The 454,446-nt window shown below is 58.2% G+C and carries 436 protein-coding genes, 1 tRNA gene and 11 pseudogenes (1 of these 448 only partly in view); 173 read left to right on the top strand and 275 right to left on the bottom strand.

The window, feature by feature from the left end; translation table 11 throughout:
• Window positions 1-575 carry the 5' portion of a tRNA-uridine aminocarboxypropyltransferase gene (locus ACX3YD_RS22990; protein WP_047526364.1) on the bottom strand. The gene continues 169 nt to the left of window position 1, outside the view, so the window shows 575 of its 744 coding nt (coding positions 1-575); its start codon is at window positions 573-575; the stop codon falls past the left edge of the window.
• Window positions 576-765: 190 nt separating this feature from the next.
• Here ACX3YD_RS22990 and ACX3YD_RS22985 point away from each other — a divergent pair, with 190 nt between their 5' ends.
• Entirely contained in the window at window positions 766-1,188 is a 423-nt protein-coding gene (locus ACX3YD_RS22985; RefSeq protein ID WP_103403584.1) for a PA3611 family quorum-sensing-regulated virulence factor, read from the top strand.
• Here ACX3YD_RS22985 and ACX3YD_RS22980 read toward each other — a convergent pair whose 3' ends face one another.
• The gene (locus ACX3YD_RS22980) at window positions 1,189-1,389 is read right to left on the bottom strand and encodes a hypothetical protein (protein WP_458961123.1); all 201 of its coding nucleotides are present in this window, start codon (window positions 1,387-1,389) and stop codon (window positions 1,189-1,191) included. It abuts the gene before it with no gap.
• 484 nt (window positions 1,390-1,873) lie between these two features.
• Between ACX3YD_RS22980 and ACX3YD_RS22975 the strand changes: the two genes are divergently transcribed.
• The gene (locus ACX3YD_RS22975) at window positions 1,874-2,992 is read left to right on the top strand and encodes an LOG family protein (RefSeq protein ID WP_458961122.1); all 1,119 of its coding nucleotides are present in this window, start codon (window positions 1,874-1,876) and stop codon (window positions 2,990-2,992) included.
• A gap of 43 nt (window positions 2,993-3,035) precedes the next feature.
• On the opposite strand, the gene recX is transcribed toward ACX3YD_RS22975, so the two are convergent.
• Together recX and ACX3YD_RS22965 are read right to left on the bottom strand one after the other, a co-directional pair.
• The gene (recX, locus tag ACX3YD_RS22970; RefSeq protein WP_090467460.1) at window positions 3,036-3,503 is read right to left on the bottom strand and encodes a recombination regulator RecX; all 468 of its coding nucleotides are present in this window, start codon (window positions 3,501-3,503) and stop codon (window positions 3,036-3,038) included.
• A 9-nt stretch (window positions 3,504-3,512) separates the two neighbouring features.
• Window positions 3,513-4,073: pseudogene (locus ACX3YD_RS22965) on the bottom strand (recombinase RecA family protein); the annotation flags it as partial.
• A gap of 145 nt (window positions 4,074-4,218) precedes the next feature.
• Between ACX3YD_RS22965 and ACX3YD_RS22960 the strand changes: the two are divergent.
• The 6 genes and pseudogenes from ACX3YD_RS22960 to ACX3YD_RS22935 all read left to right on the top strand — a co-directional run bounded on the left by ACX3YD_RS22960 (window position 4,219) and on the right by ACX3YD_RS22935 (window position 11,403).
• A complete protein-coding gene (locus tag ACX3YD_RS22960) occupies window positions 4,219-5,973 on the top strand; it encodes a hypothetical protein (protein WP_458961121.1) in 1,755 nt (584 codons plus the stop codon).
• Window positions 5,960-7,816, top strand: coding sequence for a hypothetical protein (locus ACX3YD_RS22955; protein ID WP_458961120.1), 1,857 nt, complete (start codon window positions 5,960-5,962; stop codon window positions 7,814-7,816). Before ACX3YD_RS22960 ends, ACX3YD_RS22955 begins: the two co-directional genes overlap by 14 nt.
• A 1-nt stretch (window position 7,817) precedes the next feature.
• Complete coding sequence (locus tag ACX3YD_RS22950) at window positions 7,818-8,357, top strand: hypothetical protein (RefSeq protein WP_458961119.1); 540 nt, start codon at window positions 7,818-7,820, stop codon at window positions 8,355-8,357.
• Window positions 8,354-9,646 carry a hypothetical protein gene (locus ACX3YD_RS22945; protein ID WP_458961118.1) on the top strand — a complete coding sequence of 431 codons (1,293 nt, stop codon included), beginning with the start codon at window positions 8,354-8,356 and terminating at the stop codon, window positions 9,644-9,646. Before ACX3YD_RS22950 ends, ACX3YD_RS22945 begins: the two co-directional genes overlap by 4 nt.
• Before the next feature lie 138 nt (window positions 9,647-9,784).
• Window positions 9,785-10,362, top strand: a pseudogene (locus ACX3YD_RS22940) (IS630 family transposase); the annotation flags it as partial.
• 678 nt (window positions 10,363-11,040) lie between these two features.
• On the top strand, window positions 11,041-11,403 hold the full coding sequence (locus ACX3YD_RS22935; RefSeq protein ID WP_458961117.1) for an antitoxin Xre/MbcA/ParS toxin-binding domain-containing protein: 363 nt from the start codon (window positions 11,041-11,043) through the stop codon (window positions 11,401-11,403).
• A gap of 404 nt (window positions 11,404-11,807) precedes the next feature.
• On the opposite strand, the gene ACX3YD_RS22930 is transcribed toward ACX3YD_RS22935, so the two are convergent.
• The 6 genes from ACX3YD_RS22930 to ACX3YD_RS22905 all read right to left on the bottom strand — a co-directional run bounded on the left by ACX3YD_RS22930 (window position 11,808) and on the right by ACX3YD_RS22905 (window position 14,229).
• Window positions 11,808-12,257, bottom strand: a complete 450-nt coding sequence (locus ACX3YD_RS22930; protein ID WP_458961116.1) for an antitoxin Xre/MbcA/ParS toxin-binding domain-containing protein — start codon at window positions 12,255-12,257, stop codon at window positions 11,808-11,810.
• Between the two features lie 110 nt (window positions 12,258-12,367).
• Window positions 12,368-12,628: a hypothetical protein gene (locus ACX3YD_RS22925; RefSeq protein WP_458961115.1), complete on the bottom strand. Its 261-nt coding sequence runs from the start codon at window positions 12,626-12,628 to the stop codon at window positions 12,368-12,370.
• Window positions 12,629-12,681: 53 nt separating this feature from the next.
• The gene (locus ACX3YD_RS22920) at window positions 12,682-12,900 is read right to left on the bottom strand and encodes a hypothetical protein (protein ID WP_223414687.1); all 219 of its coding nucleotides are present in this window, start codon (window positions 12,898-12,900) and stop codon (window positions 12,682-12,684) included.
• A 120-nt stretch (window positions 12,901-13,020) separates the two neighbouring features.
• On the bottom strand, window positions 13,021-13,332 hold the full coding sequence (locus ACX3YD_RS22915) for a copper-binding protein (RefSeq protein ID WP_458962078.1): 312 nt from the start codon (window positions 13,330-13,332) through the stop codon (window positions 13,021-13,023).
• A 14-nt stretch (window positions 13,333-13,346) separates the two neighbouring features.
• Window positions 13,347-13,793: a hypothetical protein gene (locus ACX3YD_RS22910; RefSeq protein WP_458961114.1), complete on the bottom strand. Its 447-nt coding sequence runs from the start codon at window positions 13,791-13,793 to the stop codon at window positions 13,347-13,349.
• A gap of 43 nt (window positions 13,794-13,836) precedes the next feature.
• Window positions 13,837-14,229: a DUF6957 family protein gene (locus ACX3YD_RS22905; protein ID WP_458961113.1), complete on the bottom strand. Its 393-nt coding sequence runs from the start codon at window positions 14,227-14,229 to the stop codon at window positions 13,837-13,839.
• A gap of 219 nt (window positions 14,230-14,448) precedes the next feature.
• Here ACX3YD_RS22905 and ACX3YD_RS22900 point away from each other — a divergent pair, with 219 nt between their 5' ends.
• Window positions 14,449-14,931: a helix-turn-helix domain-containing protein gene (locus tag ACX3YD_RS22900; protein ID WP_458961112.1), complete on the top strand. Its 483-nt coding sequence runs from the start codon at window positions 14,449-14,451 to the stop codon at window positions 14,929-14,931.
• Window positions 14,932-15,474: 543 nt separating this feature from the next.
• On the opposite strand, the gene ACX3YD_RS22895 is transcribed toward ACX3YD_RS22900, so the two are convergent.
• Together ACX3YD_RS22895 and ACX3YD_RS22890 are read right to left on the bottom strand one after the other, a co-directional pair.
• Window positions 15,475-18,072, bottom strand: a complete 2,598-nt coding sequence (locus ACX3YD_RS22895; protein ID WP_458961111.1) for an AAA family ATPase — start codon at window positions 18,070-18,072, stop codon at window positions 15,475-15,477.
• A gap of 157 nt (window positions 18,073-18,229) precedes the next feature.
• Window positions 18,230-18,688 carry a 3'-5' exonuclease family protein gene (locus ACX3YD_RS22890; RefSeq protein ID WP_458961110.1) on the bottom strand — a complete coding sequence of 153 codons (459 nt, stop codon included), beginning with the start codon at window positions 18,686-18,688 and terminating at the stop codon, window positions 18,230-18,232.
• 467 nt (window positions 18,689-19,155) lie between these two features.
• On the opposite strand from ACX3YD_RS22890, the gene ACX3YD_RS22885 reads away from it, so the two are divergent.
• Window positions 19,156-19,491 carry a hypothetical protein gene (locus tag ACX3YD_RS22885; protein WP_458961109.1) on the top strand — a complete coding sequence of 112 codons (336 nt, stop codon included), beginning with the start codon at window positions 19,156-19,158 and terminating at the stop codon, window positions 19,489-19,491.
• 207 nt (window positions 19,492-19,698) lie between these two features.
• Here the strand turns inward: ACX3YD_RS22885 and ACX3YD_RS22880 are convergent, their stop codons facing one another.
• The 3 genes and pseudogenes from ACX3YD_RS22880 to ACX3YD_RS22870 all read right to left on the bottom strand — a co-directional run bounded on the left by ACX3YD_RS22880 (window position 19,699) and on the right by ACX3YD_RS22870 (window position 21,346).
• Window positions 19,699-20,061, bottom strand: coding sequence for a response regulator (locus ACX3YD_RS22880; RefSeq protein ID WP_458961108.1), 363 nt, complete (start codon window positions 20,059-20,061; stop codon window positions 19,699-19,701).
• Window positions 20,062-20,084: 23 nt separating this feature from the next.
• Window positions 20,085-20,762 (bottom strand): annotated as a pseudogene (locus ACX3YD_RS22875) (ATPase domain-containing protein); the annotation flags it as partial.
• A gap of 368 nt (window positions 20,763-21,130) precedes the next feature.
• On the bottom strand, window positions 21,131-21,346 hold the full coding sequence (locus ACX3YD_RS22870; RefSeq protein WP_458961107.1) for a hypothetical protein: 216 nt from the start codon (window positions 21,344-21,346) through the stop codon (window positions 21,131-21,133).
• 293 nt (window positions 21,347-21,639) lie between these two features.
• On the opposite strand from ACX3YD_RS22870, the gene ACX3YD_RS22865 reads away from it, so the two are divergent.
• The 3 genes and pseudogenes from ACX3YD_RS22865 (at window position 21,640) to ppa (ending at window position 23,393) form a co-directional block, all read left to right on the top strand.
• On the top strand, window positions 21,640-22,506 hold the full coding sequence (locus ACX3YD_RS22865; protein WP_458961106.1) for a patatin-like phospholipase family protein: 867 nt from the start codon (window positions 21,640-21,642) through the stop codon (window positions 22,504-22,506).
• A 67-nt stretch (window positions 22,507-22,573) separates the two neighbouring features.
• A pseudogene (locus ACX3YD_RS22860) lies at window positions 22,574-22,829 on the top strand (DUF190 domain-containing protein); the annotation flags it as partial.
• Window positions 22,830-22,838: 9 nt separating this feature from the next.
• The gene (ppa, locus tag ACX3YD_RS22855; RefSeq protein WP_458961105.1) at window positions 22,839-23,393 is read left to right on the top strand and encodes an inorganic diphosphatase; all 555 of its coding nucleotides are present in this window, start codon (window positions 22,839-22,841) and stop codon (window positions 23,391-23,393) included.
• Here the strand turns inward: ppa and ACX3YD_RS22850 are convergent.
• A protein-coding gene (locus tag ACX3YD_RS22850; RefSeq protein WP_371106590.1) for an IS3 family transposase occupies window positions 23,365-24,584 on the bottom strand; the annotation gives its coding sequence in 2 pieces (ribosomal slippage) (window positions 23,365-24,239 and window positions 24,239-24,584; 1,221 coding nt in all). The genes ppa and ACX3YD_RS22850 overlap by 29 nt on opposite strands.
• A 430-nt stretch (window positions 24,585-25,014) precedes the next feature.
• Between ACX3YD_RS22850 and ACX3YD_RS22845 the strand changes: the two genes are divergently transcribed.
• Window positions 25,015-26,337 (top strand): chloride channel protein, encoded by a 1,323-nt coding sequence (locus ACX3YD_RS22845; protein ID WP_458962077.1) that lies wholly within the window; start codon window positions 25,015-25,017, stop codon window positions 26,335-26,337.
• Between the two features lie 3 nt (window positions 26,338-26,340).
• On the opposite strand, the gene ACX3YD_RS22840 is transcribed toward ACX3YD_RS22845, so the two are convergent.
• The 11 genes from ACX3YD_RS22840 to ACX3YD_RS22790 all read right to left on the bottom strand — a co-directional run bounded on the left by ACX3YD_RS22840 (window position 26,341) and on the right by ACX3YD_RS22790 (window position 37,590).
• Window positions 26,341-27,618, bottom strand: coding sequence for a DUF2254 domain-containing protein (locus ACX3YD_RS22840; RefSeq protein ID WP_458961104.1), 1,278 nt, complete (start codon window positions 27,616-27,618; stop codon window positions 26,341-26,343).
• Between the two features lie 145 nt (window positions 27,619-27,763).
• Window positions 27,764-28,162: a DoxX family protein gene (locus tag ACX3YD_RS22835; RefSeq protein WP_458961103.1), complete on the bottom strand. Its 399-nt coding sequence runs from the start codon at window positions 28,160-28,162 to the stop codon at window positions 27,764-27,766.
• 59 nt (window positions 28,163-28,221) lie between these two features.
• A complete protein-coding gene (locus tag ACX3YD_RS22830; RefSeq protein WP_458961102.1) occupies window positions 28,222-29,298 on the bottom strand; it encodes an FAD-dependent oxidoreductase in 1,077 nt (358 codons plus the stop codon).
• Entirely contained in the window at window positions 29,295-31,484 is a 2,190-nt protein-coding gene (locus ACX3YD_RS22825; protein ID WP_458961101.1) for an FAD-dependent oxidoreductase, read from the bottom strand. The genes ACX3YD_RS22830 and ACX3YD_RS22825 overlap by 4 nt, the downstream gene beginning before the upstream one ends.
• Window positions 31,481-32,407: a hypothetical protein gene (locus tag ACX3YD_RS22820; protein WP_458961100.1), complete on the bottom strand. Its 927-nt coding sequence runs from the start codon at window positions 32,405-32,407 to the stop codon at window positions 31,481-31,483. The genes ACX3YD_RS22825 and ACX3YD_RS22820 overlap by 4 nt, the downstream gene beginning before the upstream one ends.
• A gap of 53 nt (window positions 32,408-32,460) precedes the next feature.
• The gene (locus ACX3YD_RS22815) at window positions 32,461-33,846 is read right to left on the bottom strand and encodes a sodium:solute symporter (protein WP_458961099.1); all 1,386 of its coding nucleotides are present in this window, start codon (window positions 33,844-33,846) and stop codon (window positions 32,461-32,463) included.
• A gap of 11 nt (window positions 33,847-33,857) precedes the next feature.
• Complete coding sequence (arsS, locus tag ACX3YD_RS22810) at window positions 33,858-34,835, bottom strand: arsenosugar biosynthesis radical SAM (seleno)protein ArsS (protein ID WP_458961098.1); 978 nt, start codon at window positions 34,833-34,835, stop codon at window positions 33,858-33,860.
• 331 nt (window positions 34,836-35,166) lie between these two features.
• Window positions 35,167-35,640, bottom strand: a complete 474-nt coding sequence (locus ACX3YD_RS22805; RefSeq protein ID WP_458961097.1) for a DoxX family protein — start codon at window positions 35,638-35,640, stop codon at window positions 35,167-35,169.
• A gap of 34 nt (window positions 35,641-35,674) precedes the next feature.
• Entirely contained in the window at window positions 35,675-36,439 is a 765-nt protein-coding gene (locus ACX3YD_RS22800; protein WP_458961096.1) for an HvfC/BufC family peptide modification chaperone, read from the bottom strand.
• Window positions 36,436-37,290: an MNIO family bufferin maturase gene (bufB, locus tag ACX3YD_RS22795; RefSeq protein WP_458961095.1), complete on the bottom strand. Its 855-nt coding sequence runs from the start codon at window positions 37,288-37,290 to the stop codon at window positions 36,436-36,438. Before bufB ends, ACX3YD_RS22800 begins: the two co-directional genes overlap by 4 nt.
• Window positions 37,291-37,317: 27 nt before the next feature.
• Window positions 37,318-37,590 (bottom strand): BufA1 family periplasmic bufferin-type metallophore, encoded by a 273-nt coding sequence (locus ACX3YD_RS22790; protein ID WP_401136922.1) that lies wholly within the window; start codon window positions 37,588-37,590, stop codon window positions 37,318-37,320.
• A gap of 247 nt (window positions 37,591-37,837) precedes the next feature.
• Here ACX3YD_RS22790 and ACX3YD_RS22785 point away from each other — a divergent pair, with 247 nt between their 5' ends.
• The 4 genes from ACX3YD_RS22785 to ACX3YD_RS22770 all read left to right on the top strand — a co-directional run bounded on the left by ACX3YD_RS22785 (window position 37,838) and on the right by ACX3YD_RS22770 (window position 40,524).
• Entirely contained in the window at window positions 37,838-38,410 is a 573-nt protein-coding gene (locus ACX3YD_RS22785) for a sigma-70 family RNA polymerase sigma factor (RefSeq protein WP_401136924.1), read from the top strand.
• Complete coding sequence (locus ACX3YD_RS22780) at window positions 38,407-39,048, top strand: DUF1109 domain-containing protein (protein ID WP_458961094.1); 642 nt, start codon at window positions 38,407-38,409, stop codon at window positions 39,046-39,048. The genes ACX3YD_RS22785 and ACX3YD_RS22780 overlap by 4 nt, the downstream gene beginning before the upstream one ends.
• Window positions 39,049-39,146: 98 nt before the next feature.
• Window positions 39,147-39,833 (top strand): TIGR04282 family arsenosugar biosynthesis glycosyltransferase, encoded by a 687-nt coding sequence (locus ACX3YD_RS22775; RefSeq protein ID WP_458961093.1) that lies wholly within the window; start codon window positions 39,147-39,149, stop codon window positions 39,831-39,833.
• Window positions 39,823-40,524 carry a TIGR04283 family arsenosugar biosynthesis glycosyltransferase gene (locus ACX3YD_RS22770; RefSeq protein ID WP_458961092.1) on the top strand — a complete coding sequence of 234 codons (702 nt, stop codon included), beginning with the start codon at window positions 39,823-39,825 and terminating at the stop codon, window positions 40,522-40,524. The genes ACX3YD_RS22775 and ACX3YD_RS22770 overlap by 11 nt, the downstream gene beginning before the upstream one ends.
• A gap of 159 nt (window positions 40,525-40,683) precedes the next feature.
• Here the strand turns inward: ACX3YD_RS22770 and ACX3YD_RS22765 are convergent, their stop codons facing one another.
• Together ACX3YD_RS22765 and ACX3YD_RS22760 are read right to left on the bottom strand one after the other, a co-directional pair.
• The gene (locus ACX3YD_RS22765; protein WP_458961091.1) at window positions 40,684-41,364 is read right to left on the bottom strand and encodes a haloacid dehalogenase type II; all 681 of its coding nucleotides are present in this window, start codon (window positions 41,362-41,364) and stop codon (window positions 40,684-40,686) included.
• 55 nt (window positions 41,365-41,419) lie between these two features.
• Complete coding sequence (locus tag ACX3YD_RS22760; RefSeq protein ID WP_458961090.1) at window positions 41,420-41,950, bottom strand: TetR/AcrR family transcriptional regulator; 531 nt, start codon at window positions 41,948-41,950, stop codon at window positions 41,420-41,422.
• Window positions 41,951-42,271: 321 nt separating this feature from the next.
• On the opposite strand from ACX3YD_RS22760, the gene ACX3YD_RS22755 reads away from it, so the two are divergent.
• Together ACX3YD_RS22755 and ACX3YD_RS22750 are read left to right on the top strand one after the other, a co-directional pair.
• Window positions 42,272-42,844 (top strand): carboxymuconolactone decarboxylase family protein, encoded by a 573-nt coding sequence (locus ACX3YD_RS22755; protein WP_458961089.1) that lies wholly within the window; start codon window positions 42,272-42,274, stop codon window positions 42,842-42,844.
• A 151-nt stretch (window positions 42,845-42,995) separates the two neighbouring features.
• Window positions 42,996-43,763, top strand: coding sequence for a haloacid dehalogenase type II (locus ACX3YD_RS22750; RefSeq protein ID WP_458961088.1), 768 nt, complete (start codon window positions 42,996-42,998; stop codon window positions 43,761-43,763).
• A 458-nt stretch (window positions 43,764-44,221) separates the two neighbouring features.
• On the opposite strand, the gene ACX3YD_RS22745 is transcribed toward ACX3YD_RS22750, so the two are convergent.
• The 3 genes from ACX3YD_RS22745 to ACX3YD_RS22735 all read right to left on the bottom strand — a co-directional run bounded on the left by ACX3YD_RS22745 (window position 44,222) and on the right by ACX3YD_RS22735 (window position 50,103).
• Complete coding sequence (locus ACX3YD_RS22745) at window positions 44,222-44,656, bottom strand: universal stress protein (protein WP_458961087.1); 435 nt, start codon at window positions 44,654-44,656, stop codon at window positions 44,222-44,224.
• A 67-nt stretch (window positions 44,657-44,723) separates the two neighbouring features.
• The gene (locus ACX3YD_RS22740) at window positions 44,724-47,456 is read right to left on the bottom strand and encodes a cation-transporting P-type ATPase (protein ID WP_458962076.1); all 2,733 of its coding nucleotides are present in this window, start codon (window positions 47,454-47,456) and stop codon (window positions 44,724-44,726) included.
• A 436-nt stretch (window positions 47,457-47,892) separates the two neighbouring features.
• Window positions 47,893-50,103, bottom strand: coding sequence for an LTA synthase family protein (locus tag ACX3YD_RS22735; RefSeq protein ID WP_458961086.1), 2,211 nt, complete (start codon window positions 50,101-50,103; stop codon window positions 47,893-47,895).
• Between the two features lie 295 nt (window positions 50,104-50,398).
• Here ACX3YD_RS22735 and nhaA point away from each other — a divergent pair, with 295 nt between their 5' ends.
• Entirely contained in the window at window positions 50,399-51,595 is a 1,197-nt protein-coding gene (gene nhaA, locus ACX3YD_RS22730) for a Na+/H+ antiporter NhaA (RefSeq protein ID WP_458961085.1), read from the top strand.
• Window positions 51,596-52,060: 465 nt separating this feature from the next.
• On the opposite strand, the gene ACX3YD_RS22725 is transcribed toward nhaA, so the two are convergent.
• Together ACX3YD_RS22725 and ACX3YD_RS22720 are read right to left on the bottom strand one after the other, a co-directional pair.
• Window positions 52,061-52,480 carry a DUF6691 family protein gene (locus tag ACX3YD_RS22725; RefSeq protein WP_458961084.1) on the bottom strand — a complete coding sequence of 140 codons (420 nt, stop codon included), beginning with the start codon at window positions 52,478-52,480 and terminating at the stop codon, window positions 52,061-52,063.
• 2 nt (window positions 52,481-52,482) lie between these two features.
• The gene (locus tag ACX3YD_RS22720; protein WP_458961069.1) at window positions 52,483-52,917 is read right to left on the bottom strand and encodes a YeeE/YedE family protein; all 435 of its coding nucleotides are present in this window, start codon (window positions 52,915-52,917) and stop codon (window positions 52,483-52,485) included.
• A 141-nt stretch (window positions 52,918-53,058) separates the two neighbouring features.
• On the opposite strand from ACX3YD_RS22720, the gene ACX3YD_RS22715 reads away from it, so the two are divergent.
• Window positions 53,059-53,394 (top strand): hypothetical protein, encoded by a 336-nt coding sequence (locus tag ACX3YD_RS22715; RefSeq protein ID WP_458961083.1) that lies wholly within the window; start codon window positions 53,059-53,061, stop codon window positions 53,392-53,394.
• Between the two features lie 207 nt (window positions 53,395-53,601).
• On the opposite strand, the gene ACX3YD_RS22710 is transcribed toward ACX3YD_RS22715, so the two are convergent.
• From ACX3YD_RS22710 to ACX3YD_RS22685, 6 genes are all read right to left on the bottom strand, one after another.
• Window positions 53,602-53,787 (bottom strand): DUF3606 domain-containing protein, encoded by a 186-nt coding sequence (locus ACX3YD_RS22710; RefSeq protein ID WP_458961082.1) that lies wholly within the window; start codon window positions 53,785-53,787, stop codon window positions 53,602-53,604.
• A gap of 319 nt (window positions 53,788-54,106) precedes the next feature.
• The gene (locus ACX3YD_RS22705; RefSeq protein WP_448123735.1) at window positions 54,107-54,544 is read right to left on the bottom strand and encodes a hypothetical protein; all 438 of its coding nucleotides are present in this window, start codon (window positions 54,542-54,544) and stop codon (window positions 54,107-54,109) included.
• 27 nt (window positions 54,545-54,571) lie between these two features.
• Window positions 54,572-55,336, bottom strand: a complete 765-nt coding sequence (locus ACX3YD_RS22700; protein ID WP_458961081.1) for a COG4705 family protein — start codon at window positions 55,334-55,336, stop codon at window positions 54,572-54,574.
• A gap of 101 nt (window positions 55,337-55,437) precedes the next feature.
• A complete protein-coding gene (locus ACX3YD_RS22695; protein WP_458961080.1) occupies window positions 55,438-56,223 on the bottom strand; it encodes a glycosyltransferase in 786 nt (261 codons plus the stop codon).
• Window positions 56,224-56,726: 503 nt separating this feature from the next.
• Complete coding sequence (locus ACX3YD_RS22690) at window positions 56,727-58,094, bottom strand: sensor histidine kinase (RefSeq protein WP_458961079.1); 1,368 nt, start codon at window positions 58,092-58,094, stop codon at window positions 56,727-56,729.
• Complete coding sequence (locus ACX3YD_RS22685; RefSeq protein ID WP_017850090.1) at window positions 58,072-58,764, bottom strand: response regulator transcription factor; 693 nt, start codon at window positions 58,762-58,764, stop codon at window positions 58,072-58,074. Before ACX3YD_RS22685 ends, ACX3YD_RS22690 begins: the two co-directional genes overlap by 23 nt.
• 146 nt (window positions 58,765-58,910) lie before the next feature.
• Here ACX3YD_RS22685 and ACX3YD_RS22680 point away from each other — a divergent pair, with 146 nt between their 5' ends.
• Window positions 58,911-59,615: a response regulator transcription factor gene (locus tag ACX3YD_RS22680; RefSeq protein ID WP_443700941.1), complete on the top strand. Its 705-nt coding sequence runs from the start codon at window positions 58,911-58,913 to the stop codon at window positions 59,613-59,615.
• 269 nt (window positions 59,616-59,884) lie between these two features.
• Here ACX3YD_RS22680 and ACX3YD_RS22675 read toward each other — a convergent pair whose 3' ends face one another.
• The 3 genes from ACX3YD_RS22675 to ACX3YD_RS22665 form a co-directional block, all read right to left on the bottom strand.
• Complete coding sequence (locus ACX3YD_RS22675; RefSeq protein ID WP_443699150.1) at window positions 59,885-60,088, bottom strand: co-regulatory protein PtrA N-terminal domain-containing protein; 204 nt, start codon at window positions 60,086-60,088, stop codon at window positions 59,885-59,887.
• A gap of 961 nt (window positions 60,089-61,049) precedes the next feature.
• Window positions 61,050-61,790, bottom strand: coding sequence for a COG4705 family protein (locus ACX3YD_RS22670; protein WP_301280051.1), 741 nt, complete (start codon window positions 61,788-61,790; stop codon window positions 61,050-61,052).
• A gap of 689 nt (window positions 61,791-62,479) precedes the next feature.
• Window positions 62,480-62,683, bottom strand: a complete 204-nt coding sequence (locus tag ACX3YD_RS22665) for a co-regulatory protein PtrA N-terminal domain-containing protein (protein WP_443699150.1) — start codon at window positions 62,681-62,683, stop codon at window positions 62,480-62,482.
• Between the two features lie 259 nt (window positions 62,684-62,942).
• Between ACX3YD_RS22665 and ACX3YD_RS22660 the strand changes: the two genes are divergently transcribed.
• Entirely contained in the window at window positions 62,943-64,133 is a 1,191-nt protein-coding gene (locus ACX3YD_RS22660) for an MFS transporter (RefSeq protein ID WP_458961078.1), read from the top strand.
• A 65-nt stretch (window positions 64,134-64,198) separates the two neighbouring features.
• Here the strand turns inward: ACX3YD_RS22660 and ACX3YD_RS22655 are convergent, their stop codons facing one another.
• From ACX3YD_RS22655 to ACX3YD_RS22635, 5 genes are all read right to left on the bottom strand, one after another.
• A complete protein-coding gene (locus tag ACX3YD_RS22655) occupies window positions 64,199-66,229 on the bottom strand; it encodes a bifunctional DedA family/phosphatase PAP2 family protein (RefSeq protein WP_458961077.1) in 2,031 nt (676 codons plus the stop codon).
• Between the two features lie 87 nt (window positions 66,230-66,316).
• The gene (locus ACX3YD_RS22650; RefSeq protein ID WP_458961076.1) at window positions 66,317-69,433 is read right to left on the bottom strand and encodes an efflux RND transporter permease subunit; all 3,117 of its coding nucleotides are present in this window, start codon (window positions 69,431-69,433) and stop codon (window positions 66,317-66,319) included.
• A gap of 21 nt (window positions 69,434-69,454) precedes the next feature.
• On the bottom strand, window positions 69,455-70,519 hold the full coding sequence (locus ACX3YD_RS22645) for a hypothetical protein (RefSeq protein WP_458961075.1): 1,065 nt from the start codon (window positions 70,517-70,519) through the stop codon (window positions 69,455-69,457).
• Entirely contained in the window at window positions 70,516-71,943 is a 1,428-nt protein-coding gene (locus ACX3YD_RS22640; RefSeq protein ID WP_458961074.1) for a TolC family protein, read from the bottom strand. Before ACX3YD_RS22640 ends, ACX3YD_RS22645 begins: the two co-directional genes overlap by 4 nt.
• A gap of 11 nt (window positions 71,944-71,954) precedes the next feature.
• Complete coding sequence (locus tag ACX3YD_RS22635; RefSeq protein ID WP_458961073.1) at window positions 71,955-72,551, bottom strand: undecaprenyl-diphosphatase; 597 nt, start codon at window positions 72,549-72,551, stop codon at window positions 71,955-71,957.
• 316 nt (window positions 72,552-72,867) lie between these two features.
• Between ACX3YD_RS22635 and ACX3YD_RS22630 the strand changes: the two genes are divergently transcribed.
• Together ACX3YD_RS22630 and ACX3YD_RS22625 are read left to right on the top strand one after the other, a co-directional pair.
• Entirely contained in the window at window positions 72,868-73,530 is a 663-nt protein-coding gene (locus ACX3YD_RS22630; RefSeq protein ID WP_448123725.1) for a response regulator, read from the top strand.
• Window positions 73,527-74,867 (top strand): ATP-binding protein, encoded by a 1,341-nt coding sequence (locus tag ACX3YD_RS22625; protein ID WP_458961072.1) that lies wholly within the window; start codon window positions 73,527-73,529, stop codon window positions 74,865-74,867. Before ACX3YD_RS22630 ends, ACX3YD_RS22625 begins: the two co-directional genes overlap by 4 nt.
• 826 nt (window positions 74,868-75,693) lie before the next feature.
• Here ACX3YD_RS22625 and ACX3YD_RS22620 read toward each other — a convergent pair.
• From ACX3YD_RS22620 to ACX3YD_RS22600, 5 genes are all read right to left on the bottom strand, one after another.
• Window positions 75,694-76,059, bottom strand: a complete 366-nt coding sequence (locus tag ACX3YD_RS22620; RefSeq protein ID WP_458961071.1) for a YidH family protein — start codon at window positions 76,057-76,059, stop codon at window positions 75,694-75,696.
• Between the two features lie 98 nt (window positions 76,060-76,157).
• On the bottom strand, window positions 76,158-76,577 hold the full coding sequence (locus ACX3YD_RS22615) for a DUF6691 family protein (protein ID WP_458961070.1): 420 nt from the start codon (window positions 76,575-76,577) through the stop codon (window positions 76,158-76,160).
• A gap of 2 nt (window positions 76,578-76,579) precedes the next feature.
• Entirely contained in the window at window positions 76,580-77,014 is a 435-nt protein-coding gene (locus ACX3YD_RS22610) for a YeeE/YedE family protein (RefSeq protein ID WP_458961069.1), read from the bottom strand.
• 97 nt (window positions 77,015-77,111) lie between these two features.
• Window positions 77,112-77,963 (bottom strand): universal stress protein, encoded by an 852-nt coding sequence (locus ACX3YD_RS22605; RefSeq protein ID WP_458961068.1) that lies wholly within the window; start codon window positions 77,961-77,963, stop codon window positions 77,112-77,114.
• An 11-nt stretch (window positions 77,964-77,974) separates the two neighbouring features.
• Window positions 77,975-79,462, bottom strand: a complete 1,488-nt coding sequence (locus tag ACX3YD_RS22600) for a SulP family inorganic anion transporter (protein ID WP_458962075.1) — start codon at window positions 79,460-79,462, stop codon at window positions 77,975-77,977.
• A 632-nt stretch (window positions 79,463-80,094) separates the two neighbouring features.
• Here ACX3YD_RS22600 and ACX3YD_RS22595 point away from each other — a divergent pair.
• Complete coding sequence (locus tag ACX3YD_RS22595) at window positions 80,095-81,549, top strand: TrkH family potassium uptake protein (RefSeq protein ID WP_458961067.1); 1,455 nt, start codon at window positions 80,095-80,097, stop codon at window positions 81,547-81,549.
• 586 nt (window positions 81,550-82,135) lie between these two features.
• Here the strand turns inward: ACX3YD_RS22595 and ACX3YD_RS22590 are convergent.
• The 57 genes and pseudogenes from ACX3YD_RS22590 to ACX3YD_RS22310 all read right to left on the bottom strand — a co-directional run bounded on the left by ACX3YD_RS22590 (window position 82,136) and on the right by ACX3YD_RS22310 (window position 121,708).
• Window positions 82,136-82,378, bottom strand: a complete 243-nt coding sequence (locus tag ACX3YD_RS22590) for a hypothetical protein (protein WP_458961066.1) — start codon at window positions 82,376-82,378, stop codon at window positions 82,136-82,138.
• A 706-nt stretch (window positions 82,379-83,084) separates the two neighbouring features.
• Window positions 83,085-83,450, bottom strand: a complete 366-nt coding sequence (locus tag ACX3YD_RS22585; protein ID WP_458961065.1) for a YidH family protein — start codon at window positions 83,448-83,450, stop codon at window positions 83,085-83,087.
• 415 nt (window positions 83,451-83,865) lie between these two features.
• Window positions 83,866-84,909, bottom strand: a complete 1,044-nt coding sequence (gene recA / locus ACX3YD_RS22580) for a recombinase RecA (protein ID WP_458961064.1) — start codon at window positions 84,907-84,909, stop codon at window positions 83,866-83,868.
• Between the two features lie 105 nt (window positions 84,910-85,014).
• A pseudogene (locus ACX3YD_RS22575) lies at window positions 85,015-85,533 on the bottom strand (ATPase domain-containing protein); the annotation flags it as partial.
• A gap of 83 nt (window positions 85,534-85,616) precedes the next feature.
• Window positions 85,617-86,117, bottom strand: coding sequence for a CinA family protein (locus ACX3YD_RS22570; protein WP_103403587.1), 501 nt, complete (start codon window positions 86,115-86,117; stop codon window positions 85,617-85,619).
• 209 nt (window positions 86,118-86,326) lie between these two features.
• Entirely contained in the window at window positions 86,327-86,674 is a 348-nt protein-coding gene (locus ACX3YD_RS22565; RefSeq protein ID WP_458961063.1) for a phage holin family protein, read from the bottom strand.
• Between the two features lie 269 nt (window positions 86,675-86,943).
• Window positions 86,944-87,678 carry a LexA family transcriptional regulator gene (locus ACX3YD_RS22560; RefSeq protein ID WP_103403665.1) on the bottom strand — a complete coding sequence of 245 codons (735 nt, stop codon included), beginning with the start codon at window positions 87,676-87,678 and terminating at the stop codon, window positions 86,944-86,946.
• Between the two features lie 419 nt (window positions 87,679-88,097).
• Window positions 88,098-88,613, bottom strand: coding sequence for a DUF2514 family protein (locus ACX3YD_RS22555; protein ID WP_458961062.1), 516 nt, complete (start codon window positions 88,611-88,613; stop codon window positions 88,098-88,100).
• Window positions 88,610-89,035 carry a cell wall hydrolase gene (locus tag ACX3YD_RS22550; protein ID WP_458961061.1) on the bottom strand — a complete coding sequence of 142 codons (426 nt, stop codon included), beginning with the start codon at window positions 89,033-89,035 and terminating at the stop codon, window positions 88,610-88,612. Before ACX3YD_RS22550 ends, ACX3YD_RS22555 begins: the two co-directional genes overlap by 4 nt.
• A gap of 59 nt (window positions 89,036-89,094) precedes the next feature.
• Window positions 89,095-89,460: a phage tail protein gene (locus ACX3YD_RS22545; RefSeq protein ID WP_458960218.1), complete on the bottom strand. Its 366-nt coding sequence runs from the start codon at window positions 89,458-89,460 to the stop codon at window positions 89,095-89,097.
• Window positions 89,457-89,792, bottom strand: coding sequence for a hypothetical protein (locus ACX3YD_RS22540; RefSeq protein ID WP_458961060.1), 336 nt, complete (start codon window positions 89,790-89,792; stop codon window positions 89,457-89,459). Before ACX3YD_RS22540 ends, ACX3YD_RS22545 begins: the two co-directional genes overlap by 4 nt.
• Complete coding sequence (locus tag ACX3YD_RS22535) at window positions 89,792-90,673, bottom strand: hypothetical protein (protein ID WP_458961059.1); 882 nt, start codon at window positions 90,671-90,673, stop codon at window positions 89,792-89,794. Before ACX3YD_RS22535 ends, ACX3YD_RS22540 begins: the two co-directional genes overlap by 1 nt.
• A gap of 3 nt (window positions 90,674-90,676) precedes the next feature.
• Window positions 90,677-93,880, bottom strand: coding sequence for a TipJ family phage tail tip protein (locus ACX3YD_RS22530; RefSeq protein WP_458961058.1), 3,204 nt, complete (start codon window positions 93,878-93,880; stop codon window positions 90,677-90,679).
• Window positions 93,877-94,503 carry a tail assembly protein gene (locus ACX3YD_RS22525; protein ID WP_458961057.1) on the bottom strand — a complete coding sequence of 209 codons (627 nt, stop codon included), beginning with the start codon at window positions 94,501-94,503 and terminating at the stop codon, window positions 93,877-93,879. Before ACX3YD_RS22525 ends, ACX3YD_RS22530 begins: the two co-directional genes overlap by 4 nt.
• A 54-nt stretch (window positions 94,504-94,557) precedes the next feature.
• On the bottom strand, window positions 94,558-94,986 hold the full coding sequence (locus tag ACX3YD_RS22520; protein ID WP_458961056.1) for a hypothetical protein: 429 nt from the start codon (window positions 94,984-94,986) through the stop codon (window positions 94,558-94,560).
• A 65-nt stretch (window positions 94,987-95,051) separates the two neighbouring features.
• Complete coding sequence (locus ACX3YD_RS22515; RefSeq protein WP_458961055.1) at window positions 95,052-95,786, bottom strand: C40 family peptidase; 735 nt, start codon at window positions 95,784-95,786, stop codon at window positions 95,052-95,054.
• A 2-nt stretch (window positions 95,787-95,788) separates the two neighbouring features.
• Window positions 95,789-96,481, bottom strand: coding sequence for a phage minor tail protein L (locus ACX3YD_RS22510; RefSeq protein WP_458961054.1), 693 nt, complete (start codon window positions 96,479-96,481; stop codon window positions 95,789-95,791).
• Window positions 96,478-96,807, bottom strand: a complete 330-nt coding sequence (locus ACX3YD_RS22505) for a phage tail protein (protein WP_458961053.1) — start codon at window positions 96,805-96,807, stop codon at window positions 96,478-96,480. Before ACX3YD_RS22505 ends, ACX3YD_RS22510 begins: the two co-directional genes overlap by 4 nt.
• Before the next feature lie 9 nt (window positions 96,808-96,816).
• A complete protein-coding gene (locus ACX3YD_RS22500; protein WP_458961052.1) occupies window positions 96,817-99,546 on the bottom strand; it encodes a phage tail tape measure protein in 2,730 nt (909 codons plus the stop codon).
• A 24-nt stretch (window positions 99,547-99,570) separates the two neighbouring features.
• On the bottom strand, window positions 99,571-99,861 hold the full coding sequence (locus tag ACX3YD_RS22495; RefSeq protein WP_458961051.1) for a DUF1799 domain-containing protein: 291 nt from the start codon (window positions 99,859-99,861) through the stop codon (window positions 99,571-99,573).
• 17 nt (window positions 99,862-99,878) lie between these two features.
• Window positions 99,879-100,262 (bottom strand): phage tail assembly chaperone, encoded by a 384-nt coding sequence (locus ACX3YD_RS22490; RefSeq protein WP_458961050.1) that lies wholly within the window; start codon window positions 100,260-100,262, stop codon window positions 99,879-99,881.
• A 9-nt stretch (window positions 100,263-100,271) separates the two neighbouring features.
• On the bottom strand, window positions 100,272-100,919 hold the full coding sequence (locus ACX3YD_RS22485) for a phage tail protein (RefSeq protein WP_458961049.1): 648 nt from the start codon (window positions 100,917-100,919) through the stop codon (window positions 100,272-100,274).
• Window positions 100,920-100,991: 72 nt separating this feature from the next.
• Entirely contained in the window at window positions 100,992-101,411 is a 420-nt protein-coding gene (locus ACX3YD_RS22480) for a phage tail terminator-like protein (protein WP_458961048.1), read from the bottom strand.
• Window positions 101,411-101,980, bottom strand: coding sequence for a hypothetical protein (locus ACX3YD_RS22475; protein WP_458961047.1), 570 nt, complete (start codon window positions 101,978-101,980; stop codon window positions 101,411-101,413). The genes ACX3YD_RS22480 and ACX3YD_RS22475 overlap by 1 nt, the downstream gene beginning before the upstream one ends.
• Entirely contained in the window at window positions 101,977-102,366 is a 390-nt protein-coding gene (locus ACX3YD_RS22470) for a hypothetical protein (protein WP_458961046.1), read from the bottom strand. The genes ACX3YD_RS22475 and ACX3YD_RS22470 overlap by 4 nt, the downstream gene beginning before the upstream one ends.
• Entirely contained in the window at window positions 102,366-102,857 is a 492-nt protein-coding gene (locus ACX3YD_RS22465; protein ID WP_458961045.1) for a DnaT-like ssDNA-binding protein, read from the bottom strand. The genes ACX3YD_RS22470 and ACX3YD_RS22465 overlap by 1 nt, the downstream gene beginning before the upstream one ends.
• 15 nt (window positions 102,858-102,872) lie before the next feature.
• Window positions 102,873-104,252 carry an SGNH/GDSL hydrolase family protein gene (locus ACX3YD_RS22460; protein WP_458961044.1) on the bottom strand — a complete coding sequence of 460 codons (1,380 nt, stop codon included), beginning with the start codon at window positions 104,250-104,252 and terminating at the stop codon, window positions 102,873-102,875.
• The gene (locus ACX3YD_RS22455) at window positions 104,252-104,497 is read right to left on the bottom strand and encodes a spike base protein, RCAP_Rcc01079 family (RefSeq protein WP_458961043.1); all 246 of its coding nucleotides are present in this window, start codon (window positions 104,495-104,497) and stop codon (window positions 104,252-104,254) included. The genes ACX3YD_RS22460 and ACX3YD_RS22455 overlap by 1 nt, the downstream gene beginning before the upstream one ends.
• 18 nt (window positions 104,498-104,515) lie before the next feature.
• A complete protein-coding gene (locus ACX3YD_RS22450) occupies window positions 104,516-104,797 on the bottom strand; it encodes a hypothetical protein (protein ID WP_458961042.1) in 282 nt (93 codons plus the stop codon).
• Window positions 104,798-104,850: 53 nt separating this feature from the next.
• Window positions 104,851-105,981: a P22 coat - protein 5 family protein gene (locus ACX3YD_RS22445; protein ID WP_458961041.1), complete on the bottom strand. Its 1,131-nt coding sequence runs from the start codon at window positions 105,979-105,981 to the stop codon at window positions 104,851-104,853.
• 65 nt (window positions 105,982-106,046) lie between these two features.
• Window positions 106,047-106,823 (bottom strand): hypothetical protein, encoded by a 777-nt coding sequence (locus ACX3YD_RS22440; protein ID WP_458961040.1) that lies wholly within the window; start codon window positions 106,821-106,823, stop codon window positions 106,047-106,049.
• A gap of 381 nt (window positions 106,824-107,204) precedes the next feature.
• Window positions 107,205-107,453 carry a hypothetical protein gene (locus ACX3YD_RS22435; RefSeq protein WP_458961039.1) on the bottom strand — a complete coding sequence of 83 codons (249 nt, stop codon included), beginning with the start codon at window positions 107,451-107,453 and terminating at the stop codon, window positions 107,205-107,207.
• Window positions 107,450-108,565: a hypothetical protein gene (locus ACX3YD_RS22430; protein ID WP_458961038.1), complete on the bottom strand. Its 1,116-nt coding sequence runs from the start codon at window positions 108,563-108,565 to the stop codon at window positions 107,450-107,452. The genes ACX3YD_RS22435 and ACX3YD_RS22430 overlap by 4 nt, the downstream gene beginning before the upstream one ends.
• Entirely contained in the window at window positions 108,566-109,960 is a 1,395-nt protein-coding gene (locus ACX3YD_RS22425; RefSeq protein ID WP_458961037.1) for a DUF4055 domain-containing protein, read from the bottom strand.
• A gap of 3 nt (window positions 109,961-109,963) precedes the next feature.
• Window positions 109,964-111,244, bottom strand: coding sequence for a terminase large subunit domain-containing protein (locus ACX3YD_RS22420; RefSeq protein WP_458961036.1), 1,281 nt, complete (start codon window positions 111,242-111,244; stop codon window positions 109,964-109,966).
• Entirely contained in the window at window positions 111,219-111,776 is a 558-nt protein-coding gene (locus ACX3YD_RS22415; protein WP_458961035.1) for a terminase small subunit, read from the bottom strand. Before ACX3YD_RS22415 ends, ACX3YD_RS22420 begins: the two co-directional genes overlap by 26 nt.
• Window positions 111,777-111,977: 201 nt before the next feature.
• Window positions 111,978-112,220 carry a DUF7940 domain-containing protein gene (locus ACX3YD_RS22410; protein WP_458961034.1) on the bottom strand — a complete coding sequence of 81 codons (243 nt, stop codon included), beginning with the start codon at window positions 112,218-112,220 and terminating at the stop codon, window positions 111,978-111,980.
• On the bottom strand, window positions 112,217-112,495 hold the full coding sequence (locus tag ACX3YD_RS22405; RefSeq protein WP_458961033.1) for a hypothetical protein: 279 nt from the start codon (window positions 112,493-112,495) through the stop codon (window positions 112,217-112,219). The genes ACX3YD_RS22410 and ACX3YD_RS22405 overlap by 4 nt, the downstream gene beginning before the upstream one ends.
• Complete coding sequence (locus ACX3YD_RS22400) at window positions 112,495-112,809, bottom strand: peptidase M48, Ste24p (RefSeq protein ID WP_458961032.1); 315 nt, start codon at window positions 112,807-112,809, stop codon at window positions 112,495-112,497. Before ACX3YD_RS22400 ends, ACX3YD_RS22405 begins: the two co-directional genes overlap by 1 nt.
• A gap of 170 nt (window positions 112,810-112,979) precedes the next feature.
• On the bottom strand, window positions 112,980-113,525 hold the full coding sequence (locus ACX3YD_RS22395; RefSeq protein WP_458961031.1) for a hypothetical protein: 546 nt from the start codon (window positions 113,523-113,525) through the stop codon (window positions 112,980-112,982).
• Window positions 113,522-114,661 carry an oxidoreductase gene (locus ACX3YD_RS22390; protein WP_458961030.1) on the bottom strand — a complete coding sequence of 380 codons (1,140 nt, stop codon included), beginning with the start codon at window positions 114,659-114,661 and terminating at the stop codon, window positions 113,522-113,524. Before ACX3YD_RS22390 ends, ACX3YD_RS22395 begins: the two co-directional genes overlap by 4 nt.
• A complete protein-coding gene (locus tag ACX3YD_RS22385; protein ID WP_458961029.1) occupies window positions 114,661-114,882 on the bottom strand; it encodes a DUF3310 domain-containing protein in 222 nt (73 codons plus the stop codon). The genes ACX3YD_RS22390 and ACX3YD_RS22385 overlap by 1 nt, the downstream gene beginning before the upstream one ends.
• Window positions 114,879-115,076: a hypothetical protein gene (locus tag ACX3YD_RS22380; RefSeq protein ID WP_458961028.1), complete on the bottom strand. Its 198-nt coding sequence runs from the start codon at window positions 115,074-115,076 to the stop codon at window positions 114,879-114,881. The genes ACX3YD_RS22385 and ACX3YD_RS22380 overlap by 4 nt, the downstream gene beginning before the upstream one ends.
• A complete protein-coding gene (locus tag ACX3YD_RS22375) occupies window positions 115,073-115,312 on the bottom strand; it encodes a hypothetical protein (protein ID WP_458961027.1) in 240 nt (79 codons plus the stop codon). Before ACX3YD_RS22375 ends, ACX3YD_RS22380 begins: the two co-directional genes overlap by 4 nt.
• A gap of 112 nt (window positions 115,313-115,424) precedes the next feature.
• Window positions 115,425-115,646 (bottom strand): hypothetical protein, encoded by a 222-nt coding sequence (locus ACX3YD_RS22370; protein ID WP_458961026.1) that lies wholly within the window; start codon window positions 115,644-115,646, stop codon window positions 115,425-115,427.
• Complete coding sequence (locus ACX3YD_RS22365) at window positions 115,643-116,227, bottom strand: recombination protein NinG (protein WP_458961025.1); 585 nt, start codon at window positions 116,225-116,227, stop codon at window positions 115,643-115,645. The genes ACX3YD_RS22370 and ACX3YD_RS22365 overlap by 4 nt, the downstream gene beginning before the upstream one ends.
• The gene (locus ACX3YD_RS22360; RefSeq protein WP_458961024.1) at window positions 116,227-116,559 is read right to left on the bottom strand and encodes a hypothetical protein; all 333 of its coding nucleotides are present in this window, start codon (window positions 116,557-116,559) and stop codon (window positions 116,227-116,229) included. The genes ACX3YD_RS22365 and ACX3YD_RS22360 overlap by 1 nt, the downstream gene beginning before the upstream one ends.
• Window positions 116,559-116,975, bottom strand: a complete 417-nt coding sequence (locus ACX3YD_RS22355) for a recombination protein NinB (protein WP_458961023.1) — start codon at window positions 116,973-116,975, stop codon at window positions 116,559-116,561. Before ACX3YD_RS22355 ends, ACX3YD_RS22360 begins: the two co-directional genes overlap by 1 nt.
• Entirely contained in the window at window positions 116,972-117,187 is a 216-nt protein-coding gene (locus ACX3YD_RS22350) for a TraR/DksA C4-type zinc finger protein (RefSeq protein ID WP_458961022.1), read from the bottom strand. The genes ACX3YD_RS22355 and ACX3YD_RS22350 overlap by 4 nt, the downstream gene beginning before the upstream one ends.
• On the bottom strand, window positions 117,180-117,698 hold the full coding sequence (locus ACX3YD_RS22345; protein WP_458961021.1) for a hypothetical protein: 519 nt from the start codon (window positions 117,696-117,698) through the stop codon (window positions 117,180-117,182). Before ACX3YD_RS22345 ends, ACX3YD_RS22350 begins: the two co-directional genes overlap by 8 nt.
• Window positions 117,695-118,411, bottom strand: coding sequence for a replication protein P (locus ACX3YD_RS22340; RefSeq protein ID WP_458961020.1), 717 nt, complete (start codon window positions 118,409-118,411; stop codon window positions 117,695-117,697). The genes ACX3YD_RS22345 and ACX3YD_RS22340 overlap by 4 nt, the downstream gene beginning before the upstream one ends.
• On the bottom strand, window positions 118,408-119,235 hold the full coding sequence (locus ACX3YD_RS22335) for a DUF1376 domain-containing protein (protein ID WP_458961019.1): 828 nt from the start codon (window positions 119,233-119,235) through the stop codon (window positions 118,408-118,410). The genes ACX3YD_RS22340 and ACX3YD_RS22335 overlap by 4 nt, the downstream gene beginning before the upstream one ends.
• On the bottom strand, window positions 119,235-120,089 hold the full coding sequence (locus tag ACX3YD_RS22330; RefSeq protein ID WP_458961018.1) for a ParB/RepB/Spo0J family partition protein: 855 nt from the start codon (window positions 120,087-120,089) through the stop codon (window positions 119,235-119,237). Before ACX3YD_RS22330 ends, ACX3YD_RS22335 begins: the two co-directional genes overlap by 1 nt.
• 38 nt (window positions 120,090-120,127) lie before the next feature.
• Entirely contained in the window at window positions 120,128-120,961 is an 834-nt protein-coding gene (locus ACX3YD_RS22325) for a hypothetical protein (RefSeq protein ID WP_458961017.1), read from the bottom strand.
• A gap of 85 nt (window positions 120,962-121,046) precedes the next feature.
• Window positions 121,047-121,253 (bottom strand): hypothetical protein, encoded by a 207-nt coding sequence (locus ACX3YD_RS22320; RefSeq protein ID WP_458961016.1) that lies wholly within the window; start codon window positions 121,251-121,253, stop codon window positions 121,047-121,049.
• 19 nt (window positions 121,254-121,272) lie between these two features.
• On the bottom strand, window positions 121,273-121,473 hold the full coding sequence (locus ACX3YD_RS22315) for a hypothetical protein (protein ID WP_039012569.1): 201 nt from the start codon (window positions 121,471-121,473) through the stop codon (window positions 121,273-121,275).
• 31 nt (window positions 121,474-121,504) lie between these two features.
• Window positions 121,505-121,708, bottom strand: coding sequence for a YdaS family helix-turn-helix protein (locus tag ACX3YD_RS22310; RefSeq protein WP_458961015.1), 204 nt, complete (start codon window positions 121,706-121,708; stop codon window positions 121,505-121,507).
• A gap of 72 nt (window positions 121,709-121,780) precedes the next feature.
• Here ACX3YD_RS22310 and ACX3YD_RS22305 point away from each other — a divergent pair, with 72 nt between their 5' ends.
• From ACX3YD_RS22305 to fdxA, 34 genes are all read left to right on the top strand, one after another.
• The gene (locus tag ACX3YD_RS22305) at window positions 121,781-122,524 is read left to right on the top strand and encodes an XRE family transcriptional regulator (protein WP_458961014.1); all 744 of its coding nucleotides are present in this window, start codon (window positions 121,781-121,783) and stop codon (window positions 122,522-122,524) included.
• A complete protein-coding gene (locus ACX3YD_RS22300) occupies window positions 122,521-123,309 on the top strand; it encodes a hypothetical protein (RefSeq protein WP_458961013.1) in 789 nt (262 codons plus the stop codon). Before ACX3YD_RS22305 ends, ACX3YD_RS22300 begins: the two co-directional genes overlap by 4 nt.
• A gap of 696 nt (window positions 123,310-124,005) precedes the next feature.
• Window positions 124,006-124,200, top strand: a complete 195-nt coding sequence (locus ACX3YD_RS22295; RefSeq protein WP_458961012.1) for a hypothetical protein — start codon at window positions 124,006-124,008, stop codon at window positions 124,198-124,200.
• Window positions 124,201-124,339: 139 nt separating this feature from the next.
• The gene (locus ACX3YD_RS22290; protein ID WP_458961011.1) at window positions 124,340-124,546 is read left to right on the top strand and encodes a hypothetical protein; all 207 of its coding nucleotides are present in this window, start codon (window positions 124,340-124,342) and stop codon (window positions 124,544-124,546) included.
• 377 nt (window positions 124,547-124,923) lie between these two features.
• On the top strand, window positions 124,924-125,067 hold the full coding sequence (locus tag ACX3YD_RS22285; RefSeq protein WP_458961010.1) for a hypothetical protein: 144 nt from the start codon (window positions 124,924-124,926) through the stop codon (window positions 125,065-125,067).
• 250 nt (window positions 125,068-125,317) lie between these two features.
• A complete protein-coding gene (locus tag ACX3YD_RS22280; RefSeq protein WP_458961009.1) occupies window positions 125,318-126,091 on the top strand; it encodes a hypothetical protein in 774 nt (257 codons plus the stop codon).
• A gap of 521 nt (window positions 126,092-126,612) precedes the next feature.
• Window positions 126,613-127,035: a hypothetical protein gene (locus ACX3YD_RS22275; protein ID WP_448647120.1), complete on the top strand. Its 423-nt coding sequence runs from the start codon at window positions 126,613-126,615 to the stop codon at window positions 127,033-127,035.
• A complete protein-coding gene (locus ACX3YD_RS22270) occupies window positions 127,032-127,418 on the top strand; it encodes a hypothetical protein (RefSeq protein ID WP_448647121.1) in 387 nt (128 codons plus the stop codon). The genes ACX3YD_RS22275 and ACX3YD_RS22270 overlap by 4 nt, the downstream gene beginning before the upstream one ends.
• Window positions 127,419-127,549: 131 nt before the next feature.
• Complete coding sequence (locus ACX3YD_RS22265; RefSeq protein ID WP_458961008.1) at window positions 127,550-127,783, top strand: DUF551 domain-containing protein; 234 nt, start codon at window positions 127,550-127,552, stop codon at window positions 127,781-127,783.
• A 24-nt stretch (window positions 127,784-127,807) separates the two neighbouring features.
• Entirely contained in the window at window positions 127,808-128,065 is a 258-nt protein-coding gene (locus ACX3YD_RS22260) for a hypothetical protein (protein ID WP_458961007.1), read from the top strand.
• A complete protein-coding gene (locus tag ACX3YD_RS22255) occupies window positions 128,052-128,279 on the top strand; it encodes a hypothetical protein (RefSeq protein WP_458961006.1) in 228 nt (75 codons plus the stop codon). Before ACX3YD_RS22260 ends, ACX3YD_RS22255 begins: the two co-directional genes overlap by 14 nt.
• Window positions 128,276-128,410 carry a hypothetical protein gene (locus ACX3YD_RS22250; protein WP_458961005.1) on the top strand — a complete coding sequence of 45 codons (135 nt, stop codon included), beginning with the start codon at window positions 128,276-128,278 and terminating at the stop codon, window positions 128,408-128,410. The genes ACX3YD_RS22255 and ACX3YD_RS22250 overlap by 4 nt, the downstream gene beginning before the upstream one ends.
• On the top strand, window positions 128,407-128,595 hold the full coding sequence (locus tag ACX3YD_RS22245) for a hypothetical protein (protein ID WP_458961004.1): 189 nt from the start codon (window positions 128,407-128,409) through the stop codon (window positions 128,593-128,595). The genes ACX3YD_RS22250 and ACX3YD_RS22245 overlap by 4 nt, the downstream gene beginning before the upstream one ends.
• Entirely contained in the window at window positions 128,592-128,726 is a 135-nt protein-coding gene (locus ACX3YD_RS22240; protein ID WP_458961003.1) for a hypothetical protein, read from the top strand. The genes ACX3YD_RS22245 and ACX3YD_RS22240 overlap by 4 nt, the downstream gene beginning before the upstream one ends.
• Before the next feature lie 117 nt (window positions 128,727-128,843).
• Window positions 128,844-129,260 carry a phage protein NinX family protein gene (locus ACX3YD_RS22235; protein WP_458961002.1) on the top strand — a complete coding sequence of 139 codons (417 nt, stop codon included), beginning with the start codon at window positions 128,844-128,846 and terminating at the stop codon, window positions 129,258-129,260.
• Window positions 129,261-129,417: 157 nt separating this feature from the next.
• A complete protein-coding gene (locus tag ACX3YD_RS22230; RefSeq protein WP_458961001.1) occupies window positions 129,418-130,617 on the top strand; it encodes a hypothetical protein in 1,200 nt (399 codons plus the stop codon).
• 10 nt (window positions 130,618-130,627) lie between these two features.
• Window positions 130,628-131,386, top strand: coding sequence for an ERF family protein (locus ACX3YD_RS22225; protein ID WP_458961000.1), 759 nt, complete (start codon window positions 130,628-130,630; stop codon window positions 131,384-131,386).
• Window positions 131,383-132,150, top strand: a complete 768-nt coding sequence (locus ACX3YD_RS22220) for a lambda exonuclease family protein (RefSeq protein ID WP_458960999.1) — start codon at window positions 131,383-131,385, stop codon at window positions 132,148-132,150. Before ACX3YD_RS22225 ends, ACX3YD_RS22220 begins: the two co-directional genes overlap by 4 nt.
• Window positions 132,147-132,677: a hypothetical protein gene (locus tag ACX3YD_RS22215; RefSeq protein WP_458960998.1), complete on the top strand. Its 531-nt coding sequence runs from the start codon at window positions 132,147-132,149 to the stop codon at window positions 132,675-132,677. The genes ACX3YD_RS22220 and ACX3YD_RS22215 overlap by 4 nt, the downstream gene beginning before the upstream one ends.
• A gap of 81 nt (window positions 132,678-132,758) precedes the next feature.
• The gene (locus ACX3YD_RS22210; RefSeq protein WP_458960997.1) at window positions 132,759-133,070 is read left to right on the top strand and encodes a hypothetical protein; all 312 of its coding nucleotides are present in this window, start codon (window positions 132,759-132,761) and stop codon (window positions 133,068-133,070) included.
• 22 nt (window positions 133,071-133,092) lie between these two features.
• Complete coding sequence (locus ACX3YD_RS22205; RefSeq protein ID WP_458960996.1) at window positions 133,093-133,692, top strand: Lcl C-terminal domain-containing protein; 600 nt, start codon at window positions 133,093-133,095, stop codon at window positions 133,690-133,692.
• A 76-nt stretch (window positions 133,693-133,768) separates the two neighbouring features.
• Window positions 133,769-134,389 (top strand): Lcl C-terminal domain-containing protein, encoded by a 621-nt coding sequence (locus ACX3YD_RS22200; protein ID WP_458960995.1) that lies wholly within the window; start codon window positions 133,769-133,771, stop codon window positions 134,387-134,389.
• Between the two features lie 54 nt (window positions 134,390-134,443).
• Entirely contained in the window at window positions 134,444-134,800 is a 357-nt protein-coding gene (locus ACX3YD_RS22195; RefSeq protein WP_458960994.1) for a four helix bundle protein, read from the top strand.
• Between the two features lie 211 nt (window positions 134,801-135,011).
• Window positions 135,012-136,172 (top strand): RNA-directed DNA polymerase, encoded by a 1,161-nt coding sequence (locus ACX3YD_RS22190; RefSeq protein ID WP_458960993.1) that lies wholly within the window; start codon window positions 135,012-135,014, stop codon window positions 136,170-136,172.
• 96 nt (window positions 136,173-136,268) lie between these two features.
• A complete protein-coding gene (locus tag ACX3YD_RS22185) occupies window positions 136,269-136,820 on the top strand; it encodes an HNH endonuclease (protein WP_458960992.1) in 552 nt (183 codons plus the stop codon).
• On the top strand, window positions 136,798-137,106 hold the full coding sequence (locus ACX3YD_RS22180; RefSeq protein ID WP_458960991.1) for a helix-turn-helix domain-containing protein: 309 nt from the start codon (window positions 136,798-136,800) through the stop codon (window positions 137,104-137,106). Before ACX3YD_RS22185 ends, ACX3YD_RS22180 begins: the two co-directional genes overlap by 23 nt.
• 88 nt (window positions 137,107-137,194) lie before the next feature.
• A complete protein-coding gene (locus ACX3YD_RS22175) occupies window positions 137,195-137,869 on the top strand; it encodes a hypothetical protein (protein ID WP_458960990.1) in 675 nt (224 codons plus the stop codon).
• A 199-nt stretch (window positions 137,870-138,068) separates the two neighbouring features.
• Complete coding sequence (locus ACX3YD_RS22170) at window positions 138,069-138,599, top strand: hypothetical protein (RefSeq protein WP_458960989.1); 531 nt, start codon at window positions 138,069-138,071, stop codon at window positions 138,597-138,599.
• Between the two features lie 49 nt (window positions 138,600-138,648).
• Complete coding sequence (locus ACX3YD_RS22165; protein ID WP_458960988.1) at window positions 138,649-139,857, top strand: DNA-methyltransferase; 1,209 nt, start codon at window positions 138,649-138,651, stop codon at window positions 139,855-139,857.
• Between the two features lie 49 nt (window positions 139,858-139,906).
• Window positions 139,907-140,338: a hypothetical protein gene (locus ACX3YD_RS22160; protein ID WP_458960987.1), complete on the top strand. Its 432-nt coding sequence runs from the start codon at window positions 139,907-139,909 to the stop codon at window positions 140,336-140,338.
• A 44-nt stretch (window positions 140,339-140,382) separates the two neighbouring features.
• Window positions 140,383-140,577, top strand: coding sequence for a DUF4224 domain-containing protein (locus tag ACX3YD_RS22155; RefSeq protein WP_150743277.1), 195 nt, complete (start codon window positions 140,383-140,385; stop codon window positions 140,575-140,577).
• Window positions 140,578-140,589: 12 nt separating this feature from the next.
• A complete protein-coding gene (locus tag ACX3YD_RS22150) occupies window positions 140,590-141,567 on the top strand; it encodes a tyrosine-type recombinase/integrase (protein WP_458960986.1) in 978 nt (325 codons plus the stop codon).
• 77 nt (window positions 141,568-141,644) lie between these two features.
• The gene (gene mutS / locus ACX3YD_RS22145; RefSeq protein ID WP_458962074.1) at window positions 141,645-144,185 is read left to right on the top strand and encodes a DNA mismatch repair protein MutS; all 2,541 of its coding nucleotides are present in this window, start codon (window positions 141,645-141,647) and stop codon (window positions 144,183-144,185) included.
• 141 nt (window positions 144,186-144,326) lie between these two features.
• Window positions 144,327-144,650, top strand: a complete 324-nt coding sequence (gene fdxA / locus ACX3YD_RS22140; RefSeq protein ID WP_007908827.1) for a ferredoxin FdxA — start codon at window positions 144,327-144,329, stop codon at window positions 144,648-144,650.
• A gap of 459 nt (window positions 144,651-145,109) precedes the next feature.
• Here the strand turns inward: fdxA and ACX3YD_RS22135 are convergent, their stop codons facing one another.
• The 9 genes from ACX3YD_RS22135 to ACX3YD_RS22095 form a co-directional block, all read right to left on the bottom strand.
• Entirely contained in the window at window positions 145,110-146,441 is a 1,332-nt protein-coding gene (locus tag ACX3YD_RS22135) for an IS4 family transposase (protein WP_458960985.1), read from the bottom strand.
• A gap of 122 nt (window positions 146,442-146,563) precedes the next feature.
• Window positions 146,564-147,571, bottom strand: coding sequence for an RNA polymerase sigma factor RpoS (rpoS, locus tag ACX3YD_RS22130; RefSeq protein WP_130209716.1), 1,008 nt, complete (start codon window positions 147,569-147,571; stop codon window positions 146,564-146,566).
• A gap of 103 nt (window positions 147,572-147,674) precedes the next feature.
• Window positions 147,675-148,529: a peptidoglycan DD-metalloendopeptidase family protein gene (locus ACX3YD_RS22125; RefSeq protein WP_103403598.1), complete on the bottom strand. Its 855-nt coding sequence runs from the start codon at window positions 148,527-148,529 to the stop codon at window positions 147,675-147,677.
• 211 nt (window positions 148,530-148,740) lie between these two features.
• A complete protein-coding gene (locus ACX3YD_RS22120) occupies window positions 148,741-149,376 on the bottom strand; it encodes a protein-L-isoaspartate(D-aspartate) O-methyltransferase (protein ID WP_177329343.1) in 636 nt (211 codons plus the stop codon).
• 41 nt (window positions 149,377-149,417) lie between these two features.
• Window positions 149,418-150,167: a 5'/3'-nucleotidase SurE gene (gene surE / locus ACX3YD_RS22115; protein WP_047526347.1), complete on the bottom strand. Its 750-nt coding sequence runs from the start codon at window positions 150,165-150,167 to the stop codon at window positions 149,418-149,420.
• Window positions 150,155-151,213: a tRNA pseudouridine(13) synthase TruD gene (truD, locus tag ACX3YD_RS22110; RefSeq protein ID WP_458960984.1), complete on the bottom strand. Its 1,059-nt coding sequence runs from the start codon at window positions 151,211-151,213 to the stop codon at window positions 150,155-150,157. The genes surE and truD overlap by 13 nt, the downstream gene beginning before the upstream one ends.
• Window positions 151,210-151,683, bottom strand: coding sequence for a 2-C-methyl-D-erythritol 2,4-cyclodiphosphate synthase (ispF, locus tag ACX3YD_RS22105; RefSeq protein WP_090316982.1), 474 nt, complete (start codon window positions 151,681-151,683; stop codon window positions 151,210-151,212). The genes truD and ispF overlap by 4 nt, the downstream gene beginning before the upstream one ends.
• Before the next feature lie 43 nt (window positions 151,684-151,726).
• Window positions 151,727-152,578: an S-formylglutathione hydrolase gene (fghA, locus tag ACX3YD_RS22100; RefSeq protein ID WP_458962073.1), complete on the bottom strand. Its 852-nt coding sequence runs from the start codon at window positions 152,576-152,578 to the stop codon at window positions 151,727-151,729.
• A 71-nt stretch (window positions 152,579-152,649) separates the two neighbouring features.
• Window positions 152,650-153,762: an S-(hydroxymethyl)glutathione dehydrogenase/class III alcohol dehydrogenase gene (locus ACX3YD_RS22095; RefSeq protein WP_015093777.1), complete on the bottom strand. Its 1,113-nt coding sequence runs from the start codon at window positions 153,760-153,762 to the stop codon at window positions 152,650-152,652.
• Window positions 153,763-153,869: 107 nt separating this feature from the next.
• Between ACX3YD_RS22095 and ACX3YD_RS22090 the strand changes: the two genes are divergently transcribed.
• Window positions 153,870-154,766: a LysR family transcriptional regulator gene (locus ACX3YD_RS22090; protein ID WP_103403601.1), complete on the top strand. Its 897-nt coding sequence runs from the start codon at window positions 153,870-153,872 to the stop codon at window positions 154,764-154,766.
• A gap of 7 nt (window positions 154,767-154,773) precedes the next feature.
• Here ACX3YD_RS22090 and ispD read toward each other — a convergent pair whose 3' ends face one another.
• The 23 genes from ispD to rpsB form a co-directional block, all read right to left on the bottom strand.
• The gene (gene ispD, locus ACX3YD_RS22085) at window positions 154,774-155,481 is read right to left on the bottom strand and encodes a 2-C-methyl-D-erythritol 4-phosphate cytidylyltransferase (RefSeq protein ID WP_458960983.1); all 708 of its coding nucleotides are present in this window, start codon (window positions 155,479-155,481) and stop codon (window positions 154,774-154,776) included.
• Window positions 155,478-155,756, bottom strand: coding sequence for a cell division protein FtsB (ftsB, locus tag ACX3YD_RS22080; RefSeq protein WP_047526337.1), 279 nt, complete (start codon window positions 155,754-155,756; stop codon window positions 155,478-155,480). The genes ispD and ftsB overlap by 4 nt, the downstream gene beginning before the upstream one ends.
• 171 nt (window positions 155,757-155,927) lie before the next feature.
• The gene (gene eno / locus ACX3YD_RS22075) at window positions 155,928-157,217 is read right to left on the bottom strand and encodes a phosphopyruvate hydratase (RefSeq protein ID WP_090316970.1); all 1,290 of its coding nucleotides are present in this window, start codon (window positions 157,215-157,217) and stop codon (window positions 155,928-155,930) included.
• Between the two features lie 156 nt (window positions 157,218-157,373).
• Complete coding sequence (kdsA, locus tag ACX3YD_RS22070; protein WP_103403603.1) at window positions 157,374-158,219, bottom strand: 3-deoxy-8-phosphooctulonate synthase; 846 nt, start codon at window positions 158,217-158,219, stop codon at window positions 157,374-157,376.
• Between the two features lie 5 nt (window positions 158,220-158,224).
• A complete protein-coding gene (locus ACX3YD_RS22065; RefSeq protein WP_047526333.1) occupies window positions 158,225-159,856 on the bottom strand; it encodes a CTP synthase in 1,632 nt (543 codons plus the stop codon).
• A gap of 274 nt (window positions 159,857-160,130) precedes the next feature.
• On the bottom strand, window positions 160,131-161,459 hold the full coding sequence (gene tilS, locus ACX3YD_RS22060) for a tRNA lysidine(34) synthetase TilS (RefSeq protein ID WP_458960982.1): 1,329 nt from the start codon (window positions 161,457-161,459) through the stop codon (window positions 160,131-160,133).
• A 137-nt stretch (window positions 161,460-161,596) separates the two neighbouring features.
• Window positions 161,597-162,544: an acetyl-CoA carboxylase carboxyltransferase subunit alpha gene (locus ACX3YD_RS22055; RefSeq protein WP_103403605.1), complete on the bottom strand. Its 948-nt coding sequence runs from the start codon at window positions 162,542-162,544 to the stop codon at window positions 161,597-161,599.
• Between the two features lie 139 nt (window positions 162,545-162,683).
• A complete protein-coding gene (dnaE, locus tag ACX3YD_RS22050; RefSeq protein ID WP_458960981.1) occupies window positions 162,684-166,205 on the bottom strand; it encodes a DNA polymerase III subunit alpha in 3,522 nt (1,173 codons plus the stop codon).
• Window positions 166,206-166,289: 84 nt separating this feature from the next.
• Window positions 166,290-166,916 (bottom strand): ribonuclease HII, encoded by a 627-nt coding sequence (gene rnhB, locus ACX3YD_RS22045; protein WP_103403607.1) that lies wholly within the window; start codon window positions 166,914-166,916, stop codon window positions 166,290-166,292.
• A gap of 11 nt (window positions 166,917-166,927) precedes the next feature.
• Window positions 166,928-168,058, bottom strand: coding sequence for a lipid-A-disaccharide synthase (gene lpxB / locus ACX3YD_RS22040; RefSeq protein ID WP_090467448.1), 1,131 nt, complete (start codon window positions 168,056-168,058; stop codon window positions 166,928-166,930).
• A gap of 2 nt (window positions 168,059-168,060) precedes the next feature.
• The gene (lpxA, locus tag ACX3YD_RS22035) at window positions 168,061-168,837 is read right to left on the bottom strand and encodes an acyl-ACP--UDP-N-acetylglucosamine O-acyltransferase (RefSeq protein WP_047526326.1); all 777 of its coding nucleotides are present in this window, start codon (window positions 168,835-168,837) and stop codon (window positions 168,061-168,063) included.
• Window positions 168,834-169,274 (bottom strand): 3-hydroxyacyl-ACP dehydratase FabZ, encoded by a 441-nt coding sequence (gene fabZ / locus ACX3YD_RS22030; RefSeq protein WP_007940511.1) that lies wholly within the window; start codon window positions 169,272-169,274, stop codon window positions 168,834-168,836. The genes lpxA and fabZ overlap by 4 nt, the downstream gene beginning before the upstream one ends.
• 108 nt (window positions 169,275-169,382) lie before the next feature.
• Entirely contained in the window at window positions 169,383-170,438 is a 1,056-nt protein-coding gene (lpxD, locus tag ACX3YD_RS22025) for a UDP-3-O-(3-hydroxymyristoyl)glucosamine N-acyltransferase (RefSeq protein ID WP_458960980.1), read from the bottom strand.
• A gap of 3 nt (window positions 170,439-170,441) precedes the next feature.
• Window positions 170,442-170,945, bottom strand: a complete 504-nt coding sequence (locus ACX3YD_RS22020) for an OmpH/Skp family outer membrane protein (RefSeq protein ID WP_007990260.1) — start codon at window positions 170,943-170,945, stop codon at window positions 170,442-170,444.
• Between the two features lie 45 nt (window positions 170,946-170,990).
• The gene (gene bamA, locus ACX3YD_RS22015) at window positions 170,991-173,369 is read right to left on the bottom strand and encodes an outer membrane protein assembly factor BamA (RefSeq protein WP_047526317.1); all 2,379 of its coding nucleotides are present in this window, start codon (window positions 173,367-173,369) and stop codon (window positions 170,991-170,993) included.
• A 72-nt stretch (window positions 173,370-173,441) separates the two neighbouring features.
• Window positions 173,442-174,794, bottom strand: a complete 1,353-nt coding sequence (gene rseP, locus ACX3YD_RS22010) for a sigma E protease regulator RseP (RefSeq protein ID WP_047526316.1) — start codon at window positions 174,792-174,794, stop codon at window positions 173,442-173,444.
• Window positions 174,795-174,846: 52 nt separating this feature from the next.
• Window positions 174,847-176,037, bottom strand: coding sequence for a 1-deoxy-D-xylulose-5-phosphate reductoisomerase (ispC, locus tag ACX3YD_RS22005; RefSeq protein WP_458960979.1), 1,191 nt, complete (start codon window positions 176,035-176,037; stop codon window positions 174,847-174,849).
• Entirely contained in the window at window positions 176,034-176,840 is an 807-nt protein-coding gene (locus ACX3YD_RS22000; RefSeq protein ID WP_047526313.1) for a phosphatidate cytidylyltransferase, read from the bottom strand. The genes ispC and ACX3YD_RS22000 overlap by 4 nt, the downstream gene beginning before the upstream one ends.
• Complete coding sequence (gene uppS / locus ACX3YD_RS21995) at window positions 176,840-177,595, bottom strand: polyprenyl diphosphate synthase (RefSeq protein ID WP_047526310.1); 756 nt, start codon at window positions 177,593-177,595, stop codon at window positions 176,840-176,842. Before uppS ends, ACX3YD_RS22000 begins: the two co-directional genes overlap by 1 nt.
• Before the next feature lie 13 nt (window positions 177,596-177,608).
• Window positions 177,609-178,166, bottom strand: a complete 558-nt coding sequence (gene frr, locus ACX3YD_RS21990; protein WP_008000041.1) for a ribosome recycling factor — start codon at window positions 178,164-178,166, stop codon at window positions 177,609-177,611.
• The gene (gene pyrH / locus ACX3YD_RS21985; protein ID WP_003222124.1) at window positions 178,163-178,906 is read right to left on the bottom strand and encodes a UMP kinase; all 744 of its coding nucleotides are present in this window, start codon (window positions 178,904-178,906) and stop codon (window positions 178,163-178,165) included. The genes frr and pyrH overlap by 4 nt, the downstream gene beginning before the upstream one ends.
• A 210-nt stretch (window positions 178,907-179,116) precedes the next feature.
• Window positions 179,117-179,983 (bottom strand): translation elongation factor Ts, encoded by an 867-nt coding sequence (gene tsf / locus ACX3YD_RS21980; protein WP_047526300.1) that lies wholly within the window; start codon window positions 179,981-179,983, stop codon window positions 179,117-179,119.
• 191 nt (window positions 179,984-180,174) lie between these two features.
• Entirely contained in the window at window positions 180,175-180,912 is a 738-nt protein-coding gene (gene rpsB, locus ACX3YD_RS21975; protein WP_047526298.1) for a 30S ribosomal protein S2, read from the bottom strand.
• A 371-nt stretch (window positions 180,913-181,283) separates the two neighbouring features.
• Here rpsB and map point away from each other — a divergent pair, with 371 nt between their 5' ends.
• The 3 genes from map (at window position 181,284) to dapC (ending at window position 186,181) form a co-directional block, all read left to right on the top strand.
• Complete coding sequence (gene map / locus ACX3YD_RS21970) at window positions 181,284-182,066, top strand: type I methionyl aminopeptidase (RefSeq protein ID WP_047526297.1); 783 nt, start codon at window positions 181,284-181,286, stop codon at window positions 182,064-182,066.
• Window positions 182,067-182,111: 45 nt separating this feature from the next.
• Window positions 182,112-184,814 (top strand): [protein-PII] uridylyltransferase, encoded by a 2,703-nt coding sequence (locus ACX3YD_RS21965; protein WP_103403611.1) that lies wholly within the window; start codon window positions 182,112-182,114, stop codon window positions 184,812-184,814.
• A gap of 167 nt (window positions 184,815-184,981) precedes the next feature.
• Window positions 184,982-186,181 carry a succinyldiaminopimelate transaminase gene (gene dapC / locus ACX3YD_RS21960; RefSeq protein WP_458960978.1) on the top strand — a complete coding sequence of 400 codons (1,200 nt, stop codon included), beginning with the start codon at window positions 184,982-184,984 and terminating at the stop codon, window positions 186,179-186,181.
• Between the two features lie 39 nt (window positions 186,182-186,220).
• Here the strand turns inward: dapC and ACX3YD_RS21955 are convergent, their stop codons facing one another.
• Entirely contained in the window at window positions 186,221-187,852 is a 1,632-nt protein-coding gene (locus ACX3YD_RS21955; RefSeq protein ID WP_103403613.1) for a Na+/H+ antiporter, read from the bottom strand.
• A gap of 304 nt (window positions 187,853-188,156) precedes the next feature.
• Here ACX3YD_RS21955 and ACX3YD_RS21950 point away from each other — a divergent pair, with 304 nt between their 5' ends.
• From ACX3YD_RS21950 to ACX3YD_RS21935, 4 genes are all read left to right on the top strand, one after another.
• A complete protein-coding gene (locus ACX3YD_RS21950; protein WP_008057297.1) occupies window positions 188,157-188,519 on the top strand; it encodes an ArsC family reductase in 363 nt (120 codons plus the stop codon).
• 32 nt (window positions 188,520-188,551) lie between these two features.
• A complete protein-coding gene (dapD, locus tag ACX3YD_RS21945) occupies window positions 188,552-189,586 on the top strand; it encodes a 2,3,4,5-tetrahydropyridine-2,6-dicarboxylate N-succinyltransferase (RefSeq protein WP_103403614.1) in 1,035 nt (344 codons plus the stop codon).
• 162 nt (window positions 189,587-189,748) lie between these two features.
• Window positions 189,749-190,954: an aminotransferase class V-fold PLP-dependent enzyme gene (locus tag ACX3YD_RS21940; RefSeq protein ID WP_458960977.1), complete on the top strand. Its 1,206-nt coding sequence runs from the start codon at window positions 189,749-189,751 to the stop codon at window positions 190,952-190,954.
• Complete coding sequence (locus ACX3YD_RS21935; RefSeq protein WP_103403616.1) at window positions 190,951-191,355, top strand: SufE family protein; 405 nt, start codon at window positions 190,951-190,953, stop codon at window positions 191,353-191,355. Before ACX3YD_RS21940 ends, ACX3YD_RS21935 begins: the two co-directional genes overlap by 4 nt.
• 19 nt (window positions 191,356-191,374) lie before the next feature.
• On the opposite strand, the gene tcdA is transcribed toward ACX3YD_RS21935, so the two are convergent.
• Window positions 191,375-192,187, bottom strand: coding sequence for a tRNA cyclic N6-threonylcarbamoyladenosine(37) synthase TcdA (gene tcdA, locus ACX3YD_RS21930; RefSeq protein WP_161793914.1), 813 nt, complete (start codon window positions 192,185-192,187; stop codon window positions 191,375-191,377).
• 224 nt (window positions 192,188-192,411) lie between these two features.
• On the opposite strand from tcdA, the gene ACX3YD_RS21925 reads away from it, so the two are divergent.
• From ACX3YD_RS21925 to ACX3YD_RS21910, 4 genes are all read left to right on the top strand, one after another.
• On the top strand, window positions 192,412-195,003 hold the full coding sequence (locus tag ACX3YD_RS21925; RefSeq protein ID WP_103403617.1) for a glycosyltransferase: 2,592 nt from the start codon (window positions 192,412-192,414) through the stop codon (window positions 195,001-195,003).
• A 223-nt stretch (window positions 195,004-195,226) separates the two neighbouring features.
• Window positions 195,227-196,378, top strand: a complete 1,152-nt coding sequence (dapE, locus tag ACX3YD_RS21920; protein ID WP_103403618.1) for a succinyl-diaminopimelate desuccinylase — start codon at window positions 195,227-195,229, stop codon at window positions 196,376-196,378.
• Complete coding sequence (locus tag ACX3YD_RS21915; protein WP_103403619.1) at window positions 196,378-197,187, top strand: putative RNA methyltransferase; 810 nt, start codon at window positions 196,378-196,380, stop codon at window positions 197,185-197,187. Before dapE ends, ACX3YD_RS21915 begins: the two co-directional genes overlap by 1 nt.
• An 84-nt stretch (window positions 197,188-197,271) precedes the next feature.
• The gene (locus tag ACX3YD_RS21910; protein ID WP_020799880.1) at window positions 197,272-197,649 is read left to right on the top strand and encodes a hypothetical protein; all 378 of its coding nucleotides are present in this window, start codon (window positions 197,272-197,274) and stop codon (window positions 197,647-197,649) included.
• A 144-nt stretch (window positions 197,650-197,793) separates the two neighbouring features.
• Here ACX3YD_RS21910 and ACX3YD_RS21905 read toward each other — a convergent pair.
• Window positions 197,794-198,003: pseudogene (locus tag ACX3YD_RS21905) on the bottom strand (cold shock domain-containing protein).
• 234 nt (window positions 198,004-198,237) lie between these two features.
• Here ACX3YD_RS21905 and plsB point away from each other — a divergent pair.
• From plsB to ACX3YD_RS21890, 3 genes are all read left to right on the top strand, one after another.
• Window positions 198,238-200,730: a glycerol-3-phosphate 1-O-acyltransferase PlsB gene (gene plsB / locus ACX3YD_RS21900; RefSeq protein WP_458960976.1), complete on the top strand. Its 2,493-nt coding sequence runs from the start codon at window positions 198,238-198,240 to the stop codon at window positions 200,728-200,730.
• 226 nt (window positions 200,731-200,956) lie between these two features.
• Window positions 200,957-201,355 carry a YbaY family lipoprotein gene (locus ACX3YD_RS21895; protein ID WP_458960975.1) on the top strand — a complete coding sequence of 133 codons (399 nt, stop codon included), beginning with the start codon at window positions 200,957-200,959 and terminating at the stop codon, window positions 201,353-201,355.
• A 25-nt stretch (window positions 201,356-201,380) separates the two neighbouring features.
• Entirely contained in the window at window positions 201,381-202,070 is a 690-nt protein-coding gene (locus ACX3YD_RS21890; protein ID WP_047526271.1) for a DUF4197 domain-containing protein, read from the top strand.
• A gap of 572 nt (window positions 202,071-202,642) precedes the next feature.
• Here the strand turns inward: ACX3YD_RS21890 and ACX3YD_RS21885 are convergent.
• Window positions 202,643-205,708 carry an efflux RND transporter permease subunit gene (locus tag ACX3YD_RS21885; RefSeq protein ID WP_458960974.1) on the bottom strand — a complete coding sequence of 1,022 codons (3,066 nt, stop codon included), beginning with the start codon at window positions 205,706-205,708 and terminating at the stop codon, window positions 202,643-202,645.
• Between the two features lie 6 nt (window positions 205,709-205,714).
• Window positions 205,715-206,815: an efflux RND transporter periplasmic adaptor subunit gene (locus tag ACX3YD_RS21880; RefSeq protein ID WP_103403623.1), complete on the bottom strand. Its 1,101-nt coding sequence runs from the start codon at window positions 206,813-206,815 to the stop codon at window positions 205,715-205,717.
• Between the two features lie 93 nt (window positions 206,816-206,908).
• Between ACX3YD_RS21880 and ACX3YD_RS21875 the strand changes: the two genes are divergently transcribed.
• Window positions 206,909-207,553, top strand: coding sequence for a TetR/AcrR family transcriptional regulator (locus ACX3YD_RS21875; RefSeq protein ID WP_047526266.1), 645 nt, complete (start codon window positions 206,909-206,911; stop codon window positions 207,551-207,553).
• Between the two features lie 62 nt (window positions 207,554-207,615).
• On the opposite strand, the gene ACX3YD_RS21870 is transcribed toward ACX3YD_RS21875, so the two are convergent.
• Entirely contained in the window at window positions 207,616-208,398 is a 783-nt protein-coding gene (locus ACX3YD_RS21870) for a class I SAM-dependent methyltransferase (protein WP_458960973.1), read from the bottom strand.
• 93 nt (window positions 208,399-208,491) lie between these two features.
• Here ACX3YD_RS21870 and ACX3YD_RS21865 point away from each other — a divergent pair, with 93 nt between their 5' ends.
• Window positions 208,492-209,112: a hypothetical protein gene (locus ACX3YD_RS21865; protein WP_047526261.1), complete on the top strand. Its 621-nt coding sequence runs from the start codon at window positions 208,492-208,494 to the stop codon at window positions 209,110-209,112.
• 20 nt (window positions 209,113-209,132) lie between these two features.
• Here ACX3YD_RS21865 and ACX3YD_RS21860 read toward each other — a convergent pair whose 3' ends face one another.
• The 6 genes from ACX3YD_RS21860 to ppc form a co-directional block, all read right to left on the bottom strand.
• Window positions 209,133-209,954 (bottom strand): isocitrate lyase/PEP mutase family protein, encoded by an 822-nt coding sequence (locus tag ACX3YD_RS21860; RefSeq protein WP_458960972.1) that lies wholly within the window; start codon window positions 209,952-209,954, stop codon window positions 209,133-209,135.
• A 33-nt stretch (window positions 209,955-209,987) separates the two neighbouring features.
• The gene (locus tag ACX3YD_RS21855; RefSeq protein WP_458960971.1) at window positions 209,988-210,848 is read right to left on the bottom strand and encodes a DUF72 domain-containing protein; all 861 of its coding nucleotides are present in this window, start codon (window positions 210,846-210,848) and stop codon (window positions 209,988-209,990) included.
• Complete coding sequence (locus ACX3YD_RS21850) at window positions 210,848-211,153, bottom strand: hypothetical protein (protein WP_047526256.1); 306 nt, start codon at window positions 211,151-211,153, stop codon at window positions 210,848-210,850. The genes ACX3YD_RS21855 and ACX3YD_RS21850 overlap by 1 nt, the downstream gene beginning before the upstream one ends.
• 255 nt (window positions 211,154-211,408) lie before the next feature.
• Window positions 211,409-212,083, bottom strand: coding sequence for a tRNA (adenosine(37)-N6)-threonylcarbamoyltransferase complex dimerization subunit type 1 TsaB (gene tsaB / locus ACX3YD_RS21845; protein ID WP_458960970.1), 675 nt, complete (start codon window positions 212,081-212,083; stop codon window positions 211,409-211,411).
• A gap of 94 nt (window positions 212,084-212,177) precedes the next feature.
• Window positions 212,178-212,828 (bottom strand): adenylate kinase, encoded by a 651-nt coding sequence (gene adk, locus ACX3YD_RS21840; protein ID WP_103403630.1) that lies wholly within the window; start codon window positions 212,826-212,828, stop codon window positions 212,178-212,180.
• Between the two features lie 256 nt (window positions 212,829-213,084).
• Window positions 213,085-215,715: a phosphoenolpyruvate carboxylase gene (gene ppc, locus ACX3YD_RS21835; RefSeq protein ID WP_090467417.1), complete on the bottom strand. Its 2,631-nt coding sequence runs from the start codon at window positions 215,713-215,715 to the stop codon at window positions 213,085-213,087.
• Window positions 215,716-215,917: 202 nt separating this feature from the next.
• On the opposite strand from ppc, the gene ACX3YD_RS21830 reads away from it, so the two are divergent.
• The 3 genes from ACX3YD_RS21830 (at window position 215,918) to ACX3YD_RS21820 (ending at window position 217,813) form a co-directional block, all read left to right on the top strand.
• Window positions 215,918-216,262 carry a pilin assembly protein gene (locus ACX3YD_RS21830; RefSeq protein ID WP_103403632.1) on the top strand — a complete coding sequence of 115 codons (345 nt, stop codon included), beginning with the start codon at window positions 215,918-215,920 and terminating at the stop codon, window positions 216,260-216,262.
• Window positions 216,263-216,547: 285 nt separating this feature from the next.
• The gene (locus tag ACX3YD_RS21825; protein WP_103403633.1) at window positions 216,548-216,961 is read left to right on the top strand and encodes a DUF4398 domain-containing protein; all 414 of its coding nucleotides are present in this window, start codon (window positions 216,548-216,550) and stop codon (window positions 216,959-216,961) included.
• 60 nt (window positions 216,962-217,021) lie between these two features.
• Window positions 217,022-217,813: an OmpA family protein gene (locus tag ACX3YD_RS21820; RefSeq protein WP_103403666.1), complete on the top strand. Its 792-nt coding sequence runs from the start codon at window positions 217,022-217,024 to the stop codon at window positions 217,811-217,813.
• Window positions 217,814-217,922: 109 nt separating this feature from the next.
• On the opposite strand, the gene ACX3YD_RS21815 is transcribed toward ACX3YD_RS21820, so the two are convergent.
• From ACX3YD_RS21815 to ACX3YD_RS21745, 15 genes are all read right to left on the bottom strand, one after another.
• Entirely contained in the window at window positions 217,923-218,252 is a 330-nt protein-coding gene (locus ACX3YD_RS21815) for a hypothetical protein (protein ID WP_047526246.1), read from the bottom strand.
• Entirely contained in the window at window positions 218,249-219,163 is a 915-nt protein-coding gene (locus tag ACX3YD_RS21810; RefSeq protein WP_458960969.1) for an alpha/beta hydrolase, read from the bottom strand. The genes ACX3YD_RS21815 and ACX3YD_RS21810 overlap by 4 nt, the downstream gene beginning before the upstream one ends.
• A 145-nt stretch (window positions 219,164-219,308) precedes the next feature.
• Window positions 219,309-220,586 carry a flavohemoglobin expression-modulating QEGLA motif protein gene (locus ACX3YD_RS21805; RefSeq protein WP_103403635.1) on the bottom strand — a complete coding sequence of 426 codons (1,278 nt, stop codon included), beginning with the start codon at window positions 220,584-220,586 and terminating at the stop codon, window positions 219,309-219,311.
• Window positions 220,587-220,620: 34 nt separating this feature from the next.
• Window positions 220,621-221,175 (bottom strand): hypothetical protein, encoded by a 555-nt coding sequence (locus ACX3YD_RS21800; RefSeq protein ID WP_103403636.1) that lies wholly within the window; start codon window positions 221,173-221,175, stop codon window positions 220,621-220,623.
• Between the two features lie 162 nt (window positions 221,176-221,337).
• Window positions 221,338-222,054: a TetR/AcrR family transcriptional regulator gene (locus tag ACX3YD_RS21795; protein WP_458960968.1), complete on the bottom strand. Its 717-nt coding sequence runs from the start codon at window positions 222,052-222,054 to the stop codon at window positions 221,338-221,340.
• A 99-nt stretch (window positions 222,055-222,153) separates the two neighbouring features.
• The gene (lysS, locus tag ACX3YD_RS21790; protein ID WP_047526236.1) at window positions 222,154-223,656 is read right to left on the bottom strand and encodes a lysine--tRNA ligase; all 1,503 of its coding nucleotides are present in this window, start codon (window positions 223,654-223,656) and stop codon (window positions 222,154-222,156) included.
• Between the two features lie 113 nt (window positions 223,657-223,769).
• A protein-coding gene (gene prfB, locus ACX3YD_RS21785; protein WP_103403637.1) for a peptide chain release factor 2 occupies window positions 223,770-224,865 on the bottom strand; the annotation gives its coding sequence in 2 pieces (ribosomal slippage) (window positions 223,770-224,792 and window positions 224,794-224,865; 1,095 coding nt in all).
• A gap of 263 nt (window positions 224,866-225,128) precedes the next feature.
• The gene (locus ACX3YD_RS21780; protein WP_103403639.1) at window positions 225,129-226,130 is read right to left on the bottom strand and encodes a response regulator; all 1,002 of its coding nucleotides are present in this window, start codon (window positions 226,128-226,130) and stop codon (window positions 225,129-225,131) included.
• A 48-nt stretch (window positions 226,131-226,178) separates the two neighbouring features.
• The gene (gene cheB, locus ACX3YD_RS21775) at window positions 226,179-227,189 is read right to left on the bottom strand and encodes a chemotaxis response regulator protein-glutamate methylesterase (protein ID WP_103403640.1); all 1,011 of its coding nucleotides are present in this window, start codon (window positions 227,187-227,189) and stop codon (window positions 226,179-226,181) included.
• Complete coding sequence (locus ACX3YD_RS21770; RefSeq protein ID WP_458960967.1) at window positions 227,186-229,486, bottom strand: response regulator; 2,301 nt, start codon at window positions 229,484-229,486, stop codon at window positions 227,186-227,188. Before ACX3YD_RS21770 ends, cheB begins: the two co-directional genes overlap by 4 nt.
• Window positions 229,483-230,166 (bottom strand): chemotaxis protein CheW, encoded by a 684-nt coding sequence (locus ACX3YD_RS21765; RefSeq protein WP_103403642.1) that lies wholly within the window; start codon window positions 230,164-230,166, stop codon window positions 229,483-229,485. Before ACX3YD_RS21765 ends, ACX3YD_RS21770 begins: the two co-directional genes overlap by 4 nt.
• The gene (locus ACX3YD_RS21760; protein ID WP_458960966.1) at window positions 230,163-231,446 is read right to left on the bottom strand and encodes a CheR family methyltransferase; all 1,284 of its coding nucleotides are present in this window, start codon (window positions 231,444-231,446) and stop codon (window positions 230,163-230,165) included. The genes ACX3YD_RS21765 and ACX3YD_RS21760 overlap by 4 nt, the downstream gene beginning before the upstream one ends.
• The gene (locus ACX3YD_RS21755; protein WP_458960965.1) at window positions 231,443-231,979 is read right to left on the bottom strand and encodes a chemotaxis protein CheW; all 537 of its coding nucleotides are present in this window, start codon (window positions 231,977-231,979) and stop codon (window positions 231,443-231,445) included. Before ACX3YD_RS21755 ends, ACX3YD_RS21760 begins: the two co-directional genes overlap by 4 nt.
• Entirely contained in the window at window positions 231,979-233,541 is a 1,563-nt protein-coding gene (locus ACX3YD_RS21750) for a methyl-accepting chemotaxis protein (protein WP_458962072.1), read from the bottom strand. Before ACX3YD_RS21750 ends, ACX3YD_RS21755 begins: the two co-directional genes overlap by 1 nt.
• A gap of 380 nt (window positions 233,542-233,921) precedes the next feature.
• Window positions 233,922-234,602 carry a tellurite resistance TerB family protein gene (locus ACX3YD_RS21745; RefSeq protein WP_103403646.1) on the bottom strand — a complete coding sequence of 227 codons (681 nt, stop codon included), beginning with the start codon at window positions 234,600-234,602 and terminating at the stop codon, window positions 233,922-233,924.
• A gap of 195 nt (window positions 234,603-234,797) precedes the next feature.
• Here ACX3YD_RS21745 and ACX3YD_RS21740 point away from each other — a divergent pair, with 195 nt between their 5' ends.
• From ACX3YD_RS21740 to ACX3YD_RS21690, 11 genes and pseudogenes are all read left to right on the top strand, one after another.
• A complete protein-coding gene (locus tag ACX3YD_RS21740) occupies window positions 234,798-235,712 on the top strand; it encodes a LysR family transcriptional regulator (RefSeq protein ID WP_047526220.1) in 915 nt (304 codons plus the stop codon).
• Window positions 235,713-235,811: 99 nt separating this feature from the next.
• The gene (locus ACX3YD_RS21735) at window positions 235,812-237,299 is read left to right on the top strand and encodes a gamma-aminobutyraldehyde dehydrogenase (RefSeq protein WP_458960964.1); all 1,488 of its coding nucleotides are present in this window, start codon (window positions 235,812-235,814) and stop codon (window positions 237,297-237,299) included.
• Window positions 237,300-237,443: 144 nt separating this feature from the next.
• Window positions 237,444-238,595 carry a putative ABC transporter substrate-binding protein YdcS gene (gene ydcS / locus ACX3YD_RS21730; RefSeq protein ID WP_047526217.1) on the top strand — a complete coding sequence of 384 codons (1,152 nt, stop codon included), beginning with the start codon at window positions 237,444-237,446 and terminating at the stop codon, window positions 238,593-238,595.
• Window positions 238,596-238,827: 232 nt separating this feature from the next.
• On the top strand, window positions 238,828-239,865 hold the full coding sequence (locus tag ACX3YD_RS21725; protein WP_458960963.1) for an ABC transporter ATP-binding protein: 1,038 nt from the start codon (window positions 238,828-238,830) through the stop codon (window positions 239,863-239,865).
• Window position 239,866: 1 nt separating this feature from the next.
• Window positions 239,867-240,814 (top strand): ABC transporter permease, encoded by a 948-nt coding sequence (locus ACX3YD_RS21720; protein ID WP_090467393.1) that lies wholly within the window; start codon window positions 239,867-239,869, stop codon window positions 240,812-240,814.
• The gene (locus tag ACX3YD_RS21715) at window positions 240,804-241,613 is read left to right on the top strand and encodes an ABC transporter permease (RefSeq protein ID WP_090467391.1); all 810 of its coding nucleotides are present in this window, start codon (window positions 240,804-240,806) and stop codon (window positions 241,611-241,613) included. Before ACX3YD_RS21720 ends, ACX3YD_RS21715 begins: the two co-directional genes overlap by 11 nt.
• A 174-nt stretch (window positions 241,614-241,787) precedes the next feature.
• On the top strand, window positions 241,788-243,212 hold the full coding sequence (locus ACX3YD_RS21710) for a gamma-aminobutyraldehyde dehydrogenase (RefSeq protein WP_458960962.1): 1,425 nt from the start codon (window positions 241,788-241,790) through the stop codon (window positions 243,210-243,212).
• Window positions 243,213-243,438: 226 nt separating this feature from the next.
• Window positions 243,439-244,923: an APC family permease gene (locus ACX3YD_RS21705; RefSeq protein ID WP_458960961.1), complete on the top strand. Its 1,485-nt coding sequence runs from the start codon at window positions 243,439-243,441 to the stop codon at window positions 244,921-244,923.
• Window positions 244,924-245,427: 504 nt separating this feature from the next.
• Window positions 245,428-245,762, top strand: a pseudogene (locus ACX3YD_RS21700) (hypothetical protein).
• 305 nt (window positions 245,763-246,067) lie between these two features.
• Entirely contained in the window at window positions 246,068-246,316 is a 249-nt protein-coding gene (locus ACX3YD_RS21695) for a CopG family ribbon-helix-helix protein (protein ID WP_103403654.1), read from the top strand.
• Window positions 246,294-246,584 (top strand): type II toxin-antitoxin system RelE/ParE family toxin, encoded by a 291-nt coding sequence (locus tag ACX3YD_RS21690; RefSeq protein ID WP_458960960.1) that lies wholly within the window; start codon window positions 246,294-246,296, stop codon window positions 246,582-246,584. The genes ACX3YD_RS21695 and ACX3YD_RS21690 overlap by 23 nt, the downstream gene beginning before the upstream one ends.
• 49 nt (window positions 246,585-246,633) lie before the next feature.
• On the opposite strand, the gene ACX3YD_RS21685 is transcribed toward ACX3YD_RS21690, so the two are convergent.
• Entirely contained in the window at window positions 246,634-246,819 is a 186-nt protein-coding gene (locus ACX3YD_RS21685; protein ID WP_047538299.1) for a hypothetical protein, read from the bottom strand.
• 413 nt (window positions 246,820-247,232) lie between these two features.
• Between ACX3YD_RS21685 and ACX3YD_RS21680 the strand changes: the two genes are divergently transcribed.
• From ACX3YD_RS21680 to ACX3YD_RS21635, 10 genes are all read left to right on the top strand, one after another.
• On the top strand, window positions 247,233-248,858 hold the full coding sequence (locus tag ACX3YD_RS21680; protein ID WP_103403656.1) for a glucan biosynthesis protein D: 1,626 nt from the start codon (window positions 247,233-247,235) through the stop codon (window positions 248,856-248,858).
• A gap of 274 nt (window positions 248,859-249,132) precedes the next feature.
• A complete protein-coding gene (locus ACX3YD_RS21675) occupies window positions 249,133-250,047 on the top strand; it encodes a glutamate/aspartate ABC transporter substrate-binding protein (protein WP_047538293.1) in 915 nt (304 codons plus the stop codon).
• 210 nt (window positions 250,048-250,257) lie between these two features.
• A complete protein-coding gene (locus ACX3YD_RS21670) occupies window positions 250,258-251,004 on the top strand; it encodes an amino acid ABC transporter permease (protein WP_047538290.1) in 747 nt (248 codons plus the stop codon).
• Entirely contained in the window at window positions 251,004-251,675 is a 672-nt protein-coding gene (locus ACX3YD_RS21665) for an amino acid ABC transporter permease (RefSeq protein ID WP_103403657.1), read from the top strand. Before ACX3YD_RS21670 ends, ACX3YD_RS21665 begins: the two co-directional genes overlap by 1 nt.
• Complete coding sequence (locus tag ACX3YD_RS21660) at window positions 251,672-252,406, top strand: amino acid ABC transporter ATP-binding protein (protein ID WP_090316758.1); 735 nt, start codon at window positions 251,672-251,674, stop codon at window positions 252,404-252,406. The genes ACX3YD_RS21665 and ACX3YD_RS21660 overlap by 4 nt, the downstream gene beginning before the upstream one ends.
• 160 nt (window positions 252,407-252,566) lie before the next feature.
• Window positions 252,567-254,468 (top strand): two-component sensor histidine kinase AauS, encoded by a 1,902-nt coding sequence (gene aauS / locus ACX3YD_RS21655; protein WP_103403658.1) that lies wholly within the window; start codon window positions 252,567-252,569, stop codon window positions 254,466-254,468.
• Window positions 254,465-255,793 carry a two-component response regulator AauR gene (aauR, locus tag ACX3YD_RS21650; RefSeq protein ID WP_458960959.1) on the top strand — a complete coding sequence of 443 codons (1,329 nt, stop codon included), beginning with the start codon at window positions 254,465-254,467 and terminating at the stop codon, window positions 255,791-255,793. The genes aauS and aauR overlap by 4 nt, the downstream gene beginning before the upstream one ends.
• Window positions 255,794-255,801: 8 nt before the next feature.
• On the top strand, window positions 255,802-256,131 hold the full coding sequence (locus ACX3YD_RS21645; protein WP_458962071.1) for a GlpM family protein: 330 nt from the start codon (window positions 255,802-255,804) through the stop codon (window positions 256,129-256,131).
• Window positions 256,132-256,285: 154 nt separating this feature from the next.
• On the top strand, window positions 256,286-256,660 hold the full coding sequence (locus tag ACX3YD_RS21640) for a DMT family transporter (protein ID WP_103403661.1): 375 nt from the start codon (window positions 256,286-256,288) through the stop codon (window positions 256,658-256,660).
• Window positions 256,661-256,670: 10 nt separating this feature from the next.
• Window positions 256,671-257,069: a DMT family transporter gene (locus ACX3YD_RS21635; protein WP_103403662.1), complete on the top strand. Its 399-nt coding sequence runs from the start codon at window positions 256,671-256,673 to the stop codon at window positions 257,067-257,069.
• A gap of 50 nt (window positions 257,070-257,119) precedes the next feature.
• On the opposite strand, the gene ACX3YD_RS21630 is transcribed toward ACX3YD_RS21635, so the two are convergent.
• Window positions 257,120-257,881, bottom strand: a complete 762-nt coding sequence (locus tag ACX3YD_RS21630; RefSeq protein WP_458960958.1) for a MipA/OmpV family protein — start codon at window positions 257,879-257,881, stop codon at window positions 257,120-257,122.
• 219 nt (window positions 257,882-258,100) lie between these two features.
• Here ACX3YD_RS21630 and ACX3YD_RS21625 point away from each other — a divergent pair, with 219 nt between their 5' ends.
• The 5 genes from ACX3YD_RS21625 (at window position 258,101) to ACX3YD_RS21605 (ending at window position 264,341) form a co-directional block, all read left to right on the top strand.
• Complete coding sequence (locus ACX3YD_RS21625; protein ID WP_047538266.1) at window positions 258,101-258,799, top strand: HAD-IB family phosphatase; 699 nt, start codon at window positions 258,101-258,103, stop codon at window positions 258,797-258,799.
• Window positions 258,792-260,186 carry an aspartate aminotransferase family protein gene (locus ACX3YD_RS21620; protein ID WP_047538263.1) on the top strand — a complete coding sequence of 465 codons (1,395 nt, stop codon included), beginning with the start codon at window positions 258,792-258,794 and terminating at the stop codon, window positions 260,184-260,186. Before ACX3YD_RS21625 ends, ACX3YD_RS21620 begins: the two co-directional genes overlap by 8 nt.
• Complete coding sequence (locus tag ACX3YD_RS21615) at window positions 260,183-261,073, top strand: alpha/beta hydrolase (RefSeq protein WP_047538260.1); 891 nt, start codon at window positions 260,183-260,185, stop codon at window positions 261,071-261,073. The genes ACX3YD_RS21620 and ACX3YD_RS21615 overlap by 4 nt, the downstream gene beginning before the upstream one ends.
• 114 nt (window positions 261,074-261,187) lie before the next feature.
• Complete coding sequence (locus tag ACX3YD_RS21610; protein WP_090467371.1) at window positions 261,188-262,960, top strand: sensor histidine kinase; 1,773 nt, start codon at window positions 261,188-261,190, stop codon at window positions 262,958-262,960.
• Window positions 262,950-264,341: a sigma-54-dependent transcriptional regulator gene (locus tag ACX3YD_RS21605; RefSeq protein WP_458960957.1), complete on the top strand. Its 1,392-nt coding sequence runs from the start codon at window positions 262,950-262,952 to the stop codon at window positions 264,339-264,341. Before ACX3YD_RS21610 ends, ACX3YD_RS21605 begins: the two co-directional genes overlap by 11 nt.
• A 57-nt stretch (window positions 264,342-264,398) precedes the next feature.
• Here ACX3YD_RS21605 and ACX3YD_RS21600 read toward each other — a convergent pair whose 3' ends face one another.
• The 3 genes from ACX3YD_RS21600 to ACX3YD_RS21590 form a co-directional block, all read right to left on the bottom strand.
• Window positions 264,399-265,307 (bottom strand): hypothetical protein, encoded by a 909-nt coding sequence (locus ACX3YD_RS21600; protein ID WP_458960956.1) that lies wholly within the window; start codon window positions 265,305-265,307, stop codon window positions 264,399-264,401.
• Window positions 265,304-265,999, bottom strand: coding sequence for a hypothetical protein (locus ACX3YD_RS21595; protein WP_458960955.1), 696 nt, complete (start codon window positions 265,997-265,999; stop codon window positions 265,304-265,306). The genes ACX3YD_RS21600 and ACX3YD_RS21595 overlap by 4 nt, the downstream gene beginning before the upstream one ends.
• A gap of 136 nt (window positions 266,000-266,135) precedes the next feature.
• Complete coding sequence (locus tag ACX3YD_RS21590) at window positions 266,136-267,167, bottom strand: alpha/beta fold hydrolase (RefSeq protein ID WP_458960954.1); 1,032 nt, start codon at window positions 267,165-267,167, stop codon at window positions 266,136-266,138.
• A 208-nt stretch (window positions 267,168-267,375) separates the two neighbouring features.
• Between ACX3YD_RS21590 and ACX3YD_RS21585 the strand changes: the two genes are divergently transcribed.
• Complete coding sequence (locus ACX3YD_RS21585; RefSeq protein ID WP_458960953.1) at window positions 267,376-272,592, top strand: dermonecrotic toxin domain-containing protein; 5,217 nt, start codon at window positions 267,376-267,378, stop codon at window positions 272,590-272,592.
• 140 nt (window positions 272,593-272,732) lie between these two features.
• Here ACX3YD_RS21585 and metE read toward each other — a convergent pair whose 3' ends face one another.
• Window positions 272,733-275,045: a 5-methyltetrahydropteroyltriglutamate--homocysteine S-methyltransferase gene (metE, locus tag ACX3YD_RS21580; RefSeq protein WP_458960952.1), complete on the bottom strand. Its 2,313-nt coding sequence runs from the start codon at window positions 275,043-275,045 to the stop codon at window positions 272,733-272,735.
• A gap of 109 nt (window positions 275,046-275,154) precedes the next feature.
• Here metE and metR point away from each other — a divergent pair, with 109 nt between their 5' ends.
• Entirely contained in the window at window positions 275,155-276,072 is a 918-nt protein-coding gene (gene metR / locus ACX3YD_RS21575) for a transcriptional regulator MetR (protein WP_047538239.1), read from the top strand.
• A 77-nt stretch (window positions 276,073-276,149) separates the two neighbouring features.
• On the opposite strand, the gene ACX3YD_RS21570 is transcribed toward metR, so the two are convergent.
• From ACX3YD_RS21570 to ACX3YD_RS21560, 3 genes are read right to left on the bottom strand one after another with little or no spacing between them, the layout of a single operon-like run.
• Window positions 276,150-276,689: a GNAT family N-acetyltransferase gene (locus ACX3YD_RS21570; RefSeq protein ID WP_458960951.1), complete on the bottom strand. Its 540-nt coding sequence runs from the start codon at window positions 276,687-276,689 to the stop codon at window positions 276,150-276,152.
• Between the two features lie 2 nt (window positions 276,690-276,691).
• On the bottom strand, window positions 276,692-277,330 hold the full coding sequence (locus tag ACX3YD_RS21565; RefSeq protein ID WP_047538236.1) for a LysE family translocator: 639 nt from the start codon (window positions 277,328-277,330) through the stop codon (window positions 276,692-276,694).
• Window positions 277,331-277,352: 22 nt separating this feature from the next.
• The gene (locus tag ACX3YD_RS21560) at window positions 277,353-277,796 is read right to left on the bottom strand and encodes an NUDIX hydrolase (protein WP_458960950.1); all 444 of its coding nucleotides are present in this window, start codon (window positions 277,794-277,796) and stop codon (window positions 277,353-277,355) included.
• 193 nt (window positions 277,797-277,989) lie between these two features.
• On the opposite strand from ACX3YD_RS21560, the gene ACX3YD_RS21555 reads away from it, so the two are divergent.
• Entirely contained in the window at window positions 277,990-278,460 is a 471-nt protein-coding gene (locus tag ACX3YD_RS21555) for a hypothetical protein (protein ID WP_458960949.1), read from the top strand.
• A 202-nt stretch (window positions 278,461-278,662) separates the two neighbouring features.
• Here the strand turns inward: ACX3YD_RS21555 and ACX3YD_RS21550 are convergent, their stop codons facing one another.
• Window positions 278,663-279,484 (bottom strand): carbon-nitrogen hydrolase family protein, encoded by an 822-nt coding sequence (locus ACX3YD_RS21550; RefSeq protein ID WP_458960948.1) that lies wholly within the window; start codon window positions 279,482-279,484, stop codon window positions 278,663-278,665.
• A 126-nt stretch (window positions 279,485-279,610) separates the two neighbouring features.
• Between ACX3YD_RS21550 and ACX3YD_RS21545 the strand changes: the two genes are divergently transcribed.
• A complete protein-coding gene (locus tag ACX3YD_RS21545; RefSeq protein ID WP_103406323.1) occupies window positions 279,611-280,411 on the top strand; it encodes a helix-turn-helix transcriptional regulator in 801 nt (266 codons plus the stop codon).
• A 169-nt stretch (window positions 280,412-280,580) separates the two neighbouring features.
• Window positions 280,581-282,200, top strand: a complete 1,620-nt coding sequence (locus ACX3YD_RS21540) for an FMN-binding glutamate synthase family protein (protein WP_103406324.1) — start codon at window positions 280,581-280,583, stop codon at window positions 282,198-282,200.
• Window positions 282,201-282,224: 24 nt separating this feature from the next.
• Here ACX3YD_RS21540 and ACX3YD_RS21535 read toward each other — a convergent pair whose 3' ends face one another.
• Genes ACX3YD_RS21535 through ACX3YD_RS21525 form a run of 3 tightly spaced genes read right to left on the bottom strand, consistent with a single transcriptional unit; the run spans window position 282,225 to window position 285,047 of the window.
• Window positions 282,225-283,733, bottom strand: a complete 1,509-nt coding sequence (locus ACX3YD_RS21535) for a glucosyltransferase domain-containing protein (RefSeq protein ID WP_458960947.1) — start codon at window positions 283,731-283,733, stop codon at window positions 282,225-282,227.
• A gap of 1 nt (window position 283,734) precedes the next feature.
• The gene (locus tag ACX3YD_RS21530; RefSeq protein ID WP_458960946.1) at window positions 283,735-284,676 is read right to left on the bottom strand and encodes a glycosyltransferase family 2 protein; all 942 of its coding nucleotides are present in this window, start codon (window positions 284,674-284,676) and stop codon (window positions 283,735-283,737) included.
• A complete protein-coding gene (locus ACX3YD_RS21525) occupies window positions 284,673-285,047 on the bottom strand; it encodes a GtrA family protein (protein WP_458960945.1) in 375 nt (124 codons plus the stop codon). Before ACX3YD_RS21525 ends, ACX3YD_RS21530 begins: the two co-directional genes overlap by 4 nt.
• A 251-nt stretch (window positions 285,048-285,298) precedes the next feature.
• Between ACX3YD_RS21525 and ACX3YD_RS21520 the strand changes: the two genes are divergently transcribed.
• Entirely contained in the window at window positions 285,299-286,438 is a 1,140-nt protein-coding gene (locus ACX3YD_RS21520) for an OpgC family protein (RefSeq protein ID WP_458960944.1), read from the top strand.
• A gap of 95 nt (window positions 286,439-286,533) precedes the next feature.
• Here the strand turns inward: ACX3YD_RS21520 and ACX3YD_RS21515 are convergent, their stop codons facing one another.
• The gene (locus ACX3YD_RS21515; protein WP_090467350.1) at window positions 286,534-287,955 is read right to left on the bottom strand and encodes an amino acid permease; all 1,422 of its coding nucleotides are present in this window, start codon (window positions 287,953-287,955) and stop codon (window positions 286,534-286,536) included.
• Window positions 287,956-288,584: 629 nt separating this feature from the next.
• Here ACX3YD_RS21515 and ACX3YD_RS21510 point away from each other — a divergent pair.
• Both ACX3YD_RS21510 and ACX3YD_RS21505 read left to right on the top strand, forming a co-directional pair.
• Window positions 288,585-291,704, top strand: a complete 3,120-nt coding sequence (locus tag ACX3YD_RS21510) for a transglycosylase domain-containing protein (protein ID WP_458960943.1) — start codon at window positions 288,585-288,587, stop codon at window positions 291,702-291,704.
• Between the two features lie 164 nt (window positions 291,705-291,868).
• Window positions 291,869-296,542, top strand: a complete 4,674-nt coding sequence (locus ACX3YD_RS21505; RefSeq protein ID WP_458960942.1) for an NEL-type E3 ubiquitin ligase domain-containing protein — start codon at window positions 291,869-291,871, stop codon at window positions 296,540-296,542.
• Window positions 296,543-296,602: 60 nt separating this feature from the next.
• Here the strand turns inward: ACX3YD_RS21505 and ACX3YD_RS21500 are convergent, their stop codons facing one another.
• From ACX3YD_RS21500 to ACX3YD_RS21475, 6 genes are all read right to left on the bottom strand, one after another.
• Window positions 296,603-297,796, bottom strand: a complete 1,194-nt coding sequence (locus ACX3YD_RS21500; protein ID WP_458962070.1) for a hypothetical protein — start codon at window positions 297,794-297,796, stop codon at window positions 296,603-296,605.
• 138 nt (window positions 297,797-297,934) lie between these two features.
• The gene (locus tag ACX3YD_RS21495) at window positions 297,935-298,423 is read right to left on the bottom strand and encodes a CS1 type fimbrial major subunit (protein WP_103406331.1); all 489 of its coding nucleotides are present in this window, start codon (window positions 298,421-298,423) and stop codon (window positions 297,935-297,937) included.
• A gap of 63 nt (window positions 298,424-298,486) precedes the next feature.
• Window positions 298,487-299,230, bottom strand: a complete 744-nt coding sequence (locus ACX3YD_RS21490) for a molecular chaperone (protein ID WP_458960941.1) — start codon at window positions 299,228-299,230, stop codon at window positions 298,487-298,489.
• A 59-nt stretch (window positions 299,231-299,289) separates the two neighbouring features.
• A complete protein-coding gene (locus tag ACX3YD_RS21485; protein WP_458960940.1) occupies window positions 299,290-300,552 on the bottom strand; it encodes a hypothetical protein in 1,263 nt (420 codons plus the stop codon).
• A gap of 41 nt (window positions 300,553-300,593) precedes the next feature.
• Window positions 300,594-303,116 (bottom strand): CS1-pili formation C-terminal domain-containing protein, encoded by a 2,523-nt coding sequence (locus tag ACX3YD_RS21480; RefSeq protein WP_458960939.1) that lies wholly within the window; start codon window positions 303,114-303,116, stop codon window positions 300,594-300,596.
• Between the two features lie 110 nt (window positions 303,117-303,226).
• Window positions 303,227-303,703 (bottom strand): CS1 type fimbrial major subunit, encoded by a 477-nt coding sequence (locus ACX3YD_RS21475; protein WP_103406335.1) that lies wholly within the window; start codon window positions 303,701-303,703, stop codon window positions 303,227-303,229.
• Between the two features lie 501 nt (window positions 303,704-304,204).
• Here ACX3YD_RS21475 and ACX3YD_RS21470 point away from each other — a divergent pair.
• Both ACX3YD_RS21470 and ACX3YD_RS21465 read left to right on the top strand, forming a co-directional pair.
• Entirely contained in the window at window positions 304,205-304,780 is a 576-nt protein-coding gene (locus ACX3YD_RS21470) for a PadR family transcriptional regulator (protein WP_458960938.1), read from the top strand.
• Window positions 304,777-305,562: a siderophore-interacting protein gene (locus ACX3YD_RS21465; RefSeq protein WP_458960937.1), complete on the top strand. Its 786-nt coding sequence runs from the start codon at window positions 304,777-304,779 to the stop codon at window positions 305,560-305,562. Before ACX3YD_RS21470 ends, ACX3YD_RS21465 begins: the two co-directional genes overlap by 4 nt.
• Window positions 305,563-305,662: 100 nt before the next feature.
• Here ACX3YD_RS21465 and ACX3YD_RS21460 read toward each other — a convergent pair whose 3' ends face one another.
• Window positions 305,663-306,295: a Pr6Pr family membrane protein gene (locus ACX3YD_RS21460; RefSeq protein ID WP_103406338.1), complete on the bottom strand. Its 633-nt coding sequence runs from the start codon at window positions 306,293-306,295 to the stop codon at window positions 305,663-305,665.
• 14 nt (window positions 306,296-306,309) lie between these two features.
• Entirely contained in the window at window positions 306,310-306,540 is a 231-nt protein-coding gene (locus ACX3YD_RS21455; protein ID WP_007985772.1) for a VF530 family protein, read from the bottom strand.
• Between the two features lie 351 nt (window positions 306,541-306,891).
• Between ACX3YD_RS21455 and ACX3YD_RS21450 the strand changes: the two genes are divergently transcribed.
• From ACX3YD_RS21450 to cmoB, 8 genes are all read left to right on the top strand, one after another.
• Window positions 306,892-308,274, top strand: coding sequence for a carbohydrate porin (locus ACX3YD_RS21450; RefSeq protein ID WP_458960936.1), 1,383 nt, complete (start codon window positions 306,892-306,894; stop codon window positions 308,272-308,274).
• Window positions 308,275-308,497: 223 nt separating this feature from the next.
• Entirely contained in the window at window positions 308,498-310,909 is a 2,412-nt protein-coding gene (locus tag ACX3YD_RS21445) for a glucose/quinate/shikimate family membrane-bound PQQ-dependent dehydrogenase (RefSeq protein WP_458960935.1), read from the top strand.
• Window positions 310,910-311,223: 314 nt separating this feature from the next.
• Window positions 311,224-313,641, top strand: a complete 2,418-nt coding sequence (lon, locus tag ACX3YD_RS21440; RefSeq protein WP_458960934.1) for an endopeptidase La — start codon at window positions 311,224-311,226, stop codon at window positions 313,639-313,641.
• A gap of 216 nt (window positions 313,642-313,857) precedes the next feature.
• Window positions 313,858-314,250, top strand: a complete 393-nt coding sequence (locus ACX3YD_RS21435; RefSeq protein ID WP_458960933.1) for a protease inhibitor I42 family protein — start codon at window positions 313,858-313,860, stop codon at window positions 314,248-314,250.
• A 2-nt stretch (window positions 314,251-314,252) separates the two neighbouring features.
• Window positions 314,253-314,900, top strand: a complete 648-nt coding sequence (locus ACX3YD_RS21430) for a lysoplasmalogenase (protein WP_458960932.1) — start codon at window positions 314,253-314,255, stop codon at window positions 314,898-314,900.
• 90 nt (window positions 314,901-314,990) lie between these two features.
• Complete coding sequence (locus ACX3YD_RS21425; RefSeq protein WP_458960931.1) at window positions 314,991-315,653, top strand: hypothetical protein; 663 nt, start codon at window positions 314,991-314,993, stop codon at window positions 315,651-315,653.
• Window positions 315,654-315,898: 245 nt separating this feature from the next.
• The gene (gene cmoA, locus ACX3YD_RS21420) at window positions 315,899-316,678 is read left to right on the top strand and encodes a carboxy-S-adenosyl-L-methionine synthase CmoA (RefSeq protein ID WP_177318187.1); all 780 of its coding nucleotides are present in this window, start codon (window positions 315,899-315,901) and stop codon (window positions 316,676-316,678) included.
• Window positions 316,675-317,631, top strand: coding sequence for a tRNA 5-methoxyuridine(34)/uridine 5-oxyacetic acid(34) synthase CmoB (gene cmoB / locus ACX3YD_RS21415; RefSeq protein ID WP_458960930.1), 957 nt, complete (start codon window positions 316,675-316,677; stop codon window positions 317,629-317,631). The genes cmoA and cmoB overlap by 4 nt, the downstream gene beginning before the upstream one ends.
• Before the next feature lie 134 nt (window positions 317,632-317,765).
• Here cmoB and tadA read toward each other — a convergent pair whose 3' ends face one another.
• Together tadA and ACX3YD_RS21405 are read right to left on the bottom strand one after the other, a co-directional pair.
• Window positions 317,766-318,263 carry a tRNA adenosine(34) deaminase TadA gene (tadA, locus tag ACX3YD_RS21410; RefSeq protein ID WP_103405798.1) on the bottom strand — a complete coding sequence of 166 codons (498 nt, stop codon included), beginning with the start codon at window positions 318,261-318,263 and terminating at the stop codon, window positions 317,766-317,768.
• Entirely contained in the window at window positions 318,263-319,639 is a 1,377-nt protein-coding gene (locus ACX3YD_RS21405; RefSeq protein ID WP_458960929.1) for a multicopper oxidase family protein, read from the bottom strand. Before ACX3YD_RS21405 ends, tadA begins: the two co-directional genes overlap by 1 nt.
• A gap of 189 nt (window positions 319,640-319,828) precedes the next feature.
• Between ACX3YD_RS21405 and ACX3YD_RS21400 the strand changes: the two genes are divergently transcribed.
• On the top strand, window positions 319,829-324,514 hold the full coding sequence (locus ACX3YD_RS21400) for a membrane-targeted effector domain-containing toxin (RefSeq protein ID WP_458960928.1): 4,686 nt from the start codon (window positions 319,829-319,831) through the stop codon (window positions 324,512-324,514).
• Window positions 324,515-324,632: 118 nt separating this feature from the next.
• Here the strand turns inward: ACX3YD_RS21400 and guaA are convergent, their stop codons facing one another.
• The 8 genes from guaA to ACX3YD_RS21360 all read right to left on the bottom strand — a co-directional run bounded on the left by guaA (window position 324,633) and on the right by ACX3YD_RS21360 (window position 331,890).
• Window positions 324,633-326,210, bottom strand: coding sequence for a glutamine-hydrolyzing GMP synthase (guaA, locus tag ACX3YD_RS21395; protein WP_103405801.1), 1,578 nt, complete (start codon window positions 326,208-326,210; stop codon window positions 324,633-324,635).
• A 98-nt stretch (window positions 326,211-326,308) separates the two neighbouring features.
• Window positions 326,309-327,778 (bottom strand): IMP dehydrogenase, encoded by a 1,470-nt coding sequence (gene guaB / locus ACX3YD_RS21390; protein WP_103405802.1) that lies wholly within the window; start codon window positions 327,776-327,778, stop codon window positions 326,309-326,311.
• A gap of 162 nt (window positions 327,779-327,940) precedes the next feature.
• Window positions 327,941-328,489 carry a hypothetical protein gene (locus tag ACX3YD_RS21385; protein ID WP_047538160.1) on the bottom strand — a complete coding sequence of 183 codons (549 nt, stop codon included), beginning with the start codon at window positions 328,487-328,489 and terminating at the stop codon, window positions 327,941-327,943.
• 184 nt (window positions 328,490-328,673) lie between these two features.
• On the bottom strand, window positions 328,674-329,855 hold the full coding sequence (purT, locus tag ACX3YD_RS21380) for a formate-dependent phosphoribosylglycinamide formyltransferase (RefSeq protein WP_458960927.1): 1,182 nt from the start codon (window positions 329,853-329,855) through the stop codon (window positions 328,674-328,676).
• A gap of 100 nt (window positions 329,856-329,955) precedes the next feature.
• On the bottom strand, window positions 329,956-330,423 hold the full coding sequence (locus ACX3YD_RS21375; protein WP_458960926.1) for a preQ0 transporter: 468 nt from the start codon (window positions 330,421-330,423) through the stop codon (window positions 329,956-329,958).
• 75 nt (window positions 330,424-330,498) lie between these two features.
• The gene (locus ACX3YD_RS21370; RefSeq protein ID WP_458960925.1) at window positions 330,499-330,714 is read right to left on the bottom strand and encodes a DUF1289 domain-containing protein; all 216 of its coding nucleotides are present in this window, start codon (window positions 330,712-330,714) and stop codon (window positions 330,499-330,501) included.
• Window positions 330,711-331,235 (bottom strand): gamma carbonic anhydrase family protein, encoded by a 525-nt coding sequence (locus tag ACX3YD_RS21365; RefSeq protein WP_458960924.1) that lies wholly within the window; start codon window positions 331,233-331,235, stop codon window positions 330,711-330,713. The genes ACX3YD_RS21370 and ACX3YD_RS21365 overlap by 4 nt, the downstream gene beginning before the upstream one ends.
• Before the next feature lie 55 nt (window positions 331,236-331,290).
• Window positions 331,291-331,890: a CoA pyrophosphatase gene (locus ACX3YD_RS21360; protein ID WP_047538148.1), complete on the bottom strand. Its 600-nt coding sequence runs from the start codon at window positions 331,888-331,890 to the stop codon at window positions 331,291-331,293.
• Window positions 331,891-332,037: 147 nt separating this feature from the next.
• Here ACX3YD_RS21360 and ACX3YD_RS21355 point away from each other — a divergent pair, with 147 nt between their 5' ends.
• Both ACX3YD_RS21355 and ACX3YD_RS21350 read left to right on the top strand, forming a co-directional pair.
• Entirely contained in the window at window positions 332,038-332,586 is a 549-nt protein-coding gene (locus tag ACX3YD_RS21355) for an NUDIX hydrolase (RefSeq protein ID WP_103405805.1), read from the top strand.
• Window positions 332,587-332,636: 50 nt separating this feature from the next.
• Complete coding sequence (locus tag ACX3YD_RS21350) at window positions 332,637-333,140, top strand: L,D-transpeptidase family protein (protein ID WP_047538142.1); 504 nt, start codon at window positions 332,637-332,639, stop codon at window positions 333,138-333,140.
• A 132-nt stretch (window positions 333,141-333,272) separates the two neighbouring features.
• On the opposite strand, the gene ACX3YD_RS21345 is transcribed toward ACX3YD_RS21350, so the two are convergent.
• The gene (locus ACX3YD_RS21345) at window positions 333,273-333,584 is read right to left on the bottom strand and encodes an NGG1p interacting factor NIF3 (RefSeq protein WP_458960923.1); all 312 of its coding nucleotides are present in this window, start codon (window positions 333,582-333,584) and stop codon (window positions 333,273-333,275) included.
• 20 nt (window positions 333,585-333,604) lie between these two features.
• Window positions 333,605-337,501, bottom strand: a complete 3,897-nt coding sequence (purL, locus tag ACX3YD_RS21340) for a phosphoribosylformylglycinamidine synthase (RefSeq protein WP_458960922.1) — start codon at window positions 337,499-337,501, stop codon at window positions 333,605-333,607.
• Between the two features lie 286 nt (window positions 337,502-337,787).
• On the opposite strand from purL, the gene mltF reads away from it, so the two are divergent.
• A complete protein-coding gene (mltF, locus tag ACX3YD_RS21335; protein WP_047538134.1) occupies window positions 337,788-339,248 on the top strand; it encodes a membrane-bound lytic murein transglycosylase MltF in 1,461 nt (486 codons plus the stop codon).
• A gap of 61 nt (window positions 339,249-339,309) precedes the next feature.
• On the opposite strand, the gene pdxJ is transcribed toward mltF, so the two are convergent.
• The 8 genes from pdxJ to lptF form a co-directional block, all read right to left on the bottom strand.
• Window positions 339,310-340,056 carry a pyridoxine 5'-phosphate synthase gene (pdxJ, locus tag ACX3YD_RS21330; protein WP_103405808.1) on the bottom strand — a complete coding sequence of 249 codons (747 nt, stop codon included), beginning with the start codon at window positions 340,054-340,056 and terminating at the stop codon, window positions 339,310-339,312.
• Between the two features lie 51 nt (window positions 340,057-340,107).
• A complete protein-coding gene (recO, locus tag ACX3YD_RS21325; protein WP_047538132.1) occupies window positions 340,108-340,797 on the bottom strand; it encodes a DNA repair protein RecO in 690 nt (229 codons plus the stop codon).
• Between the two features lie 164 nt (window positions 340,798-340,961).
• A complete protein-coding gene (gene era / locus ACX3YD_RS21320; RefSeq protein WP_047538131.1) occupies window positions 340,962-341,864 on the bottom strand; it encodes a GTPase Era in 903 nt (300 codons plus the stop codon).
• A complete protein-coding gene (gene rnc, locus ACX3YD_RS21315; RefSeq protein WP_103405809.1) occupies window positions 341,857-342,546 on the bottom strand; it encodes a ribonuclease III in 690 nt (229 codons plus the stop codon). The genes era and rnc overlap by 8 nt, the downstream gene beginning before the upstream one ends.
• A gap of 184 nt (window positions 342,547-342,730) precedes the next feature.
• Complete coding sequence (gene lepB, locus ACX3YD_RS21310; protein ID WP_103405810.1) at window positions 342,731-343,585, bottom strand: signal peptidase I; 855 nt, start codon at window positions 343,583-343,585, stop codon at window positions 342,731-342,733.
• 5 nt (window positions 343,586-343,590) lie between these two features.
• Window positions 343,591-345,390, bottom strand: a complete 1,800-nt coding sequence (lepA, locus tag ACX3YD_RS21305; RefSeq protein ID WP_047538127.1) for a translation elongation factor 4 — start codon at window positions 345,388-345,390, stop codon at window positions 343,591-343,593.
• A 171-nt stretch (window positions 345,391-345,561) separates the two neighbouring features.
• A complete protein-coding gene (gene lptG, locus ACX3YD_RS21300; RefSeq protein WP_103405811.1) occupies window positions 345,562-346,623 on the bottom strand; it encodes an LPS export ABC transporter permease LptG in 1,062 nt (353 codons plus the stop codon).
• Window positions 346,616-347,734 carry an LPS export ABC transporter permease LptF gene (gene lptF / locus ACX3YD_RS21295; RefSeq protein WP_458960921.1) on the bottom strand — a complete coding sequence of 373 codons (1,119 nt, stop codon included), beginning with the start codon at window positions 347,732-347,734 and terminating at the stop codon, window positions 346,616-346,618. The genes lptG and lptF overlap by 8 nt, the downstream gene beginning before the upstream one ends.
• A gap of 416 nt (window positions 347,735-348,150) precedes the next feature.
• Between lptF and ACX3YD_RS21290 the strand changes: the two genes are divergently transcribed.
• From ACX3YD_RS21290 to ACX3YD_RS21270, 5 genes are all read left to right on the top strand, one after another.
• The gene (locus ACX3YD_RS21290; RefSeq protein WP_103405813.1) at window positions 348,151-349,641 is read left to right on the top strand and encodes a leucyl aminopeptidase; all 1,491 of its coding nucleotides are present in this window, start codon (window positions 348,151-348,153) and stop codon (window positions 349,639-349,641) included.
• A 60-nt stretch (window positions 349,642-349,701) separates the two neighbouring features.
• Window positions 349,702-350,130 (top strand): DNA polymerase III subunit chi, encoded by a 429-nt coding sequence (locus tag ACX3YD_RS21285; RefSeq protein WP_458960920.1) that lies wholly within the window; start codon window positions 349,702-349,704, stop codon window positions 350,128-350,130.
• Window positions 350,131-350,138: 8 nt separating this feature from the next.
• Window positions 350,139-350,528: a DNA polymerase III subunit chi gene (locus tag ACX3YD_RS21280; RefSeq protein ID WP_103405814.1), complete on the top strand. Its 390-nt coding sequence runs from the start codon at window positions 350,139-350,141 to the stop codon at window positions 350,526-350,528.
• A 182-nt stretch (window positions 350,529-350,710) separates the two neighbouring features.
• Window positions 350,711-352,090 (top strand): exodeoxyribonuclease VII large subunit, encoded by a 1,380-nt coding sequence (xseA, locus tag ACX3YD_RS21275; RefSeq protein ID WP_458960919.1) that lies wholly within the window; start codon window positions 350,711-350,713, stop codon window positions 352,088-352,090.
• A gap of 3 nt (window positions 352,091-352,093) precedes the next feature.
• Window positions 352,094-352,915, top strand: a complete 822-nt coding sequence (locus ACX3YD_RS21270; RefSeq protein ID WP_458960918.1) for a peptidoglycan DD-metalloendopeptidase family protein — start codon at window positions 352,094-352,096, stop codon at window positions 352,913-352,915.
• A 44-nt stretch (window positions 352,916-352,959) separates the two neighbouring features.
• On the opposite strand, the gene ACX3YD_RS21265 is transcribed toward ACX3YD_RS21270, so the two are convergent.
• Window positions 352,960-353,316, bottom strand: a complete 357-nt coding sequence (locus ACX3YD_RS21265; protein ID WP_047539337.1) for a hypothetical protein — start codon at window positions 353,314-353,316, stop codon at window positions 352,960-352,962.
• Window positions 353,317-353,704: 388 nt separating this feature from the next.
• Between ACX3YD_RS21265 and leuA the strand changes: the two genes are divergently transcribed.
• Window positions 353,705-355,384, top strand: coding sequence for a 2-isopropylmalate synthase (leuA, locus tag ACX3YD_RS21260; protein ID WP_047538113.1), 1,680 nt, complete (start codon window positions 353,705-353,707; stop codon window positions 355,382-355,384).
• Between the two features lie 132 nt (window positions 355,385-355,516).
• Here the strand turns inward: leuA and ACX3YD_RS21255 are convergent, their stop codons facing one another.
• The 21 genes from ACX3YD_RS21255 to trmJ form a co-directional block, all read right to left on the bottom strand.
• Window positions 355,517-356,308, bottom strand: coding sequence for an amidohydrolase (locus tag ACX3YD_RS21255; RefSeq protein ID WP_103405817.1), 792 nt, complete (start codon window positions 356,306-356,308; stop codon window positions 355,517-355,519).
• Window positions 356,296-357,444, bottom strand: coding sequence for a pyridoxal phosphate-dependent aminotransferase (locus ACX3YD_RS21250; RefSeq protein ID WP_458960917.1), 1,149 nt, complete (start codon window positions 357,442-357,444; stop codon window positions 356,296-356,298). Before ACX3YD_RS21250 ends, ACX3YD_RS21255 begins: the two co-directional genes overlap by 13 nt.
• Before the next feature lie 145 nt (window positions 357,445-357,589).
• Window positions 357,590-359,059 carry a ribosome biogenesis GTPase Der gene (gene der, locus ACX3YD_RS21245; RefSeq protein ID WP_103405819.1) on the bottom strand — a complete coding sequence of 490 codons (1,470 nt, stop codon included), beginning with the start codon at window positions 359,057-359,059 and terminating at the stop codon, window positions 357,590-357,592.
• 216 nt (window positions 359,060-359,275) lie between these two features.
• On the bottom strand, window positions 359,276-360,427 hold the full coding sequence (gene bamB, locus ACX3YD_RS21240; protein ID WP_103405820.1) for an outer membrane protein assembly factor BamB: 1,152 nt from the start codon (window positions 360,425-360,427) through the stop codon (window positions 359,276-359,278).
• Window positions 360,420-361,061 (bottom strand): tetratricopeptide repeat protein, encoded by a 642-nt coding sequence (locus ACX3YD_RS21235; protein WP_090467297.1) that lies wholly within the window; start codon window positions 361,059-361,061, stop codon window positions 360,420-360,422. Before ACX3YD_RS21235 ends, bamB begins: the two co-directional genes overlap by 8 nt.
• A gap of 41 nt (window positions 361,062-361,102) precedes the next feature.
• Window positions 361,103-362,392, bottom strand: coding sequence for a histidine--tRNA ligase (hisS, locus tag ACX3YD_RS21230; protein ID WP_103405821.1), 1,290 nt, complete (start codon window positions 362,390-362,392; stop codon window positions 361,103-361,105).
• Window positions 362,393-362,430: 38 nt separating this feature from the next.
• A complete protein-coding gene (gene ispG / locus ACX3YD_RS21225) occupies window positions 362,431-363,540 on the bottom strand; it encodes a flavodoxin-dependent (E)-4-hydroxy-3-methylbut-2-enyl-diphosphate synthase (RefSeq protein WP_020795607.1) in 1,110 nt (369 codons plus the stop codon).
• Between the two features lie 3 nt (window positions 363,541-363,543).
• Window positions 363,544-364,575, bottom strand: a complete 1,032-nt coding sequence (locus tag ACX3YD_RS21220) for a RodZ domain-containing protein (protein ID WP_458960916.1) — start codon at window positions 364,573-364,575, stop codon at window positions 363,544-363,546.
• On the bottom strand, window positions 364,575-365,333 hold the full coding sequence (gene pilW / locus ACX3YD_RS21215) for a type IV pilus biogenesis/stability protein PilW (protein ID WP_458960915.1): 759 nt from the start codon (window positions 365,331-365,333) through the stop codon (window positions 364,575-364,577). The genes ACX3YD_RS21220 and pilW overlap by 1 nt, the downstream gene beginning before the upstream one ends.
• Window positions 365,334-365,345: 12 nt before the next feature.
• Complete coding sequence (gene rlmN, locus ACX3YD_RS21210) at window positions 365,346-366,494, bottom strand: dual-specificity RNA methyltransferase RlmN (protein ID WP_047538092.1); 1,149 nt, start codon at window positions 366,492-366,494, stop codon at window positions 365,346-365,348.
• A gap of 28 nt (window positions 366,495-366,522) precedes the next feature.
• The gene (ndk, locus tag ACX3YD_RS21205) at window positions 366,523-366,948 is read right to left on the bottom strand and encodes a nucleoside-diphosphate kinase (protein ID WP_047538089.1); all 426 of its coding nucleotides are present in this window, start codon (window positions 366,946-366,948) and stop codon (window positions 366,523-366,525) included.
• A 92-nt stretch (window positions 366,949-367,040) separates the two neighbouring features.
• Complete coding sequence (iscX, locus tag ACX3YD_RS21200) at window positions 367,041-367,241, bottom strand: Fe-S cluster assembly protein IscX (protein WP_047538086.1); 201 nt, start codon at window positions 367,239-367,241, stop codon at window positions 367,041-367,043.
• Between the two features lie 14 nt (window positions 367,242-367,255).
• Window positions 367,256-367,597 (bottom strand): ISC system 2Fe-2S type ferredoxin, encoded by a 342-nt coding sequence (gene fdx / locus ACX3YD_RS21195; RefSeq protein ID WP_047538082.1) that lies wholly within the window; start codon window positions 367,595-367,597, stop codon window positions 367,256-367,258.
• 2 nt (window positions 367,598-367,599) lie between these two features.
• On the bottom strand, window positions 367,600-369,462 hold the full coding sequence (gene hscA / locus ACX3YD_RS21190; protein WP_047538080.1) for a Fe-S protein assembly chaperone HscA: 1,863 nt from the start codon (window positions 369,460-369,462) through the stop codon (window positions 367,600-367,602).
• A 51-nt stretch (window positions 369,463-369,513) separates the two neighbouring features.
• On the bottom strand, window positions 369,514-370,035 hold the full coding sequence (gene hscB, locus ACX3YD_RS21185; RefSeq protein WP_458962069.1) for a co-chaperone HscB: 522 nt from the start codon (window positions 370,033-370,035) through the stop codon (window positions 369,514-369,516).
• Between the two features lie 8 nt (window positions 370,036-370,043).
• Window positions 370,044-370,367, bottom strand: coding sequence for an iron-sulfur cluster assembly protein IscA (gene iscA / locus ACX3YD_RS21180; protein ID WP_003227904.1), 324 nt, complete (start codon window positions 370,365-370,367; stop codon window positions 370,044-370,046).
• Between the two features lie 34 nt (window positions 370,368-370,401).
• On the bottom strand, window positions 370,402-370,788 hold the full coding sequence (gene iscU, locus ACX3YD_RS21175; protein ID WP_028620148.1) for a Fe-S cluster assembly scaffold IscU: 387 nt from the start codon (window positions 370,786-370,788) through the stop codon (window positions 370,402-370,404).
• Window positions 370,789-370,976: 188 nt separating this feature from the next.
• The gene (locus ACX3YD_RS21170) at window positions 370,977-372,191 is read right to left on the bottom strand and encodes an IscS subfamily cysteine desulfurase (RefSeq protein ID WP_047538066.1); all 1,215 of its coding nucleotides are present in this window, start codon (window positions 372,189-372,191) and stop codon (window positions 370,977-370,979) included.
• A 50-nt stretch (window positions 372,192-372,241) separates the two neighbouring features.
• Window positions 372,242-372,733: a Fe-S cluster assembly transcriptional regulator IscR gene (gene iscR, locus ACX3YD_RS21165; protein ID WP_003227911.1), complete on the bottom strand. Its 492-nt coding sequence runs from the start codon at window positions 372,731-372,733 to the stop codon at window positions 372,242-372,244.
• A 184-nt stretch (window positions 372,734-372,917) separates the two neighbouring features.
• On the bottom strand, window positions 372,918-373,694 hold the full coding sequence (gene cysE / locus ACX3YD_RS21160; RefSeq protein ID WP_103405828.1) for a serine O-acetyltransferase: 777 nt from the start codon (window positions 373,692-373,694) through the stop codon (window positions 372,918-372,920).
• Window positions 373,695-373,696: 2 nt separating this feature from the next.
• Entirely contained in the window at window positions 373,697-374,467 is a 771-nt protein-coding gene (trmJ, locus tag ACX3YD_RS21155) for a tRNA (cytosine(32)/uridine(32)-2'-O)-methyltransferase TrmJ (protein WP_047538063.1), read from the bottom strand.
• Between the two features lie 146 nt (window positions 374,468-374,613).
• Between trmJ and suhB the strand changes: the two genes are divergently transcribed.
• Window positions 374,614-375,432, top strand: coding sequence for a type III secretion system regulator SuhB (gene suhB / locus ACX3YD_RS21150; RefSeq protein WP_047538060.1), 819 nt, complete (start codon window positions 374,614-374,616; stop codon window positions 375,430-375,432).
• 213 nt (window positions 375,433-375,645) lie between these two features.
• On the opposite strand, the gene ACX3YD_RS21145 is transcribed toward suhB, so the two are convergent.
• From ACX3YD_RS21145 to queA, 6 genes are all read right to left on the bottom strand, one after another.
• Window positions 375,646-376,197 (bottom strand): glycine zipper 2TM domain-containing protein, encoded by a 552-nt coding sequence (locus ACX3YD_RS21145; protein WP_047538056.1) that lies wholly within the window; start codon window positions 376,195-376,197, stop codon window positions 375,646-375,648.
• A gap of 120 nt (window positions 376,198-376,317) precedes the next feature.
• Window positions 376,318-377,232: a protein translocase subunit SecF gene (gene secF / locus ACX3YD_RS21140; protein ID WP_458960914.1), complete on the bottom strand. Its 915-nt coding sequence runs from the start codon at window positions 377,230-377,232 to the stop codon at window positions 376,318-376,320.
• A 9-nt stretch (window positions 377,233-377,241) separates the two neighbouring features.
• A complete protein-coding gene (secD, locus tag ACX3YD_RS21135) occupies window positions 377,242-379,110 on the bottom strand; it encodes a protein translocase subunit SecD (protein ID WP_090467291.1) in 1,869 nt (622 codons plus the stop codon).
• A 63-nt stretch (window positions 379,111-379,173) separates the two neighbouring features.
• Entirely contained in the window at window positions 379,174-379,512 is a 339-nt protein-coding gene (yajC, locus tag ACX3YD_RS21130) for a preprotein translocase subunit YajC (protein ID WP_007916913.1), read from the bottom strand.
• A gap of 43 nt (window positions 379,513-379,555) precedes the next feature.
• Window positions 379,556-380,671: a tRNA guanosine(34) transglycosylase Tgt gene (gene tgt / locus ACX3YD_RS21125; protein WP_161793961.1), complete on the bottom strand. Its 1,116-nt coding sequence runs from the start codon at window positions 380,669-380,671 to the stop codon at window positions 379,556-379,558.
• Between the two features lie 14 nt (window positions 380,672-380,685).
• Window positions 380,686-381,750 carry a tRNA preQ1(34) S-adenosylmethionine ribosyltransferase-isomerase QueA gene (queA, locus tag ACX3YD_RS21120; protein WP_047538040.1) on the bottom strand — a complete coding sequence of 355 codons (1,065 nt, stop codon included), beginning with the start codon at window positions 381,748-381,750 and terminating at the stop codon, window positions 380,686-380,688.
• Between the two features lie 108 nt (window positions 381,751-381,858).
• On the opposite strand from queA, the gene ACX3YD_RS21115 reads away from it, so the two are divergent.
• From ACX3YD_RS21115 to ACX3YD_RS21090, 6 genes are all read left to right on the top strand, one after another.
• Window positions 381,859-381,943 (top strand) — tRNA-Leu (locus tag ACX3YD_RS21115).
• 150 nt (window positions 381,944-382,093) lie between these two features.
• A complete protein-coding gene (locus ACX3YD_RS21110) occupies window positions 382,094-382,423 on the top strand; it encodes a hypothetical protein (RefSeq protein WP_458960913.1) in 330 nt (109 codons plus the stop codon).
• A gap of 167 nt (window positions 382,424-382,590) precedes the next feature.
• Window positions 382,591-383,604 (top strand): IS110 family RNA-guided transposase, encoded by a 1,014-nt coding sequence (locus tag ACX3YD_RS21105; RefSeq protein WP_458960030.1) that lies wholly within the window; start codon window positions 382,591-382,593, stop codon window positions 383,602-383,604.
• Window positions 383,605-384,432: 828 nt separating this feature from the next.
• Entirely contained in the window at window positions 384,433-385,380 is a 948-nt protein-coding gene (locus ACX3YD_RS21100) for a reverse transcriptase domain-containing protein (RefSeq protein WP_458960912.1), read from the top strand.
• The gene (locus ACX3YD_RS21095; RefSeq protein WP_458960911.1) at window positions 385,381-386,718 is read left to right on the top strand and encodes an AAA family ATPase; all 1,338 of its coding nucleotides are present in this window, start codon (window positions 385,381-385,383) and stop codon (window positions 386,716-386,718) included. It abuts the gene before it with no gap.
• 122 nt (window positions 386,719-386,840) lie between these two features.
• Window positions 386,841-387,389 carry an AAA family ATPase gene (locus ACX3YD_RS21090; protein WP_458960910.1) on the top strand — a complete coding sequence of 183 codons (549 nt, stop codon included), beginning with the start codon at window positions 386,841-386,843 and terminating at the stop codon, window positions 387,387-387,389.
• A 247-nt stretch (window positions 387,390-387,636) separates the two neighbouring features.
• Here the strand turns inward: ACX3YD_RS21090 and ACX3YD_RS21085 are convergent.
• Window positions 387,637-388,078: pseudogene (locus ACX3YD_RS21085) on the bottom strand (DUF4411 family protein).
• Window positions 388,079-388,131: 53 nt separating this feature from the next.
• A complete protein-coding gene (locus ACX3YD_RS21080; RefSeq protein ID WP_458960909.1) occupies window positions 388,132-389,268 on the bottom strand; it encodes an ImmA/IrrE family metallo-endopeptidase in 1,137 nt (378 codons plus the stop codon).
• Window positions 389,269-389,961: 693 nt separating this feature from the next.
• On the opposite strand from ACX3YD_RS21080, the gene ACX3YD_RS21075 reads away from it, so the two are divergent.
• The 6 genes from ACX3YD_RS21075 to ACX3YD_RS21050 all read left to right on the top strand — a co-directional run bounded on the left by ACX3YD_RS21075 (window position 389,962) and on the right by ACX3YD_RS21050 (window position 395,127).
• Window positions 389,962-390,273 (top strand): DUF3077 domain-containing protein, encoded by a 312-nt coding sequence (locus ACX3YD_RS21075; RefSeq protein WP_047538032.1) that lies wholly within the window; start codon window positions 389,962-389,964, stop codon window positions 390,271-390,273.
• A gap of 345 nt (window positions 390,274-390,618) precedes the next feature.
• Window positions 390,619-391,881, top strand: a complete 1,263-nt coding sequence (locus ACX3YD_RS21070) for an S-type pyocin domain-containing protein (RefSeq protein WP_458960908.1) — start codon at window positions 390,619-390,621, stop codon at window positions 391,879-391,881.
• Complete coding sequence (locus ACX3YD_RS21065) at window positions 391,878-392,132, top strand: bacteriocin immunity protein (RefSeq protein ID WP_047538029.1); 255 nt, start codon at window positions 391,878-391,880, stop codon at window positions 392,130-392,132. Before ACX3YD_RS21070 ends, ACX3YD_RS21065 begins: the two co-directional genes overlap by 4 nt.
• A 223-nt stretch (window positions 392,133-392,355) precedes the next feature.
• The gene (locus ACX3YD_RS21060) at window positions 392,356-392,856 is read left to right on the top strand and encodes a DUF3916 domain-containing protein (RefSeq protein ID WP_090467285.1); all 501 of its coding nucleotides are present in this window, start codon (window positions 392,356-392,358) and stop codon (window positions 392,854-392,856) included.
• A 159-nt stretch (window positions 392,857-393,015) separates the two neighbouring features.
• On the top strand, window positions 393,016-394,029 hold the full coding sequence (locus ACX3YD_RS21055; protein WP_458960030.1) for an IS110 family RNA-guided transposase: 1,014 nt from the start codon (window positions 393,016-393,018) through the stop codon (window positions 394,027-394,029).
• A gap of 489 nt (window positions 394,030-394,518) precedes the next feature.
• A complete protein-coding gene (locus ACX3YD_RS21050) occupies window positions 394,519-395,127 on the top strand; it encodes a LysE family translocator (protein ID WP_458960907.1) in 609 nt (202 codons plus the stop codon).
• 142 nt (window positions 395,128-395,269) lie between these two features.
• Here ACX3YD_RS21050 and ACX3YD_RS21045 read toward each other — a convergent pair whose 3' ends face one another.
• Window positions 395,270-395,638: a PH domain-containing protein gene (locus tag ACX3YD_RS21045; RefSeq protein ID WP_047538021.1), complete on the bottom strand. Its 369-nt coding sequence runs from the start codon at window positions 395,636-395,638 to the stop codon at window positions 395,270-395,272.
• A 497-nt stretch (window positions 395,639-396,135) separates the two neighbouring features.
• On the opposite strand from ACX3YD_RS21045, the gene ACX3YD_RS21040 reads away from it, so the two are divergent.
• Genes ACX3YD_RS21040 through ACX3YD_RS21025 form a run of 4 tightly spaced genes read left to right on the top strand, consistent with a single transcriptional unit; the run spans window position 396,136 to window position 401,265 of the window.
• The gene (locus ACX3YD_RS21040) at window positions 396,136-396,612 is read left to right on the top strand and encodes a formate dehydrogenase subunit gamma (RefSeq protein ID WP_458960906.1); all 477 of its coding nucleotides are present in this window, start codon (window positions 396,136-396,138) and stop codon (window positions 396,610-396,612) included.
• The gene (locus tag ACX3YD_RS21035; protein ID WP_458960905.1) at window positions 396,612-398,168 is read left to right on the top strand and encodes a formate dehydrogenase beta subunit; all 1,557 of its coding nucleotides are present in this window, start codon (window positions 396,612-396,614) and stop codon (window positions 398,166-398,168) included. The genes ACX3YD_RS21040 and ACX3YD_RS21035 overlap by 1 nt, the downstream gene beginning before the upstream one ends.
• Entirely contained in the window at window positions 398,165-401,047 is a 2,883-nt protein-coding gene (fdhF, locus tag ACX3YD_RS21030) for a formate dehydrogenase subunit alpha (RefSeq protein WP_458960904.1), read from the top strand. Before ACX3YD_RS21035 ends, fdhF begins: the two co-directional genes overlap by 4 nt.
• Window positions 401,044-401,265 (top strand): formate dehydrogenase subunit delta, encoded by a 222-nt coding sequence (locus ACX3YD_RS21025; RefSeq protein WP_103405281.1) that lies wholly within the window; start codon window positions 401,044-401,046, stop codon window positions 401,263-401,265. Before fdhF ends, ACX3YD_RS21025 begins: the two co-directional genes overlap by 4 nt.
• Before the next feature lie 133 nt (window positions 401,266-401,398).
• Here the strand turns inward: ACX3YD_RS21025 and ACX3YD_RS21020 are convergent, their stop codons facing one another.
• Window positions 401,399-401,863 carry a hypothetical protein gene (locus tag ACX3YD_RS21020; protein WP_458960903.1) on the bottom strand — a complete coding sequence of 155 codons (465 nt, stop codon included), beginning with the start codon at window positions 401,861-401,863 and terminating at the stop codon, window positions 401,399-401,401.
• A gap of 163 nt (window positions 401,864-402,026) precedes the next feature.
• Between ACX3YD_RS21020 and ACX3YD_RS21015 the strand changes: the two genes are divergently transcribed.
• Entirely contained in the window at window positions 402,027-403,949 is a 1,923-nt protein-coding gene (locus ACX3YD_RS21015) for an alkaline phosphatase D family protein (RefSeq protein ID WP_458960902.1), read from the top strand.
• Window positions 403,950-404,132: 183 nt separating this feature from the next.
• A complete protein-coding gene (locus ACX3YD_RS21010) occupies window positions 404,133-404,633 on the top strand; it encodes a P-loop NTPase family protein (protein ID WP_458960901.1) in 501 nt (166 codons plus the stop codon).
• 36 nt (window positions 404,634-404,669) lie between these two features.
• On the opposite strand, the gene ACX3YD_RS21005 is transcribed toward ACX3YD_RS21010, so the two are convergent.
• Window positions 404,670-405,845, bottom strand: a complete 1,176-nt coding sequence (locus ACX3YD_RS21005; protein WP_458960900.1) for an acetylornithine/succinylornithine family transaminase — start codon at window positions 405,843-405,845, stop codon at window positions 404,670-404,672.
• Between the two features lie 101 nt (window positions 405,846-405,946).
• On the opposite strand from ACX3YD_RS21005, the pseudogene ACX3YD_RS21000 reads away from it, so the two are divergent.
• Window positions 405,947-406,849 (top strand): annotated as a pseudogene (locus tag ACX3YD_RS21000) (LysR family transcriptional regulator); the annotation flags it as partial.
• Window positions 406,850-406,859: 10 nt separating this feature from the next.
• Here the strand turns inward: ACX3YD_RS21000 and msrA are convergent.
• The 3 genes from msrA to msrB are packed head-to-tail and all read right to left on the bottom strand — an operon-like array spanning window position 406,860 to window position 409,938.
• Window positions 406,860-407,567 carry a peptide-methionine (S)-S-oxide reductase MsrA gene (gene msrA / locus ACX3YD_RS20995; RefSeq protein ID WP_458960899.1) on the bottom strand — a complete coding sequence of 236 codons (708 nt, stop codon included), beginning with the start codon at window positions 407,565-407,567 and terminating at the stop codon, window positions 406,860-406,862.
• 29 nt (window positions 407,568-407,596) lie between these two features.
• Window positions 407,597-409,375, bottom strand: a complete 1,779-nt coding sequence (locus ACX3YD_RS20990) for a cytochrome c biogenesis protein DipZ (RefSeq protein WP_458960898.1) — start codon at window positions 409,373-409,375, stop codon at window positions 407,597-407,599.
• Window positions 409,376-409,407: 32 nt separating this feature from the next.
• Window positions 409,408-409,938 carry a peptide-methionine (R)-S-oxide reductase MsrB gene (msrB, locus tag ACX3YD_RS20985; protein ID WP_458960897.1) on the bottom strand — a complete coding sequence of 177 codons (531 nt, stop codon included), beginning with the start codon at window positions 409,936-409,938 and terminating at the stop codon, window positions 409,408-409,410.
• Between the two features lie 216 nt (window positions 409,939-410,154).
• Here msrB and ACX3YD_RS20980 point away from each other — a divergent pair, with 216 nt between their 5' ends.
• The 3 genes from ACX3YD_RS20980 to ACX3YD_RS20970 all read left to right on the top strand — a co-directional run bounded on the left by ACX3YD_RS20980 (window position 410,155) and on the right by ACX3YD_RS20970 (window position 413,271).
• The gene (locus ACX3YD_RS20980) at window positions 410,155-410,871 is read left to right on the top strand and encodes a response regulator transcription factor (RefSeq protein WP_090467259.1); all 717 of its coding nucleotides are present in this window, start codon (window positions 410,155-410,157) and stop codon (window positions 410,869-410,871) included.
• Window positions 410,868-412,388 carry a sensor histidine kinase gene (locus ACX3YD_RS20975; protein WP_458960896.1) on the top strand — a complete coding sequence of 507 codons (1,521 nt, stop codon included), beginning with the start codon at window positions 410,868-410,870 and terminating at the stop codon, window positions 412,386-412,388. The genes ACX3YD_RS20980 and ACX3YD_RS20975 overlap by 4 nt, the downstream gene beginning before the upstream one ends.
• A gap of 178 nt (window positions 412,389-412,566) precedes the next feature.
• Window positions 412,567-413,271, top strand: coding sequence for a hypothetical protein (locus ACX3YD_RS20970; protein WP_047537981.1), 705 nt, complete (start codon window positions 412,567-412,569; stop codon window positions 413,269-413,271).
• A gap of 116 nt (window positions 413,272-413,387) precedes the next feature.
• Here the strand turns inward: ACX3YD_RS20970 and ACX3YD_RS20965 are convergent, their stop codons facing one another.
• Window positions 413,388-414,719, bottom strand: a complete 1,332-nt coding sequence (locus ACX3YD_RS20965) for an IS4 family transposase (RefSeq protein WP_458959044.1) — start codon at window positions 414,717-414,719, stop codon at window positions 413,388-413,390.
• Between the two features lie 256 nt (window positions 414,720-414,975).
• Here ACX3YD_RS20965 and ACX3YD_RS20960 point away from each other — a divergent pair, with 256 nt between their 5' ends.
• Complete coding sequence (locus tag ACX3YD_RS20960; RefSeq protein ID WP_458960895.1) at window positions 414,976-416,406, top strand: aminotransferase-like domain-containing protein; 1,431 nt, start codon at window positions 414,976-414,978, stop codon at window positions 416,404-416,406.
• 413 nt (window positions 416,407-416,819) lie between these two features.
• Here the strand turns inward: ACX3YD_RS20960 and ACX3YD_RS20955 are convergent, their stop codons facing one another.
• From ACX3YD_RS20955 to ACX3YD_RS20910, 10 genes are all read right to left on the bottom strand, one after another.
• A complete protein-coding gene (locus ACX3YD_RS20955) occupies window positions 416,820-417,620 on the bottom strand; it encodes an N-acyl homoserine lactonase family protein (protein WP_090467253.1) in 801 nt (266 codons plus the stop codon).
• A 14-nt stretch (window positions 417,621-417,634) separates the two neighbouring features.
• Window positions 417,635-418,594 carry a diiron oxygenase gene (locus ACX3YD_RS20950; protein WP_458960894.1) on the bottom strand — a complete coding sequence of 320 codons (960 nt, stop codon included), beginning with the start codon at window positions 418,592-418,594 and terminating at the stop codon, window positions 417,635-417,637.
• A gap of 66 nt (window positions 418,595-418,660) precedes the next feature.
• Window positions 418,661-419,419: a TauD/TfdA family dioxygenase gene (locus tag ACX3YD_RS20945; protein ID WP_458960893.1), complete on the bottom strand. Its 759-nt coding sequence runs from the start codon at window positions 419,417-419,419 to the stop codon at window positions 418,661-418,663.
• Between the two features lie 21 nt (window positions 419,420-419,440).
• Window positions 419,441-420,313 (bottom strand): branched-chain amino acid aminotransferase, encoded by an 873-nt coding sequence (locus ACX3YD_RS20940; protein WP_458960892.1) that lies wholly within the window; start codon window positions 420,311-420,313, stop codon window positions 419,441-419,443.
• A gap of 31 nt (window positions 420,314-420,344) precedes the next feature.
• Window positions 420,345-421,697 (bottom strand): KamA family radical SAM protein, encoded by a 1,353-nt coding sequence (locus tag ACX3YD_RS20935; protein ID WP_103405264.1) that lies wholly within the window; start codon window positions 421,695-421,697, stop codon window positions 420,345-420,347.
• Window positions 421,698-421,722: 25 nt separating this feature from the next.
• Window positions 421,723-422,367, bottom strand: coding sequence for a glutathione transferase (gene yfcF / locus ACX3YD_RS20930; RefSeq protein ID WP_458962068.1), 645 nt, complete (start codon window positions 422,365-422,367; stop codon window positions 421,723-421,725).
• Between the two features lie 210 nt (window positions 422,368-422,577).
• Complete coding sequence (locus ACX3YD_RS20925) at window positions 422,578-423,063, bottom strand: cupin domain-containing protein (protein ID WP_103405262.1); 486 nt, start codon at window positions 423,061-423,063, stop codon at window positions 422,578-422,580.
• Between the two features lie 83 nt (window positions 423,064-423,146).
• Complete coding sequence (locus tag ACX3YD_RS20920; RefSeq protein WP_103405261.1) at window positions 423,147-423,641, bottom strand: RidA family protein; 495 nt, start codon at window positions 423,639-423,641, stop codon at window positions 423,147-423,149.
• Between the two features lie 61 nt (window positions 423,642-423,702).
• The gene (locus tag ACX3YD_RS20915) at window positions 423,703-424,983 is read right to left on the bottom strand and encodes an ATP-grasp domain-containing protein (protein ID WP_458960891.1); all 1,281 of its coding nucleotides are present in this window, start codon (window positions 424,981-424,983) and stop codon (window positions 423,703-423,705) included.
• 42 nt (window positions 424,984-425,025) lie between these two features.
• Entirely contained in the window at window positions 425,026-426,126 is a 1,101-nt protein-coding gene (locus tag ACX3YD_RS20910) for a hypothetical protein (protein ID WP_458960890.1), read from the bottom strand.
• 150 nt (window positions 426,127-426,276) lie between these two features.
• Between ACX3YD_RS20910 and ACX3YD_RS20905 the strand changes: the two genes are divergently transcribed.
• Together ACX3YD_RS20905 and ACX3YD_RS20900 are read left to right on the top strand one after the other, a co-directional pair.
• The gene (locus ACX3YD_RS20905) at window positions 426,277-427,695 is read left to right on the top strand and encodes an aminotransferase-like domain-containing protein (protein ID WP_103405258.1); all 1,419 of its coding nucleotides are present in this window, start codon (window positions 426,277-426,279) and stop codon (window positions 427,693-427,695) included.
• A 133-nt stretch (window positions 427,696-427,828) separates the two neighbouring features.
• A pseudogene (locus tag ACX3YD_RS20900) lies at window positions 427,829-427,939 on the top strand (DUF3077 domain-containing protein); the annotation flags it as partial.
• A gap of 99 nt (window positions 427,940-428,038) precedes the next feature.
• Here ACX3YD_RS20900 and ACX3YD_RS20895 read toward each other — a convergent pair.
• The 9 genes from ACX3YD_RS20895 to hmpA all read right to left on the bottom strand — a co-directional run bounded on the left by ACX3YD_RS20895 (window position 428,039) and on the right by hmpA (window position 436,609).
• Complete coding sequence (locus ACX3YD_RS20895; protein WP_103405257.1) at window positions 428,039-428,491, bottom strand: hypothetical protein; 453 nt, start codon at window positions 428,489-428,491, stop codon at window positions 428,039-428,041.
• On the bottom strand, window positions 428,475-428,759 hold the full coding sequence (locus ACX3YD_RS20890) for a hypothetical protein (RefSeq protein ID WP_458960889.1): 285 nt from the start codon (window positions 428,757-428,759) through the stop codon (window positions 428,475-428,477). The genes ACX3YD_RS20895 and ACX3YD_RS20890 overlap by 17 nt, the downstream gene beginning before the upstream one ends.
• A gap of 231 nt (window positions 428,760-428,990) precedes the next feature.
• Complete coding sequence (gene cyoE, locus ACX3YD_RS20885; RefSeq protein WP_047537940.1) at window positions 428,991-429,878, bottom strand: heme o synthase; 888 nt, start codon at window positions 429,876-429,878, stop codon at window positions 428,991-428,993.
• Between the two features lie 11 nt (window positions 429,879-429,889).
• The gene (cyoD, locus tag ACX3YD_RS20880; protein ID WP_103405256.1) at window positions 429,890-430,231 is read right to left on the bottom strand and encodes a cytochrome o ubiquinol oxidase subunit IV; all 342 of its coding nucleotides are present in this window, start codon (window positions 430,229-430,231) and stop codon (window positions 429,890-429,892) included.
• Entirely contained in the window at window positions 430,232-430,855 is a 624-nt protein-coding gene (locus ACX3YD_RS20875; RefSeq protein WP_047537935.1) for a cytochrome o ubiquinol oxidase subunit III, read from the bottom strand.
• Between the two features lie 3 nt (window positions 430,856-430,858).
• On the bottom strand, window positions 430,859-432,889 hold the full coding sequence (cyoB, locus tag ACX3YD_RS20870) for a cytochrome o ubiquinol oxidase subunit I (protein WP_103405255.1): 2,031 nt from the start codon (window positions 432,887-432,889) through the stop codon (window positions 430,859-430,861).
• 3 nt (window positions 432,890-432,892) lie between these two features.
• Window positions 432,893-433,828, bottom strand: coding sequence for a ubiquinol oxidase subunit II (cyoA, locus tag ACX3YD_RS20865; RefSeq protein WP_047537929.1), 936 nt, complete (start codon window positions 433,826-433,828; stop codon window positions 432,893-432,895).
• An 819-nt stretch (window positions 433,829-434,647) separates the two neighbouring features.
• On the bottom strand, window positions 434,648-435,157 hold the full coding sequence (locus ACX3YD_RS20860) for a disulfide bond formation protein B (protein ID WP_103405254.1): 510 nt from the start codon (window positions 435,155-435,157) through the stop codon (window positions 434,648-434,650).
• Between the two features lie 270 nt (window positions 435,158-435,427).
• Window positions 435,428-436,609 (bottom strand): NO-inducible flavohemoprotein, encoded by a 1,182-nt coding sequence (hmpA, locus tag ACX3YD_RS20855; protein ID WP_458960888.1) that lies wholly within the window; start codon window positions 436,607-436,609, stop codon window positions 435,428-435,430.
• Window positions 436,610-436,765: 156 nt separating this feature from the next.
• On the opposite strand from hmpA, the gene norR reads away from it, so the two are divergent.
• From norR to ACX3YD_RS20830, 5 genes are all read left to right on the top strand, one after another.
• A complete protein-coding gene (gene norR / locus ACX3YD_RS20850; RefSeq protein WP_458960887.1) occupies window positions 436,766-438,316 on the top strand; it encodes a nitric oxide reductase transcriptional regulator NorR in 1,551 nt (516 codons plus the stop codon).
• A gap of 185 nt (window positions 438,317-438,501) precedes the next feature.
• Complete coding sequence (locus ACX3YD_RS20845) at window positions 438,502-439,404, top strand: chemotaxis protein CheV (RefSeq protein WP_047537916.1); 903 nt, start codon at window positions 438,502-438,504, stop codon at window positions 439,402-439,404.
• Window positions 439,405-439,431: 27 nt separating this feature from the next.
• Window positions 439,432-439,890, top strand: a complete 459-nt coding sequence (locus ACX3YD_RS20840; RefSeq protein ID WP_103405252.1) for a GNAT family N-acetyltransferase — start codon at window positions 439,432-439,434, stop codon at window positions 439,888-439,890.
• 58 nt (window positions 439,891-439,948) lie between these two features.
• Complete coding sequence (locus tag ACX3YD_RS20835) at window positions 439,949-440,275, top strand: hypothetical protein (protein ID WP_103405251.1); 327 nt, start codon at window positions 439,949-439,951, stop codon at window positions 440,273-440,275.
• Between the two features lie 78 nt (window positions 440,276-440,353).
• A complete protein-coding gene (locus tag ACX3YD_RS20830; protein ID WP_458960886.1) occupies window positions 440,354-441,103 on the top strand; it encodes a YkgJ family cysteine cluster protein in 750 nt (249 codons plus the stop codon).
• 113 nt (window positions 441,104-441,216) lie between these two features.
• On the opposite strand, the gene ACX3YD_RS20825 is transcribed toward ACX3YD_RS20830, so the two are convergent.
• Window positions 441,217-441,474: a hypothetical protein gene (locus ACX3YD_RS20825; RefSeq protein WP_458960885.1), complete on the bottom strand. Its 258-nt coding sequence runs from the start codon at window positions 441,472-441,474 to the stop codon at window positions 441,217-441,219.
• Window positions 441,475-441,674: 200 nt separating this feature from the next.
• Here ACX3YD_RS20825 and ACX3YD_RS20820 point away from each other — a divergent pair, with 200 nt between their 5' ends.
• Complete coding sequence (locus ACX3YD_RS20820) at window positions 441,675-442,649, top strand: 2-hydroxyacid dehydrogenase (protein WP_103405248.1); 975 nt, start codon at window positions 441,675-441,677, stop codon at window positions 442,647-442,649.
• Window positions 442,650-442,814: 165 nt separating this feature from the next.
• Window positions 442,815-443,324: a DUF2165 family protein gene (locus ACX3YD_RS20815; RefSeq protein ID WP_458960884.1), complete on the top strand. Its 510-nt coding sequence runs from the start codon at window positions 442,815-442,817 to the stop codon at window positions 443,322-443,324.
• A 25-nt stretch (window positions 443,325-443,349) separates the two neighbouring features.
• On the opposite strand, the gene ACX3YD_RS20810 is transcribed toward ACX3YD_RS20815, so the two are convergent.
• Entirely contained in the window at window positions 443,350-444,252 is a 903-nt protein-coding gene (locus ACX3YD_RS20810) for a DMT family transporter (RefSeq protein WP_458960883.1), read from the bottom strand.
• Window positions 444,253-444,390: 138 nt separating this feature from the next.
• Here ACX3YD_RS20810 and ACX3YD_RS20805 point away from each other — a divergent pair, with 138 nt between their 5' ends.
• Entirely contained in the window at window positions 444,391-445,266 is an 876-nt protein-coding gene (locus ACX3YD_RS20805; protein WP_090467220.1) for an AraC family transcriptional regulator, read from the top strand.
• Window positions 445,267-445,383: 117 nt separating this feature from the next.
• On the opposite strand, the gene ACX3YD_RS20800 is transcribed toward ACX3YD_RS20805, so the two are convergent.
• A complete protein-coding gene (locus tag ACX3YD_RS20800) occupies window positions 445,384-447,810 on the bottom strand; it encodes a TonB-dependent siderophore receptor (RefSeq protein ID WP_458960882.1) in 2,427 nt (808 codons plus the stop codon).
• Between ACX3YD_RS20800 and ACX3YD_RS20795 the strand changes: the two genes are divergently transcribed.
• Complete coding sequence (locus tag ACX3YD_RS20795) at window positions 447,701-447,970, top strand: hypothetical protein (protein WP_458962114.1); 270 nt, start codon at window positions 447,701-447,703, stop codon at window positions 447,968-447,970. The genes ACX3YD_RS20800 and ACX3YD_RS20795 overlap by 110 nt on opposite strands.
• On the opposite strand, the gene ACX3YD_RS20790 is transcribed toward ACX3YD_RS20795, so the two are convergent.
• The 3 genes from ACX3YD_RS20790 to ACX3YD_RS20780 all read right to left on the bottom strand — a co-directional run bounded on the left by ACX3YD_RS20790 (window position 447,957) and on the right by ACX3YD_RS20780 (window position 450,214).
• Window positions 447,957-448,946: a FecR family protein gene (locus ACX3YD_RS20790; protein WP_458960881.1), complete on the bottom strand. Its 990-nt coding sequence runs from the start codon at window positions 448,944-448,946 to the stop codon at window positions 447,957-447,959. The genes ACX3YD_RS20795 and ACX3YD_RS20790 overlap by 14 nt on opposite strands.
• Window positions 448,943-449,515, bottom strand: a complete 573-nt coding sequence (locus tag ACX3YD_RS20785) for an RNA polymerase sigma factor (protein ID WP_458960880.1) — start codon at window positions 449,513-449,515, stop codon at window positions 448,943-448,945. The genes ACX3YD_RS20790 and ACX3YD_RS20785 overlap by 4 nt, the downstream gene beginning before the upstream one ends.
• Before the next feature lie 288 nt (window positions 449,516-449,803).
• The gene (locus ACX3YD_RS20780) at window positions 449,804-450,214 is read right to left on the bottom strand and encodes an HPF/RaiA family ribosome-associated protein (RefSeq protein ID WP_103405242.1); all 411 of its coding nucleotides are present in this window, start codon (window positions 450,212-450,214) and stop codon (window positions 449,804-449,806) included.
• Between the two features lie 695 nt (window positions 450,215-450,909).
• Here ACX3YD_RS20780 and ACX3YD_RS20775 point away from each other — a divergent pair.
• A complete protein-coding gene (locus ACX3YD_RS20775; protein WP_047537876.1) occupies window positions 450,910-451,227 on the top strand; it encodes a DUF3509 domain-containing protein in 318 nt (105 codons plus the stop codon).
• On the opposite strand, the gene ACX3YD_RS20770 is transcribed toward ACX3YD_RS20775, so the two are convergent.
• Window positions 451,224-451,724: a phosphate-starvation-inducible protein PsiE gene (locus tag ACX3YD_RS20770; RefSeq protein ID WP_047537873.1), complete on the bottom strand. Its 501-nt coding sequence runs from the start codon at window positions 451,722-451,724 to the stop codon at window positions 451,224-451,226. The two genes, ACX3YD_RS20775 and ACX3YD_RS20770, sit on opposite strands and share 4 nt — an antisense overlap.
• A gap of 281 nt (window positions 451,725-452,005) precedes the next feature.
• Here ACX3YD_RS20770 and ACX3YD_RS20765 point away from each other — a divergent pair.
• Window positions 452,006-452,245, top strand: a pseudogene (locus tag ACX3YD_RS20765) (YebG family protein); the annotation flags it as partial.
• Between the two features lie 185 nt (window positions 452,246-452,430).
• Here the strand turns inward: ACX3YD_RS20765 and ACX3YD_RS20760 are convergent.
• A complete protein-coding gene (locus ACX3YD_RS20760; protein WP_047537867.1) occupies window positions 452,431-453,450 on the bottom strand; it encodes a Glu/Leu/Phe/Val dehydrogenase family protein in 1,020 nt (339 codons plus the stop codon).
• 183 nt (window positions 453,451-453,633) lie between these two features.
• Here ACX3YD_RS20760 and ACX3YD_RS20755 point away from each other — a divergent pair, with 183 nt between their 5' ends.
• Window positions 453,634-454,437, top strand: coding sequence for a SirB1 family protein (locus tag ACX3YD_RS20755; RefSeq protein ID WP_047537864.1), 804 nt, complete (start codon window positions 453,634-453,636; stop codon window positions 454,435-454,437).
• Window positions 454,438-454,446: the final 9 nt, after the last annotated feature.

Below are 454,446 nucleotides of genomic sequence, written 5' to 3'. Positions count from 1 at the left end.
CACAAGGCTGCCACTTCCGCAGTGCACAGATGCTCACTGCGTGTAGAGCGACGCAACTGATAGCGGGAGAGTTTTTCCGGCAGCAGGCTGAGGATCGGCAATGCGTCGAAGTAGGGGCTTTTACGAAAAATCTTGCGGGCTTCGGTCCAGGTCGCGTCGAGCAATATGAACAGCGGCCGCTTGGTGCTATCAGGCGTCACACCATGGGTCACCCGCTCAGGCGCGACGTATTCGCCCGGGAACACCAGGTAAGGTTGCCATTGCGGGTCGGATAGCAATGCCAGCAGCTTTGGGTCGACCTCGGTGCGCGACCAGATAAACGCGTGATTGTCCCGCACCACATCGGCGATAAGCCAGCCGGTATTACTCGGCTTGAACACTTCCTTGTTGGTCATGATCAGGCACACACCGGAGCGGGTTTCGACCTGCGGGCGCCAGGCACACAGGCAATGGCTCTCGATTACACGACAATCGCGGCAACGGGTTGCCCGCCACCCACGGGCCTGAATCGGCTTGATGCCTTCCTCTTCACGTTGATCGCGCAGCCGGGCTACGGCGTTGGGAGCATGGCTCATCGAAGGCAACGCCGACAAAATGGGGAAATTGACACGAACAACTCTCGGCAGGGCAATAAAGGCCGACAGTTTAACAGAGCGCCGAGCGCAAACCTGTACCGTCCCGACCACCTCCCCTATAATTCGCCACCACTGAACGCACAGTCATGTGACTGGTCGAAGCACTCAGTCACTGAATCAGGAGAGTTTCATGCTGCGCCTTATCGTTCCCACCGCTGCCATTCTGCTGGCGTCGTCATTCAGCGCCCAGGCTGCATCCTTGAGTGAACAGAATCTGAACAAAGAGCTGCAAAACGTCGCCGCGCAAAGCAGTGTTGGTACTCCGCGAGCAATCAATGAAGACATTCTTGATCAGGGCTATACCGTCGAAGGAACGACATTGATCAACCACCTGAGCGTGCAAAGCAGCCACGCCACCAAGATGCGCGCCGATCCAAAAGCCGTGTATTTCCAACTCGGTGCCTCGGTATGCAACAACCCGTCATACCGCAAGCTGATGGCCAAAGGCGCAACCATGCGTTACGACTTCACCGAAGTGAAGTCCAACCGTTCGGTCGGCTCGGCCAGCTACCGGGAATCGGATTGCCCGAAAGCACCTCAGAAGAAAAAGTAATCAGTGGGACTTGGCGCGCCGCTGTTCATCTTCGGCGCGCAGCTCCGCCAGTAACGCCTGCAGGTAACGAGAGTGCGGCTCTGCTTCCTCAAGCCGTCGACAGCACTCCTCCTCGAGACTCAAATGATGGGTCTCGGCTGACGACTTCAGCAATCGATACAAATTCGTATCGATCTCTATTTCCAGAATGACTCTTGCCATGGCTCCCGCCTCCTTGCTCCTCGCTCTTGTTGAGCGACAAATCCTTAAACCGCTCGTACGGTGCGCCCTGCCCTTGACGCCAAGTTGTTGTGATACACCTGTCATTCAGTTAATCAGAATGCAGCCCCCCGGGCGCGCCTTCAGACGAGTGGTGAAACCACCTTGTAAATCGTCAATAAGCGGTTGCCAGGAAAGACTTTGCGGCGCAATGATCAAAACAGCGCAAATCATCGCGAGGGTCTAGATTTCAGGTTAGCCACGTTCAATTTTTCAGGGCTGGAAAGGGGCCGTCCGTTACGTACCAAGCTTTGCGAATGTTTCTTTCACCCAAGGAAAAAACAGAGCCTGTATGGATGATCCGCCAACCATTCGGGTCAAGTGGGTCGCCCAGGCATGGGTCTGGGCAGACAGCGACACACGAGGTGTCGTGGCATTGACGAATTCGTTGTCGATGTCGAGGGCTCTGTGCAGAAGGAGAAGTTGAATGCCTTACCAACCGAATGACCTCTTGAGCCGTCATTTTGAAGAAAACGGCCACGACCTCATCAGCAAGGTCGAAGAACAACTCAACCTGGTTTCACCCAACAGCCCGAACATCCCGATCTATCGCGACATGATCCTGACCGTGCTGCGCATGGCCCAGGAAGACCACAACCGCTGGAATGCCAAGATCACCCTTCAAACCCTGCGCGAACTGGAGCAGGCCTTCCGAGTACTGGAGCAGTTCAAGGGACGGCGTAAAGTCACGGTTTTCGGTTCGGCTCGCACCCCTGTTGAACATCCGCTGTACGGAATGGCCCGTGAACTCGGCGCCGCTCTGGCCCGCTCAGACCTGATGGTTATCACTGGCGCCGGTGGCGGTATCATGGCCGCGGCCCATGAAGGGGCTGGCCTCACGCACAGCCTGGGCTTCAACATCACCCTGCCCTTCGAACAACACGCCAACCCGACCGTTAGCGGCACTACCAATCTGCTACCCTTCCACTTTTTCTTCACGCGCAAACTGTTCTTTGTCAAGGAAGCCGACGCTCTGGTGCTATGCCCCGGTGGCTTCGGCACGCTGGATGAAGCACTGGAAGTACTGACACTGATCCAGACCGGAAAAACGCCATTGGTACCGGTCGTATTGCTGGATGCCCCGGGCGGCAAATTCTGGCAGGTCGCGTTGGACTTCATTCATCAGCAATTGGTGGAGAACCGCTACATCCTGCCCACCGACATGAAACTGGTGAAATTGGTCTACTGCGTCGATGAAGCGGTGGAGCACATCAACCAGTTCTACAGCAACTTCCACTCCAGCCGCTGGCTCAAGCGTCAATTCCTGATTCGCATGAACCACACACTCAGTGACCCGGCGCTCGAACACATGCAGGTGGCATTTGCCGACCTGTGCCTCAGCGACCACTTCCATCAACATGTCTACGGCGGCGAAGAACACGACGAAGCACAGTTCAGCCACTTGGCGCGATTGGCCTTCAATTTCAACGCCCGTGATCATGGCCGGCTGCGAGAACTGGTGGACTACATCAATCTGCCGGAAAACTGGGCGCAGCCCCAACCTCAGGTGCAACAGCAGACTCGTGAGCCATCAAAGGTTACGTGAGGCATAAAAAACGGCCCGCTATCGAAATAGCGAGCCGTTTTAGTTAATCGTCCATCCCTCGGCCACTGAACAAGCGGCCGATCATTTCCATGGAGAAGCCCCGATACGCCAGGAACCTGCCTTGTTTGGCACGTTCCCGGTTGTCGATCGGTAGATGCCCGGAGAACTTGCGCTGCCAGGTGTCAGCCAACCGCTCTTGCCAGTCTATCCCGCTTTCGCGCAAGGCGAGTTCAATGTCACTGCGCTGCAGGCCCCGCTGGTTTAGCTCTTCACGAATACGCAGAGGGCCATAACCGGAACGGGCACGATAGGCAACGAAGCTTTCAAGGTATCGGGATTCGGACAACAAGCCCTCTTCCGTCAATCGGTCGAGTGCTGTCTCGATCATTTCGGGGAGAGCGCCGCGCTGACGCAGCTTACGCGTCAGCTCGACCCGACCGTGCTCACGACGTGCGAGCAGGTCCATGGCAGTTCGCCGCACCGCGACGAGGGTATCGAGTACGGCAGTCATCGGTTCTTATCAGATGTCAGCGTCAGCCAGGTCATCTTCAGTCTCTTTGACTGGCGAAGCTTTGACGTCCGGCGCTGGCGTCAGCAGTTTGTCGCGCAGTTGTTTTTCAAGGGTCGCTGCAATTTCCGGGTTATCCGCCAGGAACTTGGCCGAGTTGGCTTTGCCCTGACCGATCTTGGTGCCGTTGTAGGCATACCAGGCACCGGATTTTTCAACGAAACCGTGCAGAACACCCAAGTCGATCATCTCGCCATTGAGGTAGATACCTTTGCCATAAAGAATCTGGAACTCGGCCTGACGGAACGGCGAAGCCACCTTGTTCTTCACAACCTTGACGCGGGTCTCGCTACCGACGACTTCATCACCTTCTTTCACCGCGCCAGTACGACGGATATCCAGACGAACCGAAGCGTAGAACTTCAGCGCGTTACCACCGGTGGTGGTTTCCGGGCTGCCGAACATCACGCCGATTTTCATACGGATCTGGTTGATGAAGATCACCAGGCAGTTGGCGTTCTTGATGTTACCGGTGATCTTACGCAGCGCCTGGGACATCAGACGGGCTTGCAGGGGAAGCAGTACAGGCATAGGTTCAGATAGATTGGAGCCTACCATCCCGAAACCCTGCATACCCTTGCTGATCATCATCTTCACCCTTGCGGAGGCACCTACACGATCTACACTACCTATCTGAACCGATTTTAGGTAGGGGATGATGAGCAAGCTGCCGAAAAATTTCCTGGATGATATCAGAAGCTGCTGTCCTGACGACATCCTTAACTACATGACCAAGCATCCTCCCAGGCGGAGAGCCAGTCATATCAGTGGTTTCATGCTGCTGGCACACCAACTCGATCCGGAGTGGCATAGGAAGCCAGGCATTATTACAGCTGCATGCCGAAAATTTCTCTCTAAGCGGCGAGAAAAGATCGCAGAGGGCAAACAACAGCCAGTCAAGGAAGTCACTGTCATCTCCGACTATGGTGCAGTTCGACACTACTTAAGCAAGTTACAAAAGGCAAAAAAATTACCTATTAACACGTTTCTCCCACCCGTCCCGAGCTCGTCGGACGTATTCACCGAAAAGGAGTGCAACATCCTGGGCTATTCAAACTTAGCCGACGCACTCCAAGCCCCCTCTCTAGAGGCTGCACTTAACGATATCGCACGACAAATAGAACAGCACAGGCAAGTCATTCTGGCCAAATGCAAAAACATCGTAATTGATGGATATCGCGAATTCTCCAAAACGCAAAAAATGATCCAACAAAGCGATATTACAGCAATTCGAAAAACAAGTGACAATCTAGATCCAAACACAACTATCCGAAGAAGCGGACAAAAAGTAAGTTTCTTCTCGCAGTCGCATCCCAATGGACTCATAAATCTCATCGCTTATATTGCGGAGGAGCAAGGCGGCCTTTACACCAGAAAAGCGTTCCCTGGCGCTCATCATGCTGTCGCCTGGTCAACCAGCAAGATAAAACAACATCTTGGAATTACAGATCATTTTGCAGTCGCCGCAATGTGCATTATCGTCGACGAATTAGGAATAAACGTTACAGACTTATGCAATGCTAAAGTCCAAAAAACTAAATTCGGTGAGTTCATTGCAATTCGTGAAGATGGCGGCGTGACGATCACAACACTCAAACCCCGAGCCAACGCATTAAAAGAGCGTCAAGCTCCCAGAACCATCGCACCCGACGATGCCACAGTAGAAAACCTTGATGCGAACATTGCTCTATGCATGTTGCTTGAAATGAGATCGCTTCATGCCAAAAAATTGAACTCCAATTATCTATTTGTAATGGATAGCTCAAGTAAAACTCGCGCTAGCGAAACCGAAGTGTATCGAATGCTTGACACAAAAAGAAAAGCAGCCTTTAAAGACATTATCAACTCGCTACCCTCTTGGGTGATCGACGCTGAACCTACGATGCCTAAAATTAGGGTATCCAGGGGCTTATTAAAATGGCTTGAAAGTGGAGGTGATGCTATTTCGACTAGCATTTATTTAGGCAACTCGCTTCTCACTGCGTTGAGAAACTACATCCCACCAGAGATCCAAGAGTTCGTGCACAGAAAAAAACTTCGCGACCATCAAAACATTATGCTCTTCGTATCTGATGGCGCGTCCGTCGCTGAAGGCGATAAAACCGGCAATGCTTACGACACCACTAAAGAACAGGTCATTGCCTTGGTAAAAAACATCCAGCGTAATAGCCGCTTAACGGGCTCCCGCGACGCAAACCGGTTAATTTACTTTCTGTGCTCAGCCAAAACAATAGAACTCATTGTTTCGTATGCAAAATATGGGCACGACAAAGACCTGATAGAAACATGCAAATCAATCATAACCAAGATCGAGGATGAGGGCAGCCGGAATATGATTAGGATGCTGGCTGATGCAACTCCACAAAACATGAATTTCGATTTCATTGAGGAAGTCATGAATGAAGAAGCCTAAGATCCATAACTGGGAAGCCACGTCAACATTATCGATTGACCTTCCGGACTGGGTACATCCTCAATCCACCGCATCTGAATGGCTCGTACCTAGGACAGGATTTAAACTCGATCCTACCCAGACACCGACAAGCTCGAAGTACGCAAAAGTAAACTTCAATTACAAGTTTTGCGACAACAGCCAGGCAACAGATGCTATCTGGAATTTGTTGTCATTGGATCTTAAGTCATCTGCTATCGCCTTAATTGAAAGCTCAACTTCCAAAAGACCAAACTCCCTGACTGACTTTATACGCACAGCTTTCGAAATCGTAGATCATGTACTTGAATCCAAATTACGCTCTAGCCCGACTCCGCGCATTATCACCCTCACCGATATTTCCACACACCATATTAAAAGCTTCTTAGAAGCACACGACTTAGCATTTATGGGCATTAACATAACAGCTGTAAATTCCGAACTTGGCTCGACAACTAGGAATCGCCAAAACATCACCTCAAAAATCGCAACCATGGACATCCCATCCATAACTAAAAAAATTTTAATCCAAAAGCTAAAAAACACTAACGCAACCACATACGGACGGGAGTTCAAATCAGCATGCAATCTCGATGAAACCGAACACTCACTTAGCATCTCGACAATTCAAAACAAATGCACAAATTTGTCGTACCTTCACACTATCAAGGAGCATCAGGCTTATAAATTTGAAATCGGCAAGCATGAAATTACTGAAGTTCTAAATAGTGTATCAGAGGGTTTCCTTGAAAAGAATCAGACCCCACTAATGCCGACCAATATTGCATTTCACTACATCAGCCACGCCATAAAATTCCACAGGGACTACGCACCGCTTCTCCGAAAGTACATACAAGACCTAGATAATCACTACACTTCAAACATCCTTTCGACATACGCCGAATCCACAATAAAATCCAATGTACACACTTTCAGGCGACAGACATTTGATGCTGTCCCGATGCCCGTAGAGCTCAAGTCACTCAATATTAAAACCTTTGGAAAGAGCTCATCTGGGAGAGGGCCACTGGAATGCTATGCGGAGTTACGAGACCACATCTCCACAAACGAACTGATCGGCTTCTATGCCATAACAACGCGAATACTGATACACACATTCACCGCTTGCCGATTACTGAGCGCCGCGTTGCTAGACAAGGACTGTCTCACCCTCTCCAAGATGGATGGCCTATGGGATATAAAGTTAAAAACCCCAAAAACCAGCAATAGTAATGAACTGGAGATCATTAAACGCCCGATACCGAAAGTCATTTGGGACTTTATCTACGAATACATTAGTTTCATGGAAAATCGCCATCGCGGCATGACTTCGATTTGGCCCTCGGATGCGCGCAAAGATACGGATCGAAATGAGCAGACCAACCGTAAACTTCTGGATCAGTATTCGGACTGGATTGAAGTTCCGCTGATTGACCAAAATCGCTGGTATGCACGTCCGCATCAGTTCAGGCGCTTTTTTGCGGCCTTCTTCTTCTACCTTGGTGAAGGGACAAACATCGAGCCCCTGCGCTGGATGATGGGCCATATCGAACCCAGCGTTACTCTTTACTACGCCGACATTTCGACACAGCCTGACTGGGAGCGTGAAACGCTTGAGTTCCTCACGGAATTCCTGGAGGGCCATGTGGGGAAAGATGTACTGGTAGATTATGACCTGGTGGAAGATTTGTCAGATTGTTCTCTTCAGGTGAAGCTAGGTGATCACGCGCTGCTAGCTGAACATCTCCGAGAGCTGTCCAGCCACCGCCATATCAAACTGAAAATCTTGAACGACCAGAAAATCTATATCTACGCGAGCAAATAAAATGAGCAGGTATTCCAAAGGTGAGACTTCTCAGGCAAAGCTTCAAGAAAAGCAGGCCAAGACCAAAAGTTTGCTGACCAAAACCTTCCTGCTAAAGGATGCAGTCAAAGATAACCGGAGCATTCCTTCGCTGGATGCACACCGGAGTAAGCGCGGAATTTCTTTTAAGTCGGTGCTTGCCTGGGTCGACCCCGAACTTGACGTTACATCTTGCTCATACAACACTTCACGGGAACCCTATAACGCTGAATACTCTGATCAACTAGCAAACACCTTAGACGCCTATAATAAACAATTCGAATCAAAGGCTGACTCACCTCCAAAACCGCGTCCGACAAAGCGCTCCCAGAGCGAAGAAATTGCGAACCTCAAAGGCCAGATCGAGGGCCTTCAAAACGCGCTAGGTGAGGTTTACCGGGCATACATGCAGCTAACGGCCCGAGTAGATGAGCAAACGCGCCAGGATCTCAGATATCAGCAGGTACTTAAAAGCCATGCCAGGGCACTCAACAAGACTTATCTGACACTGGTGAAGCCATGATCCATGTTGCTAAATCCCCAAATCTCGACTTCCTCTTTAACCATGGCCACATCGCCCCCCCGCCACTACCACTTCTGGTTGATTCGGCGGGAAATTTTTGCTGGGAGCTGAACAGTTATCTGACGAAATTTGGAGGCGGCGCCAACAGTTATGGTGCGCGCCCCTCTTATAAAACAGTTTTCAGTCACGCTGAAACCATTAATGTCTTTCAGATATTTCTTGAGCACAAAGGGAAAACTCTCTTAGAGACTGATGACGAAATCTTGTACGACTTTGTCACGTATCTACAAGACGCCAATCGTGCCAACTCTACCACGATCAAAAGAACTGTAAGACGTGTATTATCCCTCCTAGAACACACTCAATCTGAAAACTCGTTTCACCATCTGATGACATGTGACCCATCGGCTAATGACTACCAGATAAACGCCATCGAACATCATTACAGGCGAAGCAGGCAAAAATCTCTGAGGTATTTATCTCACCCATGTATAGAGGAGTTACAGGAAACTCCAACTCAACCCATAAGCTTCATTCGAAACGTGGAACTGAATGCTTGGCACAAAGCCATCTTCGAATATACATCAAACCAATTCATTATCGACCGCTGGTATGTATTCAGCAGCCTTCTGGAGTTTACTGGCGCTCGACTTGAAGAGGCTATTAACATCCCAGCAAGCTCCATCATCAGAGCCTATGAAGATAACGACTTAGTTAAAGGCATACCTGTACTTAAAGGAAAATACAAAGGCTTCTTCCGCGAGGTTTTAATACCTCGCTCGGAGCTGCAAGAAATTTACAAATTTATAATCACCACCAGGGAAAAACACCCCATAAGCAAAGTCCACGACCGAATACTTGTAAACGAAACGACTGGTCAACCACTAGCACGAAAAACATTTAACTCCTACTATCGAACAGTTACTAAATCATCTAAACATGCAGTTCTACTCAAAGGGGTGTCACATCACAACTTCCGCCACCGCTACTTTACAATTTTAGTAGCAAGAAACATCAACAAACTTAGCAAAATATCTAGAGCAAACATCCTTGATGTAGCGTTATCTATTGCCCGGAAAGACTCTTTCCATGCCTCTAGAGAGACACTATCGACTTATGTCCACCTTACACAAGACCCTGAGATTCTGAGCATTCTAAAATCGTATGAAAACGAAGTTGGGAATGCAGAGTCGAAGCTGGCCGCAATAGCAGAGATAGCAGGATCTCTCGGGAAGGAAATGACCCCAGAAGCGGCACTGGCTGCGATAATCAAAATAATGGAAGTTTGATGAGAGGACTAGCAACGGTAGCATGTCGAGTCGCTTATAGCCTTTAGTACGTATCGGTGCTGGTGTGCTGTTCGCGAAATTAATTTCTCCTTACTTGCTCTACACTTCAAGTGCGATCCCTACCTTGAAGAGTTCCTGGTGAAAGTTCTGGACATTACGCTTGGCCTTGAAGAACTTGCCGAACAGAGCCGTCGCATACGCTCCGCCACCATCAGCCAGCGATGGCTGTCGAGCCCGCGTCATCTTGCTCACGGCGCAAGGATCAACGCGAGAAGAAATCGCACGATTGACTGGTTTCTCTCGTCCTACTGTCACCGATTGGTGCCAGCGTTTTCAAGCGTTTAGATTGGAAGTCCTGCTCGACAAGCCTGGCCAAGGACGCCCCCCCTCTGCCTGCCGACTCGATCCGTCGCGTGCTTGAACAGGTCACCCAACCTCGTATCGGCGAGCCCCGCTGGAGCTGCCAAAGCATGGCCCGTGCCGCTGGCATATCAGCGACTACCGTGCATAAACTGTGGGCGACCAATGACTTGAAACCTCATCTGACACGCACCTTAAAACTGTCGAACGACCTGCAGTTTGACAAGAAATTCGGGGATATCATCGGCTAGTACCTGGCCTAGCCAGATAAGGTGTTGGTGCTCTGCTGCGACGAGAAAAGTCAGGTGCAAACCTTGGAACGCACTCAGCTTGGGCTGCCTCTGGGGATCGAGCACTACGAAGATTACGGTGACATACCGCCAGAGGGGATGGATCTAGAGGAAGTGGAGCTCATCTGGCGGATAGTCGCTTCTCGGATGAGCAAAAAAGAACTCCGAAAAAGGCTGAGAGAGGTCGCAGATGGCTATCGTAATGGGGGTTGCTTCCGGTCGCGGTCGTTACCCTCGGGGCGTCATCAACGTTCTTAAACAGGTACTAAAGTCGCTTGGATTCATGCCCCAGGACAAGGCTGATGGCGTGCTTTATGTTCAGGTTGATATCTGGCATCTGTGCATTTCCAAAGCACTTGGGTGGTGCCCCCCCCGAAGGCACTTCCTAGGAAGCTTCGCGGCATGAAGGTTGAGGCTGAACTGGGGTTGTAGCGGGAATGTGGGGGCGATTTACTCACACCATGGCTCTCGGGTTGGCGGGTTCTCCAGAGCCTGATCGTTTAGCGTCACAGCTCACAAATCCTGTTGTTTGTGCGTGCCCCTTCGGGGAGCGGCTGTCGTGAACCGAGCCATGGCAAAGCCACGTCTCGGCCCTGCGGGCTTCCATCCCGCACGCCTGCGCGCTCCGCTTGCCTTATGAGATTAATCACAGACTGTAACGTACCTTTTGACTTGTAACGTAAGCAGCGTTACACAGCATAGAATTACGTTACAGATCAGTCATCACCGACCATATGGTGCAGCATGGAATCCGCATCGAGCGCAGAAAGCGCTGTACTTGGCACAGCATTTATTCGGGCTGGCGAAGGCCTAGGACTTAATGACGCTGAACTATCAGCTGTTTTGGACATGCAGGTTTCCACGGTGCAGCTTTTACGCCACGGACATGAACTGCTTCAACCTAGCACTGAAGCTTGGCGGCGGGCCTTGCTTTTAGTTGAGATGTATCAGTCATTGCTCGCGGTCGCGGGAAACGAGCTAAATGCAAAAATCTGGCTAAGCAGCGAGAATCGTGGCCTGAGTAGTCGACCTAGAGACCTCATCACATGCCGGACGGGACTCGAGCAAGTTGTCCAATATCTCGCGGCGAATCGCGCACTCATTTAATACGCCCGGTTAAGCCTAGGTGGTCGATGCGGAACGAAAAGCCACTACAGTCCCCCATCAATGGAAATGCGTTCAATCTTTCGACGGCAATGGAGAGCGGTATGAATTTGTTATGGCGATGCATCGAATTCGTTTGGCGTGACAAAAGATCTGGCTCAGAGCAAGCGAGAGATCGCGCTTTCATTGCTGGCCTTAATAAACTGCAGTCGCTTCGCGTGACGCCCAATGGCGGCATGTCGATTGACCCAGACGAGATACGAGAGCAAGTGATAGCGAGTCGACGATCACTCAGCCGATTCGTGCGATGACTATCTGCGATCTTGTTGGCGTACTGAGCCGAGCCGTCGGCTCGAAGGAGCGATAGGATGCCAGGACTGAATTGTGCTCGACTACCGCCTTGTGAACTACACCAGCACTCCCATCTCTAATCGACCTATAAGATCTAAGACCGCATTCGATTCCACTCTCGTTCCTAGCATGTCGAGTGGACGACTCGAACCCAGCGCACGAAGCGGTGTGATCATCCATTTTGATGTAGCGACTGAATCGCTTTCGAACAGCGCAATGGCGTGCTCGTACACAGTTATAAATGAGATAAGGCGGTCACTCTCGGACAGTGTGAGACGCCCCGTCTTCATCCTGCGGCCAAGCATAGACCTCGATATGCCAACTCCCTCACTGAGCAACCTCATCTCGATCTGAACCAGCTTTGCTAGCAGTTCCAGGAACGAAAAAGGTAGTCCTTCACGAATGCGCTCATGAAGCGCAGAGCCCCGGTTAGGTATTCCTAGTTGTGCCCAGATGCCAGCAGGGGAAGGCGCGCCGGATTTGTACTCTTCAATGAACGGCAGCATCAGACAAACGTGGAGCCGTAGGCACCAGCAGGAGCTGTGAACAGCTTTTGCTGATTCAGGCACTCGCGCGCTGAGTAATCTTTGAATGTGTACGCCATGATTTCTACATCCTAAATGCTACGTTCGCTGGGTCGGCTTGCTACCTCGATCAAGCGTGCGGTAGGTACGGCTCGGCGCACGTCTTCGATGGCGCTCTCAATTGCGTGATGTGATGAGGTGCCTTCACGGACAAACTCCAACGCCAGGTAACCGGGCAGTCCGACGCCTACCAACGCATCATCGCAGCCTTCTTCCGCCAAGCGATCCAATACCGCATCCACATCCCTGTCGCCCGCTGGTAATAGATATTTCAGGGTGAAAGTACACTCCATCGCTGGCCTCCGGCTTTGAGCTCTTGTGCCTCCATCATAGTGGGTGAGGATGCCTACAACTGGCGTAGTCGCATGATGGCGTCCGTGATGCCACGGGCATTTGTGTCCAGCGTTTCCATGGCAGCAACCGCGTTGTCGGCGACACTCCCCACTCCATTCTCTGAAAGCCACTTGGTAACTTCTTCTATGGCCGCAGCTAAGGCATGCTGATTGTGCAGGAGCAGTGTGAGGGCGTCCGCTGTAGCTATGTTGGCGTCAGAGTTATTTAGCATGAGTATCGTCCGTGAGTAACCGATGCGAGAAGCCTAGCTGAATTCGCCCTTGGCTGGATCCACCGCTAGATTTCAAACCGGCACGGCAGAGCGCGCCGGTACTTCTTGCTCGTTACGGCCTTATTTTTTAATGGAAACGATTGTGGCTTTTCCACCCTCTTGCCTAAAGGAAAATGATACATGGTCTCCGACCATCAGCCCTGCCAGCTGATTCTCCGTTACGGAAAAAGCCATGGTCATCGGAGGCCATTGCACGGCTGGAACAGCTCCGTGGGAGATGGTCACCGTATGCTTCGTAGTATCTATAGATTTGATCGTTCCCTCGGCATTAGCGACTGGAGCCTGTTTGGTTTTCTGCTCCATTTGCATGCCCTCCATGGTATGGCGCGACCAGGAGTCCGACACGGAATCATCCACGCTGATGCCGTGCAGACGTCTCGTAAATTTCAGGCGTTGCGAATCATGTCCGCGTGGAAAATCGGGTTTAGATTGGTCAGCAAGTCGCTTCTGAACCCAGCTTGGTGAGAGCTGTGGTACTTGGCGCCTGTCTCTACTTCCAGTAGGCAGACGAAGGACTCGTTCTCGTCTTCACCAAGCGTCACTTTGGTCAGTGTCTCCATGCGCCAGCTTTCGGTGCCATTCATGTGGGCGGGAGTGACTACTTGCACCTCTGTGATGATGGTCTCGGCATCCTGCGCTATTAGCATCTGTTGGAGCCGAGGTTCGCTGTCCACCATCAGAGCCGCCTCGGTGATTCGGCCTTGGTGCTTGGTCTGGACTGTGACGTGATACCAGTGAGTACGAAGTAATCTGGATACCTGAACCCATTGGCATTGACCTTCCCCAAACATGCCCGGTAGGCCGAGCATGTCGTCGTCGTGTGTTCTAAACATCGTATGTTCTTGGGTCTCAAGGGGCTCCGTTACGGAGCGCAGGTTAGAAAAAGGAAAAAATGGTTTTCAGGCTCGCAGGTTGTTCATGACCTGGGCCAATCAAGACGTAAGCCGTATTTCTGGTTTCGAACACGACGCCGTCATTGAAACTGGTGCACATGCTTGAACGAACCCAGTCACCTTGCTTAAAACGTCCCTGACTGTCCTCGATCACATTGTGAGCAAATACGATCATTGGGAGCTGGCCGGCTGCATGAACTCTGGCGAGCTCATCAGGCGTGATGTCGATGCGAAAAACTGTCCACTCTTCGACCAGGCAGTACGGCTTGCCAGGAAAGTTTTGGGATACGAAAGCTCGAGCTTCTGAACTGCTAGACAGACCATCACGGGGGGTACGTGGCCCACCTAAAACGTCGGATTCTTCGACGCTAGCCATAGGGTTTCCTTTCAGTAATTTTCATCAAATTGACAATATGACCCTTCTGGCCGCCGCTCACGGGAGCCTGGCTGAATCACGCCAGCCATGCCTTGGCCTCTTGGGTAAGACCATTAAACCGCTATGCAAGCCAAGAGGCAATCATAATGAACCTAAAAAGGCGTGTTATGACTGATCTGGATGTGGCCTTATCCTCAAATTTGCTTGGGGAAAATACCGATGGATGCGGCAGAAGCGCTGGCCGTCGTGGTTCGTGGGATTCGCAGAGGGCAAGGCCTGTCTCAAGAGGACATCAACAGCATCGGGCGCTCTCATCTCAGCCGGATAGAGCGGGGGGAAGTAAGCATCACGCTTGACGTCCTGGTACGGCTCGCAGGGATTTTAGATCTCGACCCGGCTGCGCTGATTCTGATGGCGACCTCGCTGCAAGCTCACGAGTCATTCAGTGACGGTCTAAAACGTCTCTCGAAGCAACTGACCAGAATCAAAAAGGCCGGTATCGATCTCGAAATTGAGTCGCTGGTTCGGGCTGGAAAACTACCTCCTGGTCGACCAGCCAGATCTGGAGCGGCGGCTAACGCGCTTGAGGCCAGTCGATTGAAGAATGACGGAGTGCCCGTTGTGGAGATCGCGAAAAAATTAGGGCTGTCCGAAGCTACTGTTCGTAGATATCTGAAAACAACCACGTTCGAACAACCGTGATTTCTGAATGACGTGTAAATGACCAGCACCCGACTGAAAATGTCACAGGAAGGACAGCTGTGGAAGACTGCTCTGGAACACCTTGGCTCCATAGGTCTCCATCAATTTGTGGTCGAGATTTGGGCTGGCACTCGGCCTGCAGCTCGTCCAACTGTCGAGTACCTGGACAGCAACCACGTTGGCGGTGACGTGCTGAATATACTGAGAATTGCTCAAGTCGCTGTAGGCGCAGTTGTGCCTTACAGGCCGGTTGAGTCAGGCAGGATCGCGATCTATTCCGCTCACGCCGAGCATCTTGCACATGGGTTACTGAAGGCCATGCCGGTCGGAAAGCTTTCGCCCAGTTTGAAGGGGGCCCGGCTTGAGGCTGAGCTGGGAATGTAGATCGAAATCCGAGACCCAGCCCAATCAAACTTTTCAACAAACTCCTTGTTTGTCCCATCCCATATCTGCCCCGGAAGGGGGTAGTCGGGTCAGGCTGTCTAGGAGCAGGCCAGAATCAGAGGGTTTGGCTTGATTCTGACCCATGCTCAATGACTCAAATTAACTGGTTCGAGATCCAAACTCGGTGATCCAGTTTTGCAGGGCTGTTACGTCGGCCTCGAACACATCCAGTTCAAGAGCGCTGCTTGGCATCTCCTCAGACTGAGCATGCTCAAACACTGAGTAGCGGGTCATTAGGTCATCAATGAAATTGCAGTCGTCATTTGTTACCTTGGCCACCTTGTACAGCTTGCCCTGGGTATTGATTGCACGCCTGAAGCGACCGACGACATCCGCCAAGAGAACGTACTCAATCGTCTTTTCGACGATGATCCTGAAGTCACTGCAGGCGCTCTTGGCGAGCACCTCATAAGTCTCGACCTCAGCCTTCTCCTGAAGCTTTCTCAGACGGGTAATCGTATTGTCGATTAAACCCCTGACAGCGCTTTCCGGTCTCAAGTCTCTAGCACTCGCAGTGGCGACAATGCCTGCAGTTTTTTCCATCCTCCGAAGTGATGTCAGCGACGACTTGACGGAGGGCATCCCTGGCGTTTGCTCCCATTTCTTGATAACAGCTTCTACCTGGGCCACAAGAGAAAGTCGGTGGGTAAATATGATGACCTGCCTTGTCTGTGACAAGGACGCGAGGCGCTCGACGACCTTCTCTTCAAAATCTTGGTCAAGTGAAGATATCGGGTCATCGAAAATAAACGGGGCCAGCTGGTTTGAGCCTGTGGTGTCCGCAAGGAACGCGGCCAGTGCGGCGATTCTGGTTTCACCTTCGCTCAAGATGTATTCCAGGCCGTGAGAGCCATGTGCACCTACCAGGTTCAAACCGAAGGTAATCTTCCCCTTGCCGCCAGATTTACTCTGTGGAGCTATTGGGATGCGGTGGCCGCCTAGAAGCTTCAACTCTTCGATGAATCGAGCTTGGTAACCAGCATCCAGTTCGGTCTTGGCCAGCTCATTTTTCTTGGTGGTCAGGGAGTTGGTGGCGGCTGAGCGTGAAGCTTTGTCTATAGCTGCAACTGCGATCAGCCTAGCCCTTTCAGCGCTGATGGAGGCCTTGTTTTGTGAGAGCCACTGCTTGGCTTGCAGGCGCTGAACGCGGTCTTGCATTGCCTGGCGATGCTCATCCTTCAGCAGGGCCGACAGGCTTACTTCTTCGGCAATCAGGTCTGCAGACTTAGCTTTTGCCGCTTCGTTTATGCTCGACCAGTCGAAAAGCTGCAAGGTGCCGACAGGGCTCCCCAGTACAATTTGATCAAGCCGCGCTTTCAGCATGCCAAGCCAGGCGATCCCATCAGTCTCTTCGAAGCCCAGAGTGGACATTTGAACAATCCAGTCCGCTTGTCCTGGAAGCGCTGGCAGCCGCTTTTTGCGATCAGTAAAACTATTTTCAGCTCTCTTGGCGGTTGTCTCGAGGCCGTCAGTTACAAACTTTTCAAACCCTGCCAGGCGGACTTTTGCCTCCTCGCCGAGGCGTTGGTGGCAAAGCACGCAACGTGAATCAGCAGAAACGTTGGGGAACGGAGATTCAGCGTAGGCCATGCCAGTAGAGTAAGCGCGCGCGTGTTCCCACATCTGCTGCCAGGTCGCAGAGCCGACGCCCTCAAGCTCTGCTTTCCCGAAAATGGCTACCGCCGCCTCTTCGCAGGTGCTTCTTGCCTGGACGGCTGTATTTTTCAGATTTTCCAGCTCAACCGCTGCTGCGTCGTTCAATCCCAGCTGGAGTGTCGACATCGTTGTTTCAATATTTTTCAGTGCGGTTTTTTCTTTGTTGATGGCCAAAAGCCGACCAGCAATATCCTTCTCTGCGAGCAAGGCTTCGTTCTCTATACGCTCCCGATCAAGTTGGTCGGTGTACAGACATTCCTTATCTATGCTCGCGGTAGTAGTCGTACCCTTCAGGCCCTGAAGCCATTTCGCTTCGGCAGTCTGATTTAGGATCTCTGGGATGGCGGGTAGTGCTTTGTTGAGTAATGCCTTTTCTCCCGCAAGCTCTGCGTTAACGGCGTCCGCTGTGGCGATCAGCGCCGATACAAACTTCATCCGGCTGGGTTCATAGCATGCCTCAGTCCTGCCCATGTACTGTTGGGCAGCCTTGCTGTCGAACACCTGTGCATGCCGCAGAGCTTTGTGGGGGCCGCTGGGGATATCCCAGTGAACATCAGCGGGCTTGCCGTCGATGGACACCTTGAAATGAGCACGGCATGCCGTAGGGGTTGGATCGAAGACATTGCTGTATATCTCGTCCTTGGAACGTGATCCGCAGATCTGCTTTAGCAACCGTGCGAATCCACTCTTGCCAGTTCCATTCTGTCCGTAGATCACCGCGAGATTACTTTTGCCGAATGAGAGATTGGCGCCCGCTTTGATTGCGTTCAACCCATGCACATCAAGGATCTCGTCAATCCGAAGCAAGGGTCTGTTGGCTGCCTGCGATAACGTACCAGGTGTTACGGTCAGAAATCCTGGATCAGCCTCATCCTTGGCTTCGAGCTTGCAAAGCCTAGCTAGCGTTTTGATCTCCTCTTGGTTCAGCTGTCGCTTCGAGTCGATCAGCATTCGAGCTGCTGTCTGCAACCATTTAGGGCGTCCGTTCAGCCAAGTCTCGAAATCATCAGCTACTATCGGCTCTATCTCAATCGTCGACATGGCGTACCTATCTCACGGGTAAATCATTGAGCGTAGCCGTTGAGTGGCGTTTTGCTACCATTTCGCCATTAAGTTTATTGCGAAATGTGACCGCTATGGTCTCGCCGTGACCGGTGATATTGAGTAGCGGTCGAGTTGGCTATGTGAGGCCATGTCGCTAAATCGGATAAGTTCCAAGGCTGAACATACCGGCTATGATTCTGGCGTCTAAAAGAGCGTGGTGTGGGAGCTCGTCCCCATCATTGAGCGCGGTCAGGGTGGTCGCGTTAGTGGGCTGGTTCCGCACATTCTGTGGCCACTTCCCACCATCGTATGCAAGCTCGCAAAAAAGCTCCCAGTCGTATTGAGGGGCGTCTGTGACAATCTCCAGAAACTCATCAAACGACACGATGAACTCGAGCAGTGCTTTCCTCGCCTCTATGACGGGCATAGCGTGAATTCCTCCCCAGAGCTGTGGAAGGACGATCCTCACCACGAACTCGCTGCAGTCCGCTAATTGCCATGCGTCCAGCAATTCGACGTAGAATTCGCGCCCATCCTCAGCGACCAATGCTAAGGACACCAGCTTGGCTTCGGCGCTGAGCAGTGTGAACTCGCAATCTAGAAAGAGCCTCATACCGTTGGAACTCCTTAATGACTAGGGCCCGCCTGGATATGACGCAGGAAGCTCCGCTATGGGAGATGGCCCTTGAGCATTTTGGCTCAGACGGGCTGCTCCAAGCGGTGGTAGAGATGCGAGGTAGCGCATCCGCTCCGTCTAGACGAGTCGTTGAACACCTGTCCACCGACAGGGTGAGCCAAGATGTTTTGAATATACTGAAAATTGCCCAGGAGCGACTGGGAGCTTTCGTTCCGGATCGAAGGCCAGTTCATGGCACGGTCACGTTGTTCGCTCGTCATTCAGTGACTTAGCTGACGGGCTCATTATACGACTGCCAAAGGATCAGCTTTCCCTAGACTTGAGGGGCTATCGGATCGAAATCGAACTTGGGATGTGACGTCCTTACATTTTCCCAGGGGATACTGGTGAGCAGCAATCCTAGTAGAGCCTTTTTGCTAAGTACCACTCCGTTGAGATGTTCTATGAATCCAGATTTAACTGAAGAAGAAATGCGTCGTGCCCTGTTCGGTACTGATCAGCCTGAAGTGCAGGTTACCGCTCCTCCAGTACACGAGCCTGTGCAAGAGGTCGTGTTGACGAAGACGGTGGCAGCTCCCGTAGCCAAGAAGAAAGTCGCGAAAGCGTTTACACCTAGGCTTAGGGTCACGCTCCGTGTTGGGAACGAATTTGAGGGGAAGATGGTGGAGTTGATTCACGAGGCCGACACGTTGAGCTCGTTGCTTGCCGAACAGGATGCTGTGAAGGCTGCCAGGAAGAAGTACAAGTATGTTGAGGTCGTATCGGTCAAGTCCATGTAGACGCACCCAGGCTCGCTCTTCCGTCACGGCGTTTATTAGTGCCCTCAACGCTGCGGGTAGATGACATGTTCGGACGGGTACATCTATCCCGCTAATGCCGAATATCTTGCGGATGAGCTGTTACAACTCATGCCAGTCGCAAAGCTGCCACAGGGCTTGAGGGGTGCCAGGCTTGAGGTTGATCTGGGGATGTAGATCGAACACCCATTAATCAGAAGCTAGGAGCTTTTTAACTTCGGCAATGATCAAGTCGATGTTGAATGGCTTTGCCAACACCGCATCAAACAGATCCGATCTCTGCATACCGATGTGTGCCTGAGCACCGCTCATCAAGATGATCGGCAATTGATTAGCGGAAGGAAGAGCTCGGACGGCTGTGGCGAATTCCAGGCCGTCCATAACCGGCATCATAAAGTCGGTGATGATCAAGGCTGGCTGTTCTCTATTAAGAACCTCGAGTCCTTTTCGGCCATTGCTGGCCGTTACCACCATGAACCCCTCATCCTCCAGCGCGAGGCTGAGAATGTCAGCGAGCAAATACTCGTCGTCGACGACCAAGATGGTGGTCATTTTAGTTCAGTCCACTCAAAAGCTTAAGAAATTGAACCGGGAGATGACTCAGTGGGGACTGATGGTTCATGTCTTGAAGCCTTTTTCAGGAAAACGTCTTGATCATGGATGACGACCTCAAATCGCGAAGGGTCGTAAGAGCTGTCTCGTACTTTAAGAATGGAAAGCGTCCTGCTTAGTTCAGAGTGATTCTCAGAGAATCGCATCAGCATCAGGTTGTCGACGATGCTGGAAAGATCAGAGTTTGGTGCGCTGACCTCGGAGCCAAAAAGATCGCGCATTTCCCAGGATGCAAATACCGTGACGCCCCTTGATCGCAGCTCGTTCATCAGAGCACTGAAGAAGTCAGTAACCCTCGCAGGATTTGTCGAGACGCGTGTCATACCACTAAGGCTATCGATGAAAAGGCGTTTGATGCCTTTTTCTTCAACGATACTCAGCAGTCGTGCGCCCAGTCCATCCAGCAGGCCTTCTGTAGTAGGCTGCCAGGCAATCATCAGCGCGCAGCTGTCTTCCATACCTTTGATGTCGATACCCAACGATTGGCCTTTGAGTCGCAGCCGTTGTGGGCTCTCGTAGAAGCCAAAATGCAGTCCTGGTGTATCCACCGTCGACTCAGCCAGAAATTTGAGACCCAAAGTCGTTTTACCTATCCCAGATGGGCCTATGACCAGGGACACACTGGAACTGTAAAGGCCTCCATGTTGGCGCCAACGCCGAATTGACCTACATGCCGACGCAAGACTGACCCAACTCCAATCGGCAGAAATCCAGCACAGGAAATGATTCGCTAGGTATCAGACTGGGTCAGTGGCATCTCGGTAACTGGATCAATTCGGCGTCGGCGCCAACAAGCTGATTGATCTGGTCGCCCCCTCACCGTGGATGATGCGAGTCGAGTAGGTGATTCAGTCGTGCATCAATTGAGGGCTCAAGTGCTTCAAGTAGAGCTGGAGTCACCGCCAGCTTGAAGCGTCACCGCCCAGCACTACCTGAATTGAGATAAAGCTGTTCATCGCGCCACCCTTGCGTGGCTTAGGCGAACGAGCTTAGAAGTGGTGGACGCGGGTCACGCGAGCTTGATGGCTCCACCCTGGATATCGTCCCGTGCCATTCGTAAGTCATTGGCGTCTTGATTGAGCTGATGAATCAGGTTGAGCAATCGTTGGCGCAACACCTCATCCTGGAGCTGCTCGGCAGCACGCATAACATCAAGCGCCGCTGTCTCATTGTTGGTGGCGACGGAGTCGAGCAGTTTGCGCACACTTCTTGATGGCCGATTCATCTCCAACCCTCCCAGGTTCGGTGACGCGAATGATATGGCCGGAATGTTTCGTCAGTATTTCAGTTACACGAACAGGTTTTGAATCACCAGCTCGGGTTGATTTGAGGATAGCTAGAGGGTACCCCCATGAGGTCGATTACGTTTGTAGCGCCGATCCGTAATAAAGCTAAAGCACTACCGTCGAGCCGGGCCTTGCCGGCTTGCGGCGTCTCGATCATGTAGCGAACACCCGAAAGGAATGCTGACTCGTCAGCTACACTGATTCGACGCATTACCGCACAGAGACTTCGAGCATGGCGACCAAAACCGCAATCGTATTCGCTGGCGGCGGCAGTTTGGGCGCTGTCCAAGTTGGCATGTTGCGGGCCTTGGTCGAAGCCAATCTTCGATTCGATATTGTGGTTGGTGCTTCGGTAGGCGCTATCAATGGTGCCTACTTTGCCGCACGGCCCGATTCCGATGGCGTCGAGGCCCTCGCCGGTTTCTGGCGCGGGCTAGGTAAATCTGACATCTTCCCCCTCTCCTGGCTCGATACCTGTAGGGGACTGATCAAACGGCGTGGCTTTCTGTTGCAGCCAGCGGCCTTGAACCGATTGCTGGATAAGGCACTGCCCATTCATCGTATTGAAGAGGCGAGGCTACCCCTCTACATCGTCACCACCGACCTGCTCAGTGGTGCCGAGACTGTTCTGTCCAGTGGCGAACTCAAACAGGCGTTATTGGCCAGCGCTGCTATCCCTCTGGTGTTCCCCTGCGTACAAATCGCCGATCAGTTCCTGGTTGACGGCGGCGTGGCAAGCAATACACCTATTTCGACTGCCGTAGACTTGGGAGCCACCAACGTCGTGGTAATCCCCACCGGAGTGAGTTGCGCCCTAACACAACCGCCCCGAGGCCTGGTCGCCTTAGCCCTGCATACCGTCAATCTGATGAGCATGCGCCAACTGGTGAGCGACATCGAACACTTCCGCACTCTCACCAGCTTGCACATCGTCCCGCCCTTGTGTCCTGTGGATGTCTCGGTGTTCAACTTTGACCAGACCGAGTCTTTGCTGCAGCGTGCCTACGAGCAGACCCTCTGTTGGCTGGAACGTGGGGGGCTCCAACGCACAAAGGTACCTAGTGCCCTGACCATCCATTCACATGTCCATGAGCATTGATTGATGTGAATTACCTATAAGAAAGGCCCACAACACTCAGTGTAATGTCGCGAGCGTAATGGATAGGTTGAGCATGGCTAAAGAGATGGGGTTGCGCGGCGCGACCCTCTGCACAGGAATCGAAGGATTGGGCACACAGGGAAATTGCACTCATCGCATTTTTTTGAGCTGGCGGATCATCCGACGGAAATTCGAATGGCTATGAATTCGAAAGGTTGTTCAAGAGGTTGGAGATTGAGGAGATTCCCGTATTCTATATAAAAACCCCAATTGAAATGGGCACCCTCGGCAGAAAGGCCTCCAAGCCATTCGTAAACCTTTGAGGTGGGAACGTGAGTTATACGGACATTCCATCAGGTATCGCGATCCCTGATGACTTTTTTACGGTAATCGAGACTCCTGCAAACCATTCTCCGGTTACATACGAGGTGGATAAAACAAGTGGACAGACCTTCGTTGACCGCTTCCTCAGCACATCGATGCTTTATCCCGCCTACTACGGATTTATTCCAAATACGCTGAGTGATGATGGCGATCCTCGGGGCGTAGTGTTGATTTGCCCGTACACGGTATCGCCTGGCGTTGTAATTCGCAGCCGCCCGGTTGGTGTTATGTATATGACAAGCGAAGCAGGTGCTGGCGCCAAAGTAATCGCGGTGCCTCATGACAAGCTCAGCTCTAAGTACAGCGACGTGAAAGAGTGGGAAGATCTTCCCGTACTTTTGCTCGCACAGATCCAGCACTTCTTCGAAAACTGCAAGGCATTGGAGCCGGGTAAGTGGGTGAAGATGGGCCGTTGGGGGAGCGCTGATGAGGCTCGGTGGACTTGCCCCTACAAAACCGGACACCAACTCCCCGTTAAATTGATGCTGCCGCCAAGCGCCTGAACTCCCTCGGTGAACGGTAATTCAAGGCGCTGTGCGGATGCTGCTCGTTGTAATGCTCGAAGGCAATTGCCAAGTTACGCAACGCCGTTTCTCGATCCGGCTTAGGCATGTGCGCCACGTAGTCACGCTTGATCGTTTTCACGAAGCTCTCGGCCATGCCGTTGCTCTGCGGGCTGCGAACTGGGGTGGTCACCGGCTGCAAACCGATCTGTCGAGCAAACAGGCGTGTCTGTTCGGCGGTGTACGCCGAGCCGTTATCGCTGAGCCATTGCACCGGCGTGGTCGGCAGTTGATCACCGAAGCGCTTCTCCACGCTTTCCAGCATCAAGTCGCGGATATCATCGCCACTGTACCCGGTCGGGCTGGCGACCCACCCGATGGCTTCGCGATCACAGCAGTCCAGGGCAAAGGTCACGCTCAGTTTGGCGCCGTCCTCGCAGCGGAACTCAAAGCCGTCCGAGCACCAACGCGTATCGCTGCTTTCCACCGCAATACGGCCTTCGTGCCGACGCGGCACGCCGGGTTGTTTGATCCGGCGTTCAAGTAGCAGGTTGTGATCACGCATCACCCGGTAAACCCGCTTCACGTTGATCGCGGGTAGCAACTGGGTTTCACGGGCGCGACGCAGCAATCCCCAGACTCGACGGTAGCCATAGCTGGGCAGTTCGCTGACCTGTTGCTGGATTTCGGCCACCAACTCAGCATCGTTCACAGGTCTGCTTCGCCGTATTTTGGGCGATACCGATTGCTTGATTCGAACCGTTAATTGCGAGCGCGCCACACCGAGACATTCGCTGACCAGCTTCACTGGTCGTCCCCCGGCAACAAGGGTGAGTGCGCAATCCATTTTCGCGACCGGGCGATCTCCACGGCCTCTTTGAGGATTTCTGCTTCCATCGTTTTCTTGCCCAGCATCCGTTGCAGTTCACGGATCTGCTTGAGCGCATCGCTCAGCTCGGAGGCCGGCACCACGGCTTCACCGGCACTGACCGCCGACAGGCTGCCGTCCTGATACAGCTTGCGCCACAGGAACAGCTGGTTGGCATTGATGCCGTTACGCCGAGCCACCACCGAAACGCTTTGCCCTGGCTCAAGGCTCTCGCGAACCATGGCCAGCTTTTGCTCTGGGCTCCAGCGGCGCCGCCGCTCCTGGCCCAAAAGCTCCCCACTCTTATCGTTGCTGTTAGTCATAAACATAACCGTTTGCCTATCCCTTATCGTAAGGGGGAAACGGTGTCCTGTCTTTCATGGGGCTCGTTCACTCGGGAGGAGATTCGCAAGTCTGTGGCTGCGTATGCCCCGAAATAAGTTTTTTGTGCTGGACTGAGAAGAGTCTGTCGAGTTTTGGCTACGAGAGGTGCGTGAGTCGTACGCAGCCTCTCAGTCGCTCGGAGAATCGAACGTCGAGGGAGGAACACGCATGGAAAAGCCAAGATGAGGCTCGCAAGCTATCTGCTTAAAGGTGCTGTAGACGCTGGATAAAAAAAACCTGGGTAGCGCTCACCTAACGGTGAAGCGATAGGTGAGCCTTCTGCTCCAGCTTGCGCAACGCTGTTTGGAGATAGCGGCTTATTTGTTTAGTCTTGCCGCCAACATTGCGAGTTCAACGGGAATTCTTCGGGTGATTAAACCGATAATGCTGTTACGCCGAGGCTTCGCCTCGATGCGCTGGCGCACTAGGGTAACGCTGTGGATTGCAGCAACCATTGCCGGGCTGCTGGTGGTGGCTTTTGCAAGGCTGGCCGATATAGCCCTGGCGCAGTTTGCGCAACAGACCGCTGAACGAGCTTGGCTTCCTCTTATCTACACTCCGCTGATCGGCATGCTCGTAGTTTGGCTGACAACGCGCTTTTTCGTGGGTGCACAAGGCAGCGGAATTCCGCAGGTTATCGCAGCAACACGGCTTGCCCACCAAGGTAAGCCCATTAACAAACTGGTTTCACTGCGTATCGCTTTTGCCAAGATAAGCCTTGGAACTCTGGCGCTGACAGGCGGCTTTTCGGCGGGGCGTGAAGGCCCCTCAGTTCAGGTTGCGGCATCCATCATGCACTTCTTTCACCGCTTCCTGCCAAACGCGCGAATCGTGCGCAGCGAGGATCTCATTCTGGCGGGAGGTGCAGCGGGTATTGCGGCTGCATTTAATACGCCACTGGCCGGGATCGCATTCGCGGTAGAAGAGCTGGGACGCAAGCTTGAAACCCGTACCAGCGGCGTTCTTCTTAGCACCATCATCCTCTCTGGGATGGTTGCCATTGCCTTGCAGGGAAACTACAACTATTTCGGTCATTTCGGCATTCAGGACATTAACCTCGACATAGTCGTCCCGGCATTGGTAATAGGGGTTGGATGTGGGCTATTGGGTGGTTTATTTAGCCGAATGTTGTTATGGCCACAGCGGCACCCAAAGTTCATCATATGGCAATGGCGGCGCCTGCACCCAGTGTGGTTTGCCGGTATCTGTGGATTAGTCGTCTCAGTATTGGGCTGGCTCAGTGGCGGAATGTCATTTGGTAGCGGATACGGCATTACCTCCCAAGTCATCGCCTCCGATGTAGTCCTGCCATGGCACGCCGCCATTACGCGATTCTTAGCGACTGTAGTGACCTACTTCTCTGGTATTCCAGGAGGTATTTTCGCCCCTTCGCTCGCTGTAGGGGCAGCAGTCGGCGCCAATACCGCAGAGCTGTTCCACCTGGCCGCGCAGCCCACTATTGCACTCTGCATGGTTGGTTTTCTGGCTGCCGTTACTCAGTCGCCAATCACCTCCGCAATAATTGTGATGGAGATGATTGATAGCCACAGTATGGTGATCAGTCTCATGGCGGTAGCCTTGATCGCCAAGGCTGTCAGTTCAAGAATGGGCCCTGAGTTGTATCAGCAATTGGCGCGAGGTTTTCTCGAGAACGCAGAACCTGCCACCACGCCAAAGAACCCAACTCGATAGACCTTACCGTGTCATCGTTCTAGCCAGTGAGCTCAGTTGATCCTTCTCATGCTGCAGCGTTAACGTGGTATCTGCACGAGCGATCAGAAGAACCACGTGCCTGTCGCATGCATCCTTAAAGATCGCAGGGTTTATCTCAGCGAGACTGATGAGGGCTTTCAACAGGCGCACGTTAACTTCCAGCAAAGCTGCACCGTCCCTGCTGATCGGAGCAAAAAAATCATCGAACAGATCATCAACCGTCAACCCTCGGAGAAAGATCTGTTTACAGCCTTGGTCTGTATGCGAGCCCGACACGTGAGGCTTGCTCCAGCAAGTTAAAGTCCTCACTCCCCGGCCAATGACATCGATGGCTGTCCCAGGGTCGTTCACCGCAGGCGATAAGGCGCGAGAAGCGATTTCCGAGAGCACGCAAAGTCCGAAGCGGGGATCATTTTCAAAGGTTCGGCGGACGCCGATGGTCAGAGTCGCTAGAACCTTCTCTATTGCAGTATCGGTATCACCGGCCATCGTGTTGCCCAAGCTCACAATGTGGAGGAGTGGCATTCCCTCGTGCACAAATGTCCCCGGAAGCACCTCCAGATAAATCTGTGTTTGATCGTCCTGCGCGATAGCTCCAAGTGCGCTCACATCGATATGTTGCACATAGCCTGTTAGCTCACTTTTGACTGTGATTGTGCCAGGAGGTAGCGACAGATCGGTCGGGTAAGCTGAACCACCTAAGTAGGGCCACTGAACTCGCTGAGTGATTGCCTTTATCGCAGCCTTCTCGACGCGGTCGATGGTTTCTCCCACCCTTCCGAGTTTTGACAGGTGATCGATCCAGCGCAAGAGGGTGTAAACGATCAAGATGACCACAATTATCGTCACTGCGAACAGTAATACTCGACCTTGCGTGCCATAGGCTCCCGTGCTCAATGCGATGATCCCTACCAGGCTAAAGAGGAATGAGCCTATGAACGTAGCAAGGGCATTTTGGGTCGTGGTGTCTTCCATGACCAGGGTGGTGGCGCGCGGTGTCACTCCGCTACTCGCGGCCCCGTAAGCGGTGACCATCGTGCTTAACGAAAAGGTTGTGACGGCCAGCATGCTGGAAGCAATGATCCCCAGAATCTTGTCCACCGCATCCGCGCCGATGCGCGCTGGCAATGACTCCGGGATGAAGTCTTTGAAAACAACGGCGAGAAGAGCCGTAGCCACCCCTAGAATTGAGAACAAGGAGGCTCTGAACCAAAGCCTTTTAGTGAGTTGATTCGTTACCCAGCGCCAACGGGCGATCATGTGCAATACCTTCAGTGACTACGTCAAATTGAGTGGCGGACGGGGTAAAAATTTTATTCGGTAATGTGGAATGGTAGGTTGCATCCTGTCTGCCAGCTACTATCTTCTGAATCTTCTGAACTAACACCTCTCTATGGGCTGTTTATTAGCGCTTATCCAAAGCAAGTCGATCCTCGTCTCGAAACGCGATCAACAGTACACTCCCTGAAAAGATAATAATCGACGGGTAGAACAAGGCGTTGGATCCCTCAAAAAACCAACCCCATGGATCTATGACTGATTTCATCACGGCCAGAAGGGATGTGCCGTTGAAGAGTACCTGTATTGGATAAACCCAGCGTCGAGCAAAGCCAACAATGATTAGCAATCCAACGAGCATTTGAACTGCTCCGCCCAATTGCAGGATACTTTCAGTCCCTAAGCCCAGGTAATATTTATTAGCCACAGCCACGCTGTGCCCTACATTAAATACCTTGTCTGCTCCCCAAATGACTAATAGCCAGCCAAGTGAAACTCTTAGTAATAGCAGTGTCCAACTCTTCATTACAACACCTCAGTGCTTTTATGTGGAATTAGTTATTTGCTTCAGCGCAATGATTATCATCATATGATCGTTAGCTTTTTTATAAATTTTTGATCAAGTCGATCTTTCCACCATCCAAATAAACGGCCTTGCGCAGTTATCCCTGCCCAGCTCATCAAGGCACCGCCCTTACCGTCTGCCAAAAGTGCCAATGCGTGGCGTTGAGGCAAAAAATCGCTCAGCTGTTGGTGTTCTAAAGCCGCCGCTAAATTCTTTGCGAGTATCGGCCCCTGGCGCACCGCATAAACACCGTTACGCGGGCAATCAGGCAGGCTGGCACAATCACCAACGGCTAGAATTTGCTTGTGGGATACGCTTTGAAGAGTCGGGCTAATCGCGATAAACCCACGACCATCCTGAGCAAGCGTTCCCTCTTTTAACCAAGGCAGAGGCGCTGCTCCGGTGGCCAAAATGAGTCGTTTACCGCGCCATACAATCTGCGATTCACATAGCAATGCATCGCCATGCACTGTATCGACTGCTGAACCCTCGATAACCTTTACATTAGCACTCACAAGGCACCGTATTGCCCGCGCTCTCAAGCCTGGTGGATGCCCAGCAAGGATCTCTCCTGAGCTTATAAGTGTTAATTGTGGGACTTGAGGTGCAAGGGCAAGAGCGAGCTCAACCCCTGCGGCACCACCACCCAGAATTGCCAAGGGCATAGGTGATTTCTGCCAGGTACGCCAGGCGCAGACGAGCCCCTCGAAAGGCTTCACAGGAACCAGCTCCAACTCGCGAAAGTCTCCCTGCGGTGGCTCTGGTTTTGAGCCGACGTTTAGAGACAACCAGGTAGCCGAGCAAACACGCCCATCGGCAAGCCTCAACGAGTTTGAGTTGGGGTCGATGCCAACAATTCGGCCCTGTATCAGGTCAATCCCTGCGCTAGCACAGAGCGCAGGTAGAGTTACTCGACACTGCTCTGGCCGATACCTTCCAGCGAGCAAGCCCGGAAGCATCCCAGAGTACCAAGCCGATGCCCCATCGCTTATGAGCGCGATACGTCCCTGAGGCCGAGAAACAGAACGCCAGTGGCGAAGCACACCCAAATGAGCATGACCAGCTCCTGCCAGCAGGAGGTCAAATTCCGTGATCAAGAGAGCTTCTCATCTGTCTTGAGGGCAGGCTCAACACGCTGGTTGCCCCCCAGGCGCCATCGATGGAATTTTGAAAGCCAGCGCAGTGCGCCGATGGGGGCATGGGCACGCTTCCATTCTCCCGCAGCATATTTGTTCGCTTCAGCCAACGTAGGGTAAATATGGATCGTGCCGAGTATTTTGTTCATGCCGTAGCCGTGTTTCATGGCAGCCACGTATTCGGTGATTAGATCGCCTGCATGCTGGCCTACGATTGTTACGCCAAGGATCCGATCCTTGCCAGGTTCAGTCAGCACTTTGATGTAACCGTAGGCTGCGCCATCGGCGATAGCCCTATCTAGATCATCAATGCCAAAGCGGGTGACTTCGTAGGCAATGTCTTGGGATTTGGCTTCTTGCTCATTCAAGCCAACACGTGCCACCTCTGGATCAGTGAAAGTCGCCCAAGGAATCACCCGGTAATCGACTTTAAATTGCTTAAAGCCCCCAAACAGTCCATTCACTGCGGCATACCAGGCTTGGTGCGCTGAGGTGTGGGTGAATTGATAAGGCCCCGTGACATCCCCTACAGCAAATATATTGGGGAAGCGTGTTGCCAAGTATTCATTGGTATTCAGAGTGCCATTACCCCGCACCTCCAGACCAAGTTCTTCAGCGCCGAAACCCTTTACATTAGCGACCCGGCCTAAGGCCAAAAGCATCTGATCGAAAGGTATTTTCACTTCGCTGTTGTCTGCCAGGTTTACGCAAATAAGTTGCTGCTGGCCTTCAAGCACTTCAAAACGTATAGCCTTATGCTGCAACCTAACATCAACTCCATCCGCCCTGAGGCTTGTCATGACGATGTCACTCGCATCGACATCCTCACGGATCAATAGTCGCTCAACCATTTCGACTTGGGTCACCGCACTACCGAGGCGCTGGAATGCTTGTGCCAACTCACAACCGATGGGCCCACCGCCCAATACGAGCAATCGTTTTGGTTGTTCGCGCAATGCCCATATGTTGTCCGAGGTAAGAGGAGTGATGAGCTCAATACCGTCAATTTTGGGTATCAATGGACGGGCACCAGTGGCGACAATGATGGATCGAGTGCTGAGAGCTTTACCATTGACCTCAACAGTCCAGGGAGAGGTGATCCTCGCTTCTCCCTCAATGACTTCTACGCCCAGCCCTTTGTATCGTTCGACGGAATCATGCGGTTCGATTTCCGATACCACGCGCTGAATACGTTGCATGACCGCCGCAAAATCAACCTTGCCAGTAACCGACCTAAAACCTAGGCTTTCGGCTTTTTTAAGTTCGTGGGCAAATTTGGCAGATCGAATGAGTGCTTTTGAAGGCACACACCCCGTGTTCAGACAGTCGCCACCCATCTTGTGCTTTTCGATCAACGTAACCTTTGCTTTCACCGCCGCTGCTATGTACGCCGATACCAGGCCACCGGAGCCCGCGCCAATAACCACCAAATTGCGATCAAATCGCTTGGGCTTCTTCCAGCCCGCATACACTTTACGAGTCTTGAACCATTCCAGAATTTTGCGAGACAAAATTGGTAGCAACCCAAGCAGCAGGAATGCGCCGATGAGACTGGGTGAGAGGATTCCAGCCAACGAGTTGAGTTGACCAAGCTCGCGACCAGCATTCACATAAACCAACGTGCCGGGCAGCATACCCAACTGACTGACCCACCAGAATGTACGCACAGGCAACTTGGTCAATCCCATCGCCAGGTTGATCAATACGAAGGGGAATACGGGTACCAGTCGCAAGGCGAATAAGTAGGATGCCCCCTCACGCTCAACCCCTTGGTTTATTCCCGTCAGGCGTTTACTGAACTTGGCTTGCACCCAGTCGCGCAGCATGAAGCGACTGATCAGCATCGCCAATGTGGCCCCAAGCGTAGATGCAAAGGACACCAGGAGCGTACCGCCGTATAAGCCAAATAATGCACCGCCAAGCAGAGTCATGAGGGCGGCTCCGGGTAGAGACAGTGCAGTCACCATTACGTACAGAAAGAAATACGCGCCGCCAATGAACCAAGGGTTGGCAGACACCTGTTCACTAAACGCTTCCTGCTGGGTTTTGAGGTTTGTCAGGTCGAGATATTGGCCCAGATCGAAGATAAAAAAAGAGGCGATCAGTGCAGTTATCACCGCAAAAAGTATGAGCTTACGAAGGTTCATGAGAGTGGATCCTTTACCGTAGAAACTGAACACTCCTGAAAGCCGCCCAGCAAGGCTGATGGTGGAAGATCGTCAGTTCCATTGAGTAAACGATCACGATAAGAAAGTGCTGCAGGGCTCTGTGAGGGCCATTGTCGGTCGAAGTCCTGGAGGAAGGCCGCATGGTCGTATTCAAGCGAGATTGCTTCGACATAGAGTCCGAGCAACTGCGCGCGATAAAGCGCCTGGGGATGGGGGGTGGAAGCTATCCTTGTGACAAGCCCTTTACGTTCTGCGTTGAAGTTTGGAATGCCGGCAGCACCGTTATTTATCACCGCCCCAGCCCCCCAGCTCAAGGCTGCGGGGGAGCATGTGTGGCTGGTGGCGAATACGTCGATTTTTCGTTCAGCCATCCAATCCGCCAATTCCTTTTGGCGATCAACAGATTTCAATGCCTGACGTGAACACTGCCAGCCGGCAAGTGAACGCTCATCACCATGACTGATGGCGACTGTACGTCCGGCGACTTCGACCAGTGCATGGGCAGGACGCAATGCAACTGAAGCCCTCAACGAGGGAAGAGTAGCGAAGGTTTCACACAGCCGTTCATGGATAGAGTTAGACCAAGCGACCGTGATTTCTGTTACCTCCTCAGGATAGGCGCACCCGCATCCCGTTCCGCTGTCTTTCACCCGGACTAACTCAGTTTCAACGTTACCGCGAAGAAGAACGTGAGGGGTAACGCGCTCCTCGAGGCCCCGGAAGATCTTTGGATCACGATCAAACCAGTGCAAATCGCCGTTGAATACGGCACGCGCTTCTGGCTCCTCAGCCAGCAACACTTCCAGCGCACCTAATGCATGGGTGTTTCCGTAAAGGCCTCCCACTACGTAGAGCGTTTTGCAGCCAAACTGTGTTGGCCCATTGAATGCGGTGGGCGGCAATCTGTAGTCCAGAGGACAATCGCGGCCAGGTCGCATGAGCGTTCGAACCCGACTCATATCGCGACCCGCTTAGATAGGTAACCTGGGATCAAATAGCTCAATATGCAAAGCGCCAACCCGTAAAGATTGGTACCCAAAAGCAGAGCATATTTTCCATCACCGATAGCCCAACTTTGAGGTATCCAGCCCAAGGTAAGTCCGATGCCCAGAGCAATACCGCACCAGAAACTCAGGTGGAACCCCAATCGAGTTGGAGTCACCACCCCGTGTAAAACGAACACTGGCGCGAGACCGATAACCATTGTGCCGCTCAGCGTTGTTGCTTTTAGAATGTCGGTGCCGGTGAGCATCGGAATGTTGCCAAAGACGGCGAAGATCACCATCACAGACATGCCTACACCGATAGCCTTTTTGCCTATGTCATATCCAGCCAACAGTGGCAGCTCTCGACCCACTAACTTGGCCAGACTAGAAAAAGTAGAGTCAAGAGTGGAGCCTGCCGCTGAGACCATCACTACGGTCATGACCAGCAGAGCGACCACCCCCATGGATTTCGCCAGCGCCGCTGGGACGTTATCGGTAACACTCATTCCGACGAGGGTGGCGTGTACACCAATCAAACTGAACGCAAGAATGGCAACAAAACCCAGCACTCCGGCAACGAAGAAAGATCTCCGCATCGTCCGTTCTTCGCTGATGAAGCCACGATCCGTGAGGACGGGATCATGAAATGGGTAACTGAATATTTGGAGCCCTGCGACCAGTAATAAATCAACGCCTGAGCTCATCGCCCAATGACTGGTACTCATCAACTGCTTGGTGCTGTGCTGCGGTAAAACCAAGCCAAGTACCCAGACAAGGGCAATCAGGAATATTCCTGCTTGGGCCGCATCGGTCATGATTGAACTGCGAAGTCCACCACGCAGGCTGTAAGCCAGCGTCACCAGGGTGAACAACGAGGCAGCTACGATAAACTCAGTGCTACCGGCAGCACCGTAATAGCCACCGACCACAGCGGTATTGCTCCAGACCTCGTTAAATAGCCTAATAAGGATAGCTGCGCTGAAAGCCAGTGCCGCAGCGCGATCATAATTGGTGGTCAGAAAGCTCACCAGCCCCGTAGCGCCGAAACGTCGGCGCAGTCTGAATATGACTAAACCTGCCAGAGGGATTGAAAGCCAATACGTGGCATAGGCTAGGCCACCAACCAATCCGTAGCTTGCTCCCAAGTTGGCGGCATTCGTTACAGATTTGGCGAAAATCCAGCTGATGAAAATACTCGATGTCACTAACCAGGGAGCCGCGCTACGACCTTGCGAATCTTCGCCATGGAAAAAGCCACCCAGCGTTACAGCACGAGGAGACAATGCATACATGATGAGGCCATAAATCAGTAAAAAACCCCAAAAAAACACACCTAGCAGACTATTGGGCTCCATTGATCCTCTCCTTAACCCTTCAATGCGCCAGCGCAACTCGAACCCTGACCAGCGGTACAAGCAAAGCAGTGGTCGCGAGTGCTGATTAGGTTGTTTTCAAGGCTCGAAGATTCGAGCAAATCACGTAGATGGGGCCGATCACGACCAATCAGATTAGGCATGAGCATCGGCAGGTTTAACATTTGGTTGAAGTCGCAGTCGTAGAGGTAACCCTGCCAGTCCACGCTGACCAAGTTCCGGCACATGACTGCATCGAGATTCTCTGATCGATAGCTATCTCTGAGCAGCTGCATGTAATTACCGAACTGCCCCTTGCTGACCAAGGTGCTTCCAAAGCGGGCAATGGGTTGGTTGGTAATAGTCAGGAGATGGTTGAACTGAATGCCGAAATCCTCAGCCAGGTGAGCTTTGTAATCGATCTCGAGCTGAGCCTGCGGCGGGGGCAAGGCTGCGCCTTGAGGGTTGTAAACAAGATTTAGGATTAAGCCTGTGTCAGAAATGCCGAACCCAAGACTGTTGAGCTTTTTGAGGCCTTCAATGCTGGCGTCGAATACCCCATCACCTCGTTGCTTGTCGACATTCTCTCGGGAGTAGCAAGGCAGAGATGCAGTCACCTCAACTCCTTGCTCAGCCAGAAACTCCGCTAAGCCTTCATACCCTGGTTCACTGAGAATCGTTAAATTACAGCGGTCAATGACACGCAACCCTTCTCGCCGAGCATGGACAACGATTTCTCTGAAACGGGGATGCATTTCAGGAGCGCCCCCTGTCAGGTCGAGGGTTTTCACTGGATGCGCATCAATAACTCGATGCAACAGCGCAAGACTTTCATCCGTCATGGATTCCTTGCGAGTGGGGCCTGCATTGACATGGCAGTGCAGACAGCGCTGGTTGCAAAGGTAGGTGAGATTGATCTGCAAGGCTTCCAGATGCCCTCGGCGGAGGGGCGGAAAGCTCAAGGCATTCAGAAGCGGTAACATTGCGTGCATGGCGATAGCTACTCTCGAAAACTGATGTTCTGAGGCCACAGCCTCTCGGTGTTCCTGTTGATCTCTCGCAACCGGCCAGTGATCGTGCTGAGGCTCCTAGTACATGCAATGGAACAAGCACGGTTCCTCAACCCCGACGTCGCCAAATATCTATTTGGACGAGCACAAAATACTCAATTACTGACTTTTGGACTTTTCAGTCCGCAAACCAGGAAAATTTACCTATTTCAGTATTGAGCACCGACGCTTAAAGCCTGTTATCTGTGCGAAAAAATTGGCTTTGACTTATCACACGCCCCCGACAGACAGGACGAGGACAAGGTACAAAGCATCATTTGATGCCGAGTGGTCGATCCAGAGACATTAAACCACCACCACGTGCGACGATGAGCAATAACAGGCCTGCCCAGGAAAGGTGTGTTGGCCAGGCATCGGGGTAGACAAACACTTGGATTACAAAGGTCATTCCCAGTAATGCTAAAGCAGATAGTCGTGAGAACAGACCCAGCACAAGAAGCAGTGGAAACAAATGCTCACTGTAGGTAGCGAGATGCGCTGCCAGTTGCGGAGAGATCAGTGGCAGTGCGTATTCTGTGCGGAACAACTCATAGGTACTGGGTGTGATCGTCAAAAATCCACTGACTTTGGTGCGTCCTGACATAAAGAACATGGCTGCGATGGATAGGCGAGCTACCAGCACCAATAGCGAGTCACCAATCATCAAGCCAAGTCGATCTGCAATGCGGTTCCAAATGCCACGCAAAGATTTATCGGCTTTGGACGAAGTATTTCGTATCGCGTCCATGATTTGCTCCGTTGTTTAAGTCGGTATTAATTCTTCAGAAAGAGCTTTGGATGTTTACAGCAACGAACGCGTCGGCTTTCAACAAGCGGGCAATGAGGTCTGCTAGATCCAAGTCAGGCTGAACCTCGAGAGCTTTTCCTGCTGCTAGTTCAAGCGGCAAGTGTCCCGCGCAGGCGTCCAGAAACGTGCAATCCGCAGCACTGGCTGCCTCCCAACAAACCCGGCCCTGCTTGCGCGTCAGAAGCGCTCCTTCGCCGCGCCATTCGAGCTCGTCAGGCATGTCCCGTTGTTCGCGATTGAAGCGCCAGATGGTGTAGGCCGGGTGGTCTGGGAACCAGGCCCAACGGAAAGCTGCTCTCAGTGTGAGCCGGCTGCGGGCCAACTCCTTTTGGGACAGACCCGCTAACGCGTTAGGATTAATATCGGGTTCATCTTTAGCGCAATGGACTTCTGTCCAGAGTAGATCGAGGCGCGCGACGTCACCCAGATAAGACATTTCTCGCGCATGCTCAAAGGCATCGAGAAAGTCCGGGAAATCAGCGCCGTAGTGCAGCAACCGGGAATCCGTTGGTGGAGACTGCCGGGCATAGATCGCTGCGGCTGCCTTGAGCCAGTCTGTCCCGACCAAACGCTCTATGGTGGGAAAGTTCGCGAGTAGTGCATCCGTGGATCCTTTCAATACAGTATTGCGGTACACCAAAAAACCGGGCTGTTCGATTAGAGCAGTCATTCCACTCGAATCACGCCCATATAACGCATCGACGAATGCATCCTGAAAGCTTTCGAGTGATGTGTTCATACCGTCACTTCCGATGGTCGCTTCTTACCGATGTTCAACAGAGCCTGGGCTCTGTCTCTTTCAGCCAGCAAGACGTCGAATCCTGGGATATGGTCGTCGCGCTCGATCAAAGTCGGGCGCATCCCGATCCGTTCGATAACTCGTTGATACAGCAACCAAACGTCATCTGCGACTGGAGCATCGTGAGTGTCTATCAGCAGGCTCGTATCTCCCGGATCCACTGCGTGACCCGCCAAATGGATTTCCACAATCGCCTTAGCCGGGAAGGCATCTAGATACGTCGCGGCATCAAAGCCCAGGTTATGCGCGCTGATATGCACGTTATTGACATCCAGCAGCAACCCACAGCCAGTTCTCACGCTCAATTCGGTCAAAAAATCGAGTTCGCTGAATTCATGACCATCTAGGCTTAGGTAATGAGTCGGGTTTTCAATTGCGATATGACGCCCCAGGGCGTCTTGTGTCCGTTGGATATTGCTTACGATGCGTTGCAATGCCTCGACCGTGCGAGGGAATGGCAGCAGGTCAGGATGATACTGACCACGCCATGCTGACCAGGCCAGGTGTTCGGAAATCAACGCAGGTTGAACGTGATCTGCCAACGCTTTCAGGCGCTTCAAATGGTTTTCGTCCGGCGGACAATCGGCAGCAAGTGAAAGCGAAACGCCGTGCAGCGCCAGCGGGTGCTGACTCCCGATTGCCTCCAGCCATGCGAGACGGGGGCCACCACCTACCATGTAGTTTTCCGGATGAACTTCGAACCAGAGACCCTCAGCCTTGCAGTCGAGCGCATCTGAGTAATGATTCGATTTCAGGCCGAGTCCGGCCCCCATCTGGCGTTCAGTTTTCATGGTTGGCATGCCCCCGCGCTCTCACGATTACTTAGATTCGAGCGAGCCCATGCCTTTTGGCGTTTTGATGGAGGTACAAGTACCTGCAGGAACGTTTTTCCAGGCATTTGCCTGGTAGTCTACTTTTGCGGTGCCAGCACAAGTAGTACCCGCACCCGCCTTGCAATCGTTATGGCCGGCCATCGCAACGCCATAGCATTTCTCCATAGCGCCTGCGGCAGCAGGAGTCTCTGCAGCCATAGCACCTGCTGCAAATGTAGAGAAGGCAACGGCGAAGGCGGCAAGTTTGAGATTGTTCATGGTGTGTCTCCAGATGATGGGGGTTGGTCGTCGCATCAGCGCTTGATGCACTGTGCTTGCGATCCAAAAGGTAGTTCGATGGTTCTTCACATCCGGTTACAGCGACCGCAAAATATTTCTCAACCGGCAAAACTGATTCGCTTGTTACCTTATGCCGGTAACGGCATGTAAGATCCGCTGCCCGTCACTAACGCTGGCTTCATGCAGGAGCGAGATATTTTTACCTTTCGTGTAACCAGAGCGAACGATGGAACGAACTACACATAACGACGTGTTGCGCAGTCGAGAACTCCACCTTCAGGCTCTATTTATCGCAGGTCTGGACGGAGATGAGCGGTCTTATAGAACGTTTTTATCGGAGCTAAGTGGCCATCTTCGTGGTTTTTTACGCTCGAGACTTCAGCAGCGACCTGGGGAAGTCGAGGACTTGCTGCAGGAGGTTTTACTGGCCGTTCATAATGCGCGTCAGACCTACCGGATAGACCAACCGCTGACGGCGTGGGTTTTTGCCATTGCGCGTTACAAGCTCACCGATTTTTTTCGTGGGAGGTCACGTAGTGACGTGTTCAACGATTCCCTCGACGATGCGGCAGAGCTATTTGCCGAGCCACATCTTGAACCTGCGCAGGCCAGTCGTGACCTAGGCAGGTTGCTTGAGCAACTGCCGGAGCGTCAGCGTCTGCCTATCGTGCACGTGAAACTTGAAGGTTTGTCCGTTACTGAAACTGCGCGGATGACTGGGTTATCTGAGTCTGCGGTGAAGATAGGCATACACCGTGGGCTTAAAGCACTGGCGTTAAGAGTTAGAGGTGCACGATGATTACTGATGATTTTATTTCCATGCTCGCGTCGGGCGTGACCCCGGTTGACCGCAGGGCGCTCGCTAAGCGATTCAGCGGCGCTGTGCTGGCCGGCCTCCTGGGCGCCACTTTGCTGGTAATAGCAATAATGGGCGTTCGACCAGACCTGGGCCAAGTCATCGCCACACCGATTTTTTGGGCTAAGATCGCCTTTCCGCTCTGCCTGATGATCGGTGCGCTGAGCATGGTAGTGAGGCTGGCTAGACCGGGAGTAGCCTCGGGCCCCGGCAAAATTCTGATTGTTGCCACAGTCGCTTCGGTGTGGGTCGCATCTATCTATGTACTCTTGGTGGCCCAACCTGACGACCGCGTTGCGATCATCCTCGGCGAAACTTGGAAGGTATGCGCGCTCAGCATCACGTTGCTGTCGATCCCTGGGTTTGTCGCTGTGTTTTGGGCGCTAAGCGGTTTCGCACCCACCAACCTGACGCTGGCAGGTGCTTGCGGCGGACTTCTAGCAGGCTCAATGGCAACGATTGCATATTCCCTTCGGTGCCCCGAGATGCAGATACCATTTTGGGGGGTGTGGTACTTGATGGGCATGCTGGTGCCGACGGTACTAGGCGCATTACTCGGACGACGTTGGCTGCGCTGGTAACAGATCGTGCGCGTCACCCACGCTGGCGGTCTGAGATATCCGCGTACGCCATCGCCTCTGGCGATGCACGATACCTGACACATATTGGGATCAAGCAGATGAGCTCGCTGAACAATCATGATTCATGCTTGGTACTGCTTTGCAAACGACCTGCTTTAGGTCACTCAAAACAGCGGCTGGCAGAGGGCGTTGGTAAGGAGCGCGCCCTGGCTGTAGCTCAGTTGCTTCTCGAGTGCGCTATAGAAGACCTTTGGGTTTTTCCAGGCACTCGAGCTTTGGCTCCTGATCAAGCACAACACCAGCAATGGGGTCAGGCTCTGTGCGAGAGCGCACTCTGCATTCCACAGGGCGAAGGGAACCTCGGTGAACGGTTGAATGCATTGGATATGCAACTCCGTAACCTGGGTCACCAGTACCTGATTTACATAGGAAGCGACTGTCCATTGTTAGGCCCTGACGACTATCAACGTGTGAACGAGCAACTTCGGCACTCAGATACAGTGCTCATTATGGCGCAGGATGGTGGCGTTGTTCTTATGGCCTCTCGTAAGCCCTGGCCGACCTTGAGCGCTTTGCCTTGGAGCACTCAGCATCTTGGTCAAGCATTACTCGAATGTTGCCGGAGTTCGGGCCAATCGGTTTCACTGGCTGGTGAGTTATTCGACATCGACCTCCAAGAAGACCTAAAGCCCTTGCTAGAGGCACTGGCTCAGGATGCACGACCTGCGAGATTAAAACTGAAAAATGCGTTGGCAGGTTTGCTGGAAGTATCAGATGCAAAATAACGCCTCTGTCAGCATTATCGTGCCTTGCTGGAATGACGAAGCAGCGCTGGAAAAACTGCTCAATCATCTAAATCTAATGGCAAAAAATGAGCGTGAGTCACTACAACTGATCGTGGTTGATGCGGCCCAAAGCACGAGTTGCCTAGAAATTTGTCAACGTTATGGTTCGCTTTGGATACCTGCATCACCCTGCCGAGGTGAGCAGCTGCGCTTGGGGGCAAGCCACGCAGTTCATTCGATTCTCTGGTTTTTGCATGCTGACGCTCATCTAACGTTTGATTGCCTGCCTGCTATCCGTAATGCAATCGACTGCGGTGCATCAGGAGGTTATTTCGCATTCAGATTCTCCAATGCCAATTGCTGGCAAAGCAGATTGTTAGAAAAACTGATCAACATGCGTACCCGCTTTGGGATTCCTTACGGCGACCAGGGATTATTTTTCCAGCGCGATATCTACCTGTCATCTGGACAACATGATGCGTCACCGTTGTTCGAGGAGGTCGAACTTGTGAGGCGCGTCCGTGACCAAGGCCGATTCGTAGAGTTGGCTAAAGGTTTGGGGGTTGATGCAAGACGCTGGCAGCGCGATGGCTGGTGGCATCGTTCGTTTCGTAATCGTTTGCTCGCGATAGCTTATTGGATGGGTGTCCCAGCGTCCCGATTAGCAGCTATTTATAGTTCGCGAAAATGATTACCTCTCCCAGCGTAACCAACCCACGCACTCCCGAAAATGCACTAATCATAGGCGACATATTACTAGCACTCCCCCAGAACCTGGTGCGCAGTATGTTGACCAATACGACCATATTCAGCCAGACCTCCTTCAAGACCTGACTCCATAGGGCGCTATTTACACATCAAGACTTTGTATTTCGTGGCAGGCACCTGCCAAGCCATCCAAGACTATGTGCGGCTTAATTCCCCAAGGATCAAATTGCGCCGCTGAGTCACGATTAACCCAGGCACATTTCAAGCCCGAAAACATTGCTCCCAAGACATCAAAGGTGTTGCTTGAAACCAAACAGATTTCTGCCGAGGGCAGCGCACACACGTCGACCAGATGGTCATAAACTTCTGGCGCGGGTTTGAAGGAGCGCACCGACTCTACGCTTACAATCTCCGTGAAGTAATCGAGAATATTTGCGTGCTGTAGCAGCTGCTCGACGGCTTGCTTGCTACCATTTGAAAATGCGTACAGACGCAAGCCACTGCCTACCATTTGCTCCAACGAGCTGCTTACATCAGCGAATGCATCAAGCTCAGAGTAGGTGTTCATGAGCACCTGGATCTCAGCACCGTCCAGTTCAATCTGCTGCTCACGACAGGCGAAGATCAATGCTTCGCGAGTACATACAGAGAAGTCGCAATAATCACGCATTAAACCTCTGCGAAAGCTGTACTCCAATTGTTTCTGTCGCCAAGTCTTCGCCACATCTACAGCCTTCTCACCAACCACTTGGGTCAACTGGCCTAGTACAGCCTGAGTGTCGATTAACGTTCCGTAGATATCGAATGCAACTGCCTTGATCATCGTGGTAATCCGTCTTGAGTTAATTAAGAACCGATCAGTCCATAATTAATTAAATTTAAGCCCAGCGCGCCATCACCAGATCGATCACCGTAAGCAGCTCTTGATGCGAGAGCCCAGATTTGGTTTGGGTGCGCAGACCATTCATTACGCAATGCATTAAGAGGGCAAGCTCTTCAGGCGTCTTATCAGCAGATATTTCACCGCTCTCTTGGGCTCGCTCAAAGGCTAACTCGAACACTCGACGGAATCGCTTGGAAGCCAGGATCACTAGGCGATGTATCGCCGGGTCGGAAGATGAAAATTCGTTGGCTACGTTCACGAGCATACAGCCACGGGGGCTGTCTCGCGAAGCATCCTCGAGCACGGACATCAGGCATTCTCGAATGAATTCGAGCGCGTACTCGGACTCGTCAAGGCGCTCACGCATAAACCTTGCCCGTCCCTCGAAATATCGAGTGAATGCAGTCTCGAATAGACTCTGTTTGTTACCGAAGCTTTCATAAAGACTGCTTTTGGAAAGACCAGTAGCTTCAAGCAGATCCTGCAGGCTCGTGGCGTCATAGCCTCGACTCCAGAAAAGCTCCATGGCATTTTCCAGTACAAGTTCAGGGTCAAAGATTCTGGGGCGTCCGCGATTCATGCGGCCATTATGGACTGATCGGATTTTTTTTCAAAGCCCGACCGGGTAAGGCTGCTGACGACACATAGGAGTCCATCCCTTTAGCCGCCTGCAACTGGTGCGAGCATCATTCCACAGGGTTGGTTTCTCGGGAGAAATTGACTTATGAACCGATCAGTCCCAAAATAAAAGCGACCCTCAGTAAATTTTTCCAGAGGTCTTGGGACACTCGGAGCCACAACCGAGCCACATTAAGGACTGATCAGTCCGTAAACAGAGGAGCTCATAATGCTCAGCGAATACAAAATTTCTCTCCCGTCGCTTACTCCTGAATCTACCGAAGGTCATGGCCGGGATGTACTGACTAAGGCAAAAGCACAGACAGGGTTTATCCCTAATATGTATGCACGCATGGCTAACTCGCCAGGTTTGCTCGAAACCTACCTGCAAGGCTATGCGGCCTTCAGAAAAGAATCAGGGTTCTCCTCGGAGGAGCAAGAAGTCATCTTCTTGGTTATCAGCCGCGAGAACGGATGTGAATACTGCATGGCTGCTCATAGCACCTTGGCAGACGTCATGTCAGGGGTGGCCCCGGAGGTGACGGACGCAATTCGCAATGGCACACCAATCAGTGATTTCAAGCTTGCCGCTTTAGCCGAATTTACCAGCGTAATGTTCCAGACCCGTGGCCTACCAACTGAAGAGTCAGTTCAGTCGTTTTTGAAGGCCGGCTTCAGCGAGCGGCACATCCTCGAAATCGTTCTCGCGTTGGCCGTGAAGACCCTCAGCAATTACTCCAATCACCTCTTTCATACACCCCTAGATGAAAAGTTTGCAGCCCGCGCCTGGACGCAGAACTGATTTCAACCTGTCATGCCGGTTGAGCGCTTCCAGGTTGCGTTTTAGCGCTCACTGGTTTGGTTGCGAGAAATGCGTGTTCGCGCAAGAAACATAGAACACAGGATTACTCAAATGCTGCCCAATTTTTCAAATTATGAGAGATAGACCAAAGATGAAAAGTATTCGATCTGTTTTTAATTTTCTAATGGCTGCATTGCTGGTCGCTTCCCCATTAGCATTCGCGAGCCAGAAAACAAAAGCTTCGGACGCAGATGTCAAAGTTATTTTTTTTGATGTAAATGAAACCCTTCTAGATCTTCATCCTCTACAAAAAACAGTCGGAGATGCGCTTGGTGGCAGGCCTGATTTGTTGAGTATTTGGTTTTCGACGATGCTGCATTATTCATTAGTAGAAACCTCAATTAATCAATACCATGATTTTGGCCAGATAGGTGCTGCGGCACTAATTATGGTTGCTCAATCGAATGGATTGACTATTACTCAAGACCAGGCCAAGAAAGCTATCGCCCCCATCACTAGCCTTCCGGCGCATCCTGATGTTCGCGATGGATTAGAAGCGTTAAAAAACAAAGGCTACAAATTAGTGGCGCTGACAAACTCGTCACGCCCCGCTGTAGAGAAACAACTGAAAAATGCAGGGTTGTACGATTTGTTTGACGAGTATTTGAGTGGTGAAGCTGTGCACAGTTATAAGCCAAATCTAAAGGTCTATAATTGGGCCATGCAAAAAATTGGAGTAAGCAGCAAAGAATCCTTGTTAGTTGCTGCACATGGCTGGGATGTAGCGGGTGCTAAGGAGGCGGGCATGAAAACAGCGTTTGTAGCTCGAGCTGGCCAGGCAATCTATCCATTAGCTAAAACACCAGATTACACAGTCAACGACATCATTGAGCTCTCTAAGATACTACCGACTCGTTGATTCTGAAGGAGTCTCTAAGATATTTTCATCAAAGGGCATGAGTAAGCCAGGGCGCATTAAGCGTCTCCAGGCACGATGCCTGTGCTTGATTGAGCGCGAAATCACTATAATGAGTGGTGAGCAAAGCCGCGAAGGTTGGAGTGCCGACCACGAGGGCCGACCACCCTTTCGGGTGCCGACGCGACCCCGCCCTTAACGCGGACGCGATAACATGGTCACAAAGGCCCTAAGCAATAATCGGATTCACCGAGGGTCTTCTGGGGGGAGCAGTCCTAGGCTAATCGATATCAAGTCATTGTCGAGAAGGAATTTGATTCAAAAAACATCAAGAAGCTCCCCCGCTCGGCATAGTGCTTCATGGTCGGCTACTGAAGTGCAAGGCTCAATCAAACCTTTCCAAAACACCCGTCTCTGACAGTCCAGTTATGGGCCTGTGCTATCAAGCCATTCACCATCTCTTATTTGACCAAGGTGATTGGTAAATCCGAGAGCTGAATCACCTTTGCCGCGACAGAGCCCAGAAAAATCCCCGCCAGAAAACCGTTGCCATGTGAGCCCAGGATGATGCTGTCGCATCCCAAGGAATGCGAGCACGCCACAATTTGGCTGGCTGCATCGCCTTGCAAGGTATGGAGTGCGAATGCAATCCCTTCCTGCTTCAGAAGCTCGACAGCCTTTTGTGAGTCTTCAGCACTCTTATCACCGTAGTAACGGTCAAGCTCAGCTTGGCTCATGTCGTGTGCGATTCGAGTGGGTAAAAGTGGCTGCACATTCACCAGATGCACCTCAACACTCCCGCCCAGTAATCCGCCATCTTGGATCAGCCCGATAAGGTAACGCACCGCCCGTTCGGAATGCTCGGAGCCATCGACAGCTACAAGTATTTTATGCATTTTCTAAATCCTCTTTCAGTGGCATGAAGATGCTTGTCGTTAGGGCGCGCCCAGCTTGCAAGCCGCGCTAGATGGACAAGCGGATTCGAATCTGTTTTTCAATCTCGATGATCGCAAAGAGTACAACGCCAACCCCGATGATCAGCAGGCCATCAAGGAAGGATATCGCTTCAGTGGCAAACACCTTTTGCAGCGGTGGTGCATAGGTGATGGCGAACTGAGCTAAGGTCACCACGGCGACGGTCATCCACACGACCTTGGTGCCACGAATGCCCTTCCAGGTAAGCGACGTGCTGTAGATATTACGAATGAAGAACAGGTGGAATATTTCCATCACGACTAACGTGTTGACCGCAATGGTTCGAGCCAACTCGATGGAGTAGCCACGGTCGAGCGCATACGAAAAAATGCCGTAAACACCGCAGAGAAACAGAATAGAAACGAGCACCATATGCCAAACCAATGCACTACTTATCAGTGGTTCTTTACGTGAACGGGGTGGTCTGCGCATGGTGTTTTCTTCGGTAGGCTCGAACGCCAGTGCGATGCCAAGCGTCACTGCGGTAATCAGATTGATCCACAGAATCTGTATCGGCGTCACCGGCAGCGTAAGGCCGAGTAACAGGGCCACGATGATCGTCATGGTCTCGCCCGCGTTGGTAGGCAGCGTCCAGCTCAGCACTTTCTTGATGTTATCGTAGACCGTCCGCCCTTCGCGCACCGCAGCCACGATGGACGAGAAGTTGTCATCAGCCAGCACCAGGTCAGCGGCTTCCTTGGCAGCTTCGCTACCTTTCCCTCCCATGGCGATACCGGCATCGGCGCGCTTTAGCGCTGGAGCGTCGTTGACGCCATCGCCGGTCATGGCCACTGTCATGCCATTCGATTGCAGCAACGTCACCAACCTGAGCTTATGTTCGGGGCTGGTTCGAGCAAATATATTGACGTGCTTTATCGCCTCCTTGAGGGCGGCATCATCCATGGAGTCCAGCTCTACACCGGTCAGCACCTTGTCGGGATTTTGCAGGCCAATCTGGCGACCGATAGCGGCGGCGGTACCGCCGTGATCGCCAGTGATCATTTTTACGACAATGCCTGCTGCTTGGCATTGTTGAACTGCTTTTATCGTCTCGGGTCTAGGAGGGTCAATCAGTCCGACCATGCCCAGCAGGGTTAACCTTCCTTGTACATCCCCAAACTCCAACACGGTGTGCTCGGGAGGAACTGATCTAACTGCAAACGCCAATACACGCTGCCCCTTGGCAGCAATGGTGTTTGCCTGTTCGTGCCAGTAGTCCGCATTGAGCGGTTCAATCCCGCCAGCGTTTACGAGCTGCTGCGTGCTCATGGCCAGTATTTGCTCTGGCGCGCCTTTCACATAGATAGAGGCATGTCGATCATGATTGTGATGCAGAGTCGCCATGAAGCGGTGTTTCGCGTCAAACGGAATGGCATCGGTGCGGGGCCAGGCCCGATGATCTTCATCACTATCGATACCGGTCTTTCCGGAAAATGCCAGCAAGGCACCCTCCATTGGGTCACCCTCTACCTTCCATAAGTCATCATGCAGGCGCAGTACAGCATCGTTGCACAGGCCGGCAGCCCTCCCCAGTTCCGCCAACGCAGGGTGAGTCGATATGTCGACTAGCTGATTTGCAAGGCTAATGCTTCCCGCTGGCTGATAACCAGCGCCATCGACCGTGAAGATGAGATCGTTCGTTACTACCGATGCCACCATCATTTCGTTGCGGGTGAGTGTGCCGGTCTTGTCAGTGCAGATGACGGATACCGAGCCGAGCGTCTCTATGGCCGGCAGACGACGCACGATGGCATTGCGGCGAGCCATTGCCCGAACGCCGACAGCTAGCGTGATGGTAAGGACGGCGGGCAACCCTTCAGGTATCGCCGCTACGGACATCCCGACCACGACCATGAAGATATCGGTGAACGCGTAGTGCCCGACATAATGGCCGAACACGAGCAGAAGGCCGCCGACTAACAAGATCAAGATCGTCAGCCAACGCGCAAATACGTTCATTTGCTGCACCAGCGGAGTGGTCAGCGTCTCTACTCCCGCAAGCAGCGTGCTGATGCGTCCGATTTCAGCAGCGGCTGCGGTAGCAACGACAACCCCTGTTGCTTGCCCGCAAGTCACGAGTGTGCCGCTGAACGCCATGCAAGTACGATCACCCAAGGCTGATTCGAGGCCCACTGGTTGGGTATGTTTCTCTACTGGTACGGATTCACCGGTAAGAATGGCTTCTTGAATCTGTAGTCTGTTCGCGTGCAGCAGGCGTAAATCAGCAGGGACTTTGTCTCCCGCCTCCAGCAATAAGATATCGCCCGGTACCAGCTCCTCGCCCACAATACTTAAGCGTTGGCCTGCGCGAATCACGGCGGCGTGCGGTGCCAGCATCTGCCGGATAGCGTCCATGGCTTTTTCCGCTTTGCCTTCCTGGACGTAGCCAATGATTGCGTTTGCAATGACCACCGCCAGAATCACCACCGTATCCCACAGATGTTGCAGCATCGCGGTAATCGCAGCGGATCCTAGAAGCACGTAAATCAGAATGTTGTGAAATTGCAGCAAGAATCGCAGCCACGCGGGTCGTCGTGCTGCTTCTGGCAAGCGATTGAAACCAGAGCGGTCAAGCCGGGTTTGAACTTCAGCGGCCTCCAGCCCTACATGCTCATTGACCTCAAGTAGGCTCGTCACCTGCTCTGCAGGCAGGGTGTGCCAGGCCACGGAATGCGTGGGAACTGGTGTTTGCTCAGTTGCTGCGTCGACCACCTGCTTTATCAATGAGTATCTCCTGTGCGCACAGCTCAACTGAAAAGGGTTGAGGTGGTCATGAGCGGGCGTGGGCATATCAAAGTGCTGAAAAAATCGTTGATTGTTCTTACATGTGCTCTGTCTTCTAGGTGATACGAACCAAAAGATCCACGCAACCAACAACCTGATTATTGTTGACTTAAATCAGATTATTACCGGTCGGTAGTGTGACAAGATGTTTTGCTAGGTGAGTTATGCTCTCGGTTTATTAGTAGTGGTGCCAGCACCCTAATATTGCTTGGAGTAGCAGGGGCCAATATATAAAATATAAATACTGGTCTTTACGTCAGTCCTGCACATGCAATTATATGGCGTGCAGATACTCCAATACTTCTATATATCAATGCTTTACAGCCAGAGTGTTGGCTTTTCTCAAAGTAAAAGCTCAATCATCCGGAGCTCTCTAGCTTGATTGGGCACTGCTATCGACAGGTGTCTCATCCTGTACTTCTGGAGCTCCTGGCAACTCAGTAATCACGCTGAAGTCACTCACCTCAACGGCGCCCAACCCGTAGCCCAGCAGATGGAAAGAGAACGCCTTACGCGACTGCGGATTGTCGAAACTGAAATCCATCTCCAGCGGTTGATCGGCAGTGACGACCACTTCTGCCGGCAGGCCCAATTGCACATCCTGCTCCAACTCCTTGGCCTTGAGCAGTATGTAGGCGTTCTGTTGTGGATCTACCGAGCGCACGGTCAGGCGCACGCGAGTGTGGGAGCCTTTGGGCATTTCCAGATACTGCGCGCCAATTAGGTTGTCGGCCCAGTCATCCTTAATCTGCGCCTGAAGCGGGATGATGGCGGGACTGCCGAACTGGTAGTGCTGGTTCAACGGTGTCCGGAGCAGCGAATGATCCAGTGCCGTAGCTCTTGCTGTGATTTGTCGGGCGCGTTTGCCCCCGTACTGTCCAGTCAAGGTCGCACGCTCGGCGATGAAGCCTGCGCTGGTGTAATACCGGCAACGTTGTTGAAAGTCGCACTCGGTCAACGTGCCCTGGCCATCGTGATAGCGCAGTTTGTCGTTGGTGAACGACATGATCTCGCGGCCTGTTTCATAGTCACGAAACAGGGAGCGACCGCTCAAGGCCGAGGGAACAGGTAAGGCGAAATAGTCGAGTATCGAGGCGCTCAGATCGACATGTCCGTAGACCCCGGACTTCACCTTGGGCAATTGCTCCTGCTCGGGCGCTAGCATCAGGTTGAAGCCCCAAGAGGACGCAAGGCGTACACCATCGATGCCGTGGGATTCGTCCGAGGTGATCACCACCAGGGTGTCTTTCAAGATGCCCTGACGTTCCAAGCCGCTGAGAAATTGCCCAAGGGCATCATCCAGGTATCCGACGGCGGCCTGCTTGGGTGTGTCGTAACGCTGCAGGTAGTCTTCAGGAGCCGAATAGGGCTGGTGGGTGCCAACGGTCAGCAGAGTCAGCATCCACGGTTTTTTTTGCTTTTTTAACTGGCCGACATAGTCCAGCGCACCTTCAAAGAACGACTTGTCATCCTTGCCCCAAGGGAACTCCAGGTAGTTGCTGTTGGTAAACCATTCCAAGCCATGGGTAGCATCGAAGCCGATGTGCGGCATGATCTTGTCTTTGGCCATGAAGCGAAGGCCCGCACCCTGGAGGTAGTGGGTGGCAAACCCATTCTTGTGCAGCTGGGCAGGCAGGCACGATTGGTTGCGTTCGCTCTGGGTCAACATTTCAACGCCCTTGGGCGTGCCGTTGTCCAGCTTGTCGTAATCCCCGCAAAGCATCGCGTACAGACCGCGAATGGTTTGGTGGCTATGCAGCACATAGTCCGGCGTGTTCATGCCGCGTTCTGCCCAGCGACTCAGATTGGGCATGAGGTTTTCTTGATAGCTGCTGTGCAGGGCCTTTCGGTTGACGCCAACATAGGCGCCGGGAATACCTTCCAGTGCGATGATCAACACATTGCGCGCACGCCCCGGTGCCGCGAGCAGTTTCTGTCCGTTCAGATCGAGTTGAGTGAGCCCCGTCATTTGTGGAGGGGCATCGACAACATCACCCTCCAACCACTCTTCTGCGCTTGCCTGAACATCACCAACGCTCGCGGCCAGCAACTGATGTGGGAGGTTGAACAAGCGCCACTGGTCTTCTTCTGAGGGGGACAGGTGCTGAGCGCCCCAATGGGCGATCAATAGCAGTAGCGGTGCTGCCCACGCGCTTCGTGGTAAGCCCGGAGCGGGAGTGGAGCGTCCCAGATACTGCGTGATCAGCCAAATCAACAGTCCAAGAAACAGAGTGGCGGCTAGCCAAGGCTGGGCGAAACCACCACCGGTAGAGTTTTCCAAAAACTGGAGGTCAATCAAGTAGTGCAGGTCTGAGGCGTTTGGAAGCCTCCCCACCGCGCTGACCAGTTCGGCAGTCGCCAGCGTCATCAGCCCCCAAACCAGCAACACTGGGAGCGCTAGCCACCAGGGACGGCGATGCAGGAGTACGATGAGCAGGCTCGCAATTCCCAGATCTGAAAGATAGCCGAGTGGATTCGACCAACCCAGTGCCGCACGCAGGCACAAAGGCACGATCAGAACCAATCCAATCAAAGCGGTGAGGCGTGCATAGGGTTGTCGTAACCAGTGACGGATAGCGTTCACAGAAAGACCTTCCAGACATTAAATCTTCATACAAGTGTGCTGGATGGTATCAAGCGATTGGAAGGCTGATCGGGATATTCGATAAGGGCACGTCGTATTGAGCCGGTGGGCGGCATAGATATTGTTTCGCATGCCAATAGCTTTTGGTCTTAACCCACATTCCAGAGCACTGAGTAAAAAGCATTAATGCCTCGTTATAGCCGTGGTGATTAACTGTTTCAGGCTGTTTAACGCCGTCATGTTCGTGTGGGGCAGATGTTAATATATTACCTTTTAAGTGATCCCAAGGACGTTGATGACCAAGCATCAAGCTACAGCCGAAACCCCTAGAGCAGCCGCGATTCTGGCCCGCTTCCTGTCGTCGGAATCCGCTGGCGGTCTTGTGCTGATGGGTGCGGCACTGGCCGCCCTGATTGCTGCTAACTCGCCTCTATCCCAGAGTTACTTTGCAGCCTTGCATAGTGTCTGGCTGGGCATGTCTGTCGAGCATTGGGTGAATGATGGCCTGATGGCGATCTTCTTCCTGATGGTCGGCCTCGAGATCAAAAGAGAAGTGCTGGCAGGTGGACTTTCTACCTGGGGCCAGCGCGCCTTGCCGGGATTTGGTGCCTTAGGCGGCATGGTTGTTCCTGCGCTGATCTACATCGCAATCAACTGGAGGAATCCTGAGACCTTGGGTGGATGGGCCATCCCAGCCGCTACCGACATCGCATTCGCCTTGGGCGTCTTGTCGCTGCTGGGTAAGCGAGTCCCGACTTCGTTGAAGGTGTTCCTCGCTGCCTTGGCGATCATTGACGACCTGGGCGCGGTGGTCATCATCGCCTTTTTCTACACGTCGGGCCTTTCCATGCCGATGTTGCTGGCCTCGCTCGCGACCCTAGTCATTCTTATCGCAATGAATCGACTGGGCGTAAGGCGGCTGCTCCCCTATCTGCTGGTCGGGGGCGTGTTGTGGTTCTTCGTTCTGCAATCGGGAGTGCATGCCACGCTGGCAGGTGTCGCTGTGGCACTGTGTATCCCCATGGGCAAGCCTGAGGAGGAAGCCCGGTCTCCGCTACTTTTCCTGGAAGAGAAGCTGCACATGTGGGTAGCGTTCGCTGTGGTGCCGATTTTTGGCTTCGCCAACGCGGGTGTTTCATTGGCCGGTATTTCCATGGAGAACCTGGTCGATCCGGTTCCGCTGGGCGTGGCGCTGGGTCTGTTGGTGGGCAAGCAGGTTGGTATTTTCCTTTTGGCTGCTCTGGCCATTCGCATGGGCTTGGCCAAACTGCCGGAAGGCAGCAATTGGGCACAGCTTTACGGCGTTGCGCTCTTATGTGGCATCGGCTTCACCATGAGCCTGTTCATCGGCAACCTGGCGTTTGCAGGATCAGCTCACCTGATTGACGAAGTAAAAGTGGGTGTGTTGATTGGTTCGACTCTGGCTGCGATTGGTGGTGTTCTAGTCCTTCGCCGCAGCAGCGTTCTAGCGAGTGCTGCCATAGCCCGATAATCCGTTTGAGATGACCACAGTATTTCTGAACAGGCAGAAATACTGTGGCCTGAGAAAAGGCTAACAAAATGAATGCATACCAGCGCCACCGACGCATCGTCTTCTGGTGTGGCTCATTTCCAGTATTAGTAGGCTTTACTGTACTAATGTTTGCCTTGATTCTGGCTGACCAAACAGCTCCGCTAAATCCTCAAAATTTTGATGGCATTGAGTTGAGTCAGCAAGTGAGATCCTCCCAAAAACTGAAGAATCCCAAAGCCGAATCAAGCCTGGAGATGCCTCACTTGTAGGTACTCGGCTATTGCCCTTGCCTCAGCGCTTTGAGGCTCAGTTTTGCTCATATGACGGCAAGATAAACCATAAGGAAGGCTCCTTGGACGGCAGTTAGTACATTCACTATAGAGCCTGAATTGATGCTGTACCCCTCTGGGATTTCAATTGGCTTCAAAGCTTTAACCGCGCGTTTCAATGCGTGCGTCGGTTTTCCAAGGCAGAGAACAAATACATACCGGCCAGCATGGCCAATACGAATATGATGATTTGCCAGTGCCCCGTAAGCAGAATAGCGACCGCTGGCCCAGGGCAGATCCCCGCAATTCCCCAACCTATACCGAACACCAGGCTGCCACCAATCAAGCGGGCGTCCAACTCCCTTTTCACAGGTAACTGCATGGGGGTGCCCAGCAAGGATTGCTTGTTTTTGCGCGCCCAATTAAGGGGTATAACCGCCACTGCGATGGCCCCTCCCATCACCAGTGCGAGTGACGGATCCCAGGCCCCGGCTACATCAAGAAAAGCCAATACTTTGGCGGGGTTCGCCATGCCTGCCAGGAGTAGACCCAGGCCAAAGATCAGCCCTGCAAAAAATGCTGTCGACTTGATCATCTTCACGCTCCCAGCGCATGACGAATGACGTACACCGTTGCAAACCCGGCGGTCATAAAGCACACCGTTGCCACGATGGAGCGGGGAGACAACCGAGAGATCCCACAAACTCCGTGACCACTTGTACAGCCGGAGCCGTAACGGGTTCCCACGCCGACGAGCAGACCCGCAATAACCAAGGCCGGCCACTCTGTTTTGATCTCGATCTCTGGCAAGACGGTGAACAGTCCCCACAACAATGGCGCAAGCAACAGGCCAAGAAGAAACAGCGCCTTCTCACTCCAGCCTTCACTATCAAATCGCATCACGCTTCCAAGCAAGCCGCTGATCCCTGCGATGCGACCATTGGCGAGAATGAATAAGCTAACCGCCAGCCCTATCAAGGCCCCTCCGCCTAATGAAGTCCAAGGGGTGAAGTTGATCCAATCAATGCTCATTTTGCATCTCCTGCACAGAAGTGCTGGTAAAAGACGTTGATCAGCGATGTGACGTCCATGCAGGTTCCTCGAGGACAGCGGTCAGCAACAATCCTAGTAGAATTAGTCGAGCTAAGTGACGCCCCCCCTTTGAGATGTTCTATGAACGCTGAGTTAACTGAAGAAGAAATGCGTCGTGCCCTGTTCGGTACGGCTCAGCCCGAAGAGCGGGTGTCTGCTCCTCTAGTAGAGGAGCCTGTGGAAGAAGTTGTGCTCGCGAAATCGGTGGTCTCTCCAGCAGCCAAGAAGAAAGTGGCGAAAGCATTTACGCCTAGGCTGAGGGTCACGTTACGCGTTGGAAACGAGTTTGAGGGGAAAATGGTCGAGTTGATTCACGAGGCCGATACGTTGAGCTCGTTGCTTGCCGAACAAGATGCTGTGAAGGCAGCAAGGAAGAAGTACAAGTATGTTGAGGTGCTATCGGTTAAATCGATGTAGACAGCCCCACTGACCTGGTTCGGCGAAGCGGCGGCCCGTACCCGCATAATCTACTGTACTGCCCATGCGGGCAGGGAGTTATGACTCTAAGCGCTTTGAAACTCACATTCGGGCACTGCGTTTGCTTTAATTATATGCGGCCCTGATTACGAACGTTACCTACGAAATAGGAACGACAAGTTCTTGTCAGTCTTGGGGCTGTAATATTTAAGCATGATGCACGTGGCTAAGATGTTGCTTCACTGCTGTTAAAGAGTCACCTACAGCTCTGACAGCTGATTTGATGTCACTTCTTGCTACTCCAAATTTTTTGGCCCAATGCTTGAGTTCAGTAATGTCGTTGATATTGATTCTAATCGAGTCGGTATCGAATGCAGGATCTTGCCTTTGCATAGAAAATTCCATAGTAGATTGTTGACTTAGCAAGCTCGCGCCAGTTTCTTTGGCAAGCTAGGCTCCTCAAGTTATCTGGAAGTCCATCACTTTGCGGTGAAAATAAGCAATGGATCGGTATTATTTCGGCGGCAAGTGCACCTACCCTGTCGTTGCCTAGTAAGCCGAGATCCAGACGCCCAAGTCATGACCATGTGTGTTCAGTGCAAGCGGTAAATCTCCGCAAGTCCACAGTGTAGCTTGTATCGGTCAGCGCGCCTGAATTTAAGCGTCTGGATCGTTGTTTGTGTCCTGATAGGTCAGCGGCCCTGGAGCGGTGTCATGACTTACCCGTCATAGAATCGAAGGTTTTCAGCAGATCATCCATTGCTGCCTTGCAATCGGCTTGCTTGGGTGTACTTGCTCGCAGGGCGTCGAGTGCCCTATCAATTGCTTTGTCCAGCACATGCCAATCACTGGCAGCGCGGGGTTTAATTCCTGCTTCGGCAGAGTCCCATGAGGTTTCTAGATCCTTGATGCGAGCTTTTGCTCCAGCGAGGTCGTTTTTTTCGGTGAGGCTAAAAGTATCAGCCGCGATGCTTCGGAACTCAGACAGGTCACCCAACTTTGAAGCAGACTGGGCAGATGCGCTGACCGGGGTGGGCTGTATTCCAGAGGCGACCTTATCGGAAGGTTTCGAGCAGCCAGCGGCGATGCTCAGCAAAAAAATAGACGACACGATAGCAACTTGACGGATCATAATTTGAAGAGTGGGCATGACGATTCCTCGATGGTTTTTAACCAGTTATTGATTTGCGGATTTACGGTTACTGATACTTACTTGTGCTACGCCTACCAGAAGAATAATGACGCACAGGAAAATTGCGCTCGTCCAAGTGGCCCCCATGCCAAGGCCACCATAGGTCTTAGCTTGAGTAAGCAAGTCGCCGAGAGAGGCGCCAAAAGGACGGGTCAGGATGTAAGCCAGCCAAAAGGTCAGCACCACGTTGCCACCCAAGCGCCAAGCCACCAGAGTTGCGGCAATAAGCGCACCGAAAATAAAAACACCAAGGGTGAAACCCAAGCCCAGCGCTTCGGTGGCTAGATCGCCGGCTGCTGTGCCAAGCGCAAAGGTGCAAAGTACGGTCGTCCAGTAAAAAAGCTCCCTTCTAGGCGTGACAATTTCACGAATCGACAGGTTTCGCTCGACCTTGTACCAGACTAGAAAGTTGATCGTCAGCAGTACCGCAAAGAGCGCCGTGCTGGTGTACAGGCTGATATCTAGCATGTCGGTCATGACATCGGTAATCTGTGTCCCGACAATGCTTACGAGTACCACTGTTAGCCAGTAAATCCTGGGCGAATAAGCCTTGGTATTGAGCTGGAAATACAACGCTAGCATTAGTAATGCGGCCATGCCGATGGAAGTCCAGGCAGCTCCTAAGCCCGCGTTTACTGCCAGAAAGTCCGCCCCTGTTTCCCCCACCGTAGTGGACAGTATTTTTATGACCCAGAATGATAATGTTACTTCAGGTACTTTGTTGAGCCATCCGGCTTTGTCGAGATTCATGTGATGACAGCCTCTTTTGATATGGGCTGAGCTTATGTAAAGGCGAAGTTAGATAGCGGAATTTTTCTGAGGTTGAGCGAATACAGTTCCATCGCCGCCTTTTAAAGTTTTAAACCCTGTGTAATCTGGTTGTACATCCTGACTCTTCTGTGGTTTCTGGTGTAGCCGCCTAGTGAGGAAATCGTTCCACTTTGAATATGGTCTAGATAGCGAAACATTTTCCGAGGCGATATAAATCTAATTTTATAATCTAACTCTGTCATCCTATCCTGAAGCTCATAGCCTGGATTGCGTTCGTCCATTTGAAAATGCAAGCCGTGCTTTTTGATCAATCTTACACTCCACAGGGCGCAAAAGCTTTTTAGATGTTTCTCTTTATATGGTTTCGGCTCCCTCGATTTTATTCCAAGCGCTTTAAGACTACGCCTGGTGTAATGTTTAAAAAACCGTGATGACATTCTCCAGGTCGAGCGAAAAAAGCCTCTATCCAGCTGCTCTAAGCATCCAACGGCTGCTACGTCTTGTTGTTCGGCACATTGCGCGAGCATCATATTAAAAACTTCAAGATCATAAATAAAAGTGTCGGTATGCAAAAGAAATACATATTCCGTTTCCACGAAACCTAAAGCGAGATCAAGAGCTCGGCCATGAGCAATATTTCCAGCCTCAGGATGCTCTGGCTTTCGCTCAATCAAGTTAATCCATTTTAAAGTTCGAAGATACTCTGTGCTTGAGTCCCTAGAGTCGTTGTCCACCACATAAACAGAAATACCTTTTTCTTTCACGGTATCTTGCAGGAGCTGGAGGCATTTCTTGGTCAGCTCAAGCGACTTGTAGTTAACTAAAGCGATGCTGTAGTTTGCCTTTTCTGGGTGGTGATTTTTCATAGCCAACTAACTCTCGAATTTGATTGCCTTTGTTATAGCGGGCAAAAACCAGCGAAGCCGCCCGACTACCCTCCATCGAAAAAGTATGCTCGTCCAATTCTTAGACTTTTACATTGGATACGCACAATTAAACCACCATAAAAAGACAGTATCTCTTATTGCAGATTTTTCCCTATGGAGAACTCAATGCCTAGCTATTTGCTTTAGGGCATTTATTCTTTATTTATTCTGTGCCTGGGAGCTTATAATTCAGCTCCCTTGCAGATGAATTTTTTGACAGGTTTGTCGCTATGAGAGGCGGTTGCTCCCCCAACAATCGTCGCAATCCTATTGGTAGGCGAAAAAATTCAGGATGTAACTCTGAAACGAAAGCAGGTCAAAGACCTGCTGACGTGCATAGCGGACGATCCAAATACAGGAATATCAGTTGAGCTAAGAGACAGGCAAGCAATCGAACGGGTTGCTCGCCGAGTGACGAAAGTTTTAGATATGGATACAGGGTCTCAAGCGTTTTGTGCTTTACCTATCAAGTCCACCCGGCATCCAGGCCGGGCATCGTGCACCTGTAGGGACATGTCATGTAAACGTGCTACAGCTGAAACCATACTTAAGCCCAGGCCATTTCCTGGCGTATGACGGCTGGACTCTGAACGATAGAGTCTACGGAAAACCGCTTCCCGTTCCTCCTCCGGTATTCCGGGCCCATGGTCACGGACACTGATTCCACAGTTGTTAGAATCTGCCGAGACTGTTACTTCAACGTCACTTCCGTCCGGCGAAAACTTGATGGCGTTATCGATGAGGTTACAAACCGCATCAAACAATAACTGCGAATCGCCCATTACTGTATCGACTCCCTCGCATGGCTTGAACTCTAGATTCATACCACGCTCATCAGCGAGAGGTTCAAAGAGCTCTACTGCATCAGCGCAGATTTGATTGAAACCAACCAGGGTAAAATTACTGCGTCTAGCGCTGCCTTCTATTTCTGAAATGCGCAGCAATGCCCGAAAGGTTTGCATTAGCCCCTTAGCATCCTCAATGGCTGTATCGATAGCGCTGGCGTACTCTTTTTGCGTCAAGCTACGACGCTGTGCACGCTCCAATCCTGCGATCAAGCGAGTTAGCGGTGTTCGCAAGTCATGAGCAATATCATCGCATACACCTTTGACCTCACTCATTAGCCGCTCAAGTGCATCCAGCATGCCGTTTACTACGCCGGCAATACGATCAATATCGTCGTTATTTCCCCGTGTAGGTAAACGCCCACTAAGATCGCCCTCCACAATTATTTTTATGGAGCGGCTAAGTACGTCTAGACGGCGGCGAGCAGACACGCCTAATGCAATCGCTCCTAGTAGCCCAACTACTATAAGTAGTGAGCCACCTGAAACTAGAGCATTGACCAAAAGTTCGTCAAACTCACGAATATCGTGAATATCCTGACCGATCAGAAGAGTGCTTCCATCATCCAGTTTGTGAACAAGGTAGCGGATAGGCCGATCATGCCCGTTAGCTTTATCCCAGAAAAATTCCGCAGGCTTATCGTATGCACTGAACGTAGGTAGGGTTGATAGCGCCCCCGCAATCGTTGTACCTGCAGAGTCGAATAGCGTATATGGGAGCCGCCCTTCGGGGTCTTGTTCCGTATGTTTAAGTATTTCTGCACGTCGTAGCGCAGGCTCTTGGGCGTTTTGGCGGTCTACCTCTCGATGCAGTGCAGTATCCACCTCCGAGATCAGATATCCGGTAGTCTGCCAATAAATATAACCAAATAACGCAAAAAACGAGCACCCAAATAATGCCAGGAACATAAGGGCTGTTCGAAAGCTGATGGTACGTGGAATCTCACTCAGGCGAACGTAGGACATAACCAGCCCCCCGAATGGTTTGGAGCATTGGAGAGTCGCCCTCGCCATCAATCTTATGACGCAGACGCCCAATATGAACATCTATCACATTGGTGCGGTCGTCATAACTATAATTCCAGACAGCTTCGAAGAGCATGGTTCGCGTGACGACTTGCCCGGCATGTTGAGCGAGATACTCTAGTAACGCGTATTCACGAGGTAATAAGTCAATCTGTCTTTCGCCTCGGCGCACTGAGCGTCGTAGTAGGTCAATTTCCAGATTCCCAATGCGTAATCGACTGTCTCGATTTGCTGCGGAAGGAGGTGCCCTTCGGCGATTCAGAGCATCTAGTCGAGCAGTCAGCTCAATGAACTCGAACGGCTTGGTCAAATAGTCATCGCCTCCTGCACGAAGGCCTCGAACCCGCTCATCTAAAGCGCTTAGCGCACTGAGAATCAGAACCGGTGTGGTGATGCCGGAAGCGCGCAATGCGGTAAGCATACCTAGGCCGTCAAGCGCTCCAGGTAGCATGCGATCAAGAACAATGATGTCGAAGGTATCGCTAATGGCCGCTAACAAACCTTCACGACCATTGTTTACCAGGGTCACGTCAAAGCCGTGGTCTTGAAGGGCTGCCTCGATCTCCCGCGAGGTGACGGGATCATCCTCGATAACCAGTACGTGGGTCATAGGCGTCGCGCTGAGCTCCTGGTTTGGAATTAATAGGCCGATGTAAATCAAACGACCCCTTTGATGGCATAGTGTGCCGAGTCAGTCTATACACTGAGCTTCCGACAAAATGAAAAAAAGTTTATTTAAGTCTTTGCGAGGTTTGAGTGCGTATTTTAGTCATTGAGGATGATGCCCGTACCGCTTCATACCTAGTGCGAGGACTCGGCGAGAGCGGACATGTCGTCGATGCCAGTGCAGAAGGTCGTGACGGGCTCGCGATGGCCCTTGAGGGTATCTATGACGCTTTGATCGTTGATCGATGCCTACCTGGTATGGACGGTTTGTCGTTGGTTCGAGAGTTACGCAGGGAGGGGATGCAGACGCCAGTATTGATGCTCAGCGCCTTAGCCTCGACCCAGCAGCGAGTTGAGGGGCTTCAGGCGGGTTGCGACGACTACTTGGCGAAGCCCTATGCCTTTGTTGAAGTATTGGCGCGACTGGAAGGATTATTGCGACCTAGAGATCAGCAACCTGGTAAGGCGAGTACCTTGTGTGTTGGCGAACTGTGTCTTGACTCTGCAGCTCGGCAGGTAACATGGATGGGGCGAACGATATCCCTTGCTCACCGCGAAACCTTGATTCTAGAAAAACTCATGAAACATTGTGGTGAGGTTGTCACTCGCTTGATGCTACTTGAGAGTGCGTGGGACTATGAATTCGATCCAAACGACAACGTTATCGATAAACATATTTATCGCCTACGTCGAAAGTTAGATGATGGATTTGGAATTTCGCTAATTGCTACCATTCCTGGCGCAGGCTATTGCCTCAACGTAGTGACGAACGTGCCTGAAACACCCGCTCGGTAATGAACACAGCCGAAGCAGCAGGATGGTGAAATGTTGGCGTTTCATTAGAGCAGCTTTTGTGCTGCCGACCAATTACTCGGATTGTCGGTGTACCCCGCAACCCGAGCAGGTCGTTTTGACTGTTTAAAGGATTAGTCCTACTGCCACACGGCGAGTAAGCGACTCTGGTTATGCGTCCTTTCGGCAGTTTTCCCGACTGCACTTCATGGCACTTAAAGCGCATGATCGAGTAGTCGGCTGCTAATGAATTTGATGAGTAGAACGCCCTATCAATTCGAACGTGCGACATCGTTGGACGCCGCTTTCTGATTGCTGGCAACGGCGGTTGCGTGTTCAGACTGTTGGTACGTTGCCATCGCAGACTCCCTTGCGGCCTCCATCTTTGCAGTTACTGTATCGCCGCCGCCTTCTGCCATCGCAGCTACAGAGGCACTCATCAAGGTTACGATCAAAAGAGCTTTCAGGGTTTTCATGGCAAATCTCCAGTGTTTAGGTTTAGCCATCACAATGTTTGCTGGCTTGGGCTAATACTAAAGCTCGCTGTATTTCACGTTCTTCCCCGCAAAATGAATTTTCTGACAGGTAAATATCCGAGGTGCGCTATGTGTGGCGTTCGTATCCCGGAGGCCATTTCATCCGACCACTATCTGCATTCTCGGCGAGTACGATAGGAATGTAGAAGTAGCCCTACCTTTCCCGGTCTCTCTTCGCCAATAACAAGTACAGGATGAAAATATGAGCAGCGATATGGAGGCGTGAATGCACGGCACGAAGCGCGCGAGAAATATGCTCTTGGCTTCGTGTCGCTCGAAAAAGGCCTTGCTGCTCTGAATCAGTTCAGGGTGGCGGCTCGAAGGCCAGAAACCGAGAGTTTTTGCGCGGGTGTCGATGCCCTAGCCAGAACGAAAGACCATCTCCCCTACAGCACCTAATTTTGCGGCGACCAGCAACGTCCAGAGCAATAATACGCCACTCGGTACCAAGGCACTGAGTGCGAGGGTCACGGAAGTGCTTGTAACAACGGCTCCGATGATCGGAACTGACTCGGAAAGAGCTAAGAAAAATACCGCGAGATAGGCAGCATGCGGATGCACCGTGAGGAACTCAATGAGCGTTGAGACCAGGAACGCCATGATTCGTGGGCTGCCTATAGAGTACCGGTGATGAGACAATCGTGCCCGATAGGTCACACGTCCATTCTGAAGCGGTCAGCGGTAGCGGGAAATTCCTCGATGCGTTTTTCAAAGCGCCTAATTGGCTTAAGAGCAAATGCCGTATCGAGCATTTTCGATTTTTAGACCAGGCACATCTCAAGGTTGGGGCGACCACACAACGTAGTCATCAGTGACGATGAACGCCGTACGCGGAAAACTTGGCTCACACAAAACGCTGCCAAGCACCAACTCGACCTTGTAGCACTCCCCCACAAGCCGGTCAGCCATACATTTCTTCAGCGCTGCGTGCCTTGACGGCGAAGGACACCAACACTACCAACACACTGGCCAACACTAACGATGAACCAACGGTGCCAAAATCCAGACCGCCTTTTTCGTGAGACTTGGTCAAAAAATCGCCGAGTGTCGCGCCGAACGGTCGGGTCAGGACAAACGCCAACCAGAAGAGCAGCACTGTGGAAATCCGCGTGTAGAACTTGGCCAGCATCACAGCGGTAATCGCCGCCCCGATCAGCAATGCACCGCCAGCGAAGCCCAGTCCGGAGTCATCTGCCAGGTAGTCGCCTAACGCTGTGCCCAGCGTGTTGGAAATCAAAATTGCCGCCCAATAGAACACCTCTCCCTTAGTGGTGTGGATGTTGTTTACCGACAGCGTTTTCTCGCTCAAGCGCCAGACCGCAAAAATAGCGATCAACAGGCTGATCAGAATTAGAGAGCCGGACGCATAGCCTAGGCCCAAGGTGCGATCCATAAAGTCCGACATGGTGGTGCCTGCGGTACTGGTGGAGAGAATAACGACCCAGTACAACACGGGATTATAACTTTTCGAAAATAGCTGCAAACCAAGTGTAATCAGGAAGGCGCTTATCAGGATCATTGAGCTGATCGCATACCCCACATTCAGCGTCATCGACAGTAAATCACCCGCAGTCTCGCCGAGGGTGGTGGCGCAGATTTTCATCGCCCAGAACGCCAAGGTTATTTCTGGCAGCTTATTCAAACTGATAGGGGTGCTCATAGGGGGGGTTCCTGAAAACGGATTAAATCTATAAATTACAGCGTCTAAAAGCTCGCCGTTCGCACCGGAATCACATGCATCTATTAGAGACGACCAGCATAGGTTGTGAGTGCAACGATCAAGCTATAGCTCGATGTATGGACGAGTACAGCTTAGGGGGTAAAAGATTAAAATTCTGTCAAATAATAATCAGGATTAAATTTATTAATTGTGTTGTCTCTGGCGTAAAATCCAGCCCTGCGGGTTTATTTTATTAACCATCTAGCAAGAAATTTTTAGTTTGTGGGGGTTAGGATTTAATGCGGACTAACGAGCAGATTTATTGTGATTTTTTACTTTCAATGAAATTATCGCAGGCTATATTTTTCACTTGGGTCTTGGATGTGAGGCTCGCAATTTAGATTGGCTATAACTTCCATATAAATTATATGTGTGAAGTATCAACATGCAAAAAGTAATTTTTTGCACACCCGATACTCGGATTGTCGATGCACATCGCAACCCGAGTTTAAATCTTTGATTCTTTTAACCTGATAACCCCTACTGCATGCTGCGAGCAAGCGGCTTTTTTAGTGGTTGTTTTTAGCAGGTTCTTTGGCTGTGGCCCATGACACTTAAAGCGCATGATTAAGTAGTCGGCTGCTAATGAATTTGATGGGTAAAACGCCCTATCAATTCGAACGTGCGACATCGTTGGACGCCGCTTTCTGATTGCTGGCAACGGCGGTTGCGTGTTCAGACTGTTGGTACGTTGCCATCGCAGACTCCCTTGCGGCCTCCATCTTTGCAGTTACTGTATCGCCGCCGCCTTCTGCCATCGCAGCTACAGAGGCACTCATCAAGGTTACGATCAAAAGAGCTTTCAGGGTTTTCATGGCAAATCTCCAGTGTTTAGGTTTAGCCATCACAATGTTTGCTGGCCTGGGCTAATACTAAAGCTGGGGGCATTTCGTACTCTTCCCCGCAAAATGAATTTTTTGACAGGTAGATCTTCCACATGTGTTCTGCAATTTGCACATCCTGAAGCCCATTTCTACCGATCACTATCGACAGTCTCTGCGGGTACTATAGTAATGTAGAAGAGGCTCTGCTTTCCCGGTCTCTCTTCGGCCCCAATGAGAACAGGATGGAAACATGAGTAGCGGAAGTCCTAACACAAACCTTGAGCGTCTTCGTATTCCGCGCACGATCTGGGCATTGGGCTTTGTCAGTCTTTTTATGGATCTATCCTCCGAACTGGTACACAGTTTACTGCCTGTATTTTTAGTCACTACATTGGGCGCGAGTGCATTAACTGTTGGGGTGATCGAGGGGATTGCCGAGTCGACTGCCATGCTCGTCAAGATATTCTCTGGCGCCATCAGCGACTTTATAGGCCGGCGTAAAGGACTCCTATTGCTTGGGTATGGTTTGGCTGCCCTGACCAAGCCGCTTTTTCCTTTGGCTCATTCGGTTGAGGTGGTCTTCACAGCGCGCTTTCTGGATCGTATCGGCAAAGGCATTCGTGGCGCGCCGCGAGATGCCCTCGTCGCAGATGTTTCACCACCAGAGATCCGTGGGGCCTGCTTTGGGTTGCGCCAATCGATGGATACCGTAGGGGCCGTTCTTGGCCCCGCTCTGGCCATATTGCTGATGTTGTGGCTCGCAGATATGCAGCTTGTACTGTGGGTTGCAGTGATTCCGGCAGCAATAGCGGTGGCTCTCATTGTTATGGAAGTAAAAGAACCCACGTGGGCCTCCAGCGAACACCAATTCCGATCTCCAATTCATTGGAGAGTCCTTCACGACTTCTCCTCCGGGTATTGGTGGGTCGTCATTGTTGGGGGGGTGTTTACGCTTGCCCGTTTCAGCGAGGCGTTTCTGGTATTACGGGCGCAACAGATAGGTCTTTCGGTCACCTGGATTCCGCTGGTGATGGTAGTGATGGCACTTTTCTATACGTTGTCCGCTTACCCTGCCGGTTGGCTATCTGATCGTATCAGTCGCACGAAACTGCTCTGTGTGGGTATAGGACTACTCGTCCTGGCGGATCTGGTTCTTGCTCAGTCCAGTTCTGTCATCACGATGCTGCTGGGCGTTGCCTTGTGGGGGCTTCATATGGGATTCAGCCAAGGCATTCTTGCCTCGCTGGTGGCAGATAAAGCGCCTGGTAAACTCAAGGGCACCGCCTTCGGCATTTTCAATCTAGTTAGCGGCGTATGCATGCTGATCGCCAGCATTCTTGCCGGCTGGCTATGGCAAAGCATTGGATCAGACAGCACGTTTCTCATGGGGGCATTGCTTGCCGCAATAGCTCTGCTCTTACTGTTAATTAAGAAACAATAATTCCTCAGGCAAAGATTGGAAGAGTTTCGATCTGTTCGAGCAACTCACCGGTTGAATAGAGCGTGTCAGTGATGGGTAGGCTCATGATGGCGAGCTAGCAGGACTTTGCCATCCCAATCCTCATCTGCCATCTCTGGGATGCGAGGAAGGAGTCGCCCATCCTCAAAAGTAGTAGTTAGCGTGCCCCGTTGTGCGTTCACATCCTGCTGTGTCGACGTCAACGTGAAGAGGGATAGGGGATGATAGAAACGCTCCTCGACAACTGAGCCCATCCACAGCGGTGAAGTACGCCCGTTCGTGAGCTCGAAATCGACGACCCACACTCGAAGCACTAGGCGCGAGCTGGTCAGTGCGCCACCACTATTCGTTCGAACGAGCGTCAGACTGGGGAGTCGGCCACTAGCGAAAAGTGGAATAACCGGAAGAGCTGCCGGGTCGTTCTGGACGGAAAGCCAATTCAGGGTATTCAACAGTGTCCAGTCCGCTGAGTCGCGCCACCCGTTACGCTGCAGGACATCTTGCAACTCCGGCAGACCACCGGCCCACTGGAACGTCAGTGGTTCATTTGTCTCGCCCGTCAGATCGATACGCCGTACCGGCAGTTGCTGCCAACCCGACGCCCACCAATCGGTGGCGGCCATGGATGGAGTTACTACTTTGACAGCATAGCGGTCGCTGTCGGTGGCATGGCTACGATAGATATTGAATCCTCCGACGAAAATCAGTGCTGAACATCCAGCGGCGAGCAGGCCCTTTGGCCCAATGTGTCCGACTTGGCGCCTCAGGTAGGACAGTCCGAGCAGTGCCAGCCACGCCCACCCGAATGCCAGTCCTCCGAGCACGTCGGAAAACCAATGAGCACCGAGGTAGATGCGCGAGAACGCAATCAGAAATATCAGAGTTGCTGCGCCGAGAACGACCACGAAGCGCCATGCTGGGCGGATCTCACGCGCGATGAGGAAGGCGAGGAAGCCGTAGAGCACGACATTGACCGTGCTATGGCCGCTAGGGAAGGAAAATGCACTCCAGCCGGAGTAGAGAAGCTCGCCGGGTCGAGCTCGATGCAACGCCACTTTGATGACCGAGTTGAGTGCTGAAGCGCCGGCAATCGCAATCAGCCAATAGGCAGCTGTACGCCAGGAGCGTTTCCACATGAGCCACAGCAAGACAATCAGCGTTACCGCAACCACGACCGTGGTGTCGCCGAGTTCAGTAATGGCGATCATCACCGTATCGCCTGGCACTGTACGAAGCTCCTGAAGCGCGTGGTATATCGCGCTGTCTGCGAGCAGCAATGGGTCACCGGTGACGACATCTTCAAGAATGCCAAAGAAGAGCCAGGCTGCACCGACGAGTAACACCGCCGACACTGCGAGAGTCCGTACTTCGGGCCGTGAAGGATCGAGTAAATGGGAGAGTCTGCGGCTCAACCAGGTGTCATGAGTGCCGGCCCAGTACCGAAGCCGCCTAAGTGCGCCGATGACGTATGGGACGCCGCGTCGCAACGTCCAACGCATGATATGCAGGAGCGTCCAGCCCGCCACGAGTAGAACGACCAGCAGAATTGCGAGCGGCTTTGCAGCCGCGCCGAGAACGCGGAACGTCGCGCCTACGAGAACACCTGACAGGATATGCGACGAAGCCCAAGCTAGCGCCGAGACCACATTGACGGTATAGAACAGGCTGACCGCCATTCCCATCATGCCGGCGAGGAGCGGGATGAAGGCGCGGACGCCCGGTACGAAGCGCGCGAGAAACACACTCTTGGCGCCGTGACGCTCGAAAAAGGCCTCGCTGCTTTGAATCAGTTCAGGGTGGCGGTTCAAAGGCCAGAAACCAAGAATCTCGCGGTGGTATCGATGCCCAAACCAGAACGAAAGCCCATCACCCGCGATGGCGCCTAACGTAGCGGCGATCAGCAATGGCCAGAGTAATAACACTCCACTCGGCACCAAGGCACTGAGCGCGAGGATCACGGCAGTACCTGGAACGACGGCGCCGATGATCGGGACTGACTCGGAAAGTGCCAAGAGAAACACTGCCAGATAGGCAACATGGGGATGCACCGTGAGGAACTCGATGATCGATGAGACCATGGACGTCATCATTCGCGGGCTGCCTATGCAATGTCGGCTATGAAGCAATCTATATACGTGTCTTCTCGATAAGTCGCACAACCGATATTACGCAGGTGCCACCTCAGCGGGAAACTCGTCAATGCGCTTTTCAAAGTGCCCGAAGTGTAAAGCCAAGGTTGGTAACACCAAAAGATTGAGTGCTGTCGAGGTCACCAATCCTCCCAGGATAACGATAGCCATAGGCCCCTCAATTTCATTGCCCGCTGCACCACTCGCGAGCGCTAGCGGTAGCAATCCCAACGCTGTCACCACGGCTGTCATCATGATTGGTACCAGTCGTTCGGCGGAGCCCCTTCGAGCCGCTTCAGGCCCCCATGTCAAACCTTCTTCATTCACCAGGTGTGAGTAATGCGAGACGAGCATGATGGAGTTGCGCAGCGTGATCCCAAACAGGGTGACAAACCCGACAAGCGATCCCAATGACAAGTTTCCACCGCACACCAACACGGTCACTACACCGCCTACTAAGGCGAAAGGCAGGTTCACGAGGACTAAGACCAACGCACGCATACTTTTGAGAGCGAGGAACAAAAGCAGCACGATCCCAATGATGGCTGTTGCTGTGTAAACCAGTAAGTCCTGTTGCGATTGCGCACGTGCTTGTTCCTCTCCAGCAAACAAGACGTAGGTTCCCTTCGGTAGCGTGACCTCTTTGTTGATGCGCTGACGAGCCTCTTGAACGAAGTCGCTCACCGCTCGGCCACGCACTGCAGTCGAGACTGTTTGCAGGCGTTGGCCACCGCTGTGCATGATTTGGTAACGGCTGCTGGTTTGAGTGATCAAGGCCAGTTGATCGAGAGGCACCGTTGTTCCGCTTTTGTTGCGCAGCAGCAGCGAGCCGACAGTTGCGATACTGTGATGAGCGGAGGGTGCCAATGAGACAGTGACGTCATAAGTCTGGTTTCCCTGATAGATCTGGCTGGCGGTCACTCCGTCGTAGGCAATCTGGATCGCGTCCATCACATCGACTGGCTCGAACCCCCAATGTGTCAATTGCTCAGGTCGTAGCCTGATGGTCAATTGCGGCACATGCTGGGCTGACTCGACTCTCAGGCCGATGGTGCCTGGGATTCGACCTATCACCTGGGCGATTTCCTGGGCTTTGCTGTCCAGCACATCCAGATCAGGGCCAAAGACGTTGATAACGACCGGCGCGGTGACACCGGAGATACTTTCGTCCACCCGTTCAGTTAGAAATGTATTCACCGACGTAGTCAGCCCTGGGAAGCTGGCCAATACTTGTTGGACACGTGCCACGGCCTGGGTTTCCTCGGCGGCGGACAAACTATTCAAATCCAATTCGAACTCACTGACATGGACGCCGGTCGGATCGACCACTTCACTGGCTCGCCCTGCGCGCTGCGCTACCAGTCGCACGCCGGGGACTGTACTCAGCTCCTGCACCACACGGTCGCCCACTCGCATGGATTCGGTCAATGAGGAGCCAGGGGCCAACGCCATATGAATCAAGTAATGCCCCTCCTTCAATTCCGGTATGAAGTTGCCGCCAAAAAACGGCAGCGCGCTGGCCGACACGGCACAGAGAATGACGATCATCCAGACGATTGAGCGAGAGTGTGACTCGATGCTCGCGAGTATTTTCAGATAACGCGCCTTCAGTCGCTGCACCAACTTTGGCTCGTCCGATTGAAGTGGCTTGGTGGTCAACAACATAAAAGCCAGCGCTGGCGTGACTGTCAGGGCCACCACAAGGGAGGCCAAAATTGCCAGGATGTAGGCGAGCCCCAAGGGCGCGAAGAGTTTCCCGGCGATCCCTGACAGTGCCAGTACGGGTAGGAAAATCAATGCAACAACCAGGGTGGCATACACCACTGCACTACGGACTTCGAATGAGGCGCGCAATACCACCAAGGCCGGTGACAAAGGGTGCTCCAGCGCCTGGTTTTGGCGCAGCCGACGGAAGATGTTCTCGACGTCGACCACGGCGTCGTCCACCACTTCTCCCAAGGCAATGGCCAGGCCACCCAAGGTCATGGTGTTAAGGCTCACACCAAAGTGATGGAGCACGATCACCGCCGTTAACAAGGACAGCGGAATTGCCGTAGCCGAGATGATTGCAGTGCGGATATTGAGCAAGAACAGAAACAGCACCAGAAGAACTAACACACCGCCCAATAACAGTGCCGTCTGCAAGTGACCAATAGCGGTTTCGATAAACCTGGCTGGGCGGAAGATGTCCGGGTGCAGGCTCACCTGCTCTGCTTCTAGCGCAGGTTTCAAGCTGTCCAAGGTGCTTTCCACACTACTGGAAACGCTCATCATGTCGGCGCCGTATTGGCTTTCTACCATCAGCGACACAGCTGGCTTACCGTCGATTGCCGCAGCGCCTACTGCGGGAGCAGGCCCATAGGTCACTGCGGCGACATCGCCCAAGCGTACGGCGACTCCACTTTGGTAGCTGAGCACCGTTTGCGCCAACTGCGCGGGTGTAACGGTTTGACCTTCGGTATTCAAGACTATGCGCTGGTTAGCGGTCTCCAGAAAACCCGCACCTCTAACCCCCGTAGAGTGCTGGGCAGCGCTCAAAACGTCCTGCAGAGAAAAACCGTATTGCACCAGCTTTTTGGGATCTGCCTGAATCTGAAACTGCTTTAGATCGCCACCGAATACGATTACGTCCGCCACGCCGGGCACGCGCAACAATTGTGGCTTGATCTTCCACTCAGCCAGTGTGCGCATCTCCATCAGCGAGCGGGTATCGGAGGTAATACCTGCGACAAGGGTGACGCTGGTCGAAGACGTCAGTGGTAATAGTGCTGGTGTTTTGACCCGCTGCGGGAGAGTGCCGGTGAGCGTACTGAGTCGCTCCGCAGCCAGTTGTCTGGCACGATAGATGTCAGCCCCATCCTTGAAGGTTAGCGTCACCATGGACAGCCCTGGTAACGACTTGGAGCGCATGCTCGCAAGTCCCAGCGTGCCGCCCATTGCGTTTTCGACTGGCTGGGTGACCAGCATTTCAACCTGTTCGGACGATAACCCTGGGGCTTCGGTTTGAATTATTGCGAGCGGTGGAGCGAACTCGGGAAAGACATCTTGCCGGGCCTGGGTCAGGGTGTAGATGCCATAACCTGCAAGCAGACATGCGAGGGCGATAACAACCCCTCGGAAACGGACAGCGAAGCGGATAATTGAATTCAACATTAGGTATTCGCTGCCGTCTGGTTAGTCGTCACATTCGGGGTCTTTGCAGGCCGATGCTGTGATGGGTGGGCGCTGCTCTTCGGATAACAACAGTTGTGCACCATGCACCACGACACGCTCACCGGACTCGAATCCGGTGCTTACCAGGTATCCATTGTTGTAGGGGGTTTGGTCAGCGACAGGGCGGCGGGTAAACCGGTCTTTGGCAATTTGCACATACGCCCACGGTTGCCCACCAAACCATAGGATGGCGGCCTCAGGTATGACGAGACTGGTACTGGTGGGTGTGGGTAACGGCAAATAGGCAACGACTTTGCTACCGACTGGCAGAGTCGCCGCCGCTCGGTAAAGGTATGCACGGCCTTCAGTCGAAGGGTCGACTTGAGGCGAGACTGAAATGAGCCGAGCCGTTTCCCGATGATGCTCGCTGGACTCAACTGAAATCAGTTCGGGAGCAACTAAATCAACCCCGAGGGGAAGAACAATGCGCAAAAGCATTTCCTCGCGGCTCAACAACTTTTGCAGTAGAGGGGCTTCCTGCGCTCCAATCATGCTTGCCAAGGGCGCACCAAATTGTTGGCGCGCGTTGATGTGTATCGACCGTATGCTGGCACCAGCAGCCTGTAACTTGGCCTTGTCTGTATTCCATGTGACTTGCGAGGCTTGCAGCACCTTCAAGGACACGCTCTGGTTAGCCTTGAACAGTGCGAGGTTGCGCTCATATTCCTGGCTTGAAGCCGAAACCGCAGACTGCGCTGTTGCTGAGTCTGCTTGAGCCATTGAGTAACGAGTGTTTAGATCATTAAGCCCTTGCACATCAAGCACACTGCCGTAAGCAAGATGTTCCACTTGATGTTCGGACGCAGTTATCGGCTCACTCTGGATGCCACTGATTATCTGGGTCGACTCATCCAGTGTGACGATGGTTAAGCCTCCTTCGGTAGTGACCCTTGTAGGCGGCACTACGGCAGTTACAGGTGCAACCTGTATGGCTTGATAAGAGAAAAAGCCTATGGCGCCTAACCCGACAGCGGCTACCACAGCCAGGGTGGTCAGTGAGGCCTTACTACGAAAGGGGGTGTTCATTTTCGAATGACAGCCTCTGTTGACTGGGCATGCAATGGGATTCCATCGAGCGGTTGCTGGATAGCATTTTCAAGTTGGCTGATGGCTTGCTGGACTTGAACCACGGCATCCACGTGGGTCATTGCATCGACATTCACGGCACGGCCCGACCGTGATAGCGCCAGTCGGTCTATCGCGCCTAAATCAAATGAATGTTGGTCAGCTTGAAAGGCGGCTATTCGAGTCGTCTCTTGGGTGTCGGTGAGCGCGAGGTTTTCCGTGGCCAGGCGATACTGCTTTAAAGCACTTTCGGTCTGATTGATTGCTTGGTCTTGAAGTGTTTCGACACGGATGGCGGCTTCCTTGCGATGCGCTTCGGCCTCCGCGATAGGCCCTTCATTGCGGTTGAACAGGGGGAGCGTGATACCTGCTGGTGTAACGCTGTATTTGTTCACCCCTTGGTCGAACGAGTATCCGAGGCCGAGTGACACGTTCGGATATTGCCGTGCAACTTCAAGTTGGAGGGCTGCTTGGCTTGCTTCGTACTCGGCCAAGGCGCCCAGGATGTCGGTGCGATTCAGAATGGTTTGACGGCGGGCTGCGTTATCAGGGATCTGCGGGGTTCGCCCTTCGAACTCACTAAGATCTATCGTGATGGAATCAAGAGCCCTGAGAGGAATCCCAATGATCTGAGCGATCAGTGCTTTGGCGTCCAGCATCAGCTTTTCATGACTAGCCAAGTCGCTACGATCACGCTCCAGAATGATCCGCTCCTGGCTCAACTCGAACGTTGAGGCCGTCCCCAACGACAGCTGCTTCTCCAGCATGGTCACGATGTTCTGCTGGATGTCGACCTGACGCTCGATAATCGAGTGGTGCTGGCTGGCAGCATAAAGGTCGAGCAACCCGCTGCGAAGACGACTTCTGATCTGCCAAGCGGTTTGCCCGATATTGAGACGAGCAGCGTCTGAGAGCTGTTGTGCTTGTGCCACTCGATACACACGTTTACCGGCAGTCTCAATTGGGATGTCGAGGGACAGTCCGTATGTCCACGGTTTTATCGGTTGATCGGCGTACTGCAATGGCAACGACAAGGACGGATTGGGTCGTTGATTTGCCGTTTCTTTTGCCGCCTCACCGCTAGAAAACTTGGCACGCACTGCGTCCAACTCATGGCTGTAGTAATAGGCAGCCAGCGTCAAGGTGTTCAGATTCCAGAGAGCGGGAGTGTTGGGGCTGTGTGCAGCGGTAAAGCGATGAAACGCTGGGTTTGTCAGAGACCGCTCTTCATAGGCCGCCATTAGTTTCTGAGGCGCCAGTGGTTGTGGTTGATAGCTCGCACAGCCGGTGAGCAGCACTACCGCAGTGATAAAAAACTGTTTATGCAGTTTTATTTTTTTCGTGACCAAAGTGGCGGAGCGCGCAGAACTTCGCGAATAAAGCATTGCCTCTCCCCCTACTGGTGAGTGTCGCGTTGCGCGGCTGATGGAAAAACTCGTTGATATAGGTGCTCAAAAACGTCGAGCAGACGCTCGCCAAGATGCTGCCAACTCAGCACCAGCGGTACCAACCACGCGCTTATCAACGAGACCAGCAACGATCCGACAATATCGAATGGAAAATGCACGCCTAAATAGACACGTGCCCAGCCGACCAATGTGCCCAGCAGCAGAATCAACACGCCAAGCTTACGTAGAGACGCCAGCATCAGAGCAACGGCCAACGTGAACATCACAGTGGCGTGATCGCTGGGGAAAGAGGATTCAGGAGCGTGCTCGAGGAAATTTTGTCCCAGTCCCTGCATGAAGGGGCGCGGGTGGAACCACAGGCTACTGATCAGCAGGTTGCATCCAAGCGCGAACACGATGCTCAGCGTGGCGGTGACCGCAGCGGCTCGATGGTGACGTGTGCCTCGCAGCCACAACCCGATCAGCAATAGCGGTACGCCGGTGATGAGCCACTGCGCCAGAAAAATCGCCAGTAGCCGCATTTCAGTCGAGGAGTGCACGCTGGCGTTGATCGCCAAAAACAGAGTGCGATTGAGTTCTTCCATCGGGAGACCCGTTCAGGAGACTAGGAGGCACCACTTTGCGATCATGGTGCGAGTGATGCGCACCATAATGGTTGCTTCCTTAAATCCACCTTAAGGGTGACGCTGGCACTCTTATTATCCTTGTAGGCCCGAGAGTTCGTTGCTCTGAGGTGTTGATTTCAAAGTACAGGTCGCAGGGATGAGCTCAGATTACTGATAGACCGACTAGAGTCAGAATCATCTATGACCTGGGCACCATATGCGCGCAGGCAAGACTTCGGCACACTGCGCGCTACCCCAGCGAAGCGCGGGCTGATGTGAGGAGAGGGATCAGACAATGCGGATATTACTGGCAGAAGACGACTCGATGATTGGCAGTGGCTTGCAAAAAGGCTTGCGCCAGGAAGGGTACACGGTGGATTGGGTCAAGGACGGCAAGGCTGCCGTACTCGCCTTGGAAACCACGCCATATGCATTGTTGTTACTCGACCTTGGCCTCCCGCGCCAGGATGGCATGGAGGTACTCAAGGTTATGCGTCAACACGACGAGACCTTGCCAGTGATCATAATCACCGCCCGCGACTCACTACGAGATCGGGTTGCAGGTCTTGATCACGGCGCTGATGATTACCTGGTTAAACCGTTCGCCATCGAAGAGCTGATCGCACGCATCCGCGCCGTCAGTCGCCGTCAATCCGGGCGTGTGCAGACCGAGCTTCGGGGTGGCCCGTTGCGACTTGATCCGGTACGGCACCTGCTGTGGTTGCGCAATGAACCTGTCAGCCTATCGGCCAAAGAATATGCATTACTGCACGAGCTGATGAAGGAACCGGATGCAGTGATCTCCCGCGAGCAGCTAGAGGATCGCCTGTATGGTTGGGGTGACGAGGTAGGTAGCAACGCGGTGGAAGTTCATATTCATAATCTTCGCAAAAAGCTGGGGGCCGACGTGATCCGCACTGTTCGAGGGGTGGGTTACCACATTGGAGAGGACGCATGAGTTCACTCCGTCGGCGTCTGCTGTTATGGCTGCTGCCTGCCACTTTCCTGGCTGGACTGCTGGCAAGTATCGGCACCTATTGGGGGGCTGTACTGGAACTGGACGATCTGCTCAACGACCAAATGCGTTACCTCGCAGAGCACATCAATGTGGAACCTGGTGAGCGTGTTGTACCGTCGGATACCGGGAATAGACCTAGTCCATTGCGTGATGATAATGCTGACGAAGTGCTGCTTCAAGTTTGGAGCGCAGGAGTCTTAAGTTTCACGACTGACTCAGCACTTGTGCTCCCTCCACCGGTGCAAACTGGATTCAGTGATGTTCAGATCGGAGATCAAACTTGGCACACGTTTGCCAGTCAGCGTGGAGGTAAAATCTTTCGAGTGGCTCAAGCGCAAAATAAACGCTGGGAAGAGCTCGCCGGTTTAGCCTTGCATCTATTGTGGCCAGTGATATCCCTTATTCCCTTACTAGCACTTTTTTTGTGGTTTGGAATCAGCTACGGATTGAAACCACTTAAAACCGTGGCGACAGAACTGTCGGAGCGCAACGTAAATAGCTTGCAGCCTATAGCTTCAAAAGAGTTGCCTGGCGAAGTCAAACCTCTCGTGGATGCCCTCAACGATTTGCTGGAGCGCTTGGCGAATGCCTTTACCATGCAAAAGCATTTCATAGCTGATGCTGCACACGAGCTACGAACACCAGTGGCAGCGCTCCGCATTCAAGTGGAGTTGGCACAGCGGGCCACTCTCGATGAAGACCGTCAGATGTCCCTGTCTGAGCTACAGACCGGCGTTACTCGTCTTACCCACCTGACACAACAGTTGTTGACCTTGGCTCGTTTGGAGCCTGACGCGCAATCGCCAGTCATGCAGAGCGTCGAATTATCAGACCTATGCAAGTCGGTGATAACTGATCAGGTTCGTAGGGCTGAAGCTTCTGGTATCGATCTCGGGCTAGCCGAAACTACAGAGTCAAGCATTCCTGGAGATCCCGAAACTCTACGTATCTTGCTCAATAACCTAGTGGACAACGCCATTCGTTACGCGGGAGCTCATGCAAGGATTGATATTGCAGTACGTGATACCGGTCAAGGTGTCGTGCTTGAGGTCTGCGATAACGGGCCGGGAATAAATGCAGCGGAGCGTGAGCGGGTGCTTGAGCGATTCTATCGCGGTAATAATCAAATAGGCTCCGGTAGCGGACTGGGGCTTTCAATTGTTAAAACGATTGCAGAGCAGCACGGAGCCCAGGTCGTATTGGATAGTCCTCCCGATGCTAATGGGTTGCGGGTGCTGGTGGTTTTCCCATCTAAGTCGGAAAAGTACGCAGTTTAGAAAGTGTTCACTAAAGGGGCCGGCGCGTTACTCTTATCAGCGCTGTCACGTGAAATAGTTCGTGTCTAATTATTGGCTGTGTAGTGACTCTATCTGCCACCTATTTCGTCACCTACGCCGTTTTTTTATGAGATTTTTAGTGGCTATTTTGAAATCGGTGCATGTAGCGAGATTGCTTAGCAGTCCAGTGAACTGATGTGCGATGGTATCGTTCTACCGAATCGCTGAACGGTTATCAGATCTCCAGGTAATGGGCCACATGATTTATTGTGAAACCGACGTATTAAATTCCGAATCAGTCATCGAGCACTCTGGTAAACCAGGATAGCCGCATCCCACAATGTGACGCGGCTAAGATCCTTATTTTCCGAGGGCTGGTAATCATCGACGGTTGAAATTACATTGAGCGGCAGAAGTATAAGTAAGCGAGAAACACTCGCCAACACCGACAGGGGCTAGTAAAAATGGACGCATACCAGCGCCGCCGACGCATCCAGTTTTGGTTGGGCTCATTCCCTATGTTAGTAGGCTTTACCATTCTAGTTCTCGCCTTGATTCTGGCTGGCCAAGGAGCCACGTTAAGCCCTCACGAACTCGATGGCGTAAGCTTGAGTCCGCAAACGAAATCGGCCCCTCAAATGACCAACCAGAAGGCAACAATTCTGGCGGTGACCCAATAGCATGCGTGCTGATGCAACAGATGGAGCAACTCAGCACCCCCAGATACTAGGGAGTGGGCAAGGCCTGAGTCGGAAAGGGCTATTTCGAGCAGACTCAAATCTCGCTGACAGCGATTTTCCGATACAACGTTATGGCTAAGCTTTGCTCATATGATGGCAAGGTAGACCATGAGCAAAACTCCAAGGACAGCAGTAAGAACATTGGCTGTAGGGCCAGAGTTGATGCTGTAACCCTCCGGGATTTCGACAGCCTTCAGAGATTTAACCACACGTTTGTACTGCCAGGATGACCAGCATGCAACCCATGAACCGAGCATGAGAAAGGCCAGTCCTATCCAGAAGGAAAAGTGTCTTTCTGGGCTGCCCAACGCACCTGGTTTTAGCATTTGTATAAGTAGCCCGGATCGTTCAATAACAAAGCCAAACGCCATCAGCGAAAGGCTGGTTCGGTTCCAGGCAAGCAAGGTTCGCTCAGCGGCAAAGAAGACTCGTGGATCGTTCAGGTCTGACATCAAATACCCCTTGGCTCTCGATAGGTGAAATCGATCTGGTCAGCGTGTGTAGACGTCTGACCGCGCTACCGTCATTCGCTTTCATGGCTATCGCCTAATCAGGCAGTGCGCCGACGTTCTAATAGAGAGAAGAAGTACATACCGGCCAACATGGCCAATACGAATATGATGATTTTCCCGTGCCCCGTAAGCAGAATAGCGACCGCTGGCCCAGGGCAGATCCCCGCAATTCCCCAACCTATACCGAACACCAGGCTGCCACCAATCAAGCGGGCGTCCAACTCCCTTTTCACAGGTAACTGCATGGGGGTGCCCAGCAAGGATTGCTTGTTTTTGCGCGCCCAATTAAGGGGTATAACCGCCACTGCGATGGCCCCTCCCATCACCAGTGCGAGTGACGGATCCCAGGCCCCGGCTACATCAAGAAAAGCCAATACTTTGGCGGGGTTCGCCATGCCTGCCAGGAGTAGACCCAGGCCAAAGATCAGCCCTGCAAAAAATGCTGTCGACTTGATCATCTTCACGCTCCCAGCGCATGACGAATGACGTACACCGTTGCAAACCCGGCGGTCATAAAGCACACCGTTGCCACGATGGAGCGGGGAGACAACCGAGAGATCCCACAAACTCCGTGACCACTTGTACAGCCGGAGCCGTAACGGGTTCCCACGCCGACGAGCAGACCCGCAATAACCAAGGCCGGCCACTCTGTTTTGATCTCGATCTCTGGCAAGACGGTGAACAGTCCCCACAACAATGGCGCAAGCAACAGGCCAAGAAGAAACAGCGCCTTCTCACTCCAGCCTTCACTATCAAATCGCATCACGCTTCCAAGCAAGCCGCTGATCCCTGCGATGCGACCATTGGCGAGAATGAATAAGCTAACCGCCAGCCCTATCAAGGCCCCTCCGCCTAATGAAGTCCAAGGTGTGAAGTTGATCCAATCAATGCTCATTTTGCATCTCCTGCACAGAAGTGCTCGTAAGGGACATGGATCATTGAATCGCACCTGATTTCTTCGGTGCGATTCAATCCTCAACAGTTGTTGGTACTCAGCGAAGCAACAGCACAGGCATGGTAGCTGTCCGAAGCATCGTCGTAGTCGTGCTGCCTACCAGAAATTGTCTGATGCGCGAGTGCCCGTAGGCGCCCATGACCAGCAGATCAATTCCGTGCTCTGCCTGATAAGCGTGAAGTGCCGACTCCACCTCTCCTTGGCGGATCTCTGCATCGACTACAAAGCCTGAAGTGAGAAGCATACTATGTGCTTTTCCCAGCGCCTCTCGGTTGCCTTCCGAGTCAGCACCAACCATAACTAGATAAATGGGCAGCCCTTCGCAAAGCTGGCTGGCGGCAAGCATCTGAACGGTTTTGTAGGCTGTGGGGCTGCCGTCAAACGCGAGCATTACTTTTTCTGGCTTTTTATAGCTGCTGGCTGTGATCAAAATTGGACGGTGGATTGTGCGCACGACAGCTTCAATTTGGCTGCCGAGGCTATGAGCGCCGCGTGTGCTGTCTTCACCCACTCGTCCAATGACCAACAGTCGAATCCCCTTCTCAAGCTCGCTCAGGCTTTCTACCAAGTGGCCGTGGCGCTGCTTCAGTTCAGGAAAAGCAGCGCCGGAGATGACAGTTCGCTCCCTGGCCTTCTCAAGCGTGTGTTGCCCTTGCTCAAGAGCAAGCCTAGCGCGCGGGGCATCCAACGTCGCCAGCTCTTCGAGCAGATGCTCTCGGCTCCCGAGTCCAATATTGCCGCTGAGGTCTGCTGATGCCGGGTATTTCTCTTCATCCAATACATGCAGCAAGGTAAGAGGCGCACCTAACTGTTGCGCCGCCCATGCTGCGTAATCGCAGACCGCCAATGAGGATTGTGAGTTATCAATGCATGCCATTACGTGGGTCATTGTTGATCTCCTTAGTGGCTCATGAGCTTGTCGATGGCATCAGGTTTGTCATGCACGCCAAAGCGGTCAACGATAGTGGCGCTGGCCTCATTCAGGCCCAATACCTCAACCTCTGCACCTTCGCGACGGAATTTGATGACCACCTTGTCCAGTGCTGCAACCGCAGTGATATCCCAGAAATGGGCTTGGGTCAGGTCGATGGTGACTTTGTTGAGTGCTTCCTTGAAGTCGAAAACATTGGTGAACTTGTCGGCGGAGCTGAAGAACACCTGGCCCACAACGCGGTAAGTGCGATGAGACTCTGCCTTTTCAAGACTGCTTTTGGTATCGAGGTAATGTCCGACTTTGTTTGCAAAGAACAGTGACGCCAGCAGCACACCGACCAATACACCGTAAGCCAGGTTGTGCGTTGCCACGACCACCACAACAGTCGCGACCATGACGATGTTGGTCGACAGTGGGTGCTCTTTGAGATTGCGCAGGGAATCCCAACTAAAGGTGCCGATAGACACCATGATCATCACGGCAACCAACGCCGCCATCGGGATCTTGGAGAGCCATTCGCCCAGGAACACGACCATCAGCAGCAAGAAGATGCCTGCGCATAAAGTGGAGAGACGGGTACGGCCACCGGACTTCACGTTGATGATCGATTGGCCAATCATGGCGCAGCCTGCCATGCCACCGAGCATCCCGGCAGTAATGTTGGCGACGCCTTGGCCCTTGCATTCGCGGTTTTTGTTGCTAGTGGTATCGGTCAGATCGTCGACGATGGTTGCAGTCATCATGGACTCCAGTAGGCCTACAACTGCCAGCGCTGCTGAATACGGGAAGATGATGCGCAGTGTTTCAAAGTTCAGCGGGACTTCAGGCCACAGGAAAATCGGCAGGGTATCCGGAAGTTGGCCCATGTCGCCCACGGTGCGGATATCGAGTCCCAGGTACATCGCGATAGCGGTCAGGGTCAGGATGCACACCAGCGGCGAGGGGATTAGCTTGCCGATCTTCGGCACATACGGAAACAGGTAGATGATTCCGAGACCCGCTGCGGTCATGGCGTAGACGTGCCATGTCACATTGGTCAGTTCAGGCAGTTGCGCCATGAAAATCAGAATTGCCAGCGCGTTCACGAACCCGGTAACCACCGAGCGTGAGACAAAGCGCATCAGCGAGCCCAGCTTCAAGTAACCGGCAAGGATCTGAAGTACCCCACAAAGTAGGGTGGCGGCCAGCAGATACTGGAGCCCGTGATCTTTTACCAAGGTAACCATGAGCAGTGCCATGGCACCGGTAGCCGCCGAGATCATGCCAGGGCGACCGCCGATGAAGGCAATCACGGCACAGATACAGAAGGATGCGTAGAGGCCGACTTTGGGGTCGACGCCGGCAATGATGGAAAAGGCGATGGCTTCCGGGATCAGCGCGAGCGCGACCACGATCCCCGCGAGCACGTCCCCACGGACGTTGGAAAACCACGTTTGTTTAAGTTTTTGCAGCATAGAAATATCCAAGGCAATGCACCGCACGCACGCCAGACAAATGGCGAGCGCGTCGATACGAATTCAAATTTTGAGGATTATTTGACTGTGTGCTTTGGGTGTAAGAACCGGGCATACAGCAGTACGCACCGCGAGCGAAACAGGCGGGTGCGAGGTGTTGCGAGGGGGCGTAGCGCTAAGGCGGCGTAGGCTGCCAGTAGATCGTTTGGAGTACAGTCATGCTGGTGTTCCTGTAGCTCGAGAGGTAAGACTGAGCGGAAAGTATACAGTCAAGCTATCGTCGGTTGCCACCCGCCACCTCACTTTGGGCGGATTGCTTTGAGAAAGGCCTTTTGGCAATATCACTCGCCTGCGCTTCTTTTGGTCAGTTCTCCATCCCTCTCAGTTGGGAACTGCGTAGTTGAGAAGCGCAGGTAAAAACCCGGCCAAGTGCCGGGTTTTTTATTATCTGGTCAAATTTTGATCAGCTTGATTTGAAGAGGTTTTTTGACCGGATGAAGGCGAGCTAGCTTCTGCGTCATAAGACGCGAACCTTGGCTGAATGATTGCCCGTAGAAATTTTACGCAAAATTTACGGGGCTTTGAGGTCGCGCGTCCGATACTGCGCGGCGCTAATTTGGCAGGCTACTTTTATGTCCCTCGCAGCAATGCGGCTTATCGGCTTCATCTTAGGCATTTTTCTCATCACGCTAGCTGTGAGCATGGCTATTCCCATGATCACTCTGGTGGCCTACGAGCGCAGCGATGATCTGTCGGCCTTTCTCTGGTCGAGTTTGATTTCCTTGATCTGTGGCCTTCTGTTGACCGTGCGGGGCCACCCAGATACTGCTCAACTTCGTCCGAGGGATATGTACCTGCTGACGACTGGCAGTTGGGTAGTGGTATGTACCTTCGCGGCGTTGCCAATGGTGTTCATCAGCCACATCAGTTACACCGACGCTTTTTTTGAAACGATGTCTGGCATCACAACCACCGGCTCAACTGTCCTGAGCGGATTGGATACAGCCTCTCCTGGGTTGTTGATCTGGCGCTCGATGCTGCACTGGTTGGGGGGTATCGGCTTCATCGGTATGGCTGTAGCGATCCTTCCACTGTTGCGCGTAGGTGGCATGCGTCTTTTTCAGACTGAGTCCTCTGACTGGTCGGAAAAAGTGACGCCGCGCTCCCATGTGGCCGCCAAGTACATCCTGTTGCTCTATTTGGGACTCACTGGCGCCGGAGCACTAGCGCTCTGGATCGCTGGGATGACGCCGTTTGAAGCGGTCAACCACGCCATGTCCTTGATCTCAACTGGCGGTTTCTCTACTTCGGACGCGTCACTTGGCCACTGGACGCAGCCGGCGATTCACTGGGTGGCGGTGGTAATCATGATTCTGGGCAGCCTGCCCTTTACCTTGTACGTCGCAACATTGCGCGGCCATCGGCGTGCGCTGATCAAGGATCACCAGGTACGCGGATTTATTGGATTCTTAATCGTCACCTGGCTGGCTGTGGGGACATGGCTTTGTATCCACAGCGATTACGGATGGTGGGATGCGTTTCGTATCGTGGCGGTCAATGTGACCTCGGTAGTCACGACCACCGGAATTGCGGTTGGCGATTACACGCTATGGGGGAGTTTTGCCGTTCTCTTGTTCTTCTATTTGACCTTTGTCGGTGGGTGTTCCGGCTCCACGGCTGGAGGCCTCAAAATCTTCCGCTTTCAGGTTGCTGCCGCCCTACTCGTGAGCAGTCTGAAGCAGTTGATCCATCCTCGAGCAGTGATCCAGAAGAAGTACAACGGCCACCCCATTGACGAAGAGATCTTGCGCTCGCTTTTGACCTTCTCGTTTTTCTTCACCATCACTATTGCCTTAATCGCCTTGGGGCTGGCTCTCATCGGCCTGGATTGGACGACTGCGTTGAGTGGCGCCGCTACTGCGGTGTGTAACGTTGGGCCAGGCTTGGGCACGATCATCGGGCCTGCAGGTAACTTCTCATCATTGCCTGATACTGCTAAATGGTTACTGACTGTTGGAATGCTCCTTGGAAGGCTGGAAATCCTAACTGTGTTGGTGCTTATCACGCCGGTTTTTTGGAGGTACTAATCACAGCACAACGGTGACACCGCGATGTTTGTCGAGGTATTCCAGGCAATAATCAAGGGTTACAGAATGACATAGGCGTCCAGCGAAGCCACCTATCCGATCCCTGCGATAAAGGTGAGTGCCCAAGGTACGTGGAAGATCCGCATGCTGGCGCGCGCACCAAAGCAAACTACCGGCATCACGGCAATTATCAGATAATCGAACGTCCGTTCAACGACTTTTGAGCATGGCCAAATCCGCGAGGGCTAGCCCCATGTCCGTGATCGACTGTGATTACCTACCCGCCGACAAGGTGGTGTTTCCACCCGCGCTGGCGCTACAGATAATAAGGAAGGCAAGCGCCGTGGCGACAGCCTTTGAAGAGCAGGCGCTGACGTGCTCACCGAGGACGCAAGGCGTGCGCTTGCTCAAGGTGTGGAGCCTCGACACATCAGGGAAATGCGGCTGTAGACCATAATCGGAAAAGCCCGCACGGAGGCGGGCTGCTTTTTTCCACACGGGGCGCCGATCCATCAGCTGAAGTTCATTGTAGAGGGAGTATTCCGACGCGCAAGTCGGAAGCGGATAGCGCGGCGCTCGGCCATGTTCAATCCTCAGGATCTTTCTCTTCCTCAGGCGTCCATCTGGCTATTAGGTCAACCAACAATTCGGCAATTGCATCATTGTTATCTTCCAGCACCCTCATCTGCTCATTGATTCGGTCGGATACGACTCTGGAGCCTTGCTGATCGATCCACGTACTTATCTCTTCAATTGCACACTTGAGGGCTGTGATGTTTTGGTTTAGGCGGCTAAGCAGTGCAGGGGTCGGGTCGTCAGGCAGAGACATGGCTTTCCTCCATAGAGAGTAAAAGCATAGTCGAAGAAGCTGATGAGAACGAAAAGCCCGGCGCCGGACGGGGCATCAAGGGTGCTGAGGTCAGCATATTGAAATGCTATTTTATCAACTGCTTGCCCACTATCGCCTCGATAGATCGGTAAGTGCGTTTATCAGCCGCGCAGAGGAGCGACCTTCCATATCTCAGCTGTATCGAAAAGGTCAACTCGATCTCATCGTCTGCCCACATCACCCCGACGACAGCTCCAATCGGGCCAAGAGCTAATGCTCCAGCCAACCCCAAACCGATAGCGCTCGATGTATCCCGGTATGTAGTTTCACCGACCAGCGTGGTGTCAAGTATTTCGGTGGTAGCGATATTAAGTCCGGGCCATGGATAAACAGTTGTTTGTGAGACAATCTCGCCAAAGCTGAAAGGGGAATACAAATGAACGCATACCAACGCCGTCGACGTATCGTCCTCTGGTGCAGCTCATTCCCCGTATTATTAGTCTTTACCATACTGATCCTTGTCTTGATTATGGCTAACCAAGTAGCTCCGCTAAATCCTCAGGAGCTTGGTAATGCAAATTTGGGCCAGCAAGTGAGGTACTCCCCCAAATTGGTGACTCAGAAAGCCGAATCAATTCTGGCGGCGTCTCAATAGAAAACGCCCCGTTGACACCTTTTTCTGTAAAGTTTCGAGGCAAAGTCTTGCTCAGAGGATGACAAGATAGACCATGAGCAAAGCTCCCAGAGCGGCGGTGAGCACATTCGCTACAGGGACAGAATTGGTGCTGTAACCTTCAGGGATTTCAACTGGCTTCAGAGCCTTAACGACGCATTTGTGCTGCCAAGGTGACCAGCATGCGACCCATGAGCCCAGCATGAGGAATGCCAGTCCGATCCAGAAGGAAAAATGTCTTTCCGGACTGCTCGAAGCACCTGGTTTTAGCATTTGTAGTAGCAGCCCGGATCGTTCAATCACAAAGCAAAAGGCCATAAGCGAAAGACTGGTGAGGTTCCACGCAAGCAAGGTTCTCTCAGCGGCAAAGAACACTCGTGGATCGTTCAAATCGGACATTAAATACCTCGCGTGAAATCGCTCCGGTCAGATGGTGCAGATATCGGACAGGGCTTGCGTGCGTCCATGGTGATCACCTGATCAACGCGTGCGTCGGCTTTTCAGGACAGAGAACAAATACATCTAGGATTCGGCGGGGGATCTTGGGATTCGGGAGTTCAGATATTGGCGGATGGCGAAGTGACAGTTATGCCTTCTCGGGCAGGACAAACAACCGTCACCTAGGGTGGTGTTCGCGCCTGGAAAGGTTTAAGCACAGCATCTCAGCGACGGTATCTGACAGTGTTTGCATACTTACTTGATGGTTGGTTCACACCAGATAATAAAGCCTAGCTTCGACAGCTAGGCTTTATTGGGGGGCTACCTTAACGGTAACTTATGCAACAGCGAATTACTCAAAGCACTTACGAAATCGTTAGTCGTCAGCCACTTCTTCTTCGACAGACTGAGCAGTAACTGCCTCAGGCTGAGGTTTAGACATCAATTTATCGCGAATGAGGCCTTCAATCTTGTCCATGGCAGGTTTATTTTCCAGCAACCACTTCATGCTATTGGCCTTGCCTTGGCCAATCTTGTTGCCTTCGAAGGAATACCAAGCACCAGCTTTTTCTATAAAGTTATTTGCAACAGCAAGATCAACGATCTCACCTGCTTTACTAATCCCGTGACCGTAGATGATCTGGAACTCGGCCTGCCTGAACGGCGCTGCCACCTTGTTCTTCACAACCTTGACGCGGGTCTCACTACCGACGACTTCATCACCTTCCTTCACCGCGCCAATACGGCGGATGTCCAGACGCACCGACGCGTAGAATTTCAGCGCATTACCACCGGTGGTGGTTTCCGGACTGCCGAACATTACGCCGATTTTCATACGGATCTGGTTGATGAAGATACACATAGTGTTGGAGTTCTTCAGGTTACCAGTAATCTTACGCATGGCTTGACTCATCATACGGGCGGCAAGGCCTACATGAGAGTCGCCGATCTCGCCTTCAATTTCTGCTTTCGGAACCAAAGCAGCAACTGAGTCGACAACAATAAGGTTGACCGCACCCGAGCGAGTCAGAATATCAACGATTTCGAGCGCTTGTTCACCAGTATCAGGCTGCGAGCACAAGAGCTCATCAATGTTTACGCCAAGTTTAGCGGCGTAGATTGGATCAAGCGCGTGCTCCGCATCGACAAAGGCACAAGTCAAACCTTGACGTTGTGCCTCAGCAATAACCGAGAGAGTAAGAGTGGTTTTACCGGAAGATTCCGGCCCGTAGATCTCTACGATACGCCCACGTGGCAACCCACCCACACCGAGAGCGATGTCCAGTCCTAACGAGCCGGTCGATACGACATCAATATCCATGGTGCGATCAGTGCCGAGCCGCATGATGGAGCCCTTACCAAACTGTTTCTCGATTTGAGAAAGAGCCGCTTCTAACGCTTTGCTTTTTGCCTGATCCATTGTCACCGACCACTCAAATTAGTAATTAATCGAATATTGCTGATTAGCTTAGGACGTGCCCCTAGGTGAGGGAAGGGATACCTCCTAAGTGAACCAAAACTATGCTGCGAAACCCAATACTGCATCCTGCAGGCCAACGTGCATGTCGCCCATTTCGCCTTCGATTTCAGCCTTTGGCACCAGCGCCGCCACGGAGTCGACGATGATCACGTCAACCGCGTTGGAACGCACCAGCATGTCGGTGATTTCCAGGGCTTGCTCGCCGGTGTCCGGCTGGGAAACCAGCAGGTCGTCAACGTTGACACCCAGCTTGCCGGCGTATTCAGGATCGAGAGCGTGTTCAGCATCGACGAATGCACAAGTCGCGCCGGCTTTTTGAGCCTGGGCGATGACGGACAAGGTCAGAGTGGTTTTACCGGAAGATTCAGGACCGTAGATTTCAACAATACGGCCTTTTGGCAGACCGCCAATGCCCAGTGCGATGTCCAGACCCAGAGAGCCAGTGGAAATGGATGGGATCGCCTGACGGTCCTGATCGCCCATACGCATTACGGCACCCTTGCCGAATTGACGTTCGATCTGACCCAGGGCCGCAGCCAAGGCTTTCTTCTTGTTGTCGTCCATTAAAGTCCTCACGTAATCAATAAGGCCTGACGGCCAACACCTGTATAAGTAGACAGTATTATTCCACAGCGTTCGAGGATCGCCTACCCCTGATTTGAGATTTCTCCGGCGGCATGTCGCAGCAGCCCCTCTAGCGCGGCCTTCACCGTTTGTCGGCGAACTTCGTCGCGATTACCCGGGAAGTGCTGTAACTCACTGAACACCTGCTCGCCGACGCCCCAGGCCAGCCATACGGTGCCGACCGGCTTACTTGGCGAACCGCCGTCCGGGCCGGCAACGCCGCTGACTGCCACGGCAAAACGCGCATGGCTTTTTTCCTGCGCGCCGCGGACCATGGCTTCGACGACCTCTCGACTGACCGCCCCCACCGTTGAAAACAACTCGGCAGGGACATTCAACTGCTGGGTCTTCTGACGGTTGGAGTAAGTGACGTAACCCGCCTCGAACCATGCCGAACTGCCCGGAATCCGGGTTATCGCCTCGGAAATTCCGCCGCCCGTACAGGACTCTGCTGCGGTGACATGGGCGTTGAGAACCTGCAAGCGTCTACCGAGCTCGGCGGCCAGCTGTGTGATTTCTTTCACAGTCATCTCCTGATCAGGCGGAATGAGGCCTACCGTACACGAGCGGATCACGCTTGCAAGTTACAGGATCGATCAAAATGTTAGCGCGCGGGCGCTCTGATATAAGCCTGACACGTCTGCAAGGCAATCCGTCCGCGGTCGCTGGCATGGACGTCACGATCACATCGCGACTGACAAAGCACTTCCTGTTTATTTATCGACGGGATTCATTATTGGTCGGGCCGAGAGTCTCGGGGTGGCATTTCACAAGCGCCGATCCGCTTGGCCACCCACCGTTCATAAAGACCGATCGCCACGTCCGCCCCGGCCATCGCGGTGAGGCCACCGAAAGCGCCTGCGACCCAGATCGACAGGCCGGCGGCATATAACAGCATGATTGCCGATACCCCGCCGACCATGCAGGCCCCGGAGCGCAGGGCCAGCCGCCGCAGCAACGCCCAACCACGGGCGCCATCCTTGTCGGCGCGCCACATCTCACCGGACAGCCCACCCACCAACGCAAGGACGACGACCAACCAGATCGGAATTTCCAGCAACGCTGGCGGCTCAATGGTCATGTCATGCCTCCTGGAGTAATCGATGGGGTGTAAGTGCGCTTAACCATGTCCGTTGCCGAGTCTTAGATCACGCAGGCAGAAAACTTCGTTGGAACCGATTAACAGACCGGGTTGAGATCGAATTTATGCGTCAACGCATATCATGTCAATGTTAAAGTGCATTATGACCGCACATAAATGCACAAATGCAAACAAGGGCGTTCGCACTTTGGGCGCAGGTGAAAAAAAAAACTGCCTGATGGCGGGTTTTATCTGACAGCGACGAGAGGTTATCGGGCGTACATGCCCCACCAGAAGACGTGACCGAGGATGACGATTTGCTCGTCCTGCATTTCCTGGAAGCTGTAGTCCTCGTCCGGGTGTTCATCGCGATTGAAACTGCGCAGGCGAATTCCGGTAGGCAGGCGATAAAGCTGTTTCACCCGCAGTTGACCGTTGTGGTTGATGGCGTAGAGGTCGCCATCAACGATGTCGCCAATCCCGCACTTGCCGGCGTTAACCCCAACCGTGGCACCGTCGCGCAGTACCGGCAGCATGCTGTTACCACGCACGGTCACGCATTTGGCCTGGTCGAACTGCACACCGTTATGGCGCAAGCTGCGCTTGCCAAAGCGTAGGCTGGCGCGTTCGCTCTCTTCGATGACGAATCTTCCCGATCCCGCCGCCAATTCAACCTCGCGAAGAAAGGGGACCGACACCTCGTCGTCATCGACAGGGGTATCGTCATCCCACAGACTTATATCCTTGAGTTCAGCATGCGATCGACCGCGCCCGGCATTGGCTGTCGGCGTGATGTCCACGCGACCACGCAACTGATCGGTGCTCACGGCGAAGTACTCGGCGATCTTCGAGATGTGTTTATCCGATGGGTCGACGATCTTCTCGCTGAGAATCCGCGAGAGCGTGGATTGGGGCACGCCAGTGCGACGGTGAAGCTCCGTGGGGGAGATTCCGTGCTGGTCGAGCAGTGCTCTTAAGACGGTAGAAACGTTGCGTTTTTGCATACTGTGCATAGTGCTTGTTCTTTGTATGGAAAACAAATGCTGATTTGCATGCCTCATGCATAGATCAGCAGAAGCAAGCCGCGTGGCGTTCGTGCCTGCGTCCGGCGGACCGCCCATGTTAATCTTGCGCCCATTGCGGAAAAGCCGGGCCGATGCCCACCTTTGCCCCACACCTTTCAATGAGTTTTCCGATTCCCGATGAATAAAGCCCTGTCCGACCTGTCCTCCCACACGCCGATGATGCAGCAGTACTAACGGAAACCGGCTACAGACCTCGTATTCCAAAGGTATGCATTGCTAGCTGTCTAAAACGCTAACCCGATGTAAGCGCCTTTCGGACCAATAAAACCGAGCAAGGTCGATGTAGTTTTAGACAGCTTTTTCCCCTTCTCCGGCGTTCTGCCGACCGAACACAATCCCTATTTCGCAATACCGTCATACGCCATCTCGCAGGTCACTCCCCGGGCTCGGGCTTGGTCAGCAATTGCAGCCAGGTCGCCCGCTCGCTGGTCAGCGCGTTTGAGCACGTCGGCAAGCACCATTGCGGCGCGGGCAGCTGCCTTGCTTGCGGCGGCAGAGCAGGAATTGCCGCTCGCTTCACTGGCTGCGAGTCGAGCGGCAATGGCGTCCGCTGCCCCGCGCACGCTGTCAGCAGTAGCGCGAGCAGTGGAAGCATCAGCAGTTGCTTGATCGATAAGTCGTTGGCCATCTTGCACCGCCTTGTTGATTGACTGTTGATAGGCCTGCTCTCTGGTGCGCTCGGCGGCCTCGTTATCAGCCTTGGCCTGGGCGTCCCGTGTATCGCGAGCATTCCACTCCGACTGCCATGTCGCGTTTGTGACACTCACGCCATGGTGGTACGCGCCGAACAGTAGCCCGGCAACCGCCGCGACCGCAGCTATATAAGGAAGGATTCGCAGCCAGACGGGTTTCATGGCACGTCCTTAAAGAAAACATGCCCGCCCAGCTTGAGGGTCTGCTTCGCTTTCGTGGCCCAAGCCGGCGGCGTTTTCATTGCGATCGCGTAATAGTGCGTGGCGCCGCCGGTGGGATCAGGCACCTTGCCATCGATCACCTGATCAGCGGCGATGCGTGCTTGGGCCAGTTCGCGGAATGGGATCTGTCGCGCTCCACTCAGAAAGGCAAAGTTCGGGTCGTTCTTGTTCCAGCAGCTGAACTGGTAGGGCTTCTGGCAGACTCCGGCGTACCCCTCGCCCCACCAAGACTGAGCCTTGCCGTCGTTCACACGGTTTCGAATGGTCCACGCAACGGCTATCTGGCCGGCCAGACTTTCTCCGCGCGCCTCTCCCCACAGTGTGCGTGCGAGGATGTCGCGATCTTTATCAGTTACAGGCATCACTTTTCTCCGGGCAAAAAAATACCCGCTCAATGGCGGGTGCGCTTTGATGCAGGTGATTACGCCGCTGGTGTTTGTGCCAGTTCCGGGTCCGCAACGATGTCCGGGATAGCCGGAACGCTCGGCCATGCCGGTGACGCATGCCAAGTCGGCTGCTTGGTGACTTTGCCGAGGGCGAACTTGTAGGCCTTCCATGCGGCAATACTGATCATCAGCGCCGCCTGCTCGGCTTCGTCCTCCTCGGTCGCCTCCCCTGCATCAATGCCGTATCCAAGCGTATCGATGCGATCCTGAATGCGGGCGATCTGCGTGACACATTGAGCGTTACGTGCGGAGAGTTCGGCTTTCATGGCAACCAGGTGATCGGCTACGGCCGCCGTTTCCTTCATGGCCTTCGTGATGAGTTTTGACCAGTCAATGTTCATTGAATTTCCTCTGGGATAACCTGCTTAGGCGGGAGCGGCGCTGGGAAGACCACCGGGCCATCAGGGACACTGACGAGGTCTACAGGGAATCTCTGCTCCGGACTTGCATTGGGCCCGTTTGGCAGTGCCAGGGTGATCACCAGGCTCCCGTCTTCCAGCTTTTCAACGTCGCCGCGGAACCATGTGCTGGTAATAGCTGATACTGGTAGCGTGTCTCCGCTGGCCATCGGAGAAAAATCAAAGTCCTCCCCGTTAATATTCAGCATTTCTCCAGCCTTGATCACACTCAGATCTAGGCCGATATTCCCATCTGGCGAAAGTTTAATCATCATTAGAACCATCTCCCTTTTGCAATGTATCCGGGTTTTGTAGTGGCGTTGTTAACTACAGAAACAGCAGCGATAGACACCGCCGTACTGCTTGGGCTACCAGAGATACAACCCCAGCAGAGTGCGTTAGTAGACTCACCTGTAATCGGTGCTACAGTTGGCACACCTACGAATGCCGCAGGGTATGTATAGTTAGCTGCTCCGCTTTGGAAAAGTGCCCCAAATGCACTACTTGTAGTAAAACTACTTGTACTTGAAAACTCACAAATCATAGTACCATCAGCCCACTTTGTGTATTTTCCATTAGCGTTACTACCTGATGCGATAATCGTTCCAATCGCAGGCGAGTAGTGTAGACACAACCAATTACCACTTCCCAAGCTCAAAAAATCAGCAGTGTCATTGGCCGCTGTTGTAATACTGGCTGCACCAGGCAGTATCAGCGACGTGACGTTGTGGGTCAGCAGCAAACTAGCGAGGAATCTGACGGTACGTCGGGCGCCGGCGGCTATTGTGCCAAGTCCGGTGATCGTGGTGGTACCGCTGATCGATACTACATTCGAAGTGGCTGCCCCGATATCCGTCAGCGTCGCTGACGTGATTGTTTGAGGTGGCGCATCGTTGATTGGCCCGGTCAAGGTCCCGCCAGAGACAAGCAGGTAACTCAACGAATCAAGCGGCCCCATGTCAATCCATGCCGTGTTGGCGCTGTCCCGCCGCTTCAACCGATTCGCGGTGGTGTCACCCCACCACTGACATGGAAATGTCGTGGCAGGTGCCAGCGGCCCGACGCTGTTTGAGGCGAGCGCTTGCAGTGCTGCGTTCATATCAGTTCGAACCGTCAGTCCTGGGCCGTTTGCAACGTCCATATCGTGCTGCGACATAAATCAATACCCCTTTGAGATGTAGTCAATCGAGCAGCCGGACTTGGCGACTCCACTGGAGTTGCGAATGACGACCGTGAAGCCCATTTCGGTCTTGGCTGAAACATCGAAGTAGTCGCCAGCCGACAACCCTTGCGCCGTCAAGCTGACCGCTGGAGAAGCGTTGAACGGTGGCGAATAGGTGATGGTCAGGCCGCCAACCGGCACCGGAATATCGTTCCCGCTCTCGATCCGATCCGGCATATCGATGACAACTTCGAGCTTTGTCACATCAATCCAGTTAGATGGCTGCAACACCGATCCACGAAGCTGGAAGTCAAACAATCGCGCGCGGTAGTCACCGACGACGAAGGGCTTCCAGGCTGACCAGGCCACCGGTGTCACGTCCGACGTGCGTACCCACAGCGACAGAGAAGCGCCATTGGGTGGATCGCCATCAATACTGATCAGCGAATCAAAGTCAGCGATCGTGTCGACATAGGTACCGTCGTCGTACAGCGCCGCGACGACATCCGCCGTCAGGCGGCAGTCATAGACGTGCCCCAAGTCAGCGGGCGCGGCGAAGCTGTAGGACATCGACAAAGCCGAACCGCCGAATTTGTCGATTTCACCCAGAACTGCATCAACGTCTGCGATACCGTCAAACAAGCCAGTGGCAGCCATTTTCAAAGTCCCACCGCCGGCCGACGCATTGACCACTGCGCCCGTGAAGGCGGGCGACTCGGTAATGGTCAGCGCGACGTTGTCCGGCAGAGGCACTTGTGCATCCGACCAAACCTCGACGATGTCCCCGCCAACACCAGAGGAGTCCACAGCTCGCGCCAGGTATTTTCCTGGCAAAAGCGAGACGACGGTGGACGTCGAGCGCCCCGCCACTTCTGTCAGCGGCAAGGCCGAGTCCCACGTCGCAGAGGTGTTGCGCGAGTGGCGAATGTTGATGCTGCCGCCCAGCTTCACGTCCAGCTCCGGCACGGGCTCCCAGGCCAGCGCGGCCACGCTGTTGATGACATCGAGCCGAAGCCCAACCAGCGCCGACGGAGGCGCGAGCAGCGCCTGCGCGGTATAGGTTTGAATGGAAGCAGGTCCGGCCAAACCCAGCACGGACTTCGACGTCACCCGCAACGACCACAGGCCCGATGAAGCCGAGTCGAAATCGATACTCGGCGTCGCAATCTCGGCGACATATTCCCAGTTACCGCCCGGCTTCTTGACCTCAATCTGGTAACGCATGGCGCGTGCCGGCGGTGTCCAGCTGACCGTCAATCTGGCCGCCGCCAGCCCGGTCCCGGTGTCATACAGCGACTCGGTGAACGTCAGCTGGCCGACCGCATCCGGCTTGCCAAGGTTGACGATGCTGGTCGGGTTATCGGTGTCCGGCGTGCCGTACTCGACCTCGTTGAACTTGTCTGGGTCGTAGGCTACAGCGCTGATCGCATAGGTGCCGTCATCTCCCTCGCTGATACCGATGACACGGAATTTCTGCGTCTCCAGCGCCGCAGTCGAGAAGACCCATGGCGCGCTGGCCAGAGGTGCCGAAGCCAGCGGCGGTGATACCGTAATAGAGGTCGCGCCAGCCCCAACAGTGACGGCGGCAGTTGCATACGAACCATCCGCCATAACCACGCCGACAACGCCCGTACCGGCCAAGCCGATTGGCGCGTCCAGGAGCAGCAATGAGGCCGTGCTGCCGGCCAGAAGTCGGCCGCCGTTGCGTGCGCCGGCCCGGTTAGCGTCAGCGATGTCGACGATATCGCCCGGGTGCGGAATGGCCCCGTCAGCACCCACTGCAAACGTCACCGCTTCGCTTTCGGCGTACAGCAACCAGCGCCCCAGGCGGCGAGCCTGTCCGCGCGAGGTGCAGCCAACCGCCACAACATCACTCTGCTGAATCCGATTCCATTTCGCGATCAGGTCCGGGCGCTCAACAATCTCGACCGACTGCTTGTATTGCTGAAGCGGATCGTTCCAGGTCACCGCTGCAACGTTGAAGCGCTGGTCAGAGGCAACTGACTGGTAGTTGAAATCCCCGCCGACGATGTTGGAGTTGTTGAACAGATACCGACTGGATCGCGGAGCATCCTGTACGGCAGTCAACGTACCGCCAGCCCAGAAGCAGATCGCTCGGAACACCGACACCATGTCGTTTACCAGCTTCCACGCATCCTGTTGCGTGGTCAGCGCCAGATTACAGGTGAAGCGCGGCTCATAGCCGCCATAGCCGTCAGGGACAAAAGCGTCGCAATACTGGGCTATGCTGTACAGCGCGTATTTGTCGATCAGCGACGAATCGAGCAAGCCGCCCAGACCGTATCGGGTATTGGTGAGCATGTCATACCAGACCCAGGCGGGGTTATCAGTCCACAGCCTATGAAACGTGCCGTCCCATGAGCCGCTGTAGGCCCTAGTAATCGGGTTGTAGTTGCTCGGCACCAAGACCTTGATGCCCTGGATCAAGAACGCCATGCGCGGGATGCTGGAAAACTGCTCGGCATCAATTGATATGCCGACCATTGCAGTATTCGGGTACCGAAGCTTTTCATCCCACAGCAACGTGATGCTATCGAAAGATGTGCGGTTTTGGATTGCGGCGCTAGTGGAGTCGACATTCAGTCGAGTTGCGCGGATGTAGCGCGGAAGCCCGCCCGATGGCAGTAGGCGCAAGTAAAAGGAAAACTGGGTGCGGCTCATGGTTTTGGCATGGATGTCGATGTCATCGCACATCTGATACCAGGCGCCAGTACCCAGTTTTGCGTCTAACCTCAATGCGAAATTTGATCCGCTGGTATCGCCATTTTGCAGGTTCTGCTCTGATAGTTGGGGAACGCTAAACGTCAGCCGCACCGCGTCGACATCAGTGTCGGTAATTGCTCGTTCCACGCTCACGTACTGCTTCAGCTCAACCCCAACCGTTTGCTCAGCCTCAAGCCCCGTAATCGGCATGTAGGCCTGCCATTGAGTCCCCACACGGCCATCGATACCGACGCTGGAGAAGTTGTAGCTGCCGTCAGGGTTTTGCAACGGCACATCATCGAAGAAAATACCTTGGTCGCCGCCAACAATTCCTTGTATTTCACCCTCGCAGATCGCGTGAAGAATCCGTACGTGTTGTCTTGAGCGAATGCTATCGGGCGCCTCTACTGGAGTACGCGCAGATCCGCCACTACCACCCTTCCCGCCCCCCTTGCGACCAATAATGACTTCGCTCATGCGGGGATCGCCTCCGCCCAGGTGCCGACCGATACAACGCTGGAGCCGACCAGCATCCGGCCGTAAACCACAGGCACAGGGAGGCCTTGCTGCGTGGAGTTGAACGCGCCGTTGAACAGGTAGCTGGGTTTGTTTTCGGTGCTGGCTTGTTCTTGCTGGCTGGGGGATTTTGGAACTGGCGTGAGCATCTGCACGACACCGCCAATGGTCATGGCGATGCCCATCGAAATCAGGCCCGCGGCAAGTGGTGATGCAGTACCGCCGCTCGCGATTGTCATGACTGCGCCAACAGCGATTAGCACAACGCCTACAACCGTTTGAAACAATCCCCCGCTCTTGCTGCCTGCAATGACAGGCACGATACGGATCTCGGTCGTCCCGCTAAGGCTGAACTCGCCTTCGCTGATGTTCTCGCGATTTCTGAAGATGGCGAACCGTATACCGAGCCGAGAGAGGCGGATGATTTCGGCCTCAAAGCCTTCTACGGTATGCTTCATGGCGCTGAACGCCTCACGTGCCTCACCACTATCAAGCAGTTTTTCATGCTTGCGCCCGAATTTCTGAGCAAGGCTGCCGGATAGCTTGATGATCACCATCGATTGGCGGTTGTCTGCAGCACTCATACTTTTCTCCGGGCAATAAAAAACCGCCCTGAGGCGGTTTGTTTAACGGATGGGCTACTTGCCCCCGTAATCGATATATGGAGCCAGGTAAAAACCCTGCATGTCTCCGCTGAGCCTGAACAGGCTTTCTTGATTCGGTTTAACTCTCGCCGAAATAGTCTTTATTGCGGCACTTCCGCAGGCAGCTGAAAGTATCGGCCCGGAACCCAAATTAACATCGCCTGGCTGGATGTAAAAACTTGCCTTCTGTCCAGCACTAATTTTCGCTGCTCGCTTACCTTCAATGTAGAACATCATGTCGCAACCCGAACCCGTAAGGCCTGCATCACGAACTACCGTTATTTTCCCCGAGTCCTCGGAAATCTTTTCCTGGAACCCATAAAGAGAATCAAGGGGTACGTGTTCCGCAGTGCTTATCGGCGTTGGCGACGTCGCACACCCTGCCAGCACAACCAGTGCCAGGGCTGTTATAGCTTTCCGCATTTATGAGCCTCCATATGTTTCGGCGACTCTAACAGGGAGGTTGCGCGTAAATACAGGGCCTCGATTCACGGGGCCTCTACGAGTGATGCTGTCCTTGGCCTGTAGCGCATGATGTGAGTGGTGCACTCGCGGTACGCGCGGCCGTAGACTTCCTTGCAGCTCAGGCGTCCGTACAGGTGATGAAGCAGGACGTCGCCATCTAGCCAAATCGCACCATGGCATGGTGTTTGGCTGCCGATGGCCATGACGATCAAGTCGCCTGGCTCTGGGGAGGCGACCGGCACAAACCCGGCCCGCTCGAAGTTGTCGACGTACAGGTTCTCGCCGTTGTGCCACCAGTCATCCTTGCGGTGGAAGTCCGGAAGGATGATGCCGAGCACCTGGCGGTAGTAATCGCGGACCAGGGTGTAACAGTCGATCACGCCATGGACAAAGACCCGGCCTTCGAGCGGCATTTCGCCGGCGGCCGGCATTTCGTGCCAGGTTGCAGCACCATCCTTCAGCCCGACAATCCACCAGGTCATGCGGCCGGCCGCGTGACTCGCGATATCGTGCAGGCTTGGCTCGGGGCCGGCATCAGGGTGCGAATGCACCACCGCGACGATATCGCCCAAGTCCTCGGCAGCGGCGTAATCCTCCGGGTGCAAGATGAAGTGATCCGGCTCTTCCGACTGATTGCGGCACGGCACATAGGACGGCCTTCCGCGCACGCTGACGACCAGACCGCATGACTCTCGCGGGTACTCAGCCAAGGCATGCGCCTCGGCGTCAGCCCGGCATTTCTCGAACAGTTTGCTCATGGTCAAAGTCTCGGAACGCGGGCAATGCCCGGGAAGCCGCCGAAAGGCAACTCACCGAACTCGCCGAAGCGTTTTTTGCAGCCCCGCAAGGTGCGGCTGCATTGATCCTTTGCAGGGTCACTGGTTGGGTTGTCGGTATAGTCGGCCACCGGCCCGCCGGCATAACCACACTCGCCAGATTTGTAAGCCCATAGGCAAGTGCCAGCCACCACCTGACGCCTCGGTAATTTCACACCCTGTAGGTCGAGTGGCGAGCCCAGTTCGAACTCAATCGCGGCCGGTGTCTCGTTGGCCTTGCGCGTGATGATCCAGGTTTCAACCGGGTACTCTTCTGCTGGATTTGCAGTTGGGTTGCCGCCAGCGAAGTTCGCCGCATCAAGGTACTTGACCAGCGTGCGACGGCGCTTGAGCTTTATCCCCAGCAAATCCTCGTATTGCCTGCACAGCGCCGAAACCGTCCCGCCGAAGTTGCCGACTTGAAGCTGTGGCCGGGCCGGCGATCCTTGACTGGGTGTAGCGAACTCCTGAGCCTTGATCGGCCAGGGTGTATAAACGTTCCCCTGCCATACAACAGACCCAAGCGTTTCGTTCACTCCAGCGTGAAACCGCAGCGTCTGGTCGGGCAATACCAGCTCGAACCCTTCCCAGATCGACATGCCATTCGCGAGCGCGAGCTGACCCTGAAGCTCACTCATTCGAATACCTCCTCAAAGGTTGCAGACAGACCATCAATGCCCTTGGCGATGTTGGTTCGTGTCCATTCTCGGCAGACATACTTCCCTGTCGTCTGGCCTGAGTGCACGTAGTAAAAAGCCTCAATCGCACCGCGAGCCTTGAGAAAGGTGTCGATGGCTTCGATCTCTGCCTTTGGCCGTTTGAACGTCAAGGATAGGTTGCGCGCCTGCTGGTTGATGCCGGATCCCTGCCGCTGCTCATACCCGTCGCCGAACTTGATAACCTTGACCGTCGGGGTAATCTTCTTGGTGGCGTCGTAGGTCGGAACCCATGTGAATGTCGGCATGACGCCTCCTTAGGTGAGTTGCCCACCATTACGGCGCGCAGTTGCGATTTCCTGCCTGACAGTGACCTTGATGGCCTCGGCCAGGCGAACAGGATCAACCCCTGACGCCCCGCTTTCCCGCGCATCTACGTTGACGACGATTGGCGTTTCTCCGCCGCCACCCTGCGATGCAGATCCGTCGGATGATCCGACATAGCCGCCGTCCGCATAGCCGCGCTTGTTCAGGCGCTCTAAATACCCGCGCATACCGCGCTGCTGGACCACCTCTTTACGGATCACTACCTCACCCTTATGCACAATGCCAGCAGGCTGATACTTGCCGCCGTCGCCGGTATAGCCGCCTCCATCGAAGCCGTAGGCACCGGTGTAGGATGCGGAGCCCCCAGCAGATGCTCCACCAGCCGCGCTTGTGGCAATGCCGAACAGACTGCTCAGCGCCGACGAACTGGCCTGCCGAACCGCGATACGGGCCATGTCAGACAGAACAGACTTCGCGAAGTCGGAGAATGAAAGCTTCCCGGTGGTGACAAACTGGACAAGGGCGTCCTCAGCCGAGCTGAAGGCATTGGTGAGCAGACTTTTGGTCTGCCCAGCCACATCGCGCGTCGATTCCAGATAGTTTTCCCATGCCGATGATGCGCCTGCGGTCCAGCTACCTTGCGCAGAGGTCATGTCGTCATAGTTGGCGATCACGGTGTTTCGCAGGTCCTGCTGGCTCTGTGCGACAGCCTTCAGCTTGGCGTTGTACTCGTCGAGGCTCATGCCGCGCGAGCCATCGCCGTACTGGTTGGCCAGATCGATACGCTGGGCGTTGGCCTTGTCGTCAATGCCGTTGAACTGGCTTTGCAGCCCTTTCTGCCGGTCACCCATACCAAGGCTTTCCGCCTCACGCTGCCCTTGCTGGCGAAGCGTGATGTTCTGCTGATTCAGGGCATCGGTGTAGGTCTGGATCGCCAGCTTCTGTTTATCAAGGCGCTCCTTCTCCTTCAGCCTCAAAACTTCAAGTTGGCTATCTGAGTCTTTCTGCGCCCTGACCATCGCGCTCTTTGCATCAGAAATCTTCTGGTCGAGCTGGATGCTCTGCTCTGCAGTTGTGCCCTTCTGAGCCTTTACCGCCTCAAGTGCTTTGATCTCGGCCTGATAGGCAGAAGTCACTTCTTCCTTTTCAGCCTTGATCAGAACTGCGCGCTGAGTCGCGTAAGTATCCTGCGTGATCAGACCGGCCTTCTGCTGCGCCTCAAGCTCTTTCTCGGAGTTCGAGTAGGTGGCCTGAAGATCCTTGATCGCGTTCTGGGCGTCGTTGTACCCGGTCAGGTTGAGGGCCTTGCTGCCCCCCGGCTTGTCGGTGAACTGCTTCTTCGCCGCTTCGCGTAGCTGGTTGAGTTCTGCCGGGGTATAAACCCTTCCGCCATCTCCGCTAGCGGAATCCTTGGCGAGAGCATCGATCTCCTTAAGCCTATCCCTGAGCTTCTCCTGGTTACTCGCGGTAGCCGTAAGCCCTGCATTCAGCTTGTCCTGAGCATTTACCGAGGCCTTCTGACGCTCTACGTACAAGCCTTGAGCTGCGGCGAGTGCTGCCTGGGTATCGCGCTGCTGGGTCAGGAATTTCAGCTCAAGCTGAGAGTTCTCCAGCTTCTTCTTGGCGTCGGTATCGCTTGGATCTGCCGCAACAGCACTTTTCGCATAGGCGACCTGCTGGCTGAGGTCAGCAATTTTCTTGGACGCATCCTCGGCGCGGCCAATGTCATTGAACGCATCCAGTGTCTTCCTGGTTTCGGAGGCGACCCCTTTCCATGCTCGCTCCCAAATGCTCAGGTTGGCAGTGATGTCAGCCGTACGGGTTTTGATGGTGTCGGCATAGGTGTCGGTCAGCAGCTTGGCAGCGCCGATAGTGTCGCCCTGCTCTTTCAGAGCGACGATCTGCGAGTAAACGGACGCAGTGAGAAAGTTGTACTGATCGTTCAGCGTTTTGGCGGCGGCAACCGGGTCTTTGCCGATCGAGGCAAACTCGGCGACCGTCTCTTCGATAGCCTTACCAGTGGCAGATTGCATCTCAAGCGCGGCCGTGGCCACGACGCCGAAGCTTTCGCCCGCGATCTTGCTGCTGCCGGCCAGTTGCGCCAGAACCTCAGCGGCTGCACCGGTAGTGCCAACAGTCGAACTCACCTGAGTAGCCAGGGTTGCCAACTGATCGGCGCTGGTTCCGGCAGCATTACCAGTCAGGATTAGCGCGGTGTTGTAGGCTGTCGCCTCTTCGCTACCCTTGTAATAGGCAAGGCCCAATGCCGCAGCAGCAGCCGCAGCCAGGGTGAACGGGTTGATCAAGCCGGCGACGTATCCACCCAGCGCCTTGGCAGCTGGACCTACACCGCCGAACATGTCCTTGAGCTGGCCGCCTTGTTGCAGCAGAACAGTTAGCGGGGCCTGACCACCTTGAAGGCTGGTGATGATGTCTGTGACTTGAGCCGGTACGCCGCGCAATGCCGCAGCAGTTTGCGCCGCTGATACGCCCGTGGCCGCAGTCTGCTTGCCGAGCTTTGCCGTGGCCGCCTCAGCCGCTTTCGTCTCGGCCGCCATCGCCTTGATGGAGATGCTTGCCTTCTTGCTCTCACCGGACAGGCTCTCCGTAGCCTTCTCGGCCTTCGCGCCAGCCTGCGCCAGACCATCCAGCTCCGTGGATGCCTTGGCTACCTCACCGGTCTCTACCTTGATCCCAAGGCTGGCGATGTCTTGTGTCATGCCACTCTCCTGACAATAAATTCACTACGCCTCGGCCATGACAGCGAGCGCTTCGGCCTCCATTACTTGAAGGTCAGGAAATAGTTCGGGGATTTGCCGCTTCTTGATGCCGATGTAGCTGGCCACGTCGCGAATGGACGTGTAGTCGAGCCCGGTCGCGCCGCCGGCACCGGTACGCCACTGAGTGCCGAGCGCATTGAACAGGCGGAAGACTGGCCAGTTGTCTGGCCAGATTTCCACGTCATCCTCTTCAAAGTCGTCAGCATCCAGGCCGAACAACGACAGCGTTTCTTCAGGCGCACGCGCCCCGTACATCGCTTGCGCCGCGGCGATCAGTTTCCCCGGCGAGCCACCGCGTAGGCAGCCTGATAAGCATCGAGGACTGCGGCGGGGGCGCCCGCGCATGTCCCAACAAGCTCAGTCAGGGATTCGTCGGATAGCTCTTCCGGAAAGCTCCAGCTGACGATGATTTCCTTCAGCTGGGCAGCTTCCAAAGCGATCTGGCGATCAGTTGCCTGCTCCCACGTCGCGCCATCCTTCATGGCCTCCTTGGCAGCCGCATCACGCTCCGCGTTCCACTTGTCGTAGTACTTCGCAAGATCCTTTCGGTCGCGGTACTTGAACTCGATCTCAACCTTGATTGAGTCGAATCCGACACGCGGGATCTCGACTTCAGCCTTGAACGTGGCGTTCTGTGCAATCTTGAAGCTAGCCATGTGTTCCCCTTACGACAGGTAGCGAACAGGAGCGGCCTGCAGGGCCAGGGAGACTTTGCGCGTCAGGATGTTGCCGCGCGACACCTCGGGCTGCAGCGAGAACGAGGTGTAGGCGCCGTAGTAAATCTTGTCGGTGCCTGGCAGGTTCAAGCGTGCGGCTTGAACGGTCTGCGCAGAGTCGGCAGCGGTCACGATTGGCACGTAGGCCAGAGTCGGATCGTCAGCAACAGTCAGCACCATGCTTGCAGCTGCCTTGTCGGTTGGGATCTGGCGGCCTTGCGAGTCCTCGAGGAAGACCACGTCCTGATAGTTCTGGTCACCGCCGGAGAACGCCACATCGGTGATCTGCGGGATTTGCACCCAGGTCAGGATCTTCTTCAGGCTGCCGACTCCAGATCCTACCGGGTAGGTCGTGGTGCTGGTGGTGTCGATCGCCTCCAGGGTGATCGCGGTAGCAGTGGCTGCCTTTACGCGGACGACCTTGTTGTTCAGCGCGGTCCAGCCAGACGAAACCAGCAGGATATCGCCGACAACCAGGGTCGCGCCGGTCACGGTGCAGATGGCCTCGGACGCGTTGGAGATGGCCGAGAACGGCAGTGCGGCGGCGTAGGTGGCGGCATGTTCAAACGTACCGCCATTCGGGATCTTGTAGCTCATCGGGGGTATTCCTCTTTGCAGAAATGACAAAACCCGCTCAATGGCAGGTTCTGGGTTTGCCCAATGGGCGGATTAGTTGGTGTCGGCTCGGTACGTGAACGACAGCGGTAGCAATGAGGCGGTGTCAGCCTGTTGCGCCGGCGCGGTTGCCATCGGCGAGCGGACGTAGACGGTGAAAGTCGTCTTGGTCAGTGCGAGGTTATTCGGGAACAGTGCAGCGATCTCGTCGGCGATCCCTTCAGCCGTACCGCGGCCAATCCCAGCTTTGGTCACGACGCTGACCTGGAACACGCCACGGTAGGCCGTGTGCTTACCTTCAAGGTCTTCGCTGGTCGTGTTGGCCGGCAGCAGGAAGGCGCGCAGGTAGGGTGAGCCGTCAGCCGGCGGCGTTAAGTCGACGTCTTCATAGGCAATCGGCAATGCCGGAACCCTGGCGGTCGCCCACGTCTTCAAGCGGCCTTCATACAGGCTGCGGATGATCTTGTCTGACATCAGGGAAGTTCTCCGACTGCCTTATCTATGAACATCTGTACCTCGAGGACCGAGATGCGAACGACACCAGCAGGCGCTTGGCTTGAATGGCCGTACTCGAGGCGCTGAGAATACGGGAGGTTATTCATCATCCAGATGGTGCCGACCTGAGTCGTGAAGCCCTGAATCACCGTCGCACCATCGCTTTTCGAGTCTTGCCCAGTCGGGTCGATGCGCTCCAGCGTCCCGGTCTTGGCTGTATCGAACGACACCTGCCAGTTGCCACGGAAGCGACCGCCGACGTAATCACCGCCCGCGACCAGGTCCATGCCATCCTTGATCAGGCGACCGGGCTTCATCCGTCCGTTCTTGGACAGGTTCGCCGGATCGTTGCGCAGCTCGGCATTCAGCCGGGCGACTTCATTGTTGTACTGGGTTGCCACTGAGTTCGCCGCCCAGAGTTCAGGGTTGCCGACCGGGGATCTGTCCACCACGGCAGCCAGCAGGTCGATGGCAACCTTCTTGATGACGGTCTCGGCATTGGCATTCGCCTTCTCGGCGAACGCCTTCAGATCCAATGCGAAGCTCATTTGCGCGCCTGCACACTGAAGCCGACCGCGAGGCCGGCGTAATCCCAAGGGTCGACGTTCTGGACGGTGTAGGTGTCGCCGTCGAACTGGATCTTGTCCTGGCTGATCGGCTGCGGTGTATCGGTGCCATCCAGCAGTAGCGGCGAGATCAGGATCTTCACGTCGCCCTGCTTGATGCGCGAGCCGTCGATGTCACGCTGGTTGTAGTTCTCGCGAAAGCCCGAGCCGTCGTATTGATCGGTGGTCACTGGGGTTGTGCCGCTTTCCGGGTCATATTCACCGGTCGTGACGCGGAGCAGTGACAGTTCCAGTCCTTTGCCGCCCTTGCTGCGAGGCGCCAGCATTCGCGCAGCGCTCGCCTTCGCCCGATCATAGATATCCGACATCAGCTTCTACTCAGTGAGACCTGGCTGGATGACTGCAGAAGCCCAGAGAACTGCGCATAAGACTGCCGAACAGACGCAGGCTTGCTAATGATGGGGCTTGCAGTCGAGTACTCGGTTTCAAGCGGGCCTACCTTCTCCCGGCTGATCGCGCCAAGGCGTTGCTCAGGCGGTGACAAGTCGTCGGCATGAATCTCGGTGGCCAAGGCCATTTGCCCGGCCTTGATCTGTGCCGGGATGGAGTCGGATGGGAGCACCCAGCCATTCCGGCAGACGTTGAAGCGTGGCCACGCCAGCGCCTGGTCACGATTGACTGCGCGGCCCTTCCAGTTCAGTGCATCCATCTGGAGCGCAGCCCGGCGCAACAGTGCTTCCTGCGACGGCGTATCAGCCGGAATCACCCGGCCGAAGTTCGCCGCGTATGCCACCAGTTCTGCAGCAGTGGCAAATGACTCGGCGCCGGCCACGATGGTGCCGTTTTCAATGATCAACATAGTGGCCTCATGCGGTTATAGACCGAGCGCGGTGGTGTAGGCAGGAATGGCAAAACCAGCAATGGTCACGTAGCCCGCTGCGTCTGGGTGGGTTCCGTCGATGGTGGTGAAGGTGTTCCAGGTGCTCGTATCGATCCACACAAGCTTTGGATTCGCCTTGGCGTCCATCACTCCCTTCAGAATGACGTTGGCAGCATCTACTGCGGCCTGGGCACCAGCGTTCGGCAGGATGCCTCGGCACAAGACCTTGCCATAACCCTTGGCCAGCAGCTTATCGATGCACAGCCCATAGTCCGCTTGCTCGGTAGAGTCGATGCCATCTGAGGCATTGTTTCCGCCCAGCGCCAGGATCGCCACGTCATTGGTTGTCACGGTGCGCAGTGGAAGAACGTTATCGAGCATGGTCTTGCCGCCGCCGACAGTCTGCCCGGAGATCCCATTGGTGCTGCCGACAAACCCGATGGCCGCCGCGACACGCATGGTCTCCGTATCCGCCGATGTGGCGCCCGGACCTGATCCGAACGTGATCGAGTCACCGTACTGATCCAGTCGCCGGCGAGTGCCGATGTCCAGAAATGCCGAGTCGGCCGACACGCAAAAGGTGCCACCGGTTGGCACTTGGTTGCCGTCGTCCCAAACGTTGTACGTCGAAACAGACCCGTCGCACGGAATGATCAAGGCGCGCGGTGGGAAATCAGTCTCATCTGCGACAGAGTAATACGTAGCCGCCCCGCCGTTCTTACTGACACCCACCTTGCGGGTTCCGTTTAGCGTGACCGCCAGCTTGGTGAATGCACCTTTGATCTTGACCGAGTTGATGCAGGACCCGTAGGTGGTGCCCTTCGGCGTTGTTAGCGACGGCGTGTAGTTCGCCGCGTTGGCGATGATTGCGCCGCTGTACAGACCGAGGGCCGAATCGGCACCTGGTTCGATCTTGCCGACAAAGGTTTGCAGCGCCGGAGGCTGTCCAGTGACCGCGAGCACGTTGCCGGATGAGGCGATGTACGGAGCGCTTGCCATGGCGGCAACCCAGCGCACTTCGACGAATCGGGTGGCGTGCGGCAATCCAGTGAACAGGGTATAGACCGACGCAGTGTTCGGCGCGGCGGCAAATGCCCCGCCATCGATGGCCACTTCCATGGATCCAGCGTTATCGCCGAAGTCCGTGGGGTTGGTCAGCTTCGCTTCCGTGCCGGTGATGTACCCGCACCACAGCGTCAGTGCGCCCCGGGCATAAACCCGGGCCGCGTTCTTGGTGGTGCTGACCGAGCCGGTAAAGCCGGGCGAAACTTGCGCCGAGGTGAAGTTGACTGTTGTCGGCGCCGGTAATGAAGCACTGCCATTGGCCCCAACGCCCTTGACGCCGCGCCAGATGCTCGCGCCCAGGCCGATCATCAGTACATCGCCACAATGCTGGCGGCGGTCGTGCCGGCGGACATCACTTTCTTGGCTCGAATTGGCAGGATCTGCCCGGCCGAGACCGCAACGAACACAACAGAGGTGGAGCCATCTTCAGGAATGACCGCAACGTTGCCAGCGGCGCCAATGTAGAGCGAGCGAGGCAGTGGCGACAGAACAGTGGAATCGCTAGGGGTTACAGCGTAGGCAGATGATGCTGGGCTGTCGGAGGTTCTGGACATTGCGGCGATCCTTTTGGATTAGGCTTCTTTCCAGCCGATCCGCTTGTGGTCAGCAAGGGCGGACGGATGAACTTCGAGGGTTTCGCCGTCCTTGGTCACTGCGATCAGGTGGGAGTTGTCCACCTCTTCATCGACAGGCTTTTTGGCGGCCTCATCGATCGCTTCCTGCGCCTTTGCGGTGTGCACTGCCTGCTCTTCAGCAGACAGCAGCGCGAATTCTTCGGCCTTCAGGCCACTCAGCTCAACGGCCTTTTCCAGCAGGGCCTTTGCAGTTTTTTGCTCTTTGGTCAAACCAGCCATGATTCATTTCCTCTTGAGCAGACAGGGGCCGAAGCCCCCATCCGATTCAGGCCTTAGCCCATGACGACGGCAACATGCTCGCCCTGAACGACTTTGAAGCCGTAGGCGATGTGCAGCTGCCAGGTGGTCATGCCGTAACCAGCGATTTGCAGCAGGAGGTAAGTCATGCCGAACTTGTCGCTGATCAGGGTCTGATTGATGATCGGGTTGGCCGGGATGATCGGCGCACGCATCACACCCACAACAGCCGAGCGCTCGAACGCGAGGTTAGGCACGTAGTTGTTGCCGATGGTCATGGCGTTGGCGGTCGGGATCACGATCTGGGCGCCTGGGCGACCGAGAGTGATGGTGCCCGGAGCAGCCACGCCGTTGTTCACGACGTACTTGTTGCCAGTGTCGGCCGCGAAGCTCACGACGTCGCCAGCCAGCACGGTGCCGGAACCGGTCACCAGCGCAACGCTTGGAACGTCGATGCCGGTCGAGCCGGAAGTGACGTAAGCTGTACCAGTACCTTTGGTGTGAGCGGTGATACCGGCAGACTCGCGGATCGAGAAGCCGAACTGACGCAGCAGATCGCCGGAGCGACGTTCCTGGTCATTACCGGCCTGATACGCCTGCTGGATGATGCCGAGCTTGCGGGCCGAGGTGCCAGCGCTCGAATCGATGCAGAGCTGCAGGTCGGCCATCGGGGCGCCGTTGTCGAACAGAACCTTGCGCACGTCGGGGATGATGTTGATGTCCGAGGCGAACGGGTTGGTGCCGGCGGTACCGACGGCACGGGTAGCGCCGACCTTGATCGCGGTGCAGGCAGCGACCTCAGCCTTGTTACGCAGAGCACGCATGCCCTGGGCGACCATCTGGCGCACCCACTCCTTGTCAGAGCCGGCGTTTTCCAGCGACTTGATTTGCTCGCCGGTCAGGTTCCAGTCGACGTAGTCGGTGTTGGTGATCTGAACGGACACGCCGTCAGCGGTCGCGTCGTCGCCGGTTGGCATCGCCATCGACGGGGTGAAGGATTTCACGGCGCGGATCGGCGCTACCGGAACCTTGACGGAGTCGCCAACGGCAACGCCTTTGTCGTCAAAGTCAGAGGTGATCGCGGAGATCACGCCGAACGGTTCGTTGGATACTTCCTGGGCGGCGCTGTACAGAACCGGCTGGAGAGCGGTGAAGATGTTGGCCATGTGGCGGTTTCCTTATGGCAATAAAAAACCCGCTCATGGCGGGCCTGGGAGTTGGGTTTTGTTGATCAGCCTTTAATGCTGACGCCGCTTTCCATCGCTGCAGCCCGCTGCTTGGCAGGGAGCGCATCGAATTCAGCCTGAGTCATCACCTTGGAGCCATTCCCGCCACCGTGGCCCGCACCGCCGCCGTTGCCGGTAGCAGGGAACCAGTGAGGACGAGTCTCTTTCATATCCGCCATCCACTCCTTGAGCGTCAGCGCTTTGCCGTCTTTGCCATACTTGCCCTCTCGAGCAACAGGGTTACCATCGTCGTCAAGCTCGAAGTCGCGCGACGCGGCGAGCATGGCGTCTTCCATGGCGTACTTGTGGACGCCGGCTTCAGTTGCTGCGCCGACCACTTCGCCCTTGAGGACGCGCGAGGCGAACTTCTCGGTGCGGCTGGATGCGTTGGCAGCTGCGTCTTGAGCCAGCTTCAGGTCTTTCTCGAAGCCGGCCTTCATGCGGTCAGCACGCTTGGCCAGGACGGTATCGATGTCGCCCTTGGCAATCAGTTGGGCTTCTTCGTCGCTGGCAAACTTCGAGAGAATGCCGCGAACAGCATCGGGGTCGATGCCTTCGAAGGACTTGAGCTGGTCACCAGTGGCTTTCAGCTTGCCCAGCAGTTCGGTGTTCTTGGTCTTCAGCCCGGTTACCGCTTCACCAACGCGAGCGTCGATGATTGCCTGAAGTTCAGGAGTGATTTCCGGGCCTGACCCGCCACCACCGCCACCATTACCGCCGTCACCACCTTCACCACCACCCTCTTCCGCCATCAACGGATACCACTTGCCGAAAATAAACATCTGCTAACCCCTGGGGTCTGTTGGCCGCCTGGCGGCAATAAAAAGCCCCGTCATTGACGAGGCTTGTGTGAATCGCGGGTATAAAAAAGCCCCGGCGGATGCCAGGGCTGTTTGAATTCGTTTTCTAATGCCTGTGAGCGAGTCGGTGCTCTGGCATTATCAGTGTCATCGTTTGGCGAATCTCAGAAAGCTCTGAGTCGGCCCACTTCCTGTAATGGTCATCAGACTCTTTCGTATGGAGCCCCATCGATCTGCATGCCGAAGGCGGAACACGGGTCATAACAAGGAGCTCTCTACGCTCAAGGGTTCGAATGGCTTCGCTGTTATCGACAGCAGCATCAATCTGGGCGAGCCGCTGAATCATCACGTCATATGCTCTAGTCATAATACCACCCTCTCCCCCTTCATCAGGCAGCAGACGCACAGCAGCGCCTTGGTCCCGCCAGTTGGCTTGCCGTTCTTCATCAGGACGCCGATCTTGGTCTCGATCACTTCCCTACCCCCGCAGCGATGGCACTGAACCATCGTCGCAGGCTTGGGCATCGCACGCACACGACGACGCACCTGCTCGGCCGGGGTATCCGGTGGAGCGGTGCCGTCGATTACGTGGAAGCGGGGTTTGTCGGTCATGCCGCGATCTTAGCAAAGGCCGCTGCATCCCGCTCGCGCATCTGGTCGAGCGTCATCCACTCCCCGGTGGACGAATAGAAGTCCTCCATCTTGACCTTGCCTTCCTTCAGCAACTGATACCGGGCCGGGCCGAGTACTTCGATCTTGCGGGCGTCCGACTGGCGATTGAGCCATTCGCTGTAGGTTGTGTTGCCCGGCACTTGGCCGTCCATGCTGGCGCGTTGGGATGGCGTCATCTCGTCGATGTTCATGCCCAACTCTTTCCAGCTCTTGGTCACCGGTGCCGACGTTGACCGGCAGCACCAGTGAATCTTGCCCGGGCCTTGCAGCCAAGGCACCTTGTGGCCGATTGGCTTGTGCGTGTTGACGGTGTACTGAAGCTGATCGCGAATCCTGCACTGGGCGCTGGTCCTATTGTCGAGGGTTGACACCCAGCGCTCGGCCTTGATGATCTCGTCGTTAACCTTGTTGAACTCGTCCCGCGCAGTCGCCGCGGTATGGCTAACGGCCGTCCTGACGACGCTCGCAAGGTCTTTGCGGGGCCGCTCAAGGAAACCGTCAGCGTATCCAGACGCCCTGGTACCTCGAATGCTGCGAATGATCTGGTCAGTCGTCTTGCCTTCGAGGTAACCGGTGCGGATGGCGTTGCGGACCTTGACCATGCGGTCGGCGGCGATCTCCTTGCCCCAATCCTTCAGCAATCGGCCCTGGAACGGACGCGCCATCGCCGCAGCATAAGCCTGCTCGGCGCTGACGCTGGCCATCGGGAAACGAACCAACACCGGATCGGGTAGCACCGTCTCGAACAGCGCCTGCTGCCAGCTCACCTCGTAGCCCGCCAGTTCCTTCAGGTCTTTCTGTAGCTCGGTGGCGACCTGAGCATAGGCCTGAGTGTTGATCAGCCTCACCTGATCCAGCAGCAGCTCCAGGCGCTCAACCGTGAAGGATTCAGCCGGTAGCCGCTCCAGTGCAGCAGCCAGGGCCGCCGAAAGATCAGCATCCGACCGGTTCAGCAGCGCAATGATCCGCCGGACCACGCCAACCTTATATTTCTCGAGCGAGACAGCGTGATGGATCTGCTCGTCCTCGATCACAAGATTGACGCTGGGCATTTAGAGCACTCCGAGGCTTGGCCCTTGTGAGGCAATTTTTGCTGATTCCTCTTCCCACTTGATGTCACTCGATACCACGTTTCGGCGCTGCATCTCAGAGAACAGGGTCTCGTCGGACAGTCGGCCTTGCGATGCCATGTTGAGCAGCAGCGGCAAAGTCGTCTCAGGCGCGAAGTCGATGTCGAAATTACCCTGCACCTGGACGTGACCGCCTTCCGGCAGCCCGCTCAACTCGGCGAAGTGCTGAAGGATCTGATCAAGCGCATCTTCCAACCCGCTCGCCATGGTTTGCAGCGGACTCAGCTCCTGAGCGGCCTCTTCCTCGGCTTGCGTGGCAGTCTTGACGGCTTGCTTGTCCTTCTGGAGCAGCTTGGCCCCAGCGACACGCATCTGGTCTTCGAGGTCAGCCAGCGACGTGCGGCCGGCCTCGATTGATGCGCCGGTGTGCTCCACCCACTTCATGTCGCCATCTTTCGGCAGCTTGGTGGCCGAGGCCGTACCGACCTTCAGCTCCCAAGTATCGTCATCGATGCCCGAGATCGCCAACATCGGCACCCGAGCAACGTGCAGGATATTGTCCTGATCGCTCTGCGACTGCCAGTGCTTGGCGTTGAGGTAGGCCAGCTCCAGTAGTGGCGGCTTGGCCGTCATGAAGCCCGTGCGGTCGGTGTAGAGGGTTGTCAGCGGGATGTGCGTGAGAGAGGTATTACCCTCGTCAAACAACACCCACGCCTTCTTGCCCTCGACTTCCTGCTCGCGGTAGACCATCCAGGCGCCCGGAACCAGCACGCGGATCTGCTCAATGCACTTGATGCCGAACTGGCCATCCTCCTCCTCGACCGATTCCTTGTAGCGGAACTGGGTCAGGACGTGCTCGCCACCGTTATTGCTGACTCGCCATCCGATCACCTGTTGAGGGCGGATCATGATGGCGTAAGGACGCGCCTTGACGGCTTGAGCGTCGGCCAGGGTGACCAACTGCTCAGTGTCACCGCTCGGCTTGATGTTCGGGTAGTCGGCCAGCGCATGGCACAGGCCGTGTGACAGCGCTTGGAAGAAGTAGGACTTCGCCCAGACCTGCAGGTTGTTGCCCTGGCGGTCGAAGTCCTGAGTCAGCTCGTCAATAGCTGGCGGTACGTCATCGCCCAACACGATCGGCTCAGCGAAGACACGCCCAGTGTTGTTCTTGACCGTCTCGCGGTATGCGGGGAACAAGGTAGAGAGGCTGAGGCGCTTCCGATAGTCGCAGTCTTCTTCCTTCGGCCACTTCGGCAACAGCAGTTCTCCCGCCTCGCGCATCGCCCGGGTGCCGCCCATCAAAGGATCGACGATGGCCCAGTCTTCGCGCATGGCGTCCACTGCGGGCAGTGTCTTGCTTGGATCGTCACTGCTCATAGGTCAGATTCTCAGAGGTGCGGTGGATGCGGTGCGTTTGACGATCGGGAAGCGCTTGATGATGAAGTAGCCAATGGCATCATTCGGGTCTTCCGTGCCGTCTTTGTTCGGTTCGCCTTGGTCGTTATAGGTCTGCTGTTCAAGCACGCCTGTTGCGACCGGGCAGAGTTCGGTGTTGACCTTGTAGCGGCGCTCACCTTCACCATTGAGGAACATGGCGTTGACTGACAGCACGCGGTCACGCACGGCTGGGTTCGCTGGGTTGACGATGAGCGAGAAGCCCGCGGTCTTCAAAAGGCTGTGATCCGTCTCACTGCCATTGACGCTCTTGCGGTTCTTGCCGCTGGCATCCGGGTAGATCGAGATGTGATGGTCTGGGTACTTCTCTTTCAGGGCTACGATCATCGCCGGCGTATCGAACACATGCGTGATCTCGCCGAGCAGTAATGGCAGCCCGTCACGGATGACGTGAACCATCGCGGCCATGCGGCTGATGTTGAAGTCCATACCGACATGCAGCGCCTCGCCGGGTTTGATTGTCTCGCTAGTGTGGTTGAGCACCCTGTCAAAGCTCGGGTACACACTGCCCGACACCAGGTTGACGAACTTGCCATCGATGTAGGCGTCCACCAGATTCGCCGGGTACGACTCTTTGAGCGACCCGATGTAGTCCTTCGGCAGGTTCTTCGCGTTGTCCCGGGTGCTGGCATGCACGATGCCGTACAGCGGGCGCTGGCTCGGGTTAGCGGCCAACTCACGCACGAACTTGCGATAGACCCAGTTGAAGCCCTCAGGCGTCGTCGTGACATCAATCGTGTTCTGGTCACGGCCAGGCCACACGGTCGACATCCGCGCAATGATCTTTTTCCACGCGCTGTCGGCCTTCTTGATCGGCATGCAGTCGATCTCATCGACCAAGGCGTGCGCAATGTTGAAACCGACAATGCGGTGCGGGTGCTCCATGCTCTTGCAGACGATGGTGCTCAGGCAGCGCCCAAGGTTGTCACGCAGGTAAACGCGCTTCTTGCTGGCCACGATGTCGGCGAACAATCCGAACGCCTCTGCGACCTCTGGCATCGTCTCGTAGAAGATGTCCGCGATCTGCGGATAGGTCGGAGCGAAGTAGCCCTGCGGAATGCCTGGGTGCTCAAGTGCGTTGATGCACATCCGCACACAGCCAACGAATGTCTTGCCGCTACGGTAGCCGCCGACGAACGCCGAAAACTTCTTGGGGTGACTGATGAACTCGAACTGCGGCTTATTCAGCTTCAGGGTCGCTTGCATCTTCCACCCCGATGATTACTTGCTTGGGCTCGGGCAGGCCCTTGTTCGGGTCTTCCAGTTCGCGGCGGAGCTTCTCGTTGGTGAGCCGCTTGTTCTCGATCTCGATGCGCTTCAGTTCGCCCTCAAGGTCAACATGCTCTCTATCGCTGAACAGCTTGAGGTGCTTGCCGAGCAGCTCGAAACCCTTAAGGACGTTCTTGGCGTCGAACTCAAAGGCTGGAGCCATATCGCCTTCAGGCGTATCAACGAATACCTGGGCGCCTGAACGATCCAGCACAGGGGCAACCTGGCGACACCGCTCGATGACTTCGACTATCCCCGCAAGCACATAATCCTGCGTGATGGCCGTCCTCTCAGACCGCCCTTGCATGGCAGCCTTGAGTGCTTTTGCAATCTCAGGTTTTCTAAGGTTCTCTTGACCTATCGACGCAGCCGTCTTCTTGCTGTAGCCCGCGCGTATAGCCGCTTGCGTGGCATTCAGGTCTTTCAGGTACTCATCGACGAAGCGCTGCTGTTTCGCTGTCAGCGCCATAGGGATTCCTTGAGACTTTGGTGCCTCGCTGGGGCAGGACTTGAAAAGGTGGCGGGTTGCCGGTATTGGTGGGGCTCAACTCAAAGCAGGGAATTAGCTCATGGATTTCGAAGTAGCAGAGATCGACATCAACCTAGGATCTCCTGACCATATTCATCTTTCCGGAGTGCCAATAGTCTTCCATCCTGGGGAGGTCTCGCCCTATGCCGGCGTAGGCGGAACAGGTGGCTTGTCGGCCGGCACAGCGATGTTCGTCTGCGGGATCGCACGCACTACGGCGATGGCGGCAGCCAGGAGCCCGTTCACGGCCGAAAAGATCTCAGGGCTGAACAGTGCCTGGAATGATGGCCAAACGTAGGCGGCGGTATTGAGCGCAACCAGCACAGCGGCCAACTGAACGCTGTACATCTTCCAGAGCTGTTGCCATTGGGGAATCAGGTTCATGTGCGCTCCGTGGAACTTGGCGGGATATTGCAGATATGGCCGCGCTTGGCGATCGCGTAGAGGATCACCGCCGCGTGCATCGTCATTGCGAATGGACTGATCGGGTGACCCTTGATGTTCATGATGAAACTACCGAATGCGGCGATGGCGACCAGGTAGAACGAGATGCTCAGCAAGGGCTCGTCCATCGGGCGTACGCGGCGCAGGTACTCAGCAGCTGCAATCACCACCAGCACGCACAGGAAGGCGTCGACGACTTGAAGGATGACGTGCATTACGCACCTCCCGTAGCGCCAAACTTTCCTGCCAGTGCTCTCAGGCCCGGGATGATGTTCATCGCCAGCAGGCCAATCAGGAAGGCAACGCCGTATTGAGTTTCACTGCCCGGGGCAATCTTGAAGAACTCGATCGCCAGAGGCGTGCAGAAAATGGCTGCGGCCAATCCAGTTAAGACGGCCATCAGCGCCTGTTTGCGGGTCAGGCCTTGCAGGAACATCAGCGAAGCCAATGCTCCGGCAAACCCACCAATGACGACGCCATACTTCGCAAGCAGGACGCCGAAAGCTGTAGTGCTCGCGGGTTCGGCCATGGTGTTACTCCAAGGAATAAAAAAGGCCGTCAGGTGGCGGCCAAACCGCTGGGGAGCGGCAAATTCGAGGCAATAAAAAACCCGACGCAGTGGCCGGGTTTTGTACTGTCATTCTTTAACACGCAAGAAGGACAAGATAGTGATTAATCTATGCCACTCTGCCACTGTCGTCAAGCAGCAATATCAGAAATCAATTCTTCTGCATCGAGGATGGCCTGGGCCTTCGCCAGCGCACCATCGACCATCGCCTTCAGCTCCTTGCAAATGGCCGACTTCCAGCGGTATTGGGTGCGCTCTGCCGTCGGCTCATCCACCCAGTTATCCATGCAGTACCAGCCGGACGGCAGGACGTTGGTTGAGCGCTTCCCTTCTTGCCCGGGCAACTTCGGCATGGCCCACGTGACGACTGCAGCGTGACGGAACCGCTCCGGGGCCGGCGACTTGATACCTTTTGCGATGGTGACGATGGCGTCGTGCTTGCGCTGGGTGTGCGTTGAGTACTGGGCCAGCAGCGCGAGCCAGTGCGCCGGTGCCAGGCCTTTGCGCAGCCGGCTGAACACCATGCAGTCGACGAGAAACGCAGCCTCCTTCCCGACGATCTCCCCTTTCTGCTTGGCGCACTGTACCTTCGGCTCAAAATCGCACCCGCCGGCCGAGTTGATGGTCTCGGCGGCCAGAGCACGGACAACTGCGGATACCACGTTGCGATAGGTCATGCCGCCACCTCCTTGAGCATCGACGGATGTACGGTGTGACGGGCCACTTCGCCATGTTCACGGTGCAGGACGATGGCCTTCATGTTCTGACGCGATCTCCAGCCGCCGGCAGTGGCGTAGCTGTCGTTCGGGGCCAGGGTGTTGAACGACTCGACGGTGCAGCCTGGGTATTCCTTCTTGCTTTCGTGGTGGATGTGGCCTGTCCACCAGTAGCGGTGCAGCGTCTCGCCCCAGTCCTTAGCGCGGTCGGTCGCCATGACGCCCGGAAGTTTGTCGGCCTTGCTGGTGTGCCCGTGGTGCATGCCGATGAGGTTCTTGCCCCAGCGGTAGTAGCTGAAGACACTCGGCGAGGTTTCGACGGTGACGCGCGGCTCGTTGGCGTACAGGTGGGCAAACAGACGGCTAAGCCAGACGGCGCCGGTCTCGTCGTGGTTACCGATGACGTGGACCACATGCACGAACTTGTGCTTGGTCAGGGCCGACTCGACGCACTGGCGCATGGCGAGGATCAGGATGTCGACCATCTTGGCGTAGCGGCTGTCGGCGTCCAGGTGGTGGCCACTGCGTGGGGTGATAGCTGCCATGGAGTCATAGTGAGCTGCGTCCCCGAGATTCACGATGATCGCCGTCTCGGTCGGCGGCGCGGACTCGACCAGAGAAGCCATGGCAGCGCAGTGCACGCGCTCGGCGATGCTCAGATCCCAGTCTTCACCGCACTCCTCCGCCCAGATGTATTCGCCGAAATGCGGGTCGCCGATTGGATAGGCCGTCATCAGGTCCGGCAGGTAGTTGCCAGTGAACGGCCGCGCCGGCACGTGTGGGAGATCCTTCACCGCCGCCTCGCAAGAGGCCTGAATGAGGGCCTCTAACGCCTCGGTGTCAGTGTTGGTCTTGATCCATGACAGCAGCGGCTCGCTTTCCCCGCGGCGCATGAGCTGCGACGTGCCTTTAATCTTCAGGAACGGCGGAAGCTTCGTCTCGATGTGCATCTCTGGGATGTGGCCCTTCAGCGCCATCCGTGCCTTGCGCTTCTGCAGGCTGCGGATATGCACGCCCAGGTGCACCGCAGCCTTCGCAACGCTCATGGTTTCCAGCGCCGCGATGATTTGTTCGTCCGTAATTTTGCGCTCGACCATTACTTAGCTCCTGCCGCATTGGTTTCCAGCTCAATCAGCAGCTCCAGGAAGTGCTTGGCCTTCTCCAGATCCTTGATCCCGCCCTTGGCCCGCCATCGGCTGACGTACTTGATGATGCTGCCCTCGGCGAAGGGGATACCGTTTGCATGGATGTACTCGATGGGCTGGATCTTCAGGTCTTTGTAGTGGTTACCGGAAACTTGAATGTCGAGTGCGCTCATGCTGCTTTCCCCATGGTCGATTCAAAATGGTCAATGCATGCCGCCTTGGCCTTGTCCAGATCCTTGCCCGAGTGCAGGATTTTCCCGGCTGGCGTCCGGGCGACGTAGGCATGGCCATGCTCGAGCTTGTACTTGCTCAGCAGATAGCCCTCATCGCTGGACATGCAGTTCTTGCTGATGGCTTTCCAGTTCATGGCTTCACCGCCTTCAATTCAAGGCGAGCCAACCGATCGCGCAGGCTATTGATCTCGTCTTGGTACTGGTCCGCCAAGGTTGTCAGGTCGTTGAAGTTGACCCAGTTACCGTGCCTCTCAGGTACTCGGATAACGCTGCCTTTTTCATCGTCGCCGCCGCGCCAGAAGTTGAAGCGGGGCAACTGGTGAACCTTGTCCCAGAGGCCGTAGCCTTCACGTGTTTGGATATTTCTCATTTCACACCCCGCGTAATCCAATCTCGACGAATCAAGGCAGCCAATACGCAATACCCCGGCATGATCAGGAGCAACCACAGGTGAGGCAGGATGTCGCTTGGAATGGTGGTAATCATGGCTTCACACCTGTCTTCTTGCTGACTTTGCCTTCAGTCTCAAGCTGGCGCATGTGATCGCGCAGGGTCTTCAAATTCCAGCCTGCGCGAAGAGCTTTGGCCATCTTGTTGCTGAAGGTCACGCAGGCCAGCGCAGTGAAGAACAACACCGCTGCGATGATTAGAGCCCCACCAGCGACCATCACGCCGTAGCCGAGCCATTGAGCGATATCGTTCATGCGGATTTCCTCTTGAGTTCACGGGTCTTGGCGCGGTATTCGGCGGTGATGGCCTTGAGGTCTTCGATGGTGTAGCGCTTGGGCTCGCTGGGGCCCAATAGGGCCTCTACTGCTTCAGCACCGATGCGGCGGATCAGCTCAGGCATGAAGCCGAGGATATTTCCGCTCAGGTGGTTGTTACAGACGGAGCAGGCACGGTGCACATTGAGCGGATTAAACCGGTGCTCGGGCGATGAGCCGACGCTGCGGAAGTGCGAGGCGTGCCATTGCCCGGACCAGGTTGCCGGCTTGTCACAGCTAACACACCCAAGCGCTGCGTCCCGTAGGCGCACCCAAGCGTTAAACGCAGCCTGAGCCTCACGCATGTACTGACCCTTCGGCTTAACGCGCTCCCTGTCCGCTCTCAGCTCCTTGCGGCCTACATCGGCAAGGGCCTTGCGCGCCTTGTCAGCGTTAACGTCCTTGGTTGCCAGTCCACAGGCAGGGCTGCAGACCTTTTGACCGAGGCGCGTAGGCACGAATGAGGCCCTGCACTGTTCGTTGATGCATGTCTTTGGGCGGGGTTGTTTGGCGGGGAGCATCAATAGCCCTCCACTTGCTTCAGATATGCGGAACGCTTCTCAGCTTTTCTCTTGTCGTGGATGGACCGAACGAGGGTATCTAGGCGGCACATTGTTTTCAGTGACGGCCGAAACTCTGTCAAACCGTTCCACTGATGGCCGTAGCAGTAGAATGCGTTCTCGATCCACACCTCGACATTGCCGAGTTTCACAACGCATTCTTCTACCTTCACATCGTGCCAATGCTTATCCAGCAGACGGTTTAGGGCGGCATCCCATTCTGGACAGAACTTCTTGTTATGCAGCAGTCCAAACAATGTCGATGTGGCCCAGTTCACGTAAAAAGCTTTCATCAGTACCGGCCCTCCCAATGATCCTTCTGCGTCCAACGCACCCCATGCTCCGAACCGAACGCCTCGATCCAGGTAATCAGGTCGGCGCACTGCTTCACGCTCATCTTGCTTGTGCGCTCGTAGATGACGTCGAAGCCATGTCCGTCGAGTGCTGGTATAAGTTGTGGCTGATCGCCCGCCTCACGCAGCCATGCGGCCGTCAGGAGGCGTTTCCAGATCAGCACTGACCACTGCTTCTCGGCGTGGCGCACTTGTTTGGCGATATCGGTCAACATGGCGTGCAGCTTGGCGTTCTGTTCGCCAGACCGATCGGCGTCCTTGATCACCACCATCTTCGGCTTGGTGAAATCAGTGGCGTGCAGGTAGCCCATGATCCGGGTGACGTCTTGCTGGCTGCGCAGGGAGAATTCAGTCATAGCCGCCTTACTCCCTGCTTCACCAGCGCCACCCGCTCAGCACAACCCACGCACAGCTGCACGCCCGGAATAGCCTGACGACGGCCTTCCGGGATGTCTTCGCCGCACTCGCACTCAGTGGCGCTGATGCCGGTGTAACGGGGGATCTGGGCAAGCGCTTGGTCGCGGCGTTGCTCAATGAGGATGTCGGCGTCGTCGCAGATATCAGACATTGGAAAGCTCCTTGCTCACGCCCAGCTCACCCAGCACCAACGCAGCAATACCGAAGGCTTCGACGCCCATTGGGGTTACGCGCAGGATCTCGTTCAGCGAAGTGATCAGCGCCTGCACTTCGGCGGCAGCTTCGCCGGCCGCCTTCTGCATGTTGCTCAGTGGGGAACTGCCGTCGTCGTACTCTTCGCGCCAGTCTTCGGTGTGGTGGTAACCGCTGCCAGCTTTCGCCACCGACTCCAGAACAGAGTCGATCAGGTCGCAACCGGTGGACTCGAAGCTGTAGTAATACGCGCAGAGATTCCGTGAAGTGCTCGGCTTGTTTTGCTGGTCGACTGCTTTGAAATCCTTCGCGGCCATCCAGTAGCACCAGCCGTCATACGCCGGGGCGCGCATGTAGGTGCCATCTTCGGCGCGCTCAAGGTTTTTGGAGATCCAGGCCTCATCCTTCCCGTTAGCGATGGCGCATCCACGGAAATACGCCTCGAATGCTTGACGATTCTTGTCGGTCATTGGGAAAGCTCCTGATTCTTGTTCTTGCCGAATTTCGCGAGCAGCAGTGCGCGGGCGGACTTGCCGTCGGCCGGGATACCTTGCTGAAGGATTCGTGCTTGGGTTTGTTGGTCGGCCAGTTCGTTGGCCAGTTCGAAGGCGGTCTTCTGGCTGTCGTGGCCGATGCCGGTGAGGATCTTTCCGTCAAGCGGCTGGCCTTCCTGAGCGCGGCGGATGACGATCGCGTAGGCCCGGTCGAAGCGTGCTCGCATCGACTTGTCGTCCTGCTTCGCGCAGCGCAGGTCGAATATCCCCGTCTCGTTGGCAGCGATGCGCACGCCGTCGTGGCTGTAGGTGCCGATCAGGGCTTCCATCCACGCATCGGCGGCAGTCGGCAGACCAAAGTCCTCCGCGCTAGGCGTGCACATCGCGATGAATTCGCCAACGCTAGGAGCGAATGGCTTGCTCATCTTCCGGCACTTCTGAACGCCGAACTCGATCTGCTCCAGGGTGCGAATGCCGACGGCGGCGAACTCCTTGATCCATTCGGCCTTGGCGGCGTCCAGCGCTTCGGTTGACGGCCATGCTTGGCGCCACGCAGGAAAGATCCCGCGCAGGCGACGGAACAGTTCGTTCACCACTTCTGCCGTCTGTGGCGTCACAGGAAGCGGCTCAGGACGTTCTACGACCGGAAGGTTGCCGACGGTAGCCATGAGTTGCTGAACAGTCTTCATGGGCTCACCACTAGGTTTTCAGCCCATGCAACGCTGTCGAAGTCAGGCTCAGTGGTTTGGCGGCGAACAGGGAATGGGCGAACGTTACTTGCCTTGGCCTTGTCACCCTTCACCCACCGGACCAGCAATGAAACCCATTTGGCCTGAGTGTTCAGGCTGCCTTCGGTTTCGTGGTGCGCGGTGAACGGGGCAACAGCCTCCTTGGTGAAGATGCTTTCAGATACGCCGAAGTGGACGCAGTAAGTCTTCAGGAGATTGGCGTCAGGCATCCAATCAAGAGTCATCTCCACCGGGGACTTTGGGTCGACAGGTTCCGGGGTGGGTTCTGGCTCTGGGGTTGGGCTTTCGCCTTGGCCTGCGATTGGCGGAATTTCCTCGCCAGCGCTGAGAGAGTGGTTTTGATCTTCTTTATTCTTATCTGTATCTATATGGTTGCCATTCCGTTGCAACGGATCGTCAACGGGCGTTGAACGGTCGTTGAGTTCCTGTTGCTTTTTGAGGGCCTTTGCCTTCGCCGAGGCCTTTCCGGCGTTCGATGCCGTAATTACTTTGCTATTCACTGCGTCAAGGTCAGCCTCTACGCGGAACTGAACCCAGTGCGTTTCAGTGATGTGAAAGAACTCGCTCAACGTATCGGCAACGGAATGCCAACGGTCGTTGGGAATTCGTGCAACGGTAGCGAGCCGATCAATGCGCAAAGGCTTTCCGGTCTGCCAGTAGCTGAACAATAGAAGCATGTAAGCGCCATGCTCCTCGGCAGTCAGATGCGTAGTGTCAGCTAGGTAGTCGGCGACGTAGAACTGCATGTATGGGAGTGCGGCCATTACGCTGCCTCCATAATCAGGAGGCTTTCGGCAATACGCCCAAGGCCAGCCATAAGTGCTGACGTAGCGGATAGCCTGCCCACCACTGATTGGTCGCAGCGCGCTAGGTCGGCATCGATCAGGGCGTGCAGTTGATCTACATCCACGTCGCTGCGCTCCAGGTAACGAGCAAGAAGCTCCATCTGGGTTATCACGCTCAGCACAAGGTCAGTCGCCGCCGGGGCCGGCTTTAGTGCCGACTTGACGTCTTTTGAGGCCCTCTGGATCGATCTCTTGTCGCCTTTGGCTACAGCGGACTGCTGGTCCTTTGGAAGGGCCAGAAGTGATGCTGCGGCCGATACCGAGGCGCGCCCTTCGTCCATTGCCTGCACCAGTTCTGGCGCGGCTTCATTGGTCACTTTCTTGGCTTGCTCGTATGTCTTGCCGTTACCGAAGCCGGCAGCCTTGGCGGCGATGTCTCGGGTTTGACCTTGTGGTAATTCAGGAAAATTTTCCTTAGTTTCGGCGGATGGACGCCCAGCCCTTCCCTCAAGCTCTAGTTCGATAGCCTCGCCAATCGCCACTCGCTCGGAGTGCGTGAAATCCTTGCGGAACTCGTTCTCTGCCAGTTCGCCCTTTAGGATTGAATCAAGGTGCACGGTGCGGGCTGGGATCTTTTCCATGCCCAGTGCCTGGCAAGCGCGCAGACGACGCTCGCCGAACACAAGGCGATAGCTGGAGTCGATGCCAATAGGTTGGAGCAGGCCAAGTTCTGAAATGCTGGCGGCCAGACTATCGATGTCGCCGAAGTCCTTGCGAAAGCGATTCTCAACCTTCACCAAACTAATCCGGCATTGAATTATGTTGTCGCTCATGCTGAATAGAGAGACGGTTTCCCGCCTCTCTCCTGTCGTTAGATGAAGGTCGGGAATGTTTCGTCGGAGCGCAAGGTGTTAGTCGCGTGCTTGATCGGCTTGCCCCGCATTTCGGCATTCCAGATGCGGATCAACGCCGCCAATACCTGGCTGCGGTGAATGGGGCGGCGATCAACAGATGCCGAGAAGCAGCGATTGCGCAAATACAGGAGGTTGTCGTTGGCTCCCTCTACAGCGCCAACCATGAAACGCTCCATGAATCGTTCGGCCAGAGCTTGGTTGCGCTGGCACGCATAGAAATAAAACATTGCAGCGATGGATCGAGGCACTGGCGATTGGCGCGGAAGCGTCTGTCCGTACTCGGCGGCAGCAATCAGCAGCGGGGTGCGTTTGACGAACTCCAGCACTTCCGTTTTTTCTGCCTTGCCCGGAAACCCAAATTGTTCTTTTTCGTAGTCGATAACCCATGTGGCAGCGGTAGCCAGCATCTTGCAGGTTTCAACTGGAAGTCCGAGCTGGACAAAGAGCACATCAGACTTTTGCCGCCCCTTGCCGCTGTCGAGCACATCAAAGATGCTTTCGTCGAAGCCGCGCATAACAACGCAGGTAACAGTGAAGCCCGACTGCAAGATTGCGTGAAGACGGTGCTGCCCATCCAGCAAACTCCCGCCTTTCGAAAAACGAATTGGGTCACCGGTCATCTTCCAGCCGCCATCACGAATAGCTTTCTCAAGCTTTGCGACGTGAGCCATGCTTGCAGCTCGGTTGCCTGTGTTGCGCTCAAGCCAGGCGCGAGCAAGCTCCGGCGTGACCTGCTCGACGGTGATTGCTGGGGCGTTGATGCTTGTTGGGTTTTGATTTAGAATGGTCATGTAATTTTCCTTTGTGTTGAAAGTGCCGGGCCGCTAACCCGGTATTTTTTTGCCTTAAATTCGGCAGAGGCCCTCTGGATTACCCTTAAGAGTCCCTGCCTGAGGCCCTCATTGGGGTAACCAACTGAAGGACCTTGGCCTTCTTGCGCCCGACTTCCGAAAGCGCACCTCCCGCAATTGCTGTTTCCATCATTTCGTTGATGGCTCGGTTGAAGTCCCAACCGTTGGCGAACATCAACTCCTCCACTCTCTGTCGCGTCTCCGGCGACAGTTTTTCTTTATCGATGGTCATTCAGGACTCCTGAGGCCCTTCAGCCCGCGATATCTTCTTGCTTGTCCTGCATGAGTTCTTCGATCACGCCGTTGGCAACGGCCCACTCGATGATTTCGTAGAGGTAGGTCGCGTGCTGCATGCGAGTCTTGGTTGCTGCCTTGCGCAGGATCCGATCCAGCACAGGTTCAAATCGAACCTTCACCGGAATGGCGCGCTTTTGATTGGGGTCCATGTACATGCTGTGTTTCCTATGTGGCTTGTGAGATTGATTAAGCGGCGATTGGATAAAGATCTGGGCGCAGCTCATGGCGAGAGACGCCTGTAGCCTGCTCGATGGGAATTACGCGCTCAGCCGGAATGCGGCCGGTTGCGCACCATCGCTGTACGTTTTGAGGCGTGCAGCCAAGAACACGCGCAAGTGCCGACTGGCCACCTGCTGCTTTAGCTGCACGCACGGCTGCGTTCTGGTTCATACATGCCTCTGAAAATTGGAATTACAACCCAAAGTTACAACAACGGGCGACTTTCTACAAGGTAGAATTGCAATGATAGCTACAACCGTGAGTTGTATTCTTCGAGACATGAATACGACCGGCTTACGAATCGCCTCTGCCCGCGAGAAAAAAGGGTGGAATCAATCCGAGCTTGCGAGGGCGCTGAACGTCACCCCGCAATCCGTTCAGGCGTGGGAGTCAGGAAAAAACACTCCTAGACCCAAGCGTCTTTCTGAGATTGCGTCACTCCTGGGCGTTCCCGGCTCCTACCTGATGGGAGAAGACCTTCCACCTAAGAATAAAATCGAATCCAACGCTTTTATGTTGGGGCCCATTGACGCATGGGACGATGAAACACCACTGGATGACGACGAGGTCTATGTGCCGTTCCTAAAGGAAGTAGAGCTGTCGGCGGGAAGCGGCAAGAGCATCGTTGAGCAGTCGAACAAACAACGATTGCGCTTCGGCAAACAGACCCTGCGCCGTCAAGGCGTACAGCCAAGTGACGCAGTGTGCGTTACCGTCAGCGGCAACAGCATGGAGCCGGTGCTTCCAGACAAGAGCACGGTCGGGGTTGATAGGGGCGCAACATCGATTGTTGATGGAAAGATGTACGCCATAAATCACGCCGGACAACTCCGGGTGAAGATGCTCTACCGTATGCCTGGTGGTGGCGTTCGCCTCCGCAGCTATAACCGCGAAGAGCACGCTGACGAGGAATACACAGCCCAGGAGATGCTCGATAGCGAACTGGATATTCTAGGGAAGGTGTTCTGGTACTCGGTGCTCGTATGAAGTGGACGCAGCACGATATTGCCGATGCTTTCTACGAGCACGGCATATTTGATGCGCGGGAAATGGATATCAGCCACAGGCTGACGTTTGAGGACAAGAAGACAATCCTGTCCACGATTAAAGAGCACGGCCGCCGAGCTTTGGTAAACGTCACCAAGGGTGGTGAAATTTTCTACGATAGAGATGCAGGCTCAGTTTGCGGGCCGGACCGAGAGTTTCTTGACGCCGTATTTCTCCAAGGAGTCGCACCCGATACAGCGTCACTTATGAGCTACGTCGGCCCATCCAAGATTGTCCTATTCCACTCAAAAAGCCATCTGGACCAGAAGGGCCTAGTCGTCGTTGACTCATACTCGCCTTTCAAGGATCGCGCCCTGTTCCAAAAGCCGCTGCTGGACGAGGTGATAAATGGATATCGATTCTGTGCGACGATGCAAAGGCGAAACTCTTTATATGTTCTTTCGCAGCACGGCCGTATAGAGAGGCGTCACAACGATAAATTGCCAGCGATTGCCCGTGAATCATGGCAGGGTATTTGGACAGCTACTACCGATCTATGGGAGGGTTTCGGAATGGAGGCCAAGGTTGAAGCAACCAGAACCATGGCCTCATCAATTGGGCAGATACCTATCGATGGTGGCGACTATCTTCGATACCTCCTTATCATCAAGCGAATCGAAGCCTGCAAGGCTCCCGTCCCTGTCAGATCAAACCTCTATCTGATGGCTCAAGAGATTCAAGGTATCGCCGGCCATCACTTCGGGATGCTCCGATCCGCCAACTGATCATCATCTCCAAATCAAGCAAGCCCGCCTAGCGCGGGCTTTTTTGCGCCTGAGAATTGTAGCGAACTGCAGAATTACAAAAATAATTACAACTTAGGCTTGCAGATTACAATTTATGGTTGTAACTTTACCTCAACGCCACAGAACAACGAGGCGCCAGGGCCTGAAAGGGACCGACCGCTCTTTAATAATCAGCGCAACAAACAACAGACCGCATTGCCTCTGCTGGCGACCGGCGATCAGACAGCCCCGAAAGGCTGCCCACGACAGGGAGAACCCTGTACGGCTGACGATGGTGAAACGCCTTAACCGAGTGAATGACCTGGCAAGCAATGCGCCCCGCGAATCCCCGCGGCAGAAGGGAGAGACAACGAATCGAATTAGCGGTCCCGATAGCCTCGGCTGGGAACGCCGGACCTCATGCACCCTGCCCCACTCAGTCGGGCATTCAGAGCTGTAGCGTGCATGTTGTAAGGACCTGTGATCCATGGCGAACAGATGCCGATTGACGCCTTGGTAGGAAGCTCGAAGCCCACCCACGAAGACGACGGCCAGCCCTGCAATCAGCAGCGGGCAACGGGCCAACACCGCTGACGCAACAAACCCGGTCTGACGCCAGTAGCGGGACCGGGCTCCACAAATTTACTTAAGCGCCTGGGAGACCGGGCGCTTCAGAAATAAACGGAGGGCAAGACGATGGCAGTAATCGTGATTATGAATGCACACCCAGATAGCCCCGAGGACTGGCGAATTCTGCAAGACGACGAATACGGCGGAACTGGATCTGGCTTTGAAAACCGCACATTCCCTACAGCTACCGATGCAGACAACTGGATTGAAAGTAACGCCAAAAATGGATGGTGCACCTTGATTGTTGGTGAGGACGACTGAGTCATCCAAGTGGCACGCAGGCCCCGAGCGATGTGGGAAGCGTGATCCGGTGTGAGCGAGCCGGTCCTGAGAGACAAACAGATTTCCTCGATGACCTTGGCAGCAGGGTCATCCGGAAAATCAAAACGGAGATACGGAAATGGCTCAGTTCAACATTGATTCAAGCCTCAGCAACGGTAAGCGCTTGGAATGGCTTGCAGTTCCTGCTCTCGGCGAATCGGCAACAGATGTCGAAAGTCAGGTTCGGCAAGCGGCGGTGAAGAAGTTCGGCTTCAGCGTTTGGCCGAATCGCTGGGAGCACGTTGTAGCCAGTAACGGCTACGTCACCGTGCGGATGTATGCGTGACCGCCAGCATCGCCTCTGCCCATTCAGCGAGTGGGCAGACGGATGCGGACGAAACTGCGGCCTATAACCGCCCACCTGCATCAGCGCGCAGAGCCGATCTGCGAAGCCAGTGTTACTAGCGCTGGCCGGTATCTCCTCACCAGCCTTGCCGGGTATCGGCAGCAAGGAATGGCATCCCTGTCTCACCAGGGCTCTCAATCACCCGCTTGCAGTGAGCCAAAAGCAAGCCCGATCACCTCGAAAGAGGCTGCATCGGAATGTCGGCGGGCCATGAAAAAAGCAGTTCTCAGATGGCGAGCAATGCGACTGCCCGGACGCAGCCATCGTACGAGTCTGGACCGACATTCCAATGCAGCTTCCCTAAACCGGAGAACACCATGCTCCAGATCATCCTGATCGGCGCAGCGCTGAGTCATGTGCGGCCAGAACCGCCTATCTCTGCCGGCCTGCCAACCGATCCACAGTCGAAAGTGCGTGAACACTGGCGAACGATCACCGGGGTCGCAGCGTTCTGGCGCTGACCTCCCCGCCAATAAACCCCGAGTGGCGCAGTAAGCCTGAAGGCTGCGCCCAACATCCTGACAGGCAGCGGAAAGCAGGGCCGACGATGTGACCGCGCATCAGCCAGGGATCTGGCAGGCCCAACCAAAACGACGCAGATCACAGATGGCTTCCTGCTGTTTCAGGCTGGCCATCTGGCTTTACAAATGCCTCTCACACCCCGGGAGGCATTCGAAAGCCACGAACAACCTGACAAGCACGGAGCACCAAATGAGCGAGCAAACACTTCAGTCCATGTTGATGGATGGCGTTACCCGCTTCACCGACAGCAGCAAGCCCGCCGAGATCATCGACAAACATGTGGAAAGCATGTTCACCGACATTATCAAAGACAATTTCCGCAGCTACAGCGACATGGGCAAGCTGGTCAGTCAGGCGATCAAAGACGCGCTTCCGTCCAACGTCAGCGACTTGTTTGAGCTGACCCGCTACAACGACCTGATCTCCACCGCGCTGAAGACTCAGTGGGAATCCTCGGGCGTAACAGGGGAAATGCTTCGCCGCTCGCAGGCCGCCATCGACGAGGCACTGAAAGACGACATCGTGCCGGAGTTCGTCAGCCTTAGCGAGTTGCTGGAAGAGTTCGTGGAAGCCCACAAGGAGCGTGCCGCCGATAACCATTGGGAACGCCCGCGCATTAGCATCCGCGAAGACGACAACGTCAGCAGCTATAGCAATATCAAGCATCTGCATATCTGCTTTGATCCAGCGCCGGAAGAACGCAGCTCATTTTCCAGTCGAGAAACGCGCAAGCGCAGCGAGTGGGAGTGTGCCAACCGTATCAGCGTCAGTATCAGGGGCGAAAACGATAAGGGCTTCGAATATGGCGAGGTCTACAGCGCGCAGCTGGAAGGCAAGCCGATTGGCCGCAACTTCATGATCTACAGAAAGTGGGAAAAACTCACAGCGGCCCTGTACTTCGGTGGCGCGCAACTGGTGATCGACTGCGATGAATCCGATTTTAGCTACGGCATCGACGACTAACCCCTCTCCGTACACGTCCGCCTGACGAAAACTGCCCGATATCTCCATGGTGATGGAGAGTGCATCGGGTTTTGATCTGCATGAAAACGCTGTGGCCGAGTGCACAAATTGCCGGTGTGGTGCCGGTAGCCGCAAACAGAAGCCAGCAGTAGTCACAGATCAAAACCCGATGCAGATGCACGCCCAGGCTGATGGGCAGGTTTGAAAACTAACAGTTCCGAGAGTGAACGCTGACCGGCTAAGTACTATTTTATGCCCGCGCGGTACCGGCTCGTAATAACTGATATTGCGGTAGCCGAAAGGCGCTGACCGCTGCATGACTCTCAACCCGGAGATCAGCACCGGGCATCTGCACACCATTCCAACTATGGCAAAAACTGCCATGGTTTAACTCAGCGCGGAGGATGCAGCCATGTAACAGACAGTCAACGACCCGACCCCTCATGGGCCCGGCCGTTTCGTAGGGAAGGTAAAGCCTCGGTCCGCCGGGGCTTTTTATTGGGCGATTGGAGGTGAGTGTGATGGGCGACAAAGATGAATTGATCGAACTCTGCAAGATCGCCCTGCATTTAGGCGGACCGCAGAACCTGAGCGCCGTTGGCATAGGCCGATATCTGCGACTGCTCAACCCGGATTTTGTTCTGGCTCTGATTTTTCAGCTCGATAAACAGAAGAACCTGATCGAATCCCTGCGCGAAGACCTACAGGAAGCAATCGCAATCGACTGCGATGACGACGCCATAGAAGCCTGCGCCGAAGTGGAGCGCACTGGTACGCCCGGTAGCGTTATTCGTGAAATGAACGATGAGCTTGTATGCCGGCGCACCGATGCCGATCGCTTTCAGTTCATTGCGCAAGATGCCGAATCAAGTCTTGTGCGGATCTATGGCGATGACTGGCTTGGCGTGGTGGATCAACTCAGGGGAATGGGTGAAAAGCCATGAACACATCAAGATGCTCTATCTGTGAAGAACTCGGCGAAACCTGCATGGAATGCCAACCAGATATTGATATGCCGCCAGCAACAGGCCACGCCGTCCCGCAATGGCTGCGCGACCAATTCGACGTCATCGAGCTGCAAGTTCGGAAGATGGGCGCCGAGGCCGTATTCACCCAGATGCGCACGAAGGTGCAAGCCTACTTTGAAATGCTGCGATCGATAGAGCGAGGCCGGGCCGGAAGAGATCTGTTTCTTGCCAGCCATTCAGGGGAAGAAGATATCAAGTATTGCCCTTACTGCAACGGCGAAGGGTCAGTAGGAACCGGCATCGCTGAGGCGTCTTCAACCCTCTGCAATGCATGCGAAGGAACCGGGAGAAAGCCATGAAACGCACAACCCCCTCACCCCGCAAGCCCCGCCCCGACGTCCACGACTGCGCCAAAGGTCGGATGCATGACGCACCGAGGAAGGTCGTTGTCACTATGCCGGGCGGGTATATCGCCTGATTGGAGATTGATATGAGCGAATGGATCAAGTGCAGCGACGTCATGCCTGAACAAGGCCAGCATGTCCTGTGCAGTGGCTTCTATGGTGGTCGGCAAGATACGAAGCGCTTCGTGGCGCCATCAACTTTCCATGCCGGAGTATTCCGCGAATACATCGATGAAGACGATGAGGAAAGTGTCGACTGCAAAGGCTCGTATCACCACCCAACCCACTGGCAACCATTGCCTGCTCCACCTGCCGAATAACACCCCGCCACTCTGGAGGCGACCATGTCAACCAGCTATGCAGACAGTGCGCAGGCCCGAGAGTGGGACAGGCGCTACGACGCTTGGGGTCGCGAGAAGAAATCGCGGCCTGAAGAGTTCCACGACTATGAGGCTGCCGAGAAGATCCGAACCCAGGCACTGATCGACCGAGAAGCGCGACTGCTTGAAGAGCGCAAAAGCCTGAAGCGGCGCATTGGCCTGGCCATGGCGAAAATGGAAATGGTCTGTCCCCCAGTTGGAGGTGAACGTGAACAAGCATGACATCGCCGTCGGCATGATCGATTCGCGCTTCGAGGCGCTGAACGCCGGCAACTCAACCGCCACCCTGCATGCTGAAACGAGCATGGCCATTGAAATGGCTCACTCACTCGGCGCGATCTGCATGGACGAGCACCGCCACTACAACCTTCGCCTTAATCGAATCTATGAGGCGCAGGCAGAACGCAACGCACTGGCTACCAGGAGAGCGTCATGACCATCATCGCGAGAAACGCCAAAGCAATGACCGAAGCCCTGAATCGTCAGGGCTTTTTTCTGGTCGCTGATCTGCCTCAGCGCATCAAGGTTCAGACCCGGCGCGGCATGCTGGTTGTGAGGTTGTCGTGAACATAAAGATCGCAGACAAGATCACCTATACGTCCAGCCGCATTGACGACAGCGGTATTGAAGTATTTGGCAAGGATCGGCGCGGGACTGTGGAAAAGGTTTTGCAAGATGAAACCGGCCGCGCATATGCCGTACGGCGTAAAGGAAAGATAGAGATCGTCCTTGATACACAGGTGAAGCCATGAAATTCCAACTCGGAACCCGCATCTACACCTTCCAGGAACTGATGAACCGAATCGACATGGAGTTCTGGTCTGTCCATAAGCACGGCCATGAGCAGTACACCTTCGTCCCGGTTCAGTACAGGGGGAAATGAGATGAAACCAATCTTCTGGATTCTCGCCTGCGGCCTGACGGTCGTCATGCTCCAGTACATGCTGTTCACCGAGAACGGCGCTCCTAGGCAGATCAGCCTTCCTGTGGCGGTGGTGAGATGAGCGAATTTATCGAAGCGAAGACTGTCGAGTTGACCGGCCCTGCTCTGGATTGGGCAGTTGCACACGCAACCAAGGCATGGGAATGGGCTCATGAGTGGTATCCGACCATGACCCTTGATCCGACATTTCGTGGAGTTTCTGACAATGCACCGGGCGGCTCTGTCTCGCTGATCCCGCGCAACCCAATGCGCCAAGACTCACAACCATTCACCCCATCTACTGACTGGGCTCAGGGCGGCCGACTGTTTGATGGCCGAGTAACGGCGCTAAACCAAACAGGCGCCGAACTCTGGTGGGCTCATGCGGGCGAACGGCTCGCTTATGGCTCTACACCCCTTATCGCCGTCTGCCGCGCCATAGCCGCTTCAGGTCTCGGCGATACCGTTCAAATTCCAGCAGGGCTGATGCCGTGACCGCCTACCAGCGCGCCAAGCGCTTCTGGTTCTGGCGCGGCTCTGCCATCACCCTTCTGCTCTTCACTGCCTGGATGCTGGCAAGCGCCTACTCCGGCCAGATCACTCAATAACCCCACACCTTCAAACGCTGCGTGCATCGCGGCAAGGATCACTCATGTCCGCAGAACAGCAACTGGCCATTCTGCCAGCCAAAGAAGTAGCCCTGGCAGTATTCAGCGCACCTAACGGTCTCGACCCGTACCTGCAAAGCGTTCGGGAAGAAATCGACAAGTTCAACGCCTCGGCGCCCGACGTGAAAACCAAGAAGGGCCAGGCCGCGTACCGATCGATTGCATGCGACCTCGCCACATCGAAAACAAAGCTCGACGCCATGGGCAAAGAACTCGTCGCCGAGCTGAAAGATGTGCCGAAGAAGATCGACGCCGAGCGTAAGCGTGTTCGAGAGTTGCTTGGAGCATGGCAAGAGGAAGTCAGGAGGCCGCTGACTGAATGGGAAGCGGCTGAGGCTAACAAGAAACGAGAGATAGAGGCCTGGGTTGGCGAGCTTCGTCTTGACCCGCAAATCATCAGCACCGCCGATTCCGAATACCTGAAAATCAGCATCGGAGCCTTTGAGGGCATCGTGATCGACGGCGATTGGCTGGGCGAGCACGAAGCTGAGGCGCTTCGATTGAAAGCTGACACATTGGCCATGCTGCGGACTGCACTTGAAAAGCGTACCAAGTACGAAGCCGAGCAAGCCGAACTGGTCCGTCTGCGTGCCGAAGCTGAAGCACAGGCCCAGCGTGACCGGGAAGCGCAGATTGCCCGGGAAGCTGAAGAGCGTACTCGCCGTGAGGCAGAGGAACGCGCACAAGCTGAGCGTGATGCTGCAGCCAAGCGGGAAGCCGAGGCCAAGGCCGCCGCAGACCGCCGGGAGCTGGAGTTGAAGCTGGCTGCTGAGCAATCGGAGCGCGCAGCCGCCCAGGCCGCCCGCGAAAAAATCGAGGCCGAGCAGCGTGCCGCGCAGCAGAAGATCGACGACGAGAAACGCCACCAGCAAGCAATGGCCCGGGCCGAAGCTGACCGTGTCGCCGCCGAACAGCGCGCCGAACAGGAACGGATCGATTCCGAGCGCCGCCAAGCCGAAGCCGCTGAGCGCGCCCGACTGGCCGAAGTTGCCCGTCAGCAAGCAGTGGCTGATGAAGCGGCTCGACAGCAAGCAGCGCGTGAGGCCGACAAGGCACACCAGATCAAGATCATGGGTGCAGCCAAAGAGGCGCTGATGTCGCTGAACATCACTGAGGAGCTGGCCAAGGCCATCGTTCTCAAGATCGCTCGCCGCGAAGTCCCAAACGTAATCATCCAATTCTGAGGACGCAAAAATGGCACAAGACATCATCATGCCGGAGCAGCGGCGCCAGGTTGTGACGCCAATCTCCAGCGATACCAGCATCATGGCAGTGATTAGTCGAGCGGCGGCCGATCCGTCGTGCGATATCGACAAGATGGAGCGACTCCTTCAAATGCACGAACGCATGCAGGCAAAGGACGCTGAGCAAGCATTCAACGCGGCCATGGCAGAGATGCAGTGCAATATCCCCACCGTGTTCGAGGGTGCCGTAAACCTGCACACGGGCAACTCCTACGCCACGCTGGATAACATCACCCACACCTTGAAGCCAATCATGCAGCAGCACGGCTTCGCCATCACCTTCAAGGTCGAAACTGAAGATAAGGTGATCAAGGTCACCGGAATCCTGATGCACCGCGGTGGTCACCGCGAGCAAACCACCATGAGCCTGCCGGTCGATATCGGTAAAGGTCGCAACGAAGTGCAGGCCGTCGGATCTTCCACCACGTACGGCAAGCGCTACGTCATGTGTGCGCTGCTGAACATCACAACGGGCGATATTCGTGACGATGACGGGCAGTCGGCCGACGGATCTGATACGGATGACATTCGTGCCCAGGTCGTCGCGGACATACTCGAGCGTGTCGGGCAAACCACAACGCCGGACGAACTCAAGGACGTCTGGCAGGCAAGCCTGAAAGTTCTGCAAGCATCGGGTGATACCAACGGTTATTCCACAGTGAAGACTGCTGTCACCATCCACAAAGCCAAGCTGGAGGCGCCTCAATGATTATCGTCAATTGCACACAGGGTTCTCCTGAATGGCTGCAAGGCCGTGCCGGGGTCATTACCGCGAGCATGTTCAGCACTGCGCGCTCCAAGGTGAACGGCCTGACTGCCCAGCAACGAACCTACGTAGATGCGATCCTGGCCGGGCACAGCGAGGCCAGAGCCCGGGACCTGGCCGGCTACAAAGCAGGGCCAAAGGCGGAAGTAGTGCAGCGCGCCCTGGACGGCGAGACGGTTGGCGAGCCATCAAATGCCGCCCTCTCCTACGCATTCGAACTAGCCGTAGAACGGATCGGTGGCGCACCGCTCGACGGCGGATTCGAAACATGGCAGATGCGCCGCGGGCACGAACTCGAACCTGAGGCGCGGATGGAGCATGAAATCCAGACCGGCCTTATCGTCACTCAGGTTGGCCTCGTTAAAACTGATGACGAGGCGTTCGGCGCCAGCGCTGACGGTTTTATCGGCGAAGACGGGGGCAGCGAATACAAGTGTTTCCTCGCGCCCGACAAGCTCCGCGCCTTCCACATCGACAACGATGCCAGCGATGTCATCGACCAGGTGCAAGGCTGCATGTGGATCACCGGCCGGAAGTGGTGGCACATCGGGATGTATTGCCCACTGCTGAAACCGGTCGGCCGCCAGCTCTGGCTACAAGAGTTCAAGCGCGATGACGACTACATCGAAAAGCTCGAGGAAGACCTGTGGCAATTCAAGCTGCTGGTCGACGGGTACGAGGCCAAACTGCGGAGCAAAGCAGCATGAGCACCTACATCAGCACTGACTTGAACATGGTCAAGGCGCTTGATCCAGAGCGCCATGAGCTGGCCCTGAAGATGGAAGCATTCTTAAATAAAGGAGGGGCTATTGAGGTGCTTCCCTTTTGGATCTCACCTGGAGAGCCGAAGAAGAGCAACACCATGACGCCGAACTTCCAAAGCTCGGCCGTCAAGGATGCCACTGACAAGCAGGCGGCGCGTATCCGGGAAATGGCAAAAACCATGAATCAGACAGAGATCTGCGAGGCGGAAGGGATACTCCGCGGAGTGCTGCGGGGCATCGGCAGGCGCTACGGTATTGAGTTTCCGGTAGGCGTGAAGAACGCCTTTGCGCCGAACAAGGCCACTCCAGAATCCGAAGCCCTTTGGGTTATCCAGATAAAGGCCTGCATGGCAAAGGGAATCAACCGTAGCCAATGCGCCAAGGCCCTTGGCATCAGTACGACGCTGCTTAGCCGACTCATCAGGGACTACGACATCGACTATCCAAAAATGAAGCCGGCGTTCCGATGAGACGAATCAGCAACCAGGTGCGCCAGCGCCGACGACTGACATGGCTGGATCTGCCAGCCCACAACATCAAAGAGGTGGATCATGGCAGCGGAACAGAAAGCGCGCTCAGCCAAGACGGCACTCAAGCGCAAGGCTCGGGGCGAGGAAGAGATCAGGCTGCATTGCATGGCCGGCACGCGCCAAGCACTTGCTGAGCTGATGGCCTGGAGCGGCATCGAGGAACAGGGCGAGGCGATTACGCTGATGATTCACCATCTTCATGCGTTAGGGCCTCAAAAGTCCGCGCCGCTCCTAACTCCTCCGCGACACGAAATCAAGATCAGCGAAAACGTGTCGGCAAAACTTGAGCTCGCCTACAGTCGCGAAGCTCTCCGAATCTGCAGTGATGAATAACTATCCCCAAAGAGGTCTCACGATGAAACCTGAAATGATCACCCTGAAACACGGCGATACCACCATCAAGATGCCTTCGTCTTCCTTGGCGAAACTTGCAATGGCCAGCGTGTTTGCCCAGGTGCTGCCACCTGCGGCGAATGTTCAGCCGGTTGCAACTGAAGCTCCAGCCCTCGGCGAATACTGGGCCGGCCAAGGCGGTTACAACGGCGGCCTGATCGAAGCTCGCGGCGAAGTACCGGCGCACTACCTGATCATCGCCAAGAAAGACGTCGGCGATCACAAATGGGGCGGACGCGATAAGGAGTCTGCAGCCTTCAGCAAGACAGACGGCATGGCCAACACCTTGGCGCTGATCGCTGAAGGCGATCACCCAGCCGCCAAAGCAGCATCAGCTTATAGCGCCGATGGTCACGCGGACTTCTACCTGCCTGCCTGCGCAGAACTGTATCAGGGATGGCTGAACTGCCCTGAAGTGTTCGCTCAGGACTGCTACTACTGGTCGAGCACGCAGCGCTCCGCCGACGGCGCATTCGGCATGTACTTCGCTGATGGCACTCAGTACAGCCTCGGCAAGTCCGGCGAGCTCCGCGTCCGCCCCGTCCGCAGATTGTTTATTTAATCATTCATTCATTCGTTCTTGATCGGCATCGGGCGCAGCAGCGCCTTTTTTGTTGCCTTCGAAAAGAGGAAAGACCATGTCCACAGTTGAGAAAGCAGCACCAGCAATGATCGTTCCGGAAATCGGCAAATCCTTCGGCGGTGGATTCTTCTCCGGCATTACCCGCGACCCGGACACCGGCAAGCGCTACCTGAACATCACTGCCGGCGCCGCTCACGAACTTGTCGGTGCCTGGGGCGAGTACGGCGAGAAGATCGAAGGTGCCAACAGCTTCACCAACAGCCGGGCGAACACCGAAGCCATGGCGGCGGCTGGCAGCGAACTGGCGCAGCAGGTGCTGTCTCTGGATATCGGCGGCTTCACCGACTGGGCGATCCCGGCGCGCGACGTGCAGGAACTGCAGTACCGCCACTTCAAGCCGACCACCGAAGAGAACTGGGCGGCTCGTCGCGATGGTGACAACCCCAACAGTGAGCCGGTAGGCCTGCTGTACAGCGAAGAGTCACCCGGGCAGACCTCGCTGGCAGCCTTCCAGCAAGGTGGCGCTGAAGCCTTTCGCGACACCTGGTACTGGTCGAGTTCGCAGCGCTCCGCCAACAACGCATTCGTCATGCACTTCGATGATGGCTATCAGGGCAACCACGGCAAGTACGGCGAGCTCCGCGTCCGCCCCGTCCGCAGTCAGCTTATTGATTGATTAGCTTATTTAATCCGGCCGCTCGCGGCCGGTTGCTCTTGGAGAGCAAGCCCCATGGCAATGCACACGGAATTGAGCATCTACAAGGCATCGCTCGGCCTGCTTCAGATGGCCACGAACCTAACTCGCAACATTCCCCGAGATCTCAAGCAGTCTCTCGGGAAGCGCGTCATCGATGAGTGCATCGACGTGCTGATGTTGATTGCCCGTGCCAACTCGACGCGGGATAAGCACCAACATCTGACTTTGCTGGTCGAGAAGGTCCAGGTGATCGAGTTCCTGATGCGGCTTTTCAAGGAGAGCCGGTTTATCAGTGTCGGGCAGCACGCCACCGCGATAGAGATCACAACCTCAATCGGCAAGCAGGCCAATGCCTGGAAACGCTCCACCCCAACCGCGCCCGCCACCTGAGAGTCACGGCTTTCAGGTCTGTGCGAATTGAATCTGGTCGTGCCGCTGACCTCTAGGTCACCGCCATGCGCATCAGAGATACCGACGGTCTAAAGCGTCCGTGCAGGTCTCGCGCAGTTTCCTTGCTGATCGGCTCTGCCTTCGGCTTGGCGACGTAGATAGCACGACAGGTCGCAGCGCTCCGCCAACAACGCATTCAACATGAACTTCGATGATGGCAATCAGAACAACAACGACAAGAACAACGAGCTCCGCGTCCGCCCCGTCCGCAGATTCGACTGTTGGTCCCTACCCGTTCAGCGAGCTTGTTCAGGCCTATTACGATTGCCGCCGCACGAAGCGCAACAGTGCGAGTGCATTGGCTTTCGAAATAGATCTGGAAAAGAACCTGATCGATCTACACGACGACCTGCTCGCCGGCACCTACCGGCCAGGCCGTTCTATTTGCTTCGTGGTCACCCGGCCGAAAGCCCGCGAGGTTTGGGCGGCAGCCTTCCGGGACCGCGTCGTCCACCACCTGCTTTACAACCGTGTGGCACCGCGCTTCTACGCCAGCTTCATAGCGGACAGTTGCGCATGCATTCCCGGGCGCGGCACCTTGTACGCCGCCACTCGGCTTGAGGCGAAGATCCGCAGCGCCAGCCAGAACTGGTCGAAGCCGGTCTTCTACCTGAAGTGCGACCTGGCCAACTTCTTCGTCGCAATCGACAAGCAGGTCCTGCGTCGGCAGTTGGCTGCGAAGATTCCCGAGCCGTGGTGGTTGGCACTAGCCGAACAGACACTGATGCACGACCCTCGCGAAGATTACGAGGTGCGCAGCCCGGCCCACTTGTTCAACCGGGTGCCGCAGCACAAACGTCTGACAGCTCAACCTGCTCACCTTGGCCTTCCGATCGGCAACCTGTCATCGCAGTTCTTCGCGAACGTCTACCTCGACGCGCTGGACCAGTTCGCCAAGCACAAGCTCGGCGCCAAGCATTACGTCCGCTACGTCGATGATTTCGTGTTCTTGCATGAGTCGCCGCAGCAGCTAAACGCCTGGTTGGCCGAGGTCGAAGCATTCCTGCCAGCCCTCGGAGCCAAGCTCAACCCCGCGAAGACCATCCTGCAGCCGGTCGACCGCGGCGTCGACTTCGTTGGACACGTCATCAAGCCGTGGCGGCGAACCACCCGCAAGCGATCACTGGCCCAGGCACTGAAGCGAACCGCCGCGGCGCCGGCCGAGGACCTACGCGAAACCGCTAACAGTTATTTCGGCCTGCTCAGCCAGGCCAGCCACAGCGAAAAAGACCGGGCCGCACTGGCTCGCGTCGTGTTGAAGCGCGGCAACAGCGTCAACGGCTCGCTGACAAAAACCTATCCGAAGAAATAACCCCACTTCCCCTCACCCGCCACCGGGAGGCCCTATGTTATCCAAAGGAAAGCTCAAGGCTGGCTATTTGGAGCTGGAGTTAATCGGAGTAGTCAAATGAAACCACAACTTACTTTCGAACAAATTAACTCCAATTTTTCTTATGATCCCGAAACTGGAGATGTTAGCTGGAAGTTGCAAGATGGAAATAAACAACGTGAACAGGCTTCGCGTGAAGGCAGGCAGGCCGGGACATATGACGGTAGATATCGATATGTAACATTCAAACATAACGGGCATATCTACATGCTCAGACACCACCGTATAGCTTGGATGCTGATGACCGGAGAGTGGCCGAAAGGCACTGTCGATCATAAAGATTGTGACAAGTTGAATAATAGCTGGCTGAATCTTAGACAATGCACTCAATCACAAAATGGAGCGAACAAAAAGGCATACGGGAAATCTGGATTCAAAGGAGTATCGCAGACGCCGCATTCAACTAAATGGCGGGCCCAGCTTGGATTTAAAGGCAAGACAATATGCCTTGGTTCATTCGAAACAAAAGAAGATGCCCATGCCGCCTATTGCATTGCAGCAGAACAACTGCATGGGAAATTCGCATATCACCTATCGAGGCCAGACCATGACAGCCAAGTTATCGCCTGACTCGATCGGGCTGATCTTCACGATGCACGCGGCAGGGCATCCGACGGCACACATCGCCGACGCAGCTGGGTGTTCCTGTGCGACGGTCGTGCGCTACCTCAATGCCGCGGGGATCGTCATCGGCAACAAAGGCAAGCCCCGACAGTGCACGGACGACTACATCGCTCTGGCACTGGACATGCGCGCCTCCGGATCTACCTGGAACGACGTGCAGAAGCGAATCGGCTTCCACCGGGAGACGTTTCAAAGTCACCTGCGCGCTATGAGGGCTCAATCATGCTCATGAACTTCATCACTGGCTGGGCGCTGCTGTCGTGCATCGCAGTCGCCCTCGCCTGCTGCCTGTTTCATAACGGACTATCGGAGGATTTGGAATGAGTGAAGTAAAGCGATATAGCCATATTGCATATTTGGTTACCGCTACAGATCGAATGCTAGAGCTATATCCGGATATGAAAGTGTATGTCTTGGCTTCGGACTTCGATTCCGTAAGACACGATCTTTCTGAAATGACTGACAACTACAATATTGTAGTGCGCCAGAAGATGGAATTTGCAAAGGACCGAGACGCCGCCCAATCCGAGTTGGCTGCCTTGCGGGAAGAGCTGGCGGCAAGTCAGAGCAGACATGATCGGATTGAATTAGCGCTGAATGGATCGATGAAAGCGCTGACTCTCGTAGACAACATGTGGAAAAAGCGCTGGCTTGATAAAACCGGCGAGCCGGCGATGGCGCTGATTGTCGATGATGAGTTCAAGGCCTTATTCGAAGAGATAAAAGGGCTCAAGCACAGCCTTGCAGCCGCTGAGCAGCGGAATGCGGAGCTTTGCCAAACTCTAAAATCGGCGGTAGGTCGAGCCGCCAAGAAGTGGTTTTACGAATCCTTTGACGATGAACTTCTGGAGCTTATGCAGAAGGCGGGTCTTATCGAACAAGCTGAGGGGTTCAGCCTTTCAGTCATCGCAACGCTTCAGCTCGACGTTGAAACTGCAATCGACGCCGCACTTCAACCCACCGAATCGGGAGCAAGCGAATGTTCGGGAAGTTGAAATGCTGGTTAAGAAGACGCCATACATATTTTCCAGCATACATGGAGCGGCAGGCATTCACAGTTGGAAGGCATCCAAAAAGTGCTGGAAAGACCTTCCAATACGAATGCGAAACTTGCGGAGCCAAGACGGGCTGGCTTCCAAAAAGCAGGCAGGCTAAGTGGGAACTTGAAAATAATCCAACCTGGGGCAATAAGCCATGACCAAAGATAAAACCGTAACCATGTCGCGGGAGCTGGCTGAACTTGAGTTCTCTGCATTTTGGGAGCAGCACAAACTAGATCTTCTTGAAAGGAAAATAGGCAGAAGCGATTGCAAGTCGATATGGCTTAATGCTCGCAAGATCGCCGCCCCTGTCGTCGAGCGCCAAGAGCCGGTGGCATGGCGTCATACGATGCACTACGAGAATAGGTGCGGACACCGTTTTGTATTGACCGACTCCGCAGAAAGTCCATTCGGAAAACCCGATGTTGACTACGACAAATTATTCCGCGTGACTTGCGAACCATTGTTCACCTCGCCGCCCGCGCCGGTAGCTGTGGTGCTGCCGAAACCGGTCGTGTGGCGTATTCCGATTTCTGGTGATTGGTTCTATGGAACAAAAGAGCAGTGTGAACGCGAATACGCGGAGTACACGGCTGATTTCACTACTGAGGATTTCGATGAGGACGGCCCGTTTAGACCTGAACCGCTCGCCTGCCTCGACAAGGTCAAGGAGCTGAATCAATGATCGCCCTCGCCTGGTTCGCCTACGTGTACTGCTACAAGGCGCCGCGGTGATGAGCAGCTACCAAATCATGATTGGCGACTGCCTCGAGCTGCTCAGGCAAATTGCCGACAACAGCGTCGACAGTGTCGTGACAGACCCGCCCTATGGCCTGTCTTTCATGGGAAAGAAGTGGGATTACGACGTGCCGGCGGTTGAGGTTTGGGCGGAATGCCTGCGAGTACTCAAGCCGGGCGGCCATCTTCTGGCGTTCGCCGGCACCCGCACTCAGCACCGGATGGCTGCGCGCATCGAGGACGCCGGATTCGAGATCCGCGACATGATTGCCTGGGTGTACGGTTCCGGCTTCCCGAAGTCGCACAACCTCGACGGGGAGCAAGAAGGCTGGGGCACGGCGCTGAAGCCAGCGCTGGAGCCAATCACCGTGGCGCGAAAGCCCTTCGCCGGGACGGTTGCTGCAAACGTCCAGGCCCACGGCACGGGCGCTTTGAACATTGACGGGTGCCGCGTGCGCGCAATCGACGCAGAGGCCCTAGCAAAGAACTGGGCCAGGCTGACCACCGTTGACATGCGCGGCGGGAACTACGTCGGGGGCAAGTCGGGAACAATACCCCGGACGGCCAAGGCTTCGGATCTCGGGCGGTGGCCGGCAAACCTGATTCACGACGGAAGCGCAGAGGTCATCGCCGCATTTCCGGATGCGCCAGGGCAACTCGCCGCAGCCAGCACCAGCGATACGCAGCGCGCCGGGCAGAACTGCTACGGAAACATGAAGCGCGGGCGAGGTGCTGAAGCGAGCGCAGACAGCGCGAATTCTGGAATCGTCGGCTTTCAGATGAAGCCCGGGGCTCGTCGCCTGGATAGCGGGAGCGCCGCCCGCTTCTTCTACTGCGCGAAAACCAGCCGGACGGATAGGCATGAGGGTCTGACCAACCCCGGGCCACAGTTCAAGCAGAACAACACCCTCCGCAAGGTGCAAACCACAGAAACGACGGGCAACAACCATCCCACGGTCAAGCCCACCGACCTGATGGCCTATCTGCTGCGCCTGGTTACCCCTGCCGGCGGCCTGGCACTGGATCCTTTTATGGGGTCCGGCAGCACCGGCAAGGCGGCGATGCGGGAAGGCTTCCGATTCATCGGCTGCGAAATTGACGAGCAGTACGCCGCGATCGCGAGGTCTCGAATCGAATACGAAATCACCCGCCTACAAGAGCTGGCAGTCGAATCAGATCAGCTCGATCTCTTCGGCACAGCTTAACCCCAACCCCACTCACAGCCTGCCGGTGAACGGCGGGCGAGGAATTCGCATGTCTGAGAAAACTGTTAAAGCCATCATGGAACAAGCCCAGGTATTCGCCAGCAGTTGGTCAATGGTTGGTGGCCCGTTCGCCGCCGACGACCAGCTCGAGCGCGCAGAAGAAGAAAAGGAGGAACTGAAGAAGCTGGTTACCGGCGCGCTGGAGGGGTCGGTCAGCGCTCCGCAAGACGTCGGCGAAATGATCGAATCGTTACTGGCGTGGCACAAGCGCCAGGCCAACCAGTTGGAAATGATCAGCGACAACTCAAAGGAAGGCGTGACTCTTCAGCTCGGTACTGATGACCCTGTCGAGATTGTTCTCACAAAAGACATGGCGAAGGGGCTGCGCATCGGTCTTGTCCTGGCTCTGGAGCGCCTGGGCAAGCTTCCTATCAGCGTCAGCCATGACGGTGATGACGACCCCGATTTCGACGACGAATAACCCCTCCCCACCTTCTGCCGCCACGCGCGGCATGGAGCATCATCATGTTTCTGACCGCTGAAGAAGTGGCCGAACTCACCGGCTACACGAAGCCTGGCGCCCAGATCAAATGGCTCCAGGCGGAAAAATACGGGTTCGCCATCGATGGATACGGCAAGCCCAAGGTACTGCGCCAGGTTGTCATCGGGCGCCTGGGTGGTATTCAATCGAAGAAAGGCCCCGAACTCCGGCTCGCATAAGGAAGGCAGAGAATGCGCCCTCGCAAGAAAGACCGGCACCTGCCGGCGTGCATGTACCAGAAGCACGGGGCTTACTACCTGGTGCGAAAAGGAAAGTGGCTGCGCTTGGGCACGGACTTCCAGGACTCTCTGGTCGCCTACGCCAAAGCGATCGACAAAGGCAATCAGGGCGGCATGGGCAAGTTAATCGACGATGCCCTGGCTGCCATGGCGCCGAAGCTTTCCGCCAATACCGTCAAGCAATACGAAGCAGCCGCGGTCAGGCTCAAGGAGGCGTTCGCCGACTTCGAGCCGCGCGAGGTGCTGCCCCGCCACGTAGCCGCGCTGAAAATGCACATGGCCAGCACGCCAAACATGTCGAACAGGGTGATTTCTTTTCTGAGGATGGTTTTCGTATACGCCTTGGAGAGCCAGTTGGTGGACTCAAACCCTTGCACAGGGATCCGGCGGCATACGGAGAACAGGCGCGATCGGTACGTATCCGACGCTGAGTTCGCAAGGATCTGCGAGAAGGCGAGCCCGAACATGCGGGTCATCTATGAGATGTGCTACCTGACGGGCCAGCGGATCAGCGACGTGCTGTCCATCCACCTTTCAGATATCAGTGAGGAAGGTATTGCGTTCAAGCAGCAGAAGACCGGCGCCCGACTCATCGTTCGCATGAGTCCGGATCTCGAAGCCCTGGTCGCGCGCATCAAGGCGCTGCCACGAACGATCCGTGGACTGACGTTGTTCTGCTCGCCGCGAGGCGGGAAGCCGGTTCACTACAGCTCGGTGAAGGATGCCTTCAAGCGCAACTGCGAGGCTGCCGGGGTCGTCGGTGCAACGCTGCACGACCTCAGGGCGAAGTCTCTGACCGACACCGACAAGCAGGGCAACAACGCCCAAAAGCTCGGCGGCCACACCGACGCCAAGATGACGGCCCGCTATCTGCGCTTGCGAGAAACGGACATCGCTGAGCCGCCTACAATGCCGAAAAAATCCCTGTAGTATTAGACAATTGCCCCGTGTCAAATAGACAGACTGAGCCGAATCCTTTGAATATCGACGTTTCCAGCCACACCCCAATGATGCAGCAGTACTGGCGCCTGAAGAACCAGCACCCTGATCAGTTGATGTTCTACCGCATGGGCGACTTCTACGAGATCTTCTACGAAGACGCGAAGAAGGCCGCCAAGTTGCTGGACATCACCCTCACTGCCCGTGGGCAGTCGGCCGGGCAAGCGATTCCGATGTGCGGTATTCCTTACCACGCGGCCGAAGGCTATTTGGCGAAACTGGTGAAGCTTGGCGAGTCGGTGGTGATCTGTGAACAGGTTGGCGACCCGGCGACCAGCAAAGGGCCGGTGGATCGCCAAGTGGTGCGGATCATCACGCCGGGGACAGTGAGCGATGAGGCGTTGCTGGACGAGCGCCGGGACAACCTGATCGCCGCTGTATTGGGTGACGAGCGTCTGTTCGGCTTGGCGGTGCTGGACATCACCAGCGGCAACTTCAGCGTGCTGGAAATCAAAGGTTGGGAAAACCTGCTGGCGGAACTCGAACGGGTCAATCCGGTGGAGCTTCTGATCCCGGATGACTGGCCGAAAGACCTGCCGGCGGAAAAACGCCGTGGGGTGCGTCGCCGCGCACCGTGGGATTTCGAGCGCGATTCGGCACTGAAAAGTCTTTGCCAGCAATTCGCTACCCAAGACCTGAAAGGCTTTGGTTGCGAAAACCTGACCCTGGCCATTGGCGCCGCCGGTTGCCTGCTGGCTTACGCGAAAGAAACCCAACGCACCGCATTGCCTCACTTGCGCAGCTTGCGTCATGAACGCCTGGACGACACTGTCGTACTCGACGGCGCGAGCCGCCGCAACCTGGAGCTGGATACCAACCTGGCCGGCGGCCGTGACAACACACTGCAGTCGGTGGTCGACCGTTGCCAGACGGCCATGGGCAGTCGTCTTCTGACCCGCTGGCTGAACCGTCCTCTGCGCGATCTGACCGTATTGCTGGCTCGCCAGACATCGATCACCTGCCTGCTCGATGGCTACCGATTCGAGAAGCTGCAACCGCAGCTCAAGGAAATCGGTGACATCGAACGAATTCTCGCGCGAATCGGCCTGCGCAATGCTCGCCCCCGCGATCTCGCACGCCTGCGTGACGCCCTCGGTGCACTGCCGGCACTGCAAGTGGCGATGACTGAGCTCGAAGCCCCGCACATTATTCAACTGGCCAGGACCACCAGCACCTACCCCGAACTGGCGGCGCTGCTGGATAAAGCCATCATCGACAATCCACCGGCGGTGATCCGTGACGGCGGCGTGTTGAAGACCGGTTACGACAGTGAACTCGACGAACTGCAATCGCTCAGCGAAAACGCCGGGCAGTTCCTGATTGACCTCGAAGCCCGAGAAAAAGCCCGCACCGGCCTCTCGCACCTGAAGGTTGGCTACAACCGCATTCACGGTTACTTCATCGAACTGCCAAGCAAGCAGGCCGAATCAGCACCGGCTGACTACATCCGCCGCCAGACGCTCAAAGGCGCCGAACGCTTCATCACACCAGAACTGAAGGCCTTCGAAGACAAGGCGCTGTCGGCCAAGAGCCGTGCCCTTGCCCGGGAAAAAATGCTCTACGAAGCGCTACTGGAAGATTTGATCGCACAGTTGCCACCGCTGCAGGACACCGCTGCGGCGCTAGCCGAGCTAGACGTTCTGAGCAACCTGGCCGAGCGTGCGCTGAACCTCGACCTGAACTGCCCACGCTTCGTCAGCGAGCCGTGCATGCGCATCACGCAGGGCCGTCACCCGGTAGTCGAACAAGTCCTGACCACCCCGTTCGTCGCCAACGACCTGAACCTGGACGACAGCACGCGGATGCTGGTGATTACCGGTCCGAACATGGGCGGTAAATCCACCTACATGCGGCAAACCGCGCTGATCGTGCTGTTGGCACACATCGGCAGCTTCGTACCGGCGGCCAGTTGCGAGCTGTCCCTGGTCGACCGGATCTTCACCCGGATCGGCTCCAGTGATGACCTGGCCGGCGGGCGCTCGACCTTCATGGTCGAAATGAGCGAAACCGCCAACATCCTGCACAACGCCACCGAGCGCAGCCTGGTGCTGATGGACGAAGTCGGACGCGGCACCAGTACATTCGACGGTCTGTCCCTGGCGTGGGCGGCAGCGGAGCGCCTGGCGCATTTGCGGGCTTACACGCTGTTCGCCACCCACTACTTTGAGTTGACGGTCCTGCCGGAAGCCCAACCGCTGGTGGCCAACGTGCACCTCAATGCCACCGAGCACAACGAGCGCATCGTGTTCCTGCACCACGTTCTGCCAGGGCCTGCCAGCCAAAGCTACGGCCTGGCTGTTGCGCAGCTGGCCGGCGTCCCAAGCGAAGTGATTGTGCGTGCCCGCGAACATTTAAGCCGACTGGAAGATACCGCCCTGCCTCACGAGGCGCCCAAGCCAGTCAAAGGCAAACCGGCCGCGCCACAGCAAAGCGATATGTTCGCCAGCCTGCCACATCCCGTGCTGGATGAACTCGCCAAACTCGACCTGGACGACATGACACCACGTCGTGCACTCGAAATGCTCTATACACTGAAGACACGGATCTAACGCATAGGCTTGCAAGCTGTTAGAATCTCGCGCGGTTTGGGATGCTGCTGGCTATAGCCTGGCCTGCAGACTATCGCTCCCGAACCTTGCGACCCCCACGTGAAGGGGCGCAGCAAGCCGCGCCTGAGGAGAAAATTAGAAATGACCTTCGTCGTCACCGACAACTGCATCAAGTGCAAGTACACCGACTGCGTAGAAGTGTGTCCGGTGGACTGCTTTTACGAAGGCCCGAATTTCCTGGTGATTCACCCGGATGAGTGCATCGACTGCGCACTGTGCGAACCAGAATGCCCTGCCGTGGCCATCTTCTCCGAAGATGAAGTCCCGGAGGAGATGCAGGAGTTCATTCAGCTCAACGTTGAGCTGGCTGAAATCTGGCCCAACATCACCGAAAAGAAAGAATCGTTGCCCGATGCCGAAGAGTGGGATGGTGTCAAAGGCAAGATCAAAGATCTCGAACGCTGATTTTACCCGCGCTCACGAAAAGGCCCCTTGCGGGCCTTTTTGCTTTTTCATGGGCAAAAAAAGGGGCGGTTTGACCCGCCCGCATTTTTTCCCTATTCCCTTTGTTCCTTTTCATCGTCCTGATGAATCGCTTCCTGCGATGTCCCTTCCCTTCGTCCTTGAAGGGTGTGTCTGTCCGTCGACACAACCCGAATACTAGAGCGTTCCGTGGCAAGAGCAATCGGGGCCTGGCTCCCCAACCGCTTGTCACACGCCGTAAATGTATAAAAATTTACTTATTTTTCAGTTAGATAAACTTCTCGCCTGAAATTCTGAGCAACTATCACCCTGTAAAAATAACGAACACTTACGAAAGAGTAAGCGAAGACTTACAACGCGAGACTACGAACCAGATGAGCACCCTGCGCTTAGATTGTTTTTCCATGGCAACAAAAAGCCCCGAACCAGTCGTAATGCTGTTCACTTAAGTGGAGCAGCCTTACGGTCTACTGGAAATCGGGTTTTTGAGATCTTCACCGTCCTTGGCCTCGAAGGCCTTGGACGGTGATCCAGAAACAATCCTCCAATACCTGCCCTTAACTCTGCCAAGCGTCTCCCTATGGCTGAAATCGGGTTGGCCGCTGCCATCACAATCAATTGCACCGCGATGTACTGACAAGCCGGTTTGAAACGGATGTCCGAGGGCGCTCGGCCAAACGCCACCGCTGCCTGACTGGCTTCCCGACGAATTACGTTGTAAGCCAGCAAAAGTCCCCACACCTCCAGATAAATCAGCTCGACTTTTTTGCTGCGCAAGGTCATGGCGTTCTGTTGCATCGAACTCTTGATGTCCCTGAAGCCCAGCTCGATCTCCCAGCGTTCCTGATAAAGCTTGGCCACGGCTTTGGCGTTGTAGGTGTCAACCGGCAAGGACGTCATGACGGTCTTCACCTTGCCTTGAATTTCATAGCTGACTTCACGTACCTCCCAGTGCGATGGAAGGGCCGGATTTCGCTTTCTGGCCTGCGGCGAGACTTTCATGCGCACCAAACGATCATGCTGGCTGTAGCGGGTCACTTCTTCGCAGACCAGTCCTTTTTTTGCCGGGATCAACCAGTGACGGTTGCTACCCGCGCTGCTCAGACTCGACAGCAGCTCGGCGCCCCAGAACCCTTTGTCGAACAGCGTCACCGAGTGGTCGGGAATCTGCTGCAAAAACTCGTCGGCCAAGCGCATTTCACTGCGTCGGTAAGGGCTCAATTGCGCATCCAGGATCACATGCGAACGCACATTCATCAGCGCCACCAGACGCAGCATGGGAAACGGTGTCTGGCGCTCACTCGGAGTATTTCCCGACCCGAAGTGGTCCCGAAGCTCGGGCGTATCCGGGGTGCGTAAAAGTGCACCGTCCACCGCGAATACCTGCAGGTCGTGCCAGGCATCATCGTCGTAGCGCTCTGCCCCCCATTGAGTACCGGTCTTGCGAAACAGCCACTCAACAGGATCGGCACCGAGCCGCTTTCGCGCCTCGGTCACACCGCTGCGGGCCAACAAGTGGTCAGAAGCCAGACCTTGGGCGCAGATATTCAGGCGTCTGGCCACTTCGTGAACGGGCTCATCTCGAAATAGCGCCATCCCCAAGACCAACCAAAGCACTTGATCAGCGGGCAGACGACGCCGGCGAATGGTCGCCTGACTCGACAAATCCAGTGCAGACGCTATCCATTCAAGGGGAATGTTTTGAGTAAAAGTGCTCAGGTCGCAGAAGTTGAAAAGGTCGCCGAGGTCGAGCAGGTCCTGTTGAACAGACATAAAAAATCCGATGCCAGAGGTCTGGCATCGGATTTTCGATGAAGCCCGGTTTGGACTCAAATGCTTAAGTGAACAGCATTACGAACCAGTCGGGGCTTTTTTTTAGCTGCTACACAAGGCTGTTACTGAAACAGCGACTCGCTAGACAAGCCATTTTTCTCCAGGATCTCCCGAAGACGCTTCAGGCCTTCAACCTGAATTTGTCTGACCCGTTCCCGGGTCAGGCCAATTTCCAGGCCTACGTCTTCAAGGGTGCTGCTCTCATGACCTCGCAGGCCGAAGCGACGGACTACCACTTCGCGTTGCTTGTCGGTCAACTCGGAAAGCCATTGATCAATGCTCTGGGACAGGTCGTCGTCCTGCAACAACTCGCATGGATCGGTTGGGCGATCATCGGTAAGGGTATCCAGCAGGGTTTTATCCGAATCCGGACCCAGCGAGACGTCGACTGAGGAAACTCGCTCGTTCAGGCCAAGCATGCGCTTGACCTCGCCTACCGGTTTTTCCAGCAGGTTGGCGATTTCTTCAGGTGAAGGTTCATGGTCGAGTTTTTGCGTCAGCTCCCGTGCGGCCCGCAGGTACACGTTGAGCTCTTTGACCACATGGATCGGCAACCGGATGGTCCGGGTCTGATTCATGATCGCGCGTTCGATGGTTTGACGAATCCACCAGGTCGCGTAGGTCGAAAAGCGGAAGCCACGTTCAGGATCAAACTTCTCCACCGCCCGGATCAACCCCAGGTTGCCCTCTTCGATCAGATCAAGCAGCGACAGACCACGATTGACGTAACGTCGGGCGATTTTCACCACCAGTCGCAAGTTACTTTCAATCATGCGTTTGCGCCCGGCCGGATCACCACTTTGCGACAGGCGCGCAAAATGCACTTCTTCTTCAGGGGACAACAGCGGGGAAAAACCGATTTCATTGAGGTACAGCTGCGTGGCATCGAGCGCCCGCGTGTAGTCAATGTACTTGTGTTGCTTTAGCGAAGCGGAGTGTTTGGATTTGGCACGAACGGAAGGTGGAGCCGCCCCTTCATCATTCGACATCGAATCCGCACCAATGCCGGTCTCCATCAGGAGAACCTCATCGTCGATGTCAAACTCCGGCACTTCTTTACTGAGAGCCATTGTTATAGTCCTTTGGTGAGTTCGACCTCAAGCTCAAGCGGCGCCTTTATCCTTGGCAACGCTGGAGCCTGTCCCCTCTACGATGGAACAGGCTGGTAAGCGATCAACGACGTGGCAGGAATTGCAGCGGATCTACAGGTTTACCTTGACGGCGAATCTCAAAATGCAGTTTCACCCGGTCCGTACCCGTTGACCCCATTTCGGCAATTGTCTGTCCGACCTTGACCTGCTGCCCCTCCCGAACCAACAGCCTGCGGTTATGTCCGTAGGCACTGACGTAGGTTTCGCTGTGTTTGATGATCACTAATTCGCCGTAGCCCCTTAAGCCACTCCCGGCGTATACCACCGTCCCATCAGACGCAGCTAAAACAGGCTGTCCCAAATCCCCGGCGATATCAATTCCTTTATTCAAACTACCGTTTGAAGAGAATTTTCCAATTAAAATGCCATTAGATGGCCATCCCCAGCCGGTCGGGGCCGGACCGGCTGGAGGCATCGGAGCGGGTGCTGGCTTGTTGGCGACGGACGGTACAACCGCTGTCGCAGTGCTGGTCGAACCGTTTACCGGACGACGGATAACCGTGGTTTTACTCGAGGACGAAGGCGTTGAATTCGACGAGCTGACCGTCGTCGACGTTGAATCGCTACGCCCGTCGAAGCGAATCGTCTGACCCGGATGGATCGTATAGGGCTCAGCAATGTTGTTGCGTGCCGCCAGGGCCTTGTAGTCCCAGCCGTAACGAAAGGCAATGGAAAACAGCGTGTCCTTGGGGCGGACGACATACTGCCCCGTCGTTACCGCCGGACGCTGGGCGACGGCATTGTTGCGATCGACCACGCGTACATCGCTGGATTTGTTGCTGGAACAACCGACCAGCAAGGTGCTCAAGACAAGGCCAGTCACCAGGCGCTGAAAGCTCGTTGTACCCATACGCTGCGCAATGACTGTGAGACTCACCCGCCGCTCCCTTTGTGGTGGCTGAAAATATGATTTGCCGTGGTCCGGCATGAAATGTCGCAAGTATAACGGGCCGTGCACGCTTTACCTTTAATGAAGCGAAATGGCTTCGCGCACACGTTTGCTGCTGGACAAAACAACCCGTTTAACCAATCGACGCCGCTGTAAGACAAAGGCAATCGAAGAGAATTCAGAACCCTGAAACAAATGATCAGGCCAGTGGTCCGTTGAGCAACGGAACGAAGCGAACCGATCCCAGAACACGTCTGGAAAAGCCCTGTTCTTCCCTGATGATCAGCATCAATTGTTGAACCTCGCCCGACCCGACCGGGATCACCAGACGCCCTCCCGGCGCCAGCTGATCGAGCAGTGCCTGAGGCACATCGGTCGCCACGGCGGTCACGATAATACCGTTGTAGGGCGCCAGCGCCGGCCAGCCCTCCCAGCCATCGCCCCAGCGAAACACCACATTGCGCAGGTTCAATTCGACCAGGCGCTCCTTGGCCCGGTCCTGCAGCACCTTGATGCGCTCGACGGAAAACACTCGCTCGACCAGTTGCGACAAAACGGCCGTCTGATAACCCGACCCCGTGCCGATTTCCAGCACCTTGTCCAACGGACCTGCTTCCAGCAGCAGCTCGCTCATGCGCGCCACCATATAAGGCTGGGAAATGGTCTGGTTATGTCCAATCGGCAGCGCCGTGTCTTCATAAGCACGGTGCGCCAGCGCTTCGTCGACAAACAGGTGACGCGGTGTACGGCGGATGACTTCCAGCACCCTGGCGTTCGACAACCCCTCCTCATACAAACGCTGGATAAGCCGTTCACGGGTCCGTTGCGAAGTCATCCCGATGCCGCGCCGCAGCATATCGTCGTGCTCACGAGACATCAGCGCAGCCCCTCCAGCCAGCCATCGAGACTTCTGAAGGCGTCATTGAAGGTGCGATCCAGTTGCAGCGGAGTGATGGACACATAGCCCTGCATGACCGCATGGAAATCAGTGCCCGGGCCACCGTCCTCGGCATCTCCGGCAGCCGCGATCCAGTACCCGGCCTTGCCTCGCGGATCGACCACCTGCATCGGTGCCGCCGCGCGAGCGCGATGGCCCAGACGGGTCAACTGGATGCCACGTATGTGATCCAGCGGCAAATTCGGAATATTCACGTTCAATACCGTACGCGGAGGAAGATCGAGCTCAGCGTGGGCTTCGACCAGTTTGCGCGCAAAGTACGCCGCTGTAGGAAGGTTCTCGACTTGTCGTGAAACCAACGAAAAGGCGAATGAAGGACGCGCCAGGAAACGCCCTTCGAGCGCCGCCGCCACGGTTCCGGAATACAGGACATCGTCCCCCAGGTTGGCGCCCAGATTGATCCCGGAAACCACCATGTCCGCTTCACGTTCCAGCAAGCCGTTCAGGCCCAAGTGCACACAATCGGTCGGTGTGCCGTTAACGCTGATAAAGCCATTGGCCAGCGTCTGTGGGTGCAACGGACGGTCGAGCGTCAGCGAGCTGCTGGCGCCGCTTTTGTCCTGGTCCGGGGCGATAACCACGCATTCGGTGTAATCCGCCAGCGCAGCATAAAGCGCGGCGAGACCGGGTGCGGCTACCCCATCGTCGTTAGAAATCAGAATACGCATGGGCTGTCCGTCTGCCCCACCGGCACCAGATCAACAAGTTCGCGCACCAATACAGTGGCGAAGCATCCGGCCGGCAGGACGAATTCCAGTTGCAGAATGTCAGGCTCGGGATAATGCCACGTCAACCCGGCTATGGGCAGTCGCAGGATGCGACGTTCGTGGCTCATTCCGGCGTTAATCAACCAATCGCGAAGGTCGGCTTCGCGTGCGGCGATTGCCTGCTCCAATTCATGGACAGCGCCCGTGGCCGGCGAGTCACCTTCACCCCACTGCGGGCCGGTCGGATGCAGATCGAGAATCGCCAGACGAGGGTCGCTGCACTCGGCCTCACCGGCCGGAAAGAAGCTGCGGCTATCGGTGAATGCCAGCAAATCACCCACTTGGGCGCGCTGCCAGGTGCCATCGGCAACACGGGCTGCCAACACCTGGTTGAACAGAAAGCTACGGGCTGTGGAGAGCAGGCGCGAACGAATGTTGCGCTGCTCCGGCAACGCCTTGCGCGCAGCCCAGGCGCGGGCATCGACCACATTACCGCCGTCGTGCCCGAAACGCTGGGCGCCGAAATAGTTGGGGATGCCTTGTTTGGCGATCAACTGTAGACGCTCTTCAACGGCCGCCTTGTCGCCGGCGAACTGCGTCAGGCGCAAAGTAAAGCCATTGGCCGAGTGGGCACCGCGTTGCAGCTTGCGCTTGTGCCGACTGGTCTTGAGGATTTTCAGCGTGTCGTTTTCTGCCGCCGACAGATCCGGATCGGCCTTGCCCGGCAGTTGAACGCTGAACCACTGGCGGGTCAGCGCCTGGCGATCCTTGAGCCCGGCATAACTGACAGTGCGCAATGAAACGCCGGCTGCCTTGGCGATTCGCCGCGCCGCTTCTTCAGTGTTCAGACCGCGCTTTTCCACCCAGATCCACAGGTGTTCACCGTCACCGCTCAGCGGAATATCAAGGACTTCGTCGACCTGAAAATCTTCCGCGATGGCTTTCAGGACTGCAGTGCCAAGGGCTTCACCATAGGCCCGCGGGCCGAGCAATTGCAGTTCGTTCATGCGCGCAGCAACAAGGCAACGGAGTGCACCGCAATGCCTTCTTCGCGACCGACAAAGCCAAGCTTTTCGGTAGTGGTAGCTTTAACGTTCACTTGATCCAACTCAACTTGAAGATCCGCGGCAATCAGTGCGCGCATCGATTCGATATGCGGGGCCATTTTTGGCGCTTGGGCGACAATGGTGTTATCGACGTTGCCGACTTTCCAGCCCTTGGCGTGGATCAATGCGACGACATGACGCAACAGCCCACGGCTGTCGGCGCCCTTGAATTGCGGGTCAGTGTCCGGGAAGTGCTTGCCGATGTCGCCCAGCGCAGCCGCGCCGAGCAAGGCATCGCTCAAGGCGTGCAGCAGGACGTCACCGTCGGAGTGAGCGAGCAGCCCGAAGCCATGTGCAATACGCACGCCGCCCAGAGTGATGAAATCGCCTTCAGCGAAACGGTGCACATCATAGCCGTGGCCAATACGCATAAAAAAACGCCCCGAATTTTGTCAGGGCGTGATTCTACCTGCATTAGGCACCTAGAGCATGCGCGTGATGCCGCAAGTGATCATCGATGAAACTGGCGATGAAGAAATAGCTGTGGTCATAGCCGGGTTGCAGACGCAAGGTCAGCGGATGACCCGCCAGTTTGGTCGCCTGCTGCAAGGCTTCCGGCTTGAGCTGGGTGGCCAGAAAATCATCGCGATCTCCTTGGTCTACCAGCAGCGGCAGCTTCTCGTCGGCCTCGGCAATCAATGCGCAGGCATCCCACTCGCGCCATTTCGAGCGATCTTCCCCGAGGTATCGAGAAAAAGCCTTCTGGCCCCAAGGGCAGTCCATCGGATTGTTGATCGGCGAAAAAGCCGACACCGACAGATAACACCCCGGATTGCGCAAGGCACAGACCAGCGCGCCATGGCCACCCATGGAGTGACCGCTGATGCCGCGCTTGTCGGACGCCGGGAAATGGGCTTCGACCAAAGCCGGCAATTCCTGCACGACATAGTCATGCATCCGATAGTGGCGCGACCATGGTTCCTGCGTGGCATTCAGATAAAACCCGGCGCCGAGACCGAAGTCCCAGGCACCATCCGGATCACCCGGTACGTCCGGACCACGAGGGCTGGTGTCCGGCGCGACGATGATCAACCCCAGCTCGGCCGCCATGCGCATGGCGCCGGCCTTCTGCATGAAGTTTTCGTCGGTGCAGGTCAGGCCGGATAACCAATAAAGCACGGGCAGCTTGCCGCCCAGCTCCGCTTGTGGTGGCAGGTATACGGCGAACACCATGTCGCAGCCGAGCACCTCGGAACGATGCCGGTAGCGTTTGTGCCAGCCGCCGAAGCTTTTCTGGCAGGAAATATTTTCCAAACTCATGGGAATCCTCCCGGCAGCAAGCCGCAAGCTTGTAGCTGCAAGTCGAGGCGCGCTCTCTTGCAGCTTGCTGCCGCTTCTTAGAAATGGATGACGGAGCGGATGCTTTTTCCTTCATGCATCAGGTCGAAAGCCTTGTTGATATCTTCCAGACCCATGGTGTGGGTGATGAAAGTGTCCAACGGGATTTCGCCGGTTTCAGCCATTTCCACGTAGCTTGGCAATTCGGTACGACCGCGTACGCCACCGAACGCCGAACCGCGCCAGACGCGACCGGTGACCAGCTGGAACGGACGGGTGGAGATTTCCTGACCGGCACCGGCGACACCGATGATCACCGACTCGCCCCAACCCTTGTGGCAGCACTCCAGTGCGGCACGCATCAATTGGACATTGCCGATGCATTCGAAGGAAAAGTCGACGCCACCATCGGTCATGTCGACGATGACTTCCTGGATCGGACGGTCGAAGTCTTTCGGGTTCACGCAGTCGGTTGCACCCAGCTGTTTGGCGATCTCGAATTTGGCCGGGTTGATGTCGATGGCGATGATACGAGCCGCCTTGGCTTTGACGGCGCCGATGACGGCAGAAAGACCGATACCGCCGAGGCCGAAAATGGCCACGGTGTCACCGGGTTTCACCTTGGCAGTGTTGAGGACCGCGCCGATGCCGGTGGTGACACCGCAACCCAGCAGGCAGACTTTTTCCAGTGGCGCTTCTTTAGCGATTTTGGCGACGGAAATTTCCGGCAGCACGGTGTACTCGGAGAAGGTCGAAGTGCCCATGTAGTGGAAAATCGTTTCGCCCTTGTAGGAAAAACGCGAAGTGCCATCCGGCATCAGGCCTTTGCCTTGGGTCGCGCGAATCGCCTGGCAGAGATTGGTTTTGCCCGACAGACAGAATTTGCACTGACGGCATTCCGGGGTGTACAGCGGGATCACATGGTCACCGACGGCAACGGAGGTCACGCCTTCGCCGATCGCCTCGACAATCGCACCACCTTCATGACCGAGGATCGACGGAAAGATACCTTCCGGGTCGGCACCGGACAGGGTGTAGGCATCGGTATGGCAAACACCGGACGCCACCACACGCAGCAGCACTTCACCGGCCTTGGGCATGGCGACATCGACTTCAACGATCTCCAGCGGTTTCTTGGCCTCGAAGGCAACGGCGGCGCGCGACTTGATCATGGTGAAACTCCAGTGAATAAAAACGAGACAGGGAGTGTATTACAGCGCCTTACGGTGAATAATCCGGACAAAAGCAAAACATTATTGCTGCACAGGGATAATCCACGATGTCTGACAATCGCTGGGAAGGCATCGACGAATTTGTCGCAGTCGCCGAATGCAGTCAGTTCACTGCCGCCGCCGAACGCCTGGGGGTTTCTTCCTCCCACGTCAGTCGACAAATCGTACGCCTGGAGGAGCGCCTGCAAACCCGCTTGCTCTACCGCAGCACTCGCCGGGTGACGCTGACTGAAGCCGGGCAGACCTTTTTGCAACATTGCCAGCGATTGCAGGATGGTCGAGAAGAGGCGTTGCGCGCGGTCGGCGACTTGACCAGCGAACCCAAGGGCATGCTGCGCATGACCTGCGCCGTGGCATACGGGGAGCGCTTTATCGTGCCGCTGGTGACGCGATTCATGGGGCTCTATCCGCAACTGCGGATCGACATCGAACTGAGCAATCGCCAACTCGATCTGGTGCATGAAGGCCTGGACCTGGCCATCCGCCTGGGTCGCCTGCAGGACTCGCGACTGGTCGCCACCCGCCTCGCACCACGACGCATGTTTCTTTGCGCGTCACCTTCCTATCTGGAGCGTTATGGTCGCCCCCACAGTTTGTCGGAGTTAAGCCGTCACAATTGCCTGATCGGTAGCTCTGATCTCTGGCAACTGGAACAGAACGGGCGGGAATTTTCCCAGAGGGTCCAGGGAAACTGGCGTTGCAACAGTGGGCAAGCGGTGCTGGATGCGGCGCTACAGGGCGTAGGGTTATGCCAGCTGCCGGATTATTACGTGCTGGAGCACTTGAAAAGCGGTGCGTTGATTTCGCTATTGGAGGCGCATCAGCCACCGAATACGGCCGTCTGGGCGCTTTATCCACAGCAACGGCATCTGTCGCCCAAGGTGCGCAAACTCGTCGATTATCTGAAGGAAGGATTGGCGGAAAGACCCGAATACCGGGGTTAGGGATCGTCTAGCCTCGGTTAGCCCAGCGCTGACGCAACCATTCCAGATCTTCGGGGCGCGTGACCTTGAGGTTATCGGCGCGCCCTTCGATCAGGCGCGGCGCCATCCCCGCCCACTCCATGGCCGAAGCTTCGTCGGTGATGACGGCGTCGGCCACCAGGCTGTCCGCCAGCGCGCGATGCAATGCGCCAAGACGGAACATTTGCGGCGTATAGGCTTGCCAGATCACGCTGCGATCCACGGTTTCAAGCACGCGACCCTCCTTGTCGACCCGCTTCAAGGTATCCCGTGCCGGCACCGCCAGCAGTCCACCCACCGGATCATCCGCCAGATCGCCCAGCAACTTGTCCAGATCATCGCGACTCAGATTGGGCCGTGCGGCATCGTGCACCAACACCCAATCCTCGTCATCCGCACCCAACGCATGCAAATGCAACAGCGCATTGAGTACCGATCCGGAACGTTCGGCACCGCCATCAACGCGTTGAATGCGCCGATCGGAAGCACACGCCAGGTTCGGCCAATAAGGATCGTCAACCGCAAGACTGACCACCAACCCCTTAAGGGAAGGATGATCAAGGAAACAGCCAAGGCTGTGTTCGAGAATAGTGCGCCCGCCCAATTGCAAGTATTGCTTGGGACGGTCCGCGGCCATACGGGCACCGACGCCCGCGGCAGGAATCACGGCCCAGAAGGCCGGTAGAGGCAAATTCATTGTGCCAACTGGTAAAGGGTTTCACCGTCCTTGACCATGCCCAGCTCATGGCGAGCCCGCTCTTCAACGGTCTCCATGCCCTTTTTCAACTCGCTGACTTCAGCGTCCATCACCCGATTGCGCTCCAGCAAAGACTCGTTCTCAGCGTGCTGATCCGCGATCTGCTGAGTCAGTTCGGCCACTTGCGCCAGGCTGCCATTACCCACCCACAGGCGGTACTGCAGGCCAGCCAGCAGCAGGAGCAAGACGAGGAACAACCAATTGGGACTGCGCATCGAATATCAGGTATCCAGTGAAAAAAGACAGCCATACCAAAACATGAAGCTACTGATAGCACGAAGCCTGGATGAACCAGGCTTGTGCTTATAAGGCATCAGATTAGTGGTAAAAACATCGCCGTAGCGATTTTTCCGACACAATCCGGTGTCTTTTTTACCATGTACTGATTAGCCGCGGAATTCGCTGCGACCGTTGTACTTGGCTTTGCCGTTCAACTGCTCTTCGATACGCAGCAGTTGGTTGTACTTGGAAACGCGATCGGAACGGCACAGGGAGCCGGTCTTGATCTGGCCAGCCGAGGTGCCCACAGCCAGGTCGGCAATGGTCGAATCTTCAGTTTCGCCGGAACGGTGCGAGATCACCGCGGTGTAACCAGCGGCCTTGGCCATCTGGATGGCTTCCAGGGTTTCGGTCAGGGTGCCGATCTGGTTGAACTTGATCAGGATCGAGTTGGCGATCTTCTTGTCGATGCCTTCTTTCAGGATCTTGGTGTTGGTCACGAACAGGTCGTCGCCTACCAGTTGGGTCTTCTCGCCGATCTTGTCGGTGAGGATTTTCCAACCAGCCCAGTCGGACTCGTCCAGGCCGTCTTCGATGGAGATGATTGGGTAACGCTCGGTCAGACCTTTGAGGTAATCAGCGAAACCTTCAGCGGTGAAGACCTGGCCTTCGCCGGACAGGTTGTATTTACCGTCTTCGTAGAATTCGCTGGCCGCGCAGTCCAGGGCCAGGGTCACGTCGGTGCCCAGCTTGTAACCGGCATTGGCCACGGCTTCGGAGATCACTTTCAAAGCGTCTTCGTTGGAAGCCAGGTTAGGCGCGAAACCACCTTCGTCACCGACCGCAGTGCTCAGGCCACGGGCTTTCAGCACGGCTTTGAGGTGATGGAAAATCTCGGTGCCCATGCGCAGACCTTCCGAGAAAGTCTTGGCGCCTACTGGCTGAACCATGAATTCCTGGATGTCGACGTTGTTGTCGGCGTGCTCGCCACCGTTGATGATGTTCATCATCGGAACCGGCATCGAGTAAACACCCGGCGTGCCGTTCAGGTTGGCGATGTGAGCGTACAGCGGCAGATCCTGGTCCTGTGCAGCTGCCTTGGCGGCGGCCAGGGAAACGGCGAGGATCGCGTTGGCGCCCAGGGTTGCCTTGTTTTCAGTACCGTCGAGCTTGATCATCGCCAGATCCAGCGCTTTCTGGTCGCTTGGGTCAGTGCCTTTCAACAGGTCACGGATCGGACCGTTGATGTTGGCAACGGCCTTGAGTACGCCCTTGCCCAGGTAACGGCTCTTGTCGCCATCACGCAGCTCGAGCGCTTCACGCGAGCCAGTGGAAGCACCGGACGGCGCGCAGGCGCTGCCGATGATGCCGTTGTCGAGAAGCACATCCGCTTCCACGGTGGGATTGCCACGGGAGTCGAGAACTTCACGACCTTTGATGTCGACGATTTTAGCCATTGTTGTAAACACTCCAAAGTTGACGAAAACGACGCAGCTGTAGGAAATCTTTGATCGTCGGCAAGCGATGTGCAGCGGGCAGACTTGCAGACGATAAAGCTCAGACCCGAGGGCCTGAGCGTTAAATCGTGCGGTACTTTACCGGAGAATTGAGGATTACGCGGTTTCTACCGTCGGAAAACTCTTCACCAATTCGTCCAGCGCCTTGAGCTGGGCCAGGAATGGCTCCAGTTTATCCAGACGCAGGGCGCAAGGGCCGTCGCACTTGGCGTTGTCCGGGTCCGGGTGGGCTTCCAGGAACAGGCCAGCCAGGGACTGACTCATGCCTGCCTTGGCCAGATCGGTGACCTGGGCGCGACGACCACCGGCGGAATCGGAGCGACCGCCCGGCATTTGCAGCGCGTGGGTCACGTCGAAGAACACCGGGTACTCGAACTGCTTCATGATGCCGAAGCCAAGCATGTCGACGACCAGGTTGTTGTAGCCGAAACTCGAACCACGCTCGCAGAGGATCAACTGATCGTTACCCGCTTCCACGCATTTGTTCAGGATGTGTTTCATTTCCTGAGGCGCAAGGAATTGGGCTTTCTTGATGTTGATCACGGCACCGGTCCGGGCCATCGCGACCACCAGGTCGGTCTGGCGCGACAGGAAGGCCGGCAGTTGAATGATGTCACAGACTTCAGCAACGACTGCGGCCTGATCCGGCTCATGGACATCGGTGATGACCGGCACGCCAAAGGCCTGCTTGATGTCCTGGAAAATCCGCATGCCCTCTTCCAGGCCGGGGCCTCGGTAAGAGGTCACGGAGGAGCGGTTAGCCTTGTCGAAACTGGCCTTGAACACGTAAGGGATACCGAGTTTCTCGGTAACCTTCACGTATTCTTCGCAGACCTGCATCGCCATGTCGCGGCTTTCCAGCACGTTCATGCCACCGAACAGCACCATTGGCTTGTCGTTGGCAATCTCGATATCACCTACACGGATGATCTTCTGCGCCATAAGGTTCAAGCCTTCTTCTGGTGTTGAGCCAAGGCGGCCTTGACGAAACCACTGAACAACGGGTGACCGTCGCGAGGTGTCGAGGTGAACTCAGGGTGGAACTGGCAGGCGACGAACCATGGATGATCCGGTGCTTCAACCACCTCGACCAGCGCGCCATCACCGGAACGACCGGAGATTTTCAGGCCGGCTTCGATGATTTGCGGCAGCAGGTTGTTGTTCACTTCATAGCGGTGACGGTGACGCTCGACGATCACGTCCTTGCCGTAGCAATCATGAACCAGGGAACCCGGTTCCAGCAGGCAGTCTTGCGCGCCGAGGCGCATGGTGCCGCCCAGATCGGACGCTTCGGTACGGATTTCGACGGCACCGGTGGCATCTTCCCACTCGGTGATCAGGCCCACGACCGGGTGACCGCTGGCGCGATCGAATTCGGTGGAGTTGGCGTCTTTCCAGCCCATGACGTTACGAGCGAACTCGATCACGGCCACCTGCATGCCCAGGCAGATACCCAGGTATGGCACTTTGTTTTCGCGAGCGTATTGAACAGCAGTGATCTTGCCTTCCACACCACGCAGGCCGAAACCACCAGGCACCAGGATTGCGTCGACACCTTCGAGCAACGCGGTGCCCTGGTTTTCGATGTCTTCGGAATCGATGTAGCGCAGGTTGACCTTGGTACGGTTGCTGATGCCGGCGTGACTCATCGCTTCGATCAGCGACTTGTAGGCGTCCAGCAGCTCCATGTACTTGCCGACCATGGCGATGGTGACTTCGTGCTCCGGGTTGAGCTTGGCGTCGACTACGGCGTCCCACTCGGACAGATCGGCGCCGCCGCATTGCAGGCCGAAACGCTCGACGACGAAATCGTCCAGACCCTGGGAGTGCAGAATGCCCGGGATCTTGTAGATGGTGTCGGCGTCTTCCAGCGCGATCACCGCGCGTTCTTCAACGTTGGTGAATTGCGCGATCTTGCGACGGGAAGACAGATCGATCGGATGATCGGAACGGCAAACCAGCACGTCAGGTTGCAGGCCGATGGAGCGCAGCTCCTTGACCGAGTGCTGGGTTGGCTTGGTTTTGGTTTCGCCGGCAGTGGCGATGTACGGCACCAGCGTCAGGTGCATCAGCATCGCGCGCTTGGCGCCGACTTCGAAACGCAACTGGCGGATGGCTTCGAGGAACGGTTGGGATTCGATGTCACCCACGGTGCCGCCAATCTCGACCATCGCGACGTCGGCATCGCCGGCGCCCTTGATGATGCGGCGCTTGATTTCGTCGGTGATGTGCGGGATGACCTGGATGGTCGCCCCCAGGTAGTCACCACGGCGCTCTTTGCGCAGCACATGCTCGTAGACACGGCCGGTGGTGAAGTTGTTGTTCTGGGTCATGGTCGTGCGAATGAACCGCTCGTAATGGCCCAGGTCCAGGTCGGTCTCGGCGCCGTCGTGGGTGACGAACACCTCACCGTGCTGGAACGGGCTCATGGTGCCCGGGTCGACGTTGATGTACGGGTCCAGCTTCAGCATGGTGACCTTAAGTCCCCGCGCCTCCAGGATGGCCGCCAATGATGCCGATGCAATGCCTTTCCCCAATGAAGAAACAACACCGCCCGTGACGAATATGTAGCGCGTCATGAAAAACCCTAGAAGTCTGCGTTAAAGCGGTCCGAGCCGCCGGGGAAAGCGAAGGAAGGCCGAAGCCCCCGATCACCTGCATTAATCACAGTGCACCTTTCAAAAAAACCGCCGCGTTGGGACAAACCGGAAGATGAAACACCGGTACGTTGCTCGCTACACATTTTTTGGAATCGCCCAGCAAAGACTGCTTGGTAATCGGCAACTCCTGCAATTCAGGCGAATCCACAGAAGTTGTATCAAGAAGGGAGCGTAGTCTACCGGAAAGCCCCTTTCATCTCAAACCTTGATCCTCGTCAGGCGGCTGCCAATGTAAATTCCAGCTTCCCGCCGCAGCGCCATCGAGCCCCGGCAGGTTCGCCACCGCCAGCAATTGCTGACCTTTGAACAGCAGCGGCAATCTGCCGCGCACGAACAATGGTACAGCGCATTCGTTAAGCAAACGCTTCAGATCGCGATGCCCCCGACCTGGCAAATCCATCATTTCTCCGCCTTCACGATAGCGGATATGCAGCGGCCCCTCCGGGATTGCACCGGTGATTTTCAGCACTCCATTTTCGGGCAAGGCCAGAGGAGACGCCGGCTCCAGCCATGCCCCGACAGCGGGGCAAGCGCGCAACCAGTGGCCGGTCAGCCACCAGATGCGGCCGCCAGACCGATGCAATTCGCCATCGGCCAACCGCCAGACCGGACGGGCATCACCCGCCGCATCGCGTAAATCTTGCCAACCCGACCAATGGTCGGTATCCGGTAGTCCTGTCAGCGACTCGAGCCAATGGCCAAGCGCATTGCGTTGACGCGCGGTGGAGAGTTTCTGCAGTGATGCCAACTCCAGCGATGGCAACTTGAGCCACTCGAAAGGACTGTCCGTGCTGGCGTCGAGCAGATCCATTTGTGCCAGGTCGTCGAGCAATCCCTGCGCTTCGCTCAGATGCGCAGCGCTGCGGGCCATGGTCGCGGCGGCCTGCGGCCACCGCGCGGTCAATGCGGGGAACACTTGATGACGCAGGTAATTGCGCGAGAAATGTCGATCCTGGTTGGAAGGATCCTCGATCCAGCTCAATTGATGCTTGGCCGCATAGGCTTCCAGATCGGCGCGACTCGCCTCCAGCAGGGGCCGCAACAGATAGCCGTTACCCAGCCGACGCTGGCGAGGCATTCCCGACAGACCTCGCACCCCGGCCCCACGCAACAAACGGAAAAGCAGGGTTTCGGCCTGATCATCACGATGCTGACCGGTCAACAGAACGTCGTTGCCCCCGGTAACCTCGACGAACGCGCCATAACGGGCATCCCGGGCCGCACGCTCAGGACTGGCGCCGGGCTGCACTTGCACACGGACAACCCGCAACGGTACGCCCAGCGCCGCGCACAACGACCGACAATGGTCCGGCCAGGCTTCAGCCACAGCCTGAAGACCATGATGAACATGAATGGCACTTAATGGCGGCAGGGATTCGGTTTTTGCGAGTGTTGCGAGAAGGTGCAGCAGGACAGTGGAGTCAAGACCGCCGGAGAAGGCGATGCGCCAGTTTTTGGCGTTGCGCCAGGGCGCGAGATTCAGGAGAAGTCTGGTTGGCAGATCACTATTGGACTGGCTCATATCCTTCATTCACACAAATCAAATGTGGGAGCGAGCTTGCTCGCGATAGCGGTATAACAGACAACGGATTGGTCGAATGTTAAGCCCCATCGCGAGCTGGCTCGCTCCCACAGGGTAGAGCGAACAGCGCGGTCAGATCAGAGACCGTAGCTCATCAGACGCTCGTAACGACGGGCCAGCAGCGCTTTGTGGTCGAGCTTCTTCAGCATCGCCAGTTGCGAGCTCAGCTCGGCACGGATATTGGCAGCTGCCGCCGCTGGATCACGGTGCGCACCGCCCAAAGGCTCGCTGATCACTTTGTCCACGATGCCCAGGCCTTTCAGGCGCTCGGCGGTGATACCCATGGCTTCAGCGGCGTCCGGTGCTTTCTCGGCGGTTTTCCACAGAATCGAAGCGCAACCTTCCGGAGAGATCACCGCATAGGTCGAGTACTGCAGCATGTTCAACTGATCGCAAACGCCGATCGCCAAAGCACCACCGGAACCACCTTCACCGATCACGGTGGCGATGATTGGGGTTTTCAGGCGAGCCATGACCCGCAGGTTCCAGGCAATGGCTTCGCTCTGGTTGCGCTCTTCAGCGTCGATGCCAGGGTAAGCGCCCGGCGTGTCGATGAAGGTCAGGATCGGCATCTTGAAGCGTTCGGCCATTTCCATCAGGCGGCAGGCCTTGCGGTAGCCTTCCGGACGCGGCATGCCGAAGTTGCGGCGAACCTTTTCGCGCACTTCGCGGCCTTTCTGGTGACCGATCACCATCACTGGCTGGTCATCCAGGCGGGCGATACCGCCTACGATGGCGGCGTCGTCGGAGAAGTGGCGGTCGCCGTGCAACTCATCGAACTCGGTGAAGATGTGTTCGATGTAGTCCAGGGTGTAAGGACGACGCGGGTGACGCGCCAGACGCGCGATCTGCCAGCTGGTCAGCTTGCCGAAGATATCTTCGGTCAGCGTGCTGCTTTTGTCCTGCAGGCGGGAGATCTCATCGCCGATATTCAGCGAATTGTCATTACCGACCAAGCGCAACTCTTCGATCTTGGCTTGCAGGTCGGCGATCGGCTGTTCGAAATCTAGAAAATTCGGGTTCATAGGCGTCCGTCTTGGGTCGACGTCCAAGAGAGCTTGGGCCGGCCGGTTGTCTATTCGCGCCCTACCTTAAGGGACAGGCGCGTTCAGGTCGAGATTAAAAATTCAGGTCAAGGCCAGAGCCATCCAACAGCCCTGACCGTCAACGGTATTGGAGGAAGACGTTGTCTCGCCCGAACTGGTCACGCAGGGCTTGAATCAACGCATCCGCCGGATCGATTCGCCAGCCTTCGCCGAACTGCAGCAAGGCTTTCGCATCGGGACTGGTGTAGTCCATGGTGATCGGGCACGCACCACGGTGACGCTTGAGCAGTTCACCCAGCCAGCGTAGCTGATCACCTTTCAAATCTTTGGCGTGCAGCTTCAGACGAAGGCTCTCTGCCAGATTGGTACGCGCATCTTCCATGCTCATCACCCGCTTGACCCGCAACCGCAGGCCGCCGGAGAAGTCATCGTTGCTGACTTCGCCTTCGACCACCACCATTGCATCAGTCTGCAAGAGTGATTGCGCGGAATGGAACGCATCGGCAAACAGCGACGCCTCGATCCGCCCCGAACGGTCGTCAAGGGTAATGAACCCCATCTTGTCGCCCTTTTTGTTCTTCATTACCCGCAGGGCGATGATCATGCCGGCGACCGTCTGGGTATCGCGCGCAGGCTTGAGGTCGATGATGCGCTGACGGGCAAAACGGCGTATTTCACCTTCGTATTCGTCGATCGGGTGGCCAGTCAGGTACAGGCCCAGGGTATCTTTTTCCCCTTTCAACCGCTCCTTGAGGGTCAGCTCCTTGGCTCTGCGATGGTTGGTGTAAACATCGGCATCTTCTTCGACGAACAGACCGCCAAACAGATCGGCATGGCCGCTGTCGTGGGTACGGGCAGTCTGCTCGGCAGCCTTGATCGCCTCTTCCATCGCGGTCAGCAGGACGGCACGGTTGCGGTCGATATTGGCTTGATAGGCCTTCGGTTCATCGTGAAAGTACGGGCCAAGACGATCCAGCGCCCCGCTGCGGATCAAACCGTCGAGGGTGCGCTTGTTGATGCGCTTGAGGTCAACCCGGGCGCAAAAATCGAACAGATCCTTGAACGGACCGTCCAGGCGCGCTTCGGTGATCGCCTCGACCGGCCCCTCCCCCACGCCCTTGATCGCGCCCAATCCGTAAATGATCCGGCCTTCGTCGTTCACCGTGAACTTGAACTCCGATGTGTTCACGTCAGGTGCGTCGAGACGCAGCTTCATCGTGCGCACTTCCTCGATCAAGGTCACGACCTTGTCGGTGTTGTGCATATCCGCCGAAAGCACCGCCGCCATGAACGGCGCCGGGTAGTGCGCCTTGAGCCATGCCGTCTGGTACGAGACCAGGCCATAAGCCGCGGAGTGGGATTTGTTGAAGCCGTAACCGGCGAATTTTTCCACCAGGTCGAAGATGTTACCGGCCAGGTCGGCATCGATATTGTTGGTGGCGCAACCTTCAATGAAGCCGCCACGCTGCTTGGCCATTTCTTCGGGCTTTTTCTTACCCATCGCCCGACGCAGCATGTCTGCACCGCCGAGGGTGTAGCCGGCCATGACCTGGGCAATCTGCATCACCTGTTCCTGATACAGGATGATGCCGTAAGTGGGCGCCAATATGGGCTTGAGGCCTTCGTATTGGTAATCCGAGTGTGGGTACGCCAGTTCGGCACGACCGTGTTTACGGTTGATGAAGTCATCCACCATGCCCGATTGCAGCGGGCCGGGACGGAAAAGGGCCACCAGTGCGATCAAGTCTTCCAGGCAGTCGGGCTTGAGCTTCTTGATCAGCTCTTTCATGCCGCGGGATTCGAGCTGGAACACCGCCGTGGTTTCGGCTTTTTGCAGCAGCGTGTAGGTCGGCTTGTCGTCCAGCGGGATGAACGCAATGTCCAGCGGCGGCTCGTTGACCTTGGCGCGGTCGCGGTTGATGGTTTTCAGGGCCCAGTCGATGATCGTCAAGGTCCGCAGGCCGAGGAAGTCGAACTTCACCAGCCCGGCGGCTTCAACGTCGTCCTTGTCGAACTGGGTCACCAGGCCATCGCCCGCTTCATCGCAATAGATCGGCGAGAAATCGGTCAATTTGGTCGGAGCGATCACCACACCACCGGCGTGCTTGCCGACGTTACGCACAACGCCTTCGAGCTTGCGGGCCATCTCCCAGATTTCGGCGGCTTCTTCATCGACCTTGATGAAGTCACGCAGAATTTCTTCCTGTTCGTAGGCCTTTTCCAGGGTCATGCCGACTTCGAACGGAATCATCTTCGACAGACGATCCGCCAGGCCATAAGACTTGCCCTGCACCCGCGCCACGTCGCGCACCACAGCTTTTGCCGCCATCGAACCGAAGGTGATGATCTGGCTTACCGCGTTGCGGCCGTATTTCTCGGCCACATAGTCGATCACCCGATCGCGACCGTCCATGCAGAAGTCGACGTCGAAGTCGGGCATGGAGACCCGTTCCGGGTTAAGGAAACGTTCGAACAGCAGGTCATATTCCAGCGGGTCGAGGTCGGTGATCTTCTGCACATAAGCCACCAGCGACCCGGCACCCGATCCACGGCCTGGCCCCACCGGCACACCGTTGTTCTTGGCCCACTGGATAAAGTCCATCACGATCAGGAAATAACCGGGGAATCCCATCTGGATGATGATATCCAGCTCGAAATTCAGCCGGTCGACATAAACCTGACGCTTGGCCTCGTAGTCTTCAGTGGTGTCCTTGGGCAGCAGGACCGCGAGACGCTCCTCAAGGCCATCGAACGAGACTTTGCGGAAATACTCGTCGATGGTCATGCCATCGGGAATCGGGAAGTTGGGCAGGAAGTGCGTGCCCAGTTTGACTTCGATGTTGCAGCGTTTGGCGATCTCGACCGTGTTTTCCAGCGCTTCGGGAATATCGCTGAACAGCTCGGCCATTTCCTCGGCGCTTTTGAGGTACTGCTGATCGCTGTAATTCTTCGAACGCCGCGGATCGTCAAGCGCGCGGCCCTCACCGATGCAAACGCGGGTTTCGTGGGCGGCGAAGTCTTCCTGCTTGATGAAGCGCACATCGTTGGTCGCCACCAGCGGCGCACCGATTTTCTCGGCCAGCGCCACGGCACCGTGCAGCTGCTCTTCGTCGTTGGGGCGATTGGTACGCTGGATTTCCAGATAGAAGCGGTCCGGGAACACCTCCATCCATTCGCGTGCCAAGGTTTCGGCTTCGTCCGGGTTGCCACTGAGCATCGCCTGGCCGATCTCGCCTTCTTTCGCCGCCGACAGCATGATCAAGCCTGCGCTGGCTTCAGCGACCCACTCGCGCTCGATGATGATCGAACCGTTGCGCTGGCCGTCGATAAAGCCGCGGGAAATCAGCTCGGTGAGGTTGCGATAACCTTCGGCGTTCATCACCAGCAGGCTGATCCGGCTCAGCGGATTGTCCGGATCCTTGTTCGACAACCACAGGTCGGCGCCACAGATCGGCTTGATCCCGGCGCCCATGGCGGCTTTATAGAATTTGACCAGGGAACACATGTTGTTCTGATCGGTGACCGCAACGGCAGGCATGTTCATGCCGACCAGGGTCTTGACCAGCGGCTTGATCCGCACCAGACCGTCGACCAGGGAATATTCAGTGTGCAGGCGTAGATGAACGAATGAAGCCGGCATAGTGATCCTGTCTAGAAACTAGAAACGTGAAGACAACAAGGCCCGGATTGTACCGGGCCTTGGCAAAAAAAATCAGCCTTGCCGCTAACTCTCGATCAGGCGTTCCCGCGCCTCATACGCCAGGCGCACCGGGGCAAACGAGCGCCGATGGATCGGGGTCGGCCCCAGACGAGCGAGCGCTTCAAGATGGACTGGCGTCGGGTAACCTTTATGCCCGCCAATGCCGTAGCCAGGATAAATCAATTCGAACGCAGCCATTTCACGGTCACGACTGACCTTGGCCAGAATCGATGCAGCCGCGATGGCCGGCACCTTCCCATCACCCTGCACCACCGCTTCGGCGCGCATCGGCAATTTAGGGCAACGATTACCGTCGATCATCGCCAGTTTCGGCTGTATATGCAGCCCCGCTACCGCGCGCTGCATGGCCAGCATGGTGGCATGGAGGATGTTCAGCTCATCGATCTCTTCGACTTCCGCGCGGGCGATGCACCAGCTCAGGGCTTTCTCGCAGATTTCATCATAGAGTTTTTCCCGGCGAGCTTCGGTGAGCTTCTTCGAGTCATTCAAGCCGAGAATCGGACGGTTCGGATCGAGGATCACAGCCGCAGTCACCACGGCGCCACAGAGCGGACCGCGACCGACTTCGTCGACGCCGGCAACCAACTCTTCCACATCAGCGACCAAGGTGAAATCCAGCCCCATCTGCATGCTTGTTTTACTCATTGTGCTTGGCCGATCAAATTCAGCACCGCATCCGCCGCCTGATTAGAGGCATCCAGACGCAAGGTACGGTGGATTTCGTCAAAACCGCGAGTTTGCTCTTCCCCACCCTCGATCAGCGGCGACAGGGTCTGGGCCAGCGCTTCGACCGTCGCATCGTCTTGCAGCAACTCGGGCACCAGCAGTCGCTGGGCCAGCAGGTTCGGCAAGGAGACGTAGGGGCTTTTGACCATCCGCTTGAGAATCCAGAACGTCAGCGGCGCCAAGCGATAAGCGACCACCATTGGGCGTTTGTACAACAGGGCTTCAAGCGTTGCCGTGCCGGACGCGATCAGCACTGCGTTACACGCGGCCAGGGCCAGGTGGGACTTGCCATCGAGCAAGGTCAGCGGCAGATCGCGGCCGACCAACAGCTCTTCAAGCTGCGCGCGACGCTGCGGGTTGGCACACGGCAAGACAAACCGCACGCCCGGACGCAGTGCCCGCAGGCGTTGGGCCGTGTCGAGAAACAATGCACCGAGACGGCCCACTTCGCCGCCGCGACTGCCGGGCATCAGCGCGACCAAGGGCCCGTCAGGCAATCCAAGCTCGGCCCGCGCTGCGGCACGGTCGGCCTCGAGCGGAATGGCATCGGCCAGGGTGTGCCCGACAAACCGCACTGGCACGCCCTTCTCTTCATAGAACTTTGCTTCAAACGGAAACAGCGTCAGCATCAGGTCGCAACCTTCACGAATCTTCAGCACGCGCTTCTGTCGCCAAGCCCAGACCGACGGACTGACGTAATGCACGGTCTTGATCCCGGCCTGACGCAGCTTGAGTTCGATATTGAGATTGAAATCCGGGGCATCGATTCCGATGAACACGTCCGGCTTCGCGGCAATCAGGTCTGCGACCAGTTTCTTGCGACGTGCCAGCAACTCGCGCAATCGGCCAAGTACCTCAACCAGGCCCATGACCGACAGGCGCTCCATCGGGAAGTATGAAGTCAACCCCTCAGCCTGCATCAGCGGGCCACCGACACCGATGAATTCGATTGCCGGGTGTTGAGCCTTGAGCGCACGCATCAGCCCCGCGCCCAGAATGTCACCGGAAGCCTCACCCGCCACCAGCGCAATACGCAGATTGGCCATGATTAGCGGGTGATGCCGCGCGTCGAAGACTGGATGGAGTCGCGGAACACCGCAACTTCCGGGAATTGCTCCGAAGGTTCGGCCAGTTCGGCGAGTGCTTGCTCAACCGTCAGGCCCTGGCGATAGACCACCTTGTAGGCACGACGCAGGGCGTGGATCGCATCTTCGCTGAAACCGCGACGGCGCATGCCTTCGAAGTTCATGCTACGGGCTTCGGCCGGATTGCCGAACACCGTAACGAACGCGGGAACGTCCTTGCCGATGGCGGTACCCATGCCGGAAAAGCTGTGGGCACCAATGTGGCAATACTGGTGAACCAGGGTGAACCCGGACAGGATCGCCCAGTCTTCAACGTGCACATGACCGGCAAGTGCGGTGTTGTTGACCAGAATGCAGTGGTTTCCGATGACGCTGTCGTGACCGATGTGGGCATAGGCCATTATCAGGTTGTGATCGCCCAGGGTGGTTTCCGAACGATCCTGAATGGTTCCACGGTGAATGGTCACGCCTTCGCGAATGACATTGTGGTCACCGATCACCAGGCGAGTTTCTTCGCCCTTGTACTTCAGATCAGGCGTGTCTTCACCTACCGAGGAGAACTGATAGATGCGGTTGTGCTTACCGATTCGGGTTGGGCCCTTAAGAATCACATGCGGCCCGATAACCGTCCCCTCGCCGATCTCCACACCTGCGCCGATGATCGACCACGGCCCGACCTCGACACCGTCAGCCAGGACGGCCGTCGGATCGATGATTGCGCGAGGGTCAATCAAACTCATAGTTTACGTTCCGCGCAGATGATTTCAGCTGAGCAGACTGGCTTGCCATCGACCGAAGCCTGGCACTCGAACTTCCAGATCTGACGCTTGCAGCTGATGAACTTGGCTTCAAGAATCAACTGATCACCCGGCAACACCGGCTGGCGGAAGCGTAGCTTGTCGGAACCGACGAAGTAATAAAGGGTGCCATCGGCCGGTTTCACGTCGAGCATCTTGAAACCAAGGATCCCGGCAGCCTGAGCCATCGCTTCGATGATCAGTACGCCCGGCATGATCGGATGCGCCGGAAAGTGACCATTGAAGAAAGGTTCGTTGATGCTGACATTCTTGTAGGCGCGAATGCGCTTGCCTTCCACATCCAGATCCACGACCCGGTCCACCAGCAGGAACGGGTAACGGTGAGGCAGGTATTCGCGAATCTCGTTGATGTCCATCATTTCGGGGGGAAGCCTATGTAAAGATTGGGAGCGCGCGACTTACGCGCACTCCTCTAGCAAATCAAGGACACAGTCTAGCGGCTGCGCACATTTGATATGGAAATGGTATCAGCCATCTGAAGCAGCATTACCGTCAGGGGTCACTTCCCCTACTTGCTTTTCCAGCTGTCGCAAACGCCGTGCGATGTCATCGAGCTGACGGATACGGGCCGCGCTTTTGCGCCACTCGGCCGCTGGCTGCATTGCCGTACCGGAAGAATAGGAACCTGACTCGGTGATCGAGTGAGTCACCATGGTCATCCCGGTAATGAAAACGTTGTCGCAAATATCGATATGTCCCACCAGCCCTACGCCACCGGCGAGCATGCAATGCTTGCCGATTTTGGTGCTGCCGGAAATGCCCACGCACGCGGCCATGGCCGTGTGATCACCAACCTGGACGTTGTGGGCGATCTGAATCTGGTTGTCGAGCTTAACGCCATTACCAATGATGGTATCGGCGAGCGCGCCGCGGTCGATGGCAGTATTCACGCCAATTTCCACGTCGTCACCGACCAGAACGCCACCGATCTGGGCAATTTTCTGCCAGATACCCTTTTCGTTGGCAAAACCAAAGCCTTCGCCACCGAGTACGGCACCCGACTGGATGACCACTCGTTTGCCGATGCGCACGTCGTGATACAGCGTGACACGCGGAGCGAGCCAGCCGCCTTCGCCAATGACGCTACGAGCACCGATGAAACAGTGCGCGCCAACGGTTGTCCCCGCGGCAACTTGCGCACCGCTCTCGATGACTACAAACGCTCCGATACTCGCCGCCGGATCGACCACCGCGTCCGCCGCAATGACTGCGGTCGGATGAATACCGGCGGCCGCCTTGGGCTTGGGATCGAACAGGTGAGAAATGCGCGCGTAGGCAGCGTATGGATCAGGCACCACCAGTACATTACCGGCAAACCCCTCAGCATCAGCGGCTTTCAGCAACAAGGCTGCAGCCTGGCTGCCTGCCAGGTATTTACGGTATTGGGGATTTGCGAGAAAGCTCAACTGAGTTGGGCCAGCCTCCTGCAAGGTGGCTAGCCCAGTAATTGCCTTCTCCGCGTCGCCACGTAATGTGGCACCGAGGAACTCGGCCAGTTGGCCGAGTTTGATAGTCGCAGTCATGGATTACTTCAGCTGATTCATGCGCTCGATAACCTGGCGCGTGATGTCGTACTGAGGCTTGACATCGATCACTGCGCCACGCTCGAAGACCAGGTCAAAAGCACCTTTCTTGATGACTTCTTCCACAGCGCTGTCCAGTTTCGGCTTGAGCTGTTTCAGCATTTCACGGTCGGCAACGGCTTTGGCTTCGTTCAGTTCCTTGGACTGGAACTGGAAGTCACGAGCCTTTTGCTTGAATTCAAGCTCCAGACGCTCACGCTCGCCTTGCTGCATTTTGTCGCCACCGGCCATCAGACGATCCTGAATACCCTTGGCACTGCTTTCCAGTGTCTTGAGCTTGGTCAGTTGAGGACCGAATTTTTTCTCGGCATCCACGGCGTACTTCTTGGCCGCATCGGATTCCAGCAGGGCCATCTGATAGTTCAGAACGGCGATTTTCATGTCGGCAAAAGCCGGGCCTGCTACCAGTACGGAAGCCAGGAGAACCAATTGAGTCAACTTACGCACGATGCACTCCTACAAAATCCATTGTCGTTATCTTGGGTCAGACGCTTAGAACGTCTGGCCGAGGGAGAATTGGAACACTTGAGTCTCGGCATTGCTGTCCGGCTTTTTAACTGGCATCGCTAACGCGAAGCTCAACGGACCAAGGGCGGTCACCCAAGTCACACCAACACCCACAGAACTGGCCATATTGCTCAGGCTGACGTCGTTACATTGAGTGTTGGACTTCGAGCCATCGGCATTGGTGCTCTGCTTGCAGGTCGAATCGAACACGTTACCCACATCCCAGAATACCGAGGTGCGCAACGAACGCTGGTCTTTCACGAACGGCAACGGGAACAGAAGTTCTACACCACCCTGAATCAGGACGTTACCACCAAACGGCAATGGATCCTGGTCTGGATCGACTGCTGTTCCCGGGTTCACGCCCCGGCTCGGGGTACTGCGAGGCCCCAAAGTGCTGTCCTTGAAGCCACGAACCGAGTTGAAACCACCAGCATAGTAGTTTTCATAGAACGGCAAGCCATCAGTGGAACCATAACCATCGCCATAACCCAGTTCGGTGTGGAGGCGCATGGTGTAGTTTTCAGACAACGGCTGGAACAATTGACCGCGGTAATCCAGCTTGAAGAATGACAAATCGCTGCCCGGGGTTGTTGCTTCCGCAGTCAGGCTTTGGGAATGACCACGGGTCGCCAGTACGCCTTTGTTCAGTGTGGACTCGGACCAACCGGCCGAGGCCTTGAAGTTCAGGTACTGATCACCTTGCTGGTTAACGAAGTCGAAAATTTCGTCGACGGTGTAAAGACCCGTCTTGATCTTGTCTTGTTGCGCAGTCAATCCGAAGGTCAGACGTGACGTCTCGCTGATCGGATAACCGACGCTGACGCCCGCTCCCAGGCTGTCAACGGCGTAGCTGGCTACGTTGACATCAAGGTCTTTGTAGTCGGTGGTGCGATAGAAGGCGTTGTAACCCAGGCTCACACCATCAGCGGTCCAGTACGGGTCGACATAACCGAAGTTATAGCGACTTTGATATTGGCTGCGAGTCAAGCCGATGCTGACCTTGTTACCCGTACCCAGGAAGTTGTTCTGGGTAATCGAACCACCAAGGATCAAACCGGCACTCTGGGCAAAACCGACGCTGGCGGTAATCGAACCGGACGCTTGTTCTTCAACGCTGTAGTTCACATCCACCTGGTCATCGACGCCAGGTACGGCCGGCGTCTCAACGTTGACTTCCTTGAAGAAGCCCAGTCGCTCCAGACGTGTCTTGGATTGGTCGATCAGGTAAGTCGACGCCCAACCGCCTTCCATCTGACGCATTTCACGGCGCAGCACTTCGTCCTCGGACTTGGTGTTGCCACGGAAGTTGATGCGGTTGACGTAAGCACGCTTGCCCGGATCCACAGCGAAGGTGATGTCTACGGTGTGGTCTTCATCATGAGGCTGCGGTACGCCGTTGACGTTGGCGAAGGTGTAACCCTCGTTACCCAGACGACGGGTGATCAGCTCGGACGTAGTGGTCATCAGCTTGCGCGAGAACACCTGGCCTTTCTGCACCAGGAGCAGGGACTTGACCTGATCCTCTGGAACCTTCAGGTCGCCGCTCAACTTGACGTCACGAACGGTGTACTTGTCGCCTTCGTTGATGTTGACGGTGATATAGACGTGCTTTTTGTCCGGAGTGATGGACACCTGGGTCGAAGCGATATCCATGTTGATATAGCCACGGTCCAGGTAGTAGGAACGCAGACGCTCCAGGTCACCGGACAGTTTTTCACGAGCATACTTGTCGTCGTTCTTGAAGAACGACAACCAGTTGGTTGTCTTGAGTTCGAACAGGTCGATCAGGTCTTCATCCGGGAAGACCGTGTTGCCCACCACGTTGATGTGCTGGATAGCCGCCACGGTGCCTTCGTTGATGTTGACCTTCAAACCGACGCGGTTGCGCGGTTGAGGTACCACTTCGGTGTCGACGGTGGCGGAGTAGCGACCCTGAGCGACGTACTGGCGCTGCAGCTCGTTACGTACACCTTCAAGGGTCGCACGCTGGAAGATCTCGCCTTCGGCCAGACCGGACTGCTTGAGGCCCTTCATCAGGTCCTCAGTGGAAATCGCCTTGTTACCTTCGATCTCGATACTGGCGACCGACGGACGCTCGACTACAGTAATAACCAGGACGTTGCCATCGCGGCCCAGCTGGATATCTTGAAAGAAACCGGTTTTGAACAACGCACGAGTGGATTCCACCAGGCGATGATCATCCGCCTGTTCACCGACGTTCAACGGCAAAGCACCAAAGACGCTACCCGCGGAGACCCGCTGGAGGCCATTGACGCGAATATCAGAGATAGTGAAGGACTCGGCGTGAACTTCGGCGATCATCAATACGGTGAGAACCGCAGTTAGCAGCAGACGTTTCATGAAGTCCTTTCTTATTCCAACTGGCAATAAACAAACTGCCGCAAAATGCGGCAGATTCGCAATTCAGCGACGTTACAGACGACCCAGATCATTGACCAGAGCAAGCAACATCACTCCGACCACCAAACTGATACCGATCTGTATCCCCCAACCTTGCACCCGATCCGACAAGGGACGACCACGCGCCCACTCAATCAGATAAAACAACAAATGCCCCCCATCCAGCACAGGAATGGGCAGCAAATTCAGAACTCCCAGGCTAATACTCAGATAAGCAAGGAAATTCAGGAAATCAGCGACACCCGACTGGGCCGAAGCGCCCGCCACTTTAGCAATGGTTATCGGTCCACTCAAGTTTTTTACCGAGAGCTCGCCGAACAACATTTTCTTCAGCGAATCCAGGGTCAGCAGGCTCATGGTCCAAGTACGCCGCGCCCCCTCCCCAATCGCGGCCACCGGACCGTAACTGACCTCCCGAATCATCTCCGGCGGCCAGTCGACAGGCTTGACCCCAGCCCCCAGGTAACCACTCGGTGCCTTCCTGTCGCCACGCGCAGCCAGTGTCACAGGGACGTCGATTTGAGCACCCTCGCGCTCGACCCGCAGCATGATTTTGGTATCAGGATGCATACGGACGGTGTCGACCACTTGCTGCCAGTCATCCAGCGCCTTGCTGTCCAGCGCCAGCAGTCGGTCACCGGTTTTCAGGCCAGCAGCCTGCGCCGGGCCCTTTGGATCAAGTTCAGCCAGGACCGGCGGCAATGCCGGACGCCAGGGACGGATACCCAGCGATCGAATCGGATCCGGCTCATCAGCCCCCTTGAGCCACTTATCAAGGGCCAGCTCACGCGGAGAATCGACCGTGGAGCCTTGTTCACGAACCAACACTTGCAGGGAACCGCTTTCCCCGAGTCGACGGACCAACTGCAAATTCACCGCCGCCCAACCGGAAGTCGGCTCACCGTCGATGGAAACAATTTCCTGACCCGGGTTCAAACCGGCCTTGGCGGCGATACTGCCAGACTCTACAGCCCCGATGACCGGGCGCACCTGCTCGCTGCCGAGCATGGCCAGCACCCAGAAAAACACCAGGGCCAACAGAAAGTTGGCAATCGGCCCAGCCGCTACGATGGCAATACGCTGACGGACGGATTTTCGATTGAAGGATTGGTCGAGTTGATCGACAGGTACTTCGCCTTCACGCTCGTCAAGCATCTTGACGTAGCCACCCAGCGGGATGGCAGCCAAAACGAATTCAGTGCCTTTTTTGTCGTGCCAGCGCAGCAGTGGCATTCCGAAGCCAACGGAGAAGCGCAGCACTTTGACCCCACAGCGACGCGCGACCCAGAAATGGCCGAACTCGTGGAAGGTAACCAGCACGCCCAAAGCTACCAGGGTGCCGACAATCATATAGAGCGCGCTCATCTATTTTCTCCGCATTCCTATCCGCTGCTGCATGGGCCAACGCATTGCACACTTATCGTCCGTGACGACTCAACCATCGTTCGGCCAGCACACGCGCCTTCGCGTCTGCCGTGAACACTGCCGCGAGATCATCCACTGCTACCACAGGCTCGAGATTCAAGGTTTCTTCGATGATACTCGCGATTTCCGGGTAGCGAACCCGTCCGTCGAGAAAGGCCGCAACCGCGACCTCATTGGCCGCATTCAACATGGCCGGCGCACTGTTGCCTGCTTCGGCCGCCAGACGGGCCAGGCGCAGGCAAGGAAAACGCTCCTCATCGGGCGCCTGGAAGTCCAGACGCGCGATGGCAAACAGATCGAGCGGCGCCACACCCGAATCGATCCGTTCCGGCCAGGCAAGCGCATGGGCGATTGGCGTGCGCATGTCAGGATTACCCAATTGAGCCAACACCGAGCCATCGATATAGTCGACTAGCGAATGAATGACGCTCTGCGGGTGAATCACCACTTCGACCTGGGAAGGCTTGGCATCGAACAGCCAGCAGGCCTCGATCAGTTCGAGCCCTTTATTCATCATGCTGGCCGAGTCGACCGAAATCTTGCGCCCCATGGACCAATTCGGATGAGCACAGGCCTGCTCGGGGGTAACATGTGCCAGCTCAGCCATGGGTGTCTGCCGGAACGGGCCACCCGATGCCGTCAGCAGAATCCGACGCACACCGACCGCCCCCAGGCCTTGAGCGAAATCCTGCGGCATGCACTGGAAAATCGCGTTGTGCTCACTATCGATCGGCAGTAATACCGAGCCACTCTTGCGCACAGCCTGCATGAACAACGCACCGGACATTACCAGTGCTTCCTTGTTGGCCAGGAGGATTTTTTTGCCAGCCTCGACTGCCGCCAAGGTCGGACGCAAACCCGCCGCACCGACAATGGCCGCCATGACCGCATCGACTTCCGGGTCGGCGGCGACCTGACACAGACCTTCCTCCCCCACCAAAACCCGGGTCGAAAGACCTGCCGCACGCAGATCATCCTGCAACACTCGAGCAGCCGCCGCTTCAGGCACTACAGCGAATCGCGGAGTATGACGCACGCACAGTGCCAGCAGCTCACTCAAGCGTGTGAAGCCGCTCAAGGCGTAAGCTTGATAGCGCGCAGGATGGCGAGCGATGACATCAAGGGTGCTCAGACCGATCGAACCCGTCGCCCCCAACACGGTAATCTGCTGTGGGCGGCTCACGGTGCAGCCATCCACAACAGTACGGCAAATACAGGGATCGCGGCGGTCAGACTGTCGATCCGATCCAGTACGCCGCCGTGTCCCGGCAGTAGATTACTGCTGTCCTTGATCCCTGACTGGCGCTTGAACATGCTTTCGGTAAGGTCGCCCACGACTGAAATAAACACGATCAACGCCGCGCCGATCAGACCCTTGAACAGCTCGGCAACCGTCCAGTCACGGAAAAACCCGACCAGAACAGTGATGATCAGGCTCAGCGCCAAACCACCGTAAACGCCTTCCCAACTTTTCCCCGGGCTGACTAGTGGAGCCAGCTTGCGCTTGCCGAACGCCCGACCGGAAAAATACGCGCCGATATCGGCCCCCCAGACCAGCACCATCACCGCCATGATCAACCAGTTCCCCAGGGGCTCCTGCTTGATAAGGACCAGGCCTTGCCAGGCCGGCAGCAGAATCAGCAGTCCGATCACCAGCTTGCAGGCCGCACTGGCCCAGTGATCACTGGAGCGTGGATACGTCAGCACCAGATAGGTCGCAATGCCCCACCAGAGCACCGAAGCCCCCAGTATCCAGGGCGCGAGCCCCGGCAACAGGTGCATGACAAACAGCATCAACGCGACGGCTGCGGCATAAGCAACGCGCATCGACTGCTCATTGAAACCCGCCAGGCGAGCCCACTCCCAACCCCCCAGGGTCACTACTAATCCGATGAACAGCGCGAAGGCAGACCCCTCGAGAAGGAAGAAACCGCACAGGGCAATCGGCAGCAGGATCAGCGCGGTGATGATTCGTTGTTTGAGCATTAAACCCGGGCTCCAGCCTCGACCTGCTCGCTCGTTTTACCGAAGCGACGCTGGCGAGATGCGAAATCGGCCAGCGCGTTACGCATGGCGTCGTGTTTGAAGTCCGGCCAGAACAGGTCGGAGAAGTACAATTCGGCATAGGCCAGCTGCCACAGCAAAAAGTTGCTGATGCGGTGTTCGCCACCGGTACGGATGCACAAGTCCGGTAACGGCAGATCACCGGTAGCCAGACAGGTTTGCAGTAATTCCGGGGTGATGTCTTCGGGTCGCAGGTGGCCCGCCTGAACTTCCCGAGCCAGGCGCTGTGCCGCCTGCGCGATATCCCACTGACCGCCGTAATTGGCGGCGATCTGCAGAACGAAGCGATTGGCGCCTGCAGTCATGTTCTCGGCTTCACGCATCGCAGCCTGAAGCTCCGGGTGGAAACGCGAACGGTCGCCAATGATGCGCAAGCTGATGTTGTTGTCGTTGAGGCGCTTGGCCTCACGACGCAATGCCTTGAAGAACAGATCCATCAAGGCACTGACCTCATCGGCCGGGCGCTGCCAGTTTTCACTGGAAAACGCGAACAAGGTCAGAACTTCGACCCCAGCCTCGGCGCACACCTCGATGACCGCACGAACCGCATCCACACCCGCTTTATGCCCGGCGATACCCGGCATAAAGCGTTTTTTCGCCCAGCGATTATTACCATCCATGATGATCGCGACATGGCGCGGCACCGCAGGCGGTGCAATCTGCTTGGTCTTTTCCATGAAAACGTGACCCTTATACGGCCATCAGGTCTTTTTCTTTCTGCGCCAAATCCGCATCGATTTTAGCCACGAACTTTTTGGTCAGATCGTCGATTTCGCCAGTGGCGCGACGCTCTTCGTCTTCACTGATTTCCTTTTCCTTGACCAGATCCTTGAGCTGGCTGTTCGCGTCACGACGGATGTTGCGCACCGCAACACGGGCGTCTTCAGCAACATCGCGAGCCTGTTTGGTGAAGCCCTTACGGGTTTCCTCAGTCAGGGCCGGCATGGAAATCAGCAGCAACTCACCGAGGTTGGTCGGATTGAGGTTCAGACCAGCGCTACCGATCGCCTTGTCTACAGCACCCAGCATATTGCGTTCGAAGGCAACGACTTGCAGGGTGCGAGCGTCTTTGACAGTGATGTTCGCAACTTGCTTGATCGGCGTGTCGGAACCGTAATACGGCACCATGACACCTTCCAGAATGCTTGGATGCGCCTGGCCGGTACGAATACGACCGAAGTTGTGCGCCAGCGATTCCACGGATTTCTGCATGCGCTCTTGAGCGTCTTTCTTGATTTCGTTGATCATTGTTGGCCTTCCTCGATCAGGGTCCCTTCAGCGCCACCGTGCACGATGTTCAGCAGGGCGCCGGGCTTGTTCATGTTAAATACGCGCAACGGCATCTTGTGGTCGCGGCACAGGCAAATGGCCGTCAGATCCATCACGCCCAGCTTGCGATCCAGTACTTCATCGTAGGTCAGATGATCGAACTTCTCGGCATGCGGGTCTTTGAATGGGTCAGCGGTGTAGACGCCATCGACCTTGGTCGCCTTCAGCACGACATCGGCATCGATTTCGATTGCACGCAGGCAGGCTGCCGAATCCGTGGTAAAGAACGGGTTGCCGGTACCGGCTGCGAAAATCACGACATCCTTGGAGTTCAGGTGACGCATGGCCTTGCGGCGATCATAGTGATCGGTCACGCCAACCATGGAAATGGCCGACATCACAATGGCCGAGATATTGGCACGTTCGAGCGCATCGCGCATCGCCAAGGCGTTCATCACAGTGGCCAGCATGCCCATGTGGTCGCCAGTGACCCGATCCATCCCGGCCTTGCTCAGCGCTTCGCCACGGAACAGGTTACCGCCGCCGATCACCAGACCGACCTGAACACCGATGCCGACCAGTTGGCCAACTTCCAGCGCCATGCGATCCAGAACTTTCGGATCGATCCCGAACTCTTCCGAGCCCATCAGGGCCTCGCCGCTAAGCTTGAGTAGAATGCGTTTATAGCGAGCCTGATAACCACTGCCCTGCTGAGCCATTGCGAATCTCTCCTGCGGCGTATTTTAAAAATTCTTTGCGAGCTGTTTTCAGCTGGCGTTCACTCTAGCTTGGCGCTGCTTCAGCGCCATCGGAACATGGCTTTGTAAGTCAGTTCCAAAAGGAAACCAATTAAAAATTGGTGCCCCATCTGAAAAGAGGCTGCGCGCGTGAGCGGGCAGCCTCTTCAGGGCGACAGTTAAAAAACCGTCTTATTGCTTGGAAGCAGCCGCAACCTGAGCAGCAACTTCTTCAGCGAAGTTGTCAACTGGCTTCTCGATGCCTTCACCGACCTTGAAGTAGGTGAAGGAAACGATTTCTGCGCCAGCTTTCTTGGCCAGGGCACCAACGGTGATTTCCGGGTTCATGACGAAAGCCTGCTCGACCAGGCTGGCTTCGGCCAGGAACTTGGTGATACGGCCAGCGATCATCTTCTCGACGATTTCTGCTGGTTTGCCTTTCATCTTGTCTTCGTTCAGGGTCATGAAAACACCCTTCTCGCGCTCGATGGCCTCTGGCGAAACCTGCGATGGCAGCAGGAACTCAGGGTTGCTTGCCGCCACGTGCATGGCGATCTCTTTGGCCAGCTGTACATCGCCGCCCTTGAGAACAACAGCAACACCGATCTTGTTACCGTGCAGGTAGGTGCCGACAACGTCACCCTCTACGCGTACCAGACGACGGATGTTGACGTTTTCGCCAACTTTGGCAACCAGGGCTTCACGAGCCAATTCCTGAGCGGCGATCAGCGGAGCTGCGTCGGTCAGTTTTTCGTCGAAAGCTTTTTCTACGCTGGCAGCAACGAAGTTCTTGAAGTCGTCTTGCAGGGCCAGGAAGTCGGTCTGCGAGTTAACTTCCAGCAGAACGGCGGACTTGTCGTCAGCCTTGATGGCGATTGCGCCTTCAGCGGCAACGTTGCCAGCTTTCTTGGCAGCCTTGATGGCGCCCGAAGCACGCATGTCATCAATGGCTTTTTCGATGTCGCCGCCAGCCTTGGTCAAGGCCTTTTTGCAGTCCATCATGCCTTCGCCAGTACGCTCGCGCAATTCTTTGACCAACGCTGCAGTAATCTCTGCCATTTCAAAATTCCTCTTGGATAGGTTATCAACCATTCCACCCGATCGAACGGGCGTTCAATTCTTCCCGAACCACCCTTGTTAGCTGCCGCACGTTACAGATGAAGCAGAGGGCGCCAACAAATGGTTTCCGAGGTGGCAAAAAGGGGGCCAAGCCCCCTTTTTGCTTACTGAGTCAACGCCAGGGGCGTTAATTACTCAGCTGCAGCTACCGGAGCTTCTTCAACGAAAACTTCGGTGCCGCCAGAAACGTTGTTGCGACCACGGATAACAGCGTCAGCCATCGAACCCATGTACAGCTGGATAGCGCGAATTGCGTCATCGTTGCCTGGGATGATGTAGTCAACGCCTTCCGGGCTGCTGTTGGTATCGACTACGCCGATAACCGGGATGCCCAGCTTGTTGGCTTCGGTGATCGCGATGCGCTCGTGATCAACGTCGATAACGAACAGAGCGTCTGGCAGACCGCCCATGTCCTTGATACCACCCAGGGAACGATCCAGCTTTTCCAGGTCACGGGAGCGCATCAGCGCTTCTTTCTTGGTCAGCTTGGCGAAAGTACCGTCTTCGGCTTGTACTTCAAGGTCACGCAGACGCTTGATGGAAGCACGGATGGTTTTGAAGTTGGTCAGCATGCCGCCCAACCAGCGGTGATCGACGTACGGCGAACCGCAACGTGCTGCTTCTTCAGCAACGATCTTGCCAGCGGAACGCTTGGTGCCGACGAACAGAATCTTGTTTTTGCCCTGGGCCAGGCGCTCTACGAAAGTCAGAGCTTCGTTGAACATTGGCAGGGTTTTTTCAAGGTTGATGATGTGGATCTTGTTACGCGCGCCGAAAATGTATTTACCCATTTTCGGGTTCCAGTAACGGGTCTGGTGACCGAAGTGCACACCGGCCTTCAGCATATCGCGCATGTTGACTTGGGACATGATAGTTCCTTAATAAGTCGGGTTTGGCCTCCACGTATCCCAATGACCAACCAGCAGCATCAGCTGAAGGCACCCAGGTCATCGTGTCGACACGTGTGTGGATTTAGGCTTTTCGGGGCATCCCCGGAAAGCGGCGCATTTTATATCACAAGGGAGGAAAAAACGAAACCCGGATTCTGAAATCCTGGTCACCACACAGTTCCCGCCCTTGGAATCGGCCCACAATGCACCATTGTATGGAGATAAGCGATTCACAGAGCGGCGGATTTGCCCCGATCGTCTGTTAGAATTGCGTTTTTCAGGGCTGCGAAGTTCGATTGCGCAACGCCCTTTTCGTTGAGAAAGCGCCATCGAGCGCAGAGAGAGCCTGTATGACCGTCACCCTCAAAACCCCCGAGGACATCGCAAAAATGCGCGTCGCCGGCAAACTGGCCGCCGATGTGCTGGAAATGATTGCCGAATACGTCAAGCCGGGGGTGACCACCGATCAACTGAACCAGATCTGCCACGACTATATTGTCAACGAGCAGAAAGCCATCCCTGCCCCGCTCAACTACAAGGGCTACCCGAAGTCGATTTGCACATCGATCAACCACGTGGTCTGCCACGGCATCCCGAACGACAAACCGCTGAAGGATGGCGACACCCTGAACATCGATGTCACCGTTATCAAGGACGGCTACCACGGCGATACCAGCCGCATGTTCCACGTCGGCACCGTGCCGGTCTGGGCCGAGCGTCTGTCGCAAGTGACCCAGGAATGCATGTACAAGGCGATTGAAATCGTCAAACCCGGTTGCCGCCTCGGCGACATCGGTGAAATCATCCAGAAACACGCTGAAAAGAACGGTTTCTCGGTGGTTCGCGAATTCTGTGGTCACGGCATCGGTAAAGTTTTCCACGAAGAGCCACAGATCCTGCACTACGGCCGCGCGGGCACCGGCATGGAGCTGCAAGCCGGCATGACCTTCACCATCGAGCCGATGATCAACCAGGGCAAGGCTGACACCAAGGTCCTGGGCGACGGCTGGACCGCGATCACCAAGGATCGCAAGCTGTCGGCACAGTGGGAACACACGCTGCTGGTGACCGAAACCGGTTACGAGATCTTCACCTTGCGCAGCGATGACACCATCCCGCGCGTTTCGGCCTGATCCGCCCCGCTCCATTCCCAGCCTTACAGAAAGGAAAGCCAATCGATGCCGCAGGTGGATCCAGAACTCTTCGATCGCGGCCAGTTCCAGGCTGAACTGGCCCTGAAGGCAAGCCCGATCGCGGCCTTCAAGAAGGCGATCCGCCAGGCCCGCGAGGTGCTCGACGGGCGCTTTCGCAGCGGCCGGGACATTCGCCGGTTGATCGAGGATCGTGCCTGGTTCGTCGATAACATCCTGCAAAAGGCCTGGGAACAGTTCGACTGGAGTGAAGACGCCGACATCGCACTGGTTGCGGTCGGCGGCTATGGTCGGGGTGAATTGCACCCCTACTCCGACATCGATCTGCTGATCCTGCTGGACAGCGCCGATCATGAAATTTTCCGTGACTCCATCGAGCGCTTTCTGACGCTGCTGTGGGACATCGGCCTGGAAGTCGGTCAGAGCGTTCGCTCGGTCGACGAATGTGCCCAGGAGGCCCGCGCCGATCTGACGGTTGTCACCAACCTGATGGAAAGCCGGACCATCTGCGGCCCTGAGCGCTTGCGCCAACGCATGCTGGACGTCACCAGCACCGCGCACATGTGGCCGAGCAAGGATTTCTTTCTGGCCAAGCGGGCCGAACAGAAGGCCCGTCACCACAAGTACAACGACACCGAATACAACCTGGAACCCAACGTCAAAGGCTCGCCGGGCGGACTGCGGGACATTCAGACGATTCTGTGGGTGGCACGTCGCGAGTACGGCACCCTGAACCTGCGCGCACTGGCCGGCGAAGGCTTCCTGGTAGAGAGCGAAAACGCCCTGCTGGCGTCTTCCCAGGAATTCCTGTGGAAAGTGCGTTACGCCCTGCACATGCTCGCCGGCCGCTCGGAAGACCGCCTGCTGTTCGATCACCAGCGCACCATTGCCAAGCTGCTGGGGTTCGAAGGCGACGATGCCAAGCAAGCCATCGAAAACTTCATGCAGCAGTATTACCGGGTGGTGATGAGCATTGCCCAGCTCAGCGACCTGATCATCCAGCACTTCGAGGAGGTCATCCTCGCACCGGATGATCAAGCGCCGCCGCAGCCGATCAACTCGCGATTCCAGCTCCACGATGGCTACATCGAGGCGCGCAACGACAACGTGTTCCGTCGCACCCCGTTTGCCATGCTGGAGATCTTCGTGCTGATGGCCCAGCAGCCGGAAATCAAGGGCGTGCGCGCCGACACCATTCGCCTGCTGCGCGAAAACCGTCACCTGATCGACGACGATTTCCGCAACGATATTCGCAACACCAGCCTGTTCATCGAATTGTTCAAGTGCAAGATCGGCATCCATCGCAACCTGCGCCGCATGAACCGTTACGGCATCCTCGGGCGTTATCTGCCGGAATTCGGCTTTATCGTCGGACAGATGCAGCACGACCTGTTTCACATTTATACGGTCGATGCCCACACCCTGAACCTGATCAAGCATCTGCGTAAGTTGCAGTACACTCAGGTGTCGGAAAAGTTTCCGCTGGCCAGCAAACTCATGGGCAAGCTGCCCAAACCCGAGCTGATCTACCTGGCCGGGCTGTACCACGACATCGGCAAGGGCCGGCATGGCGATCACTCGGATATCGGCGCCGTGGATGCCGAAGCTTTTTGCCAGCGCCACCAACTCCCCGTGTGGGACAGTCGCCTGATCGTCTGGCTGGTGCAGAACCATCTGGTGATGTCGACCACCGCCCAGCGCAAGGACTTGTCCGACCCGCAGGTGATCCACGATTTCGCACAGATCGTCGGCGATGAAACCCGTCTCGACTACCTGTACGTGCTGACCGTCGCCGACATCAACGCCACCAACCCGACCCTGTGGAACTCCTGGCGTGCCAGCCTTCTGCGCCAGCTCTACACCGAAACCAAGCGCGCCCTTCGTCGCGGCCTGGAAAACCCGGTCGATCGCGAGGAGCAGATCCGCCAGACCCAGAGCGCCGCCCTGGACATTCTGGTGCGCGGCGGCACCGATCCGGACGACGTCGAGCAATTGTGGGCGCAATTGGGCGATGACTATTTCCTGCGCCACACCGCTGGCGACGTGGCCTGGCACAGCGATGCGATCCTCCAGCAGCCAGCCGATGGCGGACCACTGGTGCTGATCAAGGAGACCACTCAGCGCGAGTTCGAGGGTGGCACGCAAATCTTCATTTACGCACCCGACCAGCACGACTTCTTCGCCGTGACCGTGGCCGCGATGGACCAGCTCAACCTGAACATCCACGACGCCCGGGTCATCACCTCCAGCAGCCAGTTCACCCTCGACACCTACATTGTGCTCGACGCCGATGGCGACTCGATCGGCGATAATCCGGCACGGGTCAAGGAGATCCGCGAAGGCCTGACCGAAGCCCTGCGAAACCCGGCCGACTACCCGACCATCATCCAGCGCCGGGTACCGCGCCAGCTCAAGCATTTTGCCTTCGCGCCGCAGGTCACGATCCATAACGATGCACAGCGCCCGGTCACCGTACTTGAACTGACCGCGCCCGACCGCCCCGGCCTGCTGGCGCGAATCGGTACGATCTTCCTGGAGTTCGACCTGTCGCTGCAAAACGCCAAGATTGCGACCCTGGGCGAACGGGTGGAAGACGTCTTCTTCATCACCGATGCCAACAACCAGCCTTTATCCGACCCGCAGTTGTGCAGCCGGTTACAAGATGCAATCGTCGAGCAGTTGAGCGTCAATCAGGAACCCGATATCAAACTGTCGCGTATCAGCATTTGAATAACAAATTTCCCGAATGGAGCCCGCCCCTGTAGGAGCTGGCTTGCCAGCGATGGACAAAAGGCGCCGCGTTTATCCTGTAGAAACGCGTCATCGTTAACGCCCATCGCTGGCAAGCCAGCGCCTGCAAAGGGTCGGCCAGCCGCCACACCGAACGAGATCTACCGATGAACAACGCTCTGACCCAGCTCCAGCCCTACCCTTTCGAAAAGCTCCGCGCCCTGCTCGGCAGCGTCACGCCAAACCCGGAAAAGCGCGCCATCGCGCTGTCCATCGGCGAGCCGAAACACCGCTCGCCAAGCTTTGTCGCCGAAGCGCTGGCAAGCAATCTGGATCAGATGGCCGTGTACCCGACCACCCTCGGCATCCCGGCCCTGCGCGAAGCCATCGCGGCATGGTGCGAACGTCGCTTCAACGTCCCGAACGGCTGGCTCGACCCGGCGCGCAACGTGCTGCCGGTCAATGGCACCCGTGAAGCGCTGTTCGCCTTCACCCAGACCGTGGTCAACCGTGGCGACGATGCGCTGGTGGTCAGCCCGAACCCGTTCTATCAGATCTACGAAGGCGCGGCGTTCCTGGCCGGTGCCAAGCCGCATTACCTGCCATGCCTGGATGAAAACGGCTTCAACCCGGACTTCGATGCCGTTTCACCGGACATCTGGAAACGCTGCCAGATCCTGTTCCTGTGCTCGCCTGGCAACCCGACCGGCGCGCTGATCCCGGTCGACACCCTGAAAAAGCTGATCGCCCTGGCCGACGAATACGACTTCGTGATCGCTGCCGACGAGTGCTACAGCGAACTGTACTTCGACGAACAAACCCCGCCGCCCGGCCTGCTCAGTGCCTGCGTGGAACTGGGCCGCAAGGACTTCAAGCGTTGCGTGGTATTCCACAGCCTGTCCAAGCGCTCGAACCTGCCAGGCCTGCGTTCGGGTTTTGTCGCCGGTGATGCGGACATCCTCAAAGGCTTCCTGCTGTATCGCACCTACCACGGCTGCGCGATGCCGGTACAAACCCAACTGGCCAGCGTCGCCGCGTGGAACGACGAAGTGCACGTGCGCGCCAACCGTGCCCTGTACCGCGAGAAGTATGACGCAGTGCTGAAAATCCTCAGCCCGGTCATGGACGTGCAGCGCCCGGATGGCGGTTTTTACCTGTGGCCGAATGTAGCCGGTGACGACGCTGCCTTCTGCCGCGACCTGTTCGAACAGGAGCACGTGACCGTGGTGCCGGGTTCTTACCTGTCGCGGGATGTCGATGGCGTCAACCCGGGCGCAGGCCGTGTGCGCATGGCACTGGTCGCACCACTGGCCGAATGCGTCGAAGCCGCGGAACGTATCCGTGACTTCGTCCAGCGTCGTAAATAGTACGCGTCCTCTGTAGGGGCGAGCTTGCTCCTACAACGGTTATTTGACCTGTCCGAGTTTCGCTTCACTCAGGTCCAGCTCACTCAACACCTCACGCAAGACGTCATCACCAATCTGGTGATGACGGCTGAGGCTATACAACTCCAGGCGTTGCGCCCGCAGCGCCTTCAAGCGCAGACGCCGCTCCAGCAAATCCATCTGAAACGCCAGCGCCTGGGCTTCAGCCGAATCGTTGTATACCTCCAGTTGATGCCGATATTCGGACATGATCCGCGCCTTGAGCTCTGCCGATAAGGCGGATTCAGCAGCGTCATGAGGGTTGACCTCTTCGACTTCGAGCGCATGAATAGCCGCCTCGGCGGTTTTGCGCCAGGCATCGCGCACTTCACTTCGACGCTTGTCGTCAGGGCTTTTTTCGATCCCGCGCAGCAGCAACGGCAAGGCAATGCAGGCCGCGATCAGCGACAACAGAATGACCCCGGCCGCGATGAAGATCAGCAGGTCACGCTCAGGAAACTCGCTGCGACCCATGAGCATCGGCACCGACAGCACACCCGCCAATGTCACCGCGCCGCGAACGCCACCGACGGTCAGCAACCAACAGGAACGCGCGCTGGGCACCCGGGTGATCTGATCAGCGCCGCGCCAGCGCCGCAGCAAAATGGACAGGCGCCAGATGCTCTGCACCCAGACAAACCGCAACACCAGCAGCACCAGGAAAATCGCCAGGACATCCAGACAACGGTAAAGCAACGTTGGCCACAGTGATGTTTCGTGGCTGGCCACGGCTTTGATGATGTCCGGTAACTGCAGACCCAACAGCAGGAAGATCAAGCCGTTGAAGGCAAACTCCAGCAAGGACCAGACGCTGCGATTGAGCAAGCGGGTATTGGTCTGGCGCGGAAGCAGGTCAAGCCAGCTCTGCATCATCCCCGCCGCCACCGCCGACAGAATGCCCGACACCCCCACCCGCTCGGCCAGCACGTAGGCGGCAAATGGCAACAGCAACATGAAAACCACATGCGTGGCCGGATCATCCCAACCGCGGGCCACCATCCACGAGCGCAAGCGCCCCACCAGCCAGCTCAACGCCACGCCCGTGGCCAGGCCTCCAATTGCCACCAGCACGAAAGTGACACTGGCATTGGCCAGCGAGAACACGCCTGTCACGGCGGCCACCAAGGCAAACTTGAAAGTCACCAGACCCGACGCATCGTTCATCAGCGCCTCGCCCTGCAGCATGTGCATCAATGGCGTCGGCAAGCGGTTCTGGGAGATCGCCGATACCGCCACGGCATCGGTCGGCGATAGCACCGCCGCCAGTGCAAACGCCACGGCCAGCGGAATGCTCGGCAACAACCAATGAATGAAATACCCCGCACCGACCACCGTGAACAACACCAGGCCCACCGCCAGCGTCAAAATCGGCCCGCGCAAGCGCCAGAACTCACGCTTGGGCATGCGCCAGCCATCGGAAAACAACAGCGGCGGCAGGAACAGAAACAGAAACAGCTCAGGATCAAGGGCGACGTGCAGCCCGAGTGTCGGCCAGGCAAGCAAGGCACCGGCGCCAATCTGCACCAATGGCAACGGCAACGGAATCACCCGTCCGATCAGGCGTGAAACGCCGACCAACATCAGCATGATCAGGACGGTGTAGGCGGTTTGCATAACGCAGGGTTCCCGGACAAACGACAGCATTGAAGTGCCATATTAGCCGCTTAGACTGCGCACTGACCTTTGCACCAATGTCGCACGCGGTCCTGCAGGAACGAGCTCGCTCGCGAGGGTCGCCAACAATGGCGCTACCAAACTGACACCCTGTGGTGTTCTCGAGTTCATCGCAAGCGGGCTCGCGCCTACAGGGTTTCATGCAGGTGATAAAGACAAACCCGACCACAGCCGACGCGAAACCGTCCGCTCATGGCATAATCCCGAACCTTTTATTTCCGGCACCTGTAAAGGGGGCGATTCCTTGACCGTTTCAAGTAAAACGTTGCACCTTTTCGGCATCAAAGCCTGCGACACCATGAAAAAGGCGCGCACCTGGCTTGATGAACACGCTGTCAGCTATGACTTCCATGATTACAAGGCGGTCGGTATCGACCGTGAACACCTGACCCAATGGTGCAACGAGCACGGCTGGGAAGTGGTGTTGAACCGTGCAGGCACGACCTTTCGCAAGCTCGACGACGAACGCAAAGCCGATCTCGACCAGTCGAAAGCCATCGAGCTGATGCTCGCACAACCTTCGATGATCAAGCGCCCGGTGCTCGATCTCGGTGACCGAACCCTGATTGGCTTCAAGCCAGATATCTACGCGGCAGCACTCAAGTAGGCAGCCCGTTCCAATTTGCTAGAGGTATCAACATGTCCACTACCCCGTTCAGCCTGGCCTTTGGTGTCGGCACTCAAAACCGTCAAGGCGCATGGCTGGAAGTGTTTTACGCGCAGCCATTGCTTAATCCATCCGCCGAACTGATCGCTGCCATCGCCCCGGTTCTGGGCTACACCGAAGGCAACCAGGCCATCGCCTTCACCACCGCACAGGCTTCGCAACTGGCTGAAGCGTGCAAAGGCGTCGACGCTGCCCAGGCCGCCCTGCTGACCCGTCTGGCCGAGAGCCACAAGCCGCTGGTTGCGACCATCCTGGCCGAAGACGCTCAACTGACTTCCACGCCTGAGGCTTACCTCAAGCTGCACCTGCTGTCCCATCGCCTGGTCAAGCCCCATGGCCTGAACCTGGCCGGCGTGTTCCCGCTGCTGCCAAACGTGGCGTGGACCAGCCAGGGTGCGATCGACCTGGCCGAACTGGCCGAGCATCAACTGGAAGCCCGCCTGCGCGGCGAGTTGCTCGAAGTGTTCTCGGTGGACAAGTTCCCGAAAATGACTGACTACGTCGTACCGGCCGGCGTGCGTATCGCTGACGCGGCACGTCTGCGCCTGGGCGCTTACGTTGGCGAAGGCACGACCGTGATGCACGAAGGTTTCGTCAACTTCAACGCCGGCACCGAAGGCCCGGGCATGATAGAAGGCCGTGTATCGGCTGGTGTATTCGTCGGCAAAGGCTCTGACCTGGGCGGCGGTTGCTCGACCATGGGCACCCTGTCGGGCGGCGGCAACATCGTGATCAAGGTGGGCGAAGGCTGCCTGATCGGCGCCAACGCCGGTATCGGTATCCCGTTGGGCGACCGCAACACCGTTGAATCGGGCCTGTACGTGACCGCTGGCACCAAAGTGGCCCTGCTGGACGAGAAAAACCAGCTGGTCAAAGTGGTCAAGGCCCGTGAACTGGCGGGTCAGCCTGATCTGCTGTTCCGCCGCAATTCGGAAACCGGTGCCGTGGAGTGCAAAACCCACAAATCGGCGATCGAACTGAACGAAGCACTGCACGCTCACAACTAAGCGTCATACAAGCTCACCTGTAGGAGCGAGCCTGCTCGCGATGGACGTCAACGATAACGCGGGGCATCAGATAGCCCGTGTCTTCCACGCGATCATCGCGAGCAGGTTCGCTCCCACCGGGGTCTGGCGTACACCCGCCCAAGTTCACCAGGGCTCAAAAGCATGATGATTCCCTCTCCCTGGCGCGCCGACTTTCCGGCCATCGCCGCGCTGCAACGGCAAGACCAGACCTATCTGGACAGCGCCGCCACCACGCAAAAACCTCAAGCCCTGCTCGATGCCCTCACGCATTACTACGCCAACGGCGCGGCCAACGTGCATCGGGCGCAACACCTGCCGGGCGCCCATGCCACCCAGGCCTTCGAGGACAGCCGCAGCAAAATCGCCCAGTGGCTCAATGCCGGGGACCGCGGGCAAATTATCTTCACCCACGGCGCGACCTCTGCGCTGAATCTCCTGGCCTATGGCCTGGAACACCTATTCAACCCGGGCGATGAAGTCGTCATCAGCGCCCTGGAGCATCACGCCAACCTGCTGCCCTGGCAGCAACTGGCAAAGCGTCGCGCATTGAAACTGGTGATCCTGCCGCTGAACGCCGACGGTCTGATCGACCTCGAAGCCGCGGCGCAATTGATCGGCCCGCGCACTCGCCTGATGGCGGTCAGCCAGTTGTCCAACGTGCTCGGCGCCTGGCAACCGTTGCCCGCACTGCTGGCAATGGCCAAGGCGCACAACGCCCTGACCGTGATCGACGGTGCCCAAGGCGTGGTCCATGGTCGACATGACGTCCAGGCACTGGGTTGCGACTTCTATGTTTTTTCCAGCCACAAGCTCTATGGCCCCGATGGCCTGGGCGTGCTGTTTGGGCGCAATGAAGCCCTGCAACAGCTTCAGCCCTGGCAGTTCGGCGGCGAGATGGTGCTGGACGCCAACTACCACGACGCACGCTTTCGCCCTGCACCGCTGGGGTTTGAGGCGGGCACACCGCCGATTGCCAGTGTGATCGGTTTGGGCGCGAGCCTGGATTACCTCGCCGGGCTCGATCAGGACGCCGTATCCGCCCATGAAGCGGCGCTGCATGACTATCTGCTCAAAGGCCTTGAGGCGCGCAACGGCATTCACCTGCTGGGCAAGCCGCAAGTGGCATTGGCCAGTTTCACCGTCCAAGGTGTGCATAACTCCGATCTGGCCCATTTGCTGACCGAGCAAGGGATCGCGGTGCGCGCCGGTCATCATTGCGCCATGCCGTTGCTCAAAAGCCTTCAACTGGCCGGGGCGATTCGGGTGTCGCTGGGGTTATACAACGACTCTGAAGACCTTGAGCGCTTCTTTGAAGCACTGGACCAGGCACTGGAGTTGCTGCGATGAGTTTGCCCGTCGATGCCGTGACCGCCCTGCACGCCTTTCAGAATGCGCCCGGTTGGGAACAACGGGCACGCCTGTTGATGCAATGGGGCGAACGCCTGCCGGCGTTGAGCGATGCGGACAAGGTTGACGCCAACCGCGTGCACGGCTGTGAGAGCCAGGTATGGCTGGTAGGCGAATTGCGCGATGGTCATTGGCAGTTCAGTGCCAACAGCGATGCGCGGTTGATTCGCGGCTTGGTGGCGCTGCTGCTGGCACGGGTCAACGGCTTGTCGGCGGTTGAATTGCAACAGGTGGACTTGCCGGACTGGTTCAATCAGCTGGGGCTCGGTCGCCAGTTGTCCCCGTCCCGTAGCAATGGTTTGAACGCTGTTTTACAGCGGATGCGTGACTTGGCAGGTTAATAGCCTTCAGCAACAACCATCAAACCTCAGGTTTGACCCGATCCGCCGGCCGCCGCACGCCCGCCACAATCTTGTCCACCGCCTTGGTCGCCGCGACCATGCCGAACGTCGCCGTCACCATCATCACCGCGCCAAACCCGCCGGCGCAGTCGAGCTTCACGCCGTCGCCGACAAAACTCTTCTGCAGGCAAATGCTGCCGTCCGGTTTCGGGTAGCGCAGTTGCTCGGTGGAAAACACGCAGGGCACGCTGTAATGGCGGGTCACGGTGCGCGAGAAGCCATAGTCGCGACGCAGGGTCGAGCGCACTTTCGAAGCCAATGGGTCATTGAAGGTGCGGTTCAGGTCACAGACCTGGATCAGTGTCGGATCAATCTGCCCGCCCGCGCCGCCGGTGGTGATGATCTGGATCTTGCGGCGCTTGCACCAGGCGATCAGCGCTGCCTTGGCATTGACGCTGTCGATGCAGTCGATCACGCAGTCGATGTTCGGCGTGATGTACTCGGCCATGGTCTCGCGGGTCACGAAATCCGCCACCGCGTGCACGGTGCAGTCCGGGTTGATCCCGCGCAGGCGCTCGGCCATCACTTCGACCTTGGGCTTGCCGACGGTGCTGTCCAGCGCATGCAACTGACGGTTGGCATTGCTGACGCAGACGTCATCCAGGTCAAACAGCGAAATCTCGCCCACGCCGCAGCGCGCCATGGCTTCCGCCGCCCAGGAACCTACGCCACCGACACCGACGATCGCCACATGGGCCGCGCGCAGGCGCTCAAGGCCTTCGATGCCATACAAACGGGCAATACCAGCAAACCGCGGATCTTCTGTACTCATGACCATTACCCCAAAAACCGGCGCGCATTATAGAGGGTGTCCGGCCTTCTAATAAGATTTAACTTTCAAGCTACAAGTGTAAGAACTTATGTGAAAGCACATTGCCCAATGTCGGGCATTTCCCTGTCCGATGTACGTTCAGCGATCTGCCGGTGTAGGATGCGCGCCCCTTGGCGGTAGCCAACCGTTCCTTCGTTCCACAGCCTTTGGAACCTGAAATAGCTATGTCATCGCGTAAATTTGGACTCAATCTGGTGGTGGTGCTCGCCATCGCTGCCTTGTTTACCGGCTTCTGGGCGCTGATCAATCGCCCGGTCACCGCCCCCAACTGGCCTGAACAGATTTCCGGCTTCTCCTATTCGCCGTTCCAGCAGGGCCAATTCCCACAAAAGGACCAGTACCCCACTGACGACCAAATGCGGCGTGATCTGGAGATCATGAGCAAGCTGACGGACAACATCCGTATTTACTCGGTCGACGGCACGCTGGAGGACATCCCCAAGCTCGCGGAAGAATTCGGCCTGCGGGTGACCCTGGGGATCTGGATCAGCCCGGACCAGGAGCGCAACGAGCGAGAAATCGCCCGGGCCATCGAACTGGCCAACACCTCGCGCAGCGTCGTACGCGTGGTTGTAGGCAACGAGGCGATTTTCCGTAAGGAAATTACCGCACAGGAACTCAGCGTCCTGCTGGATCGCGTCCGCGCCGCCGTGAAAGTGCCGGTCACCACGTCAGAGCAGTGGCACGTCTGGGAAGAACACCCGGAACTGGCCAAGCACGTCGACCTGATCGCCGCGCACGTCCTTCCTTACTGGGAATTTATCCCGGTGGACAAAGCCCAGCAGTTCGTTCTGGACCGCGCCCGCGATCTGAAAAAGATGTTCCCGAAAAAACCGCTGCTGCTGTCTGAAGTGGGCTGGCCGAGCAACGGCCGCATGCGCGGGGGCGCCGACGCGTCGCCGGCAGACCAGGCAATCTACTTGCGCACCCTGGTCAACAAACTTAACCGCCAGGGCTTCAACTACTTCGTGATCGAGGCCTTTGACCAGCCGTGGAAGGCCAGCGACGAAGGTTCGGTGGGTGCGTATTGGGGCGTGTTCAACGCCGCGCGCCAGCAGAAATTCAACTTCGAAGGCCCGGTCGTCGCCATTCCGCAATGGCGCGTACTGGCCATCGGCTCGGTGGTGCTGGCACTGCTGTCGCTGACCCTGCTGATGATCGACGGCTCGGCCCTGCGTCAACGTGGCCGTACCTTCCTGACGTTCATCGCGTTCCTCTGCGGTTCGGTGCTGGTGTGGATCGGTTATGACTACAGCCAGCAATACAGCACCTGGTTCAGCCTGACGGTGGGCTTCCTGCTCGCCCTCGGTGCGCTCGGGGTGTTCATCGTGCTGCTCACCGAGGCCCATGAACTGGCCGAGGCGGTGTGGATTCACAAGCGCCGCCGGGAATTCCTGCCGGTGGTCGGCGATTCGAACTACCGCCCCAAAGTGTCGATTCACGTACCGTGCTACAACGAGCCGCCCGAGATGGTCAAACAGACCCTCGATGCCCTGGCCAACCTCGATTATCCGGACTTCGAAGTCCTGATCATCGACAACAACACCAAGGACCCGGCGGTCTGGGAACCGGTGCGCGACTACTGCGAAACCCTCGGCCCGCGCTTCAAGTTCTTCCACGTCGCGCCATTGGCCGGCTTCAAGGGCGGCGCGCTGAATTACCTGATTCCGCATACCGCCAAGGACGCCGAAGTCATCGCGGTCATCGACTCCGACTACTGCGTGCACCCGAACTGGCTCAAGCACATGGTGCCGCACTTCGCCGATCCGAAAATCGCCGTGGTGCAATCGCCGCAGGACTATCGCGACCAGAACGAAAGCACCTTCAAGAAGCTCTGCTACGCGGAATACAAAGGCTTCTTCCACATCGGTATGGTCACCCGCAACGACCGTGACGCGATCATCCAGCACGGCACCATGACCATGACCCGTCGCTCGGTGCTCGAAGAACTGGGCTGGGCCGACTGGTGCATTTGTGAGGACGCCGAGCTGGGTCTGCGGGTGTTCGAAAAAGGTTTGTCGGCGGCGTACTACCACGACAGTTACGGCAAGGGCCTGATGCCCGATACCTTTATCGACTTCAAGAAACAGCGGTTCCGCTGGGCCTACGGTGCCATTCAGATCATCAAGCGCCACACCGCCAGCCTGCTGCGCGGCAAGGACACCGAACTGACCCGCGGCCAGCGTTACCACTTCCTCGCGGGCTGGTTGCCGTGGGTGGCGGACGGCATGAACATCTTCTTCACCGTTGGTGCGCTGCTGTGGTCGGCGGCGATGATCATCGTGCCGCAACGGGTCGATCCGCCACTGCTGATCTTCGCCATCCCGCCGTTGGCACTGTTCGTGTTCAAGGTCGGCAAGATCATCTTCCTCTACCGCCGTGCGGTGGGCGTGAACCTGAAAGACGCGTTCTGCGCGGCCCTGGCCGGGCTGGCGTTGTCGCACACCATCGCCAAAGCGGTGCTGTACGGCTTCTTCACCAGCAGCATTCCGTTCTTCCGCACCCCGAAGAATGCCGATAACCACGGCTTCTGGGTGGCGATCTCGGAAGCGCGCGAAGAGGTGTTCATCATGCTCTTGCTATGGGGCGCGGCGCTGGGGATCTTCCTGGTCAACGGCATGCCGAGCAATGACATGCGCTTCTGGGTCACCATGTTGCTGGTGCAATCGCTGCCCTACCTGGCGGCGCTGATCATGGCGTTCCTGTCGTCACTGCCAAAACCCGTGGCCGAGACGGCAACGGCACCTGCGGTCTAAATCTTCGCGGATGCACTAAACGGCGGCCTATGGTCGCCGTTTTGCTTTAAGATAACCGCCATTTTGCAGGGCTTGGCTGAAGGGCCAGACCCAATACCTGTAGGAGCGAGCCTGCTCGCGAGAAACGCAAGGGCAACGCGGTCATTCAGATCGCACGCGTTACCGTTATCGTCCATCGCGAGCAAGCTCGCTCCTACACATTTACAGAATCCGGAGTTTTCACATGACGGCCCACGCCGACCTTTCGCCGACCCTTCAACTCGCCATCGACCTGATCCGCCGTCCCTCCGTGACGCCGGTCGACGCCGATTGCCAGAAGCAGATGATGCAGCGCCTGGGCGATGCCGGTTTTGCGCTCGAGCCGATGCGCATCGAGGATGTGGATAACTTCTGGGCCACCCACGGCAAACACGACGGCCCTGTGCTGTGCTTCGCCGGTCACACCGACGTCGTACCGACCGGCCCGGTGACCGCCTGGCAGATCGAACCGTTCAACGCAGTGATCGACGAACACGGCATGCTCTGCGGCCGTGGCGCGGCGGACATGAAAGGCAGCCTCGCCGCCATGACCGTGGCCGCCGAACGCTTTGTCGCCGACTACCCGGATCACAAGGGCAAGGTCGCGTTCCTGATCACCAGCGACGAAGAAGGCCCGGCGCACCACGGCACCAAAGCCGTGGTCGAGCGCCTGGCGGCGCGCAAGGAGCGTCTGGACTGGTGCATCGTCGGCGAGCCGTCGAGCACCACGCTGGTCGGTGACGTGGTCAAGAACGGCCGTCGTGGCTCCCTCGGCGCCAAGCTGACCGTACGCGGTCTGCAGGGCCACGTCGCCTATCCGCACCTGGCGAAGAACCCGATCCACCTCGCTGCCCCGGCCCTGGCCGAACTGGCCGCCGAGCACTGGGACCACGGCAACGACTTCTTCCCGCCGACCAGTTTCCAGATTTCCAACGTCAACTCCGGCACCGGTGCGACCAACGTCATCCCGGGCGATCTGGTCGCGGTGTTCAACTTCCGCTTCTCCACCGAATCCACCGTCGAAGGCCTGCAGAAGCGCGTGGCCGACATCCTCGACAAACACGGCCTGGACTGGCACATCGACTGGGCGCTGTCCGGCTTGCCATTCCTCACCGAACCGGGCGCGCTGCTCGACGCCGTTTCGTCCAGCATCAAGGACATCACCGGTCGCGAGACCAAGGCGTCCACCAGCGGCGGCACCTCCGACGGGCGCTTCATCGCCACCATGGGCACGCAAGTGGTTGAGCTGGGGCCGGTCAACGCGACCATCCACCAGGTCAACGAGCGGGTGCTGGCGGCTGATCTCGACGTGCTGACCGAAATCTATTACCAGACCCTGATCAAGTTGCTCGCCTGATGCTGGCCTGCCCGATTTGCAGCGAACCGCTCAACGCGGTGGACAACGGCGTGGCCTGCCCCGCCGGGCATCGTTTCGACCGTGCACGCCAGGGTTACCTGAACCTGTTGCCGGTGCAGCACAAGAACAGCCGTGATCCTGGGGATAACCAGGCGATGGTCGAAGCCCGCCGCGACTTTCTGAACGCCGGCCACTACGCGCCGGTGGCCAGGCGCCTGGCGGAGCTGGCGGCCGGTTATGCGCCGCAACGCTGGCTGGACATCGGTTGTGGCGAGGGTTACTACACCGCGCAAATCGCCGATGCCTTGCCGGACGCCGACGGTTACGCGCTGGACATTTCCCGGGAAGCGGTCAAGCGCGCCTGCAAACGCAATCCGCAACTGACCTGGTTGATCGCCAGCATGGCCCGCGTGCCCCTGGCGTCCGGCAGTTGCCAGTTTCTGGCCAGTGTCTTCAGCCCGCTGGACTGGCTGGAAGCCAAACGCCTGCTCAGCCCTGGCGGTGGACTGATGAAAGTCGGACCGACCAGCGGCCACCTGATGGAATTGCGCGAGCGACTGTATGACGAAGTCCGCGAATACATTGACGACAAGCACCTGGATCTGGTGCCTGAAGGCATGGCGCTGGCGCACAGTGAAACCCTGGAATTCAAGCTGACACTCGCCAGCGGCCAGGACCGGGCGAACCTGCTGGCCATGACACCCCATGGTTGGCGCGCCAGCGCTGAACGCCGGGCTGCCGTTATCGAGCAGGCCGAGCCGTTCGAGGTCACCGTGTCGATGCGCTACGATTATTTCGTTCTTCAATAACTTCAAACATTTTTGGTCTTGGGCAACGGCTCAAGACCGGCTAAATCCGCGAATGGATTTTTCAGACACGCAGTGAGGACATCCATGCGCCAACCCGATATCGAGATTTACCTGAAAGACGCCGACGTCGACCACAAGGCCATCTCCGCCTGGCTCGGTGCCGCCCTGGGCCCTTGCACCGACTGGGTGCAGAAAGGCCAGACCTACAAGTGCAAGGCCGGTAACGTGCCGGTCACCTGGTTGCCGAAAGCCGTAGGAAAATGGAACAGCCTGTACCTGGAAAGCGACCAGACCCCATGGGAAGACGACATTGCGTGCGCACGCGCCGCCTTTGCCGCACTGAACGTCGAAGTGCGTTGCGCACCGGGGAGCTGGGTCGAGGAGGAAGGCGAGGAGACGGCCGATCGCTGGATTCGCATCAGCGCCGATGGTGAAGAAGAGATCACCTGGAAGACCGCTTAAAGCCTGAACACCGCACCTGTAGGAGCGAACTTGCTCGCGATGGTCGTCAACGATAACGCGCCATTTCCGGAAAGCGCGGCGTCCTTGAGATCTTCGCGAGCAAGCTCGCTCCTACAGTGGTTTTGAGATGAGCTGAAGTTGGGGTTACAACCCCACCACATCCTCAGCCTGCAACCCCTTCTGCCCTTCCACCACCGCGTATTCAACCTGCTGACCTTCCGTCAGTGAGCGATGCCCCTCACCACGAATGGCCCGGTAGTGCACGAATACGTCCACCCCGTCCGCGCGCTAGATAAAACCGTAGCCCTTGGCGTCGTTGAACCACTTCACGTTGCCGGTTTCACGTGTTGCCATCTGTTCATACTCCTTTTTTATTATGGGTCGGGCTTTTCGCAGGAAAGCCTCGGGAACATTGCTAGCACTGGTCGTGCCATTGTCTGGCCAGCGCGGGCTCGCCGAGTATATGACAGCCGTAAAAACTCTCAACTCACTTTACTTAGCCGCTTTTTTGCCGATTTTCAGCGAATACGGCACACTATCGACCGCCCGAGCATTTGCTTGGTTTTTATTCACTCACGCAGAAGCCGTATGACCCGTTCCCCGTTCCGCCGTCTTGTGTTTGGCACCCTGCGCCGACTTTTGTACCTCTGGGTTCGCTCGGAGACGATCAACCAGTCGTCGTTCACCCTTGACCTGGACCGCAGTCGCCCGGTGTTCTACGTGCTGCAAAATCCTTCGCTGACCGACCTCGCCGTGGTCGACACCGAATGCACCAAGGCCGGCCTGCCGCGCCCGGTACTGCCGGTCTCGGTGGGCAACCTGCTGGAACCCGCTGCGTTCTTCTACCTGACACCGGACCCCGACTGGATCGGCCGCCAGGACAAGCGCGGCGCGCCACCCACCTTGACTCGCCTGGTCAGCGCCCTGAGCCAGAATGCGGCCGAAGACGCACAAATCATTCCGGTCAGCGTGTTCTGGGGCCAGTCGCCGGACAGCGAATCCAGTCCGTGGAAACTCTTGTTCGCCGACAGTTGGGCCGTCACCGGGCGCCTGCGTCGCTTGCTCAGCATCATCGTGCTGGGGCGCAAGACCCGCGTGCAGTTCTCCGCACCGATCCACCTGCGCGAACTGATCGACCATAACAAGGGTCACGAGCGCACGGTACGCATGGCCCAGCGCATCCTGCGGGTGCACTTTCGCAACTTGAAAGCCGCCGTGATCGGCCCGGACATTTCCCACCGCCGGAATCTGGTCAAAGGCTTGCTCAACCAACCCCTGGTCAAACAGGCGATCATCGAAGAGGCCGAGCGCGAAAACATCTCCCTGGAAAAAGCCAAGGCCCAGGCGCTGCGCTATGGCAACGAAATCGCCTCGGACTACACCTACACCGCGATACGCTTCCTGGAAGTGGTACTGAGCTGGTTCTGGAACAAGATCTACGACGGCATCAAGGTCAATCACATCGAAGGCGTGCAGAAAGTCGCCCAGGGCCACGAAGTGATCTATGTGCCGTGCCACCGCAGCCACATCGACTACCTGCTGCTCTCCTATCTGCTGTTTCGCAACGGCCTGACCCCGCCGCACATCGCCGCCGGGATCAACCTCAACATGCCGGTCATCGGTGGCTTGCTGCGACGTGGCGGCGCGTTTTTCATGCGCCGTACCTTCAAGGGCAACCCGCTCTACACCTCGGTGTTCAACGAATACCTGCACACCCTGTTCACCAAGGGTTTCCCGGTGGAGTACTTCGTCGAAGGCGGGCGCTCACGCACCGGTCGCATGCTGCAACCGAAAACCGGGATGCTCGCGATCACCTTGCGCAGCTTCCTGCGTTCGTCGCGCATGCCCATCGTGTTCATACCGGTGTACATCGGCTACGAACGTGTGCTGGAAGGCCGGACCTACCTCGGCGAACTGCGCGGTGCGAGCAAGAAGAAAGAATCAATCTTCGATATCTTCAAAGTCATCGGCGCACTCAAGCAACGCTTCGGTCAGGTGGCGGTGAACTTCGGCGAACCGATCAAACTGGCGCAATTCCTCGACAGCGAACAGCCGGGCTGGCGCAAGCAGGAACTCGGCCCGCAGTTCAAACCGGCATGGCTCAACGAAACCACCAACCGCCTCGGCGAGAAAGTCGCACAACATCTGAACGAAGCCGCCGCGATCAATCCGGTCAACCTGGTCGCTTTGGCGCTGCTGTCCACCAGCCGCCTGGCGCTGGACGATCGCGCCATGGCACGGGTGCTCGACCTGTACCTGGCGCTGCTGCGTAAAGTCCCGTACTCACCGCACACCACATTGCCGGAAGGCGACGGCCGCGCGCTGATCGAGCACGTCAAGGACATGGACTTGCTGTCCGAGCAGAGCGATGCCTTGGGCAAGATCCTGTATCTGGACGAGCAGAACGCTGTCCTGATGACCTACTACCGCAACAACGTACTGCACATCTTCGCGCTGCCGGCGCTGCTGGCGAGCTTCTTCCAGAGCGCCTCGCGCATGAGTCGCGAACAGATCCTGCGCTACACCCGCGCGCTGTACCCGTACCTGCAAGCGGAGCTGTTCATTCGCTGGTCGCTGGACGAACTGGACGCGGTGATCGATCAATGGCTCGAGGCGTTCGTCGAGCAAGGGCTGCTGCGTTTCGAAAACGACGTGTACTTGCGTCCGGCACCGAGTTCGCGGCATTTCGTGCTGCTGACACTGCTGTCCAAGAGCATTGCCCAGACCTTGCAGCGCTTCTACATGACCGTGTCCCTGCTGCTCAACAGCGGCCAGAACAGCATCAGCGCCGAAGAACTGGAAGACCTGTGCACGGTCATGGCCCAGCGCCTGTCGATCCTGCATGGCCTGAACGCCCCGGAGTTCTTCGACAAAAGCCTGTTCCGCCACTTCATCCAGACCCTGCTCGACCTCGACGTGCTCAAGCGCGACGCAGCCGGCAAGCTGGGCTATCACGAACTGCTCGGCGAACTCGCTGAAGGTGCAGCCAAGCGGGTGTTGCCGGCGGAGATTCGTTTGTCGATTCGTCAGGTGGCCTTGCATCGCAGTGAAGATGCGGAGGAGTTGGCTACGCCGCTCTGATCCAGATCGCAGAAGCAAGGACGCTTCTCATCTACCGCCTGTTGAATCGCTGGTCCACCTCGTTCAACGATGAGCCACCGTAGCAATACTCCGTACACCTGAGCGTCAACGCCAGACACTCCGTCAAATGCCTGTAACATCTTGCCGGGCGATATTGCCGGAAGTTTCCGCTAAATTGTCGCTGGCGCCGAGCTTCTTCGGGCGTCAACGACATTGGATTCCACTCATGAAAAAACTTTCGCTTCTGGGGCTGACGGCTCTGCTTGGAGCTTGCCAATCGATACAACCTGCCGCCAAGACCAGCCTGGACGGTGAAGTCTTCTACTTGCAACGCATCGCCCTGCCCCCTGACGCCACCTTGAGCGTGAGCTTGCAGGACGTGTCGCTGGCCGATGCGCCGGCTACAGTCCTCGACGAACAGAAGGGCCCAATCAAAGGTCAGGTGCCTCTCCCCTTTCATCTGAGTTACGATCCGGCGCAGGTTAAACCGGGTCACCGCTATTCAGTCAGTGCGCGCATCGAAGTCGATGGCAAATTACTGTTCATCACCACCGAAAATCATGCCGTGCAGCTCGATGGCAGCGATCCACAACCTTTGAAAATCCGCGTCAACGCCGTCCGCTAACTCCCATTTTTGAAAGGAAGCTGCCATGCTCCGCCCCACTCTCCGCTTCGCCGGCCTGTGCGCTGGCTTGATGATCTGCGCCAACGCCATGGCACTGTCCCTCAGCGACCTGTCGCAAAAAGACGCCACCGGCGGCCTCAAGGATGCGCTGACCCAAGGCGCGCAACTGGCCGTGAAACAACTGGGCACACCAGGGGGTTTCAGTAACAACCCGGACGTAAAAATCGAACTGCCAGGCAAACTGGGCAAGGTCGCCAGCAAAATGAAGCAGTTCGGCATGGGTGATCAGGTCGATCAACTGGAGGCCAGCATGAATAAAGCGGCGGAAACCGCCGTGGTCCAGGCCCAACCGATCCTCGTGGATGCGGTGAAGAAAATGACCGTGGAAGACGCCAAGGGCATTCTCAGTGGCGGCAACGACTCGGCCACCCAGTACCTGAACAAAACCAGCCGCGAACAGATCCGCGCCAAGTTCCTGCCAATCGTCAAGCAAGCCACCGACCATGTCGGCCTGGCCCAACAGTACAACTCGTTCGCCGGCCAGGCCGCGACCATGGGCGTGATCGACACCAAGAACGCCAACATCGAAAGCTATGTCACCGAACAGGCATTGAACGGCCTGTTCGAAATGATCGGCAAACAGGAAGAAACCATCCGCCAGAACCCGGCAGCCGCCGCGACCAGCCTGGCGAAGAAGGTGTTTGGTACGCTCTGAGCCGAAACATAAATCCTGGGGGAGCAGGTACATCCGAGGGGAATTGGTCGGCTGGTAGGCCGCCATCGCTGGCAAGCCAGCTCCCACAAAGGATTGGGTACATCGGCAAGTGATTGGTCGGCTGTCAGGCCGCCTTCGCTGGCAGGCCAGCTCCCACAGAAAAGCACGACCGCGTACACCCACCTGCTCCTCACCACTCATCAGGCCGAGCGTTAGCTCGCCTGCAGCTTTTGATCTTGATTCACCCGCCCCTTCGGGAGGCTAAGTGGAGGTGTGCATCCGGGGAGTGGCGCGCAGCGCCGTTCGACGCAGTCGAACACGCTGCATGTAGGTCGTCGCGAAGCAGACCGGAGGGCAGTGTCCCCGGATGGATACCGCAGCGAAGGAACCCCGAGCCCCAGCGAGGGGCCGGACGCTCGGGGCGAGCCTTTTTTTGCTTATCTTTTTTTTGGCGTTTGAAAAAAAAGTAAGTCGCCGTAAGGGCGAAACCGCCAGCCGCCACTACCGCAGCAACGGATATGTACTCAATCCACCAAGAGCCTGGTCGGCCCAAAGGCCGCCAAGCCCAAAGATCAAGCCGGCTCTTTCCTGACCCGGAACCAGGCCGCATACAACGCTGGCAAAAACAGCAGCGTCAGCGCCGTCGCCACGATCAACCCGCCCATGATCGCCACCGCCATTGGTCCGAAGAACACACTTCGTGACAGCGGAATCATCGCCAGCACCGCCGCCAGCGCGGTCAATACAATCGGCCGGAACCGCCGCACCGTCGCCTCGATAATCGCCTGCCATGGCTTGAGACCGGCAGCGATGTCCTGCTCGATCTGGTCCACCAGAATCACCGAGTTACGCATGATCATCCCTGACAACGCGATCGTCCCGAGCATCGCGACAAAACCAAATGGCTGACGGAACACCATCAGGAACAGGGTCACCCCGATCAGACCCAACGGCGCGGTCAGAAACACCATCGCCGTGCGGGAGAAACTGCGCAGTTGCAGCATCAGCAACGTCAGTACGACCACAATGAACAACGGTACGCCAGCCTTCACCGAGTTCTGCCCGCGTGCCGAGTCCTCCACCGTGCCCCCGACATCCAGCAAATACCCGTCCGGCAACTCGGCGCGGATCGGTTCCAGGGTCGGCAAGATCTGCTGCACCAGGGTCGCCGGTTGTTCCTTGCCATAAATGTCGGCGCGAACCGTCACGTTGGGCAAGCGGTTACGGTGCCAGATCACGCCTTCCTCAAAGCCGTACTCCAACGTTGCGATCTGCGACAGCGCCACGCTACGACCGTTATCGGTCGGCACTGCCAGGCTTGGCAGCAGCGACAGTTCGCTGCGTTCTCGCAAGGTGCCGCGCAGCAGGATTTCGATCAACTCGTTGTCTTCACGGTACTGGCTGACGCTGGAGCCGGTCAGCGAACTTTGCAGGAACTTCGACAGGTTCGCCGTGCTCACGCCCAGTGCCCGCGCGCGGTCCTGATCGACGTTCAGGTACACGACTTTGCTCGGTTCTTCCCAGTCCAGGTGGACGTTGGCCACGTGCGGGTTTTCGCGAACCTTGGCCGCGACCTTGCGGGCCAGTGCGCGGACCTCCTCGATGTGCTCGCCCGTCACCCGGAACTGCACCGGATAACCGACCGGCGGGCCATTCTCCAGGCGCGTGACCCGCGAGCGCAGGGCCGGGAATTGTTCGTTGAGGGTTTCGATCAGCCAGGTGCGCAGCGCTTCACGCTCTTCGATGGTCTTGGCCAGGACCACGAACTGGGCGAAGCTCGCCGCGGGAAGTTGCTGATCCAGCGGCAGGTAAAAACGCGGCGAACCGGTGCCGATGTAGGCCACGTAGTTATCGATTCCGGCTTTGTCTTTGAGCAGCGCCTCCAGGCGTTTGACCTCCTTGGCCGTGTTGCTCAGGGAAGCGCCCTCAGCCAGTTTCAGGTCGACCATCAACTCCAGTCGGCCGGAGGCTGGAAAGAACTGTTGAGGCACAAAGCGGAACAGCACGATGGACGCAATGAACAACAGCACGGTCAAGGCGATAACGGTTTTGCGCCAGCGCACACACCACTCCACCAGACGCCTGACGCGCTGATAGAACGGTGTGCCATAAGGGTCGGGCTGGCCTGCGCCGTGTTTGGCGGCGTGAATTTTCGCCAGGTCCGGCAGGAGTTTTTCCCCGAGATAAGGCACGAACACCACCGCAGCCACCCAGGAGGCGAGCAGCGCGATCGTCACCACCTGGAAGATCGAGCGGGTGTATTCGCCCGTGCCCGATTGCGCGGTGGCTATCGGCAAGAACCCGGCGGCGGTGATCAGCGTTCCGGTCAGCATCGGGAACGCGGTACTGGTCCAGGCATAGCTGGCGGCTTTTATGCGATCGAAGCCCTGCTCCATTTTGATCGCCATCATTTCCACGGCGATGATCGCGTCGTCCACCAGTAACCCCAGGGCCAGCACCAGCGCACCGAGGGAAATCTTGTGCAGGCCGATGCCCAGGTAATACATGCAGGCGAAGGTCATTGCCAACACCAACGGGATCGCCAGGGCGACCACCATGCCCGTGCGCACACCGAGGGAGAAAAAACTGACCAGCAGCACAATCGCCAACGCTTCCACCAGCACCTGGACGAACTCGCCGACGCCGGTTTTCACTGCCGCAGGCTGGTCGGACACCTTGCGCAGTTGCATGCCAACCGGGAGGTTTTTCTGAATGCGGTCGAACTCGACTTCCAAGGCCTTGCCCAGCACCAGAATGTCGCCGCCATCCTTCATGGCCACGGCCAGACCAAGGGCATCCTGCGCCATGAAGCGCATGCGCGGTGCGGGAGGATCGTTGAAGCCACGGCGTACGTCAGCCACATCGGAGATGCGGAAGGTGCGATCACCGACACGAATCGGAAAGTTCTTTATCTCATCGACTGTCTGAAAATTCCCCGACACCCGTAGCTGCAATCGTTCGCTGCTGGTTTCAAAGAATCCGGCGGTGGATACCGCGTTCTGTTCTTCAAGCGCCTGTTGCACCGCCGCCAACGGCAAGCCAAGGGTGGCGAGTTTGACGTTGGAAAGCTCGATCCAGATTTTTTCGTCCTGCAACCCGAGCAGGTCGACCTTGCCCACATCCTTGACCCGCTGCAGCTGGATTTGAATACGGTCGGCGTAATCCTTGAGCACGGCGTAGTCGAAACCCTCGCCGGTCAATGCATAGATATTGCCGAAGGTGGTACCGAACTCATCGTTGAAGAAGGGCCCCTGGATGCCTGGTGGCAGAGTGTGGCGGATGTCGCTGACCTTCTTGCGCACCTGATACCAGAGGTCCGGGATTTCCACCGAGTGCATGGAATCACGCGCGATGAACGTCACCTGGGATTCACCCGGCCGGGAGAACGACACGATGCGTTCGTACTCGCCGGTTTCCATCAATTTCTTTTCGATGCGCTCGGTCACCTGGCGCGAGACCTCCTGCGCCGTTGCCCCCGGCCAGTTGGTGCGGATCACCATGGCCTTGAAGGTAAACGGCGGGTCTTCGCTTTGCCCAAGTTTGGTGTAGGAAAGAGCACCAACGACTGCCAGCAACAGCATCAGGAACAGTACGATCTGGCGGTTACGCAACGCCCATTCAGAAAGATTGAAGCCCATCGGGGATTACTCCTTGTCCGCCAGATTGACTACGCGGTTGGAGTGATCCACGGGGCGTACGTGCTGCCCGTCGAGAAGCACATGGACGCCAGCGGCCACGACCCAGTCGCTGGCATTGAGACCTTCGAGCACCGGGACGGTTTTTTCACCGAAGGCGCCGACCCGCACCGGGGTCTTCTTCAACGTATTGTTGGCGCTGACCACCCAGACGTAGGTCACGCCGTTTTCCGCAGTCAGCGCCGAAAGCGGCACGGACAGCGGAATCACCTCGGCGGTCTGCACGAACACCCTGGCGCTCTGGCCCAGTTCGGCGGGGACCTTGCCGCCCGTGAAAGCAATGCGAGCGGCAAAGGTGCGGGATTTTGGATCGGCGGCTGGCGACAGTTCGCGGATGTGCCCGGCAAAACGTTGATCCGGCTGCGTCCACAGCTCCACCGAAACCGGTTGCCCGACCTTGAAGCGGCCGAAGCTCTGCTCCGGCAGGCTGATCAACACTTCACGCTCGCCATCGGTGGCCAGGGTAAACACCGTTTGCCCGGCGGCCACTACCTGCCCGACTTCGACGGCACGCTTGGCCACCACTCCGTCCTGCGGTGCACGCAACACGGCATAGCTGGCCTGATTGGTCGAAACATTGAACTCGGCTTTGATCTGCTTGAGGCGTGCTTCGCCGGATCGATAGAGGTTTTCGGCGTTGTCGTACTGCGAACGACTGACCAACTGACGGTCCATCAGGGTCTTGTAGCGATCGCGTTCGGAACGTACCAGGTTGAGGTTGGCTTCAGCGGCGGCGACCTGGGCGCGCGTGGCCTCCAGTTGCAGGCGAACGTCCTGGGGATCGAGCTCCGCCAGCGGTTGATCGGCCTTGACGCGCTGCCCCTCTTCGACCAGTCGTCGGCTGACTTTGCCGCCAATCCGGAACGCCAGGTCGGGCTCATAGCGGGCGCGGACTTCACCGGGATAGCTTTCCATCGCCTGGGCCGAAGGCTCTGGCTGAACCACCATGGCCGGCCGAATGCTGACTTGAGGCGCCTCTTCGTGACCGCACGCAGACAATAAAAACGCCAGACTGACTGGCAACGCGAGGGGCAAGACATAGCGGAACATGGTGAAGGACCTTTCGCTAATGGTGCTTGGAATAATTATACTGACCGGTATGTTATTAATAGCAAACTGACCAGTCCAGTAATAAAAGCGAATATGCCGAACAATCTTTCAGCACCCAACGGCCCAGGCCGCCCCAAGGATCTGGCCAAACGCCGGGCGATCCTCGATGCCGCGAAAACGCTGTTTTTGAGCAAGGGCTACGCCAGCACCAGCATGGACGCCGTGGCAACGGAGGCCGGCGTGTCAAAGCTGACGGTCTACAGCCACTTCAACGATAAGGAAACACTGTTCTCCGCCGCCGTGATGGCCAAGTGCGAGGAGCAACTGCCTCCCCTGTTCTTTGAGCTGCCGGAAGGCGTGGCGGTGGAAACAGTGCTGCTGAATATCGCACGCGGGTTTCATCAGCTGATCAACAGCGACGAGTCGGTGAACCTGCACCGATTGATGATGGCCCTGGGCAGCCAGGACCCGAAGCTCTCGCAGATTTTCTTCGAGGCCGGGCCACAGCGCATGCTGCAGGGCATGGAGCGGTTGCTCAGCCGGATCAACGAGAGTGGCGTGCTGAGCATCGACAAACCGCACAACGCGGCCGAGCACTTTTTCTGCCTGCTCAAGGGTGCGGGTAATTTTCGTTTGCTGTATGGCTGCGGTGAACCGCCGGTTGGCGAGGCGGCGGAGAGCCATGTGCGGGAAGTGGTGGGGTTGTTTATGCGGGCTTATCGGCCTGACCCGGCCTGAAGGATTTGTCGTGTCATGGCCGACGCCATCGCGAGCCTGCTCGCAATGGGGGCAACTCGGTCTTAAGGCTTGAGCGCCTTCTTCGGATAAATGTCATACCGACTGGATTTGCCATCCAGCGCATGACTGGGCTTGGGCCCTTCAATGCACGGCGCCTTGCGCGGTCGCTTGACCACCACCCGATGACTGGCCAGCGCCAACGCCGCCTCAAGCAGTGCCGGCGCGTCCGGGTCATCGCCCACCAGCGGCCGGAACAGGCGCATTTCCTTCTTCACCAACGCCGTTTTCTCACGATGCGGGAACATCGGGTCGAGGTAGATCACCTGCGGCGGCTCGCCCTCCCAGTTGCGCATCACCTCGATCGAGTTGCCCTTGAGCAAACGCATGCGCGCCACGATCGGCGCCACGTCGAAATCTTCCGCGCCGCGGGCCAGGCCATCTTCAAGCAAGGCACCGATCAGCGGTTGACGCTCGATCAGGCTCATCTCGCACCCCAGGCTGGCCAGTACGAACGCATCCTTGCCCAACCCTGCCGTGGCATCCAATACACGGGGACGCACGCCCTGAGCGATGCCAACGGCCTTGGCGATCATTTGCCCGCTGCCACCACCGTATAACCGACGATGGGCCGCGCCGCCCTCGACAAAGTCAACGCGCACCGGCCCCGGCGCATCCGCTCCCAATTGTTGCAGCTGCAAACCCTGCTCGCCCACCTGCAAGGCAAACTCACCGTCGGCCATCTGCAATGGCAGGCCCAGGCGCTCGGCCCACTGCTCGGCTTGCGGCTCGAACGCCGCGTCCAGGGCCTCGACATGGATGCGGCAGACCGCAGGTTGATCATTCATCAGAAAACACGCTCAAAAAATTAATGATCGGCAAAAACTGCCGATAACAAAACTATCGAGCATTTTGCCAGAGCTGAGCGTCGACCGAGAGAAATGTCAGACATTCAACCCACAATCACAGGTTTTATCTCGCCTTACGGCAATTACAACCTGCGAAATACCCAGGCACTGAGCGGTGTCAGTCACATCTGGCAGGATTTCTTTGCCCGTGCGCTGGCCGATCAGTCGGGTGATGCGCTGCCGCAATCTCTCAACTTTCCACCGGTCGATCTCGAAAGCCCGGTTGAGCCTACCGTTGGCAGCGACCTGCTGGCACACATCGTTTCCCAGCGCGAATGTGATGTGAAGGACAACGAAGTTCGTCCGCCAGAGCCGCTGTTCCTGCCGATCGCCGAATTCGAAATGGACCTGGCCGACAAGCCGTTCCCACCGTTCCCGCCGGAAGAAATCGCCGCGCAGCAGAAACAACAGGACTTCGAAAGCGGCTGGGTACGCCCGATCGTGCTGACTGCCGGTCAACCTGAACCCGAAGCCGGCCCGGCGCCGCAGCCGCGTCCGCTGCACCTGCCAATCGCCGAGTTCGAACTCGATCTGCTGGACAAGCCTTTCCCGCCCTTCTCCCCCGAAGAACTGATCGAACAGCAGAAGCAACTCGACTTCGATAACGGTTGGGCACGCCCGATCATCCTGCAGAACCTGCGTCTGGCCGCCTGACCCTCAGCTCCCTGCGCAGCTCAGTCCTTGAACAATGAATTGGCCTGCTGGAACGGCATGGAGCGCGATGTGAAGCCGAACGTGCCTGCATCGCGGATCTCCTGGGCGGCGCGGAAGAACTCGCCATAGGCTGCCAATGCCAGCGCCGAACCGACGCTGATGCGCTTGACGCCCATCTCACTCAACTGCTCGACCGATAGCTTCAGGCCACCGGACATCAACACGTTGACCGGTTTCGGCGCCACGGCGCGGACCACCGCCAATACGTCTTCAGCGCTGCGCAGGCCCGGCGCATAGAGCACGTCGGCACCGGCCTCGGCAAACGCCTGCAAGCGGCGAATGGTATCGGCCAGATCCGGATTGCCGTGCAGAAAGTTCTCGGCCCGCGCGGTCAGCGTGAACGGATAAGGCAAACCGCGTGCGGCGGCGACGGCCGCTTCGATGCGCGCCACGGCATGTTCGAAGCAGTAGATCGGGCCTTCTTCACGCCCGGTGGCGTCTTCAATCGAACCACCAACCGCCCCCACTTGCGCCGCCCGCACAATGCTCTTCGCGCATTCGGCCGGGCTGTCGGCAAAGCCGTTTTCCAGATCGACCGCCACCGGCAAATCGCTGGCCGCGACAATCGCCTGAACGTTCAACAGGGTTTCGTCGAGGGTCAGCCCGCCGTCGGGACGCGCCCTGGAAAAGGCATAACCGGCACTGGTGGTCGCCAACGCCTCGAAACCCAGGCTGGCGAGCATTTTCGCCGAACCGGCGTCCCACGGATTGGGAATCACAAAGGCGCCTTTGCGCTCGTGCAGGGCTTTGAAGGCTTGGGCTCGAAGGGTTTGCGCGTCCATTGGCAGGCTCCTGAAAAGGCGAACGAATCCGCTTCAGAGCAAGCCTAGTTGCTCGGCGGCGGGCTCTCTGTATAGCTCAGGCAGCGGCGGCAAGCCAGGCAGACGCAGCATCAATCTGGCGTGGAAGCGCTGCGCCAGTTTCGCCGCCAGCACGTTGTCGGCGGTGTGCAGGAAGATGTAAGGCGTGCGCCCCTCTTCGATCCACAAGGCGATTTTCTCCACCCAGGGCAACAGAAACGGATCATTGGCTTCCAGCTGTGGATGGCCGATGAAACGCACCTGAGGACATTGCGTGAATGCCGCCGGACGCGGTGGGACCCGTGGCTTCTTCGATTGGGCGTGGAGCACCGAAGAGTCCGTCGATGTGCAGCTGAACAGCGCGCGCGGATCGAGACAAATGCGCTCGACGCCGCGATCCAGCAACAGGCGATTGAGCTCACGTTCGCTATCACCCTTGGCGAAGAATTCGTCATGCCGCACTTCCACCGCCAACGGCCGCTCAAGGGCATCGATAAATCCGGCCAACTCGGGCAAACGTTGTGGCGTAAAGCTTTTCGATAGCTGCAACCACAATGGCGACACTCGGGCGCCGAGCGGGCTGAGCAATTGCGTGAAGGTTTCGGCGGCGGTCAGTTGCTCACGCAGGTCACCGCCGTGACTGATGTCACCGGGAAACTTGGCGGTGAAGCGAAAGTGTTCGGGCAGGGTTTCGGCCCAGCGCTGCACGGTGGTGACCGCCGGGCTGGCGTAGAAGGTCGTGTTGCCTTCCACGGCGTTGAACACTTGGGAATAAAGACTCAGAAATTCGGCGGGTTTGGCGTCTGACGGGTACAAATACTCGCGCCAGGCGTTTTCACTCCAGGACGGGCAACCCAGGTAGTAAGGCAGCACCATCAGATGTACAGGTCGAGACCCAGCACTTCGCCATCCCAATCGACGAAACCGGCGGTGCTCAGGTAGCTGGCCAGGGCCATCGCCACACTTTTGCTCATGGCACGGTGGTAAATCATGTCCTGCTGACGGGCGGGGAGATTGCTCAATTTTTGCGCCGAGGCTTTGGCGGCTCGGGCGGCCATCTGCTCTTCGGACGGAAACTCCAGCTCGCCGTCGATATCGACGGACTCGTCTTCCACCACAGGGCCTTTGCGAGGCTTGCGCTTGATGGGGTAGGACTGAGAAGAAAGGCCGTCTATACGCATAATTGTATGCTCGGTATCAGTGATGGCAGTTTAGTGGCGCATCGCCCACTTCGCAAACCGCCGAGTGATAACTAGAACACATAAAGAGCAAAAGGTTTAAAAGCGGGGGTTAGAAACTGACGATTGGCTGTGTTCCTGAAATCGCCATCGCGAGCAGGCTCGCTCCTACAAGGATTGAGGTTGCTCACAAAGTGTATGAGCGAGACTGACTCCCGTGGGAGCCTGCTCGCGATGGGACCACCTCGATCCAGCCAGTCACCGCGCCTTGGGCGTCGCCACCTTGTCGCGCAGATAAACCGGCTGCGCCTCATCGGCCACTATTGCCTCGCCACGCGCCCAGGCAAACCGCGCCAGCGTCAGCAAGTCTTCGGCGTGGGGCAGCATGCCGGCGTCCTGACCGCTCAGTTGGACGCCGATGCGCTCGGCATAGCCCCAACCGGTGCCCGCGCCGAACCATTCGCCACTGGCGTCGGCCGGCAACGCTGCGACTTCCGGAGCCAATACCGCCTCAGCCCCGGCCAGTCGCATCTCCCCCGCCGTTTCGCGGTAGCAGCCCCAATACACCTCGTCCATCCGCGCATCAATGGCCGCCGCGACCTGACTGACGCCATGCTCGCGATACGCACGCTGGGCCAGTACGGCCAGGTTCGACACTGGCAACACCGGGCGATCCAGCGCGAACGCCAGGCCCTGCACCACACCGATGGCAATACGCACGCCGGTGAATGCGCCCGGTCCGCGACCGAAAGCAATGGCGTCGACCGCTTGCAGCGTGGTCCCGGCATCGGCCAGCAACTGCTGGATCATGGGCAACAGCTTCTGCGCATGCAGGCGCGGGATCACCTCGTAATGACTCGTGACTTTGCCGTCGTGCAGCAAGGCAACGGAGCAAGCTTCAGTCGCGGTGTCCAGGGCCAGCAAGGTGCTCATCGATGTATCCGTAAGAGAGGTCAGAAAAAAGTGCGTCAGTATAAACAACTACGGCCCGCAAGCGGGCCGTAGAAGATGAAGCCGATCAGACTTTTCAGCTCAGCGCTTCAAGCACCTTGCCGGTGATCGCTTCTACCGAGCCAACGCCAGCGATGTGGCTGTACTTCGGCTTGCCATTGGTTTTGGCGGACAGCTGCTGGTAGAAGTCCACCAGCGGCTTGGTTTGCGAATGGTAGACCGACAGGCGATGACGCACGGTTTCTTCAGTGTCGTCTTTGCGCTGCACCAGCGGCTCACCGGTGATGTCATCCTTGTCGGCGATTTTCGGCGGGTTGTAGACGGTGTGGTACACACGGCCGCTGGCCTCGTGCACTCGACGACCGGCAATACGCTGAACGATCTCTTCGTCGTCGACAGCGATTTCAACCACGTGATCGAGCTCCACGCCGGCTTCCACCAGGGCTTCAGCCTGGGGAATGGTGCGCGGGAAACCGTCGAACAGGAAACCGTTGACGCAGTCGGACTGGGCAATGCGGTCCTTGACCAGTGCAATGATCAGGTCATCGGATACCAGGCCGCCAGCATCCATGATGCTCTTGGCTTTGATGCCCAGCTCGGTGCCGGCCTTGACCGCAGCGCGCAGCATGTCGCCGGTGGAGATTTGCGGAATACCGAATTTCTCGGTGATGAACTTAGCCTGAGTACCTTTACCGGCCCCGGGAGCTCCCAGCAGAATGACGCGCATCGATGTGCTCCTCAATTTTTTATATGGATAACGTCAGATTCGCCTCATGGGGCCAATCTCAAAAACAGGGTCGTGACCGTCCAAACGGTCAAAGGCTGCTCAAGATACACAGCAGGCTGCGCCCACACAAGCCGCCAAAAGTCGGAGAAACCGCTGCCTCCTGCGACCTTTTGGCGCGGTTCCCCTAGTCGCAACCCCATCAATAACTGTCGCCTGGCCGCACTTTCGCGCCTGCCCGACTCCACGGCAAAAAATCTTAGCCTGTATTACGCAAACCGGCGGCAATCCCTGCCACGGACACCAGCAATGCCTGTTCTACCGGGCTGCCCTGCGCCACATCCTGTTGTCGCGAGCGTGCCAACAACTCCGCCTGCAATAGATGAAGCGGGTCAAGGTAGGTATTGCGCAAACGGATGAATTCAAGGGTATCAGGGCTATGTGCCAGTAGCTGCGACTGTCCCGTCAGCCCCAGGACGATAGCGCATGCCTGCGACAATAGGTCGCGCAAGTGCGCACCCAATGGCAGCAATTGAGGCTCCACCAGGCGCTCATCGTAGGACCGGGCGATGTCTGCGTCGGCCTTGGCCAGGACCATTTCCAGCATATCGATGCGCGTACGGAAAAACGGCCACTGCTCGCGCATTTGCCCCAGCAGTTCACCTTCACCGCGCTCCAGTGCCTTGCTCAATGCCGCTTCCCAACCCAGCCAGGCCGGCAACATCAGGCGCGTCTGGGTCCAGCCGAAGATCCACGGGATCGCCCGCAGGCTCTCGATACCGCCGGCCCGGCGTTTGGCTGGACGGCTGCCCAACGGCAAGCGTCCGAGCTCCTGTTCCGGAGTGGACTGGCGGAAATACTCGACAAACTGCGGGTTTTCCCGCACCACGGCGCGATAGGCGCTGACACCGTCCGCCGCCAATTCGTCCATTAAATGCCGCCACTCGGGCGTCGGTGGCGGTGGCGGCAACAAGGTCGCCTCGAGCACCGCTGCCAGGTACAGATTGAGGTTTTGTTCGGCGATGTCCGGCAGACCGAATTTGAATCGAATCATTTCCCCCTGCTCGGTGGTGCGGAAACGTCCCGCGACCGACCCCGGTGGCTGCGACAGAATCGCCGCGTGAGCCGGACCACCGCCACGGCCCACGGTACCGCCGCGACCATGGAACAACAGCAGCTCCACTTGCTGCTCGCGGCAGATATCCACCAACCGTTCCTGCGCCCGATATTGCGCCCAGGCTGCCGCCGTGGTGCCGGCGTCCTTGGCGGAGTCGGAATAGCCGATCATCACTTCCTGCGGCCCTTGCAGGCGCGAGCGATAGCCCGGCAGCAGCAGAAGTTTCTCGATCACCGGCCCGGCGTTGTCCAGGTCAGCGAGGGTTTCGAACAACGGCACCACGCGCATCGGCCTCAACACGCCAGACTCTTTGAGCAGCAGTTGCACGGCAAGCACATCGGATGCGGCGCCGGCCATGGAGATCACGTACGAGCCGAGGGATGCCCCTGGCGCAGCGGCGATTTCGCGACAGGTCGCCAGCACTTCGGCGGTGTCGGCGGACGGTTTGTAGTGAGGCGGCAGCAAGGGCCGACGGTTGTTCAGTTCACGCATCAGGAAGGCAATGCGTTCTTCTTCGCTCCAGTCTTCGTAGCGACCCAGGCCCAGGTAATCGGTGATTTCGGTCATGGCCGCACTGTGCCGCGAGGAGTCCTGGCGCACATCGAGACGCACCAGGAACAGGCCAAAGGTGACCGCCCGGCGCAAGCAGTCGAGCAACGGACCGTCGGCGATCACGCCCATGCCGCATTGATGCAGCGAGTGGTAGCACAGCTCCAGCGGATCGAGCAGTTCCCGATTGTTCTGCAGGACATCGGCCGGTGCGGGCACTGGGGTCGTCAACGCGGTGTGAGCCCAGTTACGCGTCGCACGCAGGCGATCGCGCAATTGCTTGAGTACCGCGCGATAGGGTTCCGCACTGTCGCCGGCCTTGGCTTTCAACTCATCACTGGCCTGCTGCATCGAAAGCTCGGCGGCGAGCTGATCAACGTCGCGCAGGTACAAATCCGCTGCCATCCAGCGCGCCAACAGCAACACTTCGCGAGTGACGGTGGCCGTCACGTTCGGATTGCCGTCGCGGTCGCCGCCCATCCACGAGGCAAAGCGAATCGGCGCGGCTTCCAGGGGCAAACGCAGGCCCGTGGCGGCATGCAGGGCCTGATCGGCCTTGCGCAAGTAATTGGGGATGGCTTGCCACAGCGAATGCTCGATCACCGCAAAGCCCCATTTGGCTTCATCGACCGGTGTCGGGCGTGTACGGCGGATCTCTTCGGTGTGCCAAGCCTCGGCGATCAGGCGTTGCAGCGTCGACTTGATCTGCTCGCGCTCGGCGCCGGTCAGGTCGCGATGGTCCAGGGCCGCCAGTTGCGCGGCGATGGCATCGTACTTCTGGATCAGTGTGCGACGCGCGACTTCGGTCGGGTGTGCCGTGAGGACCAGCTCGATTTCCAGCCGGCCCAATTGCCGGGCCAGGGACTCGGCGCCATGACCTTCGGCGCGCAGGCGGGCGAGCAGTTCCGGCAGCACACGCGCTTCGAACGGTGCCGGCCTGGATTCTTCGCGGCGGTGAATCAGCTGATATTGCTCGGCGATGTTGGCCAGGTTGAGGAACTGATTGAACGCCCGCGCCACCGGCAGCAACTCGTCCTCGGTCAGTTGGTTGAGGCTGGCGCTCAGCTCGGCGTCCATGGAACCGCGGCGATCGGCCTTGGCCCCCTTGCGGATCTGCTCGATCTTGTCGAGGAAGCCGTCCCCGTATTGGTCACGAATGGTGTTGCCCAACAGCTCACCCAACAGGTGAACATCCTCGCGCAAGCGTGCATCAATATCGGTCATCAGCAGTTCTCCAGCGAACAATCCGGGCGGCCATGAGCTTAAAGAGTGCCGCTCCAGAGCGCTTCTTACAAGCAAGACGACGAAGGGACTTTAAACCTTGAGCGTTAAAGCTAGTCTGAATGATGAGCCGTACTGCGGCTGTCACCGGCCAAAGCCGGACACTCACCCGGCCTGCCACGAGCAGGAGCGCAATGAGGTCATTATGAAAATCCGCGAACTGGCCCAGCATTGGGAAGAAAATGCCAAGGGTCGCCTGACCCAGACGGGCTACACGATTCATCTGGACGTGGAAGCCGCCGCACGCCTGGCGGCCATTACCGAGATGTACCCCAAACGGCAGCCCGAGGAGCTGCTCGGTGAACTGATCGGCGCCGCTTTGGAAGAACTGGAAAAGAGCTTTCCCTATGTGAAGGGCTCGACCGTGGTGGCCACTGATGAAGAAGGTGATCCACTGTACGAGGACGTCGGCCCGACCCCTCGTTTTCTCGCCTTGTCCCGTCGTCATTTGCATGAATTGTCAGCAGGCAACGACAAGCAAAAACACTGATTCTGCCTACGAATAATCCCCTTGTAGGAGCGAGCCTGCTCGCGATGGTCGTCAACGAAACGCGTGATACCTGACGTCGAAGTCCATCGTCGGAACGCCGCCCGGAGCAGGCTCGCTCCTGCAAACACCAGCCCCCGCCCCTGATTAATTTCTCTGAACTTTTGAAAAACTCCTCGGGTCAACCCAGTAACCACGCCTGGGACGGCCGTATCAAATCCCCTCGAAACCGTAAGTCGCGGCTCCTTTGCCCAGGATGGATTTTTTAGTTGTTCAGGAGTTAGCCCAATGGAGTTGAAGATCATGAAAACCGCTAGTGGCAAATCATCATCCACCCCTCTGCATGGCCTGAAAATGGCAGCCCTCGCCCTCGGCGGCAGTCTCGTGCTGGCCGGTTGCGCCGGTAACCCGCCCACCGAGCAATTCGCCGTCACCGAGTCAGCGGTCAATAACGCTGTCAGCGCGGGCGGCACGGAATTCGCCGCAGTGGAAATGAAGTCGGCGCAAGACAAGCTCAAACAAGCCGAAATCGCCCTGCACGACAAGAAATACGAGCAGGCGAAAACCCTGGCCGAGCAAGCCGAATGGGACGCTCGCGTGGCGGAACGCAAGGCGCAGGCGATGAAAGCCGAACAAGCGGTGAAGGACTCTCGCCAAGGGGTTCAGGAACTGCGTCAGGAAAGCCAGCGCACCGTTCAGTAACGGCGCGGCATGACGTATTTCTTACTCGACTAAAAGGACGAAACCATGATTTCCAAGTGCATGAATGCCAAACAATTGATGATCCCTGCCCTGCTGGCCGCCAGTGTTGCCCTGGCGGCGTGCTCCACGCCGCCCAACGCCAACCTTGAACAGGCCCGCACCAACTATTCCGGCCTGCAAGCCAACCCGCAGGCGAGCAAAGTCGCGGCGCTGGAAACCAAGGATGCCAGTGATTATCTGGACAAGGCCGACAAGGCCTATCTGGACAAGGAAGACCCGGCCAAAGTCGATCAACTGGCCTATCTGACCAACCAGCGTGTGGAAGTGGCAAAACAGACCATCGCCCTGCGTACTGCGGAAGCCAACCTTAAAAACGCTTCTGCGCAACGTGCCCAGGCCCGCCTGGATGCGCGTGACCAGCAGATCAAGCAATTGCAGGACAGCCTCAACGCCCGGCAAACCGATCGCGGCACACTGGTGACCTTCGGTGACGTACTGTTTGCCACCGACAAGGCCGAGCTGAAATCCAATGGCCTGATGAACATCAACAAACTGGCGCAATACCTCCAGGAAAACCCCGACCGCAAAGTGATCGTCGAGGGCTACACCGACAGCACCGGTACGGCATCGCACAACCAGTCACTGTCGGAACGACGCGCGAACTCCGTGCGCATGGCGCTGGTGAAAATGGGCGTCGACCCGACCCGCGTCGTCGCCCAGGGTTATGGCAAGGAATACCCGGTCGCGGATAACACCAGCGTGTCGGGACGGGCACAGAATCGTCGGGTGGAAGTGACGATTTCCAACGATAACCAACCGGTGATTCCGCGTTCGGCGGTGAGTGCCAAGTAACACCCCCTGTGGGAGCCAGCCTGCTGGCGATAGCGGTGTATCAGTCAACCGGAGTGTTGAGTGTTCCATCGCGATCGCCAGCAGACTGACTCCCACATTTGATTTCCATTCAGGGTTGCAGCTTCTGCGGCGTTTCCTGGCCCATGCAACGCACGGCTTTTTTCTTGCTGTCGATCAGCACCCCGGTCAGGCCTTTCTGCTCCGTGTCGAACAGCACCAGCACGCCATCGATGCACTGCGCCACCTGGGCGGCCGGTTCCAGAGAGACTTTGTAATCCTCACCCGGCACGGTCTTGAGCATGGTGAATTCGTTGAGCAGCAACGCATCTTCAGGCTTGGCGAAGTGCAGGTAGCCGTACCACCACAGGGCACCGACAGTGCCGAGGATGCTGCAAATACCGGTGATGATCAGCGGGATGGCGTTACGTTCTTCACTCATTGCGGACTCTCTGGTGGTTCATCTTCAGAATGTTCGGGCGCCGGGTAATTGGGGATTTCACCCAGGCGGCGCAAACCGTTGAAATGCTGTGGATCGTCAAGATAACGCAGCATGACTTTGCGCCAGACCGGGTCGGCGAACGTCTGCACATGACCGCCACGGGTCAGTTGCAGCACCCGCGGCGGCGGCGCAGCTTGATACAGACGGATGCCGTTGGAAAGAGGCACGATCGGATCGTCGATGCTGTGGTAGATCAATTTCGGCACGCCATTGAGCTGCGCCATGGAGTTGATCGCACTGTCGCCGTCCGGCACCAGCCACGACAACGGCACCTGAAACGCCCAGGTCAGCCATGAGTGGCTCAGGGCAAACTGACCGACACTGCGATAACTGGCGGGCACGCCATCGAGCACAAACGCCTTGAGTTGTTTCTGCCGCTCGGGGTGTTGCACGAGGTAATGGACCGCCATCGAACCGCCGAGGCTCTGACCGAGGAGGATCAACGGCTTGCCCTTGACCTCCGGGGCCTGGTCAAGCCATTTGAATGCGGCGTCGATGTCCTGGTAGATCGCCGGCAGGCTTGGCTCGCCTTCGGACAGGCCGTAACCGCGATAGTCCACCAGCAACACTTGGTAACCCTTTTCCGGCAACCAATAGCTGCCACCCAGATGCATAGGCAGGTTTCCGCCATTGCCGTGCAGGTGCAACACCGTGCCCTTGACCTCGACACCCTGCTTGGCCGGCAACCACCAGGCATGCAGGCACAGGCCGTCGGCCGTGGTCAGGGTGACGTCACGGTATTCGAGCCCGGCTTTTTCCGGGGTGAACAACTGGCCGGGTTCAGGGTAGAACAGCAGCGAACTGCAACCGCTCAAGGCCAGGAGAAGGCAGATGACGCCGAGGATTCTCATCCGTTGAAACCTCGCAAAAAAGAAGAAGGCCGAACCCTGTGGGAGCGAGCCTGCTCGCGATGGCGGTGCATCAGGCAACATTAATGTTGAATGTAAAACCGCTATCGCGAGCAGGCTCGCTCCCACAATGGTCCATGGCTTACCGCTACAGGATGTTGGAGTAATCCGCCTCGATCCGGTCCAGGCTCAGGTGATTGAGGAAGTTGGAGAAGCACATCCACGCCGACAACGCATTCATGTCGCGGAACTGCTCCGGCAAGTACTTGGGCGGTACCACCAGCCCTTCATCCACCAACTGCCGCAGGGTGCGCATGTCTTCCAGCGTGGTCTTGCCGCAAAACAGCAACGGGATCTGCTCCAGTTTGCCTTTGCGCACGGCCAACTGAATGTAGTTGTAAATCATGATGAAGCCCTTGAGGTAGGACAAGTCTTTGGTAAATGGCAGACCTGTCGGCACCGAGCCCCGGAAAACGCGACTGGTGTTGCTGTAGCTTTCCGCCATTTCGAAACCCTGCTCGCGGAAGAACTCGAACACCTGCAGGAAGTCGGCACCCTCCTCCACCATATGAATGGCGCGGGTACGGTTGGTCAGTTTTCGCAGGCGACTCGGATAGGACGCGAAGGTGATGATTTCCATCAGGATCGCCAGGCCTTCCTGGGTCACCGTCGACGAGGGCGGGCCCTTGGCCAGGAAAGTGCAGATCGGCTGGTTCAGGCCATTGAGCGTGGTGCCGACGTGCACCAGCCCTTCATGGACTTCCAGGGCACGCACATCACGCTGGTTGAACATCGCGTCGGCGCGGATCTTGATGTAGTCGGCACCGGCCGCCGCATCGGCGACGATCCCGTCGGACTCGAACACCCGGATGGTCTCCTCGGCCTCACCGAACACCTTGTTCAAGCGATGCTGCAGCATTTCCACCGCATCCTTGGCCGTCAGCGTCTTCGGTTCATCCTTGAGGTCGCCACGGCCGTCGATGTTGTTCAGGTAATCGGAGAGCATCAGCCCCAGGTCGGACAGCGTCGGGTCACCGGCGTGGAACGCGTCGGACGCGGCACCGTACAACTCCTGGGAAATCAGGCCGAAATCCTCGGTGCCGCGCGCTTCGAGCATGCGCACCACCATCCGGTATTCCTTGCACATGCGCCGCATGATCTGGCCGACCGGGTTGAACTGGCCGAGCTGGCGGGTGATGTCGCGCTCAATGTTCTGGAACTCCAGCTTCACTTTGCTGGAGTCGAAGGACAGCGGCCGATTCAGGTAATAGTCGCGGTCCACCGCTGGCAATTCCTTGCCCTTGGCCTTGAGGAAACGCTGGCGGATGTTGTCGTCCCACTTGACCGCATCGAGGACGCGGATCGGCGTCTGCGCCAGCACAATGCGATCGGACAAAATGCGTATCGACTGCTGGTAATCGTCCACCCGAAACTCCTGTTGAATGCGTTGTGTGCTGGGTTTATTTGGCCTTGGCCTGACGCTGATAACGCACCACTTCGACGAACACATCGGAGTTGGCCGGGTCGTCGAGGTAAGCGGACACCTGGCCCATGTTGCTGTTGATCAACACGCCATCGCCTTCGATCGTTTGAAAGCCATCGCCGCTCAGGGCCTTTTGCTGCAATGCCTGGTTGATCTGCTCGAGGTCGAGGTTGTAGACCACCAGTTCATGTTTGTCGGTCAGTTCGAAGCCGGCAATCGTGAAATGCCCGCCGAACTGCGCGGGCACTTTCGCCGACAGATACCAGCGATTGCCATGTCGCGACACCGTGAAAGGATAGGCTTCGCGCTCCTTGGGCTTGGCGCGAAAGTAGCTGACCGCCTGATACTGATTTTCACCGACGCGCGTCAACTCCAGATTCAGCGGCTCACCCCAGGCGTTGGTGCTGGTCCATTTGCCGAGCAATCCTTTGGGCGCGGGCTCGTTCGTGGGCAGCGGCTCCTTGAAGGTCACCAGGCAGCCACTGAGCAGCAGGAACGACAAGGCGATCACGACGACACGCCAGGCTTTCATTCGACACTCCCTATGAACACACCGCCGGCCTCAAGTGGACACCGTACCTGATGGCAACGAGTTTGCTCGCGATGACGGCGTATCAGGCAACACAGGTGCTGAATGTTAAGCCGACATCACGAGCAAGCACGCTCCCACAGGGTCAAAAAGCATCAACAGGATCTACGCCGACGCCAGCACCAGATGCATATAACGCGTCAGGATGCCGAGCATTTCCTCTTCGGCCACCGGTTCGGCGTCGTTGAGCAGGCCCTGATATTCCATCCGTCCGATTATCGCCGTCAACACTTTGGCATCCTGTTGCGGCTCACGGGAACCCAATACCTGAAACAGCTGGCAGGAGCCCTGCAGGAGAATCTGCTGGTGCGAGCGCACCAACTCGGCCAGGCGCGGGTTCAGCAGCGCTTCCTGGCGGAACGCCTGCTCGGCCATCAGATGTTCGCGACGGGTGACCAGTTGCCGGTGCACATAATCGGTCATCAGCCGTGCGATATCGTCCGCCAGCCTGGAACGGGCCTGCGGGCTGCCATCGCCGCTGTCGACCATTTCGCGCAGCAGGCCTTCGTTATTCACCCACAACTTGGCCATATAGGCCGCGCTGCGCTCCACGTATTGGGCGAAGGTATCGGTGAGCAGGTCATCGATATCCTTGAAGTAGTAAGTGGTCGCCGACAACGGCACATTGGCCTCGGCGGCCACAGCGCGGTGGCGCACGGCCCGCACGCCATCGCGCACGACAATGCGCATCGCCGCATCGAGAATGTCCTGTCGACGCTGCTCGCTGCCCTGCCGGCTGGCCTTGCGGCCCTGGTACTGAACACTTTCAGCGACCGCAGTGGCGATACCCGCTGCACCTTCTTGAGCCATTGCACGATTCACGACAGGTCTTTCCTCTCAGATGAAAGCAACAAACTGATACGTTTGTACCAGACAGGCAATAAAAAACCGCCTGAAGAGGCGGTTTTTTAGTTAAAACACTTACGCTTGCGGCCGCATGTGCGGGAACAGGATCACGTCGCGGATCGACGGGGAGTTGGTCAGCAGCATCACCAGACGGTCGATGCCGATACCTTCACCCGCCGTTGGCGGCATGCCGTATTCCAGCGCGCGAACGAAGTCGGCGTCGAAGTGCATGGCTTCGTCGTCGCCGGCGTCCTTGTCGGCCACCTGCGCCATGAAACGCTCGGCCTGGTCTTCCGCGTCGTTCAACTCGGAGTAGGCGTTGGCGATTTCACGGCCGCCAATGAACAGCTCGAAACGGTCGGTGACGTTCGGGTTTTCGTCGTTACGACGAGCCAGCGGCGACACTTCGAACGGGTACTGGGTGATGAAGTGCGGCTGTTCCAGCTTGTGCTCGACCAGCTCTTCGAAAATCATCACCTGCAGCTTGCCCAGACCTTCGAAGCCCAGCACCTTGGCGCCAGCCTTCTTGGCGATGTCGCGGGCCTTGTCGATGTCGTTCAGGTCGTCAGCGGTCAGCTCAGGGTTGTACTTGAGGATCGAGTCGAACACCGACAGACGCACGAACGGCTCGCCGAAGTGGAACACCTTGTCGCCGTACGGCACGTCGGTGCTGCCCAGAACCAGCTGCGCCAGTTCACGGAACAGTTCTTCGGTCAGGTCCATGTTGTCTTCGTAGTCGGCGTAGGCCTGGTAGAACTCCAACATGGTGAATTCAGGGTTGTGACGAGTCGAAACGCCTTCATTACGGAAGTTGCGGTTGATCTCGAACACTTTTTCAAAACCACCGACCACCAGACGCTTGAGGTACAGCTCAGGCGCGATACGCAGGAACATTTCCATGTCCAGCGCGTTGTGGTGGGTTTCGAACGGCTTGGCTGCCGCGCCGCCCGGAATGGTTTGCAGCATCGGCGTTTCCACTTCCAAGAAGTCACGCTTCATCAGGAAGCTGCGGATGTGGGCGATGACTTGCGAACGCACGCGAAAGGTCTGGCGCACGTCTTCGTTGACGATCAGGTCAACGTAACGCTGACGGTAGCGTTGCTCGGTGTCGGTCAGGCCGTGGTGCTTGTCCGGCAGCGGGCGCAGGGATTTGGTCAGCAGGCGCACGCTGGTCATTTCGACGTACAGGTCGCCCTTGCCGGAACGAGCCAGGGTGCCTTCGGCGGCAATGATGTCGCCCATGTCCCAGGTTTTCACCGCGGCCAGGGTTTCTTCGGACAGGGTCTTGCGGTTGACGTAGACCTGGATGCGACCGGTCATGTCCTGGATCACCATGAACGAGCCACGGTTGAGCATGATGCGACCGGCAACCTTGACCGGGATCGCAGCCTCTGCCAGCTCTTCCTTGGTCTTGTCCGCGTACTGTTTCTGCAAGTCATTGCAGTAGTTTTCGCGGCGGAAGTCGTTCGGGAAGGCATTGCCCTTGGCGCGCTCGGCAGCCAGCTTTTCCTTGCGCAGGGCGATCAGGGAGTTTTCTTCCTGTTGCAGGGCTTGCGGGTCGAGTTCTAGGTCGCTCATGTCTTTAGATATTCCATCACGGGTTCGTTGCCCCCGGCCTGCGGCCGGGGATCGCCAGCAGGCTGGCTCCTACAGGGATCGCGTTAATTCAGCCGATCCTGTGTTTACGTCTTTTACAGCCCGGATTTCAGGCTGGCTTCCAGGTATTCGTCGATGTCGCCATCGAGCACCTTGTCGCAGTCGCTGCGTTCGATGTTGGTGCGCAGATCCTTGATCCGCGAGGCATCCAGCACATACGAACGAATCTGGTGACCCCACCCGATATCGGACTTGGTGTCTTCCAGGGCCTGGGAGGCCGCGTTGCGTTTCTGCATTTCCTGCTCGTACAACTTGGCCCGCAGCATTTTCATGGCGGTGTCCTTGTTGGCGTGCTGGGAACGTTCGTTCTGGCAGCTGACCACGGTGTTGGTCGGTACGTGGGTGATACGTACGGCCGAATCGGTGGTGTTTACGTGCTGACCACCGGCACCGGAGGAACGATAGGTATCGATCCGCAGGTCCGCCGGGTTGATCTCGATTTCCACCTTGTCATCGATCTCGGGGGAAACGAACACCGCAGAGAACGATGTGTGACGACGGTTGCCGGAGTCGAACGGGCTCTTGCGCACCAGGCGGTGTACGCCGATCTCGGTACGCAGCCAGCCAAAGGCGTATTCGCCCTTGATGTGCACGGTAGCGCCCTTGATCCCGGCGACTTCACCGGCGGACAACTCCATGATGGTCGCGTCGAAACCGCGTTTGTCGGCCCAGCGCAGGTACATGCGCAACAGGATGTTGGCCCAGTCCTGGGCTTCGGTACCGCCGGAGCCGGCCTGGATGTCCAGGTAGGCGTTGTTCGGGTCCATTTCATGGCTGAACATGCGGCGGAATTCAAGCTTGGCGAGGTTTTCCTCGAGACGGGCCAGCTCGGCGACAACATCGCCGACCGCGCCTTCGTCGTTTTCTTCGACGGCCATGTCCAGCAGGTCGCGGCAATCGGCCAGACCAGCGTTCAGTTCGTCCAGGGTTTCGACGATCTGAGCCAGCGCAGAGCGCTCGCGGCCCAGTTCCTGGGCGTACTCAGGTTTATTCCAGACATTCGGATCTTCAAGCTCGCGATTGACCTCGGTCAGACGCTCATGCTTTTGATCGTAGTCAAAGATACCCCCGAATGGTTTCGGAGCGCTCGGACAGGTCCTTGATGGTGTTAAGGATCGGGTTGATTTCCATGGCGGGCAGCACTCGTTGGCGAACTTTTGAAAGCCGGCGAGTATAACGGCAAACGGCTGGAAACGGCAGTCCGCTTGGCCGAAAAGGCAGGGTTTAGGGGGAAATGTTGATCAGTTAAAACACCAAACCTGCGGGAGCGAGCTCGCGCCGGGCGGCGTTCCGACGATGGCGGTATAACCTTCAACATCGATGTTGACTGACACGCCGCTTTCGCGAGAAAGCTCACTCCCACAAAGGATGCGTTGATTAGCAGAATAGGCGGATCACCCAATCCCCACCTGATTGCGCCCATTGTTCTTCGCCAGATACAGCCCCTTGTCCGCCGCCGAAATCAATTCGCGGCAATTGCTGCCTGCTGTCGGGGTGATGGTCGACAGGCCGATGCTGATGGTCAGGCTTGAGCCTTCGCTCGGGGAGATGTGCGGGATCTTCAGGGCTTGCACGGTCATGCGCAGTTTCTCCGCCACCAGCCGTGCACCGCCCGGTGAGGTATTGGGCAGGACCAGGGCGAATTCTTCGCCGCCGTAACGGGCCGGCAGGTCCGAAGGCCGGGCACTGGCATCGCGGATCGCCGCGGCCACCTTGCGCAAGGCCTCGTCGCCTTCCAGGTGGCCGAAGGTGTCATTGAAGGTCTTGAAGTAATCCACGTCGATCATCAGCAGTGACATTTGGCTCTGCTCGCGCAGGGAGCGGCGCCATTCAAGCTCTATGTATTCATCGAAATGCCGACGGTTCGACAGACCGGTCAGGCCGTCGGAGTTCATCAGGCGTTGCAGCACCAGGTTGGTGTCGAGCAACTGCTGCTGACTGACGCGCAAGGCACGATAGGCCGCGTCCCGTTGCAACAGGGTCATGTAGGAACGCGAGTGATAGCGAATGCGCGCGACCAGTTCGATGTTGTCCGGCAGCTTGACCAGGTAATCGTTGGCCCCGGCCGCGAACGCGGCGCTCTTGATCAACGGGTCTTCCTTGGTCGACAGGACGATGATCGGGATGTCCTTGGTCGCCGGATGATTGCGGTATTCGCGCACCAGACTCAAGCCGTCAAGACCGGGCATGACCAGGTCCTGAAGGATCACGGTCGGCTTGATGCGAACCGCATGGGCAATCGCCTGATGCGGGTCGGCGCAGAAATGGAAGTCGATGTTTTCTTCGTTCGACAACCCGCGCCGCACCGCCTCGCCGATCATTGCCTGATCATCCACCAACAACACCATGGCGGCGTTTTCGTCAGTCTTGAAGTCGTCGAGCTGTAAATCATTCATCTGCGTTCACCTGAATACTGCTTGGGCCAGGATTGCTGCGAAAAGTCGTCATTTGGGGAAAATCTCCAGCAATCGTGGCGCTATCTTTTCCAGCGGACGGATTTCAACAGCGGCGTCGATGGCCGCGGCCGCCTTCGGCATGCCATACACCGCGCTGCTTTGTTGGTCCTGAGCGATGGTCAAGTAGCCCTGTTGGCGCATGAGTTTAAGCCCCTGTGCACCATCACGCCCCATGCCGGTGAGCAACACGCCCACCGCATCGCCGTTCCAGTAGTTGGCCACACTCTCGAAAAACACATCGATAGAGGGCCGATAGATTTCGTTGACCGGCTCGGCGGTGTAAGCCAGCGTGCCGTTTTTCAACAAACGAATATGGTGATTGGTGCCGGCCAGCAGCACCGTGCCGCTTTGCGGCGTATCGCCTTCCATGGCCAGGCGCACCTTGAGCCCACTGGCGCTGCCGAGCCATTCGGCCATGCCGGCGGCGAACACCTGGTCGACGTGTTGCACCAGCACGATGGCGGCGGAAAAATCCTTCGGCAGGCCCTTGAGCAAGACTTCCAGCGCCGCCGGTCCGCCCGCTGAAGAGCCGATGGCGATCAGCCGCTTGGCCGAGGCAGAACTGCGCGCCGGACTTGGCGCCGGACGTTCCCGAGCGCGTTTATCGCCGATCAGCCAGCCGATGTTCATGATCTTGCGCAGCAAGGGCGCCGCCGCTTCCTGGGCGTTGCCGGCACCAAGGGCCGGAGTATCGACCACATCCAGCGCCCCATGGCCCATGGCTTCGAACACCCGGTGCACGTTCTGCTGGCGATCCACGGTCACGATGACAATGGCACAGGGCGTCTCGGCCATGATCCGGCGGGTGGCTTCGACCCCGTCCATCACCGGCATGATCAGGTCCATCAAAATCAGATCCGGCGTCTGCCCGGCAGCCTTTTGCACAGCTTCCTCGCCGTTGGCGGCCACCCAGATCACCTGGTGCGCCGGCTCGAAGGCCAGCGCCCGGCGCAGCGCTTCCACGGCCATGGGCATGTCATTGACGATGGCTATTTTCATGCCCGCGCTCCTCCTATGAGCTCAACCACTGCATCGAGCAGGGCGTCGTCATGAAAACTGGCTTTGGCTAGATAATAGTCGGCTCCAGCGTCCAGTCCACGGCGACGATCCTCTTCACGATCCTTGTAGGACACCACCATCACCGGCAGCGATTGCAATCGATTGTCCCGGCGCAACAAAGTCACCAGTTCGATGCCGTCCATGCGCGGCATGTCAATGTCGGTAATCAGCAGATCGAAATCCTCTGAACGCAGCGCATTCCAGCCGTCCATGCCGTCGACCGCCACGGCCACGTCATAGCCCCGATTAAGCAACAGCTTGCGCTGCAGCTCACGCACGGTCAGGGAGTCGTCGACCACCAGAATCCGCTTGCGGGCCACCTCGACTGCCTGGTCGCCATGTCGGGCAATGCGCTCCAGGCGCCCGGTATTGAGCAGTTTGTCCACCGAGCGCAGCATGTCTTCGACGTCGACGATCAGCACCACCGATCCATCGTCGAGCAAAGCCCCGGCAGAAATATCCTGGACCTTGCCCAAACGCTCATCCAGCGGCAACACCACCAGGGTCCGCTCGCCGATAAAGCGCTCAACCGCCACGCCGTAGATCGTATCGCGCTCGCGGATCACCACCACCTTCAGGGTCGGCTGGTGGCCTTGATTGACCGGACGCTGCAACAGCTGACTGGCCGCCACCAGGCCGACATGCCGGCCCTCGTACCAAAAATGCTGACGCCCCTCGACCTGCACAATGTCAGCCGCCTCCAGATCGCACATGCGTTCGATGTGGGCCAGGGGAAAGGCATAAGCCTCGCCGCCCACTTCCACCACCAGGCTGCGCACCACCGACAGGGTCAGCGGCACTTCAAGATGGAAGCGACTGCCCTCGCCCGCCGTCTGTTCCAGCACCACGGCGCCACGCAACTGGCGGACCATATGCTGCACCGCGTCCAGGCCGACACCCCGCCCGGAGACTTCAGTGACCGTGTCGCGCAGGCTGAAACCCGGCAGGAACAGGAAGGTCAGCAGTTCCTCTTCGCTGAGTTGGGCAGCGGTTTGCGCCGGGGACAACTGGCGTTCGACGATGCTGCGTCGAACCTTCTCAAGATCGACGCCGTTGCCGTCATCGCTCAGTTCCAGCACCAGCAAGCCCGCCTGATGGGACGCGCGCAACCGGATCAGGCCCTCTGCCGGTTTGCCCGCCAACAGCCGTTGCTCAGGGGTTTCGATACCGTGATCGACCGCATTGCGCAGCAGGTGCGTCAGCGGCGCTTCGAGTTTTTCCAACACGTCGCGGTCAACCTGGGTCTTCTCACCCTCGATTTCCAGGCGCACCTGTTTTCCGAGACTGCGACCAAGGTCGCGGACCATCCGCACCTGACCGCTCAAGACATCGGCGAACGGACGCATGCGACAGGCCAGCGCGGTGTCGTACAACACCTGCGCGCGTTGACTGGCCTGCCAGACGAACTCATCCAGCTCGGCGTTTTTTTCCACCAGCAATTGCTGGGACTCCGCCAACAGTCGCCGTGCATCTTCGAGGGCTTCCTGGGCCTCGAGGCTCAGCGCTTGCTCCTTGAGATGGACGTTGAGGTTTTCCAGAGCGCGCAGGCCATTGTTCTGCATGCGCTTGAGACGCTGCATGGTGGCCAGGTGCGGTTTGAGGCGCAGGGTTTCCACCAGGGATTTGCTCGACAGATCGAGCAGGCTGTTCAGGCGTTCGGCCGTGACCCGCAGCACGCGCTCACCGTTCTCGGTGGTGCGCCGGGTCTTTTTCGGCGCTTCGGGCAGCGGCTCTACGACAGGTGCCGGCTCTTCGAGCCAGGCCAGCGGCGGTTCGAGCTGGAGTTCCGCCATCAACGGCGCGGCGGGGGCCGAGACCGGAACGGCAGCAGCCGCAGCCGCAGCCGCAGCCGGATCGAGCAGGCCCCCCATCAAGGCAACATAGGCCTCGATATCTTCCGGCAGCGGAGCATTGTTCGGCGTCGCGATGCGCATCAGCAAATCGGTGCCTTGCAGCAACGCGTCGATGTGTTCGGGTCGCAGCAGCAAGCGGCCTTCCTGGGCGCTGACCAGGCAATCTTCCATGACATGGGCAACGCTGACGCCTGCATCCACGCCGACGATACGTGCCGCCCCCTTGAGCGAGTGCGCCGCGCGCATGCACGACTCGAGTTGATCGGCCTGGGTGGGATTGCGCTCCAGGGCCAGCAGCCCCGCACTCAGCACTTGGGTCTGGGCCTCGGCTTCCAGGCTGAACAGTTCCAGCAGAGAGGTGTCGCGCATCTGCTCGGGGGTCATGTGAGGCTCCGGGTCACGGCGGACAATAGCTGCTCTTCATCCAGCCAACGCAGGCTGCGACCTTTGAATTGCAACACGCCGCGAGTGTATTTGGCACTGGCCTGAGTGCCGGAGCGCGACGCGGCATCGAGGATCTGCTCGTCGATGGCATGAATGCCGTCCACTTCATCCACCGGCACCACCACCGGCCCGCCATGGGCAGCGATGATCAACATGCGCGGCATGACCCGTGTGCCGGAGGCGACGTTGCTGATGCCATCGAGCCCCAACAATTCGACCAGCGAGAGGCACGCCACCAGCGCACCGCGCACGTTCGCCACGCCGAGCAAGGCGCCGGAGCGCTGGTGCGGCAACGAGTGAATCGCTTGCAACGGCGCGACTTCCACCAAACTGCGGGTGGCCAGGCCCAACCATTCTTCGCCGAGGCGAAACATTAATAGCGAGCGGGTTTTCACCTCACTCTCCACGGTATTGGACACCTGCACGCGGTCATCCTGCTGCAGCGCATAACGATCCAGCAGGCGCGTGGCGGCGGTCGAATACACGGCGCAATTGCGGCAATGAATGTGTTCGCTCAGCAGCGGGCAGGACTTGTCGCCATGGATACCGATGCGGTTCCAGCAATCATCGATGGCCTGGGCATCTTCATGGGTGACGCTAAAGGTGTCGGAGGCGATCATCGTTTACGCTCACGGTCAGCGGTGCGCTCGCTGCGGGCGGCGCGCTCCTGCAATCGTCTGGCCCCCACGGTGTCGCCCTGGGATTGCAGCAAGGCTGCCAGCTGCAACAACGCGGCGGGATGTTGCGGTTCGAGGTACAACGCCTTGCGATAAAAGCCCTGGGCTTCCAGGACATTGCCCGCCACATCGCTGAGCAACCCGAGCCAGTAAAACACCTGGGCCACCGGCTCATGACTGCGCAGGTAACTTTCGCACGCGGCACGGGCTTCGGCACTCTTGCCTTCGTTGGCCAGCGAGGCGATGTTCGCCAACAGCGTGACCACATCGACGCCGGCTTTTTTGGCCACAGGGGTTTCTGGCGCTACAGGCGCGAACGGGCGCCTGTTCATGGGCGCAGGCACCACGTTGCGCACCGGTCGCGGCACGGGCAATGGCGCAGGCAATGATGCTGGAACAAAGGCCAGCGCCGGTTCAGGTTCCAAAGCCTTGTGACGACTGAAGGCAAAGGACTGTGGAATGCCGATGGAGCGCATGCCGAAACGCCCCAGCAGGCCACCTTCGGCCGGGCCGATAAACAGCACACCGTCGACGTGGGTCAGACGCTTGAGGACTTCGAACACCTGCTGTTGCGTTGCCTGATCGAAATAGATCAACAGATTGCGGCAGAACACGAAGTCGTAAGGAGGCTCGTTGACGAGCAACGCCGGATCGAGCACGTTGCCGACCTGCAGGCGAACCTGGTCCAGCACCCGGTCACTGAGGCGAAAACCGTCGTTCTGCGCCGTGAAATGCCGGTCGCGGAAGGCGATATCCTGACCGCGAAACGAATTCTTGCCATACAGCGCACGCCGGGCCTTTTCCACCGACAGCGGGCTGACGTCCATGCCTTCGACCTTGAACTGGTGCGGCTGGAACCCGGCGTCCAGCAGCGCCATGGCAATCGAGTACGGCTCTTCACCGGTTGAGCATGGCAGGCTGAGAATCCGCAGTGCCCGCAGATTGTTGATCTCGGCCAGACGTTTGCTCGCCAGTTTCGCCAGGGTGGCAAAGGATTCCGGGTAACGGAAAAACCAGGTTTCAGGAACGATCACCGCTTCGATCAGCGCCTGCTGTTCATCTCGTGAACCCTGCAGGATTCGCCAGTATTCGTCGGCGGTGAACGCATTGGACATGGTGCTGCGCTGGCGAACGGCACGCTCGATGATGGCGGGCCCCACGGACGACACATCGAGGCCGATGCGCTCCTTGAGGAAATCGAAAAAGCGCGGGTCGCCGCTCATGGCCGTTCCTCAAGCAGCGCCAGGTCCAGCGGCGTCGACGGGAACAGCAGCGCGCGCACCTGATCGTCCAGCAAGTCGGCGACCCGTACCCATTGCAGCAAACCTTGCGCATCTTCCCGCACAGGCCCCAGGTAAGGGGCCCGGCGATTGTCGAGGCCGTAGGGCTGAAAATCCGTCGGATTGCATCGCAAAGTGTCGGTGGCCTGTTCCAGAATCAAGCCGAGCAATTTCATCTCTGCGCCTTCATCCGCGCGGTAATGAACCAGCACCAGCCGAGTGCTGGTTCGAGCCTGGGCTGGCGCGCCAAACGTCAGGGCGCACAGGTCGATCACCGGCACCACCGCGCCACGATAGGCGAAAACCCCGGCGACCCAGTGCGGCGCGTGGGCAATCGGCTTCAAGGGCTGGCGCGCCAGCACCTCCGCGACTTCGGTGGCTTGCAAGGCATAACGCTCGCTGCCGATGCGGAATACCAGAAACAACGCATGCAACGCCTGCTTCACGGCAGTGCGTTTGGCCGTGAGTTCGCTCATCAGACTTTGAATCGCGAGACGCCGCTACGCAGCCCTACGGCCACCTGACTCAGCTCGTCGATGGCGAAACTGGCCTGGCGCAGGGATTCAACGGTCTGACTGCTGGCGTCGCCCAATTGCACCAGGGCGTGGTTGATCTGCTCGGCGCCGGTGGCCTGGGCCTGCATGCCCTCATTGACCATCAACACGCGCGGCGCCAGTGCCTGAACCTGATGGATGATTTGCGACAGCTGCTCGCCGACCTGCTGCACTTCGGACATGCCGCGGCGCACTTCCTCGGAGAATTTGTCCATGCCCATCACACCGGCCGATACCGCCGACTGAATCTCGCGCACCATCTGCTCGATGTCATAGGTGGCGACAGCGGTCTGGTCCGCCAGACGCCGTACCTCGGTGGCCACCACGGCGAAACCGCGGCCGTATTCCCCGGCCTTCTCGGCTTCGATCGCCGCGTTGAGCGACAGCAGGTTGGTCTGGTCGGCGACCTTGACGATGGTGACCACCACCTGATTGATGTTGCCGGCCTTCTCGTTGAGGATCGCCAGTTTGGCGTTGACCAGATCGGCCGCGCCCATCACCGAATGCATGGTTTCCTCCATGCGCGCCAGCCCCTGCTGCCCGGAACCGGCGGCCACCGAGGCCTGATCGGCAGCGCTGGAGACCTCGGTCATGGTGCGCACCAGGTCACGGGACGTGGCGGCGATTTCACGGGAGGTCGCGCCGATTTCGGTGGTGGTGGCAGCGGTTTCGGTGGCGGTGGCCTGTTGTTGCTTGGACGTGGCGGCGATCTCGGTGACTGACGTGGTGACTTGCACCGACGAGCGCTGGGCCTGGGACACCAGCGAGGTCAGTTCGCTCATCATGTCGTTGAAGCCGGTTTCCACCGCGCCAAATTCGTCCTTGCGCTCCAGGTTCAGGCGATTGCTGAGGTCACCGGTGCGCATCACTTCAAGGATGCTGACGATGCGGTTCATCGGCGCCATGATCGCGCGCATCAACAGCAGACCGCAGAGACCGGCAGCCAGTATGGCGACCAGCAGAGAGACGCCCATGCTGATTTTTGCCGTGACCACCGCGTCATCGATGGCCGCCATGTCCTTGTCCGCCACCGCCTTGTTTTCTCTGATGATGTCATTGAGTTTCATGCGGCCTGCCGTCCAGGCCGGGGTCAGTTGCTCGTTGAACAACTTGATGGCTTCAGCTTCCTGGTTGCGCTTGTGCAAATCGAGGACGGCGGCATGGATTCGGTTGAACTCTTCGTGCCTTTGTTCAAAGGCCGCAAATTCAATTTTGTCTTCCTCCGTGGTGACGGTGCCGCGATAGTTGGCTAGCTGCTCCTGCAGGCGCGTCTCGAAAACCTTGAAATCGGCGGCATCTTCGGCGCTGACGCCCTGCCCTTCTTTCAAGCCGAGCATTTCCTGTGTCTGAAGGTAGGTGTCGACCCAGGCGCTGCGAATCATCGAGCTGAAATAGACCCCGGGCAAAGCGTCATCACGCACGCTGGCTTCGCTGTCCTCGATTTTCAGCAATCGTGAATAAGAGGCGACGACCATCAACAGCATGATGGCGATAATTACCGCAAAACTCGCCAAAATGCGTTGGCGCAACGTCCAGTTCTTCACAATCAGTCCTCAGGGGCCATTTTCAAATGCTGGGGGAGTATAGCCGAGGGCGGTGTTTCATTTATAAGACGCTTGTGCACCACCTCACATCTCGGCATGAAAGGCAGGACTCGCTCTGGACCGGGACTTTCCGCCATTGCTCAGGAAACTGACCAGTGGCGTTTCGGTAGAAAGGAGCCGTGATTCGGCCATGAGTGAAGTCGTCGTAACTGAATTGGCTTCGCCAGCATGCCCGCGCCTACAGGTCCGGGAAAACCTCAGCGGCCCCAACCACGTCACGTCTGCAGGCGCTGGCTTGCCAGCGAATACCTGTGGAAGGTCTACATCGAAGCCTGGCGAACCTGTTTCTCCAATTCCGCCTTCAACCCCGGCTCAAGCTTGAGCTGTCGCGCCAGTTCATCGAGATAGGACTTCTCCATGAAGCTCTCCTCATCCACCAGCATCACGCTGGCGATGTACATCTCGGCGGCCATTTCCGGGGTGCTGGCGGCGCGGGCCACATCGGCCGGGTCCAGGGGTTTGTTGAGTTCGGCGTGCAACCAGTGCGCAAGCGCCTGATCGTTGTCCAGCCTGGTGAACTCACCTTCGATCAACTCGCGTTCGCGCTCGTCGATATGACCGTCGGCCTTGGCCGCCGCCACCAGGGCCTTGAGAATCGCCTGGCTGTGCTGCTCGACTTGCGCCGTCGGTAAACGGTCGAGGGTTTGCGGTTCACGTTTCGGTGCCGTGCCCTGCCCAGCCTGCCAGTTGCCATATGCCTTATAAGCCAGTACGCCCAGCGCCGCGAGACCACCGTACACAGCCACCTTGCCTCCGACTTTGCGGGCTTTCTTGCTACCCAGCAGCAACCCCATGGCGCCTGCGGCCAGCGCACCGCCGCCAGCGCCCGAAAGCAGCCCGCCCAAGCCACCGGAAGCCTTGTTCTGCGCGCCGCCTGCCTTGTTCTGCAACAAGTCCTGGCCAGATTTGAGTAGCTGATCGAGCAATCCACGGGTATTCATTTTCCGCCTCCAAAAAAGGTGTAACCGGATTTTGAGGCCCCAGCCTAGTTCGAAAGTGCCCGACGGCTGCCAGGGAGAGTGCTTCCAGATGTTGCCCTGCTGCTGTCACTGAAGCTTGAAGCATGCAGTAAGTTTCGGTTTTTTAGATATACACTCGGACAAATCGATAAAAACCGCTCACCGGGTACGTTTCCCATGATGACCTTGCGTCAGATCCGCCATTTCATCGCCGTGGCCGAGACCGGCTCGATCTCCGCCGCCGCACAAGCTGCCTTCATTTCCCAGTCCACCCTGACCCTGGCCATCCAGCAGTTGGAAGAGGAAATCGGCGTCAGCCTGTTCAGCCGTCACGCCAAAGGCATGACCCTGACCCACCAGGGCCATCAATTCCTGCGCCAGGCACACCTGATCCTGGCCACCGTGGACAACGCCAAACGCAGCCTGCAACAAAGCACCGACCAAGTCGCCGGGCAGTTGATCATCGGGGTGACCAGCCTGGTGGCCGGTTATTACCTGGCGGACTTGCTCACCCGCTTCCAGCGCGCCTACCCCAACGTCGAAATCCGCGTGATGGAAGACGAACGCCCGTACATCGAACATTTGCTGGTCAGCGGCGAGATCGATGTCGGCGTACTGATTCTTTCCAACCTCGAAGACCGCCACGCCCTGCAAACCGAGGTGCTGACCCATTCGCCCCATCGGCTCTGGCTACCGGCCCAGCATCCGCTGCTGGAGCACGACAGCATCAACCTGGCCGATGTCGCCCGCGAACCCTTGATTCAACTGAACGTCGATGAAATGGACCACAACGCCCAACGCATGTGGTCGGCAGCCTCGCTGCAACCGCGCATCACCTTGCGCAGCGCCTCGACCGAAGCCGTGCGAAGCCTGGTAGCCGCGGGCCTGGGCGTATCCATTCAGCCTGACATGACCTACCGACCATGGTCGCTGGAAGGCGACATCATCGAAGCGCGGCCGATTGCCGACCTCAGCCAGACCCTCGACGTCGGCCTCGCGTGGCGACGGGGTACGGCGCGCCCGGCGCTGGTGGACCCGTTCCTGACCGTCGCCCGCGAGCAACCCCACGGCGGACGCAAGCCATCTATTTAATCGAACGCCACCTTCAGTATTTAGTATTTGTCGACCTCGGGTCCGCGCACTAGTCTTGCTTCATCTATAAGACGGCCGGCCCCAGTCACAGGGAGCAACATGGCCACACAAGAAAAGAGAATCCGAAAAATGGCTGGCGCGCAGACCCCGTTGTTTACCGCCTTGTTGATCGATGGCGAATTGGTCGCGGGCCAGGGCGTTGCCGAGCCGATTATCAACCCGGCCACAGGCGAAGTCCTGACACAGATCGCCGAAGCCAGCACCGAACAAGTCGAAGCCGCCATCCTCGCCGCCCACCGCGCCTTCGCCAGTTGGTCGCGGACCACTCCGCAGCAGCGCTCGAACCTGTTGCTGGACATCGCCAACGCCATTGAAAAAAACGCCGACCTGCTCGCCCGCCTCGAATCCCTGAACTGCGGCAAACCGTTGCACCTGGCCCGCCAGGATGACTTGAGCGCGACGGTCGACGTGTTCCGTTTCTTCGCCGGCGCCGTGCGCTGCCAGACCGGACAACTCAGCGGCGAATACCTGCCGGGCTACACCAGCATGGTGCGGCGCGATCCCATCGGGGTCGTGGCGTCCATTGCGCCGTGGAACTACCCGATCATGATGGCCGCCTGGAAAATCGCCCCCGCCCTGGCCGCCGGTAACACGCTGGTGTTCAAACCGTCCGAACACACGCCGCTGTCGATCCTGGCCCTGGCGCCAGCGCTGGCCGAGATTCTGCCGCGCGGCGTGATCAACATCATCTGCGGTGGCGGTGAAGGCGTCGGCAGCCATTTAGTCAGCCACCCGAAAGTGCGCATGGTGTCGCTGACCGGCGATATCGTCACCGGGCAAAAAATCCTCCAGGCCGCAGCAAAAACCCTCAAGCGTACCCACCTCGAACTCGGTGGCAAGGCGCCGGTGATCGTTTGCAACGATGCCGACATTCAGGCGGTGGTCGACGGTGTGCGCGCCTACGGCTACTACAACGCCGGCCAGGACTGCACCGCCGCCTGCCGGATTTACGCGCAGAAGGAGATTCACGATCGCTTGGTGGCCGAACTCGGCGCGGCGGTCAGCAGCCTGCGCTTTGCCGGCAAACGCGATGCCGACAACGAACTCGGCCCGCTGATCAGCACTCGCCAACGCGACCGCGTGGCCAGTTTCGTCGAACGCGCCCTCGGTCAACCGCACATCGAACGGGTGACCGGTGCCGCCGTGCATTCCGGCGCCGGCTTCTATTACCAGCCGACCCTGCTGGCCGGTTGCAAACAGGGCGACGAAATCGTTCAGCGCGAAGTGTTCGGGCCGGTGGTCACCGTGACCCGCTTCGATGAGCTGGAGCAAGCGGTGGACTGGGCCAACGATTCGGAATACGGCCTGGCGTCGTCGGTCTGGACCCAGAACCTCGACAAGGCGATGCAAGTCGCCGCGCGATTGCAGTACGGCTGCACCTGGATCAACAGCCATTTCATGCTGGTCAGCGAGATGCCCCATGGTGGCCTGAAGCGTTCCGGCTACGGCAAGGACCTGTCCAGTGATTCGCTCCAGGACTACAGCGTGGTGCGGCACATCATGGCCCGACATGGCCGGGAGTTTTGAGCCGCACGCTGCACCTCAGGTGCAGGCCTGCGTTTTTCTTGCGGCTTGACGCTTGAAACTTGCAGCTACGCTAACAACAACAATTAGCAGTACGCATTACCGAACCCACTGCCCCGACCATAATTTGAAAAAGAGGGATTTCCCATGTTCGTGCACAAGACCGCACTGCTCAGTGCAATCACCACCGCGCTGCTGGCCAGTGCCAGTGTCCAGGCCGCAGAGCCGCTGAAAGCTGTCGGGGCCGGCGAAGGCCAATTGGATATCGTGGCCTGGCCTGGCTACATCGAACGTGGCGAAAGTGACAAGGCCTACGACTGGGTGACGGGTTTCGAGAAGGAAACCGGCTGCAAGGTCAACGTGAAGACCGCCGCGACGTCCGACGAGATGGTCAGCCTGATGGCCAAGGGCGGTTACGACCTGGTCACCGCGTCCGGCGACGCCTCGCTGCGCCTGATCGTCGGCAAGCGTGTTCAGCCGATCAACACCTCGTTGATCCCGAACTGGAAGAACATCGACCCGCGCCTGAAAGATGCGCCGTGGTACGTGGTCAACAAGCAGACCTACGGCACCCCGTATCAATGGGGTCCGAACGTGCTGATGTACAACACCAACGTATTCAAGACCGCACCCGACAGCTGGGGCGTGGTGTTCAATGCGCAAAACCTGCCGGACGGCAAACCGAACAAGGGTCGCGTGCAGGCCTATGACGGCCCGATCTACATCGCCGACGCGGCGCTGTACCTCAAAAGCACCCAACCGGAACTGGGCATTCAGAACCCCTATGAACTGACCGAAGCGCAATACAAGGCGGTGCTCGATCTGTTGCGCGCCCAGCAGCCGCTGATTCACCGCTACTGGCACGACACCACCGTACAAATGAGCGACTTCAAGAACGAAGGCGTGGTCGCGTCCGGTGCCTGGCCGTATCAGGTCAACGGTCTGGTGAACGAGAAACAACCGATCGCGTCGACCATCCCTAAAGAAGGCGCCACCGGTTGGGCCGACACCACCATGATGCATACCGAGGCCAAACACCCGAACTGCGCCTACAAGTGGATGGACTGGTCGCTGCAGCCAAAAGTCCAGGGTGACGTGGCGGCATGGTTCGGTTCGTTGCCAGCGGTGCCTGCGGCGTGCAAGGAGAGCGAACTGCTCGGCGCCGAAGGCTGCAAAACCAACGGTTTCGACCAGTTCGACAAGATCGCCTTCTGGAAAACCCCGCAGGCTGAAGGTGGCAAATTCGTGCCGTACAGCCGCTGGACCCAGGACTACATCGCGATCATGGGCGGCCGCTAATTCTTGAAGTGAAGTAGATCCCTGTGGGAGCGGGCTTGCCCGCGATGGCGGAGCGTCAGGCAACACCCTATTGACTGTGCTGGCGCCATCGCTGGCAAGCCAGCTCCCACAGTTGATTACCTCTGTTGCCACTGCCGAGCAAGGCAGCCGGCTGTAGTTGACCGTTACTCGTTTTTTCAGAAGTCCAGGCAGGGCCGCTGCGACGGCCCGCGCCTTTTTGGAGCACCGCACCATGACGCTTGCAGTCCAGTTCACCAACGTTTCCCGTCAGTTCGGCGAAGTGAAAGCCGTTGACCGGGTTTCCATCGACATCCAGGACGGCGAGTTCTTCTCCATGCTGGGGCCTTCCGGCTCGGGCAAAACCACCTGTCTGCGCCTGATCGCCGGTTTCGAACAACCGAGCGCGGGCTCTATCCGTATTCATGGCGAAGAAGCCGCCGGGCTCCCGCCGTACCAGCGCGATGTGAACACCGTGTTCCAGGATTACGCGCTGTTCCCGCACATGAACGTTCGCGACAACGTCGCCTACGGCTTGAAGGTCAAAGGCGTCGGCAAGGACGAACGCCTCAAACGCGCCGAAGAAGCCCTCGACATGGTCGCCCTCGGCGGCTATGGCGAGCGCAAGCCGGTGCAGCTCTCCGGTGGCCAGCGCCAGCGCGTAGCCCTGGCCCGCGCCCTGGTCAACCGTCCGCGCGTGCTGCTGCTCGACGAACCCCTCGGCGCGCTGGACTTGAAACTGCGCGAGCAAATGCAAGGCGAACTGAAGAAGCTGCAACGCCAGCTCGGCATCACCTTCATCTTCGTCACCCACGACCAGACCGAAGCGCTGTCCATGTCCGATCGCGTCGCTGTGTTCAACAAGGGCCGCATCGAACAAGTCGACACCCCGCGCAATCTCTACATGAAACCGGCGACCACGTTCGTCGCCGAATTCGTCGGCACCTCCAACGTGATTCGCGGCGATCTGGCAAAACAGTTGAGCGGCAATCCCCAGCCGTTTTCGATTCGCCCGGAACACGTGCGTTTCGCCGAAGGGCCGCTGGCCGCACACGAGATCGAAGTCAGCGGCTTGCTGCACGACATCCAGTACCAGGGCAGCGCCACCCGCTATGAACTGAAGCTGGAAAACGGTCAGACCCTGAACATCAGCCAGGCCAACAATCAGTGGCTGGACGTCAGCGCCCAGCACCAGACCGGGCAACGCATCAGCGCACGCTGGGCACGCGAAGCCATGGTCCCGCTGTCCGATACCGTTGCAGGCGGGGTGTGACATGAACACCTTGGCCCTCTCTCAAAACCCGTCGGGCGGCTCGCCGTTGCGCAGGTTTTCCAACCTGCTGTATCGCCGCCCCAACCTGTACCTGTCGCTGCTGCTGGTGCCGCCGCTGCTGTGGTTCGGCGCGATCTACCTGGGCTCGTTGCTGACACTGCTGTGGCAGGGTTTCTACACCTTCGATGACTTCACCATGGCGGTCACGCCGGAGCTGACCCTGGCGAACTTCGCCGCGCTGTTCCAGCCATCGAACTTCGACATCATCCTGCGCACCCTGAGCATGGCCATCGTGGTGTCGATCGCCAGTGCCATCGTTGCGTTTCCGATCGCCTACTACATGGCGCGCTACACCACCGGCAAGACCAAGGCGTTTTTCTACATCGCGGTGATGATGCCGATGTGGGCCAGCTACATCGTCAAGGCCTATGCCTGGACGTTGCTGCTGGCCAAGGGCGGCGTGGCGCAGTGGTTCGTGCAGCACCTGGGCCTGGAACCGGTGCTGCAGTTCGTGCTGGGCATTCCCGGCGTAGGCGGCAGCACCTTGTCGACCTCGCACCTGGGGCGCTTCATGGTGTTCGTCTATATCTGGTTGCCGTTCATGATCCTGCCGATCCAGGCGTCGCTGGAACGCCTGCCGCCGTCGCTGCTGCAAGCGTCCGCCGACCTCGGCGCCAAGCCGCGCCAGACCTTCATGCAAGTGATTCTGCCGCTGTCGATTCCGGGCATCGCCGCCGGCTCCATCTTCACCTTCTCGCTGACCCTCGGTGACTTCATCGTGCCGCAACTGGTCGGCCCGCCGGGTTACTTCGTCGGCAGCATGGTGTACGCGCAACAAGGCGCGATCGGCAACATGCCGATGGCGGCGGCCTTCACCCTGGTGCCGATCGTGCTGATCGCCATTTACCTGTCCATCGTCAAACGTCTGGGGGCCTTCGATGCACTCTGAAAAGGCTTCAATAGGGCTGAAAATCGCGGCCTGGGGCGGGTTGGTGTTCTTGCACTTCCCGATCCTGATCATCTTCCTGTACGCCTTCAACACCGAAGACGCAGCGTTCAGCTTTCCGCCCAAGGGTTTCACCCTGAAGTGGATAGGCGTGGCGTTCTCGCGGCCTGACGTGCTGGAAGCGATCAAGCTGTCGCTGCAGATCGCCTCGATTGCCACGCTGATCGCCATGGTCCTCGGCACGCTGGCGTCGGCGGCGCTGTACCGCCGGGATTTCTTCGGCAAGCAAGGCATCTCGCTGATGCTGATCCTGCCGATCGCCCTGCCCGGGATCATCACCGGTATCGCGCTGCTGGCGACCTTCAAGACGCTGGGCATCGAACCGGGGATGTTCACCATCATCGTCGGTCACGCGACCTTCTGTGTGGTGATCGTCTACAACAACGTCATCGCCCGCTTGCGTCGCACCTCCCACAGCTTGATCGAGGCCTCGATGGACCTCGGTGCCGACGGCTGGCAGACCTTCCGCTACATCGTCCTGCCGAACCTGGGCTCGGCGTTGCTGGCCGGCGGCATGCTCGCCTTCGCGCTGTCGTTCGACGAAATCATCGTCACCACCTTCACCGCCGGCCATGAACGCACCCTGCCGCTGTGGCTGCTCAACCAGCTCAGCCGCCCTCGGGACGTACCGGTGACCAACGTCGTCGCGATGCTGGTGATGATAGTGACCATGCTGCCGATCCTCGGTGCCTATTACCTGACCCGTGGCGGTGAAAGCGTTGCGGGCAGTGGCGGAAAATAACCGAATCACCAGAGGAACCCGGCCCCTGTAGGAGCGAGCTTGCTCGCGATGATCTCAAACACACCGCGGGCAACCAGACTGAACGCGTCATCGTTCACGTCCATCGCGAGCAAGCTCGCTCCTACAGGGCCCGGTTCAGACAGAAAAACAAACAGTTTCGAAGAGGAGAAGAACATGCAAACCCAACTCTTGATCAACGGCCAGCTCGTCAATGGCGAAGGCCCTGCCCAACCCGTGTTCAACCCGTCGCTGGGCCGCGTACTGGTGGAAATCAACGAAGCCAGCGAAGCCCAGGTCGATGCCGCCGTGCGCGCCGCCGATGCCGCGTTTGACAGCTGGTCGCAAACCCCGCCGAAAGAGCGCTCGCTGCTGCTGCTCAAACTGGCTGACGCCATCGAAGCCCACGGCGAAGAGCTGGCCAAACTGGAATCGGACAACTGCGGCAAGCCTTATAGCGCTGCGTTGAACGACGAGATTCCGGCGATTGCCGACGTGTTCCGTTTCTTCGCCGGTGCCAGCCGCTGCATGAGCGGTTCGGCCGGGGGCGAATACCTGCCGGGCCACACCTCGATGATCCGCCGCGACCCGGTGGGCGTGATCGCCTCCATCGCGCCGTGGAACTACCCGCTGATGATGGTCGCCTGGAAAATCGCCCCGGCCCTCGCCGCCGGTAACACCGTGGTGCTCAAGCCATCGGAACAAACGCCGCTGACCGCATTGCGCCTGGCGCAACTGGCGTCGGAAATTTTCCCGGCTGGCGTACTCAACCTGGTGTTCGGTCGCGGTCCTACGGTCGGTAGCCCACTGGTCACCCACCCGAAAGTGCGCATGGTGTCGCTGACTGGCTCGATCGCCACCGGCTCGAACATCATTTCCAGCACCGCCGACAGCGTCAAACGCATGCACATGGAACTGGGCGGCAAGGCCCCGGTGATCATTTTCGACGACGCCGATATCGACGCCGCGGTGGAAGGCATTCGCACCTTCGGCTTCTACAACGCCGGGCAAGACTGCACTGCGGCCTGCCGCATCTATGCGCAGGAAGGCATCTACGAAAAATTCGTCGAGAAGCTCGGCGCGGCCGTCAGCAGCATCAAGTACGGCTTGCAGGATGATCCGTCGACCGAGCTCGGTCCATTGATCACCCCGCAGCACCGCGACCGCGTGGCCGGGTTCGTCGAACGCGCCGTGGCGCAGCCGCACATCCGCTTGATCACCGGCGGCAAAGCCGTGGACGGCAACGGTTTCTTCTTCGAACCGACGGTGCTGGCCGATGCGCGGCAGGACGACGAAATCGTCCGTCGCGAAGTGTTCGGGCCGGTGGTGTCGGTGACCAAATTCACCGATGAAGCGCAGGTATTGGGTTGGGCCAACGATTCGGACTACGGCCTGGCATCGTCGGTGTGGACCGCCGACGTCGGTCGTGCCCATCGCTTGTCGGCGCGCCTGCAGTACGGCTGCACCTGGGTCAACACCCACTTCATGCTGGTCAGCGAAATGCCGCACGGCGGTCAGAAACTGTCCGGCTACGGCAAGGACATGTCCATGTATGGCCTTGAGGATTACACCGTCGTGCGCCATGTGATGTTCAAGCACTAAAAGCATCGCCAGCAGGCTGGCTCCCACCGTTTGGAATGCGTTTCCCTGTGGGAGCCAGCCTGCTGGCGATTGTGTCACTCCGGCTTCAGGGTAGAAACCGGCACTAAGCACCACCAGGCTCCACACCAAAGCAGTCAAAACAATAACCACCGATCCGGGCTGAGCCACCACGGCCCCGCCACGGCTTCGGACATCCGAAATCTGCCGATTTTCCGGAGCAAACACTATGAGTGCATCACCCGATTTCCCTGCCGACGTTGTCGATAGCGACGCCGAGCAACTACGTAAACTGGGTTATACGTCCAACTTCAATCGCAGCATGAGCCTGTGGGAAAACTTCGCCCTGGGCTTCACTTATCTTTCCCCGGTCGTCGGGGTTTATACCCTCTTCGGCCTGTGCCTCGCCGCGGGTGGCCCACCGATGTTCTGGGCCTACCTGCTGGTCGGTTGCGGCCAGTTACTGGTGTGCCTGATCTTCGGTGAAGTGGTGTCGCAGTTCCCGATTTCCGGTGGCGTGTACCCCTGGGCCCGTCGTTTGGTGGGCAAGCGCTGGGCGTGGATGGTCGGCTGGATCTACTCCATCGCCCTGTGCGTGACCATCGCTGCCGTTGCCGTGGGTGCGGGTCCCTACCTGGCCGCCATGATGGGCTTTGAACCGAACAACAACACCAACATCGTCATTGCCCTGTTCCTGACGCTGTTCGCCACGCTGGTCAACCTCAGCGGCACCAAAACGCTGGCGCGCATTGCCATGTTCGGCTTCCTCTGCGAACTGATCGGCGCGGTGATCGTCGGTGTCTACCTGTTGGTTTTCGAACGCCATCAGTCGCTCAGCGTGTTGTTCAACACCTTCGACATCAGCATCGATGGCTCGTACCTGCCCGCCTTCCTCACCGCGTCGCTGGCGGGGATGTTCCTGTACTACGGCTTCGAGGCCTGCGGCGACGTCGCCGAAGAAACGCCGAACCCGAGCAAGAAAATCCCGGTGGCCATGCGCATGACCATCTACATCGGTGGCATTGCCGCGATGTTCGCCTGCCTGGCGCTGATCCTCGCCGTGCCAGACATGCAAGCCGTGATCAACGGCACCGACAAGGACCCGGTCACCACCATCCTCAACAACGCCTTCGGCCCCGTGGGTTCGAAAGTGGTGATGGGCGTGGTCATGATTTCCTTCATCTCCTGCGTCATCAGCCTGCAAGCGGCGGCGAGCCGTCTGCTGTATTCCTATGCCCGTGACGAGATGGTGATCGGCAGCCGATTGCTGAAGAAGATTTCTCCTACGACCCAGGTTCCGGTTGCCGCACTGTTCGTGTCCGGTGTCCTGCCGGCCCTGATCATCATCCTCGGCTTCTTCCTGCAGGACGCCGTCGCCACCATCGTCAGCTTCGCCGCCATCGGCATCTACCTGGCGTTCCAGATGATCGTGCTCGCCGCGCTTTATGCACGCCTCAAAGGCTGGAAACCGAGCGGCAAATTCACCCTCGGTGCCTGGGGCTGGCTGGTGAACATCGGCGCACTGGCCTATGGCATCGGCGCCATCGTCAACATGGCCTGGCCACGTACCCCGGATGCGGCGTGGTACATCAACTACGCCATGGTCCTGAGCACCGCCATCGTCATTGGCCTGGGCCTGCTGTACATGTGGATCGCCAAGCCGTATGACCACGGTACGGCGCCTGCCGGGGATGCCTGGAAGGTGAGCCGCTAACGGTATATGCCCGTTGAACGAACACCCTGCCTGCTGTGATGCGGGCAGGGTCAGGCTGCTGATTCGCTTGCGGTTTGACGAGCCGTTCGACGGACATGAAAACCGCCCCTGAAGGCGGTTTTGCTTTTTAAGAGATGTCACTTTTGCAGAGGCAAAAGCAGAAAAAAACTACAGATTCGACCTTCATGAAAAACCCGCGATTCCTACATCACGCGTCGCCAGAGTAGACTTGGCGCCGCGAGCGCCTGACCGATAGGCTTTGTCCCGTCGCTGCACAATCAGCGACCCGGAGTCGAAGCCGGAACACGTCAAAACGGTGCTTGCGTGCCCCCATAGAACTGTGGCTTTTTTTTGCTCAGTTCTGCTCCATGGCGGGCCGTGTGGTGCGGGCCTTCCGCCTTCCGTTTTGACTGGAAGTGTCCCGACTTCGAACGCCACTCGACTCGCCACCCAACCTGTCGGAGGGTTGATGGCGACTTTCCAAATCAAAACGGAAGTTACCTCATGCAATCGTCGGCTAAAAACGCTGCCCTTCCCTGCTTCACCCCTACCGTCTTCACCCGCCACAACCGTTTCCTCCACGCCTTCATCCAGGACCACCAAGCCTGGTTCTGCGCTCAGGACCATCTGAGGCAATGGTTGAGCAACGAAGTCGTGCCCATGCTGCGCAATGCGCAGACCACGTCACCGGAAACCTGCCCAGCCTGAGCGCCTTGAATTGGGCCGGAGTTTCGGTGCCTCTGCTGCACTACCAACATCACGCCTGGATCAAGTGGCGGGACATGCCTGAGTTGATGCAAGTACAACGACCCTATTCGGTTGCGGGCAGTTGCCACTGAGACTTGAGGCCCTAATGAAAACGGGGCGGACTCAAAAGTCTGCCCTGCTTGCCGAATGGCTACGGCATAGCAGTTTTCGGAAAGACTTGAACGGGAGTCGATAGCAGCGCTCACCCCGATGCCAGTGGGTGCCGGAGCACTCAGCCTCTTTAGAGGCAATCACTCGCAACATTTCCCTTCGTCCACTGCGGCACCACTGACTAGAGTGTCTTTTACCCGAACACGTGGTAACGGTTGACGAACATCGCAGTACACCCTAGGGTGTTTACGTGGTTTACAGCGTATACACTTTGAGGAAAGCCGCCATGGCCTCGCCCGTTCTATCTTTTCGCGTCGAAGAGTTTCTGGCTCAACAATTGGATCAACTGGCAGCAGCTACTGATCGCGATCGTCAATATCACCTCAAGCGCGCACTGGTGCGATACGTGGAAGCTGAGTCTTGGCACCTGCAAGCTATCAGCGAGGGTATAGCCGATGCAGATGCTGGGAAACTCACCGACCTGGACGCCGTGAAGGCTAAGTGGAAAAAACGTGCCGAACGTAGTACTGACTGAAAAAGCGGAAAGCGACCTCGACAATATTCATGACCACTACCGAGACGCTGTTGGTGCAGACACCGCCATAAATATCATCTCGACGATTTTGCAGTCCTTTCAACAATTAGAGCTGTTTCCTGGATCAGGCAGACCTTCCGTAATGCCAGATGTGCGAGAACTGGTCCTCGATCGTTATCCCTTCATTGCACCGTATCGATTTGCCAACGGACAAATTCAAGTGTTGCGAGTACTGCATCAGCGAATGGCGCGCTCGCAAGATTGGTAAAAATGGCAATCAGCCGCGACAACCTTGCCGCGACTGAATGCCCCTTTTTTCAAAACCTCGAAACACTACGCATCGCATCCACCAGATACCTCATCGCAATCCGGTCGCTCTCCGACAATTCGCGATAGCGCTCCACCAGTTTCATCTCTTCGGAATTGAGCCGGCGCCTTCGCCGCCCGCTGCCCAGGCACGGAAAGATTCCCAGCAGTTCGGTGATGCCTTGTACTTTCGACATGGACGATGTCCTTCTCTACGTCAAAGAAAACTTCAGAAACCGCATCGCCCTACCCTTTTCAGCAGCCTTCTCGTGCCGACTGAATCGCACCGGCCCGAAGGGCATAAACCGGTCATGCCCACAGAATAGAAATAATCCGGACGCTGAAAAGCGGTTTTTAGAGTAATTAGTCGAAAAAAGCAGAAATGCCCTCTAAATCAGACGCCACTGTCGGAAATGTTTCCCGACATGTCTTGTTTCATTGCCGCGCTAGCGTCGTGCCATCAATCAATTTTGCTCCGCCATCGAACGGTTTAAGCTATTCGGCATCTGTTTAAAGTCCGTTGTGTTTGGCCGAAGGCATGTCCGAACCCTTATTTCTGATCCAGCACGTGCCAGGAACGGCGCGGGATTGTTCACGACAGGTTGTATTTATGCACCGCAGGAATTTGCTCAAAGCCTCCATGGCCATCGCTGCCTACACCGGTCTGTCCGCCACCGGCCTGCTTGCCGCCCGCGCCTGGGCCGCCACCGGGGCTGCCGATGGTGAAGCCCAGGCCTTCGATTTCGAGTCGCTGAAAGTGCAGGCCAAGCAACTGGCCAGCAATCGCTATCAGGACACCAAGCAAGTGCTGCCACCGACCCTGGCGACCATGACCCCGCAGAATTTCAACGCGATCCGCTACGACGGCAATCATTCGCTGTGGAATGAATTGAACGGTCAGCTGGATGTGCAGTTTTTCCACGTCGGCATGGGTTTCAAGCAGCCGGTGCGCATGTACAGCGTCGATCCGAAAACCCGCATGGCCCGTGAAGTGCATTTCCGTCCGTCGCTGTTCAACTACGAGAACACCACGGTCGATACCAAGCAATTGACCGGCGACCTGGGTTTCTCCGGCTTCAAGCTGTTCAAGGCGCCGGAGCTGGACAAGCACGACGTGGTGTCGTTCCTGGGCGCCAGTTACTTCCGCGCGGTGGACGCCACTGGCCAGTACGGCTTGTCGGCCCGCGGCCTGGCGATCGATACCTACGCCAAAAAGCGTGAAGAATTCCCCGACTTCACCAAGTTCTGGTTCGAGACGCCGGACAAGGACAGCACCCGCTTCGTGGTCTATGCCCTGCTCGACTCGCCGAGCGCCACCGGTGCCTACCGCTTTGACATCGACTGCCAGGCCGAGCGCGTGGTGATGGAGGTCGATGCCAACGTCAATGCACGAACCGCCATCGAACAACTGGGCATTGCACCGATGACCAGCATGTTCAGCTGCGGCACCCACGAACGCCGCATGTGCGACACCATTCACCCGCAGATCCACGACTCCGATCGCCTGGCGATGTGGCGCGGCAACGGCGAGTGGATCTGCCGCCCGCTGAACAACCCGGCCACGCTGCAATTCAACGCCTTCGCCGACAAGGATCCGAAGGGTTTCGGCCTGGTGCAGACCGATCACGAGTTCGCCAGTTATCAGGACACCGTCGATTGGTACAGCCGCCGACCGAGCCTGTGGGTCGAACCGACCACCGCGTGGGGTGAAGGCTCCATCGATCTGCTGGAAATCCCTACGACCGGCGAGACACTCGACAACATCGTCGCGTTCTGGACCCCGAAAAAACCGGTGGCACCCGGTGATTCGCTGAACTACGGCTACAAGCTCTACTGGAGCGCCCTGCCGCCGGTGGGCACACCACTGGCGCGGGTCAACGCAACACGTTCGGGCATGGGTGGGTTCACCGAAGGCTGGGCACCGGGCGAGCATTACCCGCAAGTCTGGGCCCGACGCTTCGCGGTGGACTTCACCGGTGGCGGCCTGGACCGCTTGCCGGAAGGCGCGGGCATCGAGCCGGTCGTGACCTGCTCGAATGGCCAGGTCAAGGACTTCAACGTGCTGGTGCTCGATGAGATCAAGGGCTACCGCATCACGTTCGACTGGTACCCGACCAACGACAGCGTGGATCCCGTGGAACTGCGCCTGTTCATCCGCACCCATGACCGCACGTTGAGTGAAACCTGGTTATACCAGTACTTCCCGCCAGCGCCGGACAAGCGCAAATACACCTGATCAGGGGTTGCGCCCGCGCATCATTCGGTTTTCCGAACGCGACCTGCCGGTCGGTTCGGTTAACCGGATTATTCAACACTGAAAAATGCGAAAAATAAATTTAATCTCCTTATAAATCAATTACTTAACTCATTAAGCCTGGTCTGGCATGAGTCATGCTCTACACTTCTTCGACGAATGCCTGCGGTGCCAACACTCCAGGAGCTCAGGCATCCGCAGCACAAAAGGGCCGATGAACTGGCTCCATAAAAAAAACAATGTCGAGGAAAATTTGATGCGCATCGTTCCCCACATCCTGGGCGCAGCCATTGCTGCCGCTCTGATCAGCACGCCAGTTTTCGCCGCCGAACTCACCGGCACCCTGAAGAAGATCAAAGAGTCCGGTGTGATCACCCTCGGGCATCGCGACGCTTCCATTCCGTTTTCCTACATTGCGGACGCTTCCGGCAAACCGGTTGGCTACTCCCACGATATTCAACTGAAAGTCGTCGAAGCCATCAAAAAAGACCTGGACCTGCCTAACCTGCAAGTCAAATACAACCTGGTCACTTCGCAAACCCGTATCCCGCTGGTGCAGAACGGCACCGTGGACCTGGAGTGCGGTTCCACCACCAACAACGTCGAGCGTCAGCAGCAAGTTGACTTCTCCGTTGGCATCTTCGAAATCGGTACTCGCCTGCTGTCCAAGAAAGGCTCGGCGTACAAGGACTTCGATGACCTCAAAGGCAAGAACGTCGTGACCACCGCCGGTACCACGTCCGAGCGCATCCTCAAGTCGATGAACGCCGACAAGCAAATGGGCATGAACGTCATCTCCGCCAAAGACCACGGCGAATCCTTCCAGATGCTGGAATCGGGCCGTGCCGTCGCGTTCATGATGGACGACGCGCTGCTGGCCGGTGAGGCCGCCAAGGCCAAGAAAGCGGATGACTGGGCCGTGACCGGCACTCCACAGTCCTACGAAATCTATGGCTGCATGGTGCGCAAGGGCGACGAGCCGTTCAAGAAAGCCGTGGATGACGCCATCAAGGCCACCTACGCTTCGGGCGAGATCAACAAGATCTACGAAAAATGGTTCATGCAGCCAATCCCGCCTAAAGGCCTGAACCTGAACTTCCCGATGAGCGACGAGCTCAAGGCCCTGATCGCCCATCCGACCGACAAAGCGGCTGACGACAAGAAATCCTGATTTCTGACTAACCTTATCTCCTGAGAGGGCCTCGGCCCTTTCGGGAGGTTGTCATTCCCTGCTGGCATTTCTGGAAACACTCGAACCGGTGGCTGTCGAGCCGATCGTGTGTGCCTGATCGAACTGACCTGTGTGTCACCCGATCGGGCGGGAACGGAGCTTTCCCCAGGCGGGTACTTGTACATCGATCGAATCCGAGGGGAGACCCTAATGAATTACAACTGGGACTGGGGCGTGTTCTTCAAGTCCACCGGCGTGGGCAGCGAGACCTATCTCGACTGGTACATCGCCGGTCTGGGCTGGACCATCGCCATCGCCATCGTGGCCTGGATCATCGCCCTGACACTGGGCTCGATCCTGGGTGTCATGCGTACCGTGCCGAATCGCATCGTATCGGGCATCGCCACCTGCTACGTCGAACTCTTCCGTAACGTGCCGCTGCTGGTTCAGCTGTTCATCTGGTACTTCCTGGTGCCCGACCTGCTGCCGCAGAACCTGCAAGACTGGTACAAGCAGGACCTGAACCCGACGACCTCGGCCTTCCTCAGCGTCGTTGTCTGCCTGGGCCTGTTCACCACCGCTCGCGTCTGCGAACAAGTGCGTACCGGCATCCAGGCCCTGCCCAAAGGCCAGGAATCCGCGGCTCGCGCCATGGGTTTCAAGCTGCCACAGATCTACTGGAACGTGCTGCTGCCGCAGGCTTACCGGATCATCATTCCGCCGCTCACCTCGGAATTCCTGAACGTCTTCAAGAACACCTCCGTGGCCTCGTTGATCGGCCTGATGGAGCTGCTGGCGCAGACCAAACAGACCGCCGAGTTCTCCGCCAACCTGTTCGAAGCCTTCACCCTGGCAACGCTCATTTACTTCACCCTGAACATGAGCCTGATGTTGCTGATGCGTCTGGTCGAGAAGAAAGTCGCCGTACCGGGCCTGATCTCCGTGGGGGGTAAATAATGGAACTCGACTTCTCGGGCATCATCCCGTCCCTGCCGGGCTTGTGGAACGGCATGATCATGACCCTGCAACTGATGGCGCTGGGCGTCGTCGGCGGGATCATCCTCGGCACCATCCTGGCGCTGTGCCGTCTGTCCCACAGCAAATTGCTGTCGAACCTGGCCGGTGCCTACGTCAACTACTTTCGCTCGATTCCGCTGCTGCTGGTGATCACCTGGTTCTACCTGGCGGTGCCGTTCGTGCTGCGCTGGATCACCGGCGAAGACACCCCGATCGGCGCGTTCGCTTCGTGCATCGTGGCCTTCATGATGTTCGAAGCGGCGTACTTCTGCGAAATCGTCCGGGCCGGCGTGCAGTCGATTCCCAAGGGCCAGATGGGCGCTGCCCAGGCGTTGGGCATGACCTATGGCCAGATGATGCGCCTGATCATCCTGCCGCAGGCGTTCCGCAAGATGACCCCGCTGTTACTGCAGCAGAGCATCATCCTGTTCCAGGACACGTCGCTGGTGTACGCGGTGGGCCTGGTGGACTTCCTCAATGCCTCGCGCGCCAGTGGCGACATCATTGGCCGTTCCAATGAGTTCCTGATCTTCGCAGGTCTCGTGTACTTCATCATCAGCTTTGCCGCCTCGCAGCTGGTCAAGCGTCTGCAAAAAAGGTTTGCCGTATGATCTCTATCAAGAATGTCAACAAGTGGTATGGCGACTTCCAGGTACTGACTGACTGCAGCACCGAGGTCAAAAAAGGCGAAGTGATCGTGGTGTGCGGGCCGTCCGGCTCGGGCAAATCGACCCTGATCAAATGCGTCAACGCCCTGGAACCGTTCCAGAAAGGTGACATCGTGGTCGATGGCACGTCCATCGCCGACCCGAAGACCAACCTGCCGAAACTGCGTTCCCGCGTGGGCATGGTGTTCCAGCACTTCGAGCTGTTCCCGCACCTGACCATCACCGAAAACCTGACCATTGCGCAGATCAAGGTATTGGGCCGCAGCAAGGAAGAAGCCACCAAGAAAGGCCTGCAACTGCTTGAGCGCGTCGGTCTTTCGGCCCACGCCCACAAGCACCCTGGCCAGTTGTCCGGTGGTCAGCAGCAGCGCGTGGCGATTGCCCGGGCGCTGGCGATGGACCCGATCGTCATGCTGTTCGACGAGCCGACCTCGGCACTGGACCCGGAAATGGTCAACGAAGTGCTCGACGTGATGGTGCAACTGGCCCACGAAGGCATGACCATGATGTGCGTGACCCACGAAATGGGCTTCGCCCGCAAGGTCGCTGACCGGGTGATCTTCATGGACGCCGGCAAAATCATCGAAGACTGCAAGAAAGAAGAGTTCTTCGGCGACATCAACCACCGTGCCGAGCGTACGCAGCACTTCCTGAACAAGATTCTGCAGCACTAAAAACCACGCTCGCCTCGCCACCTGTTGGGGCGAGCCTGCTCGCGATGAGTTCAAAGACACCGCGTACATTCAGAATGAACGCGTCATCGTTGACGACCATCGCGAGCAGGCTCGCTCATACAGTGTTCAGGCAAGCGCTGGTTGACCCAAGGCATCTGTGATGAAATGCGACCCTACCCCCTATCGCGCCCCGCCGCCATCACTCGCCGTGAAACCCCGTCTGATTCGTCATTTGTTCCTGCCGCCACTGATCATCGCGCTGATGATCGGATTGGGCTACGTCGGCTTCTGGATCAGTGAGCACTACGGCATTCGCAGCCTGGGCGAGAACGGCCAGCGTCAGCTGGAGTTGCATGCCCGCGCCGTCGAGAGCGAAATCAGCAAATACACCTACCTGCCCAGCCTGCTGGAACTCGAATCCAGTGTCTCGCAGTTGCTGGCCGACCCGACCCCGGAACACCGGCAAACGGTCAATGATTACCTTGAAGGCCTGAACCGGCGCAGCCGCAGTCGGGCCATCTATGTGATGGACACCACCGGTCGCGTCCTGGCCACCAGCAACTGGCGCGATGTCGACAGTTACCTGGGCGAAGACCTGTCCTTCCGGGCCTATTTCCAGAATGCCGTACGCGGCCAGCCGGGGCGCTTCTATGGCATCGGCAGTACCAACGGCGAGCCCGGCTACTACCTGGCCCATGGCCTGGAAGAGCACGGCAAGATCATTGGCGTCGCCGTGGTCAAGGTTCGCCTCGAAGCCATGGAAGAGCGCTGGCAACGGGCGCGCCTGGAAGCCTTCGTCAGCGACGAGAACGGCATCATCATCCTGTCCAGCGACCCGGCGCGGCGGCTCAAATCCGTGGTGCCGCTGAGCGACGAGACCAAGGAAAAACTGGCCCGCAGCCTGCAGTACTACTGGTTCCCGTTGAACGAACTGCAGCCCCTGGCCCGGGAAACCCTGTCCGAAGGCGTGGAAAAACTGACCTTCCCCGCCAACAGCGAGCTGGACTCCGATGAAGAAAACATCAGCTATCTGGCGCAAACCCGGCCGTTAAGCGATACCCCATGGAATTTCACCTTGCTCACGCCGCTGCAGGATCTGCGCCGCGAAGCGATCAATCAGGGCATTCTGGTGGCGGTGGCCTTCGCCCTCGTGGCGTTCCTGCTGATTGCCTGGAATGAACGCCGCAAGGTGATTTCCACACGCCTCGCCGCCCGCGAAGCCTTGCAGGAAGCCAACAATCAACTGGAGCGTCGGATTACCGAACGCACCGTCGACCTGCGTGCCAGCAACGAACGGCTCAAGGGCCAGATCCGCGAACGGCGTCACGCCGAAGAGACCTTGCGCCGCGCCCAGGATGAACTGGTGCAGGCCGGGAAGCTCGCCGCCATCGGCCAGATGTCCACCAGCATCGCCCACGAATTGAACCAACCGCTGGCGGCACTGCGCACCCTGTCCGGCAACACCGTACGCTTTCTGGAGCGCGGTCAGCTGGATGTGGCCAGCACCAACCTCAAGACCATCAATGAACTGATCGACCGCATGGGGCGGATCACCGCGAGCCTGCGCGCCTTCGCCCGACGCGGTGACGACAAGGGCCAGGCGTGCCTCGGCAAAGCCGTGGAGGCCGCCTTGCAGTTGCTCGGCAGTCGCGTGGAAAACGCCCATCTGCAACTGCACCGCCATTTCGACGACGTACAACTGCAGATCGACCAGACGCGCCTGGAGCAGATTCTGGTCAACCTGATCGGCAACGCCCTCGATGCCATGCAGGCGCAACCGCAACCCGAGTTGTGGCTCGAGGGTGAAGTGTTCGAAGGCAAGTATCGACTGCGCGTCAGGGACAACGGCCATGGCATCGACGCCGAAGCGCGCAAGCACTTGTTCGAACCCTTCTTCACCACCAAACCCGGTGAACAAGGGCTGGGCCTGGGCCTGACCCTTTCCGCGAGCCTGGCCGCCGCCACCGGCGGCCACCTGGGCGTCGAACACCCCGCCAGCGGTGGTACCGCTTTCGTCCTCGGTTTACCGTTGGTAAGCCCCACTCCCGCCGAGCCCATATGAACAACGACCTTAGTGTGCTGATCGTCGAAGACGACCCCCATGTGCTGCTCGGCTGCCAGCAGGCGCTGACCCTGGAAGACATTCCCTGTATCGGCGTAGGCAGCGCCGAAGAAGCCCTGGAGCGGGTCGGCGACAATTTTGCCGGCATCGTCATCAGCGACATTCGCCTGCCGGGCATCGATGGCCTGGAACTGTTGAACCGGCTCAAGGCCCGCGACCGCAGCCTGCCGGTGGTGCTGATCACCGGCCACGGCGACATCTCCATGGCCGTGGGCGCGATGCAGAAAGGCGCCTATGACTTCATGGAAAAACCCTTTTCCCCGGAGCGTCTGGTGGACGTGGCCCGCCGCGCCCTGGAACAACGCAGCCTGGCGCGGGAGGTCACGTCGTTGCGTCGGCAACTGGCCGAACGCGATTCCCTCGAAGGCAGGATCATCGGTCGCTCGCCGGCCATGCAGAATCTGCGAGAGTTGATCGCCAACGTCGCCGATACCTCGGCCAACGTGCTGATTGAAGGCGAAACCGGCACCGGCAAGGAACTGGTTGCCCGTTGCCTGCATGATTTCAGCCGCCGACACAGCAAACAGTTCGTCGCCTTGAACTGTGGCGGCCTGCCGGAAAACCTCTTCGAAAGTGAAATTTTCGGTCACGAAGCCAACGCCTTCACCGGCGCGGGCAAGCGGCGCATCGGCAAGATCGAGCACGCCGACGGCGGTACGCTGTTCCTCGACGAAGTGGAAAGCATGCCCCTGCCCTTGCAGATCAAACTGCTGCGCGTGTTGCAGGAGCGCACCCTCGAACGACTCGGTTCGAACCAGAGCGTGGCGGTCGATTGCCGGGTGATCGCCGCGACCAAGTCGGACCTCGTCGAGTCGAGCAAGGCCGGCGAATTCCGCAGCGACCTGTATTACCGCCTCAACGTGGTCACCCTGGAACTGCCACCGCTGCGCGAACGTCGCGAAGACATCCTGCAATTGTTCGAGCATTTCCTTCAGCAGTCATCCCTGCGCTTTGACCGTGCCGCGCCGGAACTGGATAACCAGACCCTGTCGAACCTGATGAGCCACGACTGGCCGGGCAACGTGCGCGAACTGCGCAACGTCGCCGAACGCTTTGCCCTGGGTCTGCCGGCCTTCAAGAAACCCGGCGCCAGCGCCGGCAATCAGGGCCTGGCCTTTGCCGAAGCGGTGGAAGCCTTCGAACGCAACCTGCTCAGCGATGCCTTGCAACGCAGCGGCGGCAACCTGACCCAGGCCAGCCAGGAACTGGGCATGGCCAAGACCACCTTGTTCGACAAAGTGAAGAAGTACGGGTTGAGCCACTGATGGACTTGATACTCAAGGCGACCCTGGGCGCGGCGGTGGTGGTCATCCTCGCTGCGCTGGCCAAGACCAGAAACTATTACATCGCCGGTCTGGTGCCGCTGTTTCCCACTTTTGCCCTGATCGCCCATTACATCGTCGGCAAGGGCCGTTCCCTGGAAGACCTGAAGACCACCATCCTGTTTGGCATGTGGTCGATCATTCCGTATTTCGTCTACCTGGCCACGCTCTACGTGATGGTGGACCGGATGCGCCTGGAGGCTTCTCTCGCGGTGGCCGCAGTGGCCTGGTTGATGGCGGCGGCCGTGCTTGTCTCGGTCTGGGTTCGCCTGCACACCTGAACTCCCCCTCTTTGTGGGTTTGGCCCATCCCTTGCATTTACCCTCAAAAGCCCTCTCGGCCGGCCTTCAGGCTGGATGAACCTGCGGGGGCGACCGCCAAAGGGTAAATCCTGACTGTGAACATCGTTATTGCAAACCGAAAGGCGCCACGCCCATGACCTTCACTGTGATCGTGCTGGTGGCGTGTTCCATTGTGATGGACGTCATTGGCCAGCTCTGTTTCAAACTCGGCCTGGACCGATTGCCGGAGCTCGAAGGCGGGTTTCGCCTGAATGCGTTCTGGGGCCAGGTGTTTAACGCGCCGCTGCTGTGGTGCGGGATCGGCGCCTTTGTGGTCGAGTTTCTGGTCTGGCTCGAAGCCCTGTCCCGGGCGCCGCTGAGCCTGCTGTTTCCGGCGGCGGCGCTGGCTTACTGCGGCGTGGTGCTGGCGAGCAGAGTGATCCTCGGTGAAACCGTCAGTCGCCGTCGCTGGGCAGGTACGCTGGTGATCTCGGCGGGCGTGATGCTCGTGTGTGTCGCTCATGGATGAGGGTCAATCGATGATCGACAGCAAGACGGGCTGGCTGCACGAACGGCTCGGCACCCTCGTTCTCTGGGCCTTGCTGATCGGCTTCGAAAGCGCTGGCCAGATCGCCAGCAAAGTCGGCGGCGATCAACTCGGGCAGATGGACTTCACCCTGCAATGGCTGTTGGCCGTGGCCGACAATCCCGGGGTGTGGGTGGCGATCGCCTGCTACATCGGCGCGTTCTTCGTCTGGATGCTGATCCTGCGACGCAGCAGCCTGTCCCTGGCGTTCCCCCTCAGTTCACTGGTGTTTGTCGGAGTACTGCTGGGGTCATGGCTGGGGCTGGGAGAACAGATCAGCGTGCTGCACTGGGTGGGTGTGGCGGTGATCATGGGCGGGGTGGCGTTGCTGGCCGAGGGTGAGCAAACCTGAAGCTACCGCGACGTTTGTGGCGAGGGCGCTGACTCCCTCGCCACACCCTCTCATTTGAACTTGTAGGCAATCGCCACCTGCGCTTCACCCTGGTTGGTATCGCCAACGGCTTTGACAATGCTGCTGTCCGCCGCCGAACCCGTCAGGTGGATCCAGCTCGCGCTGGTCAGCAGCGACCAATGGGGCGCCAACGGGAACTCGAAACTCTGGGTCAGCGCCACGTTCTGCAACCCGCCGCCGGCGTTGTAGCGACGAATCCCCGAGGCCTGTGACTCGTCACTGCTGACGCCGAAGTAGGTCTGGGTTTGTCGGGCATCGGCGAAATGCGCCGTCAGGTTCGTGCTGCCGATCACCCCGCCACCCAGCGGATAACCCACCTCGCCACCGACCCTTCCCAGCACCCCACCCTGCCCGCTGCCGCCGCCCACTGCCTGGCCGACCGAGGCAAACACCCGCCAGAAGTCGGCCGGTGCGTACTGCACGAACCCGCCCACCTCGGCCATGTCCGGCACATCGCGCAAGCCGCGCAAGGTCCCGTTCGCGGTTCGGCCCGGCAGGTAGTTCGCATAAGGCCCGGCGCTGAAACCGTTGGCCTTGAAGGCACTCCAGGTCAGCCCGTCGTCAGTGCCGAGACTGACATCGCCCCAGTCCAGATCGAGGTACGGCACGGGTCGGGTTTCGTATCGACTGCCGGTCGGATCATGGGGTTCATAGCTCAGGCCCAGCCCGGCTTCGCCGGTGAGGCCATCGGCGTTGGCGTTGATGGAAAGACAGGTCAGCGCGGTAAAGAGCGCAACGGTAATCCTCGACATGAGGTCATTCCTTATACGGTACATGCGCGCATCAATCCCTGAATCGATGCCATCAGGCAAGCACTCATGTTGTTTGTAGCGACCTACAAAAATTGTAGCTTCACCAACGCGAACACAGGCCGGAACCCCAGCCCCGCTGGGCCGGACGTGATTGGCACAGTCCCTGCTCTACCCCGTTGGCAAGCGCAAACAGCGCGAAACGCTCAATAGGTACAACAGATGATTGACTGGCATATCGTGTGTGATTTCGACGGGACCATCACCCGCACCGACGTGATCGACAGCATCCTCCAACGATTCGCCGACCCCAGCTGGGAAACGATCGAAGAGGAGTGGCTGGCAGGCGACATCGGTTCCCGTGAATGCCTCAGTCGCCAGCTCGCACTGGTCAAGGCCACCCCGACCGAACTGCTCGGGTTCTTCGACGGCATCGACATCGACCCGGACTTTCCTGACTTCGTCGACCACGTCATCGGCCTCGGTGCGTCCCTTGAAGTGGTCAGCGACGGCATCGAACAAGGCATCGCGCGCATCCTGGCGCGCCACTACGTCAGCCTCCTGCCGATCCTTGCCAACCGCTTGCGTCAGGTCGATCACGACAGCTGGCGCATCGACTTCCCGTACGCCAACGATGCCTGCCGCGCCGCTGCCGGCAACTGCAAATGCAAATCCACGCCCAAGGCCAAGCGCGTGCTGGTGATCGGTGACGGCCAGTCCGACATGTGCGTGGCCGCCACCGCCGATTTCGTGTTCGCCAAGGATCGCCTGGCCGAGCACTGCGAGCGCAACGGCATTGCCTTTGCGCGCTTCGACAGCTTCGCCGAACTGCCGGCCCTGTTGGCCCTTTTACCCAACGCCAACGCCGCCAACGCCACCTCTTTCAACGCAGAAACACAGGAACTTTTCCACCATGTCTGATATTCGAATCGCTACCGCCGAAGACCAAATCCTGCTGGAAAAGGAAGCCAAGTATTGCTCCTACGGCGACACCGTTCACTACATCGAGCCGCCGCGCATTTTCAGTCGCTGTGAAGGCTCGTACGTCTGGGACACCAGTGACCAGGCTTATCTCGACCTGCAAATGTGGTACTCGGCCGTCAACTTCGGTTACGCCAACCCGCGCCTGAACAATGCGCTGAAACAACAGATCGACACCCTGCCGCAGATCGCCAGCCAATACCTGCACAAAGGCAAGATCGAGCTCTCGGAAATGATCGCCGTGGACGCCAAGAAGAAGTTCGGCCTCGACGGTCGCGTGCACTTCAACGTCGGCGGCTCGCAGTCCATCGAGGACTCGTTGAAAGTCGTGCGCAACGCCACCAACGGCAAGAGCCTGATGTTCGCCTTCGAAGGCGGTTATCACGGCCGTACCCTCGGCGCCTCGTCGATCACCTCCAGCTATCGCTATCGCCGCCGTTACGGTCACTTCGGCGAGCGCGCCAATTTCATCCCGTTCCCGTACCACTTCCGTGGCCCCAAGGGCATGACCAAGGAAGAGTACGGCAGCCACTGCGTGCAGCAATTCGCCCGCTTGTTCGAGACCGAATACAACGGCGTCTGGGACCCGAAAGTCGGCCAGAGCGAATACGCCGCGTTCTACGTCGAACCGATCCAGGGCACCGGCGGCTACGTGATCCCGCCGATGAACTTCTACAGCGAACTCAAGCACGTGCTGGACCAGCACGGCATTTTGATGGTGGTCGACGAAATCCAGATGGGCTTCTACCGTACCGGCAAGTTGTGGTCGATCGAGCACTTCGACGTCAAACCGGACGTGATCGTCTTCGGCAAGGCCTTGACCAACGGTCTCAATCCGCTGGGCGGCATCTGGGCCAGGGAAGAGTTGATCAACCCTAAAGTCTTCCCGCCGGGCTCCACCCACTCGACCTTTGCCTCCAACCCCCTGGGCACGGCGGTGGGTCTGGAAATGTTCAAGATGACCAGCGAAGTCGACTACGGCGCGATGGTCATGAACAAGGGCAAGTACTTCCTCGAAGGCCTGAAAGATTTGCAGAAACGCTACCCGATCATCGGCGACGTCGATGGCCTGGGCCTGGCCCTGCGCTGCGAAATCTGTGGCCCGGACGGCTTCACGCCGGACAAGGCGACCCTGGATTTCATGGTCGAAGAAGGCATGAAGGGCGACATCGAAATCGACGGCAAACGCCTGGGCCTGATCCTCGACGTCGGCGGTTACTACAAAAACGTGATCACCCTGGCCCCATCGCTGGAAATCAGCTACCCGGAAATCGACCTCGGCATCGCCCTGCTCGATCGCCTGCTGCACCGAGCGATGAAACGATGAACGCGACGGTTTCACCGGATGCGATTGACATGGGCGAAGGCCGCGCCGGGTTTGTCCTCGGCAGCGGCGAGGTCGCGGTGTTGTTGATCCACGGCCTCACCGGCACCCCGACGGAACTGCGTCGGGTGGCCATGGGCCTGGCGAAAGCCGGGCACACGGTCTATGTGCCGACCCTGGCCGGCCACTGCGGGGGCAACGCCGACCTGCAAGCCACCGGCTGGCGTGACTGGTACGAAAGCGCCCGCAACACCTTCGTCGGTATACGGCGCAAGCATGAGCGCGTGTTCGTCGGCGGCTTGTCGATGGGCGCGGTACTGTCGATGTACCTGGCCGCCGAACACCCCGGGCAAATCGAAGGCTTGATGCTGTACTCCACCACCCTGCGCTACGACGGCTGGAGCATCAACAAACTGGCGTTCCTCACGCCGCTGCTGATGAGAATCCCGTTCGGCGTGCACCTGTGCAGCTTCGAAGAAAAACCGCCCTATGGCATCAAGAATGAACGCCTGCGAGCGATCGTCGAGCGCCAGATGAAAGAAGGCGAAAGCAGCCAGGCCGGTTTGCTGACCATGGAAGGCGTGACAGTGCGCGAACTGCACCGACTCAACGCCGTGGTGAAAAAGCGCATGCCGTCGATCACCACACCCACGTTGGTTCTGCACTCCCTGGAGGACGACATCACCAGCCGCTGGAACGCCGACTATGTCGAACGCAAGCTCGGCGGGCCGGTGGTCAAGGTCATGCTGGACGACTGCTATCACATGATCACCGTCGACCTGCAATACCACCGGGTGATTGAACTGAGCGTCGACTTCATCCAGCGGCGCTTCATCCAGCAAATCTCCGAGCCACAGCCCCTGCCACAGGACCATCGGCAACTGGCCTGACCCCCCTGGCGACCCCGGCAGCAGACGGGTCGCCACAGACGGGGCAATGTCGGCTACTGTATTGCATCAGGCTTCACGATTTATCCCGAAATGGCTTTCGACAAGCGAAACCCGATGACCAGACACCGCCCCTCCAACGCCCGCCCCTTTGCCCTCTCCGGCTGGAGCCTGCAACGCAAACTGGTGCTGGCCTTCTGGCTGGTCAGCGTGATCCCGACCATGATCGCCGCCGAACTCGCGGCCACTACCCTGTCGCAGATTTTCGACAGCAACGTACGGATCTGGCTGCAGGAATCGACCAAGATCGTCGAAGACGAAATCGGCGAAATACTGCGTGACAATGCACGGGCCGCACAGTTGTTCCTGCGTTACAGGCGCCCACCCATCGATCAACTGTCGGGCCAGAACGACAAGCTGACCGCCGACATCGCCGACGCCATCGGCATCGACGTGGTGGCGCTGGTGCGCAACAGCGATCACAAAGTGCTGTTCAGCACCGCCTCCGACGACATCGTCCGGCAAATCAGCCTCGCCCCCAAAGCCGTTCTGCAAACCCTGCAAGTCGGCGGTATCGCCACCGGCACGGTGGTCTCGACCTTCGAGACTGAGCAGGCCGGTGTCGAGTACAAACTGCTGGTGGCCACTTACCTGGACAGAAATTTCCTCACCAGCGTGGCCGAGGTGCATTCCCTGGACCTGCGGTTGTACCTGGCCAAGGCCAATGACTTCGCGGAAGTGTTCTCCTCCCAGCGCTTCGAAGATCACCCGTCGGCCGTACCGGAAAAAATCGAACAGATCCTGCGCGCCACCCGGGAACCGACCGAGCAGTTCACCAATCGCTACAGCGGCATCTACCGCCCGATCTTCAATGAAGAAGGTGAGCTGCAAGGCGTGATTTTCAGCGGCCTGCTACGCCACAGCAGCCTGTTGGGACTGGTCAATCAAAGCAACCTGTTCATCCTGATTTTCCTGCTCAGCTCGGCGGCGTCCCTGACGGTCGGCTGGCTGGTCTCGCAGCGCCTGACCAAACCCTTGCGCGGGCTCTCCAACGGCGTTCAAGCCGTGATCGCCGGCGACTACCGCCAACGCTTGCCGGTGACCGGCGGTGACGAACTGGCGGAACTGAGCAGCACCTTCAACCACATGAGTGAGCGCCTCGGCGAGTTGCAGCATCTCGAATCGCAGCTGCGTCGCCGCGACCGCCTGCATGCCCTGGGCGAAGTCGCGATGGGCCTGGCCCATGAAATCCGCAATCCACTGGGCATCATCAAAACCGCCACGCAACTGCTGCATCGGCGCGCCGACCTGCCCGAAAGCGACAAGCGGCATCTGGAATACGTGGTCAGCGAAGTCAGCCGGATCAATGACCTGATCACCGACTTCCTCGATTTTGCCAAGCCCAGCGCACCGATGCGTTCGACCCAATCGGCGCGACCGCTGGTGGATGAACTGGCCGGGTTCTGCGCGCCGGAACTGGCCAGCCACCACATCGACGTGCGCATCGACGATCAGGCCCCCGGCGCCACGGTTTACGCCGACGCACGGCAATTGAAGCAGGCCGGCCTGAACCTGATCGTCAACGCCATCGACGCCATGCCCGACGGCGGACACCTGACCCTGGGCATCAGCCGCGATGGCCCCTACACCGTGATCAGCATCAGCGACACTGGCGAGGGCATCGAACCGGACATGCTCGAACGCATCTTCACACCGTTCGTCACCACCAAGGCCTCTGGCACCGGGCTGGGTCTGGCGAAGGTCTTCTCGATCATGGAAAGTCATGACGGACGCATCGAATGCGCCAGCGAAAAACAGGCCGGGGCCACGTTCAGCCTGTACATTCCGGCCAATGGTGCCGACTTCGACGAGGGCAGCGATGACACATAACGTACTGGTGGTCGATGACGAGCCCAAGCTCTGCGACCTGCTCGCCTCGGCGTTGAGCCAGAACGGCATCAGCGTCTTCACTGCCGGCAACGGCCTGCACGCGCTCAAGGTGCTGGAGGTCGAAGACATCGACTTGGTCATCAGCGACTGGCGCATGCCCGGCATGGACGGCCCGCAATTGCTGGCGGAAATCAAAAGCCGTTTCCCGCAGTTGCCAGTGATCGTCATGACCGCCTACAGCACGGTGAAAAACGCCGTGCAGTCGATGCGCAACGGCGCCTTCGACTACATCGCCAAACCGTTCGACATCGATGAGCTGGACATCACCGTCAGCAAGGCCCTGCAGTTTCGCGACATTCTCAAAGACAACCAGCGCATGCGCGCCGAACTCGATGAACACCAGCAGATCGACAGCCTGATCGGCGACAGCCCGAGCTTCCGCCGGGTGCTGCAGGCGATCGATTCAGTGCGCGAAAGCAACGCGACGATCCTGCTGACCGGCGAAAGCGGCACCGGCAAGGAAATGGTCGCCCGGGCGATCCACAAGCACGGCAATCGCGCCGACAAACCCTTCGTTGCGGTGAACTGCGCGGCCATCCCCGAAGGCTTGCTGGAAAGCGAAATGTTCGGCCACCGCAAAGGGGCCTTCACCGGCGCCGTGACCGACCGGATCGGACGGTTCCAGCAGGCCGACAAGGGCACGCTGTTTCTCGATGAAATCGGCGAAATGCCCCTGGCCCTGCAGGCGAAAATCCTTCGGGCCTTGCAAGAGCGGGTGATCGAACCGGTGGGCGATCCCCGCGAGCGCAAGGTCGATGTGCGGGTCATCGCCGCCACCAATAAAAACCTGCTCGAAGCGGTGGCCAACAAGGAGTTTCGCGAAGACCTCTACTATCGGCTCAACGTGTTCCCGATTCCCCTGCCGGCCCTGCGCGAACGCGTCGAAGACATCGCCCCGCTGGCCCGGCATTTCGCCCATTCGCTGGGCGCTGCCGCGGGCAAGCGCATCACCGGTTTCAGCCCGCAAGCGCTACAGGCCATGGCCCATTATTCATGGCCGGGGAATATCCGCGAACTGCAAAACTGTGTGGAGCGCGCCACCATCGTCGCCTCGGGGACGGTGATTGAAGACGATGATCTGCCGGCGTACCTGTTTGCTTCGTCGCCGGCCGGCAGCGGCGCCATTCTCAACGAGGGCGCCAGCGTGCCGCCGGATCTGGACGCCGCGTTGGCGGAAGTCGAAAAGGCCTACATTCTGGCGGCGCTGGCACAGAGCAACGGCGTACAGGCCGCCGCCGCGCAGTTGATCGGAATCTCCGAGCGCAGCTTCTGGTACAGGCTGAAAAAACTCGGGATTCATGTGGACAAGATCGTGCGCTGAGCCAGGAAACACACTGCCCTCTGTAGGAGGCGAGCTTGCTGTGTCAGGCCGGGAGCGCTAGCGCCCTGAAACCTGCTGCAATTGCGCCTGGGTCATCGCATCCTCAAACGGCACGGGCACAGACTTCACCGCGCCGTAGAGGTTGCGATAGCGCCAATAGTTACCGTTGTTGGCCAGTTGATAACCGCGCTCGACCACGCGCCGACCGTCCAGCACATAGCGCAAGGTTTCCTGGGCTGCCGGAGGCGGTGTCGGCTGCATCAGGTCGGTGGCCAACACCCGCATGGACTCATCGATGCATTCATCGAGCACGGCGGTAACCTTCGCCAGTTCCAGGCTGCCGTCATCGATGCACTGCTGTCCGCAGCGGCGAATCGGCTGGCTGGCCACCTCGATGCGCATGCGATACAGCGGCGAACCGGCAATGTCCTGAACCTGCACCTGATTGACCAGCACAAAACTGCCGCGATCCGGGGTCAGCATCAGCTTCGGCTCAATCAACAAACGAGCCGTGACCTGGCCTTCGCCCTGCTTGAGCCCGGCACTTTGCGAAGCCCGTTGATAGCGCTGCTGCAGGCGTTCCTGCAACGCCACGCCACCGAGCAAATCGGCCATGGGTTGCGAGTCTTTGAGTGCGGCTTTTTCCGCATCGCGCTGCAGGCTGCCGCTGCCCACCTGGGTATTGACCACGCTGGCCACCAGCAGCCCGGCTAGTCCGGCACTGTTACCCGAGTTCGCGACCAGGTTCTGGCTGATCGACGCCGCCTTCAATGCAGCCTCGGAATCGATCACCGTGCTGGCACCAACAAACGCTTGCGGCACTTGGACATCGACCTTGAGCCCGTGGGCCTGGACGTAGGGCAATGCGCCCTGATCCTTGAAACCGGCTTCGGGGGCCGGTTTTTGTGCGCAACCCGTCAACATCAACAGGGCCAGCGCGCTGGCCCCAACGATTGGACGCTTCATTGTGCGAACGGAGTGATCATTTGCTGACGACTGGTATCCACAGCCTGGTAGAACGCATTGGACAGGTTGCTGTAGGTCGGCTCATCCCACTCGCCCTGAGCGGCTTGAGTCACGACAAAAGGCTTGAACCACAACAGTTTGTTGTCGGCCAGGTCGACCACCAGGCCCTGCCCGCCCACCTGCGCCATCGGCACGCTGGTCGGTATGAAGCCGTGGTAGCTGCGCGTGGCACCGGTGGCGTAGACGTTCACCAACAGCAACCGGTCCACCCCATAAGCCGCCTTGACCGGCGTCAGGTCACGGGTCATGTAACCTTCGTGGAACGAGATTTCCTTGTAGATTTTCAAATCCAGCGGCTCGTCGATACGCTTGGCTTTGTAGCCCTTGGCCTGCAACTTGGCAACGATCACGTCCGGCAAGGTGGTCAGATCACGCACTTGCCACTGCTCGACGTTGGCACTGAGTTTGCTGTTGACGCCCTTGTTGATGGCGTAGTCGAGAAATCCCTGATTTCCGGTCAAGGCCAACACCGGTGGCGGTACCACGGTGATCGCCACACCAATGGTCGGTTCCTTGGCATCCCAGAATTGATGGTCCAGCGGTACGGGAGGTTGGACGTTGGCACAGCCAGTGAGGGTCAGGCAGGCAAGCAAAGTCAGTGCAGCGATAGTGCGTAGAGCGTGAAAATTCATGGATCAAATCCCTATGATTGAAAACATCGCTGCCTGTAACGGCAGCCACGGTCAAAACCATAGTGGCATATAGCTACTTTTTTGACGACTGAAAAATGTCAGTCGACGGTTGCCCCCATGATCTGGCGGCGGGGAGTTACAGCAGATTGTGTTCGGCCACCGGCTCGATCTGCGCCCAATGCGAGGTGTCCTCGCGATGAGCCCGCAAGTACGGCAACACCGCCGCCAGCAACGGCGCCTTGAACGCCTCCTGGAAACGATGGGCCAATCCCGGAATCAATTTCAACTGGCTGCCACGGATATGCGCCGCCAGGTGCACGCCATGCATCACCGGCAACAACGGATCGGCCGTGCCATGCACCACCAGCGCTGGAACGCGTAACTGGTTGAGCAACGCCACACGGCTCGGCTCGGCCAGGATTGCCATGATCTGGCGTTTCACCCCTTCGGGATTGAACGCCCGGTCATAGGACACGGCCGCCTGATGCAACAGCGCCTGACGATCATCGGTCACCATCGGACTGCCCAGCGCCGCCAGCAGATCGGCCTGTTGCTCCAGGGCAACTTCACGATTGGGCGCGCCACGCCGCGCAAGCAACTGCACCAACGCCTCACTCGGCGCCGGCAAGCCTTCGGCCCCGGAGCTGGTCATGATCAGGGTCAGGCTCTCGACCCGCTGCGGCGCCATGGCTGCCATGTGCTGGGCGATCATGCCGCCCATGCTGGCCCCCAATACGTGGAATTGCTCGATGTGCAAGGCATCCATCAGCCCCAGGCCATCCTCGGCCATGTCGGTCAGCGAGTACGGCGACGACACCGGCAAGCCGAGCTTGTAGCGCAACACTTCGAAGGTCAGGTTGGCTTCGACCGGCGGTTGCCGCCAGGTGGACAAGCCGACATCGCGATTGTCATAACGGATCACCCGGAAGCCCTGCTGACACAGCGCGACCACCACCTCGTCCGGCCAGTGAATCAACTGCCCGCCCAGGCCCATCACCAGCAGCAAGGCCGGATCGGAGGCGCGGCCAATGCTCTGGTACGCCAGGCTCACCTGGGCCAGGTCTGCCCGTTCGGTCGGGACATTGACGTCACAACGAGACGCCGCCCATGACGGCAGGCCCAACAACGCGGCCATAAAAAAGACTGTTGATAAAAACAAAGCACGCATGAAGAAACACCGAAACGCAGAACCCCAGTAGAGCGCGAGTCTGATGAAATTTGTTCAAGCGCGCTGCCACAGTTCGATGACAGTTTGATGAAGAGTGCCGGGCGGTCATCAGGGCACGTCCAGCGCCACACGATAACTATGTACCGCCATGCCGCTTTCCCACCGACCTCTAATGGCTCCGATTTTTCACCCATCGGAGTTTTTCTTCATGTTCGAATCAACGAACGCACCGCTGGCCGACTTCGGCATCGTCCCCCCGTTGGCCCAAGGCACGGACGACAACCTGCACCTGAGCGCCTCGGCACGCTGGAACGACTGCCGCGAACAGTGGCTGGCCCTCATGGCGCAGAACCCGCAAGCCCCCCTGACCGCGAACTGGTGGCAGGCACGCGCACGCGGCACCGACCTTTCACGCAAGGCACAGGCCATTCGCTTGTATCGCCAGCATTTCGAAGCATCGTGCCAGTTGGCATTTGCCCAGGGCACCTTGAATACCGAGCAGCTCAACATGCTGCTGGACCTCGTCACCCCGGCAGTGCAAACGAGCTCCCCCGAGATCCTGGTTTACGTCGAGACCCTGTCGCTCAGGGGCGACAGCGGTCTGACTGACGAACTTCGGGGGGCCCTGGCCATTACCCGCAATACCGACCAACCGGTCACCCAGTTGCTGTATCTGCCGTCTCGGCAAGTGCCCTGGATGATCTTTGAAAATCGCAACAGTCTGGAACGCTGGTTAATCCAGCAGCAACCTGACCCCGAGACCCGCCACGTCACGGTCGATTACACCGTATTGGACACCCCGCAGCTGACGAAAAGTGCCGAGTCCCTGTTGGTGCGACTGGCCACGGTGCCTGCCGAGCGGCAACACAACGACCGTGTCTTTGCCTCGCCCCCCGACCTGCCCATGCCGGAGGCAAACCAGGATATCGCTCCGTTCGGGCAACTGAGCCCCGATATTCCCTTGGACCTTCGCCACAACGCCGTAGTGCAACAGCAAACGGCACTGCAGAACCTGCTGGGGCTGGACTTTGCAGGCACCGCCGACGACCCGCGCATGCAGCGGCTGCAACAGCAATTCGACGCCCTGCGCGCCGCTCAACAGGCCAGCAGCGAGGCCGCAAATGCCCTGTTAAGCGCCGACAATGCGCCGCAACTGCTGGAACTGCGTCACTCATCGCCCTCTCTCTACAAGGCCCTATACCAAGCGCGCCTGAACGGCCTGCGTGCCGAAGCCGACCTGCAATTGAGCCTGGATCAGATCAGCGGCGATGAACATCAGTGGCTCACGGTCGTGCTCGACGCCCCCGAAAAACCCAGACCGGCCGACGTGGTGGTCGCCCGACTGGTGTTGACCGCGACTGACAGCGAAGGTGACACCCTGCGCACGCAAACCCAGGAACTCGACGGTGTGCTGCTGTTTGCCCGGCCATCGGCATTGTTGCCGTCCGCCAGCGACAGCGTGCTGCTCTACTGGCCCGGACATTTCGGCGGCCTGCAGCGGTTCGCCTCTTGCCAGGCACTGCAGCAGAAGATGTTCAGGCAGCCGGCCAACGACGACACGCAAGCGCTGCAGCTTTTGCCGCTGACGGGCAACCCGTTCGAGTACGCCCTGCAAATCCAGCTTCACAGCTGTGAACAGCATGCGACGCGGCTGATGACCGCCCACTCCGCGCCCTCCCATGCCGACCAACGCACGGCGGAACTGGAACACCTGCGAGAACAGACCCTCGCCCGCCTGACCGTCCCCGCCAGCAGCGCGCGAGAGCTGGCCTTTGCGCACATCCTTGAGCAAAACCGCAGCGCGCTGCTGGCCACTCGGCTGCCGTCGCCCCTCCGCGCGCTGACCGAGGCCGAACGCGAACGTCTCAAGGCGCTGTTCACCGCCTACATCGCGGCGATGAAGCGCTCCCAAAAACTGCTGGAACGGGAACTGCCAATGCGCGACTCATTCAGCAAAAAAGCCATCGACGCCCGCCTGCGCAAAGACTTCTCCCTCACGCAGAACGTTGAGGTGTTGCTGGACCTCCCCGACACCACCACATGGCGCAAGGTGCCGATCGAGGGCCCGGCGCCGGGCACACCGCACAAAAATGTGCTGATCGGCAGCGAGCAACGCAGCCGGTTGTCCCTCGCCGAACTGGCGCAAAGCAATATCGATCAGGCGATGTGGTTGCGCGTGTCGTTGATGCGGGTCGAGATCAGCGGCGCTGACGAGGGGCAACGGCAGAAGCTGAGAACCGGCATCACCCAGGCCTACCTGCGCAAACTGGTCACCGAGCTGGATCTGGCCGGGAACTATGAAACCTTGATCCGCCAGACCTTCCTGGGCCCCCCGACTGCCTCGGCCTTCAGCAATGAATATCGGCGTGAATGCCTGAGCGAGCCGTGGCGCCTGATGCTTGAGTTGCAAGGCGAGTTCGCCGTGCTCGCCAAGGACATCGATACCGCCGGCCAGAAGGTGCTGCGAATCGCCATCGACGCCAACAGCCGTGAAGCCTTCTCCGTCGATGGCAAACGCATCGAGTTATTACCCGCCCACCTAACCGTTGGCGGCAAGGACACGCCCGGCGAGGGACCGAGCACCCTGGCCGGGGTGACTTTCATCGTCGAGCAGGTCAGCGGCCTGACCCTGCTCTATCGGCCTGACTGCCCCGACGGAGTGTTTTTGCGTCAGTTCGACAGCCTCGAACAGGCGCGGATGTTCCTGTTCAACCAATGCCTGCATAGCACCATGGTCACCTACCTGGCCGGTCGCGCGTTGACCGGGGAATTTGCCTCACACGTCAGCCGGATCAACCAGGCCCGGGTGAAAAACTTCGATGCCCTGATCGGCGTCGGCACCGCCTGGCCGGCCAGCACCTCCCTGGCAGCGCATCTACTGAATGTGCACATGGGCCGTTTGCTGGAGGCGCATCGGGCGACATCGCGCTCCAACGATGCCTTGTATCTGGAGCACGTCGCGCTGCGCTCCGGGGCCATGTTCAACTACCTGAAAATGGCGCTGGGCGTGGTGCCTTTCGTCGGTACCGCCATTGCCCTGTACGACGCCTGGAACAGCGCCAACCTGGCGGTGGCGGCTTTCCTGCGCGGTGATGTCGGCCACGGCCTGGCCGAGGTGGAAGCCGTGCTGCTGTCGTTGATCGACGCGGCCATGGATGTGCTGCCCGTTGCTGGCGCCACTTCCAGCGCCGCGCGTGCCGCCACTCGCGGGCGACAATTGCGCGCCCTGACGAAACAGCCTGGCGCCTTGCAGGTCTCGACCCCGCAGCAGGTGCGACACACCCTCAAGCGTTTCGCAGGTTATGAGTACGAACAGGAGATTTCCCTGGCCGGCCTGCAACCGGGTACCGAAGGGATTTATCGCAACGTTTATCGCCACGCCGATGGCGACTTCATGATCAGCCAGGGGCGTATCTATCGCATCGAATTGACGGACAACCCACCGCAATGGCGCTTGGGCGCAACCAGCACCCGAACCTACAAACAACCCATCGCCCTGGATGAAGCCGGCAACTGGAACACCCACTATGCGGTGTACGGCACCGTAACGGCAGGCGGCGGTGCCGGCGGCGGCGCGGTGCTCGGTCATATGGCTGACGGTCTCGACCCGCTCTGGCCCGCCGCCATTCGCCGCTGGTTGCCACGCTGGTGGGCCGACCGGGCGTTGCGACGCCAATTGACCCTGACCAACACCGCCGATGCCTACTCCCGGCGACTCGGGACCCAGACCGACAGCTCCAACGCCGTGCTGGAACATTACTTCAGTCTTGATCAGGAGCAGCGCCCACCGCTTCGAGCCAATGCCGACATTATTTGCGTGAACGACATCGAGCTGGCGCAGGCCCAGTATCTGAACCTTGAAGAACTGATGCTGATCAGCCACGGCCGAAGACGCCTGCTGGTCGAAGATGTTCAAAGCCGCTGCGCCTGGATGATCGTCGATCGAATGGTACGGCGAATCGCTTTGGTCAAGGAACGCCTGCTGGAACACCTCAACCGTATCGATCAGTTGATTGCCCGATCGGAGGCCACGCCGCTCAGCGATACCGCCGCACACATTCAACTGATGGCGCAACGCAAGGAAATACGAATCGAGTTTCTCAAGGACTTTGACCTGCTTCACACACAGGTTGCAGAAGCCAATCGATGGAACGGCCGGATCACCAACCGCGTACAAAAATCGAAAGTGGCCCCGGAGATGGCCACGGTTAACGAAAAATTCAGCGATGCCAACTACTACTACCTGAAAACGGCGAATGAGCTGGAGATCATCACTCACTACAACGCCGTCACCGACCAGTCCTGGGCCTACTTTCACGTACAGTTGAAACGGGCCCGCGACAAGGTCGGGCGAGCGCTGCTGACCCAACATCAATTGCCTGAAGTACGGGCCACGTTTACCCAGCGCAACAAGGTGCTCGAAGATTGCCTGGCGACCTATGCCGAGTTTCGTCGCAACCTCGGGGCCTGGTCCCTGGGTTATCCGCAGCACCTGGATCTGGAGCAGGTCACCGCGTTTCTCGACAATCTGGCAAACGTCGAAGCAGCGGCTCTCCATGCCATCAAGACACGCCCCTCCAACAGTGCAAGAGCGGGAAGCGCGGCAAAGCAACTGTTCGAGACTGAAGACAACCAGTTGCTTATCGGTGTCGCCAGCACTGATGCCGCGACCCGCCAACAGCGCTTCACCGTCGAGGGAGCCAATGGTTACAGGGAAACCTGGCTGCCGCGCTCATCCAGCGGCAAATATCACCTCAGTGAGCCAGTGGCAGCTGCGCCAACGGAGCTTGTGACCGATATCACGCCGTTGCTGGTGGAGGCCAGGAAACGACTCGGCACGGTGGACGCCTACAAAGGCAAAGTCGAAGGCTACGCCCGCCAGGACATGTTGCCGGTCGACCTGGAGCACATGATGACCAATGAAGCCGCGGAACTGAACATGCGCGCCCAGGCCATCGAACGGCTGTCGCCCACGGAGACGGTGGCACTGCAACTGCGCAATCGCGCGAATGAATTGTCCCGTGCCGGGCGCACGCTGCGAATCGACCAGACCCTGAACAGCAAGACCCCGACCGAGGGCTATCTGGACTATCTGCTTGAACAACGCGTGGTGGACATTCGCAAGGAAGGCGGCCTGCGCGATCTGGGCAAGCGCACGGACGGGCGCAGGGATTTCCTTCAGGAGTACGAGGTTCGCGATGTGCGCGGCGAGTCACCCCAGACGTTGTGGTACGCACATTTCCACTACACCTCGGCAAAACCTGCGTTCAACGATTTCGTCAAAGGTCATTTGAAACTGCCGGAGCAACGCAACCTGGGCCTGCAATGGCAGCAGGCCCAGGCTGGCAGTGGTGCAAACGTGCAAGCGATCTGGCGCGGCGACATCGGCAAACCGCTGGGGATCAAACACTTCGCCGAACTCTAAACACCGTAAACCTCTGTAGGAGCGAGCCTGCTCGCGAAAAACGCAGGTGCACCGCTGGGTATCTGGCTTCCCGCGTTATCGTTGACGTCGATCGTCGGAACGCCGCCCGGAGCCGGCTCGCTTCTACAGGGAGGTAGTGATCAGGCCAATTGGCTACGCAACTGTCGCGCCGCCGCCACCATGTTCACCAGCGCCGCTTCGGTTTCCGGCCAGGCACGGGTTTTCAGACCGCAATCGGGGTTGACCCACAAACGCTCGGCCGGAATGCGCTTCACCGCTTTGCTCATCAGCTTGACCATCTCGGCGGTGTCCGGCACCCGTGGCGAGTGGATGTCGTAGACGCCCGGACCGATGTCGTTCGGGTAGTCGAACGCCTTGAACGCTTCCAGCAATTCCATGTCGGAACGCGACGTTTCAACGGTGATCACGTCCGCGTCCATGGCCGCGATGGCTTCGATCACGTCATTGAATTCGCTGTAGCACATGTGGGTGTGGATCTGGGTTTCGTCACGCACACCACTGGCACTCAGGCGGAACGCTTCCACCGCCCAGTCGAGGTATTCCTGCCATTGCGCCCGACGCAGTGGCAGGCCTTCACGGAACGCGGCTTCGTCGATCTGCACGATCTTGATGCCAGCGGCTTCCAGGTCCAACACTTCGTCACGCAGGGCCAAGGCCAATTGTTGCGCCTGGACTTTACGTGACACGTCTTCACGGGGAAACGACCACATCAGCATGGTCACGGGCCCGGTGAGCATGCCTTTCATGACCTTGTCGGTTTGACCCTGTGCATAAGTAATCCAGTCGACGGTCATGGCGTTCGGTCGGCTCAGGTCACCGTAGATGATCGCCGGTTTCACGCAGCGCGAACCGTAGCTCTGCACCCAGCCGAAACGGGTAAACAGGTAGCCGTCCAGCTGTTCGGCGAAGTACTCGACCATGTCGTTGCGCTCGGCTTCACCATGAACCAGCACATCCAGCCCCAGGCGCTCCTGGATCTGCACGGAGTGACGGACTTCATGACGCATGGCGTCGGTGTAGTCATTGGCCGACAGCTTGCCTTGCTTGAAGGCCTGGCGTGCCAGGCGGATGGATGCCGTCTGCGGGAACGAGCCGATGGTGGTGGTCGGAAACGCCGGCAGTTTCAGGCGTGCACGCTGCTGTTCGATGCGCTTGGCAAACGGCGAATGACGCTGGCTGTCGTTCGGGCCGATCGCCGCGACACGTGCCTGCACGTCGGCCTTGTGGATGCGCGGCGACTCGGCGCGGCTGAGCTGAACGGCGCGGCTCTCGGCCAGGGCGGCTTGCACCTTGGGCGCCTGCGGATCGTTCAAGGCATCGCGCAACACAGCGATTTCGCCACACTTTTGGACGGCAAACGCCAGCCAGCTTTTGAGTTCCGGATCGAGTTTGTCTTCACGCTCCACATCCACCGGACTGTGCAGCAGCGAGCAGGAACTGCTGACCCACAGGTTGTCGCCAAAGCGTTCCTGGGCAAATTGCAGTTGTGCGAGGACAGGCTCCAGTTCGCAGCGCCAGACGTTGCGGCCATTGACCAGGCCCACCGAGAGAATCTTGTAGGTCGGCAGGCGATCGAGCACATGCAGCAATTGGTCGGGCGCGCGCACCGCATCAATGTGCAGACCTTGCACCGGCAGGCCAACGGCCAGGCCAAGGTTGTCTTGCAGACCGCTGAAGTAGGTCGCCACCAGTTTTTTCAGCGGCGAGTACTGGAGGATGTGATAGGCGCGTTCGAAGGCGTTTTTCCAGGCTTGCGGCAGGTCGAGGGTCAGGATCGGTTCGTCTATCTGCACCCATTCCACGCCTTGGGCGGCGAGGCGACCGAGAATTTCGTTGTACACCGGCAGCAGGCGTTCCAGCAGGTCGAGCTTGTCGAAGTGGTTGCCTTTGGCCTTGCCCAGCCACAGGTACGTCAGCGGGCCGATGATCACCGGTTTGACGTTGTGACCCAGGGCCCTGGCTTCAGCGACTTCGTCGAACAGCTGTTCCCAGCTCAGCTTGAACGGCTGCTCGGCGCTGAATTCCGGGACCAGGTAGTGGTAGTTGGTGTCGAACCACTTGGTCAGTTCCTGAGCGTATTGCGTCTGGCCATGCTCACCGCCGCAGCAGGTCGCCGTGGCGCCACGGGCCATGGCGAACAGGGTGTCGAGGGTCGGCAGGCCGTGCGCGTCCCGGGTGCTGTCGAAGCGCTCGGGGATCACACCGAAGGCCAGGGAGTGGGTCAGTACCTGGTCGTACCAGGCGAAGTCGCCGACGGGCAGCAGGTCGATACCGGCGTCTTTTTGCAATTGCCAGTGGGTGGCACGCAGCTGGCGACCGACGCTTTGCAGCGCATCCTGGTCGAGATCGCCCTTCCAGTAGGATTCGAGGGCTTTTTTCAGTTCGCGGTCGGCGCCGATGCGCGGAAAACCAAGGGTGTGGGCCAAGGCCATGGTGAGTTTCCTCCCTTAAAAGATGGCGCTATTGTCGACAGCCAGGGCAACATGAGACAAACTCAACCTTTTCGTGTTGATCACAAGTTTTCCTCATGGAGCCACCCCGGTGCTTGAAATCCGTCACCTGAAGACCCTGCACGCCTTGCGCGAAGCCGACAGCCTGGTGGATGCGGCCGATCGCCTGCATTTGACCCAGTCGGCGCTGTCCCACCAGTTCAAGGAACTGGAAGAGCGCATGGGCATGCCGCTGTTCGTGCGCAAGACCAAACCGGTGCGCTTCACCAGCGCCGGCTTGCGCCTGCTGCAACTGGCCGACGCCACCCTGCCGCTGCTGCGTGGCGCCGAACGCGACATCGCGCGGCTGGCCGGTGGCACCGCCGGTCGCTTGCACATGGCGATCGAGTGCCACAGTTGCTTTCAGTGGCTGATGCCGACCATCGATCAATTCCGCGACGCCTGGCCGGAAGTCGAGCTGGACCTGGCTTCGGGGTTTTCCTTCGCGCCCCTTCCGGCCCTGGCCCGTGGCGATCTGGACCTGGTGGTGACCTCCGATCCGCTGGACTTGGCGGGGATCACTTACGTGCCGTTGTTCACCTACGAGGCGATGCTCGCCGTGGCCAACCAGCACCGGCTGGCGAGCAAGGCCTACATCGTCCCGGAAGACCTGGTCACGGAAACCCTGATCACTTACCCGGTGGAACGCGACCGCCTGGACATCTTCACCCGCTTCCTGGAACCGGCCGATATCGAACCGGCGCAAGTGCGCACATCGGAACTGACGGTGATGATGATGCAACTGGTGGCCAGCGGACGCGGCGTCTGCGGCATGCCCCATTGGGCGCTGCACGAGTACAGCTCACGGGGTTACGTGAAGGCCAAGCGGCTGGGCGAGAAAGGACTGTTCGCGACGCTGTACGCGGCCGTTCGCACCGACATGCTGGATGCACCGTACATGCGCGATTTCCTGCTGACGGCGAAGGACACGTCGTTTTCGACGCTGGATGGGGTTAGCGCGGTCCGCTAGAACATCACCACCTCTGTGGGAGCGGGCTTGCCCGCGATGGCGTTGGTAGATCCAACATCAATGTGTCAGACATGACGCTATCGCGAGCAAGCGAGCTCCGACAGGGATTGGCGGTGCGCCTGGATCTCACACCACATGTGAATCTTGTCGAAATACTCCTCTCCCACCCGCACCGCCATCGGCTCAAGCCCGAACTGGATGAACCCACAACGACGGTACAGGTTGAACGCAGCGTCATTGCCGGCGGTGACGGTCAGTTTGATCAGCCGCAGTTCCGGATGCTGCTGCGCCTCGGCCAACACCGCCTGCACCAATTGATAGCCGAGTCCGCGTTGACGGACATCGGCGGACACGTACATGCCAAACAGCGTCGCCTTGTGCCGGGCCTTTTCCCGAGGCTCGAAGGCCAGCCCGACAATGCCCGCCAACCTGCCCTCCTCGAACGCGCCGAACACCTGATCCAGCTTGCCGGTCAGGCGCGACTCCCACCACTGCAAGGGCATGCAGGCACGCTCGCGCACGCTGGAGGTGAACGCCTGCGGGTGACGGTCATAGGCTTCGAGCATCATCTCCCGGTAAGCCAGGGCGTGGCTGGCATCCAGACGTTCGATCCACATGCTCAGGCCATCCGGCGTTGTTCAAGCATCAGCCGCAGCGCCAGCGCCGACAGCACGAAACCCATGAAATAACGCTGCAGCGCCAGCCAGGTCGGGTTGCTGACGAACCACGAAGCGATGCCCGCAGCAAACAGGGCGATCAGCAGGTTGACGCAGAAACTGACGCTGATCTGGGTCAGGCCCAGCACGATGCTTTGGGTGAACACCGAACCGTGTTCGGGGCTGATGAACTGCGGAAACACGGAAAGGTAGAACACGGCGATTTTCGGGTTCAGGGCACTGGTCAGAAACCCCATGGTGATCAGTTTGCGCGACGAATCCGGCGGTAACTGTTGTGCCTCGAACGGCGAACGCGCACCGGGTTTGACCGCTTGCCAGGCCAGCCACAGCAAGTACAGCGCGCCGGCCCATTTCAACACCTCATAAGCCATTGGCACCGCCAGGAACACGGCGGTCAAACCGGCCGCCGCGGCGAACAGGTGCACGAAAAAACCCGCGACCACACCCAGCAACGACGTCACACCGGCCTTGCGTCCCTGGCAGATCGAACGGGAGATCAGATAGATCATGTTCGGCCCCGGCGTCAGGACCATCAGCAACGCGGCAGCGGCGAAAATCAGCAAATCCTGAAGCGGGATCATGGCGGTTCCTTGGCATGGATGATCAGGCGATCGCAGTCAGCGAAGCCCGATAAAACGGCAGGATAAGGTCACGTGTCAATGGCGCAAGGGTGACATTTCCGTCGGTGGCCGGGTCGATCCAGATCACTTCTTCGATCTCTGCCGCCGGGGAAACGTCGGCATCAATGGACAGCAGAAAGATTTCCGCCTGTACGACAAAACCCGGTTCGTTGGCAGCCGGAGCCGAGAACTGCCCGAGAAAAGTCGCGCAGGCTGGATCAATGATCAAACCCAACTCCTCTTCCAGCTCACGGGTCAGGGCATGGACCGGTTGCTCATGGGCCTCGATTTTGCCCCCCGGCTGCATGAACGCCTCGGTGCCACGCTTGCGCACCAGCAAGGTACGGCCATCGGGACCGATCAGCAGGGCGGCGGCGATGTGGATAAGTCCGGAATCAATGAGAGAAACATCAGTAGGAAAAGACATTGCTGACCCAGGGTCCATGTGAGGGCCGTACAGAATCCCACGCCTTTCTGCCTCGGCCAAGGGCTGAGTCTCGCCAAGGACCAGAACGGTCCGCCGACAAGTCCGGAAATTTCCCACGAACGAGTTTGGTAGCGTGTTTGCACCGATTTTCTACGGTCCCTCACCCCCATTCGCTGCCTATGGAAACCCTTGCATGTCCGACATCTCAACGCTGAAAGAAAAAATCAACACCAAGACATTTCATCTCGTTCTGTTAGGGCTACTGACGGGAGGGCTCTATTTAAACATCTGGATGTATAAAACCTTTACCGCACTGGAGGACGTCACTCGAATAAAAACCATGAACCCGGCCTTTTTTGTCGGCTACCTGGCCCTCATCGGGATATTCGGATATGTCAGCGTCCTCCCCCATCTCTATGCACTCGTGCTGACCGGTATCCTGTTGTTATTACTCACTGCACTTACCCTGCTCTGGTGCTTTCGCGTGCGGCGGGTGCTGAAGGCTTACGCCTTGGCTGAACACAACTTCGAGCTGCGCATGAACCTGGTCTATACCGGGCTTTTTACCTTTTACTACATCAACTACTGCATCAACGCCCTTCCGAGTGACAAGCAGAAGCACCAGGACAAAACGCGGGCGAAACACGAAGCCATTCAAGCCTGAACGAAAAAGGCGAACACCCGTAAAGATGTTCGCCTTTATGAAAAACCAAAGTGAGTACCAACCAAATTCCATGTTTGTGGGTTCCCGCCAAACATAGGATCTCCCGCATTGGATCGGTGCGAGCCGTGTCTTTGTGATCACACCCATTGCTTAGTGGGAGCTTGCTTGCGATGGCGCCAGCACCGACGCCGAAGAATCCGGATCAGCCCGCCGGTATCAGCAGCTCCCGTAACCCGGATGCATGCTCGACCATTTCTCCCGGCAACTTCAGCCGCTGATCATCCAGATACCGATAATCCTGGCGCGCCGCCGTCAACCGGTTCAGGTCCAGCTCGACCGCAAACTGCCCCTCCTCGCGCCCGGCCTCGAACAGCAGGGTGCCCAGCGGATCGACCAACGCGCTGCCGCCGGCAAACAGCAAGCCGCCATCGCCCTCTTCCACACGATTGACCATCAGCGCAAACGCCTGGTTTTCCTGGGCGCGGGCCATGATCGCGGTGCGGTGGGTCGGGCCGTAGGGGTCCATGTTGCCGTTGGTGACCAGCAGCACCTCGGCGCCCAGTTGCGCCAGGGCACGGGCGGTTTCGGGGAATTCGATGTCGTAGCAAATCAGCAGGCCGACGCGCACCCCGTTCCACAGGCAAGTGGCATAACGGTCGCCCGCCTCGAAGACACCGCGATCCGACGCCCACAGGTGCGTCTTGCGATATTTGAGCGCGATGCCTTCGGGGGTTATCAGCAGCGTGGTGTTGTAGAAACGGCCGTTGTCGTTCTCGGCGGTGCCGATGACCACGGTAATGTCGCGTTCACGGGCGGCGGCGACAATGGCGCTGACGGTCGGGCCGTCCAGCGGCTCGGCAATCCCGGCCACGGATTCGGCCGACGGAAAGCCCATCAGGTGGCTTTCCGGGAACATGAGCAGTTGCGTATCGGCGGCGCAGGCGTTGATCGCCGCCAAAGCGCGTTCGAGGTTATAAGCCGTGTCGTTGTCACGGCCCGTCAATTGGGCGAGTTCGACCTTCATGGGTATTCCTTGTCATGGATGCCGGGCGGCGCAAAGATTGCCCGCTCGCTGTCTGTGCGCCAGTATGCGCAGCAAGCAGGCAGGCGGGGAATTACGCCGCCGGGGTAACACGATAGGGGTAGAGGCATGACACTCTCGTTGAACGACATCGCCTGGCACCGTTCCGTCGGGCAACTGATCGACGCCCTGGACAAGCCCAACTTCTGGACGCAACTGGTGCGGCTGCTGGATCAGTACGTGCCTTGCGACAGCTGGGTGGCCCTGCTGTTCAGCGCCGATCAGTACCCGCAGGTGTTTGCCGAATGCCCCGGCGAGGACGGCGGCCCCGATCAGTTGTTTCAGGACTACCTGCGCGGGCTGTACCTGCTCGACCCGTTTTACATCGCCAGCCGCGAACAATCGGGCACCGGGTTATATCGCCTGTCGGAGGTGGCGCCGGAGCATTTCGAACTCACCGAGTACTATCAACGCTACTTTCGTGTGAATGTCGTGGCGGACGAAATCCAGTTTAATTGTCAGCTTGAAGGCGACCGCACGCTGTGCCTTTCACTGGGCAGCAAGCAGCGCTTCAGCGTCGGGCAGATTGCCCTGCTGTCGCTGATCCAGCCGTGGGTGCTTGGCCTGTTGCGCCAGCGTCTGCCTTATGAAGTCAACGACGTGGTGGCGCTTGCGCCTGCCCCGGTACAAGGCGACTGGCGTGTGCAACTGGAAGCATCGGTGCAGAAACTCAAAGGCACGCAATTGACCGCCAGGGAGCTGGATGTCGGGCGCTTGATGCTCAGCGGCTGTTCCAGCAAGGAAATCGCCCGCAAACTGGAGATCTCCATCGAAACCGTAAAGGTCCACAAGAAACACATGTACAGCAAGCTGGGGATCAAATCCCAGTCCGAGCTGTTTTCGATTTTTCTACAGGCACAAAATGCCTGACATGGCACTGAAATGCTTTTCTGCAAGAGCGAGCCTGCTCGCGATGATCGTGAACGATAACGCGGGGAACCTGATGCCCCGCGGTGTTCTCTGGTTCATCGCGAGCAGGCTCGCTCCTGCAATGATTTGCGTTTAGCCGAACCATTGAGTCCGAACCCACGGAAACCGTATGAGTCTGTCACTCCTGAGCCGCTACGCCTTCTTTGCCGTCTGCGTGATATTCACCCTCGCCAGCCTGCCCTTTCTCGCGCACGACTGGCTGTGGCCGATCACCGCTGTCACGGGCGTACTCAGCCTGATCGGTGTTTTCGATTTGCTGCAAAGTCCCCACGCGGTACGCCGTAATTACCCGATCCTCGGCAACATTCGTTACATGTTCGAAGCCATTCGCCCGGAAATCCGCCAGTACCTGCTCGAATCCGACAGCGACGCCCTGCCCTTTTCCCGGGCCCAGCGTTCTCTGGTCTACTCCCGGGCCAAGAACGAAAGCGCCGACAAGCCGTTCGGCACCCTGATCGACGTGTATCAATCGGGCTTCGAGTTCATCGGCCATTCCATGCGTCCGGCGCCCTTGAGCGACCCCGCCAGTTTCCGCGTGATGGTCGGCGGCCCGCAATGCACCCGGCCGTATTCCGCGTCGGTGTTCAACATATCGGCCATGAGCTTCGGCTCGCTCAGTGCCAACGCCATCCGCGCCTTGAACCAGGGCGCCAAACTCGGCAACTTCGCCCATGACACCGGCGAGGGCAGCATCAGCCCGTATCACCGCGAACACGGCGGCGATCTGACCTGGGAACTGGGCAGCGGCTACTTCGGTTGCCGCACCTCGGACGGGCGTTTCGACCCCGAACGCTTCGCGGCGCAGGCACAGACGCCGCAGGTGCGGATGATCGAAATCAAGATGAGCCAGGGCGCCAAACCGGGGCACGGCGGGATTCTGCCCAAGCACAAGGTCACCCAGGAAATCGCCGATACTCGCGGCATCCTGATGGGCGAAGACTGCATTTCGCCGTCACGTCACAGCGCGTTTTCCACGCCTATCGAGTTGATGCATTTCATCCAGCAGTTGCGTGAACTGTCCGGTGGCAAACCGGTGGGCTTCAAGTTCTGCCTCGGCCATCCATGGGAGTTCATGGGGATCGCCAAGGCCATGCTGGAAACCGGCATTCTCCCGGACTTCATCGTGGTCGACGGCAAGGAGGGCGGCACCGGCGCCGCCCCGGTGGAGTTCACCGACCACATCGGCGTGCCGATGCGCGAAGGGTTGCTGTTCGTGCACAACACCCTGGTTGGCCTGAACCTGCGGGACAAGATCAAACTCGGCGCCAGCGGCAAGATCGTCAGCGCCTTCGACATCGCCAGCGTCCTGGCCATCGGCGCCGACTGGGCCAACTCGGCACGTGGCTTCATGTTCGCCATCGGCTGCATCCAGTCGCAAAGCTGCCACACCAACAAATGCCCGACCGGTGTTGCCACCCAGGACACCTTGCGCCAGCGGGCGCTGGTGGTGCCGGACAAGGCCCAGCGCGTTTACAACTTCCACCGCAACACCCTCAAGGGCCTGGCGGAGATGCTCGCCGCCGCAGGCCTCGAACATCCGTCGCAGTTGTCGGCCAAACACCTGGTGCGGCGCATGTCGGCAACCGAGATCAAACTGTTCTCGCAGTTGCATGTGTCCCTGAAACCGGGGGAATTGCTCAACGGTGAAGTGAATGGCGAGTTTTACTCGCGGATGTGGCAGATGGCGCGGGCCGACAGTTTCGAGCCCAATGAAGTGGCCGTCGCTTGACCGCCACGGCCCCGCCACTGCGCTTCACCAGCGAAGCGTTTTGATCGGGGCCGGTTCCTTCATCACGATAAAACCGTAATCCCCGATCAGGTAGATCCGGTAGTACCGGCTCTCTACCAGCGAGGGAAAGCCTTGATACCCGACCTTTGTCGCGTTACGCCGCTCCTTCTCCGCGACCACGTTGGTGATGCCCACCTTGGGCAGGTTTTCGGCCAGCATGAAATAGTCGATGTTCAACAAATAGTGCAACACCGGCATGTGCTTGAACGAGCCCGCGGCCCCGACCAACCAATGATCGGAATAGGTCACCGACAGGTAAATGCGTTTGGCCTCGCGCAGCGCCCGATGGCTGGCGATGTCGTACTCGAGGCTGTAGAGCGCGCTGCTGGCAAAGGTTTTCTGCAACACCAGCACCCGCCCGTAGGCGAACGACAGTGACAGCATCGCCAACAGCGGCACCACCAACAGCAGCGGCAATCGCTCGTGCAGGGGGGCCAGTGCCAGATGAGCCAGGTAGCACATCAGCACCAGCAAGACTGCGAAGCCCATCAGGGTTCTGGCGCCTTCGTTGAAGTCGCGGAAGAACAGGGCAACCCCCGACACCAACAGCAGCACCATGGGCACGCTCAGCACACAGAGTAGGCCGATCAACAGTTTCTTAGGTCCACTGTCCGAACGCCGCACAACCCGCGAACCCAGGCGAACCGCCCCAACAATCGCGCATAAGAACAACCCGGCGAACACCCAGGCAAACCCGCCATGGAACAGCAACACCACGTTCTCCAGCACCCGGCCGAGGTTGATCCGGATTTGCAGCAAGGGATGCGCGCCCCAATTCAGCAACAGCGTGCGCCCCTCTCCCATGAAGGGGTAAGCGCTGACGCCGTAGATCAACCCGCCCAGCACGAGTTGAGCGAACTTCCAGCCGATCAGACCGCCCCACTGCGGCCAGGCCACTTTGTCATTGGCGGCCCGCAACACTTCCAGGCAACACAGGCCGAGAAACACATTGAGGCTCACCTGATACAACCCGAGCGCCAGTGCAATCAGCAATGACGGCACCAGCCATTGCACATTGCGCGAGGGGTGGCGAAAGGTGATGGCGTAGATCACCGCCACCACGCTCAGGACCATGATCGGGCCGTCGTACTGATAAGAGAGGTTTTGCAGGAAGAACGGGTTGTACCAGAGCGGCAACAGCACCAGACAACGGGCGACCGTCGGTTGACGGAAGTAATGAAAGGTCAGGCTGGTCAGTGCCGAGGCCATGGCCACGGTTGCGATCAACAGCGGCAACGGAAAGATGTTCGGCGCGGCGTTGCTGAAGGTCAGCGCGTTGTAGAACAGCTCGGCGAACAACCGTCCCTGTTCGGCCCAGGCCATCCCTGCCGACAGCGAGCGCCAGTTGTCATCGATGTAGGGGAAGTCCGCCAGGATCAGCGGCAGCACATACAAAAAGGTCGCGAGCAGGAAAAACAGCCAGACCTGACGGCGACCGAGTTCCCTGACGAAGAAATCACCGAATCTGCCCATGCTAAGGCCCGTGCCGGTCTTTGTCGCCGACGATGTCTTTGACCACATAGCGCGGCCGATGCTTGGCCTCGATGTAGATACGGCCGATGTACTCACCGAGGATGCCGATGCCGATCAACTGCACACCGCCCAGAAACAGGATGGCGGTCATCAAGGAGGGATAACCGGGCACGCTGTTACCGAAGAAAATCTTGTCCAGCACCATGTACACCGCGTACAGCACGGCGAAGATCGACACGCAACCACCGACGTACGTCCATAAACGCAGGGGCACGGTGCTGAAGGAGGTCACGCCTTCCAGTGCCAGGTTCCACAGTTTCCAGCCGTTGAACTTGCTGTCCCCCGCCACCCGCCTGGCCCGCTCGTATTCCACCACGACGCTGTTGAACCCGGCCCAGGACAGCACGCCCTTCATGAACAACTGGTGCTCGGGCAAGGCGCGAATCACATCGACCACCTTGCGGTCCATCAGGCGGAAGTCACCGACGTTCTCTTCGATCCGGGTGTACGAAATCCGGTTCAACAGGTGATAGAACAGCGAGGCCGTATGGCGTTTCAGATAACTGTCACTGGCCCGATTGCGGCGCTTGGCCAGGACCACATCGGCCCCCTTTTGCCATTGTTCGATCAACAGGGGAATGACGCTGATCGGGTCCTGCAGGTCCACATCCATCGGGATCACCGCGTCGCCGGTGGCATATTCCAGGCCGGCGAACAACGCAGGCTCCTTGCCGAAATTGCGCGAGAAATTGATCAGCATGACCTGATCGTCCGCCTGCGCCAGGGCCATGGCTTGCTCGGCCGTACGGTCGGTACTGCCATCGTTGATGAAGACGATCTCGACTTCGATCCGCTCAAGCCTCAATTCGCGACGCACCGCCTGGTAAAACAGGTTGATCGCCTGCTCTTCATTGAATACCGGGACGATAAGCGACACTTTCACGCGGCACGCTCGCGAAACACCACGTACTTGGAAAACAGGAAACCGAACACCAGGCTTAACGCGGAAAACAGCGCCACGGTCAGCAAGCCAGAAAGGCGCCACACGTCACCGATATGCCCGACACCCAGGCTCAGCGTGCCCATCGCCAGGAGGAACAATAGATAACCGCCCACCGAGGCCCTGGCATCAAAGGTGTAGAGCGCATTCATGTAGAAGGAAAACGAGGCCGCCACGCAGAAGGCCGCGAGATTGCTGACAGCCTGAGTCCATCCGGCCGCCACGCTGAGCAGGAAAAAGATCTGCCAGTGAATCAACGTGTTCGCAACGCCGATCACCGAATAGCTGGACAAGCCTTTCCACACCCGTCTCATGCTGACAACCCTGTTTTGGAACCTAGTACATCCCCAGTCATTTGAGCTTGTCTACTGTCATAAATCACAGGCGTGGATGCCTTTCAGACCAGCGGTTAAACGCTGCGAAAACGCCACGAGACATTCCGAAATATCCCGACTTTGCATTTGTCGGCGAATCACGCCACCCTGCGCGCCGCCGATGTGCCGGGGCGCAACCTTTCGCCCCTTCCGGACTCCTTTGTTTAACCCCCGTTTACGAGCCTGATGTCATGACGTTCGAGCGCGATCACCGGATCGACTTTTTTCGCGGTCTGGCACTGATCTTCATTTTCTGGGATCACGTGCCCCACAACCCACTGGGTCAAATCACCTTGCGCAACTTCGGCTTCAGCGACGCGGCTGAAGTCTTCGTGTTTCTGGCCGGTTATGCCGCGGTGCTGGCCTACGGCAAAATCCTCGCCCGCGAGGGGTTCCTGATCACCTGCGTGAAAATCCTGCGCCGGGCCTGGGTGCTCTACGTGGTGCATATTTTCCTGCTGGCGATGCTGATGGGCATTGTGTTCTTCGCCAACAGTCACGTGGAGACCCGGGATCTGGTGGAGGAAATGGGCATGCACCACTTCATCGCCAGCCCGCAACAGGCCCTGATCGATGAGCTGCTGCTGCGCTTCAAACCGAACCTGATGGACCCGCTGCCGCTGTACATCGTGCTGCTGGCCGGGTTGCCGCTGGTGCTGCCGTTGCTGGTGCGCAAGCCCTGGGCCGTGGTGGCGGGGTCATTGACGGTGTACCTGCTGGCGCAATGGCTGGGCTGGAACCTGGCCGCCATCAAGGACGGCGTGTGGTACTTCAACCCTGTCGCCTGGCAGTTGCTGTTCGTGCTCGGTGGCGCGGCGGCGATTCACTCACAGCGCTCGCGCGTGCCCGAGACCCGACCTTTGATCCGCCAGCCGTTGTTCCTGACGGCAGCGGTATACGTTGTGGTCGCCGGCGTGCTGACTGTGTTGTGGCGCTGGCCGCAGATCCACGATGCGCTGATGCCGGCCAGCCTGAGCAATTTGTTGTACCCGATCAGCAAGACCAACCTGTCACCCGTGCGCCTGTTGCACTTTCTGGCGCTGGCCTACGTCACCGCGAAACTGCTGCCCGACACCGGCTGGACGAAAAACTGGCTGGCCCGGCAAAGCTGCCGCATGGGGCGTTTTTCCCTGGAAATCTTCTGCCTCGGCGTGCTGCTGGCGCCCCTGGCGGACATGATCAATGCGATGGCCGACGATGCCTTCGCCATGCAGATCTTCACCGCGCTGGTGGGGGCCGGGTTGATGGCGTTGCTGGGGGCCTGGCTGGAGTTCAACAAGCGCTTGAATCAGACCATCAAAAGATCGCAGACGGTGACAGCGCCTGCCTGAGCAGATCGCGTGCGCCTGTCGATGCCGGGTTGATCTGCAAAAATACAAAAGCCCCGGCCAATGGACCGGGGCTTTTGCGTTTCAGGCGTTACGACTTACGAAGCCGACTGCACCGCACCCTGCGACACAGGGGCCGGTTGCAGCTTGAACACGTAGAACAACACGGTCAGCAGCACCAGGAACGCCGGGCCGACATACAAGGCCACGCGAGTGTCCGGGAAGTAGGCCATCAGACCGACCACCAGCACCAGGAACGCCAGCGCCAGGTAAGAACTGATCGGGTACAGCCACATGCGGTATTTCAAACCCGCACGTTCGCTGGCGCTCAGGCCCTTACGGAATTTGAGCTGGGCCAGCAGGATCATCACCCAGGTCCAGATCGCACCGAAGGTCGCAATCGCCGTCACCCAGACGAACACCTTTTCAGGCACCAGGTAGTTGAGCAGCACGCCCAGCAACAAGGCGCCCATCGACAGCAGCAACGCGCGACGCGGCACACCATTGCTAGAGGTCTTGGCGAAGCCGGCCGGGGCCTGACCGTTCTGCGCCAGGCTGTAGAGCATGCGTCCGGTGCTGAAGATGCCGCCATTGCAGGACGACAGCGCCGCCGTGATCACCACGAAATTGATAATGCCGGCGGCGGTCTTGATGCCCAGGCGCTCGAAGGTCATCACGAACGGGCTGCCCTGGGTACCGATTTCATTCCACGGGTAGATCGACAGGATCACGAACAGTGCGCCAACGTAGAACAGCAGAATCCGCCAGAACACCGAGCCGATCGCATCGGGAATGGTCTTTTGCGGGTTCTTCGCTTCACCGGCGGTCAGGCCGATCATTTCCACGCCGAGGTAGGCAAACATGACCATTTGCAGGGACATCAACACGCCTTGAACGCCATTGGGCATGAAGCCGCCATGGGTCCAGAGATTGGAAATGCCCAGCGCGACCCCATCGTTGCCCAAGCCAAAGGCGATGATGCCGATGCCACCCACTACCATCGCAATGATGGTCACGATTTTGATCAGGGCGAACCAGAACTCGAATTCACCGAAGGCCTTGACCGCGATCAGGTTGATGGTGCCCATGCTGACCAGGGCCGACAGCGCCCAGATCCAGCGCGGTACGTCGGGAAACCAGACGCCCATGTACACCGCCACGGCGGTGATTTCCGCGACACAGGTCACCAGCCACAGGAACCAGTAGTTCCAGCCGGTCAGGAAGCCCGCCAGAGGGCCGAGGTAGTCTTGGGCATAACGGCTGAACGAACCCGCAACCGGGTTGTGCACGGCCATTTCGCCGAGGGCGCGCATGATGACCAGAATGGCCAGGCCGCCGATGATGTAGGACAGCATGATCGCCGGCCCTGCCATCTCAATGGCCTTGGCCGAACCGAGAAACAGGCCGACACCGATACAGGCTCCGAGTGCCATCAAGCGAATATGCCGTTCGCCGAGTTCACGTTTGAGCGGGCCGCCCTGAGCGGTCTCGCCGTGGGGCAGATGATTGCCAACTGGCATAGGGGTACCACCTCGTCTTGTTATTGGATATAGCCACCGAGTGTCGAAACAATGACGGATAAGTCACTGCTTCCCATAACCGGCTCGGCCTCGTGGGCAAAACCGTCTTCCAGGACACATCCTGCAAGATCAGCGGGGCGTGCAGTATAAAAAGCCGGCGACAGATATTTTCACTCTATAAACCACAAAATTCAGGCGTAACTCTCGGCAAAAGGGGGATTCACGGAGATGGATTGCCTGACTTATGTAGGATTTTTCGCCATTTTCAACGGCGGCGAGTATTGCACGGTATGGGTGCGTCGTCATGCCCACAGACAGGCCGTTTTTACTCGATGGACGCGTCTAGACCAGTACTTCCAGCGTGCAGCCATCCCCGTGGCGAGGGAGCTTGCTCCGCCGGGCTGCAAAGTGGCCCCAACCCTGTCATCGGGTTGTGCCTGATTAACCGGTGACCTGGTTTTGCGACGGGTGCGCACTCGAGCGGGACTGCGCGGCGATCCGACACGCTGACTCGCCACAGGAAACAGAAGAAACCCGATAGTTGGAGGTTCACAATTTTTTCACCATCGCCAACCACCGTCTAAGCTTCAGGCAAGTCAGATCAATCTGCGTGAATGGATCAGTCGACTATGGGCGCGTTATGGCAAACCGATTCGAGTAAAACTGTGGTCCCGACTGAACGTGTGGATGAGGCGCCTATACCTGAGAAACCCCGTCGCAGTCGTGTCAAGCATGGGTGGAAGGCGTTTTGGTTGCTGATATTGATCATTGCGATTGTCGTAGGCCTGGCGGCGTCCAAGGAGATGCGCACGTCGAGGTTTCAATCGCGGGAGATCAGCAAGTTTGCCCAAACCCTCAGCTATGAACTCAAGCCCGGCCCCAGTGATGCCATTCACTACCCTGGCGCCGGCCCGTTCGATCTGCGCCTGGGCTATAGCTCGCTGGGCGAGTTCCTGCCCCGTTTGCTCAAGCGTGATTTCGTCATCGAAGCGCAAACCCGTTTTTCTCCGGCGCTGATGAATTACACCGACAGGGGCCTGTTCGTGCCCTATTCCGAGAAAATCCAGGCGGGGTTATCGATTACCGATTGCCGCGCCGCGCCGTTGTACCAGTACCACTATCCGCAACAACTCTATTCCAGCTTTGCCTCGATCCCGCCGGTGGTGGTCAACAGCCTGTTGTTTATCGAGAACCGCTTTCTGCTCGACCCCAGACAACCCCTGGCCAACCCTGCCGTGGACTGGCCGCGCTTCGGCATGGCGGCATGGTCCCAGGTTGCCAAGTTGCTGCACGTACCCGGCCAGTCCGCCGGTGGCAGTACTCTGGCCACGCAGCTGGAAAAATACCGGCACTCGCCCGATGGCTTGACGGTCAATGGCGCGGAGAAAATCCGCCAGATGATCTCCGCCACCGTGCGTGCCTATCAGGCCGGGCCACAAACCCTCGAAGCCCGGCAGAACATTGTTCGCGACTACCTCAACAGCGTGCCGTTGTCAGCCGTACCCGGCCACGGGGAAGTGCATGGCATGGCCGAAGGCTTGCGGGTGTGGTACGGCTCCGATTTCAACCAGGCCAACGAAGCACTCACCAGCACCGCGACAGACCCGCAAACCATGGCGGCGAAAGGTCTGGCCTTGCGCGAAATGCTGTCATTGATGATCGCCCAGCGCCGCCCGTCCCATTACCTGACCAAGGGGCGCGACGAACTGGTCGACCTCACCGACAGCCATATTCGCTTGTTGGCCCAAAATGGCGTGATCGACGCCCCGTTTGCCGCCGCCGCATTGGCCAGCAAGGTGACGTACCGCGACTGGGCCACCCAGCCGACCATCCAGCCGATCGAAACCAACAAGGGCATCAGCGTGGCCCGCAGCCGTCTGGCCGGGATGCTCAATCGCCCGCTGTACGACCTTGACCGCCTCGACCTCTCGGCCACCAGCACCCTGCAAGGCGAACTGCAAACCCAGGCCACCGAGTACCTGAAAAAACTCGCCGACCCGGCCTTCGCTTCGCAGATCGGCCTGATCGGCGAGCGGCTGTTGACCCCCACCAGCACCACGCAAGTGCGCTACAGCTTCACCCTGTTCGAACTGACCCCGGACGGTTCGCGGGTGCGGGTGCAGACCGACAGCACCGATCAACCGTTCGACATCAATGAAGGCAGCAAACTGGAACTGGGCTCCACAGCGAAAATGCGCGTGCTGACCACCTATCTGCAGATCATTGCCGAGTTGCACGATAAATATGCCGGCATGAGCATCCCGGAACTGAAGAAAGTCGACGTGCCGGAACAGGATCACCTGAGCCGCTGGGTGGTCGATTATCTGATTCAGAACAAGGACCGCAGCCTGCAACCCATGCTCGGTGCGGCGCTGGACCGCAAGTATTCCGCCAGCCCCGGCGAAGCGTTTTTCACCGGTGGCGGACTGCACGTGTTCCATAACTTCCGCAAGGAAGACAACGGCCGCATGCCGACCCTGCGCGATGCCCTGCGGGAGTCGATCAACCTGCCGTTCATCCGCCTGATGCGCGACCTGGTGCGCTACACCACCTATTCCGGCCCCAACAACAGTTCCGAATTGCTCAAGGACGACCGCGACCCGCGTCGTCAGGAATACCTGGCGTCGTTCGCCGACCGCGAAGGCACTTCATTCCTGCTCAAGTTCTGGAAAAAATACAAGAACAAGGACACCCAGGCTCGGCTCGAAACCTTCCTCGACAGCATGCGCCCCACCCCGATCCGCATGGCCGCCGTGCACCGGTACCTGTTGCCGCACGCCAGCCAGGAAAGCTTCAACACCTTCGTGCGTTCGCACCTCACAGGCGCCAAACTCACCGAAAAACTCACGGATGAACGCCTGATAAGGCTCTACGACAGTTACGGCCCGGGCAGCTACGACCTGCCGGACCAAGGCTTCATCGCCAAGGTCCACCCGCTGGACCTGTGGATGATGGGCTATTTGCTGAACCACCCGGACGCCACGTTCAAGGATATCGTCAAGGCCAGCCAGTTCGAACGTCAGGAGGTCTACAGCTGGCTATTCAAGAGCAAGCACAAGGGAGCCCGTGACGGCCGCATTCGTACCATGCTGGAGATCGAGGCGTTCCTCGACATCCACCAGCGCTGGCAGAAAGTCGGCTATCCGTTCGACCACCTGGTGCCGTCGCTGGCGACCGCCATCGGCAGCTCCGGCGACCGCCCTGCCGCGTTGGCCGAGCTGATCGGCACCATCCTCAACGACGGCGTACGCATGCCGACCCTGCGCATCGACAGCCTGCATTTCGCCGCCGGCACGCCCTACGAAACCAAACTGATCAATGACCCGGTCGTCGGCAAGCGAGTCATGCCGTCCGAAGTCGCCACCGCCATGCGCGAAGCCCTGTCACAAGTGGTGGATGCCGGTACCGCCAAACGGGTCGCCGGCAGTTTCAAACTGCCCGATGGCAGGCCGCTGGCCATGGGCGGCAAGACCGGCACCGGCGACAACCGTATCGAAGCCATCGGTTCCGGCGGACGGATCCTGAGCTCCAAGTCCCTCAACCGCACGGCGACCTTCGTGTTCTACATCGGCGATACCCATTTCGGCACCCTGACGGCGTTCGTGCCGGGGCGTTCGGCCGAAAACTTCACCTTCACCTCGGCACTGCCAGTGCAGGTGCTCAAGGGCATGGCGCCGATCCTCACGCCTTACCTGCAACCGGGCACCCACACCATGTGCCAGCCACCCGAGGTCACCGCCGGCCGCTGAGAGAACTCAACGGAAAGATGGCGGTACATATGTATTTTTCACTCTTGGATTTTGCGAGAACGGTGCCGGCAACGGCGCCGATTCAAACTGATTTTTGCGCTTTTTTTTGACCTCATGCCTACCTAGTCTGGTCGTCCGATTCATGATCAAAGGACGATCAGACAATGCCCATTACCCCCTCGGCGATTCAAGGATCAGACCCGCTCGACATCCCCCCGTTCGACAAAAGCATCCACTTCCATCAGGTCAGAAAGGCCATTCCGGCCTGGCTGCTGAACACCTCCCCATCGCGTGTCGACACCCTTAAATCCGTCAGGCTGACGTTGCCCGACTGGCACAGGAACGCGTCAACACTCGCTCACCGCAAGCTGAAAAAAGCCATCCAACTCAGCTGGACCGCGCAAAACACCGCCGATAAGGCATTGAGTGATCTGCAGGATGTTTCCGCCTTTGCCAAACCCCTGTTGGAGCAAGCGCTGAAGGACCGCTTCGGCGTCGATGACGATGTCGAGGACACCTGGCTGCGCCTGTATGCCCCGGTGAAGACGGCCTGGTGGGTGCATGATTTTTCTGGCGGCACCACCAGTCGCACCGTCTCGCTGCTGGATGCCGCGCTGCACAACTTCTCCCAGGACGAGACGTTTACCCAGGACTCGGAGTTCATCACCCGCCCCGACAAACGCGGGCATTTCAACGTCAAACCGCTCAAGCACAAACTGAGCATCGAGCAGTTCAAGTCCCTGTGTCGCGAACTGGACATCGGCGCCCGCTACCAACAGCACCTTAAAGACACGTTGCTCTCCACCGAAAAAGCGACGAGCAATGTCCTGCGCCACAAAGTCATTCTCAGCCAGAAAAGCGCGCTGAATGTCGCCGCGCATATCGCCCTGATGAAGCACGACCTCGACCAGGAGGCCTTTGATGTCGTGCAAGGCATGCTCGAAGATCGTTCACGGCTGAAGTGGAACGGCAAACCCATCGCCTATTACAACCTGGCAATGATGGACACGCGTTTGAGCGGCATCATCCTGATCGCCGAGGACACTGCCATCGCCAGCGGCCCGGTCCCGGTGATTGCCTATGTTCCCCATGATCCGCTGCACCCGCTCAAGCAATACCCTTCGTCACTGGAATTCATGGCTGAACTGACACGCCAGCTGCGCGATGGCGCATCCGCCAACAACTATCAACAGTTCTTCAGTCAGTTCGTGCCCCATGAGCAACGCGGGCATTTTTTCGCCGGGTTGAACGCGCGTCTGAGCACGGTGAAGTGGCAACCGGTGGCCGCCGGTTCCAACTTGCCGAGCTGGCGCGAAACCCCTGTGGATAAACCCGCTCTGCAATTCAGTGTGTCGAGCATCAAGACCGACCGCGAGACGACTTTCAACAACGACCTGTGGGGCTACCGCTACCGGCAGACCCTCAACAAGGTGTTCAACGATGGCCGGGAAATCGCCATCGCCACCGAATACGCCGACCGCATGGCCCGCTGGGCCTGGTGGGACAACCTGGAAAAAATGCTCTCGGACATCCTCAACGTTGCCTTGCTGGTGGCGACGCCGTTGGTGCCTGGCCTCGGTCAACTGATGCTGGCGTACACGGCCTGGCAACTGACCGATAGCGTGGTCGAGGGCCTGGTCGACCTGGCCGAGGGACACTTGGCCGAAGCCGGTGAGCAGGCCCTCGGCGTGTTGGAAAGCGTGGTCCAGTTGGGCGCGTTCGCGGCGGCAGGCGCCGCCGGCAATGTGGCACAGGCGAAGCTTTCGCCGTTTTTCGAAGGCCTGAAACCGGTGCAACTGGCAAACGGCGAGACGCGTTTGTGGAACCCTGACCTCAGCCCCTATCAACGCACCGACGTGGATTTGCCCGAGGGCGCCCGGCCTGATGACCAGGGTATCCACCCGCATCAGGGCCGGCGCATCCTGCGCCTGGACGATCAACACTTCGAAGTGCTGCAAGACCCGATCACCGAGCAACCACGCATCCGCCATCCGCAGCGTTTCGATGCTTATGCACCGACCCTGCGCCACAATGGCCATGGGGCCTGGGTGTGCGAAACGGAGAACCCGCGCGAATGGGAAGGCACAACCCTGATGCGCCGCCTCGGCCACAGCACCGAAGGTTTCAACGATGAACAACTGGAGCAGATCCGCCAGATCAGCGGCACCGAGGAAGGCGCGTTGCGCCGGATGCATGTTGAAAACGCCCCGCCGCCACCGCTGCTGACCGACACCCTGCAACGCCTGTCTTCACCGCCCATCGCGCCCGCTGCGTTACCCGCTGAAATCGCGCCGCTGTTCAGTGACTTCCCCGAGCTGCCGGCGACCGTTGCCGAACAAATCCATGCGCGTGCCAGCGCCACGGAACGTCAGCGGATGACCGAGGAAAACCGCCTCCCCCTGCGCCTGAGGACCCAGGCACGGGAGCTGCAATTCGAAACGCAAACCGTGCGAGCCGCTCAGGGTCTGTACCCGAGCGCGGCCATCACGCCCGACACCGAGCGTCTGGTGCTGGGCACCTTGCGCTTCAACACCGACACCTTCGGCGACCTGCGCCTGGAGATTCGTCAGGACACCTTCGATGGCGATCTGCGTTACAGCGTCGGCCCCGAGGACGCTACGCGGGTGCGGGTATTGATTCGCGACGAGGCCGGGCAATATCAGGTGCGTGATGGCGAGGATCAGGCGATCCATGAAGCCGATGATTTTTTCGAAGCCGTCCTGCAGGCCACGCAGGAGAATGGACAAAACGCCCTGGGCTACAAACCGGGGGATGCTGAACAGTTCAGGCAATGGGTCATGGCCAAATCGGCTCCGCCGAGCGAACGCCGGACCGTACTCGCCGAACCGCCCATTCGCCCGGTGGCCGAGCATGAAACGATGTTGTTGGTGCGTGGAGGGTGGCTGAGCAAGGAAGGCCTGACACTGCACGAACGCATTCAGGATCTTTATCCGCATTTCAGCGAGGCCGAGGTCGACAGCTTCGCCGCTGCCCTGACCGAACAGGGCGAGCCGATGAAGCGTCTTGAGGAACAGGAAAACGATCTCAATCAATTGCGCAATCTCATTGATTTGTGGGAGGCGCAGTCGGCCGGGCTGGATGCCGATAACCCGATGCCTATGCGCCGCGTTCGGCGGCACATTGCTGATTGTTTACTCGCCTGCTTCGAACGAAAAAATACCGAGCTCGGCAGCCGTACCGAACCCCATGGCTATGCGCTGGATCTGTCGCGGGAACTGCTTCCGATCAATCTGGAGTCCGAATGGCCGGAACCACCGCAGCTGAAAAAATACCTGGACAAAGTCACTGTCCTGAAACTGGATAACACGCGGTTTTCCGCCAAGGCCAATGGCTTATTGAAAGATTTCCCCAACCTGCGCGAACTCAGCGCCAGCCGATGTGAGCTGACGAGCCTGCCGGAAAGCATCGGCACCCTGCAGCGGCTCGAACGCCTGCGCTTGAGTGACAATCAAATCGTGCTGGATGCCACCGCCGTCGAGCAACTCAAACACCTGACCTATCTGGAGATTCTGCGGCTGGACAAAAACCCGCTGGGCAGGCCTGTCGATATCTCGCGCATGCCCCGGCTGAAGGTCGTCGGGCTGCGGGACACGGTCATGACCACCTGGCCCGAAGGCACACTGAGCAAAACCAGGCCTCGCGGCTTTCTGCTGGATCTTCGGGATAACCCAATCAGCCTGATTCCCGAGGTGGTACCCGGCTCACCGCAGGCCTGGGTCGTGGCGCGCACCCGGCTCGATGTCGGCAACCTGTCGGAATCCAACCAGGTTAACTATCAGGCCATTCGTCGCTCGGTGACGTTGCCTCCGGAGCCCGTGGTGCCCGCCAACAGCCAGGCGGACTGGGTGGTCAATTCCAACTACAGCGCGGACCACTGGAACGACGTGCCCGGCTGGGGCGTCGACCGGGCCAATCTCTGGTCGGAGCTGGTCGACGAGCCCCAGGCCGAGCGTTTCCTGAACGTGCTGCTCGATACCCAGCTCTCCGCCGACTACCGCGCCGGCGGCCCGGCCCGGGATCAACTGGTGCAGCGTGTCTGGCGCATGCTCGATGCCGTCTACGTCGACACGCCCCTGCGCGAGAAGCTGTTCACCATGGCTGTCGCGCCGGTGGATTGCGCCGACGCCGGTGCGCAGTTGTTCAATCACATGGGCATTGATGTACTCGCCTACGAGGCCCACGCGTATTCCACCGACCCGGCGCAGCTGGAGCAGAAGCTGGTGACCCTGGCCAAAGGCGCGGCGCGGCTGGAACAGGTCAACGAGGTGGCCCGCGCCGATGTCGCCAGCCGTGGCGGCAACCCGGACGAAGTCGAGGTCTACCTGGCCTATCAAACCGGATTGGCAGAGCGCCTCGACTTGCCCTGGCAGTCGAAGGGCATGCTCTACCGGCCGGTGTCCGGCGTCACGGACGCGATGATCGATCAAGCCTATGACACGGTGCTGGCCCTGGGCGAAGGCGACGGTCTGGTGGACCGAATGCTCGAACAGGATTTTTGGCAAACGCATTTGAACGAGCGCCATGCGAGCGAAATGCAAGCCAACAAGACTCGCTATCAGAAGCTGTCGGAACAACTGGACACCCTTCGCGATACCCAGCGCGAATGGGCCGAATCGACGTCGGATACTCAGCGCGCCGCACTGCGCAGCCGGCTCAGGGAGCTGATGAACGACCTGCCGGCACCGGACACAGTAGTCTTCGCCGATGAGCCGTTCAGCGATGCGGTTTTCGACCGCCTGCTGGTCGATCTCGGTGACGCCGAGAAAGAGCTGTCGAGGCGTTTGACCCGTCAAGCCATGAAGCGCGCCGGCTTGTAAAACCGAAGAGGTGATGAGTGCCTGACGGCGGTTTGCGCCGTCAGGTACCGTCTCCTGATCTCACACTTCAGAATCCCAGATCACGGTGACGCTGCCAAAATACTGCTTTGGCGCCCCTGGCAAAAAAAAGTGATCGGGTTGCTCAAGTTCGAAGTGCAACGTGCCCGGCTTACGATCCACGTAGTGACCCGGCTGAAAAGTCACGGCCCCGCCCTCAGTCACCAGTTCCTGACGCTGGACCGGCCTTCCGCTGGTATCAGTCAAGCCTCCAGGCAAGCTCACGCTGACTTTCAATGGCGCCCTAAGGATCAAACCCCGATCAGCCATAAAGCAGACCCGTCCATCGGTGATTGAGCACTGTAAAAACATTTTGAAACGCGAAGAGGCCGAGATATTGAAGGTCTGGTCGCGGAACAACCGTACCGGTCTGCGCCCCGCCTGCAACCAGCTTTGCCAACCACCGGCGGGCACCAACTGGACTTTCTCGCCACCGGGCGGGATATCGACCTTGAGGGTGTGCTGAACGTCGAGATTGAAGTTCATGGTCAACACCGGACTGCTCGGCAGCATCACATCGCCGAAATCGAAGTCGCCGTTGGGGCCGACCGTATAGGTCAGCGATCCGGTGTAATGGCCTGCCAACATGCCCAATGGATTGGGCGTGACCAGTTCATAGGAGAAATCCAGATGGTCGTAGCGCAACCAGGGAACATCGAATTTCGCCTGTTTATCACACGCAGCCTGGACCGGTGTTTTCCAGAAAAAACCATAGGAGTTGGGGCTGTAGTAACCCACACCGCTGTAAAGACACGGCGACGGCGCGTACACCCAACTCGATCCCCACAACAGATTATGCGCATAGCGGGAGTCAGGGTTGGTGTCCCCTGTCAGCTTCTGAACATCCTCGGTCACATACATGGAACCGACCCCGGTAATCCGCATTCTTACCTGTTCCACCGCTCCGGAATCATGACGGACTGAGAGCTCACGCCATTGCGCCGGCACCGAGAACGTTGCGCCCTGGCGCGCTGATGCATGGTTGGCCGGGATGGCTCGATTGGAGTCGAATCGAATCGGGACTTGCAGGCTGAACGTCTTGTTATCTTCACATTGCCCGGGAAACAACTGACAGTAGCCACTGGGCGGCGTGGTGTTCTTGAATTGGTTGATGTGCGGATAGGCCGAGTCGGGCTTGAACAAGGCAGTGATTGAGACGTCTTGCGCCAACGCCTGGGGCATCAGCCACCACACCATTAACAGGCTCCATAACCAGAAAAGCCTTTTTGAAAACAAAACACCTGCAACACTCATCTGTATCCCTCTCCGAAAAGCCACCCTGCTCCCTGGGGGGCGATATTCGCTCCCACATTTTTGATCCTTGCCAGACACGGATCAGGGTGCAGCAGCACTGAAAATCAGCTGGACGGTCCCGTAGTAAGTGCCCGGCTTATAGCCACCGGCTGGCACCTTCGGTTGAATTTCCAAAGGAAAACGCCCGCCTGCCATGGCCTGCGCCGCCGACACCACTTGGCGCGGTTTCTCATCGTGGCTCAACTCCTGGCCATTGAAGGTGACCCGCAAGTAGATGTTCTGATCCTGCCGCCCGTTGAACAGATAAGGCTCGGCGTCCAGCCGCGCCTCGATCGCACTGGTGTCGTGCTTGACGTCGAAATTCTTGCGCAACCCTTCGAGCCTCGACGTGTTGATGTTCCACGGCAGGGTCTGCTCCAGATGTATCCAGTTCGTCTCGGCCGGTAGCACGTAAAAACCCAGGGTCGGAATATCCGCCCACACGTCGAACGTGCGCTCTTCCCGTGCCGCGAAAGCCTGGGCACACATCATCACGCCCACACACAGGGCGATGGCCGATTGCTTGATCATGTCAGTTACCTGTTGCGTGATAAAAAGCGGCGAGTCCTTCAGGGCGACTCGCCTTTGGCGGTGTTACTGGCTGGCAACGCGCAACGCTTTTTTGTCGGCGCCTTCAATCAGGTTGAAGCGGTATTCCCGACCGGGTTTCTTATCGAACTCGAACGACTTGCCCGCCAGAACGTGATGTTTGGTGGTCGGCTCGCACTCGGTTTCATTCTTCTGCGAGCAGTTGCGAAACTCATCGATCACCACCACGGTGTTGCCGTTATTGCGCAGCCGGTAAACGCCGGCGCTGTCATCGATCACGCTGTCGAAACGGCTGTTCTTGGGCCGGACAAAAAACACCGTGCCAAACCCGGTCATGACGTTGACCCCCGCCGACAGGTTCTCTTTGTAGGCGTCCCGCTCCTCACTGGACACCGCGAACTCGTCTTCCTTTTCCGGCACCACCGGCACGAAGCGCACGCGAAAATAGCGCTCGGTGTCACGTGCGCCCATGTGCAGCAAACGCGTGCCCTGCATACCTTTGGCCGGCACGATCAGCCGTGCGGGGCTGGCCATCAAGCCATCTCGGCCGCTGCCATCCGCTTGGGTTGCGACCGGTATCTCACGGTGACTGCCATCGGCGTTGTAGATAATTTCCAGGATGTTGACCTTGACGAACGCCGTGCTGTCGCCGCTGTTGAACACGCGCTTGAGGTAGGTGCTTTTGTCGCCATCCAGGTAGTCGTACACCGTTCCGACGTTGATCTGCGGACCGGCCTGAATCGCCAGCGAAAACCCGCTCAAACCCAACAGCAACCACAGACGCTTCATACTCTTGAACCTCATGACAGTGAACACAACACAGGCGCGGCCCATCGATAGGCGGCCCATCAGATTTCCGAATCCCAGATCACGGTGACTTTGCCGGTGTACGGGCTCGCCACGTTGGGTTGCTGAAGCATCCACTCCACTTCTTCCTTCGGCACCTCGAAGTGCAGGACACCCGGCGCCCTGTCCACGTAGAAACCGGGCTGAAAAATTTGCGCACCTTCAGGTCCGGCCTTGAGGCGCTTATGCCTGACCGGCTGGCCGGACTGGTCGGTCAAGCCATTGGGCAGGCTGACAAAGACCTGCAACTCCACCTGTCGCCGGCCAAGCGCGTCCTTGATCGTGCAGTCGAGAGTGGCCCAGGCCTGGCATTCGTAATACATCTTGAAACGCGACGACGCCGAGATATTGAAGGTCTGGTCACGGAACAACCGCACCGGTTTGCGCCCCGCCTGCAGCCAGCTTTGCCAGCCACCGGCCGGCGTCAACTTGACCTTCTCGCCACCCGGCGGGATGTCGACCTTGAGGGTGTGCTGAACGTCGAGGTTGAAGTTCAGGGTCAAGGCCGAATCGGTTGGCACCATGACATCGCCAAAGTCGAAATCGCCATTGGGACCGACGCTGTAGGTCAGCGAGCCGGTGTAGTGCCCTGAAGACATGCCTAGCGGGTTAGGTGTCTCAAGCTCATAGGCAAAATCGAGGTACTCCAGTTGCATCCACGGAATATCGAACTTTGCCTGTTTGGCGCATAAGGCTTCGAAGGGTGTTTTCCAAAAAAATCGGAAGGTGGTTTCGGTGTACCAACCCACCCCGCTATAGAGGCAAGGTGACGGGGCGTTCACCCAAGCCGAATCCCATAAAATACTGTGCGCAACCAAGTAGTCCGCAGCGCCGCCCACCAGTTTCTTCACATCATCGGTTTTATACCGGGAACCCACTCCGGCAATCCGCACCCGGACCTTTTCCGGTTCACCTGTCGCTTCGTGAACAATGGTCAACTCGCGCCACTGGGCCGGTACTTTGAACATTGCGCCTTGTCGCACGGAAGTATGTTTAGCCTGGATCGGCGAACGTGAATTGAATTGAATCGGCACCTGCAGGCCGAACATTTCGTTATCCTCACACTCACTTGGGTAAAGCCCGCAGTAACCACTGGACGGCGTGGTGTTCTTGAACTTGTTGAGGTGTGGGTACGCCGGATCCGGCTTGAACACAGCGGTAATCGAAACGTCTTCAGCCATGACTGGCAAAGCGGCCACCCAGGCGATCAAAACGCTTGCCGACCAACAACGACTGCGTGAAACGAAAGAACGCGAGACGTTCATGTAGGCCTAACCTCCGATAATCAGATTCAACGGCGGGCCGTTCAGCCCGCCGTTTCGGCGTTGTGGGTGGCGTCCGCCAATGTGTCCGGCGAACAGCGCAAATCACCGATCATCAGCACGTTGTTTTCACTGCGGTGTTTGTCGACATCGAGACGGAACTGACAGAGCAACTGGTCGGCATAACGCACTTCCAGGGTCGGGGAACCCGCGTTCATTTCCATTGAGAAGAAGCCATCGACTTCGCTGACCCCACGGCTGGCGTGGTTGATCACGTGGTGACCCTTGAGCGGCCGCCCCTGCGGGTCGAGCAAGCGCCCGAGTACGGTGAGGGTTTTCATCACCCGCACCTTGCGGTACTCCACGCCCCCCTTGTTCAGGTGATAGCGGGTGCGCGAAGGCTCGATGCTGGCCGCCGGAACGTGATTGCCTTCGAAGTCGAAGCTCACCGAACTGTTTTTGTAGGCCGTCAACGGAATGAAATTGCGCCCCGGCCGCAGGGCTGCGCTGCCGCCGCTGAGGTCGTCGGCACGCAGGGCGATCCCGTCGATATCGGACTCGACGTCGACAATCATCCCGGCGCCCCGACCTTGATGCTGGCTGGTCAGCGCCATGCGTTGCGCACCCACCACCAGGGTGCTGTCGAGGTTCACGCCACCGGTGAATTTGTTGTTGAACGATGAGCGCTGGATAAACCCGTCGCCATTGATGGCGTCGGTGCGAAAATTCGCTAGGCTCGACAAGCCGACGCCATAGGTGTCGGTGAGTGCCGTCACCGAGACGCTCTGCAACACGTGGTCCTGCAGGTCTTTGCGGTAGCCGAACGAGGCATTGTTGTCGCGACTGCCGTCACGGGCAGTGCGGCTGCCGATGCTGCCGGAAATCTGCTGCCCCGGGCCACCGAGCGCCAGGTTGATACTCAGATCCACCCCGCGATTACGCGCATCGCCGCTACTGTAACTACCCGGCCGGTCGAACAGCGACAGGCGCCAATTGGCATCGCTGCCAAACAATTGGGTACGTTGGGTCCAGCCGAGGTCGATACCAACCCCTTCGACGTTGCCCTCACTGTGGGACACCCGGGCGTTGAGCGAATCCTTGCGACTGATGCGGTGATTCAGCGCCAGCGATGAATTGCTGGTCTGGCCGGTGAATACATTGCGTTGGCGCACGCGAGTGCCATCGGGCAGCGTGTCGTAAGTGTTGGTGGTGTCGAGCCAGCTACGGTTATGGCTGATTACCAGGCTGCCAGCACCGTAGTTGTAGAGCCCTTGCAGGTCGGCACCGGTGCCGTGGTCTTCGGTCTGGTAGAGGTTGGCGTAGACACTGGTGCTGTTGCCCAGGGTCCAGTCGATGGAACTGCCGTACTGGAGCGTTTCCCGCACCTGGCGTGCCGACAGTCCGAGAATCACCCGTGGATGCAGCAGATAGTTGATCGAGGCGCCCGCCGTGGCATCGCCACTGCTTTGTTGGTCCCAGTTGCTGAACAGTTTGCTTTCCTTCCCGGCGAACAGGTTGTAGCGCCAGCGCTCATCGTGGTTGCGCCAGTTGCTCGGTTTGTAGATCAGCTCCTGAGTGGTCGAGGTGACTTGACCGTCCTCGATCAACCGCACTTCCACTTCATAAATGCCGCCGGGCAATGGCCGTGTGTCGAGGGTCTGCAAACCGGCCGGGACCGCCTGTGTGTTGATCAACAGGCCATCGCGATAGATCTCCACGGACGCCTGGCGGTTGGCCGTGACATACACCGGGTATACGCTGGGTTTCGGGCTGTCGATGGCCAGGCTGTCAGAGCTGCCATACATCACGCCCACGGCGGTATCGGGACTGGTGCCGAACGAACGGGGCTGGCGGGTCAGGCCTTCGGAGTTGGGCGTGAAGTAGCCCAGCCGGAAGAAACTGCCCTCCAGTTCGCGCTGGGTGAACAGCTCATGCACCGCATGGTAGGTCTTGTCATCCGGCCCGCCCAGGCGCGCCAGTTGCATGTTGAAGCTCTGGCTCCAGTTGCCCAGGCTGCCGCTGGCCTCCAGACCGAAACGGCCGCCCAGGTCTTGATCCTGGCCGCCGTTGAGATTGAGTTGGTTACGCACCATCAGGCCGCTGCTGCCGCCTTCCGGTTGAGCGTAGAAACGCTTGGCTTCGCTATCGCGCTCGGCATTTTCGGTGACGATCGACAGCAATGAATTTTCCAGGTTGTAGTGAACCGCCAGCATTTGTTCCGGGCATTGCCCCTTGCACGCCCCGAGGGCCACGCCGGGCTTGAGGATGTCAGACCAGGCCTGGCGCTCCCCTGCACCGAAACGGCTTTCACTGGTGTCGGTGAAGTCGAGCAACGTCACCCGGTCATCGCGGGACAACACAATCATCGCCTCGCCGAGCGGTTGCTGATCGAGTTCGACCCGAACCGCCAACGGAACGTCGAAGAAATGCTCCTCGAACTCTGCCGGCAAGCCTTTGGCCTGAGCCAGCAAAGTGCGCGGCGTATGATCAATAGAAGTGGGCGCCGCAAATGCACTGCTACATAACAGCAACGCAAGCGCTGCCGCGATGGGCGTCATCGGGAACATGAACAAGTACTCTGATTACGAGAAAGTCAAAGCCCGGTCGACAGACAGAGTTGTTTGTCGACCGGTTACGTTACTTGAAGCAAGTAAGCGTTTTACCGTCGTGTTTAAACTTAGACGGAAGGTTCAACCACCAACATGACAACGCCGGTGTAGTCGCCCGCATCAGGTTTGCCGCCGACCGCACTGATCTTGAACGGCGCGCGATAACGAGTATTGGATTCGGTATCGCCCACAACTTCTTGCGAAGTGGTTGTCAACGCTTTGCCGTTGAGTTCGACTTTCAAATCGATTGCCTTGTTACCGGCAATCAGCTTAGGCACGCCTTCGAGTCGGGCGTTGACCTTACCGGCGGTGTGAAGGACATCAAAGTGCCCGTCGACGGTTCGCATGGAGCCGGTAGACGGGTTGTAGCTCATATCCTGGTCTTTGTTGACCAGATCCGAATCAACCGGGACCGCGTAGAAGTCGTCGGCCGGCACGTGGGCAATCAGGCTGATGGAGTGCTTGGCTTCAGTGGCGGCAAACGCCATGGAAGAACTCAGTGCCAGAACAGCCAGAGGAGCAGCGAACGCGATTTTCTTGAACATCTCTCAGTACCTGTTTTTTAAAAAGGATTAGCGCAGAAAGTTCAAGTTGAGCAAAACCGTCACGAGCAGCTAGTTGCTCAACTGAACTTTCAACGCCGAAAGATGATCGATCAATTTATCTGGAAAGTAAGCAGGCAAATTCCTGCAAGTGCGTAGCCAAAGCACTATCAAGGCAGCAAGAAAAAACCTGAAATTATTTAAATTAGAATGTCTGACTGTAAGAGAAATACTACAAGCCGGACACTAACGACAATGACTCGCAGACACTACCCAAGTTACTTCTGTAAGACCAATACCACAAGCCCCGCATTCAATAGGCCAAAAGATAATATTAGAGAGTTAACACTAATTTAAACTTTTTCACCCGTTTTGGTCACACTATTTTCGCGTTGTTGGCTGGCTCAGCGGCTCGACGCTCGGGGCGGCCATCGGTCGGTGGGGCTTGCTTTTTTCTTAAGATATATCTTAAGTTGTATCTAAACACGACGAGAGAAAGCACAAATGAGAGACCATCATTCCCCCCACCGCGAACACGGCGACGGCCGCGACGGCTTCGAGAAACGCCCCGGACGCGAGCGCGGTGGGCGCGGCCCCCGGGTCTTCGCCCCCGGTGACTTGAAATTGCTGTTGCTGGCGCTGATCGCCGAACAGCCTTGCCATGGCTACGACCTGATCCGCCAGATCGAAGGCATGTTCGACGGTGCCTACAGCCCCAGCCCCGGCGTGATTTACCCGACCCTGACCTTTCTGGAAGAGAGCGAAATGATTCAGGGCGACGCCGAAGGCGGGAAGAAACGCTACTGCGTGACTGATGCCGGGCGTCAATCCCTGGCCGAGCAAGCTGTTGCCCTCGAAGGTGTAAGGGTGCGCATCGATGTCAGTAAGCGCTCTCTGCGCGGCCATGATCGCCCGCCTGAAATCCACGAGGCTGTGCACAACCTGCGCCACGCCCTGCAACTTCACCACGGACGCTGGAGCGCGGAAGAAATCCAGCGTGTTGCGACCCTGCTCAACAACACCGCCAAAGCCATCGTCGACGGCCCCGCCGTTCAAGCTGCCCAGGAGAAAGCCGAATGACTGAAGTCGTCACCCAAACCATTCACCGCGTCATGCATGAAATCAAACGCCGGCGCCTGGAAGTGTTGCGAGTGGTCGACCTGACCCCGCGCATGCGCCGGATTACCCTGGGCGGGCCCGAGCTGGCAGGGTTTGTCAGCCTCGGCACGGACGATCACGTCAAACTGCTGTTCCCGCAGAACGCGGCGGAACAGGCAGCGCTGGAAACCCTGGTACTCGGTGCCGGCAAAAGCGACGGACCGATGCCGGCCATGCGCGACTACACCCCGCGTCGCTATGACCTGGACACGCTGGAGCTGGATATCGACTTCGTGCTGCACGGCGACGGCCCTGCCTCGACCTGGGCCGAACAGGCCAAACCGGGGCAGTTCCTGCACATCGGCGGGCCGCGCGGCTCGATGATCGTGCCGGACATGTTCGACAGCTATCTGCTGATCGGCGACGAAACCGCCCTGCCCGCCATTGCCCGGCGCCTTGAAGGCTTGCCGGCGAATCGGCGGGCGCTGGTGATTGTCGAGGTGGAAAACGGCAAGGAGCAGCAAGTGCTGGAGAGCGCTGCCCAGGTCAATGTGATCTGGGTGCTGCGCGAGGGTGGCAAAGACCATTTGCTGAGCACCGTACGGCAGATCGAGGTGCCCACAGGCAGCCTGTACGCCTGGGTCGCGACCGAGACCAAGGTGTCACGGCAGATCCGTCGAGTGTTGCTTGATGAGCATGGGCTGGATGAGCAGTTCGTCAAAGCGGTGGGTTACTGGCGGCTGGATAACACTCTGGATGACTGACCGGCTTCTGTGGGAGCGGGCTTGCCCGCGATAGCGGATTGGCAGGCACTTCAAAGGCGCCTGTCAGGCAGTCATCGCTGGCAAGCCAGCTCCCACAGGGTTAACGCCGTCGATCCAGGCCAACCATCAGCAACGCAATCAACACAAACCCCGCCAACAATCCCCCGGCATTGATGAACACCTGTGGATAACCCAGCTTCTCCACATCAACGAACGGATAGGGATAAACCGCCAGCAAATGCCCGCGCAGCAGCGAATAGCCGAAGTACAGCAGTGGATAAATCACCCACACCGCGATGTGTCCCAGCCGCAATAGGCCCTTGGGCACACAACACCACCAATACACCAGGAACAGCAGCGGCATGATGTCGTGCAGCAGCTCATCGGCCAGCCATTGCCAGCCCTGGGGATGCCACAAATGGCGCAGTAACAGGTTGTAGGCCAGGCTGACCACGGCGATGCTCACGGCAACGCCGCTACTGACCGACGATTGCAAAAACCAGCGCCGTGCAGCGGATTCGCGGGACGTCAATTCACAGGTCAGGACCGTCGCCACCAACGTATTGCTGAGCACGGTGAAGTAGCTGAAAAAGCTCATCAACCCACCCAGCAGGCTGGCGCCCAGGGTCCACCGCGAATAGAAAATCAGGTACATCTGGATGCTCAGGCCGGCCCAGCCCAGGACCGCTGCGATGGCAACAAAATGACGTCGCGCGACAGACCCGGTCGCCATCGGGTTGACCCTGTTCAGAGCGGACGCTTGGTGCGCATCAATTTCACGTAAAGGCGCTCGACCTTCTCCCGTGCCCAAGGGGTTTTACGCAGGAAGGTCAGGCTCGACTTGATGCTCGGGTCACTTTTGAAGCAACGAATATCGATGCGCTCGGCCAGACCCGACCACTCATAGTGTTCAACCAGCGCGTTAAGGATCTGTTCCAGGGTCACGCCGTGCAGCGGGTCAGTGTTGTGTTCGGTCATGCCGGGCCTTCAAGCAGAGTGAGGATTGGAAGCCGCGCACCTTAGCCGAGGGTTTCTTCGGGTGGAAGCGATCTATTAAATGTAGGTGATCCTGTAAGAGCGAGCTTGCTCGCGAAAAACGCAATGACACCGCTGGGCATCTGATTTGACGCGTTTTCGTTCAAGTCCATCGCGAGCAGGCTCGCTCCTACACTGTTACGGATTGCGAAAGAATTCATCTCAACAAAGCGCTTTCTCTATTTGTAACAGAACATTATCCTTGCACCGGCCTTAGCTGAAACGCTTCCGCCAATACGCATCTCGCCTGCCGTTTCCAATCATCCCCAGAAAAAGATCAAGAATTTCCCCTCTATGCCTGATTTACAATCTCCGAAAGACAGCGCTGTCTTTACGCCTGTCGCCTGCCGAAACGCCTTGAACCTGATCGGCGGATTGACCGCGATGAGCTTCGTCACCTGCGCCCAGGCTGCGGCGGCCTTTGATAGCGATTCACCGTGGATGCTCGGCGACTGGAACGGCACGCGCACCGAACTGGCGGAAAAGGGCTACGAATTCAAACTGGATTACACCGGCGAAATGGGCAGCAACCTGCACGGCGGCTACGACCATGACCGCACCGCGCGCTACAGCGACCAGTTCGGCCTCGGTACGCATCTGGATCTGCAGAAGATCCTCGGCTGGAACGACGCCGAATTTCAGCTGACCGTGACCAAACGCAGCGGCAACAACATCAGCAACGACCGGATCAACGATCCGCGTGTCGGCGGCTTCACCTCGGCGCAGGAAGTCTGGGGGCGTGGCCAGACCACGCGCCTGACGCAGATGTGGTATCAGCAGAAATTCCTCGACCAGACACTCGACATCAAGGTCGGCCGCTTTGGCGAAGGCGAAGACTTCAACAGCTTCCCTTGCGACTTCCAGAACCTGGCGTTCTGCGGCTCCCAGGTCGGCAACTGGGCCGGTGGCATCTGGTACAACTGGCCGGTCAGCCAATGGGCGATGCGGGTCAAATATCACCTGACGCCCGAGCTGTACGCACAGGTCGGTGCCTACGAGCAAAACCCGTCGAACCTTGATCGTGACAACGGCTTCAAGCTCAGCGGCAGCGGCACCCAAGGCACGGTCCTGCCGGTGGAACTGGTGTGGGCGCCGAAGCTCAACGGCCTGCCCGGCGAGTACCGCGCCGGTTACTACTACAGCAGCGCCAAGGCCACGGACGTCTATAAGGACAGCAACGGCCAGCCTGCGGCCCTGAGCGGTGAGGCTTACCGCAGCGCGTCGAGCAAGCACGGCGTATGGCTCGGCCTTCAGCAGCAGGTCACCAGCGTCGCCAGCGATCACAGTCGCGGTTTGAGCCTGTTCGCCAACGGCACGATGCACGACAAGAAGACCAACGCCATCGACAACTATGTCCAGGCCGGCCTCGTCTACAAAGGCCTGTTCGATGCCCGCGCCAAGGATGACATCGGCTTTGCCCTGGCCCGCGTCCACGTCAACCCGGCCTACCGCAAAAACGCCGAAGCGACCAATCAGGCCCACGCCGTCTTCGATTACGACGACCCGGCCTTCCTGCCGCCGCAGGACACCGAATACAGCGCCGAACTCTATTACGGCGTGCACGTCACCCACTGGCTGACCGTGCGCCCGAACCTGCAGTACATCCGTCACCCCGGTGGCGTGAACCAGGTCGATGACGCGCTGATTGGCGGGATCAAGGTCCAGTCGTCGTTCTGACCAATGCCACAAAACCTGTAGGAGCGAGCCTGCTCGCGATGGACCCGAAAGCTACGCGGGGTGTCAGGCACCCAACGTCATCGTTCACGTCCATCGCGAGCAGGCTCGCTCCTACAGGTGGTTGCATCAATCAAACCGTTTTTATCTGAACCATGCCCGCGCCGGATCGTCATCTACAGTGAACTGGCGCGGGACAACTTGAAACGTCACGGAGAATCACACTATGAGCACTGAGGGTGCCTTGGGTCGAAGCCGTCTATTGCCGACCTTGCTCGGCATACTGCTTCTGCTAATGGGCCTGGCCATGCTGGCCGGGGGGATCAAGCTGAGCATGCTGGGCGGCTCGCTGTACTACCTGCTGGCCGGTATCGGCATCGCGTTGACCGGCGTTCTGCTGATCGCCGCCCGTCGCGCCGCACTGGGCCTGTACGCGCTGGTGCTGTTCGCCAGCACCGTCTGGGCCTTGTGGGAAGTGGGCCTCGACTGGTGGCAATTGGTGCCGCGCCTGGCGCTGTGGTTCGCCCTGGGTGTGGTGATGCTGTTGCCGTGGTTCCGCCGTCCATTGCTGCGTGACGGCACTGCGCCACTGGGCACCGGCGCATTGAGCGTGGCCGTGGTGCTGGCCGGTGCCACCGCCCTTGCCAGCCAGTTCACCCACCCCGGTGAAGTCCTCGGCGAGTTGGGCCGCGACAGCGCCGACATGACCAGCACCGCGCCAACCATGCCCGAAGGCGACTGGCAGGCCTATGGCCGCAGCGAATTCGGTGATCGCTACTCGCCGCTCAAGCAAATCACCCCCGGCAACGTCGGCAAGTTGCAGGAAGCCTGGCGCATCCGCACCGGCGACCTGCCGACCGCCGATGACCCGGTGGAACTGACCAACGAGAACACCCCGCTCAAAGCCAACGGCATGCTCTACGCCTGCACCGCCCACAGCAAGGTGCTGGCGCTGGACCCGGACACCGGCAAGGAAATCTGGCGCTTCGACCCGCAAATCAAGAGCCCGGTGGGCTTCAAGGGCTTCGCCCACATGACCTGCCGTGGCGTGTCGTACTACGACGAAGCCGCTTACGCCAAGTCTGAAAACGCCGCATCGGCTGTCATCTCCGAGGCCGGTAAAGCCGTTGCCCAGGCTTGCCCGCGTCGCCTGTACCTGCCGACCGCCGATGCGCGCCTGATCGCACTGAATGCCGACACCGGCAAAATCTGCGAAGGCTTCGGCAACAACGGCGTGGTGGACCTGACCCAGGGCATCGGCCCGTTCACACCGGGTGGCTACTACTCCACCTCGCCGGCCGCGATCACCCGTGACCTGGTGATCATGGGCGGCCACGTCACCGACAACGAGTCGACCAACGAGCCGTCCGGCGTGATCCGCGCCTACGACGTGCGCGACGGTCACCTGGTGTGGAACTGGGACAGCAACAACCCGGACGCCACCGAGCCGTTGGCACCGGGCCAGATCTACAGCCGCAACTCGGCGAACATGTGGTCGCTGGCCAGCGTCGACGAAAAACTCGGCATGGTTTACCTGCCGCTGGGCAATCAGACGCCTGACCAGTGGGGCGCGGACCGCACCCCTGGCGCGGAAAAATTCAGCGCCGGCCTGGTCGCTCTGGACCTGGCCACCGGCAAGGTGCGCTGGAACTACCAGTTCACCCACCATGACCTGTGGGACATGGACGTCGGCAGCCAGCCAACCCTGCTGGACATGAAAACCGCTGACGGCATCAAGCCGGCTGTGATCCAACCGACCAAGCAAGGCAGCCTGTACGTCCTCGACCGTCGCGACGGCACGCCGATCATTCCGATCCGTGAAATCCCGGTTCCGCAAGGCGCCGTGAAGGGTGACCACACCGCACCGACCCAGGCCCGTTCGGACCTGAACCTGCTGGCCCCGGAACTGACCGAAAAAGCCATGTGGGGTGCCAGTCCGTTCGACCAGATGCTGTGCCGCATCCAGTTCAAGGAACTGCGTTACGAAGGCCAGTACACCCCGCCATCGGAACAGGGCAGCCTGATCTATCCCGGTAACGTCGGCGTGTTCAACTGGGGCGGCGTGTCGGTCGACCCGGTTCGCCAGATGTTGTTCACCAGCCCGAACTACATGGCCTTCGTCTCGAAAATGGTACCGCGCGCCCAAGTGGCGGCCGGCAGCAAGCGCGAGAGCGAAACCGCAGGCGTGCAACCAAACACGGGCGCCCCGTACGCGGTGATCATGCACCCGTTCATGTCGCCGTTCGGCGTGCCATGCCAGGCGCCGTCCTGGGGTTACGTGGCCGGTATCGACCTGACCACCAGCAAAATCGTGTGGAAACGCAAGAACGGCACCAGCCGCGACAGCTCGCCGCTGCCGATCGGCCTGACCCTTGGCGTGCCAAGCATGGGCGGCTCGATGGTCACTGCCGGCGGTGTCGGCTTCCTTAGCGGCACCCTGGATCAGTACCTGCGCGCCTATGACGTCAACACCGGCAAGGAACTCTGGAAGTCGCGCCTGCCGGCCGGCGGCCAGGCGACACCGATGACCTACACCGGCAAGGACGGCAAACAATACGTGCTGCTCGTGGTCGGCGGTCATGGTTCGCTGGGGACCAAGATGGGTGACTATGTGATTGCGTACAAACTGCCCGAGTAAGTTTTAGCGGCAGTAAAACGAAAGGCGACGCCCTCACAGGCGTCGCCTTTTTTGTGCCCGCAGATTTCAAAACACTGCGCACCCCACTCCTGTAGGAGCGAGCCTGCTCGCGATGGTGTATCAGCTACGTTGGTGTCAACTGACACGCCTTCGCGAGCAGGCTCGCTCCTACAGAGGGACGTGTCGCCGTGAAATCCAGCTAACCTGAATCCCTGCTGAATACACCTTTGAATGACTGGTTAATGCCCAGGCATCATTGAAACCACCGCCAACCTGCCCCATCTAAGACCCATACTCCATTGCGCAGGTGCCCCATGAGCGACCAGCAAGAATTCCCTGAAGACCCAAGCGAATACGCCGACCCCGAAAACACCACCCAACACTCCACCGGCAAAGGCCTCGCCCTGCCTGGCCAGAACCTGCCGGACAAGGTCTACATCATCCCGATCCACAACCGACCGTTCTTCCCGGCCCAGGTGCTGCCGGTCATCGTCAATGAAGAGCCCTGGGCCGAAACCCTGGACCTGGTGAGCAAATCCGAGCACCACTCCCTGGCCCTGTTCTACATGGACACGCCCCAGGAAGACCCGCGTCATTTCGACACTTCGGCCCTGCCGCTCTACGGCACACTGGTCAAGGTGCATCACGCCAGCCGCGAAAACGGCAAGCTGCAGTTCGTCGCCCAGGGCCTGACCCGCGTGCGCCTGAAGACCTGGCTCAAACACCATCGCCCGCCGTACCTGGTGGAAGTCGAATACCCGCACCAGCCCACCGAGCCGACCGACGAGGTCAAGGCCTACGGCATGGCGCTGATCAATGCGATCAAGGAACTGCTGCCGCTCAACCCGCTGTACAGCGAAGAGCTGAAGAATTACCTCAATCGCTTCAGCCCCAACGATCCGTCGCCTTTGACCGATTTCGCCGCCGCCCTGACCTCGGCCACCGGTAGCGAACTGCAGGAAGTGCTTGATTGCGTACCGATGCTCAAGCGCATGGAAAAAGTCCTGCCGATGCTGCGCAAGGAAGTCGAAGTCGCGCGCCTGCAGAAAGAAATTTCCGCCGAAGTTAACCGCAAGATAGGCGAACATCAGCGCGAGTTCTTCCTCAAGGAACAGCTCAAGGTCATCCAGCAGGAACTGGGGCTGACCAAGGACGACCGCAGCGCCGACCTCGAACAGTTCGAACAGCGACTGGTGGGTAAAGTCCTGCCGGTGCAAGTGCAGAAGCGCCTCGAAGAGGAAATGAACAAGCTGTCGATCCTCGAGACCGGCTCGCCGGAGTATGCCGTCACCCGCAACTACATCGACTGGGCGACCTCGGTGCCGTGGGGCGTGTACGGCGAGGACAAGCTCGACCTCAAGTACGCGCGCAAGGTGCTGGACAAGCACCATGCCGGCCTCGATGACATCAAGGACCGCATCCTCGAATTCCTCGCGGTCGGTGCCTATAAAGGCGAGATCAGCGGCTCCATCGTGTTGCTGGTCGGCCCGCCGGGCGTGGGCAAGACCAGCGTCGGCCGATCCATCGCAGAATCCCTCGGCCGGCCGTTCTACCGCTTCAGCCTCGGTGGCATGCGCGACGAAGCCGAGATCAAGGGCCATCGCCGCACGTACATCGGCGCGCAGCCGGGCAAACTGGTGCAGGCGTTGAAAGACGTCGAGGTGATGAACCCGGTGATCATGCTCGACGAGATCGACAAGATGGGCCAGAGCTACCAGGGCGACCCGGCCTCGGCGCTGCTGGAAACCCTCGATCCGGAGCAGAACGTCGAATTCCTCGACCACTACCTCGACTTGCGCATGGACCTGTCGAAGGTGCTGTTCATCTGCACCGCCAACACCCTGGATTCGATCCCCGGGCCGTTGCTCGACCGGATGGAAGTGATTCGCCTGTCGGGCTATATCACCGAAGAAAAAGTCGCCATCGCCAAGCGTCACCTGTGGCCGAAACAACTTGAGAAGGCCGGTGTGTCCAAAGGCAGCCTGAGCATCAGCGACAGCGCGCTCAAGGCATTGATCGACGGTTATGCCCGCGAAGCGGGTGTCCGTCAGCTGGAAAAAAACCTCGGCAAACTGGTGCGCAAAGCGGTGATGAAGCTGCTCGACGACCCGAATGCCGTGATCAAGCTCGGCCCCAAAGACCTTGAAACCTCACTGGGCAAACCGGTGTTCCGCAACGAGCAAGTGCTGTCGGGCATCGGCGTGATCACCGGGCTGGCCTGGACCAGCATGGGCGGCGCCACCCTGCCGATCGAAGCAACGCGCATCCACACCTTGAACCGTGGTTTCAAACTCACCGGGCAACTGGGTGATGTGATGAAGGAATCCGCGGAAATCGCCTACAGCTACGTCAGTTCCAATCTGAAGTCGTTTGGCGGTGATCCGAAGTTCTTCGACGAGGCGTTCGTGCACCTGCACGTACCGGAAGGCGCCACCCCGAAAGACGGCCCGAGCGCCGGCGTGACCATGGCCAGCGCCCTGCTCTCGCTGGCACGTAACCAGCCGCCCAAGAAAGGCGTGGCGATGACCGGCGAACTGACGTTGACCGGGCACGTGCTGCCGATTGGCGGGGTACGTGAAAAAGTCATCGCGGCGCGGCGGCAGAAGATTTTCGAGCTGATTCTGCCGGAGGCCAACCGGGGCAATTTCGAGGAACTGCCGGAGTACCTGAAGGAAGGCATTACCGTGCACTTCGCCAAGCGCTTTGCGGATGTGGCGAAGGTACTTTTCTGATAGTCCTGTAGTGACTGTTTGATTGCTTTCGCGGGCAAGCCCGCTCCCACAGGATTTTGCGGTGAACACAACATGTGTGAGCACCGCTGAACACTGTGGGAGCGGGCTTGCCCGCGAAGGCGTCCTCCCTGCCACCACATCCTTCTGCGACTGTCACACCCTGTCTCATCTCAGTTATGCTCGCCGTTCGTCGTGAACGCCGGAGCCACTGACCTTATGTCCCCCACTCGCCTGTTTGTCCCCCTCGTCCTCGCGCTGCTGGCCGCCTGCGCCACGCAACCGAAGCAGAATGTGACCGTGGAAAAACAAAGCGAATGCCCGGTGAAGCTCACCAGCGGGCAAAACCTGATCCTGACCCTGCCAAGCAACCCGACCACGGGTTACCGCTGGGCCATCCAGGATTCGGCCGGTGGCGTGTTGCGTGCGCTCAGCCCCGAGGTCTATACCAACCCGGAAGATGCCGGTGTGGTCGGCGCGGCCGGGATTTCCACCTGGCGCTTTCAGGCCTTCACCACCGGGACCGGGCGTTTGCGTCTGACTTCGCAACAGCCTTGGGCGCCGGAAGTGCTGCCGGTGGATTCGTTCGACTGCAACATATCGGTTAACTGACCGTGGGCTGGCTGATTCTGGCGCTCATGGGCGCGGTGACGTTCCTCTACGGCCTGAGCGTGCACGCCGCGCTGCTCTGCCTGTTGGTCAAGCCACTGCCCGTCCTGGCGCTGCTCGGCTGGCTGCACGATGCGCCACCGAGCGAGTATCGGCGCTGGATCAGCCTCGGATTGATCTTCTCCCTGCTCGGCGATGTGCTGCTGGCCTGGCCGGGGGACCTGTTCGTATTCGGGCTCGGGGCGTTTCTGGTTGCGCATCTGACTTACCTGAAAGCGTATCTGAGCGATTGTCGGCGCCTGGCCTTGTTGCCATTGATCCTGGCCTCGGGTGTAGGCGCCGTGCTGCTGGGGATTCTGATCGCTCACGGGCTCGGGCCGTTGCTGATCCCGGTGATCGTCTATGGCCTGGCCATCAGCGCGATGCTCTGGCGCGCGCTGGCGCGACTCGGCACCGACGTGCCCAAGCGCTCGGCGCTGCTGGCAGCGGTTGGTGCAGTAGCGTTTGTGTTTTCGGATAGCGTGATTGGCATCAGCCGCTTTGTCGTGCCGTTCAATGCCGCGCCTTATGTGATCATCGTCAGTTATTGGCTGGGGCAATGGGGAATTACGGCGTCAGCGTTTCCTCAAGAGTTCGCTCACCCACGACCCTAACACCGTCTGTCGGAACTAGTATTTCTGACAGTTAAGATCCCCGCACGCCTTCGTTAACTTAATTACTCCATTAAAACGGAGTTAATCAGCATGGAATTTTCATCAAAAAAAACAGATCGAAAAACCATTAACGGCTTCGACGACGTCATTCAAACAAAAGACAAGCCCACTGGTGTTTTTGCACTAACTATAACCTCGCCTAAAAATAATGAGTCCATTGGTGATGAAGATCTCTATTGGGCTGGAACAGGCGGCACGCCTGGAAAAGCGGTATATATCGAAAGATCTGACAGCCCGAATGTATGGCATTGGGCTGGCGATGTTGGCCCATCAGGAAACTGGAGTAAAAAGATAGACGGCTTCCCTCACCCTGCACTCACTATTCGCGCGCGCCATTTTGGGTCAGATGAGATCTCCAATTCAGTAACATACAGCGTTTACGCCTCCCCACCCGTTATATATACGCCAATGAACACAGCTCCTATTTTTGACAGGAACCAGCAGTTCGCAGGCAAAGCACTTGCCAACTCCATTATCGAAATTGAAGCATTCCATCAAAGTACGCCAAACGAAGTCCACTTAGGATCCGGCGTCACGAATCTCGGGGAATGGGGACTTGAATGGAGGGTAGTTACAAACTGGAGTTTAACTAGAGGTGTTTACACTTTGAAGATAAGACAAACATGGGGAGAATTCGGAGAATACATTTCAGATTGGACCACCTCAACTCAACATCCTGCCCACTTTCCATAAAGCACTCACCAGATTATTGCGCTGGTTTTATCTCTCGGCTATGGAGGTAACGGGACATTACAGCGTCGGCGTTCACTCATAAATTGCGCTGCCCCCATCGCGAGCAAGCTCGCTCCCACAGGCACAGCGCCGTCCTTGTGTGAGTGAGCTTGCTCGCGATAGCAATATCACTGAACACACAGACTTTGCAGGCTGCCTGGCGGTTTATCAGACAACCCGCGCATCCCCGCGCCAACTTGGCTAAAATGCCGGCCTTTTCCACCTACGCCGCTGGAACCGCCGTGAGCAAAGAACCCGATCGCCTTTTCGCCCAGCCTTTGGCCCAGGTGCCTGACTTCGCCTTTAACGAGGACGTGGTGCGGGTGTTCCCGGACATGATCAAGCGCTCGGTGCCAGGTTATCCGACCATCGTCGAAAACCTCGGCGTGCTCGCCGCGCAGTTCGCCCAGCCCAACAGCGTACTGTACGACCTGGGCTCGTCGCTGGGTGCCGTGACCCAGGCCCTGCGCCGTCACGTGCGTACCGATGGTTGCCGCGTCATCGCTGTGGATAACTCGGCGGCGATGGTCGAGCGCTGCCGCGAGTACCTCAACGGTCAGGACTCGATGTTCCAGGAGTTGCTGCCGGTCGAAGTGATCGAAGGCGACATCCTCGCCCTCGACTTCCAGCCTGCCTCGGTGGTGGCGCTGAACTTCACCCTGCAATTCATCGCCCCGGAGCAACGTACGGCGTTGCTGTCGCGCATCCGTCAGTCGCTGCTGCCCGGCGGTGCCTTGATCCTCTCGGAAAAACTGCGCTTCAACGACCCGGAAGAGCACGCGCTGCTCACTGATCTGCATGTCGCGTTCAAACGCGCCAACGGCTACAGCGAACTGGAAATCGCCCAGAAGCGTAGTGCCATCGAAAACGTCATGAAGCCCGACAGCCTCGAAGAACACCGCGAACGCCTGCTGGCCGCCGGGTTCTCGAAAGTCGTGCCGTGGTTCCAGTGTCTTAACTTTGCCTCGTTGATTGCCTTGCCATGATTGATCTGTCCCCCCTCGCCCGCCGTCTGGCCGGTACACCACTGGCCGATTGGGCCAACACCCTGCAGGCGCAACTCGACAAGAAAATGGAAAAGGGCCACGGCGACCTGGAGCGCTGGCAAAGCGCGCTCGACGCCCTGCCGAAGATCCAGCCGAGCGAAGTCGATTTGCTCAACGGCTTGAAACTCGACACCGATTGCGACGATGAAACTCGCGCGCAGATGCGTACGGCGTTGATGGGGCTGTCGCCATGGCGCAAAGGGCCGTTCGACCTGTTTGGCGTGCACGTCGACACCGAATGGCGCTCGGACTGGAAATGGTCGCGGGTGGCTCCGCACCTGGACCTCAAGGGCAAACGCATCCTCGATGTCGGCTGCGGCAATGGCTATTACATGTGGCGCATGCTCGGTGCCGGCGCGGACAGCGTGATCGGTGTCGATCCGAACTGGCTGTTCTTCTGCCAGTTCCAGGCCGTGCAGCGTTACCTGTCTGAACCAAATGCCTGGCATCTGCCGTTCCCGTTCGAAGACCTGCCGCCGAACCTGGAAGGCTTCGACACGGTGTTTTCCATGGGCGTGTTCTACCACCGCCGCTCGCCGATCGAGCATTTGCTGGCGCTGAAGGATTGCCTGGTCAAGGGCGGCGAACTGGTGCTGGAAACCCTGGTGGTCGAAGGCGACAAACATCAGGTGCTGGTGCCGGAAGACCGTTATGCGCAGATGCGCAACGTGTGGTTCCTGCCGTCGGTGCCGGCGCTGGAATTGTGGCTGCGCCGTGCCGGTTTCAGCGACGTGAAGTGCGTGGATGTGAGCGTGACCACGGTCGAGGAACAGCGCGGCACCGAGTGGATGAAGTACCAGTCGCTGAGTGACTTCCTGGATCCCGAGGACCACAGCAAGACCATAGAAGGGCTGCCGGCGCCGATGCGGGCGGTGATTGTCGCTCGCAAATAAGCCGATCTTAAAAACGCAGCAAAAACCTGTGGGAGCTGGCTTGCCAGCGATTGCGGTAGATCAGTCGACATCAATGTTTGATGTGCCGACGCCATCGCTGGCAAGCCAGCTCCCACAGGGTTTGATGTTGTCCTTTATTCAGCGGGTTTTGCGCGCCGGGCCTTGAAGAACTCGCTCAACACCGCCCCGCACTCCTCGGCCAACACCCCGCCTTCATACAACACCCGGTGATTCAAGAAGCCTTGGGTGAAGAACTGCCCTTGGCTCTGCACGATCCCCGCTTTGGGCTCCAGCGCGCCATACACCACCCGCGCAATCCGTGAGTGCACGATCAGCCCGGCGCACATGCTGCACGGCTCCAGAGTCACGTACAGCGTGCTGCCCGGCAGGCGATAGTTGCTCACGGCCTGGGCGGCGGCGCGGATCGCGACCATCTCGGCATGGGCGCTCGGGTCATTGCCGCTGATCGGGCAGTTGAAGCCGCGACCGATGATTTCGCCGTCCTGCACCAGCACCGCGCCCACCGGCACTTCGCCGAGAGCGGCGCCCTGGGCAGCCAGGGCCAGGGCTTCACGCATGAAGTCGCGATCACGGCTACGGTCGATGATGGCGGCGGGACGAATCTGACGCATCACGCCACCTCGATGGCGGCCATCAGGCCGGTTTCCATGTGGTCGATCACATGGCAGTGGAACATCCACACGCCCGGGTTATCCGCCACCAGCGCCACTTGTGCGCGCTCGTTCTTGCCCAACAGGTAAGTGTCGGTGAAGTACGGGATGACCTTGTGCCGGTTCGAGGCGATGACTTTGAAGCTCATGCCGTGCAGGTGGATCGGGTGCTGGTATTGAGTCATGTTTTTCAATTCGAAGAGGTAACTCTTGCCCTTCTCGAGCCTGGCAATGGGCCGGTCGGCACAGGTCTTGTCGGTGATGTCCCAGGCTTTGCCGTTGATCTGCCACAGGCTCGGCGGCTTGCCATTATCGACGCTCACCGACACCGAGCCCACCCACTCGAAATTGAAGTTGAGTTTTTCGGCATTGGCCAGGTCCGGTTCGGCCACCGGGTTTGGGGGCAGCGCCGGTGGCCAGTCGGTCGGCGCATCGGTATTGGCCACTGAACGCAATGTACCTAAACGCACCGGGCCGTTGCGCAGGGACAACTCTTCACCGGCCGGCGGCGCCTTGATCGCCAGGCAAATGCGCATGCCGGGACCGAGCCAGTATTCCTTGCCGAGCGGACGCGGCTCGACCGGGTTGCCATCGAGCGCATAGATCTGCGCTTCGACGCCGGGGATATTCAGGCGATAGGTCAGGGTGTTATCGAGGTTGAGCAAGCGCACGCGGGTGATCTGTCCGGCGGGCAATTCGATGACCGGTTGAGAGACCCCGTTGATGGTCGAAAGACGCCCCGCCGTACCGCCACGGGCCGCCTCGCGTGGCACGCTGAACGCGACGAAAGCGCCTTCGTCATCGACGTGCCAGCTCTTGAGGCTCAAGGTTTTTTCGTACTTGAAACCGGTCGGCTCGCGCTCTTCGATGATCAGCGGGCCAACCAGTCCACGACCGAGTTCCTCGCTGCTGCTCACATGGGGGTGATACCAGTAGCTGCCGGCATCAGGCACACGGAATTTGTAGTCGAAATACTCGCCCGGCAGCACCGGCAGTTGCGAGACGTACGGCACGCCGTCCATTTCCAGCGGCAGGCGGATGCCGTGCCAGTGAATGGTGGTGGCAACCGGCAGGTGGTTGATGAAGCGCACCCGCAGCCATTCACCCTGGCGCGCGCGCAACTCGGTGCCCGGCGCCGACGGGCCGAAGGCCCAGGCTTCGGTTTTGTGTCCAGGCACCAGCTCGACGTCCAGCGGCGCGGCGATCAGCTCGTAGTCATGGCCCGCCTCGGCGTCCGCCATTTTGCCCAGCCAGTAACGCGACGCGCCGCCGGCTCCCACGCCAACCACTACAAGACCGGCCAGACCACCGAGTATTTGTCGACGGGTAAAGGACATGGACTCAACTACCTCACGTATCAGCTTCGGGCCCTGGGCCCGCAAAAGGCGAATACGATACACCTGCAATTGCGAAACAGTAAGGGTGACGTGTGGCCGCACACCGGCTGTGGGCATAACTATGTAGTGCACTTGCCTCGAAAAGACCGGCCATCCTCGACATCCCGTTATCTCATGGAAAGAGAGCGCATGAACCCGAACGAAACACAGCCGCTGCCCAATGCCGCCGACAAAGCCGCGCTCAAGGCGATCGCCACCACCGTCATCCAGACGTGCCCGAGCCTGCAAGACACGGCGCACGAAGTCGCCAGCGACTTACTGAAAAAATCCGGCATTACCGACCTCGATCCCGATCAGGTGTACTTCCACCGTTTCGACACAGCCGAAAGCAGTTCCAAAGCTTTCACCGGCTGGGAGCACGTCCCCGCCACACTGACATCCACCCTGACCCTGACGCAGTTGGTGATCCAGCGCTTTCGCGTCGGCGACCAGGACAACGCTGACCTGCTGGACGTCTATTCAGGCTTTTATACCGCTGGCCCGAAAGCCGCGAGGTTCAACGAAACCAACGAAGTACGCCTGCACGGCGACGAGGTGCTGAAGGCGTTCTGGGACATCGATTTCAGCACGCTCTATACCGACAAGTTGACTGCGTTCTGGAAGCAGTCCGGCACCGATTTCCGAACCCTGGCCAAATGCAATTTTCTGATACAGGCCGTAAAAGCCAGGGACAAACGGCAGTTGAGCGACGATGACTTCCAGTTCGTCACAAACGCCGTGATGGGTCCGATCAACTGGCCCGTCGACCTGCAAATGCTGCAGGCTCAACACCCTTGCGCCGACAGTGTTCGGGCTCTGGACGTCGACGGATACGTGGCCACTAATATCCTGCGTTTTGTCGCGCCCAAGGGTCGCCAGATCGTGTACATGCCCGGTGAAACCGTCGCTTTCAAAGTGCTGGAAACCGCGACGGACATGCACTACTGGATGTTGCAGCAGATGAACGAAGAAGGCGCTCGCCAGGGCTTCATGACCCACTTTTCCCTGGCTGATCGTCATGCCATCGAGAAGAACATCACCGATATCATGAACCGGCTGGTCAGTACCTGGGGCAAGTACGACCATCACCTGATCAATCAAAAAAACCAGGTCATCACCGGCGACGCATTCAGCTGGTTGAGCAACTCGACCCAAAACGCAATGTTCGCCGAAGCCGAACTCTCGCTGACGTCCAATGGCGATCTGCGCAAGAAACTGTGGATCGGTTACCTCAGTGCCGGTTTAAAAGTATTTGGCCCCATGGCGGTGGTCGGTTGGCCGATTGCCCTGCCCGTGGTCGGCGCCAGTATTGCCAGCCTGGGCTTGAACATCGATCAGGCAGTCAATGGCAAAACCGCCGGGGATCGCAAGGCCGGCGTTCTTGGCGCCGTGTTCAGCGGTATCGATTTACTGTTCAACCTCCTGATGCTCAAAGGCCCGGGATCGCTGGAGGAAATCGGCCCGGACATTGAAGCCGCCGAAGCCAGGGAAATGGCCGATCTGGTTGAATCATCCACCCCTGCCGAGACCGCCGGATCGAAGGTCAAACCCATTGAAGGAGCATCAGAGGCTGTCACGGGCTCGACTGAGGGCAGGCCAGCGCCAGCGGTACCGGACGCCTTCAGGATTGATGAAGTGCTCAGTGACAATGCCCTGGTGCGTGAGCCAGGCAAATTCGAGGGTACGTATCGGCTCGCCTCGAATCCTTCGTCCGCCATCAAACTCAACGGCAATGCCTATTACGTGCGCTATGAGAACAGCCTCAACGGGCGTGGATACTGGGCGATCATCGACCCGGCCAATCCCGATGCCTTCGGGGATTCGATTCCAGTACGGTTTGTGAATGATTCGGGAGAATGGGAAGTCGTTCCAAAACTGGGCCTCAGAGGCGGGATGCAAGCACCGGCCGTCTCCTCCCCCGCGGTCGAGGAATGGTCACAACGACCAGGCGTTCACGTGCCGGGGCTTGACGACCCTGAAATGAGGGCATGGGCGCTTGGCGGACCCGACGTCCGCAGCCCGTTCAGACGGATCTGGTCAGTGGCAGACATCGACGTCCACAGCGTACTCATGTCCGATGCCGGCGAAGAGGTCGTCACGCTCAGCGAATTCGAGATGGCCCAGGAAGAACCTCGTCGCAACCTGATCAGCGACGCCAAGGCCTGGTACGAGCTTCACCCACCGACGCAGAGCCAACCGGCACTCTCTGCACAAGCGTTTGCCACGCCCGGCGAACTGTTTGAAACGGCCTACGCGAAAAAACCGGGCCTGGTCGTCGGCGAGAGCCGGGGCAGCATCGGCAGCAAACAGTTCCTCATCGAAAACATGCCAACGCTCGCTCAACAGGGTGTGAAGACTCTGTACCTGCAGGAGCTGCTGGCCAACGTCAATCAACTCGAACTGGACACTTTTGCGCGCACCGGTGAAATGCCTGCCGAGCTGGAAAACTACCTGAACAAACTCGACATCAAGGCCGGCAACGACCCCACAGGCAAATTCAATCTGCTGGCGCTGGTCAAAGCCGCCAACGCTCAAAAGATCCGGGTGCAGGCCCTCGACATGTCGACGACCTACAACATCAACAAAGAAGCGATTGACTGGGAATCCGGCTACCAGATGGCCAGGAGTTTTTTTGCCAGCGAGGTCATCCGGTTCAATGAAGCATTAAAAGAGCCGGCCAAATGGATTGCCTTGGTCAATCAGGAAAACATGGCGACATTCAGAGGCTATCGCGGCATCAGCGAACAGACCGACGCCCTGAGCATTCGTATCGGTGAGGTAGCGCCGGGGCAAGCGCAACCCATCAACACCGATCCGGGGTTGGCTGTGGAGCATGCGGACTATCCGGATTCCCCGGTTTTTTACGTATCGGATGGCATGGACTTCGACAGCGTCCATGCACTGATCAAAGGTGACGTGCTCGTGCAGGTGGAAACTCCATGGGCATACAGGTCCCCGCAACAACTGCGAGCGCTGTTGCCTGAACCGGGGATGTTCACCTTTCAGCGCTACCGCAGCAGCGTCCTTGTGGTATATCGCAATGCCAACAACGGGATGGCGGACAGCGTCATCAGATCCACGCCGGGTGGACGGCTGAATCTGGATACCCCGCTTCGCCCAGCCTACGAGTCCATGACCGTGGACAACCTCGAAGAGCTCAAGCAAGCGTTGGTTGCAAAGGGCATGAAGCCTATGGGCTGGCCCGCCGAACCGGCAACTGAACTCGATTCGTCCTTGTCAGAAACCACTCACCCCATCGAGATACCGGATCACTGGCAAGCCAATGAACTGCTTGAGGGGCGGACACCCCTGAGTGATGCCGGAAAATTCCAGGGCATCTACCCACTCGACTCCAACCCCTCCAGCGCGATCTTGCTCGATGACATGGCCTATTACGTGCGTTATGAAGCCGATCCCAACGGAGGCGGCACCTGGGCCATCATCGATCCTGAAAATCCCAACGCATTTTCAGGTTCCCTCCCAGTGCGCCTCAATGCCGAGGGTCAATGGGAGCTGACGCCCAGAGCCGGGCTCAAGGGGGGTGGCAACCGGCATCCGGGAGGGTCTCGCGCTTCGGCCTCCGCGCCTGTTCCGGCTTCGCCCCCTGTTCAAGAACCATCACAGGCCATCCCGCGCCGCCCTGCCACGCAATACGATGCAGCCAACCGATTCCGTATCAGACAAGTGGCGATGGGCGAGAGAGAAACCCATATCAAAATGGTCCGTCAGCCAGACGGAAGCTTTCGCGGAGAAACCACTTACGAGCAATACATCGCGGCCCCGCGCGCCAAGCTGTCGCAAGACGCCCGTCAATTCTTTGCCCGCAGTGAATTCACCGCCTCATTACCTCCTCGTCCTCCGCTTCCTGGCGTGACGCCAGCAACCACTGCCGAAGAATTGATTCCAAAGGTATTTAAAGCGGCACCGGGCCTGGTCATCGGTGAAAGCCAGGACCGCATTGGCAGCATGCGGTTTCTCATTGAGAACATGCCGGCCCTGGCCCAACAGGACGTCAAGACGATCTATTTCCATCGCCTGCTCAACGATTTCAACCAGGTGGAGCTCGATCAATTTTTCGAGAGCGGGGCAATGCCCGATGATCTCAGGGTGTATTTGCAAAAACTGAAAAGCGATCCCACCGGGAGATTCACCCCGCTTGAAGTGGTCAAGGCGGCTCAACAAAATAACATTCGGATTCAGGCAACCGACTGCCTGGCCAGTTACCGTTACCCCGGCTCATCACTCCCCGACATGCATGAGCAAGCCATCAAGACCTACCTTACCCACACCATCATGGAGGCCGACAAAACGATCAACGGAGCAGGAAAATGGGTAGTGCTGACGGACCAGGAAAACGTCAACACCTTTCGCGGAATGTCCGGCATCAGTGAGATGCAGGGCGGTATTGGTTTGCGCATCGAAGAGGTGCTGCCGGAAGAAAGCCTGCTGATTGAAACCGATCGAGGCATCGAGGTGGGCCGCGGTTTTGCAGACCAGCCCGAGTCCACCGGCGGAAATTACGACACCCTGCACGCTGACTTGAGCTTGCAGATGCCACTGCCGTTGCTCGAAAGGACGCCGGAGGAATTGAGCCGGATGTTATTCAGGCAAGGCATGTTCACGTTTCAGAAGTCGAACGGTAGCTGGGCGCTGTTCCATCGCAGCAGAGACGGCCAAGTGGTCCGAACAGCGGTCGAGCGCACGGCTGATGGCAGCTACCTGATCCATCGCCCCGCCTGGACCGAAGTGCATCAAGTGCCTTACGCCAGCATCGACGAGCTGTCCTGGGGTCTTAGCCGTATGGGCATGAACCTCCAGGGGCGCTTGCCGGTGTAACTCATTGGCTGATTCACTGTGGGCTCAACCCCTGAAACGCAAGAAGCCCCCGATCTCACGATCGGGGGCTTCTTTTGTCGCTATCGTTTTGAGCCTGTGTTCACAGGCTCAATTACGATCATTCCCACTCAATGGTCGCTGGCGGCTTGCTCGACACGTCGTAGGTGACGCGGGAGATGCCTTCGATTTCATTGATGATGCGACCGCTGACGGTTTCCAGCAGTTCGTAAGGCAGGTGTGCCCAACGCGCAGTCATGAAGTCGATGGTTTCCACGGCACGCAGGGCCACGACCCAGGCGTAACGACGGCCATCGCCGACCACGCCAACCGATTTCACTGGCTGGAACACCACGAAGGCCTGGCTGACCTTGTGGTACCAGTCGGCCTTGCGCAGTTCTTCGATGAAGATGTGGTCGGCGCGACGCAGCAGGTCGGCGTATTCCTTCTTCACTTCACCGAGGATCCGCACGCCCAGGCCCGGGCCCGGGAACGGGTGACGGTAGACCATGTCGTACGGCAGGCCGAGTTCCAGGCCCAGTCGACGGACTTCGTCCTTGAACAGCTCGCGCAGGGGTTCAACCAGCTTGAGGTTCATTTCTTCCGGCAGGCCGCCCACGTTGTGGTGCGACTTGATCACGTGGGCCTTGCCGCTCTTCGCGCCAGCCGACTCGATCACGTCCGGGTAGATGGTGCCCTGGGCCAGGTACTTGATGTTGTCCAGCTTGCAGGATTCGGCATCGAACACGTCGATGAAGGTGCGGCCGATGATCTTGCGCTTCTTCTCTGGATCGCTTTCGCCAGCCAGGTTGTTAAGGAACTGGTCTTCAGCGTTGGCGCGGATCACCTTGACGCCCATGTTCTCGGCGAACATGGCCATCACTTGCTCGCCTTCGTGCAGGCGCAGCAGGCCGTTGTCGACGAACACGCAGGTCAGCTGGTCGCCAATGGCCTTGTGCAGCAATGCGGCAACCACGGACGAATCCACGCCGCCGGACAGGCCAAGCAGCACGTTGTCGGTGCCGACCTGGGCACGTACCTGGGCGATGGCGTCTTCAGCGATTTTCGACGGGGTCCACAGGGCTTCACACTCGCAGATGTCGAGGATGAAGCGCGACAGAATGCGGCCGCCTTGCTTGGTGTGGGTCACTTCCGGGTGGAACTGCACGCCGTAGTAACGACGCTCGTCGCTGAACATGCCGGCGATCGGGCAGCTCGGGGTGCTGGCCAGGATGTGGAAGTCTTCCGGCATCCTGGTGACCTTGTCACCGTGGCTCATCCACACGTCGAGGCCGAACAGGCCGTCGGCGTCGATGTGGTCTTCGATGCCGTCGAGCAGGCGGCTCTTGCCGACCACGTCTACGCGGGCATAACCGAACTCACGCAGCTCGGAACCTTCTACCTTGCCGCCCAGTTGCTCGGCCATGGTCTGCATGCCGTAGCAGATACCGAAGACCGGTACGCCCAGGTCAAAGACCGCTTGCGGGCAGCGAGGGCTGTTGGCTTCGTGCACGGACTCGGGGCCGCCGGCGAGGATGACGCCTTTCGGAGCGAATTCGCGAATCGCTTCCTCGTCCATGTCGAACGGATGCAGTTCGCAGTACACACCGATTTCGCGAACGCGACGGGCGATCAGCTGGGTGTATTGGGAACCGAAGTCGAGGATCAGGATGCGGTGAGCGTGAATATCGAGGGCCATGATTCAGTCTCGTCTAAGTCATTCAGAAACAGTCGTGATTCAGAAACAACTCGGGGCTGAATAAAACAGCCCCGGTCGTTAACTTTTTGCTAGAAGGCTCAACCTACGCGGTAGTTTGGCGCTTCTTTGGTGATCTGCACGTCGTGAACGTGGGATTCGGCCATGCCAGCGCCGGTGATCCGCACGAACTCAGGCTTGGTGCGCATTTCTTCGATGTTGGCGCTACCGGTGTAGCCCATGGAAGAACGCAGGCCGCCCATCAGTTGATGGATGATGGCGCTCAGGGTGCCCTTGTACGGAACTCGACCTTCGATGCCTTCCGGAACCAGCTTCTCGGCGCCTGCCGAGGAGTCCTGGAAATAACGGTCGGAGGAACCTTGAGCCTGGGACATGGCGCCCAGCGAACCCATGCCGCGGTAAGCCTTGTACGAACGACCCTGGAACAGTTCGATCTCGCCCGGCGCTTCTTCGGTACCGGCGAACATCGAACCCATCATCACGCAGGAGGCACCGGCAACGATGGCCTTGGACAGGTCACCGGAGAAACGGATGCCGCCGTCGGCGATCAACGGAACGCCAGTGCCTTCAAGGGCAGCGGCGACGTTGGCGATGGCACTGATTTGCGGGACGCCGACACCGGCGACGATACGGGTGGTGCAGATCGAGCCAGGGCCGATACCGACCTTGACCGCGTCAGCGCCGGCTTCGGCCAGGGCCTTGGCGGCAGCGCCGGTGGCGATGTTGCCGCCGATGACCTGCACTTCAGGGAAGTTCTGCTTGACCCAGCGAACGCGGTCGATCACACCTTTGGAGTGACCGTGGGCAGTGTCGACCACCACCACGTCAACACCGGCGCTGACCAGGGCCGCGACGCGATCACCGGTGTCTTTACCGGTGCCGACGGCGGCGCCAACGCGCAGACGACCTTGATCGTCCTTGCTGGCCAACGGGTAAGCCTTGGCTTTTTCGATGTCGTTGACGGTCATCATGCCTTTGAGGGCGAACTTGTCGTCGACGATCAGCACGCGCTCGATGCGGTGCTTGTGCAGCAGTTCGCGGACGTCGTTCTTGTTGGCGCCTTCCTTGACCGTGACCAGACGCTCTTTAGGCGTCATCACTTCACGGACGCGGGCGTCCAGACGGTTTTCGAAACGCACGTCACGGGAGGTGACGATGCCGACCAGGTCGCCATCGTGCAGCACTGGAACACCGGAGATGTTGTGCATGCGGGTCAATTCGAACAGTTCACGCACCGTGGCGTCAGCCTCGATGGTGATCGGGTCCTTGACCACGCCGGCCTCGTAACGCTTGACCTTGCGGACTTCGGCAGCTTGCTGCTCGATGGTCATGTTCTTGTGGATGATGCCGATACCACCTTCCTGAGCCATGGCAATTGCCAGACGGGCTTCAGTGACGGTGTCCATGGCAGCGGAAACCAGTGGGATATTCAGCTCGATGCCACGGGTAAGGCGGGTCTTGAGACTGACTTCGTTAGGAAGCACCTCGGAATAACCAGGCACTAGGAGAATGTCGTCGAATGTCAGAGCTTCTTGGCTGATACGCAGCATCGCGGGGGCTCCCGAGCGGGAAAATGGAAGCGCGCCATTATAGTCAGACACCCCCTCGGGTTCAATGTAAAACTCTGTCTATTATCGAAGCAGTGATCAACGGGACTTTTAACACCGTAAATCTATGTAGGAGCGAGCCGGCTCGCTCCTACCGTTATTTATTCAAAGTTCGACTTTGACCCAACTGACAGGCTGGTCGAGCCAGTCGGCAAACTCGTCCAGAAAGCTCTGCTTGAACCCGGCCTCGGCCCAGTTGTTGAAGATGAAGCCCAGGTTGGAAAAACCGCATTCCTGCAGGAACAGAAAACCGTTGATATCGTCTTCATGCCCGCATTCGGGGCAAGTGAAGTTATCGGTACGCCCCGGCATCCAGTCTTCCAGACTTTCGAACAAGGCCTCACCCACCTCCTTGCGACACTCGGCACAACCCGCCTCGCCAAGAAAACCCTTGGCCGGTGTGTAAATGCAGCGCTTGGTCACGATCTCCAGACCGTTGATCTGCTCGCCAAACGGCAGGGCTTCGGGGTGCAAGACCACGTCGCGGGCGCCCTCGGCGATGGCGTGGGCCATGCGGTTGCCGGTGCGACCGCAGGTGGTCAGTTCTTCCTTGATGATGTTCTTGCGCACCAGCCAACGCACAATCGCCCGAGCCCGGGGCTCGTGTACCGGCAGGGTGGAGATTTTCGGGACGATGATGCTTTGGGAATTCATGGGTACAGGCCTGGAGCATTGATGAATGACCTGTAGGAGCGAGCCGGCTCGCGATGGACTCAAGAACGCCGCGGGGAACCTGATTCCCCGCGTTATCGTTAACGACCATCGCGAGCAGGCTCGCTCCTACAGGTAAAGCATTGGCGCGATGCCCATAGAAGGTATAGGCCCGCCAGCGAGGTTTTTACAGTTCCACAACCACCGCCTGCGACGCACGGGTCGCCTTGGCGCGAGCGGCTTCGATCGACTCATCGCGAGCCAGTGCCACACCCATGCGGCGCTGGCCGTTGACTTCAGGCTTGCCGAACAGACGCAGCGCGGTATCCGGCTCGCTCAACGCAGCGCCCAGGTTGGCGAACGCGGTCTGGGTCGAGTGCCCTTCCACCAGAATCACCGCCGAAGCCGAAGGCCCGAACTGACGGATCAATGGAATCGGCAGACCCAGAATCGCCCGGGCGTGCAGGGCGAACTGCGACAGGTCCTGGGAAATCAGCGTGACCAGACCGGTGTCGTGCGGGCGTGGCGACACTTCGCTGAACCACACCTGATCGCCCTTGATGAACAGCTCCACACCAAACAGTCCACGGCCACCCAGGGCTTCGGTCACGGCTTTGGCCACGCGCTCCGATTCTGCCAGGGCAATCGGACTCATGGCTTGTGGCTGCCAGGATTCCTGATAGTCGCCCTTCTCCTGACGATGGCCGACCGGCGCACAGAACGTGGTGCCGCCAACATGACGCACGGTCAGCAGGGTGATTTCGTAGTCGAAATCGATAAAGCCTTCGATGATCACGCGGCCTTTACCGGCGCGGCCGCCTTCCTGGGCGTAATCCCAGGCTTTCTTCACGTCATCGACGCTGCGCAGCAGGCTCTGGCCCTTGCCCGACGAGCTCATGACCGGTTTCACAACGCACGGAAAACCGAGGTCTTCGACCGCTTTGCTGTAGTCCTCGAAGGTGTCGGCGAAGTGGTAAGGCGAGGTCGGCAGGTCCAGTTCTTCGGCTGCCAGGCGACGGATGCCTTCACGGTTCATGGTCAACTGCGCGGCGCGCGCGGTCGGAATCACGGTGAAGCCTTCGGACTCCAGCTCAACCAGGGTCGCGGTGGCGATGGCTTCGATTTCCGGCACGATGAAGTGTGGCTTCTCGGCTTCGATCACCGCACGCAGGGCGGCGCCATCGAGCATGTTGATCACGTGGCTGCGATGGGCAACCTGCATGGCCGGTGCGTTGGCATAACGATCCACGGCAATCACTTCAACGCCCAGGCGTTGCAGCTCGATCACCACTTCCTTGCCCAGCTCGCCACAACCACACATCAATACGCGGGTTGCAGTCGGCGACAATGGAGTTCCGATACGGGTCATCTGAAGGTCCTCAAAGGAGCGGATCATCAAGGATACGGCGCAATACGCGCGATCCATGGGGAGAAAGCGCGGCATTTTACATGAACCGCAGGGTTTGGCTTCAGCTGACGACGGCCTGTTTGCGCAAGCGCCAGGCCATGATCAGCCACACGGCGGTGACACCGGCGAACTTCGAGCCCAGGGCGGTGAGGATCACACCCGGGGTCAGCGCACCGATCATGCCGAAGAAAATGAAGGTATCGAGGGGAATGCTCAGGGCCGAACTTATCCACAGGCGATCATGCAGTGGACGCTTGGTGACGCTGAACACCAGCCAGTCAATGCACTCGGAAACCGCGAACGCCGTGGTGCTGGCCAGGGCAATGGACGGATCGGAGGTGATATAGGACAGCACCAGCGCCGCCAGCATGGCTGCGATGGCACCATGACCGAAGCGGGTTTGCACCATGTCGCGCAATACGAACACCAGACCACCCCAGGCCGACCAGATGATGTCCAGTTGCGGCGCGGTAGAAAAGGCGTAGTTGATCAGCACGACGCTGCTGATGTAGGCGATGAGGAAGAGCATGGTGCGTGGGACTACCTGTCAATTTTGTGCGCAGGATACTGTAGGAGCGAGCCTGCTCCTACAAGGGAGGCCGCCTCATTTCCCGGGTTTTGTACCGATCATCCACACCAATCCGCTGGCCTTGGCCCGCTCATGACACAAGCCCAGCACCGTGCGGCGTTCGTCGTTGGTCATGCGGCTCCAGCGGGTAATCTCTTCGACCGAGCGCTGGCAGCCCGTGCAGACGTCATCGTCGTCCAGCGCACAAATATTCACGCAGGGCGATGGCACAGGGCGTTCGGTGGTCGTCATTCTTCCTGCTCAACCAGATCGCGGGCGTAACGCTGGGCGTTATGCACGTAGTGAGCGGCGCTGGCTTCAAGCATCTTCTTCTGCGGTTCGGTCAGTTCGCGCACCACTTTGCCGGGCGAGCCCATCACCAGCGAACCGTCCGGAATTTCCTTGCCTTCGCCAATCAGCGAGTTGGCGCCGATGATGCAGTTCTTGCCGATTTTCGCACCGTTGAGAATGACCGCGTTGATACCGATCAGGCTGTAATCGCCGACGGTGCAGCCGTGCAGCATGGCATTGTGGCCAATGGTCACGCCGGTGCCGATGGTCAACGGGTAGCCCATGTCGGTGTGCATCACGGTACCGTCCTGGACGTTGCTGTTCTTGCCGACCAGGATCAGCTCGTTGTCGCCCCGCAGCACAGCGTTGAACCAGACGTTGGCGCCCTCTTCCAGTTTGACCTTGCCCACCAGCACGGCATTGGGCGCGACCCAGCTCTGTGGGTGGGTCTCGACACGGGCGTCGCCCAGGCGGTATTTCATTGTGTTGTCCTCAAGGCTCACGCAGCGACGTGTTCAGGCCATTCGAGTGATGGCATCAGGTATTGATAAAGCTTTTCGGCGGTTGGTGCAGGCTGATTTTGGCGTCATAGAGCAGGTTGATCAACTCGACGATCATGATCGCCGTCAGCCCCCAGATCTTGTATTCGCCATAGCGATAACTCGGCACGTACCAGCTGCGGCCCTGATAATCGATGCGGTGGGTGTGTTCGCGCGGGTCCTTGCGGAAGAACTCCAGGGGAACGCTGAACACCGCGGCAATCTCGGCATCGTTGGCCTGGTACTCGACGAAATCGGGAATCACCCCGACATAAGGGGTGACCTTGATGCCGTGCAGGGAAATCAGCGGGCTGAGCGGGCCGATCACTTCGACCAACCCTGGCGGCAAACCAATCTCTTCTTCGGCTTCGCGCAGGGCGGTGAAAATCAGGTCGGGGTCTTCGGGGTCGCGTCGGCCGCCGGGAAAGGCCACCTCGCCGCCGTGGGTCGAGAGTCCGCTGGCACGCAAGGTCAGCAGCAGTTCCGGCTCGTCACTGCGAGTGATGGGCATCAGTACGGCGGCCTCGGGGAAACGTCGGTCGGTCTCCAACGTGCGCGGTGTGTGGTTGCTTACCCGATGCAGTAGCTCGTCCAGCATGAGTGTTCTCGATCTGTGCCTTACCCTGCATCATGCACCAATCGCCTCGGTCGCCCAAGCCCCCGCAGAGCGGCGTGTCGCGAAACGACAACTTGCCGACAGACACCGCCGCACGCCAAGATAGGCGCAGCATTCAGGAACTCAAGCATGAAATTTTGCAGTCAGTGCGGCAACCCGGTGACCCAGCGCATTCCCGAAGGTGATTCGCGCCTTCGCTTCGTTTGCGACAGCTGTCAGACCATTCATTACCAGAACCCCAATATCGTCGCCGGTTGCGTGGCGACCTGGGGCAACAAGGTATTGCTGTGCCGACGCGCCATCGAGCCACGCCTGGGCTATTGGACCCTGCCCGCCGGTTTCATGGAAAACGGCGAGACCATCGAGCAGGCGGCGATTCGCGAAACCGCCGAGGAAGCCTGCGCCCGGGTGCGCAACCTGAGCATCTATACCCTGATCGACGTGCCGCACATCAGCCAGGTGCATGTATTTTTCCGCGCCGAACTGGCGGACCTGAACTTCGCCGCCGGCCCTGAAAGCCTGGAAGTGCAATTATTCGACGAAGTCGACATTCCTTGGGATGAGCTGGCTTTCCGCACGGTGGGCCGTACCTTAGAATGCTTCTTCGCTGACCGGCGGGCCGAGGTCTACCCCGTGCGGTCCGAATCGATCCCGCCGCTCGCTCAGCCTGCCAACTAAAAAAACATCTATAAATGAATAGTCGCGACACCTTTTGGGGAATCGTTTCAATGCGCTGGTTGCTTGCCCTGTTTTGCTTGTCTTTCATCACGGTATCCCAGGCGTCTGCCGTGGAAACGCTGAACGGCAAGGTCATCGAGAAAGTCCTGGTTCTCAAGTCCGCTCATCAATTGCAATTGATCAATGACGGCAAGCCGATCAAGACCTATCGCATTTCCCTGGGCAAAAACCCCAGGGGGCCGAAACTGATGGAGGGCGACAAACGCACGCCGGAGGGTTTCTACTGGATCGACTGGCGCAAGACCAGCAACAACTTCAATCTGGCGATGCACATCTCTTACCCGAACATCACTGACTCTGCCCGCGCGCGCCGCGAAGGTGTCGCGCCAGGCGGCATGATCATGATCCACGGCACCCCGGATACCGAAGACACCCCGGAAGACCTGTTCCACACCCTGGACTGGACCGACGGCTGCGTGGCCATGCGCAACAGGGACATGCGTGAAGTCTGGAACCTGGTGCCGGATGGCACGATGATCGAGATTCGTCCGTAACCCTGCTCCCTCGGCACAAAAGCCTGCCTGGGTCGATACTGCGCTGACCTGCAGGATCGCAAGTGAATACAGGCAACAAAAAACCCGCTGAAATCGCTTTCAGCGGGTTTTTCATTTCAGCAGCCTGGAAGATCAGAAATCCTCCAGCCGCCACACCTCATACGCCGGTGTCTCGTAGGGATGGCTGCCTTTCAACGCAGCCACCACCGAACGGATCAACTCATCGGCCACGACCAGCTCAACCTTCCATTCCTCGATCTGTTCGACCTGCCCTGCTTCACCCAGGAACGGCTGACTGCCCTCCAGTGGACGAAACTGGCCTTGGCCCAACACCTGCCATGCGCAGTGATCGTAAGCGCCGATCCGTCCGCCACCGGCGGCGAATACGGCACTTTTGACCACTTCGACATGGCTGTCGGGAACAAAAAAGCTGAGCTTGTACACGGCCCTTAGTCCACCCGCTCTTAGTTCACCCACACGCGCGCATTACGGAACATGCGCATCCAAGGGGCGTCTTCGTTCCAGTCATCCGAGCGCCACGAGTTCTGCACGGCGCGGAACACGCGCTCCGGGTGCGGCATCATGATGGTCACGCGACCGTCGCGGCTGGTCAGACCGGTGATCCCGCGCGGCGAGCCGTTCGGGTTGGCCGGATAGTTTTCGGTGACCTTGCCGTGGTTGTCGACGAAACGCATGGCTACGCAACCGGATAGATCGGCTTCCAGCAACGCTTCTTCGCTGGCGAACTCGGCATGGCCTTCGCCGTGAGCAATGGCGATCGGCATCCGCGAACCGGCCATGCCTTGCAGGAAGATCGAGTTCGACTCCTGGATCTGCACCATTGCCACACGGGCTTCGAACTGCTCGGAACGGTTACGCACGAAGTGCGGCCAGAACTCGCTGCCCGGAATCAGCTCGTGCAGGTTGGACATCATCTGGCACCCGTTGCACACGCCGAGGGTGAAGCTGTCGTTACGCTCGAAGAAGCCCTGGAAGGCATCGCGGGCACGGCTGTTGAACAGGGCCGACTTGGCCCAGCCTTCACCGGCACCCAGTACGTCGCCGTACGAGAAGCCGCCGCAAGCGACCAGGCCCTTGAACTCGTTCAGGTCGACACGGCCGGCCAGAATGTCGCTCATGTGCACGTCGATCGCGCTGAAACCGGCACGGTCGAACGCCGCCGCCATCTCCACCTGACCGTTGACGCCCTGCTCACGCAGCACGGCAACCTGTGGGCGAATGCCTTTCTTGATGTAAGGCGCGGCGACGTCCTGGTTGACATCGAAGCTGAGCTTGACGCTCAGGCCCGGGTTGTCTTCTTCCAGGATCACGTCGAACTCTTGCTCGGCGCAGTCGGCGTTATCACGCAGGCGCTGGATCTGGTAGCTGGTCTCGGCCCACTGGCGTTGCAGCAGGCGGCGTTGACCTTCGAACACGGTGTCGCCATTGAAGACGATGTCGATCTGGCCGTTGTTGATCGGCTGCCCGATCACCGCCACGCATTCAGCCAAACCAGCCGCACTGAACTGTGCGAGTACGCTTGGCGTCGCGTCCTGACGCACCTGGATCACTGCGCCCAGTTCTTCGTTGAACAGGATGCCGTTGATCTCGGAGGCATCCTCGGCAACGCTGTCGAGCACCAGGTTCAGGCCGCAGTGACCGGCAAAAGCCATCTCGACCACGCTGGTCAGCAGACCACCGTCGGAACGGTCGTGGTAAGCCAGCAGGTGACCGTCGGCGTTGAGGCCCTGGATCACCGCGAAGAAAGCTTTGAGGTCTTCGGCGTCATCGACGTCCGGGGCCTGCTTGCCCAGCTTGCCGTGGGTCTGGGCGAGGATCGAGGCGCCCATGCGGTTCTGGCCGCGGCCCAGGTCGATCAGGATCAGATCGGTGGTGCCCTTGTCCATGCGCAGTTGCGGGGTCAGGGTCTGACGGATGTCAGTCACTGGCGCGAAACCGGTCACGATCAGGGACATCGGCGAAGTGACAGCCTTGTCCACGCCTTCATCGTTCCAGCGCGTGGCCATGGACATCGAGTCCTTGCCCACCGGAATGGTGATGCCCAGCTCAGGGCACAGCTCCATACCGACCGCTTTCACGGTGTCGTACAGTCGCGCGTCTTCGCCCGGGTGACCGGCAGCCGACATCCAGTTCGCCGACAGCTTGATGTCGGAGATCTTGGCGATGCGCGAGGCCGCGATGTTGGTCAGGGTTTCGCCGATGGCCATGCGGCCCGACGCCGGAGCGTCCAGCAGCGCCAGCGGAGTGCGCTCGCCCATGGCCATGGCTTCACCGGTGTAGACGTCGAAGCTGGTGGCGGTGACGGCGACGTCGGCCACCGGAACCTGCCACGGGCCGACCATCTGGTCACGGGCCACGAGGCCGGTGATGGTGCGGTCGCCGATGGTGATCAGGAAGCTTTTGCTGGCCACGGCCGGGTGATGCAGTACGCGCTCGACGCACTCGCCGATATCGAGGGTCGACGGATCGAAATCGTCGCCCAGCTCGTTTTCACGCACCACCGAACGGTGCATGCGCGGGGCCTTGCCCAGCAGCACTTCGAGAGGCATGTCCACCGGGCTGTTGCCGAAGTGGCTGTCGGTGACCGTCAACTGCGGTTCAGCAGTAGCTTCGCCGACCACGGCGAACGGGCAACGCTCGCGTTCGCAGATCGCCTTGAAGCGCTCGAAGTCAGCCGGGCCAACCGCCAGAACATAACGCTCCTGGGATTCGTTGGACCAGATTTCGTGCGGGGCCATGCCCGGCTCGTCGTTTGGAATGTTGCGCAGTTCGAAACGGCCACCACGATCGCCGTCGTTGACCAGTTCCGGGAAGGCGTTGGACAGACCGCCCGCACCCACGTCGTGGATGAAGCTGATCGGGTTCTTGTCGCCCAGTTGCCAGCAACGGTCGATGACTTCCTGGCAGCGACGCTCCATCTCAGGGTTTTCACGCTGTACGGAAGCGAAGTCCAGGTCCGCCGAACTGGTGCCGGTGGCCATGGAGGAAGCCGCGCCGCCGCCCAGACCGATCAGCATCGCCGGGCCGCCGAGCACGATCAGCTTGGAGCCAACGAGGATTTCGCCTTTCTTGACGTGTTCTTCACGGATGTTGCCCATGCCACCGGCCAGCATGATCGGCTTGTGGTAACCGCGAACCTCATCACCGTGAGGGGTGGAGATGGATTGTTCGAAGGTACGGAAGTAACCGGTCAGTGCCGGACGGCCGAATTCGTTATTGAACGCCGCGCCGCCCAGTGGGCCTTCGATCATGATGTCCAGCGCGGTCACGATGCGCTCAGGCTTGCCGTATGGCACTTCCCATGGCTGTTCGAAGCCCGGGATCTGCAGGTTCGATACGGTGAAGCCGGTCAGGCCAGCCTTCGGCTTGGCACCGCGACCGGTTGCACCCTCATCACGGATCTCGCCACCGGAACCGGTGGACGCGCCCGGGAACGGAGCAATTGCGGTCGGGTGGTTGTGGGTCTCGACTTTCATCAGGATGTGCACCGGCTCCTGCACCGCGCCGTACTGGCGGGTTTCAGGGTCCGGGAAGAAACGACCGGCCACGGAGCCGACGATCACCGATGCGTTGTCCTTATAAGCCGACAGAACGCCTTCGCTGTGCATCACGTAGGTGTTCTTGATCATGCCGAACAGGCTTTTTTCCTGGCTCTCGCCGTCGATGTCCCAACTGGCGTTGAAGATCTTGTGACGGCAATGCTCGGAGTTGGCCTGGGCGAACATCATCAGTTCGATGTCGTGCGGGTTGCGCTTCAAGCCGACGAAGGCGTTGACCAGGTAGTCGATTTCGTCTTCCGCCAGGGCCAGGCCCAGCTCGGTGTTGGCTTTTTCCAGTGCCGCGCGGCCACCACCCAACACGTCGATCGCGGTCAGGGGCTTGGGTTCGGCGTGACTGAACAGGCCGGCAGCCTGTTCGAGGTTGCCCAGGACGATCTGGGTCATGCGGTCGTGCAGCACATCGGCAATCAGCTGGGCGTCTGCATCGCTGAACTGGCCGGCAACGTAGAACGCAATGCCACGCTCCAGGCGCTGGATCTTGGTCAGCCCGCAATTGCGAGCGATGTCGCTGGCCTTGCTCGACCATGGCGAAATGGTGCCAAACCGCGGCAACACCAGAAACAGACGACCGGTCGGCTCCTGGACCGGAACGCTTGGACCGTATTTCAGAAGGCGCGCAAGCACCTGCTGTTCGTCGCCGGTCAGGACGCCGGTAACTTCGGCGAAGTGAGCGAATTCAGCATACAGGCCACTGACAGCCGGGACCTTCTGGCTCAGTTGCTCAAGGAGTTTGCTGTGGCGAAAGGCAGAAAGGGCAGGAGCGCCGCGCAGGATCAACATCTTCGGGACAGCCTCGGGAAGGGGTGTGCTTTGAGGCCGTGCATTCTAGCCTAAACAGCCCGCGACATCACCCGAAACGCTACGCGCGGTTGCACCCGGGCGTCGGAGCGGGTGTCCGAGCGGAAAACCGGCGCCGATCGGGGCGCTCGGCGCGAGTTATTTTGACGGGTGAAAAATCGGGTTGTAGCCCATTCCTGCGGGCTCCAAGTGGGTTTTTCGCCTTCTAGCAGACAAGCCCTTTGCTGTCGAGATATGGCGCTCGTGGTCCTTTGCGTATACTGCGCAAATGTTTTTCCCAACGGCTTTGCGTCCGCGGTACGCCAAATGGCTGATCGCAACCGGACTCTTCCTGATGCTCAGTGGCTGTGTTGATAAACCCAACACACTGGAGCGCGTAAAGGAGGATGGCGTGCTGCGGGTGATCACCCGAAACAGCCCCGCCACCTACTTCCAGGATCGCAACGGTGAAACCGGCTTCGAATACGAGCTGGTGAAGCGCTTCGCCGACGATCTGGGGGTCGAACTCAAGATCGAGACCGCCGACAACCTCGACGACCTGTTCAACGAGGTGGGCAAACCCAAAGGCCCGGTATTGGCCGCCGCGGGGCTGGTCAGCAGCGAAGCGCGCAAAAAGCAGGTGCGATTTTCCCACTCCTATCTGGAAGTGACCCCACAGATCATCTATCGCAACGGCCAGTCGCGCCCTACCGAAGCGAAAGATCTGGTGGGCAAGAAGATCATGGTGCTCAAGGGCAGCACCCACGCCGAACAGCTGGCGCAGCTGAAAAAGCAATTTCCCGGCATTGAATACGAAGAGTCCGACGCCGTTGAAGTCGTCGACCTGTTGCGCATGGTCGATGAGGGGCAGATCGACCTGACCCTCGTGGACTCCAACGAAGTCGCGATGAACCAGGTCTACTTCACCAATATCCGGGTCGCCTTTGACCTCGGTGACGCCAGCAACCAGAGCTGGGCGGTGGCGGCCGGGGATGACAACAGCCTGCTCAACGAGATCAACGCCTACCTCGACAAGGTCAAGAAGAACGGCACCCTGCAACGCCTCAAAGACCGTTATTACGGGCATGTCGACGTCCTTGGCTATATGGGCGCCACCACCTTCGCCCAACACTTGCAGCAACGTTTGCCCAAGTACGAACAGCACTTCAAGGCCTATGCCAAGAAAGAGAAAGTCGACTGGCGCCTGCTGGCGGCCATCGGCTATCAGGAATCGTTGTGGCAACCGGCCGTCACGTCAAAAACCGGCGTGCGTGGCCTGATGATGCTGACCCAGAACACTGCGCAGGCCATGGGCGTGTCCAATCGCCTCGACCCCAAGCAGAGCATCATGGGCGGCGCCAAGTACCTGGCTTACATGAAGGATCAACTGGACGAGTCGATCCAGGAACCGGATCGCACCTGGTTTGCCCTGGCGGCCTACAACGTCGGCAGCGGCCACCTGGATGACGCCCGCAAACTGGCAAAGCGGGAAGGCCTGAATCCGGACAAGTGGCTGGACGTGAAGAAAATGCTGCCGCGCCTGTCCGAGAAGAAGTGGTACAGCAAAACCCGATACGGCTATGCCCGTGGCGGCGAGCCGGTGCATTTCGTGGCCAACATCCGCCGCTATTACGACATCCTGACCTGGGTCACGCAGCCGCAACTTGAAGGCGATCAAGTGGCCGAGGGCAAGTTGCTCGTGCCGGGGATCGACAAGACCAAGCCAGCTCCGGAACCGGCACCGCTTTAACAGGCCCATCCAACAATTGTGGGAGCGAGCCTGCTCGCTCCCACAGGGTTTTGTGGTGTTCTCAGGCTTTTGCGGCCGCCGCCAGAATCAGCGCCTTCATCTCCGAAACAGCCGACTTGAAGCCAACGAACAAGGCATGGGCCACCAGCGCATGGCCGATGTTCAGCTCGTTGATACCTTTGATTGCCGCAACGGCTTCGACGTTGTGGTAATGCAGGCCATGGCCGGCATTGACGATCAGGCCCTGGGCCAGACCAAACGCCACGCCATCGGCAACCCGCTTGAGTTCTTCAGCCACCTCGGCAGGCGTCTGGGCATCGGCGTAACGCCCGGTGTGCAGCTCGATGGCCGGCGCGCCCACACGACGGGACGCCTCGATCTGACGCTCATCGGCATCGATGAACAGCGACACTTCCGAGCCGATCTTCGACAGGCGCTCCACCGCCGCCTTGATACGGGCTTCTTGCCCCGCCACGTCCAGACCACCTTCCGTCGTCAGCTCCTGACGGGTTTCCGGCACCAGGCAAATGTGCGCCGGGCGAATCCGCTCGGCGAACGCCATCATTTCTTCGGTGACGCCCATCTCGAAGTTCATGCGGGTCTGCAGCACGTCCTTGAGCAGCAACACATCGCGCTCCTGAATGTGACGACGGTCTTCACGCAAGTGCACGGTAATGCCATCGGCGCCCGCCTCTTCCGCATCCAGTGCTGCCTTCACCGGGTCCGGGTAGCGGGTACCCCGAGCCTGACGCAAGGTGGCAACGTGGTCGATATTCACGCCAAGAAGAATGCGGGTGCTGGTGGTCACGGAAGCGCTCCAGAAGAAGAGAAAGTTCGGTGCACAGCATACATGGGGAATTTACGGTTTTCGAAACAACTCTCGGGAAACCAGCGGCCGGCCGCCCAAATGAACGGCCAGCGCCTGCCGCATCAAGCGCTTGGCCGCCGACAAGGCACCCGGCGCGCTCCAGTCAGCATCGGCCATGGCCAGCAATTCCGTGCCATTGAACAGGCCCGGTTGCAACAGATAGACCCGCTCCAGTCCCGCATCCACTTGCAAGCGATAAAGGCCGTCCGGCGCGATGGGGGCGTCGTGGATGTCCGTGATCAGAGAAAAGCCGTAACCGAGGTCATCGAGCAACCGCCATTCGAATGAGCGCAGCAGCGGTTCCAGCGGACGACCTTCAGCCAGGGCCAGCAGGGTGGCGGCGTAATGATCGAATACGGCGGGATGCGGATCTTCGGCGGGCAGCAGGCGAATCAGCAACTCATTGAGATAAAGGCCGCTGAACAGGGCTTCTCCATTGAGCCAGGTGGAAACGCCGGCGCTTTCCATGCGCCCCACGTTTTTGAGCTCGCCACGCCCCCGAAACTCCACTTCCAGTGGCACGAATGGCCGTGCCAGTGTCCCGGCCTTGCCTCGCGCACTGCGCAATACGGCCCGCAACCGACCTTGCGGCGTGAGGAAGTCCACCAGCGCACTGCTTTCGCGGTAGGCGCGGGAGTGGAGGACGTAGGCGGGTTGGCCAATTGGCTGGGTTGCGGACATGGATGTCTCACTGAAGGCATGCCGTTTTGAAATCAACACAAACCAATGTGGGAGCGGGCTTGCCCGCGATGGCGGATTCACCTTCAACATCTCTGCTGAATGTTACATCCTCATCGCGGGCAAGCCCGCTCCCACAGGGTTCTACGGTGTAGTGCAAGCCTGATTTACAGGTCGCCGTAACCCAGCGAACGCAAGGCGCGTTCGTCGTCGGACCAGCCGCCCTTCACCTTGACCCAAAGGTTGAGCATGATCTTGGAGTCGAACAGCAGCTCCATGTCCTTGCGCGCCTCGGTGCCGATACGCTTGATGCGCTCGCCCTTGTCGCCAATGATGATTTTCTTCTGGCCGTCACGCTCGACGAGGATCAACGCATGAATGTGCAGGGTTTTCCCCTGCTGCTTGAACTCTTCGATTTCGACGGTGATCTGGTATGGCAGCTCGGCACCCATCTGGCGCATGATTTTTTCGCGAACCAGTTCAGCGGCAAGGAAACGGCTGCTGCGGTCGGTGATCTGGTCTTCCGGGAAGAAGTGATCGTTTTCCGGCAGATGCCCGGCAATCACCCGTTCCAGTGCGTCAAGGTTGTGCCCGTGCTGGGCCGAGATCGGGATGATCTGCGCGTTCGGCAACTGTTCCTGCAACCAGGACAGGTGCGGCATCAGCTCCGCCTTGTCTTCGATGCGGTCAGTCTTGTTCAGCGCCACGATCAGCGGGCCGGTCACGTATTGCACGCGCTCAAGGACCATCTGGTCTTCTTCGGTCCACTTGGTGCGGTCGACCACGAAAATCACCACGTCGACGTCTTTCAACGCCGCCGATGCGGTCTTGTTCATGTAGCGGTTCAGGGCTTTCTCGCCACCCTTGTGCATGCCAGGGGTGTCGACATAGATGGCCTGCACATCGCCTTCGGTCTTGATACCGAGCATGTTGTGACGGGTGGTTTGCGGCTTGCGCGAGGTGATCGCCAGTTTCTGACCCAGGATGTGGTTCAGCAACGTGGATTTGCCCACGTTCGGACGGCCGACGATGGCAACATAGCCACAGCGCGTTGCGGTTGTATCAGTCATTGCCATTCTCCACACCCAGGGCAATCAGTGCTGCGGCGGCCGCTACCTGTTCGGCAATGCGACGGCTCACACCCTGACCTCGGCTTTTTTCATTCAGTAAGATGATTTCGCATTCGACGAAGAACGTCCGGCAATGCGGCTCACCCTGGATATCCACCACTTCGTAACGCGGCAGCTCGCAACCACGGGACTGCAGAAACTCCTGCAGGCGGGTTTTTGGATCCTTGTTGGTGTCGACCAGTGTCAGGCCTTCGAACTCGCCGGCCAGCCAGGCCAGCACGCGTTCGCGCGCCACTTCCATGCCGGCATCGAGGTAGATTGCACCAATCAGCGCTTCCAGGGCATCGGCCAGAATCGACTCGCGACGGAAACCGCCGCTCTTCAATTCGCCGGAACCCAGGCGCAGGTATTCGCCCAGATCGAAACCACGGGCCAGTACGGCCAGGGTCTCACCTTTCACCAGACGGGCACGCAAACGCGACAACTGGCCTTCGCGGGCCAGCGGGAAGCGATCGAACAATGCCTCGCCAGCCACGAAGTTGAGAATGGCATCACCGAGGAACTCCAGGCGCTCGTTGTTGCGCCCGGCAAAGCTGCGGTGAGTCAGGGCCAGGATCATCAGTTCCTGATCCTTGAAGGTGTAGCCGAGCTGACGCTCGAGACGGCTTAAAGAGACGCTCACGGTTTACCCACGCTGAGTTCGTGGTTGGATTCCACCGCCATCGCCGGGGTTCGGCGCAGGCTTGGGACAATTAACGCTGTGTTCAAAAATAACGTCCTGAATATCGTTGTTTTCATGCTGCCGGCGTCGATTGTGTCGACTCCAGAAATGCATTCGGCGCTGTGTTCAACAGCGCCGTGTTTGATTACTTGATCAGGCCAACCCGCGAGAAATTCGGCAGGTGACTGAGTTTGGGTTCCGGCCAGCTCATCCAGACTGCAAAGGCCTTGCCGACGATATTCTTGTCGGGAACCATGCCCAGCAGATCCTTGGGAATGTTCGGATCATCCCAGTAACGACTGTCGTTCGAATTGTCGCGGTTGTCGCCCATCATGAAATAGTGCCCGGCAGGTACGGTCCAAGAACGGTCCGGCGTAGCCCGGTAGCGACTCATTTCCTTGCGGATCAGGTGCTCGGCGGCGCCGAGTTTTTCCTTGTAGAGCTCGGCGCTCCCCAAGGTGCCCGGCTCGGAGCCGACCAGTTGCTCGGCGATCGATTCACCGTTGACGAACAGGCGCTTGTCAGCGGTGTAACGAACCTGATCACCCGGCAGACCGACTACACGCTTGATGTAGTTGACGTTTGGATCGCTCGGATAGCGGAACACCATCACATCGCCGCGTTGTGGCTCACCGACTTCGATGACTTTCTTGTCGATCACCGGCAAGCGGATCCCGTAGGAAAACTTGCTCACCAGGATGAAATCGCCGACGTCCAGGGTCGGTTTCATCGAGCCGGAAGGGATCTGGAACGGTTCCACCAGGAACGAACGCAGCACCAGCACGATGAACAACACCGGGAAGAACGACTTGCCGTATTCGACCAGCAGCGGTTCTTTGTTCAGCTTCTCGACCACCATCACATCAGGCTGGCTCACGCTGCCCTGATAGGAGGCAATGGCGGCACGCCGACGCGGCGCCAGGAAAAGCAGATCGAGCAACGCCAACAAGCCGCAGACGAATACGGCGATGACCAGCAACAGCGGGAAATTTAGTGACATAGGACCTAACTATCCAACCTGAGCACTGCAAGGAAGGCTTCTTGTGGAATTTCCACGTTACCGACCTGCTTCATGCGTTTTTTACCGGCCTTTTGCTTTTCCAGCAGTTTTTTCTTACGGCTAACGTCACCGCCGTAGCATTTGGCCAATACGTTCTTTCTGAGTGCCTTGACGGTTGTCCGCGCCACAATCTGACCGCCAATGGCGGCCTGGATTGCCACGTCGAACATCTGCCGCGGAATCAGCTCTTTCATCTTCTCGGTCAACTGGCGACCTTTGTAGTGCGCATTGTCCTTGTGCACGATCAGCGCCAGGGCGTCGACCTTGTCGCCGTTGATCAGCACATCCAGTTTCACCAGATTAGCCGATTGGTAACGGTCGAAATGGTAATCCAGCGAAGCATAGCCGCGACTGGTGGACTTCAGGCGGTCGAAGAAGTCCAGGACCACTTCGTTCATCGGCAGATCGTAGGTCACCTGGACCTGGGTACCGAGGAACAGCATGTCATGCTGAATGCCGCGTTTCTCGATGCACAGGGTAATGACGTTGCCCAGGTGCTCCTGCGGCACAAGAATATTGGCCCGCACGATCGGCTCGCGCATGTCTTCGATGGAAGACAGGTCCGGCAGCTTCGACGGGTTATCGACGTAGATCGTTTCGCCGGACTTGAGCAGCAGTTCGAAAATTACCGTCGGCGCGGTGGTGATCAGGTCCAGGTCGTATTCGCGCTCCAGGCGCTCCTGGATGATTTCCATGTGCAGCATGCCGAGGAAACCGCAACGGAAGCCGAAGCCCAGGGCGTCGGAGCTTTCCGGGGTGTATTGCAGCGACGAATCATTCAGCGTGAGCTTTTGCAGCGCCTCGCGGAAGTCTTCGAAATCGTCGGAGCTGACCGGGAACAGACCGGCATACACCTGCGGCTGAATGCGTTTGAAACCTGGCAGCACATCGACGTCCGGCGTCGAGCTCAAGGTCAGGGTGTCACCCACTGGCGCACCGTGAATGTCCTTGATGCCGGCGATGATGAAGCCCACTTCACCGGCTTTCAGGTCAACGGTAGCGGTGTGTTTGGGATTGAAGACACCGACGCTGTCCACCAGGTGGATCTTGCCGGTGGACTTGACCAGAATCTTGTCGCCTTTCTTCACACGGCCATGGCGTACGCGCACCAGGGACACAACGCCCAGGTAGTTGTCGAACCAGGAGTCGATGATCAACGCTTGCAGCGGATCTTCGATGTTGCCGGTTGGCGCCGGAATGGTGGTGACCAGGCGCTCGAGCACTTCATCAACGCCCAGACCGGTCTTGGCACTGCAAGTGACCGCGTCGGTGGCATCGATGCCGATGATTTTTTCGATTTCTTCTTTAACGCGGTCCGGATCGGCCTGTGGCAGGTCGATCTTGTTCAGCACCGGCATCACTTCCAGGCCCTGCTCGATCGCCGTGTAGCAGTTGGCTACCGACTGCGCCTCGACACCCTGACCGGCATCGACCACCAGCAACGCGCCTTCACAGGCCGCCAGCGAGCGGCTGACTTCGTAGGTGAAGTCAACGTGGCCAGGGGTATCAATGAAGTTCAACTGATAGGTGATGCCATCACGGGCCTTGTAATACAGGGTAACGCTATGCGCCTTGATGGTGATGCCGCGTTCACGCTCAAGGTCCATGGAGTCGAGGACCTGGGCTTCCATTTCACGCTCGGCCAGGCCGCCGCACATCTGGATGAAGCGATCGGCCAGCGTCGACTTGCCATGGTCAATGTGGGCGATGATGGAGAAATTGCGGATATGACTCAAATCACTCACGGATCAACACTCAAAAAGGCTGCAGGCATAGCCCGCCGAAAAATAGCCGGGAATTGTACCTGATCCACGGCGCTAGCGTCACGTTCGCAGGTCAGACGGCCAGTACAAAAACGCCCCGGTCTTGCGACAGGGGCGTTTTTTATGACCAAAGAAGCCGGGAACGCCCCGCCATCAACCGGCGCGACGCAACAACCACAGCCCGGCCAGGGCGCAGATGCCGGCTGGCACCAGCACCGCAAACAGCGGCGAGAAACCGAACACCAGGCTCGAAGGGCCCAGCAAATCCTGGGCAATGCGGAAAGTGAAGCCCACCAGCACGCCGGTAAACACCCGCTGACCCAGGGTCACCGAACGCAACGGGCCGAAAATGAAGGAAATCGCCATCAGCACCAGGGCAGCAGTGACCAACGGCTGCAACACCTTGACCCAAAATGCCAGCCAGTAACGACCATTGTTCAAGCCCTGGTCCGCCAGATAGTGGATATACCCCCACAGACCGCTGATCGACAACGACTCGGGTGTCATCACCACGGTATTGAGCAATTGCGGGCTCAATGCCACGTCCCAGCGCTCCACAGGGGCAGTCACCACCTCAGAGCTTTTATCGTGGAACAGCGTGGTGGTGATATCGGTCAGTTGCCAGTGCTCCTTGTCGAAGTCTGCGCGCTTGGCGAAGCTGGCCGACAACATGTGCCGCTCGGCGTCAAAGCGATAACGGGTCACACCGTACAAAATGCCATTGGGCTGAACGGAGTTGATGTGGATGAATTCATCGCCCTGACGGTGCCACATGCCGTGCTTGGCACTTTGCGCGTCGCCACTGCCCTGGGCCAGCGAACGATTGGCTTGCGCGATATTTTCACTGGCGGGGGCGACATACTCGCCGATCAGCACGCCGGCAAGCATCAGCACCAACATGGGCTTCATGACCGCCCAGACGATTCGGCCGATCGACACGCCGGCCGCGCGCATGATGGTCAACTCGCTGTTGCTGGCCAGGCTGCCGAGGCCGATCAGGCAACCGATCAGCGCCGCCATCGGCAACATTTCGTAAAGACGGCGCGGTGCAGTCAGCAGCACATAACTCGCGACATCGGCCAGGGTGTAGGTATCGCTGATTTCGCCCATTTCATCGATGAACGCAAACAACGTTGCCAGCCCCAGGATGATTCCCAGCACAGCCAGGATCGCAATGAGCACGCTGCTACCAATGTAGCGGTCGAGCTTAACCACGGGCCACCTCCAGCACGCTGCGGCGACTCGCCATCTTCAAGCGCAGGGGTTCCCAGTAAAGCAGGCCCAGGCCGATGATCAGGAAGATGGCATGCACCCACCACAAGCCCAACGCCACCGGGATCTTGCCCTTGTCGAGGGCGCCGCGTGCGGCAATCAGCAGGGTCAGGTAAGCCATATAAAGAAGAATCGCCGGCAACAGTTTGAGGAAGCGCCCCTGGCGCGGATTGACTCGCGACAGCGGCACCGCCATCAGGGTCACGATGAAGACCAGCAAGGGCAAGGACAGACGCCACTCAAGCTCGGCGCGCATACGCAAGTCATCGCTATGGATCAAGACACTGGTGCTCAGCGCATCACGGTCGGTGACTTCGTCGCTGACATCCGGCTTGGGCAGCAATACACCGTACTCGTCGTACTTGATCGCACGATAGTCGGCCTGCCCCGGATTACCGTCGTAACGGTAGCCATTGTCGAGGATCAGGTAGCGATTGCCATCAGGCTTGATTTCCTGCCGGCCCTTTTCAGCCACCAGGACGGAAATCCCGCGATCTTTCCTGTCGGATGAGGCGTTCTTTTGCGAAATGAATACGCCGCCAAGGTTGATCCGATCTGCCGACAACTGCTCGGTGTAAGTCACTCGCGTACCGTCGCGCAACGCCTGGAAGCGCCCCGGCTCCAGGGTATCGAACTCGGTCAGGGCATCTTGCTTGTTCAGCAGCAGCTGGAACTGATTGGCACCTTGTGGCGCCAGGCTCAGGCTCAGCCACGCCACGATCAGCGCCACCAGCGTGGCCGGAAAAAGGGTCATGACAAACAGACGCTGCTGGCTCATGCCGGTCGCCGAAAGCACGGTCATCTCGCTTTCCAGATACAGCCGGCCATACGCCAGCAGAATCCCCAGGAACAGTCCCAAGGGCAGGATCAGCTGCAGGAATCCCGGCAGGCGGAAGCCCATGATCAGAAACAGTGAACCCGGATCCAGAAGGCCCGAAGCGGCCTGGGCGAGGTATTTGATGAAGCGTCCACTCATGATGATGACCAGCAGCACGGCGCTGACGGCGCTCAAGGTCAACAAGACTTCGCGGGATAGGTAACGGAAGACGATCAAACCAGACACTCCAGGATTGTCAGGCGAAGGCAGCCAAACAAACAAACAAACAAACATATCAGGCAACCCGCAGGGCAGAGCCGCCGAAAAAAGATGGCGCATTATCCTGTGATTGGGTGCGCCTGTCACTGCGCAATGCATGGAAGCGCCTGTAGGACCGAGCGCACTCGCGAAGGGCGACGTCCATATCTCACGAAGCCTGAAACCCCGCCGCGGCCTCAAGTTCTTCGCGAGCAGGCTCGCTCCGACAATCGTACAACCGAGGGTTGTCAGGCGCCGCTAGCGAGGTTCAAACTGCGGCCTTCGTCGCCGGTCGGTACTGGCGCCTTTCTATTACTTTCTATTTAGATGCAGGCAGGCGACGCACATTCGGTGTCGAGCGCTTGCGAGTTGACCATCAATTCAGGGACCCGGACATGGAACTGGTTGTAAAGAGCGTTAACCCGGAAACGTTGAAAACCGCCACGTTGGTGGTCGCCGTCGGTGAAGGCCGCAAACTCGGCGTCGCCGCCAAACAACTCGACGAACTCAGCGGCGGTGCGATCAGCGCCGTGCTCAAGCGTGGCGACCTGGCCGGCAAGGTCGGGCAGAGCCTGCTGCTGCACAGCCTGCCCAACCTCAAGGCCGAGCGCGTGCTGCTGGTGGGCGTGGGTAAAGATGAAGAACTGGGCGACCGCCCGTTCCGCAAAATCATCGCCGGCGTACTCAATACCCTCAAAGGCCTGGCCGGCAGTGATGCGGTCCTGGCCCTGGACGAAATCGTGGTCAAGGGCCGCGACAGCTACGGCAAGACCCGCCTGCTGGCCGAAACCCTGGTGGACGGTGAATACCAGTTCGATCAGTTCAAGAGCCAGAAAGCCGAACCACGCGCCCTGAAGAAAGTCACCCTGCTGACCATCAAGGCCGCCCAGGCTGAAGTGCAACGCGCCGTGACCCACGCCACCGCCATTGCCAACGGCATGGCCTTCACTCGCGACCTGGGCAACTTGCCGCCAAACATCTGCCACCCGACGTTCCTCGGTGAGCAAGCGAAAAACCTCGGCAAAGAGTTCAAGGACCTGAAAGTCGAAGTCTTCGACGAGAAGAAGATCAAGGCACTGGGCATGGGCTCGTTCTATGCCGTTGGCCAGGGCAGCGCCCAACCGCCGCGCCTGATCGTCATGCAATACAACGGCGGCAAGAAATCCGAGAAGCCCTACGCCCTGGTCGGCAAAGGCATCACCTTCGACACTGGCGGTATCAGCCTCAAGCCAGGCGCCGGCATGGACGAAATGAAATATGACATGGGCGGCTCTGCCAGCGTGTTCGGCACCCTGCGTGCCGTGCTCGAGCTGAAATTGCCAATCAACCTGGTGTGCATCCTGGCATGCGCCGAGAACATGCCGAGCGGCAACGCTTCTCGCCCGGGCGACATCGTCACCACCATGAGCGGCCAGACCGTGGAAATCCTCAACACCGACGCCGAAGGCCGTCTGGTGCTGTGCGACGCACTGACCTACTCCGAGCGCTTCAAGCCGCAAGCCGTCATCGACATCGCCACCCTGACCGGTGCCTGCGTGGTTGCCCTGGGCGCCCATACCTCGGGCCTGCTGGGCAACAACGATGAACTGATCGGCCAACTGCTCAGCGCCGGCAAGGCGGCCGACGACCGCGCCTGGCAATTGCCGTTGTTCGATGAGTACCAGGAGCAACTCGACAGCCCGTTCGCCGACATCGCCAACATCGGCGGCCCGAAAGCCGGCACCATCACCGCTGCCTGCTTCCTGTCGCGCTTCACCAAGAACCTGAACTGGGCGCACCTGGACATCGCCGGCACTGCCTGGACCAGCGGCGGCAAGGACAAGGGCGCCACTGGCCGTCCGGTTCCCCTGTTGACCCAATACCTGCTGGACCGCGCCAAAGCCTGAAACCGATGAACCTGGGCGGCGTCGCTTTCGGGCGGCGCCGCTCAAGGCTCAGGAACCGCAATGACCAAAGTCGACTTCTATATCCTGCCCAGCGCCGATCCTTCGGCACGCCTGGATTTCGCCTGCAAGCTCACTGAAAAAGCCTGGCGCATGGGGCACCGCATTTACCTGCATTGCAGCGACGCCTCCCAACGCGAGGATCTCGACGCACGCTTATGGGCGTTCAAAGGCGAAAGTTTCGTGCCCCACGGCCCTGCCGAAAGCGAACCGGACAGCCAGATCGTCCTGGGGCTTGGCGATGATTGCGGCCAGCACCAGGATCTGTTGGTCAATCTCGACCTGAAAGTGCCGGCCTTTGCCCAGCGCTTTGCCCGCGTGGCAGAAGTGGTGGTGGAAGACCCGGTGATACGCCAGGCCGCGCGGGAGAGTTTCCGTTTCTACCGCGAACAGGGCTATCCTCTGCAAGATCACCGTTTACAGCGACTCTGAGCATTCCGATGGACACTCCAAAACCGCTGCAAAAGTCCGTGCACCTGCTGGACGACCTTGAGTCGATCCGCCAACTGCTCGGCGATGACAACCTGCAACCACCGCTGCTGACCGACACGGTCGATGAAGGTGAACAGGAACAGATTCCGATGCTGTTCGACACTGTCAGCGCCCCCGCGCCGACCGTCGAACCGAAAGCGCCCGCCCCAGCCGCCGAGCCGGCACCGAGCGCCAGCAAGGGCGCCGACGCCCTGCTGTACCTCGACAGCGAACTGCGCGCCGCCGCGCAATTGATCATGCAGGACGTGATCGACGACTTCGCGCCGCACATCGAAACCGAAATCAAACGCCGCTTGAATGCGCGGATGGAGCGATTGCTGAGCCAGTACAACGATTGAACAACCTGCGCCAAGCGCGCCTGTGTGGGAGCGTGCCTGCTCGCGATGGCGTCTTGATTTTCACCGACGATATCGCCTGCCGGACTGCTTTCGCGAGCCAGCTCACGCCACAAACAGCCTCCAACAACTGATTTGTGCGGGGTCATAGAGATTGGTCACCGAATGCCTTTATCATGCGCCCCATGATTAAAGATCCCTTTGCAAGACTTGGCCTGGACCGTGAAGTCCTGACCGTCAGCCAGCTCAACGGCCGTGCACGGGTGTTGCTCGAAGACGTGTTCAGCAACATCTGGGTCGAAGGCGAAATCTCCAACCTGGCCCGCCCGGCATCCGGCCACGTGTACTTCACACTCAAGGACAGCGGCGCCCAGGTGCGTTGCGCACTGTTCCGGCAGAACGCTGCGCGAGTGCGACAAGCATTGAAAGACGGCCTGGCGGTCAAGGTACGCGGCAAGGTCTCGCTGTTCGAGGGGCGCGGGGACTACCAACTGATCCTCGACACCGTGGAACCTGCGGGCGATGGCGCGTTGCGGCTGGCCTTCGATGCACTGAAGGAAAAACTCAACGCCGAAGGCCTGTTCAGCGCCGAGCGCAAGGTACCGCTACCGGCCCATCCACAACGGATCGGCATCATCAGTTCACCCACCGGCGCGGTGATCCGCGACATCATCAGCGTGTTCCGCCGTCGCGCACCTCAGATACAACTGACGCTGATCCCGACGGCCGTTCAGGGCCGCGAAGCCACCGCGCAAATTGTTCGCGCGCTGAAACTGGCCGATGCCCGCGGCTTCGACGCCTTGATCCTGGCCCGAGGTGGCGGCTCGCTGGAAGACCTCTGGTGCTTCAACGAAGAAGCAGTGGCCCGCGCGGTGGATGCCTGCGTAACGCCGATCGTCAGCGCCGTCGGCCATGAAACCGATGTGTCGATCAGTGACTTCGTCGCCGACGTTCGCGCCCCGACCCCATCCGCCGCCGCTGAATTGCTCGCACCGGACTCCAGCGATCTGGTCCGCCGGGTCGAAAGCCTGCACCGACGGTTGGTGATGCGCATGCGCGACCGTTTGATGCGCGACCGCCTGCGTCTGGAAGGCATCTCCCGGCGACTGCGCCATCCGGGTGAGCGCCTGCGCCAGCAAGCGCAACGCCTGGATGATCTGGACATGCGCATGCGCCGCGCCTTTGAACGCAGCCTCAACACTCGCCGTGAACGGCTGATCCGCCTGGAAACCCGCCTGGCCGGGCAACATCCCGGTCGGCAACTGGCGTTGTTGCGCCAGCGCCTCGACAGTCTCGCCGAACGCCTGCCCCGCGCCATCCGCGAGGGGCTGAAAAACCGTCGCCTGCAGTTGCAAAGCCAAATGCAGACACTGCATGTGGTCAGCCCCCTGGCGACGCTGGGCCGCGGTTACAGCATTTTGCTCGACGAGCGCGGCAACGCGATTCGCAACGCCGCGCAAACCCATAACGGTCAACGTCTGAAAGCCAAACTGGGCGAAGGCGAACTGCAAGTGCGGGTTGAAGACAATCACCTGACGCCTGTCACCCTTTCATTACTGGATTGATCCATGCCGCGCCTTTTAGCTTCTTTGCTATTGCTGTGCCTGACCCTGAACGCCCACGCCGACAGCTATATCACCCGCCTGTTGAACAAACCGGTGCCGGGCGGCGTCGCGGTGGTGGATCTGGGCACCCCAGCGCAAGCGCCGAAAGCCAGCTATCAGGGCAAACCGGTACTGGTGGTCAAGGAGCAGAACAATTGGCTGGCCATCGTCGGCGTACCGCTGACTGTTAAACCGGGCGCCCAGTCCATCAGCAGCGGCGGCCGTACGCTGAGCTTCACCGTGGGCCAGAAAAAATACCCGGAACAACGCATCACCTTGAAGAACACGCAGCAGGTCAACCCTGACCCGGAGAATCTCAAGCGCATAGAACGCGAGCTGGCAGAGCAGATTGCCGCCTATCGCACGTTCAGCCCGAATACCCCCAGCAACCTGCTGTTGGACAAACCGGTCAACGGGCCGCTGTCGAGCAAGTTCGGGGTGCGCCGGTTCTTCAACGGTGAAGAGCGCAATCCCCACGCAGGCCTGGACTTCGCAGTGCCAGCCGGCACACCGATCAAGACCCCGGCCGCTGGCAAGGTGATTCTGATCGGCAATTACTTCTTCAACGGCAACACCGTGTTTGTCGACCATGGCCAAGGCTTCATCAGCATGTTCTGCCACATGTCGAAAATCGACGTGAAGGTCGGTCAGCCATTGGCGCGTGGTGATGTGGTCGGCAAGGTCGGCTCGACCGGTCGGGCGACCGGGCCGCATATGCACTGGAACGTCAGCCTGAACGACGCGCGGGTAGATCCGGCGATTTTCATCGGGGCGTTTCAGCCTTAAGTCTGCGGTTGGTCCGCTCGCGATGAGGGCATCACCGGCGCCGCTTACTCAGCGTCCAGGTCCTCTATCCCGTGGGCTTCCCGGTCGGCCAGGCAGTGCTTGATCCATTCCCGGGTTTCCTCCGAGAACCCGGTCAGCTCTTCAGCCGTGACCAGCTCACGGGCGCATAGCCCGAGCAAGTGAGAACGCGCTTCATGCCGCGAAAACCTGAACACCCCAAACGCCCAGTACAACTCCTTTTGACCGGCCTGGAGCAATTCCTCGCTCGCCTCAATCCGCTCATAAGGTGAGAGGTTTTTATCCAGCACTGTCTTTTCGACATCCGCCATGATCCGCACACACATCCGCTCATGGGCGACCGGACGCAGCACGCAATAGAGCTTCCAATCGGACTCGTTCATCGCCGACTCCTGCTTGTCAGTCGAGGCCATAAGCATAGCTGCACGGGCACGGCCCGATGCCAAAATCCTCGATTGCGCATCACTCAAACCCTGCGCAAGCAACTGAACAAACAGCACCATTCAGCACAATAAAATCTCGATAAATACATAGACACGAGTATTCCTCTCAATTTTTTTCGACTGCTTGCCATCTTTCTCCCCCGCGGTTAGGGTTGAAGGCATGAAAACTCCTCACACCCTCATTCAGCTTCGCCAGCACCGCAGCCTGTGCCTTGTCAGTGCACGACTGCCGGGCTGATCGCGGTGCCTCGTCTCACGCCTTACCCCAAAAATATTTGATCCACCGGCTGGCCGCCTTTTTTCGGCCCACACAATAAGGATTACTCCGATGAGCATGCTCAAAGACCCGTCTTCGAAATACCGCGCGTTCCCGACCATCGACATCCCGGACCGTACCTGGCCGTCGAAAACCATCACTGCCGCGCCGATCTGGTGCAGTTCCGACCTGCGTGACGGCAACCAGTCGCTGATCGAGCCGATGGACGCCGTCAAGAAGCTGCGCTTCTGGAAAACCCTGGTGCAGGTGGGCGTGAAAGAAATCGAAGCATCGTTCCCGGCCGCTTCGCAAACCGACTTCGACTTCGTGCGCACCCTGATCGAAGGCAACCACATCCCGGACGACACCACCATCCAGGTGCTGACCCAGGGCCGTGAAGACCTGATCGAGCGTACCTTCGAATCCCTGCGCGGGGCGAAGAAAGCCATCGTTCACCTGTACAACGCGACCTCCCCTTCCTTCCGCCGGATTGTCTTCAATCAGGACAAGGACGGCGTCAAGGCCATCGCCGTGAACGCCGCCAAGCTGTTCGTCAAATACGCGGCCATGCAGCCGGACACCGAGTGGACCTTCGAATACTCGCCGGAAACCTTCAGCGCCACCGAACTGGAGTTCGCCAAGGAAGTCTGCGACGCGGTGATCGAAGTCTGGAACCCGACGCCCGAGCACAAGATGATCCTCAATCTGCCGGCCACCGTGGAATGCGCGACCCCGAACATCTATGCCGACCAGATCGAATGGTTCGGCCGTCACATCAACCGTCGTGACAGCGTGATCATCAGCCTGCACACCCACAACGACCGTGGCACCGGCGTGGCCGCCACCGAACTGGGCCTGATGGCCGGCGCCGACCGCGTCGAAGGCTGCCTGTTCGGCAACGGCGAGCGCACCGGTAACGTTGACCTGGTGACCGTCGCCCTGAACATGTACACCCAGGGTCTCGACCCTCAACTGGACTTCTCCGACATCGACGGCGTGCGCAAAGTCGTCGAAGAATGCAACCAGATCCAGGTGCACCCGCGTCACCCGTACGTCGGCGACCTGGTCCACACGGCGTTCTCCGGCTCCCACCAGGATGCCATCCGCAAGGGCTTCGCCCAGCAGAAACCGGACGCCCTGTGGGAAGTACCGTACTTGCCGATCGACCCGGCCGACATCGGCCGCAGCTACGAAGCGGTCATCCGCGTCAACAGCCAGTCGGGCAAGGGCGGTATCGCCTACCTGCTGGAACAGGAATACGGCATCAGCCTGCCGCGTCGCATGCAGATCGAGTTCAGCCAGGTCGTGCAGCGTGAGACCGATCGCCTGGGCCTCGAAATGACGGCCCAACAGATCCACGCCCTGCTGCACAGCGAGTACTTGCAAGCCAATACCCCGTACGCGCTGGTCAGCCATCGCCTGCAGGAAGAAAACGGCCACAGCGCCGTCGAAGTGGAAGTCGCCAGCCAAGGCCAGGGCGAAACCAACCTGCATTGGCGCGGCAAGGGCAATGGTGCCCTGGAAGCCCTGGTGGCCGGTTTGCCAGTCCCCGTGGAAATCATGGACTACAACGAGCACGCCATCGGCGCGGGCACCAATGCCAAGGCAGCGGCCTACATTGAACTGCGGGTGAATGGCGAGCGTGCGGTGCATGGCGTCGGCATCGACGAAAACATCACCACCGCCAGCTTCAAGGCCCTGTTCAGCGCGCTGAACCGCTCCCTGAGCCAGCCGGAAGCGAAAGCGGCGTAAGCCTACGCTGTCATGCAAAAGGCCCCGGGGTGCGAACCTCGGGGCCTTTTTTTTACCTGCTGGTTTTGTGCTGTCTGAACCGGTCCCTTCGCGGGCAAGCCCGCGAAGGGGCCAGGTCAGGCGACGACGAACTCAGGTGAACTCGAAAGTATCGGCATCCAGATTCGCCGGAAACCGCGTGCGATACGCCGCCAGTTCCGCCGCATCGAGTACCACCTTGAACACCCCGTCAGCCTCACCGGCACTGAGCAGTGTCTCACCCTGGAAATCCAGCACCTGGCTGTCACCGGTATACGCGAAGCCTTTGCCGTCCGTACCGACACGATTCACCGCCGCCACGTAGCACAGGTTTTCGATGGCCCGCGCCGGCAGCAAGCGGTTCCAGTGCTGGCGTCGTGCACCCGGCCAGTTGGCGGTGTATAGCAACAAGTCAGTGTCCTGGGCATCGCGACTCCACACCGGGAAGCGCAGGTCGTAGCAAATCAACGGCCGCACGCGCCAGCCCTTGAGTTCGAACTGCACCTGACGCTCGCCGGGGGTGTAGTGGTGATGTTCACCCGCCATGCGGAACAGATGGCGCTTGTCATAGTGCAACACCTCACCGTCCGGCCGCGCCCACAACAGGCGATTGCGATGGCTGCCATCGGCCGCCTGAATGATGACGCTGCCCGTGATCACCGCGTCGAACTTCGCCGCCTGAACCCGCAGCCATTTGCTGGTAGGGCCGTTTTCCGCTTCAGCGAGGGTCTCGGATTCCATCGAGAACCCGGTGGTGAACATCTCTGGCAGGATAATAAGGTCTGCACCCTGGGCCTGTTCCAGCAGCGATTCGAAATGCTCCAGGTTGGCCTTGCGGTCATGCCAGGCCAGGGAAGTCTGGATCAGTGCGATGTTCAGATTCGCAAGCACACTCAGATCACGCATAGTTTTTCCGCTGCTTCACGCAGGGTCTCCTCACGTTTGGCAAAGCACAGTCGCACCAGGCGCTGGCCTTCGGGTGGCGTCTGGTAGAACACCGAGATCGGAATACTTGCCACACCATGTTCGCGGGTCATCCACAAGGCCATTTCGACGTCATTGAGGTCCGGACGGATCTGCGAGTAATCGACCAGCTGAAAATAAGTGCCGGTCACCCGGGTGAAACTGAAACGCGACGGTGCGAGCAAATCGCAGAACAGATCACGCTTGGCCTGATAGAAACCCGGCAGCTCTTCGATGTGCTCCGGATGCTCGGCCATGTAATCGGCCAAGGCGTATTGCAGTGGCGTAACACCGCAGAAACTGACGTACTGATGCACCTTGCGCAGCTCTGCAGTCAGGGCCGGCGGCGCGACGACATAACCGGTTTTCCAGCCGGTGACGTGATAAGTCTTGCCGAATGAGCTGACCACGAATGCACGCTGATACAGCTCTTCATGGGCCAGCACGCTGACGTGTGGCACGCTGTCGTACACAAGGTGTTCGTAGACCTCATCGCTGACGAGGTAGATGTCGCGATCACGGATCAACGCCGCCAACTGATCCAGCTCGGCGCGGCTGATCAAGGCACCGCTGGGGTTGTGCGGGGTATTGAGAATGATCATTCGCGTACGCGGGCTCAGCGCAGCGGCGAGCTTGTCGAAGTCGATGCTGAAATCGTCCAGCCTCAGCTGTACGTGAACACAACGACCACCCGCCAACTCAACCGAAGGCTCGTAACTGTCATAAGCCGGATCGAACACGATGACTTCGTCACCGTTGTGGATAACGGCCTGGATGGCGCAGAAAATCGCCTGGGTCGCGCCGGGAGTGACGGTCACTTCGTTGTCGGCATCGATGTTGACGCCATAGCTACGGGCGATCTTGGCCGCGATCTGCTGACGTAGCGCAGGCAAACCGGTCATCGGCGAATACTGGTTGTGGCCATTGGCAATATGCCGGCCAACCGCGTCGCAAAGGGCTTGCGGGGCATCGAAATCGGGAAAACCCTGGGACAGGTTGATCGCCCCGGTCTGCGCCGCGAGCTGAGACATCTGAGTGAAAATAGTGATGCCGACATTCGGCAGCTTACTGGTGATCATCGGTGGGCCCCTGCAGGTGAGCTGCAAGTTTCAAGCGACAAGCCGCAAGCGGTCAAGCCTCAAACCATCAGGCACAAAAAAGGGCCCTTAACAGGCCCCTTTTTGGTTTTGACTTGAAGCTTGCAGCGTGTAACTCAGGGCTGCCTTAGCGCTTGTCGCGGCGCTTCTTGTCGGCTTTCTTGTGGTGCGACATCAAACGACGCTTCTTGTTGACCTGACGGTCGGTGAGCGAGTTCTTGTTGCCTTCGTACGGGTTCTCGCCGCCCTTGAACTCGATGCGGATCGGCGTACCGACCAGCTTGAGCACACGACGGTAAGTGTTTTCCAGGTAACGGACGTAGGACTTCGGCACCTTTTCGATCTGGTTACCGTGAATCACGATGATCGGCGGGTTCGCGCCACCCAGGTGGGCATAACGCAGCTTGATCCGACGGTTGTTCACCATCGGTGGCGCATGCTCACCGACCGCGTCTTCCAGAATCTGGGTCAGGCGGTTGGTTGGCCAGCGAGTGACCGCAGACTTGAACGAGTTCTGTACCGACGCGTAGAGGTTGCCCACGCCGGTGCCGTGCAGCGCCGAGATGAAGTGGATGTCGGCGAAGTCGACGAAGAACAGACGACGTTGCAGCTCGACTTTCACGAAGTCGCGCTCGCTCGGCGTCATGCCGTCCCACTTGTTGATCGCGATGACCAGCGCACGACCGGCTTCAAGGGCAAAGCCCAGCAGGTTGAGGTCGTGATCGACCACGCCTTCGCGGGCGTCCATCACGAAGATCACCACGTTGGCGTCTTTGATCGCTTGCAGGGTTTTGACCACGGAGAACTTTTCGACTTCTTCGTGGATCTTGCCGCGCTTGCGCACCCCGGCGGTGTCGATCAGCGTGTACTTCTCGTCGTTACGCTCGAACGGGATGTAGATACTGTCGCGAGTGGTGCCGGGCTGGTCATAGACGATGACCCGGTCTTCACCGAGCATGCGGTTGACCAGGGTCGACTTGCCCACGTTCGGGCGACCGATGATCGCGATCTTGATCCCGTCTTTTTCGCTCGGACCAGGAATGCGCTTGGCTTCTTCGCCCTCGGCGACTTCCTCTTCCTCGCCTTCTTCCGGCTCTTCTTCGTCTTTCGGGAATTCGCTCAGGGCGATTTCCAGCATCTGGGTGATGCCTCGGCCGTGAGCTCCCGCGATTGGAATCGCGTGGCCCATGCCCAACGGAGCGAATTCGGCGCGGGCCATTTCAGGGTCGATGTTGTCGACCTTGTTGGCAACCACGTAGGAACGCTTGTTACGTTTGCGCAAATGCTCGGCGATCATCTGGTCGGCGGCGGTAAAACCGGCCTTGGCATCTACCAGAAACAACACAACATCCGCTTCTTCGATGGCCAGCAGCGACTGCTCGGCCATTTTTTCGTCCATACCATGCTCGTCACCGGAGATACCGCCGGTGTCGACCAGAATGTAGGAACGCCCTTGCCACTTGGCCTCACCGTATTGGCGATCACGGGTCAGACCGGACAAGTCGCCGACAATGGCGTCACGAGTCCTGGTCAGGCGGTTGAACAAGGTGGACTTGCCGACGTTCGGTCGGCCCACCAGGGCGATTACGGGAACCATGCGGCTCTCCACTTCGTTATTTCAGAAAATACAAAAGCCGCTGCGAGGCAGCGGCTGGTGCTCGGGGCAATCACTGTAGGAGCGGACTGTTCGCGAAAAACGCAAAAACACCGCGTTTTTTCAGACAGAAAACGTAATCGTTGACGTCCATCGCGAGCAGGCTCGCCCCTACAAGTGAAGCAGCCTGGGGGGTTAACCCCAAGCATAGTCAAACCGTTACTTAATGGTCAGGGCTTCCAGTTTGCCGCTGTTGCCATATACATAAATCGTGTCACCCACCACCAGCGGACGGGCACGCAGGCCGTCGCTGTCGATGCGCTCGCGGCCGACAAAACGACCGTCCACCTGACTCAGCAGGTGCAGGTAACCTTCCAGGTCACCCACTGCAACGTAGCTGGAGAACACTTCAGGAGCCGACAGCTGACGACGAGCCAACGAATCGTTGCTCCACAAGGCCGTGGTGGAACGCTCGTCGACGCCTTCGACAGTGCCCGAAGACAGACTCACGTAGAGACTGCCGAAGCCCTGGGCAACACCAGCATAGCTGGAAGCATCACGCTGCCACAGCTGGCGACCGCTTTGCAGGTCTAGCGCAGCAACGCGCCCCTGGTAGCTCGCGACGTAGATCGTCTCGCCGGACAACAGCAAGCCGCCGTCGATGTCGACCACGCGCTCCAGCTCCGAACGGCCCTGCGGGATCGCTACACGCTGCTCCCAAACCGGCACACCGTTGGAAATGTCGAGAGCGACCACTTTACCGGTCGACAGACCAGCCACCGCGAGGCGGTTGGTCACGATCGGGGCACTGGTGCCACGCAGGGTGAGTACCGCCGGGGTGCTGTCATACAACCAGCGCTGGCTGCCGGTTGTGGCATCCAGACCGATCAGACGGTCGTCCTGAGTCTGGACCACAACCACATCACCGTTGTTGGCCGGCGGTGCGAGCACTTCGCTGGACACGCGAGCGTGCCATTTCTCTTCGCCGTTGATGGCGTCCAGGGCAACGATTTCACCCTTGAGCGTACCGATCGTCAGCAGACCGTAACCCACGCCAACAGCGCCGGAAACAGGCAGTTCGAGATCTTTCTTCCATTTGACGTCGCCGGTGTGGCGATCCATCGCAATCACTACACCAGTGACATCGGCGGCATAAATGGTATCGCCATCGATCGCCGGAACCAGCATGTTGTAGGTTTCGCCCTGACCGTCACCGATCGAACGGCTCCACTGCTTTTTCAGAACCACTTCTTCTTTGAAGTCGGTCAATTCGGCCGGTGGCAATTCTTTCTTGCTGTTGCTGCTGCAACCCGCGGCCAACAAGGCCAGAGCCAGCAATGCTGCATGTTTCCAACGGATCACGTCACGCATCCCCTTTAGCCAGGTCGTCCAGCTTGATTTGTAGGCCACCGACCGCCGCTTCATCCGACAGTGCCGCCTTGGCTTTTTGATACGCCGCGTACGCTTCATCGGTACGACCCAACTGCACCAGCAGGTCGCCCTTGAGTTCTTCACGCGTGGCCAGGAACGCTTTGTCGGCATCGCCTTCAAGCAGTTTCAGGGCTTCATCGGTCTTGTTCTGCGCGGCCAGCACCTGAGCCAGGCGCTGACGGGCGATTTCGCCCAGTGCCGGATTGGCCGGTTTGGCAACGATGGCTTTCAGTTCGGTGGCTGCGTCATCCAGCTTGCCGCTGTCGACGGCGACTTTCGCCACGAACAGGCTGCCGTACTGCGCGTAGGCGCTACCGCCGAATTCACTGTTGAGCTTGGCAGCCAGGTCCGAGACACGGGCCGCATCAGGCTTGCCGTCAGGCGTCAGCGTGGTTTCCAGCAATTGCTGATAGAGCATTGAGGCGCCTTGCGACTGATTGCTCTGATACTTGTGAAAGGCTTGCCAGCCGAACACGATGACCAGCGCCAACAGGCCACCAGTAACCAGGGGCTTGCCGTTGCGTGACCACCAGTCCTTCAAATCCGCCAGCTGTTCGTCTTCGGTACTCGACACCCCAATACTCCTTAATCGCTAAATCGGCTGTTTAGACAGCTTCAACCCTGCACGATGCAGGTGGCCAGGTGTGCAGCAAGCGCATCCCAGGCAATGCTTTGTTGTTCGCCCTGGCCACGCAGGGGTTTGAAACCTACCACTTGCTGGGCCATCTCGTCGTCACCGAGGATCAGTGCATACAGCGCACCGCTCTTGTCGGCTTTCTTGAACTGGCTTTTGAAGCTGCCGGCACCGGCATTCACTTGCAGGCGCAGGTTGGGCAACTGATCACGAACCCGCTCGCTCAACGCCAAGCCAGCCAGCTCGGCGGCTTCACCGAAGGCGCAGAGGTAGACGTCGACCTGGCGGGAGATCTCTTCCGGAATCTGCTCCAGGGTTTCCAGCAACAGGACCAGACGCTCGATGCCCATTGCAAAACCAACGCCCGCCGTCGGCTTGCCGCCCATCTGCTCGACCAGACCGTCGTAACGACCGCCCGCACACACGGTGCCCTGGGCGCCGAGTTTGTCGGTGACCCATTCGAAAACGGTCTTGCTGTAGTAATCCAGCCCGCGAACCAGCTTCGGGTTGATCACGTAAGGAATGCCGGCGGCGTCCAGGCGAGCCTTCAGGCCCTCGAAGTGCACGCGGGACTCTTCGTCCAGGTAGTCGGCCATTTTCGGCGCATCGACCAGGATCGCTTGTGTCTCGGCGTTCTTGGTATCGAGCACGCGCAGCGGGTTGGTCTTGAGGCGACGCTGGCTGTCTTCGTCCAGCTTGTCCAGGTGAGCGGACAGGAACTCGACCAGTGCTTCGCGATAACGGCCACGGGACTCGCTGGTGCCCAGGCTGTTGAGCTCGAGCTTGACCGCGTCACGGATACCCAGCTCGCCCCACAGGCGCCAGGTGAGCACGATCAGTTCGGCATCGATGTCCGGACCATCGAGGTTGAACACCTCGACGCCAATCTGGTGGAACTGACGATAACGGCCTTTCTGCGGACGCTCGTGGCGGAACATCGGACCGATGTACCACAGCTTCTGCACCTGGCCACCACCGGTGATGCCGTGCTCGAGCACCGCACGCACACAGGCTGCCGTGCCTTCCGGACGCAGGGTCAGGGAGTCGCCGTTACGGTCGTCGAAGGTGTACATCTCTTTTTCGACGATGTCGGTCACTTCACCGATGGAGCGTTTGAACAGCTCGGTGAACTCGACGATCGGCATGCGGATCTGCTTGTAGCCGTAGTTATCCAGCAGACGCGAAACGGTGCCCTCGAAGTGACGCCACAGCGGGGTCTGTTCGGGCAGGATGTCGTTCATGCCACGAATGGCTTGCAGAGACTTGCTCACATTAGATCCTTAAATTCCGTTCGGCTCTTGGGTCGGACTCAGCCACGCGCAATGACGGCAGCGTCAGCTTCGACCTTTTCGGCCGCTTTCTCGCGGATCAAGCGTTCGAGCTCATCCACGAGATTGTCATTCGTCAGTTTCTGCGACGGCTTGCCGTCGATGTAAATCAGGTTTGGCGTGCCGCCGGTCAAGCCGATATGGGCTTCCTTGGCTTCACCGGGCCCGTTGACCACGCAACCGATGACCGCAACATCCAACGGCACCAGCAGGTCTTCAAGACGCCCTTCCAGCTCGTTCATGGTTTTAACCACATCGAAGTTCTGCCGCGAGCAGCTCGGGCAGGCGATGAAGTTGATGCCACGGGAACGCAAGTGCAGGGATTTGAGAATGTCGTAGCCGACTTTCACTTCCTCGACCGGATCAGCCGCCAACGAGATGCGAATAGTATCGCCAATCCCTTCGGCGAGCAGCATACCGAGGCCCACGGCAGATTTCACTGTGCCGGAACGCAAACCACCCGCTTCGGTGATCCCCAGGTGCAACGGCTGGACGATTTCCTTGGCCAACAGGCGGTAGGCTTCGACGGCCATGAACACATCGGACGCTTTCACGCTGACCTTGAAGTCCTGGAAATTCAGGCGTTCGAGGTGTTCAACGTGGCGCAAGGCAGACTCAACCAGTGCTGCGGGCGTCGGCTCGCCGTATTTTTTCTGCAGGTCTTTTTCCAGGGAACCGGCGTTTACGCCGATGCGAATCGGAATTCCGCGATCACGGGCGGCATCGACCACGGCACGCACGCGATCTTCGCGGCCGATGTTGCCCGGGTTGATCCGCAGGCAGTCAACGCCCAGCTCGGCGACACGCAGCGCGATACGGTAGTCGAAATGGATATCGGCAACCAACGGCACCTTGACCAGTTGCTTGATTTTGCCGAAGGCCTCGGCAGCGTCCATGTCCGGCACCGAAACCCGCACGATGTCGACACCGGCTGCTTCCAGACGATTGATCTGTGCAACGGTGGCCGCGACGTCATTGGTGTCGCTGTTGGTCATGCTCTGCACAGCGATTGGCGCATCACCGCCAACCGGTACGTTACCGACCCAGATCTTGCGCGATTCGCGACGTTTGATTGGAGATTCGCCGTGCATGACTTATTGACCCAACTTCAGGCGAGCAGTCTCGCCACTGGTGAATGGAGCAACATCAACTGGCTGGCCGTTGTAGCTCACCTGAGCGCCACGGGCGTAGCCCAGGCGTACGGAAAACGGCGGTTTGCCGCTGACGGAAACGCTATCGCCTTTACGCTTGAGGCCGCTCAACAACACCTTGCCGGTGCCATCGCTCACTTGCGTCCAGCAATCGGCCGTGAATTGCAGTTGAACCTGGCCCTGGCCGGCGACCGGGGCAACCGCTGGAGCTGCAGGCGCCGGGGTGCTTGGGACGTTCGGCGCGGTCACGGTAGGAGCTGGTACGGCGGGCACTGCCGGCGCCGGGGTCGCAGGAGTGACAACAACCGGAGCCGTGGCGTGCACAGGTGCAGCTGGCGCAGGTGTGGCCGGCGCTACCGCAGGTGCGGTCGCTTGAGCCTCGGCCGGTGCTGGCGCCGACGTATCGGCCTGCGGCAACGCAAGCGCGGTTGCGCCTTCAGCCTGGCCTTGCGCGACGGCCTGGTCTTCCGGCTCGTCCAGTGGATGAATCTGGGTGGTGCCGTCAGCGCCTTCGACTTCCACGTGCTCCGGGCTCAGACTGACCAGATCCTTGGTATGCATCGAAGTCTGATCCTGCCACCAGACAAAACCGCCGCCAATCACTGCGATCAGCAACAGCAGACTGACAATTCGCAAGATGGTGTGGGAAACACGGACTGGCTCTTCGATGCGACCCAGGCTGTGAACGTTACTGCCCTGGGAGTCGGTGCCGGTGGACTGGTCGAACTGCTGGACCAGAACGGCCTGATCCATCCCCAACAACTTGGCATAGGCGCGAATATAGCCGCGAGCAAAGGTATGCCCGGGCAGCTTGTCGAAAGCGCCGGCTTCCAGATTACTCAGGGAATTGACGGTGAGGTTGAGCTTGAGGGCCACTTCGGCCAGCGACCAGCCATTGCTTTCGCGGGCCTGGCGCAGGGTCTCACCGGGATTCACGCGATTCGCTGCTACAACTTCGGGATGCGCCGCTTTCATCATTGCTCCGACAGGTATTGCTGATATTCCGGTGTACCGGGATAGAGTCGTTTAAGTTGCAGGCCCGCACTGGCGGCCTTGTCGCGATCTTCAAACACTTTTGCCAGTCGAACGCCGAGCAATAGACTACGTGCATTTTGCTCGGCGAGCAGGCTAAAACGGTCGTAATAGTCACGCGCGGGCACATAATGCCTGTCTTCGTAAGACAACTCAGCCATTTCCAGCAATGCACGAGGCTGCTGATGGTTCAAGCGCAGGGCTTTCTCCAGTTGCTGCTGGGCCAAATCACGCTGACCGAGCATCGAAGCCGTCATGCCAAGGTTCTCGAACACACGCGAACGCTCAGGATACAGCGTATCGGCCGCAGCCTGCTCAAAGCGCTCATAGGCGTCCTTGTAGCGTTTCTGCTCGAAAAGAAAACTGCCGTAGTTATTGAGGATTCGCGCATCGGCGGGGCGGGACGACAGCGCCTTGCGAAAATGCTGGTCGGCCAGTTCCGGTTCCATTTCAGCCTGGAATACCAGGCCCAGCGCCGCGTTGGCGTCCGGGTCCGCGTCATCCAGCTCCAGCGCTTTCTTCAGCGGTATTTTCGCTCGCTCGGTCATGCCCTGCTGCAAATAGCCGATCCCGAGCTGCACATAGGCCTCACGCGCTTCATCACGGCCCTTGCTGGTCTTCATGGGATTGTAATCGCCCGAAAGAACACAACCAGCACACAGGCTGGCCAACAGCAAAAGCAGCGCAAAGCGCAGGGACATAGAGATCCTCTCTTAGTTGTTGTTCGCGGCGTTCTGCGCCATATCGTTGTCGGCGCTCAACTCGCGCACGGCGATATAACGTTCGCTGCGACGGGTGCGATCCAGCACCTGCCCTACCAATTGACCACAGGCCGCGTCGATGTCTTCACCACGGGTGGTGCGGACAGTGACGTTGAAACCGGCGTGATGTAGCTGATCCTGGAACCGGCGAATGGCGTTGTTGCTCGGTCGCTCGTACCCGGAATGCGGGAACGGGTTGAACGGAATCAGGTTGATCTTGCACGGAATGTTCTTCAGCAACTCGATCATCTCGACCGCGTGCTCGACCTTGTCGTTAACGTCCTTGAGCAAGGTGTACTCGATGGTCAGCACGCGCTTTTCGCCCAGGGACGACATGTAGCGCTGGCACGACTCGAGCAGCATCTTAAGCGGATACTTCTTGTTGATCGGCACCAATTGGTTACGCAATGCGTCATTCGGTGCGTGCAGGGACAACGCCAGGGAGACGTCGATGTGCTTGGACAGCTCATCGATCATCGGCACCACGCCCGAGGTGGACAGGGTCACTCGGCGCTTGGAAATGCCATAGCCCAGGTCATCCATCATCAGATGCATGGCGGCAATGACGTTGTCGAAGTTCAGCAGCGGCTCACCCATGCCCATCATCACCACGTTGGTGATGGCACGGTCGACGGTCGCCGGGACGCTGCCAAAAGATTTGTTGGCAATCCACACCTGGCCGATCACTTCGGCGGCGGTGAGGTTGCTGTTGAAGCCTTGCTTGCCGGTGGAGCAGAAACTGCAATCCAGGGCACAGCCTGCCTGGGACGAAACGCACAAAGTGCCGCGCTTGCCCTGGGGAATGTATACGGTCTCGACGCAGCTGCCGGACGCCACGCGCACGACCCACTTACGGGTACCGTCGCTGGAGATGTCCTCGCTGACCACTTCCGGACCGCGAACCTCGGCAACAGCCTTGAGCTTCTCGCGCAGGGCCTTGCTGACATTCGTCATGGCGTCGAAATCATCGACGCCAAAGTGGTGAATCCATTTCATTACCTGACCGGCACGGAAACGCTTCTCCCCGATTGAGTCGAAGAATTTTTCCATTTCCTGTTGAGTCAGACCCAGCAGGTTGGTTTTAACAGTCGATGTAGTCATGGATTCACCTTCACTCTTAAGCCAATGCTTAGCGAGTGGTTACTTCAGTAGCTGCGAAGAAGTATGCGATTTCGCGAGCAGCAGCGGCTTCGGAGTCCGAACCGTGTACAGCGTTAGCGTCGATGGATTCAGCGAAGTCAGCACGGATGGTACCGGCAGCAGCTTCTTTAGGGTTGGTAGCGCCCATCAGCTCACGGTTGCGAGCGATAGCGTTTTCACCTTCCAGAACCTGAACAACAACCGGACCGGAGGTCATGAAAGCAACCAGGTCACCGAAGAAACCGCGCTCGCTGTGCTCAGCGTAGAAGCCTTCAGCTTCGGCTTTCGACAGTTGCTTCATTTTCGAAGCTACAACGCGCAGGCCAGCTTCTTCGAAACGGGAAACGATCTTGCCGATCACGTTTTTAGCAACGGCGTCAGGCTTGATGATGGAGAAAGTACGTTGAACAGCCATGGTGTAACTCCAGAAACGGTAATTTGCGAAAAATTAAACCCGCGAATTATACGCGGGTTCTTGGGTATTGCCTAACTGCGTACGGCGCAGACTCAATCTGCTTCTTCGATCCAGGCGGCCTGAATGGCTTCAAGCACCTTCTCGCCACCGCGGGTCGGATCGTCACTGAACTCCGGCAATGCCAGCACCCATTTGTGCAGATCGACGAAGTTCACGTAACGCGGGTCCACTTCCGGCCTGGATTCGGCCAGCTGGATCGCGATTTCCAGCACATCAACCCATTTCAGACTCATTTCATTTCCTTGAATCAGTGCGGCGCTTCGGCCGCATGGTTGAGCGAGTATTTTGGAATTTCGATGGTCAGGTCTTCAGTCCCGACTCGCGCCTGACAGGCCAGGCGCGATTGAGCTTCCAGCCCCCAAGCCTTGTCAAGGTAGTCTTCTTCCAGCTCATCAGCCTCTTCCAGCGAGTCGAAGCCTTCACGGATCAGGCAATGACAAGTGGTACAGGCGCAGACGCCACCACAGGCGCTTTCCATCTCGATATGGTGCTCATGAGCCAGTTCGAGGATGGACGTGCCAGTCTCAGCCTCCACAACCATACCGTCCGGGCAAAACTTTTCGTGTGGCAGAAAAATGACCTGCGGCATCGTTATTCCTCAATCTCATTCAGGTTGCGCCCCGCCAGCGCGGCTTTCACCGTCGAGTCCAGGCGGCGGGCAGCAAAGGCATCGGTCACTTGCGACAGACGCTTGGTCTGCTGCTCGATGGCGTAACCATCGGTCCCTTTCATCAGTTCGGTCAGTTCCTGCACCTGCGCATCGATGACCAGGCGCTCTTCAGCATCGAGCAAGCGGTCGCCGTCGGCCTCCAAGGCAGCCTGCACCGCCTCGATCAGGCGTTGGGCATCGACCTGCTGCTCACGCAGTACGCGGGCGACTTTGTCGTCATTGGCGTGCTGGAACGAGTCCTTGAGCATCTTGGCGATTTCGCCATCGGTCAGACCGTAGGACGGCTTGACCTGAATGCTGGCCTCGACGCCCGAACCCAGTTCGCGCGCAGAAACACTCAGCAGACCATCGGCATCAACCTGGAACGTCACGCGAATTTTCGCCGCACCGGCCACCATCGCCGGGATACCGCGCAATTCGAAACGCGCCAGGGAACGGCAGTCGCTTATCAGCTCGCGCTCACCCTGCAGCACATGGATCGCCATGGCCGACTGGCCATCCTTGTATGTCGTGAAGTCCTGGGCGCGGGCGACAGGGATGGTGGTATTCCGAGGAATCACCTTCTCCATCAAGCCACCCATGGTCTCCAGCCCCAGGGACAACGGAATCACGTCCAGCAGCAGCAATTCGCCACCATCGCGCTTGTTGCCGGCCAACGTATCCGCCTGGATCGCAGCACCGATGGCCACCACTTGATCCGGATCGATTTCAGTCAATGGCTGACGACCGAAGGCCTCGGCGACCGCTTCACGAACACGAGGCACACGAGTCGAACCACCGACCATGACCACCGCGTGCACTTCTTCCAGCTCGACGCCGGAATCGCGAACGGCGCGACGGCAGGCCTTCAGGCTGCGGGCGACCATTGGTTCGATCAGCGCATTGAACGCTTCCCGGGTCAGCTCGGCTTTCCAGTCGCCATAGGCAACCTCAACGGACGAAGCATGAGTCAGCGCCTCTTTTGCGGCGCAAGCCGTTTGCAGCAAGTTACGTTGCGCGCCCGGATCAAGGTCGGCAGACAAGCCGGCATTCTCGATGATCCAGCCAGCGATCGCATGATCGAAGTCATCGCCGCCCAGAGCGCTATCGCCCCCAGTCGCCAGAACTTCGAATACACCGCCGGTCAGGCGCAGAATCGAAATATCGAAGGTGCCGCCGCCCAGGTCATAAATAGCGACCAGGCCTTCAGCATGCTGATCCAGACCGTAAGCGACCGCCGCAGCCGTCGGCTCATTGAGCAAACGCAGCACGTTCAGACCGGCCAGTTTGGCCGCATCCTTGGTGGCTTGGCGCTGAGCGTCGTCGAAATAGGCCGGAACGGTGATCACCGCGCCCACCAGCTCGCCACCCAGGGTCGCCTCGGCACGCTGGCGCAGGACCTTGAGGATATCGGCGGAGACTTCAACCGGACTTTTAGGGCCCTGGATTGTGTCGATGAACGGCATGTGCGATTCGCCACCGACGAAGCGGTACGGCAGCTGGTCGCCCAATTGCTTGACGTCGGACAGACCACGACCCATCAAGCGCTTGACCGACAGCACAGTGTTCAAAGGATCGGTAGCGGCAGCCAGTTTGGCGGATTCGCCAACTTCGACGCGATCGGCGTGATAGCGCACGGCGGAAGGCAGGATAACCCGCCCCTCTGCGTCAGCCAAAGGCTCGGAAAGACCACTGCGCAACGCAGCGACCAGCGAATTGGTAGTGCCCAAGTCGATCCCCACAGCCAGACGACGCTGGTGCGGTTGAGGACTTTGGCCGGGTTCGGCGATCTGCAGTAGGGCCATCGTAATCAGGACTTATCTGTATATCAGGCGTGCGACCGGAGCGGCACTGGGTTAATCGTCGAGGCGCTCTTCTAACTGGCGCACTTCGTAGGTGAGCTTGTCGAGGAACTGCATGCGCCGCATCAGGCGTTCGGCCTTTTCACGTTGCACGGCATCGTTCCAGCAAGCTGCGAAGCTTTGGTTCAGCTCATCCTGGGCAGCTTTCAGGCGGCGTTTGAAGGCGGCAACGCCATTCAGGTCTGCACTGTCCTGCAAGTCTTCGAGCTCTTCACGCAGCTCCATTTGCTGCAGAAGAAACTCCGGATCATGCACCGTGACCTCCAGCGGCAGCTCGCCACCATTCAAGGCGAGCAAGTATCGCGCGCGCTTGGGTGGACTCTTGAGCGTCTGGTAGGCCTCGTTGAGGCTCGCGGATTGCTCTAGCGCCAGCCGCTGCTCACGCTCGGAAGCGTCGGCAAAGCGGTCCGGATGAACGCCGCGCGCCAACTTACGGTAGCGCGTAGCCAGCTGATCGAGATCCAGATTGAAACTCGGTTGCAGCTCAAATAATGCGAAATGACAAGGAGTACCCACGAGCCGCCTCAGATGTTGAAGCTTTCGCCGCAGCCACATTCACCGCGCACGTTGGGATTGTTGAACTTGAAGCCTTCGTTCAACCCTTCCTTGACGAAATCGAGCTCGGTGCCGTCCAGGTAGGCCAGGCTTTTCGGGTCGATGATCACTTTCTCGCCGTGACTTTCGAACACCTGATCCTCCGCAACCACCTCGTCGACAAACTCCAGCACGTAGGCAAGGCCGGAACAGCCTGTAGTGCGAACACCCAGACGAATCCCCTCACCTTTGCCGCGCCCGTCGAGGGAGCGTCGCACGTGTCGAGCAGCCGCTTCTGTCATGCTGATAGCCATCGGTGACTCCTTACTCGTCGCCAAATCTTGAAAGTCAGATCAAGCCTTTCTTCTGCTTGTAGTCGCGAACGGCCGCCTTGATGGCGTCTTCAGCGAGCACGGAGCAGTGAATTTTCACTGGCGGCAGGGCCAGTTCTTCAGCCAGCTGAGTGTTCTTGATGGTTTCCGCTTCGTCCAGGGTCTTGCCCTTCATCCACTCGGTGGCGAGGGAGCTGGAAGCGATTGCCGAACCGCAACCGTAGGTCTTGAACTTGGCATCTTCGATGATGCCGGCTTCGTTGACCTTGATCTGCAGGCGCATCACGTCGCCGCACGCCGGCGCGCCGACCATGCCGGTGCCGACATCAGGATCTTCCGCGTCCATCTTGCCGACGTTGCGCGGGTTTTCGTAGTGGTCGATGACCTTTTCGCTGTAAGCCATGATTCAATCCTCACTCATCAGAGAGTCGCTCTTCAGACCCTGTAAAAACTACTGCGCTCGGTAATCCTGCGTCAAAAACAGGCTCGGACTGCTCATTTACAACCAGTAAACTCCGCGTCCTCGCCTGTTTTTTCCTTGTCTTCCCTTCGCTCGCTACGTTTTTACAGCGTCTGCTAACGGCGATTTAATTAGTGTGCCGCCCACTCGATTTTCGAAATGTCGACACCGTCTTTGTACATATCCCACAGCGGCGACAGTGCGCGCAGCTTGGTAACGGCCTCGCAGACTTTCTGCGCGGCGTAGTCGATTTCTTCTTCAGTGGTGAAACGGCCGAAGGTGAAACGGATCGAGCTGTGCGCCAGTTCGTCGTTGCGGCCCAGGGCGCGCAGTACGTACGAAGGCTCAAGCGATGCCGAGGTGCAAGCCGAACCGGACGAAACCGCCAGATCCTTGAGCGCCATGATCAACGACTCGCCTTCAACATAGTTGAAGCTCAGGTTCAGGTTGTGCGGAACGCGGGCGGTCAGGCTGCCGTTGACGTACAGCTCTTCCAGGTGCTCGACCTGCTTGAAGAAACGGTCGCTCAGGGCCTTGATGCGCACGTTCTCGGCGGCCATGTCTTCCTTGGCCACACGGAATGCTTCACCCATGCCGACGATCTGGTGGGTCGCCAGGGTACCCGAACGCATGCCGCGCTCGTGACCGCCGCCGTGCATGGCCGCTTCGATGCGAACACGCGGCTTGCGGCTCACATACAGGGCGCCGATGCCTTTAGGGCCGTAGGTTTTGTGGGCGGAGAACGACATCAGGTCGACTTTCAGCTTCTGCAGGTCGATATCGACCTTGCCGGTGGACTGAGCAGCGTCGACGTGGAACAGGATGCCCTTGGAACGGGTCAGCTCGCCGATGGCGGCGATGTCGTTGATGGTGCCGATTTCGTTGTTCACGTGCATGACCGAAACCAGGATGGTGTCGTCGCGCAGCTCGGCTTCGATCATCTCTGGCGTGATCAGGCCGTCGGTGCGAGGCTCGATGTAAGTGACTTCGAAGCCTTCACGCTCCAGTTGGCGCATGGTGTCGAGGACAGCCTTGTGCTCAATCTTGGTGGTGATCAGGTGCTTGCCTTTGGTGGCGTAGAAATGCGCCGCGCCCTTGATTGCCAGGTTGTCGGATTCGGTGGCACCGGAAGTCCAGACGATTTCGCGCGGGTCGGCGTTGACCAGGTCGGCCACCTGACGACGAGCGTTTTCGACGGCTTCTTCAGCTTTCCAGCCAAACACGTGGGAACGGGACGCCGGGTTACCGAAGTTCCCGTCGACCAGCAGGCATTCACTCATTTTTTGCGCGACACGCGGATCAACCGGGGTAGTCGCAGAGTAATCAAGGTAAATCGGCAATTTCATGGACTATCTCCTAAATCAGGCTGGCTGGCGCGCCGTTGGCTCTCTGGCTGTCATTCGACGGCGGACGCTTCAATCTTGTCCAGGCGTGGCGCCTTGCTGTTGCAACGGCGTTGATCCTGGCGCTGGGCTACTTCTTGTACCTCACGGCGAGTCACAAGGTCAGCCAAGCTGATACCGCTCAGAAATTCGTGAATCTGCAAGCTCAGGTCGCACCACAGGTGGTGAGTCAGGCAGGTATCGCCGGAATGGCAATCACCCTGCCCCTGGCATTTGGTGGCGTCGACCGATTCGTTTACCGCATCGATCACCTGGGCGACCTGAATGCCCTGCATGTCGCGCGACAGCTGGTAGCCGCCGCCAGGACCACGGACGCTGGACACCAGATTGCTGCGGCGCAATTTGGCAAAAAGCTGTTCGAGGTAGGACAGGGAGATGCCTTGGCGCTCGGAGATATCGGCCAGGGACACGGGCCCGTGCTGCGCGTGCAACGCCAGGTCAAGCATGGCGGTCACGGCGTATCGGCCTTTTGTAGTCAGTCGCATGGACAATTACCACGGAGTTCGGAATGGGGCGAGTATGCAATTCCTGAGTATTTAAGTCAACTATAAGACCTAGTACTTTAGTCAGGTTTACCCGCGAAAGAGCGCGCGCATCATAGCAGGGTCTGCGACCCAATGGCACACCGCTTAGCGCTGTGCCACTGCCTATTTGCGACCCGCCGCGGAATCAGCTGGCCTGACTCTGGTTCTTGTCCTTCACGCAGGCGAAATCTTCTTCGCGCAGCTCGGGCAAGTCCTTGGCACAGTAATTACTGCCCAGATCCTTCAGCGCCCCGCACATCCCCTCCAGACGCCCATCCACCGCCTGCAGGTGATCGAGCAACTGGTTGATGGCACGCGCCACCGGGTCCGGCATGTCCTCGCTGACACCGTAGGCATCGAAACCGATCTTCTCGGCCATCGCCTTGCGCCTGGCGTCCTGCTCTTCATCGGACTTGACGATGATCCGCCCCGGAATCCCGACCACGGTCGCACCCGCCGGAACAGCCTTGGTGACCACGGCGTTGGAACCGACCTTGGCCCCCGCACCCACGGTGAACGGGCCCAGCACCTTGGCACCGGCGCCCACCACTACCCCATCCTCGAGAGTCGGGTGCCGCTTGCCCTTGTTCCAGCTGGTGCCGCCGAGGGTCACACCTTGATAGATCGTGACGTCATCGCCGATTTCAGCCGTTTCACCGATGACGATGCCCATGCCATGGTCGATAAAGAAGCGACGACCCACCCTGGCGCCCGGATGAATCTCGATCCCGGTCAACCAGCGCCCGAAGTTCGACACCAGCCGCGCCAGCCATTTCAGGTCCGCGCGCCACAACATCGAAGACAGGCGATGGATCCAGATAGCGTGCATGCCCGGGTAGCAGGTCAGGACTTCAAAGGCGTTACGCGCTGCCGGATCACGATGGAAAACACTCTGGATATCTTCACGCAAACGCTCGAACATCATTAATCCTTCCGTTTCAGAAGCTCGCCACGGGCCGCTTTTTGGGTTTCCGTGAGGATGCCACGCAAAATATTCATTTCCGCCCGGCTGACCGAGCTGCGTCCGTATAACCGGCGCAGGCGCGCCATCAAGTGCCGTGGCTTTTCCGGATCGAGGAACTCAATGGCCACCAGGGTTTGCTCCAGGTGCTCATAGAATCGCTCCAGCTCATCCATGGTCGCCAGCTCAGCGCTTTTGACCGATGCCACCTCTTCCTTCTCGACCTTGGTCGGCTGACCTTGAGCGGCCAGCCAGGCCATGCGCACTTCATAACTCAACACCTGCACCGCCGCCCCAAGGTTCAGCGAGCTGAACTCAGGGTCTGAGGGGATGTGCACGTGATAATGACATCGCTGCAGCTCTTCATTGGTCAGGCCGGAATCTTCACGACCGAACACCAAGGCGATCTCGGCGCCTTGCGCAGCCTCCTCAACCACTTTCGAACCGCATTCGCGAGGATCGAGCAGCGGCCATGGAATACGACGATCACGCGCACTGGTGCCCAGCACCAGATTGCAGCCGACCAAGGCATCTTCCAAAGTGGCGACGACTTGCGCTTTTTCAAGGATGTCACCGGCACCGGAGGCACGGGCGTCGGCCTCGTGATGGGGGAACAGCCGCGGTTCAACCAGCACCAGCCGCGACAGACCCATGTTCTTCATGGCACGCGCAGCCCCGCCGATATTGCCCGGATGGCTGGTATTGACCAGCACGACACGAATGTTTTGCAGCAAGGGAGGCGCTCTCGAACACTGGATTAAGGAGCGGAATCTTACAGCTCATCCTACCGTTAAGCCACGAAAGCGAACGTTGACCTTCACCTGTAGAAACTTTCTGATAGAATGCCCGGCTTTCTTTAACAACCTTAGGTGACACATCCATGCAGCCCATGCTGAATATCGCGCTGCGCGCCGCCCGCAGCGCCAGTGAATTGATCTTCCGCTCCATCGAGCGCCTGGATACCATCAAGGTCGACGAAAAAGACGCCAAGGATTACGTATCCGAGGTGGACCGCGCCGCCGAACAGAAAATCATCGACGCACTGCGCAAGGCCTACCCGAATCACTCGATCAGGGGTGAAGAAACCGGCCTGCACGCCGGCACCGGCATCGAAGGCGAAGAGTACCTGTGGATCATCGATCCGCTGGACGGCACCACCAACTTCCTGCGCGGCATTCCTCACTTCGCTGTCAGCATCGCCTGCAAATACCGTGGTCGCCTGGAACACGCCGTTGTTCTGGACCCGGTTCGCCAGGAAGAATTCACCGCCAGCCGTGGTCGCGGCGCTCAACTGAACGGTCGTCGCCTGCGTGTCAGCGGCCGCACCAGCCTGGAAGGCGCCCTGCTGGGTACCGGCTTCCCGTTCCGTGACGATCAAATGGACAACCTCGACAACTACCTGGGCATGTTCCGCGCCCTGGTGGGCCAGACCGCCGGCATCCGCCGCGCTGGTTCGGCGAGCCTGGACCTGGCCTACGTGGCAGCCGGCCGTTTCGACGCGTTCTGGGAGTCGGGCCTGTCCGAGTGGGACATGGCGGCAGGCGCCCTGCTGATTCAAGAAGCCGGCGGCCTGGTGAGCGACTTCACCGGCGGTCACGACTTCCTTGAAAAAGGCCACATCGTTGCCGGCAACACCAAATGCTTCAAGGCAGTCCTGACGGCCATCCAGCCGCACCTGCCAGCCTCGCTGAAGCGCTAAGGGCCCAGCGACAGAGAAAGCACCCTTCGGGGTGCTTTTTTTATGTCTGGAATTCACCCTCAAAGACGCCGCATTAAACCTGAACCCCCGCGTAATCGTTGACGATCATCGCGAGCAGGCTCGCTCCAACAAGGGATGTGGGACAACTCAAGAATCGCGGGCACAAAAAAGCACCCCGAAGGGTGCTTCCTTTCGAATCTGACGCCTGAGCTTTTATTGGCCCTGCTGATTCTGCGACAAGATCAACTTGCCTTCTTTATCCACAGGAATCTGGTTACCCGGATCGCGATCCATCCGCACCTTGCCTTCCTTGCCATCCAGCGAATAGCGCACGTCGTAGCCCACGACCTTGTCACTGATGTCATTCACCGTATTACAACGGGTTTGGGTTGTGGTGTAGGTGTCGCGCTCCTGCATGCCTTCCTGAACCTTGTTACCGGCGTAACCACCACCGACCGCACCTGCGACCGTGGCGATCTTCTTGCCGGTGCCGCCGCCAATCTGGTTACCCAGCAGACCACCTGCCAGAGCACCGACCACCGTACCGGCGATCTGATGCTGATCTTTCACCGGCGCTTGCCGGGTGACCGTGACGTCCTTGCACACTTCACGTGGAGTCTTGATTTGTGTCTTGACCGGCTCAACGGCTAAAACCTGCGCAAACTCAGGGCCGCTTTTTTTAACCAGGCTGTAGGTGGCCACAGCACCCCCGGCAGTCACACCGACAGCACCCAGTACCGCACCAACCAGCATCGACTTGTTCACATGAACCTCCTGACCATCACCCGCGGAACGTGTCCGCGCTTCTCCCAGCCTTGGAGCACAAAAAAAGGCGCGAGTTCAACTCGCGCCTTTCAGGGCTTGCAACCGGGAAAACGATGGCCGTTATGGACGGTCGTCGACTTCCTTCTCGGTGGCCGCCGGAGGAATCAGATCCTCGGAGTTCAGGTTCAGCCAGATCAGCACCACGTTCGCGATGTAGATCGACGAGTAGGTACCCGCCAGAACACCGATGAACAGGGCGATGGAGAAGCCGAACAGGTTATCGCCACCGAAGAACAGCAGTGCCGCGATCGCCAGCAAGGTGGAGATCGACGTCGCCATGGTCCGCAGCAGGGTTTGCGTGGTCGAGATGTTGATGTTCTCGATCAGGCTGGCCTTGCGCAGTACCCGGAAGTTCTCACGAACCCGGTCGAATACCACAATGGTGTCGTTGAGCGAGTAACCGATGATCGCCAGTACCGCCGCCAGCACCGTCAGGTCGAAGGTGATCTGGAAGAACGACAGGATACCGATGGTCACGATCACGTCGTGGATCAAGGACACGATCGCACCGACCGCAAACTTCCACTGAAAGCGGAACGCCAGGTAGATCAGGATGCCGCCCAGCGCCATCAGCATGCCGAGGCCGCCCTGGTCGCGCAGTTCTTCACCCACCTGCGGGCCGACGAACTCGACGCGCTTGACCGTTGCCGGGTTATCGCCGCCAACCTTCTGCAGCGCTTCAGCGACCTGATGACCCAGTTGCGGGTCTTCACCTGGCATACGCACCAGCAAATCAGTCGTCGCACCGAAGCTCTGCACGATGGCTTCGTGATAACCGGCGGTCACCAGTTGTTCACGTACCTTGGTGACGTCGGCCGGACGCTCGTAGGTCAGCTCGATGAGCGTACCGCCGGTGAAGTCCAGGCCCCAGTTCATGCCCTTGTGGAATACGCTGAAAATGGCCAGCGCACTGAGGAACAATGTGACGCCGAACGCAAAGTTGCGAACGCCCATGAAGTTGATTGTACGTAACATGGCAGCCCCTTAAATCCACAACTTCTTGAAGTCACGACCGCCGAAGATCAGGTTGACCATCGCGCGGGTCACCATGATGGCCGTGAACATCGAGGTAAAGATCCCGAGGGACATGGTCACTGCGAAGCCCTTGACCGGGCCGGTGCCCATGGCAAAGAGAATCCCGCCGACCAACAGTGTTGTCAGGTTGGCGTCGAGAATCGCGGTGAATGCCCGGCCGAAGCCTTCGTTGATTGCCCGTTGTACGGTCATGCCTGCGGCGATCTCTTCACGGATCCGCGAGAAGATCAGCACGTTGGCGTCGACCGCCATACCCATGGTCAAGACGATACCGGCGATACCCGGCAGGGTCAGCGTTGCACCCAGCAACGACATCAGGGCCAGCAGCAGCACCATGTTCACCGCCAGTGCGACGGTGGCGATGATGCCGAAGAAGCGGTAGATGGCGATGATAAACAGCGAGACGAACAGCATGCCCCACAGCGATGCATCGATACCCTTGGTGATGTTGTCCGCACCCAGGCTCGGGCCAATTGTGCGCTCTTCAGCGAAGTACATCGGAGCGGCCAGACCACCGGCACGCAGCAGCAGCGCCAGTTCGGACGACTCGCCCTGGCCGTTCAGGCCGGTGATGCGGAACTGGGCACCCAACGGCGACTGAATGGTCGCCAGACTGATGATCTTCTTCTCTTCTTTAAACGTTTGTACCGGTACGTCTTTCTCGACGCCGTTGACCATTTGCTTGACGTAAGTGGTCACCGGGCGCTGCTCGATGAAGATCACCGCCATGCTGCGACCCACGTTGCTGCGGGTCGCACGACTCATCAGCTCGCCACCGTGACCATCCAGACGGATGTTCACTTCTGGCGTGCCATGCTCGCCGAAGCCAGCCTTGGCGTCGGTCACCTGGTCACCGGTGATGATCAGGCCACGCTCGATCTGTGCCGGCGGACGCTTGCCTTCACGGAACTCGAAGGTTTCGGAAGTGGCTTTCGAAGCGCCAGGCTCTGCGGCCAGACGGAATTCAAGGTTGGCCGTCTTGCCAAGGATACGCTTGGCTTCGGCGGTGTCCTGCACGCCCGGCAGCTCAACCACGATGCGGTTGGCGCCCTGACGCTGGACGATCGGTTCGGCAACACCCAGCTCGTTGACGCGGTTACGGACCGTGGTCAAGTTTTGCTTGATGGAGTATTCGCGGATTTCCGCCAGCTTGGCCGGGGTCATCGCCAGACGCAGCACCGGTTGGCCATTGAGGTCGGCCGGAACAATGTCGAAATCGTTGAAGTTCTTGCGCACCAGCGCACGGGCCTGTTCGCGGCTCGCTTCATCAGAGAAGCCCAGCTGAATGGCACCGCCCAGTTGCGGCAGGCTGCGATAGCGCAGTTTCTCTTTGCGCAACAGGCTCTTGACGTCGCCTTCGTAGACTTTCAGGCGTGCATCGAGGGCTTTGTCCATGTCCACTTCCAGCAGGAAGTGCACACCACCGGACAAGTCCAGACCCAGCTTCATCGGGTGCGCGCCGAGGTTGCGCAGCCATTGCGGGGTGGTTTGCGCCAGGTTCAGTGCAACGACGTAGTCATCACCCAATGCCTTGCGCACGACATCCTTGGCAGGCAACTGGTCTTCCGCCTTGACCAGGCGAATCAGACCGCCCTTGCCATTGGCGGCCAGTGTCGCGGCCTTGACGTTGATCCCGGACTCTTTGAGCGCTGTGCTCACACGGTCCAGATCAGCCTGATTGACCTGCAGGGCAGTGCTCGCGCCGCTGATTTGAATCGCCGGGTCATCAGGATACAGATTGGGAGCGGAATAAATCAGACCGACCGCCAGCACCGCCAGGATCAGAATGTATTTCCACAGAGGGTATTTGTTCAGCATCACGCCGCCCGCTTATGACGCGGGGCGCCTTGCGCGCCCCGTCGATTGAGTAGAAGTTGGAACTTAGATCGCTTTCAGCGTGCCTTTTGGCAGCGTGGCGGCGATGGCGCCTTTCTGGAATTTCATTTCGACGGTGTCGGAAACTTCCAGAACGACGAAATCGTCGGCCACTTTAGTGATCTTGCCGGCGATGCCGCCGGTGGTCACAACTTCGTCGCCTTTCTGCAGGCTGCTCAGCAGGTTCTTCTGCTCTTTGGCGCGCTTGGCCTGCGGACGCCAGATCATCAGGTAGAAGATGACCAGGAAGCCGACCAGGAAAATCCACTCAAAACCGCCACCCATTGGGCCGGCAGCGGCCGGTGCGGCAGCGTCAGCCATGGCATTAGAGATAAAAAAGCTCATTTAGCACTCCAGTTGCAAATGTTGAATCTTGGGGTCAGAAAACTCAGTCCAAAGGCGGAACAGGTAACCCGCGTTTGGCGTAGAAGGCATCGACAAAGGCGGCCAATGTACCCTGTTGAATAGCCTCGCGCAAACCAGCCATAAGCACTTGATAATGACGCAAGTTATGGATGGTATTGAGCATGCTCCCCAGCATTTCGCCGCACTTGTCCAGGTGATGCAGATAAGCGCGGGAGAAGTTCTGGCAGGTATAGCAATCGCAGGTCGGATCGAGCGGCGAATCATCATGGCGATGGAACGCGTTTCGGATCTTCAGCACGCCAGTATCAATGAACAGATGCCCGTTGCGGGCATTACGGGTTGGCATCACGCAATCGAACATGTCCACACCGCGGCGCACACCCTCAACCAAGTCTTCCGGTTTGCCAACGCCCATAAGGTAACGAGGTTTGTCAGCCGGCATCATGCCCGGCAGATAATCCAGCACCTTGATCATTTCATGCTTGGGCTCGCCCACCGACAGACCACCAATGGCCAGGCCGTCGAAGCCGATCTTGTCCAGGCCTTCCAGGGAGCGCATGCGCAGGTCCTGGTGCATGCCGCCCTGAACGATGCCGAACAGCGCCGCCGTGTTGTCGCCATGGGCTTCTTTCGAACGCTTGGCCCAACGCAGGGACAACTCCATGGAAATGCGGGCAACGTCTTCGTCGGCCGGGTACGGCGTGCATTCGTCGAAAATCATCACGATGTCCGAGCCCAGGTCACGCTGGACCTGCATCGACTCTTCCGGGCCCATGAACACCTTGGCGCCGTCGACCGGAGAAGCGAAGGTCACGCCCTCCTCCTTGATCTTGCGCATGGCGCCCAGGCTGAACACCTGGAAACCGCCGGAGTCGGTCAGGATCGGGCCTTTCCACTGCATGAAATCGTGCAGGTCGCCGTGCTTCTTGATCACTTCCGTGCCCGGGCGCAGCCACAGGTGGAAGGTGTTGCCCAGAATGATTTCAGCGCCGATCGCCTCGATATCCCGTGGCAGCATGCCCTTGACCGTGCCGTAGGTGCCCACCGGCATGAAGGCCGGGGTCTCGACGGTACCGCGCGGGAAGGTCAAACGACCGCGACGAGCCTTGCCATCGGTGGCCAGCAGCTCGAAAGACATACGACAGGTGCGACTCATACAGTTTCCTCTGGGCCCGATTCTTTAGGGGCAGTCGGCGCAGGATTACGCGTGATGAACATCGCATCACCGTAGCTGAAAAAGCGGTACCCGTTGTCGACGGCTGCCTTGTAGGCCGCCATGGTTTCGGGATAACCGGCGAACGCCGAAACCAGCATCAACAGCGTGGATTCAGGCAAATGGAAGTTGGTGACCAGGGCGTCGACCACATGAAACGGCCGGCCCGGGTAGATAAAGATATCGGTGTCGCCACTGAACGGCTTGAGCACGCCATCGCGCGCGGCGCTTTCCAGGGAACGCACGCTGGTGGTCCCCACCGCCACCACGCGCCCACCGCGAGCCCGGCACGCGGCGACCGCATCCACCACGTCCTGGCCGACTTCCAGCCATTCGCTGTGCATGTGGTGGTCTTCGATCTTGTCGACACGCACCGGCTGGAAGGTGCCGGCGCCAACGTGCAAGGTCACGAACGCCGTCTCGACGCCCTTGGCGGCAATCGCCTCCATCAGCGGCTGATCGAAATGCAGCCCCGCCGTCGGCGCCGCCACCGCGCCCAGGCGCTGGGCGTACACCGTCTGATAACGCTCGCGGTCCGAGCCTTCATCCGGGCGATCTATATAAGGAGGCAGCGGCATGTGCCCGACGCGGTCGAGCAGCGGCAACACCTCTTCGGCAAACCCCAGCTCGAACAACGCATCGTGCCGCGCCAGCATCTCGGCCTCGCCACCGCCGTCGATCAGGATCTTCGACCCCGGCTTGGGCGACTTGCTGGAGCGCACATGGGCCAGCACGCGATGACTGTCCAGCACCCGCTCCACCAGGATTTCCAGCTTGCCGCCGGAAGCCTTCTGGCCAAACAGCCGCGCCGGAATCACCCGGGTATTGTTGAACACCATCAAGTCGCCGGGGCGCAAATGCTCCAGCAAATCAGTGAATTGACGGTGTGCCAAGGCGCCGCTGACCCCATCCAGGGTCAACAGGCGACTATTGCGACGCTCGGCCAAAGGATGGCGGGCAATCAGCGAATCAGGGAGCTCGAAGGTAAAGTCAGCAACGCGCATGATGGGGTGTCGTCTAGCAGGGCCGGGAAGTCTAGCGGAAATATCAAAAATTCTCCATGTACCTGATTGACCGACGGTTATCACCTCTCTATACTTCGCCGCCATTGAGCCCTGATGGCGGAATTGGTAGACGCGGCGGATTCAAAATCCGTTTTCGAAAGGAGTGGGAGTTCGAGTCTCCCTCGGGGCACCAACATTAAGAAAGGTCTTGCTTAGCAAGGCCTTTTTTTTCGCCCGCAGAAAAGCCCCCGACACCCCACCTCTCCGTAGGAGCTGGCTTGCCAGCGAAGCTTCTAAATTTCTAGCATCCTCGGTCGGCACGACCCCTCTCAAGGATTCCCCCATGGAACAGCACCTGGAAACCGTCGCCCTCTTCTCCCTCAAACTGGCTTACGAATCGGAAGATTCAAGCCCGATTCTGCGTGACGACCTGGTCATGGGTGATTACCAGCGGGATGTGTTTGAGTTGCTGGTGCGGCGGGGGGATGTTGAGGCGATTCAGGCGAAGGTGGATGAGTGTGTGGGGTTGGCGCTGGAGGCGGTTGGGGGTGTGGATAAGCCGTTGGGGCGGGAGTTGGGGAGGTTGGCGGCTGATTTTTCCAGCGTTCAGACGATCACGCAGCTTGATGCCCCGCTCATCGCGCTAAAGGATTACCTGAAAGTCATCCAATGATTGACGCCGTGCGACCTAAAAAGCGGGAACGCCCGTAGCCGGGCCGAAGTTGGTCGTCATGTTCATCCAATAATAAATCTGAGAATCATCTGGCCGGCCTCCCCATCTCACGGAGGTGGCGCAAAATTCAAGGTGCGAACTTAGACTTTTGCTGTGAGGAGGCCGTGATGAAATTCTGTGGCATAGACCTGCATTCGAACAACAGCGTTGTTGTGGTTACCGACGAAACGGACCGAGTTTTGATCAGCCGACGCTGCCCCAATGAGCTGACGCAAATCCTCCCGTTACTCGAACCACATCGTAGAGAATTGCTCGGCGTCGTGGTCGAGTCTACGTACAACTGGTATTGGCTGGTCGACGGCCTGAAGGCGGCAGGCTTCGAGGTAAAACTGGCCAACCCGGTGGCGATGCAACGCTACAACGGTTTAAAGCATTCCGACGATAAGGATGATGCAGCGTTCCTGGCGCATTTACTGAGGCTGGGGATATTGCCCACTGGCTATATCCATCCGCCACAAGAGCGAGCGCTGCGCGATCTGGCACGTAAACGGATTCAATTGGTACGCAACAGGACACAGCACATTCTGGCCGCTGAAAACATCATGGCGCGTCAGTCTGGCCACCGCCTGACCTGTAATGAAGTCAAAAGCCTGTCAGCCACCTCCGTGGACAGGCTGGGCCTGTCCACGGAGGTGGCTTTGGCGATGAAAGCCAATGTCGCCATTGTCCAGGCATTACAGACTCAAATTGATGTTCTCGAGGAGCGATTGCTGCATGAAGTCAGCCTGCGCCCCGAGTTCTGTTTATTGAAAACAATGCCTGGAGTTGGCGAAGTCTTGGCCACGGTCATCATGTTGGAAACCGGCGATATCGAGCGCTTTGCCGATGTCGGCAACTTCGCCTCTTATGCCCGCTGCGTAAAGAGTGCGCATTACTCCAACGGCAAGAAAAAGGGCGAAGGTAACACCAAGAACGGGAACGCTTACTTGATCTGGGCCTTTATCGAAGCGGCCAATTTTGCGCGACGCTTCAGTGCGGACGCCAAACGCTTTTTTGAGAAAAAGAAAGCCAAGACCAACGCCGTGGTCGCTACCAAAGCACTGGCGCACAAACTGGCGCGGGCGAGTTACCACATTTTGAAGGAGAAACAGCCTTTTGATGCCAAGCGCTGTTTCGCCTGAAGGGCGAGTTAAGGTGATGGCCGATCAACCAAAAAGGGACTGGCGTAAGCCATAAAATCTGAGTGGCGGCCGGCTGTCACCGCCTGAGTGTGTTGTAACCGGGTCGTCTGCCAAATGAGCCCGTCGAGACTGGACGTGCTTTTGCACGAGCCACAGATCTGTGACATCTTTTTGGACATTTGGCGGCACCAACGTTTCTCTGGGGCAGTTGACTGCCAGGGCGGTGCTGGGTGTATCGCTACCGCTTGATCCACATGGGTGTCAGGCACGACTCGGTCGTAGCCAGCGATGAGGAAACGGATACGACGGGTTCAACCAGTCGGGTTTAGTGATAGGAGAAAACCCCGCAGCAAGAGCTGCAGGGCAAGTTGGCTTTTAGCCTTGACTCGAGACCGGCTAATGGGCGTCCCCTTTCCACTCTTTTCCGCTCTGGTCGTCGCTGTAGCTCTAATGCTCTAGTTCCACGCATATCTGATGCCGAATCGTAGACGACTTCAAAGCCGAGATTCGTCGCAGGTTGCAAGCTCGACCTGAATTCAGCCGGGCGAGCAGATCCTGCACAGGGACCAGCTGCTTGTTTTTTCTCACCACACCATCTAGGATTGCCGCATGTCAGCGATTTGGGGTATCCCCGGTCGTAAGCTGACCTCTACAGGACTTGATCCATGTTACATTTGTGTACCTTCCCAGATTGCAGGGAAGGCTACACAAACTGTAAATCCTGCTCCTACGAACACCTTCTACAATCCCTCCTTTTTATAGCCCCAGCCTCCTAAGCATGGTATAGGTGATCGTTCACCTTACATTTAGCGAAGGAAGTTTCTACCTGTGGCCAAGCAAAAATTAGAAAGCGTTTTCGAAGCCATGTATCACGGGAAATTTGACTTCAAAGACTTCATTTCTGGGCCAACATCCGAACTTTATAAAACTATAAAATTTAAAAATCGCACCGTATATGATGCCGACAAGAAACTTAAGGCTTACCACAAGTTTCTAAATCTATTTTTATTTGAATTTTTAGAGCTTAACACTCGTGTCGTTTACTCCTATCGAAAAGGAGTAAACGTCATCGATGCTGTAAAAAAACATGCTTCCAGCCGACATTTTTTTCAGACAGATCTCAAGAATTTTTTCGGCAGTATTGATCTGGATATGATCAGAGCGGCGATCCAAGAGAACACTGAAAACTTTCCAGTATCAGATGTAAACGAAAACATTGAACGCATACTGGAATTAGTCAGTGTCAGCGGTGTGCTTCCTCCTGGGTTTGCAACCTCACCACTAATAAGCAACGCATGCCTTTATCATTTCGACAATCAAGTGGAAAAATTCTGCCTCAACTCAGGCCTCATATATACAAGATACTCAGACGATATAATCATTTCGGGATCGACAAATAAGCTATATGGACTTGATGCCCACATTGAGTCCATGCTAAAAGAGTCATTTGGTGAAAAAGTTCTGATCAATGGGAGCAAGAGCAAATACACGTCTATTGGTGGAAAGATAAAAATACTTGGAGTGGTCATACTGCCAGGCGGCGGCATCACCATAGACACAAAGCTCAAGTCAAAAATTGAGGTACTTCTTCACTACTTTACGTCAGACCGTCAAAAGTTTAACGTCATGTTAGATGACAAAGACGTCAATGGCCTACTTAAGGTTTCAGGCTATTTAAACTACATCAACACCACCGACCCAGCATACCTTAACAAACTGAGGACCAAATACGGCGCCACAGTAGTGGATATGTTCATGCGCGGCTCGGTGAAATAAATGCTTCTAGCGATAGATATTGAGCAGATCCAACACATTAAATCGATGAAACTATCCATTGATCTAAATGATAACAAGCTGACATGCTTAGTTGGAAAAAACGGGGTTGGAAAAACGACTTTAATCAAAGCCCTCCAAAATCTCCAATTTGCAGACACGTTCACTCAAACATCTCCTGCCAGCATATTCTCAGCGCGCAGCACTATAAATTACTCTGTGGATGCGACACAGTACCAGTTTGGCTACGACGCTAAATTGCGAAGCTTAAACTCCAAAACGATTATCCCAGACGAGATAAAGAAAAACATCGATGTCGAGCTCCCAATGCCGTTCGGTAAGCGTTTCAACTTCTGGGATACCATAGTCAGAGCCGATCTGGATATACGCAGCGCTATCGTTCTGAACCGGTACGAAAAACCCCTTGAACTCATTGAGATGTTGAACGATATTTATTCAACAACAAAGTTCAACAACTTAATCCAAGTAACGGTTAAAAAAATAGACTACTACTGCATCCTACTTGAGGATAGCCGATACATTAGAGAGGACTACTTGAGCTCTGGCGAGTTCTTTTTAATCAGCTTATACCGCAAAGTAAAAAACTACCGCAAGCTTATCGTCATCGATGAAATCGATATCTCTCTGGACGCAGCTGCCCAGACTAAATTAGCGACGACACTTCGGGCATTCTGCCAAAAATACGCTGTCAATATTCTCTTTACCACTCACTCCTTACCGTTAATGAAAACGTTGAATCCAGGTGAGTTATTTCACATGGAGGAGATAAATGGGATTATATCGCCTTCGCCAGCCTCCTATAATTACATAAAAAGTATACTTTTTGGCTTTAAAGGATGGGACAGATACATCCTTACCGAAGATGATGTCCTGCAAAAATTCTTAGAATTCATTATAGACAAATTCCGCTCTGAAATATTTTTCAAATATAAAACTATCTATATAGGCGGAGGACCGAACGTAGTCGATTTACTAAAACGAAATGCCTCGGAAGAATTTTTTGGAATTGAAAATAATGTCATCGCAGTGCTGGATGGTGATCAATCAGAACTTCGCTACGCTAGAAAGTCTCCCAACACTTTCTGCATTCCGTTGAAAAGCGTTGAAAAAGCCATTTATACGGACTATCAGGACGGAGTTAACAGACTAACTGATATTACAGGAGTCGTTGATGCGGTCGACGCTAAGGACCTGTATAAAAAACTGATAAAAAATTCGATAATGTCCGAGCTTGATATCTTCAATTATTTATATACCGACGACAAAATCGATTTCGCTCCGATTACTGAAAAGTTAAAAGTGTTCTTGCTGAACACTTGATGTAGGCCAGTCTAAAAAGTGTGGGCTTTAGCGATGCAGGGTGAGCCGAACGGGCGGGCATCAGTGGGGCACTGTTAATTTATCGGAGATGACAAACTCGTTTTAGAACGGCTGAAAGCGAAATGACAAAAGAAACGGCACGTTACATCTTGATCACAGGCGCGGCAGGCACCGGCACCACGACCTTGGCGGATGCTTTAGCAAAAGAACTAAGTACAACTCACCTGGAAGCCGATGATTTTTTGTGGTTACCGAGTAACCCGCCATATCAGCATCTGGCAGACAAAACCCAGCGAGGGGAGCGCTTGCTACAAAAAATGCGCTCTCATGGCCGTGCCGTGGTTGCCGGATCAGTAGTAGGCTGGGGTCAACCGCTTGAGAATGAATTTGACCTTGTTGTGTTCCTTTATCTTCCTGTTGAACTCAGGTTAGAGAGACTAAAACGTCGAGAGATAAAACGCTTTGGTCAAGCAAAGCCAGAGTTTATGGCTTGGGCAGCTCAGTATGATGAAGGAAGCGTCCCTGGTCGGAGCTTGACCAGGCATCAGGAATGGATGTCTGTGCTTACTTGTACTGTCTTAAAGCTTGAGGGGGACATGTCTGTTACAGATCGGGTACGGCAAATATTGGATGCAGTCGATGGGCTCAACCACACACCGTCGGTCATGTGAATGTGTGTTTGCTATACGCTTACGGCCTCACGCTGTGAAAGCAGGCTTGGTTGCGATGGCCGGGGCATTCAGCGGGACGCGTGCATACCTTACGTTTTTCGCGAGCAGGCTCGCTCCTACAGGGGGTTGTGTGGTGGCTGGCATTTAGGCTTGGCCCTGATGCTCCGCTCATCTCGCTCAAGGATTATCTGAAAGACTTCCAATAGATGATGGCGGACGGACCACTTAATTGAGCGCGTAACTGAATTCAAGCAGGCAACACAAACCTAGCCTCAAGCCTATGCAACAACTCAAACGTATTCAAAAAAGGAACATCAAGTTCCTGACAAATATTAGGAATGATGAATTTTCGTTTAGCGTCGCGGTTCAGTACTTCATGGGTAACGACCGTAGCCCCTGACGTCATGGCTTTCGCAATTAACCAAGGGTCAGCGCCCGCTAGAAACTCTTCCATTGCGCCTGTTTTCATCTTGGACGCTTGATCAGCCACGAGCCCCGCGACCTGCGCGAATGCCAGTTGCGTATCCTGATCGGTGGTGGAGTGAAAAAAAATCAGCGTTGTCCTTCGCCCAACCAGCCAGATCGTCATGGCCTTTTGTTAACTCATCCATTACCGGTGCAATGCTGGATAACGCCAATGCTTTATTTTTCAGCAATAACCATTGCCAGAATCCAGGGCAGATAGCCATGCCGTAGTAACGGTTCTTCGCTTCGATCAGTGTGTTTGCATCGAGTAAATGATTCATTCCGTAAGCTTGCTGGCGAGAGTCCTTAATTTGGCAGGTTGCACGCCGAGCAAGTGCCCCGCCTCGCGCAGCAGCATCCGGCCACTCATTGCTTCTGTCAGCACGGCCTTGCTTAGGCGAGGGCTGTTTTTTGCGGTGGTGTTACGATAATAGTCACCCGCTCCACCTTTTTCATCCTGGAAAGCCTTGAGGATCATTCGATAGTAAGCGCTGTAATGAGCCTGGCTTATATATCCAAGATCCAGTGCGCGGCGTCCGATGGCTAACTTGCTGATGTGAAACCGTGTGGCCAGCGGAGCCAGGTTGGCTTCCCAGTGAATATCAGGGTTCCACAGGGCACGGAATTGGGCTTCGGGAGCTAGAAACTCACCTGCAACGGCATTGCAGAAACGTTCATCGTCCCGACCATTGGCGGTATTTCCGTCAGACACTCCACTGCTTCCAATCCAGATATGGGCCAGTTCGTGAAGTAAGGTGAACAGCCTCGCGGTGGGAGCGTCGGAGCTGTTGATAAATACAACAGGGGCGTAGGCATTGCTGATGGCAAAACCGCGAAATTCGCTCACTTCCAGTTTGCGATGAGTATTCCCTAGCGCAATGCCACTGCGCATAACCAGAATGCCCACCGCTTCAGCAGCGTCGATCAAGGCGCGGCTGTATTTGTCGTAATCCAATCGAGCCATGTCAGGGTTCACGCCGAGGGTTCGGCGGATGTCGTCCACCACCTCTGCGACTTGAGATCGACTATTGAAGCGACCGACAAAAGCCAGGGGCTGATGCTCCTGGTGTTGCAGATATTCCAGATACCAATCCTGCTTGCGTATGGCATCCCTCACGGTGTCCAGCAGTTCCAGACTGGGATGTTGAGGCGCAATCCCGCCGACGGTCCGTAGATCCGGTAAAGGCAGTTGTTCGACGGGAGGCTGCTGTAGAAACAGGAATCCGAAAGGAATGTGCGCGACACTCGCCCACTTTTGAGCCTGAAGGAATGTTGGTTTGGTCTCGCCAGCCTCCCATGCCTGTACGCGATCAGGTTTCACTGGCAGCTTTTTAGCGACCTGCTCAGTGGACAGACCTGCGCGTTCCCGAGACCAGGTGAGCAGGCTTGGATTGACGAAGGCGGCTTGGCTCATAGGGTCGCAGGCAAATCAGACGTGACCGGCGACCGTTCGAGGGCATGCTTGGCGGATGCATTCGATTGACGCTGGTTGCAGCTATCTGGCATTGCCTTTCTCCTTGGCTTTTTGAGGTCTGGTGGCAGCGACTACAGGTTAGTCGATAAGCAGAGCTGCAACGGTAGGAGCGCGCGATTATGGGGTAAATCCGCAACGACCCGAAGCGCAAATATGTAACCCGCAGACAGGTGGCATAGCCCTTTTTCCAGAGCGCCGCCTCGCCTTCATCACGCGGATATCCCAACGACGGACCCCATCATCAACCAGCGCTCTCGAAGGTTGCAGCAAAACGATCTGCACGATAACCTCCCCACCGTCGCTGCCAATTCAGCGACCGGGTGTGGTAACCCGAGTTATTCAAGGCGCAACAGCGCCCCCATCACGTCTGCCGGCGCTTTTTTTATGCCTGCGGCGTGAGTTATGGCGGCTGTGCGTGGGACGCCCTCGGGCGTGCCGGTTTCCTTGATACCCGGTTTACCACCCTGCGCACAGCTGTCACCCATTCGTGTGGTAACGAACGTGGCAGCTCCTCATATCAAGGAGTTGGATAATGAGCAGTATCAATCCGTTTGAAATTTGGCTTTCCCCCCTACTCAACCCCCAGTCACATAACCCCCTCCCCCATTGCCTTTTCCTCCTCGGAGGTGGCCAATGACCCACCAAACCGAACTCAAAACCATCGGCCTGACACCCGCCATCTACTGCGCGGATCAAGCGCTGTTCCACGTCACTCGCGGCGTTCCTCTTGGCGATGCGTTGTCCATGGCCTCCGATTTTCTGTTCCTGGCCAAAACCCTCACCGAAGATGCTGCCTACGCCACAGACACCGACCGTCACGCCTGGGCGGCGCATTATCTGACTTCGATGAGCAAGGCGTTGGTGGATGATGCGGTGAAGGTGCTGACGCGGGATCGGGCTTGTGCGGCGGTATCCAAGCGGGCGGGGGCCAAGGCTGACGCTTAGTGGTTGAGACCTGCGGGGGTGGGCGGTTTGTGAGGGTGGTGGCTGATTCAGCATTTCAGTTGGCTGGGCTGGCGCTATTGCGAGCAGGCTCGCTCCCACAGGGGTTCGTTTGATGGCTGGTACTCAGGCTTGGCCTTGAGGCTTTTCGGGTTTTTTTGTATTCGGCTCAGGGAATGGCTTTCGATTAATGGCGCAATGGATCAATGCCTCTGCACGCAGGGTTTAATGCCTGTGGATAGGTGTGCTTCAGCGAGTCTGAAACTTCATGTTACCGAGCCAAATTGACCGGAAAGCGTGCGGATCGACAATCTCCCGTCTCGACACGATGTCGCACGGAGATTTGTCATGGACAAGGACACACCAGAAAAAAACCCTTTCGACGATATCTGGCGTCGAAAACGTCCGATCGGTGGCGCCTCATGGGCCGCCTGGAATCCGCCCCCCGAGCCAGAGCGGGTCTATATCGCCAAGGATGAATGGCCGCTCCCCAAGGAGCGGACCGATCTGGTTTTTGCCAAATCCTGCGTCTCTGAAAACTGGTGCAGCACTCAAGTCGGCACCTCCACTGTCCCCGCCTCAGACTTCGGAAAAGTCATGCTGGCTGGGGCCATGCTTGTCCCCTCGGCTGCTGAGGCGACCAGCCTCGCTCTAGGCTTTGACGCTGTGCTGGGGCGGATTGCCGGTGGCGGCATCCTGCAACAGGGCTTCACCTGGGCCATACGCGGGGTTACAGGTCCTGCTGGAGTGTTCGTACTGGGCATGCTCCCGAGCAAGATGGCCGACGGAACGCTCTACACCGACAGGCAACTGCGCAGCATGACCCGCGCTCCCACCCGCGTGCGGTTTCAGTTCCGCCGTGATGCCGAGGGCGTGTTGCAGGTTTACGGCATCCATACCGGCCCAACAGGGGACGACTCGGTACGTACGGTACAGGCCAAGTGGAATGCCACCAGGACCGCAATAGAAGCCGAGCTGAACGGCGCCACCATCCTGTGGACGCCTAGAGAACGATCAGGCATTCCGGCGATGGTCCACCCTGACGCCAGCAACAGCCAAGGCACCCTGCTCGTACACCCGATCTCGCAAGGAACAGACTCTCAGATCGAGGGCTATCCGGCGGGGGACGACATAGAAACCGATGACTGCATTCTGGTCTTTCCAGCAGACTCTGGACTGAGTTCGTTGTATTTGGTGTTTTCGCGGCCCGCACGACTCAATTCCGGCACCGTTACAGGACAAGGCGAGGACGTTACGGGTATCTGGCTTGCTGGGGCAGGCACAGCGCTAGGCTCGCCAATTCCGACGCAGATTGCCGATAAGCTCCGAGGCCGTGAGTTCTCAAACTTCGATAAATTCAGGGAGGCGTTTTGGGTGGCAGTAGCGAATACCCCCGAGCTCTCGGAGCAGTTCATACCGGGGAATGTCGAACGGATGCGCAATGGCTTATCGCCAAAGGTTCGCAAACTGGATAGAGCAGGAGAGCGGACATCTTTTGAATTGCACCATGTTATCCATGTCGCCAATGGGGGCGCTCTTTATGATGTGGACAACTTGCGTGTGAACACGCCTAAAAACCACATTGAAAACCACAGGGTAAAGCAGCCATGAAAAGAACCATTTCTGACTTCACAGAAGTCGAGTTCATTACGTTCATAAATACTGTGCTCGCAGCCAACACAAGCCCAGATGAAATTCTTGATCCGTTGCTATTTGAATTCGAGCGCCTTAGTGAACACCCTGCCGGGTCTGATCTCATTTATTGGCCGGAAGATATGAGCAAAACCCCGACAGCCGAAAGTATCACCGAAACTGTAAAAAAGTGGCGCGAAGCTAACGGGTTGCCTGGTTTCAAGCAGTAGCTTCTGGGATGCCACATGCTCTGGTGCGGTTGAAATGTACGATCCCCAGCGGAAACATCCTGTGGGGGTTAAATCCAGAGACGCGGAAAAGAGGGCGGATATTTTTTCGTTAGGCCGATGCTTGGCAGGTTTTTTGGTTGGAATACAAAACTGACCTGCACACTTTTCCATAGCACCAACAGACAACAACGAAAGACTCTTTCGGCATCACAAGGACGTATCAATGCGGCAAATCGCCCTCAGCAACAAGCCACTCAGAGGCGTTCACCGCCGCCTTCGCGCGCTGGAACACTGGGCCTGCAGTTTTCGCGACCAATTTCACCCGCGATCCGTGCACATGGAGCGCTACACACATTGGAAGATTCCTGTGCACGAGGCCCTCGTCCAAGGCCCTCAAGCCAGGATCGAAGTTCAGGCCTTCTGCATTCAGCAACTGCTCGAAGCTGCTAGCCATCTCTCCAACGCCGCTGACCGCTCAAAGGGTTATTACCGGGTCGCGTGCCTGCTGGTGTGGCCATGGGTTCATCAGAGTGAGATCACCCTCTTCTATGACCGGGACTACTATCTGGGTTTTCTCGGTGAAACCAACTCGCTCAAGCCCGAGCGGATCAGTCATGCTCTTGCGTTGCGCACGCCAGCGCATTTCATCGAGCACGGGCATGACGTAACTCAATCTGAAGATGAGGTCGCAATACAGTGGTGGTGTATCGGCGAACCGGCCTGACGGCTTAGGCGAGCAGGAATCGTATGAAAAAAGGGACAGGTTCATTCTCGGAATCGATCCAACAATAAATCTGAGAATCATCTGGCCGGCCTCCCCATCTCACGGAGGTGGCGCAAAATTCAAGGTGCGAACTTAGACTTTTGCTGTGAGGAGGCCGTGATGAAATTCTGTGGCATAGACCTGCATTCGAACAACAGCGTTGTTGTGGTTACCGACGAAACGGACCGAGTTTTGATCAGCCGACGCTGCCCCAATGAGCTGACGCAAATCCTCCCGTTACTCGAACCACATCGTAGAGAATTGCTCGGCGTCGTGGTCGAGTCTACGTACAACTGGTATTGGCTGGTCGACGGCCTGAAGGCGGCAGGCTTCGAGGTAAAACTGGCCAACCCGGTGGCGATGCAACGCTACAACGGTTTAAAGCATTCCGACGATAAGGATGATGCAGCGTTCCTGGCGCATTTACTGAGGCTGGGGATATTGCCCACTGGCTATATCCATCCGCCACAAGAGCGAGCGCTGCGCGATCTGGCACGTAAACGGATTCAATTGGTACGCAACAGGACACAGCACATTCTGGCCGCTGAAAACATCATGGCGCGTCAGTCTGGCCACCGCCTGACCTGTAATGAAGTCAAAAGCCTGTCAGCCACCTCCGTGGACAGGCTGGGCCTGTCCACGGAGGTGGCTTTGGCGATGAAAGCCAATGTCGCCATTGTCCAGGCATTACAGACTCAAATTGATGTTCTCGAGGAGCGATTGCTGCATGAAGTCAGCCTGCGCCCCGAGTTCTGTTTATTGAAAACAATGCCTGGAGTTGGCGAAGTCTTGGCCACGGTCATCATGTTGGAAACCGGCGATATCGAGCGCTTTGCCGATGTCGGCAACTTCGCCTCTTATGCCCGCTGCGTAAAGAGTGCGCATTACTCCAACGGCAAGAAAAAGGGCGAAGGTAACACCAAGAACGGGAACGCTTACTTGATCTGGGCCTTTATCGAAGCGGCCAATTTTGCGCGACGCTTCAGTGCGGACGCCAAACGCTTTTTTGAGAAAAAGAAAGCCAAGACCAACGCCGTGGTCGCTACCAAAGCACTGGCGCACAAACTGGCGCGGGCGAGTTACCACATTTTGAAGGAGAAACAGCCTTTTGATGCCAAGCGCTGTTTCGCCTGAAGGGCGAGTTAAGGTGATGGCCGATCAACCAAAAAGGGACTGGCGTAAGCCATAAAATCTGAGTGGCGGCCGGCTGTCACCGCCTGAGTGTGTTGTAACCGGGTCGTCTGCCAAATGAGCCCGTCGAGACTGGACGTGCTTTTGCACGAACCACAGATCTGTGACATCTTTTTGGACATTTGGCGGCACCAACGTTTCTCTGGGGCAGTTGACTGCCAGGGCGGTGCTGGGTGTATCGCTACCGCTTGATCCACATGGGTGTCAGGCACGACTCGGTCGTAGCCAGCGATGAGGAAACGGATACGACGGGTTCAACCAGTCGGGTTTAGTGATAGGAGAAAACCCCGCAGCAAGAGCTGCAGGGCAAGTTGGCTTTTAGCCTTGACTCGAGACCGGCTAATGGGTGTCCTCTTTTTGCAGATTTGTTGCGCGAGTACATCCTTTGGGCTACTCAGTGTCTTCGGAATACCCTATTTAATGGAGTGGTTCATGGCTAATTACGGACTGTTTATCATTCTGGCAACCTTGACCGTGCTTAGCCCCGGCCCTGGGGTGGTGTTGACGATTTCCAACTCCCTGCGTCATGGCTGGACTGGCTCGCTGCCCGGTATCTTTGGTATCGCGTTGGGTGCTTTTGTCGTCGCGGGTATTTCCGCCAGTAGCGTCGGGGTGATCCTGGCCACGTCGGCCACTGCGTTCACCTTTCTCAAGTACGTGGGTGCAGCGTACTTGTTGTATCTGGGGATCAAGATGTGGCGTGCCACGAGTTTTATCCCCGAACTCAAAGTCACCTCCTCGCGTCCGTGGCGTCGTTTTTCCGAGGCGTTGTCGATTCAGTTGCTGAATCCCAAGGCCGGTTTCTTCTTTCTCGCGGTATTCCCTCAGTTCATCCAATCGGAGGGTAACTACTACAGCCAGTTCTTCTTGCTGGTGTCGTCCTATAGCTTGCTCGTCCTACTGGTTCATACCGGATATGCCCTCATGGCCAACAGTGCAAGAAGCTGGCTCACCACGAACAGTGGCGCCCGGATTGTCGGCAAACTGTCGGGCACTACCTTTTTTTGCTTTGGCGTGCTGATGGCCTCTGCCAGCAAATAAACTGACTTGGATGATTTCGAAAAAGGGGCACAGATTAATTTTCAAGGTGATTCCCTTTTTGATTCTTTTTGATTAGCCCCGAGTTTTCGGGGCTTTTTATTGGGCGGGATTTGGCTGGGCGGGGATTCGGCAGACCGTCAGGTCAAAGCAGATGCTGAGAAATCAGTTTCGAAATTTCCACCATCGAAGTCCTGCCGGTGAATTCGAACTTCACCTTTCCCAGCGACGAGAAGTAGATCTCCAGTTCGGAGTCCAGGTCGAACGTGCCCGAGGTTTCCACCGAGTACGCCACGATGTTTTTATACGGCAACGAGGTGAAGTCTTTTTTGCTGCCGGTGATGCCTTGGACGTTGACCGAGATGATGCGTTTGTTGGTAAACACCACGCCGTCGCGCATGGATTTGTAGGCATCGATAACGTGTTCGCCGTCGATCAACAGGGCTGAAACGCGTTCGGCGTATTCGTCGTTTTGCTTGAGTTTGAAGAATCCCTTGTTGTTGAAGTCAATCATCTGTCTTTCCCTGTTTATCCAATGAACGGCTTGTGCATGACTTCATACCGTATCTCGATCGATAGTGCAGGGCCAACCCCCACACCACCGCTTTCCCCGCAATGGCTCAACCCATCTGCTCCGCAGAATTGCCCACGGTTCTGATGCTTCTTCTCACCTGCAATGGTTGCTATACATCCCCCTCGACAAGCCCTCCGGGCATCAGGCCAGTGAGTGAACGCCCCTGGCGGCACTCATCTAGACTGAATGGAGAGTCGTAGGCAGAACCGAGCACGTCGCTTTGGTGCAGTTCGATCAATAGCGGCGTGGCAAGCTGCCCTTTATGCCCGATAGAGGCGCGGCGAAGACTGCGTCGGGCGCAACAAGATGCCCATTGAGGGTGCCCTGGCCAACGGCCTGACAATGCCACGATACCGTGACGTGGTGTGAATGCCGCAGCCGACACTTTCGGACGACCGACAACCCTATGGTTTGTCCGTGACCGTGAGGATTGCTGAATGCCTGATGAGAGTATGCACTTGCCTTTGGTCAACAGCCTGCTGGAACGCCACAAGGGCGCTGCGGGTGCACTGTTGCCCATTCTTCACGATATTCAGGAGCACATCGGCTACATCCCCGATGCCGCCGTCTCCGAGATTGCCCATGCGCTGAATCAGAGTCAGGCCGAGGTGCGCGGGGTGATCAGTTTTTACCATGACTTCCGTACCGCGCCGCCGGCCAAGCATATCCTGCGGCTGTGTCGCGCTGAGTCGTGCAAGAGCCGTGGTGCCGAGCAACTGGCCGCGCAGCTGCGCGAACGCCTGCAACTGGACGACCACGGCAGCAGCGCCGATGGCAGCATCAGTTTGCGGCCGGTGTACTGCCTGGGTGCCTGCGCCTGTTCGCCGGCGCTGGAGCTGGATGGCCGGGTGCATGCGCGGCTCAGTGCCGAGCGTCTGGATGCCCTGCTTGACGCTTGCCGGGAGGACGCTTGATGCCGACGCTCTATCTGCCCTGTGATTCCCTGGCCCGTGCCGTGGGCGCCGATGAGGTAGCAACGGCCCTTACCACTCAGGCCCACGAACGCCATCTGCCGCTGGAGCTGCAGCGCACCAGTTCGCGCGGCCTGTATTGGCTGGAACCGCTGCTGGAAGTGGACACCCCGCAAGGCCGTATCGGCTTCGGCCCACTGACGGCGGCCGATGTGCCGTCGGTGCTTGAGGCCCTGGGCGATCCATCCGCTCATCCACTGGCCCTGGGCCTGGTGGAAGACCTGCCCTATCTGAAGACTCAACAGCGCCTGTTGTTTGCCCGCGCCGGCATCACCCGGCCGCTGTCGCTGGACGATTACCGGGCCCACGGCGGTTTCGAAGGTTTGAACAGATCCGTCACCCTTGGCGGCGAGGAGACTGCGACTGAGGTGTTCGATTCAGGCCTGCGTGGCCGTGGCGGCGCGGCCTTCCCCGCCGGGATCAAATGGCGCACGGTGCGCCTCACCGAAGCGGCGCAAAAGTACATCGTGTGCAACGCCGACGAAGGCGACTCCGGCACCTTTGCCGACCGCATGCTGATGGAAGGCGACCCCTTCCTGCTGATCGAAGGCATGGCCATCGCCGGCCTGTGCGTCGGCGCCACCTACGGCTACATCTATGTGCGCTCGGAATATCCGGATGCCGTGGCCACCCTGCGCGAAGCGCTGGAAATTGCGCGTTCCAATGGTTACCTCGGCGCCAACGTCGGCGGCAGCGGTCAGGCCTTCGACATGGAAGTGCGGGTCGGTGCCGGTGCTTACATTTGCGGCGAAGAAACCGCGTTGCTGGACTCCCTCGAAGGCAAACGCGGGATCGTGCGCGCCAAACCGCCGATCCCTGCGTTGAAGGGCCTGTTCGGTCAGCCGACCCTGGTGCACAACGTACTGACCCTGGCCTCGGTGCCGCTGATTCTGGCCAAGGGTGCGCAGTTCTATCGCGATTACGGCATGGGGCGCTCCCTGGGCACCATGCCGTTTCAACTGGCGGGCAATGTGCGTCACGGCGGGCTGGTGGAACGGGCCTTTGGCCTGACCCTGCGGGAACTGGTGGAGGACTACGGCGGCGGGACCGCCAGTGGTCGGCCGCTGAAGGCCGCGCAAGTGGGCGGTCCCCTCGGTGCCTGGGTGCCGCCGTCGCAATTCGACACGCCGCTGGATTACGAGGCCTTCGCCGCCATGGGCGCGATGCTCGGACACGGTGGCGTAGTGGTGGCCGACGACAGCCTGGACATGGCCCGGATGGCGCGTTTTGCCATGGAGTTCTGCGCCGAGGAATCCTGTGGCAAATGCACGCCGTGCCGCATCGGCTCGACCCGCGGCGTGGAGGTGATCGACCGCTTGCTGGCCGCACCGGACGTGAGCGGTCGCGATGAGCAGGTGATCATCCTCAAGGACCTGTGCGACACGATGCAATACGGTTCGCTGTGTGCCTTGGGCGGCATGGTTTCCTTCCCGGTCGCCAGCGCCCTCAAGCACTTCCCCGCCGACTTCGGCTTGCAGCCCTCGGAGGCCGAGCAATGATCACTCTCTTCGACCCGAAAACCGATATCGATCTGGGCACCCCTGCCCGTGACAGCGACGTGCACGTCACCCTGAACATCGACGGCCGCAGCATCAGCGTGCCCGAAGGCACCTCGGTGATGCGCGCCGCCGCATTGCTGGGCACCACCATTCCGAAACTCTGCGCCACCGACAGCCTGGAAGCCTTCGGCTCCTGCCGCATGTGCCTGGTGGAGATCGACGGCATGCGCGGCTACCCGGCGTCCTGCACCACGCCGGTCAGCGAAGGCATGACCGTGCACACCCAGACGCCGCAGCTCGCGACCCTGCGCCGCAACGTCATGGAGCTGTATATCTCCGATCACCCATTGGACTGCCTGACCTGCTCGGCCAACGGCAATTGCGAGCTGCAAACCGTGGCCGGTCAAGTCGGCCTGCGCGAAGTACGCTACGGCTATGAAGGCGACAACCATCTGGCCGATGTGAAGGACACGTCCAACCCCTATTTCGACTACGACCCGAGCAAGTGCATCGTCTGCAACCGCTGCGTGCGTGCCTGCGAAGAAACCCAGGGTACCTTTGCCCTGACCATTACCGGGCGCGGTTTCGAGTCCCGTGTGGCCGCTGCCGGTGGGGATGACTTCCTCGACTCCGAATGCGTGTCCTGCGGCGCCTGTGTGCAGGCTTGCCCGACCGCGACCCTGATGGAAAAAAGCGTGGTCGAACTGGGCCAGCCCGAGCGCAGCGTGATCACGACGTGTGCCTATTGTGGTGTGGGCTGCTCGTTCCGCGCCGAGATGAAAGGCGAGCAACTGGTGCGCATGGTGCCGGACAAGAACGGTCAGGCCAACCACGGCCACTCCTGCGTCAAGGGCCGCTTTGCCTGGGGCTATGCGACACACCCGGATCGCATCACCAAGCCGATGATCCGCCAGCACATCAACGATCCGTGGCAGGAAGTCAGCTGGGACGAAGCGGTGACCTACGCCGCCAGCGAATTCCGCCGGCTGCAGCAGAAATACGGCCGCGACTCCATCGGTGGCATCACCTCCAGCCGTTGCACCAACGAAGAAACCTACCTGGTACAAAAACTGGTACGCGCCGCGTTTGGCAACAACAACGTCGACACCTGCGCGCGGGTCTGCCATTCGCCGACCGGCTATGGCCTGAAACAGACCCTGGGCGAGTCCGCCGGCACCCAGAGTTTCGACTCCGTGATGCAGGCCGACGTGATCCTGGTGATGGGCGCCAACCCCAGCGACGCCCACCCGGTGTTCGCCTCCCAACTCAAACGGCGTCTGCGCGAAGGTGCGCGGCTGATCGTCATCGACCCGCGACGCATTGATCTGGTGGATTCGGTGCACGCCCGCGCTGAATATCACCTGGCCCTGCGCCCCGGTACCAACGTCGCCATGCTCAACGCCCTGGCCCATGTGATCGTCACCGAAGGCCTGCTCAACCAGGCCTTTATCGACGCTCGATGCGAAGGCAGCGATTTCGCCAACTGGCGCGAGTTCGTCAGCCGCGCGGAAAACTCGCCGGAAGTACTGGGCGCGATTTGCGGTGTACCCGCTGCCGACATCCGCGCCGCCGCGCGTCTGTATGCCACCGGCGGCAATGCAGCGATCTACTACGGCCTGGGCGTCACCGAACACAGCCAGGGCAGCACCGCGGTCATGGGCATCGCCAACCTGGCCATGGCCACCGGCAACATCGGCCGCGAAGGCGTGGGCGTGAACCCGCTGCGCGGTCAGAACAACGTGCAGGGCTCCTGCGACATGGGCTCCTTCCCCCACGAACTGCCCGGCTACCGGCACGTCTCCAACGAGGTGGTGCGCACGCAGTTCGAACAGGCGTGGAACGTCACCCTGCAATCCGAACCGGGCCTGCGCATTCCCAACATGTTCGAAGCAGCCCTGGGCGGCAGCTTCAAGGGCTTGTATTGCCAGGGTGAGGACATCGCCCAGAGCGATCCGAATACCCAGCACGTCACCGCCGCGTTGTCGGCCATGGAGTGCGTGGTGGTGCAGGACATTTTCCTCAACGAAACCGCCAGGTTCGCCCACGTGTTCTTGCCGGGCAGTTCGTTTCTGGAAAAGGACGGCACCTTCACCAACGCCGAGCGGCGTATATCCAGGGTGCGCAAGGTCATGGAACCGCTGGGCGGCAAGGCCGACTGGGAAGGCACCGTGGCCCTGGCCAATGCCTTGGGTTACCCGATGCATTACAAACACCCGTCCGAAATCATGGATGAAATCGCCCGCCTGACGCCAACCTTCACCAACGTCAGCTACGCCGAACTGGAGCGCCATGGCAGCCTGCAATGGCCGTGCAACGCGGCGGCTCCGGACGGCACGCCGACCATGCACATCGAGGAATTCGTGCGCGGCAAAGGGCGTTTCATGCTCACCGGGTACGTGCCCACCGAAGAGAAGGTCAACAGTCGCTATCCGCTGCTGCTGACCACCGGGCGCATCCTCAGCCAGTACAACGTGGGTGCTCAGACCCGGCGTACAGAGAACGTTGCCTGGCATGAAGAAGACCGCCTGGAAATCCACCCGACCGACGCCGAGAGCCGGGGCATCAACGAAGGTGATTGGGTCGGCATCGGCAGCCGTGCCGGGCAGACGGTGTTGCGTGCGCGGATTACCGAACGGGTCGCGCCGGGCGTGGTGTACACCACCTTCCACTTCCCGGAATCGGGGGCCAACGTGATCACCACCGACAACTCCGACTGGGCCACCAACTGTCCGGAGTACAAGGTCACGGCCGTGGAAGTCAGCCGCGTCTATCACCCTTCCGAGTGGCAAAAGCGCTATCAGGCCTTTAGCGACGAACAGGACCGTCTGCTCAAGGAACGCCGCCAGGCCCGTGGCGATAAGGCGGAGGCACGCCGATGAGCACGGACAACCTGATCAAGATGGCCAACCAGATCGCCCAGTACTTCGCCAGCCAGCCGGACCAGGAACAGGCCGTGCTCAGTGTGCGCAATCACCTGCAAATGTTCTGGGCGCCGAGCATGCGCAAGGCACTGCTGGCCTGGCAGACCGAGCATCACGGGGAAGATTTACACCCGCTGGTGCAGGCGGCGGTGACCGGGGCGGGTTGGGAGGCTTAGCCCAACACTGAAAAACCACCTGTAGGAGCGAGCCTGCTCGCGATGGACGTCAACGATGGCGCGTGCTTGCAGGCTAAACGCGGCGCTCTTGAGTCCATCGCCCCCGGATGCAGACACAGGGCTGTATCGGCGCTTATTCGACCTCAATGGGCCCTTTTGTCCCGGCATCGCTGTCGGTCCAAAAGTCTTCCCCCGTCAGGCGCCGATCACCCTGGATCGTGAACGTCATCTTGCCCTGGCGGAACTGCAGCGTGCCGTCGGTGCGCTTGGCGTTGACCCGCTTGCCATTGACCCAGACGTTCTCCTTCGAGTCGATACGTATGGTGGCGACGGTCGCTCCGGCGTCGCTCTTGGCGACCCACTGCCCGGCATACGGCGTCTGGGTGTTCGCGCTGTCGTTGGCGACCGGCGCTTGCGGATTGCTGAACCCGGCCTTGGCGTTTTCGCCCTTGCTCTTGTGGATATCGCAGCCCTCCAGTTCACTCATCTGGGTGCAACCGGATTGTTCGAGCTGTTTGCGGTACTTGTCATTGATGGCATAGGCCGGGGACTGGGCAACGATCAACATGGCCAGCGCCGGCAGGATGATCTTCTTCATGTGTTCCTCTTCTCTGAGCGAAAGCGTGTCGACAGTCAGGTCATTCACTCTAGCTTCTATTGGCCATCGGTCAGCTGACACTGATCACTTCAACGTTAACAGGCAGCAGCAACGACCTGCGCTATCATCGCCCGCTTCGGTGCCCCAAGAGTCTTGAACCCGGATGTCCGTCACTCTGCCATTGCCTGCTGATCATCATTCTCTGCCACCGGTTCTGGCCGGGCCGCTGTTACGCCGTCTGGAGCCCACGCGGCTGGTGATGTGGCTGGTCGGCTCGCGGTCGCTGGCGTTGACGTTGCGTGTGCAGGGTGTCGCCGATGTATGTCTGGATGCCGGGCAATGCACGGTCATCCAGGTGGGCACGCAGGCCTTTGTGCATTTGATCGACGTGCACCTGGAGGCCGCCCTGCCCCGGGACACGCTGATCGAGTACGACCTGCTGATCGATGACGCACAAACAGGTATCGCCGACTGGGCGCCCCATCTGTTGTACGGCGATGCCCGTCGTCCGAATTTCGTTTTGCGCTCACGCATCGATCAGTTGCTGCACGGCTCCTGTCGCAAACCTCATCACCCGTCAGCCGACGGCTTGCTGTGTGTCGATACCTTGCTGGCGCAACCCCATGAGGCCAGCGAGCGCCCGGCACTGCTGATGATGAGCGGCGATCAGGTGTACGCCGACGATGTCGCCGGGCCGATGTTGCGAGCCATTCATGCCTTGATCGAGCGACTGGGGTTGTTCGGCGAGCACCTGGAAGGCGCCGTCGTCAGCGACAGCGCCAAACTCTACGAGCACCCCGCCAGCTACTACCACCGTGCGGATTTGTTACCGGCGCTTGAAAGCAACGAGACCTTGCGCGAGCGATTTTTCGGCGGGGCGCGCAAGCCGATTTTCACCAGCAGCAACGCCGACAACCATCTGGTGACCCTCGCCGAAGTCATGGCCATGTATGTGTTGGTCTGGTCGCCCACGCCCTGGACCTTGATTGCCCCGCAGCCGCCGACACTGACGCCGGACAGGGCTCAGCGCTATGCACTGGAACAAACCCGCATCGATGGCTTCAAGACCGGACTCGGCAAGGTTGCCCGGGCGCTGGCGCATTTGCCGACGCTGATGATTTTCGACGACCACGACATTACCGATGACTGGAATCTCTCCGCGCAATGGGAGGAAACGGCCTACGGCCATCCGTTTTCCAAACGCATCATCGGCAACGCACTGCTGGCCTACATGCTGTGCCAGGGCTGGGGCAACAACCCGGACGCCTTCAGCGGGGTCCTTGAAAACGCGCGCCTGTTGAGCGCCACCGGGCAGGACCGTTACCTCGACAGCCCTGTGCAAGATGACTTGATCGACCAATTGCTGACATTTCAGAACTGGCACTACGTGCTGCCCACCCAGCCGGCCATGGTGGTGATCGACACCCGCACCCGGCGCTGGCGCAGCGAGATGAACCTCAAGCAACCCTCGGGCCTGCTGGACTGGGAAGCCCTCTGCGAACTGCAACAGGAACTGCTGGATCACCCGTGCGCGATCATCGTTTCGCCGGCACCGATCTTCGGCGTGAAACTGATCGAGACCGTGCAGCGGGTGTTCAGTTGGTGCGGTTATCCGCTGCTGGTGGACGCGGAAAACTGGATGGCCCATCGCGGTGCGGCGCAGGTGATCCTGAACATTTTCCGACACTCGCGCACGCCGGCTAATTACGTGGTGCTGTCGGGGGATGTGCATTATTCCTTCGTCTACGAAGTGCTGATCCGACACCGCAAGGCCGGGCCGCATATCTGGCAAATCACCAGCAGCGGCATCAAGAACGAATTCCCCCGCGCCCTGCTCGAATGGTTCGATCGCCTCAATCGCTGGCTGTACTCGCCGCGCTCACCGCTCAACTGGCTGACCAAACGTCGGCGCCTGCGCATCGTGCCGTACGTCCCCGAGCATGCCCAGGCCGGTGAACGGCTATGGAATTCGGCGGGGATCGGCCAGGTGTTTTTCAATGATCAGGGTCAGCCGCAGGACATCTATCAGCACAACGCCAATGGTGCGCCGAAGACGCGCATGGTGCCGCCTGCCGATGAGGGCTGAAGGGATGACCGCCGCTCGTGATCATGACCGCAAACCTGTGGGAGCCAGCCTGCTGGCGATGGACCCGAGTGCGCCGCGTTTAACCAGGCCACCCGCGTTATCGGTAACGACCATCGCGACGGTGCGACGATTCGACAGGCTCGCTCCTACAATGGATCGTGTCACGAATAGAGGCGATGCGAATTGGACCTCACTCGAACCCTGATCATCGGCAACTCAGGTTCCGGCAAGAGCTGGTTGGCAGAGCGACTGTCGCAGCCGTTGCACGTGCCATGGACCGATCTCGACCGCATTCACTGGATATCTGACGAACACAGCATCGCCCGCCCCCGGAACGAGGCGTTGGCCATGGCACGGGTGGCGGCCAGTGAAGAGCGCTGGGTCATCGAAGGGGTGTATGGCTGGATCGCCAGCGAACTTCTGCCCCGCGCCACCGCGTTGATCTGGCTGAGTGTTGAAGATGAGGATTGCGTGGCCAACATTCGCCAGCGCGAGGCCGGGCGCAACGAAGATGACCGGTTGCTGATCGCCTTGCTGGACTGGGCCGGTTGCTATCGCAAGCACGAGGGATCCAGTGGGTTTGCGGCGCATCAGCGGCTGTTCGAGGATTTCACTGGCTCGCGCATTCAGCTGACGAATCGGGCGCAAATCACCTCCTTCGCAACACAGACTCCGCCCGTGTAGGAGCAGCCACAAGCGGCTCCTGCACGAGAACCCGGTTCAGGCAGTTCCTATCGACAACGCTATCCCCCTGACAATCATCTCCACCTCCCGCTCATCAATCGTCAGCGGCGGCAACAGGCGGATGATCTGACCCCGGGTCACGTTGATCAACAGGCTGTGATCCCGTGCGGCGATCAGGGACAGGTCGCGTATCGGTTGCTTGAGTTCGATGCCGATCATCAAACCCCGGCCGCGAATCGCCGACACGTTCGGGTCGTCCGCCAGTTCCGCGCGCAATCTTTCGAGCAGGCGTTCGCCCTGTATCCGCGCGTTTTCCCGCAGTTGCTGCTCCTCGATGATGTCCAGCACAGTGCACGCGACCCGACAGGCCAACGGGTTGCCACCGAAGGTGCTGCCATGGCTGCCGGGCGTGAAGAGTTCGGCGGCTTTGCCCCGGGCCAGGCACGCGCCAATCGGGATGCCGTTGCCCAGGCCTTTGGCCAGGGTCATGACGTCCGGCACGATGCCTTCGTGCTGGAACGCAAACCACTGGCCGGTGCGGCCGATGCCGGTCTGGATTTCATCGAGCATCATCAACCACCCGCGCCGATTGCACAGCTCGCGCACGGCTTTGAGATAGCCCGGCGGCGCCAGTTGCACGCCGCTTTCGCCCTGGATCGGCTCCATCAGAATTGCCACGACGCGCGGGCCATGGGCCTGTTGCACCTGATCCAGTGCCTTGAGGTCGCCGAACGGTACCTTGACGAAGTCCCCCGGCAACTTGCTGAACCCCAGGCGCACCGCCGGCCCATCGCTGGCGGACAAGGTGCCCAGGGTCCGGCCATGGAAAGCGTTCTCCATGACCACCACCAACGGTTGCTCGATGCCTTTGTGCCAGCCATGCAGCCGCGCGATTTTCAGCGCCGTTTCGTTGGCCTCGGCACCGGAATTGTTGAAAAACGCCCGGTCCATGCCGGCCAGGCGCGTCAGTTTCTGCGCCAGTTGCTGCTGCCAATCGATGCTGTACAGGTTCGAGGTGTGCAACAGCAAACCGGCCTGCTCGCTGATGGCCGAGACGATTTTCGGGTGTGAGTGGCCGACGTTGGTCACCGCCACGCCGGCGATCGCGTCCAGGTATTCACGACCGGCCTGATCCCACAGGCGTGTGCCAAGGCCCTTGGTGAAACTCAAGGCCAGCGGTTGGTAAGTGCTCATCAGGCAGGCGGCGGTCATGGCAAAAGCTCCCTCTACGGTCGGTGTTTTTGCAGTATGGTTAGCCACCAGTGCTGGATAAACTCAGCAAAACTTCATTCATTTTAAAGCCAGGCTTGATAATGGATTTGTTCCAGGCAATGAGCGTTTACGTACGTGTAGTCGAAGCCGGCAGCATGACCGCCGCCGCCCAGCAATGTGAGATGTCCACGACCATGGTGGGCAATCATCTCAAGGCCCTGGAGCAGCGCCTGGGTGTGCGCCTGCTCAACCGGACGACCCGGCGCCAGCGCCTGACCGAATTTGGCACGGCGTACTATCAACGCTGCCTCGAAGTGCTGGGGCTGGTGGCGGATTCCGAGCGCCTGGCGGAGCAAACCCACGATGAGCCCAGCGGCACCCTTCGCATCACCGCACCGCTGACCTTCGGCACCGAGCGCCTGGCGCCGGCCTTGAGTGAATTCAGCTTGCACAACCCGCGGGTGAAGCTGGACGTGGTGCTCACCAATCGACGCCCGGACTTGCTGGACAACGGCTTTGACGCGGCCTTCCGCCTGGGCGCACTCGAACCGTCCAACCTGATCGCCCGCCCGCTGATCGACTACACCCTGACCATGTGCGCCTCCAGGGAATACCTGGCGCGTCGGGGCACCCCGGAAAAACCCGAAGACCTGCAACAGCACGACTGCCTGGCGTTCGCCTACCCGGCCGGCGATGACTGGCAATCAGTGGCCCGGCAATGGCGCCTGCACGGTCCTGAAGGCGAAGTCGAGGTGGCGGTCAGCGGTCCGATGCTGATCAACAGCTCGGCGGGTTTGCATCAAGCGGCGCGCACCGGCATGGGCATCGTGATGGTGCCCGATGCGCTGGTGGAGCAAGACCTGCGCGATGGCAAACTGGTCGCCCTGATGCCGAGCTATCAACTGCCGAGCCGGCCGATGCACCTGGTCTATGCCCAGGATCGACATCGCCTGCCGAAACTGCGTCGTTTCGTCGACTTCGCCGTGAAGATGTGGGGCAAGCACTCGCCGCCCCTCACAGCCTCGCCTTCACCAGCACCGGTTTTTCCTGATAGCGGTCCGGGTACAGCTGCTTGAGCTGTGCCACTTTCGGCAGGTCGTTGATCACGATGTAAGGGTACGTCGGATGCTCGGTCAGAAAGTCCTGATGCTCTTCCTCCGCCGGGTAGAAACCGTTGTAGCTTTCCAGTTGGGTCACAATCGGTTTGTTGAAGGCATGAGCGGCGTCGAGCTGGCTGATGTAGGCCTGGGCCACCCGCTGCTGTTCGCTGCTTTGGGTGAAAATGGCCGAGCGGTATTGAGTGCCACTGTCCGGTCCCTGGCGGTTGAGTTCGGTCGGGTTGTGCGCCACCGAGAAGTAGATTTGCAGCAAGGTGCCATAGCTGACCTGACTCGGGTCGAAGGTCACTTCAACCGACTCCGCATGCCCGGTATTGCCATTGCTGACGCGCTCGTACCGGGCCGTGTCAGCCGCACCGCCCGCGTACCCCGAGACGGCGTTTTTCACGCCTTTGACATGCTGGAACACCCCTTGAACGCCCCAGAAGCACCCCCCGGCAAACACGGCCGTTTCGCTGTGGGCCTGCGTGCTTTCATCCAGGGTCGGAGGGGGCAGGACGACAGCCTCTTCAGCACCACCGAAAGAGAACGCCGAGCACTGACTGATGATGCCGGCAGCAGCCAGTCCCAATAAGGTACGGCGCCAGGTGAACAGGTTTTTCATGACGTTGACTCCTGAAGAATTGAGGTCGATCAGCCGAAGGTAAAGGCGTAGGCCGATGCGCCCGGATCCAGAAACTCGATGCTGAACGTGCGGTCGCTCACGCCGCTGTTCTGGCGCACCAGTTGATACAAACGCTGTTCCGTCACGCGACCGCTGCCATCAGGCGCCACGTCCATGCCATGGGCATCGCCGGGGGCCTTGCCGTCGATCAGCACTTTGAAGCGCACCGGTTTGCCGTCCGCGCCGGGGCCGAGCACCAGGTGCAAATCACGGGCGTGGAAGCGATAAACGATGCGGCTGTCCGGGGCGCTGGCGGTGGCCCGTTCCGAGCCGACATGCCACTGGCCGCCCAGGCTCCAGTCGTTGAGGGCCAACTGCTTCGCTGGCGTGTAGGTCGCCACTTTGTCCGGCACCAGTGAGGTTTCCGGCACGAAATGCTCGGCTCGCTGGTAGCCGACGTAAGTTTCCGGCGACAGCACTTCGTTGTTGTCCGGGGCCATCTGCACGCCATCGGCCTTGGCGCTGATCAGCCCGTCCGACACCTTGGTCGCGCCGGCTTCACGCAACAGTTGCTGGATGACCCGCTCCGATTCGGCGTACTCGCCTTCGCCAAAGTGGTGATAGCGGATACGCCCCTGGGCGTCGGCGAAATAGTGCGCCGGCCAGTATTCGTTGTTGAAGGCACGCCAGATCTTGAACTCGTTATCAATGGCCACCGGGTAATTGATCCCCAGGTCCTTCATGGCCTGGGTGACATTTTTAACGTCGCGTTCGAAGGCAAACTCCGGGGCATGCACGCCGATCACCACCAGGCCCTGATCGCGATATTTCTCGGCCCAGGCTTTGACATAGGGCAGCGAACGCAGGCAGTTGATGCAGGAGTAAGTCCAGAAATCCACCAGCACCACTTTGCCCTTCAAGGCCTGGGCATCGAGCGGTGGCGAGTTGAGCCACTGCACCGCGCCGCTCAGCGGTGGCAGGTTGCCTTCGACCGGCAAGGTGCCCGGGGCTTTGTCAGCCACTGGCAGTGCACCTTCTTCAGACACCGGGTTTTGCGCCCTCATCGCCGCGCTGTCACGGGGTGACTTGTCGGCCAGGCGTCCGACCAGCGCCTGCTCGATTCCGCCGGTCGAGGCCGTGGAGAATCGCGCCAGAAGCCCGGTATCGAGCCCCAGGGCAATCGCCGCCACACCCGCCAGCATCGCCGCGCCGAGGCCACGACGCAGCCACTCCCCGGCACCGATTGAACGCTTCATCGCGGCGAAGACCTTGCCGCCGAGCAGCAATGCCACGGCCAACGATGTGGCGGCACCGGCGGCATAGGCCAACAGCAGCAAGGTGGTCTGGATGCTCGCACCTTGCAGCGCCGCACCGGTCAGTAACAACCCCAGAATCGGCCCGGCACAGGGTGCCCACAGCAGCCCCGTGGCAACGCCGATCAAGAACGAAGCGCCAGGACGCGGCCGCGCATCGGCGCCGGCCACTTCCGACAGGCGACTGCCGGCCGCCACGAGCGGGCGGGTCAGACGCTCAGCCAGTTGCGGCAACAACAGCGTCAGGCCGAACAGCGCCACGAACACCAGCGCCAGCCAGCGCCCGTATTGATTGAGTTGCACCACCCAACCACCGCCGACCGCCGCCAGGGTGGCCACCAGCGCGAAGGTCAGCGCCATCCCGGCCAGCAGCGGCAATCCGCTTTTGATGAACGGCTGTCCGGTGCGGGCAAAGACGAACGGCAGGACCGGCAGAATGCACGGGCTGACGATCGTCAGCACACCACCGAGGTAAGCAAGGAGCAGTAGCCACATGGCGATTACCTGCAAAAAATGAGGGGTGGGAATCAGGCTGTCCTGGGCTCGAACTTCATGGCCAGGCCGTTCATGCAGTAGCGCAGCCCGGTGGGTTTTGGACCGTCATCGAAGACATGGCCCAGATGCCCGCCGCAACGCCGGCAGTGAACCTCTTCGCGCAGCACACCGAAGGAGCGGTCCTGACGGGTGGCCACGGCCTTGTCCAGCGGCATCCAGAAACTCGGCCAACCGGTGCGGCTGTCGAACTTGGTCGCCGAGGAAAACAGCGGCAGGTCGCAACCGGCACAGGCAAACGTGCCGTCGCGGTGCTCATTGTTGAGCGGGCTGCTGTAGGCCCGTTCAGTGCCCTCCTCACGGAGGATTTCATACTGTTCGTCGCTCAGGATCGCGTGCCATTCACTGTCGCTGTGGGTCACTTCGAACACCTCTGCCGCGTCCGCCTCGCTGATCAGCGCGGTACTCGCGGAAAATTTGGGCAACAGGCCGATGGCCAGGGCTGCAACCCCCAGTCCGCCGCTCACTGCGAGAAATTGCCGCCGCGAAAATCGTCTTGAATCCATCGCCGCCTCCAAAAATCCTGGGCCGTTTTCATTGAACACAGCCTAGGCTTGGGGTGATCGCCAAATCCTCACGGGGAGTTAAACAATTCGTGATAACTCCGGCCGCGGAAAAGCCGCACAATGCCTGGGTATTTCAATGGTGGGAGCGAGCAGGCTCGCGCCTACCACGAGCAGCATTTCGCACAATGCATTCATTGCGCCGAAGGATTGAGCTGGATGGAACAGACCAAACGAGTCCTCGTGGTCGAGGACGATTTGCATATCGCCGACCTGATCTGCCTGCACCTGCGCGATGAGCAGTTCGAGGTGGTGCACTGCGCGGACGGCAACGAAGGCATGCGCCTGCTGCAGCAAGGCAGTTGGGATGCGCTGATCCTCGACCTGATGCTGCCCGGCGTCGACGGCCTGGAAATCTGCCGGCGCGCCCGTGCCATGGCGCGCTACACCCCGATCATCATCACCAGCGCCCGCTCCAGCGAAGTGCACCGGATTCTCGGCCTGGAACTGGGGGCCGACGATTACCTGGCCAAGCCGTTTTCCATGCTTGAACTGGTGGCCCGGGTCAAAGCGCTGCTGCGCCGGGTCGACGCCATGGCGCGCAACCTGAAGATGGATGCTGGCAGCCTGATCCTCGACGGTCTGGCCATCGATCCGATCACCCGAGAAGTGTCCCTCGACGGTCGGCGCCTGGACCTCACCCCGCGAGAATTCGACTTGCTCTACTTCTTCGCCCGCCAGCCCGGCAAGGTGTTTTCGCGCATGGACCTGCTCAATGCCGTGTGGGGCTACAGCCACGAAGGCTACGAACACACGGTCAACACCCACATCAACCGCCTGCGCGCCAAGATCGAGACCGACCCGGCGCAACCGGTGCGCATCCTGACGGTGTGGGGGCGCGGCTACAAATTCGCGACCGGGGAGGAGCAGCCATGAGGTTAACCCTGACACAACGCCTGTCGCTGGTGTTCGCCGTGTTGCTGCTGGTGTGCTGCGGTACGTCGGCGTGGATGCAGGTGCGCTCCAACCAGATGCACGAGCAAGAAGTGGTGCAAGGTTTGTCCCGGGACCTGGCGCAACACATCGCCAGCGACACGGTGCTGATGGACACCAAGGGCCTGATGCCCGGTGCCGTGCGCGATCTGTTCAGCCAGTTGATGCTGGTCAACCCGAGTGTCGAGGTGTACCTGCTCGACACCGAGGGCAAGATTGTCGGCAGCGCCGCGCCGGAGGGTCGGATACACCGCGAGCGGGTCGACCTGGCGCCGATCCAGCGCCTGCTCAGGGGCGACGCCTTGCCGATTCCCGGCGACGATCCACGCAGTGTCGACGGGCGCAAGGTGTTCAGCGCCGCGCCGCTCAAGGTCGATGGCAAACCGGCTGGGTATCTCTATGTGGTGTTACTCGGCGAAGACCATGATCGCCTCGCCGAACGCGGTGCGACCAGCGCGGCGCTGAATACCGCGCTGCTGTCCATCGGCTTGGTAGCGTTGCTGTGCCTGATCGCCGGTCTCACGGCGTTCGCCCTGATCACCCGGCCATTGCGCCGCCTGACCGAGACCGTCAGCCAGTTCGACATCGACGGCGTTCCGGTCACGCCGCCCACAGCGGCTCCGATGGAGAAAGCCGCCAGCCATGACGAAATCGCCATACTCGACGCCACGTTCCGGCAGATGCAGGCACGCCTCAGTGAACAATGGCGCACCTTGACCCGCCAGGATCAGGAGCGCCGCGAACTGGTGGCGAACATCTCCCACGACCTGCGCACCCCGCTCGCGTCGCTGCATGGTTACCTGGAAACCCTGTCGCTCAAGGACGCCACCCTGTCCCCCGCCGACCGTCGTCGTTACCTGGGCATCGCGCTGGACCAGAGCCGCAAGGTCGGTGGCCTGGCGCAATCGCTGCTGGAACTGGTGCGACTCGAACATGGCTTCGTGCAACCGGTGCTGGAGCGCTTCTCCCTGACCGACCTGGCCCAGGACATCTTCCAGAAATTCGAGCTGACGGCCGAGGCGCGTCAGGTCGAATTGAAGGCCACGTTTGCCCCTCACGTTTCGGCGGCCTGCGCTGATCTGGGGTTGATCGAACGGGTGCTGACCAACCTGTTCGACAATGCCTTGCGCCATACCCCACCCGGTGGCGAGATCGAACTCGGCTTGCGGCCACAGGGATCGTTTGTTGAAGTCACCGTCAGTGACACCGGCCCCGGCATCGCCCCCGAGCTGCGCGAAGGCCTGTTCCTGCGGCCGTTCAATATTGGCGGGGCACGGCGTGATGGCGGGTTGGGCCTGCGGATCGTGCACCGCATCCTGCAATTGCACGGCCGCGACATTCAGTTGATCGATGTGCCAGGACGCGGCGCAACGTTCCGCTTCTCTCTCGCAGTGGATGAAGCCACCGCGTCGGCGTTGGCAGAGCGTTCAATGAACCTGAACACACCGGGGCACGCCTGACGGGCCGAGGCGTCCCATCGCGGGCAAGCCTGCACCTGCAGCGAGGTGCACGCCTTGATTTGCTCCGTTGGCCTGTTGGTCCGTGACAACCCCGCCCCGGTCCAATAGATTAGGCGGCCTGAAAAGGCCCCCGTGCTTTCTCGCCTCTATTCAAGTTAAAAGAAGTAGTGAATTTTCAATGTCCGATTCCAACACCGCTGAATCCGTAGTCACCTTGTCGTCCAAAGCGGAATACGAAAACTCCATCAATCTTTCACAACACGTGCCTCAGGCGAAAACCATCAGTGAGATGGTCCTCGACGCGTTTCAATCGAGCCGTGAAAGCGATCAGATCCGCGAACTGCGCGCGGCGATTCGCCAGGCCCACGACAACTTCGACGACGATAAGGCTTACGAGTTGATGGGCGAACTCAAGCAGCTCAAGGACGCCGAAGCGGCCGACATCGCCGCCCTGGAAGACCTGAGCAGCAAGTTCCCGATCAGCCGCATCCTCTCCAGCTTCAAGGACGACCCGGCCTTTCAGGAGATCGTTTACGGGCTGGCATTGAAGGTGCTGAACCAGACGCACCAGGCCATCAGTAACCCGAGCAGCGGCAAGAGCAAGGCGGCGCGAGCCAAGAAGGATGCCGAAGTGTTCACCATCAGCAAGGACGGCATGAGCGTGACCCTGCCGCTGCGCACTCCGCGTTCGCGCTTGAACGTTGACCGTGACGCCCTGGAATTCCTGGGCTTTACCTTCGTCGGCGAAGGCGATGAAGCCGAGTTGGAAAGTGATACGTTCCTGGACAACAGCGGCGCCCCCCAAGCCGTCAACCGCAAGAACATCATCACCGCCCTGCAGCAGCAAACCGCGTTCGACGGCTACAGCATCGCCGCGCAGTAACCCGATACACCCTCGACTTGCCCTGGTGTGAGGGGGCCCCCTCGCCACCGGCAAGTCATCTCGCCACAAGACCCCATAGACTCATTTAAGAGCCCCGCCCCAGCGCGTAATGCTGTTCACTTAAGTGGAGCAGCCTTACGGTCTACTGGAAATCGGGTTTTTGAGATCTTCACCGTCCTTGGCCTCGAAGGCCTTGGACGGTGATCCAGAAACAATCCTCCAATACCTGCCCTTAACTCTGCCAAGCGTCTCCCTGTGGCTGAAATCGGGTTGGCCGCTGCCATCACAATCAATTGCACCGCGATGTACTGACAAGCCGGTTTGAAACGGATGTCCGAGGGCGCTCGGCCAAACGCCACCGCTGCCTGACTGGCTTCCCGACGAATTACGTTGTAAGCCAGCAAAAGTCCCCACACCTCCTGATAAATCAGCTCGACTTTTTTGCTGCGCAAGGTCATGGCGTTCTGTTGCATCGAACTCTTGATGTCTCTGAAGCCCAGCTCGATCTCCCAGCGTTCCTGATAAAGCTTGGCCACGGCTTTGGCGTTGTAGGTGTCAACCGGCAAGGACGTCATGACGGTCTTCACCTTGCCTTGAATTTCATAGCTGACTTCACGTACCTCCCAGTGCGATGGAAGGGCCGGATTTCGCTTTCTGGCCTGCGGCGAGACTTTCATGCGCACCAAACGATCATGCTGGCTGTAGCGGCTCACTTCTTCGCAGACCAGTCCTTTTTTTGCCGGGATCAACCAGTGACGGTTGCTACCCGCGCTGCTCAGACTCGACAGCAGCTCGGCGCCCCAGAACCCTTTGTCGAACAGCGTCACCGAGTGGTCGGGAATCTGCTGCAAAAACTCGTCGGCCAAGCGCATTTCACTGCGTCGGTAAGGGCTCAATTGCGCATCCAGGATCACATGCGAACGCACATTCATCAGCGCCACAAGGCGCAGCATGGGAAACGGTGTCTGGCGCTCACTCGGAGTATTTCCCGACCCGAAGTGGTCCCGAAGCTCGGGCGTATCCGGGGTGCGTAAAAGTGCACCGTCCACCGCGAATACCTGCAGGTCGTGCCAGGCATCATCGTCGTAGCGCTCTGCCCCCCATTGAGTACCGGTCTTGCGAAACAGCCACTCAACAGGATCGGCACCGAGCCGCTTTCGCGCCTCGGTCACACCGCTGCGGGCCAACAAGTGGTCAGAAGCCAGACCTTGGGCGCAGATATTCAGGCGTCTGGCCACTTCGTGAACGGGCTCATCTCGAAATAGCGCCATCCCCAAGACCAACCAAAGCACTTGATCAGCGGGCAGACGACGCCGGCGAATGGTCGCCTGACTCGACAAATCCAGTGCAGACGCTATCCATTCAAGGGGAATGTTTTGAGTAAAAGTGCTCAGGTCGCAGAAGTTGAAAAGGTCGCCGAGGTCGAGCAGGTCCTGTTGAACAGACATAAAAAATCCGATGCCAGAGGTCTGGCATCGGATTTTCGATGAAGCCCGGTTGGGACTCAAATGCTTAAGTGAACAGCATTACGAACCAGTCGGGGCTTTTTATTGCCCGTGATTCCTCGCAATCCGCGATTACTCTTCCAGTATCGACGCCAGAACCACCTTCCCTTAACCCCTTGAGCACCACGGGTCCGCCTGCGGGGGAGCGTCAACTCACTTTCCAGCCCAAGACCTCAGTGGTGCGATTGCTGAGGTCATCATGAACACGACGCCCTTGTATCGTCAGCTAGCCAACCACTACCTGGACGCCATCCGCAGCGGCACCCTGAAAACCGGTGAACGATTTCCCTCGATTCGGCTGATGATGGAAAAGCATGCCGTCAGCCTGTCGACCGCGGTGCAGGTGTGCCGCGAGCTGGAGGACCACGGAGTGCTGGAAGCGCGGCCACGCTCCGGCAACTACATCCGCCAGCCCGACACACCGGTCAAACCCGCCCCCGCCGCCCCGCCGCCGCTCCTGGACACCGGGGTCTACGTCGGCATTCACGAACAGGTGTCCTCGGTGCTCAAGGCCAGCCAGCGGGCGACGATCAAGGTCAATTTCGCCAGTGCCTACTGCGCACCGCAGCTGTACCCGCTCAAGACCCTGCAAGACAACATGATCAAGGCGCTGCGCCACGATCAGCATTTGCTCGATGCCGCCGGCTCGACCTGCGGCAACAGCGCGTTGCGCAACATACTGGCCCGTCGGGCGCTGACCACCAAGACCCATCTGACAGCCGATCGCATCGTGATCACCAACGGCGCCACCGAAGCGATCAACCTGGCATTGCGCGCGGTGACCCGGCCCGGCGACGCCGTGGCCGTGGAATCGCCGACGTTTTACGGCCTGCTGCAAATTCTCGAAAGCCTGAACCTGCGCGTACTGGAAGTCCCGGCCACGCCCCACAGCGGGATCAATCTTCTGGCCCTCGAACAACTGCTGCAAGGTCCGGAACGGATCAAGGCGCTGATCGTCATTCCCAACCTGCACAACCCGCTGGGCAGCATCATGCCGGATGCCAACAAGGCGCGGCTGGTTCAGTTGTGCACCGAACACAACACCGTGCTGATCGAGGACGACACCTACGGCGATCTGGTGGACACCGAGCAGCCGTTATCCACGCTCAAACACTGGGACCGCACCGGCAACCTGATCTATTGCGCTTCGCTGAACAAAACCCTGGCGCCGGGCATACGCCTGGGCTGGATCAGCGCGGGGAAATGGCACGACCGCGTGGAGATGCTCAAACACACCCAATCCCGTGGGTGCGAGGCGTTGTCGCAACTGGCGGTCAGTGCGTTCATGGGGACACCGTCCTACGAGCGTTACCTGCGTCGCTTGCGCAAAACCCTGACGCAACAGCGCCTGCAAATGAGCGCAGCGATCACCCGCTACTTTCCCCAGGGCACCGACGTGACCCACCCGCAGGGCGGTACCTTGCTGTGGGTGGAACTGCCGCGCGAGCACTCGGCCATGGCGTTTTTCCATGAGGCGCTGAAGGTCGGCATCCAGATTTCCCCTGGGGATATCTTTTCCAATGCCAAGCGTTTCAATCACTTTGTGCGCATTGGCTGCGGAACGCCGTATTCGCCAAAAATCGACGAGGCACTGCAAACTTTGGGGCGCATCCTCAAGGACCGTGGCTAGCCCACAGGGGATCTTCAAGACTCATGCACGACCACCATCAACTGTGGGAGCTGGCCTGCCAGCGATGGCGGACTATCAGACACATCCATGGTGAATGTGCCGCCGCCATCGCGAGCAGGCTCGCTCACACAGGGGAATTTCAGTGAGCGAAGGATTCGTGCACGACCACCATCAACTGTGGGAGCTGGCTTGCCAGCGATGGCGGACTATCAGACACATCCATGGTGAATGTGACGCCGCCATCGCGAGCAGGCTCGCTCCCACAGGGGAATTTCAGTGAGCGAAGGATTCATGCACGACCACCATCAACTGTGGGAGCTGGCTTGCCAGCGATGGCGGACTATCAGACACATCCATGGTGAATGTGCCGCCGCCATCGCGAGCAGGGTCGCTCCCACAGGTTTGGGTGTTCTTCAGGTCGGGGATTGGTGCAGGCTGATGATGTGCGGATCGTCGTTCCAGTGCGGGAAGCGTTCGGCGATCAGGGGGTCGTGACCGGGAATCACGTGGTCTTCGCTGTCGGCCAGGCGGTCGATTTCGCTGAAGGCCTCAAGGGTCTGCGCCAGGTCGTCAAGGATCGGGAACGGGCTGCGCTCACGGATGTTGACCCACAAATGCGCGGCATCCGAGGCCAGCACGATCCAGCCGCGTTCGGTATTGACCCGCACCACCTGACTGCCGGGTGTATGCCCACCCACCGGGTGCAGCGTCACACCGGGCATCACCTCGACCGTACCGCCGTGCAAGCGCATCCGCCCTTCGAACAACGGCGGCAGCGCCGACATCACATCGTCGACCTCGTAGGTTTTATTCACGGTGCGATGAGCCATTTTCGGTCCGGTGCAGAAGCGCAGCTCCGCTTCCTGCAGATGCACCGTGGCCTTGGGAAACAGCCCGAGATTGCCGGCGTGGTCCCAGTGCAGATGCGTCAGGATCAGGTGCTCGACCTGCGCCGGATCGATGTCCAGTTGCCGCAGGGATTCCTCCGGCAGGCGGTACATCTGACGATGGCGCCGATCCGCCGTGGCCGGTTGAAAACAGGTGTCGACCACGATCACTTGTTGCTCGTTGCGGATGACCCAGAAGTAATAATCCAACGGCATCGGCGCATTGGGATCACCGCAGCAGGCGTCGTAAAGGAAATTCTCCCGTGCGGTGCGCTGGGCATTGGCGCCGACACGGATGGCGAACACTTCGTACACAGGAACTGACATGGGCGCCTCCGGGTTCAGGCCGCTGCGGTGGTGTTGAGGGTCGGACGAAAATCGAAATCGATCTGCTCGCTGATGCCCAGATCCTGCGCCAGACGATGCAGGCCGCTGTAGTCGCGCATGATGGTGGCGTTCTTGTTGCTCTCGCGGGTGTCGGCAATGATCAGCGCGGCGTCTTCGACCCCAAGCTGCGTCAGAATCGCCTCCCACATCGAGTAGTCCTGGGCGATAAAGGCACTCAGCGCCTGCGACAAGGTGCGTGCGAAAAATGCCTGCTGAGGCGCCTGCATGTTGGCGTACATCACCTTGGCCACTTCGGCCAGCACCTTGCTGTGGGCGTACTCATCGCGGTTGTGCTGTTCGGCCACGCGGCGGTTTTGCGGCTGGATGGTCTGGTCGTCCGCCAGAAGATCCAGATAGGCGTTGACGCTGATCTCGGCCACCACCGCAAAGGTGATCGACGCCAGATCCTTCTGCCATTGCTCGGCCAGCGATTCACGCAGGGCCAGCAGGCGCAGGTAGGTGACGGACGGCGGCAAGTCCAGATCCTGATCCAGTGCCCGGTCGACCTTGGTGCGCTCGATGGCCCGCAGGTGCATCAGCGTGTGGTAGTGCTCATCGATCAGGGTTTGCTGCATCGCCTCGCGAAAATGCCAGTCGTCCTTGCCCAGGTACTGGTTGGCAATGACGCTCAGCGCCGGATTCACGACGTGCTCTTCGGCGGTGACGGTGCGCAGGTTGTAGCCGATCCAGCCCCAGGTCACCACGCTGCTCTTGAGCGTTTCGCTCAAGGCCTGGAATTTGGGGTGATGGAAAAACGGCACCATGCGCTCGGGGTAATCCGGGCGCGCCGGGTCGAACACTTCATCGACCGACCACTTGTCCGGCGAGCAGACGGTGGCGCGCCGGGTCCAGGCCTGATTGAGCCGCACGATCAGTTGATGATCGACCTTGGCGATCTCGATTGCTGTTTGCATGACGCGATACCTGTAAGACGCGTACCCACCAGGGGTACGCCAAAAGAATGAAGGGCGACGGAAAAATCAGGCCAGCCAATAGCGGGTCAGGTGGCGCGCCGGGTCAGTGTAACGACTGCGGGCGTGGATCATTCGCCAGTTGTCCCAAATCAGCATGCAGCCATCGGGAATCAGCACCGGGATGTTGTGCTCGACGAAATACGCCTCGCCGAGCGTGGCAAACCTGGCCAGTGGCGAGCGGCTGTTGGCGACCTGGGATTGCTGCAAGGCTTCCTTGGAAGGATTCACGTCGCCGTAGTGAAACTGGTTGTAACTGAAGCGGAAAATGTCGCCGTCCTCTGTCGGCGTCAGGATGTACTCCTTGACCCGGCTTTGCGCGGGTTCGCCGGGTTTGGCAGTCGCGACAAACTCCACCGGCGTGTCGTCCAGCCACTCGCGCAGTTCCGGCTCGGTGCGCTCCAGGGACTTCAGGAATTCGTAACCGTCCACCAAGCCGGTATGCCCGCCACCGCAAGTCGCCTGATGGTGACAATGCAGGGCCAGGTAACGCGGTGGCGGCCCGTATACCGGCGCTTCGGTATGGGGGCCGATGCCGTTCATGCTCTGGGAGTACGGCAAGTCTTCGTAGCCCGGTTTGCGGGTAATGGCAAAGGCCGTTTGCCCGTTGAACTGCGGAATGATCGGACCGAACTCATGCAATGTGCCTGTCACGTCATGGGCGAATTCGCCGGGGGTCAGGACAGTCCAGCCACGGGTCGACAATTCTTCATGGCGATGATCGAGTGAGACGTAAGGTTTGGACGCAACAATCCCTTGATTTGGCATGGTGAAATTCCTGGCGGTTGATCAGGCGTTTACGGTTGAGGTGTAGGCAGCAATGAATTGGCGACAGGCATCACCCGGTCGATAGTGCTGCTCATCGATGCTCTGTACGGGGGTGATTTCGGCGGCGGTGCCTGTAAGAAAACACTCATCGAAGTCGCCCAGTTGCGTCGGCAGAATCGTCGCTTCGACCACCTGATAATCCAGGGCCGTGGCCAGCTCGATCACGGTCTGCCGGGTAATGCCGTTGAGGAAGCAGTCGGGCACCGGCGTGTACAGCGTCCGGCCTTTGACGAAGAACACGTTGGCACTGGTGGCTTCAGCGACGTGGCCGCGCCAGTCGAGCATCAAGGCGTCGTGGTAACCGTTGTTTTCCGCGTCGTGCTTGCTCAGTGTGGCGATCTGGTAATGCCCGGACGCCTTGGCCTCGAAAGGACTGCTGCTCGGCGGTGGACGTCGCCAGGTGGCGGTCTTCAACCGGATACCGGCCATGCGCGCCGCCGGATCGAAATAGCTCGGCCATTGCCAGCAAGCGATGGCCACATGCACGCGATTGAAGCGCGCCGAGGTGGAAATCATCTCGCTGCCGCGCCAGGCCACCGGTCGCAGGTAACCGTCGCTGACGTTGTTGCGTTGCAGCAGTTCGTGGCTGGCCGCTTCCAGTTCGGCCAGTTCAAACGGGATCGCAAAATCCATCCATTGCGCCGACCGATACAGACGCTCGCTGTGTTCGCGCAGCTTGAAGATCTTGCCGTTGTAGACGCGCTCCCCTTCATACACCGTGCTGGCGTAATGCAAGCCGTGGCTGAGTACGTGCAGGCGCGCCTGGGACCACTCGACGAACTCGCCGTCGAGCCAGATCCATCCTTCGCGTTGATCAAACGGGATACCGCTCATGTCCTTGTCTCCCCAGTGTTCAAGATTCGTCCTACGCCGTTTGCAGCAGGACCGGTATCAATTCGGGCGCTGACTCAAGCAACCGCTCAGGCTCGTTCTGAAAGAAAAACCTTCGCTCGCCAAAGGCCGGTTGCAAGTCATCGAACCAGGTCACCTGCGGATCGAAGCGCGCGTAAAAGGTGCGCAGCACCCATTGCGGATCGCGGGCCTGGAGGAACTGCAGGACAAAGACTTTTTCCCCGGCGACAGTCTCGATGCCGTTGATCAACACCTTGCCGTAGAAGGTGCTCATGGACGGCCCGCGCACCGTGCGCGCAAGGCCCGACACCGTGCGGTACGCGGCCTGGAAGATTTCGAACGCCCGTGCCAGCGGCATCGCGAAGTAATGGCTGGGGCCGGTGTCGCGCTCGACGAACATGTAATAAGGCACCGCCCCGAGCCGCACGCCTTCGGTCCACAGCGCCGCCCAATCGGCAGGGTTTTCGTTGATGTGGCGGATCACCGGCGCCTGCATGCGCAGGGTCGCGCCCGTGGAGCGGATGCGTTCGACAGCCTGACGGGCAATGTCCTGGCGAATTTCCACCGGGTGGTTGTAGTGCCCCATGATCGACAGGTTTTTCCCGGCCGCGACGATCCGCTTGAACAGCGCCAGCAGCTGAGGCGCGTCCTTGTCAGTGACGAATCGTTGCGGCCAATAGGCCACCGACTTGGTGCCGATGCGGATGCTCTTCAGGTGGGGCAATTCCAGCAGCGGCTCGATGTACCCGGCCAGGGATCGGCTGTTCATGATCAGCGGGTCGCCGCCGGTGATCAGCACATCGGTAACCTCGGTGTGCACCCGCAGGTAACTCACCAGTTCCTGGGATTCGCGCGCATTGAACTTGAGTTCTTCTTCGCCGATGAACTGCGCCCAACGGAAACAGAAGGTGCAGTACGCATGACAGGTCTGACCGGCACCGGGGAAAAACAGCACGGTCTCGCGGTACTTGTGCTGAATGCCCGGCAGGACTTTTCCGTCGAGGGTGACGCCGTTGTGCGTCAGCTGCCCCGCCGGGTGCGGGTTCATGCGTAGCCAGATCGCCTCGATCCGCCGCTTGATGGCGGCGCTGTCGTCCTGCTCGATCAACTGCTTGAGCGATTGGTACTCGTCTGGCAGCAGCATGTCCTTGTGGGGAAAGGTCATGCGGAAAATCGGATCGTCCGGAATGTTGTTCCAGTCGATCAGTGTTCCCAATACGTATTCGTTGGTACGAAAGGGCATGACCCGGGCCACCACGGTCATGGCTTCCTGCAACGCGGGTGTCAGCTTGTGCCAGTACGGCGTGTCGCGGATGGTGCGTGCGTTATAGGGTTTGTATTTTTCGTGCTCTGACAGTCCTTGCATGGCAGCGCTCCTGTACTGGCGGTGGTTACTGGATGGCGGGCGCTTTGCGCTCTAAGTCCATCCATGCCCGGACGCTGTCGCGGTCCCATTGGCGCTGCACATAGGCCGCGAGGCGCGCCGGGACCGGATCGCCGTTGGCCACCAGTCGGTTGAGCATGATCGCCAGGTCGGTGTCGGCAATGCTCCAGTCGCCGAACAGGTGCTCGGCGCCCTCCTTCAGCAAGCGGTCCGCCACGAAGAACAACCGGTCGACGGCGGCCCGGGCCTCGTCGGACAACGGCGTGTCCTTCCTGCCGAAATACACCAGGTCAAACGGACGCTCCCTGCGCACCACGAGCAGGTCGCTGCGCAACCAGGCCTGCAATTGACGGGCACGGGCGCGTTGCTTGATGTCTTGCGGGTAAATTCTTTTTGAGTCTGGAACGAGTTCTTCCAGATACTCGGCAATGGCTGAAGACTCCGAAAGCGCAAAACCTTCGTGAACTAACACCGGGATTTTGCAAGTCAGCGAAAGATCGCGGTAACTTTCCAGATAGTTGTCACGCGCCTTCAAATCCAGCGTAACCAGCTCAAAAGAAAGTTGCTTTTCCTTTAAAGCCACAAAAGCCGACATGGCAAAAGCACTGACATAGTCCGCACCCAGATACAGCTTTAATTTCGTACTTTCCATAGAACGCTCCCTTGCATCAAACACATTAATCCGTTGCATTTGAAGCGATCGTAGTAAGTTGATTAAGCGCTGAACAGATACAGAAATTATCTGTTTTTATCGATACAGAAATCAGAGCATTTCAATTGTCCGAAGGCATTTTTGAGGTGCGTAAAAATCAAAAAAGGGAGTCAGCGTATGCGGACTCCCTGGTGTGCAGCCGAGAAGAAATTACAGTGGGCGGGGTATCAGGCCAACGTTGGCGGCGTGATTGGACAGCAATGCCATTTGCGGCATGTTGCTGAGGTTGAGCATGGCCAGCGGCTCGGTGGTGCTGGTGTTGACGAAGCCGTGGCAGGTCCAGGCCGGCACCAGCAAGACATCCCCGGGGCCGACGTTTACCTCGTCTGCATCCCCCAGTGACAACGTACCGCTGCCCGACTGGATGATGAACAGATGCCACCAGGCATGGGCATGGCCATTGAGTGTTGAACCGGGCACCAGCCATTGCATGGACACCGCCATGCCGGGCGTCAATTGGCAACCTTCCAGCGTATTATCGTGAGCCAGCGCAACTATATCGACGTCGCTGGCCTCGAGGGTCTGGCGCATATCGCCAAGTTCGGAACATCTCCACACACGAGGTTTGATCGGTTGCCGATCCAGACTCTGACGAAAGTCCTTATATGAAAAAAACGCACCCTGAACGTTATTCATTAGCTGCTTCCAACTTATTCTGCCGAACTGTATTACCCGACCTTAGGCCAACCCTTCAACAGTGTAAAGCCGGTCAACTTCATTTATAACGCCGACGGTCGCAACGCCACGATCATATCCACTTCAATGGCCGCATTTTTTGGCAATTGATAAACACCGACTGTGGTGCGTGTATGTTTCCCGGCGTCACCCAGTACGTGACTGAACACATCCGACGCACCGTTGGCGACTTCACTGAGGTCGACAAAATCGGCCGTGGACTTCACATACACCGTTACCCGAATCAATGATTTGATCTTGTCCAGCGAACCGATGGCATCCACGATCAGCGCCAACCCCCGCATTGCACTGATGCTGGCGGCCGCCTGCGCGTCCGCCATGTCGAGTTCCAGTCCGACCCGCCCCGGGTAGTGGATTTTGCCGTTCATGCGCGGCACCAGACCGCTGATATACAGTTCATCGTGATGACGAATCAGCGGCGCGTAATGCCCGCCTGCGGTGTTTTCGCCGTAGATGTCATAGTCGAATTCCCGTGCCAGAGCGATGAAGCGCTCATCACAGGTCATGTGTGCATTCATTTACCTTTCCCTCTTGATCAATACTGCAAAAATCATCGATCGCCGCGGCTTGATCCACGACTCAACCCACAGCCCTTGCCGATGCGGCCAGGCTGGTGATCCCGACACTTGATTCAATGGCCTCGGCCAGACGCAACAGGTCCACGCTGAGGTCCTCGTATCGCTCGTTGAACAACACGATGTGGCCGATGAACGAAAAATTGTCTTTCACCAGTGCACTGACCGAATCACCGATGCGCTTGGTCAGCACCGCTTCCACCAGCTCGATGTTCAGCGAACGGGCCAGCGACGTGATGTCCGGTACATCCCGCAGGATGCCGCCGGTGTTCGCTCGCAACAGGCGTATGCCGCAGTAGCCGCGCGGCACCGGATCGTGGTTGACGACCTGGCCTTCCACGGCCCAGCGGACCCAGCGCTCCCACGGGTCGAAGTCGATGAACGCCTTACGTGCCAGGTCCCAGATGTGCATGCCACCGGGACGCATGTTGGTTTCCACCGCCGAGGTACGGTGATTGGCCCTGTGGAACACTTCGTTGTGCCAGGCCCCGTTGTCCTGCGATACCAACCCGGCCATGTGTCGGCCGGCGGCCATCAGCCGCGCCTGTGCGTCCTCTGCCAAAGGGGCGGGCACCACTTGCTGGATTTCGGCGCGGTAGGCGCCATCGGTGGTGGTTTTCTCGGTGATCCAGGTGCTTCCGGCGACATAGTCCCAGCTGTATTCCCGGGCGTTCTGGATCAACTCTTCGAGTACGATGCCCCCCTCGCGATAGGGCTTGAGCGCCTGCCAGGCCTCGTCGCACTCGGACGGGTGCCGAATGACCCGGCAGCCGCGGCTGGCACCTTCGCAGGCAGGCTTGATGAACGCCTTGCCGCCCATTTCGATCACGCGCTGGCGCAGTTCCGCAAGGCTCTCGATCCGGGTGGAAAGGATCGGCCGGTAATCCTCGGGCGCCTCTGTGGCCGTCGCTTCGAGCTGACGGAAAATCTGTTTGTCGAGCCCCGCCCGCGCCTCGGCCGGGGTGATACCGGGCAGGCCGAAATGGCTGGCCAGCGCCGCACCGAGCAGCACACCGCGATCCGAAAACGGCAGCACCCCGATCAGCTTCCAGCGATCGGCATCAAGGCAACCGACCACCAGTTCGAGAGAGGCCGGAACGTCTTTCTCGGCCAGCGATGTACTGCAAACATGATCAGCGACCTGATCGTCCTGGGGCTGGATCTGCTCGACCAGCAGGATGAGCCGCGCGTTGTACAGCGACTTGCACAAATCGCGCAGCTTCTGGACATCGTGAACCCGGCTGCCGTTGTACCCCACCACTACTACACATGAAGTCGTATTCATAAAATCCCCGACTTGCAAAATGAAAACCGAAACGGCGATGACTCAGTCGTGCAGCGACGCGATCGATTTACGGTTGAGCCAATACCAGACCAGAATCCCGCCAGCGCCGATGGCCGCCAGCACCAGCGCGTTATAGGGCGGCGGCATGACCCGCATGATCAACACGGTCAACCCGGCGCCGACGCCCAGGGACACTTCCTTGACGAACATGTTGTTCTGCTTGACCGAGAAGTAATCGAGGTGACTGAACGCGCACTCGGCGATGGACAGCAGCGCCACCCAGACCAGCGCGCCGACCAGGGTTTCGACGTGGAACGCCGCCGGTGAAGACAGCACCGCAAAACCGCCGACGATGATGGCGATCACTGTCAGCACCTTGAAGCGCCCGGTGCGCTCGATCAGTTTCATGACCGGCACTTGCGCGAAAACCACCACGGCGCTGTTGAGGATCAGCATCAGGCCGTACCAGGCCGGCAGTTCGCCGGTCTTGAGCAGGATCGCTTGCGGCAGGATCGAGAACACGCCAAACAGCTTGATGCCCATGATGACGCCGGCGATGACCCACGGCAGTTTGTTGCCCCAGCCGCTGCCTTCCTGGCCGGCGGGACGGGCAACCACGGGATCGCAGGTGAAGGTCGCCCCCATGGCGATGGGCAGGCACAGCAGGACAAAACCGGCCGCGCCGAGGAAAAACAGGGAGGGGGTCAGCAATGGCGAGAGCAGGATCAGACCTGCCACCAGGCTGCCCATGTTCATGGCGACGCGGTTGTAGGCCGCGCCTTCCTTGGTCTGTGCCGCTTCGCTCTTGATCAGGTAACCGGCAATCGCGATGCCGTAGGCAAACAGCGCCGCGGCAAACATGACAACGCCCTGGTTGTGGGTGACGGCCAACAGCACCAGGCCGGCGGCAGCGCTCAGCAGCGTGACACTCAGGGAACGGCGACCGAGGACCAGCAACGTCAACGGCAGCAGCAACAACAAGGCCCGATACCCCAGGGCCAGAATGCTGTTGGTGGCGGTATCGAGCCAGACGTTGGCCTTGCCCAACACCGCGAACAACGCCACGGCCGTGATGATTCGAATGGTGAACAAGCGCAGGTTGATCACCGGTTTCGCCACGACGGCGGTTGTTTCTAAACTCATGCGGCACCTCATGAACCTGGCGACTGAACGACTGGCAACAGGTCGATAATCCGAAAACTTTCCAAAGTGATAGTAAAAAGAGATGCCTGTCTTGATCAGAGCAAGTTCGTATAGAATCAAACGAACTTTACTGCCGGAGAGACCAGTAAAATGCAGGCTCAGCGAGCAGTGATCGCCGCTATCGAGTTCCAGCCAGGTGTGCCGCTGGTCCAGCAGATCGTCGATCAACTCACGGTGGCGATCAGCCAGGGCGGCCTGCCCCACGGCTCCAGGCTGCCGCCGATTCGCGAACTCTCCGACTTGATGCATGTGGGCAAGTCCACGGTGGTCGACGCCCTGGACCGCTTGCGGGCCAAGGGCCTGGTGGTTTCCCGCCAGGGTTCGGGGCATTACGTGCACCGCTCCAGCACTACGCTGCCAGCCAACGCCGGGCCGGACCTGCTCCCGCAAGACACCCTCAGCGTCGTCCGCCGCGCCGTGCTGCTGGACAATGGTGCGCTGCGCCCAGGGGCCGGTTTTCTGCCGTCCTCGTGGTTGCCTGCCGAAGAATTGCTCAAAGCCGTGCGCGGAACGCTTCGCGCGACCACCTTGCGCATGGGCGAATACGGCAACGCCAGCGGTTACCTGCCTCTGCGCCAGGCCTTGCGGGTCAAGATGTCGACCTTGGGCATCGAGGCGCCGGTGCAGCAGATCATCACCACCGCCAACACCGTACAAGCCATCGACATGCTGATGCGCCTGCTGGTCAAACCCGGCGACACGGTGCTGCTCGATGACCCGTGTTACTTCACGATGCACACCAATCTGGCCTGGCATGGCGTCAAGGTCATTACCATCCGCCGCGAGTGCGACGGCATGGACCTGGACGCGTTCGAGCAATTGCTGATCACCCATCGTCCCGTGCTCTACATGACCAACAATGCCCTGCACAACCCGACCGGGCATTCGTTCACCTCGGCGCAGGTTTACCGCTTGGTGGAGCTGAGCCATCGCTACAACTTCCACATCCTCGAAGACGACTTGTACTGCGACATGCAGCAACGTCGAACGCCGCGCCTGGCCGCGAGCGGGCTGGACAATGTCTCTTACGTCTCCGGGTTTTCCAAAACCCTGACCGCCAATAGCCGCGTCAGCTTCGCCGTGCTGTCACCGCAACTGGCGGCGCGGATGGTGACGTTGAAAATGGCCTGCGGTGGCATGACCTCGGAAATGGCCGAGCAGATTATCTGCACCATGCTCAGCGACGGCAGCTACGCCAAACACATGCGCCGCACGGTGGACCGGCTCTATGAGTCGAACAGCCGGGTGGCGGCGTGGCTGGGCGAAGCCGGGTGTTCGGTGTCATCGCTGCCAGGGGAAGGGTTGTACATCTGGACCCGATTGCCAGAAGGATTCAAAGCCGAGTGCCTGGCCAGAAAGGGTCTGGAAATCGACCTGGTACTGGCACCGGGAACCTTGCTCAGCAAATCGCAGGATGCCAATCAGTTTCTAAGATTCAACGTGGCGCACAGTGATCACGTGCAGGTGCGGGAGCGGTTTTTCCGGTTGCTGGACAAGCCGCAAAAATAACTGACTGTCTTCGATCCTGTGGGAGCGGGCTTGCCCGCGAAGAGGGCGTCACATTCAGCATCAATGTCGCCAGACCCACCGCCATCGCGGGCAAGCCCGCTCCCACAGGGGTTTCGCTGTGCAATGAGATCCCCGGCCAGCAGATCGCCACGCCTGGGCCTCACACTTCTTGCAGGACATGAGCAAGGCCATCATCGATGACGTGGTGAAGGTGCTCGATGCACCGTGTAACAACCGCGCATAAATGAAAAAGCCCCGCGATTCTTTTGAATGTGGGGCTTTTAAGCCGCTAAACGTCGTCATTACAGGACGAGCGATGCAGCCGCTTTGATGCAAGCTGGGCTCAGGAAAACATCGCGCGCTGCTCAGCTTCGTAATGCCGGGTTTGAAAAGGCATGAGGATTTGGGCTTTCAGGCCAAGACCCTCACTCAATCCCCAAGAGACAGCGAGCTCATCACGACGTCGACGCAGTGGTGTGACGGTTCTTGGGGTCACGGGTTGTCCGCAAGTCCAATGTGCAACAAGTTCGAGGGCATTGAGGGTTTCTGACACGCGGAGATCGGATACACACGTAAAGCGAGTGAATCGCTCTAGCAGATACCCGGCACGCCGAACCTCAACCTCGTCAGTGTGACAACTCAAAAAAGCGACTAACTCGCCCTCCAGATCTGAGTTGGAATACCAGACAGCCTTGGCGGCACTCACGAGCGCGGCGTCGTCAGCTTGATTCAAAGGTCTTTTTACCAGCGTGTCCAAAGCGGATGTGAGGACGTGGCCGTCAAGGGGCTTCGTCATCAGTGCTCTCCAGGTAATCGTGCAAAATATTCGTAAGAACGGAGATGGGTGGTTCCTTATTGCCAACATATACATCAATCGCCTGTAACGCGAGCCGGCGGAATTCGCGGGTCAATATGAAACCAGCCCTGAGAAGTGCCTTGATATCACCGATGTCCTGATCGGTCGCTCTGCCCAGCTTGGAGATGGCAATGTCGACAGGCGCGGCGATATGCCCCAACGCAGTATCCGTATTAACGCAGGGGGTGATTACCTCTGGCAGTTCCATCGTAGATCCTCTGGGATGCTTGTAATAACGGCATCCCGAGGCTAGACAGACGACTTCCGACCCTCAACCTGAAAACTCCGTGGGAAAATTCAGGTAAATCCTTAAGTTTTTTCGCCTGCCAAATCGCCCCATCCAAGCGAGCCTGCTCGCAATAGCGACACCAGAAAAGCACCCAACAAAAAGCCCCGCTCTTCTCTCGAAGGCGGGGCTTTTCAATCCAGCATCTAAACCTTACGGCGCGTACGTCAGCAACAGCTCGGTCGGCACTTTGAAGTCCAGGGACATCATCACGCTCAACGCGGTAATGGTGAAGATCGAGAACACGAACAGCTTGCGTGCCCAGACCGTGTCATCCACTGCCTTGTAGCCGGTCCAGGCCATGTACAGCCAGTACATGCCCATGGCCGCGGCGACGGCGAGGTAGCTCATGCCGGCGTAACCGCTGAAGGTCAACATCAAGGTCGCCACGAGGAAGGCCAGGATGTAGATCAGGATGTGCTTCTTGGCCACTTCGATTCCGCGCTTCACAGGCAGCACCGGGATGGAGGCGGCCAGGTAATCGTTGAAGCGGAAGATCGCGATGGCGTAGGAATGCGGCATCTGCCACAGGCTGAACATCACCAGCAGGGTCAGCGCGGCCATGTCGAAGGTGTTGCTCACCGCGACGTAACCGATCACCGGCGGCATGGCGCCCGACAGGCTGCCCACGAGCGTGCCGTGAACCGACTTGCGCTTGAGGTACAGGCTGTAGAAGCCGACGTAGATGACGAAACCGATCACCGCGAACAGCGCGGCCAACGGGTTGGCCACCTTGTACAACAGCGCAACGCCGGCGACGCCCAGGACGGTCGCGTAGACCAGGGCCAGTTTCAGGGAGATCAGGCCCTGGACCAGCACCCGGTTCTTGGTGCGCTCCATCTTCAGGTCGATGTCGCGGTCGATGCAGTTGTTGAACACGCAACCGGAGGCGACCACCAGGGACGTGCCGATCATGGCGGCCAGGAAAATGGCCAGATCGACATGCCCTTTGGAGGCCAGGAAAAATCCGCCTGCCACAGAAAGCACGTTACCGAAAATGATCCCCGGTTTGGTGATTTGGATAAAGTGCTTAAAGGACATCCGGACTTACCTCACTTCGCCATCATGAACGTGTGGATGCTGAACATGATCCACAGCGACAGGCCAACCAGCAGGACGATCACGATCGCGGCGAAAACAAACGCAATCACGTTGTTACGCTGCGCGGCCGAACGGTCCAGGTGCAGGAAGTACACCAGGTGCACCAGCACCTGAATGATCGCGAACGCCAGTACGATCCACAGGGTGATCGACTTCGGCAGCGACGGGTACATCACCAGGCCGAATGGAATCGCGGTCAGGATCACCGACAGGATAAAGCCGACGACGTAGGACTTGACGCTGCCGTGACCGGCGTCGTCGTGACCATTGTGAGAATGAGCTGCGTTAGCCATTTACATAGTCCCCATCAGATAAACAACCGTGAACACGCAGATCCACACCACGTCCAGGAAGTGCCAGAACAGGCTCAGGCAGCTCAGGCGAGTCTTGTTGGTCGCCGTCAGGCCGTGCTTGTTGACCTGGTACATCATGATCGCCATCCAGATCAGACCGCTGGTCACGTGCAGACCGTGGGTGCCGACCAGGGTGAAGAACCCGGACAGGAAGCCCGAACGGCTAGGGCCGTAGCCCTCGGAGATCAACATGTGGAACTCGTTGATCTCCATGCCGATGAAGCCGGCACCGAACAGGAAGGTCATGGCCAGCCAGCCCAGGACCTGCTTCTTGTTGCCACGGAAGAACGCCAGCATGGCGAAGCCGTAGGTGATCGAACTGAACAGCAGCAGAGCGGTTTCGCCCAGTACGTAAGGCAGTTCGAAAATGTCGTGGCCCGACGGGCCACCCGCTACGTTATTAACCAGAACCGCGTACACCGCGAAGATCGACGCAAACAGAATGCAGTCGGTCATCAGGTAGAGCCAGAAACCGTATACGGTCATCTCGCCCGAGTCGTGGTGGTGGTCATCGTGCCCATGGTCACCATGGGCGTGTCCAACATTGGTCACTAAATTCGACATGGTTTAAGCCTGTTCCAACGAGGTTTCAACACGGGTGGCGGTGGCCGGGATTTTCCCTGCCGCTACCAGACGCTTGTGCTGCTCGGCTTCGATGCGCTCGATCACGTCGACCGGCACCATATAGCCTTGATCATCACGGGCCGCGTGGATCGCGAAGTAGATCACGGTGCCAGCGAAGCTGGCGATGGCCAGCCACCAGATGTGCCAGATCATGGCGAAGCCGAACACGGTCAACAGAGCGCCCATGACCACACCGGTGGCGGTGTTGTTTGGCATGTGGATCGGTTCGTACTTGGCCGGAGCCTTGTACGCGGTACCGTTTTCCTTGGCTTCGGTGAACGGGTCGATGCAGTCAGCCTTAGGCAGCACAGCGAAGTTGTAGAACGGAGGTGGCGACGAGGTCGACCATTCCAGAGTGTGGCCATTCCACGGGTCACCGTGCTCGCACTTGTTCTCTGGCTTGTTGCGGTCACGCACACTGACGTACAGCTGGATCAGTTGGCAGGCGATACCGAACGCGATCATCACCGCACCGAACATGGCGACGTACAGGTACGGCACCCACTCAGGGTTGGTGGTGGCGTTCAGACGACGGGTCATGCCCATGAAGCCCAGCGCGTAGAGCGGCATGAACGCGACGAAGAAGCCGCTGATCCAGAACCAGAACGCTGCCTTGCCCCAACCTTCGTGCAGCTTGAAGCCGAACGCTTTCGGGAAGTAGAAGCCGAAACCAGCGATGTAACCGAATACCGCACCGCCGATGATCACGTTGTGGAAGTGCGCGATCACGAACAGGCTGTTGTGCAGAACGAAGTCAGCACCCGGGATGGCCAGCAGAACACCGGTCATGCCGCCGATGGCGAAGGTCACCATGAAGCCCAGGGTCCACAGCACCTGGCTGGTGAAGCGCAGACGGCCCTGGTAGATGGTGAACAGCCAGTTGAACAGTTTCACACCCGTCGGGATGGAAATCAGCATCGTCGCCAGACCGAAGAAGGCGTTGACGCTGGCCCCGGAGCCCATGGTGAAGAAGTGGTGCAGCCAAACCATGAAGCCCAGTACCGAGATCGCGCCCGAGGCGTAGATCATCGAGTGGTGGCCGAACAGTTTCTTGCCGGTGAAGGCGGAGATGACTTCCGAGAAAATGCCGAATGCCGGCAGGATCAGGATGTACACCTCAGGGTGACCCCAGGCCCAGAACAGGTTGACGTACATCATCGGATTGCCACCAAGTTCATTGGTGAAAATGTGGAAATCCATGTAACGGTCAAGCGTCAGCAGTGCCAGGGTAGCGGTCAGGATCGGGAACGAAGCCACGATCAGGACGTTGGCCCAGGTGCAGGTCCAGGTGAAGATCGGCATGTCCATCAGCTTCATGCCAGGGGTACGCATTTTCAGCACGGTGGCCAGGAAGTTGACCCCCGTCAGCGTCGTACCCAGGCCCGATAGCTGTAGCGCCCAGATGTAGTAATCCATCCCCACGCCAGGGCTGTATTGCAGGCCCGACAGCGGCGGATAGGCAACCCAACCGGTCTTGGCGAATTCGCCGACACCCAGGGACAGGTTGATCAGCACAACGCCGGACACCAGCAGCCAGAAGCTCAGGGAGTTCAGGAACGGGAAGGCAACGTCACGCGCGCCGATCTGCAGCGGCACTGCAAGGTTCATCAGGCCGGTGAAGAATGGCATCGCCATGAAGATGATCATGATCACACCGTGAGCGGTGAAGATCTGGTCATAGTGTTCAGGTGGCAGGTAGCCAGGCGAACCCTCGGTGGCCATGGCCAACTGGGTACGCATCATGATGGCGTCGGCAAAGCCGCGCAGCAGCATGACCATGGCGACGACGATGTACATCACGCCGATTTTCTTGTGGTCGACCGACGTCAGCCACTCGGTCCACAGGTAGGTCCACTTCTTGAAGTAGGTGATTGCAGCGAACAGTGCCAGACCACCCAGCGCGATCATGGCGATGGTCACCATCACGATCGGCTCGTGGAACGGGACCGCTTCCCAACTTAATTTACCAAACATCGTTTACTCCTCTGCCCCGGCAGCTGAATGCGAGTTCATGTCCGTAGCGGCGACTTCTTTCTCTTTCTTCTCGTGGTTCAGTTTCGGACCTGGTTTCATGCCTTCGTACTTGTCGACGATGGTCTGGAACAGGTTCGGCGTGACCGAGGAGTAGAGCTCGACTGGGTTGTTCTGGCTTGGCTTGGAAAGGGCAGCGTATTCAGCTTGTTCAAGCTGTTTAGGTGCCTTCTTGACTTCGCTGACCCAGGCGTCGAAATCTTCCTGTGTCGTGGCGATTGCCTTGAATTTCATACCGGTGAAACCGGCACCGCTGTAGTTGGCCGAGATGCCTTCCATTTCAGCGTTGCGGTCGGCGATCAGGTGCAGCTTGGTCTGCATGCCCGCCATCGCGTAGATCTGGCCGCCCAGGCCCGGGATGAAGAACGAGTTCATCACAGCGTCGGAGGTGATCCGGAAGTTAACTGGCGTGTGCGCCGGGAACACGATCTTGTTGACCGTGGCAATGCCTTGTTCCGGGTAGATGAACAGCCACTTCCAGTCCAGCGCGACCACTTCGATGGTCACCGGCTTCACGTCGGATTGAATCGGACGGTATGGATCCAGCTCGTGAGTCGTCTTGTAGGTGATGTAACCCAGGGCAAGGATGATCAGAATCGGAACAGTCCACACCGTGATCTCGATCTTGGTGGAGTGGTTCCATTTCGGCGTGTAAGTGGCGTTAGTGTTGGACGCGCGATATTTCCAGGCGAACAGGAACGTCATCACGATGACCGGGACCACGACCAACAGCATCAGCAGCGTTGCGGTGATGATCAGGTTTCGCTGCTCCAGGCCAACCTGGCCCGTGGGATTGAGCAAGGTCATGTTGCAGCCTCCCAGCAACAACGTGCCGAGCAGCGGCACTAGGCCTAGTAATCTGGGGTACCTGTTTTTACTCATCTCACGACCTCTAAAGCTGCTTGCGCAATGCAGTTGGGTTTTGATCGCCAACACTTCACCCTGCCAAGGGTTGGCATTTTTCTTGGATTGAATAAGGGCTGGCCCGTCGTGCGTCAGACGCGTTTCGACAAATCCTGAGCTAGCGTTGAGTTCTTATTCGAATTCGTGGTCAAAGGCCTTGTTACAGACCAATTCCATTTGGTGCGGATAATTGGAGGCACCGACACCAGGGGGTCGCATGAAGCCACCCGGCCTCTCGACACCCGGTTTCTGCTCATGCTCCTGAGTCAGGGCGAGCGGAGTCGGGAATTCAGTGCGGGCGATTGTAGATATGTAGCGTTTTATAAACCATGTCTCATCCCGAAATAATTTTTATCCAAACCGGCAACAATACCGACCGGTTTTCGTAAAAGTGGCGCATTTTATCGAAATTAATTCTCAACAAAAACACCAAAAATTGTAGGTCTACCACCCGCGATTCAGACAGTATCCGGGCAACTCCAGGCGCCACCGACCTGCCCCAAACCCCGATATGACAAGGGCTCTGGCAAATTGCCAGAGCCTGTTAAAACTGCCTGCTCCAGCCGGATTCGGGCAAAATGGCCACCCCGAAAAGCAGGCCAATTTCCTTGCGTAACGACGTACCAATCCGCCGTCCCGGGCGCCGCTGCGACACCCCTGATGTGACAACATGTCGCACACGTGTCACACCCTTCATTGCCACACATCACGCTCTTTTCACCGAGCCGCTGAAACGCATTTCTCAAGACAAAAAAAGCCCCGGTCCTCTCATCGAGGACCGGGGCTTTTTCAGGTTCCTCAGCGCAGGGCTTTGCGGTTTCGCACCGTGAGCAGCGGCACCAGCACGACGACCAGCACGAAGGCCACCAGCGCCCATTGCGCCAGGGACAACCCGAGGATCGGCGGGTATGGCGTAGAGCAGAAGCCATCCACCTGGAAACCCAGCGGGAAGATCTTCGCCAGCGGCAAACCGTCCACGATCGGTTGCAGCACATCGATGCCGCAACTCACCGCCGGATAAAACTGCGTGTAGACGTGATGCCCGGCCACCCCGACGCCTGCCAGCGCGCAGATCACCACTAGGGTTTCAAATAACGTGATGCTGCGACGGGTACGCATCGCGGCGCCGATGAAGGCAAACAGCGCGATCAACAGCAAGGCATAACGTTGCAGGATGCACAGCGGGCAAGGGGCCTCGCCCAGTACGATTTGCATGTACAGCGCGCCGCCGATCAACGCCAGGCAGATAATGCCCAGCAACACCAGAAAGCGCCGCTCACGGCCCAACCGCATTGTTTCCTCGCTCATCGCGTTTCCCTTCAAGGTATCGATTGCCCGCCAGTCTACACGCCTGGTGCGTGTCGGGGGATGTCGGGGGAATAGACGATAAGCGGGTTAAGAAGGGATTAACTTTCGGTCTTTTTTCCATTCGGGACCGAGGTGCAGCCATCGCGGGCAAGCCGCGCTCCCACAGGGTTCCTGTCGATCCCAAGAAGCGCGAACGACATCAAACGTGTGGGAGCGCGGCTTGCCCGCGATGAACGCGACGCGGTGAGGCTGGATCACCGCGCCTGGGACTTACTCCAGCGCCGCAGCCGGCCCGAAGAACTCATAACGGCTTTGTTTCTCTGGCACGCCCAAGGCCTTGAGGTGCCGTTTGATGGCCACCATGAAGCCTTTAGGGCCCAGGAAGTAAGCGTCTACATCGCGCTCTGCCGGCAGCCATTCGCCCAGTTGCTCCTGGCTCAACAACCCGACCTTGTGTGCCGCCGCGCTGACGCCGTCATCTTCGTCGTAGCAATAGAAGCGCTTGAGTTGCGGGTGACGCTCCGCCAGACCGTCGATCCAGTCGCGGAAGGCGTGAACGCTGCCATTGCGGGCACAGTGGATGAAGTGCACTGGCCGTTCGGTTTCCAGCGCCGCTTCGAGCATCGCCAGGGTCGGGGTGATGCCGACGCCGCCGCTGATCAGCACCAGCGGTTTTTCGCTGGCGGTCAGGGTGAACTCGCCCGATGGCGGGAACAACTGGATGCTCGAACCGACGTGCAATTGATCGTGCAGATGGTTGGAGGCACGACCGCCGTTTTCCCGCTTGACGCTGATGCGGTACTGGCCTTTGTTCGCCAGGGCCGACAGTGAATAGTTACGACGAATCTCTTCGCCATCGAGGATCAGTTTCATGCCGATGTACTGGCCTGGCTCTGCAGCCAGAATCGGGCCTTTATCTGCAGGTTCGAAGTAGAACGAGGTGATTTCAGCGCTTTCTTCGACTTTGGCCGCCACGATGAATTCCCGCGCCCCGCGCCAGCCGCCCGGTGCCTGCTCCTTCTGATCGTAGATGCTGGTTTCGGCACCGATCAGGATGTCCGCGAGTTGACCGTAAGCCGCGCCCCAAGCCGCGATCACTTCCGGCGTCGCGATTTCTTCGCCCAGGACTTCGGCGATTGCGCGCAACAGGCAGGTGCCGACAATCGGGTAGTGCTCCGGCAGAATTTGCAGGGCCACGTGCTTGTTGATGATCTTGGCCACCAGGTCGCCCAACTGGTCGAGTTGGTCGATATGGCGCGCATACATCAGTACGCCATTAGCCAGGGCGCGCGGCTGGTCACCGCTGGCCTGGTGAGCCTGGTTGAACAGTGGGCGCACTTGCGGATACTCGGAGAGCATCATGCGGTAGAAGTGGGTGATCAAGGCTTCGCCGCCGCTTTCCAGCAACGGTACAGTGGATTTGACGATGGCACGGTCTTGGGCGCTAAGCATAAAGTGACTCCAGGGCAACGAGGTTTTCTCAACGTTTGCCCTGTACTTATCAGTTTCCATGCCAATATTTATATTGTTAAAAATCAATAACTTACAGACAAGATAGTCATATCGACACAGCTTGCTTTATAGTCACACTGACTACATGGAGTCACTATGACTGCAAAATCCCTGCTGACCGCCCTGCTGCCACTGGTCTCGGACCTGTCCCGCGAACTGCCCGAAGGCGAGCGCTATCGGCGCTTGCTGGAAGCCATGCGCGCCCTGCTCCCTTGCGATGCGGCGGCCCTGCTGCGCCTCGACGGCGAATGGCTGGTGCCGCTGGCCGTCGACGGCTTGAGTACCGACACCCTCGGCCGCCGCTTCAAGGTCAGTGAACACCCGCGCTTCGAAGCCTTGCTCAGCAGCTCCGGGCCGACCCGCTTCGCCGCCGACAGCGACCTGCCCGACCCATATGACGGTTTGGTCGAGGGTCTGGATGATCATCTGGAAGTCCATGACTGCATGGGCTGCCCGCTGTTTATCGATGAACGTCCGTGGGGGCTGCTAACCCTCGACGCCCTCGATCCGGAACAGTTTCAACCGATCGAACTCGATTCGCTGGAAGCCTTCGCCAGCCTCGCCGCCGCCACGGTCAACGCCGCCGAGCGCATCGAACGCCTGAACAATCGCGTCGAGGACGAACACCAGCGCGCCGAGGTGTACCGTCAGGCCAGCGGCCAGCAGAGCCGTGAAATGATTGGCCAGAGCAAGGCGCACAAGCGCCTGGTGGAAGAAATCAACCTGGTGGGCGGCAGCGACCTGACCGTGCTGATCACCGGAGAAACCGGGGTTGGCAAGGAACTGGTGGCCCAGGCCATTCACGCCGCTTCGACCCGGGCCGACAAACCGATCATCAGCCTCAATTGCGCCGCTCTGCCGGACACACTGGTGGAGAGCGAACTGTTTGGCCACGTGCGCGGCGCCTTTACCGGGGCGATGAATGATCGGCGCGGCAAATTTGAACTGGCCAACGGCGGCACGTTGTTTCTCGATGAAGTCGGCGAGCTGTCGCTGACCGTTCAGGCAAAACTGCTGCGGGTCCTGCAAAGTGGTCAATTGCAGCGACTGGGTTCGGATACCGAGCATCAGGTCGACGTGCGGCTGATCGCGGCGACCAACCGCGACCTGGCCGAAGAAGTGCGCAGCGGCCGTTACCGCGCCGACTTCTATCACCGCCTCAGCGTTTACCCACTATTAGTACCGGCCCTGCGCGATCGCGGGCGGGATGTGCTGTTGCTCAGCGGCTACTTTCTGGAACAGAACCGCTCGCGCATGGGCCTCAACAGCTTGCGCCTGAGCACTGATGCCCAGGCTGCCCTGCTGGCTTACGACTGGCCGGGCAATGTGCGGGAGCTGGAACACCTGATCGGCCGCAGCGCCCTGAAAGCCTTGGGTAACTGCAAGGAACGGCCAAAGATTCTCAGCTTGAGCGCGGCGGACCTGGACCTGCCCAATGCCAATGCGCAAGCACCCGCCGAGCAAACGGCGCCCGCCGCCATGGCGCTGGTCACGGGGGATTTGCGCGAAGCCACCGAAAACTATCAGCGCCAGTTGATCGGCGCGTGCCTGGAGCGGCATCACAACAACTGGGCGAGTGCGGCGCGTGAGCTGGGCCTGGATCGGGCGAATCTTGGGCGGATGGCCAAGAGGCTCGGCATGAAGTGACGCCCAACTTGTGTCCGAACCGCACACCGGTGGCGAAGGGGCTTGCCCCCTCGCCACCGGTGTCGTGCTAAAACCAATGGATGGGTATTGGCCCTAAAGCCTGCCCCCAACAAGTCGATAACCCGGCATCGAAGTTATTGGCAATCCTCGCGATAGCCCATCACCTTTTTCCCAAGAAGGTACATATGTCTTCCATCAAAGCCCGTGCAGATTCACTGTCGCTTCTGCTGTTTACCTTGCGCAGCGGCAAGTTGATGGCTATCAACCTGCTCAAAGTCAGTGAAATCATCCCCTGCCCGCCGCTGACCAAGCTGCCGGAGTCGCACCCCCACGTCAAAGGCATTGCCACGCTGCGTGGTGCGTCGCTGTCAGTGATCGACCTGAGCCGCGCCATCGGCGAACGTCCTCTGGAAGACCCCAATGGCGGCTGCCTGATCGTCACCGACGTCAGCCGCTCCAAGCAGGGCCTGCACGTCCAGGCGGTGAGCAAGATCGTTCACTGCCTGACCACCGATATCCGTCCGCCGCCCTTCGGGTCTGGCGGGGTGCGCTCGTACATCACCGGCGTGACCTCGGTCGACGGCACCCTGGTGCAGGTACTGGACATCGAAAAAGTCATCCACGGCATCGCCCCGGCGCAGATCGAAACGGCACCGACCGAACTGAGCATGGAAGACGCCGAGCTGTTGGGGAACGCACGGATTCTGGTGGTCGATGACAGTCAGGTGGCCCTGCAGCAATCGGTGCACACGTTGCGCAATCTCGGCCTGCAATGCCATACGGCGCGCAGCGCCAAGGAAGCCATCGACTGCCTGCTGGATTTGCAAGGCACCGCCCAGCAGATCAATCTGATTGTCTCGGACATCGAAATGTCTGAAATGGACGGCTACGCCTTCACCCGAACCCTGCGCGAAACGCCGGATTTTGCGCACCTCTATGTGCTGCTGCATACCTCGCTGGACAGCGCGATGAACAGTGAAAAGGCTCGTCAGGCCGGTGCCAACGCGGTGCTGACCAAGTTCTCCTCGCCCGAACTGACCCAGTGCCTGATCACGGCAGCCAAGGCTGTGGCTGAACAGGGTCATTGAGTCTTGGCCGAGGACTTTTGCTTGTTGATGCGGCGCAACCTCGCCGAGGCTGTGCCGGCCATCCCTTGGCCAGGCGATCTTCAATTGACCCGCTACCGCCCTGAACTTGCCGACACCGTCCATCAGTTAATGACACTGGGTTACCGCGAGGGCGGTGGGGGCGTACCGGCGCTGGAGTGCTGGCAACGGCAATTTGAAACCGACCCCGAATACGATCCCGACCTATGCTTCATTGCCCTGGATGCCGAAGGTGTGGTTGCCGTGTGCCAGTGCTGGACCAGCGCCTACATCAAAGACCTGGTGGTGCATCCTCGGGCTCAACGGCGAGGTCTGGGCCGCGCTTTGCTGCTGCACGTGTTCAAGGTGTTCCAGCAACGCCGCGAAGGTTTTGTGGATTTGAAGGTGCTCGAAGACAACCTGCGCGCGCAGCGGTTGTATGAAAGCGTCGGGATGTTTGTGGTTCGCCGGGAACCGGTTCCAGCCTGACGAACACCCTCCTTCAGGCATAATCCGGTCATTCGCCCCCCAAAAGGATTTCCGGACCATGAAAGCCGCCACCCTGACCTTGCTCTGCCTCACCGCCCTCGCCACCCAGGCCCAGGCTTCCAGCCCCGACGCCTGGGCCGCTTATGACAAAACCGTCCTGGCCAGTTGCACCAAGGCCAGTGGCCTGAAGAATGCCAACCCCGTGGGCAATGCCGCCCAGTTCGACGACCGCGTCGGCTACACCGCGCTCCTGCTGCAAGGTCAGTACCCGCAAAAACACATGAAAGGCGCGCAAGGCACCGAGCTGTGTCTCTACAACAAAAAAAGCAAAACCGCGTATGTCACCGAATGGGACTCGATTCGCCCCGCCATCAAGGCCCAGTGAGTGGCGCATAACTTGCTTCGGCAGCAGACTTCACGGTGACATTCTGTCGCCGCTCCCCTCGACGCGACTGAGCGCTCAATGAATACGACGTTTTCCTGCGTAGGCTGTGGCAAATGCTGCAACGATCACCATGTGCCCCTGACCCTGTCCGAAGCCCGGATGTGGGCGGCCGATGGCGGGCAGGTGATCGTGCTGGTGGAGGCGTTCCTGAGCAATGGCCTGGGCCTGCCAGCCCGGCAACGCGACCACGCTGAGCGCCGCTCGGCACAGGTTCACAGCGGCGAATCCGAGGCGTACGTCGCCATCACCTTTGCCGCCTACAATGTCGGTCCCTGCCGGAATCTTGACGAGGACAACCTCTGCCGCATCTACGAGCGCCGGCCATTGGTGTGCCGCATTTACCCGATGGAAATCAATCCGCACATCGCTCTCAACCCGGCCATCAAGGAATGCCCGTCCGAGTCCTGGGAAAAAGGGTCGGACCTGATCGTTGGCGGTGAGTTGGTGGACCGCGAGCTCCGGGTGCTGATTGAGCGCTCCCGCCAGGCGGATCGCGATGATATTCAAATGAAGGACGCGATTTGCGCGCTATTGGGGATTCGCACGACGGCGCTGAAGGGGGATGGATTTGCCGCTTATCTGCCGGACATGAACGAGTTTGCCTCGATCCTCGACGACTTGGCCGGGCAGACATTGCCGCAGTGGGACAGCGAATGGCTGTTCCATGTGTCCGGTGAAGATATCGCCAGGCAGGTCACGGATGCCGGTGGGCAAGTGGCAACGCAGGCGCCGGCGAACTACTCGTTTATTTCGTTGCGGGTGGCTTGAGTCTAAAAAAGGTGTCGCCTGTGAGGGCGTCATTGCAAGCAAGCTCGCTCCCACAGGGGAATGCATTCCAATTGTGGGAGCAAAGGCAGGCCTGACACCGCAAAGCCTGGAACCTAGCGCTTGCCCATCGAACGCCGAGTCCCTGGTGGCGCCATGCCCGGCGTCTTGGTGTGGCCGTTCTTGGCGCCGTTCTTGTACCACGGCTGATTTGCGTTCTTGGCGCCAGCCAATTCTCCTGGCTTGAACGGGAACTTGAACGCCGGGATGGCGGCTTTGGTTTCGCTGTCGGCGCTGGAGTCGACGCAGTCTGGCAGCTCTGCCTGCTCGTCGCTCAAGGTGTCGGCGACCGGCGGTTGTTTCGGGGAAGTCATGAAAGCTCCGGGTGATGCGTAAAGTGTCGGGCCCGGTCAGCGAGCCACGAAAGGCGGCAGTATAGCGGAACGGCAGCTACAAGCTTCAAGCGGTGAGCTTCAAGTTAAAAAGCGACGGGTACGGCTTTTAGGCTTGCAGCTTGCCAGTTGATACTTGTAGCTTGCTAAGCATTCTCCTCCGCCCTGACGAGCCCCGCCCCATGAAAAAGACCGTCCTCGCCTTCAGCCGCGTCACGCCTGAAATGGTCGAACGCCTGCAACAAGACTTCGACGTCATCGTGCCGAATCCGAAAAATGGCGACATCAACGCCCAGTTCAATGAAGCCCTGCCCCATGCCCATGGCCTGATCGGCGTCGGCCGCAAACTCGGTCGCGCCCAACTGGAGAACGCCGCGAAACTGGAAGTGGTGTCCAGCGTTTCGGTGGGCTACGACAACTATGATGTCGCGTACCTCAGTGAGCGCGGAATCATGCTCACCAACACCCCGGACGTGCTCACAGAAAGCACCGCTGATCTGGCGTTCGCCCTGCTGATGAGCAGTGCCCGGCGCGTGGCTGAACTCGACGCCTGGACCAAGGCCGGCCAATGGCAGGCGAGCGTCGGTACGGCGTTGTTCGGTTGCGATGTGCATGGCAAGACCCTGGGTATCGTCGGCATGGGCAACATCGGCGCGGCCATCGCTCGCCGTGGGCGCTTCGGTTTCAACATGCCGATCCTCTACAGCGGTAACAGCCGCAAGACCGCACTGGAACAAGAGCTCGGCGCACAGATGCGCAGCCTGGATGAACTGTTGGCCGAAGCCGATTTCGTCTGCCTGGTGGTACCGCTCAGCGAGAAAACCAAACACCTGATCAGCCATCGCGAACTGGCGCTGATGAAGCCGAGCGCGATTCTGGTGAACATCGCTCGCGGCCCGGTGGTCGACGAACCGGCACTGATCGAAGCCTTGCAGAACAACCGGATTCGCGGCGCCGGGCTGGACGTGTACGAAAAGGAGCCGCTGGCCGAGTCGCCACTGTTTCAGCTGAAAAACGCCGTGACGCTTCCGCACATTGGCTCGGCGACCCACGAAACCCGCGAAGCCATGGCCAATCGTGCCCTGGCCAACCTGCGCAGCGCCTTGTTGGGTGAACGCCCACAGGACCTGGTCAACCCGCAAGTCTGGAAAGGCTGAATAACCCAGGGCAGGCGCTACCGATGCCTGCCCGCACACTTTAAACCCCGCACATTCAACTTGGCGCTACATATCCTGCAATTCAGTTCACGACCAGACAAATAACCCGCCGTATAAACTCCAAACTAAAAACACACCAAAACTTAGTTCTGGAGACATTTAACCTTGAACCAAATCACAACCAACCACGTCATAAAATTCAGTAAAGCCACACTGATGTTATTCGTCAGTTTCTTCGGCTTGCTGGTGATGTACAGCAACATTACCGATTACGCCACCAACTATGAGTATCTGTCGCATATCCTGAGCATGGACACCACCCATGCGAGTTCCAGGTACAGCGAGCGAGCGATCATCTCGCCCATGCTCCAGCATCGAATTTACTGGCTGATCATTACCCTTGAAGTCATGTACACGACCTTCTGCATCATGGGCACGTACTATCTGTACAAGAACATCAACTCCAGCAGCAAAAAATTCCACGAAGCGAAGAAGTTCGCCATTATCGGCTTATTGATTGCACTCTTTCTTTATTACCTCTGTTTCCAAGTCATTGGTGCCGAGTGGTTCAATATGGACCAATCGCAACACTGGAACTACAAAGACTGGGCCCAGCACATTGTCGACTTCATGTTGCCATCGCTGCTGTACGTGGCGATCAGGATCGAGCGTTGAAAACACACTCGACCCTGACAAGGCTTCAAGCCAGCTTGCCATTGCCTTGAACCATCGGCGCCTTGGGCTTGCGGAACACCAGTACGTTGCCCAGCATCACCAGCACCAGCCCCACCAGGGCCGGCAAGGTCCATTGATACCCCTCGGCGAACGCAGACACGTTCAGCGCCACCACCGGGAACAACACGGTGCAATACGCGGCGCGCTCCGGCCCCATACGCCCGACCAGTGTCAGGTAAGCCGTGAAACCAATCACCGAACCCGGAATGACCAGGTACAACAGCGAACCGATGTAGCGGGCGTTCCACTCCACATCGAATGGAATGCCCTTGACCAGGCACCACACCGACAGCATCGCCGCGCCATAGGCCATGCCCCAGGCGTTGGTGGTCAGCGGCTTGAGCCCGGCCTTCTGCTGCAGGCTCGACAGCATGTTGCCCGCCGAGAAACACAGGGTGCCGCACAGCGCCAGACCCAGGCCGAGCAGGGTTTGCGGGCTGGCGGTATGGCCGACCAGTTCCGGCCAGAACAGCAGGCCCAGGCCGCACAAGCCCAGCGCGCCGCCCATCAGCACGTTGCGGGCGATTTTCTGGCCGAAGAACACCCGTGCATTGAGGGCGTTCCACAGTGTCGCGGTGGAAAACACCACGGCGACCAGACCGCTCGGAATCCACTGGCTGGCCGTCAGGAAGCACATGAAGTTGACGCAGAACAGGCACAGCCCTTGCGCCAGGCAAATCAAATGCCCACGACGGTTCATCACCTGTAACCGCCGACTGAGCAGCAACATCACAAACAGCACCAATGCGGCGAGGCCGAAGCGATAAACGATCGACACGGGAATCGCCACCACGCCCAACTGCCATTTCAAGGCAATCCAGGTGGTGCCCCAGATCAGCACGGTCAACAAATACAACGAAAGGTTCATGACAAAGGCTCCTCGATAGGTGCCCAGTGTCCTGCGTCGCACCATGGCGCACTTGCATAAACTTGCGCTTTTGTCGCGCCACTGGCTGGCAGGCGCACGCCTACGGAGTAGGATGCAAGGCGTTGGAGAGAACTGATCATGCCCGCACTGGAAACCCTGCAAGTCTTTCAAGCCCTCAACCGCTCGCCCAATGCTCGCCTCGAGCACAGCGCCGAGCTCGGTGACGGCATGGCGGCAGCCTTGTGGAGCAACCATCACGACGCCCAGGATTACGAAGCGCCGAGCCACCACACTTTGTCCTGCTACATCGCCGGCGGCACCGGCACCTTTCGCCGCGATCAGCCCGGCACCAAGGGCGGCCCGGACAAGCTGTGCATCCTGCCGGCCGATCATCAGTCAGGCTGGGTGATCAACGGCGACATTCGTCTGGCCCACCTCTATTTCAGCCCGGAACAATTCGCCCTCGGCTGCGTCACGCTGCTGGACCGCGAGCCCCGTGAAGTGCAGTTGCGCGAAGGCACGTTCCTCGACGACCCGCTGCAAGCGCGGCGCTTTCGACAGATGATCGGCCTCAATTGGGATGAACCCGGCGAACGCCTGCTCACCAGCAGCCTGGCCCACGAAATGCTCAGCCATGCCTTGCTCAGTCAGGTCGGGCTGCGCGACGGATTACGACTCAAGGGCGGGTTGGCGGCACATCAGCGGCGACAGTTGGTGGAATACATCGACAGCCAGTTGGGCGAAGCCATCAGCCTGGGACAACTGGCAGCGCTGTGCGCGCTGTCGGAATACCACTTTGCGCGGATGTTCCGCGAAAGCTTCGGCCTGCCGCCGCATCAGTACGTGCTGGCACGGCGACTGGGCCGGGCGCGGGAGTTGTTGCGCTCGACATCGCAGCCGCTGGGGGACATCGCGCTGGCCTGCGGATTTGCCAGTGCCAGTCACTTCACCAATCGCTTTCGCCAGGTCTCGGGGGGGACGCCGGGCGAATATCGGCAGGCGTTTTTGCGCTAGGTTCGGGATATCAAGCGGCTGTCAGACCGCCATCGCGAGCAGGCTCGCTCCCACAAGGGAATGAATTCCAATTGTGGGAGCGAGCCTGCTCGCGATAAACGATGACGCGGTCTTGCGTTAGAACTCCAACGTACTCGACAACGTCACCTGCCGCGAATCGCCCATCGACACAAAGAACCGGCTCGCCGCCGAGGTGTAGTAAGTACGGTCAAACAGGTTCTTCACGTTGAGCTGGAACTTGACCTTTTGCCCATCAAGCTGCGTGTCGTAGGTGGCGAATGCGTCGGCAACGGTGTAGCCCGGCAGATCGAAATCGTTCGCCGCGTTACCCGCCCGCTCGCCGACATAACGCGCTCCCGCACCGACCCGTAGCTGATCGCCACCGATAACGCGGCCGAAGTCGTACACCGCCGACATTGAACCGCTGTTGCGGGCCACGTTTTGCAGTTTCTTGCCCTTGTAGTCCGGGTCTTCGGTCACTTCAGCATCGGTGTAGGCGTAACTGCCGATCATGCTCCAGCGGTCGCTCAGTTGACCGCTCAGGTCCAATTCAAGACCGCGGGAGCGCACTTCGCCGGCGGCGCTGTAAATCGTGACCGGGCCTTCGGAATTGGCCACCAACACGTTGCGTTTATTGATATCGAACAGGGCGATGTTGCCCGTGACCCGCCCCGGCATATCGAGCTTGGCACCGATCTCCCAGGACTTGGCTTCTTCCGGTGCAATGCTGCCATCGAGCACGGTACTGCTGCCGCTCAGGGGGGCGATGGTCGAGTTGGGTTTGAAGGATTCGGTGTAGCTGCCGTAGAACGACAGCTCATCGGTGTAGCGATAGACGAGGCCGGCGCGCGGCACCCATTTCTGGCCGTTGTTGTCGGTGTTGGCCTTGAATGGCACGCCTTTGCCGGCGTACTGGTCGTACGCCTGAAAACGCCCGCCCGCTACAAAAATCCACTGGTCGGTGAGGTGAATCGAGTCCTGCACAAACACCGAATCGCTGCGCAGCAAATCGGTCTGGGCACTGTCCGCCGGGCTGACTGTGGTGCCCTGGACTTCACGGCCGTAGACCGGGTTGAGGTAGCTGAACGTGCTCAGGCTTTTCTGGCGGATCAGGTCGGCGCGGTAGATCTTGCGGTACTCGTCATCGATCCCGAACACCAAGTCATGCTGCATGCCCGCGACATTGACCTTGCCTTCAAGGCTGGCCGTGGCGAACCGGTCGGTGCTGATCGCATTCTGCGTGCCGTCCATACTGCGGGTCAGGGTGCCTTTGCCGGTGTCGATGGCGGTGACACGGACTTGGCTGGCGTCGTAGGTTTCGCGGTTCCAGCTGTAACCGAAGTGGGCGTTCCAGTTGTCGTTGAGTTCGTGATCGGCCTCGAAGTGATAGAGATCCGAACGCCCTTCCATGTCGTTGAACGGCTCGTCGAGGCGCTCATTGCGAGAGATGTCCAAGGGGTGGTTAGTGCGCGGATCGATCACGGTGCCACGGTCGAACGGGGTGAGGAATTCGCGATGCTCATAGGCGAAGAGCAGCTTGGTGCGCTCGCCGAACCAGGCCAGCGACGGCGCCACCAGAGTCTCGCGATGTTCACCGTAGTTGCGCCAGTAATCTTCGTCTTCGTGGTCCAGCACCATGCGATAGGCCAGCCCGGAAGTCCCCAGGGCGCCGGTGCTGTCGAAGCTGCCGCCACTGCCGTTTTTTCCTTCACCGTAAGTCGAGCCGCGCAGGGTCAGGGCGTTGTACTGCTCAAGTTCTGGCTTTTTGCTGACCATGTTCACCACACCGCCCGGGTCCTGAATCCCGTAGAGCAACGAAGCCGGCCCCTTGAGCACTTCAACCCGGTCCACCGTGGCGTTCATGCCACGGCCCTGCACCAGGGGCATGCCGTCGCGCATGATCGAGCCGTTGCGGTTGTCGCCGAAGCCGCGGGTCATGACTGAATCCTGAGTGCTGCCCAGCGTATTGCCCTGGGTAATGCCGCTGACGTTGGCCAGCGCGTCATCCAGATTACGCGGTGCCTGATCGCGAATGACCTGGGCCGCCACCACGTTGATGGTCTGCGGGATCTCCTGAATCGGCGCCGAACTGCGCATGATCGAACTGGTGGGCGGCGGCTGGTAGCTGGTGGATTGATCCATCACCGAAGTGATGGTGGTTGCCCCCAGGTTCAAGGCGCCTTCGGTGGGCTGCGGTTCCAGTGCGAGGGTGTGATCGTCGGTGCGACGGAAGGTGAAGCCTGAACCGCTGAGTAAACGCTGCAGCGCCTGTTCGGCACTCATCTGGCCGTTGATGGCCGGCGCGTTGAGGCCGTAGGGCGCTTCATCGGTGTAAATCACACTGATGCCAGTGACGCGGCTGAAGTCGCTCAGGGCCTGGGGCAGCGGTTTGGCGGCCATCGAAAAACTGAAGGGCGCGCGTTGCGGGGCACGGGTGTCTGCAGCCATTGCCACACTCAGCGGCAACAACGCCAACGCCGAAAAGCTCAACGCAGCAACACCCCACCATTGTTTGACCGAACCCGATTTTGCCCTGGACTTCATGACTCGTGACCTGTGTAGAACCGCAATGGATGCGAATGAATCGCAGTTTCAGTCACTACACGAATGGCGTTCGGATTTACCTCAGCACAAAGTTGAAAAAAATTTAATCGAGGGTGATTGGCAGACCAGCGATGGCGCCATAAGGGTCAACGCAAAATAATCAAATGCCCCAGAAGCTGGTGTTGCTCAAATCCCAGTACTGCCTGCAACGAACTCAGCACCGACTGCGGGTCCTTGCTCGGGAAGCTGCCACTGACCCGACGTTTCGCCAGTTCATCGTTGAGCAACACGATCCGTCCCGGGTAATAGCGCTCCAGGTCCTGGACCACATCGGCCAGTGTCGCTTTGTAGTAATTGAGCCACCCCTGACGCCACGCCAACTGCGCTTCGCTGTCCACCGCGTGGAGTTTTTCCGCCAGGCCTTTGCCATATGCCACTTGCTGACCAGCCGTCAGGACCTGCTGCCCGGCGCTCCTGTCCGCCGTCACGCCGACCCGCCCGGACAACACCGTGACCTTCGCCCCATGGGGTTGCAGGCGCACCTCGAACTGCGTACCCAACACTTGGGCGCGGCCCTTTTCGGCCTCCACCACAAACGGCTCGCCGGTGTGGGTCACGTTGAAAAAACCGGCCCCTCGTCGCACCTGCACATGCCGCTCGCCGCGACTGAAATCCACGGCGATGGCGCTGTCGGCATCGAGGGTGACTTGCGACTGATCGGCCAGGGTGACGGTGCGGATTTCCCCCGGTGCCGACACAAAATCGGCCCCCAGGTCATCGACCCAGCGCGAGGGCTGCCAACCCGTACCGAGGCTGATCATCAACAGCAGACACGCCGCCATGGCCAACGCCCCGGACCAACGCACAACGCTGCGGCGGCGCGAGCGGTTCATGGCGTCGAGATAACCTTGCAGGGCCGATGCATCCTCATCCGCCATCGTCCGCGCCGGCACTTCGCTCAGTTCCCAGACAACCTGAGCACGGGCATAGGCCTCGGCATGGGCCGGGTCGGCCTGCAACCACTGGCTGAACGTCGCCTGATCACCGCTGCTGGGCTGGTCGTGCAGCAGACTCAGCCAGGCCAGTGCCGCCTGTTCCTGTGCTGGCGTCGGGATGACGGGTTCAATGGTATTCACTTCGCTTTCCCTGGCGTGCGAGGTTCGGGTTCCCGCAGGCTGGCCTTGCAGGCCTTGAGCGCGCGCATCATGTGTTTTTCCACGGCACTTTGGGACAGTCCCATGGCCTTGGCGATCTCGGCATATTTGCGGCCGTGGATACGATTGAGCAGAAAGATCTGCCGCGTACGTTCGGGCAATGCGCGCAACGCCGCCTCGACATGTCGCAGATCGTTGCCCGCCTCCAGTGCCGCTTGCGGTTCGCTGCCCACGCCATCCACCGGTTCGACCATCAGACCTTCGCTGGCCCGCACCCGCGAGCCCTCACTACGCAAATGGTCGATGGCGATGTTTCCCGCGCAACGCAACAGGTAGGTGCCGAGCTCTTCGACCTGCACCAGCGGCCGTCGCCAGAAACGCAGGAACAAGTCCTGAACCAGGTCCGCCGCCGTCGCCCGGCAGCCGACGCGACGACTGACCAGCGCTTCCATTTGCGAACGTTGCGAGAGGAACACCTGAAGAAAATGTGCACGGTCGCCGTGCAGGTCATCGCGCTGGATTTCGCGGGGTTCGGGAGGACGAGTGATCATCGAATCAGTACTGCGCCATTGCGGTCATCAGCCTGGCCAGCAGCACCGCACTGAGCATCAACGGTAAAACGAGGGAACGTGCCGAGGGTGCCTTTCATGTCGCGACCTGGAAACCGATGAAGCCGCGTGAACATCACGGGCCAACAAGGCCGCCAATACTAATGATAAATATTCTCATGCGCAAAAAATAAAAGATGAAACAGCGTTCCAACGCCAATGACGCTGAAAACAAAACGGGCCTGCAATGCAGGCCCGTTCGAGTGGGTGGTTTTAAAAGTGAATCAGGTTTCAGCCGTTTTGTGCAGCCTGCTCGTTTTCAAGAAACTCTTCTTCCAGCAGCTCGTCGGCGTGAGCCTCGCGCTCGAACGGCACCACAGTGGCTCGTGGTTTGCCGCGCAATTTGCCGAACAGGTGTTCCAGTGCGTGCTCGAGTTTCTCGGCAGCTCCATCGATCGCCAGTTCCAGGCTGGCGGCTTTATGGGTAACGGAAATCGGTTGGTGGCCTTTTGGCCGCGCTTCCAGTTGGCAGCGTAGATCGTGGGGACCAGGCTTGTCGCCATTCTCGTCCCGCAGGTGAACCTCCACTCGGGTCAGGTCCTCCTCATAACGTTCGAGCGTGCTCTCAATGGTAGTACGTACCCACTCCTCCAGTCGGATGCTGCTTTGAATATGGTTATCGCTGTTGACTTGGATTTGCATAGTTCATCCCTTATTTCAGCTAGCTCGCGAGAGGCCGGTCAGCTAAGCCCTTGGGCGTCATCACCGTGACCTCTTGATTTACACAATCGGTCTGTACGCTGAACAATTCAACCCCTAAAAAAGATAAATTTTTAATCGCAAAAAAAGCCGGACAACCGGCAACAGCGCTGTTAAGGTCGGGAGTTGAGTCGCCCTGCTCCTCTGTCACAAATCCTCACATTTGCTGGTCCGCAGTGGATGCTGGCCGCGAAAAATCCCCGCTTTCTCCTTCAGCGCCCACGTCGGCAATCGCCCCACATCCGTGCCTTCGAGGCCGGTAGAGTGCTGATCGCTTTGGAGGCACGCCCAGGTTTATTGCCCTCAAATGGGCAGGCGGGCACACATGAGCAGCAGATATCCCTGTAGGCCCGGACTTGCGGGTGAAGGCAATTGATCCGGCGACACCGTGCCAATCGTTACTGTGCTGTCGCCGGCAAGCCAGCGCCTGAAGGGGTTACCTGGCGCGCATTCGCTGTAGAGCCCCTCGGCTTTCCACAGCCATGATTGTCCGACAATCTTTCCGGCATGCCCCTTGCTACATCCCTGTTGCAAGCATTGATGGCGATTTGGCCATGAAGGCCGATGGTCCGGTGTTGCGAACTAATCCCGATATCGACCGGTCAACAACTGCACGTTCAAACAGGCGGTGACGCATCATGGACAACCCTTTCCAGCTCATTACCGATGCATTTGCAGCGGATTATCAGATCAACCTGAGCATTCAGGGTCTCGATGGCTGCATCATGCTGACCCTGTCCAATAGCGGCCATATAGTGGCCAAACGCATGATCAGTGCTGACCAGCGCAACGACCCCGAGCGCCTCAAACGCCTGGTACAAAGCATTCAGTTCGGCATTGCCATCGAACAGGGCCACAGCGCCGTGGCCATTCTCGAAGCCATGACCGATGGCGACACGCGCAACCTGCCGCCGCCACCTGCCAAAGGCCGGCCTCGACCCGCCATGGGGTTTTAAAGCTCGCCCTTCTCCACTTCCGGATGCTCACTGGAACCCGCGCCTGTCTTGCGGTGCGGGTTTTCAATTTTCACCGATGGGAACTGCGACGAAGCGTAACGCACCACCAGAATCGAAAACGCCAGCAGCAGAATCCCGCCACACAGGTAGATGATCCCGATGTCCGGCGGGTTGTGGTGCGAGACATTGGAAATCAGCAACCGTGTCAGCGCCGTGATCGCCACGTAGATCAGGAAACGCACCGGCATGTGGTTGGTCTTGAAATAAATCCCGACCATCGCCCCCAACTCCAGATAGATGAACAGCAGCAAGATGTCATCGATCTTGATGTGCCCCTGTTCGATCATTCCCAGAAATTCCATCACCGCTGCCCACGCGGTCACCGCACCAATGGCGAACAGCGCCAGATAGTGAAAGGTTTCGACGAACAGGTTGCCCAGGGACTCGGCCAGTTCATGCACGTTCTGCCGCAGGTTTTCTGCCCAGTTGATTTTCACGATGATGCTTCCTTAGGTCGGCTCGACCGGATAATGCGGGTTGGACATGACGATTGTTCTGCATGCAGAAACAAGGCCACGCCATGATGGCGGGGCGCTCTGGAACGCGCTCCGTGACGTTTGGTCGCACCCACCTGTCATCGACGAGCCTGACAAACCCTGTTTTCGGTCTAGATTAAAAAGCCACTACCCAAACCCCGGGGTTTCGCTTATCCTTTTCGCTGTATATAAATACAGTAGTCGAATCAGACAACCAAATGTGAAGGCATGTGAGGTGGTGAATGGCCGTCGAAGTGGTATACCGCAGCAGCCGAGATCTGGAGCGCTTGTTCATGGATAAAGCCGAAGCTGACCGTCATGACAAAATGCTCGAACTGGCCGAGTTGTTGGCAGAAGTGTTGCAAAAAGCCGTTCCGTCCCTGACCGAGCAGCAAGTGGAAGAAGCCGGGATCTACATGGCGAAGAACCGCGATGTGTTCGCCAAGGCGTTCAAGAGCCAGCCGGATGCGTTATCCGAATTGCTCAGCGCACCTGTCGAAGTCGCGGAACCGGTTGAAGTGGCGACGCCCGTCGAGGAGCCAGTGGCCGAGCCTATCGCCCCGGCGAAACCCGCCAAGGCCGCCAAAGCAGCAAAGTAAGCAACACCCGAATTGAACAGGCCCTGAGTCCGATGGAGTCAGGGCCTTTTTCATACCGGGAAATTCACTCAGCGATATAAGACTTTCTCCGCCAATTCATCCGCCACCCGGGCCGGCGAACGCTTTTCCGCCTGGGCGTGGGCGAAGACTTCCGTCAGCCGAGAGCTGATTTTTGACAGGTGGGCCGTGATGGTCGACAACTCTTCGCCACGGTGTTTGAGCGAGACGTAGATCAAGCCGCCGGCATTGATCACATAATCCGGTGCATACAGAATGCCCCGCCGCTCCAACTGATCGGCGACATCCAGATGAGTCAGCTGATTATTCGCCGAACCGGCCACTGCCGAGCAGCGCAGCTGCGTCACGCTGTGACTGCTGAGCACGCCACCCAGGCCGCAGGGAGCAAGTATGTCGCAAGGGGTGCTGAGCAATGCATCGTTGGCAATCGGGTGTGCACCGAGTTGCTCCATGGCCAGTTGCACCTTGCCGTGGTCGATGTCGCTGACCAGCAGCTCGGCACCCGCGGCGTGCAGTTGTTCTGCCAGCGCAAACCCGACATTGCCCAGGCCTTGAATCGCCACGCGTAAACCTTCGAGATTGTCGCTGCCCAGTCGCGCCATCGCGGTGCTGCGAATGCCGGTAAAAACGCCCATCGCCGCATGGGGCGCAGGGTCGCCCGCCGAGGTGGTACTGGTGACATGTTGGGTCTGCTGGGCGATGCAATCCATGTCCGCTACCGACGTGCCGCTGTCGATGGCAGTGATGTAGCGGCCGTCGAGCTGCTCGATGCAGCGCCCGAAGGCCTCGAACAGCGCCGCACGGTTGGCCACATGGACCGGCCGAATGATCACCGCCACGCCACCGCCCTGGGCCAGGCCGGCCAACGCGGCCTTGTAGCTCATGCCCTGGGCCAGGCGCACCGCATCCTCGATCGCAGATTCGTCGTTGGGGTAGGCAAGGTAACGACAACCACCCAGGGCGGGCCCCAGTCGGCTGTTATGAATGGCAATGACCGCCTTCAACCCGGTGACCGGGTCGACGCTCAGGTGCAGCGATTCAAGGCGAGTGCTTTGCATGAGAGCGAACATCGTAAGGCTCCCGAATCACTTCTTGTAGTCGCCAGTATAGGCTTGCGCCCAAAAATTGCAGAAGCGCACCGGAATAAGCGCAGGCTTGATGCAAGCATTCGGAAATAACCTGAATCAGCCTCTGCATGACACTGGACGAATGCTGGCGACGGGGCTAAAACGAGGCATTGTCCGGAGATTCTGATGACACCGCGCCAATCGTTTTTTGCCTGTCTGCAACGTTCACCGCCCGCGCTGTTCGAGGCAGCGCTATGGATTGCGGCCGAACATGACAACGAGGTCAATCCCGAGGCGTTGCTAAAGGAATTCCATGAGCTGCAACAGCGCGCGAGTTCCGGCTTGCCGATGCTGCCGGTCAACGAACTGGCGCAACCCTTGTTACGCCGAATGAATGACCTGGGTTTCGCCCAGGACGACTTCAGCCCATTGCGCCCACAGGTGGCCTTGCTTAACAAGGTGCTGGAGTTGCGTCGCGGGCAACCACTTTCCCTGGGGCTGATTGCCCTGGAGCTGGCCAGGGGTCTGGAGATCCCCTTGGTCGGGGTTAACTTTCCGGGGCATTTCCTGCTGCGCGTACCGGGGGCCGATCACTTGCTCGACCCGTGCGGCGGCCGTCGGCTATACCCCAACGATTGCCGGGAGTTGCTGCAACGCCAGTACGGCCCGAACATGAAACTCAGCGCCGAGCACCTGGTCACCGCCGATCCCGTGCAGATGCTGCAACGCCTCTCGCGCAATCTGCGTCAACTGCACCTTTCCCACGACGATTACATCGGCGCCTTGATCGACGCCGAACGCGTGCTGGAACTGGGCAATGGCAATGCCGCCGACTATCTGGCCCGGGCCAGTCTCTACCAACGGCTGGACTGCCCGAACGCCGAGCGCTTCGACCTTGAGCATGCGCTGTTGCTCAGCGACGACCCGATCCAGCGGATTCGCCTCACTGAACGGCTGGGGCATTTGCCGCCCAATTCCGTCGTCCATTGATCGCATTAC

This window comes from Pseudomonas fluorescens group sp. PF-1 (genome assembly GCF_054481335.1).
Note: the sequence above shows the minus strand (reverse complement) of the source record. Positions and strands in the feature narration are given on the sequence as shown.

What these genes read in the sequence shown, in the direction of transcription:
- purT (WP_458960927.1), bottom strand. Translation starts at nt 329,855, where the DNA reads ATGACCCGTATCGGAACTCCATTGTCGCCGACTGCAACCCGCGTATTG.
- ACX3YD_RS22615 (WP_458961070.1), bottom strand. Translation starts at nt 76,577, where the DNA reads ATGATCAAGTCGACAGCATTTTTTGCAGGGCTGATCTTTGGCCTGGGT.
- frr (WP_008000041.1), bottom strand. Translation starts at nt 178,166, where the DNA reads ATGATCAACGAAATCAAGAAAGACGCTCAAGAGCGCATGCAGAAATCC.
- cyoE (WP_047537940.1), bottom strand. Translation starts at nt 429,878, where the DNA reads ATGTCCTTTAAGCACTTTATCCAAATCACCAAACCGGGGATCATTTTC.
- rseP (WP_047526316.1), bottom strand. Translation starts at nt 174,794, where the DNA reads ATGAGCGCGCTCTATATGATTGTCGGCACCCTGGTAGCTTTGGGCGTG.
- ACX3YD_RS22330 (WP_458961018.1), bottom strand. Translation starts at nt 120,089, where the DNA reads ATGAGCGACAACATAATTCAATGCCGGATTAGTTTGGTGAAGGTTGAG.
- ACX3YD_RS21810 (WP_458960969.1), bottom strand. Translation starts at nt 219,163, where the DNA reads ATGAGAATCCTCGGCGTCATCTGCCTTCTCCTGGCCTTGAGCGGTTGC.
- ACX3YD_RS21355 (WP_103405805.1), top strand. Translation starts at nt 332,038, where the DNA reads ATGAAATTTTGCAGTCAGTGCGGCAACCCGGTGACCCAGCGCATTCCC.
- ACX3YD_RS22690 (WP_458961079.1), bottom strand. Translation starts at nt 58,094, where the DNA reads ATGTCCTACGTTCGCCTGAGTGAGATTCCACGTACCATCAGCTTTCGA.
- ACX3YD_RS21890 (WP_047526271.1), top strand. Translation starts at nt 201,381, where the DNA reads ATGCTCCGCCCCACTCTCCGCTTCGCCGGCCTGTGCGCTGGCTTGATG.
- ACX3YD_RS20915 (WP_458960891.1), bottom strand. Translation starts at nt 424,983, where the DNA reads ATGAATACGACTTCATGTGTAGTAGTGGTGGGGTACAACGGCAGCCGG.
- ACX3YD_RS22960 (WP_458961121.1), top strand. Translation starts at nt 4,219, where the DNA reads ATGAGCAAGCTGCCGAAAAATTTCCTGGATGATATCAGAAGCTGCTGT.
- ACX3YD_RS22650 (WP_458961076.1), bottom strand. Translation starts at nt 69,433, where the DNA reads ATGTTGAATTCAATTATCCGCTTCGCTGTCCGTTTCCGAGGGGTTGTT.
- ACX3YD_RS22465 (WP_458961045.1), bottom strand. Translation starts at nt 102,857, where the DNA reads ATGTTGATCATTGAAAACGGCACCATCGTGGCCGGCGCCGAGTCATTT.
- tadA (WP_103405798.1), bottom strand. Translation starts at nt 318,263, where the DNA reads ATGCGTCAGATTCGTCCCGCCGCCATCATCGACCGTAGCCGTGATCGC.
- ACX3YD_RS22345 (WP_458961021.1), bottom strand. Translation starts at nt 117,698, where the DNA reads ATGACCGACAAGAATCGTCAAGCATTCGAGGCGTATTTCCGTGGATGC.
- ACX3YD_RS21850 (WP_047526256.1), bottom strand. Translation starts at nt 211,153, where the DNA reads ATGCGTATAGACGGCCTTTCTTCTCAGTCCTACCCCATCAAGCGCAAG.
- ACX3YD_RS22745 (WP_458961087.1), bottom strand. Translation starts at nt 44,656, where the DNA reads ATGCATAAAATACTTGTAGCTGTCGATGGCTCCGAGCATTCCGAACGG.
- ACX3YD_RS21910 (WP_020799880.1), top strand. Translation starts at nt 197,272, where the DNA reads ATGCGCCAACCCGATATCGAGATTTACCTGAAAGACGCCGACGTCGAC.
- truD (WP_458960984.1), bottom strand. Translation starts at nt 151,213, where the DNA reads ATGAACGAACTGCAATTGCTCGGCCCGCGGGCCTATGGTGAAGCCCTT.
- bufB (WP_458961095.1), bottom strand. Translation starts at nt 37,290, where the DNA reads ATGAAAACTGAACGCCAGATGGGGGCCGGACTCGGCCTGAAATCGAAT.
- ACX3YD_RS21425 (WP_458960931.1), top strand. Translation starts at nt 314,991, where the DNA reads ATGGAATTTTCATCAAAAAAAACAGATCGAAAAACCATTAACGGCTTC.
- ACX3YD_RS20800 (WP_458960882.1), bottom strand. Translation starts at nt 447,810, where the DNA reads ATGAAGTCCAGGGCAAAATCGGGTTCGGTCAAACAATGGTGGGGTGTT.
- ACX3YD_RS20875 (WP_047537935.1), bottom strand. Translation starts at nt 430,855, where the DNA reads ATGTCGAATTTAGTGACCAATGTTGGACACGCCCATGGTGACCATGGG.
- ACX3YD_RS22560 (WP_103403665.1), bottom strand. Translation starts at nt 87,678, where the DNA reads ATGCAAAAACGCAACGTTTCTACCGTCTTAAGAGCACTGCTCGACCAG.
- ACX3YD_RS22190 (WP_458960993.1), top strand. Translation starts at nt 135,012, where the DNA reads ATGATGGCAATCAGAACAACAACGACAAGAACAACGAGCTCCGCGTCC.
- ACX3YD_RS21035 (WP_458960905.1), top strand. Translation starts at nt 396,612, where the DNA reads ATGCCGACGCTCTATCTGCCCTGTGATTCCCTGGCCCGTGCCGTGGGC.
- ACX3YD_RS22705 (WP_448123735.1), bottom strand. Translation starts at nt 54,544, where the DNA reads ATGCCCACTCTTCAAATTATGATCCGTCAAGTTGCTATCGTGTCGTCT.
- ACX3YD_RS21455 (WP_007985772.1), bottom strand. Translation starts at nt 306,540, where the DNA reads ATGACCGAACACAACACTGACCCGCTGCACGGCGTGACCCTGGAACAG.
- ACX3YD_RS21265 (WP_047539337.1), bottom strand. Translation starts at nt 353,316, where the DNA reads ATGAACGAGTCCGATTGGAAGCTCTATTGCGTGCTGCGTCCGGTCGCC.
- ACX3YD_RS21665 (WP_103403657.1), top strand. Translation starts at nt 251,004, where the DNA reads ATGGAACTCGACTTCTCGGGCATCATCCCGTCCCTGCCGGGCTTGTGG.
- ACX3YD_RS22760 (WP_458961090.1), bottom strand. Translation starts at nt 41,950, where the DNA reads ATGGAGCTTTTCTGGAGTCGAGGCTATGACGCCACGAGCCTGCAGGAT.
- hscA (WP_047538080.1), bottom strand. Translation starts at nt 369,462, where the DNA reads ATGGCCCTACTGCAGATCGCCGAACCCGGCCAAAGTCCTCAACCGCAC.
- ispF (WP_090316982.1), bottom strand. Translation starts at nt 151,683, where the DNA reads ATGCGTATTGGCCACGGCTATGATGTGCACCGTTTCGCTGAAGGCGAT.
- ACX3YD_RS22925 (WP_458961115.1), bottom strand. Translation starts at nt 12,628, where the DNA reads ATGGAGTGTACTTTCACCCTGAAATATCTATTACCAGCGGGCGACAGG.
- cyoA (WP_047537929.1), bottom strand. Translation starts at nt 433,828, where the DNA reads ATGAGTAAAAACAGGTACCCCAGATTACTAGGCCTAGTGCCGCTGCTC.
- ACX3YD_RS21490 (WP_458960941.1), bottom strand. Translation starts at nt 299,230, where the DNA reads ATGAAGCGTCTGTGGTTGCTGTTGGGTTTGAGCGGGTTTTCGCTGGCG.
- ACX3YD_RS22920 (WP_223414687.1), bottom strand. Translation starts at nt 12,900, where the DNA reads ATGCTAAATAACTCTGACGCCAACATAGCTACAGCGGACGCCCTCACA.
- ACX3YD_RS21370 (WP_458960925.1), bottom strand. Translation starts at nt 330,714, where the DNA reads ATGACGACCACCGAACGCCCTGTGCCATCGCCCTGCGTGAATATTTGT.
- ACX3YD_RS21720 (WP_090467393.1), top strand. Translation starts at nt 239,867, where the DNA reads ATGAACACCTTGGCCCTCTCTCAAAACCCGTCGGGCGGCTCGCCGTTG.
- ACX3YD_RS22525 (WP_458961057.1), bottom strand. Translation starts at nt 94,503, where the DNA reads ATGAGTGCTGCAGACAACCGCCAATCGATGGTGATCATCAAGCTATCC.
- ACX3YD_RS21550 (WP_458960948.1), bottom strand. Translation starts at nt 279,484, where the DNA reads ATGAAGGTCGAACTCGCCCAATTGACGGGCCGTGACAACGACACGGCT.
- suhB (WP_047538060.1), top strand. Translation starts at nt 374,614, where the DNA reads ATGCAGCCCATGCTGAATATCGCGCTGCGCGCCGCCCGCAGCGCCAGT.
- ACX3YD_RS22195 (WP_458960994.1), top strand. Translation starts at nt 134,444, where the DNA reads ATGGCAATGCACACGGAATTGAGCATCTACAAGGCATCGCTCGGCCTG.
- ACX3YD_RS22320 (WP_458961016.1), bottom strand. Translation starts at nt 121,253, where the DNA reads ATGACCATCGATAAAGAAAAACTGTCGCCGGAGACGCGACAGAGAGTG.
- ACX3YD_RS22260 (WP_458961007.1), top strand. Translation starts at nt 127,808, where the DNA reads ATGTCAACCAGCTATGCAGACAGTGCGCAGGCCCGAGAGTGGGACAGG.
- ACX3YD_RS21095 (WP_458960911.1), top strand. Translation starts at nt 385,381, where the DNA reads ATGCTTCTAGCGATAGATATTGAGCAGATCCAACACATTAAATCGATG.
- ACX3YD_RS21585 (WP_458960953.1), top strand. Translation starts at nt 267,376, where the DNA reads ATGTTCGAATCAACGAACGCACCGCTGGCCGACTTCGGCATCGTCCCC.
- ACX3YD_RS22225 (WP_458961000.1), top strand. Translation starts at nt 130,628, where the DNA reads ATGGCACAAGACATCATCATGCCGGAGCAGCGGCGCCAGGTTGTGACG.
- ACX3YD_RS22500 (WP_458961052.1), bottom strand. Translation starts at nt 99,546, where the DNA reads ATGACACAAGACATCGCCAGCCTTGGGATCAAGGTAGAGACCGGTGAG.
- ACX3YD_RS21220 (WP_458960916.1), bottom strand. Translation starts at nt 364,575, where the DNA reads ATGAAAGCGGCGCATCCCGAAGTTGTAGCAGCGAATCGCGTGAATCCC.
- ACX3YD_RS21755 (WP_458960965.1), bottom strand. Translation starts at nt 231,979, where the DNA reads ATGAGCGAACTCACGGCCAAACGCACTGCCGTGAAGCAGGCGTTGCAT.
- ACX3YD_RS22890 (WP_458961110.1), bottom strand. Translation starts at nt 18,688, where the DNA reads ATGAGGCTCTTTCTAGATTGCGAGTTCACACTGCTCAGCGCCGAAGCC.
- recX (WP_090467460.1), bottom strand. Translation starts at nt 3,503, where the DNA reads ATGACTGCCGTACTCGATACCCTCGTCGCGGTGCGGCGAACTGCCATG.
- ACX3YD_RS22710 (WP_458961082.1), bottom strand. Translation starts at nt 53,787, where the DNA reads ATGCAAAGGCAAGATCCTGCATTCGATACCGACTCGATTAGAATCAAT.
- ACX3YD_RS22415 (WP_458961035.1), bottom strand. Translation starts at nt 111,776, where the DNA reads ATGGCGCTGACAGCGAAACAGCAGCGCTTCGTCGATGAGTACCTGAAA.
- lysS (WP_047526236.1), bottom strand. Translation starts at nt 223,656, where the DNA reads ATGAGCGACCTAGAACTCGACCCGCAAGCCCTGCAACAGGAAGAAAAC.
- ACX3YD_RS21050 (WP_458960907.1), top strand. Translation starts at nt 394,519, where the DNA reads ATGGCTAATTACGGACTGTTTATCATTCTGGCAACCTTGACCGTGCTT.
- ACX3YD_RS21780 (WP_103403639.1), bottom strand. Translation starts at nt 226,130, where the DNA reads ATGAATGATTTACAGCTCGACGACTTCAAGACTGACGAAAACGCCGCC.
- tgt (WP_161793961.1), bottom strand. Translation starts at nt 380,671, where the DNA reads ATGTCTTTCGAGCTGCTGGCCACCGATGGCAAGGCTCGTCGCGGTCGT.
- ACX3YD_RS21485 (WP_458960940.1), bottom strand. Translation starts at nt 300,552, where the DNA reads ATGAACGTCTCGCGTTCTTTCGTTTCACGCAGTCGTTGTTGGTCGGCA.
- ACX3YD_RS21760 (WP_458960966.1), bottom strand. Translation starts at nt 231,446, where the DNA reads ATGAGCGGCGACCCGCGCTTTTTCGATTTCCTCAAGGAGCGCATCGGC.
- ACX3YD_RS20845 (WP_047537916.1), top strand. Translation starts at nt 438,502, where the DNA reads ATGTCTTCCATCAAAGCCCGTGCAGATTCACTGTCGCTTCTGCTGTTT.
- ACX3YD_RS21915 (WP_103403619.1), top strand. Translation starts at nt 196,378, where the DNA reads ATGCTGGCCTGCCCGATTTGCAGCGAACCGCTCAACGCGGTGGACAAC.
- ACX3YD_RS21940 (WP_458960977.1), top strand. Translation starts at nt 189,749, where the DNA reads ATGATGATTCCCTCTCCCTGGCGCGCCGACTTTCCGGCCATCGCCGCG.
- ACX3YD_RS22765 (WP_458961091.1), bottom strand. Translation starts at nt 41,364, where the DNA reads ATGATCAAGGCAGTTGCATTCGATATCTACGGAACGTTAATCGACACT.
- recA (WP_458961064.1), bottom strand. Translation starts at nt 84,909, where the DNA reads ATGGATCAGGCAAAAAGCAAAGCGTTAGAAGCGGCTCTTTCTCAAATC.
- ACX3YD_RS22975 (WP_458961122.1), top strand. Translation starts at nt 1,874, where the DNA reads ATGCCTTACCAACCGAATGACCTCTTGAGCCGTCATTTTGAAGAAAAC.
- ACX3YD_RS21825 (WP_103403633.1), top strand. Translation starts at nt 216,548, where the DNA reads ATGGAGTTGAAGATCATGAAAACCGCTAGTGGCAAATCATCATCCACC.
- ACX3YD_RS21450 (WP_458960936.1), top strand. Translation starts at nt 306,892, where the DNA reads ATGCCTGATTTACAATCTCCGAAAGACAGCGCTGTCTTTACGCCTGTC.
- ACX3YD_RS22535 (WP_458961059.1), bottom strand. Translation starts at nt 90,673, where the DNA reads ATGTCGCAGCACGATATGGACGTTGCAAACGGCCCAGGACTGACGGTT.
- purL (WP_458960922.1), bottom strand. Translation starts at nt 337,501, where the DNA reads ATGTTGATCCTGCGCGGCGCTCCTGCCCTTTCTGCCTTTCGCCACAGC.
- ACX3YD_RS22625 (WP_458961072.1), top strand. Translation starts at nt 73,527, where the DNA reads ATGAGTTCACTCCGTCGGCGTCTGCTGTTATGGCTGCTGCCTGCCACT.
- ACX3YD_RS20960 (WP_458960895.1), top strand. Translation starts at nt 414,976, where the DNA reads ATGAACACGACGCCCTTGTATCGTCAGCTAGCCAACCACTACCTGGAC.
- ACX3YD_RS22520 (WP_458961056.1), bottom strand. Translation starts at nt 94,986, where the DNA reads ATGCGGAAAGCTATAACAGCCCTGGCACTGGTTGTGCTGGCAGGGTGT.
- norR (WP_458960887.1), top strand. Translation starts at nt 436,766, where the DNA reads ATGACTGCAAAATCCCTGCTGACCGCCCTGCTGCCACTGGTCTCGGAC.
- ACX3YD_RS21365 (WP_458960924.1), bottom strand. Translation starts at nt 331,235, where the DNA reads ATGAAATACCGCCTGGGCGACGCCCGTGTCGAGACCCACCCACAGAGC.
- leuA (WP_047538113.1), top strand. Translation starts at nt 353,705, where the DNA reads ATGAGCATGCTCAAAGACCCGTCTTCGAAATACCGCGCGTTCCCGACC.
- ACX3YD_RS22935 (WP_458961117.1), top strand. Translation starts at nt 11,041, where the DNA reads ATGGAATCCGCATCGAGCGCAGAAAGCGCTGTACTTGGCACAGCATTT.
- ACX3YD_RS21875 (WP_047526266.1), top strand. Translation starts at nt 206,909, where the DNA reads ATGCCGAACAATCTTTCAGCACCCAACGGCCCAGGCCGCCCCAAGGAT.
- ACX3YD_RS22490 (WP_458961050.1), bottom strand. Translation starts at nt 100,262, where the DNA reads ATGGCTAGCTTCAAGATTGCACAGAACGCCACGTTCAAGGCTGAAGTC.
- ACX3YD_RS22185 (WP_458960992.1), top strand. Translation starts at nt 136,269, where the DNA reads ATGAAACCACAACTTACTTTCGAACAAATTAACTCCAATTTTTCTTAT.
- secF (WP_458960914.1), bottom strand. Translation starts at nt 377,232, where the DNA reads ATGTTACGTACAATCAACTTCATGGGCGTTCGCAACTTTGCGTTCGGC.
- ACX3YD_RS21740 (WP_047526220.1), top strand. Translation starts at nt 234,798, where the DNA reads ATGATGACCTTGCGTCAGATCCGCCATTTCATCGCCGTGGCCGAGACC.
- tcdA (WP_161793914.1), bottom strand. Translation starts at nt 192,187, where the DNA reads ATGAGTACAGAAGATCCGCGGTTTGCTGGTATTGCCCGTTTGTATGGC.
- ACX3YD_RS21020 (WP_458960903.1), bottom strand. Translation starts at nt 401,863, where the DNA reads ATGAAGAAGATCATCCTGCCGGCGCTGGCCATGTTGATCGTTGCCCAG.
- eno (WP_090316970.1), bottom strand. Translation starts at nt 157,217, where the DNA reads ATGGCTAAAATCGTCGACATCAAAGGTCGTGAAGTTCTCGACTCCCGT.
- ACX3YD_RS22495 (WP_458961051.1), bottom strand. Translation starts at nt 99,861, where the DNA reads ATGTACGGGGCGCGTGCGCCTGAAGAAACGCTGTCGTTGTTCGGCCTG.
- msrA (WP_458960899.1), bottom strand. Translation starts at nt 407,567, where the DNA reads ATGAAAAACCTGTTCACCTGGCGCCGTACCTTATTGGGACTGGCTGCT.
- ACX3YD_RS22460 (WP_458961044.1), bottom strand. Translation starts at nt 104,252, where the DNA reads ATGATCGGCCTGGGCGCGAGCATCTGGCGCGGCGTCAAGGGCGTTGGG.
- ACX3YD_RS22530 (WP_458961058.1), bottom strand. Translation starts at nt 93,880, where the DNA reads ATGAGCGAAGTCATTATTGGTCGCAAGGGGGGCGGGAAGGGTGGTAGT.
- ACX3YD_RS21505 (WP_458960942.1), top strand. Translation starts at nt 291,869, where the DNA reads ATGCCCATTACCCCCTCGGCGATTCAAGGATCAGACCCGCTCGACATC.
- ACX3YD_RS22600 (WP_458962075.1), bottom strand. Translation starts at nt 79,462, where the DNA reads ATGCTGCAAAAACTTAAACAAACGTGGTTTTCCAACGTCCGTGGGGAC.
- ACX3YD_RS20955 (WP_090467253.1), bottom strand. Translation starts at nt 417,620, where the DNA reads ATGTCAGTTCCTGTGTACGAAGTGTTCGCCATCCGTGTCGGCGCCAAT.
- ACX3YD_RS21255 (WP_103405817.1), bottom strand. Translation starts at nt 356,308, where the DNA reads ATGCGTGATCTGAGTGTGCTTGCGAATCTGAACATCGCACTGATCCAG.
- ACX3YD_RS22445 (WP_458961041.1), bottom strand. Translation starts at nt 105,981, where the DNA reads ATGGCCAACATCTTCACCGCTCTCCAGCCGGTTCTGTACAGCGCCGCC.
- ACX3YD_RS21600 (WP_458960956.1), bottom strand. Translation starts at nt 265,307, where the DNA reads ATGAAGCGTCCAATCGTTGGGGCCAGCGCGCTGGCCCTGTTGATGTTG.
- ACX3YD_RS22865 (WP_458961106.1), top strand. Translation starts at nt 21,640, where the DNA reads ATGGCGACCAAAACCGCAATCGTATTCGCTGGCGGCGGCAGTTTGGGC.
- ACX3YD_RS20945 (WP_458960893.1), bottom strand. Translation starts at nt 419,419, where the DNA reads ATGCCAAATCAAGGGATTGTTGCGTCCAAACCTTACGTCTCACTCGAT.
- ACX3YD_RS21560 (WP_458960950.1), bottom strand. Translation starts at nt 277,796, where the DNA reads ATGTCTTTTCCTACTGATGTTTCTCTCATTGATTCCGGACTTATCCAC.
- ACX3YD_RS22955 (WP_458961120.1), top strand. Translation starts at nt 5,960, where the DNA reads ATGAAGAAGCCTAAGATCCATAACTGGGAAGCCACGTCAACATTATCG.
- ACX3YD_RS20925 (WP_103405262.1), bottom strand. Translation starts at nt 423,063, where the DNA reads ATGAATAACGTTCAGGGTGCGTTTTTTTCATATAAGGACTTTCGTCAG.
- ACX3YD_RS22980 (WP_458961123.1), bottom strand. Translation starts at nt 1,389, where the DNA reads ATGGCAAGAGTCATTCTGGAAATAGAGATCGATACGAATTTGTATCGA.
- ACX3YD_RS21090 (WP_458960910.1), top strand. Translation starts at nt 386,841, where the DNA reads ATGACAAAAGAAACGGCACGTTACATCTTGATCACAGGCGCGGCAGGC.
- ACX3YD_RS22350 (WP_458961022.1), bottom strand. Translation starts at nt 117,187, where the DNA reads ATGTCTGATATCTGCGACGACGCCGACATCCTCATTGAGCAACGCCGC.
- ACX3YD_RS21965 (WP_103403611.1), top strand. Translation starts at nt 182,112, where the DNA reads ATGCCGCAGGTGGATCCAGAACTCTTCGATCGCGGCCAGTTCCAGGCT.
- ACX3YD_RS22665 (WP_443699150.1), bottom strand. Translation starts at nt 62,683, where the DNA reads ATGAAAACCCTGAAAGCTCTTTTGATCGTAACCTTGATGAGTGCCTCT.
- ACX3YD_RS22170 (WP_458960989.1), top strand. Translation starts at nt 138,069, where the DNA reads ATGACCAAAGATAAAACCGTAACCATGTCGCGGGAGCTGGCTGAACTT.
- ndk (WP_047538089.1), bottom strand. Translation starts at nt 366,948, where the DNA reads ATGGCTGTTCAACGTACTTTCTCCATCATCAAGCCTGACGCCGTTGCT.
- ACX3YD_RS21460 (WP_103406338.1), bottom strand. Translation starts at nt 306,295, where the DNA reads ATGGCGACCGGGTCTGTCGCGCGACGTCATTTTGTTGCCATCGCAGCG.
- ACX3YD_RS20920 (WP_103405261.1), bottom strand. Translation starts at nt 423,641, where the DNA reads ATGAATGCACACATGACCTGTGATGAGCGCTTCATCGCTCTGGCACGG.
- ACX3YD_RS22300 (WP_458961013.1), top strand. Translation starts at nt 122,521, where the DNA reads ATGAAGTGGACGCAGCACGATATTGCCGATGCTTTCTACGAGCACGGC.
- ACX3YD_RS21685 (WP_047538299.1), bottom strand. Translation starts at nt 246,819, where the DNA reads ATGTCGAAAGTACAAGGCATCACCGAACTGCTGGGAATCTTTCCGTGC.
- ACX3YD_RS22610 (WP_458961069.1), bottom strand. Translation starts at nt 77,014, where the DNA reads ATGAGCATTGATTGGATCAACTTCACACCTTGGACTTCATTAGGCGGA.
- bamA (WP_047526317.1), bottom strand. Translation starts at nt 173,369, where the DNA reads ATGAAACGTCTGCTGCTAACTGCGGTTCTCACCGTATTGATGATCGCC.
- mltF (WP_047538134.1), top strand. Translation starts at nt 337,788, where the DNA reads ATGTTTTTCCCAACGGCTTTGCGTCCGCGGTACGCCAAATGGCTGATC.
- ACX3YD_RS22910 (WP_458961114.1), bottom strand. Translation starts at nt 13,793, where the DNA reads ATGTTTAGAACACACGACGACGACATGCTCGGCCTACCGGGCATGTTT.
- ACX3YD_RS21565 (WP_047538236.1), bottom strand. Translation starts at nt 277,330, where the DNA reads ATGATCCCGCTTCAGGATTTGCTGATTTTCGCCGCTGCCGCGTTGCTG.
- ACX3YD_RS21065 (WP_047538029.1), top strand. Translation starts at nt 391,878, where the DNA reads ATGAAAAGAACCATTTCTGACTTCACAGAAGTCGAGTTCATTACGTTC.
- ACX3YD_RS21480 (WP_458960939.1), bottom strand. Translation starts at nt 303,116, where the DNA reads ATGTTCCCGATGACGCCCATCGCGGCAGCGCTTGCGTTGCTGTTATGT.
- aauR (WP_458960959.1), top strand. Translation starts at nt 254,465, where the DNA reads ATGAACAACGACCTTAGTGTGCTGATCGTCGAAGACGACCCCCATGTG.
- ACX3YD_RS22090 (WP_103403601.1), top strand. Translation starts at nt 153,870, where the DNA reads ATGTCTGACAATCGCTGGGAAGGCATCGACGAATTTGTCGCAGTCGCC.
- ACX3YD_RS22790 (WP_401136922.1), bottom strand. Translation starts at nt 37,590, where the DNA reads ATGAACAATCTCAAACTTGCCGCCTTCGCCGTTGCCTTCTCTACATTT.
- ACX3YD_RS21005 (WP_458960900.1), bottom strand. Translation starts at nt 405,845, where the DNA reads ATGACCGCCGCCTGCCTGATGAGCACTTACCAACCGCTGGCCTTGAGT.
- ACX3YD_RS22785 (WP_401136924.1), top strand. Translation starts at nt 37,838, where the DNA reads ATGGAACGAACTACACATAACGACGTGTTGCGCAGTCGAGAACTCCAC.
- ACX3YD_RS22135 (WP_458960985.1), bottom strand. Translation starts at nt 146,441, where the DNA reads ATGTCTGTTCAACAGGACCTGCTCGACCTCGGCGACCTTTTCAACTTC.
- bamB (WP_103405820.1), bottom strand. Translation starts at nt 360,427, where the DNA reads ATGCGTGACGTGATCCGTTGGAAACATGCAGCATTGCTGGCTCTGGCC.
- ACX3YD_RS22720 (WP_458961069.1), bottom strand. Translation starts at nt 52,917, where the DNA reads ATGAGCATTGATTGGATCAACTTCACCCCTTGGACTTCATTAGGCGGA.
- ACX3YD_RS22375 (WP_458961027.1), bottom strand. Translation starts at nt 115,312, where the DNA reads ATGAGAAATATCCAAACACGTGAAGGCTACGGCCTCTGGGACAAGGTT.
- ACX3YD_RS22750 (WP_458961088.1), top strand. Translation starts at nt 42,996, where the DNA reads ATGAAAAGTATTCGATCTGTTTTTAATTTTCTAATGGCTGCATTGCTG.
- ACX3YD_RS21745 (WP_103403646.1), bottom strand. Translation starts at nt 234,602, where the DNA reads ATGAATACCCGTGGATTGCTCGATCAGCTACTCAAATCTGGCCAGGAC.
- ACX3YD_RS20810 (WP_458960883.1), bottom strand. Translation starts at nt 444,252, where the DNA reads ATGAACCTTTCGTTGTATTTGTTGACCGTGCTGATCTGGGGCACCACC.
- ACX3YD_RS21525 (WP_458960945.1), bottom strand. Translation starts at nt 285,047, where the DNA reads ATGAGACGGGTGTGGAAAGGCTTGTCCAGCTATTCGGTGATCGGCGTT.
- ACX3YD_RS22905 (WP_458961113.1), bottom strand. Translation starts at nt 14,229, where the DNA reads ATGGCTAGCGTCGAAGAATCCGACGTTTTAGGTGGGCCACGTACCCCC.
- ACX3YD_RS22000 (WP_047526313.1), bottom strand. Translation starts at nt 176,840, where the DNA reads ATGCTCAAACAACGAATCATCACCGCGCTGATCCTGCTGCCGATTGCC.
- ACX3YD_RS21955 (WP_103403613.1), bottom strand. Translation starts at nt 187,852, where the DNA reads ATGCAAACCGCCTACACCGTCCTGATCATGCTGATGTTGGTCGGCGTT.
- cyoB (WP_103405255.1), bottom strand. Translation starts at nt 432,889, where the DNA reads ATGTTTGGTAAATTAAGTTGGGAAGCGGTCCCGTTCCACGAGCCGATC.
- ACX3YD_RS22700 (WP_458961081.1), bottom strand. Translation starts at nt 55,336, where the DNA reads ATGAATCTCGACAAAGCCGGATGGCTCAACAAAGTACCTGAAGTAACA.
- ACX3YD_RS21515 (WP_090467350.1), bottom strand. Translation starts at nt 287,955, where the DNA reads ATGCCAGTTGGCAATCATCTGCCCCACGGCGAGACCGCTCAGGGCGGC.
- rpoS (WP_130209716.1), bottom strand. Translation starts at nt 147,571, where the DNA reads ATGGCTCTCAGTAAAGAAGTGCCGGAGTTTGACATCGACGATGAGGTT.
- ACX3YD_RS21765 (WP_103403642.1), bottom strand. Translation starts at nt 230,166, where the DNA reads ATGATCGCCTCCGACACCTTTAGCGTCACCCATGAAGATGCCCAGGCC.
- ACX3YD_RS22595 (WP_458961067.1), top strand. Translation starts at nt 80,095, where the DNA reads ATGTCCCTCGCAGCAATGCGGCTTATCGGCTTCATCTTAGGCATTTTT.
- hmpA (WP_458960888.1), bottom strand. Translation starts at nt 436,609, where the DNA reads ATGCTTAGCGCCCAAGACCGTGCCATCGTCAAATCCACTGTACCGTTG.
- ACX3YD_RS21660 (WP_090316758.1), top strand. Translation starts at nt 251,672, where the DNA reads ATGATCTCTATCAAGAATGTCAACAAGTGGTATGGCGACTTCCAGGTA.
- ACX3YD_RS22585 (WP_458961065.1), bottom strand. Translation starts at nt 83,450, where the DNA reads ATGTCCGATTTGAACGATCCACGAGTGTTCTTTGCCGCTGAGAGAACC.
- ACX3YD_RS21885 (WP_458960974.1), bottom strand. Translation starts at nt 205,708, where the DNA reads ATGGGCTTCAATCTTTCTGAATGGGCGTTGCGTAACCGCCAGATCGTA.
- ACX3YD_RS21080 (WP_458960909.1), bottom strand. Translation starts at nt 389,268, where the DNA reads ATGAGCCAAGCCGCCTTCGTCAATCCAAGCCTGCTCACCTGGTCTCGG.
- ACX3YD_RS22675 (WP_443699150.1), bottom strand. Translation starts at nt 60,088, where the DNA reads ATGAAAACCCTGAAAGCTCTTTTGATCGTAACCTTGATGAGTGCCTCT.
- ACX3YD_RS22315 (WP_039012569.1), bottom strand. Translation starts at nt 121,473, where the DNA reads ATGTACATGGACCCCAATCAAAAGCGCGCCATTCCGGTGAAGGTTCGA.
- pilW (WP_458960915.1), bottom strand. Translation starts at nt 365,333, where the DNA reads ATGTCCCTGCGCTTTGCGCTGCTTTTGCTGTTGGCCAGCCTGTGTGCT.
- ACX3YD_RS22340 (WP_458961020.1), bottom strand. Translation starts at nt 118,411, where the DNA reads ATGAAGACTGTTCAGCAACTCATGGCTACCGTCGGCAACCTTCCGGTC.
- ACX3YD_RS21385 (WP_047538160.1), bottom strand. Translation starts at nt 328,489, where the DNA reads ATGAATTCCCAAAGCATCATCGTCCCGAAAATCTCCACCCTGCCGGTA.
- ACX3YD_RS22900 (WP_458961112.1), top strand. Translation starts at nt 14,449, where the DNA reads ATGGATGCGGCAGAAGCGCTGGCCGTCGTGGTTCGTGGGATTCGCAGA.
- ACX3YD_RS20780 (WP_103405242.1), bottom strand. Translation starts at nt 450,214, where the DNA reads ATGCAAATCCAAGTCAACAGCGATAACCATATTCAAAGCAGCATCCGA.
- ACX3YD_RS21830 (WP_103403632.1), top strand. Translation starts at nt 215,918, where the DNA reads ATGAAAATCCGCGAACTGGCCCAGCATTGGGAAGAAAATGCCAAGGGT.
- ACX3YD_RS21535 (WP_458960947.1), bottom strand. Translation starts at nt 283,733, where the DNA reads ATGGGCAGATTCGGTGATTTCTTCGTCAGGGAACTCGGTCGCCGTCAG.
- ACX3YD_RS20785 (WP_458960880.1), bottom strand. Translation starts at nt 449,515, where the DNA reads ATGATCACTCGTCCTCCCGAACCCCGCGAAATCCAGCGCGATGACCTG.
- ACX3YD_RS21595 (WP_458960955.1), bottom strand. Translation starts at nt 265,999, where the DNA reads ATGAATTTTCACGCTCTACGCACTATCGCTGCACTGACTTTGCTTGCC.
- map (WP_047526297.1), top strand. Translation starts at nt 181,284, where the DNA reads ATGACCGTCACCCTCAAAACCCCCGAGGACATCGCAAAAATGCGCGTC.
- ACX3YD_RS21800 (WP_103403636.1), bottom strand. Translation starts at nt 221,175, where the DNA reads ATGAAAGCCTGGCGTGTCGTCGTGATCGCCTTGTCGTTCCTGCTGCTC.
- ispD (WP_458960983.1), bottom strand. Translation starts at nt 155,481, where the DNA reads ATGAATTTGCCTCTACCGGCCTTCTGGGCCGTGATTCCTGCCGCGGGC.
- yfcF (WP_458962068.1), bottom strand. Translation starts at nt 422,367, where the DNA reads ATGGAAAGTACGAAATTAAAGCTGTATCTGGGTGCGGACTATGTCAGT.
- ACX3YD_RS22605 (WP_458961068.1), bottom strand. Translation starts at nt 77,963, where the DNA reads ATGACCCACGTAATGGCATGCATTGATAACTCACAATCCTCATTGGCG.
- mutS (WP_458962074.1), top strand. Translation starts at nt 141,645, where the DNA reads ATGATGCAGCAGTACTGGCGCCTGAAGAACCAGCACCCTGATCAGTTG.
- ydcS (WP_047526217.1), top strand. Translation starts at nt 237,444, where the DNA reads ATGTTCGTGCACAAGACCGCACTGCTCAGTGCAATCACCACCGCGCTG.
- ACX3YD_RS21615 (WP_047538260.1), top strand. Translation starts at nt 260,183, where the DNA reads ATGAACGCGACGGTTTCACCGGATGCGATTGACATGGGCGAAGGCCGC.
- cyoD (WP_103405256.1), bottom strand. Translation starts at nt 430,231, where the DNA reads ATGGCTAACGCAGCTCATTCTCACAATGGTCACGACGACGCCGGTCAC.
- ACX3YD_RS21640 (WP_103403661.1), top strand. Translation starts at nt 256,286, where the DNA reads ATGACCTTCACTGTGATCGTGCTGGTGGCGTGTTCCATTGTGATGGAC.
- ACX3YD_RS22930 (WP_458961116.1), bottom strand. Translation starts at nt 12,257, where the DNA reads ATGCTGCCGTTCATTGAAGAGTACAAATCCGGCGCGCCTTCCCCTGCT.
- ACX3YD_RS22420 (WP_458961036.1), bottom strand. Translation starts at nt 111,244, where the DNA reads ATGCAAGCGACCCTGAAGCTGAATAAGCCGCAGTTCGAGTTCATCAGT.
- ACX3YD_RS22250 (WP_458961005.1), top strand. Translation starts at nt 128,276, where the DNA reads ATGACCATCATCGCGAGAAACGCCAAAGCAATGACCGAAGCCCTGAAT.
- ACX3YD_RS22475 (WP_458961047.1), bottom strand. Translation starts at nt 101,980, where the DNA reads ATGAGCTTCGCATTGGATCTGAAGGCGTTCGCCGAGAAGGCGAATGCC.
- era (WP_047538131.1), bottom strand. Translation starts at nt 341,864, where the DNA reads ATGACTGATACAACCGCAACGCGCTGTGGCTATGTTGCCATCGTCGGC.
- ACX3YD_RS21625 (WP_047538266.1), top strand. Translation starts at nt 258,101, where the DNA reads ATGATTGACTGGCATATCGTGTGTGATTTCGACGGGACCATCACCCGC.
- tsf (WP_047526300.1), bottom strand. Translation starts at nt 179,983, where the DNA reads ATGGCAGAGATTACTGCAGCGTTGGTCAAAGAATTGCGCGAGCGTACT.
- ACX3YD_RS22840 (WP_458961104.1), bottom strand. Translation starts at nt 27,618, where the DNA reads ATGATCGCCCGTTGGCGCTGGGTAACGAATCAACTCACTAAAAGGCTT.
- ACX3YD_RS20950 (WP_458960894.1), bottom strand. Translation starts at nt 418,594, where the DNA reads ATGCAAACAGCAATCGAGATCGCCAAGGTCGATCATCAACTGATCGTG.
- ACX3YD_RS22770 (WP_458961092.1), top strand. Translation starts at nt 39,823, where the DNA reads ATGCAAAATAACGCCTCTGTCAGCATTATCGTGCCTTGCTGGAATGAC.
- ACX3YD_RS22365 (WP_458961025.1), bottom strand. Translation starts at nt 116,227, where the DNA reads ATGCTCCCCGCCAAACAACCCCGCCCAAAGACATGCATCAACGAACAG.
- fdx (WP_047538082.1), bottom strand. Translation starts at nt 367,597, where the DNA reads ATGCCGCAGGTCATTTTTCTGCCACACGAAAAGTTTTGCCCGGACGGT.
- ACX3YD_RS21695 (WP_103403654.1), top strand. Translation starts at nt 246,068, where the DNA reads ATGGCCTCGCCCGTTCTATCTTTTCGCGTCGAAGAGTTTCTGGCTCAA.
- ACX3YD_RS21705 (WP_458960961.1), top strand. Translation starts at nt 243,439, where the DNA reads ATGAGTGCATCACCCGATTTCCCTGCCGACGTTGTCGATAGCGACGCC.
- cysE (WP_103405828.1), bottom strand. Translation starts at nt 373,694, where the DNA reads ATGTTCGAGCGTTTGCGTGAAGATATCCAGAGTGTTTTCCATCGTGAT.
- ACX3YD_RS22305 (WP_458961014.1), top strand. Translation starts at nt 121,781, where the DNA reads ATGATAGCTACAACCGTGAGTTGTATTCTTCGAGACATGAATACGACC.
- cmoB (WP_458960930.1), top strand. Translation starts at nt 316,675, where the DNA reads ATGATTGATCTGTCCCCCCTCGCCCGCCGTCTGGCCGGTACACCACTG.
- lepB (WP_103405810.1), bottom strand. Translation starts at nt 343,585, where the DNA reads ATGTCACTAAATTTCCCGCTGTTGCTGGTCATCGCCGTATTCGTCTGC.
- ACX3YD_RS22660 (WP_458961078.1), top strand. Translation starts at nt 62,943, where the DNA reads ATGAGTAGCGGAAGTCCTAACACAAACCTTGAGCGTCTTCGTATTCCG.
- ACX3YD_RS22295 (WP_458961012.1), top strand. Translation starts at nt 124,006, where the DNA reads ATGGCAGTAATCGTGATTATGAATGCACACCCAGATAGCCCCGAGGAC.
- ACX3YD_RS22725 (WP_458961084.1), bottom strand. Translation starts at nt 52,480, where the DNA reads ATGATCAAGTCGACAGCATTTTTTGCAGGGCTGATCTTTGGCCTGGGT.
- iscR (WP_003227911.1), bottom strand. Translation starts at nt 372,733, where the DNA reads ATGCGACTGACTACAAAAGGCCGATACGCCGTGACCGCCATGCTTGAC.
- ACX3YD_RS21510 (WP_458960943.1), top strand. Translation starts at nt 288,585, where the DNA reads ATGGGCGCGTTATGGCAAACCGATTCGAGTAAAACTGTGGTCCCGACT.
- ACX3YD_RS21855 (WP_458960971.1), bottom strand. Translation starts at nt 210,848, where the DNA reads ATGGTGCTGCCTTACTACCTGGGTTGCCCGTCCTGGAGTGAAAACGCC.
- ACX3YD_RS22835 (WP_458961103.1), bottom strand. Translation starts at nt 28,162, where the DNA reads ATGAAGAGTTGGACACTGCTATTACTAAGAGTTTCACTTGGCTGGCTA.
- ACX3YD_RS22545 (WP_458960218.1), bottom strand. Translation starts at nt 89,460, where the DNA reads ATGAACATTGACTGGTCAAAACTCATCACGAAGGCCATGAAGGAAACG.
- ACX3YD_RS21880 (WP_103403623.1), bottom strand. Translation starts at nt 206,815, where the DNA reads ATGTTCCGCTATGTCTTGCCCCTCGCGTTGCCAGTCAGTCTGGCGTTT.
- kdsA (WP_103403603.1), bottom strand. Translation starts at nt 158,219, where the DNA reads ATGGCGCAGAAGATCATCCGTGTAGGTGATATCGAGATTGCCAACGAC.
- ACX3YD_RS22455 (WP_458961043.1), bottom strand. Translation starts at nt 104,497, where the DNA reads ATGTCCAGAACCTCCGACAGCCCAGCATCATCTGCCTACGCTGTAACC.
- ACX3YD_RS22645 (WP_458961075.1), bottom strand. Translation starts at nt 70,519, where the DNA reads ATGAACACCCCCTTTCGTAGTAAGGCCTCACTGACCACCCTGGCTGTG.
- ACX3YD_RS20935 (WP_103405264.1), bottom strand. Translation starts at nt 421,697, where the DNA reads ATGCAAGGACTGTCAGAGCACGAAAAATACAAACCCTATAACGCACGC.
- ACX3YD_RS22200 (WP_458960995.1), top strand. Translation starts at nt 133,769, where the DNA reads ATGTCCACAGTTGAGAAAGCAGCACCAGCAATGATCGTTCCGGAAATC.
- ACX3YD_RS22485 (WP_458961049.1), bottom strand. Translation starts at nt 100,919, where the DNA reads ATGAGCTACAAGATCCCGAATGGCGGTACGTTTGAACATGCCGCCACC.
- ACX3YD_RS22430 (WP_458961038.1), bottom strand. Translation starts at nt 108,565, where the DNA reads ATGCCCAGCGTCAATCTTGTGATCGAGGACGAGCAGATCCATCACGCT.
- ACX3YD_RS20910 (WP_458960890.1), bottom strand. Translation starts at nt 426,126, where the DNA reads ATGAGTTTAGAAACAACCGCCGTCGTGGCGAAACCGGTGATCAACCTG.
- ACX3YD_RS22230 (WP_458961001.1), top strand. Translation starts at nt 129,418, where the DNA reads ATGTCCGCAGAACAGCAACTGGCCATTCTGCCAGCCAAAGAAGTAGCC.
- ACX3YD_RS22405 (WP_458961033.1), bottom strand. Translation starts at nt 112,495, where the DNA reads ATGCACGTCATCCTTCAAGTCGTCGACGCCTTCCTGTGCGTGCTGGTG.
- ACX3YD_RS22505 (WP_458961053.1), bottom strand. Translation starts at nt 96,807, where the DNA reads ATGCCGACATTCACATGGGTTCCGACCTACGACGCCACCAAGAAGATT.
- ACX3YD_RS20755 (WP_047537864.1), top strand. Translation starts at nt 453,634, where the DNA reads ATGACACCGCGCCAATCGTTTTTTGCCTGTCTGCAACGTTCACCGCCC.
- fabZ (WP_007940511.1), bottom strand. Translation starts at nt 169,274, where the DNA reads ATGATGGACATCAACGAGATTCGCGAATACCTGCCTCACCGTTACCCG.
- ACX3YD_RS21715 (WP_090467391.1), top strand. Translation starts at nt 240,804, where the DNA reads ATGCACTCTGAAAAGGCTTCAATAGGGCTGAAAATCGCGGCCTGGGGC.
- ACX3YD_RS21925 (WP_103403617.1), top strand. Translation starts at nt 192,412, where the DNA reads ATGTCATCGCGTAAATTTGGACTCAATCTGGTGGTGGTGCTCGCCATC.
- ACX3YD_RS21675 (WP_047538293.1), top strand. Translation starts at nt 249,133, where the DNA reads ATGCGCATCGTTCCCCACATCCTGGGCGCAGCCATTGCTGCCGCTCTG.
- ACX3YD_RS22270 (WP_448647121.1), top strand. Translation starts at nt 127,032, where the DNA reads ATGAACACATCAAGATGCTCTATCTGTGAAGAACTCGGCGAAACCTGC.
- ACX3YD_RS22435 (WP_458961039.1), bottom strand. Translation starts at nt 107,453, where the DNA reads ATGACCGACAAACCCCGCTTCCACGTAATCGACGGCACCGCTCCACCG.
- cmoA (WP_177318187.1), top strand. Translation starts at nt 315,899, where the DNA reads ATGCCGGCCTTTTCCACCTACGCCGCTGGAACCGCCGTGAGCAAAGAA.
- ACX3YD_RS21025 (WP_103405281.1), top strand. Translation starts at nt 401,044, where the DNA reads ATGAGCACGGACAACCTGATCAAGATGGCCAACCAGATCGCCCAGTAC.
- ACX3YD_RS22950 (WP_458961119.1), top strand. Translation starts at nt 7,818, where the DNA reads ATGAGCAGGTATTCCAAAGGTGAGACTTCTCAGGCAAAGCTTCAAGAA.
- ACX3YD_RS22265 (WP_458961008.1), top strand. Translation starts at nt 127,550, where the DNA reads ATGAGCGAATGGATCAAGTGCAGCGACGTCATGCCTGAACAAGGCCAG.
- ACX3YD_RS21465 (WP_458960937.1), top strand. Translation starts at nt 304,777, where the DNA reads ATGACTGAAGTCGTCACCCAAACCATTCACCGCGTCATGCATGAAATC.
- ACX3YD_RS20895 (WP_103405257.1), bottom strand. Translation starts at nt 428,491, where the DNA reads ATGACGAAGCCCCTTGACGGCCACGTCCTCACATCCGCTTTGGACACG.
- ACX3YD_RS21270 (WP_458960918.1), top strand. Translation starts at nt 352,094, where the DNA reads ATGCCGCGCCTTTTAGCTTCTTTGCTATTGCTGTGCCTGACCCTGAAC.
- ACX3YD_RS22555 (WP_458961062.1), bottom strand. Translation starts at nt 88,613, where the DNA reads ATGAAACCCGTCTGGCTGCGAATCCTTCCTTATATAGCTGCGGTCGCG.
- ACX3YD_RS21475 (WP_103406335.1), bottom strand. Translation starts at nt 303,703, where the DNA reads ATGTTCAAGAAAATCGCGTTCGCTGCTCCTCTGGCTGTTCTGGCACTG.
- ACX3YD_RS21470 (WP_458960938.1), top strand. Translation starts at nt 304,205, where the DNA reads ATGAGAGACCATCATTCCCCCCACCGCGAACACGGCGACGGCCGCGAC.
- ACX3YD_RS22655 (WP_458961077.1), bottom strand. Translation starts at nt 66,229, where the DNA reads ATGGTCTCATCGATCATCGAGTTCCTCACGGTGCATCCCCATGTTGCC.
- cheB (WP_103403640.1), bottom strand. Translation starts at nt 227,189, where the DNA reads ATGAAAATAGCCATCGTCAATGACATGCCCATGGCCGTGGAAGCGCTG.
- iscU (WP_028620148.1), bottom strand. Translation starts at nt 370,788, where the DNA reads ATGGCTTACAGCGAAAAGGTCATCGACCACTACGAAAACCCGCGCAAC.
- ACX3YD_RS21360 (WP_047538148.1), bottom strand. Translation starts at nt 331,890, where the DNA reads ATGCTGGACGAGCTACTGCATCGGGTAAGCAACCACACACCGCGCACG.
- ACX3YD_RS22120 (WP_177329343.1), bottom strand. Translation starts at nt 149,376, where the DNA reads ATGACTTCGCAACGGACCCGTGAACGGCTTATCCAGCGTTTGTATGAG.
- ACX3YD_RS22870 (WP_458961107.1), bottom strand. Translation starts at nt 21,346, where the DNA reads ATGAATCGGCCATCAAGAAGTGTGCGCAAACTGCTCGACTCCGTCGCC.
- ppc (WP_090467417.1), bottom strand. Translation starts at nt 215,715, where the DNA reads ATGACCGATATTGATGCACGCTTGCGCGAGGATGTTCACCTGTTGGGT.
- ACX3YD_RS22640 (WP_458961074.1), bottom strand. Translation starts at nt 71,943, where the DNA reads ATGCTTTATTCGCGAAGTTCTGCGCGCTCCGCCACTTTGGTCACGAAA.
- ACX3YD_RS21040 (WP_458960906.1), top strand. Translation starts at nt 396,136, where the DNA reads ATGCCTGATGAGAGTATGCACTTGCCTTTGGTCAACAGCCTGCTGGAA.
- ACX3YD_RS21540 (WP_103406324.1), top strand. Translation starts at nt 280,581, where the DNA reads ATGAGTCTGTCACTCCTGAGCCGCTACGCCTTCTTTGCCGTCTGCGTG.
- ACX3YD_RS21670 (WP_047538290.1), top strand. Translation starts at nt 250,258, where the DNA reads ATGAATTACAACTGGGACTGGGGCGTGTTCTTCAAGTCCACCGGCGTG.
- ACX3YD_RS21635 (WP_103403662.1), top strand. Translation starts at nt 256,671, where the DNA reads ATGATCGACAGCAAGACGGGCTGGCTGCACGAACGGCTCGGCACCCTC.
- ACX3YD_RS22945 (WP_458961118.1), top strand. Translation starts at nt 8,354, where the DNA reads ATGATCCATGTTGCTAAATCCCCAAATCTCGACTTCCTCTTTAACCAT.
- ACX3YD_RS21725 (WP_458960963.1), top strand. Translation starts at nt 238,828, where the DNA reads ATGACGCTTGCAGTCCAGTTCACCAACGTTTCCCGTCAGTTCGGCGAA.
- ACX3YD_RS20760 (WP_047537867.1), bottom strand. Translation starts at nt 453,450, where the DNA reads ATGTTCGCTCTCATGCAAAGCACTCGCCTTGAATCGCTGCACCTGAGC.
- ACX3YD_RS21870 (WP_458960973.1), bottom strand. Translation starts at nt 208,398, where the DNA reads ATGAATGATCAACCTGCGGTCTGCCGCATCCATGTCGAGGCCCTGGAC.
- dnaE (WP_458960981.1), bottom strand. Translation starts at nt 166,205, where the DNA reads ATGCCGGCTTCATTCGTTCATCTACGCCTGCACACTGAATATTCCCTG.
- ACX3YD_RS21105 (WP_458960030.1), top strand. Translation starts at nt 382,591, where the DNA reads ATGAAATTCTGTGGCATAGACCTGCATTCGAACAACAGCGTTGTTGTG.
- ACX3YD_RS22150 (WP_458960986.1), top strand. Translation starts at nt 140,590, where the DNA reads ATGCGCCCTCGCAAGAAAGACCGGCACCTGCCGGCGTGCATGTACCAG.
- ACX3YD_RS22370 (WP_458961026.1), bottom strand. Translation starts at nt 115,646, where the DNA reads ATGAACGATATCGCTCAATGGCTCGGCTACGGCGTGATGGTCGCTGGT.
- ACX3YD_RS22055 (WP_103403605.1), bottom strand. Translation starts at nt 162,544, where the DNA reads ATGAACCCGAATTTTCTAGATTTCGAACAGCCGATCGCCGACCTGCAA.
- ACX3YD_RS22885 (WP_458961109.1), top strand. Translation starts at nt 19,156, where the DNA reads ATGAATCCAGATTTAACTGAAGAAGAAATGCGTCGTGCCCTGTTCGGT.
- plsB (WP_458960976.1), top strand. Translation starts at nt 198,238, where the DNA reads ATGACCCGTTCCCCGTTCCGCCGTCTTGTGTTTGGCACCCTGCGCCGA.
- ACX3YD_RS22290 (WP_458961011.1), top strand. Translation starts at nt 124,340, where the DNA reads ATGGCTCAGTTCAACATTGATTCAAGCCTCAGCAACGGTAAGCGCTTG.
- ACX3YD_RS20890 (WP_458960889.1), bottom strand. Translation starts at nt 428,759, where the DNA reads ATGGAACTGCCAGAGGTAATCACCCCCTGCGTTAATACGGATACTGCG.
- ACX3YD_RS22400 (WP_458961032.1), bottom strand. Translation starts at nt 112,809, where the DNA reads ATGGCCGAACCCGCGAGCACTACAGCTTTCGGCGTCCTGCTTGCGAAG.
- ACX3YD_RS22480 (WP_458961048.1), bottom strand. Translation starts at nt 101,411, where the DNA reads ATGTCAGACAAGATCATCCGCAGCCTGTATGAAGGCCGCTTGAAGACG.
- guaB (WP_103405802.1), bottom strand. Translation starts at nt 327,778, where the DNA reads ATGCTGCGTATCAGCCAAGAAGCTCTGACATTCGACGACATTCTCCTA.
- ACX3YD_RS22755 (WP_458961089.1), top strand. Translation starts at nt 42,272, where the DNA reads ATGCTCAGCGAATACAAAATTTCTCTCCCGTCGCTTACTCCTGAATCT.
- recO (WP_047538132.1), bottom strand. Translation starts at nt 340,797, where the DNA reads ATGTCCGCAACCCAGCCAATTGGCCAACCCGCCTACGTCCTCCACTCC.
- ACX3YD_RS22895 (WP_458961111.1), bottom strand. Translation starts at nt 18,072, where the DNA reads ATGTCGACGATTGAGATAGAGCCGATAGTAGCTGATGATTTCGAGACT.
- ACX3YD_RS20990 (WP_458960898.1), bottom strand. Translation starts at nt 409,375, where the DNA reads ATGTGGCTACTGCTCCTTGCTTACCTCGGTGGTGTGCTGACGATCGTC.
- ACX3YD_RS21280 (WP_103405814.1), top strand. Translation starts at nt 350,139, where the DNA reads ATGGACACTCCAAAACCGCTGCAAAAGTCCGTGCACCTGCTGGACGAC.
- ACX3YD_RS22800 (WP_458961096.1), bottom strand. Translation starts at nt 36,439, where the DNA reads ATGAACACATCACTCGAAAGCTTTCAGGATGCATTCGTCGATGCGTTA.
- ACX3YD_RS21895 (WP_458960975.1), top strand. Translation starts at nt 200,957, where the DNA reads ATGAAAAAACTTTCGCTTCTGGGGCTGACGGCTCTGCTTGGAGCTTGC.
- ACX3YD_RS21290 (WP_103405813.1), top strand. Translation starts at nt 348,151, where the DNA reads ATGGAACTGGTTGTAAAGAGCGTTAACCCGGAAACGTTGAAAACCGCC.
- ACX3YD_RS21250 (WP_458960917.1), bottom strand. Translation starts at nt 357,444, where the DNA reads ATGATCACCAGTAAGCTGCCGAATGTCGGCATCACTATTTTCACTCAG.
- ACX3YD_RS22385 (WP_458961029.1), bottom strand. Translation starts at nt 114,882, where the DNA reads ATGAGCGCACTCGACATTCAAGTTTCCGGTAACCACTACAAAGACCTG.
- ACX3YD_RS21015 (WP_458960902.1), top strand. Translation starts at nt 402,027, where the DNA reads ATGTCCGTCACTCTGCCATTGCCTGCTGATCATCATTCTCTGCCACCG.
- ACX3YD_RS22160 (WP_458960987.1), top strand. Translation starts at nt 139,907, where the DNA reads ATGTCTGAGAAAACTGTTAAAGCCATCATGGAACAAGCCCAGGTATTC.
- tsaB (WP_458960970.1), bottom strand. Translation starts at nt 212,083, where the DNA reads ATGAGCACCTTGCTGGCCCTGGACACCGCGACTGAAGCTTGCTCCGTT.
- ACX3YD_RS21070 (WP_458960908.1), top strand. Translation starts at nt 390,619, where the DNA reads ATGGACAAGGACACACCAGAAAAAAACCCTTTCGACGATATCTGGCGT.
- yajC (WP_007916913.1), bottom strand. Translation starts at nt 379,512, where the DNA reads ATGAGCTTTTTTATCTCTAATGCCATGGCTGACGCTGCCGCACCGGCC.
- lpxB (WP_090467448.1), bottom strand. Translation starts at nt 168,058, where the DNA reads ATGGCCAATCTGCGTATTGCGCTGGTGGCGGGTGAGGCTTCCGGTGAC.
- ACX3YD_RS22565 (WP_458961063.1), bottom strand. Translation starts at nt 86,674, where the DNA reads ATGACCATTGAGCCGCCAGCGTTGCTGGAAATTCCGATCTGGTTGGTC.
- ACX3YD_RS21590 (WP_458960954.1), bottom strand. Translation starts at nt 267,167, where the DNA reads ATGCGTGCTTTGTTTTTATCAACAGTCTTTTTTATGGCCGCGTTGTTG.
- ACX3YD_RS22470 (WP_458961046.1), bottom strand. Translation starts at nt 102,366, where the DNA reads ATGTCGGATATCTATGATCGGGCGAAGGCGAGCGCTGCGCGAATGCTG.
- ACX3YD_RS22825 (WP_458961101.1), bottom strand. Translation starts at nt 31,484, where the DNA reads ATGAACCTTCGTAAGCTCATACTTTTTGCGGTGATAACTGCACTGATC.
- dapD (WP_103403614.1), top strand. Translation starts at nt 188,552, where the DNA reads ATGTCCACTACCCCGTTCAGCCTGGCCTTTGGTGTCGGCACTCAAAAC.
- ACX3YD_RS22205 (WP_458960996.1), top strand. Translation starts at nt 133,093, where the DNA reads ATGAAACCTGAAATGATCACCCTGAAACACGGCGATACCACCATCAAG.
- ACX3YD_RS22355 (WP_458961023.1), bottom strand. Translation starts at nt 116,975, where the DNA reads ATGACTGAATTCTCCCTGCGCAGCCAGCAAGACGTCACCCGGATCATG.
- adk (WP_103403630.1), bottom strand. Translation starts at nt 212,828, where the DNA reads ATGCGCGTCATTCTGCTGGGAGCTCCCGGGGCCGGTAAAGGTACTCAG.
- iscA (WP_003227904.1), bottom strand. Translation starts at nt 370,367, where the DNA reads ATGGCTATCAGCATGACAGAAGCGGCTGCTCGACACGTGCGACGCTCC.
- ACX3YD_RS20775 (WP_047537876.1), top strand. Translation starts at nt 450,910, where the DNA reads ATGGACAACCCTTTCCAGCTCATTACCGATGCATTTGCAGCGGATTAT.
- lpxD (WP_458960980.1), bottom strand. Translation starts at nt 170,438, where the DNA reads ATGACTGCGACTATCAAACTCGGCCAACTGGCCGAGTTCCTCGGTGCC.
- rlmN (WP_047538092.1), bottom strand. Translation starts at nt 366,494, where the DNA reads ATGACTACATCGACTGTTAAAACCAACCTGCTGGGTCTGACTCAACAG.
- ACX3YD_RS22215 (WP_458960998.1), top strand. Translation starts at nt 132,147, where the DNA reads ATGAGCACCTACATCAGCACTGACTTGAACATGGTCAAGGCGCTTGAT.
- ACX3YD_RS22635 (WP_458961073.1), bottom strand. Translation starts at nt 72,551, where the DNA reads ATGGAAGAACTCAATCGCACTCTGTTTTTGGCGATCAACGCCAGCGTG.
- ACX3YD_RS22065 (WP_047526333.1), bottom strand. Translation starts at nt 159,856, where the DNA reads ATGACGCGCTACATATTCGTCACGGGCGGTGTTGTTTCTTCATTGGGG.
- pyrH (WP_003222124.1), bottom strand. Translation starts at nt 178,906, where the DNA reads ATGGCTCAGCAGGGCAGTGGTTATCAGGCTCGCTATAAACGCATTCTA.
- lon (WP_458960934.1), top strand. Translation starts at nt 311,224, where the DNA reads ATGAGCGACCAGCAAGAATTCCCTGAAGACCCAAGCGAATACGCCGAC.
- ACX3YD_RS22335 (WP_458961019.1), bottom strand. Translation starts at nt 119,235, where the DNA reads ATGGCCGCACTCCCATACATGCAGTTCTACGTCGCCGACTACCTAGCT.
- ACX3YD_RS21520 (WP_458960944.1), top strand. Translation starts at nt 285,299, where the DNA reads ATGACGTTCGAGCGCGATCACCGGATCGACTTTTTTCGCGGTCTGGCA.
- ACX3YD_RS21350 (WP_047538142.1), top strand. Translation starts at nt 332,637, where the DNA reads ATGCGCTGGTTGCTTGCCCTGTTTTGCTTGTCTTTCATCACGGTATCC.
- ACX3YD_RS22095 (WP_015093777.1), bottom strand. Translation starts at nt 153,762, where the DNA reads ATGATCAAGTCGCGCGCCGCCGTTGCCTTCGAGGCCAAGAAACCGCTG.
- dapC (WP_458960978.1), top strand. Translation starts at nt 184,982, where the DNA reads ATGAACAACGCTCTGACCCAGCTCCAGCCCTACCCTTTCGAAAAGCTC.
- ACX3YD_RS21820 (WP_103403666.1), top strand. Translation starts at nt 217,022, where the DNA reads ATGAATGCCAAACAATTGATGATCCCTGCCCTGCTGGCCGCCAGTGTT.
- ACX3YD_RS20970 (WP_047537981.1), top strand. Translation starts at nt 412,567, where the DNA reads ATGTCCGATTCCAACACCGCTGAATCCGTAGTCACCTTGTCGTCCAAA.
- ACX3YD_RS21045 (WP_047538021.1), bottom strand. Translation starts at nt 395,638, where the DNA reads ATGATTGACTTCAACAACAAGGGATTCTTCAAACTCAAGCAAAACGAC.
- ACX3YD_RS22380 (WP_458961028.1), bottom strand. Translation starts at nt 115,076, where the DNA reads ATGAACTGGAAAGCCATCAGCAAGAACTGCATGTCCAGCGATGAGGGC.
- aauS (WP_103403658.1), top strand. Translation starts at nt 252,567, where the DNA reads ATGAAATGCGACCCTACCCCCTATCGCGCCCCGCCGCCATCACTCGCC.
- ACX3YD_RS22695 (WP_458961080.1), bottom strand. Translation starts at nt 56,223, where the DNA reads ATGAAAAATCACCACCCAGAAAAGGCAAACTACAGCATCGCTTTAGTT.
- ACX3YD_RS22630 (WP_448123725.1), top strand. Translation starts at nt 72,868, where the DNA reads ATGCGGATATTACTGGCAGAAGACGACTCGATGATTGGCAGTGGCTTG.
- ACX3YD_RS22880 (WP_458961108.1), bottom strand. Translation starts at nt 20,061, where the DNA reads ATGACCACCATCTTGGTCGTCGACGACGAGTATTTGCTCGCTGACATT.
- nhaA (WP_458961085.1), top strand. Translation starts at nt 50,399, where the DNA reads ATGACCAAGCATCAAGCTACAGCCGAAACCCCTAGAGCAGCCGCGATT.
- ACX3YD_RS21620 (WP_047538263.1), top strand. Translation starts at nt 258,792, where the DNA reads ATGTCTGATATTCGAATCGCTACCGCCGAAGACCAAATCCTGCTGGAA.
- ACX3YD_RS21075 (WP_047538032.1), top strand. Translation starts at nt 389,962, where the DNA reads ATGACCCACCAAACCGAACTCAAAACCATCGGCCTGACACCCGCCATC.
- rnhB (WP_103403607.1), bottom strand. Translation starts at nt 166,916, where the DNA reads ATGCAGATGGGGCTGGATTTCACCTTGGTCGCTGATGTGGAAGAGTTG.
- ACX3YD_RS21610 (WP_090467371.1), top strand. Translation starts at nt 261,188, where the DNA reads ATGACCAGACACCGCCCCTCCAACGCCCGCCCCTTTGCCCTCTCCGGC.
- ACX3YD_RS22685 (WP_017850090.1), bottom strand. Translation starts at nt 58,764, where the DNA reads ATGACCCACGTACTGGTTATCGAGGATGATCCCGTCACCTCGCGGGAG.
- ACX3YD_RS22360 (WP_458961024.1), bottom strand. Translation starts at nt 116,559, where the DNA reads ATGAAAGCTTTTTACGTGAACTGGGCCACATCGACATTGTTTGGACTG.
- ACX3YD_RS22310 (WP_458961015.1), bottom strand. Translation starts at nt 121,708, where the DNA reads ATGAACCAGAACGCAGCCGTGCGTGCAGCTAAAGCAGCAGGTGGCCAG.
- ACX3YD_RS22155 (WP_150743277.1), top strand. Translation starts at nt 140,383, where the DNA reads ATGTTTCTGACCGCTGAAGAAGTGGCCGAACTCACCGGCTACACGAAG.
- ACX3YD_RS22220 (WP_458960999.1), top strand. Translation starts at nt 131,383, where the DNA reads ATGATTATCGTCAATTGCACACAGGGTTCTCCTGAATGGCTGCAAGGC.
- ACX3YD_RS22275 (WP_448647120.1), top strand. Translation starts at nt 126,613, where the DNA reads ATGGGCGACAAAGATGAATTGATCGAACTCTGCAAGATCGCCCTGCAT.
- ACX3YD_RS22775 (WP_458961093.1), top strand. Translation starts at nt 39,147, where the DNA reads ATGAGCTCGCTGAACAATCATGATTCATGCTTGGTACTGCTTTGCAAA.
- ACX3YD_RS20965 (WP_458959044.1), bottom strand. Translation starts at nt 414,719, where the DNA reads ATGTCTGTTCAACAGGACCTGCTCGACCTCGGCGACCTTTTCAACTTC.
- ACX3YD_RS21545 (WP_103406323.1), top strand. Translation starts at nt 279,611, where the DNA reads ATGACACTCTCGTTGAACGACATCGCCTGGCACCGTTCCGTCGGGCAA.
- uppS (WP_047526310.1), bottom strand. Translation starts at nt 177,595, where the DNA reads ATGGAAAAGACCAAGCAGATTGCACCGCCTGCGGTGCCGCGCCATGTC.
- ACX3YD_RS22240 (WP_458961003.1), top strand. Translation starts at nt 128,592, where the DNA reads ATGAAATTCCAACTCGGAACCCGCATCTACACCTTCCAGGAACTGATG.
- iscX (WP_047538086.1), bottom strand. Translation starts at nt 367,241, where the DNA reads ATGAGTCTGAAATGGGTTGATGTGCTGGAAATCGCGATCCAGCTGGCC.
- lpxA (WP_047526326.1), bottom strand. Translation starts at nt 168,837, where the DNA reads ATGAGTTTGATTGACCCTCGCGCAATCATCGATCCGACGGCCGTCCTG.
- msrB (WP_458960897.1), bottom strand. Translation starts at nt 409,938, where the DNA reads ATGGATTCAAGACGATTTTCGCGGCGGCAATTTCTCGCAGTGAGCGGC.
- ACX3YD_RS20905 (WP_103405258.1), top strand. Translation starts at nt 426,277, where the DNA reads ATGCAGGCTCAGCGAGCAGTGATCGCCGCTATCGAGTTCCAGCCAGGT.
- ACX3YD_RS22410 (WP_458961034.1), bottom strand. Translation starts at nt 112,220, where the DNA reads ATGAACCTGATTCCCCAATGGCAACAGCTCTGGAAGATGTACAGCGTT.
- ACX3YD_RS20860 (WP_103405254.1), bottom strand. Translation starts at nt 435,157, where the DNA reads ATGAGCGAGGAAACAATGCGGTTGGGCCGTGAGCGGCGCTTTCTGGTG.
- ACX3YD_RS22510 (WP_458961054.1), bottom strand. Translation starts at nt 96,481, where the DNA reads ATGAGTGAGCTTCAGGGTCAGCTCGCGCTCGCGAATGGCATGTCGATC.
- ftsB (WP_047526337.1), bottom strand. Translation starts at nt 155,756, where the DNA reads ATGCGCAGTCCCAATTGGTTGTTCCTCGTCTTGCTCCTGCTGCTGGCT.
- ACX3YD_RS22515 (WP_458961055.1), bottom strand. Translation starts at nt 95,786, where the DNA reads ATGAGCAAACTGTTCGAGAAATGCCGGGCTGACGCCGAGGCGCATGCC.
- ACX3YD_RS22390 (WP_458961030.1), bottom strand. Translation starts at nt 114,661, where the DNA reads ATGGTCGAGCGCAAAATTACGGACGAACAAATCATCGCGGCGCTGGAA.
- ACX3YD_RS20825 (WP_458960885.1), bottom strand. Translation starts at nt 441,474, where the DNA reads ATGACTTCCCCGAAACAACCGCCGGTCGCCGACACCTTGAGCGACGAG.
- der (WP_103405819.1), bottom strand. Translation starts at nt 359,059, where the DNA reads ATGGTTCCCGTAATCGCCCTGGTGGGCCGACCGAACGTCGGCAAGTCC.
- ACX3YD_RS20805 (WP_090467220.1), top strand. Translation starts at nt 444,391, where the DNA reads ATGCCCGCACTGGAAACCCTGCAAGTCTTTCAAGCCCTCAACCGCTCG.
- ACX3YD_RS21630 (WP_458960958.1), bottom strand. Translation starts at nt 257,881, where the DNA reads ATGTCGAGGATTACCGTTGCGCTCTTTACCGCGCTGACCTGTCTTTCC.
- ACX3YD_RS22780 (WP_458961094.1), top strand. Translation starts at nt 38,407, where the DNA reads ATGATTACTGATGATTTTATTTCCATGCTCGCGTCGGGCGTGACCCCG.
- guaA (WP_103405801.1), bottom strand. Translation starts at nt 326,210, where the DNA reads ATGGCCCTCGATATTCACGCTCACCGCATCCTGATCCTCGACTTCGGT.
- ACX3YD_RS21375 (WP_458960926.1), bottom strand. Translation starts at nt 330,423, where the DNA reads ATGCTCTTCCTCATCGCCTACATCAGCAGCGTCGTGCTGATCAACTAC.
- ACX3YD_RS20830 (WP_458960886.1), top strand. Translation starts at nt 440,354, where the DNA reads ATGAATACGACGTTTTCCTGCGTAGGCTGTGGCAAATGCTGCAACGAT.
- ACX3YD_RS21285 (WP_458960920.1), top strand. Translation starts at nt 349,702, where the DNA reads ATGACCAAAGTCGACTTCTATATCCTGCCCAGCGCCGATCCTTCGGCA.
- ACX3YD_RS22715 (WP_458961083.1), top strand. Translation starts at nt 53,059, where the DNA reads ATGAACGCTGAGTTAACTGAAGAAGAAATGCGTCGTGCCCTGTTCGGT.
- ACX3YD_RS21445 (WP_458960935.1), top strand. Translation starts at nt 308,498, where the DNA reads ATGAGCACTGAGGGTGCCTTGGGTCGAAGCCGTCTATTGCCGACCTTG.
- ACX3YD_RS21555 (WP_458960949.1), top strand. Translation starts at nt 277,990, where the DNA reads ATGTCCGACATCTCAACGCTGAAAGAAAAAATCAACACCAAGACATTT.
- ACX3YD_RS21710 (WP_458960962.1), top strand. Translation starts at nt 241,788, where the DNA reads ATGCAAACCCAACTCTTGATCAACGGCCAGCTCGTCAATGGCGAAGGC.
- ACX3YD_RS22210 (WP_458960997.1), top strand. Translation starts at nt 132,759, where the DNA reads ATGGCAGCGGAACAGAAAGCGCGCTCAGCCAAGACGGCACTCAAGCGC.
- ACX3YD_RS21055 (WP_458960030.1), top strand. Translation starts at nt 393,016, where the DNA reads ATGAAATTCTGTGGCATAGACCTGCATTCGAACAACAGCGTTGTTGTG.
- ACX3YD_RS22620 (WP_458961071.1), bottom strand. Translation starts at nt 76,059, where the DNA reads ATGTCAGACCTGAACGATCCACGAGTCTTCTTTGCCGCTGAGCGAACC.
- ACX3YD_RS22985 (WP_103403584.1), top strand. Translation starts at nt 766, where the DNA reads ATGCTGCGCCTTATCGTTCCCACCGCTGCCATTCTGCTGGCGTCGTCA.
- ACX3YD_RS21770 (WP_458960967.1), bottom strand. Translation starts at nt 229,486, where the DNA reads ATGACCCCCGAGCAGATGCGCGACACCTCTCTGCTGGAACTGTTCAGC.
- ACX3YD_RS22235 (WP_458961002.1), top strand. Translation starts at nt 128,844, where the DNA reads ATGAGCGAATTTATCGAAGCGAAGACTGTCGAGTTGACCGGCCCTGCT.
- ACX3YD_RS22165 (WP_458960988.1), top strand. Translation starts at nt 138,649, where the DNA reads ATGAGCAGCTACCAAATCATGATTGGCGACTGCCTCGAGCTGCTCAGG.
- ACX3YD_RS22815 (WP_458961099.1), bottom strand. Translation starts at nt 33,846, where the DNA reads ATGGAGCCCAATAGTCTGCTAGGTGTGTTTTTTTGGGGTTTTTTACTG.
- ACX3YD_RS20975 (WP_458960896.1), top strand. Translation starts at nt 410,868, where the DNA reads ATGAGGTTAACCCTGACACAACGCCTGTCGCTGGTGTTCGCCGTGTTG.
- ACX3YD_RS22280 (WP_458961009.1), top strand. Translation starts at nt 125,318, where the DNA reads ATGAGCGAGCAAACACTTCAGTCCATGTTGATGGATGGCGTTACCCGC.
- ACX3YD_RS22285 (WP_458961010.1), top strand. Translation starts at nt 124,924, where the DNA reads ATGCTCCAGATCATCCTGATCGGCGCAGCGCTGAGTCATGTGCGGCCA.
- ACX3YD_RS21405 (WP_458960929.1), bottom strand. Translation starts at nt 319,639, where the DNA reads ATGTCCTTTACCCGTCGACAAATACTCGGTGGTCTGGCCGGTCTTGTA.
- ACX3YD_RS21865 (WP_047526261.1), top strand. Translation starts at nt 208,492, where the DNA reads ATGTCAGACATTCAACCCACAATCACAGGTTTTATCTCGCCTTACGGC.
- ACX3YD_RS21170 (WP_047538066.1), bottom strand. Translation starts at nt 372,191, where the DNA reads ATGAAATTGCCGATTTACCTTGATTACTCTGCGACTACCCCGGTTGAT.
- ACX3YD_RS20820 (WP_103405248.1), top strand. Translation starts at nt 441,675, where the DNA reads ATGAAAAAGACCGTCCTCGCCTTCAGCCGCGTCACGCCTGAAATGGTC.
- ACX3YD_RS22440 (WP_458961040.1), bottom strand. Translation starts at nt 106,823, where the DNA reads ATGTTTATTTTCGGCAAGTGGTATCCGTTGATGGCGGAAGAGGGTGGT.
- ACX3YD_RS21110 (WP_458960913.1), top strand. Translation starts at nt 382,094, where the DNA reads ATGGAACAGCACCTGGAAACCGTCGCCCTCTTCTCCCTCAAACTGGCT.
- dapE (WP_103403618.1), top strand. Translation starts at nt 195,227, where the DNA reads ATGACGGCCCACGCCGACCTTTCGCCGACCCTTCAACTCGCCATCGAC.
- ACX3YD_RS21860 (WP_458960972.1), bottom strand. Translation starts at nt 209,954, where the DNA reads ATGGACGCGCAAACCCTTCGAGCCCAAGCCTTCAAAGCCCTGCACGAG.
- secD (WP_090467291.1), bottom strand. Translation starts at nt 379,110, where the DNA reads ATGCTGAACAAATACCCTCTGTGGAAATACATTCTGATCCTGGCGGTG.
- ACX3YD_RS21435 (WP_458960933.1), top strand. Translation starts at nt 313,858, where the DNA reads ATGTCCCCCACTCGCCTGTTTGTCCCCCTCGTCCTCGCGCTGCTGGCC.
- ACX3YD_RS20835 (WP_103405251.1), top strand. Translation starts at nt 439,949, where the DNA reads ATGAAAGCCGCCACCCTGACCTTGCTCTGCCTCACCGCCCTCGCCACC.
- ispG (WP_020795607.1), bottom strand. Translation starts at nt 363,540, where the DNA reads ATGCACGGCGAATCTCCAATCAAACGTCGCGAATCGCGCAAGATCTGG.
- ACX3YD_RS22540 (WP_458961060.1), bottom strand. Translation starts at nt 89,792, where the DNA reads ATGATGATTAAACTTTCGCCAGATGGGAATATCGGCCTAGATCTGAGT.
- fdxA (WP_007908827.1), top strand. Translation starts at nt 144,327, where the DNA reads ATGACCTTCGTCGTCACCGACAACTGCATCAAGTGCAAGTACACCGAC.
- ACX3YD_RS20980 (WP_090467259.1), top strand. Translation starts at nt 410,155, where the DNA reads ATGGAACAGACCAAACGAGTCCTCGTGGTCGAGGACGATTTGCATATC.
- queA (WP_047538040.1), bottom strand. Translation starts at nt 381,750, where the DNA reads ATGCGCGTTGCTGACTTTACCTTCGAGCTCCCTGATTCGCTGATTGCC.
- ACX3YD_RS22590 (WP_458961066.1), bottom strand. Translation starts at nt 82,378, where the DNA reads ATGTCTCTGCCTGACGACCCGACCCCTGCACTGCTTAGCCGCCTAAAC.
- ACX3YD_RS21815 (WP_047526246.1), bottom strand. Translation starts at nt 218,252, where the DNA reads ATGAGTGAAGAACGTAACGCCATCCCGCTGATCATCACCGGTATTTGC.
- ACX3YD_RS22325 (WP_458961017.1), bottom strand. Translation starts at nt 120,961, where the DNA reads ATGACCATTCTAAATCAAAACCCAACAAGCATCAACGCCCCAGCAATC.
- ACX3YD_RS22395 (WP_458961031.1), bottom strand. Translation starts at nt 113,525, where the DNA reads ATGACCTATCGCAACGTGGTATCCGCAGTTGTCCGTGCTCTGGCCGCC.
- ACX3YD_RS21605 (WP_458960957.1), top strand. Translation starts at nt 262,950, where the DNA reads ATGACACATAACGTACTGGTGGTCGATGACGAGCCCAAGCTCTGCGAC.
- ACX3YD_RS21735 (WP_458960964.1), top strand. Translation starts at nt 235,812, where the DNA reads ATGGCCACACAAGAAAAGAGAATCCGAAAAATGGCTGGCGCGCAGACC.
- ACX3YD_RS21750 (WP_458962072.1), bottom strand. Translation starts at nt 233,541, where the DNA reads ATGCTGTTGATGGTCGTCGCCTCTTATTCACGATTGCTGAAAATCGAG.
- metE (WP_458960952.1), bottom strand. Translation starts at nt 275,045, where the DNA reads ATGGCCTTGGCCCACACCCTTGGTTTTCCGCGCATCGGCGCCGACCGC.
- ACX3YD_RS22805 (WP_458961097.1), bottom strand. Translation starts at nt 35,640, where the DNA reads ATGGACGCGATACGAAATACTTCGTCCAAAGCCGATAAATCTTTGCGT.
- ACX3YD_RS22425 (WP_458961037.1), bottom strand. Translation starts at nt 109,960, where the DNA reads ATGAGCAGTGACGATCCAAGCAAGACACTGCCCGCAGTGGACGCCATG.
- ACX3YD_RS21400 (WP_458960928.1), top strand. Translation starts at nt 319,829, where the DNA reads ATGAACCCGAACGAAACACAGCCGCTGCCCAATGCCGCCGACAAAGCC.
- surE (WP_047526347.1), bottom strand. Translation starts at nt 150,167, where the DNA reads ATGCGTATTCTGATTTCTAACGACGATGGGGTAGCCGCACCCGGTCTC.
- tilS (WP_458960982.1), bottom strand. Translation starts at nt 161,459, where the DNA reads ATGAGCCAGTCCAATAGTGATCTGCCAACCAGACTTCTCCTGAATCTC.
- ACX3YD_RS21060 (WP_090467285.1), top strand. Translation starts at nt 392,356, where the DNA reads ATGCGGCAAATCGCCCTCAGCAACAAGCCACTCAGAGGCGTTCACCGC.
- ACX3YD_RS20940 (WP_458960892.1), bottom strand. Translation starts at nt 420,313, where the DNA reads ATGAGCGGTATCCCGTTTGATCAACGCGAAGGATGGATCTGGCTCGAC.
- fdhF (WP_458960904.1), top strand. Translation starts at nt 398,165, where the DNA reads ATGATCACTCTCTTCGACCCGAAAACCGATATCGATCTGGGCACCCCT.
- ACX3YD_RS21935 (WP_103403616.1), top strand. Translation starts at nt 190,951, where the DNA reads ATGAGTTTGCCCGTCGATGCCGTGACCGCCCTGCACGCCTTTCAGAAT.
- ACX3YD_RS22175 (WP_458960990.1), top strand. Translation starts at nt 137,195, where the DNA reads ATGAGTGAAGTAAAGCGATATAGCCATATTGCATATTTGGTTACCGCT.
- ACX3YD_RS21500 (WP_458962070.1), bottom strand. Translation starts at nt 297,796, where the DNA reads ATGGTGTGGTGGCTGATGCCCCAGGCGTTGGCGCAAGACGTCTCAATC.
- ACX3YD_RS21495 (WP_103406331.1), bottom strand. Translation starts at nt 298,423, where the DNA reads ATGATCAAGCAATCGGCCATCGCCCTGTGTGTGGGCGTGATGATGTGT.
- ACX3YD_RS22550 (WP_458961061.1), bottom strand. Translation starts at nt 89,035, where the DNA reads ATGCCTGTAACTGATAAAGATCGCGACATCCTCGCACGCACACTGTGG.
- ACX3YD_RS22180 (WP_458960991.1), top strand. Translation starts at nt 136,798, where the DNA reads ATGACAGCCAAGTTATCGCCTGACTCGATCGGGCTGATCTTCACGATG.
- xseA (WP_458960919.1), top strand. Translation starts at nt 350,711, where the DNA reads ATGATTAAAGATCCCTTTGCAAGACTTGGCCTGGACCGTGAAGTCCTG.
- ACX3YD_RS21680 (WP_103403656.1), top strand. Translation starts at nt 247,233, where the DNA reads ATGCACCGCAGGAATTTGCTCAAAGCCTCCATGGCCATCGCTGCCTAC.
- rpsB (WP_047526298.1), bottom strand. Translation starts at nt 180,912, where the DNA reads ATGTCCCAAGTCAACATGCGCGATATGCTGAAGGCCGGTGTGCACTTC.
- ACX3YD_RS21570 (WP_458960951.1), bottom strand. Translation starts at nt 276,689, where the DNA reads ATGTGGATCGAACGTCTGGATGCCAGCCACGCCCTGGCTTACCGGGAG.
- ACX3YD_RS20840 (WP_103405252.1), top strand. Translation starts at nt 439,432, where the DNA reads ATGCGGCGCAACCTCGCCGAGGCTGTGCCGGCCATCCCTTGGCCAGGC.
- arsS (WP_458961098.1), bottom strand. Translation starts at nt 34,835, where the DNA reads ATGCACGCAATGTTACCGCTTCTGAATGCCTTGAGCTTTCCGCCCCTC.
- ACX3YD_RS22450 (WP_458961042.1), bottom strand. Translation starts at nt 104,797, where the DNA reads ATGGCTGGTTTGACCAAAGAGCAAAAAACTGCAAAGGCCCTGCTGGAA.